Consider the following 461,373-nt stretch of genomic DNA (forward strand, 5'->3'; position numbering starts at 1 on the left):
GCGCCTTCCATCCTGCAGGTACCGGGTGCGCTCGACTATGCCGTAGAGTTTTTCTCCATGTCAAAAAGCTACAACATGCCGGGCTGGCGCATCGGTTTCATGTGCGGTAATCCGACCATGGTCGCGGCGCTTGCGCGCATGAAGTCTTACCTGGACTATGGCACCTTCACGCCCATTCAAGTCGCGGCCATTCATGCGCTCGAGTCCTCGCAGGACTGCGTCGCTGAAATTCGCGACCAGTACCAAAGCCGCCGCGATGTGCTCTGCGAGAGCCTGCAGGCTGCCGGCTGGCCGGTCGAGAAGCCGCGCGCGACCATGTTCGTTTGGGCGCGCATCCCTGAGGCCTATCGCGCTATGGGCTCGCTGGAATTCGCCAAAAAGCTGCTTAAGGATGCCAAAGTGGCAGTCTCGCCCGGCATTGGCTTTGGCGACTATGGCGACGATCATGTGCGCTTCGCGCTGATCGAGAACGAGCACCGCACCCGTCAGGCGGTGAAGGGCATCAAGCAGATGCTGCGCGACGACGCGCGCACCGGCTTTACCGCGACAGCCGGCTGAGTGCGCGGCGCTATCACACCATCTCATCTGGGCGCGATCACTATTTCATCTGGAGGACGCAACATGGAGCCCGTCAACATCGGACTCTTGGGCCTGGGCACGGTCGGCGGCGGCACCGTCTCCGTGCTGACCGGCAATGCCGAGGAAATTGCCCGCCGCGCGGGGCGCGAGATCCGCATCGCCCATGCGGCGGCGCGCGACTATGACCCGAGCCGCTTCTCGGGGCTGGAAAAGATCGGCAAGATTTCCGACGACGCCTTCGCCGTGGTTGATGACCCGGAAATCGACATCGTCATTGAGCTGATCGGCGGCTACTCGCCGGCGCGCGAGCTGGTGCTTAAGGCAATTGAGAACGGCAAGCACGTGGTCACCGCCAACAAGGCGCTGATCGCATTGCATGGCAATGAAATCTTCGCTGCTGCCCAGGCCAAGGGCGTGACCGTGGCCTTCGAGGCCGCAGTGGCCGGCGGAATACCCATCATCAAGGCGCTGCGCGAGGGTCTGGCGGCAAATCATGTCGAGTGGATCGCCGGCATCATCAACGGTACCGGCAATTTCATCCTGACTGAAATGCGCGACAAAGGCCGGGCCTTTGCCGATGCGCTGGCCGAGGCGCAAACGCTCGGTTATGCCGAGGCCGACCCGACCTTCGACGTCGAGGGCATTGACGCCGCGCACAAGCTCACCATTCTCGGCTCCCTCGCATTTGGCATCCCGCTGCAGTTTGACAAGACCTTTACCGAGGGCATTTCGCATATCGAGCCCCAGGATGTCGCCTATTCCGCTGAGCTTGGCTACCGCATCAAGCATCTTGGTATCGCGCGGCGCACCCCGGACGGCATCGAGTTGCGCGTGCATCCGACGCTCATCCCGCACCGCCGGCTCATCGCCAATGTTGATGGCGTGATGAACGCAGTGCTGGTCAAGTGCGATGCCGTCGGCCCCACGCTCTACTATGGCGCCGGCGCCGGCGCGCTGCCGACTGCCTCCGCCGTGGTGGCCGACGTGGTCGACATCACCCGCGCCCTGACCACCGACCCGACCAATCGGGTGCCGCATCTCGCCTTCCAGCCCGACGAGCTGAGCGATACCCCGGTGCTGCCGATTGAAGCCGTCGAGACGGCCTATTATCTGCGCCTGCTCGCGCTCGACCGCTCCGGCGTCATGGCCGCCATCGCCGGCATTCTGGGCGAGGAGGGCATCAGCATCGAGGCCATCCAGCAGAAAGAACCCGAGGAAGGCGAGACCCATGTGCCAATCATCATGCTCACCCATCGCGTCAAGGAAGGCGACATGAACCGCGCCATCACCCGTATAGAGGCGCTGGAGGCCGTGCATGGCAAGGTGGTGCGCATCCGGCTCGAGTCGCTCGAAGGCTGATTGACCAAGGACCGCGCCCAGAGGGTCCGGGGTTGGACTGGCAGCTTTCCGGCCTTACCTCTGCCGCAGCCCAGAACCGACCGACAAGGAGCGAAGATGGAAACAGAAGCAATGGAGCAGTTGATCCGCGATGGATTACCTGGCGCCGAGGTGCAGGTGAGCGGCGACGGCAGTCATTTCGACGCCATTGTCGTCAGCGAGTCCTTCGAGGGACTGACGCCGCTAAAAAAACAACGTCTGGTCATGGACACAGTGCGCGAGCAGATCGCGAGCGGGGAGCTGCATGCGTTGTCCATCAAAACCCTGACTCCAGCTCAATCGGCGGACGAGCACCGGTTGTAAGTGTCCAGTGCCGCTCGGTTGATCACCCGCCGGAGCATGCCTCCAGTACCGCTGCTCAAGAGCGACTGGCCAGGGCGTTGCTGCACCGACCCGGCTGACTCAATTCGCACCTTACTCCCGGTTTGCTAGTGGGGCATTGGCGCATCGGGCACATTACGGCGCAATTCCTCCAACCACACATCCGGCACCGCATCGCTCGGTGCGCGCCAGTCGCCGCGCGGTGACAGGGAGCCACCCGAGCCGACCTTGGGCCCATTGGGCATGCAGCTGCGCTTGAATTGACTGCTGCCGAAAAAGCGCCGTAAGAACACTTCCAGCCACTGGCGGATGGTGGGTAGATCGTACTCGCGCCGGTCCGCTGCTCCCATGCCATCAGGCCAGGGCCCGCGCGTGCAATCATGCCAGGCATGCCAGGCAAGGAAGGCTACCTTGCTCGGGCGCATGCCGAAATGGCTGATGTAATAGAGGTTGAAGTCCTGTAGCTCGTAAGGACCGATGATGTCCTGGGTGCTTTGGATATGACCCTCGGCATCGGGCGGAACCAGCTCGGGGGATATTTCTGTCGCCAAAATGCTTCGCAGTACCGCATTGGTGGCGTCATCGAACTGGTGGCTGTCGATCAGCCAGCGGATCAGATATTGAATCAGCGTCTTGCTGACTGAGGCATTCACGTTGTAGTGCGACATCTGGTCGCCCACGCCGTAGGTGGACCAGCCCAGGGCGATCTCGGATAGATCCCCGGTGCCCAGCACCAACGCTTGGTGATGGTTGGCAAGCCGGAACAGATGCGAAGTGCGCTCCCCGGCCTGCACGTTCTCGAAGGCGACATCATGCACCGGCTGGCCGTCGGCGAACGGATGGCCAAGGTCCTTGAGCATTTGCAGGCAGGATGGGCGGATGTCGATTTCTTGTGCGCTCACGCCGAGCGCCCGCATCAGTGCCCAGGCGTTGGCGCGGGTCTGCTCGCTGGTGGCAAAGCCGGGCAGGGTGTAGGCCAGCACATTGGCGCGCGGCAGCCCGAGCCGATCCATGGTGCGCGCGGCCACCAGCAGCGCCTGGGTGGAGTCCAGCCCGCCGGAGATGCCAATGACCAGCCGCTCGATGCCGGTTGCCAAGAGCCGCTTGGCCAGCGCCTGCACCTGAATGTTGTAGGCCTCGAAGCAGCCCTGGTCGCGGGTTTGGCTGTCCGCCGGCACGAAGGGGAAGCGCTCCAGCCGCCGCTTGAGGCTAAGATCGCCGGCGGGTAGCTGAGGCGTGAAACTGATCCGCCGCATCCCACGCAGGCGCTCGCGCTCACTCGCCGCCGTATCGCCGAAGCTGGTGCGTCGGCGACGCTCGCCGACCAGCAGGTCGAGGTCGATGTCGGAAAAGATCATTTGCTCGCCAGGCGCGAAACGCTTGGACTCTGCCAGCAGCTGGCCATTTTCGTAAATCACCGCATGGCCGTCCCAGGCCAAATCCGTGCTCGACTCGCCCGGGCCGGCGGCGGAATACAGATAGGCCGCGATGCACTTGCCGGACTGGGCCGCGCACAGGGCATGCCGTTCAGTCGCCTTGCCGATGGTGATGTTGCTGGCCGAGAGATTCAGCAGCAGGGTGGCGCCAGCCAGCGCGGCATAGGTGCTCGGCGGTAAGGGCGTCCACAGGTCCTCGCACAGCTCCAGATGCAGCACGCAGCCGGGCAGCTCTTGTGCCTCGAATAACAGGTCATTGCCGAAGGGGACGGTCTCGCCCAGCAGGGAGATGTCCCGGCTTAGCGCCTCGCCGGCGGGGCTGAATTGTCGTTTCTCGTAGAATTCCCGATAATTTGGCAAGTAGCTCTTGGGTGCCGCGCCAAGCAGCCGCCCCTGATGCACCAGCACGGCGGTGTTGAACAGGCGCCCATCCACCGCCAGCGGCAGGCCGACCGCCAGCAGTGTCGGCAGTTCCCGGCTTGCCCCGCGCACGGCATCGAGCGCCGCCAGGCTGGCATCGAGCAACGCCTGCTGCTGGAACAGATCCTCATTGCTGTAAGCCGAGAGCCCAAGCTCAGGGAAGAGGGCCAGTAGCGCGCCCTCGGCCGCGGCTTGGCGTGCCAGCCGGATGCTCGCCTCGGCATTGGCCCGGGGATTGGCTACGACTACCTCGGGCACGCAGACTGCGACGCGCACCATGCCCTGGCGGTAGAGGTTAAAGAAGTCCCCGGCGTGGGGCGTCCGTGCATCCGTCATGTCTCTGGCTTCTTCCCTGCGTTAGGGGCAGTTGCAGTCCGTGCCGGGGTGCTTTGGGATCATCATTCGAATTCGGGTGCTGCGATTGAGCTCCGATCGAATCCAAAAGCGTCCACCGAGTTCTTTACAGATGAAATAGGCCTTGGTCAGCCCGAAGCCGCCGCCCATGGTGCGCCGTTCCTGGACATTTGATGCGCGCTGCCCGTAGTCGATGACGGACTCGATTTCATCCTCGGGGATGCCGTAGCCGGAGTCTTCCACAATGATGCACAAGCCGGTGTCATCACTCCAAACGCCGGCATTGATCCGCCCGCCCGGCGAAGTGTATTTGCGCGCATTGGCAAGCAGATCGCGGATGACATCAATCACCACCGGCGGCATGCGGATCAAGGGCTCCTCGCTGCTGTCGATTTTGAAGTCGACGTAATAGTCTTGAGACTCCTGAGCGGCGATGTTATTGGTGATGCGGAAACGGCCTTTGCTGTTTTTTGCGATTGCCCCGAAGACTTTCTGAAAATCCTCAATCACCTGGATGATTTCAAATTCGCGCCAGCTCAGCGAGTCGTCAATGCGCGCCTGGAGATCGCTGATCCGCTTGCGCAGGACAGCGAAAATGGAATTGAGATTCTCCAGGATCGCGCGCGTCTCCGGCGAGCTTCTGTGCTCGTCCGTGATGTTCCATTCCACTTGATGCTTGATCGCGGAGATGTCCTCATGCAGTCCGGCGATTCGGTCATAAGCGACATCCGGGTTCGACATGTCATCGGCAAGCTGAAAAATGCGATCGCTACTTTGGCGAAATTCGTCTTCAAAACCACATTGATCCGCCAGGTCAGAAAGCTCCAGGTTGAGCACGTTTAAAATGTTAAGAAACGAATGCGTATCCAGCGCAACCACCTGGGAGCGATCCAGATGCAGTGCTCGTGTGATCTCAACTTCTTTCATGGGGCACCGTTTCCTTGATTCTGCCTGAAATGTCCCGCCCGAAATCGGCGATAAGGATGGCCGGAATCGGGAATTTTTTCTTTGCAGAGAGGTTAGGCCTGTCGGGCTGGCCGGTCAATCCAATACGCGCAAGAGATGCCGCTTGAACTGATGCCGTGGCCCCCAGTCGTGCCGCTACATTAGTGCCTCCAGTCGCGCCTCCAGTCGCGCCTGCTCAGAGCAAAGCCACCGCCTTGATTTGAATCCAGACATCCATGGCGGGCTTGAGCCCGAGTTGCTCCGCTGAGCGCTGGGTGACGCGCGCCAGCAGCGGTGAGCCGGATAGATCGAGCTTCACCAGCGCCAGTGCTGGATGGGCGTCATCGCCGAGGGAAATCACGCGCGCGGGTAGGGTGTTCAAAATGCTGGTCTCGGGCTGCGGGGTATGAGTGATGCTGACATCTCGCGCCAGGATGCGAATGCGCGCATGATCGCCCACCGCCGCGCCGGTGTCGCGCACCCACAGGCTGGTCTGACAGCAGGCGACCCGCAGGAGATGCCAGCGCTCGTCGCGCTCGGCGACCTGGCCATCGAGCACCACCCCGGCGTCCTCGCCCAGGCGAATCGGCAGATCGAGCCGCGCCAGGGTGTCGTTTAGTGGGCCGCTAGCCAGCACGCGACCGGCGTCCATGACCACCAGATGATCGGCCAGCCGCGCGACCTCGTCGGGGGAGTGGCTGACATAGAGCACCGGGATCTCCAGATCATCATGCAGGCGCTCCAGATAGGGCAGTATTTCCTGCTTGCGTTTGAGATCAAGCGCCGCAAGCGGCTCGTCCATCAGCAACAAGCGCGGATTGACCGCCAGCGCGCGCGCCATGCCGACGCGCTGACGCTCGCCGCCGGAGAGTGCCGCCGGGCGCCGGTCGAGCAGATGCCCGATGCCGAGTAACTCGATGGCGTGATCCAGGCAGAAGGCAGCCGACCGAGCATCCCCGGCATTTTGTGCATTCTGGGCCCGCTCGCGCGCGTGGCTGCGCTTTTGGCCATAGCGCAGATTGCCGAGCACGCTCAAATGTGGGAACAGGCTCGCCTCTTGAAAGACGTAGCCAATGGGCCGTTGATGGGTTGGCACCCAGGTGCGAGCATCCTGCCAAACCTGGCCGTTAAAGCGCAGCTCGCCCTCGGCAGCCCGCTCCAAACCGGCGATGCAGCGCAGCAGTGTGGTCTTGCCGGAGCCGGAATGGCCAAAGAGCGCCGTGACGCCGCGTGCTGGCAGCCGTTCGTCCAACTCCATTGTGAAACCAGGCCAGTTGACCCGGAAACGCGCCTCAATCAGCGGCAGCAGCCCGGTTGTGGCTCCTGCGGTTTTTGTGTTTGCTTGGGGATTGCTCATTGCTTCTTCCCGCTCGGTTTCCACGTATACAGGGCCAAGAGCACCAAGAAAGAGAATACCAACAGGACTGCGGCCAGTCGGTGCGCGTTGCCGTATTCCAGCGCCTCGACATAATCGTAAATCTGCACCGAGGCGACCCGGGTCACCCCCGGAATGTTACCGCCGATCATCAGCACCACACCAAACTCACCGACGGTGTGGGCAAAGGTGAGAATGCCGGCGGTGACAAAGCCTGGCAGCGACAGCGGCAGCGCCACGCTGAAGAAGCGATCCAGGGGCGCGGCGCGCAGGGTGGCTGCTGCTTCCAGCGGGCGGTCGCCGATGCTCTCGAAGGCGTTCTGCACCGGTTGCACCATGAAGGGCAGGGAGTAGAACACGGAACCCGCCACCAAGCCCCAGAAGGTAAAGGGTAGCAGTCCGATGCCGAAAGCTTCAGTCAGCCGCCCCAACGGCCCGTTCGGCCCCATGGCTACGAGCAGGTAAAAGCCCAATACCGAGGGTGGCAGCACCAGTGGCAGAGCCACTACGGCGCCAATCGGTCCTTTCCAACGCGAGCGGGTCCGTGCTAGCCACCAGGCGATGGGGGTGCCGAGGGCGAATAGGATCAGTGTGGTGACCGTGGCCAGGCGCAGGGTGAGGGCAATCGCCTCGATATCAGTTTCTGTCAGGAACATCGTTGCGATTTTCGTGTGTTGTGTGGTCGTGGATGAGTGTTGGAGGATGGGGCACTAAGCCCCGTCCTCGCTCGCGCTCCGGCTCAATCGGTTTCGTAGCCGAAGTCGTGAATGATCGCCTTCGCCTTCTCGCCCTTGAGGTAGGTGAAGAGTTCCGTCACTGCCGGGTTGTCTTTGCCAGACTCGAGAATGAGCGCATCCTGGCGGATTGGTGCGTGCATCTCACTGGGCACCACCCAGCCCGAGCCCTTGACGATTTTCCCGCCTTCCATAACCTGCGACAGAGCGACAAAGCCAATGTCCGCATTGCCGGTGTCGACAAACTGATAGGTCTGGGCGATGTTCTCACCCATCACGAACTTGGGCTCGATGGTGTCTTTCAGGTCGAGTGCCTCCAGAGTCTCAATGGATGCCTCGCCATAGGGTGCCAGCTTGGGGTTGGCGATCGACAGCTTGTTAAAGTCGCCGGACTTCAACAGCGCCGGGCCGTCCTCGACCTTATCCGCGTCGGCGGACCACAGCACCAATGTGCCGATGGCATAGGTGAAGCGTGAACCGGGCACGCCCAGTTCGTCCTCTTCCTCCAGCAGTTTCGGGCGCTTCTGATCGGCCGCAAGCAGGGCCTCAAAAGGGGCGCCGTTCTTGATCTGAGCAAAAAGCTTGCCGGTCGAGCCATAGGATGCTTTGACGGTGTGGTCGGTGTCTTCCTCAAACAACGCGATGATGGCTTTCATCGGGGCAGTGAAATTAGCCGCAACCGCGATTTGCACCTCGCCAGCGACGGCGGTGCTGATGAGAGGCGCAGGCCCAGCGAACAGGGTCAGAATCAAGGCCGTGGCGGCGGCAGAGGACAAGGTGAAATCTTTCATTGTCGATAACCTCACAAAGTAAAAGTGGACGAATGGGAGTTCGTCATATAAAAAAATAATTGCGGTATTGGTGTCAAGACCAGTCGACTTTCGCTCGACTGAGCTGCGACAAAGGGGTGTCGGTTGCCGAGTGATCGCCCTACATGCGATACCCAGCAACGCCCGCTGCCGGCTTAACGCAAATTAAAGCAAAAATCAGGCCAGCAGCGCGCGCGAAAAAATGCGCTTGGAGTTTCTAGCGCTATATTCGCAAAGATGGAACAATATTCGCTTATGCCTTTTCCGGAGCAGGTCCATGGCTCGGTGGGCGTTGTTTCCCCCTTAACTCAACGAGGATATATTGATGAAGATCAGTGCGCGCAATCAGTTTCACGGCAAAGTGGTCGCGGTGACGACTGGCGCCGTCAATGCCGAGGTCCGAGTGGCGCTCTCCAGCGGTCAGGAGATGGTTGCCATCGTCACCAATGAAAGCCTGAAGTCACTGAAGCTTGAGCCGAACGCGGCGGTCATTGCCCTGTTCAAGGCCTCGTCGGTGCTGGTGATGACGGACGATTCCGGGGTGCGACTGTCGGCCCGTAACAGCCTCAAGGGCACAGTGACCGCGCTGAAAAAAGGACCGATTCACGCCGAAGTGACCATTGGCCTGCCATCGGGCGACCAGGTGCAAGCCAGCATCACCCTTGATGCCTGCGACGAGATGGGACTTGCGGTGGGTACAGGGGCAACGGCGGTTATCAAGGCCCCGCAAGTCTTGCTGGGAGTACCTGCCTGATTTCGCTATATGCACTAGAATATAGCGAAGAAGTGCTGCGGGACGCGTAAAGGCACAAGGATGGTGCGTCCCCCGATGACAAAGTGAGCAACCGCGCGGTGCTGGGCGGTGAATCAGTCGCTCACGCCGACAATCACACTGGCCGGGGAGAACAGGGCGCAGGCGGTTTCGCCTTCGCGGATGCCGCGAGGCTCGAGCAACTCAGCGGCAATTACGCCGCGCACTGTGAGGCCGGCTGTCAGCTCCAACACCACCTCGGCCGGGCCGTCACTGCGTGTGATGCGCTGCACCCGCCCGCACAAGCGGTTGCTCTCGGGTGGAGGCTGTGTCGCGGGATTGTCGATGCCCACGGCAACCGCCTTGACCAAAGCCCAAACCTGGCGGCCCGGGCGCAGACCAAGGCAGTCCACGCTTTCATTGGTGATGCCAGCGCGCAGGCGGTGATCGCCCGGCAACGCAAGCTCCACCTCGGCGTCAACCATGCGCGCGCTGACGGCAACCACCTGACCAACAAACTGATTGCGCGCGCTGGTGCGCAGCGATAGCCGGCGCAGCAGGTCGAACTCGGTGCCGGTTTCCTGCACGGCCGCATTCACATCCGCGAGAAAACGGCGATACTCCGCGGCAATGGTGCGAAATCCAGCGATTAGCCGCCGACCCTCCTCGGTCAGCACTGCGCCACCTCCACCGCGGCCTCCGGTTGCCGTGGTCACCACCGGCGACGGGGCCAGGTTGTTCATGGCATCGACCGCGTCCCAGGCCGCTTTGTAGCTGATGCCGACTGCCTTGGCAGCGCGGGTGATGGAGCCACAGGTCTCGATCTGTTCCAGCAGGGCAATGCGCTCTTCGCCAAGAAAAGCCACTTCGTCGACCTTGAGCCACAGCTGACCGGAAACCATCAGCGGCCCCTTTGCCGGTGGCCTGTTTTGGCCAGTCGGGTTTTGAGCAGCCGAGTTTTTACCAGCGGGAGGCTGACGCGCGGTGGCCGATCGTCGGAGCGGACCGGGTGGCTTGCTGCTTTTTGGCATGGGCGGCTCGCGGCTCCTGGAAAGTGGACATTATGGCAGAACCCGCCGCGCAAGAGCGCGCCTGCTAAACCGCAAGCGAGTCCGGCTGCCATGCTGGCATTGATGGCGCGTGCGGGGGACAATGACGACTGAGCAAAGAATATATCGGACGCCAGGCACAAGCCGTCAGTCGGGAATCGGCCGGGGCTCGCAAGAAAAATGCAAACCAAAGAAATGGAGGATGCAATGAATCGTCAGTTCCGATTGGGCCGGGTTTTGTCGATTTGGGGAGCTCTGGCCCGGGGTTACTCGACCATCCCGATTTTTTAGGCTGTGTCCGTTATTTGCGCTCGGCCGCGAGAGATGGCTCGGGGATGCCTGCGTGGATAGCCATCTTGTCAGCCAGGTTTTGGACCGCGCCAATACCCTGTGCCGAGATCGCGGTGTACGACTGACCGATCAGCGCAAGATGGTTTTGCGCTTGCTGTGTCTCTCGGATAAACCCCTGAGCGCTTACGAGTTGTTGGATCGGATGCGCGGAGCGGTGAAGAATCCGGCGCCGCCGACGGTCTATCGGGCATTGGATTTCCTGCTCGAGCAAGGTCTGGTGCACAAGCTCGCCAGTCTTCACGCCTACGTGGGCTGCGCCCATCCGGATCATCCGCACGCGAGCCAGTTTATGATCTGTGACGACTGCGGAGAGGTGGCGGAGGTCGAGGATGTCGGGGTTGCCAAAAGCCTGACGGCCGCGGGAACGGCCATTGGCTTCCGCGCCAAGCGATCAATCGTCGAAATTGTGGGAACCTGCGCGCAGTGCAGTGCGGAGCGATAGCGCAGACCGCCTCTGGTGGAAACCTCGCCCGATTACCACCTCGCTTTCCCCTCCCTACCATAAGCCAAGTGTTCTCAATGGGTCGATCAATCCTGCAATCGGGACGGTTCTTCGCTGCGGTCCACCTGTTCATCATGGCGTCGACCGGACTGGCACGCACGGCGATACCCCGTCGGCGTGAGGCCCGTGAAGCGGCGGAAGGCGCGCGTGAAATGTTGTTGGCTGTCGTAGCCTGCCGTCATGGCGACATCAATGATCTTGGCGCCTGGGTCACCGAGCAGACCGCGCGCGAGATCGAAGCGCGCCTCCTGTAGCACCTGGGAATAGCAGCTGCCGCTCTGCTGAAGGCGGCGCTGCAAGGTACGGGGACTCATCCCCACAATCTCGGCGACAAGGGAAAGATCCGGGTGCCCGCCGTTCAGATAGGGTTGCAGGATCATGCGCAGAAGATTCAAGAAGTCCCAGGCTTCGACCTGATCGTTCGACCCCTTTGCCTGCCCAAAAGACACGGGCCGAGCGTCTGAAACAGTGTCGGACCCAATGTCGGATTCAGTGTCGGACTGGGTCGCCGTGCCACCACAGACTCGCGCCAGATGTGCGCTATCGATCAGGATGGACGGGCAGGCTTGGCCGACAAGCATGCGGGTGTTGGGGAAGGCCTCGCGCGCAAGCTCGGGTGGGGCATAGCGCGAGACAAAGGTCAGCTCACGCGGACACCAGTTCGGTCCGGCGAGGTCGCTCATGATGGACATGACGCCTTGCAGGTTCAGCCACTCGGCAAAGCAGATGAAGGGGTGGCGAGCCAAGTGAACCATGTCGCAGATGACCCGGGTCTGGTCACCTTCCTGCCGCAAGCTCACCCGCAGACCATTGTCCTCCCGACAGGCAATGCGGATGAAGGCCTCCAGACGCCTGTAGCCGGTCTGCGCCGCGAGCATCTCCGTGAGATGAGCGGGCTTGATGGATGCCCGAGAGGCTTGCCGAGCACCGAGAAAGCCAAGTTCCATGGGCTCCAGGTCACGGCCGCATTGTGCGATCCACTCGATCGCAACAGGAACACTGACGTAGAGGTCCGGCGCCTCTTCAATCTGGGGCGGCAAGCGCGAGCGCGCGAGTTCCCGACCAACGGGCATTCCGATCCGGCGCATCACCACCAGATAGTCGCGCAAGTGCGCCGCCCTGACGATCGCGAGCCTGGCGCTCAACCGTCGCCTCCCACCCGGGCTCCCCATCTCGCGCCGCGCCCCTAAAGGTTGGCGCGAAATGGGCAAAACCGGCACCGGACAACAGGTAGCATCGCAAGAGAACATAAAACTAACAGAGGTGGACTGACAATGACGCAAATGATGACCTCCGCCAGTGCTTGCGCGCTCGTCCTGGCGCTTGGACCGGCTTTCGCTCAGGTCTCTCCCGAAACCCTGGACTCCATCTCAATCCCCGACAAGGCCGAAACCTCGATCGGCACCTTGGAGTTCTTCGACGGCGTACCGAAGGACGCAACCGTTGCCGTCGTCTACGACAACCTCGACCGGATGCGAGGAACGACCGTATTCCTCGACAACATCGGCGCCGTGTCGATGTACGCAGTTCGCACCGGCCTTGCCGATGCCGGGGCAAAGGGCGCGCGCAAGATCGCCCTGTTCGCAGATCTGTTGGATTCCCAAACCCTGGTCGTCACCGCGAACACATCGACGCTTTACGCCTACACCTACACCGATCTCGCCCAGGACGGCCCGACCGTGATCGAGGTGCCGCCCGGCATGCTGGGATTTCTTGACGACGCCTGGCAGCGCTTTGTCGGCAACATGGGCGTCACCGGCCCGGACAAGGGAAAGGGCGGAAAATACCTGGTGATACCTCCCGACTATAGCGGTGAAGTCCCGGATGGCTACTTCCTGCTCAAGCCGCCGACAAATCGGAATTTTCTGTTCCTGCGCGGCTCGATCAAGGACGGGCTGAAGCCCGCCGTTGAGAATATTACATCCAATCTGAAGGTCTATCCGCTGAAAGATGCCGCAAACCCGGTGGCGACCGAATTCGTCAACCTGTCGAACAAGGCTTTCAACACGGTATTCCCAAGCGATTTCAGCTACTTCGAGGCGCTGAATCAGGTCATCCAGGATGAGCCCATCGATGCCATCAGTCCCGAGGTGCGTGGCGCCATCGCCGCCATCGGTATCGTCAAGGGCCAGCCCTTCGCGCCCGATGAGCGGATGAAAAAGCTGCTGACCGAAGCCGCCACGCTCGCCGACGCGACCGCCCGCGCCATCACCTACCACCCGCGATTCGACGGCGTGCGGATCTATCCGGATGACCCCAACAGCCTCTGGTCCACCGCATTCGCCAACCGCAACACCAGCTTCGAGGCCGACGGAACCATGGACCTCGGCGCGCGGGTACTCTACTACTTCAACGCAGGCGGCGTGACCCCAACCATGGCCACCACGCACGCGGGCAAAGGTTCCGACTACGCGCTGGCCCTGCTTGATTCCAAGATGCAGCCGTTCGACGGCTCCAAGACCTACAAGCTGCACCTGCCCAAGGATGTGCCGGTCAACGACTTCTGGGCGGTGACCATCTATGACACCCAGACGCGCTCGCAGCTCCAGACCAGCCAGAACTTCCCGACCGTCGGCAGCCAGTCGAAGGACATGACCCAGAATGACGACGGCTCCTACGACATCTACTTCGCGCCCGAAGCCCCTGCGGGCAAGGAAGGCAACTGGCTCCAGACCGTCCCCGGCAAGAGCTGGTTCACCATCCTGCGCATGTACGGTCCGCTGGAGCCCTGGATCAACAAGACCTGGCGGCCAGGCGAGATCGAACTCGTGCAATAGGTCGCTGAAGGAGAAAAATCAGCGATTGCATCGACGCATTGACAATCCCTACGAGGGCGCGATGCGAAATAAAACGACGCGGTTCGCATCAATGAACCGGAACAATCCATCCAGGACGGAACCTGGACTTTCCCCGGGCCGCCGGTGGCGCGCGGCAAATGAAATTGGCCGATATGATCCAAACAACCGAGAGGAAGCACACCATGCTCCGTATTCCCATGACAAGTGGCCTGGTTCTGGCCATATCGCTGTCCGCGACAGCTCAGGCCGAAGTGTCGAAAGAGACGATTGACTCACTTGGCGCGCCCGACCGTATCGAGACATCGATCGGAACGCTGGACTTCAAGGATGGCGCGCCAAGCGCCGACACCGCCCAGAAGGTCTTCGATGCGCTCGACTTCACGCGCGCACTAAACGTCTACAACAACAGTTTTCGCGGCGCGTCGGCACTGGGGCTCCAAAAGGGCTTCCAGAGCATCGGCGCCGATTTCAACGACGTTCTCATTACGTCCGAACTGATGGATTCGGCGTCGCTGTTTCTGACAGGAAACGCGGACACCGTTTACTATCTCTCTTTCATCGACCTGTCCAAGGGGCCGATGGTGATCGAACAGCCTTCGGATGGCGTGGGGACCATCAACGACATGTGGTTCTCATGGATCATTGACGTCGGTAAGCCGGGACCCGATCGCGGTCGGGGTGGTAAGTACCTGATCGTCGGACCAGATTACGACGGGCCGCTGCCCGAGGGCGGATACTTTGTTGCCCATTCCAAGACCAACCGGGTCCTTTACGCCTCGCGCGCCTACCTGGTGGACAGCGATCCAAAGCCAGCCGTTGCGAATGTCAAGGCGAACATGAAGATCTATCCCTACGCCGAGGGCACCTATGGCACGAGCATCGCTGAGGCGCTGACCGGCGCGGTCCGTCTTGGGGAAGAATCGAAGATCCCCGAGACGAAGTTCGTCGAGGCGAGCAACCTGTCGTTCAACACCATCCCGCCAAGCGACTTCGGCTTCTATGAATGGATCAACGAGAACGTCCAGGCCGAGCCCGCCACCAGCTATGACGTCGAGCTTGCCGGGCAGCTTGCCGCCATCGGCATCGCCAAGGGCAAGGAGTTCGCGCCTGACGAGCGGATGAAGAAGATCCTCACCGACGCCGCCGCCGTTGGCCAGGCGGCCGGACGGGTTCTGAACTGGCTCCCCTTTGGCGCCCATCCGGACTGGGCCTATTACGAAGGGTCCATGTGGATGAGCATGCTCTGGGAAGGAGGCGCCTTCTTCGAGACCCCGCCGCCCGCGTATCATGACGGAATGTTCAAACCGCTGCCGCCGACCGGCGCCCGCACGCTGGATTCGCGCTCGGCGTTTTACTACGCCTACACGCTCGACAGCCCCGGCATGATCATGAACATCCCTGGCGTCGGATCGCAGTATCTGATGGGCTTCGTGGATGCGAACGGCGATCCAATGGACGGCGCGAAGACCTACAAGGTAACGCTGCCCAAGGATATCCCGGCCAAGGCGTTCTGGTCCTTCACGGTCTACGATAACCAGACGCGCTCGATGCTGCAGACGCCGCAGAAATACCCGCGTGCGGGTTCGCAAAGCTATCCATCGCCAGCGGCGACGGTGGCCAAGGACGGTTCCACCACAGTCTGGTTCAGCCCCGAACAGCCGGACGGGGTTGATCGCGGCAACTGGATCCAGACCGACCCCGACAAGGGCTGGTTCACCATCCTGCGCCTCTACAGCCCGCTGCCGTCGTTCTTTGACAAGTCGTGGCAGCCAACTGAAATCGCACCGGTGAAATAGGCAGGCAAGACCAGGCTGTCGCCTGGTCCATCCCTGCGCTCGAAACCCTTAGCGATTAGTAGGAGCCAGGAGATTTGCGCGAGATCGATTCGGCCGCTTCCCGTCGACTTGGGCGACTCTCTATTGCCTGGTCACTGCGCCGGTGTCATTTCGGTGACCCGGTAGACGTTGTCAGGACCGAGCAGGATTTTGAAGTCGACCGTGTCACCCGCCTTCACACCACTCAGATCGACCTGCTCCGTGACAGGAAGATCCATGGTCATTTCCGGCCACTGCAAGGCCGGAATTGGGTCGTGTGTGATATTGATGCTTGCCTTTTGCGCATCGACCGAGTTGATCACGCCGTGACCAGCCGTGTCGGCGCTATCCGTGTCCTGAGTCATGGTGTGACCGCCCATCGACTGATGATCCATCATCATCCCAGGGGCAGCAGCCCCTTCATCAGCCAAGACCAAGCTGGCCGTGCTAGCGGCCAGCAGCACCGTCATTGCAATGAGTTTGTTCATCGTTCGTCTCCTTTCATCCTTCGTATTCTTTGGTTCGATTTTGGTGTAGACGATGGCCCCGTTGCTCCGCGCGAGCCTTAGAATAGATGGGGCACTTGAACCGCGAGAAAACCCCTCTGGGCCTGATCAGGCGCAGCGTCACTCATGGGTTGGCGGCGGTCGCTCTCACGGGCAACCTCACGGATCTCGCGAAGTTGCGGTTCAACGCGGCAAGGTCACCTCCGCACAGAGACCGCCATCCTTGCGGTTATGCAGCAGCAAATCGCCGCCATGTGCGCGGGCAATATTGCGCGCGATCCCGAGTCCCAGACCAGTACCCCCCGAGTCGCGCCCCCGCGAGCCCTCCATGCGCCAAAAGGGCTCGAAGACCTTGCTCAGTGATTCAGGCGGAATTCCCGGTCCCCTGTCCGCGATCGTCACCGTCACGGCGGTCTCGGAATCCGTCACCTCAATCTCCGCTTCGCCGCCATAGCGCAAGGCGTTGTCGAGCAGATTGCCGATACAGCGCTTGAGCGCGACAGGTCTACCCCGATATGGTGTTTGAACCTGACCACGCAGGCGCACAGGTGCCCCCGCCTCTTCGGCATCCTCGCTCAGGCTTTCGAGCAAGGCGATCAGGTCCAGAGATCGGGTCTCCTCCCGGCTGGCGGTGCCACGCATGAACTCGAGGGTCGCCCCGACCATGCTCTGCATCTCGTCGAGATCGCGTCGGATCTTATCCCCAAGTTCCTCGTTGTCCAGAAGATCGGCGCGCAGCCGCAGACGCGTGAGAGGGGTCCTCAGGTCGTGCGAGATGGCGGCCAGCATCCGCGCCCGGTCCTCGACGAAGCGTCCGATCCGCCGTTGCATGGTATTGAACGCCCGTGATGTCTCCGCGACCTCAACCGGCCCTGTCTCCGGCAGTGGCGGGCGATGGATATCCTTGCCCAGGGCGTCCGCGGCCTCACGCAGCCGATCCAGCGGTCGCACGATCCAACGCACGGCCACCAGGGACAGAGTGACGACCCCGGCCAGTAGGATCAGCAATGTCAGCAGCATTTGCGGCGGCCACTCGAAGATCTCGCGCGGAATCCGGCGCTCGAACCAGACCCAGGTGCCGTCCTTGAGTTGGGCCTGGACGATGAAGCGGCTCGCCATCGCATGCCTGCCCGCGCCGTGCCGACCCGGTCCTGCCACGTCATAATGAAGCCGGCCAGAGCCACCTCGATCTCGGTGTCGGCGCCGAGGCGCTTGCGGATCTGCTCTCCTACTAGCTCGGCACCGGCCGTGCGCGCATCCTCCGGGGGCAACTCGCGCGGCGCGTCGGCGAGACCGACGCGGGTCTGTTCGCCGTTCAGCACCGGCAGCAGGCGGTGGCGTTCCGCCGGCGGCAGCGAATCGAGGAGCAGAACGGTGTCGACCGTGCGCTCGGTGATATCGCCTTGGATGGCCTCGTGGACGATACGACCGCGCTCACGCAAATGCACGCTGGCTGACAACAGCATCGTGGTGGTCAGCCCGGTCAGCAGCACCAACGTAAGCCGGCCGAATAGCGACCTCGGCAGTAGTTGCATCGCAAAGACTCCTATCGGACCAGCGTCACGCGGGCCGCGAGGGTATAGCCGCGACCGCGCACGGTCTTGATCAGCTCGGGTTCGCGCGCGTCTTCACCCAGGTGGCGGCGCAGCCGCCCGATCAGCACATCGATGCTGCGGTCGAAGGGCTTTGCCTCACGGCCCTGGGTCAGCTCCAGCAACTGGTCGCGGGTCAGCGCGCGGTTGGGATGCAGCAACAACACCTGCAGCAGCCGGTATTCGGCCTGGCTCAGGGGCACCACCAGCCCAGCCGGCGAGGTCAGATGCTGGGTGCGACCATCCAGGCTCCAACCGGCGAAGTCCAGCCGCTCCGGGGTCTCCGCCAGGGGGTCGATGGGCAGATCACGCACGCGTCGCAGCACCCCTTTGATGCGCGCCATCAGTTCGCGGGCGCTGAAGGGTTTAGCGACATAATCGTCGGCGCCCATCTCCAAACCAAGGACCCGGTCCATCTCGTCGCCGCGTGCGGTGAGCATGATCACCGGGACCTTCGAGCGCGCCCGCAGGTCCCGGCACAGCTCCAGCCCATCCACACCGGGCAGCATCAGGTCCAGCACCACCAGATCCATCCGCCCTCCCTCCAGGCACTTCCACATCCCGCCGCCCTCGCCGACGACGGTCACCTGGTAGCCGTTCTTCTCCAGATACTGCTTGAGCAGATGGCGAATCTCGGGGTCGTCGACGACGACCAGGATGTGGTCAATGGGAGCGACCGGGTTGGTGTCAGAGGCGGTGTTAGTGGCAGTGTCCATGGTCAGCACTTTAGCCGATCGCGGCCCCCTGCCGCTCGCGATCGGTAACGCCAAGTAACGCAGCGCCAATCGCTTACATCGGCTTACAAATTCCCGCGTTACCGACATCCGGGGCTTACATCGACAGGCTTTACTGACTCAAGGCGAGGAACGCGGATCTGCGCTCCTTGCAGTCAAACCAACAAACAAACAGGAACTCGATATGAAACAGTCAACAAACAGGCTTACTGGGCTAATCGCCGCTTCCGCAGTCATGGTCGGTGCCTGCGGCGCCGCGTTCTCCGCCAGCGATCAGGATCAGAGTACCGGCGGCTACCCCGGCATGATGGGCGGTCCAGGGATGATGGGCGGACAGGGCATGACGGGAAGCCCAGGAATGATGGGCGGCCCTGGGATGATGGGGGCTTCGCCGGCCGATACCGCCGCGCGCCTCGCCGATGTGAAGCAGGAACTCGCGATTACGCCGGCTCAGCACGAGGCATGGAACGCCTATCAGCAGGCCGTGATCAATCAGTCGGCGCTGAGGAATGCCCATCGCCAGACCATGTGGAACGGTCAGGCACCACCCACGGCCGATCAACGGGTGGCGATGCAACAGCAGGGCGGGCCGATGATGCAGCAGACAGCCGAGTCAGCCGATGCGCTGTATCGCACACTGACACCGGAGCAGCAGTCCAAGGCCGGCGAGCTATTGGTGTTCCAGCCCGGTCGCGGTGCGGTCAGATAACTGCCGTCACTAAGAAACTGTCCATTTTCTAGTTCCCGATTCTTGCCCGACGGGTGCGCCCAAATCGGGAAGCAATTGATGGACAGTTTCTAACCACCCATTCCACAACCAACAGAGGAGTTACATAGGATGTACGGATTTTCCACGACACTGAAGATTCCCTTCAATGAGGCCGTCGCCCGAGTGACCGAGGCCCTGAAGGGCGAAGGTTTCGGCGTCCTGAGCGACATCGACGTAAAGGCCACACTGGAGGCCAAGCTGGGGATCAAGAAGCGGCCCTACCGTATCCTCGGCGCCTGCAATCCCCCACTCGCCAATCAGGCACTGGAGGCGGAGCCCGACATCGGGCTGCTGCTGCCCTGCAATGTGGTCGTGCGTGAAGAGGCCGACGGCAGCATCGTCGTCGCCTTTATGGACCCGGAGTCAGTCCTGCAACTGGTGGACAGGCCCGAGGTGGCCGAGATCGCCTCCGAGGTCAAGGCGCGCATGGAACGGGTACGTGACGCCCTCGCGGCTGCTTGAGGTGACATGACTCGACCGCGAGACCGGATCGATTGTCCAACCAGCCTAGGAGGCCAAGATGATGCACGCTCCAGCTAAAGCTCATCCACACAGCACCGGCTTGCGCGACCCGGTCAGCGGCAGTGGGGTAACCGACTACACCTGCCCGATGCACCCCGAGATCGTTCAGGACCGACCGGGCAGTTGTCCCAAGTGCGGCATGGCGCTGGAGCCGCAGACGGTAACGACCGACGAAAACAACGAAGAGCTCATCGACATGACCCGGCGCTTCTGGGTCAGCACCGCGCTGGCCTTGCCCTTGTTCGTGTTGGCGATGGTGGCCGACCTGGCCCCCGGCTGGCTGCCCGACGGAATGACGATGCGCACGGTCCAGTGGATCGAGTTTGCCCTGGCCACGCCGGTGGTGTTGTGGGGCGGCTGGCCCTTCTTCGTGCGCGGCTGGCAGTCGGTGCTGACCTGGAATCTGAACATGTTCACCCTGATCGGGCTGGGTGTGTCCGTCGCCTGGGGCTATAGCATCATTGCCCTTCTGTTCCCGCAGGTGTTTCCATCGAGCATGCGCATGGCCGAAGGTACGGTCCATGTCTACTTCGAGGCGGCGGCCATGATCACGGCCCTGGTGCTGCTGGGGCAGGTTCTGGAGCTGCGCGCGCGCGGGAGCACCAACGCGGCCATCAAGCTGCTGCTCGGCCTGGCGCCAAACACCGCGCGACTGGTCCGTGACGACGGCACCGAGGTCGATGTCGGGCTCGATGAGATTCAGCCAGGGGCTCGGCTGCGGGTGCGCCCAGGCGAGAAGGTACCCGTGGATGGAACAGTCACCCAGGGCAGCAGCAGCGTCGATGAGTCCATGGTCACCGGTGAGTCCATCCCGGTGTCCAAGTCCGAGGGCGACCGGCTGATCGGGGCAACCCTGAACGGCACCGGCAGCCTGCTGATGCAAGCCGAACAGGTCGGCGCCGATACCCTGCTGGCGAAGATCGTGCGCATGGTCGGCGAGGCGCAGCGCTCGCGCGGCCCGATCCAGCGCCTGGCCGATGTGGTTGCGGGCTGGTTCGTCCCCGCCGTGGTGCTGTCCGCCGTCGCGGCCTTCATCGTCTGGTTCCTCTGGGGTCCGGAGCCACGCCTCGCACATGCCATGGTCAATGCCGTCGCCGTGCTCATCATTGCCTGTCCCTGCGCCCTGGGGCTCGCAACACCCATGTCGATCATGGTCGGCACCGGCAAGGGCGCGCGCATGGGGGTGCTGGTCAAGAATGCCGAGGCGCTGGAGGTCATGGAGCAGGTCGATACCCTGGTGCTGGACAAGACCGGGACCCTGACCGAAGGACGACCCAAGCTCGTCGCGGTCCATGCGGAGTCCGATCAGGATGAGGACACCCTGCTTCGGCTTGCCGCCAGCCTGGAGCGCGCCAGCGAGCACCCCTTGGCCGAGGCCATCGTGCGGGGGGCGGAGGACAAAGGCCTCACCCTCGCCGAGACCGAGACCTTCGAGTCCGTCACCGGCAAGGGCGTCAGCGGCCTGGTCGAGGGCCACCGCGTCGCCATTGGCACCAGTCACTATCTCGCATCGATCGACATCGAGCCCGGAACGCTTGAGGCCCAGGCCAAGTCGCAGCGCGCCGAGGGCCGCACGGTCATGCTCGTCGCCGTTGATGATAGGGCGGCCGGACTGATCGCCGTCGCGGACCCGATCAAGGAAACAACGCCGGAGGCGATCCGGGATCTGCACGCCGAGGGACTGTCGGTGGTCATGCTGACCGGTGACAACGCCACCACGGCCGCAGCCGTGGCACGCACACTCGGTATCGACAGGGTCGAGGCAGAGGTCTTGCCGGAGCGCAAGGCCGACATCGTCAAGCGCCTGCAGGCCGAGGGGCACCGGGTCGCGATGGCCGGCGACGGCATCAACGATGCCCCTGCCCTGGCCCAGGCCGATGTTGGCATCGCCATGGGCACCGGAACCGATGTGGCCATGGAGAGCGCGGGGGTCACCCTGGTCAAGGGCGATCTGCGCGGTATCCTGCGCGCCCGGCGGCTGAGCCGTGCGGTCATGCGCAACATCCGTCAGAATCTGTTCTTCGCCTTCGTCTATAACGCCCTCGGCGTGCCTATCGCGGCGGGTGTGCTCTATCCGGTATTCGGCCTGCTGCTCTCGCCGATCATTGCTGCGGCCGCGATGAGCTTCAGCTCTGTCTCGGTGATCACGAACGCGCTTCGGCTGGGTTCCATGACGGACCTGGCGACAATCAAGAATTGAACCGGCAACGAGGATCATTGCATGTCCAAACCTGTGCTCGCGTCGAAAGACAGCCAACCGCTGGCTGGTCTTTTTCTGGCTTCGGTTTCCCTGATTGGCCTGCTGGCCCTCGGCTGGGGAGTTGGCTTCGCGGACCCGGCTGCTGGCGCGGAGGCGGCGCCAAGCGAATCCCGGGCCGAGGCGCAAGACGACAGCCTGATCGAGCATGCGCGCAAGCATGCCGATCCGAAATATGTCTGCCCCATGCATCCGCAGATCATCAAGAACGAACCCGGCACCTGCCCCATCTGCGGCATGGATCTGGTCGAGAAATGGCTCGACCCCATGACCGGCAAGCATCCGGAGGTAAGCCTGGCTTCTGCGGTGGTGCAAACGCTCGGGGTGCGCACGGCGGCGGCTGAGCGCGGCACCCTGTGGCGCTATATCCGCACCCTCGGGCGCGTGACCTATGACGAGACGCGCCTTGCGCATGTGCATCCGCGCGCGCCGGGCTGGATCGAGGCGCTCGACCTGCGCGCCGAGGGCGAGCCGGTGAAACAGGGAGAGACGCTGGCGGAGCTCTATGCGCCGCAGATATTGTCCGCCCAGGTCGATTTTCTGCTCTCGCGCGAAGGCGGCGGCCAACGCCGCATCAGCGCGGACAAGGCGCGCAATCTGCTGCGGCTGCTGGCGGTGCCGGACGATGTGATCGCCGCCATCGAGCGCGACGGCGAACCGCGCAACCGAGTTCCCATCCGCGCGCCCATGGACGGGATCGTCACCCACATCGCCGCGCGCGAGGGGATGTATGTCACCGAGGCCACCGAGATGTTTCGGGTGGCGGACTTAAGCCGCGTGTGGGTGATGGTCGATGTCTACGAGCACCAGATCGACTGGCTCAAGCCGGGCGCCGCAGCGGAGATGCGCGTGCCGGCGCGGCCTGGGCGGACATGGAAAGGCAAGGTCGACTATCTCTACCCAGAGCTGGACCCAAACACCCGCACCCTGCGCGTGCGCTTAATCTTCGACAACCCGGACCTGAGCCTGAAGCCGAATATGTTCGCCGATGTGGAGATCTTTGGTGGGCCCAAGAAGGAGGTGCTCAAGATCCCAGCCGAGGCGTTGATCATGACCGGCGAGCGCGAGAGCGTGGTGCTGGCGCTCGGCGACGGACGCTTCCAGCCGGTCGACGTGGTCACCGGCATGCAGCGTGATGGCGCGGTGGAGATTCTCTCCGGCCTTGAGGCGGGCGATCGCGTCGTGACCTCCGGGCAGTTCCTGATCGACTCAGAATCCAACCTGCAGGCGAGCTTCCAGCGCCTGACTGGGCCCGAGCCCGATGCCGAAGGCGCGGCAGCGGCCGGCGGACATGGAGCCCACTAGATGAAAGCGGTCATCGCCTGGTCGCTCAACAACCGCTTCCTGGTCCTGCTCGCCGCCCTGGCGCTGACGGCCTGGGGCTTATATTCACTCGCGCGCACGCCGCTGGATGCCATTCCCGATCTGTCCGACGTGCAGGTGATCGTCAAGACCAGCTTTCCCGGCCAGGCGCCGCGCGTGGTCGAGGAGCAGGTCACCTACCCCATCACCACCACCATGCTGTCGGTACCGGGTGCCAAGGCGGTGCGCGGCTACAGCTTTTTCGGCGACAGCTATGTCTATGTGATCTTCGAGGACGGCACCGACCTCTACTGGGCGCGCGCCCGGGTGCTCGAGTATTTGAATCAGGCTGCGGCCGATCTGCCGGACGGCGTGCAACCGCGTCTCGGCCCGGATGCCACCGGCGTGGGTTGGATCTACAGCTATGCGCTGGTCGACCGCACCGGTCAGCATGATCTGGCCGAGCTGACCAGCCTGCAAAACTGGTTTTTGAAGTTCGAGCTGCAATCCCTGCCCGGCGTGGCCGAGGTCGCAACCGTCGGTGGCATGGTGCGCCAGTATCAGATTGTGGTCGACCCGGAGAAGCTGCGCGGCTTCGGCATCCCGCTGCGGCAGGTCATCACAGCGGTGCAGAACGCCAACCGCGATGTCGGCGGCTCGGTGCTGGAACTGGCCGAGGCCGAATACATGGTGCGCACGCGCGGCTATCTGCGCTCGCTTGAGGATATCGAGTTAATCCCAGTGCGCACCAGCCCCGAGGGCACCCCGGTGCTGCTGCGCGACATCGCCCGAGTGCAGATCGGCCCCGAGATGCGCCGGGTGGTGGCAGACCTCGACGGCAAGGGCGAGATCACCGGCGGCATTATCGTGATGCGCTCGGGCGAGAATGCGCTGGCCACTATAGAGGCGGTCAAGAATCGGCTCGAGGCCCTGCGCGCGAGCTTGCCCGACGGGGTCGAGATCGTCGAGACCTACGACCGCTCCGGGCTGATTCTGGGTGCGGTGGACAACCTCAAGACCAAGCTGATTGAGGAATTCATTGTCGTCGCTCTGGTGTGCATCGCCTTTTTGTTCCATCTGCGCTCGGCGCTGGTGGTCATCATCAGCCTGCCGCTCGGCATTCTGGCGGCCTTCGTCATCATGCAACACCAGGGCATCAACGCCAACATCATGTCCTTAGGCGGCATTGCCATTGCCATCGGCGCCATGGTGGACGCGGCCATTGTGATGATCGAGAACGCCCACAAGCATCTTGAGCGTTGGGAGGTCGCGCATGGCGAGCGCCCGCGCGGCGAGGACCATTGGCGGGTGATCGGCGAAGCCGCGGCCGAGGTCGGCCCGGCGCTCTTCTTCAGCCTGCTGATCATCACCCTGAGCTTTCTGCCGGTCTTTACCCTGCAAGCTCAGGAAGGGCGGCTGTTCAGCCCGCTCGCCTTCACCAAGACCTATGCCATGGCCGCTGCGGCCGGGCTTGCGGTCACCCTGGTGCCGGTGCTGATGGGCTATCTGGTGCGCGGGCGCATCCCGAGTGAGACTGCCAATCCGCTCAACCGTGGGCTCATCTGGCTCTATCGCCCCGGCCTGCGCGCGGTGCTGCGCTGGCCGAAGCTGACCATCGGCGTCGCACTGCTGGCGGTCTTAAGCGCCGCTTGGCCGCTGAAACACATCGGCACCGAGTTCATGCCCGATCTCTATGAAGGCGACCTGATGTACATGCCGACCACCCTGCCGGGCATTTCCATCGGCAAGGCGCGGCAGCTGTTGCAGCAGACCGATCGGCTGATCGCCAGCCTGCCCGAGGTCGAGCGTGTCTTCGGCAAGATCGGTCGCGCCGATACCGCCACCGACCCGGCACCGCTGACCATGATCGAGACCCTGATTCAGCTCAAGCCCATGTCCGAGTGGCGTGACGGCATGACGTTGGACAAGCTGATCGACGAGCTGGACGCGACTGTCGACCTACCCGGCGTGACCAACGCCTGGGTCATGCCGATCAAAACCCGCATCGACATGCTGGCGACCGGCATCAAGACCCCGGTGGGCGTCAAGATCGCCGGTCCTGATCTGTCCGAGATCGAACGCATCGGCACCCAGGTCGAGCGTGCGGTGATGCAGGTGGATGGCACCACCTCGGCCTTCTCGGAGCGAGTCGCCGGTGGGCGCTATATCGAGATTCGCCCGGACCGGCTCGCCGCCGCGCGGGTGGGGCTGAATGTCAGCGACATCAATGATCTGGTTGCCGCCGCTATCGGTGGCATCAATGTCAGCCGCAGTGTGGAGGGACTGGAGCGCTATCCGATCAACATCCGCTTCCCGCGCGAGCAGCGCGACGATCTGCAAAAGCTGCGCGAGTTGCCCATCGTCACGCCTAGCGGCGCCCAGATTCCGCTCGAGCAGGTCGCCGAGGTGGTCATCACCGACGGCGCGCCCATGCTCAAGAGCGAGAACGCGCGCCTGAACGGCTGGACCTTCGTCGACATTCGCGGCCGCGACCTCGGGCGCTGGATCGCGGAGGCCAAGCAGGTGGTGGCCGATCAGGTCGCGCTGCCGCCCGGCTATTCGCTCACCTGGTCCGGCCAGTACGAGTACATGCAGCGCGCCCAGGAGCGCCTGACCATGGTGGTGCCGCTGACGCTGCTGATCATCTTCGTGCTGCTGTATTTGACCTTTGGCCGCATATCAGAGGCGCTGCTGGTGATGCTGTCCCTGCCCTTCGCGCTGGTCGGTGGCCTGTGGTTGATCCATCTGCTCGACTACAACCTGTCGATCGCCGTCGCCGTTGGCTTCATCGCGCTCGCTGGTGTAGCGGTGGAGTTCGGCGTCATCATGCTGGTCTACCTCGACAACGCCCTGGCCGACGCCCGCCGCGCCGGAACTCTGGCAAGCGAGCAAGACCTGAAAGCCGCCATCGAGGAAGGCGCGGTGCTTCGCATTCGCCCCAAAGCCATGACGGTCGCGACCATCTTTGCGGGCCTGCTCCCCATCATGCTGCAAGGCGGGGTTGGCTCCGAGGTCATGCGCCCCATTGCCGCCCCCATGGTCGGCGGCATGGTCACCGCGCCGCTGTTGAGTCTGTTCGTGCTGCCGGCGATTTATTTGCTGTGGCGGCGGAATACAGGACAGCTTATGAGCACCGGTAGTGTTACACATGTCATCGCCGATCTGAAAATCTAAGCCTCTAGGGAAGCGCTGATCTATTCGCCTCGCCGCGTATGAATCGCCCTAATAGCACTAATGGTGTTTTTCGATGGCACGCAAATAGGAATGACTCGCAACAATGGGCGCAAACTCGCTCCGATTTGGCCGTTTCGGCCCCCGCGCCCGGTTTTCGGGCGCACCTCGCCTGTCTCAGGCGAGCAGCGGTTTGCGCAGCAGGTAGAGATTGCTCAAGGCGAAGAGGACCTGCCATTGGACGTTGTTCTTCTTCAGTCCTCTGTAGCGGACCTTGCGATGGCCGAAGAGGTTCTTGATGACATGAAAGGGGTGCTCGACGCGGGCGCGCAAGGATGCCTTCTGCTGCTCGATGGCTTTGATCTGCTCTTTGATCGGGCCGTCCTTGAGGGCTTTGACGCGCCCGCGCTTGGCGGCGATCTGCCAGCGGATCTTGCGCTTGCTCAGTTCATCGCGCTTGTCAGCACCGATGTAGCCGGCGTCGGCAAAGACGGTGGTCTCTTGGCCGTGGAGGAGCTTGTCGGTGGCGCTGACATCGGCGACATTGGCCGCGGTGCAATGAACGCTGTGCACCGCCCCGCTGAACAGATCAGCGCCGATATGGGCTTTCATGCCGAAGTGCCACTGGTTGCCTTTCTTGGTCTGATGCATCTCGGGGTCGCGCGCCTTGCTGGCGTTCTTGGTCGAGGAAGGGGCGGCCACAATGGTGGCGTCAACCATGGTGCCTTCGTTCATCATCAGCCCGCGCTCGCTCAAGTGGGCGTTAACCCGCTCGAGCAGGCGCCCGCCGAGGTCGTTGGCTTCGAGCAGGCGGCGGAACTTCGGCAAGAGGGTGGCGTCGGGGACCCCGGCGTTGAGCAGATCAATGCCCAGGAAACCGCGGAAGGACTGGCTGTCATAGACCGTGTCTTCCAAGGCTTCGTCGGCGAGGTTGAACCATTGCTGCAGGAAATACAGCCGCAGCATGCGCTCCAGCGGCACCGGCGGGCGCCCACGTCCCCGGTTGTGCTCCTGATAGTAGTGTGGCCCCAACTCCTCCAGCAGCTCCTCCCAAGGGACGACCTTTTCCATCTCGGCCAGAAAGCGATCCCGGCGGGTGACTTTCTTCTTGTGCTGATACTCAAGTTGGGCGAACGTCAGTTGCTGCTGCATCGGGGGACTCTCCAGGACGGGGCGGGTCAACAGGAGGAATTTTACCGCTCCGGCCGTGACGGTGCAGGGAATAAATCAGCGTTTCCCTAGCCGACGTAAACATGTCGCTAAGAGTTTCTTCTCTGATCGCCCGTGACGCGGAGGCTGAACGCCGCCGCAGGCTGTTAGCGGTGCCGAAGAACGCGCTTTCTAGAGCGCTCGCTCTTGGTTAAGATCTCGCCTCCGTTCCTAGCGGCTGCGATGTCGGCTTTGGGTCGGCAACCTTCCCCGAGACTTAGGTTGGACCGCTCGCGACGTTTCCGCATCTTTGGCGCCACCTTCTCGGGTCGCTTCCCGGCCAGAACCGAACATTGACCAGGGAGGGCACCGGTGCCAGGATTCGACCAGACGGCCGAGGCAGAGCAACCTTTGCGGCCGCCGTTTGTTGCCGAACCGATGCAAGGGTCCAACTGATCCTTGTCGCTCGGCAGATACCTCGCGTTTCGGGGGATAACAGGCCTTCCGTGGTGTTATCCGGAAACCATGCAATCACTGGTTATGTTGCACCCAGATGCTGAGCGACGATGTAAAAGACCGGATACAGAATTGGGCACTCGCTGAACCTCTAGTTAAAAAGGCGTATGTTTTTGGTAGTAGAGCGAGAGACGATTATAAAGACGATAGTGACTTGGATATTGCAGTAGAGATCCAACCACTACTAGGAGACGAAAACCTCTTAGCAACTTGGATATTTGAAGCCGAAGAGTTAAAAGCAAGACTAGCTGCGGTTGTACCGGAGTATAAGGTTGATCTTCAATGGTTTGATGGGGAAAACACAGAAACGATTAAGGAAGGAATAGAAAAATCTAGCTATGTCATCTACGAAACTAAATGAGCATGAGCAACATAACAATCGCATGCAGTCGGACAAATTTGCTGCGCTTCGCTTGCAAATTTGCCGCTGATGCGAGGCGTTACGTGTCTTAATCAGTCGACAAAAAGAAAGCATCAAATACGAGAAAAAATATGGATAGATTTTTAGTGAATATGGCCGTTGTTAGGGTCAATTGGGACAAAAAAGGCTCTGATATTCTAGATAACTATATCCCTTTGGTCCATGAAGCGCTGGACAAGATAAGCGCAGATGTTTTCTCTGTTGATGAATTCAAAGAAAAATTTGTTGAAATTGCTGAATTTAAAATACCGACTGGTGCGGTACTTAGCTTGCTAAAAAGAGCTACCAATAAATACCAATTATTAGAAAAGCAGCCACAGGGAATTTATAAAATCCAAAGAGATCGCGTTAAAAGTTCCGGCTTCTCTAATATGCGCGATGCAGAGCAACGTAGATACAATGGGTTGGTTCAAAAATTTGTTGATTACTGTAAAAAGCAGCATGCAGTAGAAGTAGAGGAAGAAAGTGCTTCAACATACTTCTTCGAAGTCCTATATGACATTGCTCCATTACTCTTTGCAAACCTTAGCGAAGCGGAAAAAATCAAGGCTGCGCACTCTGACAAAAATAAATTCTTAGTTTCGAAATTTGTAGCTTACTCAAATAAGTACGATCAGGAATCATTTGAATCAATTTTGTCATTTGTACGCGGCTCTATGCTAACAGAAACATTTTATTACTCTCAAAATGCTACTGACATTACAAATAAGCCATTAAAGAAAGTTGTGGTCTACTTCGATACGCAGTTTTTGGTACGAATTCTCGGATTTTCTCAGCGAGAGCTATGCATTCCATGTGAAGAGTTAATGGAAATGCTGAGCGATATGGATGTAAAAACCCGTTGTTTTAGAAATACCCTTGACGAATTGCATGGCATATTCTTTGCTGCGCTAAATCAACTTGACCAATATGGCCGACTAAGCCCAAATAAGCCAAGCGATGTCTTTGACTTTATTAATCAGAATTCAATAACACCCTCCGACTTGTTAATTATAATTAATAGTCTGGAAGAAAAGCTAAATGAAAGAAAAATATTTGTTGAGGAAAAACCTGAAATAGTTGAAGCGTTTTCATTAAATGAAAATGCTTTATCTGAAAGGCTTTCCAGCGTATTCGAACATCAATCGGAAAAAGCACGAGCGCATGATATTGATTGCTTGCAGGCTATTTTCCAATTAAGAGGGGGGAGAAAGCAAGACTATCTCGATAGATGCAAAGCAATCTTTATAACAACAAATGCACAGTTGGCTAGAATCTCAACCTTATTTTTTAATGAACAATACGGACATTCTAATGCATCATTATGCATGGGGGACCATGTATTCACATCTTTGGTTTGGATGAAATCTGTCAAAAAGACAGCTGATCTTCCTAAGGATAGATTGGTTGCTAACTGCTATTCAGCGCTTCTACCTTCAGATTCATTGTGGTCAGATTATATTAGTGAAGTAAACCGACTCAAAGATAAGGGAAAAATAAACGAGCACGATTATCATGTTTTGATCCACAGTATGGCAGCAAGAGACCAGTTAATGGATCAAGCGTTTTCATCAGATGAAAATATGTTTGGTTCCGTTAATACGATATTAGAGAAAGCAAAAAAGATATATACAGAAGAGTTAGGGGCTAGGTTGGAGCATGCTGAAAATGAGGTGGAATATCAGACTAAGAAAATGGATAGAATTATTGACATAGTTTCTCTTGCTGTTTACCGTATAATCTTGTTTTCGATTATAGGGTTATGGGTGTTACTGCTGGGCTACGCTCTAATGTATACAAGCCCTGATTCTATCAGTGATATCCGGGGGGTTGATATTAAGTCACTGGTGTTTTTGGTATTACTTGTAGTGACAATATTGAACCTAATATTTGGTTTCAAACTAATCGATTTTTGCAAATCGTTAGCAAGGAAATTTGGCAGGAAGACAGCTGTAAGGATCCGTAATTTTATAGACAACACGTAACGAATAAGGTTGGATCGTCTGGAATTAAAGGGTCCAGGTTCGATTTAATTTCAGGTAGACCCCCACTACGAAAAAGGAGAATTAAATTGATTGCAGCGTGCGACGGTTGCCAACAACTATTTGATCAAGAACTAAAGACTATAAACGCGAAAGAATGGAATTCTCGCGTATGCAAGGTAAGCGTGAAGAAGTCTTACGACTGCAATAAAGCTGATTGTGATTATTCACTCGATGGCGAGTGTTGTGTTGAATTTCAATTTTGTGAGTCTTGCTTAAACAGTAAAACGGTTGATAACTGTTTTATGAATTTTTTAGATATATGACGACTTAAAAGCTTCTAATTCTTTTCTGGCTTGATGACCTTCTTGCTTAAAATACTGTAGTAAGATTAAAGGGGTCTGCAATTAAAGGGGTTTGGATGGAATTATTTTCCCGGCACCGAATCAACCCGCAATCAACCGCCTAACGATGGCATTCAGCCGAGCGCGCGAATAGCGCGCCGGCTGATGCTGTCGTTAGCCAGAAGAGCCTCCTCGGAATTTGCCGCATTGAAACTTAATTGGGATACCAAGAAAGCCGCATCCAATTTGCGCAAGCACGGCGTCTCTTTTGAGGAGGCGGGAACGGTGTTCGGTGATCCAATGGCGCTCACATTTAATGACCCAGATCACTCTATAGGTGAGAGGCGCCTCCTTACATTTGGCGTCACGAGAACCACCAAATTCTTGATCGTATGTCACACGGAAGAGGCAGGCGTCACCAGAATCATTAGCGCTCGCCAGATGAACAAGCGTGAGAGAAAGATCTATGAAGAAGGCTAAGCCAAAAGACGATGACATGCGTTTGGAGTACAAGCGCGAGGACTTAGGAGTCGGTGTGCGGGGCAAATATTATCAGTCCTACATCGAGTCTCACAATCTTGTCTTGCTAAAACCGGAAGTCGCGGAGGCTTTTCCTTCCGAGGAAGCTGTCAATGATGCTCTGCTATCTCTCATCAGGATAGCGAAGGCATCAACTGGCCTAACAAATGGCTCAGCTCCGACCCAAAACCGCGCACCAAGCTCCGAGTAAACTTGAAGCTCCGTGCCAGCGCGGTTTTGGGCCGGCTAGCCAAAGCGTTATGCCGCTTAATCAAGTTCGTTGAGCCAATCAGGAACTTAAAAAATAATGAAACTTGAGTGGGATCCAAGAAAAGAAGAAATCAACATCCAAAAACACGGCATTACATTTGAGCAAGCATCATATGTTTTTGCCGACCCATATGCGCTTGACAAGTATGATGAAGAGCATTCACAGGATGAAGACAGGTGGTTGTTGCTTGGAAAATCAATGAATGAGGTTATACTTGTTGTAGTGCATACATTTAAAGATCTAGACGGCGTAGAGCTGGTAAGAATTGTCAGCGCACGCAAAGCAACTAAAAATGAAAGTGAAGAATATCAAAGAAGGCATCCAAAATGAAAGATGAATATGATTTTAGCGGTGCAGAACAAGGTAAATTCTATAGACCGATAGAGGAGTTCGATATACCAATTTATCTTGATAAAGAAGTAAAAGAGTTTTTTATAAATACGCTACAGTTTAAAGGGCAACAGCTCTCACTAAACCAGGTCATTAATTCGTTGATCAAGAAAGATATAGAAATTTCAAAACAATTAAGCAGTGAAGGCGTAACGAAAGCATAAACTCGGACCCAGCAGAGTCGCGCTCGTTCCTCACGCAACTTTGCTGGGCCGGTTATGCCGAACGTTAGTCCGCTGTGGGTCGGAAGCCACCCCAGGACTGAGGTCGAACCGCTTGCAAATTTTCCGCATTTTTGACACCACCTTCTTGCAGCACTTATCGGCCATCTTCAGTCACTGGACTCTCGGTCAGGAGCGTCTGCTCAATTCGACAAACCGGAAATGGACTCCTGATGAATCCAAGCGGGTGACGCATTTTCTCAATGGATACCGGTTGAGGGAGCGAACGCTGGGCGCCGGGGCAACTGGCGGTGAGATGACCTAGGCGGCTGGCCTGGGGATATCGGAGGCAACTTGGCCGTTGGTCGTCAGGCGCAGGTGCGCGTCGGGCGGCAGCAGCTCCTCACCTGTAACGAGAAGACTGCCAGCAGTCGGCCCATCGCCAGGGAAGAGCCGCCGCCAGTCCCGGTCTGGGCGGCCGATTGAGCCTGCTCGATCAGGTGCCTTTACCTGGGCTGACTTTCCGCGATTGCCCGGGGCGACAAGTGATCCGGAGCGCTTTCTCAGTGCGCCTTCGTAGCCGCGCGATGCTTAAACAGCAGCAGACAGGCTACGATGAAGACGACCAGCGCCAAGGATGCAGAGTAGCGGCTCAAGTCGAGTCCGCCGGCGGCCACTGGCTTGTCGAGCAGGTCGCCGAGCACGGCTCCCAGCGGCCGAGTCAGGATGAAGGCCAACCAGAACAGCAAGGTCCGTGAGATTTTGGTCTTGTAATACGCCAGTGCTAAGAACGCCAGCATGGCGCCGAAGATGAGTGCGCCGCCTTCATAGCCGAGGCCGGCGGTGTCTGCGGTCCAATCACCCAGGGCCGTGCCCAAGGTCTGGGAAAACATGATGGTCGTCCAATAGAGCCAGGGGTGAAATCTCTTGGCCTGTTGTTGGTCGGTGGTTGGCGCCGTTGCCGAGGCGCCCAGGTGCAGCCAGCGCTCGGGGATGCCACCGTAGGCCGTCAGAAAGATCCACTCGCCCGCGATTCCACGGCCACGGACCTTCTCAAGCAAGTCCAGCGCGTTGCCGTCCGGCTGGTTCATGTCCGACAGCACCACCAGCGGCTCCAGGTTACCCTCCAGCAGCAAGCGCTCCGCCTCGCTCGAGAGATCAGGTTTACCCGGATGCCATTTTCAGGGCAAAACTGAACCGCCTAGCTGTCTTTGTGCACTACCGTGCAGATAGCGGCATTGATGTATGAGCCGACGGCCGCGCCTATTGATGTCGCGCACCGCCACCTGGCAGTGTCAGTGCAATGCCGCGAGCGCTGCCTCGGGAGCTTTGTCCAGGACGGTGAGCAGGGATTTGGCCGCGCCCGTGGGGCAACGCTTGCCCTGCTCCCAGTTGCGGATGGTCTCCAGCGGAACGTCAATGCGTTCGGCAAAGGCCGCCTGGCTCAACCCCAGACGCTTGCGCACCCGGCGCGCGAACTTGGCCGCATCCAGCATGGCGTCTGCCTCATCGGCCTCAATGTGCTGGGCAATGTCGTCCTCAGTGGTGGCATCGACCCGGCGCAGGTCGATGCGTCCCGGCACCATCGCCGCTGGGGCTGCGGGATCAAGTGTCATGCGTGCAGTAGTCATAGTGCTGGTTCTCGCGTCGGTTAGCTTTGCGTGCCGAGATGATGCGGATGACGTCCTGTCTGGGAGTGTAGACCAGCACGAACAAGCGCTGCTCGATTTGGCCCATGAGCTGGTAGCGCGCTTCACCATAGCTGTGGCGGGTATCGGCCTGAATCAGGCGATCCGGGTCAAGGAAGGCTCTGGCTGCGTAGGCGAAGTCGAAACCGCGCTCGCGAAAGCTCACGGAGCCTTTGTCACCAACCTCGTTGGCGATGAACTTCGCTATTGACCTCGATGCTCAGAAATTCGCCACCATTCCAGGAAGACCGCCAGATCCAGATGGCCCTTGACCACCAGCTTGATCGCCAGTGCCAACAGCACCAGCCCGATCACATCATTGACCACGCAGGCGCCAAGGTCATGCCCTTGTTTAGCCAGGCTTTATGCCAGAACGCCCGCCGCTCGGCTTCAACAGCAACAGCAATGGCGCCATGAGCAGGAAGCTAAGCGCAATCAGATCGAACACCTGGGTAAAGGCGAGCATCGCGGACTGGCGACTGAGTTCATTGGTCAAGAGCGCCGCCGTCGCGGGGTCGTTCAGGGGGAGCCCCTGCACCTTGAGCCAATGCTCCAGCGCGGGATTAAACGGGTTGACGTAACCGCCCAGCCGGTTCCATTCCGCCTGGCCGAAGCGCGCATACCAGGTCGCGGCAACTGAGACGCCGATGGAGCTGCCGACACTGCGCGCCAGGTTGTAGAGACCGGCGCCGGCGTCGGTTGCCGAGGCCGGCAGCGTGGCATAGGCCTGCGTCAAGATGTGGAGCTTAGACTCATGCCCCGAGGCGCAAGGCGACTCCTTGAACGCCCTGCCGCCCAGGCTCCACACCGCACAGGCCATGAAGGCAATGAGCAGCCTGCTAGAAGACCCAATTGCAATCGTTCGTTATCCGATCTTTTTTCTCCCCGCCTCGTTCGTTGTGCTGTCGCTGGCAACTTGGATCGGCGCGTCGCACCTGCAAGGGCTGCGGGCGCAGATCGCCGAGATACGCGAGGACTACCGCGTCGTTGAGGGGGCGACGCTAACGCTCCTGGCACTCATCATCGGGTTCACCTTCTCCATGGCGTTGGACCGCTATGACCAGCGCAAGAACCTGGAGTCGGATGAGGCCAATGCCTTCGGTACGGAATACCTGCGAGCCGATCTACTTCCGGACGCGGATGGGGCGCGTGCGCGTGAGCTGATGGTGAAGTACCTCGATCAACGCATCCTGCACTACCGCACGCGCGACGAGCAGTCCCTGGCGCAAATCAATTTCGAGACGAGCCGATTGCAGAGTGCACTTTGGGCTGTTGTGGTGAAGCCCGCCGAGGCGCAGCCTACCCCGATCATGGCGTTGGCGGTCGACGGCATGAACGACCTGCTCAACACCCAGGGTTATACTCAGGCAGCATGGGTGAACCGCATCCCGCTTGCGGCCTGGGCACTGATGGCGTCGATCGCGATGTGCTCCGCACTCTTGGTCGGCCTCGGTTCCGGGGGCACCCGCTCGCCGTCGCACGCCCACTTTATCCTGCCGCTCGTCATCTCCATCGCCTTCTTTCTCATCGCGGACATCGACAGCCCGCGCCGGGGAATGATCCAGGTCCAGCCCCAGAACCTAATGTCGCTCGCCGACTCACTGAAGATCCCCTGACCGCCGCCGGCGCGCCAACGTCAAAAAGACAGGCAGGAAGATCACAACGGGCTGCGAATGATTCGGGGACCAACGGGCAACCTGAGCTCATCTTGCGTTGTTCTAGACCGCCAATGAGGGGTTGATGATGGATAGCACGCTAAAAGGCACGATTCACCGTCAACGCGAGGCAATCGCGAGGACGCTGCACGAGCCCATCGCGCAGACCGCAGCTGCTTGTGTTGCGGCCTGGAGTGATCGTGGGCAGCTCAACGACGTCTTAATGGATTGCTGCCGACACATCCCCTCCTGCGGTGCGCTGTTTGTCGTGGATCGTGCAGGCCGGCAGATTAGCGACACCATCAGCGCAGCTGGAGCCGAACCGGCGGACTTTGGGCGTGATCGCTCGACGCGTCCCTACATGCGTGAGGCCGTTCCGGCGTGGGGCTTCCTGCTCTCGGATGCCTATGTCGGGCTCGTGTCGCATCGCCCATCGCTGACGGCCTTGCACGTCGTCCGCCGCGACTGGGAACTGCTGGGTTATGTTGGTGCGACCTTCAATCTCAAAGATTTGCCGGTGACGGCGAAGCTCTACGAGGACCTTCCACACTGGCTCCAGATCAAAGGCGACCCATCGATTCGCAACACGGTGCTCTTGCAGACGCGTGTCGAAAGCCCGATAGATCAGAACCTCGATCAAGTCCTCAGCGTCATTGAGGAGCTGCTGGTCGATCGCGGGATGTTTCAGGGCGTGGTGCACTTTTCGAGCAGTCGGGCGACGGTGTGGACCGTGGATGATCCGTTTCGCTACCGCATCCTTGATCATGAGGCGCTCTCGGACCCGGACATTTGCCTGGTCTATCCCAGTCGAGCCTATTCGGCTGAGGCTGTGATTCCGCAGGCAAGCATCTCGCCCATCCTCAATGCGTTGAAGGAACTGCGATTGATGGACGACACCTTCTACCTGCGCTCCGCGTCGCTCAACCTGTTCAACGGCATGATTAGCCTGACCTTCTCCTGTGATGGCACGCACTACATGCGATACGACGAGTTCCTCGAGAAGAACTTGACCTTCTGGGTAGGAAATGGCACGGCCTAACCCATATTTAACATTTCCACGCCGAAAATCGGCGTAAGTCATTGAAGTTTTCTCTGGAGAGAAAATAATATCCCGCCGGATCAGTGACTTGAAACTGGAGACCCAAATGTAGTGCCATAATATTACGGAGCCCCATTGACGCGCCCGCGCAGCGGAGCATGCGTGCATGTACATTCGCCGCACCACCATCAAGAGCCGACGCACTGGTCAGCCGTACTTCACCTATCGGCTGGTGGAGTCGGTGCGCGAAGCCGGGCGGGTGCGCCAGCGCACGGTGCTGAATCTCGGCCGTCACTTCGAGGTCCCGCGCGGGCAATGGCCGGCCTTGGCACGGCGCATTGAGGCCTTGGTGGGCGGGCAGTCGGAGCTGTTCATTGACCTCGATGCCCGTTGGGAGCCGCTGGCGCAACAGTTGGCGGCGCAGGTGATTCGCGCCCGCGCGGGGGAGGATCCCTCCGAGGGGAGCGCGCCCAACTTCCAACGGGTCGATGTCGAGACAGTCGATGTGGTGCGCCCGCGCAGTGTCGCGGTCGAGCATGTCGCCTTGGCCGCCTGGGGGCAGATGGGCTTGGATGAAAAACTCACGGCTTTGGGCTTCAGCGGCCCGCAACGCGCGGCGGCCATCGGCAATGTGATCGGTCGCATGGTGGTGCCGGGTAGCGAGTTGGCGACCCATCAGTGGTTGCAACAGCGCAGCGCCCTGGGCGAGTTGATCGACGTTGATTTCGCCGACCTGGATCTGATGGCGCTCTACCGCATCACCGATCGGCTGCTCGCCCACAAACCGGCATTGGAGTCCTTCCTGTATGCCCGCGAGCGCGATCTGTTCGAACTTGATGAAGTGATTACGCTCTACGACCTGACCAATACCTATTTCGAGGGCAGCGCCAAGCATAACGCCAACGCCGCCTTTGGCCGTTCGAAAGAAAAGCGCAGCGACTGCCCGCTGGTCACCCTGGCGCTGACGCTCGATGCCAGTGGCTTTCCCAAACGCAGCGAGGTGTTCGCTGGGAACGCCGTGGAAGCCGAGACGCTGGCAAAAATGCTGCGTGCCTTGACGCCCGAGCAACAACGCACCCCACCGACGGTGGTGCTCGATGCCGGCATTGCCACCGAGGAGAACATCGCCTGGCTGGTGGCGCAGGGCTACCGCTATGTCGTGGTCAGCCGAAAGCGACATCTGCAGTTCGATCCCGAGGCGGCCTGTTTGATCAAAGAAGACGGCCCACTGACCATCCGCGCCCAGCGGGTAGTCAAGAAAGAAACCAACGAAGTCGAGCTGTATTGTCACTCCAGCCAACGTGAGCTCAAAGATCGCGGCATTGCCGATCGCTTCGCGCAACGCTTCGAGCAGGCCCTGCAGCAACTCGCCGATGGGTTGCACAAGCCAGGCACCGTCAAGCGCTTTGAGAAAGTCATCGAGCGCATCGGGCGGCTGAAGCAGAAATATCCGCGTGCCGCGCGCTACTACGAGATCAGCGTCGACCCCGATGAGAAAGGGAAAAAGGCCAAGGCCATCCGATGGTCGCGGATCACCCCGGTCGATGACACCTTGCCCGGTGTCTATTGCCTACGCACGAATCAAACCGAATGGGATGAAGCGCGCCTATGGCACACCTTTGTCATGCTCACCGATCTGGAAGCGGTGTTTCGCTCCCTGAAGTCGGAACTCGGCCTGCGCCCAGTCTATCACCATAAAACCGACCGGGTTAGCGCGCACCTGTTCATCTCGGTACTAGCCTACCATCTGGTTCATACCCTGCGCTTGCAGCTGAAAGCCGCTGGCATTCATCTGAGCTGGGAGGGCATCCGCCGTGAGCTCGATGGGCAAGATCGCGTCACGGTTGAGCTCAAGCGCGACGATGGGCGCACCCTGCATATTCGCAAAGCCACAAGGGCGGAGCCGCGCCAGCAAGCCATTTACGATGCCTTGGGCGTGAGTGATCGCCCGGGTGGACAACAGCTGACTTTGATCTGAATGAGCAGCACCGGCGGCAAAATCGCAAATGTAGTGCCATAACGGACATCTGTGTACACTTATCCTGCTGAAAATCAAGATAATTCTGTGACCAGTTGTTAAATATGGGCTAAGCCATGAGGCAGGTGCCCTTAGTCCCTATCCCACCTTTTACCGCTGTAGTCCGTTTCTCGGGTCGCTTTCCGGCCACGCCCCGCCAATCAGTTCAGACCGATCTGTGACCGCAAAGGGATCCGAAGCTGCCGGTCAGTGGTACACAAGAAGGACTTGGCTCAGGCTCCTGTCGCTTTTGTCAAAAATCCAATATCCCAAGTTCCGCCGGAGACTCGTCATCGCGAGCCGCGCGGCCACGGACTCCTCTTTCTCCAACAAGTTGGGTACACTATCGATTGAACTGCCGGTAAGCAGTTGGGCTCAGATTCCCCGGCCCTTTAACCCGGCTCTGGACCCCCGCGCAGCGTGAATCCACCAGGGAACCTCATACGGGCATGAACAAGAAGGCCCTGACCGAAGCAGACATTCGCACCAAGTTCATCACGCCGGCGCTGGTCGGCGCGAATGGAGACAAGTGGGATCTCATGACCCAGGTGCGTGAGGAGGTCTATTTCACCAAGGGGCGTGTCATCGTTCGCGGCAAGACGGTGAAGCGTGGCGTCGCCAGACGGGCCGACTACATCCTCGTCTACAAACCCAACATCCCGCTGGCACTGATCGAGGCGAAAGACAACAACCACGCCGTCGGGGACGGGATGCAGCAGGCGCTGGATTGCGCTGAAATGCTGGATATTCCCTTTGCCTACAGCACCAACGGCGACGCCTTTCTGGAGCACGATCGCGCGGCGACCACTGGAGCCGTCACCCGCGAAATCCCCTTGGACGCCTTTCCCAGCCCGGACCAACTCTGGGCGCGCTATTGCCAAGCCAAGGGGTTGGCCGGGGCAGAGGCGGCCATCGCAACCCAGGATTATTTCGACGACGGCTCCGGCAGGACACCACGCTACTACCAGCTCATCGCCATCAATCGCACCATCGAGGCCATTGCGCGCGGGGAGAACCGCATCCTGCTGGTCATGGCCACGGGGACGGGCAAGACCTACAGCGCCTTCCAGATCATCTGGCGGCTGTGGCGATCCGGCGCCAAGAAACGCATCCTGTTCCTAGTACCTTATTTCGGCTTATGTTGCGAAAACAAGCCGCTAGTGGTATCTCTTAGAGCATTGCAGAAGGAGATACCGCTATGACAAAGAAATATGTAGTCCGTCTCAGCGATGAAGAGCGTGGTTTGTTGGAAGACCTGGTGAGCAAAGGGCAAGCGGCGGCGCAGAAGATCAAACATGCGAATGTATTGCTCAAGGTCGATGCCGAAGGGGCGAATTGGAGCGATGCACAAGCCGCTGAGGCGTTCGGTTGCGCGCCGCGCACTGTCTTCAGCATTCGCGAGCGGTTCGTCGAACAAGGATTTGAAGCGGCGCTTTCACGCAAGCAACGTGAGCACCCGAGCTGCGAGCCCCTGCTCGATGGGGAAAAGCAGGCGCGGTTGGTGCAAATTGCCTGTAGCGAGCCGCCTCCCGGATACGCGCGCTGGACGTTGAATTTACTCGCGGGGAAGTTGGTGGAACTGGATGTCGTTGAGAGCATCTCGGCACCCACGGTGATGCGCGCACTAAAAAAAACGCACTCCAACCGCATCGGCGCAAGTGCTGGGTGATTCCCCCCGGGGAAGACGCCGCCTTTGTGGCGCAAATGGAAGATGTCCTGGAGGTCTACCGCCGCCCCTACGACCCCAAGAAGCCAGTTGTCTGCATTGATGAACAACCGACCCAGTTGATTGCCGAGACACGCCAGCCCCTGCCGATGCAACCGGGCCAACCCGAACGCTACGATTATGAATATGAGCGCGCCGGTACGGCGGTGAACTTCATGATCACAGAACCCTTGGGGCAATGGCGCAAAGTCAGTGTGCGCGAAACCAAAACCGCGATCGATTTAGCCCAAGAAATCAAGACATTGCTGGACGTGGACTATCCCGACGCCGAGAAAGTCGTTATCGTCTGGGACAACCTCAATACGCATACGCCCGCCTCTCTGTACAAAGCCTTCCCACCTGAGGAAGCGCGGCGGTTGATCGAGCGCTTGGAAATCCACTACACACCAAAGCACGGCAGCTGGTTGGACATTGCCGAAATCGAACTCAGTGTCATGACCAAGCAGTGCCTAGACCGCCGCATCGGCGATATCGAAACGCTTCGCCGCGAAACCGCCGCCTGGGCAGAACAACGCAACGAGGCCCAAATCGGCGTCGACTGGCAATTCACCAACGACAAAGCGCGTGTGAAGTTGAAGCACTTATATCCGCAAGTTAAGCTGAAATGAGGTACTAGTGGACCGCAACATCCTGGCCGACCAAACCAAGACCAACGACTTCAAGCCCTTCGGTCAGGCCATGACCAAGATTACCAACCGCACGGTGGACAAGGCATTCGAGATCTATCTCTGCCTCTACCAAGCGGTGACCGGCACCGAAGAAGAGCAAAACATCTACCAGCAGTTCTCCCCGGACTTCTTTGATCTGGTCTTCGTGGACGAGTGTCACCGTGGCAGCGCTGCGGACGACGCTGCCTGGCGGAAGGTGCTCGACTACTTCTCGACCGCGACCCAAATCGGCATGACCGCCACCCCAAAGGAGACCAAGGACGTATCCAACATCGACTACTTCGGCGAGCCCATCTACACCTACTCCTTGCGCCAGGGTATCGCCGACGGCTTTCTCGCGCCCTACAAGGTCGTGCGCATCGGGCTTGACCGGGATCTGGACGGCTGGCGACCCGAGTCCGGGCAGACCGACAAGTTCGGCCACGCCATCGAGGATCGCGAATACAACGACTGCGACTACGACAAGAATCTGATCCTCGGGCGACGCACGGCCCTGGTCGCCGCCAAGATCACCGAGTTCCTCAAGGCGACCGATCGTTTCACTAAGACCATCGTCTTCTGCCAGAACATCGATCACGCCGAGCGCATGCGCCAGGCCTTGGTCAACGCCAATGCGGACCTGGCCGCCGCCAACAGCAAGTACGTCATGCGCATCACCGGCGACAACGACGAGGGCAAGGCCCAGCTCGACAACTTCATCGACCCCGAATCCACCTTCCCGGTCATCGCCGTGACCTCCCAGCTCATGTCCACCGGCGTGGATGCGCAAACCTGCGGTCTGATCGTGCTCGACAAGCGCATCGCTTCCATGACTGAGTTCAAGCAAATCATCGGTCGCGGCACCCGCATCAACGAGGATTACGGCAAGCTCTACTTCACCATCATGGATTTCCGCCGGGCCACGGCGCTTTTCGCCGATCCGGACTTCGACGGCGATCCCGTGCAGATCTATGAGCCCGGCCCGGATCAGCCGCCGATCCCGCCCGATGATGATCCGCAGACAGGAGAAGGGGAGACCGGCGGACAGGGCGACACTGATCCCTTCGGTGGCGACCAAGACCCGCGGGGAAAACGAACAGGTCTGGCGCGTCTCCATCGACCAGATCAAGGCCGGCAACTTCAACCTCGACCTCAGAACCCGCACAAGGCTGATACCGGCCCCGGCAACCTGGACCAACTCCTGCCCGAATACGAAAAACTCCTCGCCCAAATCGCCGAGACGCGCGCACAGTTGAAGGCACAGCTCATGGAGGCCCTGACGCGATGAAGTCCCAGGAGCTTGCCGTTTACCGCGACCTGCTCGGTGACATCAAGGCCCGTGTTCGCCAGGCCCAGCACCGCGCGGCTCTGTCTGCCAATGCCGAAATGATCCGCCTCTATTGGGATATCGGCTGTCTGATCGCCGCGCGGCAGGAGCGGGAGGGCTGGGGCGCTGGGGTCATCCCGCGACTTGCGGCTGATCTGAAGAACGAGTTGCCGGAACAGAAGGGATTTTCAGAACGCAACATCAAGCGGATGCTGCGATTTTTTCGCGAATATCCAAGGTTGCTGCATCCCGCTAACGGTTCAGTGCCGCCGCCTGCGGCACTTTTGCAAAGACTCGACAAGCATGCACCCGCAATTGTGCCGCAGCCTGCGGCACAATTGGAACCCGCAAAGGCTGAAAACGACATCGGCGAAATGCCTGATGCGCTCGCCTTTGGAATCCCCTGGTTCCATCACGTCATACTCATTGAAAAGATCAAGGATCTGCCAACCCGTCTCTGGTACGCGCGCCAGAGTCTGGACCAGGGCTGGAGCCGCGACACGCTCACGGTGCAGATCAAGCAGCGGGCGCACGAGCGTCAGGGCGGCGCAGTCACCAACTTCGCCAGCACACTGCCGGTGGTTCACGCCAGCATCGCTCAGGGGCTGCTGAAAGACCCCTACCTCTTCGACTTTCTGACGCTGGAAGAACCCTTTCACGAGCGCGAGCTGGAAGCCGGGCTGCTCGTCCACATCCAAAAATTTCTAATCGAACTCGGACGCGGCTTCGCCTTCGTGGGTCGCCAATATCGGCTGGAGGTCAGCGACCGCGACTTCTATCTCGATCTGCTGTTCTACCACCTCCACCTGCGCTGTTTCGTCGTGGTCGATCTCAAGAAGGGCGACTTCAAGCCCGAATATGCCGGGAAGATGAATTTCTATTGCTCTGTCGTCGATGACCAGCTCCGCCACGAACAGGACGCGCCAACGATCGGACTCATCCTGTGCCAGACGAAGGATCGCATCCTCGCGGAATATGCCCTGCGTGACATCAATAAGCCGATCGGTGTTGCTGACTACGAGTTGACGCGGGCTTTGCCAGCGGCATTGGCGAGCAGTTTGCCGAGTATTGAGGATATTGAGGCGGAGCTTTCTTCAAGCATAAAGGATGGATGTTGAAGTATGAAATCCGTTCACGCTGCTTAGGCATCGACTACTCGGGCGCGGAAACTCCCGCCAAGAGCCTGAAGGGTCTGCGCCTCGCATGCACAGGCCGCCGGCAGTTGCCAAGGCGGCGCTCGTTTGTCTTTCTGTGTGGTTGCTAGCCGCCAAAAGGCATGCTCAAGCTCACGCGAATATCCCGCCCGGGACTGAGCGCATAGCCTTTGTAGGTATCGAGAAAGTCGCGGTATTCGGTATCGAACAGATTGCGCACTGCCAGATCGATCCGGGCGTCATTGCGGCCAAAGCCACGGAAGGCAAAGCCCAGGTCAAGATCAGCCAAGGTATAGGCGTCGGTCGATGCCGTGCCGAAGTCCATGTCATCAAACTGCGCGAAGGGCTCTCCCGGTGCTGCGTCCTTGGCGGCACTATGGCGGATGCCAAGTCGCAGATAGGGCTCGCGCAAGGGGCCAAGATCAGCGAAGTTGTAGGTCGCCTCCAGACGCAAAGAATCTGCCGGCAGCAGTGGCAGGTCGTTGTTGGTGCGCTCGTTGGTGCCGCGCACCAAATCAAGCCCTCCGGCCAGTTCCAGTTGATCCGTCACCTGCCAGCTTGCCTCCAGCTCCAGGCCAGTGAGCAGCGCATTGTCTTGCTGATAGGCAAAGATCGGTAGGTCGTCTTCAGATCGGCCGGTGTCTTGAAGATAGATGCAGTCGCTGATGGCGTTGCGATAGACCGTCAGGCTGCCGCTCAGACGCGGGAGTTGCCAGCGCAGGGCAAGGTCGGCATTGAGCGACTTCTCGGGCTCCAGATCCGGGTTGCCTACCTGAATGGCCGCGACTCCCCCATGCACGCCGTCGGCGTAAAGTTCAAACAGGGTCGGCGCACGGAATCCGCGACCGAGGTTGCCGGCCAGGGCAAGCTGATCCGTCAGCCGATACACGGCGCCCAGGGAGCCGGTAAAGACCGAATAATCGTGCGAATCCTGCCCGGAGAAGTTAACCGGCGCGGAGGTCTTGCCGGCATCGCCCGCGACCGAATGCCAGTCGTGGCGCAGCCCTGCTTGCAGGGTGAGGGCGCCGATATCTTTGCTCTCGAAAGCAAAGAGCGCCAGATTGCTGACCTCGCCACCCGGCGCTAGCACCGTGGTGCCGCGCGAGTACTGGGTTTTGCTCGAGTATTCCACGCCTAGGGTGCCACCATCGAAGGGGCCGAGCTGCTCGTGGATGGCCTCGAGTCGCGCGGTGTAGAGATCAAACTCCAGATTCACGGTGCCGTCATAGCCGCCTGCGAGGGTGTCACCCGGACTGTTGGCGCGACGTAGGTTGTTCTGCCAGGACAGGGTCGGTTTCAGTTGCCAGCTACCGCCGGCCAATGGCAGATCGCCGGTGATCTGGAGCTGGTCGTTGCGCAGCCACAGCCCAATGCCTTCGCCGGTGGGCAGCAGGAAGTTGTTCTCGTCATTCCACTGGTTGTAACGGATGCCGAACTCGCCGATATCAGTCAGCAGGCCTAAGCCAAACTGGGCGTTGAGCTGGTCGAAGTTGGTGTAGGGCAGCTCGCCGGTGAACTTGGGGTCGCTCGGGTTGCCGGATTCTGCAGCGGTTTTGGCATTTGGCGTGTTCATGTTGCCGGATGAGCGGCGCATCAGCCCGGCATCCAGACTCAAGGTGTCGCTGCCGGCGCGCGCCTTGACCCCGGTATCCCATTGAGCATTGTTGCTGTGGTAGACAAAGAGCGTATCGGCGCCAGCCAGGGTTTCGCCCGGTGCGGCAAACTCGAACGCCGGTGCCTGTACATCCACCGCACCACCAAGTGCACCCGAGCCATAGAGCAGACTGGAGGCGCCGCGCACCACCTCGATGCGTCCCGCGAGGAAGGGATCGATATTGGGCGGATGGCGCTCGCCATACTGCTGATAATCGACGCCAATGCCGTTGGACAGAATTTGGATCTGATTCCCGCTTAGTCCACGAATCACCGGCTTACCCACCTGATTGCCGGCGGTGATGCTGGCCACGCCGGGCAGGGCATCCAGGGTTTCACCCAGGGTGAAGCGCTCGCGTTCGCGCAAGTCCTCGCCGCTTAGCACCGAAATATCGGCAGCCTGCAACATGGGATCGCCTGGCACGGGGACGCCGGCGGTCACTTCGATTGCGTCGAGTTCGATCGACATCTCCAGAGGATCTGGGTCGGGCGCTGCGCTCGCCGTATTGGCGACGATGTTGGCAACGAGCAGCGAGCCCATGATGGCCGCCCGCGAGTGGCAAGGGTTTCGGGTGCGCATGAGTTTTTCCCGCGAATGCTGAGTACAGATTGAAAAGCGTCGTTTGGTGTCCGAATACGTTATAGTATAACATTGCATCTTTCGTGACATCCGTTTCGCGCCCGGACCCATCGCGGCTCGACCCGCCACAGGGCCCGCGCTACGATGGATGGATTTGAATGCTCAATCGACAGTTGCCGACGGTCCGACAAGCACGATGGCTCAAGACACATTCACTACCACGAACCAGCTTCAGGGCGAACCGGGAGTCGCAGGGCTAATGTCTGCTGCGCAGGGCGCCTCGGTCGATTCGTCCAACCAGGTGACGGACGTTTTGCAATGGTTCAGCGATGGCGGTCCGGTGCTGGTGATCTTGGCCGCGCTTTCCGTCATTGCGCTGACGCTGGTCCTGCTCAAGATCTGGCAATTCCACCGGTTGCGTTTGGATGCGGCTGAGCCGCTCGCAAGTGCGCTTGGGCTTTGGGCGTGGGGCCAATCAGCGGCGGCGGTGGCTGCCGTGGCGGATGCGCCTCAACCGGCTGCGCGCCTGTTGCATCGGGCGCTGACCGGCTACCTGCAACCGGGAGTTGATCTGGGCCTGCTGCGCGAGGAACTGGCGCGATTCGCCAATGCCGAGATCGAGGGGCTGCGCGCTTATCTGCGCGCGCTTGAGACCATCGCCACCCTGAGTCCGTTGCTCGGTCTGCTTGGCACGGTGTTCGGAATGATCGAGGCCTTTCAGCAGCTCGAGCAGGCGGGGGCGCGGGTCGATCCGGCGCTGCTCTCGGGTGGCATCTGGCAAGCGCTGCTGACCACGGCAGCCGGACTTGGGGTGGCCATCCCGGTGGTGTTTGCCCACGCCTGGCTGGAGCAGCGGGTGGAGCGCTGCGGTTATCGCATGGAGGATGCGGTGACCCGCGTTTTTACTCGCGACCTGGCAAGAGCAGGTGCTTCCGGTATGTCCCAATCAACGCCGGGCGACGCGTCCCAGCCAGCATCCGGCACGATGTCTCAGCCAACACCCGACGATAGGGCACAGGGGCGCGAGACCGATGCCGTCTGAGCGCCTGTTGCCGCGGCTTGATCGCCCTGCGCGACGCGCGGCCATCGGGCTGACGCCGCTGATCGACGTGGTTTTCATCCTGCTGTTGTTCTTCATGCTGGCGTCCAACCTCCAGCGTGAACAGGCCTTTTCGCTGCAGCTGGCGGCGCCACAACCGCTGGTGCCATCGGCACTGGCGTCGGAACCGCCGCGCGCGCCTGCAGCCGCTCAAACCCCGGTTGCGCGCGTGCATCTCGCGGAAGGGGGGGGATTTCGCCTCGACGGTCAACCCATCGCGGCAGCGGACCTGGCCCCGGCGCTATCGCGGCGGCGGGAGCAGGAGCAGGACCTGAGGGTGCTCCTGATTCCGGCCGCTGGCGTGAGCCTGCAGCAGTTGGTCACTGTGCTCGACCATCTGGCCGCGGCCGGAATTGCGGAAGTTACGCTGCAGTGAAGCTTGTCCGGCGACACCCAAGCACGTCTGCAAGCGCGCGCGAGCAGGCGCTGATCCCGCTGATTAACGTTGTTTTTCTGATGCTGATCTTTTTCATGGTGGTGGGGCGTCTGGTGCCGTCAGAGTTTTTTGCGGTCGAGCCGCCGAGCGCCCGGGTTGGCACAACGGATGCTCCGGGTGCCTCCTCGGATTCCTGGATGTTGTTGGTCAGTGCCGACGGGCGTTTGGCGCTGAACGGTCAGGCGATCACCGCTGGGGCGCTGGCCGCGCGACTGCGGGCAGCGGGCGCCGGTCAGGGTCTGCCTGAGCTGATACTCAGGGCCGATGGCGCGCTCAACACCGCCACTTTGCGCGCGCTGCTCGAGCGCCTGCGCGCGGTCGGTCTGCAGCGGATTCAACTGGTCACGATCCCGGTGCGCTGATGGAGATTGGCGCCCGTCACTGGCTGGTCGCGCTGCTGATCGCCGGCGGCATGCATGCGGCGCTCGCCCTGACGCTCGTCCAGGTGGCTAGCCCGCCGCCAGCCTTGCCGGTCACCATTTCCCTGACGTTGGGTGACGGCGCTGGCCAATCGGCGGCGGGGGGACCGGCGGTCGCTCAGTCGGACGCGGACGGTCGCTCTGAACCGGTCTCAGAAACCCCGGATGCCCCGGCTTCGGCGCCAATGGATGCTGCGGACAGCGTGCCTGAACGGGCGCTTGAAGCAACGTCCGAGCCCAAAGCGGAAATCACGCCAGAACCTGCTGCGGAGTCAGAGTTGGTTCCCGAGTCTGAACCAGAGCCGCAGCCGCGGCCGCGGCCAGAGCCCAAGCCAGAGCCTAAGCCGTTACCGCAGCCCGAGGATGGAAAACCGGCGGAATCAGAACGCCGATCCCAGGCTGCGGACACCACCGTCAAACCCAAGGTCGAGCCATCAGCAGCGATATCTCGCCCATCTGCTCAGGCCACTTCGCCGGCTGCCAGCTCAGTCGCGGGTGCAGGGGAGGGCGGCCGTGGCAAAGCTTCTGGGGGCGGTAGATCAGACGCGCGGGCAGGCGCCGCGAGTGCGTCGGCCTACTATGGCCGGTTGGCGCGCGCTCTGCAAAAGCACAAGCGCTACCCGGAGCAGGCTCGGCGCCTGCGTCAGGAAGGCCGGGTCAAGGTGCGTTTTACTATCGACAGGGGCGGGCGGGTTATTTCGCAACAGATCGTCGTTAGCTCTGGTCATGCACTGCTCGACCGCGAGGTGGAGGCCATGCTAAGACGCGCCTCGCCGCTCCCGGCGATCCCCGCGAGTCTCTCAAAGTCCCGACTGACGCTTACCCTGCCAATTGTGTTTAATTTGCGATAGCGCTCATGTCGTGCGCGCGCGCATCCAGCATCAGGCCGCCTTGTTGGATGCGTGAAGCTGAGGTCGAGTTGCAGCTCGCGACCGGTGTCCTGGTCGAGGATTTCTGTTGATGGGATGAGCTCCTGAAAATGGGCTGACACAGCCAGTGGCAGCCACAGGAGGATCAAGTATGCGGCGGAATTAAGGGATGCCGTGTGACGGGAACTGAAATGGCTCATGGTGGCATCTGGAGGGTGCGTCGGGTTAGGGCCTCCCGAGGCGAATGTCCCTTAAGTGCAATATAGGGTTTTCCCTATGCGGGTTTTCCTGTATCCTCGCGTCTTTGAAATTTGTGACGCAGTTCCGCTGACTCTGTCGCTGGGTGTTTTCAGCTCTCATGAAGGGCTGGTGATGCCGGACGGCAAGATGCTGCGGAATCTAACGGTAACGAGGATTTCGAGGATGACGACCAAACCCTTCGCCAACAATGTCGCGCGCCGCCTGCCATTTGCTTTTGCGGGCGTTCTGCTGCTGTTGATCGCTGTGCCTGGCCTGGCATCCGTTAAGGCGGCACCGGGTGCCGTGGAGCAGGGCTTCGCTTCCTACTACCACGACAGTCTGGACGGTAACAAGACGGCCAGTGGCCAAGTCTACGACAAGGATCGCATCAGCGCCGCGCACAAGACCTTGCCGCTGGGTACTAAGGTCAAGGTGACAGATGTCGACACCGGACGTTCCATCGTGGTGCGAATTAATGACCGCGGGCCCTTTGTGAAGGGACGCATCATCGACCTGTCGCGCCGCGCCGCGTCTGAACTGAAAATGCTCAAGCGCGGTGTCACGCCTGTGAAGGTCGAGGTGCTGAGCTTGCCGAAGAGTACCGGCGCCTAAAACGCCTTCAGCCATGACGCGCGCCTGATGGCGCTCGTCCCGATAGCCCAGCCGGTCGCCATGCCTGTCATGGCAGGCCGGCTGGGCTGTTTTGTTTGGCGATGCGCCCAACCTGCGTCAATGAGCCTGCGTCAATTAGCCGGCATCAATCGGCGTGCGTAAATCATGAGAGATTTTGTCGGAATTAGGAATCCTCATTGTTTGCCCGGATGGCAAAGGCAACAATGAGCGTTCACTGATTTAAGGAGTTCTAACCATGCGTATGTTTTCTTTGATGACCGCGAGCCTGCTTGCAGCCACGGCATTTTCCGGTGCGGCACTGGCCGAGCAGAGCTCGGCAATGATGGATGCCTACCAGGCACGGATGCTGATTCAACAATTTGCCCAGCAACTGCAGGGCGAGTTGAAAGGCGCGATGAAGGACGGCGGACCCGTTGCCGCGGTGGCAATATGCAAAGATAAAGCGCCGGCGATTGCTGAGTCCCTGTCGCAGCAAAGCGGTTGGGACATTAAACGCACCAGCATGAAGGCGCGCAACGTCGCGCTGAACAGTCCGGATGTCTGGGAACGTCGGGTGCTGCAGCAGTTCGAGGATCGTGCTGGTGCCGGTGAAGACCCGAATAGCCTGACCTATGCTGAAGTGGTGAAGGAAGACCAGGGCAAGAGCTATCGCTTCATGAAGGCCATTCCCACGGGCCAGGTCTGTCTCGCCTGTCATGGCAAGGAGATCAATCCCGAGATTGCCGCGGCGCTGGATCAGGCTTATCCGCAGGATCAGGCGCGGGGATACCAGGCCGGCGATCTGCGTGGCGCTTTTTCACTGAAGAAACCGCTCTGAGCGCTTGAAAATCCGCGCGCCTCTCGCGAGAATCTCCGCTTTAAGATTGTCCGCCCGTGGCATGCTAAGCCCTTAGCATGCCCAGCCCCTGGCGTGCCCAGCCCGCAGGCGGGGGCGCTCGGGCGCGGACCAGCTGCCCGGAGGAGTCTATGGCCGAACCCACATTCGATGTGCTTTTCTCGGGCGAGCTGATAGGCTCGGCAGACCCGGAGCATGTCAAACAGCGTCTGGCGCAGATGTTCAAGCTCGATGAAGCCGGCGCGGCCCGCCTGTTTGGGGGGCATCGGGTCTTCATCAAGCGCGGAGTCGATCAGGCCACGGCTGACCGGTTTCGCGAGGTTTTCGCCAAAGCCGGTGCCCTGGCTGAGATCGAACAGGTGGGCGGCGAGCCAGAAGAGGTTTTCCATTTCGACGACTCCGACGACGAAGCCGACACGCCCGCGCAGGCCCCCGTTCAGAATCAAACTGCCCAGAATACACTAGGCCAGCATCAAGCAGACCAGAATCAATCTGCCGAGCATCAATCAGCCGAGCATCAAGCGGCCCAGCATCAATCAGCCCAACCCTCGGCTGCCGGCGACGCGGCGGGCTCCTGGTCGGTCGCGCCGGCCGGTTCCGAGCTTGAAGAGCTGTCGGATAGCGCTCCTGAACAAAATCCGGACACCAGCCAGCTGAGTCTGGTCGAAGGCAACGACTGGACGCTTGAGGATTGCGCCCCGCCGCCACTGGCGCAGGCGATTCCGGACATCGACTCCATGGAGCTCGAGCCGTCATCCAAGTCCGACAGCGCCGCGTCATCCTGATGTCTGCTTGCCCGTCGGCGTCCCGCTTTATCCCCTGAAACGAGTGATTCCCCGCACGCATGAACCAGTCAATATCATCTGAGGTCCATCCCCATATCGTCATCGGCGGCGGGATCAGCGGTCTTGGCGCGGCCTTTTTCGCATCCCGCACCGGCACGCCGACCCTGGTACTGGAGCAGAATGCGCGCGTTGGCGGCTGCATGAATACCCAGAGTTTCGATGCGCTCGAGGATTTCTGGGTCGAGGCCGGCAGTCATAGCTGTTTCAACAGCTACGGCCACTTACTCGAGATCCTGGAGCAGATCGGCGCGCTCGGGCGGATTCAGGCAAAAGCGAAGGCGAGCTACAAACTCTGGCGGGGCGGTAAGCGGGCGTCCATCCTGTCGGCTTTGCATCCGTTTGAGCTGGCGACCTCGCTGCCGAAGCTGTTTAAGCTCGACAAGGAGCAGCTGAGCGTTCACGAATATTATGGCCAGGGACTGGGGCGCAAGAATTATCGCGATTTGTTCGGCCCGGCGTTTCGCTCCGTCATCTGTCAAACAGCCGACGACTATCCTGCCGCGGCCCTGTTCCGCAAAAAGCCGCGGCGCAAAGAAGTGCTGCGCAGCTTTACCATGCCGGGCGGACTGGCCGAGATCCCGCGCGCTCTGGCCGCGCGGGATGACATCGAGGTGCGCTTGGGCGCCGGCGTCAGCGCGCTGAGTGCGGACGCCGACGGCTATCGCATCGCGCTGGAAAATGGTGAGACTTTGCGCGCCGCGCGCGTCACCCTGGCGGTGCCGCCGGATGTCACCACACGGCTGTTGCAACAGGTCGCACCGGCCGCTGCGGCGGCAACCTCGCACCTTGGCGTTGCCGAGATCGATTCGCTGCTGCTGGCGTTCAAGCGCGAGGATCTCAAGCTTCGACCCATCGCGGGTCTGATCAGCGTGGATGGGGCTTTTCTGTCCGCCGTGTCGCGGGACTTTCTCGACCACCCACGGTATCGCGGTTTTGCCTTTCATTTCCCCGGCGGCCAACTGGCACCCGAGCGCCAGGTTGAGCTGGCCTGTCAGGCGCTGGACGTAACCGCTGACAAGGCAGTCGGCGTGCGCCATGAGCGTAATCGGTTGCCCAGTCTGCGCCAGGGGCATTGGGAGTTGATCGCGGAACTGGATCAGGCGCTTGGTGCCGCCAGTGCGGGTAGGCATGGGCTCGCCGTGACCGGTAACTGGTTCCTGGGGGTGTCGATCGAGGACTGCCTGACGCGCAGCGATAGCGAAATGACGCGGCTTTTCAGGAGTAGATAAAGGATGAAAGCTTTTCTATCACCAGGCTCTCTGAAGGCAAGAGCCTCGCTCAAGCGGCTGACCGTCGCTTTGCTGCTGTTGCTCTGGTTGCCAAGCAGCGCCTGGGCCGAGCGGGTTGGCGAGGTCAGTACCAAATTCAAGCTGGTCGGGCCGAACGACAAAATCGTCATCGAGGTATTTCAGGACCCGGACGTACCCGGGGTGGCCTGCTATCTCAGCCGCGCCGACACCGGCGGCGTTAGCGGTGCTGTCGGACTGGCGGAGGACACCTCGGATTCGTCCCTGGCCTGTCGGCAGGTCGGGCCTGTGCAGTTGCCGGAGGATATCGCCAATGGCAAGCGAGACGGGGATGAGGTGTTCAAGAAACGCACCTCGCTGCTGACCAAGACCATGCAGGTGGTGCGCTTTTACGACGCCCCGCGCAACACGCTCGTGTACCTCTCCTACAGTGATCGCATCATCGAGGGCTCCCCGAAGAACAGCACCTCCGTGGTGGTGATCCGGCCCTGGCCGGGTGGCGCGGACAAGAGTGGCGCAAACTCTGACAATGCCAGCCAGTCCGGAAAATAGGTTCACCGGACAACGTCAGTGGACACTTGGCCTCGACCGGGATACTGGTGGGCTGCTGGTCGGATGCTGGTGAGATGCTGGGTCTTTTACAAGCGCACGCGACTGATGAACAAAATCTGTATGCTGGACTTGAAGCTGGATTTTTAACTGAATTGCGATTGGGAGGAACCGGACTATGCGATTGACTTTGCTTGCTTTTGCCTTCTTACTTCTGCCGTTCCTAAACGGCTGCGCACGAGAACCTGTCCAGCCGCGTGCAGTTGCTCCGGCGACCCCTTGCCCGTGTTATGGCCCTGCTAACTGCATCGGCCCGCAAGGTGGGCGCTATTGTGTCAACGCCCACGGGAACCGCGTATTGCGGTGATTCTTAACCAGCTCGCGGATTAGTGCGCGAGTTTGGTCGCTCTAGGGAGATGATCTAGGCGCGGGCTTCTCGCGCTCGGTCAACCTGCGCGCGAATCTCTTGCGCAGCCGCTGCCGCATCTGTAGCGGCGCAGATGGCCGAAACCACGGCCAGCCCGCGGGCACCGCTGCGGATGACATCCGCGGCATGCTCGGCGCGTAAACCGCCGATAGCCACCTTCGGGAGCCAAGTTTCGGCGTCGCAAATGGCGCGCAGCCCAGCGAATCCAAGCGGGGTGGCGTGGTCCGCCTTGGTCGTGGTCGCGAATATCGGACCAACGCCAAGGTAATCCACAAGCGCGGGATCGGCCGCGCGCGCAAGATCCGGCGTCTCAACCGACAACCCAATGATCGCCTGCTGACCCAGCCGCGCCCGCGCCGCGCCCGGATCGGCATCGGACTGGCCGATGTGCAGACCATCGGCGCCAATAGCCTCAGCAACCTCAATACGATCATTGATGATCAGCGCAGCCTGATCTGGGCTAAGTGCGGCCTTGAGTGCTAGGCCAAGCTCTATCAGCTGGGCGTCGCTGGCGCTTTTGTGGCGCAGCTGCACCATGGTCGCACCGCCGCGAACCGCGGCAAGGACGGTATCGAAAACACCGCGCGCACCGCACAGTTGCGGGTCTGTGACCAGATAAACCCCAAGGTCGAACGCCTTCACAAGGTTTCCTCGTGGTTCGTGCGATCGGTTCGCGCCATGCTTTCGATCCGTGCCGCCTGGTCGAGCTGCTTGGGTGTCATGGCGGCCAGGGCATCGATGAAAGCGACGGCAAAGGAGCCCGGGCCATGTACCGACCAGCGTTCATCTTTAGCCGCCCATTCTCCGGCGGCGCCATAGTAGGCGAGCGCGGCCAGGGTACCTTCGAAAGGCTCGCACCCTGCACCGAGAAATCCGGCAATGATTCCGGTCAGGGAGCAGCCGAGTGCCGTGACTTTCGGCATCAGCGGGTGGCCGTTGCCGATATGCGCGGCGCGACGGCCATCGGTGACCCAGTCCATCGGCCCGGTGACTGCAACAACCGCCTTGTGGCGCTTGGCCAGGGAGACGGAGACGGCTGAGGCGGCGGCAACCAGGTTGTTGGCATCGACTCCGCGCCCTTTGGCCTCAGCAGCAAGCTCGGCATCTGCGCTGGTGCTGAGTGCGATGATTTCCGAGGCATTGCCGCGGATGACGGTCGGCTGCAGTTCGAGCAGCCGCGCCGCGGCCTCGCGGCGGAAACGGGTCGCGCCAACTGCAACAGGGTCCAGCACCCAGGGGCGATTATTGGCCTTGGCCGCCGCGGCGGCGCTCAGCATGGCATCTAGCCAGGGGGTTGAGAGGGTGCCAATATTGATTGATAGCGCACTGGCGATGGACGCGAATTCGGCCGCCTCCTCGGGCGCATGCACCATGGCCGGCGAGCAGCCCGCGGCCAGAAGAATATTGGCCATCGGGTTCATCGCCACGTAATTGGTGATGTTATGCACCAAGGGCGCTTCTTTGCGTAGGCGATAGAGGGCATCGCCGGAATGAATCACAGGCATCGGGGCTCTCCTGAGCAAGGGTGTGCCGGCTCAATCAAGAAAAAACAGCGCCCGGCGAGGATCATCGCCCGCTCGGGCGGAGGAGCACATGATGCAACAAATCAGCCCAATCAGGGTATTCGATTGCGCGCGCGTCCCCGGACTCGCGGCCCTGCTCGATGACATCCTCGAGTGGGCGAGCGGCTGTCGCCGGCCGCCACTATCGGGCCGCTTGATCCGCCAGCCTCAGCGCAGGTCGCTTAAAATCAAGCGCTCAAACTCAGCGATTCGGACCTGCTGCCCATCGAGGGTGCGAAAGCCGCGTCCTTCAATGTCGCCACGGCGAGCCTGGTAATGATCGACCCCGCCGGTGGCGGGATTGACCACCTGCACATCGACGATTTCGCGCGCGCGATGCCACTGATGGAACACTGACCAGGTGCTGGCAAGCAGCAGAATGGCGATGATGCTCCAGGCGCCGATGCGCAAGGCCTGCCAGGGTATGCTGGGCTTGACTTGAGTTGGCGATGCGTCGGCGGATTTGACGCGACGCGCGCGCAACGCCGTATAGGCCGCGACAACCACGGCAAGGGTCAAGAGCAGTTTTGCAAACATTCGCTGAGTATCGCAGAGAATTGATGATTCGGTGTGGTTGGGCGCGTCTGCGGCTCCGGCTTGCGGGCGGGCGGTGCTGGGTCTTAGTATCGTCCCATGCAGAATACTAATTGGGTCCGCTTCATGGAACGCTTGCTGGTGCTGGCGCTCGCCGCTGCCTTGCTCGTCGCCTGCACCGAGCCGCCGCAGCCGACGATGAATTTCTACCATGCGGTGCATTCGGCCGATCTCGACCAAATCAAGCGGCATCTGTATTGGGGCACCGATGTCAACCAAGCCGGGCCGGGCGGCCGCCATGCGCTCGGCGTGGCTGTGGCGGACGGGGGGGTGGTGATCGCGCGCGAGTTGCTCGACCATGGGGCGCGTATGGACGTGCGTGATCGCCTCGGTCGCACGCCGCTGCACCTGGCGCTGGCCGCTGGGCGGGTTCAGGTGGCCGAACTGCTGCTGGCGCGCGGCGCCCAGGATGACCTTCAAGCCCTGCTCGGGCAGTTGGTGGCGGAGGGACACCTCGATCGCGATACCCTGGCGTTGCTGGCCAGCCGCGGTGTCGATCTGAATGCGCCCGGCGCGGACGGTCGCGCGCCGCTGCATCAGGCGGTGATGAACGGCCAGCTGAAGATGACCAAGTGGCTGCTGCAGGAGGGTGCCGATGTTAATCGTGTCACCGACTCGGGCGAGACCGCCCTGGACCTGGCTCGCGCCGCGGACGCCGATCCGAATGTGATCCGCCTACTGGAGCAATACGGCGCCGAGCGGTAAAGAGACCCAAGCCCGCGGGTGCCCCGGCGCCACATCAAACGCATTTTTGCGAGAATTTTGAAACCAGAGAATAAAGGATGAAGGACAATGGCTGAAACGGTCGAAGACCTCACTGTGACCTATGTCGAGGACGGCATCGAGACAACCAAAGAACTCGACAAGGTGATTCTGTCCAAGGGCAGCTGGGCGACGCTGCTGTTCCGCTACCAGGACTGGGACAGGGCGAAAGAGACCTATGGCGCCGAGAAATACACCATCCGCCGTTACCAGAAGCGCAGCGGTGAATATCGTCAGCAGTCAAAATTCAATATCTCCAGTGCCGCACAGGCGCGCGCGCTGATCGATGCACTGCAGGGCTGGCTGAAGGAATCCGAGGACTGACGCCCTGCCTGACTGCCATGCGCCCGCCGGGAATCCAATCCCGGGCGTTAGTTAGCTCGCTCTCGCGACTCGAACACCATCACGCTGCGCGCGACCACCATAAGCCGCGCGACAGTGATGCGCGGTTGCTCCGGCGGCGGCAGCACCGGGCGTGCGTCAGCCGTGTCGACAGCACGGGTCCAGTGGCGGCCGGGGAATTGCGGCAGCTCGCATAGCACCTGTTTGTCGCTCATGTTCATGATGACATGCAGATGCTCCTCGCCATCATCGCGCGCAGCCAAGGTGAAGGCGAGTAGGCGGGCATCTTCGGCGCCCCAGGGCGGGCGATCGATGCGCGCGCCATGCCAGGTGATGTCGGGCACGCCATGGCTGTGCTCGGCGCTGCCGCTCAGGAAATGGCGCCGGCGCAGGTTGGGGTGGCGCCGCCGCAGTGCGATCAGGCCGCGGGTGAACTCCAGCATGGCGCGCTGTGGCTCGACTTGGCTCCAGTCGAACCAACTGAGCGCATTGTTCTGGCAGTAAGAATTGTTATTCCCGCGCTGCGTGCGCAGAATTTCATCGCCAGCAAGAATCATGGGCACGCCCTGGCTCAGCATCAGAACGGCCATGAAGTTCATTGCCTGACGCTGGCGTAGCCCGAGAATGCTGGGGTCGTCCGTTGGTCCCTCAACACCGCAATTCCAACTGCGGTTATCGTTGTGCCCGTCACGATTGTCCTCGCCATTGGCCTCGTTGTGCTTGTGGTTGTAGCTGACCAGATCGTTCAGCGTGAAGCCATCGTGGCAGGTGACGAAGTTGATCGAATTGCCCGGCCGCCGCCCGCGTGCCTGGTACAGATCGCTCGAGCCGGAAATACGCGTCGCGACCTCATCAATACCCGGATCGCCGCGCACGAAAGCGCGAATCACATCCCGGTAGCGTCCGTTCCACTCCGCCCAGCGGTAACCGGGAAAGTCGCCGACTTGATAGAGTCCGGCGGCATCCCAGGCCTCGGCGATAATATGGGCGCGAGCCAGCTCAGGGGAGAGCTCAATCGACCACAGTACCGGGGCGTGCTGCTCGGGCTCGCCGGTCTCACCGCGCGCCATGGCGCTGGCAAGGTCGAAGCGAAAACCATCGACATGCATGTCGTGCGCCCAGAAATACAGGCTGTCGATCAAATAACGCGTCACCAGGGGGTGGTTGCAGTTGAAGGTATTGCCGCAGCCGGTGTAGTCGCGATACTGCGACCGGTCATCGAAGTCCAGGTGATAGAAGACTTCGTTGTCCATCCCTTTGAAGTTGATCAAGGGCCCGGTCGCGCCGCCCTCGGCGGTGTGATTGAACACCACATCAAGAATCACCCCAATGCCGGCGTGGTGCAGCGCCTTGACCATGTCGCGGAACTCATCGCGCGCATCCGCCGGGTTGACCGCATAGCCGGGGTGGGGGGCAAAAAAGCTATGGGTGCTGTAGCCCCAGTAGTTCTCAAGTCCCAGCTCGAGTGTCTTGGGCGGCGCGTCCTGCACATCAAAAGCCATCACCGGCAGCAGCTCCACATGGGTGATGCCGAGCTCCTGCAAATACGGGATTTTGTCGATCAGCGCGCGAAAGCTGCCAGGGTGTTCGGCGTCGGCCGAGTGATGGCGCGTGAAGCCGCCCACATGCAGCTCGTAGATAACGGCATCGACCAGCGGAATGTGCGGGTGCTCGTCGCCCTCCCAATCGTAGTTGTCGCAGCGAATCTGCGCGCGCATGGCGCTGCTGACATTATCTCCCGGCAGGCTGGCGCGCCCGCGATCCCACAGCCGGTCGCTGACCGTCGATGCCCAGGGGTCGAGCAGCAACTTGCCCGGATCATGGCGGCAACCGGTGCTCGCCGTGTCAGAGGGGCCGTCCATGCGCCAACCATAGAAGACGCCCTCGGGCAGGTCCTTAACCAGCAAATGCCAGAAGAAAAAGGTCCGGTGCTGCCAGGGGTCGAGCACAATGGTCTGAAAAGGCTCGGCGCTGTCGGCGTGCTCAAACAACAAGAGCTCGGCGGTGGTGGCGGTGTGGGAAAAACAGCAAAAATTTACACCACCGTCGATAAAGCGCGCACCCGCGCGATGCCAGGTGCCGGTGGTAACCTCAAAAGGGCCTAATGCCATGAAAATTCCTTGAGCGTGGAGCAGGGGAAGAACTCAGTGCCCGGCCGATCCCGCGCCATGCTCGGCTCGGAATCCGCCGAAATTCTGAAGAAAACATCTATAGAATAACAGCCTCAGCCGGGCGACGTGGGTGATGATACGCGATGAAGAAGAAAGAGCAGCCGATTGTGGGGGATTTCATTGCCGTCATCCTGGGGTTGATGGTGGTGCTCTACCTGGCGCTGGTATTTCTCGGTGAGGTCGACTACGCAAGTGCCTTCCAGATTGTGCTCTATGTGCTGGCAGGTCTGGCCGCGTTGATGGCCTTCGGGTTGCTTCTCGCGCTGCTGCGCAACGACGACATCCGCAAGATCTTTATCCTGTATGACGCGCAGAACGCGCGTTTTGTCTCCAAGCTCTATGAAGCCTTAAAAATGACGCCCTTCAAAATTCTGTGGGACAAAAGGGAGGTCCAGGTCGGCGACAATATCGAGGAAAAGCTCAAGGAGCTATTCGACAGCAGCAGCGACATCGTTTTTGTGATCTCTCATCAGAGCGTGGCGTCGAACTGGGCCGAGCTTGCCATCGCCAAGGCCCTCAAAAAAAACAAGCGCATCTTCCCGGTATTGGTCGATGACGCCGAACCTCCGGAAGCACTTCAGGGAATCAAAGCAGCAGACTTCCGGATGTCGTTCGACGACGGCTATTTCAGTCTGAGAGAGGCACTTCAGACACGCAGGGAGGAAATGCCTCCGCCAACTGCACCTAAGCCCCCCGGGCAAGACGCCGGCCAAAATGCAGCACCAAGCCCCTAATTGTCCGTGAATAATTGTTGTTATTGGAAGTACTGGGGCAAAGCTCGCGGCACTGAAGCCGAACTGGTAAGCGCTTCCCCAATTTGGCACCCATTCGCCTATCACTCGCTTGACGTGGCCGCAGTGGCTACGGAATTCCTGAGGCTTTCGCCTGGGACGCTAGCAAAAATCAGTCAGGCTGTTGGTGTGGTTGGTGAAGAAAGAATGGCCGAATTGGTCGCGTGGTTGCGGTTTTTTGTTGCACTGCATGATATCGGCAAGCTACACGCGGTTTTTCAGTCGCAATCTTTCGCTGCACTGGCCTGCTGCTGGCCCGAACTCGGTGCCACCAGCATTATTCGCCCGGTGAGTCGTTATCATCATGGTTTAAATGGGTTCGCGGTTTGTGAGTTGGAGATTGCCGACTGGCTCGGTCAGAAAAGTCGAAGGTGGCGGCGGCAATTTAAGCTTTGGCTCGCTGCAGTCATGGGCCATCACGGAGACCTCCCGCAAGAGGGCGGTTTTGAAGCGTCCCGCTCTTACGCGGGGTGCTTGCCTGAGATCATCGAGCATGACAGAAATGCCCGTCGCCAATGGGTCAAGACCGCCGCGGACATCTTCCTGAGACCTGAAGGACTGTCGTTGGCGGTAAACCAACCACCGGTCTGCAGTCCTGTTGCTCAGCGTCTGATCGCAGGTTTTTGCAGCCTATGCGATTGGATTGGATCGGATGCAAGGGATTTCAGGTATGCGCCTTTGAATGAAACAGCAGAGGATTATTTCGACGCGCGATGCGGCTGGATCCGACAAGTTGATTTGTTGACGCGCAAAGGTCTGTGCGCATCCGCGCGGCCTTACGCCGGGGTCGAGGCGCTGCTACCAGAAGGCCGCTTTGCCCGGGGGGTTCAACGCCTGCTAGATCGCTGCTCGATCGAGCCGGCGCTAACCATTGTCGAAGCGCCGACCGGCACCGGAAAAACCGAGGCGGCGCTTGCGTTGGCATGGCGCCTCTTGGCGGCGAAGCGAGCGGACTCGGTGATTTTGGCGTTGCCCACGCAGGCTACGGCCAATGCGATGTTGGCCCGCGCGCAAGGGTTTGGGCAACGGGTGTTCGGGGCTGCGAGCCTAGTTCTTGCGCATGGAAAAAGCGGTTTTTATCCCGGCTTTCGCGATTTGGTCGCGGCAGGCCGAACGACCACTGCGCAAGGTGGGCTAGATGCCGGTGTGCAATGCGCGGAATGGCTTGCCAGTAGTCGTAAAAGGGTCTTTCTCGGGCAGATCGGCATTTGCACCGTCGATCAGGTTCTGTTGTCTGCCCTGCCGGTCAAACATAGCTTCGTGCGCGCTTTGGGTGTGGCGCGTTCGGTGCTGATTGTCGATGAAGTTCATGCTTACGACGCCTACATGAACGGCATTCTTGAGGAAATACTGCATCGCCAGCGCGCGGCCGGTGGTTCCGCTATCTTGCTGTCAGCCACTTTACCGTCCGGAGTTCGCAACCGACTGCTTTCGGCTTGGACGGATGAGACCGGGGTCGCAACAGACCCCGGTGCTCCCTACCCGGTGGTCTGGCAAGCCACTACAAGCATCCAGTCGCTCGAACTGACCGATGGGGAAACGCAACCCAATGGCGATGTGGATGCAACCGCGAGGCGCGAGGTCGCGGTTGAGCTTACGCGAACGCCAGATGCTTGTCCCGACCAAGCATTGCTCGATCAGGTTGTCGCGGCAGCCGGAAAAGGCGCCTTGGTGGGCATGGTTATGAATACCGTCGCAGTGGCCCAGGAGCTTGGCCGGCGTTTGCGGTCACAAACCGATCTGCCAGTCGATCTGTTCCATTCGCGCTACCGTCTGCGGGATCGGCAGCGGATTGAAGCCGATGTGATCGCGCGCTATGGGCGGGATGGTGAGCGCGATCAGGGCCGGATTCTGGTTGCGACCCAGGTCATCGAGCAGAGCTTGGACCTCGACTTCGACTGGCTGGTGACGCAGATTTGTCCAGTCGATTTGCTGTTTCAACGCATCGGTCGTCTGCATCGCCATCAGCGATCCCGGCCGGGCGGTTTTGATTGGCCTGTCGCGACGGTACTGTCAACGCCGCAAGATGAATTTGGCTTGTTTGAATTTATCTATGGTGATTCGCGCGTCTTGTGGCGCACGGTGCAACTCCTTAAGGATCATCAGCAAGTGCGTTTTCCTCGTGTCTACCGTGAATGGATCGAGCGTGTTTACGGATCGGACTGGGAGACGGAAGAACCTGAACAGGTCACTGGTCAGCATTATGCGTGGCTCCAGGATCAGCAAATGGCTCGGGATGAAGCCATCAGACTAACGCGGCAAAGTGTCGCCGAGTTCCAAGACGACCAGGATTCGGTGACATCACTGACCCGAGACGGCGAGATGGGGCTTACAGTGCTGCCCGTGCTTGAGGATGAGCGGCTACTGAATATCCTGCCAATCGAAGAATTGGACGATTTCGACCGTGCCGAGCAACTTATGCTTGACTCGGTGCCCGTGCCGGGCACGCGCGCTTGGAAAAATTTGTTTCATGACATGAAACGAGATCGAGAAGGTCGCATCCGCATGCCAATGATCCCGGAGGGCATTCCCGCGAAGGGAGAGAGTTGGCGGTCGGTCGACGGCCGTTTCAGCTACTCGGTCAACACCGGATTGGAAAAGGCAGGCAGGGAAGGCTGAACCGACCCTTGCCTGCCCGCCCCGCTAGCGCGGGGAACGAAAAGCCTGTCGTCAGAAGCGAATTCTCGGACAGCGGTTCATCCCCGCTGGCGCGGGGAAGCCATCTAGCATAACGCTTCCGAAGCGATCAGGCCGCTTCTGAGTTAAGCGCGTCCGACTCCAATCTGAGCTGACACAGGATGCGCTCGGCAAAGGCAAGCGCCTCGATCGCCTCTGGGCGCTCGGGATGCGAGACAACCTCCGCACGCATCCGGTCGCGGAATTCTTCCCAATCTGACCGCCGCAGGGTCGCTGGTTCCTCGTAGATGTGATCCGTCATCTGAGTATTCACTGAATGATCGTTTCGGCCATCGCGCGAACTTGGCTTGAGTTCAAAGTGTAGACCAGCACCCCATCAAGTTCCAACAGCAGAGCCATGACAACCAACCAAAGCCCGGCGCTTCCCGTGGCATGATCAATCTTCCGGTCGACAACCGCTCGTTCGACCAAGCTGATGGCACGGCTTGCCGCGTCGCTGACGGTCAGGGTCGCCTGCGGTCCTGGCAGGCTTAGTCCGATGCGCTGGCAACTGGCCCAAAATCCGGCATGTCCATGGACATCCACCCGCACCAAATCCTGGCGTCCCAATAGCAAGCGCAGATCGGCGCGACTGAGGCTGTCGCCAAGCGGATGGTTATGGTGCAAAACAATAGCATAGTCGGACTCGCGGAAATTTGGCACCGGTAGCTGTTTGGCGGACATGCCGCCAAAAGAGATCATTCGGCTGTCTGGAAAGACCGCGACTCCGTGTTCGAGGCCCGTCATTCTGCCGCGGCCGATCACCATGCATCTGGCTGCGTCATGGGGCGCGCCAAGCTTGACGGGATGCATGTTGCCACAGCGAAGGGCCAGCTCTTCTGATTGCATGATTTATCTTTTCGTGAAATATCTCTGACTGATTTTCTACCATTGGATACGAAATTCCGCAAATTTCCCCGATTTCCTTCTGACAGCTTGATCAAGTACGTTTCGTGATATAGGATTCATCGTCGCTAGGACAGATTGCCTCTTCTGGCGGTTATGTTCAGTTGCGCATGGAGCCCACCCATGGACCTCTTATCAGATTCTTGGATTCCTGTCCGACTTGCGGGCGGCACTGGCACTTCATCTAAGATCACGTTTCGTTCGCTTCTTTGTTTCGCGGAAGATTTGCGTGTCGCCCTCCCGCGTGATGATCTGGAGTTAGCTTGCCTGCAGCTTCTGGTGTGCATGACCCAGGCGATTTTTCCGGCGCCTACCATCGACGAGATCGAGGACCGCATCGAGACACCCTTGACGGAAGCAGAATTTGACGCCGCCGTTGCGCCTTTCAGTGAGTGGTTTGTCCTCGACCACCCAAAGCAGCCTTTCATGCAATCGCCTGGTGTGCAGTCAAAGGAGATCACGCCGATACAAAAGCTTATGATTGGTCTGCCTGAGGGAAATAATCATTGCTTTTTCAATCAGGTAGGTGAGGTCAAGCAAGTCTCCGCCGCAGTGGCGGCCATTGTGCTTTTTAATCAGGCCAACAACTGCCCAAGCTTCGGCGGGGGCTTCAAAGGAAGTCTGCGTGGTGCGGCACCCATCACGACCCTGGTGGATGCGCCGGATCTGCGCCGACAGGTCTGGAGCAATGTTCTGGCCGACGAGGTGCTGGACCAACAAATGCCTCATTGGAGAGGGCTTGCCGCTCAGGACCACCCGACCTGGATCGATCCCATTCCGCCGCAGGCCAGGATTGCTTGGAATCAGATCGGACTCAGGCGAGGGCTGTTTTGGCAGCCAGCACGGGTTGCGTTGATCGCCGCGGACGAGCCTGGTATTTGTGATGTGCTGGGCACGGAGGAAGAGACTCTCTTCACCGGTTTTCGCAAGGAGAAGTTCAACTTCTCGCTCGAGGGTGTTTGGCCGCACCCGCACGGCTCGCGCGCGATCAAGGTCAAGACCGGAAAGCAAGAGGAGAAATTTGCATCCTTTACCACTGACGCGCCCGCATGGACAAACCTGGCCGAACTGGTGATCCGCCAAGACGACCCAAAAGGGGGGCAAATTCCACCCGCGCCTGTCCTGCAAGCTGGCAGGTTGGAATTACAGCCATTGCATCTTCTTGTTGGCGGTTATCGAAACAACCAGGCATCCATTACCGAGCGGCGGCATGAATTGTTCACGCTGGGGCGCGGTTGGATTGGAAACGAGCATTTGATCCGGGAAATTGTTGATATCGCCCTTGGCGCCAGAAAGGCCTTGCGCGGGCAGGCCTATTTTGCTGCGCAAGGGCATCGCGACAAGGAACTTCAAGGTCTTGGTGTACCTATTCATGAAGTTGCCCAACAGAGGTTCCATGAACGCACACGCTTGCTCATTCTCGACATCATCGCCGCACCCCAAACTTACGCTGACTGGGCAAATACTCGCGCGACTTTGATAAAACGACTTACCGACATTTGTCGCCGTATTTTTAACGAATTGACCGAGCCTTATCGTGCCAAACCGGAGTTGATTCCAATCATTGCCTGGGCTAGGCGCAACTTGAATCGAGAGCTGAAGAAACTCAGGGAGGACGCATGAACGAACTGGACATGCAATTGACGGACCTGTACCGCCATTTCCAGTCCTTGCCCGCTGGTGCCCAAGCCAGTATGCGGCGTGCCGCGTTCCCAGATGAGTTGCGGGAGATGCCGGGGTTTTATCGGCTGTTTCCGGGTGCGAGACCGAGCAACCGAGATGTGAGACTAGCCTACTGCTTGCCTTGGTGTGAGCATCTGCAACCGAGCGCATCGCTCGGGCCCTTGCTGGTCGACGGGATTTCCGAGGAGCGGATCATTCAAATTGCCCGGGCCTCGCACCCGTCTGACCTCCAGCTGTTCAGGCGCGTCGTCATGCAACTGAAGCATTCCATCGGCTGGATGGCTATCGCCAGCATGCTCTGGTTCTGGGGGACAAACGTAAAACACTCTCTGGTCGAGAATTATTTCATCGCACTGCATCAGCTTGAAAAAGGACAGGAATAACATGCCAGAACACAATTTCATCAATTTTCATGTTTTGATATCCCACAGTCCGTCCTGCCTGAACAGAGACGACATGAATATGCAAAAAACCGCCGTCTTCGGCGGTAAAACCAGGGTTCGGATTTCTAGCCAATCGCTGAAGCGTGCAATTCGCCATAGTGATTACTACATGGCCAATTTCTCACGCTCCAAGCGCACGCGTCGCCTGCTGGAAGAAATCAAGAACGATCACGTCGCAAAGAGTTCCGATGAGCAAGAAATACAGTGTATCGAATCCGCATCGCTAACGGCAGCAGCTATCTTTGAAGGCAAGACCAAGCCTGATGAGATCAAAAAATACAAGGCGGCCAAGAGCGGACATATTGAAACGCAAATTCTGCCCTTTAGTCAGGATGAAAGAGATCAACTGCGAAATCTGATCTTGCAAGCGGCGAAACAGGATGATAAAGCTCGCGCAGACTGGCTGAAGAAGGCGATTGCGGAGCTTGAAAAGCAGCAACGCGGTCGGGCCGATCTTGATGTCGCGCTGTCCGGTCGCATGGCCAATTCGGAATTGATTCAGGGGTTCGATGGTGCGCTTGCCGTAGCTCACGCGATTACAACCCATGCCGTGGAGCCACAGGACATCGACTGGTTCACGGCCGTCGATGATTTGACGCAGGATGCCGGCGAAACCGGAGCTGGACACCTGAATACCCAGCAATTCTCAGCTGGGGTGTTCTATCGCTATGCCAGCTTGAATTTGCGTCAGCTTCAGTACAACCTTGGCTTGCTCAACAAAATCGATGGCGAGGAATCGCCTGAGGGTAGGGCGCGGTCGTTGTCGATCGCCGCCCATGTTTTGCACCTCCTGACTACCGTGGTGCCATCCGCCAAGCAGCAATCCTTTGCCGCGCACAATTTTGCGGATTTTGCCTTGGTCGCTATCGCACCGCAGCCAATCTCATTGGCAAATGCATTTGAGCGTCCTGTCAAACCTGTCGCGCAAAGCGGTTTGTTGATGCCTTCGGTGAAGTGTTTAATCAGTTATTGGCGAGATGTGCATTCGGCCTATGGTATCGATGAGAAGGTACGTGGCATGGCCATTGGTGATTTAGCTCAGAATGACCGGGAAATGTTGAGGGAAATTGGTGGTCATGCACTCTTTGGCACCATCGGAGAGCTCAAGGATTGGATTGTCAAGGATGGTGGGGGGTAGATGTCATGCGTTCTTTTCTGATTCTCCGCTTGGATGGCCCAATGCAATCCTGGGGTCTGCATAGTTTCGAGGACTATCGGCCGACCAATCATTTCCCAACCCGTAGTGGACTTATTGGACTCTTCGGTGCCTGTCTTGGCATCGAAAGGGCTGATCAAGACCGCTTGAGTGCCTTGAATAAGAGCGTTGAAATAGCTATCCGCGACGATCAAGGGTTAGACTCGGGCAACCGGGATGAATTGGTCGCTTCATCGGAGAAAAGCCCTCAAGTCGCAACAGACTTCCATACTGTGTTGCAGGCACGCAAGGTAGGTGGTCGGGTCAACCGTTATCCAGTCGTCTCTCGACGCGAATACCTCTTCGATGCCAGGTTCACCATCGCCATCGGCGAGCGTGCGGGCGCCCAATTCAATTTGGAGCGTATCGCAAAGGCGGCCCAGCATCCCTGCTTCACGCCGGTACTCGGACGGCGTTCCTGCCCGCTCGCGCGTCCCTTGCTAGAGACCACTAAGCCGATTGAAGCCGCCGATGTGATTGCTGCACTCATGCGTGTCGAGCCGGTTGGCGGCACCATCTATGCCGAGGAACCGGTCTCCGATCAACCGCTCGGATTAAGAGACGTGCCGCGCGCGACCCCGTTCAGACAGTTCGATCAAAGACTGATCTATGTGCATCGGGAGGCTGGCAAATGATTCTAAGCCGGGTAGAGCTGCCTTGGGTGATTGCTCGGCGGCCTTACGAACAGCATCGGGCTTTGTGGAGGCTCTTTCCAGGGCAACCGCCGGAAAGGCGCCGGGAGGCTGACCAAGCGCGAACCGGATTTCTATTCCGCATCGAGGATGCGCCTACCGGCGGCCCCGCCCGTGTTCTCGTGCAGTCTCGCTTGCGGCCAATGGCAACGTCGGATATATCCATTCTCGCCAGCCGCGAATTCCAACCGCAACCTCGCGTCAGTCAGGCGCTTGCTTTTGTCGTGACAGCCAATCCGGTCAAGACGGTCCATGACCAAGAGCGCGGCGCCAAACCCGGCAAAAGATCAAGCACCTGCCGGGTACCATTGATTGACGAAAAGGCCCAGATTGCCTGGCTGGGAAGAAAACTACTGGAAGCCGCGGTGGTCGAATCCGTCGCGGTGGTGCCGCATGCGCCGATACATTTTCGCCGCGTGCGGACGGGAGAGCGTGCAGAACGGGCAGGGAAGCTCGTTCCTGTTACCTTCGAGGGGAGCTTGCGAGTCACTGATCCAGTGCGCCTGGTCTCGCTGCTTGAAAATGGCATTGGTGCAGGCAAAGCCTTTGGTTGCGGGCTCTTTTTGGTCCGTAGGCTGTAGTAGCGGGTTCCAGCAAGTATGATCAGGCGCGTCTGAAAGTGGTCCGCAAAATGTACGAGCTTCGTTTTGGCGAAGCGCCACCGGAAAAGCGCAGCGTCGAGCAGTTGCGCGGCATTGAGGGCGCGCGGGTCAAGAAAACCTATGGTTGCTGGAGATTCGCGCGGGTGTCTATATTGGCGATCCATCCAAGCGACTGCGGGAATTCATCTGGCAGCAGTTGCTGGAAGGCGTTGAGCAGGGAAACGCCGTGATGGCCTGGAGCACCAACACCGAATCAGGTTATGATTTCGCCACCATCGGCGAGAACCGGCGAATGCCGGTTGATTTCGACGGCTTGCGATTGGTCAGCTTTCTTCCGCTGGAAAAAGCAACCGAGGCTCATGATGGCACAGCCACCCGGAGTGAGTAGTTCTTTAACAATGTGTAACCTGCTGTTTTTTCATGGGTCACGTTTGGTATATTTTTAATTATATTTTTCTTCCTTCTAAATTATATGGTTAGAGGAAGTCTGTTCCCCGCGCCAGCGGGGATGAACCGACGCTGCGGGCACGACTCCTGCTGCGGTGGGTCTGTTCCCCGCGCCAGCGGGGATGAACCGCAAGCACTGCCGCATCTATCATTCGCGGATGACTGTTCCCCGCGCCAGCGGGGATGAACCGCGCTTGACGCAGATGGCCGGGTACTCCTGCTCCTGTTCCCCGCGCCAGCGGGGATGAACCGTATTGCCAGCCCAACAATAATCCGACGCGCAACTGTTCCCCGCGCCAGCGGGGATGAACCGCTGCCATAAACAGTCGTTCCGACTTTCCACAACCTGTTCCCCGCGCCAGCGGGGATGAACCGGCTGTGGCTGCGAGCGTGCCCTGTGCCGATGTCTGTTCCCCGCGCCAGCGGGGATGAACCGACCGCGCTCGACAAAGCTGGCACCGCCACTCACTGTTCCCCGCGCCAGCGGGGATGAACCGTGCTAGGATCGGCGTCAGCGCCGGTCAATAGGCTGTTCCCCGCGCCAGCGGGGATGAACCGAAAACCGAAACCCTGTCATTCCGCACCACGCTCTGTTCCCCGCGCCAGCGGGGATGAACCGGAGCTTGGCCTGGACCGCGAGCGCGTCAAACGCTGTTCCCCGCGCCAGCGGGGATGAACCGGTCGATGTGATGATGCCGCGCTCTACCGGGCGAAGCGCCAGGGGCGCAATCGCGTTTTGAGTGATCGAGTGCCGGGCTAGATCTAAGCCGTCGCCAGCCCCTCGGCGGGACCTGGCCGGCCAAACAAGAAGCCTTGGAAGGCGTCGCAGCCGTGTTTGAGTAGGAAGCTGTGCTGGGCGACGGTTTCCACGCCTTCGGCAATGACTGCGAGCCCGAGGTTGCGTGCCATGGAAATGATGGCATCGACAATGGCGGCGTCGCTGCTGTTCTCTAGCAGGTCGTGGACAAATGATTGGTCGATCTTGAGCTGATCGAGCGGCAGGCGCTTGAGGTAGGCGAGCGATGAGTAGCCGGTGCCGAAGTCATCGAGTGAGAAGCTGATTCCCAGCGCCTTGAGCGCTTCCATTTTCGCTGCCGCGTCCTTGACATCTTTCACCAGCAGGGTTTCTGTTAGTTCGAGCTTGAGCCGTTCGGGTGTGATGCCGTGGCGAGAAAGGACAGCGCGAATGTGCTCGACGAAGTCTGGCTGGTGAAATTGATGGGCACTGACATTGACCGCGAGCGTGAGGGTGGCGGTGCGCGGCTGTCCGGCCCAACGCGCGAGCTGGGCGCATGCCTGATCGAGCACCCAGTCGCCCAGCGGCAGGATGAGGCCAGTTTCTTCCGCCAGTGGGATGAAAACACTCGGGGGAATATCACCTTCCTCGTCGTCGTGCCAGCGCAGTAGCGCTTCCGCGCCGATAATGCGTTGGTCGCGATCGATCTGCGGCTGAAAGGCCAGATGCAGCCGCTCATCGCGCAGTGCCAGGCGCAGGCGTTCTTCAAGCCGGGCGCGGGTCTCGAGTTTCTGCTGCATGGCGGGAGCGAAGAACCGCCAGGTGTTGCGTCCGCTGGCCTTGGACTGATACATGGCCAGGTCGGCTTGTTTCAGCAACTCGTCGAGAGAGATTTTTTCCGGGCCAAAGAGCGTGATGCCGATGCTGAATGTGGCACGGCATTCATGCTCGTCGAGCAGATAGGGTTCTTGCGCCGAGCGCAGAATTTTTGCGCAGATGCGCTCGGCCTGGATGGCGGCCTCGGCCAGATTCTCATCAAGATCAACCAGAATCAGCACGAATTCATCGCCGCCGAGGCGGGCGAGGGTGTCGTATTCGCGAATCATACCCGTGATACGCGCTGCGACCTGTTGCAGGAGCAGGTCGCCGATATCGTGCCCGCGGGTGTCGTTGAGGGTTTTGAAGTTGTCGAGATCGATGAAGGCGAGCGCGCCATGGCGGCCATTGCGGGCATATTGGCTGTGCTGCCTGTTGACGTGCTCTTCGAGCAGGCGGCGGTTCGGCAGGCTGGTGAGCGGGTCGTAAAAGGCGAGGTGGAAAATTTTCTCTTCGGCGGCCTTGCGCTCGTTGATGTCGGTCAGCGTCACGATGCTCCCCAGCATCTCGCCGTCGCTGCCGAGCCAGGGGCCGAGGCCGACGAGCAGGCTCATGCGCTCGCCGGCGAGGGTGAGCTCGGCTTCGAACGGATGACAGTCGCGATGGGTGATGTATTGTTGCAGGTCGAAGGCTGTGCCGCTGGGCAGCTGCAGTGGCAGCGCGTCGGTGAACAGCTTTCCGAGTGGGCTGCTGGCGCTTAGCTGGCGGGCGAGGGCATTAGCCCGCAAGATCCGGGTTGTGCGATCGCAGACGACAATGGCCTCCGCGGCCTGATCAAGAATCGAGCGCGCCAGCCTTTCCGCGGCGAGAATGCGATCCTGATGCGCCTTCTGTTCGGTCAGATCAGTGGCGACAAGGCTGAAGTAGACGTGCTGTTCGTTGACAGGCAGCATGCTGATGGACAGGTGACAGGGTTTCTCGCTGCCATCGCGCGCGAGCAGAAACACCTCGTTGCTGCGCCACTCTGGCGGAGCCTCCTGCCGCAGCCTTAGCAGGCTGTCGAACCAGGGATGATCCTCGGACTTGATCCACTGCTTGAAGGCAGTGCCGGGCAGTTCCTGGTGCGGTGTCTGCAGCATCTCGCCCATGCTGCGGTTGGCATAGTAGATGCGCCCGTCATTGGTCAGCACCAGGGCGCCTTCGCTCATCGACTCGATCAGCGCCTTATAGGAGGCATCGCTGCCTTCAAGCGTGAACAGCCGCTCGCGCGCGCCGGTATCGGATGAAACGATTACCGCGTCGACCTGGCCGCCGCGTATGGCGTTCAGGGTGTCCTCTGCTTCTGACAGGCGCAGGCGCAGATCGCGGTTCTCGGCGTGCAGCCGATTGATAAGCGTTTGGAATGAACCCTGTTCGTCGCGCGTCACGGCGCAATTTTGTGCCACGGGCGCTGCGTCAGATGCTGCCGCTTGCTGGGCTCGCACCTCGGTGATCCGCTGAGGCGATCGCCGATGAGGAGATATCCAGGCCACGCAGGACGCGCTCGCCATCGGATAGATCGCCGATCACCCGGCGCATGGGCGCGGGGCTGCGCCGCACCAGTGTTGGTATGGCGAGGATTTGATCCTCGCGCGCAAGCTCGGGATTCTCGAGCAGGTCGACCACCTCAATGCTGAAAGGCGTGGTCAGGCGCTGCTCACACAGACGCGTCAGGTTGTTGTAGGCGGCAACGGATTTTGGGCTTTGCCCGACCACATAGAGTCGCAGCTGCAGTGTGTCGTCGGATGCCGCGTTGTCAGGGGGCGCCGCGGTGCTCAATGGGAGTCTCCGGGCCGGGTTGCGTTTGGAACGGGAATATCGGCCTGCGGTCCTTTGTCCGACATGGAAGCAGACGCGCTGTCGGGATCGGTTTCCGGGCTGGCTGCAATCCGCGCTGCGCGCAGGTCGAATTCTGCGCGCATGGTCTCGATGCGGGCTTCCATCGCTGAGCGCTGCAAGTCCATTTCCTGGAGCTCACACGCGAGCTTGCGTTGCTGCGCGGCCTGCTCGGCATTGATGCGGTGTTGCTCGGCAATGCGCGCGGAGCCACTCAGCCGACCGCTGGTGCCGACATAGGCCGCAAGCAGTTGCACGCCCTGATCGGTGATTTGGAATTCACGGGTCTGGTTGGAATGCGCCATGCCGCGGGACTTGATGATGCCAAGGTGACGGTTGCGCTCGCCATTGGTATCCACGCTGGTGAGCGCGATCCAGGTGTCGATCAGGGAGGAAATGGCCACATCGGTGCGATCTGACGCCTCGCCGCCGCCGGTCAGGCTGGTGAAAAAGCCGGTGATTCCTCCGAGCTTGATGAAGTCGAGCATGCGCATCAGCATGGCTTTGACTTCCAGCAGCTGCCGGGTTTCAGTCGATTCCAAAAAGGCGTTGAGCGGGTCGAGGATGACGATTTGGGGTTTGAAGTCCGCAATCGCCTTGTGCATGAGTGCCAGGTGCATCTCGAGGCCGGTGAAGGACGGCCGGGTGGCGTGAAGGTTCAGCTGACCCTGCTCGATCCATTGGCCTAGGTGCATGCCAATGGACTCCATGTTGCGCACGATCTGGCTGGCCGACTCCTCGAAGGCAAAGTACAGCACCCGCTCGCCGCGGGCGCAGGCCGCGTTGGCAAAATGGCCGGCCAAGCTCGATTTACCGGTACCCGCGGTACCAGAGAGCAGCACCGAGCTGCCGCGGAAGAACCCTTGCCCGGCGAGCATTTCGTCGAGCCGCGCCACGCCGCTGGAGATGCGCTCTCGCGATGCCTCATGCACCAGCGCGATGGAGGTGACGGGAAGAATGGAAATGCCATCGTCGGCGATCAGGAAGGGATAATCGTTAGTCCCATGGCGAGAACCGCGATATTTCAAGATGCGCAACCGCCGCGTGGAGACGAGATTGTTCAGCTCATTGCTGAGCACGATCACGCAGTCGGAGACATATTCCTCAAGCCCGTGGCGGGTCAGGGTCTCCTCGCCGCGCTCCCCGGTGAGAATCACGGTCACCCCGCGATCCTTTAGCCAGCGAAATAGCCGATGGATCTCGGCGCGCACGGTTGCCGGATTCGGTAGGCTGGCAAACAGCCGCTCCATGGTGTCGAGCACCACGCGGCGCGCGCCGATGCGATCGATGGCATCGGCCAGGCGCAGAAAGAGCCCGTCGAGATCAAACTCCCCGGTGGCCTCAGCCTGCTGTGGGTCCAGGGTGATTTCATCAATGAGCAGTTTTTTCTGCTCCAGTAGGTCCTCAAGATCGAAGCCGACCGAGGCGACATTGGCGCATAACTCCGCCATGTTCTCCTCGAACGCCATAAAGACGCCAGGCTCGCCGAACTCGGTTGCGCCGCGGACCAGAAACTCCATCGCCAGCAAGGTCTTTCCGCAGCCTGGGCCGCCACAGACGAGCGTTGGCCGCGCAGCAGGGAGCCCGCCGCCGGTGATTTCATCAAGTCCTTGAATGCCGGTTTTGGCCTTGGTAATAGGAGAGCTAGAGCACGGCATGGGAGGCGGGAACCTCTAGGTTGCGGATAACAGAATTTCGGTGCTTTGCGATGCTGTACTAGCGCGTCGCGTTCTTTTGCGACAATATATTATAAAAACAATATGTTACCGCTTTCGCTTGTGTGCTCTGCCAGGCTGATTTACTATCAAAGCCAGTTGTTGTTTGGTGACAATGGTGGCTGCAGGTAAGTGCTCGCCAACCGCCAAGCTTACTAAACGCACCCGCGATGCCGCAAGCGATAAAGGTGACGGCAACGCGCGCCATTGCCTGTGGGAGACTGAGATTCCCGGATTTGGCTGCCGCCTCGAAATGCACTTCTCGACATGCACTTGAGTAACCCTTGGCGCCTCCCTTGCTTCATCTTCGGCTTGTCGTGATCTCCACTATGGCGGTGCTGGCCGGCGCAGCCACTCTGGTGTTGTGGCTGACCGACCAATTCGACCTTGATCGGCTCGAACCTCAGGCTGACGTGACCGATGCCTAGTGCAATCCACTCCATTGTCCTATCGCACTCAGCTCTCTATTGTCCCCTATCCCGTTCGATGAGACATGCGGTTCTGGGCCATTCACCTCACGGATTCACGTCATCCCTGCTATCGTGACGACTAAAACAACCAACCGCCCCTGGGAAAATGAAGTCCTGGATTTGCTGCTCGATGCGGTCTGCATCGTCGATGCCGACGGTCGCTTCACCTACGTCAATGGCGCCTGCGAGACCATCTTTGGGTACACGCGGGAGGAGTTGATCGACAAGCAGATGATCGATCTGGTCCTTCCGGAAGACCGGGAACAGACGCAGCAGGCGGCAAAAAAGGTCATGGAGGGGACCCCCACACTGCAGTTTGAAAATCGTTACCGGCGCAAGGATGGCCGAGTTGTCGAGCTGTCATGGACGGCCAGTTGGTCCCAGTCCCTGGGGGTTCGGATCGGGGTTGCGCGCGATATGACTGAGCGCAAGCGTGCCGATGAGGCATTAGCCGATACAAAGGAGCAGCTTGAGCGCTCAAACCGCTCCTTGCGGGAGGCCAATGATATGCTCCAGCGCCTGGCCACCACGGACCACCTCACCGGAATCGAAAACCGCTGGTCGTTCGAAAACCGGGCCGAGATCGAGATCAGCCGCGCAGAGCGCTATGGCGAGCACCTGTCGATCGTTTTGTTCGATATCGACCACTTCAAGGCAATTAACGATCACTTCGGCCATCTCGTCGGTGACCAGATCATCATCGAGATCACCAATCGGGTGCGCCGCAATCTGCGCGTAGTCGACATGCTTGCCCGTTGGGGCGGAGAAGAGTTCGCCGTGATCCTGCCAAACTGCAGGCTCAGCGATGCGGCACTGCTGGCCGAAAAGCTGCGCACCCTGATTGCCGATGAAGCCTTCGCCGATGTGGGGCAAGTCACCTCCAGCTTCGGCGTCGCCGAGTGGGCGCCGCGGGAGAGTCTCGATCATTGGATCAAGCATGCCGACGATACCCTCTACGCGGCCAAGGCAGCCGGACGCAACGCCGTTTGTGTACATAAAGCTTGACCGAATGCTTGCAGGGCTATCGCATCAACGCTTAATAATATACTTTTAGACACAGGTAGAGGTTTCCAAGATAATCAGCTGAAAATACTTGCCTGACTCGGAGACCTGCCATGCCATCTGCTACTGCCCTTGATCACGCACTCACGCGGCACTTTGCCCCACTTTTCGATCCGCGCAACCCCACGCAGCGGCGGCACATTCTTCTGGAGATGATCGTGATCGCCATCGCCGCTATTCTTGGCGGGGCCGAGGGCTTCGCGGCGATCGCACAGTTTGGGCGTAGCAAGGAGGCGTGGCTGCGGCAGTTTCTGGAATTGCCCAATGGGATTCCGTCCCACGATACCTTCGGGCGGGTGTTTTCGCTGATCGAGCCGGCGGCCTTTCAAGCCTGCTTCCGCTCGTGGGCCGAATCGATTCGCGAACTGATCCCGGCGGAGGTGGTGGCCATTGATGGCAAGACCCTGCGTCACTCCTTTGATCGGGCACGCGGACTGGGGGCATTGCATATGGTCAGCGCATGGGCCACGGCGAACCGGATGGTGCTGGGACAGGTTGCCACCGAAGCGAAGTCCAACGAGATCACCGCGATTCCGAAGTTGCTGGAACTGCTCTGCCTGCGCGGATGCATCGTCACGATCGATGCCATGGGCTGCCAGAAAGCCATTGCCGCGCAAATTATCGACCAAGGCGGCGACTACTTGCTGGCCCTCAAAGGCAACCAAGGTCACCTGGTCGAAGAGGTCAATGAAGCATTCATCGAAGCCGATGCGCGCGGCTATGCCGGACTGGTCTCTGAGGGCGTTGAAACGCGCGACAGCGGACATGGCCGCGTCGAAACCCGTCGCTACCGCACGCTTGAAGACCTCAGCGCGGTGCCACACAGCGAAGGCTGGAAGGGGATGAACATGATCGGCATGGTGCAGAGTGAGCGCACCTGCAACGGCAAAATCACGCAAGAGACACGCTACTACATCGGGAGCTGTGGCATCAACGCCGACACCTTTGCTACAGCCGCGCGCGGCCATTGGGGGATCGAAAACGCGGTTCACTGGTGTCTGGATATCGGCTTTCGCGAAGATGAGTCGCGCCTGCGCGAGCCGATTGCACGGGAGAACTTCGCGGTCTTGAGACATCTTGCCCTGACTCGGCTGAAAAAGGACTCCACGCATAAACTGGGGATTCACAACAAGCGATTGACGGCTGGGTGGAATGAGAAATACCTGGGAAAACTGCTTTTTGAGCCGCCCGATCCGCCACGGCGGAAGACGATGTCAGGCGACTCGAATATTAGTGGACCTTGATGCGATTGCCCTGGAATGCTTGACCTTGATGACTGGAATAGATTCACAATACAACGCTGATCCAAAAAAAGAATAATCGCTCGGCTCTCTGTTGCAAATGAAGGAGTATTCAAATTGACGTCACCTACGACACGCGCCATCCGGCATCCGATGAGCCAAGTGGCATTGCGTTTAGCGTTGGTAGGAGTGGTGACGAGCCTATTGATGGGACTGGCGGTTTGGGGATTCGAAACCGAACGCATTGATGAGCGGGTGCTGGGGATGGCGGTAGCCGCGGCAAACCACATTGACAGTGAAGCACTAGAGCACCACAACCTGGATCAGTCTAGTCCAGGCGAACTGCAAACCCAGGCCCAAAATGCGCTGTACGAGCAATTCGTTGTGGTGGAACTTTACAACCGCGACCGCGAAAAGCTCGTGGAAGAGGTCGCACCGGGTTGGGAATCACTGGAAGAACTGCTCGCCGCTCAACATCATTCGTTTCCTGTTGATGATGAAGTGCACTACGAAAAGCATTTTATCCTCAATCAGTTAGTGTTAGTGGTGCTGGTTCCGGTAAAAAACGCAGATGGGATCATCAGCGGCTACCTGGAAGGCGTCTATGTCGCGGCCCCGGAAATCCTCGCTCGCCTGAAACAGGACGTTTTGATTACCGTGCTGGTAGTCATCGCGGCCGTCCTGCTCACTTCGCTGGTCATGATTCCAGTCATCCTGTCCCTCAATCGGGTTGTGCTGGAGCGCTCCCGACAGGTCCTACGCGGCAACCTGGAGACCCTGGACGCCCTTGGTGCCGCCATCGCCAAGCGGGATTCGGACACCAACATCCACAATTATCGCGTGACCCTGCTGGCGCTGGAACTGGCGGCCGCAGCGGGTATGAAGGAAGACAGCATTCGCGATTTAATGATCGGTGCATTCCTGCACGATGTCGGCAAAATCGGCATTAGCGACGCCATTCTGCTCAAGCCAGGCAAACTCACCTCAGAGGAGTTTGCCACGATGAAAACCCACGTCAAACTTGGAGTGGACATCGTCTCAAGCTCTGAATGGTTACAAAAAGGCCAGGAAGTGGTGGAGTTTCACCATGAAAAATTTGATGGTTCGGGCTATATCCGAGGACTGAAAGGTGAGAGCATTCCTCTTGCGGCACGTGTTTTTGCAATTGCCGATGTCTTCGACGCGCTGACATCCAAAAGACCCTACAAAGAACCCATGTCCCTCGAAAAGGCCATGGCCATCATCGAACGCGACGCCGGAAGCCATTTCGATGCTCGCCTAGTGGATGTGTTTCGCAACATAGCGCCGGCGCTTTATGCGGAACTCTCGACCATGGAGGATTCGGCTGTGATCGATAGAGTCAGAAGCAGAGCCGAACATTACTGGCTTGGCTAAATCCGATGTCGGTACCAGGCAAGGTTTTTGGCATTTGCCGAGCGCATCAGCTTCGCCAACTGCTGCGCGGTGCTGAGATCAACCAGCGACTGGCAGCTGGTGTGAGCATCCCGCAGAGATTCCAACGAGATACCCCTTGGTTAGCCCAGTGAAACGCACCATCACCCCGGGCGCGTGACCTAGCGTAGCCGCCAGACCGAGGCGCATCCTCCGGCCTGCCCGTGCACCAACTTCGCCGCAAAGCGGCCTGCGCGGCGGCAGCGGTCACCAGGTCTTGGGAATCAAGGTCCGAGTTGCAGACGACCCAAACCGGCCCGGCGATCTGCGCGAGCGCCTCCCAGGCCACCTCTGCCCGATCTGGTTCAGGCTCTGGTGGCGGAGAACAACGCCCACTCCGGGCGCCAGGTGCGCGAGATTTCCGACCAAGTCTATGCCCGCATGCGCGCCTACTCTTGGCCCGGCAATGTGCGCGAGTTGCGCAATGTGGTCGAGCGCGCTGTGCTGCTCGCCACCGGCGAGGTCTTCCCGCTCGAATGAATGCAGCTCGGTCAGGGGGTGGCGACACAGACCCCGGGCACCGGCCCCAGTGTCGAGGGCGACCAGCTGATCATCCCGCTCGACGGCTCCTTGGCGCTGGAGGACATGGACCGCACCATCATCCAGACGGCGCTTGAGCGCAGCGACCGCAATGTCACCGCCGCCGCGCGCATGCTCGGCACCACGCGCGAGACGCTGCGCTATCGGGTGCGCAAATACGGGCTCGGCGGGGTGGAACGCAGGCGTCGCGACAAGGTCCCGGCGCCAATCATGCGCGCCGGCCTTTGCGCCGTCACCATTTGCGCAGAACAATGACTTTGAGTTCTCGGGGTTACGGCAGGCGCAAACGCCCTCAATGCCAGCCTTGCCGCCACACCTGATACTCTGCAGGCCGCAGGCGGTAGCGCGCGATGTTGCCTTCATGAAGGCTCATCAGCTCTGTTTCCGCTACCTCGACAAAGCGCCCCTGATCTTCCGCCGGTAGCTGCTCCGCGGCACCTTGCCGGATCAATGCGGTTGCGGCCTTCTTGTCGAGCCTGTCGCGGACGACTTTCGCGACCATCTCGGCGATCAACGCCCGGTAACGCAAACGGAATCGATCCGGCTCGCCGAGCGACTGGCGCACGGCGGAGTAGCGCGCGCAGGAACGCTGGTAGGCCCAAATGAAAACATCGCGCAACAGCTCAATGCGATTCATCTCATAGACACCCAGCACGCCATCGATGTAGGCGCGCTCCGGGACATCGACGAACGACAGCGGGCAGAGATTCTGTCGAATCAAGGGGATATTTGCCGCAAGACGCGAAACTCGCTTGTTAACATCCTCGAAGGGTTGCAGGTACGCGAGGTGCACGAGCGCAAAGAAGGCTTGCTCGAACGGATCGGCAATCGCGGCTGCGGTATCGAGGACCTGTCGGAAGCACTCTTCTATGAGTTGTGGCACATCCAGCGGATAGTAGAGAGTCCCGGCGATGCCGACCCCGATCGTCCGCAAACGGCCACCGGCCAGCGGATCGGCGAGCAGGTTGTCCGCCAGCAGGCCATGCAGATTCAGGATGGTGTAATGATTGAAACCGATTTCGTCGGCCTGCTCGACAAGCAGTTCAATGGCCGCCTTGTGGTTCAAGATCATTTGCGCTTCCAGTGCGTCCTTTCCCTCTGCCGCCTCGCCGAGTTCGAGCAGCCGCTCGGTTTCCAGCAGCGAATAGGTGTTGCCTTCCAAGCGACTGGAATTCCAAGAAAGATCAATCAGCAGACGGTTGTAGATTCGGCGCGCATAGGTTCCGGCCGGGCGTTCAGCGTCGGGCGGGCGCCCCATTTCGACCAGACGCTGACGTGTTTCCTCCGTCAGATAGAAGGTTTGGTTCGGCCGGTACCTTTCCAGAAAGGCGCGCTGATAGCTGACCGGTTGCCGGTGCTGGATGGGCGCGCGGACCGCCTCCTTGATGGCTAACGCCTCGGGCGAAACGGGCGGGTAGATTTCGAGACCAACCGCTTGACCACTGATTTCGAACTGACCGGGCCGAGCCTGCATGACGAAGTGGTTGGGAGGCAAACGATAGCGCCTGCCTTTGCCGCGCCCCTCGGCCGTCAGCCGTCGCTGATCGACCAACAAAGCCAGGCGCCGTTGCAGCATCCGCGGCGGCAACTCATCCGCCAAACCGTCGCGAATCGTCCGGACCTGCACAGGGTTCGGATGATGGTTGCCCACGAGCGCGAGGATGGCGTTAAGTTCTTCTGCTGGAATCTTTTTTGGCATGGGACAGATTATATGTCGCGAAACCTGCATTCGCGACATATAAGCTGATTACATGACGCGAAACTTCCTATGCGTCGTGTAGACACTCTTTTTCGTCGTTAAAGCACTCGTCAAGCCGCACCATTGATTACCCATGGGTTCGGACAGCAACACTGTCCGCGTCGATGCCAGGCAGACCGCCAGCTTTGCGTGCCCGCAGCGCGGGGGCGTCGACCTTCTTGACGGCCTCGAGACGATGATCGAACAATCGATCAATCAGCGCCTTGGCTCGCCGGTTCGCGCGGTTGAATCAGCCCAACCACCGTCCAGTTGGCGCGCGGTTGTGGGTTCTCGCTTCCGTCAAAGGGCAGGATGGCGCCCTGCGGATTGATCGCGAACAAGGGGGTCACCCGTCCCCGATACTCCTTGAGATAATCCTCCCAGCCAAACACCCCCGTCAGCGCCGTGGTGCGGATCTCGGCGCCCTGTCCGAGCAGGCTCGCGAGCTTGGCATAGGTCGTTTGAGCGCCAAAGAGGGTTTGATCGCGGCGGTGGCGGCGGCGGATCTCGGCCGGCAAGCGCGGGTCGCGCTCGCCGGGCGGCAGCCGAAAGACCTTGTTGCGACCGAACACCTTGCCAAACTCGAGGCTGGTCAGGGTATTGAGGTCGGCGCGCGGCGAGAGGGCGAACAGCAGCCCTAGGCCGGTCAGCTCCAGGTGCTGCTCGGCGTGCTCTGAGGTTGGGTTGCCGTAGTAGGCCGGCAGGCCCTGCAGTCGTGCCTCGGCCACCTGGTCCCAGTTCGGGTCGGTCAGCAGCACCGGGATCTCCAGCCGCTGCAAGGCAGCGCCGATCGCGCGCGCGACGCGGTTGGCGCCGACGATCAACACCCCGCGCGGTGGTGGCTCGCGCACGCCGAGCCAGGCGGCCAGCGGCTTGGCCGTGGCGCTTTGCACGATGACCGTGAACAGGATCACCAGAAAGGTCAGGGGCACCAGGGCCTCGGCGCCGGCATGGCCGGCCTCCTCGAGGCGCAGCGCGAACAGCGCCGAGACCGCGGCGGCGACGATCCCGCGCGGCGCGATCCAGGCCAGCAGACCGCGCTCGGGCCAGGACAAGGTGCCTCCCCAGGTGCTGGCCAGCACCGCCAGCGGCCTCCCGAGCAGCTGCATGCCAAGCAGCAAGGCGACCACGCCCCAGCCGAGCGCGGGAATGGCCGTTGGGTTCAGCCGCGCCGCCAGCAGCACGAACAGCCCGGAGATCAGCATCAAGCTCAGGTTCTCCTTGAACGGCAGGATGTCGTCCAAGGGAACGCCTTTCATGTTCGCCAGCCAGATGCCCATCACCGTGACCGCTAGCAGCCCGGATTCGGCATGAATCTGGTTCGCGAGATAAAACACGCTGATGGCCGCGACCAGGGTGGCGAGAATGTGCAGATAGCCGGGCAGCCAATAGCGTCGTAGCACCTCCCCGGTGACCCAGCCGGCCAAGGCGCCGATCAGCAGGCCGACCATTAGTAGCAGCCCGAAGGTCAGCAGGGAGGCCCCCAGGCTGATTTGTCCACCGGTGCTCAGCACGAACTCGAACACCAGCACGGCAATGAGCGCGCCGATGGGGTCGATGACGATGCCTTCCCATCGCAGCACCCGCGCGACCTTTTGGGTGGGGCGCACACTACGCAGCAGCGGGCCGATGACGGTTGGCCCGGTAACCACGGTGACAGCCCCGAAGAGCACCGCAAGCGACAGCGAGAGATCGACGAAAAACCAGGCCAGCGCCGTGGTGCTGGCCCAGGTGATCAGCACCCCGAGGGTTAACAGCCGGCGCACTGGCGCTTCTAGCCCGCGGACCTCATGCAGGTGCAGGCTCAGACCACCCTCGAACAGGATGATCGCCACCGCCAGCGACACGATGGGAAACAGCAGCTCGCCGAACAGGGCATCCGGACTAAGCCAACCGGTGAGCGGCCCGGCGACGATGCCGGCGGCGAGCAGGAAGACGATGGCTGGCAGACGCACGCGCCAGGCGAGCCAATGCGCTGCCAGGGACAGCACCCCGATCCCGGCGAACAGACTGACGGCTTGCTGTGACATCGAATGGGGTGCTCCTTTTCGTCGGGCCGGCTAGAATCCGCTGGATCTCGGCCAGGTTGGCTTCCCAGATCGGTTTCAATCTGGCGCTGGAACAGAGTGCAGGGCGGCTGCAAGCTATGCAAGGTCGCCACGGCACGAAATTTCTCACACTGCACCGACGTGAAAGCTTTGCGTCGTCGTGGATGGCGCCGGATAATTTCTTTGCATCGCCGGCCGAGAAACGCATCCGGCCAAGCTGAACATGGCGCTGCGAGTTGTTTGCAAGCATGCGCCCGCGGTGGGTATGCGATCAATCAGGACGATAATGCTACCAAGCCCTTGGTGACGCCTGGGATGACAGCATGCAGGCGCTTTTCCCCGAGGACAACGGGTCCTAGTGCCCCAGTCGCCCTTGGCCCGCCGGACCACTTGCGCACGCGACCGCCTCGCTCTGGTGTTCGGCGGCGCCAAGCGCGCGGCCATGGCGCAACGGCGCCTGCATCAGGAGGCCCGCAATCAGCAGCTCAAATACAGCCCCGCCAGCTATCTTGGCGGAAGCTCCGTCACCGCCAAACCCGGGCGCTGATTTTCAGACGGTGCTTGAGCGCAGCGACCGCAAGGTCACCGCCGCTGCGCCTATGCTCGGCACTAAGCATGAGACGCTGCGCTATCGGGTCAGAAAATACGGCCTGACCCATCGTTGAGCTTCGATGCCGATCAAGGTGCCGGCCAAGGGAGAAACCCGATGTCCGACACACGTCCAACCCGGTAGGGCAGGGCGCACCAGCGAACCTGCTATCCTGAGCGCATGCCGATGACATCTCCGAACAACGACAGACCACAACAAGCCGGCACCGAGCGCCTCGCCGCGCTGGTCGACGGCGAGGACTACTTCGCCACCGTACGCGACTCCATCCTGTGCGCCCGGCGGCGGATCATCATCGCCGCCTGGGATATCCACAGCCGTATCGAGCTCAAGCGCGGCGGTCCCGACGACGGTCATCCGCGCGAACTCGGCGCCCTGCTGATCCACCAACTCGAGCGCGCGCCCGAACTCGAGGTGTTTATCCTGCTGTGGGACTATGCGCCTATCTATGCGCTGGAGCGCGAGCCCTTGTTCTTCGGCCATGACCCCTGGCAGCAGCATCCGCGGCAGCATTTTTGCAAGGATTCCGCCCATCCGCTGGCGGCCAGTCAGCATCAAAAGCTGGTCGCCATCGACGGGCGCATCGCCTATTGCGGCGGTTTCGACCTCGGGCAATGGCGTTGGGATACCCCCGCGCACCGGGCTGACGACCCGCATCGGCGCGACCCGAGCGGTGAGCCCTATCCGCCCTTTCATGATGTGCAACTGCTGGTCGATGCCGAGGCCGCCGGCGCGCTTGAACGGCTGCTGATCGAGCGCTGGCAACACGCCGGCGGTGGCTCGGCGCTAGCTAATGCCTGCGCAGCGGGGGCGACAGATGAGGACCCCTGGCCCCCAGGTGTCGCGCCGCTGTTGCGCGACATCCCCGTGACTATCGCACTCACCGTCCCAAGCTACCAGGGTCGCCCCGAGGTGCGCGAGGTCGAGCAGCTCTATCGCGAACAGATCGCCTCAGCGCAGCGGTTTCTCTATCTGGAGAACCAATACCTGAGCGCGCGCACGGTGGTCGCCGACCTGTGCCGCTCATTGCGGCGGCGCCAAGGCCCAGAGATCGTACTGCTGCTGCCGGAACAAACCGGCAGTTGGCTGCAACAGCGCACCATGGACGTGATGCGCTCGCGACGGCTGGCGAGCCTGCGTCGGGCCGACCGGCATGGGCGTTTTAAAGTCTATTACCCAGAGGTACCCGGCCCGACCGCCGGTACGCCCATGGTGCATGCCAAGTTGCTGATCGCCGATGATCGGATCTTGCGGGTCGGCTCGGCGAATCTCAGTAACCGCTCGATGGGCCTGGACAGTGAATGCGATCTGTCCGTGACCGCGCGCGATGATGCGGAGGCAGCCGCCATCGCCGCCTTGCGCCACCGCCTGCTGGCACCCTGGCTCGGCTTGACCCCAGCCGAAATCGGCGCGCAAGAACAAGCCATTCAGGCGCAAGGTGGAGGCCTGATCGCCACCATCGAGCAGCTGCGCTCCCAAGGGCAAGCGGTCTCAGCACCGCATCTGGCCGAGCTCGACGGCGCGGTGGACCCAGACTGGCAGCGCCAATTGCCCGACGAGCGCCTGGTCGATCCCGACCGCCCGCTCGATCCCGCCCAGGTGACGACAGTGCTCGCCGAGGACCCCAAGGCCACCCCGGTGCGTCGCCGGCTGGCCGTGGCACTCGGCCTGCTGGCGGTGTTTCTGACCTTGGCGGCCCTGTGGCGCTGGACCCCGCTCGGTGCCTGGCTCGATCCGCAGGCACTAGCCGATGCGGCCGGGCGCCTCTCAGGTACCCTCTGGGGGCCGCCGCTGGCGACGATCGGATTCGTCATCGCGAGTCTGGCGGCGGTGCCGGTCACCTTACTCATTCTGGCCAGCGCGCTGCTGTTTGATCCGCTGACCGGCATACTGGTGGCACTGACGGGATCGACCCTGTCGGCGGCGGCGGGCCGCCTGCTGGGTGCCTGGCTCGGGCGCGGCCTGCTTGATCGCCTGGGCGGCTCGACGGTGTCGCGCATCGCGCATCGGCTTGGACAGCGCGGCTTGCTGACCATCCTGACGGTGCGCATCGTCCCAGTGGCGCCCTTTGCCGTGCTCAACTTGGTGGCGGGGGTGCTGCCGCTGCGCTGGCGCGATTATCTGCTCGGCACCCTGCTCGGCACCCTGCTCGGCATGCTGCCCGGCATCCTCGCGCTGACCGTCTTTGCCGAGGGGCTGATGGCGGTGCTCGGCCGCGCCGACCCACGTACCCTGGCATTGCTGCTGGTCGGCATCCTGGCGCTGGCCGGTCTGGCCTGGGTGGGACGGCGTCTGCTCAAGGACACGCGTGATGCCTGAGGGTGAAATACCTGATGGTGACATACCTGATGGTGACATGCCTGATGGTGAACTGTTTAGCCTGGCCAGCTACAACATCCATCGCGGCATCGGCGCCGATCGCCGGCGCAACTGGGGGCGTATTCTTGAGGTGATCCGCGCGCTCAATGTTGATGTGATCGCCCTGCAGGAGGTCGAAACTCCCACCGAACCCGCGCCCGCCGCCGCCACCCTGGCGCTGCTGCCGCGCTTGACCGCGCTTGGCTATGAGCCACTGCTTGGCCCGACGCTGCGCAGGGACTACAACGACTATGGCAACCTGCTGCTCAGCCGCTGGCCGATCAAGACGCGCCATCTGCTCGACCTCAGCGTGCCGGGCCGCGAGCCGCGCGGGCTGATCGAAGCCGAACTGGAACAGCACGGGCAGCGAGTCGGGGTGATGGCGACCCATCTTGGACTTGGCATCCGCGAGCGGCGCGCGCAGGTGGCCCAACTGGCCGCGCGGATCGATCGCTGGCAGTCACAGCCGTCGCCTCCGCCGCTGGTGCTGCTCGGCGACTTCAATCACGGCTTCGCCTGGTCGCCGGGACTTAAGCCCCTGCGCCAGCGTCTGTCCACCGTGCCCGCGCGGCCGACCTATCCAGCGCGCTGGCCGTTGCTGACCCTGGATCGGGTGTTTTACACGGGGCTGCAACTCAAGGCAGGCGGCGTCGAGCGCAATTCGACCAGTCGCCAGGCCTCGGATCATCGACCGGTGTGGGCGTGTTTTGGCAGAAAGAGCTTGCGATAACCCACATCAGGGATTCTCCGGTAGCATATCCAACCGTTTGAACCAAAGGAGCCTGTCATGGCGATACTGAACCAAGAATCCTGCGAGGCGTGCCGTGCCGAGGCGCCCAAGGTCTCCGATGAGGAAATCACCGACTTGATGGCCGAGATACCGAAGTGGCGGATCGAAACCCGCCACGGGGTTCGCCAGCTCGAGCGGGGATTTGAATTCCCGGACTTCGCGCAAGCGCTCGCCTTTACCAACCGCGTCGGCGCGATCGCCGAGGCCGAGGGCCATCATCCGAAGCTCACGACAGAGTGGGGCAGTGTCATTGTCACCTGGTGGTCGCACAAAATCGGTGGGCTGCACCGCAACGACTTCGTGATGGCGGCGAAGACTGATCAGCTTTTGGCCGGCACCGGGTAGTTAGTCTTCGGGTAGTTGGTCTTCACCACTGAAGCCGGGTCACTGCCATGCGCCTCATCGATTATCTACGATTAAGACCCTACGGCGACTCGCTGCTGACGCCGGCGGCAGCGGCCTGGATCGGCTCGGCGCGGGTGTTGGTCTTCCTGATGGCCAGCATCGAGGGCTTCGTCTGGGGGGCTGTCGGCCTGTCCATGGTGCCAACGGAAACCGCTTGGCTCGGACCACCTGTCGGCCTTTTTCTGTTCGCCTTGATGTTCGCGGTCATCTGGATACTGGATGCCTCGCTGGTCATGTCCGAAAAGCCCAGCCTGAATACCCAGCCCAGCAACAAAGGGCTTGCCGCCAAAGGTCGGGTGCTGCGCTGGCTGCTAGGCCTCTTGGTGCGCGTCGCCATTGTGGCTATCTCGCTCTATGTTACCGCGCCCTTTGTCGAGAAGCTGATCCGCGCCGACGATATCGCCGCTTGGCATCAAGCCCAGGTTGAGCGCTATTTTGACCAGCGCGCGCGTGATCTGAACGAACAAGTCGAGGCGCGTGCCGCTCGCCAAGGCGCCGGCTATAACGCCCGCGCCCAGGATCTGGAACGGCAAATCGGCGTCCTGCAGCAGACCATCGAAGGCGAGCGCGAACGCCGAGAGCAACTCACTGCCGAGTACCGGCCCGAACTCCAGGTGCTGACTCAGGATCTGGCCGAGGCGCGTCAGCGTGTTGGTGACGAGGTGCTCGGGCGCGATGGCCGTCGCGAAGGATTTGGCCCCGAAGCGCAAAAGTGGACTGACCGCGCTGATCAACTCGCGGAGACTCTGGCGGGCAAACGCGCCGAGCTAAGCGAGCGCATCGCACCCATCGAGGCTCGCATCAACGACGAACAAGAACGCCTCGATCGTCTCAATGACGCATTGACGGAGCTGCGAACCGAGCAGCAGGGTCTGCTCGCCGGTATCGCCGCGGAGGTCGAGGCAGAGCAACCACCAGCCGCGCCGCCGGCACTTACCTTCGCGGTGCGCTCCAAGGCGCTGAATGCGCTGCGTGAGAGTCCCGCCGAGCAAGGCGTGCCGCATTTTGAAACCGTCGAGGGTTTTGCCCAGGCTGCGCTTGGCATCCTGTTCTTCGCTCTGATCGCGCTCAAGCTCTTCGAGCCGCCCGCCGTGCAGGCCTATTACAGCGACACCATTCAGGATCAATATCCCAAGTATCTCGCTGGCGGTCTGGAAGATATCCCGGGCTTCGATCAGTATGACGACCCTGCCCGTCGTTTGACACCTGGTGAATTCGCGCGCCGCTGGCGGCAATGGCAGCGTGATCCCGAGGCCATGGTTACCGAGTCCCGCGCCGAGATCGAGGCGCGCAGGCGCTTGGCGCGGATGAACGCCGACCAAACCTACGAGGGGGAACTGCTCAGCCGTCGTCGCGAGAACATTGATGGCCAGCTCGCGTTGGAACTGCGCCAGCGCGAGTCCGAATTCGCGGCACGCGAGCGCGAACTCGAACTGCGTTTGGAGAAACTGCGCGCAAGGCTCGGCGATGAAGCCGAGCTGGAACGCCAGCGCGACAGACTGCAACTCACACAGGAACAGGAGCAACGGGCTGCGGCCAAGGCCAAAGCCGAGCAAGAGCAGCGCGAGCAGCAGATCCAGTCACTCGAGCGCGAACGCGAACAGCTCCGCGCCGAGCTCGACGCACAGCAGGAGCGTCAGCTCGATCTCGCCCGTGAGCTCGCCGCGACCGAGCGCGCGATCAGCGCAAGCAAGCAGTCAATTCAATCCCTGGAGGCGGCGGTCAGCGCCAAGGAACCAAGATTGCAGCGTTTGCGCGAGGATCTCGCGGCGCTTGAGCATGAGCGCACCGCAAGCGGCGCGACGGGGCGGTTCGGACGACTGGGCAGGCGCGCGGCGCGCATGCAAGCCGCCATTCGACGCCTCGAGCGGTCTCTGGCGCCCGATCAAAAAGCACTCATGGATCAACGCGGCCAGCTCGGTGTCCTCGAGCTCGGAGCCGAGCAACTCGATCGCGCACTGGAAGACGGCCGAGCCATCGAGTTGACATTGCGCCAACGCTTGGAGAGTCAGCGCGCGGCGCTTGACAGGCTGCTACTCTCCCCGCTACCCGCTACCGAATCAAACACACGAATCAGACAGAGGGGCACCAGCATCTCAGCGCGACTCAAGCCGCCGTGAACGCCAACCTGCTTGAACGGCTTTTCCGTGGGCAGATGGTCGCCGATCACGGCACTGTCGCGACCGAGCAGCACGATGTCTCCAATCCGATGCCGCAGTTCCGGGTGTGGATCGCCGGGACCGAAAAATCCCTGGTCCATCAGTTGTTGAGAGTGCATCAGGTCGAAACGGCCATTGAGTGCGCTGTGGACGGCCTGCTCGAATGCTTCCATCGAATCGCCACGGGTGTAGCAAAAGGCAGCGCGCGGCTCCCCGCACAGAGGCATGCGCAGGCAATCGGCCAGCTCGGGGTGATCGGCGATCTGGGTCTGATCGGCCGCGGTGCAATCGAGCTGCCCGTGGTCGGCAGTGACCAGCAAGCAGGCATCATGGCCGGACAGCCGCTGGCTAAGCGCGGCCAGTCCTTGGTCGAGCTGGTGCAGATGGGCGCTGGCCGCCGGGCTGTCGATGCCATGCTTGTGGCCGAGATGATCGAGCTCCGACCAGTAGGCGTAGATGTAGCTTGGCGCGCGGGTGCGCTTGATGGCCTGCTCGATCTGGCGGAAAAAATCCTTCAGGTTGCGATAAGGCCGCACGCGCGCCGGGCCAGCATGGGCGCGGCTGAAAGCCGAATGCGCGATCTGCTTCGGGCTGATCAGGGTCGAGCCTGTGGCAATGCGCCCGAACACCGAAGGGCAGGAGAACAGCCAGCTCAGGTCCTCGACCATCCCCCAGTTGCCTTGACCGCCACAGCGCGGCTGACCAGGCAGCATTTTCATCACGCAGCCAAGCTCGCGCAGCCAGGTAAACCAGCCGGTCACACCATGCTGTGCCGGCGGCACCCCGGTCAGAAAGCTGGTGACCGCCGCTGCAGTGGTGGACGGGAAGACGCTGGTCAGCGCGCCCAGTCGGTGAGCGGAAAGAAAGCCATTGGGTGCCTGCGCGGTCAGCCAGTCCGCGCCCAGGCCGTCGATGACGATCAGCACCAGATGCCGGTGGCCGGCCAGCTCGGCTGACGGCAGCAGGCTGGCCTCTGGCAGGCTGCTGTCGCCGCCACGCGCGCGCAGCAGCGAGCTCATCAGATTGACGATGCCGCCACCAGCATAGTCGGGCTTGATCATCAGGGTCGGATTCCTCGGCGGGCAGGGGGGGTGGGTAGACTGAGTAGCGAGCGCGGTGGAAGAGCAATCTCGGATTGCAGGCTATCATAGGCGCCTTGAAGAGTTTGACCTGCAGCCGGGTGTGCGCCATGACGATGATGGCCTCCGCGCCGCTCCGCCAAAGCTTGCGTGTCCCAACCGATGCTCGATTCTGACCTGATTCTGTTGCCGATTCTGAATGGAAGACTGCCATGTTTGCGCCCGTGACCTTTGACCCCAGCTGTCGGACTTGCGCGCGCCTGGCCGATTTCCTCGACAGCGTGCGGGCCGAGCATCCTGACTACCATGCCGCCCCGGTGCCGCCTTTTGGCGATCCGAATGCGCGCCTGCTGATCGTCGGGCTGGCCCCTGGTATGCACGGTGCTAACCGCAGCGGCCGGCCTTTCACGGGTGATTATGCTGGCATTCTGCTCTATGCCAGCTTGCATCGGCACGGCTTCGGCAGTCGCGCGGAGTCGGTTAGCGCTGACGATGGGCTGAAGCTCCGCAACTGCCGAATCACCAATGCGGTCAAATGCCTGCCGCCGGCTAACAAGCCGCTGCCGGCGGAGATGCACGCCTGCAATCGCTATCTGGGGGCCGAGTTAGCCGGGCTGCCGGCCGGCGCCGTGGTGCTGGCGCTGGGTCAGATCGCGCACCGGGCGGTGCTCCTGGGGTGCGGGCTCAAGCAGTCTGCGCTCAAGTTCGCGCATGGCGCGGAGCATGAACTGCCCGGCGGACTGCGGCTGGTGGATTCCTATCATTGCAGCCGCTACAACACCCAGACGCGGCGGTTAACCGAGGCGATGTTCGATCAGGTGATGGCGCGCTGCCGCATGCTGGTCGACCAGGCCGGCCCGAGGGCTAGCGCGGCTGCTGAGCCTGAGCCTGGTCCTGATCCAGATCCGGTAACTGGCGCCGGGATGGCCTGAAGGCAGTCGATAACACCGGAGCGGCAGCGAATCGCACCGAGGACATGAGCGAAAATCGCACCAATGACAGACCTGATCGCAGCGGAGCAGGTGGCTGCGGGAGCAGGCCATGCTGAGCGATGCGTCCCGCCGCGCGTTGCTTGCGCGCATCCCGACTCAGCCCGGTGTCTATCGCATGCTCGATGCCGAAGGCGGCGTGCTCTATGTCGGCAAGGCCAAGGAGCTCAAGCGGCGCGTCAGTAGTTATTTCAGCCGCTCGCTGAACCATCGCTTGCAGGTAATGGTGGCGCAGATCGCCGATGTTGCGGTCACGGTCACCCGCACTGAGGGCGAGGCGCTGCTGCTCGAGGCGGACCTGATCAAATCCCATCAGCCGCGCTTTAATGTGCTGCTGCGCGATGATAAAAGCTATCCGTTCATTTATCTGAGCACCCAGGACCGCTTTCCGCGCCTGGCCTTTTATCGCGGCTCGCGCAAGACCAAGGGGCGTTACTTCGGGCCTTATCCCAGCGCCTCGGCGGTGCGCGAGACGCTGCAGCTGTTGCAGAAAATCTTCCCGGTGCGTCAGTGCCGCGATACCTTTTTTCGCAATCGCTCGCGGCCCTGTCTGCAGTATCAGATCAAGCGCTGCACCGGGCCCTGTGTCGGGCTGGTCAGCGAGCAGGATTATGGCGAGGATGTGGCGCGGACCATTAAGTTCCTCGACGGGCGCACCAATGAAGTCATCCGCGAGCTCGGCGAGCGCATGGACGAAGCGGCCGATGCGCTGGAGTTTGAACGCGCCGCGGTGCTGCGCGATCAGATCGCCACCCTCAGGCGCATCCAGCAGCGCCAGTATGTGACGGCTGGCGGTGGTGATCTCGATATCCTGGCCCATGCCAGCGAGGGCGGGCTGCATTGCGTGCAGGTGTTTTTCATCCGCGCCGGACACAACCTGGGAAACAAGAGCTTTTTCCCCAAGGCACCAGCGGAGGCGACGCCTGGGACCGTCATGGCGGGCTTTCTGACCCAGTTCTATGCCGACAAGCCGATTCCACCGGAACTGCTGGTGAGCCAGGCGCCGGAAGAGCTGGAGTTTCTCGAAAGCGCCTTCGCCGAGCGTGCCGGGCGCAAGGTGGCTATTAGCTATCGGTTGCGCGGTGAGCGCGCCCAGTGGCTGAAAATGGCGCAAAGCAATGCCGACCTGTCGCTGCAGTCGCGCCTAGGCAGTCGCGCCGGCTACAGCCAGCGGCTCGAGGCGCTGCGCGATCTGCTGGGGCTCGACGAACTGCCCGCGCGCATGGAATGCTTCGACATCAGCCACACCCAGGGCGAGCTGACGGTGGCCTCCTGCGTGGTGTTTGACGGCGAGGGGCCGCGCAAGTCGGATTATCGCCGCTTTAACATTGAGGGCATCGCCCCCGGCGACGACTATGCCGCCATGGCGCAGGCGCTCGAGCGGCGCTACAAACGCATCAAGGCCGGCGAGGTGCCGGTGCCGGATTTGCTCTTCATCGATGGCGGGCGCGGACAGCTCAACGCCGCGATCGGTATTCTCGAAGAACTCGGCATCCATGACGTGCGCCTAGTCGGCGTGGCCAAGGGGCCGGACCGCAAGGCGGGCGCCGAGCAACTGTGGCAGCCGCACCAGCGCCATGCGCTGATTGCCCCAGCGGATTCGCCCGCGATGCATCTGGTGCAGCAGATTCGCGACGAGGCGCATCGCTTCGCCATCACCGGCCATCGTCAGCGCCGCGACAAGGCCAGACGCACCTCAGTGCTGGAAGACATCGCCGGCGTCGGCCCCAAACGCCGCGCTAATCTGCTCAAGGCCTTTGGCGGCATCCGCGGCCTGCGCAGTGCCAGCGCCGAAGACATCGCCCGAGTCGACGGTATCAGCAGCGCGCTTGCCGAGCAGATTCACCAGGCCGTCAATCAGGATTCCGCCTGATGCAGGCAGGGGCTGACAGGGGCCAAGAGCCGCCAAGGCGAGGGAAAACACTCATGACTGCGAAATGCGGTTTTTAGCCGGATCCTTGTGCGCATACTATAACTAAGCAAGGGGGAGAGGTTTCGGTGCGGTCCGCGCCCGTCGCTCGACCCATGGATGACCAAGAGGCGTTTTAGCATGCTCAATATTCCGAATCTGCTGACCCTGCTGCGGATTCTGCTGATCCCGGTGTTTATGGTGATCTTCTACCTGCCGGTGCCCTGGGCGCGGCCGGTCTGCGCACTGGTGTTCGGTGCCGCGGCCCTGACCGACCTGCTCGACGGCTACCTGGCGCGACGCTGGAATCAGACCTCGCCGCTCGGCGCCTTTCTCGACCCAGTCGCCGACAAGCTCATGGTCGCCATCGCCCTGGTGCTGCTGGTGCAAGCCGATCCGCGTGCTCTGCTGGCACTGCCGGCGGCCGTCATCATCGGTCGTGAGATCACCGTCTCCGCGCTGCGCGAATGGATGGCGGAAATCGGCAGCCGTGCCAAGGTGGCTGTCTCCATGGCCGGCAAGCTCAAGACCACCGCGCAGATGATCGCCATCTTTTTGCTGATCATCGATGGGCCGATGCTCGGCCTGCCGATCGAGCCAATCGGCATGGCGCTGCTCTACCTGGCCGCCATCCTGACGCTGTGGTCCATGGTGCTCTACATCCGCGCCGCCTGGCCAAGCCTGATGGGGCATCCACCTGAGGCCTGAGGCCTGAGTCAAATTTCCAATCCTTGACAGACGCCGTGCACCGGCTATAATGTCGCGCTTCCGAAGCGGGAATAGCTCAGTTGGTAGAGCACAACCTTGCCAAGGTTGGGGTCGCGAGTTCGAGTCTCGTTTCCCGCTCCAAATTCAAAGATTAAGGGCTGCCTTTCGGTGGCCCTTTTCTTTTGTGTCGCGTTTTGTGTCACGATTTCCCGTTTTTTGCTTAACTCACCCTTAACTCACCGATTTTGAGTAAGTATTTGGGTAGGGCAGGCGCGAGATCAGTGCTCTCAGCGCTCAAGCTCCTGCAGCTCAAATACCATGTCGTCCAGATCGGCAAAAATCCAGGTTGCCGCTGGCGCACCCAGTCCGGCCACGGTGCCCGGATTGACCAGCCAGCTCTTGCCGCCCTTGACCGTGTCAAGGCAGCGGATCTCCGGTTCGTGGCTATGGCCGCAACAGACTAGGTCGTAATCTCCAGCACAGGCGAACGCCTCGCCGATATGGGGATAATGGGTCATGAAGATGCGACGACCGTGCAGCTTTAGGTCGGCATCGTTGCCGTGGTATTGAAGCTGGCCGTCCGATCGGCACGCCAGTCGCGAAATGGAGACGGGATCGCCGAGATTGTTGCCGTGGATGACATGGATGGGCAAATCCAGCTTAAGCGACGCCAACAGGGTGTTGGTGCCGATCAGGTCGCCGCAGTGCAACACGCACTCGGCACCGCGCGTCTTGGCATCTGCGATGGCGGTCGCCAGCATGGGACCGCGATCATGGCTGTCGGAGACGATGCAGATTTTCATGGCTTCACCAATGCCGCGGCCAGGTTGGAGGAGGGCAACCGGCGCCGGCTTTTAGCGCTGTGGGCCAGCAGCCGGCAGGATGGCGCGACTAACAAGGTAGTCAATCACGTCGCCTGCCAGCGCTTCGGGCGTGCGCTCGCCGTTGGCGTGAATCACCAATTCCGGCGCCTCTGGCGCCTCGTAGGGGTCGTCGATCCCGGTGAAATGCTTGATCTCGCCGGCGCGGGCTTTCTTGTACAGGCCTTTGGGGTCGCGCGCTTCGCAGATCGCCAGCGATGTATCGACGAAGACTTCGATGAAATCCTCCTCGCGCATGCTCTTTCTGACCCGATCGCGGTCGATGCGGTAGGGACTGATAAAGGCTGTCAGTGCGATGAGTCCGGCCTCGCAAAAGAGCTGCGCCACCGCTCCGATGCGGCGGATATTTTCTTCGCGATCGATCGCCGTGAAACCCAGTCCGAAGCGCTCGGCGAATTCATCGCCGTGCGTCTCGCGCAGCATGCTAGTCCCGGCGTTCAATGAGTGGCGAACATTGTCCCCATCGAGCACCGCCGTGCGCGCTCCGCGCTGACTCAGCATGTGGTCGAGTACGTTGGCCAGGGTGCTCTTTCCGGAGCCGCTTAGTCCGGTAAACCAGAGCACACAGCCGCGATGCCCATTCAGGCGCTCGCGATCCTCACGGGAGACACGATGCTCGTGCCAGGTCACATTGGTGTCGTTGGTCATACAGAAAACCAGAAGTTAGGAATCATTGGGATCGATCAGTCCGCTTCACGCCGGTGTCCGCGCTTCGCCCACCATTACTATTTGAGCCTTCCGCAGACAAAAGCTGACAGCAATCGGCAATAATAAATAGAAGAGCGTAATCTTTCCAGTTGGCTGTGCTCGGCTGCCAATGATCGTCAATAATTGCCCCGGCGTGTGCCGTGATGGCCGGCACACATCGGCAAGTCTGACTATCGTGATATGTTCGCCAGCTCTTAGCCGCAAGCGACTATTTATAAAGGACTATCCTTATGACTTATCGTCCTGCTCGAAAAAAGCTGTCCACGGCAACCGTACTGCTGCGAGTTGGCATCAGCATGCTCGGCCTGTTCCTGGCAACCGACGTTATCCCTGCTGAGGCTCCGGCTGTTTCGCACCGGCTGATCGTGGAACTTGAGCAGCCGGGCTTGGCACTCTGGAGCAAGCTTCGGGGGCTTGACGACCCCGAGACCGGGCGGCTAAGGCTCGATACCAGCCGCTCTAGAGAGCATCTCAGGCAGGTGGAGCAGGAACAGCAGCAATTTCGCACAGCGCTGAAACGGGTTCTGCCCGGTGCTCGTATCGACACCTATATAAACGAGGAGGGCCTTAGCCGGGAGAGCCGCTTCCAGCTGCTGCTGAATGCCGTGGTGATTGATCCGGGAACGAGAGACAGAAAAAGTGCTAGCAAGCAGCTTGCAATGTTACCGGGTGTGAAACGGGTCCACCGCGATTACGCGTATTATCCAACACTCTATGCCGGTGTGCCGCTGGTGGGTGCAGACGAACTGTGGTGGCACCCGCTTATCGGGTCGCAGTCTCTTGCAGGTAAGGGCATCAAGGTCGCATCCGTGGACGCTGGGATTCACCATGAGGCGCCCATGTTCGACGGCACCGGTTTTGCCTATCCGCCGCTGTTTCCGCCTGGTGGGCTGGGCCATACCGAAAACAACAACGGCAAGATCATCTCCTCGCGGGCCTATTTCCGTTCATGGGACCCGCCCGCTGTGGGCGACGAAAACCCTTGGCCCGGTGAGAACGGTAGCTCGCATGGCGTGCACACTGCCGGAATCATGGCTGGCAATCCGGTCGAGGCGGATTATCTGGGGAAGACTATTTCGATCAGCGGCGTGGCGCCGGCAGCTTGGGTCATGAGTTACCGGGTAGGTTACCCGTCGGTGAACAGTAATGAGGAATTTTACACCGTTGAGCTTATTGCTGCGCTCGAGGATGTGGTTGCTGACGGTGCCGACGTGGTTAATAACTCCTGGGGCGACGGACCCGTGTCGCTGGGTGGCAAGGACGATGCGCTTGATGCTGCGTTGATCGGGGCGGCCGAGGCCGGAGTATTTGTGGTGATGGCGGCTGGTAACAGCGGTCCAGGAGGCGGCACCACCGAGCATCCGTCCGATCAGTATATGGTCGTGGGTGCAACGACCACCGATGGCACCTACTCTGCCGGCTTTGCCGACGTGGGTACCGACTGCCCGGTCGACGCCGTGCTGCAGGATTTGCGGTTCGCTACCGCATTGTTCGGCCCCGAACTCGAGCAGGGGATCGCATACTCGTATTCGCGCGTGACGGCCGCGTCGGTTGACAATGGCAATGACGATGGCTGCGCGCCTTTTCCAGAACACTCAATGCAGGGCGCTGCCGTTCTGATCAGACGCGGCGACTGCGCCTTTGGTGAAAAGGTGCTCAATGCGCAGGCGGCCGGGGCGGAGCTTGCAGTGATTTACAATAATTCCGGTGATGAAGAGGACATTCAGGACATGACCTGCGATGCAGAAATCTGTCCGGCTGGCAGTGTCACCATTCCGTCCATATTCATCTCGCTGCCGGCAGGGGAGGCGCTCGGAGCGCTGGCCGTTAACTGCCCGGATGATCTCGGGATCACGCTCGACATGAATGCGCGTCAGATCGGCAATACGCCAGATGTGGCCATCGATTTCAGCAGTCGCGGCCCGAGCCTAGGTGCGCGACTAAAACCCGATATCGCCGCGCCGGGCGTCAACATTCTCTCCCAGGGCTATGCCGACGGCGCTACCGGCGAGGACCGCCACCTGGGCTTCGGGCAGATCTCGGGCACCTCCATGGCGGCGCCCTTCGTTGCTGGCGCCGCGGCGCTGCTGCGACAGATGTACCCTCGGTGGCCGAACAGCTACATCAAATCAGCTCTGATGACCACTGCAGAGTATCGCTCCATTCTGAATTGGGACGATAGTGCCGCTCAGCCGCTCGATGTCGGGGCCGGGCGCATCAACCTGCCGGCTGCGGCCGATCCGGGCGTCATCATCAATCCGCCCAGTGTGAGCTTCGGTCTTCTAAGGGACGGCGACACCGCAACTCTGGAGATCAAAGTGCGAAATATTTCAGCACGCAAGGAGACCTACAGGGTTTCGAGCCTGTTTACCGGACAGGGAATCGACAATGCCACCGATATGCCCGGTATCTCGCTGAGTGCGGATGAGATCACACTCGCTCCGCTGGCCTCTGCCGTGGTAACGGTCAGCTTCAATTCGTTATTGTCTGGAGGTTTGGGCGACCATCAGGGCTACCTGGTGCTCAGCGGTAACCAGGGGCACAGCGCTCACATGCCGGTTTGGGCCCGCGTTATGCCGCTCCCAACCGAGAAGATTCTGATTATCGACAACGATTTTAGCGGCATGTTTCCGGACGATTTCAGCGACTACCGGACATATTATACCGATGCTCTCGACGCGCTCGGATATGACTATGCGGTGCTGGATGTCGATGCGGCGGCCGGTGGTCTTACCACGCTGCCGAGCGCCGCCGAACTCGGGGGCTACCGGGCAATTATCTATTTTTCGGGTGATAACGCCTCTCCAGACGGTTCATTTGCGATGCCCTCAGCGCTGACCACGCAGGATATGGACCGGCTGGCGGAGTATGCGGGCAGCGGCGGCGCGATCATCGCCATGGGGCAGGATTTGTCCTACATCATGAACGGAGCCTTCCTTTACAGGTATGTGCTTGGCGGTGACAGGCTGCAGGACAGCGTGACCGCCGAAGCCCTGCCGCAGTTGCCGGTTGTTCCAGTGTTTGGCGTGCCGGCGGGATTTCACGGGATCAGCATCGATCTTGGTGCCGGTGGCGATGGGGCGGCCAATCAGCTGTCTATCGATGAGCTCGCCGAAATGGGTCCGATGGATGATCAATTCGGCCTTTCCAGCCCGTTACTGCGATATCCCGGCGATCACACCGTTGCCGAGGGCATCGTGGCCAAACTCAGCCGGCAGCAGCCAACCCTGGAATCGCCTGGTCTAACCTGGCTTGGCCGTGCGGCCTATACCGCCTTTGGGCTCGAAGGAGTCAACAGCGACCACGGCACCACCCGCGCGGAACTGCTGGGGCTGCTGCTCGACTGGGCTTTCGACGAACCTTCGGTCAGCCTCCAAAACACCACGTCTGAAAATGCCAGCGGGCTTTCCATGTTTGAGGCCGTCCTGACTGCCGATACTCAAGCGGCAGCAACCGCCATGCAATATCGCTGGGACTTCGGGGACGGGTCGGCAATCGTGACGGCAACAGACAACATGAGCTCGCACGTCTACACGAAGCCGGGAACCTATAGGGTGCGGGTGGAGGCGACTGACGGACTTGGCAATCATGCCATCGGTAGCCTTCCGGTTAGGATCCGGCGGCAGGATTTGCAAGGGCATCGGTGAAAGAGAGCGCAGGTGCAAAGAGGGCACAATGCCCGGGGCTGAACACTAGCTCGCACATCTGCTGAGATATTTCCGTCTGTTTCGGTTATGGTCGACCGTCAACCAACGTCTTGGCGATTTTCCAACCGGCATCGCCATCCCCAAAGAGGAGCGGGGCTCCAACAGGCGATGCTGCCAACACCTGCTCAATTGCCGTCTGGATTGCCTGTGTTTTGGCGCCTGCCAGCACCGCTGCGCCAGCCTCCACCAGCTCGACCCACTCAGTCTCCTCCCGCAGGGTCACGCAGGGGACCCGATAGAAAAACGCCTCTTTTTGCACCCCACCGGAATCCGTTGCAATGACTGCCGCATGCCGTTCCAGCATCACCATGTCCAGATAGCCGAGCGGCTCGGTCACGGTGAGCGAGGTCGCGATCTGGTCCATAAGCGCAACATGTATCAGTGCATCTCGAGTGCGCGGATGCAGCGGCAGCACGACCGGGCGCATCTTTGCCTCCTGCATCAACCCGCGCATGACGTCGCTCAGGCGATCCGGGTTATCGGTATTTTCAGCACGATGAACCGTGGCCAAAATGTATTCACCCGATGTCAGACCAAGACTGGCCAATATGGTGCTGATGCGCTCGGCCTTGGCAGCATAGAAGAGTGCCGCATCGTACATCACATCGCCCACGGGTCGGATTCGGGTCTCTGGAATCCCCTCAGCCCGCAGATTGGCCACGGCAGTTTCGGTTGGCGTGAACAGCAGATCGGCGGCATGATCCGTCAGCACCCGGTTGATTTCCTCGGGCATGCGCCGATTGAAGGAGCGTAAGCCGGCCTCGACATGGGCGACCGGGAGATGGAGTTTGACCGCCGCCAGGGCACCCGCGAGCGTGGAGTCGGTATCGCCATAGACCAACACCCAGTCTGGCTGCTCCGCAATCAAGACTGTTTCGATAGCCTCGATCATCCGACCGGTATTCTGACCATGGGTGCCAGCGCCGATTCCGAGATGATGATCCGGGCGCGGGATCTCCAGTTCATCAAAAAAAACATCGCTCATGTTGGCATCGAAATGCTGGCCGGTATGGATGAGCACTTCGAGCGCGTCGGGACAATGCTCACGCAGGGCACGCGAGACAACGGCGGCTTTAATAAACTGCGGGCGGGCATGTAACTACTTTACGCGTCGGCAAACGGTTGCTCGGAACTGCCCACGCGGTTGATCCAACGCCTTTCCCAGGCAATCGAACAAGTGCACCCTGGGCGAAGTTTCCGTCGCCATAATCCTGAGCGGCGCAAGGCGAGATTTTATATTCCGTGCAACTGGGTGGTCTAAAGTTGACGGCGATGGCGTTGGGCTCGGATCATAAAGTAGCCAATCCAAACAAAAAAAGCCGATGCGATCACATCGCTGAGAAAATGCCCGCCGCTCGCGATGCGGATAAATCCAATGGCTAAGGCATAGCCGAGTGCGAGCGCGAACCAAATGCTGCGCGCCGAGGCAAGCTCGGCCGCGACCACGACAATAAAAAATGCTGCGGCCGCGTGCCCGGAACTGAAAGAGCCGCCTTGTTCGGGAGAGGGGATAAAGGCCGGCGTGAAAATCTGGCTCCCGCCGAAATCGGTCAGATTGATCGGCCGTGCGCGCCCGAGGTTCTCCTTTAAGCCTTGATTGACTAATAAGCCTGGCACCAGCACTAGGAGCGCGATCAGCAATGCGAGCTGGCGCCCGCTTGGCCCCTGTCGGCTGCGGCCCTTGCTTGCCCGCCTGCGTCCGCGCCACCAAGCGGCGATCAAGCCAATGACCACCGCCACTAGCACCACGTCGAGCGAGTAATACAGCAGTCGTTCCCACCAGAGCCCATTGATCCAAAAGCCGGCTTTCGAGTCAAAAAAAACACTCGAGACAGCAACATCGAGTTGCGGAAAGGCCAGGAAAATATCCGCAAAGGCAAAGAAGGCGATCCAAAGCCAGAGCGGAGCGCCGAGCAGACGCTGTTGCTGTCTGTTACTGATCACAGCTTAGCTTTCAGTTTCGGGTCGGAATCCCTAGTCGATTGGGTGTGGCATCAAAACAGGGTGTAAATGAAAGGCGCTACCGCCGAGCCTTGCGCAAGCACGATGAGCGCGCCAAGCAGCAGCATGACGATGATAATGGGTGCCAGCCAGTACTTCTTGCGCTCGCGCATGAAGCCCCACAGGTCTTTAAGCAAGTCGAGCATTAGTAAGGTTTCTCCAGAGAATCAATGGATGCGGGTGTGCTGGGACAGCGGTAGCTGGCCGCGCGCGGATCGCGGCGGCGCTGCATCGGGTCCTTTGCGAACACGCGCATCAGCAAACCTGCGGGGACGAATATGACGAAGTAGACCAGCCCAAGAATCAGCGGTGAGGTGATGCGGTTGAGCAACAGCCCGAAATGCATCCAGCCGCGATAGACTGGCCGCAGACTGCGCGGTGCGATCAGTCCCCACAGGGACAGCACGGCGGCGATGATCCAGGGCCACAGCGGCCAGCCGTGACCAATGAGCCAGGGCAGAATCAGCCCGAAGAGCACGGCAACGATGGCGCTGGTGGTCAGCGCAAACTGGCGCAGACCGCGCGCGTCCAGCTCAGGAATCGAATGCATGGTAACGGCTCCCGTCAGTCCAGTTCGAATTCCTGCTGCCAGGCATCATCGCGCGCGGGTGCGGGCTGTTGCGACTTGGCGAGCAGGCAGTTTTCCAGCACCAGATAATCCATCTCGGTGCGCATGAAGCAACGATAGGCATCGGCCGGGGAGCCGACAATTGGCTCACCGCGCACATTAAAAGACGTATTGACCAGCAAGGGCACGCCTGTGCGCGCGGCAAAGGCTTCGATCAGCTGATGGAACCTGGGGTTGGTCTCACGCTGCACCGTCTGGATGCGCGCGGAATAGTCGACATGGGTGACGGCCGGCACCTGCGAGCGCGCGATCTTGAGCTTGTCGATACCAAACAGCGCCTGCTCGGTCTCGCTCATGGTAATGCGCTTATCGGCCGTTACCGGCGCGACCATCAGCATGTAGGGGCTTTCGCTGTCATGCTCGAACCACTCGCCGACCTTCTCGGCGAGCACCGCCGGGGCAAAGGGGCGGAAGGACTCGCGATACTTGATTTTCAGATTCATCACCGACTGCATTGTCGGGTTGCGCGGATCGCCGATGATCGAGCGGCCGCCGAGCGCACGCGGGCCGAACTCCATGCGTCCCTGAAACCAGCCGAGGATTTTCCCGTCGGCGAGCAGGGCTGCCAGGCGTGGCATCAAAACATCGTCATCGAGGCGTTCATAGGGTGCGTCGCAGTCACGCAAAAAGGCCTCGATCTCGGCATTGCTGAAGCGCGGCCCCAGATAGGCTCCCTGCATGCGGTCTTGGACAGCGCCAGTATCGGCTACATCGCGACGGTCCGTCCCCCGCGGCTGATCCAGATACTGATGCCAAACCGCCAGCGCCGCGCCCAATGCGCCGCCGGCATCGCCCGCAGCGGGCTGAATCCAGATGGCCGCAAAGGGTCCTTCGCGCTGCAGTCGCCCATTGGCAACACAGTTCAGCGCCACGCCACCAGCCAGGCACAGTTGGTCTGTTTTTAATTCCCTGTGCAGGGTGTCGGCGAGACGCAGCACGACCTCCTCAGTCACCACCTGCACAGAAGCGGCTAAGTCCATCTCGCGTTGTGTTACCGGCGACTCGGGCTTGCGCGGCGGGCCGCCGAACAGTCGCGCGAAGCGGCGGTTGGTCATGGTCAAGCCGTTGGCGTAATTGAAATAGCGCATGTCCATGCGAAAGCTGCCATCGTCCTTGATGTCGATCAGATGATCGCGGATCAAGTCCGCATAACGGGGCTGGCCATAGGGCGCGAGACCCATCAACTTATACTCGCCGGAATTGACCTTAAAGCCGGCAAAATACGTGAAGGCCGAATACAGCAGCCCGAGCGAATGCGGGAAGCGGATCTCCCACTGCGGCGTCAGCCGGTTGCTCTCGCCGAGCCAGACCGTGGTGGTGGCCCACTCGCCGACGCCGTCCAGGCATAGTACCGCGGCGTGCTCGAATGGGCTCGGAAAGAAGGCCGAAGCCGCATGCGCCTGATGGTGCTCGGTAAACAGCAGCGGCGGCAGTTGCTCTCGGGTGCAGTCCCCGAGCGCGGCCAACTCGCGCTTGAGCAGGTCCTTGAGAAACAGCTTCTCCTTCAGCCATACCGGCATCGCGGTGATAAAGGAGCGCAGCCCGCGCGGAGCATAGGCGAGATAGGTCTCGAGCAGGCGCTCGAACTTCACTAGGGGCTTGTCGTAGAAAACCACCTGGTCAAGTTCGGCGAGAGCGATGCCGGCTTCATCCAGGCAATAGCGGACGGCATCGCTCGGGAAGGCGGCATCGTGCTTCTTGCGCGAGAAGCGCTCCTGCTGCGCCGCGGCCAGCACCATGCCATCCCGCACCAGAGCAGCGGCACTGTCGTGATAATATGCAGAAATACCAAGAATATTGACGGGCATGAGTGGCGTGCAGGGGTTCTTAGCGTCGGGTGCGGGTTAAACACGGCAGTATAACCAAGATCGGCTCGGTTGATGCGAGCATGCAGCCCGCTAGGGACAAAGTGCGGTGCCAGGTGCAGTGAGCCGAGTTCAGAATCAACCGGCCGCAACTATGAGGTTTGAGAACAACCGATGTCGAGCAAAATGCGACGCGCTTCGCTGGTCGTTCTGTGGCTAATTTTTGTGTTCGTTCTGCTGCAGTTCGCGGGCTTCTTGTTTTACAGCCTGGATGTCAGCAAACCGGTCAGCGGCTATGGTTATCCCGCCGGGCTCGAGCAGCCTCATCCAACGCTCGGCTACCACTATCAGCCCAACTTCTCAGGCTTTTTCAAAGGCAGCGCTTACCAACACATCCCGATTCGCACCAATGCGCAAGGATTTCGCGATCGCGATTTCGCGCCGCTGCCTAACGAAGGGGTGCGTGTCGCCGTGCTTGGTGACTCGGTTGTGTTCGGCTCCGGGGTCGCTGCGGAGGAACGCTTTACCGAGTGCCTCAACCAGATGGAATCGCCCGCTGGGCAGCAGGCGCGCTTCCTTAATCTGGGTGTTCATGCCTATAGCTTCGGGCACTACCTGACCTTGGCGCAAGAGGACTTCTTGGGTGCGGACCCGGACGCGGTGTTGCTCGGCATTACGTTGAATGATTTCGCACCAATGGACGGCGTGGGACCGGCGCGGCGGATGCGTCGCCATGCCGAGGAGCTTCACAAACCGACCTGGATCGCCCGGGTGCAGGAGCGGCTGGGGCGAACCTATGCGGCGCGCTTCCTCGATGAGATCGACACCCGCCTGCGTTACGCCTTGCTCAATTCCAATGAGCGTGAGGAATATCATACGGAATGGATGCGCACTGTGGTCGACGCATGGAAGCAGGATGCCAATCGCTCCCGCTTCACGGCGCGGCTTGATGACTTTAGCGCACTCGCCAAGGAGCAGTCCCTGCCCCTGGCCTTTGTCCTCTTCCCTGAGTTGAATGACCTGCGCGATCCGGAGACCTTCGATAGCCCGCGCCAGCAGGTGCGCGACATTCTCGACGCCAGAGGCTTGCCTTACTGCGATCCCTACGATGACTTCGCCCAAGCTGCGCAACTCGATGCGCTCTTTCTCGCCCACGACAGTGTGCATTACACACCCGCCGGTCACCAGTTGCTTTGTCAGGCAATCGAACGTTGCCTGACATCGGGAGCGTTACAGGAATTCCCGCAGACGACTTCCATTGCCATCCGCTGACGTTGTCGCCAGGGCAAAAAACACCATCGCCAGGTAAAAGACAAAAGCTGACATGAAGTGCGCGTAAAGCTCGAGCGTGGCACTCAGCGGGAAGGCCGCCAGAATTAATGCAATGCCCCAAGGTACCGCGTCGTACGCTTGACGTCGTAGCAGCCAAATGACCATGCCGATGACTAACAAGTGGAAGATTGCAAAACCGATGACACCGATGGTTCCGGTTTCGGCAGCAACCTCAAGCAGGAACAGATGCGGCTGGCCGCGGGTGAGCTCGTCCTCGGGAGCGTAATCCGGGTAAGAGTGTTTATAACTCTTGACGCCAATTCCGTTGATGGGGTTAGCTTCGTACATGCGCATTGCCCCTACCCAATGTGGCAGTCGATCGCTAAGCGCGACATTGATTTGCGCATAATCACCGGAGAACAGACCGTCAACCTGCACAATCCGCTCTTTGAGCCAGTCGGTCTGCGCCACCGCTAGCGATGCGACGACCGCCATTACAGCGAGTGAAAGTGCCCCCCAGCGCAACGCCTTGCGCAGTCCCATGGCCCAGAGCACGACGGAATAGGACAGAATGGAGAGCAATAGGAGCACCCATGCGACACGGGTACCGCCGTAGAGGATGACGAGAAGGTAGGGAAAGAGTAGGAGCACCAGCGGCCTCTTCCAGGAGCCAAAGCGCAGCACGGCGTGAAAGAAAACCGGCGACATGATAGCGAGCACCAGAGTGACTCGTGTGCCCATCATGCCGGTAATGCGTTGTCCCTCAAAGGGCGCCTGACCAAAAAAGTTGACCCCAGTAATGAGCTGAAACACGGTGTCCGCAGTCCATAGCAGCAGGACAGCAAAAGCCCCGCCGAGCAACGCGCGTGCCCCCTCATGGCGGGCATAGGCGTGCATCCAAATGTAAGCGGCCAGTAAATACATCAGGTAACGGGCCGCGGCCACGGCTGATACGCCCAAAGATTCGCTATCGGGAATGGACAACAGCATCGGCAGCCACAGGCAGGCAAAAACGGCGCTGAACCACAAGAAACCCTTCTCGGTTGGCGATGGGCGCTGGCGAACGAGGATGAAAAGGCCGCCCAATGCTAAGGCTGCGAAGAAAAAGCGAAATAATTCGCCGATCGAAAAGAATAGTAGCAGCAAGGTTACGGCAGCAATTGGCCACAAGGTCTCAAAACGCGATGGAACCGAATCCGATTGCGTCTCAAGCGGTTTTTTTATCATCGTGCGGAATGGCATTTTCACAGCGATTATTCGATCATCCGCAGGGCAGAGTGGCAGACATCCGGTTCATCTGATCCTGAACGTAAAGGTAAGCCTCGGCTGGTGCGTCTCATCATCAAGGAGTCGCCACCTCAATGCGCCATCCCAAGCGTCTCGATCAGGCGTTCACAGAAATGACGCTTGGACGCATGGGAATAATCGTTGGGGTGTGCCCGTGATAACGCCTCGAAATAAAGAAAAGCGAGATACCGCCGAGTGATCTCGGGATCAGGGGGGGACTTGAGTGCCCGGCGCAACACATCGCTCAGCTGATCACGCGCTGTCACGAGATGCACTAAGCCCTCAAAACCGTATAACGCACGTCCAAGCACTACCACCGGCCGGTTGAAGATCATGGCTTCGACGCCGACCGTCGAATTGACGGTCACCACCGCCTCGGCAGCGGGCAACAAGGCTCTGATGTCGCCCCCATCAAGCCAAAGAACGTCCTGAAAGCGGCGAATCACAGGATCATAGTCGGTTTTGCGTCGATCCGCCGGGTGTAATTTAACAACCAGCCGGACCTCGGGGGCAACCAGAGAAAGTGCGTCCACCAAGCCCGCAATGATCTCATCGAGCCTGTTGCCATAGAGCGGAGAATGCACGGTCAGTTGGCTGTCCTGGCGAACCTGAAGCGGAAATAGCACATAGCGACCCGGCAGTGGCGGTGGCGTCTTGGGGATCAGCCGGTTGATGCGGGGTCGCGGCTGACGCGTGCGCCAATCGATAAGCGCTTGCTCCAGGTAGGCGAGGGGCGAGGCGCGCAGCTCGCGTGGGCGCTGCGCCGCAGGTGTGAAGGCTTTGTCGCCACGATAATGCTGAAGCACGCCACCAAGGGTTGCATTCTCGCTCTCGGACCATTGAAGCGGCAGTATCTGTTCAAGACTTGTGTGGGCCGGACCAAAGGAGGAGTCTGCGTTGACACCCTGCGGATCGATTTGCATGGTCCCGGGTAGGTAGCCATTCTCTCCATAGGCCACAGGGAGACCCTGGCGACTGGCAATCTGCGCGGCGAGGCTTGCGGCGAGTCCGGAGCCATTCCAGCAAAACAGACCATCAGGAGCTGTTCGGTCGAGAAAGTCCTGCAACGCGCCGAGCAGCGCGCGGTAATCAGCGCTCGCGCTCCTCACGGCTTCCCGATCACTCGGCAAGCGCAAGCCGGCGACAAGTGCCTCGCGGTCGATGTCAATGTCCGGCGCCGCTCGGCGGCTTTCTGCCTCGGGTGTCGATGCATTGGCCCAGATGCGATGCGGCCAGATGCGACTTGCCCAGAGACTGCGCTGGGGGGCCAGCGGATAGCCGCACTGGCGCAAGATGCTCCTTGGTTTTGGTCGCAGCGCAAAAAAAACCGGGCGAATGTCGGCAGGGAGCTCTGTGAGTGCGGCACACAGGTAAGGTGTCAAGCGCATCCCGGGATCGATGAAAGCGATGGTTTTGGGCATCAGTCAGCTCGCGGAGGCAGGCCTAGCTCGCGCAGGTAAGCATCGGTCGCTGCCTCGATCTCGAACGGGCGAGCGGCGGTTTGCAAGTGCTCTCGCGGGAATGGCTGATCTAGGGTTTCCGCCATGGCCTGAGCGAGCGCCGCATGGTCCCCGACGGGGACCAGGGGGCCAAAGCGCCCCTGTGCGAGGATCTCACTGGGACCGCTCGGGCAATCGGTCGAAACAACCGGAGTGCCGAGCGCCAGTGTCTCGATGAGAACAAAGCCAAGTCCCTCCCAACGCGAGCTAAAGGCGAACAAGTTTGCGTGGGCCATGTATGCATAGGGATCGGGGACGAACCCGGGAAGCGCGAAGTCTTCCGCCACCCCCAAGGTTCTGGCAAGCTCAAGCAGCGGCTCGCGCGCACTGCCACGTCCAAGAATCATCAGGCGGCAGGGGCGCTCCTTGCGCAGACAAGCGAAGGCGCGCACCAGGGTCGGAAAATCCTTGCGCCCGCAAAGTTCGCCAGCGCTCAGAATAAGGGGTATGTCCCGCGTTGCGAACCAGGGGTGCTCCGGTTGCGCCAGTTGCGCATGAAACAAGCGGGCAGGGACAACCGGAGAAGGCACAACCGCAATCTGCTCTCGCGCCAACCCGGTGAAGCGCGCCATATCCTCGGCAGCGCCCTCGCTCACGGTGATGACTTTGTCAGCGAAAGGATAAAGCCGACCGATCGAGTTGCGCTGAATCCAGCGCTCGAGCGCGCCGCGGGAAGCCAGATCGACCGACAGGGTGGTGCCGGACCTGAACACCAGGCGGGTGGGCACCCGGGCAAGAAAACGCGCCAGCAGCGCGGTGCGATTGACCCGATCCTTGTCGGATAGCATCACAGCGGGTCGTGCGCGGCGCAGGTAGCGGACAACCGCCGGCAAACAGGCATAGGTGTGTCGTGAGCCGAGATCGATGATCTCAACGCCCGGCGGCAGTGGGTCCAGGTCGGGGCCGTGGCGACGGACCTTGAGCAGGTCGACCCGGAAGCCGCGCCGGGCAAAGGCGGGAACCAGATGCCTGGCCAGCCGATCAACGCCGCTGTGCCCGGAGGTCGAGAAAAAACAGGCGATGCGCCTTGCGTCGGTCATGGTGAGGGGCTGATCCAGTCGAGCAGATTGTCCTCGGGCAATGGCTTGCTCCCTGGCTGCTCGACGAACAACTGGTGCCAGATGGCAATCTGCATGAGCCCAAAGAGCTCACGCGTGCCGCCGCGCCCAGCTTGGCGGGCGGCCACCAGGGCAGGAATTGCGCTGGTGTCAAACCAGTCCCAGATGCTGCGATTGGCCACCAGCCGGTGACCGATTTGTTCGGCAAGCTCCCCTGTGAGCCAGTCACCCATGGGAACGTGAAACCCGCGCTTTGGGCTTTGTAAATGACCGGCGGGCAGCAGGGGCTCGGCCCAGCGCTTGAGTAGCCACTTTCCGTCGCGGCCCCTTGCCTTGAGCCCGTCGGGCAGCGACAGACCCAGTTCAACCAGACGATGATCAAGGAAGGGGACGCGCCCTTCAAGCCCAAAGGCCATCAGCATCCGGTCGGTCTTGACCAGAAGGTTATCTGGCAGGGCTGTGAGGATGTCCGTGTACTGCCGGCGCTTCATATCGCTCCAGCCGGCGGGTGTTTCTTGCCAGGCATCCAGAAAGGGCTCGCGGTCGCCCATGGCTTGCCTTAGCTCACTGCCAAACAGCGATCTCACCCAGCGCCCGCTCCACTGGCTGCGGGTGCGAAAACCGCCACTGCCTGGGTGCAGCGCGGCTTTGAGCCAGCGTTCGGCCAGCGGGGGACGGTAGCGACGATAGCCTGCGAACACCTCGTCGCCGCCCTCGCCAGAGAAGACCACCTTGAGCTCAGCGCCGGCCTGTTGCGCCAGGATGGAGGTGGGCAGGCAGGCGTAGTCCCGCATTAACTCGTCGGCCGCCCAGACGCTGTGGGGAATGCGGCGGATCAGGGACTCGCGGTCCAGACGCAGAACCTGATGCTCGGTCGCGAAGTGGGACGCGATGCGTTGCGCCGCGTCTATCTCGTCGCTCATCTCGGTGTCACGAAAGCCCACCGAATAAGTCTTGAGTCCGTGCGCCCCGAGTTTGTCGAGCATGGCGGTGAGCACGGCAGAATCCGTGCCGCCGGAGAGAAAAACACCAAAGGGCACATCCGAGCGCATGTGCTCGCGCATGGCGTCTGTCATCATGGCGTCGAGCTCTTCGGTGGCCTCCTCGGCGGACAGCTCTCGCGGCTCCACCTCCAGCGGCGACCAGTAGCGGTGATGCGCGACCTGACACTTCTCATCGATCACCAGCGCCTCGCCCGGCAGCACGCGCTGGATGCCGCGCACGCATGTGCGTCGGCCCGCGCTAAACTGGTGCAACAGGAAGCGGCGCAGCGCAGTCGCGTCCAGCGCCGGCGCCTGCGGGATGATGGACAGCAGCGCCTTGATCTCCGAGGCGAAGGCGATCCGATCAGCGAGCCGGACATAAAACAAAGGCTTGATGCCCAGGCGATCGCGGGCCAGAATCAGGCGTTTGCGTCTGGCATCATGCAGGGCGAAGGCATACATGCCGCGCAGCTGGATGAGCATGTCCAGGCCGTGCACTGCATAGGCATGCATAATGGTTTCTGAGTCCGAGCTCGTGCGCGCTGTACGGCCTTGTTGGCGCAAAGCGGCGTTGAGCTCGAGGTAGTTGTAAACCTCGCCGTTGGCGACCAGCGCATAGCCGTCAGCAGGAGACAGCATCGGCTGATGTCCGGTCTCCAGACCGATGATCGACAGCCGCGTTTGCGCCAGCGCCAGCGGGCCGTCGAGATGGACTCCCTGATCGTCCGGCCCGCGGTGGGCCAGGGCGCGCATCATCCGGTTGATGTCCTCCTGTTCGGCGCGCCGTCCCGTCTGCAGCTGAAAACCGGCTATACCGCACATGCCTCGTCCTCGCGATGGGAAAAGCCACCCAAGAACTCGGCGCAGAGACTGGATGTATACCTGAATGACATCGGATTTTGGCCCAGAACGAGCCGAAATCTCAACCCTAAAGAAGGAGCCACACGGGATTAACACGAACATCGGCGGGGCCGAACCACGCCGCATTCTTATCGTGCGCCTCAGCGCGATCGGAGACATCGTCTTTGCCTCGCCGCTCATTGATGCCTTCCGCGTGGCTTACCCCAGAGCCCATCTTGCCTGGCTGGTGCAGCCAAGCTGCGCGCCTTTGCTCGCGCATCACCCCGGATTGGATGCGGTCATCGAATGGCCCCAGCCGCGCTTGCGTGCATTGGTGGCCGAGCGGCGTTTTGGCGACTTGATGCGAGAATTGCGTCGCCTGGGCCGGGAGCTGCGCGCTCAGCGCTTCGATTTGGCAGTGGACCTGCAAGGCCTGCTCAAGAGCGCGCTGCCGACGCGTCTGACCGGGGCACCGGTGCGTATTGGTCTGGACTCCCGCGAGGGCAGCCGACTGTTGATGACCCGCGTGATCCGCTCGCCGCGCGATGACCGGCGCATTGGGTCCGAGTACCGCGCGCTGGCCGAGTCACTTGCGCTGCCAGCGGGCGACTTCAGAATGCGGATCGAGCCCGGTGCCGAGGCGCGCCGCCAGGCCGCGCAGATGATCGAGCAGGCGGGGCTCGGTGAAGGATTTGCGGTCCTTTGCCCCTTTACGACCCGCCCGCAGAAGCATTGGTTCGAGGAACGCTGGGCAGCACTTGCCGCGCGGCTGAGCCGACCGGTCGCGGATGGCGGGCTCGGGCTGCAGGTCCGACTGCTAGGTGCTCCAGACGATCGTCCGGCGGCTGAGCGCATCGCCCGGTTGGCCGGCAGCGCATTGGATGTCTGGGTCGGCAAGACGAGTCTGCCCCAGGCCATGGCGCTGATCGAATGCGCTTCCGTGCTGATTGGTGTTGACACAGGGTTGAGCCACATGGGCATAGCCGCGCGGACTTCGACCCTGTTATTGTTCGGCTCGACCCGGCCGTATCTGGACGCCGGTCGGGCTGACGCACAAGTGCTCTACCATGCACGCGAGTGCTCGCCCTGCCGCCGTCGTCCAACCTGCGACGGGCGCTTCGACTGCATGCGCGCGATCGAGGTCGATCAGGTGCTTGCAGCTGCCGTGACCTTGGTCGATCGGCATAGGCAAGGCAAAACAGGTTCGGCATGATGCAAAATCGCCCACTCAAAGTGCTGCACGTCGAAGGCGGCGCGCGCCTATACGGCGGTGCCTTGCAGGTGCTTTATCTGCTGCAGGGTCTGGCCGTGCGCGGCATCGACAATGTGCTCGTCTGCCGACCTGAGTGCGCGCTTGCCACCCAAGCCGAGCCTTTCGCCGAAGTCGCGTGCATGCCGATGCATGGCGATACCGACCTGTTGCTGATCCCGCGCCTGCATCGGCTGATCGCCCGCACGCGGCCGGATATTCTGCACCTGCACAGCCGCATCGGTGCCGATGTGATGGGCGGGATCGCTGGGCGCCTGGCGGGCGTGCCCGTGGTGCATACGCGTCGCGTCGACAATTCCGAGCCGCGCGCGCTGGCGGCGTTCAAGTATCGGCTGCATGATCGCGTCATTGCCATTTCCGCCGGCATTGCTGAGGTGCTGCGATCCGCCCGGGTACCGGACTCCAAACTGCGTCTGGTGCGCAGCGCCGTGGATGCTCAGCCCTACGCGCATCCCTGCGACCGCGACAATTTTGCGGCGCAGCTTGGCCTCAGGCCGGTCGACCCGGTGATTCCGGAGGATCACCCCGTGGGATTCACGGCCAGCAGCCGGGACGCGAGTATCGATCCGCTGATTGGTGTGGTTGCCCAGCTGATCCCGCGCAAGGGCCATGCCGTGCTGCTTGATGCCTTGCCAAGACTGCTCGAGCGCTGGCCTGGGCTCCAAGTGATTGTTTTCGGACGCGGCCGGGAAGAGCCCGCGCTGCGCAATCAGATCGCCGGCCTGGGACTTGAGCCCCATGTGCACCTGGCGGGATTTCGCGACGACCTCGACCGCCTGTTACCCTGCCTGGATCTGCTAGTGCATCCCGCCCTGATGGAAGGGCTTGGTGTCTCTCTGCTGCAGGCGGCGGCGGCCGGTGTGCCGGTGGTGGCAAGCCGTGTCGGCGGAATCCCCGAGGCGGTGCGCGATGGCGAAACCGGCTTGCTGGTCCCTCCGGGCGACGTCGCGGCGCTTGCAGCCGCCATCGCACGTCTGCTGGGCGACGCAGAGCTGCGCGCGCGTTTCGGCACCGCCGGGCGCGCGCGCATGCGCGCTGAGTTCTCGCTCGACGCCATGGTCGAAGGCAACCTCGCGGTCTATCGCGAGCTGTTGCAAGGGGCATAAATGGACAATGCAAGCCAGCACGGGATGCAGGTCATCGGGAAAGCATCTCTGGGATGCTGGAGCGGGTTATCGAACCGGGCATCGGACCGGTTGAAGGGCAGGGCAGAGCTTGGGGAGACAAGAAAACGCATGGAGCCGAGCAAGGGTTGACGCATGGACTGGCCAGCAAGCCTGCAGTTGATCGGCAGCAAGGAGCTTGGCGGGGCCGAGCGCTGGTTTCACCGCTTTGCCCAAGCCTTGGCCAACGAAGGGGCGCGGGCCGTGCTCGGTATCCGTCGGGGCAGCGCGCTGGAGACGCTCGACTATCACGGTCTTCCGGTCGCGGCCCTGCCATTTCTCACCGTCTGGGACCCGCTCTCGCGCGCAGCCATCTCTCGGCTGATCCGTCGCCGAGAAGTGCCGCTGGTGCAGACCTACATGGGCCGGGCTACCCGCTTGACGCGCCTCGGGCGCGCGGAGCGCTCAACCGCCGTGCATGTCGCCCGACTCGGCGGCTACTACAAGCTCTCGCCTTATCGCCATGCTCACGCCTGGATCGGCAACACCCGCGGGCTGTGCGACTGGATGATCGTCCAGGGTTTGCCAGCGGAGCGGGTCCACCACATTTACAATTTTGCCGAGCGGGCTCGCCCGCGTCCGGATGCCGAAATGGCAAGGCTGCGCGAAAGGCTCGCCCTCGGCGATGCTTGGCTGCTAGTCGCGCTGGGACGCTTCGTGCCGGTCAAGGGACACCAATACCTGCTGCAGGCGCTGAGCCAACTGCCGGCCGAGATCGATCAGCGCCCCTGGGTGCTGCTGATGGTCGGCGATGGCCCACTGCGACCAGCACTGGAGCAGCAAGCGCGTGACAACAACCTGATGCCACACCTGCGCTGGTGCGGTTGGCAGGCTGATCCGACAGCCTATCTGCAGCTGGCGGACCTAGTGGTGTTTCCGTCCCTGGAGCAGGAAACCCTCGGCAATGTCATCCTGGAGGCTTGGGCCTGGCAGCGCCCGCTTGTGAGTGCGAGCTTTCGTGGCGCGCGCGAGTTGATTCATCCCGGTGAAGACGCCCTCACAGTGCCCTGCGCGGACGCGGAGGCCCTGGCCGAAGCGATCAAGACCCTGCTGAGTGATACACAACTGCGCACTAGCCTGGTCAACGAAGGCGCTCGCCGGGTGCGGGCGGAATTCAGTCAGACGGCGGTCATGGCGCAGTATCGCGCACTTTATCTGGCATTGCTCGAGCGTTCGCTATGATGCCAAAGCCAGAGCATCCCCGATGAAATAGTCATGCAAGCGCCACAGCAACCCCCGTCACCAGCCAGGCTGTCCATCCTGATGTACCATCAGGTCGGTCGCTTCGCGCCCATGCGCGCGCATCGCGCCAATTATTGCGATCATCGCCGCTTTGCCCGGCAGATGGCCATGCTGCGCGCCGGGGGCTTTCGGGTGCTGAGTCTGGAGGAGGCACTGCGCTGCCTGGCAGGCGACAGCCCGATGCCGGCTCGCGCCGTCGTGCTGACCTTCGACGACGCCTATGCGAATTTTCTCGACTATGCCGCCCCTGTGCTGGCCGATTGCGGCTTTCCGGCCACGGTTTATGCCATCAGCGACTGGCTCGGCCAGCCGATGCGCTGGCGCGACCCGGACCCGAGCCGCGAGAGCCCGCGTTTGATGACGGGTGGCGAGCTAAGATCTCTGCGCCAGGCCGGTATCGCCGTCGGCTCCCACGGCTGCACCCATCCGCGTCTGGCGGAACTGTCGCCGGAGGCCCAAAATGCTGAGATCAGTGGTAGCCGTGAGCGCCTGCAGGACATCCTCGGCGAGCCAGTGCGCGATCTGTGCTATCCCTTCGGTAGTTTCAATCAGGACAGCATCCGGCTGGCGGCGCAAGCCGGTTACCGCAGCGCCACCACCTGCCTGCGCGGTGCCGCCACGGCGGCGGATCATCCCCTGGTGCTGCCGCGCAAGGCCATCTCCTATGGCGACAATCTCATCGGCTACGGCTGGAAGCTGCTGGTCAAGCACGCGCCCAAGCCCGCGCTGCAGACGTGGCGAGAGCGAAGGGCGGAACTGCCAGAGCCGACTGGCCTGGGGCAGGGGGAGTAGGTGAGGAGAGGCGTTTATTCCGTCCTGCTTTATCTGCTCCTGCCAGCGCTGCTCCTGCGGCTGCTGTGGCGCAGTCTGCGCGCGCCGGCTTATCGCGAGCGCTGGCGCGAGCGGCTGGGGTTTTATGACCAGCTACCCGGGCCTGCCACCATCTGGGTGCATGCTGTGTCAGTGGGTGAGGTGCAGGCTGCGCAGCCCATGATTCGCCATCTGCTGCTGCGCGATCCGGCTGCCCGGATACTGGTCACCACCACCACGCCAACAGGCGCGCGCCGGCTTGGCGAACTCTTTGGCGATCGTGTTGCTCATCTGTATAGCCCCTTTGATCTCACACCCGTAGTGCGGCGTTTTCTTGCGCGGGTGTCGCCGTGCCTGGCCATTGTGATGGAGACCGAAATTTGGCCTAACCTGCTGGCTGAATGCGAGTCGCGCGGGATACCGGTACTGCTGGTGAATGCCAGGCTGTCGCAGCGTTCGGCGAGCGGCTACAAACGGGCCCAGCCTTTGGCGGGCGAGAGCATGCAGCGTCTATCGCTGATTGCCGCGCAATCTCGGGCGGATGCCGAGCGCTTTATCGGCCTTGGCGCGCCTGCCGAGCGAGTAGCGGTGACCGGAAGTATCAAGTTCGACCTGCAACTGCCCGCCAGCCTGACAGAGCAGGCCGAGGTAATGCGCCGCGGCTGGGGCTGCAATCGGCCGGTCTGGGTGGCCGCCAGCACGCATGAGGGCGAGGAGGAACCGCTGCTGCAAGCCCATGCCCGGCTGCGCGAGCAGTTGCCCGCCGCGCTCTTGGTGCTGGTCCCGCGCCATCCGGATCGTTTCGAGCGCGCGGCGGCGCTGGTTCAGCGCCGGGGTTTCAGGCTGGCGCGCCGCAGCCTGGGGCAAGCCTGCGATGCCCAAATCAGCGTCTATCTCGGCGACACCATGGGAGAACTGGTGAGCTTTATCGCGGCGGCCGACGTGGCCTTTGTCGGCGGTAGCCTGGTTCCCACAGGGGGCCACAATCTGCTTGAGGCCGCGGCTGTCGGGGTGCCTGTGATCGTCGGCCCCCATGTGTTCAATTTTGTTGAGGTGACGCGCTTATTGCTCGAGCAACAAGCCGCAGTGCAAATTCAGTCCGCCGATGAGCTGACCAGGTGTCTGAACCTTTGGCTCACCGACGCCGCCGAACGCGCACGCATCGGCGAGAATGGCCGCAAGGCGGTCGAGGCGAATCGCGGCGCACTCGATCGCCTGCTTGGGCTGATCGATCCGTATGTGCGGGAGATGGGATCTACTTGAACAACTGCCACACGGGGCGGAACTGCTCGTGCTTGGAGTCGCCCAGCCACTCGAAAGCGACGGACTCGGTGTTGGTCACATGGATGCCGCAGTGGCGCATGCGCTCCAGTGCGTTGTCGCGATGATGGGGATGGCGCGAGCAGATGGCGTCCGCCGCCACGAACACCTGATAACCCCAGCGCTGCAATCCGGAGGCGGTCTGCACGATGCAGATATGCGCCTCCATGCCGACCAGCACTACCTGCTTGCGCTCCGGCGCGCTGGTCAGATTGCGCTCGAACCCTGATGCGGTACAGCAGGAGAAACAGGTCTTCTCCGTGGCTACCACGGTGTTGGGCAGATGCTCGCGGATGCCGGCGATGGTCTTGCCTAATCCGTCTGGGTTGTGCTCGGTGGCGATGACCGGGATATCGAGAATCTTCGCCGCCTTGATCAGACGATTGATATTCGCCTCAACATCGGCGCGCAGTTGCTGGTCCATCGCCGCGGCGAGTCGCTCCTGGGCGTCGATGATCAACAGTTGGGAGAACTGACTCTGGGACAAGGGCATCGTTGCTTGGTGAATACTCATGACAGACTCCTCGCGAGACGCGGGAAAGCAGGGTAGATATTTGGGCGCTGGGCGGGAAGGTGCGCCCGCACCCGGACGAAGACGCTAATAGGTCGCCATTTGCGGATCAACCTGCTCGGCCCAGGCCGCGATACCGCCTTGAAGGTTGAGAATATTCTGATACCCGCTGCGCTCAAGGTAGAGCGCCACCTGCAGGCTGCGCACACCGTGATGGCAAATCACCACGGTTTCGCGGTTTGCGTCCAGGGCCGCACTGTGCTGAGGAATCTCGCGCATTGGGATCAGGCGCGAACCGGGAATCTGGCAGATAGCTGCTTCCCAGGGCTCGCGAACATCAAGCAGCAGCGGCGGCTCGGCGCCTGTTGCAAGACGCTCGCTTAACTCTTTTGGGGTGATGTCCTGCATGATGAGAAGGGCCTTGCTAGCGGGCGGTCAGAACACAAAGGCTTCTGGCTGCGGGGCATTTTCCAGCGCCGGCACGCAGGTCTCGAACAGCGCTTCCTGCCGATAGCGCCCTGGGCCGACTCGCGTGATGAGCACCGCCTCCATGACCGGCGCTTCACCGACGAAGGCAAACAAGCGCCCGCCGTCGATCAGCTGCTCACGCAAGCGGGTCAGGGGCTCGGTGGTGGGGACCGAGCCTGTCAGCGCAATCGCGGCAAAGGGCGCGGCGTTGCTTTCGGTGGCAAAGGCATCGAGCGCCTTGATCTCAATACGCCCCATTGTGCCTTCGGCAATCAGCCGCTCGCGCGCCTGCTCGGCCAGGGTAGGGTCGATGTCGACGCTGTGCACCGCCTCGCCAAGCTGCGCTAGGCAGGCTGTCGCATAGCCGGTGCCGGTGCCGACCTCATAGACGCGGTCGGTCGACTCAAGCTGCAACGCCTGCAACAGGCGCCCGACGATTCTTGGCGGCAGCATGCATTGCGACGGCTTCTCGCCAATGGGAATTTCCAGGTCTGCGTAGGCAAGGCCCTGATAGGCGTCCGGCACAAAATGCTCGCGCGGCAGACTGCCCATGATATCTAGCACCTTGGCGTCCAGCACCTGCCAGGGACGCACCTGCTGTTCCATCATATTAAAGCGCGCACGCTCAAAATCCGTGGTCATTGATCGGCTACCTCATGGGTCAAACATCCAGCTGCGGCCGGCACAAGGCTAAGGTTTTTGCCCGGCGCTGGCAAGTCAGACCAACACCAGGTTGTCCCGGTGAATCAACTCCTCGTCATCTACAAAGCCAAGGATGGCGGCAAAATTGGCGCTCGGCTGGCCGCGCAGGCGACGGGTCTCGAGCGCGTCATAATTGACCAGGCCACGGGCGATCTCGCGACCGTCGGCATCCACGCAGGCAACGGGATCGCCGCGGCTGAACTGGCCCTCGACCGCTTTCACGCCGACAGCGAGCAGGCTGCGGCCTTTCTCGCGCAGCGCGCGCACGGCGCCATCGTCCAGCACCAGGCGTCCCAGTGGCTGCAAATGCCCGGCCAGCCATTGCTTGCGCGCGGCTTGCGGGCCCTGCACCGGCATCAGCAGGGTGCCGATGTCGGCCCCGCGGTGAATTTCCTCCAGCACCCCGGCGCGCCGCCCCGGTGCGATCACTGTCGCGCAGCCGGAACGCGCGGCCAGACGCGCGGCGCGCACCTTGGTCAGCATCCCACCGCGCCCGAGCCCGGAGCGGCTGCCGCCAGCGGCCGTGTCGAGGCGACTGTCATCAATGCGCGTCGCGCTGATCAGGGACGCATCCGGGTGGGTGCGCGGGTCGGCCTCGAACAGGCCGTCTTGGTCGGTCAGCAGGATCAGCAGTTCAGCCTCGATCAAGTTGGCGACTAGCGCCGCGAGTGTGTCATTATCCCCAAATCGCAGCTCATCGGTGGCGACTGTGTCGTTCTCGTTCACCACCGGGATAACCCCAAGCGCGAGCAGCGTACGCAAGGTGCTGCGCGCATTGAGGTAACGCGCGCGGTTGGCCAGATCATCGCGCGTGAGCAGAATCTGCGCGGTATGCAGGCCGCGCTGGGCAAAGCCGTCCTCGTAGGCGCGGATCAGCCCCATCTGACCGATGGCCGCCGCCGCCTGCAGCTGGTGCAGCGTGCGCGGGCGTTGCCGCCAGCCCATGCGCGCCATGCCCTGTGCCACGGCACCGGAGGAAACCAACACCACCTGATGGCCCTGCTGGCGCTGCGCGGCAATTTGCGCGATCCAGGGTGCGAGGATCTCCGCGGACAACCCTTGCCCGTCGGCCGTCAGCAGCGCACTGCCGATCTTCACCACCCAGCGCTTGATGCTCGGGATGCGCTCGCGCGCGAACAGGGGAGACTGGGTTGGAAGGGAAGGGGAGATGTCGTCGGTCACTGAGAACTTCCGCAACGAAATCAGATTTCGGCCTATGCTGAAAACGCGTTGGCCACCAGTTTAGCCAAGCGGATGCCAACTATCGTCGGCCGGCGAGTTGTCGGCTGCGGGAGTGTCGGCGGGTTGAGTGCCGCGCTGGTCGAGAAGCTGAGACTGTTCCAGATGCGCCATCAAAGCGGCAGTCAGCTCAGCCGTGCCAGCGCCCGTGGCCGCCGAGATGCAAAACAGCGGCCCGGACCAGTCGAGCGCATGGCAAATTGCCTCGCGTGCATCGGCTAGCGCGGCATCGTCGAGCAGATCAATCTTATTCAACACCAGCCAGCGCTCGCGCCCGCTCAGGTCGCGCTCGAAAGCGGCCAGCTCGCGCTCGAGCGTTTGCACTTGCTCGGCAGGGGAGGGCATCTGCGGCAATGGTGCGATGTCGACCAGATGCAACAACAGCCGGGTGCGTTCCAGATGCTTCAGAAAGCGGATGCCAAGCCCCGCGCCCTCCGATGCCCCGGCAATGAGCCCCGGAATATCGGCCATCACGAAATGCCGGCGCTCGGAGACGCGCACCACGCCAAGGTTGGGATAGAGGGTGGTGAAGGGATAATCCGCCACCTTAGGCCGAGCACTCGATAGGTGCTGAATCAGGCTCGACTTACCGGCATTAGGCAGCCCAAGCAGCCCCACATCGGCCAGCAGAATCAGCTCGAGTGCCAACGCACGCTTCTCGCCCGGCGTGCCAAGCGTCGATTGACGCGGCGCGCGGTTAGTGCTCGATTTGTAGCGCGCATTGCCGATACCGTGAAAACCACCGCGCGCCACAAGCAGACGCTCGTTGGGCTGCAGCACCTCCCCGATCAGCTCGCCGCACTCGTGGTCCAGCACCCGGGTTCCGACCGGCACTGGAATGATCCGATCTTCCCCCGAGCGCCCCGTCATGTTACGCCCCATGCCGGAGCGCCCGCGCTCAGCGCGATGAACCCGCTGATGGCGAAAATCGACCAGGGTATTCAGGCCGCTATCGCCAACCAGATAGACCGAGCCGCCGTCGCCGCCGTCGCCGCCATCTGGCCCGCCCTTGGGGATAAACTTCTCGCGCCGAAAGCTCACGCAACCTGCGCCTCCATCGCCGGCTTCGACCCGGATCATGGCCTCGTCGACGAACTTCATGGGCGTTTGGCACTCAGGCTTCGATCAGAATAGAGCGATCTGGGAGGGGCGGCCAGGTTCGAGCGATCAACTTAGGGAACGCGCCCCCTTCGCTTAACGAACAAAGCCCCGCCAGCAGACGGGGCTTTGCTTGCAGAAGCGAAATAAAAGGGTCTCAGCCAGCAACAGGCTGAATGCTGACGAACTTGCGATTCTTCGGCCCCTTCACGTCAAACCGCACCACGCCGTCTGCCAGCGCAAAGAGCGTGTGATCGCGTCCGCAGCCAACATTCTCGCCACCATGAAAGCGTGTGCCGCGTTGCCGGACAATAATGGTGCCAGCATGAACCTGTTGCCCGCCAAAGCGCTTCACACCAAGGCGTTTGGATTCTGAATCGCGGCCGTTACGCGAACTGCCGCCTGCTTTTTTATGTGCCATGAAATATCTCCAAAAACCGTCGGTCAGGCTGCGGCATCTTCAGCCGATGCGGCTTGGCTCTGGCCCGACGCCGCAGAGGCGCCGATACCAGTAATGCGCACCTCGGTAAAATCCTGGCGATGCCCCTGCCGCTTCAGATGATGTTTGCGACGGCGAAACTTGATGATCCGCACCTTCTTGCCGCGCCCATGGCTTAACACCTGCGCGCGCACCTGCTCGCCGCTCAGATAAGGCTTGCCGACCTGGACCTGGTCGCCATCGGCCAGCATCATCACCTGGTCGAAAGTAATGTCCGCGCCCTCGTCAGCAACGAGCTTCTCAACGCGCAATTTGTCGCCTTCAGCGACCCGATACTGTTTGCCACCGGTGCGAATCACCGCGTACATGTTCAGCTCCTCAAGCATCAGTGCTTTGCAATCAAGCCCAGCAGTATAGCCATGAACTTCGCAGGGAGTCAAACTATCTCGAGCTGTTGCAGCAATTCCCGCTGCTCCCCATTCGGTCGCGCGCCCGTCGATTGAGCGAGCGTTGCGAAACCCCTGGGCAGAGGAAAACCTCACGGGTAAGCCGTGATGGTGCAAGCTGGCTGTTGGTTATCCCCTGAACATCATCACACGAGCGCTCGGTCACGGCGGTCGTCTAGGAAGTATCCCAGGTCAGGACGAGTTTGGGCGGATCGAAGATGGAGCGATACAGGGCCTCCCAATTTGGGATCAGGCAGAGATTGAAGCGATGGCGTAGCTGATCCCACAACCGGATCTTGCTCTGCGCCGCTGTCATTGCGGTTTGAAACAGCCGACAACAGCGTTGTTGGATCTGGTCGATGAGAAACGCCAGCATCATCAGATGCATCAGCACGGTGCTTAAGTGTTGATCGCCGTGACCGAAGTTGTGCTCGAAGTGATAGCCTTGATTTTTCAGGGTGTTAAAGGTTTCGTTCTCGATTTTCCAGCGGGCGCGGGCTCCTCGCATCAAAGTCATCAGGTTGGTGTCGTCGATGGGAATGTCGGTGACCCAGGAGAAATGGGTCACCTTGCCATCCGGGGCGTGCTCCCAGTACTCGAGGAAATTGACCTCCAGGTCAAAATTGGACTCATTCAATGGGGCACCGTTGAGAGAGCGAAAGCGGTGGCGCGTGCCGTCTTCGTCCTTGTACTCGCGCACGATCGTCGTTGGGGTGTTGGCCACCCAGTCGAACAGAAAGCCATGGTCGCTTTCCTTGGCACCGAGGATGAAGCGCATGTTCAACGCCTGAAGATGGCGGATGTGCGGGGCGTTGGACGCCAAGGCATCCTCAATGACGATGAGTTTCAGGTGCGGATGCTCGCGACGCACATCGCTTAACAACCGCTTGCTGGCGTTGCGCTCGCAGTCGTTTTTCTTCGCCCCATCGGCGCGCATAATGGGCTCTGGTGCCAAGGGAAAGACCTCGCGCTGATCGGGGTGGACCAACACCGCCGCCAGCGCCTGATGGTAGTAGGTGATGGTGCCGTCGCGGTGGTGTTTCTCGGCGCAGTGCTGGCAATGGATGCTCTGTGAGGAGAAGTACCCGGTGCCGTCGAGCGAGAGCAGGTAGTGCCCGTGCAGATAGGCAAACCCTTCCAAGCCCTTGCCCCGCTGCAAGGCGGCCAACAACGCCTTGTACAAGGGGCGCAGATGCTTGGGGTCCATCACATCGAGACGTTGGCGAAACCAGGTATCGCTCGGGGCGCGCTCAATGCCGTAGAGCGTGCGCAGATTCGCTCGCTTGGTTGCATCCTTGCGGTCTTGGTCGAATTGCAGCAAGGAGGGGTATTTCAGTCCGAACAGCGCCAGACCGGACATCAGGTGATCGACCAGCGGGATGTCGCTCGCCGCTTCATCCGGGATTTTCCCGAAGACCGATCGCGCGGTGCGCAGCAGTCCGGCGGCACTCAGCGATTGACGACCAAAAGGCGCACTCATCAGTTCTTACCTCGCAACCTGAGCTTTGCGAGATAATACCCTGATTCTGTGAGAAAGTTTACGAAAACATTTTTCCCACAATCATGCAGTGCATTGTTTTTAAAGCAAATAATTCTTCAACGGGAATTGCTGGAGCTGTTGTGCTTGGCGCTCAGCCTGGAGATCATCGTACAGGGTCTGGATTCGGATCTTATCGATACTGTGACCTGCCTCGCGAAGCTTAACTTCCTGGCCGACGCATCGCGGATCTCGGCCGGGCGTGACTGTCTCAGGCACCGCTAGGGGCGCTGGCGGCTCTAAATCCAATGCGACCCGGTCTGCATAGCAACAACGCTGCATATCGTCTTCGGCGGCGCGATGGTCTTGCGGGGCCGGCTTGGCCTTGGATGCTCGGTCTTGAGCGCTTTAGTGTTTGCCGCGTTCTTCGTCTTAAGGCGCGCGCCAGGCGCAAGCTGTTTCGCATGTGCCTGATGGAAGTGCGCAATCCGCTTGGCGTCGCCAGTTCCAGGGTGTCCGCGCTTAGTAGTCCGCAGCGACAAGGCAACCGGTGTCATAACCGCCTCGTCCGCTCCGGCAGCTGAATTCTCCGATGATCAACCGACTACTGCACTTATTGATTGTTCTGCCCGCAAAGCTAACCCGCAGCGCCAGGGACCACACCAATCAGACGCAGCTTATGGCTAGCCCCGGAGCCGATGCGGTCATCTGACTGTTGAGTCCCCTCCGAAAAGCCAATTTTGGGCCTGTATTTAGCGTTTGATTATCGATTTTTTTCTTAACCCATATTTAACATTTCCACGCCGAAAATCGGCGTAAGTCATTGAAGTTTTCTCTGGAGAGAAAATAATATCCCGCCGGATCAGTGACTTGAAACTGGCGACCCAAATGTAGTGCCATAATATTACGGAGCCCCATTGACGCGCGCGCCCGCGCAGCGGAGCATGCGTGCATGTACATTCGCCGCACCACCATCAAGAGCCGACGCACTGGTCAGCCGTACTTCACCTATCGGCTGGTGGAGTCGGTGCGCGAAGCCGGGCGGGTGCGCCAGCGCACGGTGCTGAATCTCGGCCGTCACTTCGAGGTCCCGCGCGGGCAATGGCCGGCCTTGGCACGGCGCATTGAGGCCTTGGTGGGCGGGCAGTCGGAGCTGTTCATTGACCTCGATGCCCGTTGGGAGCCGCTGGCGCAACAGTTGGCGGCGCAGGTGATTCGCGCCCGCGCGGGGGAGGATCCCTCCGAGGGGAGCGCGCCCAACTTCCAACGGGTCGATGTCGAGACAGTCGATGTGGTGCGCCCGCGCAGTGTCGCGGTCGAGCATGTCGCCTTGGCCGCCTGGGGGCAGATGGGCTTGGATGAAAAACTCACGGCTTTGGGCTTCAGCGGCCCGCAACGCGCGGCGGCCATCGGCAATGTGATCGGTCGCATGGTGGTGCCGGGTAGCGAGTTGGCGACCCATCAGTGGTTGCAACAGCGCAGCGCCCTGGGCGAGTTGATCGACGTTGATTTCGCCGACCTGGATCTGATGGCGCTCTACCGCATCACCGATCGGCTGCTCGCCCACAAACCGGCATTGGAGTCCTTCCTGTATGCCCGCGAGCGCGATCTGTTCGAACTTGATGAAGTGATTACGCTCTACGACCTGACCAATACCTATTTCGAGGGCAGCGCCAAGCATAACGCCAACGCCGCCTTTGGCCGTTCGAAAGAAAAGCGCAGCGACTGCCCGCTGGTCACCCTGGCGCTGACGCTCGATGCCAGTGGCTTTCCCAAACGCAGCGAGGTGTTCGCTGGGAACGCCGTGGAAGCCGAGACGCTGGCAAAAATGCTGCGTGCCTTGACGCCCGAGCAACAACGCACCCCACCGACGGTGGTGCTCGATGCCGGCATTGCCACCGAGGAGAACATCGCCTGGCTGGTGGCGCAGGGCTACCGCTATGTCGTGGTCAGCCGAAAGCGACATCTGCAGTTCGATCCCGAGGCGGCCTGTTTGATCAAAGAAGACGGCCCACTGACCATCCGCGCCCAGCGGGTAGTCAAGAAAGAAACCAACGAAGTCGAGCTGTATTGTCACTCCAGCCAACGTGAGCTCAAAGATCGCGGCATTGCCGATCGCTTCGCGCAACGCTTCGAGCAGGCCCTGCAGCAACTCGCCGATGGGTTGCACAAGCCAGGCACCGTCAAGCGCTTTGAGAAAGTCATCGAGCGCATCGGGCGGCTGAAGCAGAAATATCCGCGTGCCGCGCGCTACTACGAGATCAGCGTCGACCCCGATGAGAAAGGGAAAAAGGCCAAGGCCATCCGATGGTCGCGGATCACCCCGGTCGATGACACCTTGCCCGGTGTCTATTGCCTACGCACGAATCAAACCGAATGGGATGAAGCGCGCCTATGGCACACCTTTGTCATGCTCACCGATCTGGAAGCGGTGTTTCGCTCCCTGAAGTCGGAACTCGGCCTGCGCCCAGTCTATCACCATAAAACCGACCGGGTTAGCGCGCACCTGTTCATCTCGGTACTAGCCTACCATCTGGTTCATACCCTGCGCTTGCAGCTGAAAGCCGCTGGCATTCATCTGAGCTGGGAGGGCATCCGCCGTGAGCTCGATGGGCAAGATCGCGTCACGGTTGAGCTCAAGCGCGACGATGGGCGCACCCTGCATATTCGCAAAGCCACAAGGGCGGAGCCGCGCCAGCAAGCCATTTACGATGCCTTGGGCGTGAGTGATCGCCCGGGTGGACAACAGCTGACTTTGATCTGAATGAGCAGCACCGGCGGCAAAATCGCAAATGTAGTGCCGTAACGGATATCTGTGTACACTTATCCTGCTGAAAATCAAGATAATTCTGTGACCAGTTGTTAAATATGGGTTAATAAATCAATATTTTATAAAAATAAGGATTCTCTAATATACGCGATTTTGGACTTTCCGGAGTTGACTCACTGTTCAACCCGAAATGCAGCCGCGGGGCCAGAGCTGGCTGACGATGCTGCGCGGAGCGCAGGTTGCTGGGACATCACGCTGATTCCGTAAGAATTCGGCGATAAAGATCCGCAGTCTGCCGTATACAGCGCTCCCACGTGTAGTTTGAAGCACGTCGCAAACCCTGGGGTTTAGCAAATGCCCGCCACTGTTCATCATCGAGTACACGGAAAACCCCCTCAGCCAGCGCGTCGAGATTCTCCGGATTCACTAATAGACCCGCAGAACCAGCCACCTCCGGCAAAGAGGATATATCTGACGTAAGCACGGGAACCCCGGCGCTCATTGCCTCAAGCACCGGTAGCCCGAATCCCTCATACAGAGATGGGTAGAAAAAACCACGCGCCCCGGCGAAAATACACGGCAAATCCTGCTCTGCAACATAGCCCAAATAATGAAGCCATCCTTGCCTACGAGCCGCGGAAATTCGATCGTGCAAAGCAGCGCTCAACCACCCGCGGCTACCGACAATGACCAGTGGATAATTCGTCCGACATCGCGGCGGCAAGCGCTCGTAAGCATAAATCAGCTGGTCGATGCGCTTTCTCGGTTCAAGAGTGGACACACAAAGCCCGTAGCCATCATGCTTCAACCCAAGAGGAGTCAAAACCGAGTGAGTCTCGGTTGCGTCCATTGGTCTGAAACGCTTTTCGACACCCAGTGGAATCGCCGTAACACGCTCCAACGGCCAAGAAAAAAACTCCGCTACTTCTTTGCGAACAGCTTCGGAGTCGGTGATCAAGTGCGTCACACGCTGCAGAGTTTTCGGAAATTCACTGTCAAAGTACAACCTGCGCGCAGCCGGATGAAGTTCAGGGTAACGATAATTTGATAAGTCATGAACGGTGGCGATCGACCTACCTGAAAAGGGAGGAACAAAATAGTTAGGCGAGTGGTATAAATAATCCCCCAAATGTCGCATGCGCCACTTCATAAGTGGCGGCATCACCAATGTATAGACCTTCACTGCCGTGGTGCGTGCAGCCAGGTAGCGCCTGAGCCTTGCCGTCGTTCCAAGTCGGATTTCGGCACTGGACGCGCACTCATTAGCCATCGACTGCAGGTCAAAGACCCATCGGCCCGTCGAAATGTAGCGGATTGCCTCGACATCCGGCAGTAGCGGCAAACCTTGAGCCAACTGCAAGGCGTAGCGACCAATTCCAGTTAAGGGTGGAAAAATTGTATCAACGGATAAAACAATCTTCAATTTACCTCCTGTATCGGGCCATCAGGGCAAGTTTAGCGCTCCCTACGATCATCTCCAGGCGCTCGAGGGCAAATGGCGAACAACGCCGATTAAAGCCCGAAATGTTTCCTTCGCCGTCTTGGTCCAAACAAACTGCTCCCGCCACTTCCGTGCGGCTTCGCCCTTTCTCTCATCATGCGGATAATCGGTAGTTAATGCTTGCAAAAGCGCTCTTACCCAGGCCTCATCATCATTTGATTCAACATATTTGACATAGTCGCCCCCCACTTCCGGAATCGATCCGCAACGGGTGCTCAGGACCGGGGCTCCAGCAAGCATAGCCTCCAGCACCGGCAACCCGAATCCTTCATACAAACTGGGAAAAGCAAACAAGTCCGCCTGTTGATACAAGCCTACCAAATGTGAACGGTTCAGACCGGACAGTCGGGAAAAGCGATTTGGATCTCTTAATCCCCGCAAAGCCGCTTGCACTGCCGCTTCCCCCAGCCGCGGAAGCCCCACCAACACGAGTTGATGCGGGATCTGCTCCTCCAGCGCCACAAACGCCCGGACCAACTGATCCACGTTCTTGTGCGGATAGGTATTGGCGACACAGAGAATATATGGATCCTTAATCAAGGGTTCACCACCGAAAGGTTCAGCAAAAATCGGATCCGCCGCCAAGGGCGTAACCGCAATTTTATCTGCTTTGGCCCGAGTAAACCGCAGGATTTCACTTTTAGAAAATTCGGAAATAGTCAGCAGCTGTTTTGCCCGCAAACTAGCTGCCTGCACCAGCACCTCCGTAGTAAAACGCCCGACAAAACTTAGATCCTGAGGAAAGCGTTTGTACTGCATATCTAAAATACTTACGACCTGCGGGCTCCCACAAAAAAAAGGCGCGGTATATCCGGGCGACCACAAAACATTGGCTCCCGATTTTCTGACCTTCCCGGGCAATTCGAATTGCTCCCGCAGAATGCGAATCACGCGGTTTCTGGCTTTGAAGGGACACAATACACACTGCCACCCTTCACCGGCAAACTCCGAGGACAAACGCTCATGGTTTTCCAGATTCGTAAACAATATAAAGTCATGCGGAAGCTCCTGCCGCTTCCATTCCCGGAGAATTTCCAGCAAATAAGTTTCACTTCCTCCCACCTCTCCGGGGATAAAAAACAAGGTGTTTATAGCGATTTTCATCCGTGCCGCCTCTGCCATTCCATCAGCGAATAGGCCCCAATAATCCCCCATTTCACGCCAAAGTGCAGAAAGGTTTGCAAGGAGAACATTCCCGCATCCGCGCGCGCCGCTTGAAACTCTTCATCGAATTGTCGACGGAAATGCTGACCACTAATCGAACCTTCATGCCAACAAAACTGTGCCAGCGCGGGGGATGGCACCCGGACCCCTTTGCCCTGACGCCACATCCGCAGCAAAAATTCATAATCCCAAGCTGCTTTCAGATCCAAACGCAACGGACCGGCCGCCTGTGCCGCGGATCGCCGAAAAAAACAAGCCGGTTGGGAAAGGTAATTGATGCACTGAAAAGTAAAGTGGCTGGAAATCGGGAAGAACATTTCTTTAAACCAGGTAATGCCCTTGCGGATTTCCGTCCCCTGCAAATCCACAATCGGACAATGGCCAAAAGCAAAAGCAGCTTCAGGATGTTGAGCTAACGCATCCTGAACCCGCGCCAAGGTACCGGGAAGATAACGGTCATCCGTGTTCAACCAGGCCACTACATCGCCCGTGGCATTGGCAAAGCCCTTGTTAATAGCATCCGCCGGACCCTGGTCGGCTTCGCTGATCAAGCAATCGACGGCCTCGCCATAATTTTGAAGCTTTTCTAGGCTACCATCCGTACTCCCGCCGTCGACAACAACCAGTTCCACCATGATGCCTTCATTCCGTTGCGAAAGCACGCTTTGAAGGCAGCAATCCAAGAATGAAATTGATTGATAACATGGCATGACAATTGAAAACTTCATTCGGCTGACTCGCCAACGCCGGGCGGCGATCTATATCCGCCAAAGGACCGTGGAGTCAACGATGCCCGCATGGGATGCGTGCTGATAGCCTTTGACGGTACGCAATACCGTCTTTGCCTTGCCACCGGCATCTGTCACACTACAGGATGGTTAATGCATCATCGCAAGTTTTCTTTTAAGCGAGCGAACTCTGCAATGGTCATCTCACCTATTAAATCATTGAAGCTGATTTCCGGAGACCAGCCCAGCACCTGCTTCGCCTTGGTTGGATCTCCAACCAAAGACACCGGCTCGCTTGGACGCAGAAATTGCGGGTCGTTAATCACATGGTCTTGCCAGCTCAGGCCGACCGAAGAGAAAGCGATTTCGAGTACATCTTGCACGCTGTGCAAAATGCCAGTAGAAAAAATATAGTCGTCGGCTGTATAGTTTTGTAAAGAGAGCCACATTCCGCGGACATAATCGCGGGCGTGACCCCAGTCCCGCTGAGCTGAGGTGTCACCGAGTTTCAGCACACGTTCATGGCCGGCTTTGATGGCTGCGGCACCCCGGCAGATTTTCTTGGTGACGAAATTCTCTCCCCGCCGCGGTGACTCATGGTTGTAGAGAATGCCATTGACGGCAAATAAGTCGTGTGCGTCGCGATACACGCGCACAATCTGCGTCGCGAAAGCCTTGGCACAGGCATAGGGGCTGACTGGGGCCATCGGTGTTGACTCGGTTTGCGGATGCTGCGCTGGGCGGCCAAAAATCTCGCTCGATGCAGCATGGAAAAACCGCGGCGGTTGCGGCAGGTCGCGCAGGATCTCAAGCAGCCGCAAGGTTCCCATGGCGGTAAATTCGCAGGTTGTCTCGGGGATATCGAAGCTGAGTCCCACATGGCTCTGTCCTGCCAGATGATAGACTTCATGTGGGGCAACCTTGGTCAGCACGCGACGCAGTGTCGTGGGGTCGTCAAGATCAGCATAATGCAGGAATAGGCGCTGATTGTAGACGTCTTTGTCGGCATAAAGATGCGCCAAGCGGCTGCGCTCCAGACTACTCGTGCGGCGCACCGCCCCGTGCACCTCATAATTCTGGTCTAGCAGAAGTTCCGTCAGGTAGGAGCCATCCTGCCCCGTGATACCTGTGATGAGTGCTTTTTTCATACCCGCGCTACCTCCCCGGAGGTTGCCAAGAAATCTGAAACCCTGATGTTTGCCATCGGAGCAACCCTGAACATGGTCTTAATTCCCGCCTTGAATGAGGAGGCATCTATTGGTGCTCTAGTCGGTGCCGCGGGCGCGGTGACCGCTGCACCGGTTGTGGTGATTGATGATGGTAGCACGGACGATACGGCGGCATTGGCCCGAGCGGCAGGTGCGACGGTGCTGAGCTTGCCGCTGAATCTTGGCGCATGGGGGGCGATTCAGACCGGGCTGCGGTATGCAGCGAAAAGCCAATGGCCGCTTGCGGTGACTCTGGATGCAGACGGCCAGCACGAGGCGGAATCGATCGATGCGCTAACCGCGCCGATTCTGGCAGGGGAGGCGGATGTGGTCATCGGCGCATGTCCGGGACGTTTGAGTCTGGCGCGCCGAATTGCCTGGCACTATCTGCGGTGGCTTGGGGGGATTTCGCTTGACGATATTACCTCGGGCTTCCGGGCCTATAACCGGTCGGCAATCGAGTATCTCGCGAGTTCCGAGGCGACCCTGTTAGACTACCAGGACGTTGGTGTCTTGATGCTTCTGCGTCGTCGCGGCTTCCGAACGATTGAAGTCGCCGTACCGATGCAGCCAAGGCAATATGGGAGTTCTCGCGTGTTTGATTCTTGGTGGACAGTTGGTTCTTACATGGCACAAACCACCGTGCTATGTCTTGCGCGCTTGGGCAGTGGTCGCGGTTGGGCACGCCGGCGACATTATCGGCGTGGTGACAGTCGATGCGCCTCCTGATCCACGCGGAAACCGTCTGTCCTTCCTTCTAACCTGTCCCACATAATGACCTATCAAGTCACTTCCCTCGTACTTGGACTGCTGATCGCGGGCACGATTCTTTGGTTGGTGCGTCGCGACCATTTGCATGGTCCTTTTGCGTTCTGGTGGATTGGGGTTGCAGCTACCGTTGCCCTGCTGGGCTCCTGGCCGCGTATGTTCGACTGGATAGCGGTTTTTTTGGGAATCGGTTATCCGCCGATTTTGGCCGTCGTGCTGGGATTCGGGCTATTGTTGGTTAAGATGTTGACGATGGATATCGAGCGTTCGCGGCAGGAACGCCGCGTGCGGCGTTTAGCGCAGCGCATGGCCCTGCTTGAGGCTCGCCAGCGCGCGTTGGAGGATACGCTGCCCTTGTCGCCAAGCGAACCGGCCGATGGCTAGACGTCGGTTAAGGTCGATTCTGGTGTTTGACATGAGCGCTCTCAATGTCGGTAAGTTTTCCCGCCCCCCGGTGGCAGGTGAGTTTGGGTTGTTTCTGACTGTTGCGGTATCGCTCGCGCGGGCCATCGCGCGCTTGCAAGCGTCACCGGCTTTGCGAGATAGCCTAGGTGAGCAAGGGCGGAAAGCACTTGGCACCTGGTTTGGGATCGACACAGTCGCGGCTCGGGTCCAAGCGCTTTATGCGCGCATCTTGGGTTTGGCTGCACTGCACGAAAACGGGGCGAGGGTATGATCTCGCGCGTTCCGCTGGCAGCTATGCTGGGAGCTCTGCTTTTCCTGCTGCTTGGCTGGCTTTCTTACGCGCTCGGACTGGTCCCGTCTGACCCACCCGTGGAGGTTCCTGCTAACCGGCTCGAACTGGGGCAAGGGTCGGCGCACATGTCCTCTGAAGGATTGGTCATTGAAGCTGCCGGCCCCAAAGGCGTGACTGTTCTCGGCGTGCGGCTGGCTGGCGTACCGGCGGACCGCTTTGATCGTCTCGGTTGGCGCTTGCGGGGACTCACTTTTCAGCAGCAACTGGCTGTTGTCTGGATTTCTGATAGTGAGCCAGGGCATCCCCGTCGGGTCGCGGTCGAGAATGACGCGGACACCGATCACGGGGTGGTACTCGCTGATCAAGCCGGCTGGAATGGGCAGATCCTGTGGATTGGATTGGAACTGCAAGGGGCCTTGAGCTCACCTGTGGTTGTCCAGGGGATGACAATTTACCCTTCATCTCCCGGCTTGGGTTGGGTTCTCGAACGCTTGCGCTCGGCTTGGACCTACAAAGAGCCTTGGAGTATGCGCTCGATCAATTTCCGCGAGTCGGCAAGCTCTTCTTGGTCAGAGAGCCTGATTGGGCAGGTTGGGCTTTGGCTGGCTTTAAGTGTTGGCTGTTTTGCAGCCTTGTCAACCAGGATGGGCTGGCGGTATACCATAAGCGGCGCGGCATTATTGGCGCTCATCGGTTGGCTGGCGCTAGATTTGAATTGGCAGTGGCAACTCATGTGGCGTCTTGATGACAGCCGTCGACATTATTCGGGTGTGCCAAGTGAAGAGCGTCTAAGAGTCAAAGAACCCAATGCGTCAATCGAGAAACTCGTGGATAGTGTTCGCACCAATATAGCGGATACTGCATCGAGGATTTTTCTCGTGAGTGCTGATCCGAGCGGCTATGCGCCACTGCGGGTGCGCTACCGTCTGTTGCCATTGAATGTCAGTCCTGGCATGCGGCATTTGCCATCGCCCAATCAGTCTCGAGCCGGGGATTATGTGATGTTGGTTCTGCCGCCGGCCGGCATCCGCTATGACCCTGATCAGCGCCGCTTGACCGACGGATTATCCATGTTGTCAGCCGAGAGAGTGTTGGAGGTCCCTAACGCAGCGTCACTGTTTCGGCTCTTGGAGCCGGAGCCGACCTGATGCGCAGCAGACGAGCTATAACCGCGGGCTTGCCATTACAATGACACTTCTGACCCTTCTCATCGCACTTAGCTTGCCCTGGCTTGCCGCTGTGACTTGGATGCGACTGCTGTTTCCGCAACCAGCGGCCGGACGATGGCCGATGTTGCTGGGTTACGGATATGTTTTTGGCCTGATCTTCACAACGCTTTTGATGCGATTTCAAGCGGCCATTGGATTAGGACTTGGATTTTGGTTTCCCTCGCTGATGCTGGGCGCGGTCACGGCAGCGGGTTGGTGGATGCTGCGGCGCAGCCCCGGGAAGATATGCTCCTCGGTTGCTGCAGAGGTTGAGGATTCACCACCTATTCGCGCCTGGCAATGGGTTGCAATTGTTTTGCTCCTGTTGCTCGTTGTGGTCCGTTTGGCGGGCTTGGCACTAGAGGTCTTCTGGCTGCCGCTCTTCCCGTGGGACGCTTGGACGACGTGGACGGTGCGGGCGGTGGTTTGGTCGCATGCCCATGATCTGGTACCTTTCGTCTCCCCGGATCTTTGGCTAGAACAGCCAAACTCAGGTGTTTACAGCATTCGAGCATGGGAGTACCCGGTTGCGGTTTCGCTGCTCGCTAGCTGGCCGTCGCTTGCGGTTGGCGGCTGGAATGAGACGGTTGCCAATTTGCCTTGGGTTGGGTGCGTTGTGGCTTTGGCTTTGGCGTTTTATGGACAAGCGCGGCTCTGGAAGGCGTCCCCGGTGACCGCCTTGTTGTTCCTTTGGCTGTTGGTGTCTTTGCCCATGCTTGACACCCATGTTGCCTTGGCTGGTTATGCAGATCTTTGGCTGGCAACCGCTTTGGGCCTCGCTTTTTTTGCCTTGATACACTGGGCGAGCGGTGGAGATTGGCGACAGCTGCTATTAGCCCTGCTCGCTGCAAGCGCTTGCGTGCTGCTTAAATGGGAGGGGGCGGTTTGGGTCTTTTTGTTTCTACCAGCCCTTGCGGCAGCGCAATTGCAGCGAAAACGGCTGTTGGTGTTGTTTGTCCTGCTGACTGTTGGCGTTATGGCTGTTTTTTCTGCTGGAGGTCTCTCTCTGGAGTTACCGTTGCTCGGGCGCTTTACGCTGAGTCCAAGTGTGATCGAGCTGCCGCTTGTTGGACGCTTTCCACTAGAACCGAGCGGTTCTTGGGAGCCCTGGCTTGAACACCTGATTATCCGGAATAACTGGCATTTGGTTCCGATACTGCTTGTGCTGACACTGGGTTTTGCCGTTTTCCTGGTAGTCCGCGATATTGGTGGATCATCTCAACGCGCGGGCTTGGTGTGGGTGCTCTCAGCCATCGCCGCCATTTACGTGCTTTTTTTCTTGACGTCTGCCTCTGAATGGGCGCGACAGGGGACCAGCTTGAACCGGATACTGCTCCAATTTATGCCGGCATTTGTATTCTGGATGATGACGGTTTGGGCGGTTTTACTCAACGAAACCGTTTCTGAGCCAGATCGCAGCAAGCCTCCCAACACCTAAACCCGCCGTGTCGCCTGAGATTGGTCTTTGCCAGCCTCCCGTCTGATAATCACATGGCGCACCTTCAACGATGCCGCCCTCCAGAATGCTCGTACCGAAGCAGTGCTTGACCGAGTGCCCGCATGAAGGGGTAGGCTTCGGTGTCGTATTCATAGGCCGCGTCGTTCATGGTCTGGTTTTTGTTGACATAGATGGTCGCGGAGAGAAAGAAGTCGATGTCCTTGGAAGTGTCGTGAATGAAGGCGACATCGGAAACGAACCCATATGACAGGCCCACTTTATTGATGATCTGGATGCTTTCGGGCATTCGCGCTTGCCCACCGACGAGGAGGTACTTGCGAAAGCTGTCCGGTTGATCGCCGCCGACATCCCTGGGGCGCAGCGCCATAGTTCTCAGCAGGAAGTCACGATCATCTGCATCGAGCGCGAACCGCTGTTTTTCGGCGACAGCCGATGGCAGCACCAGGGCGATGAGCATCTGATGGAAGTCGCCAAGCGGAAGGTAATTTTTGTCCGAGAAGTCCATCGGTTCCTCGAACAGCCCGATAGCTGTGCGAGTCCTGAGCCCCGCACGCATGTCAGTTCGCGGCGGCGGATAGCTGCGCTGGCTGCCCCGGGCAGGCTGGCGATAACGGATAGTGCCTGAGCGATCTTGGAAGCTTACCGCCCCTGTGGTGAGTCCCAGTTCGCCGCCGCAGCCGGGTCGGAAGCGGCGGTTAATGACGCCGCGATAGTCCAGTGCACGCAGGCGATCATTGATCGCATCTTGCCCCAGGAATTCGAATAGCCGATTGTAGGCGGTGTTATTGCTGTAGACAAAAATCTGCTCGATACATTGCTCGACAGTGCTACAGCTCTCAGGCGGGTAGCGGCTGCAATCATTGGCGGGATAAATTTCGAACCGATCTTTTCTGCTCAGTCCGAGCTCCTTTAGCCGCTCGAGAGCGAATACGGCGACCGGCAGCTTGACCAAACTTGCTGGATAGTAGAAGTTTTCGTCCTGGCGAAAGGTCCAGGTTGTCAAACGCGGGTGATTGGGCCGTTCGCGGTCTATCGGGCTGTATATGACCTGAATGCGATAGCGCTGCGCGTCATTGATATAGGGTGCGAGCGTTGGGTCCGCGCGCAGAATCCGCTCGAGGGTGTCGAAGTGATCGCTTTGCGACGATGCCAGTTTAGCCGGGGTATGAGGCATACTGTGGGAAGCGCGTTGGAGGCCGCTATCGGTTTCCGTCATCGAGCGAGCCTGCATTGGTGCCGCGGACGGCATTGAGCAGCTCAATAGCGCGAGCGTGGCGCTAATGACTGAGGAAATGCAGATAAACCGTTGCAGCGCAACAGTTTGACGGCGCGTTAATTTCGAGCGTTCCCCACGCATGCCAGCCACTGACTTAGTCGGCAATTGCCGCCGCGATCCTTTGCCCGGTGCGCGCACTGAGTCGGCGGTTCCAGCCGTAAAGCACGAGTCCGCAGAGGACAGTCGCAAGGCCAACGAGCGACTCCAGGGGCTTCTCCCGCAGCAGAAATACCAGCATCCAGCCGGTAATTATCAGAAAGAACAGTGGAGTCCAGGGATAGCCCCAGGTCAGGTAGTGCGTTGGCAGTTCTTCGTCTCGCGCGCGCACGATAAAGACCCCCATCACGGCAAGGAACACCGACAAGGATAAGGTAAAGCCAATGTAGACCAAAATGGCTTCGAAGGAGGAGGACAGGACCAAGTAACAAACCACGACGAACTGGAACAACAACGCGAGATAGGGCACGCCGTTGCGATTCGTGCGCCGAAAAAAGGCAAAGATTTCATAGTCCTCGCCCATGGTTTGCAGCACCCTTGGCCCGGCCCAGGTCATGGCGCTGATGGTTGAGATCAGGCCGAACGCGATCAGCAGCCCCATGGCAACGCCAGCCGTCTCGCCGAAGATGTGGCGCGCGGCGATATAGCCGACCTCGGTCTGGCCGGTCATTTCCGAGATCGGCGCGCTAAAGAGAAAGACTGCATTCAACAGCGTGTAGAGCAGCATGACTAGCATGGTGCCGCCAATTAGCGCGATTGGCAGGTTTCGCCGCGGCTCGCGAATCTCGGACACAATATAAATGGCCGCATTCCAGCCCGAATAGGCATACATGACATAGACTAGGGCAACGGCGAATTCGCTGGAGACCATTTCCTCGAGCACCTGCGGGGAATAGGCGAAAGAGATCGGTTGAGGTGAGGCGATAGCGAAGCCGAACAGGATAAAGAGCAATACCAGCATCACTTTCAAGCTTGTGACCAGCACTTGAAAAAAGCCAATGGTGCGTAACGGGAAGAGATGAACGAGCGTGACTGTCAGGACCGCAGTAATGGCGATACCCGGCATCCAGGGGCCCTGGGTACCGGCGCCCAGGGCCGAGGTGAGATAACTCGACATCGCGATCGCGGCAGCCGCCACGGGTGCCGCAAAGCCGACGGCAATTGAGATGAAACCAGCCAGAAAGCCAATGACGGGGTGATAAATCTGCGACAGGATGTGATATTCGCCACCCGAGCGCGGCATGCGCGCGCCAAGCTCGGCATAAACCAGGGCGCCACAAAGAGCGACCAGACCGCCGAGCGCCCAAAGTGCCAGCACGGCTAGCGGCGATTGGATATCGATTAACTGATAGCCCAGGCTGGTGAAGACACCGGTGCCGATCATGTTAGCCACCACGACGGCAGCGGCGGCTGAGACTCCAATGGCGGGTTTCGATGTCATGGGGGACTAGGGATTTTTGGCTGGGATGCCTGCGCGGAGCATTGTGGGCCGATGCGGGCGGCAAGAGTTACGAAGGGCGTTAGCGCTGGGGCTTAGTGGCATCTTCGACCAGCGTTTCCGCAGTTTTCGCTCGTTTGCGGGCAAGGAGATGATTCTGTGCCGATGTCCACCAATGGTATCCCATTTCAAAGGGCAGTTCAGCAACGCGCTGGGCTTTGGTCAAGTAAGCCTGATTCAAGTCCGGCTGGAAAACACCGCTGAAATCCTTAATCGGCTGGGTGTAGCTACCGAACAGGACAATATCCCAATCTGCCTGGTCCAAGTCGCGATAAGGCACCCCGGTATCGTCCTGAAAGATTGAATCGCTCACCGCCAGCGTCAGCGCGCGGATGCGACTGAAAGTGCCGTAGTGCATCAGATAGGACGCCGACTTGACGAAGGTATTGGTGGGAGCGAGGCGTTTGAGATAGGTCTCCAGGGCGGTGCAATCCCCCAGCTTGGCGTCCGAGACATCGATCTGCAAGTAGGTGGTTTGTTTCTCCGGGGCGTTCTCATTCGCGCGGAAGCGAACCCGCACGCCGCGGATATCCGGGCAGCTGCTGGTTGCAGTCACAGGGGCCGAAACCATGGCATCGGCGAGCGCATGGGTGGTCGATGGATCGTCGTCGAGTTTTCCCAGCGCTTGTTCCTGCTTCTGCGTTTGCTTTTGATCTGGCTCTTGCTCTTGCTCTTGCATTGGAACTTGCACAGGCTCTTGCTCCGGGACCGGTTCCTGCTTTGCATCGGGAGCAGACTTTGCGGCGAACTCCCCGTCTGGGGTCAAAGTGCCTTCCTCAATTGCCATTACCTCGTAACCGGCGCGCGCGATAAACACCAGCAGCAGCGGCAGAACGCCATTAAGTTGGGGCCGGTTCAGATCACTCGACATTCGCCCGGTGATAAAATAACTGCGCTGATAGATGTCGCGCAGCGCCCATTGTACGGCGTCGAGCAGTTGGTAACGCTCCGCGGCCGGAGTTTGCGGATCGAGATGAAAAGACCCGGGCGGCTCGAGTCCGAACAACACATATTCGCGGTTATGCGGATAGAGCATCAACGCATGGATCATGTCCGGTCCGCCGAAGGGATAATAGAGTGGCAAGGCGGGATCGATATCGGCAGCGAAAACCTGCGTTTGCCACTCGCGCATGGGCTCAAAGCGGTCGCGCTCCAGTGCCTGCCAGGTCTCATCGAGCCTGTGCTGATAGGCTTGCCAATGTTCGTCGGTCAGTGACACATAGGGCGAATCCGCAGCGGGCGTTAAGCCAGCAAGGTAACGTGCTGTGGCATTCGGCGTTGCGGCAGCCGCGATCGTTGGCTGGACGCCGGCCAAGACCAATATGAGGCAGGCAACCAAGACTTCGTGCAGTTGGGCGCAGGCCCGGCCGAGTGGTTTCGCTCTGGCTGCTGCGGGAGTAAAAGCGCGTGTTTTCATCATCGGTAAAAATCGTCGTGGCCAGATTGTCTTCAGTAAGCGCCGATGGAATCGGACTGGTCAGCGGCGAGAGACTTCGTATTTTTCTTTGGTTCCATACCTGACGATGGTGACCGGCGTGCCCGACTTGAGGTCATAGAAAAAGAGCCTGTCCATCGCTGAGTTGGACAGGGCAATACAGCCGAGCGTCCAATCGATTCCCATACCGCCTTCGCCATGGATTTCAATATCACCGCCGGGAGACGCTGTGGTTTTAATCTGATTCTTTGCCTTTAGCGCGTTAAATTCACCCAAATCCGCCGGATTTGGATAATCCAGCATATAGGCGCGATAGTACCTTGTCTGGCCGATGTCCCGAACCCAGCTGACGCGGTAGCGACCTTCTGGCGTCGCGCCATCGCCTTGGATGAATTTATCGTTGACGGGATCTCGGCCAAGATCGACCGGAAAGACCTCTTTCTTTTCACCATCAATCCACAACTCCAGCGAGCGAGCGAGCTTGTCGATGATGATCGCCGGTCTGTCGTGCGACTCATGGATGGCTTGGTTGATCCAATCACTGTAACGCGCGAATGCCTCTGCGGAATAACCATAGCGCGGCGGAATTCCGCGAATCGTACCATAACCAGGCTCGGATTCGGGAATGCGGATTGCGTGAGCCGGAGCGCTCAAGCTATCAGGCGTGGCCGGGGACTCAGGCAGTCTCGTGAGGCGGCGTTGTTCGACGAAAGCATGGATGTCATCCCGGAAAATCATGGCAAACCCGATTGCACAAGCGCCACTGATCAACAGAATGACAAGTCGTTTCCGGGCGTTCATCAAATTCTTCGCGGGACAGCGCCAAACAGCCAGTCGGACTAATCCAATTCGGAAACCGGTTGAGGGCCACGAGAAAAAATGCTCAACGCGGTCACTGTGACCAGAATCAGCGCCGCGCCCGATACCTGCGGAAGGGTCAAATGCTCATTCAGTACCACCACACCAAAGAGCGACGCGGTGACGGGCTCAACCATGGCGATGATGGACGCAACCGCCGGCGCAGTGTGCTTAAGACCGACAATATAGAGAACGAACGACAAGCCAGCGCCAAACACGCCAAGAGCCACGAACAGCGGCCAATCCGGAGTACTTAGCACCGCAAGGGTCTGAGCGAAATCGCCGGGCCAAATCAGTACAGCGATAAGAACCGCGAAGGCGATCGCCAGAATTGCCTGCGGGCTCCCATGCGGGGCCGCATACTTAAAGCCAAAAATAAACACCGCGTAGGACAGGCCAGCCAGTAGCCCCGCGGCGACGCCGAGCGGCGTGACACCACTTGCCCCGAGATCATAGATCTGGGTGAGCAGGCCCACGCCGACCATCACCAGGGCAACCGCCGCCCACTTAAGCGCCGTAGGTTTTTCCAGCCCGAGTGCGAAAGACACGAAATACACGAACACGGGGGCACAGTACATCAAGGTCGCCGCCACCGCGACGCTGCCCTGCGCAATACTAAGAAAATAAAAGGAGAAATTTCCCGCCACGCCGAGGCCAGCAATGGCAGACCAGAACCACAGCCGGCGGTCGGTCAGACCGCTGCCACGCGGGCGCAGCGCCAACCAGAGCAGAACGCACAGCAGACCGATCGCACCCCGGTAGAAGGACACGACAAAGGGATCCCAGCCGCTCGCCATCAAAATCCCGCCAATGCCGCCCGACAACCCCCAGAAAATGGCCGCCGCAACCACGAAAAGGGTGCTTGCTCCCATCATGTGTTTGATTGTTCCTCTTGCACGTCGCTCCAATTCGGATAACTTGAGTGTCTCACAAACAGGCGCACACAAGCTCCGGCCGTCGATGTGGCTCAGAAACGCCAAGGCTTGCTAACAATTTCCAACCTGCTTTGTCCCGAGCAGGAATCAGGCCTTTTCTGCATTTTTCCCAAAGAGCCGGAACCGCTGATCACAAAACCCGCGCCAAGTGGCGCGCCATCGGAGCCTATGGGAAGGGAGGCGACTGGACCTAATCGCGCGGCATGAGCCCCGCCCGCAAGGTGAGGGCTGTGTGGCCATGATCAGCTGCCGCGAGGGTTCCGGGTGCCCCCTCAGCCACTAACTCGCCACCGGCGTCGCCGCCTTCCGGCCCCAAGTCGATCACCCAGTCGGCGGCGGCAATCAGATCTAAATCATGCTCAATGACCAGCACGGAGTGGCCGACGCTGACCAGCCGCCCGAGTACCCCGATCAGCCGCTCGACATCAGCCATGTGCAGGCCGACGGTGGGTTCGTCGAGCAGATAAAGCGTTGGGCGGATGGCGGTGCCTTCGATGCTGGTGCGGGCTTTGCCGAGTTCGCTGACCAGTTTGATGCGCTGGGCCTCGCCGCCGGAGAGGGTGGGGCTGGGCTGGCCGAGGGTCAGGTAGCCGAGGCCGACGGCTTGCAGCAGTTCGAGCGGTTGGCGGATGGCGGGATGGGCGCGGAAGACTTCGACCGCCTGGTCGACCGGCATGGCCAGCACCTCGCCGATGCGGTGGCCGAGATAGCGGATGGCGTTGGTCTCGGCATTGAAACGGCGGCCGCCGCAGACTTCGCACAGATGGGTGACATCGGGCAGAAAGCTCATTTCCAGGCGCTGAAAGCCCTGGCCTTCGCAGGCCTCGCAGCGCCCGCCTTTGGTGTTGAAGGAGAAGCGGCTCGGTCCCCAGCCGAACATGCGCGCCTCGGGCGTGGCGGCGAACAGGCGGCGGATGCTGTCCCAGAAGCCGACGTAGGTGGCGGGGCAGGAGCGTGGGGTTTTGCCGATAGGGGTTTGGTCGACTTCCAGCACTCTGGCGAGGCTTTGCCAGCCGCCGAGTGACTTGCAGCCGATGACTTCTGCGCGGCGCTGAGCTTTGCCTGTGCCTTTGGTCGGGCCGGCGCTGCCGAGCAGGTTGCGCAGAGAGGCGCCGATGAGATCCCGCACCAGGGTGGATTTGCCGGAGCCGGAGACGCCGGTCACGCACACCAGGCGGGCGAGCGGGATGTCCAAATCCAGGTTTTTCAGGTTGTTCAGGGTGGCGCCCTGGATGTGCAGTTGCTGTTTGGGCGCGGGCTTGGGGGCGAGTTGGGGCACGGATTGGGGTTTGGTATCGACATGATCGGCTTCGGGTTCAGCGACACGCTCAAACGCTTGCTCGGGATGGGCATGGTCGCGCGCCAGATAGCGCCCGGTGATGGACTCCGGGTTCGCCATCAACTCGACGGCGGTGCCGCGCGCGACCAGTTGGCCGCCATGCACGCCAGCGCCAGGTCCTAGGTCGATGATCTCCTCGGCACGGTGCATGAATTCCTGATCATGCTCGACCACCAACACGCTATTGCCGCGATCGCGCAGGTCTTCGAGCGTGGTGAGCAGCCGCTGGTTGTCGCGTGCGTGTAGGCCAATGCTGGGCTCGTCGAGGATGTAGCAGACGCCGCGCAGGTTGGAGCCAAGCTGGGCGGCGAGGCGGATGCGCTGGGCCTCGCCGCCGGAGAGGGTGGGCGCGGCGCGGTCTAGGGTCAGATAGCCGAGGCCGACTTGCTCGAGAAAGCCGAGTCGGCCGCGCACTTCGGCGAGCAGGTCGGTGGCGATGGCGGCTTCGCGCTCGTTGAGCGCCAGATCGGCCAGAAAGGCGCCGGCCTGGGTAACGGTCAGGGCGGAGAGGGCGCCGATGGACTGGTCGCGAAAGCGCACGGCCAGCGCTTCAGCGTTCAGACGCTGGCCCTGGCAGCTTGGGCAGGATTGGGCAGTGTCGAGTTCCTGCCATTGGCGTTCCTCGCCGCTCTGCTCGGCGTCGAAGCCGCTGAGCTGCGCGCCGGTGCCGAAGCAGCTCGGGCACCAGCCGTGGCGGGAGTTGTAGGAAAACAGCCGAGGGTCGGGCTCAGCAAAGCCGCGCCCGCAGCCGGGGCAGGTGCGCTGGGTGGAGAAGTTGCGCGCCGCGCTGTAGGGCGCGTCGACCGGTCGCACGCGCACCAGACCATCGCCGAGATCGAGCGCCTGCTCGAGCGCCTGTTTGAGCAAAGCGCGGGCGGGGTCCAGCGCGCTCGGGTCGAGGAGGAGCGTCCCGACCGGCAGGTCGATGGAATGCTCGCGATAGCGGTCGAGCACTGGCCAGGCTGCGGTCGGCAGGGGCTCGCCATCGACAATCAGATGCTCATAGCCCTGTTTGGCCGCCCATTCGGCGAGCTCTTTATACAGGCCCTTGCGCGCGATGACCTTGGGCGCAAGGAGTTCGATCTTCTGGCCGCTGAAGCTGTCGAGCACTTGGCACAGAATGGCTTCCCCGCTCTGGGGCGCGACCGGCACCTGGCATTCCGGGCAGTGGGGCACGCCGAGTTTCACATAGAGCAGACGCAGATAATGGTGAATCTCGGTCAGGGTGCCGAGGGTGCTCTTGCGCCCGCCGCGACTGGTGCGTTGCTCGATGGCTACAGTCGGCGGAATGCCGAAGATGGCATCGACCTCGGCCTTGGCGGCCGGTTGCACGAACTGACGCGCATAGGCGTTGAGCGATTCGAGATAACGCCGCTGGCCCTCGGCAAAAAGCACGTCGAAGGCGAGGGTGCTCTTGCCGCTACCGGACACACCGGTGATTACGATAAAACGTCCGCGTTCGATGTCCAGCGACAAGTCTTGCAGATTATGCTCGCGCGCATGGCGAATACCGATGACGCCGGGGGCTTGAGTCTCAGTGGCGGAAATGGCGGCTGCGGCCAGATAAGTCGCCATCGGTGCCTCGGCGACTCGGTCCAGCTCAACCCGGTTCAGCTCAACCCTATCCAGTTCAACTGGGTTCAGCGCCGCGCTGGCCTCGGCGTCTTCCCTTAATGCACGTCCGGTGTGGCTGTGCGGATGCTGGGCGAGCGCCTCCGGTGTGCCGGTCGCGACCAGCTCGCCGCCTTGGTCGCCACCTTCGGGTCCAAGATCAATAATCCAGTCGGCCGCGCGCATCAGGTCCAGATTGTGCTCGATGACGATGAGCGAATGGCCGGCGTCGAGCAGGCGCTGGAAAGCACCGAGTAGGGTGGCGATGTCGTCTGAGTGCAAACCTGTGGTCGGCTCATCAAGCAGAAAAAGCATTCCGCCGGGCGTGACCGTCGTGCCCTTGCGCCGCCGGCCCGCCTTGGCCAGATGGCCAGCCAGCTTGAGCCGCTGCGCCTCGCCGCCGGACAGGGTCGGCACCGGTTGGCCCAAGCGCAGATAGTCGAGCCCGACTTCTTGCAGCGGTCGCAAGGCGCGGGCGATGTCTTTATCCTCACCGAAGGCTGCCAGCGCTTCGGCCACCGTCAGTTCCAGCACATCGGCGATATTGGCACCGGGCAGCGGGCTGTCTGCGGGCAGGCGGATGCCGAGCACCTCGGGGCGATACCGCTTGCCGTCGCAGTCCGGGCAGCGCAGATAGACATCCGACAGGAACTGCATCTCCACCTGCTCGAAGCCCGAGCCGCCGCAGCCCGGACAGCGCCCAGGGCCGGAGTTGAAGCTGAAATGCCCGGCCTTGAAGCCGTGCTCGCGGGCCTTTGGAGTGGCGGCGAAACGCTTGCGCAGCGGGTCGAGCGCGCCGACATAGCTCGCCGGATTGGAGCGCGCGCTGCGTCCAATCGGCGCCTGATCGATCAGAATCGCATCCTCGATCAGCTCGGCGCCTGTGATGGCCGTGCAGTCGCCTGGCTCGGCCTCGGCATGGCCTTTGATGCGGCTCAGGCCCAGATAGAGCACCTGATGCACCAGGGTCGATTTGCCGGAGCCGGATACGCCTGTGACCACCACCAGTCGGCGCAGCGGAAAATCGACATCCAGGCCCTGTAGATTGTGTTGCGTGGCGCCCTTGACTCGGAGTGCCGGGCCGTCGGGAGCGGGAGGGCAGGGCGTGCGCGTGCCGCTCACCTGGCGTCGGCCACTGAGATAGGCGCCGGTCAGGGAGTCGGGCTGGTCGAGCAGCGCCGCCGGTGGACCGTTGAACAGCAACTGGCCGCCACGCTCGCCCGGCCCCGGCCCGAGGTCGAGAATCCGGTCGGCGGCGCGGACCAGCTGCGGATCATGCTCCACCACGACCAGGGTGTTGCCCTGATCGCGCAGCCGCTTGAGGATGCCGAGCACTCGGTCGAGATCGCGCGGATGCAGGCCGATGCTCGGCTCATCGAGCACAAAAAGCGTATTAACCAGCGAGGTGCCGAGCGCCGTGGTCAGATTGATGCGCTGTACCTCGCCGCCCGACAGGGTGCGCGACTGGCGGTCGAGCGTCAGATAGGCCAGGCCCACGGTCACCAGATAATTCAGCCGGTTGCGGATGCTGTCGAGCAGCAGTCGCAAGGCCTGGTCCATGGCACCGGGGAATTCCAGGCCGTCGAAAAAGGCCGCCAAGCGGCCAATCGGCAAGGTCATCAGATCATGCAGATTCAGCCCCGGCAGTCCCAGCCAGGCCATCTCCGGCATGTGGGCGCGCCCGTGGCGAAAGCGCGCCTGCCGATCCAGCGCCTGGTCGGCCAGCTCGTGCCCGCCGAGACGCCAGTCGAGCGCCTCGTCAATCAGGCGCGCGCCTTGGCAGTCCGGGCACATCTCGTAGCTGCGATAACGCGACAGCAGTACCCGCACATGCATCTTGTAGGCGCGACTTTCCAGCCAGTCGAAAAAGCGCGTCAGCCCATACCAGACCGACTGATTGGCATCCTGGGTCCAGTCGCCTTCGCCCTCGATCACCCAACGGCGGTCGTCATCGGTCAGCGCGGACCAGGGGATGTCGGTCGGAATGCCCCGGCGGTGCGCCTGTCCGATGAGATCCTCCCGCACCTCGGCATAGCCATCGGACTGGATCGGCTTGATCGCGCCTTCGAGCAGAGACTTGCTGTGATCCGGAATCACCAGATTCCAGTCGATGCCGATTACCCGCCCGAAACCGCGACAGCTCGGGCAGGCACCGGCCGGGGAGTTGAAGGAAAATAGCCCCGGGCGCGGCTCCTGATAGCGGATATCGCAATCCGGACAATGGCGCGCGGCCGAGAAAGGCCAGGGCGCGAGCGGCTGGCGTTCGCCATCCAGCGGATAGACCCGGAGTTGCCCGCGCCCCTGATCCAGCGCGGCTTCGATGGCCTCCAGCGCGCGCTCGCGTTTGTCATCGCTCAGGCGCAGTCGGTCTTGAATGACCTCGATGCGCTCGGGCGATTCGCTTAAGGTGCGCGCATAGCCCTGCTGCGCCAGCAATTCCTTGACCTGCTCGACGGACAGGCTTTCCGGCACCATGACTGAGAAGCAAATCATGGTGCGTGGCGGCTGCCCATCAACAAGCTGCGTCTCGCCCCGCCGCCGCAGCTCCGCCCAAATACTCGCCGGCGTGTCGCAGCGTACCTCATGCCCACAGCCATGGCAGAACAGTCGGGAGGCGCGCGCAAACAGGAGCTTGAAATGATCATTCAGCTCCGTCATGGTTCCCACGGTCGAGCGCGAGGTGCGCACCGGATTGGTCTGATCAATCGCAATCGCTGGCGGAATCCCCTCAATGCGATCCGCCGCCGGGCGGTCCATGCGGTCGAGAAACTGCCGCGCATAGGGCGAGAAGGTCTCGACATAACGCCGCTGCCCCTCGGCATACAAAGTATCGAAAGCCAGCGACGACTTGCCACAACCGGATACGCCCGTGACCAGGATCAGCTCACCCAGCGGCAGGTCGAGATCGAGATTCTTGAGATTATGCTGGCGCAGACCGCGCAGCAGGATGCGGTTGGGTTTGGATGTCAATGCAGGCTCGTTGGCACGAGGGTGGCAAGTCCAGGAAGCTTGTTAAGGACGCTTTCGCGCCTGTCTCTAACGCCGCTCAGTCGACTCGCGATCAGGCTCGGCCGACTCGGAACCTCCGCCTATGCTGTCCTCGGTGCCGTCAATCAGCTTGCGGATATTGCTGCGGTGGCGCCAGAACAGGATGCCTGTGATGATCAGCTGCATGCCGACCAGTTCCGGTTGCGGGCGGAATAGCCAGACGATGATCGGCGCTAATGCCATGGAGATTAGCGCCGAGAGCGAGGAGATCTTGAGGCCCTTGGCGACGAACAGCCAGATGCCCGCCACGCATAGCCCGATGGGCCAGAACAGGCCGAATTGCACGCCAAGCGCGGTCGCCACGCCTTTGCCGCCGCGAAACCCAAAGAAGACCGGAAACAGATGCCCGAGAAAGGCCGCGAGCCCCACGGCCGCCAGGGTTCCAGGGGCAGCGCCGAGCAGATGCGCTGCGACCATCGGCAGCAGGCCCTTGAGGCTGTCGCCAAGCAGGGTGATGGCGGCGGCCCTCTTGCCCTTATCGCCGCCGATGCGCAGCACATTGGTCGCGCCCGGATTGCCCGAGCCCTCGGTGCGCGGATCGGGCAGCCCCATCAGCCGGCAGACGATGATGGCGCTCGACACCGAGCCGAGCAGATAGGCGCCCACAACCAGTGCGAGCGGGAGCAATAGAGCAAGCATGTTCATGGCGGCCATTTGACTGTTTGGGAGGCTTGGGGTCAAGTGGCGGGCTGGTCATGGCTCCATCAATCGCCTATCCTCACGCCCTGTTGTTCCCGAACAACAGGGAATTTGGGCCTGGTTTTGGGCCGGGCGACGGTCGCGGGGGACGCCGTGAGAACATCCCTGTAGGCTTCCCAACGGCATCCATGCCGCTGAACCCCCCCGGCACCCGTTGCCCTGCCCAAAACCAATAGAGTTATTTCTGATCGCCATAACACACTTGACGCGCATGGATATTGTCTTTCTAACCGGCCTGCGGATCGAGACCACCATCGGCATCTATGAATGGGAGAAGTCGATTCGCCAACCCGTGATTCTGGACATCGAAATGGCGGCCGATGTCGCCGCCGCGGCCGCGCTCGATCATATTGACGAGACGCTGGACTACAAGGCCGTGGCCAAGCGACTGAAGGAATTTGTCGGTGAAGCGCGCTTTGAGTTGGTTGAGAGCCTGGCCGAGGCCTGCGCGACCCTGATCCGCGAGGAGTTTAGCGTGCCCTGGGTGCGTCTGCGGCTGAACAAGACCGGCGCCGTGACCGATGCCGACGGGGTCGGCGTGATCATCGAGCGGGGCAGCAGGGCTTAAGCGTGCGCTGCTGGATCGGTGTCGGCAGTAATCTGCGGCGTGAACCGTCCATTCGCGGTGGTCTGCATGATTTGCAGCGACGTTTCGGGAGCTTGCGCATATCGCCGGTTTACGAGACCGAGGCCGTGGGCAGCGACGGTCCGCCATTTCTCAATTTGGTCGTTGGTATCGAGACGCGGCTTGCCGTCAGTGCCATCAACGCGCTGCTGCATGCAATCGAGGACGAGCATGGTCGCGTGCGCGACGGGGATAGGTTCGCACCGCGCACGCTCGACCTGGACCTGCTGACCTATGGCGCCATGGCCGGCGAGATCGAAGGCTATCGGGTGCCGCGCGCGGAAGTTCTCGACTACGCCTTCGTGCTGGCGCCCCTGGCGGCGGCGGCGCCCCAGGAGCTCCATCCCGAGCTGGGACAGAGCTACGCCGACCTGTGGCGCGATTTCGACCTCGCGGCACGCGGTCAGGCAGCACCGATTGAGCAGTCGGGCTTGTTTAGGGGCTGATATTTTCAGCGCCCGCATTTCGCGCCAGCCGCTCGCGCAGGCGCTGAAAGACTGCCAGCCGTTCGGACGCGATCCGCCCGTCAGCGACGGCGGCACGAATGGCGCAGTCCGGCTCTGCGTCATGGCGGCAGTCGGCAAAGCGGCACAGGCCGGCGTGCGGGCGAAATTCCGGAAATCCCTGCTCGAGCTCGCTCGCGCTGAGCGGCGGTAGCCGGAAGCTGCGCACGCCGGGCGAGTCAATCAGATGCCCGCCACCCGGCAGGCGATAGCAGCTTGCCGCCGAGGTGGTATGCCGCCCGAGTCCCGTCGCCTGCGACAGCTGCCCGATCTGTATCTCCCGATCAGGCAAGAGTGCCTGAACGATCGAGGACTTGCCCACACCCGATTGGCCCACCAGAATGCTGGTCTGATCACGCAAATAGTCGTTCAGCGGCTCGAGTCCACGCCCCTCGCGCGCGCTCAGCGACAGCAGGGGATAACCGATCCGCTGGTAATCGGCCAGACTGGCGATGAAATCCGCCTCGGCTTGCGCGTCGAGAAGATCCAATTTGTTGCACAAGAGCAGCGACCGCACGCCGATATGCTCAGCGGCCACCAGGTACTGGTCGATGAGATCGCCGGCCGGCGCCGGCTCTGGCGCGCAGACAAACACCAGTCGACTGATATTGGCCGCGAGCGGCTTGCTGCGTCCTGTCGTATCCGGGCGGCTCAACAGCGAATGGCGCGGCTCGACCGCCGTGACTACGCCGCTCCCCGCGCCTGTGGACTCCCAGATGACCCGGTCACCGCACACTGGATCGCCGATGTTGCGCCGGCTCACGCAGTGGATGATCTGCCCGTCCTCGCACGCCACCGCCAGATTGGCGCCATGGCGCACTGCGACCAGGCCGGTCTGGGGCGCCCCAGCACCGGTGTCGGCAAGTGCCTCCTCGGTGCGGATCTCGCGCTGCTCGCGACGACGCGCCTGGATCGCCCTGACGCGCTTGAGTTGCTGCTCTGACAGGCGTCGTCGCGGCATGCCGGGTGCTTGACAGGCGCGGGGGCTAAAGTGGCTGGGCTGACAATGTCTGGGCTGACAATGTCTGGGCTGACAGCATTTGTGCTGACAGTGTCATGGCTTGAAGTGATAGTAGCGATCGTTCAGCAGCCCGGTGACGTCCATGATCTGATCGTCGAACCAGCGCAGCTCCAGCGAGGATTCGCACCGGCGCACCTGGGACTCAAGCCCGCTCAGCGAATTGATCATCCGGTCATCGCGCGTGTAGACCTCGGTGCCATGACACTTGGTGCAATTGGCGTCGTAGAGACCTTCGGCCGCGGCTGGCTCAGCCGGGGCCGCGCTGGGCGCTGACAAAGGTAAGGCCGACAATAATGCGGCGGCGCAAGCCCCGGCCCACAATGTGATGCGCTCCGGGCGGTTCGGCTTAGTCTGGATTGGAGTCTTCATTCTGCGGTCTCCTGTGGTTCAATGATGGTGTGGTTCTGATGATGGCCAGGCACGGAGTTGGTGACTTCGGTTATCCTCGCCAGCTGCGGCAACAGCAGTGCGTTTTCGGCTCGAGCCCGGGATGCCATATTGTTTGGCAATGCAATCTTGCTATTGTATGGCGCCGGCTTGTTTCTTATCGTGCTGGCTCTGACCTAGTGCAGCCGGGGAAATCCAGGCGCGTGATTTGACGGAACGGGACGTGACATATCATGGCGGGCAACGAAGATAACCTGATCTGGATGGATCTGGAAATGACGGGTCTTGATCCCTTTACGGATCGAATCCTCGAGATGGCGGTCATTATCACCGACAGTCACCTTGAGGTGGTGGCGGAAGGGCCTGTGCTCGCGGTGCGCCAGTCCGAGGAAGTTCTGGCTGGCATGGATGAATGGAACCGTCAGCATCATGGTGACTCGGGTCTGATTGAGCGGGTGCGCTTCAGCGATCAGGACGAGGCCAGCGCTGAGGAACAGATGCTGAGCTTTTTGCAGCTTCACTGCAAGGCCGGCAAGTCGCCCTTGTGTGGCAACAGTATCTGTCAGGACCGCCGCTTCCTGGCCCGCTTCATGCCCCGACTCGAGGCGTTTTTGCATTATCGCAACCTGGATGTCAGCACGCTGAAGATTCTCGCCCAGCGCTGGGCGCCGGCCGTGGTTGATAACTTCAAGAAAAGCAATCGGCACGAGGCCCTGTCCGACATCCGCGAGTCCATCGACGAGCTCAAGCATTATCGCGCCGAGTTTTTGTGCGTGCATTGAGGGGATTTGCTGATTCCCCGCGGCACGGATGCGAGTCACTTTCGTTTCAGGATACGAGCCACTTACCCTGCTAAGGTCAATAGGCTAGCCATGACACTCCCGTCCAATGCGGTGCACCCCCAGTCTCCGCCTCTGAAAACACGAACAGCCCTCATTTCGCCCATCCGGCGCGGTTGGCCAGTCTGGCTATCCAGGCTCTTTCTGCTGCCGCTGTTCGCCTTTTGCGGCATGCATCCAGCAGCAGTGGCCTCCCAGGCCGGCTGGCCGCCCAGTATGGCGGCCCTGGATTTTCTGCCTCCGCATTTTGTCGAGCCGGCCAAGAAACAGCGCGAGCGGCTGCAGCCAGAACCGGCCGCCGCTGGCAATCCGCCACCCGCGCAGCTGCTGGAGCAGGCACAAGCCGCGCTGCAGGCTAAAAATCCCCAGCAAGCCTTTGACTTGTATGCACGCGCTCTAAAGCAGGGCGGTGTTGGGCGCTATTCCGCCTGGTTTGGCTTGTCACGCGCTGCGGTGGCGAGTCGCCCTGACGGCTGGAAGGAAAAGCGCCAGATGCGGCAGGAGGCCATTGGTGGTGCCATCAATGCCTATCTGACTGCGAATGATCGCACCCAGGCGGCCAACTCGCTGGCATCGCTCGGGCAGGCGCTCGAGCAATGGCCAGACTGGCGCGCGTCAATTCGCGCCTGGCGGGCGTCTCTGGCACTGGCGGAGAACAGCGAGTATCGCGCCCATCTGGATAAGCTGGTGGCCAAGCACGGCTTTCGTATTATCGACCATGAGGTATCGGCAGACGCGCGCGACCCGCGCATCTGCGTGAACTTCTCCGACCCGCTGGCAATGGACGGGGCGCCGCTGTCGGACTATGTCACCGTCGATCGCCCCGACCTGGCGGTCGAGCCGGAGGAAGGCTCCATTTGCATCGACGGCGTGCGCCATGGCGAGCGTTATCGCATCGGTCTGCGCGCCGGTCTGCCGGCGCACGACGGCGAGAAGCTGCCCAAGACGGTCGAGCTTGAGGTCTATGTGCGCGATCGCGGTCCCTCGCTGCATTTTCCCGGCCGCGCCTATGTGCTGCCGAGTGGCGGCGGCGCCAGTCTGCCCATCGTCTCGGTCAATACCGATGTCATTCAGGCCAGCCTTTACCGCATCGGCGATCGCGCGCTGGGCGGCTTTGCCGCCGACGAAAACCTGTTCGAGACGCTGAACGAAGACAGCGCCAGTGAACTGGCCGAGCGCTCCGGGGAGCTGTTGTGGAAAGGTGAGTTCGATGTGCGCAACACCCTCAATGAGGACATCACCTCCACGCTGCCACTGGCGGAGTTGATCGGTGAGAGCGCGCTCAAGCCTGGCATCTATGTGCTCACGGCGCGCTCCCGTGAGCGCCTGGAGCAGGATTACAGCTACGCCACCCAGTGGTTTGTGATCTCCGATCTCGGCCTGACCGCGCTCAGTGGCGACGATGGCCTGCATGCGCTGGTACGCTCGCTCGCCACCGCCGAGCCGCTGGCGAATGTCCGACTGCAACTGCGCGCGCTCAATCAACAAGTGCTGGGTGAAGCCGTTACCGACGCGCGCGGCCATGCCCAGTTCGACCCCGGCTTGTTGCGCGGCACCGGCGGTAATCGCGCCGTGCTGCTGAGCGCCGAGAGTTCGAGCGGCGACTATGGTTTTCTCGATCTCGACGGCAGCCCTTTTGACCTGACCGACCGCGGCGTAGCTGGCCGGCCGGCGCCAGGCCCCATCGACACCTTCCTGACCAGCGAGCGCGGTGTCTACCGCCCGGGCGAGACGGTCGCGCTCACGGCCCTGACGCGCGACCCGAAAGCGCGCGCGGTCGTCGACTTGCCGCTCACCTTCATCATCGCGCGCCCGGACGGCGTCGAGTTTCTGCGCCAGCGGGTAACCGACCAGGGCCTCGGCTCTTATGCGCTGGAGCTTGCCTTGTTGCCGGATGCCATGCGTGGCACCTGGCAGGCGGCCCTGCATCTGGACCCGGACAAGCCAGCGCTCGCAACCGCCAGCTTCCTGGTCGAGGATTTCGAGCCCGAGCGGCTGGAATTTGATTTGACCACCCAGGCCAAGCAGATCGATCCGCGCGATCCGCCAGTGCTGGCAATCGATGCACGCTACCTCTACGGCGCGCCCGCAGCCAATCTGCGCGTCGAGGGCCAGGCGCGGGTGACCGCAAGCGACAGTCTCGCGGCCTATCCCGGCTATCGCTTTGGCCTTGCGAACGAGGACTTCACCCCCGAGCTCGAGCTGTTCGAGGCCGCTGAAACCGACTTAAGCGGTCAGGCCGAGATACCGGTCGCGCTGCCAGAGGCAGTCTCGGCAAGCCAACCGCTGCGGGCGAAAATCAGCGTGCGTGTCATCGAGGGCAGCGGCCGGCCGGTCGAGCGGGAACTGCAACTGCCGCTTGCCGACGAACGCTCACGACTTGGGCTCAAGCCACTGTTCGACGGTTCGCTGCCCGAGGGCGCCAACGCCGCCTTCGAATTGCTCGCGCTTGATGCGGCCGGCGAGCCCATGTCCGCCGATGACCTCTCCTGGACCTTGTCGCGCGTGACCACATCCTTCCAGTGGTATCAGCGCGACGGCGACTGGCGCTTTGAGCCCATCAAAGAACGCCGGCGGGTTGCCAGCGGCACTCTTGACACCGCCGCCGCAGCGCCGGCCAAGCTCGAAACGCCCATCGACTGGGGCGCCTATGAGCTGGAAGTGAAGGCTCCCTCTGGCGCTTTGGTGCCGGTCAGCCTCGCGTTCGACGCCGGCTGGTATGTCTCACCCAAAGCCTTTGATACCCCGGATGCGGTCAAGCTGGTGCTCGACAAGGCCGACTATCGCGTCGGCGAGACCGCACGGGTGCATCTGGAGCCACGTTTCCCGGGCCTGGCGCTGGTCATGGTTATCAACCAGGGCATCGTCGCCATGCATCCGGTGCAGGTGTCGGAGGAGGGCGCCGAGATCGAGCTGCCCGTCACCGCCGATTGGGGCAGTGGCGCCTATGTGACCGCGGCGCTCTACCGGCCGCTCGATGTCGCCGCCAAGCGCATGCCCAAACGTGCCATTGGTCTGCAATGGGCGGGGGTCGATCCCGAGGCGCGCAAACTGGATGTCAAGATCGATGCACCCGCGCAGGTGGCGCCGCGCGGCCCCTTACCGATCGGGCTTGAGATCGCCAACCTGCCCGCCGGCGAAACTGCCTATCTGACCGTCGCTGCGGTCGACGAGGGCATCCTGAATCTCACTGATTTCAAGACCCCGGCACCGGATGCCTGGTACTTTGGCCAACGCCGGCTCGGGCTTGAGATTCGCGACCTCTACGGGCGTCTGATCGATCCGCTGCAGGGCGAGCCTGGGCGTCTGCGCAGCGGCGGCGATGCTGCTGCCCTAATGCGCATCGATGGTCCACCGCCAAGCGAGGCGCTGCTCGCCTTCCATTCCGGCGTGCTCATGGCGGATGACCAAGGCCGCGCCCAGGTCAGCTTTGATCTGCCGGACTTCAACGGCCGCGCGCGCCTGATGGCCATGGCTTGGACCGAGGACGGTGTCGGCCATGCCGCGGCCGATGCCCTGATTCGCGATCCCGTCGTGGTCAGTGCGTCGTTGCCACGTTTTCTGGCACCTGGCGATCGCTCGCGACTGCTGATCGACCTAACTCACGTCGAAGGGCCGGCCGGACAGGTTAAGTTGGAACTGGCCAGCGGCGGCGAGACCTTGGCGCTTGACGGCCCGACAATCGCCGAATTCACCCTGACCCCGAAAGGCCGCGCGAGGGCGGAATTTCCGCTTAAAGCCCTGGCCACCGGCACCGGCCAGCTCGATCTGGTGCTCACCACCCCGGATGGCAAGCGGCTGACTAAGGCCCTGCAGCTGCAGGTGCGCGACCTGACCCCGCCGGTGCAATTCACCGAGCAGCGGCGCATCGTTCCCCGCAGCCCCGGACTCGAACTCGGCGCCGGACTGCTCGGCGATGCCGCCAGCCACGCGCTGGTCGCCGGCAGCGAATCCTGGCAGGTCTCAGTCACCGGCGCCGGGGCACTCGATCTGGTCGGTCTGCTGCGCGCGCTTGATCGCTATCCCTATGGCTGTTCCGAACAGCTGACCAGCCGCGCGCTGCCGCTGCTCTATGTCGACACCCTGGCACTGGGTCTGGATCAGGACAGCGACGGCAAGCGTCGCGAACGGGTCGAGCGCAGCATCCGCGAGCTTGCTGGCAAGCAAGCCAGCGACGGCAGCTTCGGTCTCTGGTCGCCCAATGACGGCAGCAATCAGGACCAAGAGCTGTGGCTTAACGCCTATGTGACGGACTTTCTCACCCGCGCCGCCGAGGAGGGCTACCAACCGCCAGAAACCGTGTTCTCGCTGGCGCTCGATAATCTGAAAAACCGCATTGCCTACAGCAGCGACTTCGATAACGGGGGCGAGGGGATCGCTTACGCGCTCTATGTGCTGGCGCGCAACGGGCGCATTTCGCTCGGCGATCTGCGCTATTACTTCGAGACCAAGCTTGAGAACTTCGCTACCCCGATGGCGCGCGCCCAACTCGGCGCGGCCCTTGCGCTGCAGGGGGCTCAGCCACGCGCACGGGCAGCGCTGGAGTCCGCCTACCAGTTGTGGCAGCAACAGGCCAACGACCTCGGTAAAAACGGCCTGGATGACAGCAGCTGGCGGCCGGACTTCGGCTCCCATCTGCGCGACGGCGCGGCGGTGCTAGCGCTCGCGGCCGAGCATCTGCCCGACGCTCCACCAATGGATGGACTGGCGCGGGCGGTCGATTCCCTGGCGACAATTAAGTCCGAAGGTGGCGGTCTGAGCCGCAACCTCAGCACGCAGGAGCAGGTCTGGCTCGTGCTGGCAGCGCACGCGCGCATGACAGGTGCTACCGCGCCCGTGCTGCAAATCGACGGTCAGGATCATAGCGGCCCCTGGAGCGGGCGCTTCGATGCCATCGATCTGGCCACATCGTCTGTGGTCATCCGCAACCTCGGCGAGCAGCCGCAAATCGCCATGGTGACCGTCACCGGCCAGCCGCGCACGCCGCCGCCCGCCGGCGGGCAGGGTTACCGCATCAGCCGCCAGTACTATGACCTCACTGGCGCCCCGGTCGATGTGGGCTCCGGGGATGTTATCCGGGTGCAGCAGGGCACGCGCCTGATTGCGGTGCTCGACATCACCGCCGACCAGTCTGGCTCCGCGCGCCTGATGATCGAAGACCCGCTGCCCGCCGGTTTCGAGATCGATAATCCGCACCTACTTGCGTCCGGGGATATCAGCGGACTGCCGGCGCTCAAGCAAGGGCCGCAACCGCTCGACAGCCCCGCGTACCAGGCATTTCTCGCCGACCGCATGCTGGCTGCGGTCACTCTCGGCGAGCGCGACGATGAGCACTTCCGCCTCGCTTACGCGGTGCGCGCGGTCTCGCCAGGAGTCTTCGCGCATCCGCAAGCGCGGGTGGAGGACATGTACCGACCGCAACAGCGCGCTTGGACCGATGCTGGTGAGGTAGAGATTGTGCCGTCGCGCTAAGACCCGTGCGGGTCGCGCGAAATTGCGCTTGTGGCTGGTATAGAATGTTCCGAAATACAGCAGACCAGGGGGGTAGAATGGATCGCATCAAACGGGTAGGTTTCGTCGGCTGGCGCGGCATGGTTGGCTCTGTGCTGATGCAGCGCATGCGCGCGGAGGATGACTTCGCACTCATCGCCGAGCCGGTGTTTTTCTCAACCTCCCAGCAAGGCGAGCTTGGTCCGGATGTCGGCCAAGGTGCACTGGCGCTGCGCGACGCAAGAGACCTGGACGCACTGGCAAGCATGGACGCCATCGTCAGCTGCCAGGGCGGCGATTACACCACCGAGGTCTTCGCCCCGCTGCGCCAGCGCGGCTGGAAAGGCTATTGGATCGACGCCGCCTCGACGCTGCGCATGGCTCCCGAGAGCACCATCGTGCTCGACCCGGTCAACCGCGCCCTGATCGAGGACGCCCTGAGCGCCGGGCGGCGGGATTTCATCGGCGGCAACTGCACCGTCAGCCTCATGCTCATGGCCATCGGCGAGTTACTGCGACGCGATCTGGTCGACTGGGTTAGCGCCATGACCTATCAGGCCGCCTCCGGAGCCGGCGCCCGCAACATGCGCGAGCTGCTCGCTCAAATGGGCGCTCTGCATGCCGCAGTCGCTGCTCAGCTTGATGATCCCGGCAGCGCCATTCTCGACATCGACCGCAGCGTCACCGAGACCATGCGCGCGCCATCCTTTCCTGACCAGCTGTTTAGCGTGCCCCTGGCTGGCAGTCTCATTCCCTGGATCGACAAGCCGATGCCCGGCGGTCAAAGTCGCGAGGAATGGAAAGGTGGGGTGGAAACCAATAAGATTCTTGGCCACACTGAGATACGTATCCCGGTCGACGGTATTTGCGTGCGGATCGGCGCGATGCGCTGTCACAGCCAGGGCCTGACAATCAAGCTCAAACAGGCCATCCCCGAGGATGAAGTCGCCGATATCATCGCGACGGCCAATCCCTGGGTGCGGCTCATCCCCAACGAGCGCGAGGCCAGTATCGCCAGCTTGTCCCCGGCCATGGTCAGCGGCACCCTGGATGTCCCGGTCGGGCGCTTGCATCCGCTGGCCATGGGAGCGGAGTATTTCGGCGCTTTCACCGTTGGCGATCAGCTCCTGTGGGGCGCGGCCGAGCCGCTGCGGCGCATGCTGCGATTACTGCTTGAGCAATAGGCGATTGTCGGAATTTTTTGTACGCTATTACGCATTCTTGCCACACATACGCGGATTATCTGTTACTTTATAGGGAAAGAAATCCGTGGTTTGCATGTGCTTTCCAGCCTAGGAGAGAGGATGTCTCGCTTCGCATCGGTCTTACTTGCTTTGTCTCTGGTGTTTGCCTCCGCATCGTCGTGGGCGCTTGGGCTCGGTTCCCTGGTGTCGCGATCGGCGCTCAATCAACCATTCAAAGGCGAAATCCAACTCTTCGACGCCAAGGCGGATGAACTCGACAGCATCCAGGCAAAACTGGCGAGTCCCGATGAGTTTGAAAAGGCATCGGTTCCGCGCCCGTTCTTTCTCACCGAGCTGACATTCAAGCCTGGGCTGAATGACGCCGGTGATCCGGTCATCCTGATCACCAGCCGCAATCCCATCCGTGAGCCCTTCATGGACTTCCTCGTCGAAGTGGTCTGGGCGGAAGGGCGTATCGTCAAGGAATACACCATTCTTCTCGACCCGCCGCGCGCCGGCGTTGAGAGCCCCGAGGTCGTTATCAGGGGCCAGCTGATCAGCTCCGAGGAGTTCGAGCCCGAGACTATCCCGAGCGAGACCGCTGCCGCCGAGACGGCTGCGAGTGACGCTCCCGCTGAACAAGCTGCCCCCGAGGAAGAGCTCGCAGCGGAAGAGGCTCTAGCGGAAGATGCCTTGGTGGAAGAAACCGCAGCTGAAGCAGTCTTAGCGGAAGAAGCCGCAGAGACAGAAACGGCAGCTACAGAAACCTTGGCTGAAGTGACTGCCGCGGAAGAGCCCGTGGCAGAACAAGCCGCTACCGCCGTCGCCGCGGTCGGCGAGCAATTTCCGATCCGCTATGGCCCAGTGCGCCCTGGTGTCGGACTTTGGCGTGCCGCGAGCACCCTCGCCCCCGAGGGCGCGAGCGTCCAGCAGACGGCCATGGCCCTCTATCGCAGCAACCCCAAGGCTTTTGGCAACGGCAGCGTCAATAATCTGATTACCGGCTCCAATCTGGTCATCCCCTCGGCCGCCGAGCTGTTCGCGCTCGACCCCGATGAGGCCAGCCGCCAGTTCAAATCCGCCCTGGCCGGAGAGCCGGTTCAAAGTACGCCCTTGGCCGGCGATCTGACCGAGCAGCTTGCCAGCGCGGAATCCGCTCCAACCGAGGAAGGCGCTGCTGCAGCCGATTCGGTAAAAAAAAAGCCTGAATCTCCTGACCTAAGCGCTCAGGAAGAGGATCAGAGCAGCACTGCTCGGCAGGCTGAATCCGACAGCCAGATCCAGCCGGAAACCCCGAGCGCGGTTGCAGCAGAAGAGGGCAGTGAGCCCACTGCCGAGATCGCCGCCGCCGAGGACGGCGAGGCCGAACCGGCAAGCGCCGAAACTCCTACGACTACCGAGACCGATAGCCAAACTGCTGAGACCGACGCGGCAGGCGAGCCTTCGGATCAATCTCCGCCCGCACAACAAGCCACGACGGCCGAGACTGAGGAGGCCACGGACGCAGCGACTTCCGCTGCTGCCGATCTCGCGGCAACGACTGAGACGGAAACGCCCGTCGTAGCCGCAGATGACGACGCCGTTGAGGGCGAATCGGCACTGGCGGGGTCTGAAGCTCCACCTGAGAGCCCTGCATCCACAGGCGATGAGCCAGCGCCAGACGCCGGGCTAGCAGACGCGCCTGTCTCTTCAGACGTTGCCGCTTCCGAGCTGACCGCTCAGGCAGAAGACGCCCAAGCTGCGGCTGAGCCCGACACTGGTGCCGGCGACGGTGTAACGTCAAGCACTGCATCTCCTTCCGATGCATCGCCGGATGAGACCGCTGCCGCCGGCGCTGAGGCGGAAGCAGAAACGACAGCGGCGGAGAGCGCCACAGACGACTTGGCACCAAAGGGATCTGACTCTTCCGCGCCAGGTCAATCCGCCGACACCGAAACCGCGGCAGAAGCAGGACCGACAGGGGCTCCGGATAGCGCTTCACCAACTGCTGCTTCATCAGAGGCTGATTCACAAGCCGCGCAGCCGAGTGACGCGGAGCAAGCCGCCGCGCCGCCCGCTGGCGCCGATGAAGCCGCGATGCAAGAACGCATCCGGGAGCTTGAGTCCCAGCTGAGCAAGCTTGGCACCCTGCTTGAAGACCAGGCCGCGCAGCCGAAGTCAAAACCCTCGTTCTTTGGTCTGGACCCCACTGTGCTCTGGTCCCTGGCGGGCGCAGGCGGTGCGCTGGTGCTTGCCCTGCTCGGCTTCCTCGGCGTCAAGGCGGTCTCCGGACGCGGCAAGTCGAAGGCGGACGATGACGCGAGCGCCGACTCGCCGGAATCTGAAGGCGAGGTGCTCGAGGAGATCGAAGTTGATCTGTCCGAGATCGATGAATCCATCGCGCCGACTCAATCCGCCGAGTCGCCCGAGCCGCCACCTGAGCCGATACCCGCCCGTAGAGGCGCGGCAGCTGAAACAGCCCCTGCGCCAGCCTCGCAAAAGGAATCCACCGCTGCGGCTGCGGCGGCACTCGCACTAGAGCCGGAACCCGAGCCCGCGCCGATCCCGCGAGCTTCGGTCAAACCGACAGCGCCAGAGCCCGCTCCGTCTCCGCAGCCTGCTGCGCCTGCCCCCGAGCCGGCGCCGACACCGGAGGCTGCCGCAAAGCCTGCCGAGCCCGTGCCGACACCGGAGGCCACCGCACCTGCACCGGAGCCTGTGCAGACAGCAGAAGCTGCCGCGCAGCCTGCTGAACCGGAACTAGAGCCCGCCCCTACACCGGAAGCTGCCGCGCAGCCTGTTGAACTGGCACCAGAGCCCGTGTCCACACCGGAAGCTACCGCTGAGTCTGCCGCGCCAGCCCTCGAGCCTGCGCCGATACCGGAAACTCCAGCGCATCCGGCTGCGCTAGAACCGGAGCCCAAGCCTGCGGCAGAAGGAACACCGCCGGCCCCCGCCTCAATTCCAGAGCTCGAACTCGAGCTTGAGCCCGAGCCTGCGCCCACCCCAGAGGCCAATGCCGCGCCCGGCGAGCCGGCTCCAATTTCGGATACCGAGGCCACACCCGACGAACCGACGCCAGCGCCGGAAGCCGAGGACGCCCCGCCCGCGGCTGCTCCAGAGCCCGAGCCACCGGCGCCGCCACCAATACCCGAGCCAACACCCGAGCCAACACCCGAGCCGACACCGGAGCCGACACCGGAGCCGCCGCCCCAACCGGCCCCGCCAGCTGCAGAGACCCCAGTACCCTCTGCGGCCGAGCCGCCGGCAGAGGCCGCGGCCAGTGTCGGCGAGCTCGCCGTGCTGGAGAAAAAGGCGCTGGAAAAGGCCGACGGCTATCTTTCCTACGGACGCCACCGCGATGCCCAGGCTGCCCTGCTGGCCGCGCTCGCGAAGTTGCCCGATTCCGACGCCTTGCAGCTCAAGCTCGCCGATGCTTATGCGGCCGGCGGCGAGAAGGAAGAGTTCAACAGCTTACGCCAGCGAATGGTCTCGGGTGGTATTCCTGACCGGCATCCCATCGCATGGAGCGGGATACTTGCCAGCATGACTGCCGCTGCCGAAGATGGCTCCTCCGCCGCGCCGGAACGGCATGCGCGCCTTGACCTGCTCGAGATCGCCCCGGGTGATCCCGATATCGATGTGTCCCTGCCGTTGCAGGATCTCGACCAGCAGCTTGGCGACGACATGCCGGGTGATAGCGCGTTCGCCGATTTGGACGAAATCGGCGGCGATATCGAGGACGGGCTGGCGGAAGATTTCGGTCAGGAAGACAAACAGGCCGATGCTGATGAGGATCTGATGCCGCTCGATTGGCCTGACATGGAAGAGGACATCGGTGCGCCAACACCAGCACCAGCACCCGAAGAGCCGAGTGCGCTGCAGCGCGCGGCGCAGGCCGCCAAAGCGGGTCGCGGAACCGATCCCTTCGAGGAGTTGATCGCCGCCGAACTGGGGCAGGCAGAGGAACAACCTGCGGCCGCTGGAGATGCTCCCGCCGGCGACGTTCTGCCGGACCTAGACTTGACACTCGCGCAGCCACCGGCCGCGGAGCAGGCGGCTGAGGATGACGAGCTGCATATACTGGATCTGCCCGATGAGTCTGAGTCTCCGCTAGGCCCCGAGCTTGCTGGAGATGCGGCTGCGGATATCGAGAAGTTTCTCTCCGGTGGGGGAGAGCCGGAACCGCCAGGACTGGAGCTGCCAGAGCCAGATCCGGAGGTCCAGTTGGAGTCGACCGGTCTGGAGCCCCTGGATCAGGATGCATCATCCGAGGCCGGGTTCTACACCCAGATGGTGCCATCATCGGCACCACCCGGGCAGATGCCGTCGTCGGACTTGCCCGATCTCGACATGGGGCTGCACGATCTCGACTCTCTGGGTGCCCCGGAAGCTCCGTCGCCAGAACCGTCACCAGAAAAAGCCGCGGAGCCAGAACTGCCAGCAGTCGGTCCGAGTGCATCCCCCGAGCTCTCGAGCGAATCAACCGCCACGGCAACGGTCCCCGGTGAGCCTTCGGAGAAAAAAGATTCCTTCGCTCTCGGCAGCAGTTCCGATCAAGAAGGGTCCGATCAGCATGGATCCATGTTCGGCGACGAATCGCTGATGATGCCGGACAGCGGCGCGAGCGATGTGCTGTCTTCGCAGTGGCGCATGGACTCGGCGATGTGGGATGAGGTCGCCACCAAGATGGATCTGGCCTTTGCTTACATTGAGATGGAAGACACCGAAGCGGCGCGGGCAATTCTCGAGGAAGTCATTCGCGAAGGCAGCGACGAGCAGCGTGCCGAGGCTGAAGGGTTACTGAAAAAGATCGACGCCTGAATGGGCGTCAGCGCGGCCGAGGCCACCCGCATCGCGCTCGGCATTGAATACGACGGCAGTCCTTTCAGCGGCTGGCAACTGCAGCACCACGCCCCGACGGTGCAGGAGGCGGTGCAAGCCGCCGCCAGCCGGGTGGCGGATCAAGCGGTGGTGCTGCACTGCGCCGGGCGCACCGATGCCGGCGTGCATGCACTGGGGCAGGTGGTGCATTTCGACACCACCGCCAAGCGCCCGGAGCGTGCCTGGGTGTTGGGCATCAACACCAATCTGCCGCCGGAGGTCGCCGTGCGCTGGGCGCGCGCGATGCCGGCGGACTTTCATGCCCGCTTCAGCGCCTGCGCACGGCATTACCGCTATCTGATTCTCAACCGCCCGACACGCCCGGCGCTGCTCGCGCGGCGTGCCGTCTGGACTCATCGCCCGCTTGATGTCGAGCGCATGCGCGAGGCGGGCAGGGCGCTGATCGGCACCCATGATTTCTCGAGCTTTCGCGCCCTGGCCTGTCAGGCCAAGAGCCCGGTGCGGAGGCTAAAGTATCTCGAGCTCAAGCGTCACGGGGATTTGATCGAACTGGCGGTCGGAGCCGATGGATTTCTGCACCACATGGTGCGCAATATCGCCGGAGTTCTCATGGCTATCGGCCGCGGCGACGCCCCGCCCGAGTGGACCGGGGAGCTTCTGGCACTGCGCGATCGCACCAAAGGTGGTGTCACCGCGCCGCCGCATGGGCTTTATCTGAGCGCGGTCGACTATCCCGAACATTTCCAAATACCAGGTGAAACCGGGTCGCTGCTGGCCACATCGGGTATCTGAAAGGCGATTTTGGAAGGCTGATGGCGATAGTCTTGACCAGTCCGAGAGCGAGGATTGTCTAATCCACGCCGGCGCTGCCGCTTTTGCTTCTCGGGGTAAGACCCATTTGGGTAGAATATCGGGTTTGACTGAACGGATGCCGTCACTCATCAGATGAAGCGAACTCGGGTCAAGCTGTGCGGTCTGACGCGCGAGCAGGATATCCAGGCCGCCGTGGCCCATGGTGCCGACGCCATCGGCCTGGTGTTCTACGATAAAAGCGCGCGCGCGGTTGATGTCGAGCAGGCGCGGGCGCTCGCGGCTACGGTGCCGGCTTTCGTCACCCTGGTTGGGCTCTTTGTCGATGCCGACCCGGCACTGGTGCAGGCGGTGCTCAAGCGCGTGCCGCTGGGGGCGCTACAGTTTCATGGCGCGGAGCCGCCAGACTATTGCTGCGCGTTCGATCGCCCATGGATCAAGGCGGTTGCCGTGCGCGAGGGAGTTGATCTGGCGCGCATCGACAAAGATTATCAGAGCGCGGCCTCGCTGCTGCTCGATACTTACGATCCGAAAAAGGCCGGCGGCACTGGACGCTGCTTTGACTGGGATCTGGTTCCTGCCTGGCTCGCGCCGCGCAGTATTCTGGCCGGCGGCCTGACACCGGAGAATGTCGCCGCGGCTATCGCCCAAGTGCGACCCCATGCGGTCGACGTGAGCGGCGGGATCGAGCAGGACAAAGGCAACAAGGACAGCGCGAAAATCCAAACATTCATGCAAGAGGTAGCGAATGGCGACCAGTCTCGCTGAGGCACAAACTCCGCAACAAGCCGCCAGCGGCTATGCACTGCCAGATGCCCAGGGGCATTTCGGCATCTACGGCGGCATCTATGTGCCAGAAACACTGATGCATCCGCTCGAGGAACTGCGCGCTGCCTACGAGCGCTACCTGAAGGACCCGGAATTCATCGCCGAATTGGACGCTGACCTGCGCGACTATGTCGGACGCCCCTCGGCGCTCTACCATGCCGAGCGCTGGTCACGAAAGCTCGGCGGGGCGCAGATTTTCCTAAAGCGCGAGGACCTCAATCACACCGGCGCGCACAAGGTGAACAACACCGTCGGCCAGGCACTGCTCGCGCAGCGCATGGGCAAGACGCGCATCATCGCCGAGACCGGCGCCGGTCAGCATGGGGTGGCGACGGCAACGGTTGCCGCCAGGCTCGGGCTGGAATGCATCGTCTATATGGGCGAGGTCGATGTCGCGCGTCAGGAGGCCAATGTTTATCGCATGCGCCTGCTCGGCGCCGAGGTGGTGTCGGTCAAGTCCGGCTCGCGTACGCTCAAGGATGCGCTCAACGAGGCCATGCGCGACTGGGTTACCAATGTCGATAATACCTTCTACATCATCGGCACCGTCGCCGGCCCGCATCCCTATCCGGCCATGGTGCGCGACTTCCAGGCGGTGATCGGCCGCGAGACGCGCGCTCAGATGCTTGAGCGCACCGGCAAGCTGCCGGACGCGTTGGTTGCCTGCGTCGGCGGCGGCTCCAATGCCATCGGTCTGTTTTATCCTTTCATCGAGGATACCGAGGTCGAACTCCATGGCGTCGAGGCCGGCGGTGAGGGCCTGTCCACAGGTCACCATGCCGCGCCCCTGTGCGCCGGCACCCCGGGCGTGCTGCACGGCAACCGCACTTATCTGATGGAAGATGAAAACGGCCAGATTCGCGAGACCCATTCAATCTCCGCCGGCCTGGACTACCCCGGTGTCGGCCCGGAGCACGCCTGGCTGAAGGACAGCGGCCGTGCCCGCTATGAGGCAGTCACCGATGACCAGGCACTCGCGGCCTTTCATGATCTGACGCGCACCGAGGGCATCATCCCGGCCCTTGAGACCAGCCATGCGCTGGCCTATGCCGCCGAACTGGCGCCGCGCATGCGCCGTGATCAAACCATTGTGGTGAATCTTTCTGGCCGCGGGGACAAGGACATGCACACGGTCGCCCAGCTCGACGGAATTCGTTTATGAGTGCTTCAGTGAATCGAATCGCCGCGCGCTTTGCCGCCTGTCGCGAGCAAGGCCGCAAGGCGCTGATCCCCTTCATTACCGCCGGCGACCCCACAGCGGAGATCACGCTCGCGCTGATGCACCAGCTGGTCGCGAGCGGCGCCGATCTGATCGAGCTCGGTGTGCCGTTCTCCGACCCCATCGCCGATGGGCCGGTGATCCAACGCGCCACTGAGCGGGCGCTCGCCCAGGGGATGAGCCTGCGCCGCTTGCTTGCGCTGGTGAGTGAGTTTCGTGCCCAGGACAGCGACACCCCGGTGGTACTGATGGGCTACCTCAACCCCATCGAGGTCATGGGCTACGGCGAATTCGCCGCCGAGGCTGCGCGCGCCGGCGTCGATGGCGTGCTGATTGTTGATGTGCCGCCGGAAGAAGGCCATGACCTGGTCGCGGCGCTCAAGTCCCAGGGGCTGGATCTGGTTTATCTGCTTGCGCCCACCTCGGATGCCGGGCGCATCGAACGCATTGGTGCCATTGCCAGCGGCTTTGTTTACTATGTTTCGGTCAAAGGCGTGACCGGCGCCGGTAATCTCGATCTGGACGCGGTCGCGGACAAGCTGGCCCTGATTCGCTCGCGCATCGACTTGCCGGTTGGTGTGGGTTTTGGCATCAAGGACGCCGAGACCGCCGCAAAGGTCGCCGGCATTGCCGATGCCGTGATTGTCGGCAGCGCCATTGTCGGACGTATCGAGGCGCTGGTCGAGCGGCCGGATGAGATTCCCGCCGCGGTTGGCGATTTCGTGGCCAGTCTGCGTCAGGCGCTCGATGGCGCGAAGAGCTGAATAAACAAAGAGAATCCCACATGACCAATAGGACACAAGCGTGAGCTGGTTCGAAAAGCTGGTTCCCAGCCGGATAAAAATCGAGGCGAGCAACAAGCGCACCGTGCCGGAGGGCCTGTGGGCCAAATGTCCCGGCTGCAGTGCCGTGCTCTATCGCGCCGAGCTGGAGCGCAACCTTGAGGTTTGCCCCAAGTGCGGCCATCACAACCGCATCACCGCCCGCCGCCGGCTCGATATGTTCCTTGATCCGGACGCGCGCGAGGAGATCGGCGAGGATCTCGAATCGACCGATCCGCTCAAGTTCAAGGATCTGAAAAAATATCGCGACCGGCTGTCACAAGCGCAGAAGCAGACCAGTGAGAAGGAAGCCATGGTGGTCATGCGTGGCACGCTCAAGCGCATGGCCTGCGTGGCGGCAGCCTTTGAGTTTCGCTTCATGGGTGGGTCCATGGGCTCCGTGGTGGGCGAGCGCTTCGTGCGCGGCGTGGAGGCGGCCATCGAGGACCATGCCGCGCTGGTGTGCTTTTCCGCCAGCGGCGGGGCGCGCATGCAGGAGTCGCTGTTTTCGCTGTTCCAGATGGCCAAGACCAGTGCCGCCCTCGGGCGCCTGCGCGAGCGCAAGTTGCCGTTCATTTCCGTGATGACCGATCCGACCATGGGTGGTGTCTCCGCGAGTCTGGCGATGCTCGGCGATATCAATCTGGCCGAGCCGCGCGCATTGATCGGCTTTGCCGGGCCGCGCGTGATCGAACAAACCGTGCGGGAAAAACTGCCAGAGGGATTTCAACATAGCGAGTTTCTGCTTGAGCATGGCGCGCTCGATCAGATTATCGACCGACGCGAACACCGCGACCGCATCGGCAGCATGGTCGCTATGCTGCTCGGGCGCCCGCGCCCCTGACCGGGGCCGCCGCAGGCTCTCGGTTCTCCACTGGCCCTGCCGCTCAGAGGTCGCACCGCCGCCGATGCGCTGGAATACCCTGTCCGAGTGGCTAAGCTGGCAGGAGGGACTGCACCCCAAGCGCATCGACCTGCGCCTTGAGCGTCTCGCCGAGGTCTGGCAACAGCTGGGCCCGCCGCCTTTGCCGGGTCCGGTCATCACCGTCGGCGGCACCAACGGCAAGGGTTCCACCGTCACTTACCTCGACGCCTGCTGCCGCGCCGCCGGTCTGACTACCGGCGTCTATACCTCGCCGCATTTGCTACGCTACAACGAGCGGGTGCGCGTCGATGGTCAGGAGGCCAGCGACCAGGCGCTGTGCGAGGCCTTTGACCGCATCGACCAGGCGCGTGGCGACATCTCGCTGACCTATTTCGAATTCGGCACCCTGGCCGCGCTTGAGCTGTTCAGCCGTGCCCGGGTCGATATCGTGCTGCTGGAGGTCGGGCTCGGCGGGCGCTTGGATGCCGTCAACCTGCTCGATGCCGATATCGCCATCGTCACCAGCATCGGGCGCGATCACATGGCCTGGCTGGGCGATGATCCTGACCAGATTGCGTTCGAAAAGGCCGGTATTTTCCGCCCCGAGCGACCAGCCATCATCGCCAGCCGCGAGCCGCCGCCGCGCTTGCGCGAGCAGGCCGAGGCCATCGGGGCGCGGGTCCATCAGCTCGGGCGCGAGTTCGACTGGGAACTGTCCGATGCAGCGGCGGGGCAGGGCGGCTGGCACTGGCGCCATCGGGACGGGACCGAGCTGAGCAATCTGCCGCTACCGGCACTTTCCGGGCGCGTGCAGCTCGACAACGCCGCCGCGGCTCTGTGCGCGCTGCACCTGCTCGGGCGTGAGCAGCACGGCGCTAGGTCGCCACGGGAGCAGCACCTGCGCGCCGGGTTGGCAGCGGCCAGACTGCCGGGGCGGTTTCAGCTAATCCCCGGCGCACCGCAATGGATTCTCGATGTCGCCCACAACCAGGATGCCGCGCGGGTACTGGCTGAGAACCTGCGCGGGCTCGAGGTCCCGGGCTACGTGCATCTGGTCTTCGCAGTCTTTGCCGACAAAGAAGCGGCGGCCATTGCGGAGATTCTCTCGCCCGTGGCCGATTTCTGGTACCTGGCCGAGCCGCCGGGAGCCCGCGCCATGCCGGTCAGACAACTGGCGGCCCAGGTGCGCCCGTTCACAAACGCGGAGCCGCTAGTTTGCGAATCCCTGCACGAAGCCCTAGACCAGGCGCTAATCTGCGCATCGGGCCAGGACCTGATCGTTGTGACGGGCTCTTTCATGACGGTCGAGGCCGGCTTGCGCTATCGCTTGCCGACGGCTGCTTCGGACGCTATCGGGGCGCCGGCTGCTGTATAATGGGGCGCATGGGCCGACAAAGCATATTGGGAAGCATACTCACAGCATACTGGGAAGTATGCTGGAAGCGCGCTGGAAGCATATTGGGGGAGGGCAGCGTCACGTGATGGATGAAAACGCCAAACGTCGACTGGTCGGCGCCGCGGTGCTGGTCGCGCTCATGGTCATTTTTGTTCCCATGCTGATCGATCGCGGTGACGAAGATGATCAGCTCGGCGAGCCGATCGTGATCCCAAATCCACCGGATTTCGACAGCCGTTTCGATTCCTCAGTCGAGCCATCCGTCGATGAGTTCAACCGCCCGGTGCCGCAACCGCGCGCGCAAGCCCCGGCGGACACGGCACCCCGACCGAGCACTGGCGCGCAGGATCTGCGTCCCAGCCCCGTCAGACCGGAAGCCATCAGGCCAGAATCTGGCAGACCAGAATCTGCCAAGCCCCCTCCGGTGCCGGTCGAGCGCGAGCCGATCAGAGCCGTCACCCCGTCGCCGGCACCTGCACCCGCTCAACCCGCAGCGCCGCCAAGCTCAACGAATCCGCCGCGGGCAGCGCCCCTTGCCAAACCGCCCCAACAGCCCGAGCCGAGGCCTCCGGTTGCTGCCGGGGCCGTCTCCTGGGTGGTGCAAGTAGCCAGCCTCAGCGTTCCTGACGCCGCCACCAAGCTGCGCGACCAACTGCGCGCCAAGGGCTATCCGGCATTCATCGAGCAGGCGGAAATCAAAGACGCGACCTTCTATCGGGTGCGTGTCGGGCCCGAATCGGATCGCGCCCGCGCGGACCGCATGGCCACCGCCATCGGCGCGATCACAGGCGGCGCGCCCCTGGTTCAGCAATACCGCTGAGACATGCTTTCATACTTTTGCCCAAAGACCACAGACTGAGGTAACCGCGAATGATCTGGGTCGACTTCGTCATTATCGGCGTAATTGCACTTTCGGCCATCATCGGGCTGGTGCGCGGACTGATTCGGGAAGTCGTCTCGCTTGCCATCTGGGGTGTGGCCATCTTCGTGGCCTGGACCTTCTATCAGCCTGTCTCGGATATGCTGACACCCTGGGTGGCGACACCCTCGCTGCGCCTGGCGCTCGCGGTGCTCCTGCTGGTCATCGGTGTTTTGTTTCTCGGGGCGATTTTTGCCTACATCCTGACCCTGCTGGTCGAAAAGACCGGGCTGTCCGGAACCGATCGCCTGCTGGGGCTGGTCTTTGGCACCGCCCGCGGGGCTGTTATCGTGGCGCTGGCGGTGTTTCTCGCGGCCCTGACACCCCTGACCGCCGACCCATGGTGGCAGCAGTCGCAACTGCTGGGGCATTTCCAGCATCTGGCCGATCAACTTCTGGCGCTGGTCCCGCTGGATTTGACCGCCAAGGTCAAGTCCATCTAGCCATGCAGGCGCGCGCGCCGCTGCCGGGCTTAGCTGAACTCGCGGTGCTCCTGCCGCGACCCACCGGGACCGAAACTCGCTGAGGCAATCATGTGCGGTATCGTCGGAGTTGTTGGCAAACATCCGGTCAACCAGCTGTTGTATGACGCGCTCCTGGTGATACAGCACCGCGGGCAGGATGCCGCCGGCATCGTCACCAGCCACAACGAGCGCCTGCACATGCGCAAGGACAGCGGCCTGGCGCGCGATGTCTTCCGCACCCGGCACATGCTGCGCCTGCGCGGCAACATGGGCGTCGGCCATGTGCGCTACCCGACCGCCGGTGCGTCCAGCTCGGCCGAGTCTCAGCCCTTCTACGTCAATTCCCCTTATGGCCTCGTGCTGGCGCACAACGGGAACTTGACCAATGCCGATGAGCTAAAGCGCGACGTTTTTGTCGACGATCTGCGCCACATCAATACAAATTCTGACTCCGAGATCCTGCTCAATGTGTTTGCGCACGAGCTTCAGGTGCAAAACAAGCTGCGTATCAATGAGCAGGATATTTTCAACGCCATCGAGGGTGTGCACCGACGCTGCCGCGGCGGCTATGCGGTCGTGGCAATGATCCCCGGTTTTGGCATCATCGGCTTTCGCGATCCGCACGGCATCCGTCCGGTGGTTTACGGCCAGCGCGAGACGCCCGGCGGCACCGAGTACATGATCGCCTCCGAGAGCGTCGCGCTCGACACCGTCGGCTTTAATCTCATCTCCGACATCGCCCCCGGGGAGGCTGTATTCATCAGCGCCGACGGGCAGATTCATACCCGCCAATGCGCGCCTCAGCCGGTGCTCTCACCCTGCATTTTCGAGTTTGTCTACTTCGCGCGGCCGGATTCGGTCATCGACAACATCTCGGTGCACAAGGCCCGCTCGCGCATGGGCAAAAAGCTCGCCGCCAAAATCAAGCGCACCTGGCCCAATCATGATATCGACGTGGTCATCCCGGTGCCTGACACCAGCCGCACCGCCGCGCTGCAACTCGCCAATCATCTTGGCGTGCCCTATGCCGAGGGCTTCATCAAGAACCGCTACATCGGCCGCACCTTCATTATGCCGGGCCAGACGGTGCGCAAGAAATCCGTGCGCCAGAAGCTCAACGCTATTCATTTCGAGTTCCGCAAGAAGAACGTCCTGCTGGTCGATGACTCCATCGTGCGTGGCACGACATCCAAACAAATCATTGATATGGCGCGCGAGGCCGGATCAAAAAAGGTCTATCTCGCCTCGGCGGCGCCCCCGGTGCGCTTCCCTAATGTCTATGGCATCGACATGCCCTCCGCGAGCGAGCTGATCGCGCACGGCCGCAGCGAATGGGACATCGAACGCGCGCTTGGCTGCGACCGGTTGATTTTTCAGGATCTTCAGGACCTGATCGAAGCGGTGCAGAAAAAGACCAAGAGCCTGGTGGATCGTTTCGATACCTCGGTGTTCGATGGCGTCTATATCACCGGCGATGTCACCGAGGACTACCTGGCCAACCTCGAGCGCGTTCGCGGGGAGGCCGCGCGAGCGCCTAGCCCCAGCGACGACGGCGGCGAAGCCGAGGCCGAGGCCGACATCATCGGCCTGCATAATTCCGCCTGAGGTCGCCGCGCGCGATCATGTCTGAAAAGAATTCTCCCGCCGATCCCGCCGCGCCGGCACCAGCCGCCGAGGATGTCGGACCATGTGTCACACCCGAACAGGGCTTCAACACCCGCGCGCTGCGCGTCGGCCACCAGCGCACCGCCGAAGGTGAACACAGCGAGCCCATCTTCGCCACTTCCAGCTTCGTCTTCGCGAGCGCCGCCGAGGCCGCCGCCCGCTTCAGCGGCGATGCGCCCGGCAACGTCTATGCCCGTTTCACCAATCCGACCGTTCAGGCGTTCGAGCAGCGGCTGAATGCGCTTGAAGGTGGGGCGGGCTGTGTCGCCACCGCCTCCGGCATGGCCGCGATCCTGACCATGGCACTCGGTCTGCTGCGCAGCGGGGACCAGATTCTCGCCTCACGTAGCCTGTTCGGCAGCACCCGCATGCTGTTCGACAAATACCTGACGCGCTTTGGCATCGACACCTGCTATGTGCCGCTCGACGACCTCGATGCTTGGCGCGCCGCGCTTGCTCCTCGCACCAAACTGCTGTTTGTCGAGACGCCGTCCAATCCACTGACCGAAATGACCGCCATCGCGCCACTCGCCGAGCTGGCGCACCAGCACGGCGCTCTGCTGGTGGTCGACAACTGCTTCGCCACCCCAGCCCTACAGCGGCCACTGGAGTGGGGCGCCGATCTAGTCATCCACTCTGCCACCAAATACCTCGACGGGCAGGGGCGCTGCCTTGGCGGAGCTGTGATCGCGCGCGACCCAAAGCTGGTGGATGAGGTCTTCGGCGTCGTGCGCACCGCCGGCCCCTCCATGAGCCCCTTCAACGCCTGGGTCTTCCTGAAAGGGCTGGAAACCCTGAGCCTGCGCATGCGCGCCCACTCAGAAGCCGCCCAGCAACTCGCCAACTGGCTGTCAGCTCACCCAAATGTCACCGCTGTCCACTATCCCGGCCTGCCCAGCCACCCCCAGCACCATCTCATCGGCCGCCAGATGACCCGCCCCGGCGGCATTCTCTCCTTCGATGTCAAAGGCGGTCGCGACGCAGCCTGGCGTGCCATCGACCAGACCCGAATGCTCTCCATCACCGCCAACCTCGGCGACACCAAGACCACCATCACCCATCCCGCTACCACCACCCACGCCCGTCTGACTCCCGAAGAACGCACTACCTCCGGCATCGGCGAAGGCCTGATCCGTCTCGCTGTCGGACTCGAAGACATCGCCGATATTCAAGCCGACCTCTCTCGCGGGTTGGGGTGAGCTTAACAGCCAACAGAGCGCTGATTTTCGGTCACCATCGGGGGTCGGCTGAAGCGCTGGAAATATCGTCTGGAGGAGCTCGGTTATGATGTTGGTTGCGCGCCGCTATTCTTGCCACCCCGCGCCTTGCGCTCAGCCCGTTCAGAAACTGTTCGGAGGCTACTCAATCTTCAGAATTGACCAGGTTTCCTGATCGTGAGTGTCATTCACCGAAAATCCGCACCGAGAAAACGTATAAAACTGCAGCGATAAGAGGATCATGTACTTCCTGTTCCTTCTGAAAACGGTGCTAGCGGACTGGATATTGCAATCGCTGTGTTTGCTCGGCTAAATGACCGCTTTTTCTGGAGTTTTTCTAGATGAAAGACCACCGCTGGCAGGCTGATTTGTTCGCGCGCCTAGCCGTGCTCGAGCAGGCTGGGATTGCGCCGCAACAGGCGTTCTTGAGTCTGGCGCAAGGTGCGCCCGAGCCGGAAAAAACCGCGCTTGAGCGCGCGTCGCGCTGGTGCGGGAGCGGGATTGATGTGGCGCGGAGCCTGTCGCGGGCCGGTCTGGTGGATGAGATTGACGCCCGCGTGCTGGAGGCAGCGGTCGAGTCTGGGCGCCTGCAAGCGGCGTATCGGGAACTTGCGGCTCGCCATCAGGCGGCCGATCTGCGGGTGCGGCGCATTCGCGGCAAACTCTTGCTGCCCGGATTTGTGCTGTTCTTGGCCGCCTTCATTAAGCCATTCCCGGCGCTTTTTTCGGGCAAGCTGGACGTTTTGGGGTATCTGGGCGCATCGCTTGGGCTGCTGTTGGGGATCTTCGGGGCGATCGGGCTGGTGGTTGTCTTGATCCGGCGCCGGCGGGGAAGACCCATTGGTCGCGCCCTGCTTGGCCTGCCGGTGATCGGAACCCTACTGATCCGCCGGCAGCGCACGCGCTATCTGGAGGCACTCGCCATGCTGTTCGCCGCTGGCGTGCCCTTGCTGAGTGCACTGGAAACCGCCGCCAAGGCGGCCCAGCCAGGGCCACTGCAGCAGGCTTACCGACAGTTGCATGCGCAGGTGAACGCTGGCGCAACCCTGGAGCAGGCCTTCGCAGGCTGTCCGTACATCACGCAATACAGCAGGCTCTTGGTGCGCTCGGCGGAGCAGTCTGGCACCCTCAGTGATACCCTGGGTCGCGTCGCGCTCAGCGAGCGGGAGTCGCTCGAATCGCTCGAGGATGAACTGGCCAGCTGGCTGCCGCGCATTGCCTATATCCTGGTGGCGATCTGGATGGCCGCCGGCATCCTGGCGGGTGGGGCGCTTACAACCATGCCCGATGACCTCTAGCTGTATAGTCCTGGAGAATGGCAATGCAGGAAAAAGCATCACCCCGCTGGCGGCGCTGGGCCATCGACCTGGCGGTGGTGGTTGCTATCGTGCTGGCCGTTCAGTGGTGGCAGGCGCGCTCGCTGGCCTCGGGCATGGCGCCGCCGCTGGCGGGGGTGGATGCCAATGGCGACTGGCTGGATGTGGCGGCGCTGCGCGGGGAGCCGGTGCTGGTGCATTTCTGGGGTACCTGGTGCCCGGTGTGCCGGTTGATGGACGGAACCGTTGCGCGCATCGCGGAGGACCACGCTGTGGTTAGCGTGGCCTTGCAGTCGGGCAGCGCGCCGGAGGTGCGGGCTTATCTCGAGGAGCATGCGCTTGAGCTGCCCGCAGTGCTGGACCCAGATGGTCGGCTAGCACGGGACTGGGGCGTGAGTGGTGTGCCGGCGAACTTCGTGCTCGATGCCGAGGGGCGCATTCGCTTCGCGACCCGCGGCGCGAGCTCTGGCCCCGGTTTGCGCGTGCGTCTGTGGTTGGCGGGATTGTCCGATTAGAGGGCTGACCGGATCACGGTGGAATAGGTGGCCGGATGCTCTGGAATGCGCAGGCTGGCATCGGCGGGTTGTAAGCGCCTGCCTTGACCGCGAAACAGCGGCGGCATCCTCCGGGGCGTTGCCGCACGATGAAGGTTAGGAAATGAACTGGCTCTGGATCAGATACCCGGTATAGCCAAGATATGCCGCGAGCAGCAGCGTGCCTTCCACCCGATTGATGCGGCCGGGGCCGCCAAAGCCGTAGCCGATGACGAACAGTGAGATGGTCAGGACGGCCATGACTGGCAGGTCACGGGTCAGAATGGCCGGGTCGACCGAAAGCGGATGAATTGCGCCGGCGATGCCGACCACGGCCAGGGTGTTGAACAGATTGGAGCCGATGACATTGCCGAGCGCGAGATCATGCTCGCCCTTGCGGGTGGCGGCGATGGCGGAGGCGAGCTCCGGTAGCGAGGTACCGATGGCGACGATGGTCAGGCCGATGATCAGGTCGCTGACGCCAAATGCTTGCGCGATGCCAACCGCACCCCAGACCAGCAGTCGCGAGCTGATGACCAGTAGCACCAGGCCCAGCACCAGCCAGAAGACCGCGCCCGGTAGGGGCATCGGATGGCTATCGAGCTCCTGGTTCGTCTCGGTGCCCATGGCGTCGGCGTCCGTGCGCAGCCCCTGGACGATGGTCCAGCCCATGATGGCGGCGAACAGCCCGAGCAGAACATAGGCATCCAGACGTGACAGGCCGCCATCCCAGAGCTGCCAGGCGGCGAAGGCGGTGACCAGGGTCAGAATCGGCAGTTCCTTGCGCAGCACGCCGGAGTGCACCCGAATCGGGCTGATCAGCGCGGTGACACCCAAAATAAGTGCGATATTGGTGATGTTGGAGCCATAGGCATTGCCCAGCGCCAACTCTGGCTTGCCCTGGAGTGCGGCAATGGCGGAGACGACCATCTCAGGCGCTGAGGTGCCGAAACCGATGACCACCATGCCAATCAGCAGTGGCGGGGTACCGAAATGACGCGCCACGGCCGCGGCACCATCGACGAAACGATCAGCACTCCACACCAGGACGGCAAGGCCGACAAAGAGTGCTAGAAAAGCCAGGGTCATGCAGGATTCTCCAAGAGTGCCCGAGGGCGTTCAAAACGGGTGTGCCAGCGATGCTCGACCGACCATACTCGACCGGCCATGCGCGCTCAGTATCGACCAGGGTAAAAGAATGGCCTGTCTTATGTACGCTAACGCACGGTCGGTTTGGTCGCAAAGGAAGACAATATTCTCTTCTCAATGCGCGCGACTCTCAATGCGCGTGATCAGTGAGGATAGGATTCTGAGTTCAGCACTGCGGAACAGAGGAGGATTTTCCCATGCCTGCGCACAAGGGTAACAACCCATCTGGTGGCAACCTGCCTAGTGACAGCTCGTCTGGTAACGAGAGGGGCAACGGCTCCTTGCCACCGGACCTCGAGAGTCTGATCCAACAGGGACAAAATCGGCTCAATCGAGTCTTTTCAGGCGGGAGTCCGCACGGCGGAATCGTCATCCTGCTGGCGATCCTCGCGCTCGTCATTCTGGGGGTATGGACCGCATGGACCACCTATTACACGGTGCCGAGCGACTCGGTGGCTGTGGTGCAGCGCTTCGGCAAATATCTCAAGGAGGTTCAGCCTGGGCTGCATTTCAAGCTGCCCTTGGGGGTAGATACGGCCACCATTGTTCCGGTCAAGCGCCAGTTGAAGCAGGAATTCGGGTTCACGACCCCGGGCGCGACTGATCCCTACCAGAGCCCTCGCGATGGCAAGCGGGAAACAGAAATGGTGACGGGAGACCTAAACGCCGCCTTGGTGGAATGGGTGGTGCAATACCGCATTTCCGATCCGGTGAAGTTTTTGTTCGAGGTTCGGGAGCCGAGTGAGACGCTGCGCTATGTGTCGGAATCCGTGATGCGCGAGGTGGTTGGTGATCGCACCGTCGATGAAGTCATTACCATTGGTCGCCAGGAGATCGAAACCGAGGCGCTGGCCAAGATGCAGGCGCTCTCGACCAAATACGCCATGGGGATCAGCATCGATCAGGTGCAATTGAAGAACATCAATCCGCCCCAGCCGGTGCAGGAGTCCTTCAACGAGGTCAACCAGGCCCAGCAGGAGAAAGAGAAACTTATCAACGAAGCGCGGCGCGATTACAACAAGGTGATCCCGCTAGCTGAGGGCGAGAAGGATCAGCGCATTCGCGAGGCCGACGGCTACCGGCTTAAGCGCATCAACGAAGCAGAAGGCAACGTGGCGCGTTTCAGCGCTCTGCTGACGGAGTACAGCAAGGCCCCTGAGGTCACCCGCCGCCGCATCTATATCGAGACCTTGCAAGATGTCATGCCGAGCATTGGCTCCAAGATCATTATCGATGAGCAGACGCGCGGGATTCTGCCGTTCTTGAATCTGGATTCCCTCAAAGCAGATCGCCCCGACAATCAGACCGGAGGTCGGCCATGAAAAAGTCAATCCTTATCTTGGTGGTCCTTGGCATCGGAATATACATCGCGGTCAGCTCAATCTATACCGTGAACGAAGTCGAGCAGGTGATCATCACTCAATTCGGCAAGCCGGTCGGCGAGCCGGTCACCTCCGCTGGCCTGAAGCTCAAAATGCCCTTTATTCAGGACGTAAACCCCATCGACAAACGGGTGCTGGAGTGGGACGGCAATCCGTCGGATATGCCGACCAAGGACAAGCTCTACATCTCGGTGGATCTGTTCGCCCGTTGGCGGATCACCGATCCGCTGCAATATTTTCTGCGCCTGCACGACGAGCGCAGCGCCCAATCGCGCTTAGACGACATTCTCGGCAGCGAGACGCGTAACGCAGTTGCGAAGCACGAGTTGATCGAGATCATCCGCACCACCAAGGATCGGGTGCCGCTGCGCGATGCGCTCTTGACCGACGCCGAGCAGGAGCAGGATATGGGCTCGCTGGTGCCGATCCAGAAGGGCCGCAAGCTAGTCGAGCAGGAGATCTTCACCGCCGCCGCCGAGAAGGTTCGGGTGTTCGGGATCGAGCTGCTCGACATCCGCTTCAAGCGCATCAATTACAACGAGAGCGTGCGCCCGAAGATCTACGACCGCATGATCAGTGAACGGCGCCAGATTGCGGAGCGCTTCCTGTCAGAAGGCAATGGCGAAGCGGCCAGAATTCGCGGCAATCGGGTGCGGGACCTGAACAAAATCCAGTCCGAGGCCTATCGGCAAGTCGAGGTGATCCGTGGAATGGCGGACGCCAAGGCTACTGAGATCTATGCCAGCGCCTACAACCAGAGCCCCGAAGCTGCGGCCTTTTATGAATTCACCCGCACCATGCAAGCCTACAAGACCATGATCGCGGAAAACACCACTTTGGTTCTGTCCACGGATAGTGATTTGTTTAAGTTCTTAAAGGGCGTGGCTCCTGGGCGCGATGCCGCGGCGGGCCAAGGTATTCTTGCAGAGTGAGCTCGCGAGAGTGCGCTTGCGTTAATCTGCTGGGAGATCGCGCAGGCGGCGGGCGTTGATGTACTGAATGCCGGCCCCGAAGCGATCGTGGCGCACGCGGCTTAGGCCGGCGAAGTCGATGCGCATGCGATACCAATGGCGTGGCTCGGCTTGGAGCAGATGCCCAAGGATGCCGCGGATGACACCGGCATGGCCCGAGATCAGCAGATGGCGGCCGCGATGCTGTTCTATCAGGCGGTCGTAGACATGGCCGACGCGGGCGACCAGGGCCTCCAGGGTTTCGCCGCCCGGCGGGCGATGCGCGGCCGGATCGCGGTAAAAGTTAATAAAGGCCTCGGGCTCGGAACGGGCGATTTCCCGATGACGGCGCCCTTCCCAGCGGCCCATGCTGATCTCGTGCAGTTCGGGCTCGACCATCAGCGGTAGCTGATGGCGGCCGGCCAACTCGGCGGCAAACTCCCGACAGCGTGCGAGTGGGGAGGAGATGATCTGATCCCAGGGCGCGGCATCGCTGACCGCCGCGCGCATCTGCTGCCAACCAAGCTCGCTCAGGGGATGGTCTGCCGCAACGCCGCGAATCATGGTGCCGCCGCGCGGCTCGCCGTGGCGAATCAGGTCAACAAAGGTGTCGCGCATGACATTGACCTGTTAGCACCCGGAATCGGAGTTGGGCTCGGACGGGGGGAGTGGTGGTCAAAAATGGCCTAACCACCGAAGAGGTCCTTCAGCGCCTGAATGGTGGTGGCGCGTCCCAGTTCGCCGATAGCCGTGGTCAGCGGAATCTCCTTGGGGCAGACGCGCACGCAGTTCTGGGCATTGCCGCAGTCGCTCAGGCCGCCCTGACCCATGATGCGGTGTAGGCGCTCGCTGCGGTCGAAACGCCCGGTGGGTTGGGAGTTCATCAGGCGCACCTGCGCGAGCGCGGCCGGGCCGACGAAGTCCTGCCCCTCGTCATACTGCGGGCAGGCGGCCAGGCAGCAGCCGCAGCTCATGCAGCGGCTGAACAGATAATCCTTGGCCCACTGCTTTTGCGATACGCGCGGGCCGGACTCTTTGACGGGCCAGGCGCCGTCGATGCGCACCCACGCCTGGACATGCTTGAGATGCTCGGACATGCGGTCGCGGTCGACCAGCAGATCACGCACCAGCGGGAATTTCGGCAGTGGCTCCAGCACGATGGGCTGCTTGAGTTCCTCGATCAGCGCTGAGCAGGCGGGCCGGGGCTGGCCGTTGATCATCATGGCGCAGGCGCCGCAGACCTCTTCCATGCAGTTGTGATCGAATACGACCGGGTCGACTCGCTCGCCATCAATGGTGATCGGATTGGCGCGCAGACGTCGCAGCACGGCAACGACATTGTCACGCTCGAAGCAGGGCAGCTCGAAGCTTTGCCAGTAGGGCGGCGAGAAGGGATCATCCTGACGGCGGATTTTGAGCTCCACGACTTCAGCATCCAGCGACCGCGGCGGAGTCGGGGCGGCTTGCTCGATGTCGGCGCCGAGCGGCGTGTCGGACTCGTCCATGGGTGCGTTCGCCGGGGAGAGGTTGCTGAGTTCGGAGGCGTCGGAAGTGGACATGGGCAATGGCGTGTTGGGCGAAGAGTGATGGCAGGGCCTAGCGATAATCGCGCGGCTCCTCGGGAGCGATCAGGCTGGTGTCGACGGGTTCGTAGCCGACGCGCGGACCATCCGGATGGTAATCCGCGATGGTGGTCTTGAGCCATTGGTCATTGTTTTCCTTCCAGCGCGCGCGAAACTCCTCAAACGCAGGGTCTCCCGGACTGCTGTGCGCTGGCGGTGGGTCCTCGAACGCCGGCTTGTGGTGCGCGCCGCGGCACTCATCGCGCGCATGAGCGCTGGCGGTGACCACCTGCGCGAGCTTGACCATGTCGAACACCTGGCGCGCATAGGCTAGGGTGTGATTGGCCCAGGGGTTGGCCTCGCCAAGCTTGAGCCGGGCGAAGGACTGCTCGAGCTCGACCAATTCGGCAAAGGCCTCGTTGAGCTGGGTGTTGTCGCGCACCACGCCGACTGCATCCGTCATCAGGGCGCCGAGGCGCTGATGCAAGTCGTAAGGATTTTCCTCGCCATTGGCATGGATGAAGTGGTGATTGATCTGGTTTTGATAGCGGATCTCGCTGTCGAAGGCGGCGTGCGAGTCATCTTCGACCGAGTGTTCCAGTCCCCCGAGATAGGCCACCACCGCCTCGCCCGCGACCCGCCCGGAGAAAGACGCCGAGAGCAGCGAATTGGCGCCCAGACGGTTGGCGCCGTGGTAGGCGTAGTCGCACTCGCCGCAGGCATAGAGACCGGGAATACTGGTTGCGTGGTTGCGCGGGCTACCGGCGAGCAATCCGCCGCTATGAGGGTCTTTCTCGAAATCGACCCACAGACCGCCCATGGAGTAATGCGCGGCAGGAAAAATCATCATCGGGCTGCTGAGTGGATCGACCCCGGCGAACTTGCGGTAAATGGACAGAATGGCACCCAGGCGCGTTTCCACCTGCTGCGGGTCGAGGTGGGTCAGGTCGAGGTAGACCTGATCGTGCCCGCCGACACCCAGGCCAAGCTCGCGCGTCACCTTCCAGATGGCGCGCGAGGCGAGATCGCGCGGCACCGTGTTGCCGTAGGCCGGATACCATTCCTCGAGGAAGTAAAAACGCTCGGACTCGGGGATGGCCAGCGGCTCGCGCCTGTCTTGCGCCTGGCGTGGCACCCACACGCGCCCGCCCTCACCGCGCGCGGCCTCGCTCATCAGGCGGGTTTTGTCATCGCCGATCATGGCAGTGGGGTGGAACTGAAAGAACTCGGCATTGGCAAAGCGCGCGCCCTGCTGAAACACCCGGCTCGCCGCCGCGCCTGTGGAGTTGGTGGAGCAGGTGGTCTTGGGGCTGTAGATCTGCCCAAAGCCGCCGGTGGCGAGCACCACGACATCGGCACGAAAAGCGCGCACCTCAAGACTGCGCAAATTCATCGCCACGATGCCGCGGCAATGGCCATTTGCATCCTTGACGATGGCGAGAAATTCCCACCACTCGTGCTTCTCGACCTGCTTCTCGCTCTCCAGACGGCGCACTTGCTGATCGAGGCTGTAGAGCAGCTGCTGGCCGGTGCTGGCGCCGGCAAAGCAGGTGCGCCGATTGCGCACGCCGCCGAACAGGCGCTGATCGAGTGTGCCCTCGGGCGTGCGCGAGAAGGCCACACCCATGCGCTCGAAGGTGTGGATCAGGCCTGGGGCCTCCTCGCACAGGGATTTGACCGGCGGCTGATTGGCGAGATAGCTGCCGCCCTTGATGGTGTCGCGAATGTGCTGCGCGACGCTGTCGCCCTCGCCCTTGGTATCAAGCACAGCATTGATGCCGCCCTGGGCGCAGACCGAATGCGAGCGCATGACCTCAAACAGCGAGAACAGCTGCACCTGATGACCGGCGGAGGCGATGCGCAGGGTTGCCAGCAAACCGCCGAGCCCGCCACCCACGACAATGACATTGCGTCCGTTCATTGCAAAAACCCGATCAGTCCATGGGTGCCGAGCGCGCCAAGCACCAAGCCGAAGAGGAGACAGAACCAGCCGAAGCGTCGTTGCGCGGCGGCGTCTGTGGTAAGCCCCCAGCTGATGGCGGAGGTGGCCAGCCCGTTGGCCAGGTGAAACACCGACAGCCAGAGCCCCAGCAGGTAGATCACCAGAGTGACCGGCTGCGACAGGGACTGCTGCATGTAGCGGAACAGGTCGGCATCGATTTGGGGGTCGAGCATGCCGGCAAAGCGGGTTAGCCCCAGGTGCAGCGCCAGGAAGGCGATGATGGCGATACCGGACATGCGTTGCAGCCAGTAAAGCCAGTTGCGCGCATAGCGGTAGCGCAGTGGCTCGGCTCCACCGCTGCCGATGACCACCAGCCCATAGCCGGCGTGCAGCAGCAGCGGCAGGGCGATCACGACCACCTCGAAGATGACCAGGTAGTTGAGCTGCTGGATGCTGGCGACCTGTGCGTTGTAGTGCTCCGCTCCGAAGCGGGACTGGGAGTTCTCCCACAGATGGAACACCAGAAAGGCACCGAGCGGTATCAGCCCCAGGACCGAATGGAGCCGGCGCAGCAGAAAATGACTGTCGTGGATGGATGCGCGCATAATGTCTCTGACGCGGAAACTGACTTGAAAGGATAAGCCTTTGGCGGCTGGATGCAAATGCGCCGGCTCAGTGCGCCTGCGCCAGAAAGGGATTGTCGCGCCGCTCGGTACCGAAGCTCGACATGGGGCCATGTCCGGGAATGAAGCGCACATGATCGCCCAACGGCAGCAGCTCGTGCTGGATGGACTGCAACAGCCGCGCGTGATTGCCGCGGGGTAGGTCGGTGCGCCCAATGGCGCCGCGAAAGAGCACGTCGCCCACCTGCGCCAAGGCATCGGAGCGGTCAAAATACACCAGATGCCCAGGCGAGTGGCCGGGGCAATGCAAAACCTCCAGACACTGCTCGCCGAAGCGAACGGTCTCGCCCGCGTCGAGCCAGACATCCGGCGTGAACGCCCGCTGGGGCGGAAAGCCGAACATCCGCGCCTGTTCCGGCAAGGCGCCGAGCAGGAAGGCATCGTCGCGATGCGGCCCCATAATAGACAGCTGCAGCCGCGCGGCCAGCGCGGGCGCGGCGCCGACATGATCGAGATGCCCGTGGGTGAGCAGCAAGTGCCGTGGCTTGGCGCCGAGCTTCTCGATAGCGGCAAGGATGCGCTCAGGCTCGCCGCCCGGATCGATAATCACCGCCTCGCGCGTTTGTTCGCACATCAGCAGGGTGCAGTTCTGCTGAAAATCCGTCACGGGGATGAGCTCAAATTGCATAGGATAACCAGGACTCTTCTCAGCGACGGCGTTTCTTGGGTTTGGCCAGCATTACCAGGCGAGTGCGGGATAGACGGTCGTGCCAGCCCAGACGCTCAGGATTCAGCCATGCCGCCCAGAGCCCGAGACCGGCCGGTGCCATGCACACCAGGACAAGCCCTAAGCGACGCAGGGAATCGCCCCAGCCGAGCGGCTGGCCATCCTCACGCACCAGCTGCAGGCGCCACGCGCGCATGCCGAGGCTTTGGCGTCCCGCCGACCAGAAAAAGACATAGTAGAGCGCGCCAACGCCCAGCAGATAGGCCTGAAACAGCACCCGCGGCAGCCCCTGGGTCAGATCACCGCCGAGCAGGCCCTGATACGCGATGGTGACCAGCGCCGTTGCCATGACTAGAACCCCAGCGACCAGCATCAGGTCATAGATGGCGCTGATGATGCGGCGCGCGACGCCAGGCGCGCGCGCCTGCTCGAGCTCGGCGGCATCCAACAACGGCGACCGGGTCGGGGCCTGAGCCTTGGCCCGAGCTGGATCTGGAGCCGAAACCGAATCTGGAAGTTGGGTTGGCGTCGGGGCAGACGATTGTTCTGAAAGCAGCATGCGCGCTATTGTCCGGAAATTCGCCCCCGGCGTCACCCAAAAGAGTCCAATTCGGTTCACAATTTCGAGCCATGCGCGCCGCACGGGCCGCGCAGATGACGGATTGCAGCGGCTGCCACCACCATTGCCAAGGGCCACGAGCCAGTGAACATTCGGCTGACCAAATTCAAACACCTGATTTTCAGCCTGCTACGGCGCATGCCCATGCCGGTAATTGCCATCGTGATTGGCCTGGCGGCGGGCTTCGCCGTCTGGGGCGTGCTTGATCAAATCCAGAGCCGTGCGATCAAGAAAATCTTCGGCGACGAGCTCCAGCAACGGCTTGATCTGGGCTCGCGCGAGAGCCTGCTGCGCTTCAATCAGTACCTCACCAATTACGCCGCCACCACGCGCCTGCTGGCCAATCACCGGCGCTTGTCGCAGTACCTGGAACCCCTGTTCTGGTTCCCGGAGGAAGAGGTCGACCCGGTCATCTACGAGGGATTTCGCCCCCTGTGGCTGCCGGATTTCTTCGAGCGCAATGCACTCTTGGCACCAAGCCATGTCGCCCTGGTCGATACCCGCGGGCGGATTCGGGAAATCTATCAGGCCGGGCCAGAGCCATTGCCCGCCGAGCTGCTGGAGGACACGCGCCAGTGGCTGAGCGATGACGAGGAAGTGCGCCCTGTGCTGATCCGGCTCGCCGATCGCCCCTATCTGCTGGTCAGTGACCGGGTCGCGGACACTGGCGGCTACAACATGGGACGACTCATGGTGCTGGTGCCCATCGATGCGGCTTTTTTGGCCGCGTCCAATGGCTCCGTGGCATCGGATCGGTCCTTGGTGGCGCTGATCGATCCGGACGAGCAGCGCATCCTGGCCACCGACGAGCCTGGCCGACTGGCGCTGGGCAGCATGGTGGACGACTGGACCGACAGCTATCTGATCACCCGGCAGTCACTGCCCGCTTACGAGGGTTCCAACTGGAACATGCTGTTCGCGACCTTCGTCCCGCGTCACAGCATCAAACGCATGTCCCGTCATACGGTGCATTTCGAGCGGCGCCAGCGGGTGGTGGCGGCGTTGGTTTTCATCGGTGTCTTCACGCTGGTGATTTATCTGGTCTCGGCACGGCTGAACAAGGTGCTGGTGCGCATGTCGTCGTTTTCCCAGCGGGCGCTCGGCATCGAGCATCCGTCCTTCAGTCGCGGCGGCAACCAGCTGCTGTTGCTGGAAGAGTGGATTCAGCAGTTCACCCAGCTGGTGCTGCACGCGCGCGAGGAAATGCGCCGCAAGCACGAAAGCGAAATGCGCCAGACCGAGGCGCTGAAGGCCGCCATTATGGAGGCCTCGCTCGATGCCATCATCACTCTGAACCGCGATGGGCGGATGATCGACTGCAACCCCACCGCGGAGCAGATGTTTGGTTTCGACGCCCAGCAGGCGCTGAACGAAGCTTTCGCGCAGGGTTTCGTCGCCGCGAGCGATGCAAGCGCCTTCGAGGCCATGCTGGGCGAGTCGGCCGGACATCGCATTGGAGAGCATCAGACCCATGTGCGCGGTGAGCTAAACGCCTGCCGCGCTGATGGCATGGTGTTCCCAATCGAGCTGTCCATCGTGCCCATTGACCTGGAAGAGGAGCGCTTCTATACGCTCTACATTCATGACATCACCAAGCGCAAGCAGGCGGAGCGGGAAATCCGCAGTCTGGCGCGCTTCGCCAGCGAGAGCCCTAACCCCATCCTGCGCGCCAGCGAAAAGGGCGAGATCGTCTATGCCAATGTCGCGAGCAAGCCGCTGATGGACTTTTGGAACACACAGCCCAACGGACTGCTGCCCGAGCCCTGGTGCGAGACCCTGCAAGAGGCGCTGGGGGATGGCAACCCGCGCGAGCGCGAAGCCGACTTCGCCAGCCATATCTTTTCGCTGCTGTTCGTGCCGATTCAGGATCTCGGCTATGTGAATGTCTACGCCCGCGACATCACCGCCGTGCGCCGCGCGGAGCAGGAGTCGCGCCAGCATCAGGCCGAGCTGGTGCATGTCTGCCGCCTCAGCACCATGGGCGAGGTGGCCACCGGCATGGCGCACGAGCTCAATCAGCCCTTATCGGCCATCGTCAACTATGCCAAGGGCGCCAGCCGGCGTCTGCAGGGCGGCATGTGCGAGACCGAGCCGCTGGTCGCAGCCATGAGCCAGATTTCCAGCCAGGCCGAACGGGCCGGGGAGATCATCCGCCGGCTGCGCGCGCTGGTGGGCAAACAGCCGCCGATCCGCTCGCGGGTGGACCTCAATTATCTGGTGCGCGAGGTCTGCGGTTTCGTCGAGTTCGACACTGAACGCCTGGGGGTGGCCCTGGAACTCGACCTGGCCGCCGGCGAGATTCCCGTCGATGTCGACCTGGTGCAGATCGAGCAGGTCCTGCTGAATTTGATCCGCAACGCGCTCGACGCCCTGGCCGAGCAGCCGGCAGACGATCGCCTATTGCGCATCGCCACGCGCACCACCGAGGCCACCGCCATCGTCAGCCTGACCGATAGCGGGCCTGGCATTCCAACCGCACGCATGCAACGGTTGTTCGATCCCTTCTTCACCACCAAGGATACCGGTATGGGCATGGGACTGCCGATCAGCCAGACCATCCTTGACAACCACGACGGGCGCATCTGGGCCGAATCCAATCCGGGGCAGGGGGCCTGCTTTTCCATCCAGCTGCCGGTCGCCCCGCCGGACGAGTCTGAGGCAGGCGAAGACGTGACAGCTCCGGATAACCAGACGGATTGAGCACCCGAGTCCGGTGCAGGCCCAATGCAGGTCGCGGCCGAAATCGCTACACTGCGGGATTATGGCGCAAGAATCCGGGGTTCCGGCCCAAAACCGGACATTCCCCTGCGATCACCATCTATCAATCACATTCCGCTTTGTCAGGAGAACGCATGTTCGACACCACGATGCAGATTCAAGGCTACGACGATGAACTCTTCCAGGCGCTGTGCGACGAGGAGCGCCGCCAGGAGGAGCATGTCGAGCTGATCGCGTCCGAGAATTACGCCAGCCCCCGAGTGCTCGAGGCCCAGGGCTCGGTGCTGACCAACAAATACGCCGAGGGCTATCCGGCCAAACGCTACTACGGCGGCTGTGAGTATGTCGATGTCGCCGAGCGCCTCGCCATCGAGCGCGCCAAGGCCTTGTTTGGCGCCGACTATGCCAATGTGCAGCCGCATTCTGGCTCCCAGGCCAATGCTGCTGTCTACATGGCCCTGTGCCAGCCGGGCGATCATGTCCTCGGCATGAGCCTGGCCCACGGCGGCCATCTGACCCATGGCGCCAAGCCGAACTTCTCCGGCAAGCTCTACAACGCCGTGCAATATGGGCTGAACCCCGACACCGGCGAGATCGACTACGACCAGGTCGCGGCGCTTGCGCGAGACCATCGCCCGAAGATGATCGTCGCCGGTTTCTCGGCCTACTCGCGGGTGGTGGATTGGCAGCGCTTCCGCGACATCGCCGATGAGGTGGGCGCCTATCTGCTGGTCGACATGGCCCATGTCGCCGGTCTGGTCGCCGCTGGTGTCTATCCGAGCCCCGTTGGCATCGCCGATGTCACCACTACCACCACCCACAAGACCCTGCGCGGCCCGCGCGGTGGCCTGATTCTGGCCAAGTCCAACCCTGAGATCGAGAAAAAGCTCAACTCCCTGGTCTTCCCCGGCATCCAGGGTGGCCCGCTGATGCATGTCATCGCCGCCAAGGCCGTCGCCTTCAAAGAGGCTATGGAACCTGCGTTCAAGACCTACCAGCAGCAGGTTGTGACCAATGCGCGCGCCATGGCGGAAGTCTTCATCCAGCGCGGCTTTGATGTCGTCTCCGGCGGCACCGACGATCACCTGTTCCTGGTCAGCTTCATCACCCAGGGCCTGACGGGCAAGGATGTCGACGCCTGGCTGGGCGCGGCCAATATCACCGTCAACAAAAATGCCGTGCCCAATGACCCGCAGTCGCCTTTCGTGACCAGCGGCATTCGCGTCGGCACCCCGGCCATCACCACCCGCGGCTTCAGCGAGGCAGACGCGCGCGGCCTGGCCGGCTGGATGTGCGATGTGATCGACAGCCGCGGGGACGCGGGCGCCATCGACAAGGTCAAGGCGCTGGTGCTTGAGCTGTGCCGTCGCCACCCGGTCTATGCGCGTTGAGCGCCTAAGGTCGCTCCATGCGCTGCCCCTTCTGCGGTGCCCAGGAGACCAAGGTCGTCGACTCGCGCCTCTACGGCGACGGCGACCAGGTGCGCCGCCGCCGCCGCTGCATTGTCTGCGGCGAGCGCTTCACCACCTACGAGGTCGCCGAACTGGAACTGCCGCGGGTGATCAAGCGCGACGGCTCGCGGGTTCCCTTCGACGGGCGCAAGCTGCGCGCAGGGCTGCTGCGAGCCGTCGAGAAGCGCCCGGTCAGCGCCGATGATATCGAAACCGTCATCGCGCGCATCAGTCGCCGCCTGCTGGCGACCGGCGCGAGCGAAGTCCAGTCGCGCGAGATCGGCGAGTTCCTGATGGACGAGCTGCGCGGGCTCGATCAAGTCGCCTATGTGCGCTTTGCCTCGGTCTACCGGGAGTTCGAGGATGTCGATGCCTTCCGCGAGGAGATCGAACGGCTTGAGCGCCAGCCCTCACCTGAGGTGAAACGCGCCCAGCTCGATCTGCTGAGCGTGCTCGATGCCAAGCAGGAGTCCCGGCACGAATCCCGCAAGGAACCCAAATCCGGCAAGCAACCCGGCAAGCCATCCCGATGACCGCCGCCGCTGATGCACACTGCATGGCCCGCGCGCTGCGCCTCGCCGAGCGCGGACTCTGCAGTACCGACCCCAATCCGCGCGTCGGCTGCGTGCTGGCGCGCGATGGCGAGATCATTGCCGAGGCCTGGCATGAACGCGCCGGCGAGCCCCATGCCGAACCGCTCGCCCTGCGCCAGGCCGGTGAGCGCGCACGCGGTGCCACCGCCTATGTCACCCTCGAGCCCTGCTGCCATCGCGGGCGCACACCACCTTGCACCGACGCGCTGATCGAGGCCGGAGTCACGCGCGTGGTCTCAGCCATGCCGGACCCAAATCCGCAGGTGGCCGGGCAGGGGCACGAACAGCTGCGCGCGGCCGGAATCGCGGTCGAGGTCGGTTTGATGCAATCGCAAGCGCAGGCGCTGAACCCAGGCTTCATTCGCCGCATGCACACCGGCCGGCCCTGGGTGCGCTGCAAGCTGGCGATGAGCCTGGACGGGCGCACCGCCATGGCCAGTGGCGAAAGCCGCTGGATCACCGGCGAGGCGGCAAGGGCCGACGTGCAGCGCCTGCGTGCGCGCTCCTCGGCCATTGTCACAGGCATCGGCACCGTGCTGGCCGATGATCCCTCGCTCAATGTGCGCATCGACCCGCTCAGCGGCCAAGCATCGACCGGCGTGCCGGCAGTTGGCAAAGTCGCGCGTCAGCCGCTGCGCGTGGTACTCGACAGCCAGCTGCAATTGCCGACCTCCGCGCGCCTGCTCGACATCCCCGGGCGCACGCTGGTGATGACCACCGTTGGCCAGGAGCATGCAAACTGGAACTCGCTTGAAGTCGCCGGCGCCGAGATTCTGAGCATGGTGCCGTCGGCGACGGGCCAGATCGACCTGGGCAGGGCGCTGCAAGAGCTCGCGCGGCGGGAGTGTAACGAGGTCCTGATCGAAGCCGGCCCGCGCCTGGCCGGAGCCGCCCTGCGCGGTGGCTGTATTGACGAGCTCTGGGTTTATCTGGCACCGCATCTGATGGGCGATGCCGCGCGCGGACTCTTTCAGCTGCCGGGCCTCACACACATGGACGAGCGCATTGAGCTCGAATGGCTCGAGCTGCGCCAGATTGGCGATGATCTGCGCCTGCGCCTACGCCGGCGCGACGTCACGACCGCCAGCGCAGCGCTGGCTACCTGAGGCGGGGCAGGGCGCTCATGTGCGAGTTGTTCGCCATGTCCAGCCGAGTGCCCGCCACCCTCGGCCTGTCGCTCGGGCGCCTGGCGCGCCATAGCAGCGGTAGCGAGGCAACGCACCGGGACGGCTGGGGGTTGGCCTGCTACGAAGAACGCGACTGCCTGCTGCTGCGCGAGCCGCGGCCGGCGTGCGAGAGCCTGCTGTTGCGCTTTGTCGATGTCCAGGGCGTGCGCACCTGCATGGCCGTCTCACACCTGCGTCAGGCCACCTTCGGCGCCCGCTCATTGCAAAACACCCAGCCATTCGTGCGCGAACTGGGAGGCCGCAGTCATGTGTTTGCGCACAATGGCGATTTTCCGCAACTGCTGGAGCAGCCCGCGCCGAGCAACACACGCTTCCGCCCCATCGGCGATTCAGACTCCGAGCGCGCCTTCTGTATGCTGATGGAACGCCTGGCCCCGCTGTGGGAAGGCCGCGACGAGCCACCACCGCTTGAGCAGAGGCTGGCCGTGATTGCCGACTTTTGCCGCGAAATGCGCAAGCTAGGCCCCGCCAACTTCATCTACGCAGATGCCGACGCGCTCTTCATCCACGCCCACCGCCGCACTCAGCCTGACGGCGCCATACGCCCGCCGGGGCTCTACCTGCTGCAACGCTCCTGCTGGGAATCGGCGCCCGAGCTCAAGGATGCCGGCGTACGCCTGCAAACCGTGCGCCAGGACGTGGCACTGATCGCCAGCGTACCCCTGACCGATGAGCTATGGGAACCGCTCGGCGAGGGCGACCTGATCGCCCTGCGCGCTGGCCGCTGCTACGACATCGAAGGCCGCTGGAGCACACCCGAGGACGTCAGTAGCCGGGCGCCCTCGCAGCCGCGGCCGGCGCTTGGGTAGGGCATCAAACGCAGCCAGTCGGCTTTGGCAAGCCGCCCCACTTGCAGATCAGCTTCATCGGACCTTTTTTGAAGATGTTGTAAAGCTCTTTCGTCGAGACGCTCTGCTTCTTGGCAAAGATGCGAATCGGCGGCACCACGCCATCGTTCTCGTACATCGCCCGCGCCTCGCGGATGAAGCCCATCACCTGATCGTTCATCTCAAAATCATCTGTGGTGGCAAGCTCTTGCGCCACTTCCTCGCTCCAATCGTCACGATTGACCAAAAATCCCTCATTATCAAGGGCAACGCTGATAGTCATGAGAAAGCTCCTGAACATTTTTTACTGAGAAATCCAAGCCTCGCGCGAACCCCGCTGCGCCCTTTTTCGATCAACGCGCAAAGCCGAGTCGGCGACACCCAAGGACAGTGGAGGCAGAGCCGGCGCATATCCAGCCCTGACTCCCAAGCGCCACGCGGAACTCGGCGCGTTTTCTTTGGCCGGCTTGATTTGCTCGGCGTACAGTGCTTTCGGTGCATCACGCGGCAGAGACAACCGTAGCTTCTTGAATCGATCAGGGATTGTTAGGCGCCGGTCTGATAAGTTTTATTTCCTCTGCAGCGATGCCAGCCTGCCATGTTCTATCAGGCATTTCGATCGTGTAAGCGATGCTTCCGTCAAACGCGATATCAATCGCAACGATCGTGCCGCTCCCGGAACCATTGTACTTGGATGCAAAGGTCACCTGATCGTTGAACTTGTAGGGTGTTTCAACCGACAGCTTATACCCTTTATGTGCCTTTTCAATCATCATGTTATTTCTCCCGCTGTGCGGTGACGCATTTGTGACAGAGGTGAAGGCCACGCCTAGGGCGACCAGTCCGGCAATAGTTTCGCTAACGCGCATCAGAATTCCCCGGTTACTAAGTCCTACCATTGTGAGGTAACTTTAGGCCATTTTTTCAGACGATGAAAATCCTCACTACAGGCCAGCTCTTCTGCCTCAGCGGTTTGCGCTCTGACAAGATCCCACCGAACCTGAAGGTTCAGCCAAAAATCGGCGGAAACCCTAAAGTTCGTGTTTGGGGCGAGCGTAGCGGCAGGTCGCCGTTGGCCTGTACGAGAATGGATTGCTTGATAAGATGATCCATTGGGCTGCAAATGAGGCGAGAAGGGTGCGTTTTTTCACTAGCGAGTTTTCAGTGAGGTTGGCGCCTTTGCTCGCGGCAAGGGGCGTTGGCTTGGCCGGTGCGCTCTTGATGGCTGTCCTGCTGCTCGGCGCGGGCGGCTGCGCTCCTACCATCCCCTCGGGGGACACGGGACTGCGTGTGAGTGTGACGGCGCCGATCAGGATTCCGGCGGGGCGGGCGCATGCGACCTTTCAGCGCGGTCGGCTGGCGAGCGCGAGCAGCAAGCTAAACCCGTATTGCGAGTTGGAGGTGCGCACGGTAGCGCCAGCGGAGGGGACCCGGATCGCGTCCGGGGACTTTGTGGTGAGTCGGATCAACTCGCGGATTTTGGTGGACCCGACGACGCGTATCTCGGCGGTGATGATGATGAGCAGCTGCTCGGACCCGCTGTTTCAGGAGTCGGTCTGGTGGCTGAAATCGAGCGCGCCGAGTGATGTGCCAAGTGATGTCATGTACCTGCGCTGTATCGCGCCCTATTACAATTGCGCCTTCGGTCCGCCGCTGCTGCCGGCGCAGGTGCAGCAGCAGGTTGGACGCTATTTGGAGGTGAAGTGGGCAACAGGCCCCAGCCTGGCTAAATCGTCCGGTCGGTTGATGTCCACCAGCGACGGCAGTCGTTGAGTTTGCCAGTTGAGGGCGTTTAATGCGGTCATGGTCCGCTCGGCAACCTGGGCCGTTCCCAAGGCATGTCCGTGAACAGGATGACTGACGCTTTTTTATCCGATCAGCCGCGCGCGGTTTCGATCGCCTCCAGCACGCCGTCCCAGAAGCGGATGCGGGCGCAGATGGCTTCCTCGGCGGCGGCTTCGGCCTCGGTGTGCTTTTCGGGATCATCGCCGCACAGGTGCTCGAGCAGTTGCAGTGACAGGGGGCCGTGGAAGTCTTCGTCGAGATGGATGTGGCGCTTGAGGTAGTAGTGGAAGCTTGGCGCATCCGCCTCGGTGATGTCCATGTCGCTGAGCAGGCGGCGAAACATTTGCGGGATGACGCGCTCGCGCCCGAGCGCCAGGGCGGCGGCGACTTCGTGCGGCTTGTCTTCGTCGATGAAGCAGAACGTGGTTTCCATGAAATCCCGCGCGGGGCGGGGCAGGGGGGTGGCGCGGATGGCCTCGCGCAGTCCGCCGCGGGCGACTTGCTCGACAAAGGCGATCGCCGGGCTGGCATCGGCGCCGATTTCGGCCATGGCGCCGGTGTAGAGTTCGAAGTGGCTGCCGTATTCTGGTCCCGCGCCACGGTCCATGCAGTCGGATTCTTCCTCCAGCACCAACTGGTTGATGAAATAGCGCACCGCCGGGTCGCCCACGGGCGTCCAGGGCACCCGAACGGGCGCGACCTGCTGTTGCAGGTATTTGATCAGCGACATGAAATCCCACACCGAGTAGATGTGATGCTGCATGAAGATGCGCAGGTCCGAGACGTCGCGCAAGGCGGCGTAGATGCGGTGTGATTCCAGCTCCTGTTGCAGCGGCTCGATGTGGTCAAGTTGCAGTTGGGTCATTGGTATTTGTGATCGCGATAGCTTTGGGTGTTTGCTGGAATATCAGCGCGGGGCTTCGACAATCCAACCGGCATCGTCGCAACGGGCGGCAGCGAGGCCGGCGAGGGAGTCGATCTCCGGGACTTGCTGGCGCAGGATGCCGTCGCTGATGCTGTAGGTCCAGCCGTGGACGACCAGGCGTTGGCCTTTTTTCCAGGCATTCTTGACGATGGTGGTGTTACAGACGTTGGTCACCTGCTCGGTCACATTCAACTCGCACAGGCGGTCGAGGCGCTGAGGGTCGCTGAGCGTTGCCAGTTCATCGGCATGATAGCGGCCGACATCGCGGATATGGCGCAGCCAGTTGTCGATCAGGCCATGGTCGTGGGAGTCGAGCGCGGCCTTAACGCCGCCGCAATCATAGTGGCCACAGACAATGATGTGCTCGACTTGCAGCACGTCAACCGCGTATTGAATGACCGACAGGCAATTGAGGTCGGTATGAACCACCACATTGGCAATATTGCGGTGCACGAAGACCTCGCCCGGCGGCAGCCCGACGATCTCATTCGCCGGCACTCGGCTGTCGGCGCAGCCGATCCACAGATAGCGCGGTGACTGCTGAGAGGCAAGCCGGGGGAAAAACTCGGGGTCGCGCTGCTTGACGCTTTCGGCCCAGGCGCGGTTATTGGTGAAGAGGTGGGGCAGTGTTTTCATGGGGTTTAATCGGCCTTTCCCGGCGTGCGCGGCCGGTAGCGGTCGGGGATCAGGATGGTCGGCGAGCGCTGCAGCGGGTCGAGGTGCGGGAAGTCGAGCGTGAAGTGCAGTCCGCGGCTCTCGCGCCGGCGGTACGCGGACTGGACGATGAGATCGGCCACCTCGACCAGATTGCGCAGCTCGATTAGGTTTGAGTTGACGCGGAAGTGGCTGTAGTGCTCGATGATCTCCGAGCGCAGCAGGTCGATGCGACGGCGCGCGCGTATCAGACGTTTATTGGTACGCACAATGCCGACATAGTCCCACATGAAGCGGCGCAGTTCCTCCCAGTTATGGGAGATGACGATCTCCTCATCCGGCTCGGTGACGCGACTGGCATCCCAGTCCGCCACCTCGGGCGGCTGCTCCCAGGCAATCATCAGCTGTTCGATGTCCGCAGCGGCCAGTTCGCCGAACACCAAGCATTCGAGCAGGGAATTACTGGCCATGCGGTTGGCCCCATGCAATCCGGTATAGGCGGTTTCGCCGATCGCATAAAGGCCGGGGACATCGGTGCGCGCCTGGGCGTCGGTCAGCACGCCGCCGCAGGTGTAATGCGCCGCCGGGACCACCGGGATGGGCTCTTTGGTGATGTCGAGCCCGATCTCCAGGCAGCGCGCGTGGATGGTCGGGAAGTGCTCAATGATAAAATCAGCCGGTTTGTGGGAGATATCGAGCAGCACAAATTTACTGCCAATGCGCTTGATCTCCCGGTCGATGGCGCGGGCAACGATGTCGCGCGGGGCGAGCTCCGCGCACTCGTCGAAGCGCGGCATGAAGCGCTCACCATTGGGCAGCAGCAGATGGGCACCCTCGCCGCGCAGCGCCTCGCTGATGAGAAACGACTTGGCCTTGGAGTGATACAGGCAGGTCGGGTGGAATTGCATGAATTCCATGTTCGCCACCCGGCAGCCGGCGCGCCAGGCCATGGCGATGCCGTCACCGGTGGCGACATCCGGATTGCTGGTGTAGACATAGACCTTGCTCGCACCGCCGCTGGCCAGCACCACAAAGCGCGCCAGCATGGTGCGGACCTCGCCGCTTTGGTTGTCGAGCACATAGGCGCCGAGGCAGCGGTTGTCGTCGCGCCCGATGCGATTGGCGGTGATCAGATCAATCGCCGTGTGATGCTCATACAGGGTGATGTTCGCCCGCGCGCGCGCGGCTGAGTCAAGTGTGTTGGAGACGGCTTGCCCGGTGGCATCAGCGGCATGCACCACCCGCCTGTGGGTATGGCCGCCCTCGCGGGTGAGGTGATAGCCATCCTCGCTTTCGCTGGCCGGGTCGCGGGTAAACTGCACGCCCTCTTGAATCAGCCAGCGGATGTTGTCCGGCCCATGCTTGACCACCAGCTCGACGATCTCGCGATCGCACAGTCCGGCGCCGGCGCGCAGGGTATCCTGCACATGGGACTCCAGCGAATCATCGGCGGCCAGCACCGCGGAGATGCCGCCCTGGGCATAGAGAGTGTTTCCCTCGGGCAGCGCGCGCTTGGCCAACACGGCCACGTCGATATCCTGGCGCAGACGCAGGGCCAGGCTGAGACCGGCAGCGCCGCTGCCGATGATCAGCACATCATGTCGAGTGGCACTTGGCATGGCGATGATGTCCGGGTTGAGGCGAAGCTTGGGTGGATTGCGGTTTGCCGCGATTGCGCGTGCGCGTCACGCGGCGGGTGCCTGGTCAAAGTATAGCGAAACAAGCGGTGTAGTTCGGTTGGTTTCGCGCGGGTGATCTGCCGCAAAATCGAAAATCTCTTTGCGATCTCGATATAATGCCCGGTGAATGGTCCGAACGCGAAAGCCGCCACCGGCAGCGAGCGACGGGTGCGACCCGGTTAGGCTGCTCGCCACAGGCTTTCTGTCGTTCGGGCGGAACGAACTTTTTCAACCAAGTCGATGTCAATGGCATCGGAGCTGGCAGGGAAGGGCCAGCAGGGCGACACTGATGTCCGAGCGTGAAGTTGATCATGCCTTGGTGGTCCGGGCCCAGAGTGGTGACCGGCGCGCCTTCGACCTGCTGATGCTCAAATACCAGCAGCGCGTGGCGGGCTTGATCGGGCGTTATTTGCGCGACAGCGCGGAGGTGCTCGATGTCACTCAGGAGGCCTTTATTAAGGCCTATCGCGCCTTGCCGAACTTCCGTGGCGAGAGTGCGTTTTACACCTGGATTTACCGCATTGCGATCAACACAGTCAAAAATCACCTGGTGGCCCAGGGGCGCCGCCCGCCGGGCGACGATGTCGATGCGGAAACGGCCGAGCAGATGGATGCCGGCGCGCGGCTGCGCGACACCGCCACGCCCGAACGGGAGCTGCTGAGCGATGAGATCGCGCGCACGGTTCAGCGGGCGCTTGATGAATTGCCGGATGATTTGCGCACCGCCATCGTGCTGCGCGAGCTTGAAGGCATGAGCTACGAGGAGATTGCCGAGGCCATGGACTGTCCCATTGGAACTGTGCGCTCGCGCATCTTCCGCGCGCGTGAGGCCATCGACAAGCATTTGCGTCCGCTGCTTTGAACAGCGCAACCCGACCACCGCACCCTGACAATCGAACCCTGACAATCGAACCCTGACAATCGAACTCTAACAACCACACAATGACACAGACTCTCGCGCAACAGCGAATTTCGGCTCTGCTCGATCAAGAAATCAGCCACGGCCAGATCGGCGAGGCTCTTGCGGAATTGGGCGATAACACCGAGCTGCGCGCCAGCTGGGGACGCTACCATTTGATACGCAGTGTCCTGCGCGGAGAGACAGTATCCGCTGAGTACCAAGGCATTGCCGAGCGCGTCAGTGTGCGCCTGGCGGGGGAGGCGATCTCTCCAGATGCAGCACCGCCAGATGCAGCACTGCCGGAACCGACGCTGGACGACGAAAACCGGCCTGCGGACCGACGCCGCCGCACCTCAGGCTTCTCCCAAGCCCACAGGTCCAGCCGCCCGCATACCAGACGCGGACTCGCACGCGCGCGCACCTGGTGGCCGCTAATCGGCGCGGCTGTAGCTGGTCTGATGGTGCTCGGCGTCGTGCTGCGCATGCCCGATGGGCTTGGTCCCAATGCAGCGCCGGGCGATATGCCAACGGCAGGCGCACCAAGAATTGCGAGCGATGCATCGCCGCTCAAAGCAACGCAGTCTTCCGCCGCTCCTGCGCTCGCCGCGACTGGGGCACTCGGCACAGCGACCAAAGGTCCGACGGCCTGGCGTTCGAGCTCGGATGCTATCCAGCCTTGGTCCGCGAGCCAGCCGCGCGTCAAAGCCAAGCTCAATCACTTGCTTGTCGGACACCAGGACCGTGTCGCCACGGCCAGCATCAAGGGTTTTCTCCCCTATGCCACCCTCGTCGGTTATAACACCCAACCCTGAGCCCCTGGTAGTGCGGCGGGGTTGGGGCCAGGTTTCCCTGATCATCTCCCTGGTCACCTCTGGGATCATCAGATTCCTGCTGCTTTGTGTCGCTAGTCCGCTAATTGCCTTGGCGTCCGCGGCACCCGTTCCCGGTGAAAATTTAGCCGCCGAGCGTCCGTTTGCGTTGCTCGAGCGCATGGCGCAAGCGCTTGAAACAACTGATTTTGAAGGGACTTTTGTCTATCAGTACGGCAATTCCTTATCGGCCATGCGCGTTGTGCATCGCCTGCGAAACGGCGACTCGCAGGAAAGCCTGCTGACACTCAACGGTCCGATCCGCACCATCGGTCGCAACGGTCAGTCCGTGTCTTGTCTGCTCTCCGGAGGGCAGTCGGTGCTGCTGCGTCGCGAGCATCCGTCTGGGGTTCTTGCTCGGGACAATCCGACCCCGGCGCCGGATTGGCAGGCACTGTCCAAACACTATCGGTTCGGTCTGCTTGAGGCGACACGAGTCGCCGGGCGCGCGGCGGATGTGGTGGCCATCGCTCCCAGGGATAATCTGCGCTACGGTTACCGTTTCTCAATCGATCGCGCTTCCGGTCTGCCGCTTCGCACCGCGCTGCTTGACGCGGGCGGACTACCAATTCAGCAACTGATGTTCACCGAGGTACAATTCGGCGCGGAGCCCTCAACAGAAGCGGCAGCCGCTGCACAATCGGCAGTGTCCTCCGCTCGACAGCCGACCGCCAGGTCGCTTGGCGAGCCCGTTGCTGATCCAGTTGCTGATCCCGTTGCTGAGCCGGGCGGCCTGCCCGCTTTAGAGACAAATGTCGAAATTGCTGGCGAATCCTCTGGCGTCGCCCCCGATCCGATCCCGCTCACGCCCGCAAAAACCTTGGACAAAAATTGGGAATTCAAAGAATTACCGGATGGTTTTAATGTAATATCTCACGAATGGATCGACTCAGACGAGGGCGCGCAGCAGGAATACTTTCTGCTCGGTGACGGTCTCGCGTCCGTGTCGGTCTACGTCGAGCAAAGTGAGCAGCCCGGATTGGCGGGGCAAACCCAGATGGCAGCGATTCACGCCGCCGGCAAATGGCTGGATGGCTATCAGATCACCGCAGTCGGTGAAGTGCCGGCAGAGACCGTGACCGCGCTGGTCGATGCGATCAGCAAAAAACCCGGGGGCGAGGAGGGGGCGGCTTGGTCCGCGGCGCCGGGTGCGTCGCAGCAGGAGCAATCACCATGATCGAGGAAGCCGCCATCGTCGTCGCCGTTCATGGCTCAGATGCAGAGGTCGAGCCTCAGCGACGCGCGACCTGTGATCACTGCGGTGTGAAGGGAACTTGCGGCACCTCACTGATCGACCGCTTTTTGGGCCGGCGCCCGCTGCGGCTGCATGTCGAGAATGCCATCGGTGCGCGCGTGGGCGAGCGGGTCATGATTGGCATGGCCGATGCGGTTTTGCTGCGCGCCGCCGTTGCTGCCTACCTCGTCCCGCTGCTCGGGCTCATTTTCGGCGCTGCCGTGACGCTCGAGCTGGCGACCCGCTGGCAGTGGCCGGGCGCTGATCTCTGGTCCCTGGCCGGCGGCCTGCTCGGGTTCGCGCTGGCACTGCGCTGGACTGGCAGCTATAGTCGCCGCCTGCGCGCCAATCCGCATTATCGCCCCACGCTAATTGGGCGCGCTCCGGCCGATGCAAGCGTTGGTGATCGCCCCAGATCTGCGCGGGTCACTCTGAACCCCGAACTGCCGAAAACCTGATCTCCAAACTAACGTGATCTCCAAACTGGCGACGCTGTTCAGGGCACCCAAAAGGCCCGGCACGGGCATGGCTGACGCGCCTCTGCCAGAGCGGCGGCGCAAGCGCTTTTCACTCTCTGGAACCATTGGCTTCGAGCGCCGCATCGCCACCGATCAGCAGCGCATCGCCGATCAGGTGCTGGCCGTGCTGCCACCGGATCAGTTCCGCGCGCTTTACTTGTGCGGGAGTTATGGTCGCGGGGAAGGGGTACGTTTGCGCGGCGCTGATGGCAAGGAGATTGCAGAGCGTTACCAGTATGCCGTGGTGCTCGGTCGTACCGACCCGGCACTGCGCGGGGCCGTGCAAGACACCTTGGGACAACTGGCCGCGACACTGTCGGCCGCCACCGGCGTGGCGATTCATTTTCGGCTGTTTCGCGAGGAACGGCTGCGGGATTTTCCGCTCTCCTATCCGCAGGCCGATCTGCGCTGGAGTGGTCGCCTGCTGCGCGGCCCCCCGGAGGTTGTCGCGCAAATGACAGAGAAGCCATTCGAGCATCTCGCGCCCGGCGAGATGCTGTGGCAGCATGTCCAGCATGGGCTGGGTCTGCTGCACAATCAGGAGCAGTTGCGCCAGGGCGCCAGCCTGGCAGAGGGCGAGCGGCTGGCATTCTTCCGCCACCTGATCCGCACCGTCCTGATTTGCGGCGATCTGCGCCTGGCCGTTGTCGGGCGCTATCATCCCGCGCATGCCGAGAAGCTTGCGCGACTTGAGGCGCTGGACCAGCGCCACCACCGCAAGTTCATGACGCTCTATGCGCTGGCGCACCAGGCCTATGCGGACATGGATGTCAGAGGCTTTGCCGATGGACATCCGCTTGACTGGCAGGCGCGGGTGTCCTGGCTGTGGTTGGATTCTCTGCGGCGCTTCGAGCAATGGCGGCGCGGTGGACGCGTGCTGCCGAGTTGGGAGTATTACTGTCGCTCGCGGCCCGCCAAGGGCCAGGGGTGGAACTCCCGCCTTGGCGAGCGTCTGACGAGCAACTTGGCCAGCTTCGGTGCTGCCAGCCTCAAAGCCCAGCCAGGGTGGTCGCTGCGTCACCCGCGCGAGCGCCTGATTGGCGCCATGCCCTTGTTGCTGAGCGGTCCGCAGACAGCGCCCGAGCCGGCGGTGGCCGCTGCGCTGTCACTGCCACCCGGCACCAGCTGGCCGCGCACGGTCGAGGCGTTTCTGCGTCTGTGCGAGAGTCACAGCGATTGACGCCAGTCCGGCGAAGGGCGATTCCCGCGTCATCATCGGCGAATCATCTTGCCGAATCCTCACCCAGAATCATCACTTGTCCGGGCTGAGTCGGTATAATCCCCGTTTTTGCGGTGCGAACGGCCACCTGGCCGTTACTTGCGCCTGATCTTCTCGCGCGTTTCAACCTTCCCGATTTCGGGCCAACACCATGAATTTTTGTTGCTCGTTCGTCGCCCCACCGGCTCGCGGTCTGGGCTCGAGGCTGGCTTTGGGCCTGGTCCTGCTGTTTGTGCTCGCTGGTGCCTGGGCCGATACCCTGCCCGACTTCACCGGACTGGTCGAGCGCAACGGTCCGGCAGTGGTCAACATCAGCAGCTCGCAGACGACACCAGGCGAGATCCCCGGGCTCGGCGGCGAGGGCGACCTGCCGCCCGAGGACAGCCCGCTGTATGACTTTTTCCGCCGCTTCTTCGGCGACGAGGGTGAGTTTCCCGATTTCGGCGAGGAAGGGCGCTCGCTGGGCTCGGGCTTCCTGATTTCAGCCGATGGCTATGTGGTCACCAATGCCCATGTGGTCGAGCTGGCCGAAGAGATCATCGTGCGCACCAGCGACCGACGGGAGTTCGTCGCCAGCGTGGTCGGGGCCGACGAGCGCAGCGATATCGCGCTGCTGAAGCTGGACGCCAAGGATCTGCCACGGGTGGAAATTGGCAGCGCGACCGACCTCAAGGTCGGTGAATGGGTGCTGGCCATCGGCTCGCCTTTTGGGTTTGAGCATTCGGCAACCGCCGGCATCGTCAGCGCCAAGGGGCGCAGCCTGCCGAGCGAGAACTATGTGCCTTTCATCCAGACCGATGTCGCCATCAACCCGGGCAACTCCGGCGGGCCTTTGTTCGATCTCGATGGGCGGGTGATCGGCGTCAATTCCCAGATCTATAGCCGCACCGGCGGCTTCATGGGGCTGTCGTTCGCCATTCCCATCGAGGTGGTCATGGACGTGGTCGAGCAGCTACGCACCCAGGGTCGGGTCACGCGCGGTTGGCTCGGGGTGCTGATTCAAGACGTCACCCGCGAGCTGGCTGAAACCTTCGGACTGCAGCGACCGCGGGGCGCCTTGGTGGCCCAGGTGATTCCCGGCAGCCCAGCGGCAAATGGCGGCCTGCGCGCGGGCGATGTGATTCTGAGCTTTGACGGCCGGGAGGTGGCCACTTCCGGTGACCTGCCACCACTGGTGGGCATGGCCAAGGTGGGGGATCAGGCGCAGATTGAGCTGTTGCGCGGCGGCGAGCGGCAGGAGCTTGATGTTCTGCTCGCGGCGCTGCCCGAGGACGGCCAGACAAGCATGGCTGGACCGGTTCCGGAAGCGTCCAACGCCAATGCGATCGGCCTGGTGCTTGAGAATCTGAGCGCAGAGCAGCGCGAACGCTTCGAACTGGCCGAGGGCGGGGTGCTGATCGAGGACATCGAGCCAGGCCCGGCTCAAAGCGCCGGTCTACGCCCTGGGGATGTGATTCTGGCCTTCGATGGCGTCGACGTGCGCGACCTGGCGCATTTTCGCGAGCTGCTCGCAGCAGCCGAGCCGCAGCGGCCTGTGGCGGTGCTGATACAACGCGGTGCCGGGCGCATGTTCTATCCCTTGCGCATTCCTCCTTTGGACGCGCCCGCATCGAGCATGCCCGAGGAGAACGCCAGCGCCGCGCCCGCCCCAGCCAATGGCGGTCACTCCGAGTAGCGCTGACAGGACCCGCAACGAGCACGAAATTTTTATGGCAGAACTCAAGGCAATCCGCAATTTCTCGATTATTGCCCATATCGATCATGGCAAGTCGACCATTGCCGACCGTTTCATTCAGCACTGCGGTTCCCTGACCGATCGCGAGATGTCAGCGCAGGTGCTCGACTCGATGGACCTCGAGCGTGAGCGCGGCATCACCATCAAGGCGCAGAGCGTCACGCTCGACTATCCGGCGCGCGACGGTCAGGTGTATGAGCTAAATTTCATCGACACCCCGGGCCATGTGGACTTCTCCTACGAGGTGTCGCGCTCGCTCGCTGCCTGCGAGGGCGCGCTGCTGGTGGTCGATGCTGCCCAGGGGGTCGAGGCTCAGAGCGTCGCCAATTGCTATACCGCGATCGACCTCGGGCTTGAAGTGCTGCCGGTGCTGAACAAAATCGACCTGCCCTCGGCCGAGCCCGAGCGGGTAATCAAGGAGATCGAAGAAATCATCGGGCTCGATGCCGAGGATGCGCTGCGGGTCAGCGCCAAGACCGGCCTAGGTATCCCGGAGCTGCTTGAGATGCTGGTCGCCAAGGTTCCGCCGCCTCAAGGTGACCGCTCCGCGCCACTGCAGGCATTAATCATCGACTCCTGGTTTGACCCTTACGTTGGCGTGGTCTCTCTCATCCGCGTCGTCAATGGCGTCATTACAAAGCGCCAGAAGATTCAGGTCATGAGCACCGGGCGCGTCCATCAGGCCGACAATCTTGGGGTCTTCACGCCCAAGAAGCTTGAGCGCGAGCGGCTGGAGGCGGGTGAGGTTGGCTTTCTGATCGCCGGCATCAAAGAAATCGACGGCGCACCCGTCGGGGATACCATTACCTCCCCCGAGCGGCCCGCATCGGAGCGGGTGCCGGGTTTTCGCGAGATTCGCCCACGCGTGTTCGCCGGGCTTTACCCGGTCATGTCCGACAACTACGAAGACCTGCGCGATGCGTTGAGCAAACTTCGGCTGAACGACTCGGCGCTTTTCTATGAGCCGGAAACCTCCCAGGCGCTGGGCTTTGGCTTCCGCTGCGGCTTTCTCGGCATGCTGCATATGGAGATTCTGCAGGAACGCCTGGAGCGCGAATACGATCTGGATCTGATCACCACGGCGCCGACGGTGGTCTATGAGGTTGAGCTCAACGACGGCGAGGTGATCAAGGTCGACAACCCGGCGAATCTGCCCGAAACCGGCAAGATTCGCGAGATTCGCGAGCCCATCATTGAGGCGCACATCCTGGTGCCCCAGGATCTGCTTGGCGGCGTGATTAGCCTGTGCATCGAAAAGCGCGGGGTGCAGAAGCAGATTCAATTCCTCGGCGGTCAGGTGCAGGCCACCTTCGAGCTGCCTCTCAATGAGGTGGTGCTGGACTTCTTCGACCGCCTCAAGTCCGTCAGTCGCGGCTATGCGTCCTTCGAGTACGAGTGGAAACGTTTCCAGGCCTCGAATCTGGTCAAGCTTGAGGTGCTGATCAACAGCGAAAAGGTCGATGCGCTGTCGCTGATTGTCCATCGCGACCACGCCCAGCAGCGCGGGCGGGACCTGACCGAGCGCATGAAAGACGTCATTCCCAGGCAGATGTTCGAGGTGGCCATCCAGGCCGCCATTGGCAGCAAGATCATCGCCCGTAGCACTGTCAAAGCACTGCGCAAGAATGTCACGGCCAAATGCTACGGCGGCGATGCGACGCGCAAGCGCAAGCTGCTCGAGAAGCAAAAAGCTGGCAAACGGCGCATGAAGATGGTCGGGCGGGTGGAAATTCCGCAGGACGCCTTTCTTGCGGTGTTGAAAACGAGCAAGGATAATTAACCCTTTTTGTTGCCGGCTCGCGCTGGACAGGACCATTACGTATGAATTTCGACTTTCCGACCTTTCTGGTTGCTGCAACGGCCGTCACTGGCGGTATCTGGCTGCTCGATGCTCTGTTGTGGGCGCCGAAACGTCGCCGTTTGGCGGTGTCCGGAGATGCCGGGCAGAGCACGAATGCCGGGACGGATGCGGGGCAGGGGGCCGGCATGGGTGGCGCGCCTGCGGACGCAACCCGACGACAGGCCAAAGAGCCGGTCCTGGTCGAGTACGCCAAGTCCTTTTTCCCAGTCATCCTCGCCGTGCTGGTGCTGCGTTCCTTCGTGGTCGAGCCTTTTCGCATCCCGTCCGGCTCCATGATGCCGACGCTGCTGGTGGGTGACTTCATCCTGGTCAACAAGTTCTCCTACGGGCTGCGCTGGCCGGTGCTCAATTCCAAGTTCCTCGAGCTTGGCGAGCCGCAACGCGGCGATGTGGTTGTTTTTCGCTTTCCGCAGGATGAATCCGTTGATTACATTAAACGGGTGATCGGCGTGCCTGGCGATGTGGTCTACTACAGCGACAAGCATGTCATCATCAACGGCGAGCGCGTCGAGACCATGCCGCTTGGCACCTACCAGGGCGTCGGCTCCGGCAAGCGTCTAACAGGGGAGAGCCTGGCGCTCGAGAATCTTGACGGCGTGAAGCACGATATACTTTTCAATCCGCTGGTACCCGACCTGCCACCCGGCTGCCGCATTCTCGCGCAAGGCCCGGTGCAGATACCGGAGGGCTACTATTTCGTGATGGGCGACAATCGCGACAACAGCAACGACAGCCGCTGCTGGGGCCTGGTGCCCGAAGCTAACTTGGTCGGCAAGGCCTTTGCGATCTGGATGAGCTGGGACGGGAAACGCAGTGGCTTGCCAATCGCGTTCGGGCGCATTGGCGACGTGATTCACTAGCGGATTGTCGAACGGGTTATTTAGCCACCTAAGGAATCCTTGTCTGCCGGAAACGCTAAATGAACCAGCGTTTCCCGAACGCTCTTGGTTAGCGAGCAGTCGGCTCAGGGCTGGCGGTTCTCGTCATGCCGTTATCTGGTTTTGGCAGTGGTGGATCTGGCACTCTGGTCAAAGTGGAGTTTCTCATATGCGCAACTTAAGAATTCATCAGCGGGGATTGACCTTTAGTACTGCGATGCTGATCGTCGCGCTTGCCTCATTTTTCTTGATGCTGCTTTTTAAGATGGGGCCGGCGTATTTTCAATTCTGGCAGGTACGCTCGGCCATGGATAAGGTGCTTGAGCGACCGGAACTTGGCCAGCAGGGTCCACGGGCCATCCTCTCTGCGATCGATAAGCAGCTCTACATCAATGAAGTGCGCACAGTCCCAAGTGACAGCTTTAGTGTGAAGACGGCGAAAGATGGGAAGGGTTGGGATATCTTCGTCGAGTATGTTGTGCAGCAGCACATCGGTGCGAACGTCGATGTCCTGATGAATTTCAACTACTCGGTTATATTGCCCAAGAAGCCGCAGTGACGCGTTCACTTGATTCCCTGTTCAGGAATCTGGGCGCCCCACCTTTTTCGCAGCCGGATCTCCTTGAACAGGCCCTGACGCACCGCAGCGCTGGCAGCCATAACAATGAGCGGCTCGAATTCCTCGGCGATGCGCTGCTTGGATTCGTGATTGCCGAGGTGCTTTGGCAGCGATTTCCGCAGGCCGATGAAGGCCGTCTGACCCGAGCGCGTGCCACTCTGGTGAAACAGGAATCCTTGGCTACTCAAGCTCGCTTGCTCGAGCTTGGAGAGTATCTGCGCATGGGTTCGGGAGAGATCCGCACCGGCGGACATGCGCGTGATTCCATTCTCTCCGACGCGTTCGAAGCGCTGCTTGGCGCTTACTATCTCGACCGTGGTTTTGAGCCTGCCAAAGCGCTTATTCTGCGGTTGTTTGAGGCCGGACTTGAGCAGGCGGGGCGCACTGCCCCAGTCAAGGATCCCAAAACCCGGTTGCAGGAATCGCTTCAAGCGGCCCAACGCGACTTGCCGATTTATGAGGTGATTGATGTCAGCGGCAAACCCCATGAGCGCCAGTTTGTTGTGCGTTGTTTACTGCCTGACACCGCAGAGGAGGCGCAAGGCAGGGGAAAAAGCCGCCGGAATGCCGAGCAGCATGCTGCCGAGACCATGCTGGCGCGGCTTGCATCCCAGACCACAGCAGCCCAGAACAGCTCTTCTGGGGTTCAGCCCGCGCGCACTGTTTGAGCGCGTCGCGCCGATTACCTTTGGCCAGTTCCGCCATGACTGAGCATTCCAACCGCTGCGGCGCCATCGCGCTGATTGGCCGGCCCAATGTCGGCAAATCCACTCTGCTCAATCGCCTGCTTGGGCAGAAGCTGTCCATCACCTCGCACAAAGCACAGACGACCCGGGACGCCATTGTCGGCATCAAGACCATCCCTGGGGGGCAGTTTGTTTTTGTCGACACGCCCGGCATCCACGACCGCGGCGATCACGCGCTCAATCGCAAGCTCAATCGCGCCGCGCGCGCAGCCATCGCCGATGTCGATGTCGCCGTGTTGGTGGTCGAGGCGGTCAAATTCGGTCCTGAAGACGCGCTGGCCCTGCGTGCTTTGACCAACACCCATGCGCCTGTTATCGCGGCGATCAACAAAATCGACCGCCTCGATTCCAAGGAGAAACTCCTGCCCTTTTTGCCAAGGCTCGCCGAGCGCCATCCCTTCGCTGGCCTGGTGCCGCTGTCCGCACGCACTGGCGACGGCGTCGAGCGACTCGAGCAAGAACTGCTGGCCCGTCTCCCGGTCGGTGAAAACTGGTTTCCGGAAGACCAACTCACCGACTGTTCATCGCGCTTTTTGGCCGCCGAGCTGATCCGCGAGCAACTTGTGCGCCGCTATGGCGACGAATTGCCGTATCAGACTGCGGTGACCATCGAGGGCTTCCGCGAGGAACCCGACCGCTATCGCATTAACGGGCTGATTTGGGTGGAGCGCGAGTCGCAGAAGGGCATTATCATCGGCCGCGGCGGCGAGGCATTGAAAGCAACCGCCACGGCGGCCCGCGAAGCCATGCAGCGGCTGTTCGAGATTCCTGTTCATCTGGAACTTTGGGTCAAGATCAGAAAGGGCTGGACGCGCGATGAGGCTGCCATGGATGCTCTGACCTCCGCCGATGCGCGCCTTTAGGGCGTGCCTTTTGCTAAATGCAAGCGCGACTGCAACGCGGCTTTGTCCTGCATCGCCGCCCCTATGCCAACACCAGCCTGCTAGTCGAGTTTTTCACCGCCGAGGAGGGGCGCTTGGCGATGGTGGCCAAGGGCGCCAAGCGCGGGCGCTCGCCACAGGCCGCGCTGCTGCAGCCTTTTCAACCGCTGTGGCTCGGCTGGAGCGGACGCGGTGAGGTCAAGACGTTGACCCGCGCGGAGGCCGCCGGCAGAGCGATCAACCTGATCGGCGCTAGACTGTATTGCGGCTTTTACGTCAACGAGCTTTTGATGCGGCTGTCGCCGCGCCAAGAAGCGCCAGAGGCGCTGTTTGCGGCTTATCAGCTGGTTCTCGATGCCTTGACTGAACCGGAACCGCCCGATCTGGGTCTGCGTCAGTTCGAGCTCAGGCTGCTGGCCGCCATGGGCTATGAACTGGTCATCGATCGCTTAGCCGATGAGGGGGTTGCGGTTCGCAATGACGAGCATTATGTCCTGATTCCCGAGCAGGGCCTGCGCCGCGCGCTCGCACCCGGACCCGAGTCCGTGCGAGGTGAAACCTTGAGCCGTCTGGCCGCCGGCGAACCGCTGGATGCCGTCCACCGGCGCGAAGCCAAGGCACTGTTAAGACGGGCGCTCGCGCCGCATCTTGGCGATAGGCCGCTACGCAGCCGCGAGCTATTTCGCCCGCGACCCGGCGCGGGAACGGGGCAGGGCGCAGATCAGCAAGACCAGTCTCATGGGTGAAGAACCCAACCCAGTCGCATCGGCAGAGAATCCAGTTTCATCGGCAAAGAATCCAGTTGCATCGGTAAAGAATTCAATGGAAAGCCAAATCATGCACGAGCAGGCCAGGCAACCGATCCTGCTAGGCGTTAACATTGACCATGTTGCCACGCTACGTCAGGCGCGCGGCACCCGCTACCCCGAGCCCGCGCAAGCGGCACTGCTTGCCGAGCAAGCCGGTGCCGACGCCATCACCCTGCATTTGCGCGAGGACCGCCGTCACATCCAGGATCGCGATGTCGCCCTGCTGGCGGACATGCTGCAGACGCGCATGAACCTGGAAATGGCTGCCACCGATGAAATGGTGCGCATCGCCTGCACACACCGTCCCAGCGATTGCTGCCTGGTGCCGGAGCGGCGTGAGGAATTGACCACCGAAGGCGGTCTGGATGTCGCAGGCCAGCGCTCGCTAATGAAAACTGTCTGCGCCGAGCTTGCCGAGGCAGGCGTGCGAGTGTCCCTGTTTATCGATGCCGAGCCGAAGCAGATTGAGGCCGCCGCCGAAGTGGGCGCGCCCGTGATCGAGCTGCACACTGGACACTATGCCGACGCGATTAGGCATCAGGCGCGCGCTGAACAACTCCAGCGCATCGCCGCGGGCACGCGTCTTGGGCGGTCACTGGGTTTGCAGGTCAATGCTGGCCACGGGCTTGATTATCATAACGTCTCAGCCATTGCAGCCATCGCCGATATTCGCGAGCTCAACATCGGCCACTCCATCGTTGCGCGCGCACTCTTCACGGGATTTGAGCGCGCGGTGGCTGACATGAAAACCCTGATGCGAGACGCCCGCGCCGCCACGGGCGCAGACCCCAGCTGACACTTGGCCAGCCGAAACCGGGCCAGCTGACACCGGTATTGGCGCGCCAGGCGCCTTCACCGAGGGGCCATCAGGCCCCAGCAACAGTTCCGATCTCGCGCGCGAAGGCCTCGAGCTTTTGGGTGTCGGCGGTGAACAGCCGGATGCCCTCGGCGAGTTTTTCCGTCGCCATGGCCACTTCGTTGAGCCCCCAGCGGAAGGCTTTTTCGTCGAAGCTGACCCGTTCGATGTCCATTTCCCGCGCGGCGGCGGCATCCAGCTTGCGCTCGAGTGGGCCATCCTTGCCAGAGAGCTCATCAAGCAGAGCAGGGGAGATGGTCAGATAATCACAGCCGGCAAGGGCCAGGATTTCCTCGCGATTCCTGAAGCTCGCGCCCATCACCACGGTGTCATAGCCATGGCGCTTGTAGTAATTGAAAATGCGCTGCACTGAGAGCACACCAGGGTCCTGATCGGCTGGATAACTATCGACATGCTCAGCCGCCTTGTACCAGTCGAGAATGCGCCCGACGAAGGGCGAAATCAGTGTCACCCCGGCATCGGCGCAGGCGACCGCTTGCGGAAAGCTGAACAGCAGCGTCAGATTGCAATGAATGCCGCGACGCTCAAGCTCGGCCGCAGCCTGAATGCCTTCCCAGGTCGAGGCGATCTTAAACAGCACCCGCGAGGTCGGATCGACGCCGATCTCCTGATAGAGATTCACCAAGCGTTCAGCACGTGCAATCGTCCCTTGGGTATCGAATGACAGCCTGGCGTCGATTTCGGTCGAGACCCGCCCAGGGACGATCTTGAGGATTTCCTGGCCAAAGTTGACCGCCAGTTTGTCCATAATCCAGCCGGTCTGTTCGTCGGTATCGCCGCCCTTGCGCTGACCATAGGCCAGCGCATCCTCTAGCAGATGCCTGTAGTGTGAGATTTGCGCCGCCTTGAAGAGCAAGGACGGATTCGTCGTGGCATCCTGCGGCTTGTAAGCGGCGATGGATTCGAAATCGCCGGTGTCGGCGACGACCGTCGTCATGGTCTTGAGCTGGTCGAGCTGATTCATAATAAGCCTCCGGAAGTGATGAAAAGAACGAGATCGAACAACGGGCGCAAAGCAATGGACCTTCTACGAATAATGGGGCCTTTCGCCTGAGTTTGAACGACGGGAAAACGACTAAAGTTACAATTCCGCGAGACCCGCACCGACAGGCGGAAGGATTAGCCGCGAACCCCTCAGCCAGCAAATCGGCTTCGGTCCAGTCCTGGCGCGGCTTCGCGGCCTGTCGGCCCCGACATGGAATTGCGCATAATCTATATTATGTAAAGTCATGTATGGCAAGGTCAGCGCTGACCCATGCATCCGAACCAGCCTTCGTTCGGCTATTGAGCGCGTTGAGATGGCAGCCGCGTTTGTTTGGGACTGTCTCTGGCGAGCGGCCCCTCTTTCAGTCCCAGGGCTTTTCGCGCAGCGTTGCTCGGCTGTGATAACCTTCCGGCCAAGCCACAAGTAGAATGCAAGGAGCTTCCGAGAAATGTCTGAAGGCTGGTACGTCTATATCGCCGAATGCACGGACAATTCTTATTTCACCGGCATAACGCAAAACATCACCGATGTCCGGGAAAGCTCGGATTACATCCGCAATCGTTCGCTCAAGTCGGTGCCCTGGTGTCGCATGGTCGAAAGCAAGGCCACCGCGACGCTGCTGCAGACGCACATCCGCGGCCTGAATCGCCAGCTGAAGGAATACGTCGTCTACAACGAGCTCGAATGCGACCGGGTGCTCAAGCTGTCAAAGAAAATGACCCACTGATCCACCTGTTCGGTCTGGACGCGAAGCATTATCGGTGCTCAAAGAAGTACTCGCCCTCAAAGCTCATGATGGCGCCTGCCTCGGTGATCTCTTCGATCTTCAATCCCCCGGGAGTCACTTCCTGCTCCCCCAGCTTGTTGCCGTTAATATAGACAAAGCGGCTGTCGGGGCTTTCATTGTAAACATGCACCGAGATGCGATATGGCGGCAAACGCTGACGCAGCGACGCGGACGGCGCGTCTGGTGAAGGATGATCCGATGTTATTGGGGTGTCCGTCCGGGCTTCAGGACCGGAGACGCTTCCATCTGGCGCGGTGCTTGTATTTTCTATGCTTGCGGTCTCTGAGTGTCTTGGCAGTTCTCGCGGAACTGCTTGTGCCTTGTTCGGTCTTGCACCAGTCGTCGCTGAAGCACCGCCGCGTCGCTTTACCGACTCCTTGAATGCGTCAATCTCCGCTTTGAGCTCTCGCGGCACTCCTGCGTCTTGTGGTAAGTCGTCCTGGCTGAGCAAGGACTGATCGAACGCCGCACCGGGCGGTGATTGGGCCGAGGTTGAAAGGCGATCCCCAAGCACCGCACGACGGATTTCGTCGCCCCCCCGCGGCAACGGCCGCCCATCGGGAGCTGGGGCCGGAACAATCAACAGGTTTGGCTCTTCTGCGACCAAATCGCCTGAGTCCTCCGTCCTCTCGGACTCCGCTCCAGACTGGGCAATCGGGTTGGGCGCGCTGGAACCCTCGCCGGCACCTTCCACAGCTGCGGGCTCCAAGCTTGAGGCATTTTGATCGGATTGCGCGGTCTGGGGCTGTAAGCCTGGCACATTGGGTGAGCTTTGGGAGCTGACAGGCGCTGGCATTTCGGCCCCGGAGCGCAGGACGGCGTAAAGCGCCACCATAAGAGCTAAGGCAGCCAAAACAGCCGATGCGATCACCCACGGGTGCGGCTGGTCGCGGTCCGGCAACTGCTCAAGCCAGTTTTCCTCCATTCGCGGTAATTGGCCAAGCGCCCGCTGGTGTTGGGACTTTTTTAGCGCGTCGAGGATATAGGACATGACGGAAAGGCCGTTCTTCGTGCTTTCAGCTGCGCTTGTTGGTGAGATGTCGTGCTTTTACTTGCCTTCATGGCTCTGGTCTTTGCCGCTGCGCGTCCGCTTCGGTAGTCAACGCATTCGCAAGCAAAATCAGGGTGTGAGGCCCCGCAATGCCGTCGATATCAAGCCCTTGTGCGGACTGGAAAGCGCGAACCTGGGTCATTAATGTCTGATCATAATCATCCCCCTCCGGGAGTAGTGGATCACCCGCCGGCCAGGCGCGCAATTGGGCGCGCAGCCAACGAATGCTCTCGGGCGCCGCCGCGCGACCGATGACACTGTCGCCAGTTGGCGGCAGTTGCCACAGGAGGAGATAGTCACCTGACCACCGCTGATCGATCTCGGCGATTGGCACAACTGCAGGCGCCCTGCCCTCGCCGGCATCGATGGACGCGAATTCATCGTTGATCCCGACAACGATGACCTGACCTTGGGCGCCATCCGCCAAACTGAGCTGCAATGCAAAGGGTCGATCGAAGCGCCGCAGATCGCTCCACCGCCCTTGACCGCGCTCGCAGGCCAGGCCAATAGACGGGAGTGTGTCGCAGGTCGCCGGCTTATCATCTGACTTACCATCTGAAAGCGAAACGCCCCAGGCATGCAGCAAGGTTTGCAATGCCTGTTCTGAATTTCTCAACAGGGTGTCCAATGGAGGCGATTGGATGCCAGATTGGATGCCAGAGATGATGCTGTCACTCGTAATCGTTAACAGCCGCGGACGCGCGGGCGCTTTGATTGGCTCAGACCCAGCAGCTTTGTTCGGTGCCTCGGGCTCGCTTGCGCTGACGGCTGGCTCCTCGGTCGATTCTGCAGTGTCGATTGGATCAGTCGATGTGCCGGCGATTTCCTCTTGCTGCTGTGGTAAGTCCGCTTCCGATGCGACGTCCGCATTGGCGGGGCTAGCCGTTTCAGATTGAATGTCCTGCGCCTGCGCAGCACCCGGGCTTCGATTTTTGACCTCCGCGGCCAGCGCATCCCCGCCCGATGCATCCGTTGGGTTCTCGCCGCTAGGCCCAGGCTGATCGGCGACATCTTCTTGCACGCCCGCTCGCTCGGGCACGTCGACGCGAGGTGCCCATGGCATAGGCAGCAAGCCGGAGGCGCCAACCCATAATCCCGCCATGGCAGCCATCATCGCAGCTGCAGCAATTCCCAACCATTGCCGCCGGGGCCAGGGTTGCGAGCAGTCGTTGCCACGCACCTCACGCGCGGCCTGATCAACGATGGCTGCGTTGGCCTGCAGTCGATGACTGACCGCAGCACCGAGCAAGGCGCGGTCGCAGATCAGGTTGATCAGCCGCGGCACCCCGCCTGAATGATGATGCACGCGTCGCACAGCAGCCCGCGAAAACAGCGGGCGCTCGACGCCAGCCACCGAGAGGCGATGACGGATGTAGGCGGAAGTTTCTGCCAAGGATAGCGGCACCAAATGAAACCGCGCCGTAATCCGTTGATTGAGCTGGCGCAGCTCATTTTTCGCAAGCAGGGTGCGCAATTCCGGCTGGCCGACCAGAAAGATCTGCAGCAGTTTGTGCTTGGTTGTTTCCAGGTTCGTCAGCAGGCGAACCTGCTCGAGCACCACAGGCCTGAGATTCTGAGCTTCATCGATGATCAGCACTGGCTGCCGACCGCGTGCATGGCAATCAAGCAGATAATTGTTCAGTCGGTCGAGCATGATCTTGGTCGATCTTTCGCCGGGCGAAAGTTCGACGCCAAATTCCTCGCACACCGCAGCCATAAGCTCCATGCCGGTAAGCGCAGGGTTGAGCACCAGGCCGATTTCAACCCCCTCCGGCAGTTGTTCCAGAAAGGCACGGCAGACGGTGGTCTTCCCGGTGCCAACCTCGCCTGTCAAAAGCACGAATCCACCGGTTTCGCTCGCGCCATAGAGCAAATGCGCGAGCGCCTCCCGATGCTGTTCGCTGAGAAACAGGTACTGAGGGTCGGGCGTGATAGAAAAACTGGGTTCGGAGAGACCGAAATACTTTGGATACACGAACTAACACTCAAGCAGTCACAACATTGGCACACCCGAACAGCAGCGACCGTCGGGGAGGAAAAATCACACGCGCACGCGTAAGAATATACCAAGCATGCCAGACCTTTCCCTGTCAAAACGGCCTTGGTGGGCGACAGCACCGCTAGCTCGCGGGATAATGCGCACATCGGCACTCGTAAACAGGACTTGATGCATGCCAAGCCAGATCGATCAAAACAATCCGCCATCGGCACAGGATGACTCCATCTCGCTGCGCTGGACGCATTCCGGGGATGCCGAGCTGTCTGCCGAGAATCGCGAGGTCATCAAGCGAATCGGCAAACTGATCAAGGCCGGCGAGCGCGATCAAGTGCGGTCCATCGTGCGCCGCTGGCGACCGCGCGATGTGGTGGAGTTGATGGTCAATTTGCCGCTCAAGCGGGCGCGCAAGCTGTTCCTCTCATTGCCATCGGGGGCGGCTGCCAAAGTAGTCGCGGCGCTAAACGACGATTTTCGCGCCGCGTTGCTTGAGGATGCCACCATCGATCGGCTGGTCGAGATTCTCGATTCCCTGGACCCGGAAACGGGTGCCGACGCGCTCGATGAGTTACCGGAGGAAGTGCAGGAGCGCCTGCTGCCGCAGCTCAAGCGCGCGAATGAGATCCTGGAGCTCAAAACCTACCAGGATGAATCCGCCGGCAGCATCATGACGCGCAAGCTGGTCGCGGTGCCGCCCGACTGGACGCTTGAGGAAGTGGTCTCGGAGGTGCGCCGCAATGCCAGCGTGATAAAAAAAATCTCGGTTGTCTATGTGGTTGATCGCGACCGTCGTCTGCTCGGGTACCTCAAGCTCCGCGACCTGTTGTTGAGCCCCAAGGAGCGCCGCGCCGCCGAGGCCATGCGCACCGATCATATCTCGGTCAGCTCGGAGATGGATCAGGAGGAAGTGGTGCGGATCACCCAAGCCCACGCGCTGACCTCGGTGCCCGTGGTGGACAGAGAGCGGCGCTTGCTCGGGCGGATCACGTCCGATGAACTGCAGCGCGTGACCCGCGACGAGGCCGAGGAAGACGCCCATCTGATGAGCGGCCTGTCGCCTGAGGCTCGCCCAGATGCGCCGGTACTGAGCATCGTGAAAACCCGCCTGCCCTGGCTGCTGGCCGGTCTGCTCGGCGCCACCCTGTCGGGCTCCATCGTCGGCTCTTACGATGATGAAATCGCCACGGCCGCCATCCTTGCGAGCTTTATCCCGATTGTGATGTCCATGGCCGGCAATGCCGGTATTCAGGCAGCCACAGTGGCTATTCAAGGCATCGCCACGGGCACCCTTTGGATTGGCGACCTGCCCGCGCGTCTGGGCCGCGAACTGCTTGGCGCCGCCATTAATGGTGCCACCGCGGCGGTCGTGCTTGCCGTCGTGGTCGCGGTGCTTGGCTTTGTGATTGAGCTCGAAGCGCCATTGAGGCTCGCCAGCACCGCCGGCTTCGCGCTCTTCTGCGTCACTCTGCTCGCGGTCTCCATGGGCGCCTCAGTGCCGATGATACTGAAGCACTTAGGCATCGATCCGGCCATGGCCACCGGAATTTTCATCACCACCGGCAACGACATCATCGCGGTGCTGGTGTTCTTTTTGATTGCGACCAACCTGTATCTGTAAAGGCCCCAGCGGATGTCTGACTGGCCTGCCCGAGGAGGCCCGCGCGATGATTTCTAGCCTGCCGTGCCCGCTACCAGGGCTTGTAGCTCAACCCGGGAATGCTCTGCTCATCGATCCGCTCCGGGAGGTCGCGAATCAAGTCGAGCAACTCCTCGCGTGTGACATAGCGCCCATATGATGCCTTGGCCGCGTCCAGCGGCACTTCGACATAGTAGCGGGACTGCTCGGGCTCCGGCAAAATCTGCAGCACGCGATCTTCGGCATCAAGAATGCCCAGGTAATCGTCCGGTGAGCTCAGCCGTCCGATCATCTGCTCGCAAATCTGCTTGGGGCTCATCGCAACCGCGCTGGTTGAAGAGACACATTCACCGGAACGGTTGATCAAGTAGAAGACACGATAGTTCATGACGCCACCTGGCGTGAATGGGCCGCGAAAACGCCGGCTTGATGGTTGGTTGAATACTCATAGCGGCCATGTTAGCACCGCCTGGCGGTGACGGATAATCTCCTTCTATCGCTTCCTTGTGACCATGATCGCTAGGCGACCGGCTTTTCGATGCCGTCGACAAAGGCATCCCGGGCGGTCTTGGCGCGGGTGAAAATTTCGAGCAGATCTCCCTCGTCGGCGTCGCGGATGCTGGCAGCCAAATCGCTCATCTCGGTGCTAAAACGCGCGAGCATGGCGCTCAGGCTCTCGCGATTGGCGATGCAGATGTCACGCCACATCACCGGGTTGCTGGAGGCGATGCGGGTGAAGTCGCGAAAGCCGCCGGCGGCGTAGCGAAAGATCTCGTCGCTGCAGTCCATGCGGGTGAGCGCGTCGACCAGTCCGTAGGCGAGCATGTGCGGCAAGTGGCTGGTGGCAGCCAGGACTTCGTCGTGATGGGCGACTGTCATTTCGGTCACTTCCGCGCCAGTCGCCTGCCACATGGCGCGCACGCGGGCAGTGGCATCCGGGTCAGTCTCGGGCAGCGGGGTCAGGATCACCCGGCGCTGGCGAAACAGCTCCGGAAACGAGGCCCCTACCCCGCTGCGCTCGGTGCCGGCGATCGGGTGCCCGGGCACGAACCAGGGCGGAACCTGCCCGAAAACCGCGCGCGCGTCGGCCACCACGCTGCCTTTGACGCTGCCGCCATCGGTGACCAGCGCGCCGTCGGCCAGAGCTGGGGCAATGCTCGCCAGCAACGCACGCATGGCGCTGAGTGGGACAGCCAAAAACACCATGTCGGCCTCTCTCACCGCCACAGCCGGGTCCTGCTCGTAGCGGTCGATGACGCCAAGGTCCAGGGCTTGCTCCAGATTCTCGCGCGAGCGCCCGCAACCGACGATCTCGCCGACCTGCCCAGCGGCGCGCAACGCCCGGGCCAGCGAGCCGCCGATCAGGCCGACACCGATAATGGTCAGGCGCTCGATCACGCGGCTCAGGCCTGCTCCCCGTCTTGTTGGAGCGCCTTGGCCAGTGCGGCGAGCAGACGAGCGTTCTCTTCTTGGAGCCCGATACTGATGCGCAAATGATTCGGCAGGCCGTAATTGGCCACCGGGCGGCAGATGACGCCCTCGCGCAGCAGTGCCTGATCGACCGGGCCGGTCGGGCGGCCGAGATCTACGGTGATGAAGTTGCCGCGCGAGGGAATCGCATCAAGGCCCAGCGCGGCGAGCCCGGCGGTCAGTTGCGCCATCCCGGCGCGGTTTAGCGTTGCCGAGCGCTTCACATGATCCTGATCGGTCAGTGCCGCGATGGCGGCGGCCTGCGCTGCTGCATTGACATTGAAGGGATGCCGCACCCGGTTCATCAATTCCGCCGCGCGCGGATGGCTCAACCCATAGCCCACCCGCAGGGCAGCGAGACCGTGAATTTTCGAGAAGGTGCGGGTGATAATCAGATTAGAAAATTCTGCCAACCAATTCACGCCATTGGGGAAATCCGGATCATCGACATACTCGATATAGGCCTCGTCGAGCACGCAGATGCAGGTCTTGGGCATGGCGGCGATGAAGGCCTTCAGCGGATCAGCCGTCAGCCAGGTGCCGGTCGGATTGTTGGGATTGGCGATCCACACTACCCTCGTCTGATCCGTGATCAGGTCGGCCATGGCGTCGAGATCATGGCCGTAATCCTTGGCCGTGGCCACCCGTGCCGTCGCCCCGACCGCCTGGGTGGCGATGGGGTAGACGGCGAAGGCGTGCTGGGAGAAGACGGACTCCTGCCCCGGGTGCAAAAAGGTGCGCGCAACCAGGTCGAGCACATCGTTGGAGCCATTGCCGATGGTGACCATGTCCGCATCGACATCATGGTGGCGCGCAATAGCATGGCGCAATGCAAAACCGCCGCCATCCGGGTAGCGACCCAGCTCGGCCGCCGCCTCGGCATAGGCTGCGCGCGCCTGCTCGCCGGGGCCGAGCGGATTCTCGTTGGAAGCGAGCTTAACCGACTCACGAATGCCAAGCTCGCGCTCCAACTCGGAAATGGGCTTGCCGGGGACGTAGGGATTTAGCGCATCGATATGCGGTGCCGGACTGGGATGAAAAGCGTTTGCGGTTCGGGTCATGATGATTCGGTGAGATTCTGCGCTTCAGGAGGAAACAGCATCGCTAGATCGCCATGTTTCGGGCAACCATGATTAAAGCACCGCTTCCGGGTAGGAGCCGAGGACCTTGAACAGATTTGCCGAGGCTTTAAGCTTGGCGAGCGCGGCGGCAACCTGCTCAGTGTCGCGATGGCCGCACAGATCGACGAAAAACACATAGTCCCAGACGCCCTGGCGCGATGGGCGCGACTCGATGCGGGTCATGTCGATAGCATGTTCGGCCAAGGGGGTGAGCAGCCGGAACAGACCGCCTGCCTCGTTGCGGCAGGACAGCAGCAGACTGGTCTTGTCCTTGCCGCTCGGCGGTGCGTCCTCCGGGCCGATGATCAAAAAGCGGCTGGTGTTGCGCGGGTCGTCCTCGATGCGGTTGGCGAGCAGGTTGAGCCGATAGAGCTCGGCCGCCGCCTCGCCGGCGACGGCGCCGGCATCAGGGGTGTTTGCAGCCATGCGCGCGGCCTCGGCATTGCTGCCAACCGGAATGCGCTCGGCATGCGGCAAATGGCGGTCCAGCCAGGCGCGGCATTGGGCGAGCGACTGCTGGTGGGAGTAAACGCGCTTGACCCCATCGAGCCCGACGGCCTGGCTCATCAGGTGATGATGGATGCGCAATGTCACTTCACCCACAATACTCAGGGGTGACTGCATGAAGGTATCGAGGGTATGGCTGACCACGCCCTCGGTGGAGTTCTCGACCGGGACAACGCCGAAATGACAGGCACCGGCCTCGACCTCGCGAAAGATGTCCCCAATGGCCCCGAACGGCAGGGAGCGCACCGAGTGGCCGAAGTGCTTGAGCGCGGCGGCCTGGGTGAAGGTGCCCTCGGGCCCGAGATAGGCCACTGACAGGGGTTTTTCGAGTGCGAGACAAGCCGACATGATCTCGCGGAACAGACGTGCCACTTCTTCGCCATGCAGCGGCCCGGGATTCTCGGCCTTGATGCGACGCAGAATCTCAGCCTCGCGCTCAGGCCGGTAGAAATGGCTCTGCGGGCCAGTCGCTGCCTTGATCTCGGCCACTTCCTGCGCGCAGCGGGCGCGCACCGACAGCAGCCGCAAAATCTCGGCATCGGTTGCGTCGATGCGCTCGCGCACGGCTTTCAGCCGGCTGGCTGTATCCGCCGAAGAATTGGATGTTTCACTGGCCATCAGTCAGCGCGACCTGTGCATCAGGCAAATGCGTGAGCGCCTTTCGTGTGTTTCAAGCGAAATACCCTCAGATTAGCCGGCATCCTTTCCGCCAAGCGCGTGCACCCGCAGCACCCCATTGATCGCGCCGATGTGCTCCAGGGTCTCTTGCGGGCAAGCACGGTCGATATCGATCAGAGTGACCGCCAGATCACCGCGCGAGCGGTTGAGCATGTCGATGATGTTGAGCTTGGACTCAGCCAGCAAGGTGGAAATCTGCCCAACCATGTTCGGCACATTACTGTTGACCACTGCAATGCGATGGCCGCCATTGCGCGGCAGGTCGATCTCGGGAAAATTCACCGAATTGCGGATATTGCCATCTTCCAGATAGGCGCGCAGCTGCTCGGCGACCATGACCGCGCAATTCTCCTCCGCCTCGCGGGTGGAGGCACCAAGATGCGGCAGGGTCACCACCCGGGGATGATCCTTTAACAAATTGCTCGGAAAATCGCATACATAGGCATAGAGCTTGCCGCTATCGAGCGCGGCCGCCGCAGCCTGATCATCGATGATGCCATCGCGGGAGAAATTCAGCAGCACCGACCCATCGGGCATGGCTGCAATGCGCTCGGCATTGATCATGTGGCGAGTCTGCTCGGTCAGGGGCACATGAAAGCTGATGAAATCCGAGCGCGAGACCAGATCATCGATGGATACCGCGGCCTGCACGTCGGCTTCCAGCTTCCAGGCGCTGCGCACGGTGATGCTTGGATCATAGCCGATGACCTTCATACCGAGCGCGCGCGCGGCATTGGCCACCAGCACGCCGATGGCGCCCAGACCAATCACGCCCAGGGTGCGCCCGGGCAGCTCGAAGCCAACGAAATCCTTTTTGCCCGACTCGACCGCCTTGCTGATGGCCGCATCCTCTCCTGAGAGTCCGCGCGCGAAAGACCAGCCTTGGGCGATGTTGCGCGCCGCCATCAGCATGCCGGCCAGCACCAACTCTTTGACGGCGTTGGCATTGGCGCCCGGCGCATTGAATACCACCACACCGCGCGCGCTCATTTTCTCAAGCGGAATGTTATTGACCCCGGCACCGGCGCGGCCGATGGCCTGCACACTGTCGGGGATTTCCATGTCGTGCATTTTCGCCGAGCGCACCAGAATGCCGTCGGGATGGGCGATCTCCGAGGCAATCTCAAAACTGTCGCGCGGCAGGCGCTCCAGGCCGGCCAGCGAGATGTTATTCAGCGTCAGAATTTTGAACATACGACTCCCCTACTCCCGATTTTTCTCGCTTTATCCGCGCGTGCGCTCAAACTCGCCCATGAAGTCGATCAACGCTTCGACGCCTGCCTCCGGCATGGCGTTGTAGATACTCGCGCGCATGCCGCCGACCGAGCGATGGCCTTTCAGGGTCAGCAGCCCGGCGTCTTTGGCACCAGCGAGAAAATCTCCATCCAGGGCTGGATCGGCCAGGGTGAAGGGCACATTCATCCAGGAGCGCGAGCGCAGCTCAACCGGATTGGCATAAAAAGGCGAGCTGTCGATTGCTGCATAGAGTTTGGCCGCCTTACGCCGATTGATCTCGGCCATGGCATCAAGCCCGCCGATGTCTTTCAACCACTGAAACACCAGACCGGCCAGATACCAGGCATAGGTCGGCGGCGTGTTGTACATGGAATCGCTCTTTGCATGGATGCCATAGTCGAACATCGCCGGCGTGCCGGTCAGGGTCTCGCCGATCAGATCGGAACGGACAATCACAATGGTCAGTCCGGCCGGACCGATGTTCTTCTGCGCGCCTGCATAAATCAGCCCGAAACGCGACACATCGACGGGGCGCGACAGCAGGGTCGAGGACATGTCCGCTACCAGCGGGACATCGCCGGTGTCGGGAATCTCTGGGAATTCGACTCCTTCGATGGTCTCGTTCGGGGTGTAATGGACATAGGCCGCATCGGCGGAGAGCTTGAGCTCGTCGCGCACCGGCGCGCGGGTGAAGCGCTCTTCCTCAGTGCTCGCGGCGATGGCCGGCGTGCAGAAGCGGCGTGCCTCGGCAATGGCCTTTTTCGACCAGCTGCCGGTATTGATGTAATCGGCGCTGGTATGTCCGCGCAGCAGATTCATCGGCACCATGGCGAACTGGCTCGATGCCCCGCCTTGCAGAAACAGCACCCGATAGTCATCCGAGATGCCGAGCAAATCGCGCAGATCGGCCTCGGCGCGCTCGGCAATGGACATGAACTCTTTGCCGCGATGGCTCATCTCGGCCACGCACATGCCACTGTCGTGCCAATCAAGCATCTCCTCGCGCGCGCGCCGCAGCACCGGCTCCGGGAGCATTGCTGGGCCAGCGCTGAAATTATACGGACGGGTCATTCAGTCTTCTCCATTCGGTTGGTTCGAAGCCGGATCAGCTTCGCCGTCATCGTCTTCGCCTTCGCCCTCTTCGCCATCACCCTCACCATTGAGCGCCACAATCCGCTCAATGCCGGCCAGGCGCTGGCCTTCGCCTAAGTTGATCAGGCGCACGCCCTGGGTGCTGCGGCCGAGCAGCGAGATGCCGTCGACAGCGGTGCGCACCAGGGTGCCGCCATCGGTGATCAGCATGATCTCATCGCCCGGGCGCACCAGCACCGCACTGATTTGTTCGCCGTTGCGCTCGCTGGTGCGGATGGCGATGACGCCTTTGCCGCCGCGACCTTTGGTCGGGAACTCTTCCACCGGCGTGCGCTTGCCGTAGCCCTTCTCGGTCACTGTCAGCACCGCACCTGGTTCGGCGATGACAAGCGAAATGACCCGCTGGCCTTCTTCGAGCGTCACGCCGCGAACGCCATGGGCGGTGCGGCCCATGGAGCGGACGGCCTCCTCGTTGAAGCGGACCGCCTTGCCGGCACTGGTGAAGAGCATCATATCCTGGTGCCCGTCGGTCACCGCCACGCCGATCAGATATTCGTCCTCGTGCAGGTCGATGGCGATCAGGCCACGCGAGAGCGGACGCGAGAAGTCGCTGATGGGCGTCTTCTTGACCGTGCCCTTGCTGGTGGCCATGAAGATGAAGCGGTCCTGATCGTACTCAGCCACCGGCAAAGTGGCGTTGATGCGTTCGCCCTGTTCGAGTGACAGCAGGTTGACAACGGGGCGTCCGCGCGCGCCACGCCCTGACTGCGGTAACTCGTAGACCTTGAGCCAGTAGACCTTACCGAAGCTCGAAAAGCACAGCACGGTGTCGTGGGAATTGGCCACGAACAGCCGATCGATGAAGTCCTCGTCTTTGGTAGTGGCCGCGATGCGGCCTTTGCCGCCGCGCCGCTGCGCCTGGTATTCGGACAAGGGCTGCGCCTTAATATAGCCAGCGTGCGAGAGCGTCACCACCATATCCTCGGGCGCGATCAGGTCGAGCAGCGTCAGGTCGGTCTGGTCGGTGACGATCTCGGTGCGGCGCGCGTCCGCGTATTGATCGCGAATGGCGGTGAGCTCGTCGCGGATGACCTGCATCAGGCGCTCGGGATTGCGGAGGATCTCCAGAAGCTCAGCGATCTTCTGAAGAATCTCGCCGTACTCCTTGATAATCTTATCTTGTTCCAGACCTGTTAGGCGCTGGAGTTGCAGATCGAGAATGGCGCGCGCCTGGCGTTCGCTCAGGCGATAACGACCGGATTGATCGCCCTCCCCGATCAGCCCGAAGCTCGGGTCAAGCTCATCCGGGCGGGTCTCGGCGGCGCCGGAGCGCTCGAGCATGCCAGTCACCTGCCCAGGTGCCCAGGTGCGCGCCATCAGGCCCTCGCGCGCATCTGCGGGGCTGGCGGAGGCCTTAATGAGCGCAATCACCTCGTCGATGTTCGCCAGTGCGACCGTGAAGCCTTCCAACAAATGGGCGCGATCACGCGCCTTGCGCAGCTCATAGAGCGTGCGCCGGGTCACCACATCGCGGCGGTGGCGCAGGAAGTATTCCAGCAGTTGCTTGAGATTCAGCAATCGCGGCTGGCCATCGACCAGGCCGACCATATTGATGCCGAACACCGTCTGCATGTTGGTGTGCTGGTACAGGTTGTTCAGCACCACATCGGGGTAATGATCGCGCTTGATCTCGATCACCATCCGCATGCCGTCCTTGTCGGACTCGTCGCGCAGCTCGGCGATGCCTTCGAGCTTTTTTTCCTTGACCAGCTCGGCCATCTTCTCAAGCATGCGGGCCTTATTGACCTGATACGGCAGCTCGGTGACCACGATGGCCTCGCGCCCGCTGCGCTTCAGGGTTTCAACCTCGGAGCGCGCGCGCAGTTGAACGCGCCCACGTCCGGTGCGATAGGCCTCGCGGATGCCGCGCACGCCATTGATAATGGCGGCGGTCGGGAAGTCTGGGCCGGGCACCAGATCGATCAACTCATCAAGCGTGGTCAGGGGTTCATCAATGAGTTTCAGGCAAGCATCGATGATCTCGCCAAGATTGTGCGGCGGGATGTTGGTCGCCATGCCCACGGCGATACCGGACGAACCATTGACCAGCAGATTCGGGAAGCGCGCCGGCAGAACCGTCGGCTCGTACTCAGACTCGTCGTAGTTCGGGATAAAATCGACGGTTTCTTTGTCGAGGTCATCGAGCAGACTGTGCGCGATGCGCGCCATGCGCACTTCGGTATAACGCATGGCGGCGGGTGAGTCGCCGTCGACCGAGCCGAAGTTGCCCTGCCCGTCCACCAGCATGTAGCGCATCGAGAACGGCTGCGCCATGCGCACGATGGTGTCGTAAACGGCGGTGTCACCGTGCGGGTGATACTTACCGATCACATCACCGACCACGCGGGCGGATTTCTTATAGGGCTTGTTCCAGTCGTTGCCGAGCTCGTTCATCGCGAACAGCACGCGACGATGGACGGGCTTGAGGCCATCGCGCACATCGGGCAGCGCGCGGCCGACGATCACGCTCATGGCGTAATCGAGATACGACTGCCGCATCTCGTCTTCGAGATTGACGGTCAGGACTTCCTTGGCAAAATCCGGCATGGGCGTGGCAGACTGGCTGTGGCGCGCGAAACGCGGTCAGGGTTGATTAGGAAAGCACAACCGGATGCTGACGGCCGACAGGCAAAATCGAGCGATTCCGGTAAACTCGCAATCATAGCACGAACCGCCCTGCCCCGCGCCTGTCTCCGGTGCGCGACAAGGGACGCGCAAGACTATTTATCTACCCAATCAATACAAATAAAATAAGCAGTTTATCGCGTTTTTATAAGAAATCACTCAAGCCCGTTTTTCTAGCATTCCTAGCCATTGCCCCGAGGATCAGCACGCCCATGTCTGCGCATCATCACGCTTGCCCCCACGCTTTTCTTGTTGGACACGACGATTTCGACACCGCTGTCGTGCAGGCATCGCACCATGCGCCGATGCTGGTGGACTTCTGGGCCGATTGGTGCGGCCCCTGTCATGCGCTAACGCCCCATCTTTACCGCGTGCTCGATGAATATCAGGGCCGCCTGCGGCTGGCGCAGATCGAGGTCGATGAGGGCGAGAACATGAAAATCGCCGGACACTACCGGGTGCGCGGTTTTCCAACCGTGATGCTGTTCTGTGGTGGGGAGGAGCACGGGCGTTTCAGCGGCTCGCGCTCCGCAACGCAGATTCGAGACTGGCTAGAGCAGCACCTGCCGGCCTGCCCTAAGTGACCACCGGCTGAGATCCTACGGTCGTCATGCAATACAGAGTGAGACCGCCTATTTGTTGCGTGATCCCGCCAACCGGCAGCGTTTGGTGGACGCTATCGAGAACGTCCGCCAAGGTCATACCCGCCCGATCGACCTTGAAGCACGAGCTGCAAGTTTGCCCCAGCAAACTTAATTTTATTGGTGAGAAGCGAGCTTCAAGCCGATGATCCCAATCAAAATAAGTCCGACGAAAAAGAACCGAGCCAGGGTTGCCGGCTCGCTGAACAGGATGAGCCCAATAGCAAAGGTTCCGACGGCACCGATTCCGGTCCAGACGGCATAGGCGGTCCCCATGGGGATGGTCTTCTGCGCGATCAACAACAGGGCGCCACTCGCGGTTATGCAGAGGATGGAAAAGAAGATCCAGCCCCAGCGCATACCGGCTTCTGCCAGCCCAAGCTTGAGTCCGACAGGCCAGCCCCACTCGAAAATTCCCGCGATGATCAGATAAAGCCAAGCCATTTTGGTTGGGGGTCTCTCTCCTTATTGGAGGCTCACTCAGCGTTATCGTGAATCCGCGCTCGATGGCTTCGGTCAGCTGCCCGCGCCGATGTCTCTGATCTGCTGCAGCGGAAGGTCGATCTGCGCGGCAATACGTTCCTCGCTGATGGCCAGCGGAAGCAGGAACTCCTCGCGCAAGACTTCACCAGGGTGAATATCTTGAATTTTATCCATGTTTCGACCTCTAATGGTAAGCGCAAATTTCGACGCGATCCGCGTTGCCCTCGGTCCAAACAAAGCAGACGCGCCACAGATCATTGATGCGAACTGTTCTTGATTCTTCTCGGTTGCCAAAGATCTTGAAAATGTAGAGTCACACTCTATAATTTCACAGATGATAGATCGGCGCCATTTAGAAGCATGTTGGTCTTTCCTCCCTACAGGGTTTTGTTATGTTGCGTCATCGTCACCTTCCGAGAACAGGTATTTCAGCATACGCTCCGGCGCATTTAGAAAGTCCTTGGTGACGAGGAAATGTTCTGTATCACGGTAGGCGACTTCCTCAATTCCGCTGCCTGTAAACTGGTAAAGAGTCGCTCCCGGGTACGCCAGCAAGATCGGGGAGTGAGACGCAATAACGAACTGCGCATGACCCGGAGCTTCAAGATCGTGGATTATTCTTAGAAAGGCCAGTTGGCGTTGGGGCGACAGGGCAGCCTCGGGCTCATCCAAAATGTATAGCCCCTGCTCAAATCGGTTATCGAATAACGCAAGGAATGACTCTCCGTGTGACTGCGCATGGAGCGACTTGCCTCCGTATGCCTTGAAGTCCGAGACCCCATCTAAGTATGTGGCGAAGTTGAAGAAGCTCTCAGCCCGCATAAAGAATCCATCGGTCATCTTCGGCATCCAGGATAGGCGCAGCGCTTGAGCGAGTTCTGAGCGGTCCGCGAATGCTTCCCGGTGATGGTCCCGGCTCCCGCCTTCCGGATTGAATCCACATATTTCCGCAATCGCTTCGAGTAGCGTCGACTTTCCGCTGCCGTTCTCACCGACAAAAAACGTGACATTGGTTTCCAGTGGAATATCGATTCCATTTCGAAAAGCCGGGACCGCAAAGGGAAATTCCTCGCCTTTCCAGCGCTCAGCTAGACTCCTAATCTGACGGAGATAGGGCGCGCCGGTCAGGGCTCTGGTGGGTGAATTGCGGCGGGCACGTACCATAGGAGTTCCAAGCAACCTGACGAGTAAACATTGTAGCCGGCGTGCGCCAGACAGTTCTCGTGGTGATTTCTGCTGCGCAAAGACCGACAACATCCCCTTCGCGAGCGGGCCTTGCGCACTTCCACGCTGTTTTTTCTCTGCCAAAAAGGCGCCGAGGGTGCTCATCTTGACCCTATCCCCCAGCACCGAAAATGGCCCAAGGCTCGACCGAGTGGATGCCGTTGACCTCACGGGGTCGGTCAGGCGATCAAAAGCCGTGGGTACTCCTCCGCCATCTGACCCCAAAAACCCCCGCTCCAGTCCATCAGTACCATTGGCACCCAGTCTTCAGGGACCGCCCCCACGACAACATCAACGATGTGTCGTCCGTGTCCCTTGATGGCCGAGGTACACTTACGGCACACCACACCCTGGGTTTGGGCTTCCAGATCGGCCGGCTTGAACTGCTTTTCGGCGGCGGTGCGGCTCATGCGCCGCCCGGCACCGTGGGCGCAGGAGCAGAAGCTCTCGGGGTTGCCCTTGCCGCGCACGATGTAGCTTTTCGCGCCCATGCTACCGGGGATGATGCCGAAATCACCTTCGCGCGCGCGGATGGCACCCTTGCGGGTGACCCAGACCGGGATGATGGCCTTCCCGGTGGCGATGACGCTGCCGATGGTGGCGCCGATGCCAAGATGCACATCGGGCATGGCGGCAACATGCTTGTGAATGAAGAGCAGCCTGGAGATGTTGATGAGCTGCGCTTGCGAGCGTAAATCGATGTCATCGGTCCAGACCTTGACGGGCTTCTCGCCCTCGGTGAATACCTGCCGGATGGGCATGCTTGTTCCTCCTCGCCGTTTCGGGGCGGCAGTGTTAATCGCACGCATCAAGGCGCCGAGACGACATGACGGCCATTGGCTTTGATGCACCAACGGGGCCAAACCACGGCGGGATGGCGTTGCGAAGAGGAGGTTTCGGGAAAAGAAGCCTGTGAACGCCGCTTACAATCTTGCATACTTGAAGCTCCATTGGATTGCTCCGATGGTTTTTCCGGGGTGCCGTTGTCATCCGGGTCGCCGATGTTTGGATCGGGATCAACCCGAAAAACCACCAGGATTTCCTCATGGTAAATCTCGATACGCTTGACAAGCGCGCGAATGATGCCGCGCTTGGTCTCGAAATCCAGGCCGGTTAAACGTTCCTGAATCGCGGCGGCAAATTCCTCCAGCCGATTGATCACCAGAAACAGTTCGGCCTGGCCAGCATCTTGTTGGCGAGCTGTCTCAATCTGAATGTGAAGTTGCTCGAGTTTGCTATTGAGCTGCGCCATTTTGGGATCGAAGTCGCTTTTATCGATTAACCCCTCGGTATAGCTATCGATCAGCCGCGATTTCCCTTGTTTCAGGTGCTGGTGCTGTTTTTCCAGCACATCTGTATCGGTGTGCGACGCATGAGCCTGCTGCAGGCGATTGAGGCGCTGTTCATATTCCTGCTGCAAGCGCTCAGGCTGTTGTAACAACGCCAGGACTTGCTCCCACACCAGGTCATCGAGCCGGCTGGTGCGCACTTGCTTGTTGTCGCAAATACGCTCACCGCCAAAGCGATAGGCATCGGTGCCGACGCAGCGATAATAGGCATAGCATTGTCCACCTTTGGCCGCGCTTTTGCTGACAGGCTTGCCATAATACGCATAGCGGCAGTGCCCGCAGACGATGAGCCCTTGCAGGAGATGGCGCGCGCCGCGCCGGCGTTGGCGTGCCAGGCGGCGATTCTCCTCCAATTGCTCCCCCACGGCGAGAAACAGCGCTTCGCTGACCAGCGGCGGGACAGGGATCTCAATCCAGTCCGCGCGCGGGGTACGCACGACGGAGGTGGCCTTCTTGGGCGTTTCGGCGCTGTGGCGGGCGGGGCGCACGCGCGGGCGGTGCGGCTGTGACTGGGTCTTGCCGAAGGCGGCACGACCCATATAGGCCGGGTTCTGCAGCATTCCCCACACCACACTGCGGTCCCAATGCGCTTTGCCGGTGGCGGTGGGAATGCCCTCGGCATCAAGCCGGCGGGTCACTTCGCCGATACTGAAGCGATCCACGCCAACCCAATGAAAGATTTGCCGCACGGTGGCCGCTTGGGACAGATCAATCACATACTGCGCCGGTGCGCCATCGAGTTGCTTGCGCTGATAGCGATAGCCGTAAGGCGCGCCGCCAAGCACATTGACGCGCCCATGACGCGCGCCATGCAATTTCCCGCGACGGTTGCGCTCCATGATCTTCGCCCGCTCGTATTCGGCAATCATGCCTTGCATCTGTAATAACAGGTCTTCTTCCGGGCTCACACCGCCGGCATGATTGAGAAAGACAACGGTGACACCGGTTTGCTGGAACTCTTCCAACAGCAGGGCCTGATGGGCGTATTTCCGCGCCAGGCGATCCGGGGCCAGCACATAGAGCCGATCAATCAAGCCCATGGCCGCGCGATCGCGCAACCGCTCCAGTTGCGGGCGAATGAGGGTCGCGCCGCTGACACCAGCGTCGATGAAACACTGCTCTTCGGGAAGCTGTTCGCCATCACTGGCAATGCGCGCTTTCAGCGCCGCAACCTGGCTGTCGATGGTGCCGGCCTTGGCCTGGCGATCGGAGGAGACACGGGCATAGAGGGCGACGTTCAGGGGCTGGCTCATCGCTGTTAGCGGCTGAACAAACCTGCGGATAAACGGTGAAGTCCAGCCGCCCGACAAAGCGACGCCCTCGCTGAAGGCGAAGGGTGAGCCACCGAACAGCGAGCCGCGCCCGGTGGCCGGTGAAGGTCACTCAGAACGGATCATCGTTGTAGGAAGGAAACAACGGCAAGGGCAGCTGACGTTCATCGCGCAGTTGCTCCTGATAGGCCTGTTCGCGGGCCTCGGCGATAGCGAGGCCATGGATCTCATAAATTCCCTCGCAGAGCATCTCCAACCAGTCAACGACCGCCAGCGCCTGCTCGGGCGACCAATCATAGGGAATCATCGGGGGTGGATACATGCTCCTCTCCTGGCTGTGCTGGAGGCGTCTTTGACGCCGGCTTGGTCCGTGCCGCGCGCTGCTCACGCCGCCGCGTCGCGGACTCCTTCGCCTCCTTGAGCCGATAGGACTCCCCATCGATCTGAATGATCTCCGCGTGATGGACCAAGCGATCGATCAGCGACACCACACAGGCGGCATTGGGAAACACCTCCCCCCACTCGGCAAAGGGGCGGTTCGTTGTCACCAGGGTCGGATGCCTCTCATAGCGGCGTGACACCACCTCAAAGAGCAAATCCGCGTGGCGGTTGGAATACGACAGATACCCGATCTCATCGATCAGCAACAGCTGCACGCGGGCATAGGCATTCAGGCGCGCGCGCAGCGCCCGCTCCCCGTCGGCTTCCAGCAGCGCATTGAGCATCGCCGCCGCCGACGTGCACAGCACCGTGCGCCCGGCCAGCACCGCCTGCCGCGCCAGATTGCGCGCAATCGTCGTCTTGCCCACCCCGTTGGGGCCGATCAGCACCACATTCAGCGCCTCGGCGACAAAGCCAAGGCCCATCAACTCCTCAATCGCCGCGCGATCACAGCGCTTGGGCCAATTCCAATCGAAATCCGCCAGTGGTGTGAACCGCCCCAAGTGCGCCTGCTTCATGCGTCGCTCCAGCGAGCGCTGCGCCCGGGCCTCTTCCTCCCACTGCAACACGCTCACCAGCCAAGGCGCGTCCACCACCTCCGCCCAATGCGCCAGCACCCCATAGAGCTTCAGCGCCTGGGCGCGTTGTTTCAGCATCTGCGGATCCTGTTCACTCATGCTCAGTCCTCCCGTGGCGGTTCATCATGCAACTGGTCGTAATCCCCCAGCGCCGGGGTGCGCACCACCACCTCGCGCACCCGCGCATCCGCCGGCAGGGTGACCGGAATCGGCGGCGGCTGTCCGCGCGCCTCGCGGCGGCGCTCCAGCGCCAGGCGCACCGCATTGGGATGCGGCACCTCGCGCGCCAGCGCCTCCTCGATTGCCGCTGTCAGCTCCGCCGCCCCATAGGAATCGAGCAGGCGCAGCAAAGCCGCCGTCATGCTGCCCAAGGGCTCCCCGCGTTCAGCGGCCTGGGTCAGCAGGGTCTGACTGATCGGTACCGCCTGGATCAACCGATCCTGCCCCCGGTGCTGACGCGCGGCGCGCTTGCGCGCCACCAGCTCGGCCACATGCGCCGGGTCCTCCACCTGCGCCCCGGCATCGAAGGAGCGCGCATGAGTGGCGATCACCGCGGCCCCATCGAGCACCCGCACCTGCCCGAGCGACGCCACCACCGTGAGCGTGCGGCGCACATGAGTGTGGGGAATGGAATAGTCGTTGCGGTCAAAGCGCACATAGGGCGTCTTCCCGACCGACACCGCCACCTGCTCTTCGGTAGGAAAGGGAACCGGCGGCAAGGCCAGCAGATGCGGGCGTTCTTGTTCAAAAACCGCGCGCACTGACTGCGCGCGGTCCTCCGGGCACGGCCGATCCGCCGCCTGGCCCTGACACCAGGTATCAGCCTGGGCATTCAAATCCGCCAGATCACTGAAGGTGCGCGCAGCAAAGAAACTGTCGCGAATGTAGCGAATCGCCCGCTCCACGCGGCCTTTTTCATTCCCTCGCGCCACCGCGACCGGACGTGGCTCGAAGCGATAATGACCGGCCAGTTCCAACAGCGTTGGATGAAAGCGTATTGCCTCGCCCTGGCGCTCAAGCACCGCGCTTTTGAGGTTGTCATACAGCAGCACCCGCGGCACGCCGCCCCAGGCCGCGAAGGCGCCGACATGCCCGCGCAGGAAGTTGGCCATCTGGGCATCGAGAAAGAAGCGCAGAAACACCGCCCGCGAGAAGCTCAGCACCATCACAAAGGCCATCAGGGTGCGGGTGGCCCGGCCAATGGTGAGCTTGCCAAAGTGGCCCCAGTCGACTTGGGCCTGCTCACCGGGCAGGGTCTTTAAGCGCAGAAAGGCCTCGGGCTGCGGGCGTGGGCGCACATGGGCAATCAAATGGCGGAAATGATCCGGCCCGCCGCGATAGCCGCGCTCGCGCACCATGGCATAGAGCCGGCTGGCGGTGAGACGCGGATAGGTCTTGAGCGTCTCCACGACAAAGGGCAGATAGGGGTCGATGAGCGAGGGACGCGCGGCGCGCTCGACTTTGGGCAGTCCGGACTGGGACAGCACCCGATCGACGGTGGCGTGATGCACGCCGAGCTGCTGGGCGATGGTGCCGACGCGCCAGTGCTCAGCAAGGAAGTAGCGCAGGATCTTGGCTTCGAGCTCGGAAGGGATGGTCATGATGGCTCCTGTTGGCTTCAGGGGTCGCGGCCAGCAACGCCTGACTGCGGGCGGCGGAGAAAACCTTGGCGCAGAAGAGGCGAGCACTCACACCCGCAGCGATGACAGGGCACCTCGGGGACCTGGGCATCATCGGCAACCGCCGCGGGATTGAGAACGGCGACCGGCTCTGCCACGGCAATCGGCGTGGGGGTGTTCTCACAGGAGCATTGATCGGATGGGCGCGGGGGTGAACCCTGATGCGTCACTTTTTCGCGCTGGCGACGGCGGTAGCGCGCTTGGCGGGCGGCATGGGTATGGCGCCCGCGACGGCTGGATTGGTAGCGTCGGGCGGCGGCACGCTGGGCGTCGTGCCGGGCACGTTGTGCGCAGGTGGGGCCGCAATAGCGGTTGCCGCGATCACAGCGACTGCAGAGTACGACCTGCTGACGGCAACGGGCACAGAGGAACAGACGGGCACTGAGGCATGGGGCGCAATGGGCGCACATCGGCGGCTCCCGCCGATGAGGGTGGATGTATTCTCCCGCCAGGCCGATACTGCCGGCGGGCCGTGCCATGCACGGTTGGGGGCGCGGTCGCGGAGAGACTGTGGTGGTCGAAGCCGCGGTCGCGCCTGTCTCAACGGCCCCAAGCCTCTACCTGCTTTTTCCGCGGTTGTCACCCCCGACGAGGGCGATGACGCGACCCTCCCGCAACACCAAGCCGCCGCGCGCGGGCGCTGCGCCGAGGAGCGCACACCGTCCAGTCGCCCTCCGGGCTCCTTCCCGGTGTGCGCTCCTCGGCCCCTGGATCTGCCTTTCCACACCAACCTGAGACTGGGGTTTGTCACCAGCCTCGTTGGCGGTTGACTGCGCTATTCACCGGCTATAAGCGCTTTTTGAGCGCCATCTACAATCGCGCACCTCGGCGCTGTTGGCGCTGTGGTAGAGCGGTCTTTGCCGCAGCAGGAGCCGTTTCGATTGGGCGTGATTCCGTCGGCTTGAGCTGGGCGTAGATCTCGCTCAAGCGTTCGGCTGAAAACCGGTTCGGTTCAAAGGCAATGCGCACCGACAACGCCCGCTGTGGTCGCTTCATCACTGAGCCTCCCGCGTCGTGGGGACGTCAATGACCAGCCGAATCTCGGCATCCACCGTCCCCTGAAAGCCCCACGAGAGACAGGCTCGCGCGACCCGTAGGCCCCATTGTACGCGGGAGTTTGCTACGTTGTTGGTGGCGTTGGAACTCCGGTGTTGCTCCACCCCGCCAGATCGACTGACGGAGACACCGGTCAGGCGATCAGCAAGTGCGCGCTGTCGTTTTGCCGAATGGTCGGCGGTTGAGGTGGCAGCGGCGCAGTGATGAGCTGAGGTAATCGACATGGATCGCACTGGACAGATCGCATTTAAGAAAACCAGAACCCGGTAAGGTGCGGAACCGGTCATCCAGCGCGCTAGCATGGTACGGGTGCAGAGCAGCAGGCGCAAAATTCCTATACCATCCCCTTAACGTCGACGATCTGGCTGCCAAGCACCAAGGTGCTTTCGGACGTTGCCCAATTTCCACCGGTTACATGCCGCCTCACAAACACAGTGCATTTTTGATCCTCGCCCATGAATCTGGAACCGGCCATTCGCGAACAGCTCGAACAACGCCATCAGCAGCTCACCGACCAGGTGAGCGTAATCACGATAATTGCGGGACCCATTTCCAAGCCATTTGAAGGACATGGAATGCGTGTGGGATCACGGGGGCCGTTACTGGCCGACAGCGGGAAGCCGGAATCGTGAACCACGCTTCCCCCCTGAGGGGGGAGAGACGCAGCGGGTTCAGTTGCCTCTAGCGCTCTGGCGAATGGCGCGAGCGAGGGTGTAGCGGGCATAGCGCTCGGCATCGGCTCCGCGACGCGGGGACGCGCGCTCGAGCAAGCGTTGGTAGACCGTGGTCGGTGCAAGGCCGGCCTCAAGAGCGCCGCAGACCCAGCCCCATTCGCGGGCAGATTCGGACGGATCACCGGTGGATAAGCGCGCCCGTGGAGCGCAGTTGACGACCGGCGGCGGAGCCGGAGCCATCGTTGGCAAGGCCGGAGTTGGATCCCAGACGCGCTCCTGCGGGCTTGGTCGCCGAAGGACATTGACCCACTCCCCGCCACGCTTGGCATTCTTCATCCCGGCGAGCCGACCGAGGTGCTCACCGGAGACCGAGCCCGGATCGGCGCCAACGCGCGGGATCAGCCAACGCTGCACATCACAGCGCTGCGCCTCATCGAGCGCGCGGGTCAGCCGTAGCCACAGGTGGCAGCCCCCGAGCGTCGAAGTCTGCACCACCAGGGCCGCATAGTGCCGAGCGATGCGCTGCGCCATCGGCCGTGCGACATCATCGAGAAACACCATTGGCCAGGGATAGCCGCGGGCTGGACGGATATAAATATCGGCCTGTTGGACATTGCGCGCTCTGGCCAGCCCCAACGGAAGCTGATCCAAAGAGCGATCATGGAACCACAGCATCGTCGCCTTGGCGGTGCGCACCGCCAAATCGGCACGCACGATGCCAGCGTCGTGCCATGCCTCAAGCATCACGGCGGTGTGTCTTGCCGCTGTCATGGCCTGGTGCGGGCGCTCAGCGCTCAAGCGGCTCATCAGGCGCCCGCCCTGGCACTCGGGCGTTGGCGGGCGTTGCCCGCCGCTGAACCAAACACCTCAAGGTAGAGTTGTTCATCGAGCTGCGCGCGTTCGAGCCGAGCAGCCTGCGCCAGCAATTCTGCCGCCATGGTCGTGAGCACGCGATAATTGCCCAACGCATGCTCAGCGAGCGTCTTCATCAGCCCTGCGCTCATCAGACTCGCATTGCCGGCACTGTGTTGTAAATGCTCCAGGCAGGCGACCAGCGCCTCGCGACTGGCATACTCCATACTCAGGCGCGTACGGATACGACTGCCCAGCGGCAGCAACTCCTCACGGCGCAGCTTGGTCGCCAGGCGGCCATCGCCGGCCAGGATCACGCTCAACAACGTGCGCGAATCGAACTGCATGGAGGTCAGCAGACGCAGCTCATTGAGCACCGTCGGATGCATCTCCTGCGCCTCGTCGATGAGCAACACCGGGCGCAACAGCGTCGTCTCCAGATGCGCCAGCCAGCGCTCGCGCAGGATCTTGAAGCCACCCCAGCGGTTATGGGGCTTGAGGTCAACGGCGAACAGATCGCCCATCTCGCGGTAGAAGTCCGCCACCTTCGAGCTGGGATGCGTGAGCGCCCCAACGCTGATATCGGGCAGCTGGCGCAGACGCTCATCGAGCAGGCGCAGTACCGCACTCTTGCCGGTACCCGGATCACCTTGAATGAGCGCAAAACCGCCTTCGCGGATCAGGCTCTGCTCGATGCGCCAGCAAAACTGCTCCACCGGCGCGCTGCGATGCAGTGCCGCCGTCGGCAGCTCCGGGGAGAACGGATTGAACTTCAGTCCATAGAGGGCCAGCAGGGTCTTGTTCATCGACTGGATTCCAGGTCATCGTGTTTTGGCAGATAGGCCGGCGGCAGACCGGTGGCGGCATACTCGGCGAGCAAGTCGCGCAGCAACGGTGGCAGCGTCGTGGCGCGTTGTGATGGCGGTGGCGGTGCGCCGGCGGGCTCAAGGCGCCGACGCTGCCCGGAGGCATTGGCGGCTTTATCGAGGGGATAGAGGCGGCAGAGGATGGCGCCCGAGTGGGGATCAACCACGTCCACAGCACTCAGATCCCAGCGGGCATAAGCGATATGCAGTTGCTCAAGGTGACGCAAGCGCGCCGGCACCTCGAAGCGCTTGCCCGCCAGGCTGAGCGTCCCATCGCTGCGGCGCTGACGGCGTTGGACGCGACAACGAAAAGCGGCGCGGACCTGCTCGCTGTCCGGACAGGGGCGCCCCACGTTGGGCGCATCGAGAAGACGCGCAAGCGGCGTGGCGGCGGTCTCACTGTGGACCTTGCGGTGGTACTCCTGCTCCACCCACGCCTGAGTGAGGGTGTTGAGCCGCTGCAGGCTCAGCTCCTCCAGCCCCTTAAGCATCGCCATCAGGCGGCCTTCCAGCGTGGCCCAGAAGCGCTCCTGCTTGGCGTTCTGATACGGGCTGTACGGCAGGGTCGGCTCGTGGAGGATGCCCAGCGCATGCAATCCGGCGGTGAATTCCTCGGCCTGCATTGCCGCGCCGTTATCGCTCATCAGGGCGCGCGGCAGCCCGCGCTTGTGCAACGCCTGTCCCAGACCATGCACCAAGGTCTCGGTGGTCTCATCGAGGTACCACTGCAGATGGCAGATCAGGCGCGAGTGATCGTCGATGACCGCCAGCAGCAGGGGCTTGACCCAGACGCCACCCCGGGTGAGGACGTTGCGCGAGCCATGATGAAAGTCCAGATGCCACAAGGCATGGACATACTGGGCTTCATAGCTGCGCACCTCGCAGGCCTCCAGGCGCCGCGCGGCCTGCTCGGCCCCGGGTGTCTTGCGCGCCGGGACACGCCGGCGGTGCAGGCCCGCGCGCTTCATGAAGCGGCGCACGGTGGCATAGGAGGGCAGCGGCCCCAGGGTTTCATCGCCCGCGCACAAGGCGGCGAGGTTGTCGTAATGCAGCTGCACCGTCCAACCGGGGTAGTCGCGGTATTGCGCCTGTACGGCCTCCATCAGGCGCGGGCTCAGCGCGCGCTGCTCCCCGGCATCGCTGCGCCGGCGCGGGCGCAGTGCGGTCACCGGGTCTTGGGCATCGCGTGCGAGGTAATACCAGCGCTCCAAGGTCCCAAAGCTAAAACTGACCGCCCGCCCAGTCACCGGATGACGCCATGACTTGGCCGCCAGCGCCTTCAGCCGCGCGCCCAGCGCGTTCGCCGGCGCAGGATCAGCCAATAAAGGACCAATAATGGCAAAGCGCAACCGCGCCCAACCATCGGGATCACCGAGGCCGTTGTCATCGGACATTCGTCTTCACCTCCCAGTTGTTTCACACATCACCGGGAGTCTAGAAGGCGCCGCCCAGCGGCGCGATGAGGTCTTCTGCGGGTTGGCGTTGCCCTACAGCAAGCCTGTCGCTGTCGTGCTCGGGGCGATCAATATCAGCAGTTGCACGACGCGCTCGGACAACGCTTTTGCGCTCAATTTTTCCAGCAGGGATCCTGGCAGGTGCTCGGTGGCGATCGGCGGCATCAACAGACCAGCCAAGGATCGAAAGCAGCGGGTTTGCACAAACTGCTCACGCCACCAGTGCTGCCACCGCCGCAGGGTTTGGACGGTGACACCAAGCGTCTTGATCAAGCGCCGGCGACGCGATGCGCTCAGTCCGTCATGCAGGGCCGAAATCAGCACGACGATGACCCCGAGATAGACCTTGCGGCCCAGAAACCGAACGGAAGGCGGGGTGCTGCGCCGCCGGCACCCGTCCGCGGCACAGCAGAAACTCAGACGGCTCTGGTAGCTCTCATCCAAGACGCCACGCACAACACCTCGGGGCTTACGCGGATAACGGGCGCTGTGCAACGCACCACCGCAGTCACAGCCGCCCGCGCGGACTTCCTCGGCAATCGACTCGTCGATCCGGGTGAGCAGTTGGTAAAAGTTCGTGTCGGCAAGAAAGGCGTGACACACTGGGACTGTCTCCTGGTTTTTGGCGAAATTCGGAGACAGCCCTCTCGGACAACTTGCGTCAAGTTGTTTGAGGGGGTTTTTTGTTTTCCCTCACTGAATTTGCTCAGAATCGCGGCCGATTCCCGCAAATAGTCTGCTCAGGCTCACCAGGGTGCACGGCTGTCCGAGACCATCCTGCAATCGGCTTAAAACAACTTCCGCTCGCATTTCGGTCCGGACGTCCTGCGCAATCTTGATGGCGAAGACCTACTGAACACCATGCACCGCCACGGCAGTCAGGACAGCCTGGTGTATTGGCTTGAGTTCAAGAACGACGATGAGCTGCCTGCGGTCTTTGGTAGCATTGCCGGTGGCAGTGCGCTGAAGTTCGGGCTCTACAATCGCAAGGAAACCGGCCAATGGATGAGCGGCTCCTCGCAACAACAGACGGTCCTCAGTCTGCCCGATGCAATTGCCTTGGCGCGCAAACATCACGATGAGTTGTTGACCGGCGTTGAACAATTGGACACCATGCCGTCTGAGCCCAAGCTCGCAGACTATCAGGCGCTTCAAGCCGCGATGGATCGCGTGGCGCCAACGGTCAGCCGGCTGGCCTGGGGGCATAAGTATTTCAGTCTGCTGTTTCAGACCGGCTCGACGACTATCACTCATCGCCCTATCAGCTGTTTCATCTGATCAAGCTGTTGCAGGACCCACCCCCGGTCGATGAGCGCTATGTCGCCGCCTGGTATTTTCTGACCATCGCAGCCGCTTTGGACGGCGTCTCTCTATCGGCTGCCTAATCACCGCAAATGATCCGAGTCGAGCATCTCTCCAAGCATTTCGGCAACCTCCAGGTCCTCAAGGACATCAATGTCGAGATCAAACGGGGCGAGGTCATCTCCATCATTGGCCCCTCAGGTACCGGCAAGAGCACTTTTCTGCGCTGCCTGAACCTCCTCGACCGCCCTTCCGGTGGCCGTATTGAGATCGACGGCGTCGATATCCTCGCATCCAAGGCCGAGGTGCCCGCGCTGCGCCGACGCATGGGCATGGTGTTCCAGTCCTTTAATCTGTTCGCCCATTTGACGGTGCTCGAGAACCTCTGCATCGGCCCGATCCGACTGCTGGGTCGGCCAGTTGCCGATGCGGCGGACAAGGGAATGGAATTGCTGCGCATGGTCGGGTTGGCGGAGAAGGGCCAACAATTCCCCGATCAGCTCTCCGGCGGTCAGAAGCAGCGTGTTGCCATCGCCCGTTGCCTGTCCATGGAGCCCAAGATCATCCTCTTCGACGAGCCGACTTCGGCTCTGGACCCCACCATGGTCAGCGAGGTTCTGGGGGTGATTCGACGCCTCGCGCGGCAGGGCATGACCATGGCCATTGTCACCCATGAGATGGAGTTCGCCCGCGACGTCTCGACGCGGGTGCTCTACATGGACGAAGGCCTGATCTACGAGGAGGGTCCACCTGAGCAGATCTTCGAGCACCCCTTACGCGAGCGAACCCGAGACTTCATCGGCAAGGTGCGCAGCCTGCATTGGCGAGTCGAGAGCCCGGATTACGACCTCTACGCCCTGGTCGGTCAGATCGAGGGTTTCTGCGAAAAGCACCTGATCCCCGCCAAGACTGCCTATGCGGCCCATCTGCTGGTGGAGGAGTTGCTGGGTGTCCTGCTTGCCTGTCCAGGCTCACCCTGCATCGACCTCACCCTGGCCTATTCCGAAAAGCAGCACCAGCTTGAGCTTCGCACCGACAGCCTCGGCCCGGTCGGGAACCCGCTAGAGAGCGCACAGCTTGACGATGGCATTGCCCTGCAGCTCATCCGCGGCTATGCCGAGGAGATTCGCTACCAGCGTGCCCATGACTGCAACCGACTGCGGCTGCTGATCAAGCCGCCTGCAGCTCATGGTCCCGGCCACCCCGGAGAGTAAATCCATGACATTCACGGGAAGGCTCATGGCCCCGGCCATGCCGGAGGGTGAAATCGGCTGCTTCACAGTCAAGCCCCGGATGAAAGCCAATATGACCCTGTCCAGAGGTTGGCTACTGATCCTGACCCTGCTAAGCCTGCTAGGATTGAACAGCTGCGATTCCGGCGCTCCCTCGGCTGACAGCGGGCCAGTTGCGGGGCGAAGTATCGCCCTGTCCGCAGAACCGGCCCGCACGGATGCAAGGGGCGAGCGTGCCGCTTCCGGGTGGCGCTCAATGGACGATCTGGAGCACGCCCGCATCGGGGTGATCATGGGCACCGTCATGAGCCTGCACATGGAAAAGACCCACCCCGAGGCGAAGCTAACCAGCTTCAACGCCAGCGCGGACCTGATCGTCGCGATTAAGTCTGGCAAGGTCGATGCGGGTCTGTTCGACGCCATCAGCGCCAAGGCCATCATCCAGGCGCATCCCCAACTCGCGGTGCTCGATGATGATCTCTTTCGTTACGACCTTGGCATCGGCTTCAGCCGCAAGCAGCCCGAACTGCGCGAGCGGTTCAACGCGTTTCTCCAGCGCATCCGTGCCGATGGACGCTATGCGGAGATTAGTGGTCGCTGGTTTGACGGGGCCCCTGAACAGGTCCAGATGCCCGATCTCCTCAGGGCGCAAGCCCCAAAGGGGCACTTCGTCCTCGGCCTGTCCATCTCCGACCTACCCTACGTCGCCTACAAGGATGGCCGCTATGTCGGCTTCGATGTGGAGATCCTGCAAGCATTCGCCGCCGAGGAAGGTATCGAGCTGGCAATGCGGTCGTTGGACTTTGGCGCGCTGATCCCGGCCCTTGCTGCCGGTAAGGTCGATATCATCACCGATGGCATCGCGATCACTCCGGAGCGGGCGAAGGCGGTGGACTTCTCAGCCCCCTACGTCAAGGGGCACGCCGTAGCTGTGGTGCTCCGATCCAGGCTGGCCCCGCAGGCTGAGTCCGGCGCTGGCGCGCCCAGCACCACCGGCTGGCAGAGCCTTGCCGACCTGTCCCAGGGCAGGCTCGCGGTCTTCAACGGCACGGCTCAGGACATCTTCGTGACCAAGGCATTTCCGCAGGCGCAGATTCTGCGCTTCAATAGTCAGGCGGATTTTGTTCTCGCGGTCAAGACGGGAAAGGTTGATGCCGCCATCACGGAGGCCAATGCGATTCGAGAGATCGTGAAGGCCAATCCGGATCTGGCGGTCTTGGCGGATGATTTTTACAGCACCGCCATCGCTGCCGCCTTCGCCAAGGGGAACAACGAACTGCGTGAGCGGTTCGACCGTTTCCTGACTGCGGCCCGGGCCGACGGCACCCTGGCGTCGATTCAGCGCCGCTGGCTGATCGACCAGCCAGAGACGGTCGTCATGCCGGACATCCCTAGGGCGAGCAGCGGCGAGACCATCAGCGTCGGCACTTCTTATCTGATTGGCCTGCCCTTCGTCTCCCAGGCCGACGGCGAGCCTATCGGCCACGACATCGAAATACTGCAACGGTTTGCCGCCCAGGAGGGGCTGGCCCTCAACATCATCCCGATGGAGTTTGACGCCATGATCGCCTCGCTCGCGGTGGGCAAGATCGACATGATCATGGCGCGTCTGTCCGTCACCGATGAGCGCAAGGCCAAGGTCGACTTCTCAATCCCGTACGATGAGGAGCGCTCGGCCGCGCTGGTATTAAAAGAAAGATTGGGCCCGCCGAGCGCACAACAGAGCGCGTCAACCCCTGGCGCCAGAAGTCCATCAAGCACTGCGACCAATCAGCCACCATCTCGTGTCGATGATCTGCTGGCCAGCATGCATGCCAACTTCGTCCTTGAGCAGCGCTGGAAGCTGATCCTGAGCGGCCTTTGGGTGACTGTGGTCATCTCAGTCGCCTCAACTCTCGTCGGCACGCTACTCGGCGCCTTCATCTGCTGGCTGCGGATGTCGCCACAGAAAGTGCTGCGCCTGCTCGGCTCCGGCTACATCTTCCTGATCCGCGGCCTGCCGGTGTTGCTGCTCTTGATGTTGATCTTTTACGTCGCCTTTGCCTCAATCAACATCGACCCGATTCTGGTTGCCATCATCGCCTTTGGCATGAACTTCGCCGCCTATGTCTCGGAGATGTTCCGCACCGGCATCAAGGGTGTCGAACACGGCCAGACCGAGGCCGGCATCGCCATGGGCTTCACCCGCGTCCAGACCTTCCTGTACATCGTGATGCCGCAGGCGGTCCGGCGCATCTTGCCGGTCTATCGCGGCGAGTTCATTTCCATGGTCAAGATGACGTCCATTGTCGGCTACATCGGCGTCCAAGACCTCACTAAGGCCGGCGACATCATCCGCAGCCGCACCTTCGAGGCCTTTCTCCCTCTGATCATGGTGGCAGCCGTCTACTTCCTGATCATTTGGGTGCTTGGGCTGGTGCTCGACGATATCGATCGGCGAACAGATCCGAAACGGCGTGCCAAAGCGGGGAGCCACTCTGGTTTTCCGCCGGCCGCCTCGCTGCCCTGATTGCCGCTTCGACGACGCCACTGCCCCGGGTGGCAGGCGAAAGCGGCCGGCGCGTTATTCGCGCGCCGGCGGGGTACGTGCGGGAGCGATGCGGCGCGCTCTTCGCGCGCGGCCTGGGCGGACAAGTCTCGAGCCGACTGGCCCCGCGGGGCTGGCAGGGATTCTCAGTGGGTACTCTTTCTCGCCGCCCTGGCGGAGCTAGCGGTTTGCGCCGGTGCGGGCAGCGGCGACGGGACAGGTCTCCCCTTCCCTTTCTTCGGCGACAGCCAGGGCCCGGGCGCGGTGGCGGCAGGTGTGGGCAGCGCGCGCAGGCGCTCCCAGTCCGGGGCGATCTCGCGGACGGGACAGCCGGGATCAAAGCGCAGGCGGCCATAGACCAGCAGCAAGCGCGGGGTCAGACGCTCGAGCATGGCGACGAGGCCGGCGCGAAAGCGGCGCTCGACGTGCGGGCGGCGCAGGTCGGCGACCGAGATGGTCAGGGTCTGGCTGGGCGGGATGCCGTCGAAGCAGAACGCCCAGCTTTGCGCGTCGCTCCAGTTGACGGTCGGGATCACCCGACAGCCGCGCTCCTGCCAGAAGCGCGCGACCCAGCGGGCGCGGTAGGTCTGCCAAAGTTGCATCGCCCGGGGCCAGGCCGGGTAAAGGCTGAAATCTGGCGTGCAGGTCGCCCAGTAGGCCGAGACATGGCGCCAGCCGACCCCGGGGCTGTTCCAGGTGGTCTCGAAACGGTAGTCGTCGAGGTAGAAGTGACAGATGTCGCGGGCATGGTCGAGGCGGTCGATGCGGGAGCGGTAGGGGCGCAGGCGGATGTCCTCGGGGACATCGAAGGACTGGGGTTCGAGATCGGGGATCCCGAACGGGGAGCTGGCGGGAAAGCGCCGGGCGGTGTTGAGCGGGTCAAAACTGCCCGGCTTGGTAATCCAGTTGGCGGAGCTGCGGGTCACCGATTCCTTTCGTCGTTGCTGCGGCCGCCGGTGGGGTTCTCGTGCATGGCGCGTCTCCTGTGGGTGGGCTTGACCGGAGTTTAGCGCAGGGTGGTGGGTGTGGCGATGATGCGAGCAGCTTTGGGCGCTTTGCTCGGATGCCCTGCCGGTTACGTTCAAACTCAGCCGCGCCGATTTTTGGCGTCGGCTGGAGTGCCTTGTTATGCCATATTCTGCTGAAAGTTACCGAAGTATGGTTTGAGAGCATCTTTAATTTGCTCTTTGCATTCACTCTTCGATAGACGTACAACTGTTTCAGGCAGGCTGCCATTGGCTAAGCCAAGTGCATTGCTTACTTGAGCAGACAATGATTTACGGTTATATAGAGATAACAATACATTATAGTCACGCTTTTGCACGACATCAGCATATAGCTGGTGTATATTAGTGTAGATCTGATTTATATCGATACTAGCTACTAGAGACTGTAGAGCACCGTCTATTGCTTGTGCGCCTTTTTGATTTTCATCAAACATGTTAAGTAAGAACTTCACCTCACTAGACACTCGCAATGATACTTGGTTGTCAAGCTCGCCCTGCAATCTTGTAAAAACAGTGTTCGATACGGATTGGAAGTCGGCATTAGGATCGCGTCCTAGCCTGTTGCTAACAATCTCAAGTATTTCTTTAGTACAAAATAGATTTTCTACCTCCGCAACATCGAGAACAAAAATTGAATCTTGTTCAAGCTTTGCAATTTCGGCAGGTACACGTCTATCTCTGTCAACTATTCCATATACTTGCAGGTGATGTATTTGATGGTTTGCTTTTAATGCTTTAACTGACTGAATTACCTGCGTACAACTCCCTCTGGGGATGACGAGGAAGTTTGGCAATAGCTCCCTAAATAAACTTGCATCGTGGCTGCCATTATCTCCTTCAACAAACACCACAGGCTTTCGACTTCCTAATACCTCGACTAAAAGGTCATCTGGAAGATTTTCATCTTGCTCAATTAGCTCCCAGTCCCAGTGTTGACCATCAAACGATTTCAACCATATTCTCTTGGCTGTTTGTTTGGCTGCCGCAAAATCAACGTCATGCGTTAAGTAAACAAATAAGCAATCATCTCTAAGTTCTTCGATAGCATCCCATAATGGCGTTTGCACTGACTTGTGAAGATGTAGCTCAGGTTCGTCTACGACAATAATAGCATTACGCGGTGCGGCCAAGCACTGGCCTATCAAGTAAAATATAACTCGCTCGCCATCACTCATTTCAGATGAGTTATATACTTTTTCTTCTTCACCTTTTACACGTGTCTGAATTCTCAATCCACCTATAATCAGCTCTCTATGTGGTAATATTTCTTCCCACAAATCTTTGACACGGTCAATTTTTGTTGTGGGAGGTTCTATGCGTTCATTGCTAGATTTACAGGCAATTTTGAATTTAGCGTTCTCTTCTGTTTCACTAGAAAATAGGTAGACCATGAGTTTTTCATAGTCACTTAGCATATAAGTTGCTGGCTTTTTCCCCCATTTATGAACTTTATGTTGGTAGCTCCAATCAGGGTTGCCAAATAATAGGCTTTTCTCAGCAATTTCTATAGATTGAGGTGTAGTTGAGTCAGGCATAGATAGAGATTTTTGAGCTGATATCCTATGTACCAGCTCACGCTGAGGAGATGATATTTCGATCCAAGTACCAAGCCTTGTTTTGCCAGATCCGTTTGCGCCGACGAGCATGATGCTCTGGCTTGTTTCTATTGACTGTGTGCCATTATTCTCCGCTGGGAGAGTCAGTTGCTTGTTATCCATGAAACCTCAATTTTTCCTTATAAGGCATAACGCCGCACTCAGCGGGAAAATCGACCGCAGGGAGATTTTATCCGATGCAGTGCCTTGTTATATTGATTCTGCATTTGCACTCCTACCCTGTCTTTTTAGAATGCATTTAAATGGCGCAATTCTGTGATCACTATCAGCATAGGATGAGAAGAAGCCTTCAAGGCTACTACCATTCTCACGAAGCATTAAGCTAAGACTGCCTCGGTCAATGTTTGCGCAGTCTTGATTTTCGTATTCACCAGTTAATATTAGGTTCTTAAATGAGCCAGTAAAACCATAGGTATGGATATCACTTGCGCCACCGATTTCAACAATTTGTCCAAAAACTTAGTGGCCTACTCGTTTCATTTCAACTCTTACCTCAATTGGCGCCATATCAGAGCCTATTTTCACAAAGAATTTTCTATCTAGTGCCTGGCCGAAAAGTCGATTTTTTCGCAAGGCATACCCGGCTGCGGCCGAGTTAAACACGGAATGTCGACGGCTTTTTTCGGTGCGAGCGGCACCGAAATCTGCGTATTAATAATGATTCTTAAATGCGACAAAATTAAGGCAAACCGATCCCTCGGGCCGTCTCACGGCACCCGGCGGAATCGCCTTAAGCGGCGCGTTTGAGTTGTCGGCGCCGACGGCGTTCGGCCTCGGCATCAGCGGCGATGAGGATGGCGCCGAGGCGGTGGATGTTGCGCCCAAGCACCGCGAGGGCGACATAGCGCTCGAAGCCGTCCGCGCCATGATCGGGACAGCGGTCGAGGCCATGGGCTTCGAGCGCATTGATGGCTGATTCAACCGCCGAGTGCCGGCGTTTGCGCCGGCGGAATGCGGGATCTTGCTCGCGCTCACGCTCGGCGGCGTTGCACTTGCCTTTCTTGGGCAGCACGGGGAAGTCGATCACCTCGGCGAGTTGCTTTTGGTTGCTCGGGCTGTGAAAGCCTTTGTCGAAACTGAGGCTTTTGATGCGTGGGTAGCAGGCACTAGTGTCCCAACGTTTCGTACACGGTCCACGTAAGTACTTATATTTAATATACATTTAGGATTTTTCGAGAAAATCGACTTGAACGCGTCGGCTCATTTCGCCCAGCCTCCGTCCGGAATCTTTGACTGGAGGCTAATTGCGAATGTATACCGGCAAACTCGTTTTCTCACAGTTAACCGAGCATCTTCCGTTGCCGGCTTTTCGGCAGTGCGTGACGCGTTATCGTGGCAACCATAAGATCAAATCATTCTCGTGTCTCGATCAGTTCCTAAGCATGATGTTCGCGCAACTGACCTATCGGGAAAGCCTTCGAGATATTGAAACGACTCTGCGCGCGCATTCGAGCAAGCTTTACCACATGGGTATTCGTGGAGGGATATCGCGGAATACCCTTGCTAACGCCAACCAGGTCCGTGACTGGCGGATTTATGCCGACTTCACTAGCACGCTAATTCAAATCGCCCGTGGCCTCTATAGCAACGAAAAACTCGCGCTTGACCTTGAGCAGACAGTTTACGCCTTTGACTCATCCACAATCGATCTTTGTCTTTCTGTTTTTCCATGGGCGCCTTTTCGGCGCACGAAAGCGGGCATAAAACTCCATACATTACTGGACCTACGCGGTAACATACCGAGTTTTATCGCAATTTCCGACGCAAAACTGAATGACGTCAAGGCGCTAGATTTGCTGACTATTGAGCCGGGCGCTTTCTATATCATGGATCGTGCGTATCTAGATTTTGAGCGTCTTTATCGCTTTCAACTCGCCGGGGCCTTTTTTGTTATACGCGCCAAATCGAATACAAAGATGCGAAGATTGCACTCTCGCCCGGTCGACAAGACAACCGGATTAAGATGCGACCAAACTGTCTCTCTAACAGGTGTCAATACGGCCTTGCGTTATCCGCAGCATCTTCGCCGCATTAAGTTCATCGATCCAGCAACGAATAAAGAACTGGTTTTCTTAACAAACAACTTTGCTTTGTCCGCATTCACGATCACAGAGCTTTATCGGAATCGCTGGTACGTAGAACTGTTTTTTAAATGGATCAAGCAACACCTGCGCATAAAAGCTTTCTTTGGCACGACTGAAAATGCAGTCAAATCGCAAATTTGGATAGCGATCTCGACATATGTATTAGTAGCAATTGTAAAGAAACGATTGAATATCAATGAAAGTCTGTATAGTTTGCTACAGGTTCTGAGCCTGACGTTGTTCGAGCGTGTGCATATAAATCAACTACTTAACCATGTTCCCGACAAATACACAGATCAGGAAAACGCTAAGCAATTGAATTTATTAGATTAAACGTTGGGACACTAGTGGGTAGCAGGCTTTGAGGTGGGTGGCGATGGGTACGGCAACTTGGTCATCGGTTTCACCGAACATCACCCGATGCTGGAGGATGAAACCAAACTGATCCTCGCTGATGGCCACGCGCACGCCAAGCTCGACCGGGGTGCTGGCCTTGCCTTTGCTGACCCACTCGGTATGAGGCTCGAAGATGGAGAAGACCTTCTCGGCATGGGGGATGCGCTCGCCCTGCAAGACACGGCGATCGATCTGTTCGATGAACAGTTCGGCATAGTCGATGTAATCATTGAGCGCGGTGAACTGTTCGGCTGGGACATGATGGAACACCACGAGCTTGTAGCGGGTGTCCCGGGCGCGAGTGAGGAACTGCTCGGCAATGTCGAGGTAAGCGCCGTAAGCGGCATCGATCTCCTCTTCGCGTGCCGCACGCTTGGCTTCATCCTTGGAGGTGGAGCGCTTGAGTTGCTGCACGCGCCGATAGGCTCGTTTCAAGCAACGGATGTTGTAGGCGCTCTGGCGCCAGTCACTCAGACCATGGTCGCTGCAGAAAGCCGCCGAGGTCTCGATGGTCTTGCGCACGGCGTCCTGGAGCAGATTGATGTCGGTGGGGAAGTGCACATCGGTTTCAACGACGAAGGAATCGCAGCGCGCTTCCAGCGGGGAGTCCGGATGCGGTTTCACCAAGTCATGTCCAGCCTTGACCACCACGGCATTGATGCCCGCGAGCAGCTCCGGGGTGAACAGGCGCAGGTTGTCTTTGAGAGTTTGCAGGCTGTAGCGATGCTCGTCGGCCCAGTCGCTGTGGCCGAGCATCTGGCGCACCAGGCGATGCTGGTTGGCGAGTTCTTGCACCCGGTCGTAGTCGGCATTCAACCCCAAGCGCAAGGTGCCCAAGACCAGAATGCGCCATTGCGACATGCCCGGACGCCCGGTCTGGGCACTGACGAACTCCTCGCCGTCGGCGCGCACCGGCAGTACATCGGCGAGGATGGCGAAGACCTCATTGCGCAGCGCCTCGGTGGTGTAGATGTGCTGCAAGCCCCGTAGCAGGCGCGGGATGTCATCGCGGGAGAAGCAGTCGAACTCGATGGCAGCGATGTCGCATTCGCCAAGTTGCATCTGGGCACGAAGGATGTCACGCATGGGAGAAGCTGGTATGAACGAAGTTTGGGTTGATGGGACAGTGCAGCGCGGCTCGATTGCCCGCCGGCAAAGCCAGTATTCTTAATGCATTCAGTTGCTTGCGCTTCTTCCTGCCATCGCCACAGGATACGCCGGGGTTAAGGGAGCAAGAAATTGACTAAACTTCACCAATCGTTTCGTATTCTAACGCATTGTCTTTGCTTGTGAAAATCACTTTTCGGCCAGGCACTATCTACAAGCTCGTCCTCGGCATCATGATTTTCATCTTTGGGCGCATTTATTATAATTAACTCTGCTTCAATATCTCGCTCACTGTCGTGTTCTTGTTCAGAAGCTGCGACCTTGAGAGATCTGTTTTGATCTTCTTCTGAGGCGGACTCCTCATTTTTTTGTACTCTCTTCCTACGCCTACGCTCGACAATACCAAAAGCAATTTTTATTCTTCGTTTGTCGATTTCCTCTATGCCGACAAATGGAACCAATATTCCGTTCCAAACACCCTCTATTTTGGTGTCTTTGTACAGTAGGTTTTCAACCCAAGGAGTGATATTTGATCGCCACAATATTGAAAATATAAGAATCAGTATTGATGTGACAACTACACCAGCGATAACGCCATTTACAATCGGTTCGGCTAAATCCGCTTGTGATTTATGGGGCCAGTGATTTATGGGGCCAGGGTCGGTTTATTTTTGATCAGGGGTGATTTGTTTTTAATGTCAAGCTGCAAAAGATCCGGGACTTGGTCAATTTTGTCCTTCTCGATAGCCACTCTGGGAGCCGCTGCAACGACGCGCCGGCCATTCTGTCCCTGTTTACGGCGGGCGTCGTCACAGATAGCGTGTAGGTCTTGATTGAACCGCTCGGCATATTCGCGGCGAATTGCGTGGAGTTCGTTAAGGATTGAGTTGGTTGCCATCTTCATGCCTCCAGTAACTCGAGGGGCGTGCAAATGATTGGTGATTCGTAGCCGAATGTCTGTATCGTCAAGCTAATCGGGTGACGAAGAGAGGGATTTGCGATATGGGTGCAGTTCCATGTGAGCAGGTAGTCCATCCCGCCAATGGCTGCGATGGCGATATGCAAGGCATCAAGTTTGGCGGTGGGCGGCAAGGCGGCTTGGCTTAGCAGTGTCTCGGCAATGCGGTCGACCGCTTCGGTGATCTCAAGCTCTGGAATTCCGTTGAGAACATTCAAGCGTTGCTGAGCCGCACCCGGATCACCAGCCGCCGCTTCCTGCAGCACGAACTGGGAGACAAAGAGTTCAAAATCGTCCCGGCGATCCCACCATTCTCGCGTTGTCTCCTGGTTGCCTGCCACGACGATGTCACGGCTAGCTCGAGCTGTGAGATAGCTGATGATGGACGTTTCGACGTAAACCTTGGGTTTCATGTGTCAGATTGTGATGATGGAGCTAGCACAAAACGCTGACCTTCCGACCGGCTTTGACGGGATTGCTGGCTTTCATATCCGTGGATTCTGAGTTTATGACTATTACCGCTATCCGACAAGTTGTGCCTGGAACGGCGCTGCGGGTTGGAGTGTTTCTACGTCACCTCACCCACTCCGCCGACCAAACCTCCGCCTGCGCTAACACCGTTTGCACGGCCGTTGCCTGCAAGTCCGGCGGTTACCCGTACTTGCGCAAGACGCGCTTCACCAGTACCCGGATCTTGGCCCGCGTTTTCCCGATGTGCCCAATCGACGGTGATGTTGCCTTGGAGCTTCACCAGCAGTTCATGGGCGATGACCTTGAGTTCATCGCTGCCCATGACCTCGACGGCGCTTTCGTTCTCGGCTAGGGCATCGTAGAAGGCCAGCTTCTCTTGGCTGAGCCCTTCCGCCTCGCCACGCGCTTGGGCCGCGCGGACTTCCTTCGCCATGTCGATCAGCTCTTGCAGCACCTCCACGGTGCTGATGGCGTTGGTGTGATAGCGGGCGATGGCGTCTTCCAGGCGTTCGGAGAATTTGCGGCTTTCGGTGACGTTGCTCGACGATGGTCGGGTTGGCCATGGCCGGGTGGCGCACCAGTTGGCCGACGTAGAAGGCCATCAGCAGGCTTTTGCCGGAGCCTTGGGTGTGCCAGATCACGCCGATGCGGCGGTCGCCGGTCGGATTGGTGGCGTCGATGGTGGTCGAGATCGCCTTGCGCACCGCTTGGTATTGGTGATAGCCGGCGAGGATCTTGATCGGCCCGGCCTCGGTGCGCCCAAAGACAGTGAACTCGCGCAGCAGGGTCAGCAGCCGCTCGCGCGCCAGCACGCCCTGGACCAGCACCGGCTGCTCGGGGGTGCCGTCTGGGGCGATGGTCTCGCCATCGACGGTGCAGCCAGCGCATGAAGCGCTCGGCATTGGCGGTCAGGGAGCCGATGCGGGCCATCTGGCCATCGGAGATCACCAGCGCAGCATTGGTGCGAAACAGGCTGGGAATTTCGGCCTTGTAGGTTTGCAGTTGGTTGTAGGCGTGCGTGATGGTCGCCTGCACGCTGCTCGGGCTTTTCAGCTCCACCACCAGCGGCAGGCCGTTGATGAAGATCACCACATCGGCGCGGCGGTTTTGGCCGGCCTCGATCACGGTAAACTGGCCGACGGCGAGCCAGTCGTTCTTGTCCGGGTGCTCGAAGTCGATCAGCCAGACGCGGCCGCCGATCAGGGTGCCATCCTTGGCGTAATACTCGATCTTGGCACCCTCGGTGATCAGGCCATGCAGGCGGCGGTTCTCCTCAATCAGCGACGGGGAGACGGTGGCCACCACCTGGCGCAGGGCATCGGCGCGGGCCTCGGGCGGCAACTCGGGGTTGAGCCGGTCGATGGCGGCCTGCAGGCGCCCCAGCAGCAGCACATCGGCGAAGGCCTCGCGCTCGGCGGCGGGACCATCGTGGCCGATCTGCGCCTCGGTGGTGGTCTGGTAGCCGAGATCGCCCAGTTCGGCGAGCAGGGCTTGCTCGATGTCGGCCTCAGTGAGAAACGCCATCGCCCATCGCCTTGTCGAGCACTTCGAGTCCGCGCGCGTGCTGGCCTTGGCCACGCTGGGCGCGGGCGTGAAAGCGTGCCTCGGCGTCGGCGTCGGCGACTAGATGGCCGGCCATGGCGTCGATGCTCTGGCCGCGATCTTGCGCGATCTCATCGAGGCGCTGATAGGTCTCGTCGGGTAGTGTCAGGGTGAGCGAAGTCATGATGGCGTAAACCAGTTTTCCAATACTTCAAGGTTTTGCACCACTCCAGGATTTGGCGTTTTCGCTAAGGGTTCGGAGAGGACATTGGTGTCCAGCAAATAGCTCAATCGAGCCATGAGAACGGCTCCTGAGTGGAGCGATCCCGCCAGCTATCGATCTCTCCAGGCGCCCAGTCAATTGGCTCGAAATCGCGCGCGGCGCGCATGTTCAGCACGGATTGCCAAAAGTTTGCCGATTCATTGGGCGGTTCGACCGCGCGGGTCTTTGGGGAACCTTCCACGAGCGGGCGCACGATCACTTGCAGGCGGCGGTGCTCCCACTCCGGCGGCAGGTCGATGCACAATTGTCTGGGCGCGTCGTCGATTTGGCTTTGCAGGATGGTCATTCTTGGTCAGACCTCATGGTTGGGATCACAACACCGCATCCACCGCACGCTCGGCGTCGCGCAGGCGGATTTCGCCGGACATCAGTTTGGGGAGGAGGAGATCGCGGGTTTGGGCGAGGGTGCGGGATTCCTCACCAGCTGCCCTGATTTCCTCGAAAATAAGGGTTAGTACATCGGACAGAGCAAGCCAAACAGGCTCGTCAGGGATAACCACTGGATATTCAGCCAATCGAGAGAAATCCTACATGAGTCGGGTGTTCTCTTGGGGACTTGCACGCGGTTATATCCAAACCGGACTAGCTCACCGGGAAGTGAGCATAATCTAGGTGCAAGATGCGAGGGCTAGAGACCAGCGAATAACAGTTCCAAGCATCGCCTAACGCCCGCAAAATGTTACCCGAAGCGTTACCCGGAAGACGAAACGCAAAGTCAAAGCTTAACTAAAATCAAGCTAAGCTGCTGTTTTTATTGGTGGGCCGTCAGGGATTTGAACCCCGGACCAAGGGATTATGAGTCCCCTGCTCTAACCGCTGAGCTAACGGCCCTTGTTGGTGGGAGCGGGCGCCATCGGCTCGGTGGGTGGGGGGCCGAGTCGGATGGCGCGAGGGGCTTTATTCGGTTTCGATGAAGCTGCGCAGTTTGTCCGAACGGGTGGGATGGCGGAGCTTGCGCAGGGCTTTGGCTTCAATCTGACGGATGCGCTCGCGGGTGACGTCGAATTGCTTGCCAACTTCTTCGAGGGTGTGGTCAGTGTTCATGTCGATGCCGAAGCGCATGCGCAGGACCTTGGCCTCGCGCGAGGTGAGGCTGGCGAGCATGTTCTGGGTGGCCTCGCGCAGGCCCTCGGCGGTGGCGGAGTCGACCGGGGAGATGACGGTGGAGTCCTCAATGAAGTCGCCGAGGTGGGAGTCTTCATCGTCGCCGATGGGGGTTTCCATGGAGATGGGCTCTTTGGCGATCTTGAGCACCTTGCGGACTTTGTCCTCGGGCATTTCCATGCGCGTGGCAAGTTCCTCGGGCGTGGCTTCGCGGCCCATTTCCTGCACCATCTGGCGTGAGATGCGATTGAGCTTGTTGATGGTCTCAATCATGTGCACCGGGATGCGGATGGTGCGTGCCTGATCAGCGATCGAGCGAGTGATCGCTTGACGAATCCACCAAGTGGCGTAGGTGGAGAATTTGTAGCCGCGCCGGTATTCGAATTTATCCACGGCTTTCATCAGGCCGATGTTGCCTTCCTGAATCAGATCAAGGAACTGCAAGCCGCGGTTGGTGTATTTCTTGGCGATGGAGATGACCAGGCGCAGGTTGGCCTCGACCATCTCCTTCTTGGCGCGACGGGCCTTGGCCTCGCCGATGGACATCTTGCGGTTGATTTCCTTGATCTCGCCGATCTTGAGGACGTTTTCTTCTTCCAGCTCCTGCAGTCGGCGCTGAGCACGGCGGATTTCCTCGGCATACTCGCCTAGGCGACCGGAGTATTTCTGGCCTGATGCCAGGTGCTCGTCGAGCCAGTTGGGGTTGGTCTCGTTGTCAGGGAAGGAATCGATGAAGACCTTCCGCGGCATGCGGGCACCATCGACGCACAGCCCCAGGACCTGGCGTTCCTGCGCGCGAATGCGTTCGATCGTCTGGCGCAGAATGCGGATCAGGTCGTTGAAGACGGCGGCAACCAGCTTGAAGCCGAGGAATTCCTCCGACACCCGCTCAAGCGCATAACGAGTGCGATCGTCATCGCGCCCGTAGTCGTGCAGATTGAGAATCAGGCGTTCGTAGTTATCCCGCAGCGCCTTGACGCGCTGAGCAAACTCTTCTGGATCGGGGCCTGTGTCGACGACCTCTTCCTCGGCATTGTCGTCAGTGGTGGTGGCATCCTTGGCCGCCCCTTTGTTGACGGGCTCGGCAATTTCGTCGCTGCCGTCGTCAAAGCCGGTGATCACGTCGGTGATGCGCATTTCCTCGCGCTCGACCTGATTGAACAGTTCAAGCAGCACGCCGACGGTCTTGGGGTAGACCGAAAGCGCACCCAAGACCTGATTGAGGCCTTCTTCGATCCGCTTGGCGATGCGCAATTCGCCCTCGCGCGTGAGCAGCTCGACGGTGCCCATCTCGCGCATGTACATGCGCACGGGATCGGTGGTGCGGCCGAATTCACTATCGACCGACGCCAGCGCGGCGGCAGCGGCCTCAGCGGCCTCGTCATCGGCGACGGCAGAGTCGCTGAGTTGGTCGACTTCTGACGGCGCCGTCTCATGGACTGTGATGCCCATGTCGTTGATCATGCGCACGATGTCTTCGATCTGCTCGGGCTCGACGATGCCGTCCGGCAGATGGTCGTTCACCTCGGTGTAGGTCAGGAAGCCCTGATCCTTACCCTTTGCGATCAACTGTTTTAACTGCGACGCCTGTTGCTGTTCCTGGTCCATAAAGTACCTATCGAATCTGGTCGAATATGGCTAACACGCACGATCCATCTCGCCGGGGTTCTGGAGCCGGTTTTGGGGCCAGTTCTGAACTCGGTTCTGGCTCAGTTCTGAGCCCAATTCTGGGCCATTTGTCGCGCGCACGAAGAACGCGGCACCCAAGGCGAAAGAAGGCCTGCGCCGAGACGGAGAATCAAGTCGACACGGACGATGCGAAACTCCCAAGTATAACATAGGAATGCCGATCCGGCGCGGACCATCAACCGCCTTGGTTGGATGTTTCGCGACTTTTCGGCGTGTGATTCATGGCCGTCACCGCACTGCTGGCGCCGGCGAGACCCCCGAGTTGCCCACTGCTGAGCATGCGAAAGCGCCGCTCGCGCTCGGCCTCGCGGCAGAGTGCGGACAGCGCACCGACAAATTCGAGTTCCATGCCGGTCTCGGGAATATGTTGAGTCAAATGCGGGCCTTCAAGTTCCGTCACAAAGGGCTCGTGCTCACTGTCGCGGAAACATTCCCGCAGCATTTCCGGGGTCATATCGGGGTCGGCGTCGGCGTGCGCAAGGATTTCGTTGAGCAATTCCATGCCGTCCTCGTCCAGTTCTGTCCACTGCTCCGGTATCTCGCGCGCGGCGAGCGCCAGCCGCGGACGCTGGAGCAGCAGCGCGGAGGCAAGCCGCACCGCTGTCAGTCGCCCGCGCACTGGCGCTGCGCGCGGGGGGCGCGCGCGCCAGCCCGAGGGAGCTTTCGCCGCGGGAGAAGGCACGATCGCCGGGTTGCGAATACCGATCAGCCCCTCGAGTTGTTGCAGCAGCAGTTTCCGGTAGGTGCCTTCGGGTGCCAGGGCGATCAGCTCGCGCGCTTCGGCATCGCAGCGCGCGCGGCCCTCGGCAGAGTTTAGATCGGAGTGCTCGCGCAGGGCGTCGAACAGGAAATCCGACAGCAGCTGGGCCTGCGCGAGGCGCGTCTCGAAGGCATCAAGGCCCTCTGCGCGCAGCAGGGAGTCCGGGTCATGGCCAGGCGGCAGCAACAGAAAACGCAGGGTCAGGCGCTCGGCGGCAAAGGGCAGACTCACGCGCAGGGCTTTCCAGGCCGCGGCGCGCCCCGCTTTGTCCCCATCGAAACAATAAATCAGCTCGTCTGCCTGGCGCTTGAGTCGCTGGACCTGATCGGCGGTGGTGGCGGTGCCGAGGGTGGCGACCGCATAGGGCAGCCCAAATTGGGTGAGTGCGATAACATCCATGTAGCCCTCGACAATCAACAGACGCGAGAGCTGGCGCTGGCGCTCGCGCGCCTCAAACAATCCGTAAAGCTCGCCGCCCTTGTGATACACCGGCGTCTCGGGCGAGTTGAGGTACTTGGGCTCGGATTGGTCGAGCACCCGTCCGCCGAAGGCAATGACACGGCCGCGACGATCGCGGATCGGGAACATAATGCGGTTGCGAAAACGGTCGTACCGTCTTGTTTCGCCATCTTTTTCGCGCTCGATGACCAGGCCGGCGTCGATCAGCGCCTGCTGCCGGGCGGAATCACGACCGAGCCTGGATAGCAGAAAATCCCAACCTTGCGGTGCGAAACCAAGGCCGAATTCCATCGCGATCTCGCCGGTCAGCCCGCGCTCTTTCAGGTAAGCGATGGCGCGCGGGTCCTCGCGAAGCTGCGCGCAGTAAAGCGCAGCGGCATCCTCGAGCACCTGGTACAACGGGCTGAGATCGGGCGCGGGGGTATCGGGCTCGCCAGTGGCTCCCGCCTCTGGCAGAGCAATGCCCGCGCGGCTGGCAAGTTCTTCAATGGCTTCCGGAAAGTTCATCCGATCGTATTCCATCAGGAAGCTGATCGCGTCGCCATGAACCCCACAGCCAAAGCAGTGATAGCTCTGTCGCCCTGGCGTGACGATGAAGGACGGCGTTTTTTCCTGATGGAAAGGGCAGCATGCCTTGTAGAGCTGCCCGGCCGGGCGCAGCGGCACGCGCGCGCCGACAATCTCGACGATGTCGGTACGCGCAAGAATCTGCTCTTTGAGTTCGGGTGGGATTCTGCCGGCCATGGACTTTAAGCTAGCAGATAATCGGGAAAAGTCTGCGACCGTTCAGCGCCGCGTGCGTGCTCCGCCGCGCGAGCGCATCCGATAGACGGACGACTCACAGACGGGGCGGCTCAGGCATTCAGGCGCTGTTTCACTCGAGCGCTAATCTGGCCAATGTCGGCACGGCCTTGCACTTGCGGCTTAATGATGCCCATCACCTTGCCCATGTCGCGCATGGAGCTGGCGCCCGTCTCGGCCAAGGCCGCGTCGATGCAGGCATCGATCTCGGCATCGCTCAGCGGCTCGGGCATATAGGCTTGGCAGACCAGGATCTCGGCGGCCTCCTTCTCTGCCAGGTCCTCACGCCCGGCATCCTGGTACTGCGCGTGTGAGTCCCGCCGTTGCTTGATCATTTTCTCGAGCACGGCGAGCACCGCCGTGTCGTCAAGCTCGATACGCTCATCGACCTCGCGTTGCTTGATCGCGGCGTTGATGAGCCGAATGGTACCCAGACGCTCCTTGTCGCCGCCCTTGAGCGCGGCTTTCATATCATCCTGCAGGCGCTGCTTGAGCATGGTTATTGCCTAGAACGGGCGTTCCCAGCGGCGCGACTCGCGCGACAGCTTCTTGTGATGACGTTTGACGGCGGCGGCTTTCTTGCGTTTGCGCTCAGCCGTTGGCTTCTCGTAGAACTCCCGGCGGCGGACCTCGGCGAGAATCCCGGCTTTCTCACAGGAGCGCTTGAAGCGACGCAGGGCGACCTCGAAAGGCTCGTTTTCTTTGACACGAACGTTTGGCATGCAACAATCCCAATCAGTGACGGAAAAAAGGTTGTTAGAGAGAAGCAGCAAAAGTGCTTGGAATAAAACAACCGCGAATGATAACGTGCGCAGCTACCGGTGTGCAATCCGTTTGTCGCCCATCGACTTGGCGCGCGTCAGCCTAGCCCTGCCCTGCCCCACCAAAATCAGCTCGGCCCAGTGCGGCCCAGCTCTGACCAGCCATTCCCAAAGTCAACTAGCGACAGACACCCCGACCTTACACCACCAGCCAACACCATCAGCCAACACCAAAAAACAGTCACTCAAGCAGTCACCCAATCCATGTTTCATCCCCTGCCGTTGTTCATCGGCTTGCGCTACACCCGCGCCAAGCGTCGTAACCACTTTATTTCGTTCATATCCCTGATCTCGATGCTGGGCATCATGCTCGGCATCGTGGCACTGATCGTGGTGCTGTCGGTGATGAACGGCTTTCATAAGGAGATTCAGGAGCGCATCCTCGGCATGGCCTCGCACGCCACCATCAGCGCAGCCGATCCGGCCGGACTGACCAACTGGCCAGAATTGCTCGCGCAGGTGCGCGGCACGCCGGATGTGGTGGGTGCAGCGCCCTTTGTCGAGATCGAGGCCATGCTGATGAGCAACGGTCAGACCAATGCCGCCATGCTGCGCGGCATCCTGCCGGCGGAAGAAGACCAGGTCTCGGACCTGCGTGAGGACATGATCGCCGGGCGCGTTGAGAACCTGATCCCGGGCGAGTTCGATATCATCCTGGGCGCGGAGCTCGCCAACATCCTGCGGGTGGGTCTGGGCGACAAGGTCACAGTGGTCACGCCTCAGGTCAATGCCACGCCAGTCGGCGTGATGCCGCGGCTTAAAGCCTTCAACATCGTCGGTCTGTTCCAGGTTGGCATGGCTGACTACGACCGTGGCATGGCCTTTGTGCACATGGTGGATGCGGCCAAGCTGATGCGCCTGAACGAGGGCGCCGCCGGTGGCATCCGTCTTAAGCTGACGGATATGTTTCAGGCCCCGCGCACCGCACGCGAGGTGGCCGCAACGCTCGAGGGCTACTATCGGGTCACCGACTGGACCCAGGTACATCGAAATTTCTTTGCCGCGCTGCGCACCGAAAAGCGCATGATGGCGATTATTCTCTTTCTGATCGTCGCCGTGGCGGCCTTCAATATCGTCTCCACCCTGGTGATGGTGGTGACCGACAAGCGCGGGGATATTGCCGTGCTGCGCACTCTCGGCGCCTCGCCGGGCAAGGTGATGGCGATCTTCATGGTGCAGGGCACCAGCATCGGGCTGGTCGGGACGCTATTTGGCGTGGTCGGCGGGGTGCTGCTCGGCTGGAACGTGGAGAGCATCGTCGCGACCATCGAGCAAATGTTCGGGGTGCATTTTCTGGACCCCAGCATCTATTACATCAGCGCCCTGCCCTCGGATGTGCGCTTCAGCGACGTGGTCACCATCGCCGGCGGCGCCTTTGCGATGTCGGTGCTCGCCACCCTCTACCCCGCCTGGCGCGCCTCGCGCACCGACCCGGCCGAGGCATTGCGCTATGAATAACCCCTCCCCCGTGCTCGAGGCGATCGGCCTCGGCAAGTCCTTTCGCGAAGGTCCGCAGGAAGTGAAAGTCCTGCGCCAACTCGATCTGCGGGTCGAGCGCGGCGCGCGCGTGGCCGTGGTGGGTGCATCCGGCTCTGGCAAAAGCACCCTGTTGCATTGCCTGGGCGGTCTCGAGCAGCCCAGCGTCGGCGAGGTGCGCTGGGCTGGCGAGCCCATCGTCAAGCTCTCCGAGCGCCGGCGCGGGCTGCTCCGCAACAAGCGGCTTGGGTTTATCTATCAGTTTCACCATCTGCTTGGTGAGCTTACCGCGCTTGAGAATGTCGCCCTGCCCCTGTTGATCGGAGGGGCCAGCGCCGCCGATGCGCGCAAGCAGGCGAACGCGATTCTCACGCGCGTCGGACTAGCCGCACGCGTGGAGCACAAGCCTTCGGAGCTCTCCGGCGGCGAGCGCCAGCGGGTGGCCATCGCCCGGGCGCTGGTGACGCGGCCCGATTGCGTGCTGGCCGACGAGCCCACGGGCAATCTCGACCGGCGCACCGCGGCTGATATTTATGATCTGCTGTTGGAGCTGAACCGCGACATCGGCACCAGCGTGGTGCTGGTCACGCATGATCTGGAACTCGCCGCGCGCGCCGATCACATCTTGCGGCTGGAGGATGGCGCCTTGGTGGCGGATGCGCAGCCCGCTGCCGAAGCAGGTTCCGATGCTGATGCTGGGGTTGATGCTGGAGCTGATTCGGATGCCGGTTCCGAATTAGGCGCCGAACCCAATAGTGGACCTGGCAGCGATCGGGCATAGCGAGCACGCCGGCGGGCATTGAGCCGCCGCACCACCGCCCAGCGCCACAGGCCCTGCACCGTCCAGTAGGCAATCAGGGCGCTGATTGTGGCGCACACCAGGCTGCCGAGCAGGACTGGCCCAAGGATGCCGAGCCAGTTGTGCCAGTCGATCCAGAAATGGGCATTGAACGGTGGCACCGGCCGCAGCAGTAACAGGCAGCCGATTACATAGGCAAAATAGAACAGCGGCGGGATGGTCAGCGGATTGCTGAGCCACACCAGAGAGAAGGCGATAGGGAGGTTGACGCGCAGCTTGATGGCGCCGATCGTGGCATAGAACGGCTGACCCAGCGGCGGCAGGCAGAGGATGAAAAACCCAAGCGCGACCCCACCGGAGACCGAGCGTCGGTTCAGCACCCACAGCTGCGGCTCGCGCAGCAGATGTGCCACACGGCGCAGGGCCCAGTGCTCCACCAAGACGCGGGGATCAGGCAGACGCTGCTGCAGCCAGCGTTTCACGATTCAGCGATCACTCCGCCTGAGTTTATCCAGCTTTCATTCTCCGGTTTGATTATACCCACAAAGCCTCGCGATCAAGCGCAATCCCTCGCATTTTCGCGCCTCATCCCCGGCGGCCTGCCGGCGACGGCCCTGGCGTTCGCGCTCGGTGCCGGCGGATTTTTCCTACAAGACCATCTCGCACCAGCTCCCCTGCTGCTCGGCAGCTGTGCCGTCCTCGCCCTGGCTGGCATGCGTTGGCGCTGGCCGCGCTTGCTGCTGTTGGTCTTGGTCGGATTCGCCCATGCGCAATGGGCCAGCTGTCCGCTGCTGTGCCAGCCCTTCGACGAATCCTTGTTGCGCCAGGACCTGCTGATCCAAGGGCGGGTCGCAGGACTGCCGGATCAGACCAGCGAGCGCGCGCGCTTTTTGTTTCATATCGAGCGCGCCAGCCGTCAGCTCGATGCGGAGCAGCAGCCAGAGAGCCCCTCAACGAGCGAGCCGCTTGAGCTCCCCGAGCAAGTGCGCCTGAGCTGGTACAAGGGCGCCCCGCAGATCAAGGCCGGGGAGCGTTGGAGTCTGCTGGTGCGCCTTAAACCGCCACATGGCTTCGTGAATCCGGCCGGATTCGACTACGAGCGCTGGTTGTTTCAGCAGGGTATCGGCGCGACCGGCTATGTGCGCGACAGTGACCAGAACCGGCGGCTGGATGCCGGTCCGGGCGACCAGTGGCTCAATCACCTGCGCCAGCAGTTGCGAGCACGCATTATCGCTGTCCTGGGCGAGACGCGCGCCGCCGCCCTGGTGCGAGCCTTGGTGCTGGGAGACCGCGAGGGGCTGACGCCGCCGGACTGGCAGGTGCTCACGCGCACCGGCACCAACCATCTGTTGGCCATCTCGGGACTGCATATCGGGCTGATCGCGACCGCGGCTTTCTTTCTGACACGCGGGTTTTGGGCAAGGGCCGGCTCCCTGCCGCTGTGGCTCGCCGCACCGCGTGCGGGCGCCGTCATGGCAATGCTGGCCGCGCTGGGTTACAGCGCCCTGGCCGGATTCGCGGTCTCGACTCAGCGCGCCCTGGCGATGCTGGCCGTGGTGCTGGTGGCGCTGATCGCCGGGCGCACCTTGCGTCCGTTCGCCGCGCTCAGTCTGGCGCTGCTGGCGGTGCTGCTGGTCGATCCGCTCGCCATGCTGTCCTATGGATTCTGGCTGTCCTTCGGCGCCGTCAGCGCCCTGCTCTATGCCCTGGGCGGGCGTCTGGGCCAGCCGTCGCTGTTCGCTGGCTGGAGCCGCGCCCAGTGGACGGTTGCCTTGGGGTTGCTGCCGCTGTTATTGCTGCTGTTTGGGCGCGCGTCCTTGATCGCACCGCCGGTGAACCTGATCGCGGTGCCCCTGTTCTCCGTGCTGCTGCCCGCGATTCTGCTCGCCACCCTGATCAGCCTGGCAAGCAGCTGGACCTTACCCTTGACCTTAATCGGCGCCGGGCTCGAGCACGGATTAAATCTTCTCGCAACCCTGGCCGAGTTGCCCTGGGCGACCATCGGCCTGGGCGAGCGCCCGCTGTGGGTCTGGGGCGCGGCCTTTGCTGGCGTGGCCCTGCTGCTGGCACCGCGCGGCCTGCCAGGGCGTTGGCTGGGATTGATATATTTGCTTCCGCTGCTGCTGGTGCGGCCGCTGCCGCCGGCGCCTGGAACGGCGGCCGTCACGGTGCTCGACGTCGGTCAGGGGCTGGCGGTAGTCATCCGCACCGCGCGACACACCCTGGTCTATGATCTGGGGCCGCGCTTTCCCAGCGGCTTCAATACCGGCACGGCGGTGGTCGCGCCCTATCTGCGCGCCCTTGGCATCGGGGAGGTCGATCTGCTGGTGGTCAGCCATGCCGATCAAGACCATGCCGGCGGGCTGTCCGGGCTGCTTGAGGAGAATCCGGTCGCACGGCTGCTGAGCGGAGAGCCGGCCGAGCTGGAGTCGGCACTGTCATCCGGCGTCACTGCCGAGCCCTGTCAGGCCGGCCAGCAGTGGCACTGGGACGGCGTTGAGCTGGCCATCTTGCACCCGAGTGCTGCGACGCAACTGGAAGGCAACGACAGCTCCTGCGTGCTGAAAATCACCACCGGCGGTGCCAGCCTGCTGCTGAGCGGTGATGCTGGCAACCGCATCGAGGCCGGATTGGTCCGCGAATATGGCCAAGCCCTGCGCGCCGAGGTTCTGGTGGCCGGGCATCACGGCAGCGCAACATCCTCAGCGCGCGTTTTTCTAGAACAGGTCGATCCGCGCTGGGTGATCTACTCGGCGGGTTTCGCCAATCGCTATGGATTTCCGGCCAAGGTGGTGTCTGAGCGCGTCGATCATCTTGGCATTCCGTCGCTGAACACGGCTACCACTGGCGCCATCTCCTTTCTGCTGCCGGCTCGGCCGCCGCTGGGGCCGCCGGAGCTGGCGCGGGCGCAGCGCGACCGATTGTGGCGCCATCATCCAGCGCCCTGATGAAACCCAGAAGCTCGCTGGCCAAGGGCTGAGATTTCAACCCCTGCGCATCGCGCAGCAGCCTGGCTGCGAGCGACCGGTTTCCGTCCGCCAGGGCCGTCACGGCGACGCGCAGCTTGCGCTCCGCCGCAACCTCGATCTCGGCGAGTCGCTCGAGTGCCATGCCGCAGCGGCGGCAATTCGGGTTGCCATCATAGCGGGCACGGCAGTTGGGGCAACGATCCATCGATACTACCCCCTGGCTCAGGACTCCAGGTAAAACACCAGGTCGGAGAGCTCCGCCATGGTTCGCTCGATGGCCGCCGGGTCATTGGCCTCGAGCGCGTCGCGCACGGCTTCGGTCATATCGACCAGATCTTCCTTGTCGTCGGCATTGGCGCTTTCCATCAAGCGCTCGGCCTTTTCGATCAACGCCTGGGCCTGGACATTCTCGCGCCGCGCGGCGGTATCGCTGGCCGCGCCAGTGGCCGCATCATCGTCGACTCGCTCGGCCTCGCCGTCGATCAGGGCCGAGAGCCGGTTGCGGGCGGCCTCCAGCTCCTGCTCCTCGAAACGCGCGGTGGCGTTGTCAATGGTGATCTGCTTTTCCAGCCCGGTGCGCTTCTCGCTCGCGGTCACCTGCAAAATGCCGTTTAAGTCGAGCGTGAAGGTCATGACGATGACATTGCCGGCCGGCACGTCGCCCAGCCCCTCAACGTGGAAGGAGCCGATCTCGGTGTTATTGAGCGCGTCCGGGTCCTCGCCCTGGTAGACATGCACCTCGATCTTGGTCTGACCGTCGTACATGGTCTGGAAGGCTTCGCTCTTGGTCACGGGCAGCGGCGTGTTCTTGCGAATCACCGGCACATAAACGAATGGATAGGGCTCGCCATTGAAGTCCCCGAAGGCGCTGGTGCCGAAGGTGTAGGGCGTGACATCGACCAACACCGAGGCGACCGTCTGCCCGCTGATAACAGCGGCCTGAATGGCTGCGCCGGCGGCGACGCACAGGTCCGGATCGACCTCGGCGCGCGGCTGCATGCCGAGAATCTGTTCCAGGCGCTCCTGAATCAGCGGCGTGCGCGTGCTGCCGCCGACCAGCAGCACCTCGTCGAGATCGGCCACCGCCAGGCCAGCGCCCTTGAGCGCGGTGTGCACGGCCTCGAGGGTTTCGTCGATATAGCTCTTGATCAGGTCCTCGTAGTCGCTGCGCGAGATCTCGAGCGACAGGTTGAGTGGCTGGCCTTGGTGCTCGAGCAGGTACTCCTCCTCGATGCGCGCGAAGGGGGAGTCGCTGAGGGTGATCTTGGCCGCTTCGCAGGCGCGCTGAATGCGGGCAAGGGCGCTGCGGTCTTCCAGCGACGCGATGCCATGCTCGTTTTTGAGATGGTTCAACACATGCTCGACCAAGCGGGCGTCGAAATCGTCGCCGCCAAGCTGGTTGTTGCCATGGCTGGCAAGCACCTCGGTGATGTCGGCGGTCATGCGCACCACCGAAACGTCGAAGGTGCCGCCGCCAAGGTCGTAGACCAGGATGGTGCGGCTGCCCTGATGATCGGCCTCGTAGGCGAGCGCGGCGGCGGTGGGCTCATTGATGATGCGCACCACCTCGAGCCCGGCCAGTTCGCCCGCATCGCGGGTGGCCTGGCGCTGGGCGTCGGAGAAATAGGCCGGGACCGTGATCACCGCCTTGCCGACGGATTCGCCGAGATGCTGCTCGGCGGCTTGCTTCAGGCGCTTTAAGATGAGCGCGGAGATTTCCTGCGGGCGATAGGACTGCTCGCCCAGGCTCAGATGCACATCCTCGCCCATGCGCCGCTTGACCGAGCGGATGGTGCGCTCCGGATACAAACTGTACTGATTGCGTGCGGCCTGACCGACCAGCAGGTTGCCGTCGTCGCCCAAACCGACCACCGATGGCAGCAGCTTGGCACCGTCGATGGCGAGAATCTCCGGGCGCCCATCGCGCACCACGGCCACTTCCGAGTTGGTGGTACCCAGGTCGATACCGATGATGATGTCAGTCACAGCTTAGGATTCCGTGCGTTTTGATGAATGTTCTTCTGATGCATGCTTTTCTAATCCATGCTTTCTGGGGTGTCGATGCGGTTGACGACCACCTCGGCCAGCCGCAGCAGATCGTCGTGCAGCAGCCAGCCCGGCCTCGACTCGGCCATCACCTCGCCATTGCGGTACTCGGGCTCGCGGGTCAGCTCCGCCGCGCGCATGCGGTGCGGGTCGAACAAGCGCCCAACTGTCGCAATGGGCCGCACCCCGCGCCGCGCCAAGCTTTCCTCAAGCCGACGCAGATTCATGGCCATGCCTTCGGCCAGAGAGCCGATCAGCCGTGCCTCGCGGCGATTGCGCGCATACCAGTGGGGCTGAAAGCGTGTGGCCTGTTCCTGACCGGCCTGCAGCCGATCGCGAAGCTCGAGCAGTTCGAGCAGCATGTCGCGCCAGCCGGCACGGTCGCCCGCGCGGGTCTGCTCGCAGCGGCGTTCCTGCTCGTCGGCGAGCCGCGTCTGGCTCTCGCGCAGGTTGTCGAACAGACCACGGAACTCTTCCAACGCGGTTCTGACCTGCCGGGACTCGAGCTTGACCTCGTTTTTGAGCGCGGCGAGCTCGGCGAAGAACGAGAAAAGATCGGGCGCGGGTGCCTCCTCGGCTCCACCCTCGGCTGCGCTGACGGCCCGCCCGTCAGCTCCCGAGTCGCGCCGACTCTTGTCTCGGCCGTCGTCCCAGTCGTCTGCGCCGGCCCCAAGGTCACCGGCCAGTTGATCCGGTGCTTGTTCTTCTGCGGCTTGTTCTGCCGCGATGGTATCGAGATAGGCGCGAAACTGTGCCGTCAGCGCCTCGCGGGTGGCCAGGTCCATCAGGCATCTCCCCGCAACAGGGCTTGCAGCATGGCCGCGTCCGGACGTCGGGGCTCGCCGACCGGCGCGGCGCGCTCGAGGATATCCGCCGGTTCCACGGGCGTGCGGTCGAACAGCTCATAGGCGATGCGATCGCGCTCGGTGCGCAGCATCTCAAAGGCCGCGCGAATGGCGCTGAAGCGCTCGCCATCACGCTCGGGCGGACAGCGGCGGATGGCGTCGTGATAGGCGCGCTCGACGGCGGCATCGTCGGCGTCGGCGCCGAGGCCGAGAATCAAGTAAGGGTCGCGCATCAGAAAAGATCCAGTTGTTTGGGCGGGGGATCATTCGGCCCATCACTCGACGGACCACTGCCATCGGCGCTCGAGCCGGGTTTGGTAGCCTGTTTTGACGGCGGCTTGGGCTTCGCACCTGATCCGGTTTTGGGCTTGGACCGAGACCTTGCTTTGGACGAGCCTGTTGACGGAGGCTCGGAATCTCCCGGGCCGGGAAAGGGCGAGTCACCCAAAAGGGCACTTGCGTCGACGCCGCCCTGAATGGCATTCAACACCATATCGATCACCGCTTGCCGGCCTAACGCCTTCTCCATTTCCTTGGCTTCGCGTATCACGCTTTTAGGCGCGCCGAGCATTTCCATCACCTTGACCGGACCGATGGACTCGATCATGTGACGCACGGCGTCACTGGAGAGCATCTCGCCAGCGTCCAGACTATCGAAAACCGGGGGCGGGACATCGAAAGGATCGTCCGGCCAGAATTCGTCTTCTTCATCCTCGTCATCGTCATCGAAGAACATCGGCGGCATCGGAAAGTTGCCGCGCAGCGGCGGGCCGTGCGGGAGGACTTTCTCGATGCGGATGGCGGTACGGGTGTCGCCGCCGTCGCGCGCCCTCTGCCAGGCATCCTCGAGCTCACTCAGGTCGGCGCGGCGGCGGTAATCGAAGCCGCGCGGGTATTTCCCCTGAAACTGGTACATGACAAAAATCGGCTCACGCGGCCATTGCTTCAGCGCCGCCTCGGCCGCTTTCTGGCAGGCCAGATGCTGACCGAAACGCTGCAGGGTATCGCAGGCGGTCTCCAGCTCCGCGCGCGAAAGATCCCGCCATGGCGCGGCGTTGAAAACCTTTTTTTGCAGAGTCGCGGCCAGGTCGTCGCTAATGGGACTATTGTCCTCGAGATGGCGGCGCAAACGCCCGAGGGCGGCGAGCAAATCCTCCCGCCCCCGGCCCTTGGACTTGTTCAATGACAGCAGCCGGAACACGTCCGAGGCTTGGACCCTTACCCGAGCGCAGGCCAGGGCCAGCTCGACCCGCGCGTCCAGACTGTCGCCGCGCCCGCCATAGCGGGCTTTCAGCTCCGCGAGCGCCGCGTCCGTGCTCCGACGGTCCATCGCGTCCACCAGCACCAGCCCCAGGGACAGCTGATCCTTGTCCTCGTCATTCGATGCCCACTCCTGTGCGTCAACCAGCTCTTTGCGGGCGAGGTCCAGGCGGCGATTGCCGACCTGCTTGTGGGCATGCAGGAAATGCGCGCCGACCAACCGCCGTCGTACATCGGTGTTGATCGGATCGATCTCCAACACCTTTTTGGCCAGGGTCGCTGCCTTTTTGAAGGCACCGCCATCGAGGGCCGTCTGCATGGCCTCGATCATTAGCGGCAGATCCCGCGGCCAACGCTTCTGCCCCAACTCCAGCACCCGGCGGGCATCCTTGAGCTGACGCGCTTTACGGAAGAACTCGATCAGTTTCAGATAGGTGGCGCGGTCGTCCGGGTCCCAGCGCAGACTTTCCTCAAGTTGTTCCGCCACCGCCAGCTCAAAAGCGTCCGGCTCTTGGCTCGCCGAACAGCGCTCGAGCACTTTCAACACCCTGTCGGTCCGGCGCAGGATGAGCGCGATACGCAAAGGCGACTGCGCATCCCGCGCCTCCTCGGACTGAAACATTTGCAATTGCGCACATTCGCGCCAGCATTCGATCAGGTCGAATGGATCGCCATGGGTGTCCACTTCGGCATCCCAGGCCGACACCAGCTCGCGCTCCCATGTCGTCAATGCGGGCGCCCCACATTCGCGCAGCCAAGTCGAAATATTCGCACGGATATCGAAATCGAAGACCGAGGTGGGCGTTACCGCGTCATTAAAGGCCAGCGTCAGCGCCTTGCGTCGCACCCAGTTGCGCCCAAGATCCTTGATGTGGCGGTACAACGTCTTCGCCAGCGCGCGTGGCGCCGGTTTCGATCCAGGTTTCGGACCAAGGCGATTCAGCTCCTGCCACAGCGCAAGCCGCTCCGGCGGCCAGCCACGCAGCGCGCAAGCCACCTGAAACTCCGCCCCGGTCGCACCACCAGCGCCATCGGCAAAGGCCCGATCGGGCAAGACCGCAAGCGCAAGGGCGCGCTTCAAAGGCGCGAATGGCGATGAATCCGACACCCGCTCGAGCTGAGCCACCACGGGCTTTGCATCGCCTTGCGAAGCGTCCGGCTCAGTCGCGGTCTGCCGCTGCAGCACCTTAAGCAACTGCACCCAGTCGCGGTAAGGCGAGCGGAAGGGAATGGCCGACAGCGCAGCACGCAAGTCGTCATCCCGGCCCTCGCAATAGGCGTGCAGGGCTGCCAAGGCCGGCTCGGCATGCAGACGCACCGGATCATCCGCCGGAAGCTGCGCGAGCAGGGCGGAATGTCCGCCGACGACCTGGGCGGCGATTTGTGCGCGCAGACTCTCGCGCTGCCCGGCTGCCAGGGCATCACTCCCCGCGCTGTCCGGATTATCGGTGAGCGCGCCCACCACCGCCTCCATGCGGCCGAGCCTGACCAGCAGCCCCGCATGCTCTAGGTGCATGGGCGCCTTGTCATGGAGAGCGGCGCGGTTCTCCCAGATCGCCAGCGCCTCCTTCAGCATGCCCTTGGCGGTCAGCTCCCCCGCCCGTCCGGCGTAGGCATCCGCCAGCGCAGTGCGCCACTCGGGGCGTGGCTCGCGCTTGAGCAATTCCTTGAAATCAGCGATTGCATCGCGCCAGCGGCCGCTCTCGAGCGCCGCGCGCGCTTCTTGCTCGAGCGCGGAGGTGTTGGTCTTGTGGCGATTCTCGCCGCCACGGGGGGTACGCTTCTTTTGCTTCTTGCCCATTAGAGATACCAGAAGGGTTGGCGGCAGGCCAGCTAGCCGCGCCGCCAGCGCGAACCGCTCGCGCCATCCTCGAGCTGAATGCCGGCCTGCTGCAATTCATCGCGGATACGATCGGCCTCAGCGAAATCCTTGGCTTGCCGCGCCTGGGCGCGGCGCGCGATCAGGTCCTCGATCTCCTTGTCGCTCGGCCCCTGCTGCACGGCATTGGTCTCCGGGCTGCCGCGCAAATAGGCATCGGCATCGTCCTGAAGCAGGCCGAGCGTGGCGCTCAGGCGGCGGCCCTCGGCCGCGAGCGCGGCCGCCGCTGGCGGGTCGCTATCGCGCAGTCGGTTGACCTCGCGCGCCATGTCAAACAGCGCAGCCAGTGCCTCGGGGGTGTTGAAGTCATCGTCCATGGCGGCAGTGAAACGCTGCCGGTAGCTCTCACCGCCAGCGGGCTCAGCAGCCGGCAGTCCGCGCATCGCAGTATAAAGCCGAGTCAGAGAAGCGCGTGCCTGCTCCAGATTGCTCTCGTCGTAATTCAGCGGGCTGCGGTAGTGGCTGGCGAGGATAAAGTAGCGAATCTCCTCGGGCCGGAAGCGCGTGAGAATCTCCCGCACGGTGAAGAAATTGCCCAGCGACTTGGACATTTTTTCATCGTTGATGCGCACAAAGCCATTGTGCATCCAGACATTGACGAAAGGCTCGCCGGTCGCGCCCTCGGACTGGGCGATTTCATTGTCGTGATGCGGAAACTGCAGGTCCGCGCCGCCACCATGGATGTCAAAATGATTGCCCAGGCAATGAGTGGACATGGCCGAGCATTCGATATGCCAGCCCGGTCGCCCCGGCCCCCAGGGCGACTCCCAGGACGGCTCGCCCGGCTTGACCGCTTTCCAGAGCACGAAGTCGAGCGGATCGCGCTTGTGCTGATCGACCTCAACGCGAGCGCCGGCGCGCAGATCGGCCGGGTCTTTGCCGGAGAGCCGCCCATAGCCAGGAAAGCTCGCCACCTTGTAGTAGACATCGCCATTGTCGGCCGCGTAGGCATGACCGCGCGCGATCAGACGCTCGACCATGGCCAAAATCTCACCGACATGGGCAGTCGCGCGCGGTTCCAGCGTCGGCGGGCGCACGCCAAGCAGCGCGGCGTCTTCATGCATCGCGGCGATGAACTGATCCGTCAGCGCGTCGATTGCAACGCCCTGCTCCGCCGCGCGCGCGATGATCTTGTCGTCAATGTCAGTGATGTTGCGCACATAGGTCACGTCAAAGCCTAGGTGGTGCAGGTAGCGGAAAACCATGTCAAACACCACCAGCACCCGCGCATGGCCAAGGTGGCAGTAGTCGTAGACCGTCATGCCGCAGACGTACATGCGCGCCTTGCCAGGCTCCAGCGGTTCGAACGGCTCTTTGCGTCGAGTCAGGCTGTTATGAATGTGCAACATCCGCGTATTCGCTCACAAGCTCAGGAAACAGCGCGCCATGCTAGCAAAGCAGCGGACCTGCAAACAATGCGCAACGCCAGGAGCGCAGTCACCGGTGCAACCCTTCGAGTCCCCGTCGAGTTGCCAGCTAACGCACTTGCGGAGCCGCCACTCTCAGTGTCAGCGAAAGGCGGCTCGAGGCATCTGGCGTGGCGAAAACGGAGAAGTGTCACGTCCCCTCGGCGTTTTCGATACCATGCTGTCGATGGTTGTTCGGACTGGTTTCTGCGAGGTTGAATGGCCGTTTCGAACCACGTAGCAGCGTTTACAATCCAAGCAAATTCCTACCCAAGCTTCAATCGTCATGAACAAAGCTGAGCTATATCGCACCGAGACGGACCGCATCGAATGGAAGCGCTCGCCTCAGGACAGCGACGGCATCCTGCGTGCTACTTGCGCCTTGGCGAACGACCTCGGCGGGAGCGGCGAGCCTGGCCGGCTAGTTATCGGGCTGGAAAAGGACGTTTTCCGGCGCGGAGTCGACGCAGAGCGATTGGATCAACTTCAGCAGGACCTATCGAGCAGACTGCGCTCGACCAAGATCCAGCCGACGCCAAGCTTCGACATTTCCGTCGATCACGGGGATGATGGCGTCACCCTCCTGGTTATCACCGTCATTCCTTATCCGGTTCCGCCGATGGTGATGGTAGATGGCGTTGCTTGGGTTCGCCAGGGCAGCTCGACCCGCCGCGCGACCCAAGCTGACCTGCTGCGCTTGAACGAGCGCCGTCCTGAGCACAGCCAACCCTTCGATCTTCGCCCGATCGCCGCGGCTACCCTTCAGGATCTCAATCTAGGCCTGCTCCGAGCTAGGTACGAAACCGAGCGCGACGAAGACCTCGACGAGGAGACCTTTCCCGGCTTGGAGCAATGGCTGACTCAGCGTCAGTTGGGCCGCCTGGTCACCAGGATCTGGCGCCCGAACCCGGCGGCGCTCTTGCTCTTTGGTGTGAGCCCGCAGTCCTGGCTGCCCGGGGCCACGGTCGAGTTTGTACGCTACGCGGGACCGGACATCGATAGCGAGGTGGTGGCCCGCAAGACGGTGACTGGAACCCTGGCGGATCAGCTGGAGGGAGTTTGGGCGCAGATAACCGCCCATCTCGCCTCTGCACCGGATCATCGGAAAAACGATGGCATCGTCGAACGTTATCTTCCGCAGTATCCAATTGAGGCGCTGAAAGAATTGGCTCGCAACATGGTTCAGCACCGCATGTACGAAGGAACCCACGCGCCTGGACGCATTGAATGGTTCAATACGCGCATCGAGTTTTCAAATCCGGGTGGCCCGTTCGGGCGCGCGAGCGAGGGCGAGTTTGGAGAGCATTCCGACTACCGGAACCCCATCGTGACGGCCGGTCTGGTAGACATGGGTTATGTGCAGCAGCTCGGGCGGGGCGTTCGGCGCGTGCGATTGCTCCTGGAGCGCAACGGCAACCCGCCGCTGGAGATCGAAAAAGATGGCTTCACGCGGTTGATCCTGAGAGCTCGACCATGAAATCGATCGTCTTCTTCAACAACAAGGGGGGAGTCGGTAAGACGACCTTGACCTTCAACATTGCACATATGTTGGCTGGACGTGGGGTGCGGGTGGTCGTACTCGACTTCGACCCACAGTGCAATATCTCCGCGATCTTTCTCGACGAGATCCGACTGTTCGAGATTTGGGAGGATGTGCGCAGCGATGCTACGGTGACCGGTTGCTTAGAGCCGGTGCGCAGGGGTAAGGGGGACGTGCTGCCGCCGCGCTTGGAGCGCGTTGCCGATGGACTCTGGTTGCTGCCTGGACACCTGGCACTCAGCCGATTCGAGCAGACTTTGGCGGAGGAGTTCGCCAAGACGCTGGCCTCGGACAATGATCGGGCGCTCGATGTGACGACGTCGCTCGATCTGCTGTCGAATCTCGCCGCCGAGCAGGTAGCGGCGGATGTGATGATCATGGATCTTGGCCCCAGTCTGGGCGCCCTCAACCGGGCCGCGCTGCTCGCTTGCGATCACCTGGTGCTTCCGGTGGCACCAGATCTGTTTAGCTTACAGGGACTCCGCAACGTCGGGCCGACTTTGCGCGAGTGGCGGCGCGACTGGGGCACTGTTCGTGAGCGTGGTCTCGCCGGCAAGCCCCAGGAGGCATTGCCCCCTCATGATTTCCTGCCGCTCGGTTACATGGTCCAGCAGCATCTTGCCCGGGCTGATCGACCCGTCGCGGGTTACGCCCGTTGGGCGCAGGCCATCCCCGCAGAGTATCGCCGATCCGTTCTGGATGAAGCGCCTAGTCAAACTGCGGTTTCCTTCGAGCAAGACGAGCATTGTCTTGCCCTGATCCCGCACTACGCCAGTCTGGTCCCGATTGCCCAGCAGGCACGTAAGCCGATCTTCGATCTCAAGCAGGCCGACGGCATCGGTGGGGGGCAGATTCAGGCCGTGGCACGCTGTCGGGACAACTTCAACCAAATTGGCGAGCAGCTGTTGGAACGGCTCGGGATCGAGGCGCCATGGATCCAACGATCTCGACAGCCGGTCGCTCCCGATAGCCCTGAGCATGGACAGAGCGCTGAGGCGTGGCGGTGACCCAACGGGGCGCAAAGACGCGGATGCAAGTACGTAGATCTCATGCGAGACGCCTTGCACTTGCGCCTTGCTCTGCTTCGCGGTGTCGCGCTCAGCAGCGAGCAGATGCGCACCTGCGGAGCCTGTCCTGGAGGCGTCCCGCATCGCCCGTGTTATCGACAAAGAGCTGCAACAGTCAGTAGGATAGCTGCGTCCAAAGACTCCGCGGTATCACGAAGCCGCCAACACTGACCTGGGAAGCACTGCAATCCATGATCAAATTCACAACCAACCACGGCGATATCCTGATTGAGCTCGACCACGACAAGGCTCCGGAAACCTGCGAGAACTTCGAGCAGTATGTCCGTGATGGCCATTATGACAACACCATCTTTCACCGGGTGATCGATGGCTTCATGATCCAGGGCGGGGGCATGGCAGCGGATTTTTCGCAAAAACCGACCCGTGACCCGGTCAAGAACGAGGCCAGCAATGGGCTCAAGAACGTCGCCGGTGCCGTCGCCATGGCCCGCACTGCGGACCCGCATTCGGCCTCGGCGCAGTTTTTCATCAATGTGTCCGACAATACCTTTCTCGACCACCCCGGGCAGGACGGCTGGGGCTATGCCGTTTTCGCTCGCGTGACCGATGGCATGGAGGTCGTCAATGCCATCAAGGGGGTGAAGACTGGAAACAAGCACGGCCACCAGGACGTTCCCCTTGAGGATGTCGTCATCCTCAAGGCCGAGCTGCTGGACTGAGCCCTGAACTGAGCCATGGAATGAGCCCTTAAAGGAGCAAGACATTCTTCCTGCCTCGGCTCTTGCGCTGACTGGCGTGCCGGCGCTTGTTCGGGCGGTATAGGGCGCGCGTCACCCGATGGACCAGCGGCTTTTTATCTCCGACCTGCATCTCGCCCCGGAACAGCCGGAGATGCTGGAGCTTTTCCTTGGCTTTCTGAGCAAGCGCGCGCGCGCGGCGGCCGAGCTCTACATCCTCGGCGATCTGTTCGACAGCTGGATCGGCGACGATGACGACACGGCGGAATATCGTCAGGTGATCGCCGCGCTGCGCCAAGCCGTCGACAGCGGCACCGCCTGTTGGCTGATGTGCGGCAATCGCGATTTTCTGCTCGGTCGGCGCTTCGCGCGCGCCAGCGGCTGCCAGCTGCTGGCCGATCCGAGCCGAATCCAGATCGCCGATCAATGGGTGCTGCTGATGCATGGCGATTTGCTCTGTACCGACGATGTGCCCTATCAGCGCTTCCGCCGCCGGGTGCGCAATCCTATCGTCAAGCGCCTTTTCCTGCTGCGCTCGCTGCGGCGGCGGCGCGAGATCGCGGCCAATTACCGCCGTCGCAGTCGCGAGGCAATGGCCGCCAAGCAGGCGGCCATCATGGACGTCAACCAGCAGGCGGTCGTGGCCTACCTGCGCCGCTATCGCGCCCAGCGGCTGATTCATGGCCACACCCACCGCCCCGGCGATCACAGCATATTGATTGATCAAGCTATCCGCACCCGTCAGGTGCTGGCGGACTGGCGCATGGACGCAGGCCAGGCCAAGGCTGAGTTGCTGGTGGAACAAAACGGACGCTGGTGGCGCGAGCCATGGCCCGGTGAGATGCTACGGTGAGGTGCTACAATAACGCCATTGTGACGGCCCACACGAGCATTTCACCATGATCTTCAAGCGCCTCTTTCGCAAGGCGCCCTCACCCGCCGCGCCCGACCCGCGCGCGCTCGCCGAGGCGGCGCTGAACGATGCCGATCCCGCCGCGCAGCGTGAGGCCTGCCGCCGGATCGATGACCTGAGTGTGCTGCGCCAGGTGGCGGAGCAATCATCCGATGCCGGCACCCGCGATCTGGCCGCCGCCCGCTATCGCCACATCCTGTGCAGGCTCGAATCCGGCGCCGCGCGCTTGGACCAAGCCATCGCGGAAATCCCAACCCTGACCGACCCGGACCAGCTCGGCGAGATCGCGCGTGAGGCGCGCGCCCCGGAGCTGCGTCTAGCGGCCATCGCGCAACTCCCGGCCGACGCGCCCGCGCTCGCCCGCTGCGCCGTCGAGGACGCCCTGCCTGGTCATCGCCAGCAAGCAGTGGAGCGCATTCGCGAGCGCCATCTGCTTGAGCAAGTCGTCCGGCAGATCGGCAAGAGGGACACCAAGGTCTACCGTTTCGCGCGGGAAAAACTGCGCAGCCTGGCGGAACAGGAGGAGCGCCCGCGCCTTGCCCGTCAGCGCCATGACGAGCTCTGCGGCCAGCTTGAGCGCCTGGGTCGCTTTAAGAACTGGACACAAGATCGCGCCCGCCTGACGCTGATCGACCGGCAATGGTCGGAGATTCAGGCCGACCTCGAACCAACGCAGCGCGATCATTTCCAGGCGCTGCGCGAAACCTTCATCGCGGAATTCGATCGGCACGCCCAGGCCAAGGCCACAATGCACGCCGCTCAACAAACCGCCACCGCCGACATGGCGCGCAGACAGGAGCTGATCCGTCGGCTGCAAACCCTTGAGCATGAAACCGACCCGCACCGCCTGGACGCTGAGCTTGCCAGCATCGGCGATGCCTGGAGCGATCTCGATGGCGAGCAGTCGCTCGATCCGAGCAACGAAGCCGAGTCCACTTCCACCGACCATGATGCTCCCGCTGCGGACCACGCGCTTGAGGCCATGCGCCATGCCGGGCAACAGGCGCTCGCCCGCGCGTTGGCGCGGCAACGCCAACTGCGCAACCAGGACACAGAAGACAAGAACGCCTTTGTCGAGCAAAACCACCAGCGAGAACTGCAGACACAACTTCTGTCAGACGCGGAGAACTTACTGGAAGCCTCTTCTGGCCCCATCGATTATCAGTCGGCGCGTAAGCTGCAAAAGCAGCTCAAATCCCTGCAGAACACGGACAAGGCACCGGCGGATGCAGAGCGCTCGCGCATTGCCAGCCTGCTCGAAACCCTCGACCGACGCATCTGCAAGCAGAGGCTGCACGCTGAGCGCAAGCTCGAGGCCGCGCCCGAGCAACTGCACCAACTGGCCGCGCATCTCGACGCCGGCGAGTTGCGCAAGGCCGAGCCGCTGCATCAGAAGATCGGCGCCGCGCTCGATCAGGCGCGCGCCGCCGACTTGCCCCGTTCCGAGATCAACAAGCTCGACAAGCAGCTCAACCACCACCAGGCCAAACTGCGAGAGCTGCAACGCTGGCGCCGCTGGAGCGCCGATCAGGGACGCGAAAGCCTGTGCCACGAGGCCGAAACCCTCCTCGCCCGCGCCGAGGCTGACACGGCCGACGCCGAGCTCGACACATTGGCCGCGCGTCTGAACCACTTGCGCCGCGACTGGCGCCGCATCGACCAGTCCGGCACCCCGGCTGGTGAGAGCTACTGGCAGCGCTTCAAGCAGGCCACCGACCAGGTCGCAGCCCGCTGCGAGCCCTACTTTCAGGCCCGCGCCGAACATCAACGTGCCAGCCGCGAAGCGCGGCGCATGCTGTGCGAAAAGCTCGAGCATTTTCTCGCCGCGGTCGACTGGGACAGCGTCGACTGGAAAGCCATGGTGCGCGCCGAGCGCGAAATGCGCCAGGCATGGAACGCGCTCGATCAGCCCGAAGCCGGGGGCCGCGGCGGTCTTGAGGGCCGCTTCCGTCGCGGGCTGGCACAAGTCGACAAGGCGCTGAAGGAAGAACGCGCAAGCAATCAGGCGCACAAGCGACATTTAATCGAGCGCATGCGCGAATTGGCCGAGATGGAGGATCTTGACGCTGCCATCGCTCAAGCCAAGTCCGCGCAAAAGCAGTGGCACACGACGGTCTCTGGACGCAAGCAGGAAGAAAACGCCCTGTGGCGGGAATTCCGCACCGCCAGCGATGCCGTTTTCGCCCGCCGCCACCAAGAGCGCGCCGCGCGCAGTCAGGAGTTTCAGGACAACCTGGCCCGCAGTGAAGCCCTGTGCGACCAGGCCGAAGCGCTGGTGGGGCGCGACAAGATCCAGGCCGCCACTCTGTCAGAAGACTTGCAGCAACTCACCCAGCAGTGGCGCGACAGCCTCGCCCTGCCCCTGCCACGTCAGGACAAAAAGCGCCTGGAGCAGCGCTGGGACAACGCCGAGCAACAGGCCCGCCAGTTGTTGCGGACCCTGCGCGACCAAGCCGATTGGGATGCGCTCGAAGGACTCAGGCAAAAATCTGATTTTCTGAGCCGCACCGCTGGGGCCATCCTGGCGGACAGCAGCGCCGCGAGCGAGCAACAGCTAAGGGCGCAATGGTCTCAGCTCGACGAATCGGACCACGAATCGCACGACGAATCGGTCGACAATGGCAGCCCCCCAAACCGCCACAAGAGCCGGCAGGCGCGCGCGGACCAGCACCGCAGCCTCCAGCAGCGCTTCGAGGCACTGCTGCACGCACTGCAGAACCCGAAAGCCCGCGACCAAATGATCGAGCAATGCGAGAGCGCCCGTCACGAGCGCGAAGCACTCTGCCTGCGGCTGGAAATTCTCGCCCACCTTGACTCGCCGCCCGAGCTCACCGCGCGGCGCATGGAATTACAGGTGGAACGCTTGCAGGAAAAACTCGGCGACGGGGACAACCAGGCCGATCCTCTCGCTCAGTCCAGGCCACTGCTTATCGACTGGTACCTGAACGCGCCGGCGGCGAACGACCAGCAACTCCAAGCCCGCTTCGAGCGCATCGAGGCGGCATTGAAGCCCGGAGCCTCAGCGGCTCAAACCCCACCAGCACCGTAAGCGCGGTGATCAGCCGGGCCGGTCTGCGCATCCTCCCAGACGCACACCCGGTCTCGCCCTGCGGTCTTGGCCGCATAGAGCGCTTGATCGGCCGCCTCGAATAAAGCCTGAGCCTGACGAATGCCGGATTCCGACGCACCGGGCGACTCGACGACGACGATCCGACTCTTGGCGACGTCGGGGATGAAACTGGCCGCGCCGATGCTCAGAGTGACGTAAGGCGCCGCATCTGAGTGCTCATGAAGGATGGTCAGTGCCCGCACAGCGGCGGCGCTCTTCTCGGCCAGCGCGACGGCATCTGCGAGCGAACTGCCAGGAAGCAGGAAGGCAAATTCCTCTCCCCCATAACGCGCCACCATATCGCCGGCGCGCGTTACCGTCGCGGCCAGCCGCTGGGCGACCTTGCGCAGACAGGCATCCCCCCGCACATGCCCATAGTGGTCATTGTAGGCTTTGAAATGATCGATATCGGCCATTAACAGCCCCAGCGGCTGCTGCTGTCGCTCGGCGCGCCGCCATTCCTGGCTGAGACGCAGACCCAGTGCCCGCCGGTTGGCAAGATCGGTCAGTGGGTCCCTGTCGCTGAGCCGCCGCAGGCGGTCCTTCTGTGCCTTGAGCTTGAGATGCAGACCAACCCGCGCGCGAACCAACGGAGGATTGATCGGCTTGCTCAGAAAGTCGCTGGCGCCAATTTCCAGGGCCAGCAGTTCGGTGTCGAAATCCATGGCGGTGGTGACGAAAATCACTGGAATTTCAGGATACTCGCGTTGCATGATCCGACAGACTTCAAAACCATCCATCTCTGGCATTTTTACATCGAGCAGCACCAGGTCGAAGGTGTCGCGATCCATGCGTTGCAGCGCTTCCGCGCCGCTGGTGGCAAATCTTAAATCCCCCACGCCTTCAAGCGCCGCATGCAGCACCCGAATCGCGATCGCCTCATCGTCGACAATCAGCAGCCGCGGACGGTCATTCTCGCGAGCACGTCCGCCAGTGAAACGGGGGAGATATTCCTGCTGCGCGGATTGGGTGGCAAGATTCATTCTATCGTTCCCTAAAGAGTGGATGCCTGCATTGCATAGTGTATCGACGCTCAGTTCCATCGGAAGTGATAAATAATCCCCGCGCGCGCCAGGCGGCGATACACCCTGGGCCCACAATTGGCGAGCACAATCCGCTCTCGCAGATAGCCGGCATGGTGATTTAGCAGCAAGAGCAGCGCCATCCCAGAATCAAACACCTTTTCCGTCGCGGACAGATCGACCACCAGAGTTCGCGGCTTAACCGTCAGGAGCGTCTCAATCGCCTGACGGATGAGCGCAATGAGCCTGAGATCGAGCTGCTCGCCAGGGCGCACGACCAGGGTGTTGGATTTTTTGTCCCACGCCAGTTCTCCGCCCATCACGACGTCGCCTTCATGGTGACTGCGCTCCCCGTGCGGCGCGAGATCAGGCAACGCCTGCTGATCGGTCTGACTGAGGGGTAGGTTGATCGGTTGGCTTAAACTCTTCTGAAGCTTCATCGCTACCTCCAGTATCAATGGATAAGACTCCACAACGCCGCATCTCTGCACGCTGGCATTGGTATGGGGATTATCCGGCCAAGCACACCGAAGGGTGATCGGGAAAGTCCTGATCCTTGAGTCCGGGATACTCACCCACACAAGCTCGGAGCATCCAGCAGGCCCGAGCCGCGCTCGTTTTCTATGCCCACAAGGAAAGTATTGACGAAAACAAGCACTTTGTTGATAGGCAAAGTGCTGCTCCTTGGGTCGGGCGTTCTCCCTGGCCGATACCTGGGTCATTGCCGACCGGGCCTAAGGCATCGCCGGCGCGAGCGGACCCGTTATATGTTCTCTTCGGGGCTATACTTTAAACAACCACACTCAAAAAGCGTCCGCGGCAGAGCCCTGATCAGGGTTTCCGGAGGGGGGTAAATCGGGGGATGGCACATTGCCTGATGCGTTTGGAATTGTTCCTATGGAGAGTGATAAGAAATGCCTCTGGACTCGTTTGGAACCAAGGGCCAAATGCGATCAGGAATGACAAGAAATGCCTCTGGGCTCGTTTGGAACCAAGGGCCAAATGCGATCAGGAGCAGCGAGAAAAGCCGTCATGCATGACAATTCCCCCATAGCGCCTCACGCCGTCCTGCCGAGCCATTCAGTGATAACCAAGAGCGATGCACGACGCGTCCTTATAGTGGACGACCATCCTCTTGTGCGCGCAGGTCTCTCGGCGGTCATTAATCAAGAGTCGGACCTTTTTGTTTGTGGAGAAGCGGGCACCGCTCGCGAGGCCATGGAGCTTGTTCAACACACCCAAGCGGACATCGTGATCCTGGATCTGACGCTGCCCGACGGCAGTGGGCTGGACCTGATCAAACGACTGACCAAGCTGCCGGGGTGCCCGCGTCTGCTGGTCTGCTCCATCCACGAGGAATCGCTCTTCGCCCAGCGCGCGCTCGCAGCCGGCGCCAGCGGCTACATCAATAAGCAGGAGGCAACCACGCTGGTGGTGACAGCGATACGCAAAGTCTTGTCTGGTAGCAACTACTTGAGCGAAGGCATGACCCAGTTTTTGCTGCGCCAACTTACTGGCCGCGTAACCAACGACAGCCAAGCTTCCGTCGATAGTCTGACCGCACGCGAGGTAGAAGTGTTTATGCTGATCGGAAAATGCCTGAGTGCCTCCAAAATTGCCGAACAGCTTCATTTGAGCGTCAAAACCATTGAAACCCATCGCGCGAAGATCAAACGCAAGCTCAACCTTGCAACCAGCGGTGAGCTGACACGCTACGCTGTGCAGTGGGTACTGGAACAACACTGAGACCTGACTGGGATTTCCTTGTACACTGGTCTGAGACACCCCGGTTATTTCAGGTCGATTCCAAAATGCATTCTGCTCCCAACAGCCCCAAAGACACACCGACCGACGCCTCACCGACGCCCCTCTTGTCTGCCGACAACGCCTCTTCAGCAACTGAAACCCCGCCCCCGGCACCCGAAGACGCATCCCCTCCGCCCGACAGCGCGCCAGCGCCCTTCCCTATCGTCGGCATCGGCGCATCGGCCGGTGGCCTTGCCGCCTTCGAGGCGTTCTTCTCGGCCATCCCCCCCGACACCGCGACCGGCATGGCCTTTGTGCTGGTGCAGCATCTCGCGCCCGATCACAAAAGCATTCTGACCGATCTGGTCAAACGCTATACCTGCATGCAGGTGCAGGAAGTCACGGACGGCATGGTGGTCGCGCCCGACTGCGCCTATATCATCCCGCCCAAACTCGACATGGCGCTGTTCAATGGCAAGCTGCACCTGCTGGAGCCCTCCACACCGCGCGGACAGCGCCTGCCGATTGATTTCTTCTTCCGTTCCCTGGCCGACGACCAGCATGAGCGCGCCATCTGCGTGGTGCTTTCCGGCACGGGTAGCGACGGCACCCTGGGCGCACGCGCCATCAAAGGCGCTGGCGGTCTGGTCGTCGCCCAGAGCCCCGACACAGCGGCCTATGACGGCATGCCGCGCAGCATCATCGCCAACAGTCTGGCGGATCTAGTGTTGTCACCGGCGGAAATGCCCGAACGCCTGATGACCTACCTCGGGCAGGCCTTCGCTCAACCGGCGGACGTGAAAGACCCGCTCATTAAGGCCGAGGATTCTCTGACCAAAATCTGCCTGCTGCTGCGCGATGCCACTCGTCACGACTTCTCCCAATACAAGCGAAGCACCCTGGTGCGCCGCATCGAACGGCGCATGGCCCTGCAACAGATCGAGCGGCAGTCGGATTATGTCCGCCACTTGCAACGCGAGCCTGGGGAGATTCTGGCACTTTTCCACGATTTGCTGATCGGCGTCACCAACTTCTTTCGCGATCCAGAGGCCTTCGCGGTGCTGGAGACCGAAGTCATCCCCAAGCTGTTCGCGCGCAAAGCCCAACACAGCACAGTGCGCATCTGGGTGTGCGGCTGCTCTTCGGGCGAGGAGGCCTATTCCATTGCCATCCTTGCGTATGAGCACATGGAAGCCATGAATCTAAAACACGAGTTGCAAATCTTCGCCACCGATGTGGATGTACGCGCCATCGCCCAGGCGCGCGCGGGCAGCTTCCCGACCAATATCGCGGTCGACATCTCGCCCGAACGGCTGGAGCGATTTTTCACACTCGACCCGGAAAACCAGGTCTACCGCATTCAGAAAGTAATTCGCGATCTACTCGTGTTTTCTGAGCAGGATCTCATCCGCGACCCCCCATTCTCTCGCATCGACCTCATCAGCTGCCGCAACCTTCTGATTTATCTGGATGGAAACCTGCAACGCCGAATCATCCCGCTGTTTCATTACGCCTTGAGTCCAAACGGGGTGCTCTTTCTTGGCAGTTCGGAAACCATCGGCGACAACATGATGATGTTCACCGCGCTGGATCGCAAATGGAAGATCTTCGCCCGGCTCGATCCCATCGGTGGCATGCCTGCACCAACGATTGGGGAACTCACACTCAAGCGGTATGAGGAACCGAAAATGGAGACTCTGACGTCGGGCGCGCAAGGAACCCTAGCAGCGGCCTCGGACCTGCACGCCCTGACCGTGCGCACTCTGCTAGAGCATTTTAATGCCGTTGGTGTTCTCATCGACGCGAAAGGCACGGTTTGCTACATTCACGGCCGCACAGGGCGATATCTCGAGCCGGCTGTCGGCAGCGCCAACATGGACATTTTCCAGATGGCGCGCGACGGACTGCGGCGACCGCTGACCGCAGCGCTGCAGCGCGCCATTTCGCGCCAGGAGGTCATACAGGCGCCGAATATCCGGGTCAAGACCAACGGGGACTTTGCGCGCGTCAATCTCTCCATCCGACCGATCAAACCCGTTGCGCGCGGCGGCTCGGGCGACGACCCGGGCAGCTACTACTTGGTCGTCTTTGAGCCGGCAGCGAATGCAAGCTCCGATGATGCGGGCGCAAAACCAGCTCCCGATAGCGCGACGGGCGCAACCCCAAAGACAAAACCCAGCACCGACAGTGAAGGCCCGGAGCCGGCGCCCTCTTATGAGCAGGCAATCCGCCGTATTGCCGAGTTGGAGGACGAACTGCACGCCAACGAGGACTACCTGCAAACGACCCGCGAGGAAATGGAGACCTCGAACGAAGAGCTGAAATCCACCAACGAGGAAATGCAATCGGTCAACGAGGAACTCCAGTCTACCAACGAGGAGCTGGAAACCTCTAAAGAAGAGCTACAGTCCGTCAACGAAGAACTGGCCACAGTCAACACCGAACTCCAAACCAAGGTGGTCGATCTCTCGCGTGCCAACGACGACATGAACAACCTGCTGGCGGGCACCGGGGTAGCCACGCTCTTTGTCGATGATCGCCGGTGCATCAGCCGCTTTACGCCAGCGATGACGAAAATCATCAAGCTCATCCCAGGCGATACCGGCCGCCCGGTGGGCGATATCGTCTCGAACCTGATCGGCTACACAACGCTTGAGGAAGACGTTGATTCAGTGTTGCAAACCCTGGTACCCATCGAGAAGTCCGTGCAGGCACTGGATAACACCTGGTACCTGATGCGGATTGGCCCCTACCGCACCCTGACCAATGTCATTGAGGGTGCGGTCATGACCTTCGTCGACATCACCAGCCGCAAGCGCATGGAAGACGATCTGCACAACGCGCGCACCTTCGCCGAAGGCATCGTCGAAGCCGTGCGCGAGCCCTTGATCATCCTGGATGGCGAAACGGTGCTGATCTCGGCCAATCGGGCGTTTTATCGGCATTTTCAGCTCACCGAGACCGAGACCCTGGGTCAGGCCCTGTTTGAGCTTGGCAAGGGCCAATGGGACATCCCCGCACTGCGTGAGCTGATCGAGAAGATTCAAGACTCCAGCGCAAGCATTGACGACTATCGCATTGAGCATGATTTCCCCCGGCTCGGTCGCCGGGTTATGCAAATCAACGCCCGCCGTCTGTCAGCCATGAGCGACCAGAAGGGGCACATCCTGCTCGCGTTCGAAGACATGAACGTCCCTGTGGAACCCGACACCGCGCCACCGGCGGGAGGCCCGCTTGAGCCGAACAACAAATGACGCCCAGCACCCGGAAACACCGCTGGCGCCGGCAGCCGCGAGCGCCAGCGCGCCCGCGTCCAGCCTCGACCTGCGCGCCCGCGCCGAGGCTCGCCTGGTCGCGCGGGGCAAGCTGCCCTCCGAGCCCCTGACACGCGAAACCAGCCAGCAGCTCATCCACGAACTCAGCGTCCATCAGATCGAGCTGGAAATTCAAAACGAGGAACTGCGCCGTTCCCAAAGCGAGCTGGAAGCCTCTCAAGCGCGTTACTTTGAGCTTTACGACCTCGCACCCGTCGGCTATGTCGCCTTAAACGATGGCGGCCTCATCAAAGAAGCCAACCTCGCCGCCGCCCGGCTGCTCGACCTACCCCGCCGGGATCTGATCAACAAGCGCCTGTCGAACTGGATCAAGCCGGACGACCAGGACATCTTCTATCTCTGCCGTCGACGACTCAAGGCCACGGCGCCCCAGCAGCAATGCGAACTGCGCCTTCAGCGTCCCGACGGCTCCAGCCTTTGGGCGGCACTGGCGCTGTCGCTGCAACCGGGGCGCGAGAGCGAACCCCAATGCCTGGTCGTCCTCAACGATATCGACGTTCATAAACAGCTGGATGCCCTGCGCAGCCAGACCGAACAGGACATGCTGAGCCTCAACGCCGAACTCGAACAGCGCGTGCAAACCCGCACCGCAGAGCTTGAGCAGGCGACCGCCGCTCTGCAAAAAACCGAGGAGCGTTTTCGCTACGCCATGGATGCCACGCAGGACGGCATCTGGGACTGGCAAATGGCGAAAGATAGCGTGTACTACAGCCCTGGCTATGCCCGGATGCTGGGCTATCAGCCCGGTGAGCTGACGCCAAACAAGGGCGCTTGGCTGCAACTGCTTTTTTCGGGAGAACGTGAGTCAATTGCGACGAACCTCAGTCACCAGTTGCCTAGCGGGACCCTTTCTCTGGAGTACCGTTTGCGCACCAAGACGGGCGGTTATCGCTGGGTTCTGGGCCGCGGGAAGGTGGTGGAGCGCGACGCCGATGGGACACCAATCCGGGTCGTTGGTACGCACGTCGACATCACCGAGCGCAAAACCGCTGAGCTGATCCTGCGCAGCTACCGCCAGATCGTCGAGACCGCCAGCGACATGCTGATCTTTCTCGACCGCGAGTTGCGCTACCAGATCGTCAACCCTGCCTATGCGACTTGTCACGGCAGCACGCCGGAACAACTGCACGGACAGCCCCTGGAGGCGGTCGAGGACGCCGAGGTCTTTGCCCAAGTCCACCCGCACCTGCAGGCAGGGCTCGCCGGCAAAATCCGGAAGTTTGCTGTCCGCTGCAAAAACACGGACGGTCAACCCCGCTGGATCGATGCGGAACAGCGGCCTTTTTTCCAGAGAGGCAAGGTCGTCGGCTTGGTGGTCAGCTTCCACGACATCACTGAGATACACGAGGCCCGGATTGCCCTGGAGGCCGAACGGGCGCATCTGGAAGCAGAGGTCACCGCCGCCCGCACCGCTGAGCTGCGCATGCAAACCGAGCGCCTGACCCTGGCCACCGAGGCCGGCGGCGTCGGCATTTGGACATGGAATCCGGACAGCGGCACCATCACCTGGGACACACAGGTTCGCGAGCTCTATGGACTGAGCAGCCAAGACGCCACGCCCTCGGTTGAGACCTGGAAGCGCTGGGTGCGCCGGGAAGATTTCCCACGCCTCATGGTAAGCGTTAGACGGGTTCTGAACGGCAAGCGCCAGATCTTCTATCATGTGTTTCGGATTCGCGCCCGCAACGGCCAGGAGCGCTATATTGCCGCCCGCGGCCGCCTGCTGCCGCCGACAGCCGAAGGTGAGCGCTTAATGCTCGGCGTCAACTGGAATGTCACCGATGAGCAGCGCACCGCCGCCGCCCTGCGTGTGAGCGAGGCCAATGCCAACGCGGTAGTGAACGCATCACCCGTGCCACTGGCCATCACCCACAAGAGCGACGGCGTCTGTCACCTCAATCCCGCGTTCGTCGCGACTTTCGGCTACGACCTCGACGAGATCCCCACCTGGAGCCACTGGTGGAGTCGTGCTGTGCCCGAACCCGCCGAGCGCGCGCGCACCCTGTCCATGCTTCAGCAACAACTGACGACCATCACGCAGGCGAACAATCCCAGCGACCCGCTCGAAATCAAGGTTCGCCGCCGGGATGGCCGCGAGGCCGTCGTGGTCATTCGTGTCACACAGATGGGGCACGATAAACAACTCAACACCCTCTACGACATCACCGAGTTGGTCCAGGCACGCGTCGCCGCTCAGCAGGCCGCGCGCGCCAAGTCGGATTTCCTCTCGCACATGAGCCACGAGATCCGCACACCGCTGAACGCGGCGCTGGGAATGACGGAAGTCCTGGAACGGACCCACCTCGATGCAGAGCAGCTCCACCTGGTGCGCCAGGTGCGCATGGCCGGACGCTCCCTGCTGGAGATTCTGAATGACATCCTGGATATCTCGCGCATTGAGGCCGGAGCAATGCAGATCGAACAGCGTGCTTTCGCGCTGCCCTCGGTGCTGAACTCGCTCGAAGCGCTGCTGTCGAGTGCGGCTCACCAGAAAAAAATCAGGCTCGCGATCAGCACGCCTCCCGCAATCGACGGCGCTCTGCTGGGCGATGCGCGACGACTGAAACAGGTCCTGATCAATCTGGTGGGCAATGCCATCAAGTTCACCAAGCACGGCGAGGTGTGGGTCGAGATCACGCGACTTGAAGAGACCACAGAAGAGATTGGTCTGCGCTTCGAGGTGGTCGACACCGGCATTGGCATCCCACCTGAGATGCTTGAGCTTCTGTTCCAGGCCTTCGTCCAGGGCAGCGTTGGCGTGACTCGTCGTTTCGGCGGCACCGGACTTGGATTGGCGATCTGCAAACATCTTGTCGAGGCCATGGGCGGCACCATCGGCGCGGAAAGCCTGCCAGGCATCGGCAGCCTGTTCTGGGTCGATCTCACCTTCGGGCGCACAACCGAGACGCCCGAACAACCTGAGACGCTCGAGCCGAGTGCATCCCCATTCACCGGCGAACCGCGTCTGGACGGGGCGCGGATGCTACTGGTGGACGACAGTGCCATGAATCGGGAGGTGGGCGAGCGCCTGCTCATGCTGGAGGGGGCGCACATCACCCTAGCCAGCGATGGCCGCAAGGCCCTGGAGTTACTGCGCGAATACCCGAGGGACTTCGACGCGGTGCTGATGGATATACAAATGCCAAACATGGACGGCATCACCGCAACCCGACGCATCCGCGGCGAACTTGGGCTGACCGATCTGCCGATCGTCGCCCTGACCGCCGGCGTGCTGCCAGCGCAGCAGGCCGCCGCGCTAGAAGCCGGAATGAACGCGGTCTTGATCAAGCCGCTGGAAACGGATCGGATGGTCGCCACCTTGCGCCAATGCATGGGGCTTGAACCAGCCTCAGGCTCCCGCGCTCCGCCACCCTCGACCAAGGTCGCCGAACCCTTCCCCGAGATCCCCGGGATCGACCCGGTCCAAGTCAACCAGATCACTGGCGGAAGCCCGGCTCTATTTGAGAACCTGCTGTCACTCTTCGTCGCAGACGCCCCTTCCTCATTGACGAAAACCCGCGAAGCCCTAAAGGTCAACGACCGCATGCTGGCGAGCCGACTGATGCACAGCCTGCGCGGCAATGCGAGCATTCTCGGAGCGCCCGGGATTATGGACGCAGCCAAAGCGCTGCAGGACAGCATTGATGCGGGAGAGAGCGACCTGGACGGACCACTCGATGCGCTCGCCACACAGCTTGCCCCACTGATCGCGGCCAGCAACGCCTGGCATCCGACGCAACCGGCGACGGAAACACAGGCCAAAGCAGCCTCTCAAAAAGCGTCGGAACCTCCACATGACGAAGTCGAGGCGCTGCATGCACTGAGAGCCATTTTGCGCATCAATGACCTCGATGCCATCGCCCATTTCGACCGACTGCGCCCGGAACTCAACAACATCCTGGGCGAGACGCGCAGCGAGGCGCTCGGCCGCGAGATCAGCAACCTGCGCTTCAACGAGGCGCTGGCGCTGCTGGAGCCCGCCATCGCCGAACAGGGACCAGTGGGACCACATAGCGCAGATGCGTGAGAAGCCCGCACAACTCATCGCGCCGACAGATTCTCGGGTGTGCTCAGAGTCGGAACCGGGGTCTGAACGGACGCTGCGGCAGCGAGCCGAGCAGATCGCGCGCGATACACCGGCCGAATCTCAGGAAGCTATCGCCACATTGTCACCAGAAGACATCCAGCGGGTGTTTCATGATATTCGTGTGAAGCAGATCGAGCTAGAGCTGCAAGACAAAGAACTGCAACGCGCCAAGGCGCAAATCTGGACCGCACAGGCCCGTTGCCACGTCTGCCAAAAGCGGACACTACTCAGCGCCCCGCCGGACAGCGAGAAGCTTTTCCGCGCGATCTTCATGACCGCGCCGATCTGCATTTTGATCCACGACAAAGATAGCGGTGAGATGCTGGAAGCCAACCCGACCGCCTGCGTGCCCGCGAGGCGGCCGGGCAAGCGGCCCAGATTAAGTCCCAGTTCCTGGCCAACATGAGCCATGAGATCCGCACACCACTGAGCGCCATGCTGGGCCTGGCGCAACTGCTGGAAGGCGAGGCGCTGTCCGCAGAGCAGCACCACCTGGTCCAGCAGATGCGCACGGCCGGACGATCCCTGAACGCGCTCGTCAACGACATCCTCGATCTCTCCAAGCTCGAAGCCGGCCAGTTACGGCTGACCGCAAGAACCTTCTCGCCAGTGGCCGTGCTGGCACCGGTCGCAAGCCTCATGGGTCAGCAGGCCCGCGCCAAGGGACTCGTGCGCCCGCGGAAGAGATCGAAGACGCCGAGCAACCGAGCGGCCCGCGCCTGAGCGGCCTGCATTGTCTGGTCGCGGATGACTGCCCGATGAATCGGGAAGTGGTCGAACGCGCACTGCGGCGAGAGGGCGCTTGTGCGACTCTGGTCACCGATGGTCAGCAAGCGCTCGACTGGCTGCGCGCCCACCCCCAGGATGTCGATGCGGTGCTGATGGACGTCCAGATGCCGGCGCTGGACGGGCTGACTGCGACTCGTAAGCTCCGTCGGGAGCTTGGTCTGACCGATTTGCCGGTGATCGCCTTCTCCGCCGGCGTGCTGACCGAGCATCGCCAGCAGGCCGAGGAGGCCGGGTTCAGCGACTTCCTGGCGAAGCCCGTGGACCTGGAAGATCTCGTGTCGATACTGGGGCGTTGGTGCACAACGCCCGCGGCGGACGCATCGCCGCCCAGCAGCACCCCGACACAAAAGCCATCCAGGCAGCCGAACACGGACTTTCCCGACATTCCCGGACTCGATACCCGTCAAGCGGCGCGATATTTTGACAACGATTGGTCACGTTTTCTGAAATCGCTGGCCTCCCTAACCACTGACTTCCACGATGCGGCACAGCATACGCGCGACGACCTGGCGCGTGGCGCGGTTGACGCCGCCGCCCAGCGGCTCCATTCCTTACGGGGTCGCGCGGGCTATCTTGGCAAGCAGGATTTGATCCAAACAGCCGCAACCTTGGAACAACGCCTGCTGGAAGGGCGCACGGATCTCAAGGACTTAATCGATGCGTTCGAGGAGCAGCTTGCCGCACTCCTGACCGCGCTCAAACCCTGGCTGCCATCCAAAGACGAGAAGGCTCGAATACTCATTGTCGATGACGACCCCGCCAGCGTCAAAATGATGGGGGAGGCACTGATGCCCGAATATCAATGCGAATTTGCCTTGTCCGGAGCGCAGGTGCTGGAACAGCTGAAGACAGCGGCGCCGCCTGCGCTGATCCTGCTCGACCTCATGATGCCGGAGATGGACGGCTACGAATTGTGTCGATCTCTTCAGGAAGAACCAGGATGGCAGGACATTCCGATCATTTTCGTGACGGCCAGCCAGGACATCAAGAATGAGACTCAGGCCTTGCAAGCTGGCGCGACGGATTTCATCCCGAAACCCATCGATCCGTCGGCACTGCGCTTGCGGGTTGAAGTGCAACTCCTGTTGCGCGAGTAGGTTCACCGCGCCTTCGAGCCTCAAAGACCAGTTGCGCCAATATAGCAAAGGTGAGTTACGGGTCGAACATTCCCGAATCAGGGGTAGGTTTGAGGCACAGCGGTGCAGGCAAGGCAGACATCGGTCATTGAGTCGCTCAACGCATTGAAAATCAGCCAAGCAACGCAGAAGCTGTCAGCAACAGAGCCACTTCGGTGATCTCGACCAGAGCGCCGGCCCCGTCGCCGGTGAAGCCACCGAGCCGATGTATTTGCGACGCGCGCCACAGCAAGAGACTCAGCCCCGCAACCACCAGCCACAGAAACCAGCCCAGCCCGAGCCAGGGCCAGGCGAGCAGCCAGCAGCCGAGCGCAAGACCCCAGGCCGGGGTGCGCGGCAACCCGGCGCGCAGCGCGGCGCCCATGCCGGTCTCGGTCGCGCCCGGCGTGGTTAGCGCCAGCAACAGAATTTGCAGCCGCGCGAGTGCCGGCACCAGCAGCAAGACCGCCACGACGGCTCCCCTGCCCTGTGTAGCCATGAGTTCCGCACCAGGTCCGCTGCCCGACGCTGTCATCTGCTCGCTCGCCGAGGCCAGCAGCACCCAAAGTGCGCTCCATTTCGCCAGCAACGCCAGCATCAGCGCCACCGCGCCCATGGCGCCGAGATGCGGATCTTTCAAAATCGCAAGGGTGCGCGCACGATCCCCCAGCCCACCGACCCAGGCATCGGCGCAGTCCGAGAGTCCGTCCAGATGCAAAGCGCCGGTGCCCCAAACCCAGGCGATCAGCAGCACAGCCGCAACGACCGGCGCCGGCGCCCCGCTCAACAGCCAAGCGAGCACAGCCAAGAAGCCGCCGAACAGCAGACCGACCAGCGGATACAGCAGGGCAGCGCGCCCGGAGTCGGCCGGTTGCAGCGCAGTTCCAACAAAGGGATCGGGCAAGGGCGCGCGCGTCAGGAAACGCCCGGCGATCAGGAAAGCTCGCCACCAGTCGGAAACAGTCTCTTGCATCGTCATCGTCTCGGGAAAAACTGCAGGCTGACCATTAAACCCCACCTACTGGGGGAAGATGCGCGACCAGACTTGGCAGACCGCCGCCTTCGGGCAAACGCCAGCGGGTGATGCCGGCGGGCGGCACTTCAAGCAGCAGTAAGGCTGCATCGGCCAGGCCCAGCACCTCTGCGAAAATCGACCGGACCACACCACCATGAGTCACCAGCAGGCCGTGACGCCAATCACTCTCGATCAGCTCCCACCAGGCAGCGGCGACGCGGCGGCGGAAGGCGGCGAAAGGCTCGGCATCGGGCGGGTCGAACGACTGGGGCGCGGACCAGAAGGCGGACAGGTCGGCGAGCGGAATCTCGCTCGCGGTGAGCCCCTCCCAGGTGCCGAAGTCACGCTCGGCGAAAGCCGGCAGCTCAAGCAGCGGCAGCGCCCACGCACCGGCGAACTCGCGCGCGAACTCCCGGCAACGCCTGGCCGGGGAGCTCAGGACCATGTCCCAGGGCGCGCCATGGCGGGCGGCCAGGTCGTTGAGCGCCTGTTGCATCTGCTGCCAGCCTTGGTCGGTGAGGGGATCATCCTGGCGGCCGCGAAAGCAGGGACCGCCCTGGACTTCACCATGGCGCAGCAGGTCGATGAAACGACCGCTCATGAGCGATGACCGTCAGCAGTGGGCTGTTCGCCAGCGCAATCAGGTTCCGCCGGTCCCTTCACCGGTCCCTTCACTACCAGGGGCAAGCCAGCCACGCATAGCAGCACGCGTTCGCACTGGCGCGCCAGGTCCTGGTGGAGCTCACCAGCGAGATCGCAGTAGCGCCGCGCCAGTGCGTCCACCGGTATCACGCCCTGATTGGTCTCGTTACTCACAAAGATCACCCGACCGGGCAATTCGGGCAGCAGGGCGCGCAGCGCGGCCAGTTCGTGCTGGAGCAGGTGTTCATCCTCGGCCCACAGCAGGTTGGCGAGCCAGAGGGTGAGGCACTCGACCAGCACGCAGCGCTCCGGCGCGGCGGTTGCGCGCAGGGTATCGGTCAGATGCAGGGGTTCTTCGACCAGGCTCCACTCGCGCGGGCGACGCTCGCGGTGGGCCTGCACGCGCGCTTGCATTTCCACATCCTCGCCGGTGGTCGCGGTGGCGAGATAGGTCACTGGCCAGCCGGAGTCCAACGCCAGGCGCTCGGCCAGGCGGCTCTTGCCCGAGCGCACGCCTCCCAGGATCAGGATGCGCTGCGCGCGCGGGTCAGGGCGCATAGCGCAGGGTGACGAAGACTGTCCGCCCGGGTTGGTTGTAATAGGCGGCGGTTTCATAGTGCTCATCGAACAGATTCTCTATCCGTCCCTGCAGCACAAGGCTGCGGCTGAAGGAATAGTCGGCGCGCAGATCGAACAGGACGAAGCTGTCCAGTCGGGTCTGGTTGGCGAAATCATCGTAACTGCGCCCGGAATAGTTCAGGGTACCACCGACACCGATTTGGCCGAACTGGCGGTCGGCGTCCAGGCGGAAGCTCTGCTCCGCTCGGCGCGCGAGCAGGTTGCCGTGATCGGCGCCATTGGACGTGTTGCGCGGATCGAGCAGCGTCAGGTTGGCATCCAGGTCCCAACTGCCAATGCGCGCCGTGGTCCAAAGCTCGACGCCGCGAATGCGCGCGGAATCCAGATTAGCCGGCGCCGAGGTGGTGGCGTCGAAGGCGATGAGGTCATCGATATCCGTCTGATACAGGCTCATGCCCCAGTCGCCCCAGGGATGTGGCCCGCTCAGCCCCAGCTCGGCGCTGCTCGCGGTTTCCGGCTTCAGGTCGGGATTGCCGAAGCCGGGATAATACAGCTCGTTGAAGGTAGGGGCCTTGAAGGCCGTGCCCCAGGATGCGGTCAGCCGCAGCCCGTTGTTGAGCCAGTACCCCCAGCCGAGACTGCCGGTTGTATGACCGCCGAACTGCTCGTTGTCATCCTGACGCAGGCTAAAATGCAGGTCCTGTGGGCCGAATTGGCCGAGATACTCGCCGAAGACGCCAAGGTTGCGGCGCGAGTCGGACTCATAGCGCTGCTCGGCAGCGACGTGGTCATACTGGTAGTCAAGGCCAAGACCCAGTTGATGTCCTTCGGCCAGCCGGACTTGGTTCAGCCAGCTGAAAAGATCGCGGCGGGTGTTGAAATAATCGATCTCATCGTCATCGAAATAGACCTTGGAATCATCCCAGGAGCGCGCCAGCGACAACTTGGTCGACCAATTCTCCAGCGCTTGCCAGGACAGATTGACGCCGGCGACCTGCAACAAGCCCTTACTGGCATTGCCGGACCACTCGCTGCCGTCATAGTCGGTGTCACTGGCCGAACTGAGAAAATGCAGGTCCGCTTCCAGACGCTCGGAAAAGCGATAACCGGCCCTGAGCGAGGCGTTATCGTTGCGGTAGCCGTCGCGATCGGGCTGATCGACAAAGCAGCCGCCAACATTCGGCTCCCCGGTGCAGGCGTTGAACCCGTCGCTGCGCTCGAAGCCAATACCGGCATCGAACCAGGCGTGCTTGGTGCTGCCAGAGAGCCCAAGATGCCCTTCCACTGATCCATAACTCCCGGCACCAGCCACCACCCGCGCATTGAGCGGCTCGCCCGCTTCTCCTGCGCCCTTGCGGGTGAAAATCTGAATCACACCGCCGATGGCCTCGGACCCATAAAGGCTCGAGCGCGGCCCGCGCACCACCTCGATGCGTTCGATCTGCTCCACCGGAATGTTCTGCCAGGGCGTCGTGCCCAAGGTCGCAGAACCCACCTTAACGCCATCGATCAGCACCAGGGTGTGGTCCGACTCGGTGCCGCGCAGATAAATCGAGGTCGGCTGACCAGGCCCGCCGGATTCGCTGAGACCCACGCCCGGCAACCCGCGCAGAATGTCGGTCATGGTGCGCGACTGGCGTTTTTCGATCTCCGCTCGCTCAATCACTGTCACCGAGGCCAGCGTCTGTGCGGTGGTCTCCGGCATGCGCGTGGCGGTGACCACCAGGGGCTCGAGCTCGGTGGCATCCTCGACAGCGGCTGCCGACAGGGTGGGGAAAGCGCTCGCAAGCGCGACGGGCAGCAGGCTGCCCAGGGTTCGATGTTTCACGAATGTCCTCGTCCTGCATCCGCTCACCCGCGGATGCTGCTGCGCCAGATGGCATGACGCGGCAATTGCCCATTTTCATGGGGGGACGGGACAAAATAAGGACGGGAGACCGGCACAGCTGCGGCCTGACCCGGCCGCCGCCCTCCGCAACGCCGCAGAAAGGACGCAGGCCGGTCTCCGGGCTTGCGAGTGAAATACCGTCGTCATGCGATGAGCAGTCATCGCGGACGTGGCATCTGGATCACGACGCCTTCCCATGGTGCCGTCGGGACCAAGAAATACTTGGCCCGACCAACCACAGTGGCCTATGTCGCGATCGCTACTCGCCTACCGTTGCGGGGGCAGCGCCGGAATTGCGGTGATGTTTTAGACAAGGTCCGGGCCAGATAACGAGCGCGGGGGACGCCGTGAATACATCCCTTTAGGCTTGCGATCGAATCCCTTCGATCGAACACCCCCGCGCACGTCATCTGGCCCAGACCCCAACGTCAACAATCGCTGGACCGGCTTCCCGTTTCAATTCGCACCCAGATGAAAGACTGAGCAAAAAGGTGCGAATCACCTAGCGCCAATAGGGATTTAGACTAAGCTGGAAGACCTGCTGAGGTCAAACCGGCCTGATCGAACGGGCGGGACGGAAGCGCGGGCAGACGTCGGCCAGGTCTGCGAGCGGTGCGACCGATGAGAGCAGCACCCGTTTGCCCTGCGCGGCGGCCCCGCGCCCTTGGCAGGTCATCTGCTCGATTTGCTGCAAGAACCGCTCATGTCGGCGCGCACCGGGTTCAGGCTCGATCTTGGGGGTGTGACGCGCAGATGGCCATGATGCGCGCGGGTCAATGATCCCGGCGCTGCTTTTTCAGCCAGGCTTCGATCAGATCGGGGTCCAGCCCCTTCAGCCGCGCTTCAGGATCAAGCCCCTTGAGCCGCGCTTCAGGATCAAACCGCCTCAGCACCTCATCAGGATCCAGCCCCTCAAGGCGTTCCTCGGGGTCGAGCTGGGGCAGGTATCCCTTGAGCCAGTCGCGGGCTTCGCGTTTCATGTCTTTGTAAGTGTGCGCCATCTTGCCTTCTCCAAGTCGGTGGTGGGCCATGAGATTGTGCAGGTGCGCGCCCACGTCACTGCGCGGGCGATAGGCCTGATAGGCGGCGAGCCAGCGCGCCTCATCGGTGGCAAATAAGCCCCAGGGGGCGTTGCGCGGGTGGGGCTCGAGCTGGTTGATCACCACCAGGCGCAGGTCGCGGGTGCCGACGCGCAGGTGATAGATTCCTGCCTTTGCGGTCTTTTGACAACTCCCAGGCGGCAGTTGTTTGACCAGCTTGCGCGGAAAGCGGGTGGTGATGGCGTAGCAGCGGAAGTCTTCAGCCGGCAGCAGGGGGTAGGCATTGCGCGGTTCCGCGACCGGGGTGTCATCGTTGACGGGCAGGTGGCGCAGGGCGCGGATGGAGGCGAGTTTGCGGTAGGTGACATAGTGGCTGTTGAGTTCTTCGGCTGCCCAAACATCAAAGGGTTCGCCAGCGGCTTTGAAGCTCAACAGGTTGTGCTTGGCCAGGTCTTCAAGCCCGTCGGGGCGCTCCTCGGGCGGGGCGACGGTTTCCTCGGGCGATGGCCCTTGTTCGATGATGAGCACGTCCAGGCGCTGGCTGCGCAGCGCCAGTTCTTCTTCGCTGCTGACGTGATAGGGCAGCCCGATCAGAGCGTCAGTGAGCGCTTTGCCAAGCAGTTCGTGCCAAGGGGTGCGTCTCTCGCGACTCATGGGTGGAGTCTAGCCGATGCGCTGGCGTTTTTGCAGGTGCGGGTTTCTGATCCAGCCGCAATAGTCCCGCATCGCCCATCTGCCCTTGCGGCATTACCGTGATGGTGAAAAACCCATCCCAGGTTCCATCTGGCTGGCCTGCCTGGGCTGGGAAGCCATCCGGCCCCAATCAAAGATGCCGCTGCAGCCAGTATTCAAGCAGCGCCAGCTGCCACAGCTTGCTGCCTTGAATGCGGGTATGGTGCTGGTCGGGCGCGGACAGTAGCTCATCGACCATAGCGCGGCGGTAGAGCCCGCGCTCGCGGCAGGTCTGGGAATTGAGAATGTCGCGCATGAAGTCGAGAAACTCTCCGCGCACATACTTGAGCGCCGGCATGGGGAAATAGCCCTTGGGTCGGTCGATGACGGCATCAGGCAGTCGGCCGCGACTAATCTGCTTGAGCAAATACTTGCCTCCATCGCGCAGCTTGAGATCCGGCGGGCAGCGCGCGGCAAGCTCCACCAGATGATGATCCAGAAATGGCACGCGCGCCTCCAGTCCCCAGGCCATGGTCATGTTATCGACGCGCTTGACTGGATCATCCACGATCAGGGTGGTCACATCCAGGCGCAGCACAGCGTCTATGACCTCATCCGCATTGGGTTCGGCCAGCTTTTGCGCCAGCAGCGCCTCGGTATGATCGGCGCCCGCATAAGCCTCGGTCACCAGGGCCAGATATTCGTCATGGTCGCGGTCGAAGTAATGCTGGCGCAGCCGCTCGACCGGCGAGCCCTTGGTCTCGGCGGCGATGCGCGGATACCAGAAATAGCCTCCAAAGACTTCGTCGGCGCCCTGCCCCGATTGCACCACCTTGATCTCGCGTGAGACTTGCTCGGCCAGCAGATAGAAGGCCACCGCATCCTGGCCGAACATGGGCTCGGCCATGGCGTCAACCGCCTCGGGCAGGCGGCGCAGCACCTCGTCATTGGGCACCAGAAAGCGATGGTGGCGAGTGTCATAGCGCTCGACCACCTGATCGGAAAAGACAAACTCGCTGCCGGCCTCTTCCGGAGTGTCCTCGAAGCCGACAGAAAAGGTCATCAGATCCTTGGCGCCCGCCTCGGCCAGCAGAGCCACCAGCAGGCTGGAATCCAGCCCGCCGGAAAGCAGCACGCCGACTGGCACATCGGCAATCTCCAGGCGTTTACGCACCGCCTGCATCAGCCGCTCATGCACGGCCTCGACCCAGTCGGACTGCGAACGCGCGACCGGCTCGCGCGTGGCATTGAGCCGCCAGTAGGCCTCGCCCTGCTCCTGGCCATTGGCGTCGATGCGCAGCCAGTGCGCCGGTTCGAGCTTGCGCGCTCCCTTTAGCACGGTGCGCGGCGCCGGAACCACCGCGTGCAGCGTAAACAGGTGATGCAGCGCGATGGGATCGATTCCGGTGTCCACCTCGCCACCGGCCAGCAGCGCCTGGGTATTGGAGGCAAAGCGAAACCCGCGCCCGTCGCGCGTCCAGTACAAGGGCTTAATGCCGAAGCGATCCCGCGCCAGGAACAAGACCTGGCGGTTGGTATCCCAGAGCGCGAAGGCGAACATGCCATCGAAACGCGCAACGCAATCCTCGCCCCAAGCGTGCCAGGCTTTCAGGATGACCTCGGTGTCGCCCTCGGAGAAGAACGCATAGCCCAGGCCGCGCAGCTCATCGCGCAGCTCCGGGTAGTTATAAATGGTGCCATTGAACACCAACGCGAGCCCGAGGCGCTGATCGACCATCGGCTGATTGGCGCGCACCGAGAGATCGATGATCGACAACCGGCGATGCCCAAACCCCAAAGCGCCGTCGCTATAGCTGCCGCCATGATCCGGCCCGCGCGGAACCAGCTGCTCCATCATGCGGGCAACTCGACTCAGGTCCGCAGGTTTGCCGTCAAAGTTCAGTTCGCCACAAATTCCGCACACAAAGATTCTCCCGGTCAAAGCGGCTCCATGCTCGCTTCGCCTCTAATGGACTCCCGCCTCATTTCGCTGAAGACCCAGCCCGAAACATTACTGATCGATGCTCACATGGGGATTGCCCCAAGGGCCGCTGACGGTAGACACGTTTACTTCGAGTCATGGCGGTCATGGATTTCGCCCGATCGTCGCAAGACCTCGATGCATTGTCGCGCCGAATTCTAACCCGTCACAGCCCCGCGAGACTCGGGACTGCTGATGCAGCCACCAAATCCAAGGTGCAAAGCCAAGCCCCGAGCGGAAAGGTTCGACGCAGCGGCCAAAGTAGCCTCAAACGTCGCGTAAAAGCATTGACCAAAAGCCTTATGTCTGGCAAGGTCTTGTGGTCATCATTCTCACGCATCCTGAGCCACTGGATATCCCCACCCCGCAACTTCCATCAATTGGAAAGCCCATTGGGCGCTGCAGGACAATCGATCACTGCTTGGGCACCCCGGCCCCATTCGCGGCCATGAAGAACTCACAACTCCCGGCAACTGCGCTTCCGGCCTAGACGATTCCAACCTCGGACCACCATCCCATGCAACCGCACAGCGAGAGTTTCATTCAGTACCTCTCGCGTCTGTTTCGATGGCGCCTGCGCCTGGATATCTCCAGTCAGCGCGCACGTGAGATCTTCGACAGCATTGCCGAGGGCTCCCAGCCTGAAGCGCGTTTCTATGTGATGGTTGTGGTGTCCACGCTCATCGCCGGCTTTGGGCTTGTAACCAACAGCACGGCCGTCGTGATCGGTGCCATGCTGGTCGCACCGCTGATGACGCCCATCTTCGGCATTTCCCTAGCACTGGTGCGCGACGATGCCCGCCTGATTCACCGCGCCATGCTGGCAGAGCTGCTCGGCATGGCATTGGCTGTCGGCATGGGCTTTGTCGTGGGAGCGACCCTGATCTCCGTGGACCCATATCTGTCCATCACTCCGGAGATGCTCTCACGCACCAAACCCAACCTGGCCGATCTGATCGTGGCCGTGCTGGCTGGGCTCGCAGGTGCCTACGCGCTGCTTGACGAAAAGATCAGCCCCGCACTGCCCGGTGTGGCCATTGCAACGGCCATCGTCCCGCCCCTGGCAAACGCCGGCCTCTGCCTCGCCTTTGGCGCCTATAGCGGCGCCATCGGGTCCTTTCTTTTGTTCGTCACCAATGTTGTCTCGATTCTGCTGATTTCTTCCATTCTGTTTTATCGCGCTGGCGTCCACCGCATCGCCGGCGTAACGCGCTCCAACAACATCATCCGCAAGGTGGGGGTGACCGCCATAGGTTTCCTGTTGATCGTCGGTGTGCTGACCCATTCCCTGTTCAGCATTACCCGCAACCGCATCACCGAGCATGAAATCAAGAAGCGCCTCACCGTCGAGCTTGCTGGCTACACCGTTTCAGGCGTCGACAAACTCCTTACCAATATCCGCGACGGAAGGGTGCACGCACTGGCCCAAATTCACGCCCCCGTTAAGGTTGACCCTGACATCGTTCAGCGACTCGAGGACCAGCTGGCGGAGAAGCTACAGATGCCCGTTAGCCTGGTCGTGCGAGAAGTGAACACGAACGACGTCTCCGCCAAAGGCTCCAATGTGGCTGTGGTGAATCAGTCCCTCGACGGTTTCTTCATCGACAAAGCAGTCCGCCCGGAGGTCCGCTCCCTGCAGACCGCCGAGACACTCATTAAAACCTACCTCCAGAACCACACCGATCTGCATTTGGTCACGGCGGACTCTTTCGCGCACCAAGGCAAAACCGTGATCCTGGCCAAGATCGCCGGCTTCCGCAAGCTGGCTCCCGCCGAGATCGACCAACTGCAGACCAAGATCCGCAAGCAAGTCAAGGAGGCAGAACTCGAGCTCATCCTACGCTTTGAGCACATCGCCCTCTACAATAGCAGCGGCGCCATCCTGCCCGGCTGGGAAACGTCGATCACGCCGACCCCAGAAGAGCGCCGCATTATGGATACCCTAGTGTCGGCCTTGCAGTCCTCCTGGAAGCGAAACCCGAATTTTCTCCTCGGCTCATTGCACCAGAGCATTGAACAGCAGCGGTACGTCATTCTGGCCAATATCAGCGGCTCGGGAGTATTTGAGAAGGACGACCTCCTTCGGATGCAGAGCGACTTGAATGAGCTCGCAAACAAACCCGTAAAACTCTATGTTTGGATCAACCAGGGCCCTGTCATGACCGACGCGGGACTCGTCTCCTTCTTGGAGCTTTACCAAGCCAGAAAGCCCAAACGCAATCCCGCCGACATGGCGCTGATCGAACGCACCTTGAACCGTGTCCGCTAGCGCTTCGAAATAGGACTGCTGCGATATTTTTATGCCAATAAGATTTTTCCAGGACATCACAGCTAGATGACCGGACTGGCCTGACATTCCAACCAATGCTCATTGCTCCAACCTCAAGACCGCAAGTAGGCTGCCATGACCAATTATCGACGTTACTTTTTCCATAGCGCGTTAGCTATCTGCGCTTTCCTAGCTGCCATAAACTTGACAGCTGCCGGTGAGCTTTGCAATGACGGCATTGACAATGATGGAGATGGCGCCACTGACTGCCAAGATCAAAGCTGTGCTTCCCTGAGCGGTTGCCGTCCGCGATACAAAGCTACTTTGAACTTGAAAAACAATTGCCAGGGTGAAGATCTATATGTGACTGTAAATGCCAAATCCGATTGGACAAGCGGCGGCAGAACCATATGCAAGAAGGGTACAACCTGTAAAATCCCACCGGGAAGCTATGGCTACGATGCGTCTCACGACGGTTTAGATTTTCACATTGGCGAAAGCCCAGACGAGGCCACAAAGGCTGAAGTCAGTTATGTTCTCAAACCCGCAGGCAACGGCCCACCTGAACTCAGCTACGACATTAGCCTGATCACAATGGGGGGCTCGTGCCCTAATACTTGTAAGGATTCGGCCTGTTGCCAGACCCGTTTCAACCAACCGCTAAGAATTTACCAGACAGGGAAATGCAGCTGTCTATATTGTGATACTCCAGATTGTGCAGCCGCATTTCTCTATCCCACGGACAACTCGAAGCAAGCCAATTGCCCAGCATCACGCAATTTGACAATTGAGTTCTGCCCGACTCAGAGCTGTGCAGGAGAACATGGCGGCATTCGTGCTTGTAATTCCTCAGAGCGCAAAATCTGCGCAGATTGCACTGGGGACATGATTTATTGTTGTCCCGAACAATCTTGGGGTTCATCCCATGAATGCCTTTGCCAAGAAAAATCCCAGTGGTGCGCCGCATTGCCAGATTCCGGGTCCGGGTGCGGCTCTACACTAGCTAACTACTGCTATGTATCGAATCCCCCGCAGACGTTTGGCTCTACCGAAACGGAATTCAAATTTAGTATCAATAACATGATTGATGATACCGCAAGTCAGTGTCCGTTGTACGGTGGCCCGAGCATTACAATTTGGATACCTGGATCAAATAACGCGATAGGCGTGCCATATGGAATAAGCCGCACATACAATGCTGATCTAAGCGACGGAGGCGGACTTGGTATCCAGGTGAACTTTTGGTATTGGGATCGAGTGAGTGGAATTCCCATTCAGTCTGGATCTAGTCAACAGCCACAAAATCCCGACAACTCTGGTGATAACTTTCTGATAAGTCAGGAGTGCGAAATCACCAAGGTTGAACCGGCATTTTATGGAAAAGGCCAACGTACAAGCGTCATCGCAGACGTTTCCACACAGTGGGCAGGCAGCACATGCATGATAACAGTCGCGACCAACGACTACACCAGTTGCGTTACAAAGAACTGTTGCTCTCCCCCTATTCAGGGTTACGCCAACGCCTGCAAAACCTCCGACGCCTACGTGTCCGAGTGTGCCATTCAATAGATAGTAGATCAGCTGCCATGTATCGCGGTTAAAAAAGCGATGAATCAGTAAGATTAAGGTAATTAGTACAACCGAGGATAAATCCATGCATTCTCCACTCAATCGAACCCAGCGTTCTTTGCTCGCAAGCCTTGGCCTCTGCGCATTCTTGTCGATATCAACCGCGGCTACTGGCACGGAAAGCTGCCAAGCGACGCTTATTCAGATCAACGGCAATTTCATCACTTGCCTGCACGACTCTGCCGCCCGCAGCTTGAGGACCGATGCGGCCTACGCTGCTTTGATTCAGGCGTGTGAATTGCAATTCAACAACGCCTATGCGCAAGCCATGCGGCGCTGGAATCAGGCTTGTCCTGGCTATGAGGAATTCCTTGCGGCAGATGCTCAAAGCGACCTATCGAGCGCAACTGCCAGTGGAGAGGGAATCCGAAGTGCTGCAGCCACTGAGGGCGCTGGCCAGGGGCAGTCCGATCAGCTCAAGAATGTTGGCCACCAAGCGGTGAGTTCCTCATCCCTATTGATCTCTGGCACCACGCCGACCCCGCCCAATGACAGCGTCGTCTTCTTCAATAACTGCGCGCTCGAGTTAAAACTGATGTCGAATCAGGGTATGGTTAACGGCGTAGTGCTGAAGAAAAATGGTGGCACCCACAGCGTCGACCTGTCCAGCCTGAACCAGGCTGGCCCGAACACGATTTATGTTGCTCCAATAACCTCATCCGCGCAGTGTTCTACGATCGACTGCTCCAACTGGACAGCGATTCAGGCCGCCGGTCAGCGCGAGGGGTCCATGTGGGAAGCCCCTAACCTCACCTACGCGGCCTATTGTCAGGCCACCAACGCCGCAGTATCCCAATGTATCGACGATAAACAAAACCCCAGCAATAACATAAACACCCCCTGCTGCGGTCCGAACATGAATCTTGATCGAACCTTCGGCACCTTGTTCGAGATCACACCCAATGCTGGCGGCCAGGACTACGTCGACATCAGCACCAACTACGGAAGCGGTCCAAGCAGCCCGCCTGACCTCTGTGGGCCCGGCGTTGACCCGAATAATTGCGTAAGCGCAAACGCGAACATTTTTTTCAATGTTCCGATCGACATCGCCATGGGACAGGAGTGCTCCTGTGGAAGCCTCGGCCTGCGCAAAGAGTTAACCTGTACCGAAGTCTCCTGCACAGATGCCTACCAGTATCCGATGGACACTAAGCAGTGCGCATGCGACGCGACGGTCACCAGAGGATATACAGTGACTTATTGTCCCGAAAAGAATAATGTTAAATATCCTTTGCCAACAATTGGTAACAATTAGATCTTAGAAAGGTCTCTTAGGGTTTCCCCTGATATTGTAGGCCTAGTCTCCCGCGCATTGGATGCTTCGGGAACGCTGGCCTAACAAAAACCTCCGATAACACAGCAGGCATCCGAGACATGTCCAGAATTCCGCGACTCATTCCCAGGTCATCCAGGGAAATGCAAGCTATCAGACCCATTTTTATCCCGCTCTTGGCTTTGATGCTCGGTCAAACGGCGCTTGTTGCGGCATCAACCGATCAATTCTCGTGCGGTACGCCCTCTGATTTTTACGGAAGGTCCATTCCGACCCCAACTGGCAACATCGGCTTCGTCGCCGTGCCCGGTGGCATGTGCGGCGGCAGCGCTGAGTTCACATGGGACTATGCCGGCACGCTGGTCGATGGCGAGAGCAAGTATTCCTTCATGGCTGAAATCATGCAGCTAGAAAGGTTCGAGGAGAACTGCAATGACGGGAATTGTGGCGCTTACAGCGTGGGAATTCATGGGCTCCAGTTTGCGTTTAAGGATGCGGTAAGCACTTATTATCTCAACAGTACCTTTGGCGGAGATAGCTCCTCCACTGCGCTAACAGCACTTCTCAACAGCCTTGATTGGGTCTATTCTTCATCAAGCTTGGAGAAATTCGAGCTGGAGACAAGCCTCATGCTCCCAGAGGATGGAAATAAGCAGTGGAGCATTACAACAACTGGAACGACTCCGATTTCTCCACTGTACATCGGTTTGACCGGGCAGCCAGGTCAATCGCTTGCCATGCGGGGTGAAGGACAGGGCTTCTTGTGGAAGATCGAATCGGACGGGAGGAAAAGCGTTGCCCTGTACGATTATTCCCTGGAGATCGACTTTACGGATGAGCGCGGTATCGTTGCACAAGGTTACGGTGGCGGATATGTCGGCCCAGCTCTAGTGCAGGACGGTGAGCCGCTTCCCGCAGAGAGCGGAATTTCCGAATATGAAATCGCACAGCCACGACTGAAGGTCTCAGCCTGGCGGGTGTCAATGCAGGCCGCTGACCAGACAGTCATGGGCTTTCGGCGCTTATACGAATTCGCCGGCACCGACGGTATGCTTTGGAACGATCTAGGCCCAGTGAAAGAAACCTCCTTGACGCCAGACATGCAGCTGATGGTCAAGGACCAAGCACCATCCGTTTCCCAATCGCTGCAGCCTCAGCAGCTGGCAAGACGTTTCTTGCCGACCGTGAAATCCAAAGTGGCTGCACATAAGTCACTCTATCATGGAAATTGGCTCCCCATCCAATTTACCCAGGGGAAATACGCCGGCACCTCCATTGTGTTCAATGTTTACTGGAACCAGTACATTCAGCGATCACCAGATCAAACTACCGACAGCTTCGCTTGGTCGAGAGCCGGGTTCGGCGGCATCTTCACGGGTATCCTCGCGGATAATGTCACCTCAGCCTACTCATTCACGGAGTTGATGTTGCCCGGTCTTCCAAGGATCTCCGAGCAGGACCCACATGAAGCGGGATGGTTGAATCCATTCGAAGTCCGCTTTCTGGAGTATGTTGACGAAAAATATGATCCCGCATATCCCTGGGTAACAAAGCTCCGCATTACGATTCGAGCACGCTCGCGTCTGCGTCTAGCACTGGCCAGTTACGCGAATCTCAGGTCAGGAAGATGGAATGAGCCGGTGGATTCCGGTGAAAGCGACTTGATTATTACGATCACAAGTCTGTTTCCGGAAATACAAAACACGATGTTCACATCGCAAACAGCACAGTATTACGAAAGCGCTGCAAGCGTTGAGATTGATGGCCTGGACGTCGGTTACGCTTGGATTGAGCATATGGGCCAACCAAACTAATCAACCGGCAAGGCCGTAACCGCCGCCGCCCGGCGTTTCGATACATAGCCGGTCACCGGCTTGCAGCGACAGCGCGACTTTCGCTGAGACTTGTTGGCCATTGCATCGGTAACGGCCCGGCTGGCCGGGACTGCCACCTTGCAGTCCCCAGGGTGCATGGGTGTGACGCTCTCCGATCAGAGTAGCTTCGGTTGCAGCGAGAAACTCATATTCCCGAATCAGACCGTCACCGCCAGGATGCTTGCCGTCACCGCCGGAGCCTGTTCTGACGGCGTAGCGTCTCACCCGCAGTGGGAAGCGTGATTCCAGCACCTCGATCGGCGTATTCAGCGTATTGGTCATGTGGCTGTGGCGACCGCTGGCTCCGCGATGCAAGGCGCCGGCTCCAATACCGCCAGCGATGGTCTCGTAGTAATCCCAGCTTTGCCGCGCCGCGGCAGTAATCGCTCGATCCGGGGCCTGCTCAGCGGCGCGAGGAGAGTTGGGGCTGCCCATCGCGAGATTGTTCATACTGCCCTGGCTGGCCGCGGGGATACGCTTGGGAAGCGCTTGCGAGAGTGCGCCTAGCACCGTATCGACAATGCGCATGCTGGTCTCGACATTGCCGGCCGCCACCGCCGCCGGGCGGCTGGCGTTGACCAAGGAGCCGGCCGGGGCTTGAATGCGCAGCGGGCGGAAGCTGCCGGCGCATGCTGGAGTTTGCGGTGGCATCAGGCAGCGGAACACATAGAAGACAGCCGCGGCGGCCACGGCGAGCGGGCAGTTGATGTTGCCCGCCACCTGCGCGGCGGTGCCGGCAAAGTCGATCTCGACCTCGCTGCCTGAGATACGCAACCGAACGCGAATGGGGATATCGCGCTGGCCTTGGCCGTCGTCGTCCATGTAGTCGGTAAAGCTGTACTCGCCATCTGGTACCTCACTTAGCGTCGCCCGCGCCAGGCGCTCGCCATAGTCATTCAGCGCATCCAGCGACTTTCTGAAACGCGCCATACCCAGGCGTTCGATCAACTCGCCAAGACGTTTGATACCGGCGCGGTTGGCACTGATCTGGGCCAGAAAATCGCCGCCGGCGGCCCCCGAGTCGCGGGTCGCACCGGTGATGCCGGCAAAGCGGACTGCGTCCAGTTCGCCACCGCGCAGAAGCAGTGAAGGCGGTATGACCAGACCTTCCTGATCCAGACGGGTGGAGATGGGCATGGAGCCTGGCGAGGTCGCGCCGATGTCGGCATGATGAGCACGATTGACAACGAACGCGATCAGTTCTGGTTGTTTGGAACCGTCTGCCTCAACAGGCACCTTGGTCGCATCGGACTTGGTCACATGGGACAGGGAGTCAGACTCCGAGTCAGACTCCGAGTCAGACTCCGAGCCAGACTCCGAGCCAGACTCCGAGCCAGACTCCGAGCCAGAGTTCGGGGCGGACTCTACGTCGCAATCGGAAGCAAACACGGGCGCGATCAAGGTCACATCCGGCAGATGGGTGCCGCCGAGGAAGGGGTCGTTCAGGATTAGCATGTCGCCCTCGGCCCACGCGTGCGCGGCGACCAGGTCCGCCATCGCGAAGGCCATGCTGCCCAGATGCACGGGAATATGCGCGGCCTGGGCGCAGAGCGCACCCTGGGCATCGAAGACCGCGCAGGAGAAATCGAGCCGATCGCGGATATTCGGCGACAGCGCCGCCTGGCGCAGCACCGCGCCCATTTCCTCGCACACCGCTGACAGCCGACTGCTGAACAGGCTGAGCGCGATGGGGTCGAGCGCCTGCTCCCTGTGCGGGTCTTTTTCTTGCTGCATTACGGGCACCAGTTCATTCCAGTATCGACATGCTTAATCTGCACTTATACCCACCGCAAATCGTTTTCGGTTTCGGGCGGGGCAAGGGGGCGGGGTTTCCAGCGGCAGGGCGCCGCTGGCAAGCCTAGAAGCCGGCCGTCTTTCTGCAGCCGGCTCAGCTTGGCGTTGGGCATTCAGAATGCCTCTACCCCTTGAGTTCCCCCAGTCAATGCATACCTTTTCAGCTCAGCTTATCAACCCTGCCTGAAAACGACTTTGGAGGTCCATCATGGCACACGAACTCCCTGCCCTGCCCTACGAGAAAAACGCACTGGAACCGGTTATCTCCGCTGAGACCATCGAGTACCACTACGGCAAGCACCACCAGACCTATGTCACCAATCTGAACAATCTGATCGGTGGGACTGAGTTCGAGAGCCTGGCGCTCGAGGACATTATCAAAAAAGCCTCTGGCGGCATCTTCAACAACGCCGCTCAGGTCTGGAATCACACGTTTTACTGGAACTGTCTGAGCCCCAACGGCGGCGGCGCGCCCAGCGGCGCCTTGGCTGACGCCATCAATGCCAAGTTCGGCAGTTTCGATGAGTTCAAGAAGCAGTTTTCTGCCTCGGCCGCCGGCAATTTCGGCTCCGGCTGGACCTGGCTGGTCAAGAACGCGGACGGCAGTGTAGAGATCGTGAACACATCCAACGCCGCCACCCCGATGACCGACGGCAAGAGCGCCCTGCTGACTGTGGACGTCTGGGAGCACGCCTATTACGTCGACTACCGCAACGCGCGGCCAAAGTACCTGGAAGCCATCTGGGACAAGATCAACTGGGACTTCGTCGCCAAGAATTTCGCGGGCTAGAGCTAGCCGGACACGACAATAGCTGCGGCTCCCGGGGCCGGCAGATACGCTCTGCCGGCCCCTGTTTGTTGCCAACTGAACGATCCCGCTGCAACGCCCCATTGCACCGCCAAGGAGAATCCTAATGAAACTTACCCACCACCTGACTGCCGGAGTCTGCGCCGGTCTCATCAGCCTGCCGGGCCTGGCTGCCGATGAACCCATGACGGTCAGCGTCAAGCGGCTGTCTCTCGCCAGCGCTCAGCAGGTCGCCGAGGGAACGATCGCGGCTTGTCGTGAAAAAGGCATTCAGATCGGCGTGACAGTGGTCGACCGCGACGGCGTTGTCCAGACGCAGTTGCGCGACACCATTGCCGCGCCGATAACGATTCCCATCAGTTACAAGAAGGCCTACACGGCGGTGAACTTCAACGCTGCCACCTCCGCGCTTGAGGGCCGCGCCAACACTGCCGTTGGGCGTCAGGACTTTCTCGTCATGTCAGCTGGTGGCCTGACTATCGAGGCCGGCGGCACTCTGCTCGGCGGCGTGGGCGTTAGCGGTGCGCCGAGCGGCGAGACCGATGAAGAATGCGCGCGCGCCGGCATTGAGACAATTCAGGATGACCTGGAAATGTCCATGTGAGCAAGGTGCCCGGTTGGACCACTCCAGCTCAACTGCTCCAGTTGAACTGCTCTAGTTCAGGGACTTAAGGAAGCTGCGGCCCCGGCCAGGCGATCAGATACAGGCGATCCCAGCCCTTGCCGGTGACGTACAATCTCCGCTGTTCGGCATCCCAAGCGATGCCGTTCAGCACAAACTGCTCGCCAGTCTGGCCGCTGCGGCGAACAACTTCTTGCATATCCAGCCACAAGCGTACCGCGCCTGTGCCAGGGTCGATCACCGCAATGCGATCGCTTTTCCACACATTGGCCAAGAGCAGATTACCCACCCATTCAAGCTCGTTGATTTGATCGATCGGGCGCCCGGCGTCTTGAACCGTCACCTCGCGCAGCGTCTGAAAGGTCTTGGGATCGCGAAACCTCAGCGTCGCGCTGCCATCGCTGGTGACCATGCGTTTCCCATTGCAGGCGATGCCCCAGCCCTGTCCCTGGTAACGAAAGGTACCGAGTATGCGAAGACTTTCCGGGTCATAGCGGAAGGCAATGCCGCTTGTCCAGGTCAACTGGACGACTTCCTCGCCGCAAAGGTCCGCACCTTCGGCAAACAAGAACGGCGCCAGCCGATGAACCATAAGCCGCTTACCGGAATTGAGCTCGCTCACCAGCATCCGCGACTGCCCCCGCAACCCTGCACTCTCGTATAACCTGCCCTGGTGTAGAAAAATCCCCTGCGTGAAAATGTCTATACCATGCGGGAGCTCACCCAAAATCTCCGGAACGACCACGGGAACGGGAGCGGGAGCAGGCTGGGGCTCGGCTTGGACGACTGCGGCGAACGCAACGCTGATGGCGAAAAGCAAGAATACGGGCAAAAGCTTCATGATAGGGGACTCCAGAGAAAGCCCTGCCCGATGGTGCAGCCGGCTTCGATCAGGGTATCGCGCTGTTGCGCTGTTTCCACGCCCTCGGCGACGACATCCAGGGCGAAGGTGCGCGCCAGCGTCAGCGTGGCTTGGGCGATGGCAAGGGCGGCGCGGTCATCCGGCAGACCGGCCACAAAGCTGCGGTCGATCTTGAGCTCGTCGATCGGGAAACGGTGAAGTGCTGCCAAAGAGGCATATCCGGTGCCGAAATCGTCAATGGCCACGCGAACGCCAATCCCGCGCAGCGCGGAAAGCACTTCGATGGCGGCTTCCGGGCGGGTGACCATCACGGTTTCGGTGATCTCCAAGGTCAACTGGTCCGGTTTCACACCGGTTTCTTGCAGGGTGTCCTTCACCAGCTCCACCAGCGCCGGAGATTGGACGTGACGGGCACAAATGTTGACGCTGATGTGCTTGAGCTTCGCACCGCCATGAGTCTGGCCACTTGCCAGGGCCGAACAGGCGGCACGCAATACCCAGGCGTCGAAGCGGGCGAAATTTGCCGCGCTTTCTGCGAGATGAATAAAGCGACCCGCGGCAAGAACGCCTTGCTCGGGATGGCGCCAACGCACCAGCGCCTCGTGGCCAACAACCTCTTCGGAGCGCAGATCCACCTGCGACTGAAACACCAGGTGGAGTTGATCGGCGCTCAGCGCCTCGCGGAAAGACAACTCCAGGCTGCGCAAATGGCCATCGGCCACATAGGCATCGGTATCAATGAAAGCGATCTGCCGACCACCGTCGCCCTTCGCCTGATACATGGCCGCATCAGCCAGGCTGATCAGGGTTTCAACCGCCTCCGCATCGTCGGGAAACACAGCAACGCCAATGCTGGCATTGGTAAATAAAGTCGTACCGGAGACGCGAAACGGCTGCTGAAACCTTAGCTGTATGCGCTCGGAAAGTTCATTGATCCTGCTCCTCACGTCCACCGGATGGATGACGATCACGAACTCGTCTCCACCAAAGCGCGCGACCGTATCGGTCTCGCGCATCAGATCCGACAGCTCTTCGCCGATGACCCGCAGCAGCGCGTCTCCGACGGAATGACCACGGGTGTCATTGATCGCCTTGAAGTCATCAAGATCAATGAACAACACAGCCGCCTTGCCGCCTGCGCGGCGCGCGATCCGCAGCACTTGGTTGGCACGATCGTGGAACAAGCGGCGATTGGGCAAACCCGTCACCGCGTCGAAATTCGTCAGGCGCGCGACCCGCTCCAGCATCCGATTGAAGGATTGCGCCAGGATTCCAAACTCATCCTTGCGGGTCTCCGGCAAAGGGGTGTCCGGCTCGGCTTGCAGACCAACCTGTTCCACGCTTGAGGTCAGACGTCGCAGCGGCCCTAGCACCAGAACCTGCTGGCTGAACAGAAACACCAGGATCAGAATCAGACCCGCCACCCCGGTGATCCCGAGCCCCGTCGCCTGAGCTGTGCGCCCAATCGCCGCAACCGTGCGGTCGATTGAGGTGGATAGCACCACCAGCGGTTGACCAAACACATCCTTCAAGGTGATGCACGCGCGCAGACTGTCAGCGCCGGCTTCCTGGATTCGAATCTCAGCGCCACAGGGGCCGGACTCGTCTGTCGTGGCATGGGTATCGGAAGCCTGCACGGGGCTCGCCTGGACGATAAGGTCCAGGGTGTCGCCAACATCCGCCAAAATCGCGTCGTTCAGCAACCGCCCCATCATCAGGACCCCTCTGGGTGGTCCCGTTTCCGCGCTGGTCAGAATCGGATGTGCGGCGATCATCATCGGGCCGGCCGAAGTGCCCACCAGGCCACGCAGCCCGTTTTCTGATGAGAGTGCCAGTTCCTTCAAGCGCGCCAGGAGCTCAGACCCCTCGGCGAAGTCTGCCAGCTCAAAAAACTCCTCTTCTTCAAGGTTATAGGTCTTACCCCAAATCACCTGCCCTGCGATATCCTCGATCAGCAGAAGATTGAGCGAAGCACCGGCTAAGGTTTCTTCGATGAGGTTGGCGGAAGCAAAGTCATCCTGCTGCCCCACCACATAGCGATAAGTATCGTCCCAGTAGGACCAGTCCTTCACCAACACGTTAAGCGCAGCGAAGTCACGCCTCACTGTGTTGCGAATAATCTCGACGGTACTGCGAGCCATCTGGCGTTCAAGCGTCTGGAAGCTCGGGCCAATCACCTCCACAAGAACCAGGGCGGCTACTGCGACCAAGGCCCCCAGCAAAAGGACGGTGACCGCCAGCATCTTCGTCCTGATCGACACACCCGCTTTCATTCCCGCGTCTTGCTCCTGCATTCTGGTTTCGGTTGCCACCTTATCTATGAGGTGTGGCGGGAACAACCGCCCAGCGAACTGCGCGATCGCATCTGTGACGCGGCTCAAGATGCCGCATCAAGCATTCCCTCGCGCTCGATAAATTCTACCACTGCGGCCACACCCTCCCCTTCGCGCAAGTTAGTCAGCACAAAGGGCCGATCCCCGCGCATGCGCCGACTGTCCTGCTGCATGACATCCAGGGAGGCGCCGACGTAGGGGGCAAGATCGGTCTTGTTGATCACCAGCAGATCAGAGCGGGTGATGCCGGGGCCGCCCTTGCGCGGAATTTTCTCCCCCTCGGCCACATCGATGACATAAATAGAGAGATCAGCCAGCTCGGGGCTGAAGGTCGCGGACAGATTATCACCGCCGCTTTCGACAAAGATCAGGTTCAGTTGCGGGAAGCGTTCTTGCAGATCAGCCACTGCGGCCAGGTTCATCGAGGCGTCTTCACGAATTGCGGTGTGCGGGCAGCCGCCGGTCTCCACGCCGATGATACGCTCGGCGGCCAGCGCCTGGGAGCGAATCAGGAACTGGGCATCTTCCTGGGTGTAGATGTCGTTGGTGACCACCGCCAGCTCGTGGCGCTCGCGCATGCTTTTGCACAGCGCATCGATCAGCGCCGTTTTGCCGGAGCCGACCGGGCCACCGATGCCAACTCTGAGAGGGGAGGACGTGCTCATCGCGTGATGTCTCAAGGTCGTTTGGAAATAGCGTTATGCATGGTGAGGAATGAACCAATCAGGAGCGAAACAGCCGACTGTATTGGGTCTCGTGCAGGCTGCTGGCCAGGGCCAGCGCGGGCAGCGAGGCGCCGATATCGCGCTCCGGCACCGTCAGACCTTGATCCACAGCCGCTGGCAGCGCCTCGGCCAGCCGCAACAGCAGGCGTTGGCCGTCGCTCTGGCCCAAGGGGACAAGCTTGACGCCGGCGAGCACCAGATTCTCGAGCCAGCTCCAGGCATAGCCCAATCCTGCGGCTCGGGCGCTCAGGCCCCAATGAACACTGGCCAGCGCGAAACCGGCTAGCGCGCTCGGGGCCAGACTAGTCTGCCATTGCGCTGCTTGCTCGATCTCGAGCGCGATCAGCACTTGCGCCATCGCGCGACCGCGCTGGCGCTCCTCGGCGCGCAGTTCGGCGGTCTCGCGCCAGGCGAGCACGGTAGCGACCAAGTTATCCACACGCGCGCGATCTTGCGCCGCGCAGGCTGCTTGCAAGCGCGCGAGAAGCGGAATTTCCAGATAGACCAGGGATTCCTCGATCTGGTCCAGCAGCCAGGCGCTCAGGTCATCGGCAGTGCGAATCCAACCGGCCTCGACCGCCCATTCGATACCTTGGGAATAGGCAAAGGCGCCCACCGGCAGGCTGGGGCTGACCAATTGAAGCAGCCGCAGCAGCGGCAAGGGGGCATCAACCGGCGGGGGCATGCGGGTGGTTGTGAGCGTGGGCGCCGTGTTGGTCGTGCGCGTCAGCGGTTTGATGACCCTGCCCATGCGCGGCCTGATGGCCGTGACCAGCGGTGTGATAGGCGCCCGCTTCCGGCTCGAACGGGGCCTCCTCAACCAGGACGCTCAGACCCAGGGCGCGGATCATGTCATCAAGCACATGATCATGGCGGTAGCGCAGCCAGCCTGCGGTGATTTCGAGCGCGACATGGCGGTTGCCGAGATGATAGGCCGCGCGCAGTAGCCCTAGCGGATCGGGATCAGACTCGGGCGCGCGCACCGTCGAGACGGTCTCTGGGGCGGCGCCGACGCGCACGATGAGCGCACCATCCTCGCTAGCGAGCAGGTCGCCGTCGCGAAGCACCAGCCCGCGCTCGAGAAACAGCCCAACAGCGCGGCCATCATCAAGCTCGGCACGCAGCCGCGCCCGGGTGCGGGAGTCGAATGGGAGCGTGAGATGGGCCGCCGGTTCAACATCAGCCGCGGCAATGGGGTCGGCCCGCTGCGTTAGACGAATCAGACGAGTCAGTCGAATCAGGGGATCACCAGCACCCGCCATCAGAACATGAAATACCGCTGCGCCATCGGCAGCACCTTGGCCGGCTCGCACACCAGCAGTTCGCCATCGGCGCGCACCTGGTAGGTTTGCGGATCGACCTCGATCTTGGGCAGATAGTCGTTCAGGCGCATGTCCGCCTTGGTCACCGTGCGGCAGCCCTTGACCGTGCCGATCAGGGACTCGAGCCCGAGTTGGCGATGCACGCCGGCGTCATGAGCCGCCTGCGACAGGAAGGTCATGCTGGTGGCCCCGCGCGCGCCGCCGAGGGCACCGAACATCGGCCGGTAATGGACTGGCTGAGGTGTGGGAATCGAGGCGTTGGGATCACCCATGGCGGCCGAGGCGATCATGCCGCCCTTGATGATCAAGCTCGGCTTGGTGCCGAAGAAAGCCGGCTTCCACAACACCAGATCGGCCAGCTTGCCGACCTCGATCGAGCCAACCTCGTGCGCGATGCCGTGGGATATGGCCGGGTTGATGGTGTACTTAGCGACATAGCGCTTCACCCGGGCATTGTCGTGCTCGGCCGGGTCGCCGGCCAGGCTGCCGCGCTGGACCTTCATCTTGTGCGCCGTCTGCCAGGTGCGGCAGATCACCTCGCCGACGCGGCCCATGGCTTGGGAGTCCGAGGCGATCATCGAGAAGGCGCCCAAGTCGTGCAGAATATCCTCGGCGGCGATGGTCTCGCGGCGAATGCGGGATTCGGCAAAGGCCAAATCCTCTGGAATAGCCGACGACAGGTGATGGCAGACCATCAGCATGTCGAGATGCTCGTCGACGGTGTTCTCGGTATAGGGCCGGGTCGGGTTGGTCGAGGACGGCAGCACATTGGGCGCGCCGCAGGCCTTGATGATGTCCGGCGCATGGCCGCCGCCGGCGCCCTCGGTATGGTAGGTATGAATAGTCCGCTCGCCGATGGCCTTGAGCGAGTCTTCGACAAAGCCGGATTCGTTCAGGGTGTCGGTATGGATGGCGACTTGCACGTCGCAGTTCTCGGCCACCGTCAGGCAGTTGTCGATGGCCGCCGGCGTGGTGCCCCAGTCCTCGTGCAATTTCAGCCCGATGGCCCCGGCCGCGATCTGCTCGGTCAGCGGCGCCGGGCGCGAGGCATTGCCCTTGCCGAGATAGCCCAGGTTCATCGGCAGTTCATCGCTCGCCTGCAGCATGCGGTGGATGTACCAGGGCCCTGGCGTGCAGGTGGTCGCATTGGTGCCGGTCGCCGGACCAGTGCCGCCACCGAGCATGGTGGTGATGCCGGAGGTCAGTGCTTCTTCGACCTGTTGTGGGCAGATGAAATGAATATGGGCGTCGATGCCGCCAGCGGTCAGGATCTGCCCTTCCCCGGCGATGGCCTCGGTGCCGGGGCCGATGATGATATCCACGCCGGGCTGCACATCCGGGTTGCCGGCCTTTCCGATGCCAACAATGCGCCCGTTCTTCACGCCGACATCGGCCTTGACGATGCCCCACCAGTCGAGAATCAGCGCATTGGTGATGACCAGATCCACCACTTCGGCGGCCGGGCGCTGACTTTGCCCCATGCCGTCGCGGATCACCTTGCCGCCGCCGAACTTCACCTCATCGCCGTATTGGGTGTGATCCCGCTCGACTTGAATGATCAGCTCGGTATCCGCCAGCCGCACTCTGTCCCCGGTGGTCGGGCCGAACATCTCCGCATAGGCCTGGCGCGTGATTTTCGCCATCAGTCGAGCCCTCCCATCACCTTGCCATTGAAGCCATACACCTGCCGACTCCCGGCATAGGCTACCAGCTCCACCGTGCGCGTCTGCCCGGGCTCGAAGCGCACCGCGGTGCCCGCCGGAATGTTCAGCCGAAAGCCGCGCGTGGACTCGCGCTCGAACTCCAGCGCCGCGTTGGTCTCGTAGAAATGGTAATGGGAGCCGACTTGGATTGGTCGGTCACCGGTGTTCGCCACCCCGACTGTGAGCGTCGTGCGGTTGGGGTTGAGCTCGATCTCGCCCGCGGCGGGCAGCAGTTCTCCGGGGATCATCGGCGTCGTCTCCAGGCTGGACTCTGAACAAGCTGGGTCCAGAAACGGTTACAGGATGGGAAACGGTTACAGGATGGGCTCATGCACGGTCACCAGTTTGGTGCCGTCCGGGAAGGTGGCCTCGATCTGCACCTCGCGCAGCATATCCGGCACGCCGTCCATGACCTGATCGCGCGTCAGCACCTTGCGCCCTTCGTCCATCAGCTCGGCGACGCTGCGGCCATCGCGCGCGCCCTCCAGAATGGCTGCGCTGATCAAAGCCATGGCCTCGGGGTAATTGAGCTTGACGCCGCGTGCCAGCCGGCGCTCGGCCACAAAGGCTGCGGTCATCAGCAGCAGCTTATCTTTCTCTCGGGGTGTCAGTTCCACGCCTGCATCCTCGTCCGCGTCACCAGAATTGAGTGTCTTAAACTTTGGTCAGTGTTGCATTCGCAGGCGGATCGCGAAAAGGGCTCACCGTCGGCAATGCCGCATTCCAACCGAAGCTTACCAGTTGACCCTTCAGGTTGCCCAAATGCGCGGAGCGACTGCCACCCGACCCATGACGGGCTCGCGCAGACAGCGCCAGGCCAGCTCAAGGCGCTGGCGCACCCGCTCGGTTGATGGGCCAAGCACCCGCAAGACCAACAATTGTTCCTCGGCCAGCAGGGTCACCGCCTCCAATAGATCGCCCGGCTGTTCTAGATCGCCCGGCAGGTCGCCCGGCTGTTCCCAATGCGGGGCGTGCGGTGTCGCGCCAGACATCCCGCCAGCCGCGGCTGGATTGTTACCCTGCTGCAAAGCGGCGCGCAACGCATCGCGCAGCGCCGCATCGGCTGGCGTCGCCAGCAGAGTCGCCAGCACCGGCGCACCGCGCAGATGCCCGGGTCGCGCGATCCGATCCGGCGTGAGCCGCAACCGCTCGCACAGCAGCGGGCGACCGGCGCGCAGCACTTCCAGTCCAACATCCGCTCGCCCCTGCACGAAGGGCGCATCCCCTGCCTGGCGCCCGAGGCACAGGAGCTCCCAACCGAGGAAGCGCGCCCCGTCGGCCAGCTCGACGCGATTGCGCACCGCGATCTCGCAGCCGGAGAAAAAAATTGTCTCATGCGGCAGCCACTCCAGCCGCCCCTGCTCCGCCACCCGGAATTGCTGGCAAATTTCAGACCGAGCACCCGCGGAACGATAGCACTTGGTCGCCCCCGGCGCACTCAGCAGCGCCGAGGCGCCCTCCTCCACCTGCACATCCAGCATCAGCCCGTCGCCACCCACAACCCCACCCGGCGGATGCAGCAAATAGGCATGGCAGACGTCGCCCTCCGGATGAAAGCTCCGCTGCACCTTCAGAGGGCCAAGGCTACGCCGATGCGTCAATTCGGTGCGTTGCGCGCGCGCCGAAAAGCCCAGCTCCAAGTGGGCCTGCCAGCCGGCGACCTGTTCGTTGGGATGTGAAGGCCCAGCGGGATGCAAAGGCTCTGCGATCATAACCACATCAAGTCTGCTATCAATATCCAAGCGAGCCGCACTGCCGCAGCCCTAGGGGGGCGATAAACTTGGTGGCTTGGTTCAATCAATGTTTCAATCAAACGGGTTCGGTTAGCAAAATGACCGCAGGCCATCGCGATATTCTCCGAGATCATCGAAAAACGGCCTTACATTCATGGACTTGACACATAGGAGGCGATATGCAGCTCAAGGTTCTTGCCTTTGTTCTCGCTGGCGGCGAGGGAACGCGACTCTATCCACTGACCCGTGACCGTGCCAAACCGGCCGTCCCCTTTGGTGGAAAGTACCGAATTGTCGACTTCGTGCTCAGCAATCTGGTCAATTCCGGGATTTACTCCATTTTCGTGCTGACCCAGTTTCGCAGCCAGTCCCTGCTGCAGCACCTGGCCGATGGTTGGCAGTTCGGTGGCATTCTCAAAAATGAGTTCTTGATACCCGTGCCGGCCCAAATGCGCGCCGAGGGCAAGGAGTGGTACCGAGGCACCGCTGATGCCATGCACCAAAACCTCAACCTCATCGAGCAATCCGCCCCGGATATCGTCGTTGTCTTTGGTGCGGATCATATCTACCGGATGAACATTCGGGAAATGATCGAGTATCACCAGCGCAAGCAGGCCGATGTCACCATCGCGGCCTTGCCCACGGACAAGAAATTCGCCAAGGACTTCGGCGTCATCGAGGCTGATGAGAGCGGGCGCATCATCGGATTCCACGAGAAGAACGCCGATGCCCCGACCATTCCCGGCGATCCGAACCGCGTCTATGCCTCCATGGGCAACTATGTCTTCAGCACGGATAGGCTCTTGAAGATGATCCAGGAGGACCACGATGATCCCGCGAGCACCCTTGATTTCGGGAAAGATATCCTACCCAAGGCCATCGGTCAGGCCGAGATGTTTGCCTACAATTTCAACAGGAACAAAATCCCCGGCGAGGAACCCGACAAGATTCCTTACTGGCGTGATGTCGGCACCCTCGATGCCTTTTATGACGCCAATATGGATATCCGCGCCATTTCACCCGAGCTCAATCTGTTCAACCGCGAATGGCCACTGCGGACCGCGAGCTATCCCGACCCACCGGCGAAGTTTGTGTTTGACGACGAAAATCGTCGCGGACAGGCGATTGATTCGGTCGTCTCCGGGGGCTGCATCATCTCTGGCGGTCTCGTCAGGGACTCCGTTCTCGGTCGGCACGTTTTTGTCCATGCGGGCTGCCAGATCGAGGGCTCCGTCATCTTCGACAACTGCGATATTGGACGCCACTCCAAGCTGCGCCGCTGTATTCTGCAAAAAAACGTGCGTATTCCAGATGGCTCCGTCATTGGCTACGATCACGAGGAAGACAGGAAGCACTACCATGTGAGCGACAGCGGTATTGTCGTGGTCGAGGGGAGCCGCACCCCGATTCCAATTTCAACCATAACAGTCTGAGCGAAGCTCGCCTGGGTGGCGCAGAACCCGCGTTTTCTCGCGCGGGGCTTAGCCGATGCGAGCTGGGCCGATGCGAGCTGGCCTTATCGTAACGGTCAGGCCTAAACGGTCAGGAACTCATGCACCAGTTCGTCCTTGAGCTGGTCGATGCCCCCGCTGGCGACGGCGCGGCCGCGGTCGAGGATGCAGAAGCGGTCGGCGACGCGGCGGGCGAAGGGGAGTTTTTGCTCGACCAGCAGGACGGTGAGGCCGATGTCGCGGTTGAGGCGGCGAATGATGTCGCCGATCTCGTGCACGATGTTGGGCTGGATGCCTTCGGTGGGTTCGTCGAGGATAAGCAGCTTGGGGTCGATGACCAGGGCACGGCCGATGGCGAGCTGCTGTTGTTGGCCGCCGGAGAGATCGCCGCCGCGGCGGGCGCGCATGTCTTTGAGCACAGGGAAGAGCTCGTAGATGAAGGGCGGGATGTCTCGCGCTCGGTCGCTGCGCACAGGCAGCCCGATGCGCAGGTTATCCTCAACCGTCAGCAGCGGGAAAATCTGCCGCCCCTGGGGCACATAGCCGATGCCTAGGCGCGCACGCCGCTCGACCGACTCGCGCAACAGGTCTTGTCCGGCGAGCTGAATCTGCCCGCTGCGCACGGGCAAGAGCCCCATGGTGCAGCCGAGCAGCGTGGTTTTGCCAACACCGTTGCGCCCCATCAGGCAGGTGCACTGCCCTTCCGGGACGTCCAGATCCAGATCCCAGAGGGTGTGGCTCTCGCCATAGAATTGGTTGAGTCCGGCGACGCGCAGCAGCGGTGTTTTCACCCCATCTGGCGCAGCGGCTGCACTCTCGGCCGCCTGGGCGTTTGATTCGGCCCCTGATGGGCCGGCTGCTGTGGCAACAGGCGGGGTTATGGGGGGCACGGCGGGGGCCACGGCCGCTTGCGGGTCGGTCTGGACAGATTCAGGTGCCAAGGTAGACCTCCATCACGCGCTGGTCATTCTGCACGCGCTCCATACGCCCATCGGCCAGAACTTGTCCTTGATGCAGCACCGTGACCTTGGCATCGAGCGCGCGCACAAAGTCCATATCATGCTCGACCACCACGACGCTGTGATCCCCGGCAAGGGTTTTGAGCAGTTCCACGGTGCGATCCATTTCCTGATGCGTCATGCCGGCGGCGGGTTCGTCAACCAGCAGCAGCAGCGGGTTTTGCATCAGCAGCATGCCGATCTCGAGCCATTGCTTCTGCCCATGGGACAGAGCACCAGCGCGCCCATGGCGCTGATCGGTGAGGCCGACAGTCTCCAGCACCTGATCGATGCGCTCGCGCTCGGCGGGACCAAGGCGCGCGGTCAGGGTGTGCAAGACGCCCTTGGGGCCAGCCATGGCGAGTTCGAGGTTCTCCATCACGCTGTGCTGCTCAAAGACAGTCGGCTTCTGGAACTTGCGCCCGATGCCGGCCTGGGCGATCTCCGGCTCACTCATGCGCAGCAGATTCATGCGCTGGCCAAACCACACCTGCCCGGTGTCCGGTCGCGTCTTGCCGGTGATGATGTCCATCATGGTGGTCTTGCCCGCGCCATTCGGGCCAATGACCGCACGCAGTTCGCCAACATCCAGATAAAAGTTGAGCGTGTCGATGGCGCGAAAGCCGTCGAAGCTGACCGAGACATCTTCCATGTACAGCAGGGTACCGTGGGACAGATCCAGCCCCTCGACCACCCGCGGCATCAGGAAGTCATAGACCTGATCGCGGCGGAACATCTCGCGCAGCGCTGTCATGACTTCGCGGCCTCGCGCGACTTCAGCCGGCCGAGCAGACCGGCGATGCCCTGCGGCAAGAAGAGCGTCACCAGCACGAAGAGCGCGCCCAGGGCGAACAGCCAGAAATCCGGCAAGGCGGCGGTAAACCAACTCTTGGCAAAGTTCACCACCACGGCGCCGATGACCGCGCCATAAAGGGTCGCGCGCCCACCCAGGGCCACCCAGATGACGATTTCGATGGAGTTGAGTGGGGCGAATTCACCCGGATTGATGATGCCAACCTGCGGCACATAGAGCGCCCCGCCGATGCCGGCGAGCACGGCGGAGAAGGTAAAGAGCGCCACCTTGACTGACTCCACACGGTAGCCGATAAAACGCACCCGGTCTTCGGCGTCGCGCACTGCGACCGCGACGCGCCCGAGGCGCGAGCGGACAATGGCGCGACAGGCGAAGTAAGCGCCTAGCAGCGCCAGCCCGGAGGCAACGAACAGCCCCAGGCGAGTAGCGTCGGACTGCAGATCAAAGCCCAGGAGATCCTTGAAATCCGTCATGCCGTTGTTGCCGCCGAAGCCCATTTCATTGCGGAAAAAGGCCAGCATCAGCGCATAGGTCAGCGCCTGAGTGATGATGGACAGATACACGCCCGTGACGCGCGAGCGGAAGGCAAACCAGCCGAAAATGAAGGCCAGCAGCCCCGGCACCAGCATGGCCATCAGCATCGCGAACCAGAACATATCAAAGCCGTGCCAGAACCAGGGCAGCTCCTGCCAGTTGAGGAACACCATGAAGTCCGGCAGCACCGGGTTGCCATAGACACCGCGATCGCCGATCTGGCGCATCAGGTACATGCCCATGGCATAGCCGCCAAGCGCAAAAAAGGCACCATGCCCGAGGCTGAGAATACCGAGATAGCCCCACACCAGGTCGACCGCCATGGCCAGCAGCGCATAGGTCAGATACTTGCCAAGCAGCGTGACCGTGTAGGTCGGCAGATGCAGCGGGCTGCTCTCGGGCAAGCTGGCCAGGATCGGCACAATGACAATGACCGCCAGCAGCACCGCCGGAAAGATGAGCGCGGAGCGGTCACCAGCGAGCAGCGGGGAGAGTGACAGACGCGAGGGAGCCATGGCTCAGGACTCCGCCGCGCGGCCTTTCTGCGGGAACAGCCCTCGCGGTCGCCGCTGGATGAACAGAATGATGAACACCAGCACCAGAATCTTGGCCAGCACGGCGCCCGCCCAGGGCTCGAGTACCTTGTTGGCAATGCCCAAACTGAGGCCGCCAACCAGCGTGCCCCAGAGATTGCCGACCCCACCAAAGACCACCACCATAAAGCTGTCGACAATATAGGCCTGCCCCAGGTTGGGACCGACATTGGTCAGCTGCGACAGCGCCACCCCGGCTACCCCGGCAATGCCCGAGCCAAGGCCAAAGGTGAGCGCATCGACGCGTTGGGAATGCACGCCCATGGCGCGCGCCATGGCACGATTTTGCGACACCGCGCGCACCTGCAATCCCAGGCTGGTGCGGCGTAGCAGCAAAAACAGCAGCGCAAAGACAATCAGACAAAAGAGCAGGATGAACAGGCGGTTATAGGTGAGCGACAGCACGCTATTGACCTGCCAGAAGCCGCTCATCCAGTCCGGATTCGCCACCGGCACATTCTGCGGCGACACCAGCGTGCGCACCGCCTGCTGCAAAATCAGGCTGATGCCGAAGGTGGCCAGCAGCGTCTCTAGCGGTCGGCCATAAAGAAACCGAATCACGCCGCGCTCGATGGCGATGCCGACCAAACCGCAGAAAACAAAGGCCGTAGGAATCGAAAGCAGCAGCGCCACCCCGGAATAGCCCGGCAGGGCGACCTGCAACAGATAGGTGGTGTAGGCGCCGAGCATGATTAGCTCGCCATGCGCCATGTTGATCACGCCCATGACACCAAAGGTGATGGCCAGGCCGATGGCCGCGAGCACCAACACAGAGCCGAGACTTAGGCCAAAAAACAGCGTCTCGAGCTGGCCAAAAAACGCGATGCGTTGATCGATGCCTACTAGCGCATCGGTTGCCGCCGCGCGCACCTGGTCGTCGGGATCATTCTCCGCCAGGCGCGCCAGGGCGTTGCGCACCCGCGGCTCGAGACTTTTCTTCAGTTCCGCGATGGCGGCAAGTCGCTGCTGCAGATCACCGCTCTCGAGCAGGCCCAAGGATCGGGCGGCGTTCAAGGCTGCAAGCACGCGGTTATTGTCTTCAAGCTCCAGACGCTCAGCAATCAACGCCTGATTCTCCCCGCCTGGGTTCTCCAACATCGCTTCGGCCGCGCGCAGGCGCACGCCAGGATCAGGATCAGTGAGTTCCAAACGCGCCAATTGCGCTTCGATGCGCGCGCGCATCAGGTTGTTGATCGGCAGGCGCTTGGCCTTGCGCTTGGTCTCCAGGCCCAGATCCTCCCCGGTCACGGCATCGGTCAGCGCGAACCTGGAGCCCTGCTCGCGCACGAACACCAGACGACTGCTGGACTGATGACGACGCAGGTGCCCCTCGAGCAAACCGCGCAGCAAGGCCGCCGCTTGCGGATGTCCGCTATCCGCGATGGCTTCAATGCCCTTCGCCTTGACCGTGAAATCCCGGTCGAGGATAAGCGCAAAGGCCGCGTCCAGCTTGGGATCATCGGTTTCGACCTCCGCCGCCAATGCCTGTGTGGCTGTCAGCAGCAGCATGAGCGCAAGCAGCGCGAAGGTCAGACGGGGTGTGGTTGGCTGTGGCTGCATAAGGGGAACGTTAAAGATCGCCTGGGGAACCGCCATCGCGGCTGATGGATACTCGTTTGCAACCAACACGTGGCAATGCGTCTTCAACTCTGAGGTTGGTCGCGAGCGGTCGCCGTCGAGGGTAATGACGGCCGCTCGCGCCTCTAGCCCCGGCGCTTAAGCGCCGGGGCCAAAATGCACCGGCTTCAGAAGTTCTGGCCCGAGCACTTGCCGGTCTTGACGTTGTAGTTACCGCAGGACAGGGGGGCGCGCCAGTCGGCGATGATGTCCTTGGAGCCCGGCAGGAAGTTCGACCAGGCGTCGCCAACCACCAGCCCTGAGGTCTCCCAGACGACCTGGAACTGACCATCGTCCTGAATCTCACCGATCAGCACTGGCTTGGTGATGTGATGATTAGGCATCATCGCCGAGTAGCCGCCTGAAAGATTGGGCACTGAGACGCCAATAATGGCATCGGCCACGGCCTCGGGGTCGGTGGTACCAGCCTTCTCGACCGCGTCGACCCACATGTTAAAGCCGATATAGTGGGCTTCCATCGGGTCGTTGGTCACACGATCTTCGTTCTTGATGAACTTGTGCCAGGCCTCGATGAACTCATCGTTCCCTTCGCTCTCGACACTCATAAAGTAATTCCAGGCGGCCAGATGGCCGACCAGCGGCGCGGTGTCGATGCCAGAGAGCTCTTCCTCGCCCACTGAGAAGGCGACCACCGGGATGTCGGTCGCGGAAATTCCCTGGTTGCCCAGCTCTTTATAGAAGGGCACGTTGGCATCGCCATTGATGGTGGAGACCACTGCGGTCTTCTTCCCGGCCGAGCCGAATTTCTTGATGTCCGAGACGATCGACTGCCAGTCGGAATGACCGAATGGCGTGTAGTTGATCATGATGTCTTCCTCGGCTACGCCATTGTCCTTGAGGTAGGCTTCAAGGATCTTGTTGGTGGTACGCGGATAGACGTAATCGGTCCCGGCCAGCACCCAGCGCTCGACACCGAGATTGTTCATCAGATAATCCACCGCCGGGATGGCCTGCTGATTGGGCGCCGCGCCGGTGTAGAAGACATTGCCGGAGGACTCCTCGCCCTCGTACTGCACTGGATAGAACAGCAGACTGTCGAGCTCCTCGAACACCGGCAGCACGGACTTGCGCGACACCGAGGTCCAGCAACCAAAGACTGCGGCCACCTTGTCCTTTTCGATCAGCTCGCGCGCCTTCTCAGCAAACAGCGGCCAGTCAGAGGCCGGATCGACCACCACGGCCTCAAGCTTCTTACCGAGCAGCCCGCCCTTCTCGTTCTGTTCATCGATCAGCATCAGCATGGTGTCCTTCAGCGTGGTCTCGCTGATGGCCATGGTGCCGGACAGGGAATGCAGGATGCCGACCTTGATGGTGTCGTCCTCGGCCAGGACCGGGGTTGCCAAAGTCACCCCAGCGGCCAGCGCGGCGGCCAGCGGGAGGTTTTTCAGAGATGTCGCAATGGGCATGATTTGAGTACCTTAATCAGAGCCGTCATTCACGGGAAAATGTCGCAGTCGCGGGACCTAGCCCCAAGGCAGACTGCTCGACCGTAGGGATTAAGCATCGAGCATGCCAGGCTTCAGTTATTGAGGTAAGGACAGGCAGCACATTGATAATTCGCAACGCCAGAAACCAACTCCATGGCCAAGAACGCACCCCAAAAGAGCGTCCACTCAGGCGCCGCGCACCATTAAAGCGCGCGTCTGGCGTCTGTCCACTTATTCCGACAGCACGCGCAGCCTCCAAGCCCCGAAAACGCTATCAAAGCCCGCGAATCTGGCCGCGAACTGGAGTCTCGACAAAGAGCCCGAGATCGAACAACTGATTGATTAAAAAAAAGCTGTTCTGGCAGGAGACGCCGGCGGCTTGCTCACGCGCCTCGGCGATGGCGGCTGGGCTATGAAGGCCATCCACAAATAATTCCGCCAACTGACGGCTGCGAGGCTGGTTGGCGACGGTCACCCGCTTGGCCAGCGCGCGAAACAGCAGATGGGTATCGTCAGGGCAATCGATGCGGAGGTCCGGGCGCAGCCGCAGCGGGACATCCAGCGGCGGAAAGCGGAGCATGTGCGCGTCAATCATGCCCTCAATCTCCGCGTCGAAGCCCCTGGCATCCGAGAAAAAGGCCTCTCCCAGGACCCGGTATCCTTTCGGATTGGCCTCCGAGGCCGGACAAGGGGTGATCAGTTGAATTCGCTGTGCCCATAGATTGATCAGAAATCCGGAGACGCAGGCAATGGTTGTTGGGGTTTGCGTCAAGGTCGGACTCGCGGACGCGAGAAGTCGCCCGGCGCGTGCCTTGCGGAACCTGGGGTTGGCACCGCGATTCTGCGGGAGCAGTTCGGTCAGCAACAGTTCGCTCGGACTGAAGGCAGTGTGCACCTGCGTGGCAATGGCATGCGACAATATCGAGAAGCGATTAAGTACCCCGCTTTCCTCACCAAGCTTGACCAGCGCGCGGGTGCGTGCAATGTCGGCCATTGGCCGAGCGGTAGTGGTCTGCGGCCAACGGCCGAGCACTTGATGAAAATGCCGCAGAAAGACCTCGTAGTCCGGGTTATCGAACGGTTCAGTCGCCCAGTAACAAAAGGCATTGCCAACGGCAGGGCCGATACGCTCAAGGAGCGACTCCAGCACAGCGCGCCATAGGGCCAGATGCTCGGAAGTCGCTCGCCAGACGCGACCCTGCAGAGAGTCGGAAGCCAGCGCGCAAAACCAGCAGCCGACCGAGCAGCCTTCGCATAGCTCGAAGCTGACCGGTGTATGCACGATGGCGTCGGCCTTGTCCGCGGTTATCTGCCCGGACAAGCGGCCCACTTGGCGATCCCACCAGGCGGCCATGCGCGGCTCGATCGGTCTGTTGCTGCGCCTGTGGGCGTCGCGCCAGTGAAGTTTCTCGCGCAGATGCGCGCAATAGCGACGCACCGCCCGCGGCTGATCCGGCAGGTCATACCCCTGATGGACCGCCTTCAGCAGCGCATCGGACTGCCCAGATGCTAGCAAGGGCGCCACGTCCTCGGCAGGCAACCCAATCCCCCGCTCATCCAGCGCATGCTGCGGGCTCTGCGCCCAGGCATCGCGAAAGGCGGGATCGATGTTCCAGCACTCAAGCACGCGCTTGACGAGCGCGACCTCCTCAGTGTACTCCGCCGGCGCATCGCGTGGCGCCTCAAGCAATGGATGGAACCCCCAAGCCCGCTCGCGCTGCCAGAAGGTCGCCACAGCAGCAGAATCGGTCTCGGCACAACGATTCCCCAATGACTCCCCAGCGTCACCAATGTGAGAAGCGGTCGGAGAATTGGGCTGGGAGAGATGCACTGACGCGGGCAAAGGCTGCGGCGGCGTCATGCCGAAGTGGCCGCTTCCCGTGACGCTGGAGCGATCTCGCTCGGCGCGAGCAGGGTACCTTTCTCGAACAGCTCGTGCAGCAAAAGCAGCGTATGTTCTGGCGCCACTCCCGCCTCAGCCATGCGCGTCTCGGCCAGCTCGGCGACACTGCGAGTGCCATCAGTTAACAAGTCGAGCAGCCTTTGTGGCTGTGGTTGCCCGGATATTGGGAAGGCTAGCTGTGAGATCACGCGTAGGTCGCCATTGTCAGCGAGCTTGATGCGCTGATTGGGTCGCAGGCGCACCAGATCGCGCAACTCAAGAGTCGCCGGCATCTGACGCTCGATCATCAACTCGATGGCGTCGGAGAGCGCTTGCGCGTTGTCGAACCGCGCCTCCTCGAGCACCTGAAACCCGAGGGGCCACTGCTCGCTAGCAGCGCAAGGCGTAATGAGTTGAACGCGGCGGTCAACCATATTGAGCAGAAAGCCCGACACGCAGGCCGTGGTTGAAGCATTGGAGCCCAAGGACAATTCCCCGCCGCGCCGATCGGCGTGGTCCTGCGCGCGGCCGATGTTCGCTTTCTTGTGATGGTCGTCGGACTCGCGGTTTTGCGGAAGCAGTTCCACGCGCAGCAGCTCCTCGGCCGAGAATGCCCGATGCACCTGGTCAAGCACCGACAGGCTCAGTATCGAGAAGCGGTCGATATGTCCACCAAGCGACAAGGAGAGGCGCAGCAGGCGTCTGGTGCGCTCGACATCCGCGGTCGGCTTCGCGGTGGTGGTCTGCGGACAACCGCCAAAGGCGGCGTGAAAGTCAACCAGAAAACGCTCGTAATCCGGATGATCGAGCGGTTCAGTCGCCCAATAGAGGAACCCATGGCGCGCCGCGGTCGGACCGATCACGGCACCGAGTACCTCGAGCACTTCGCGCCAGAGACGCGCATTGGCGTCGCTATAAGGCCAGATGTCCTCGAGCTTAGCGGCCCGCAGGGCACAGAACCAGCAGTGTACCGAGCAGCCGCGCGTCAGCTCGATAGACAGTGGTGCATGGACAATGCGATCCGCCTTGACCGCCCCGACCTCACCACCCAGACGATAAACCTGGCGCCACCACCATTTCGCCAGCCGCGGATGCCGCGGCTCATTCTCCAGCCGGTGGCCATGGCGATGGCGGATCTTCTCGCGGATAAAAGCCCGGTAGCGCAACACCGAGTTTGGGAAGGTGCTAGTGTCCCCGCGCGCGATGGCGTCGTTCAGGGCCAACGCGGTTTCATGATCGATCAGCGGATGCAGCTGCCGCGGTGACAGTTTGAGATCGAACCGACGCAAGGCCGCAGCCGGATCGCGCGCGTAATCCTCGCGCATGCGCGCGTCGCTGACCCAGCGCTCGAGCGCGCGCTTGGTCTCGGCGACATCGACCCTGTAGTCATGCGGGACCTGGTCGAGGTCGCCAAGCAGCGAGATGAAGCCAGCCGCGGCTTCTTCGGCAGGAAAATGCGACTGTTGCTGGTCGCCGGGATGCTGGGACATAAGGGTTCCTTGAGGTGACCTGAATGATCCGAACTAGGTACCGGAGACAGTCGCCGCAACCTCCACCACGGTCACCACCTGAATCTGCTCTTCGAACTCACAGGTCACCACCGCGCAGGCATCTAGCACTACAGTCACGCTCTCGCTTTGATCGGTGACGACCTCGGTACTGGAGCTGCTACTGGCATCCCCGCCACCTGCCACCCGGTCAAGCTCGTCATCGCTAAGCTCACCGCCGACCGCGGTTGCAGGCGCCATGGGCACGACCAGGTAGCGCCGTTTCTGGGAATTCTGCAATACCCGAATCTGCTGACCCTCGGAGAGCGGGAAACGACTCTCGAGCAAGCCGATCAAGCGGTCCTTATCCGGATGAGCGTCGTTCATGTCGACAGGCAGCACCACGTGTTGGATGAGATCGGTGTCCGCGAGCGCGATGACCTCGGTCTCATCGCCAAGATGAATGCCCTCCTCGCGCAGCACGGTCTTGGAATCGGCGAGCAGGCGTTCGCGATACGCGGAATCCTTCCAACTCTTAGCAATGGCGGAAGCAAAAATGGTATTGGCTTTGATACTGACGGACATGTAGCGCTCCTCTTTCTCTGTTTGAACAGCGGACCCAAACCCATCCGTCGGCATTTGAACAACACCCCGGCGGACAATGAAATCTATCATGCACCCTCATGTAGACACTTGACCTGCGGCAGACGTATGGCTCGCAGCGCCCCGCCAGTGGGCGCTAATCCGCCCTCCGGGAAAATCCTGATGCCGAGGGAAAGCTGGCTGTTCGCCACGAATCGCGAGACTGATCAGGCGATCGTCCAGCGCAAGCGCCAGCCTCGCATCAAGCAACTCGCCACAAAGCGCACTGACTTGGTGGTCGGTCAACCGCATCACCGGCCCTTGCGTCGGCGCTCGGGCCAAGCCGGCCTGCAGATCCTCAAAACGCACGGCCGCATCGCCCAACTCGTAAAGCGCGCGCAGCGGCCCCTTGAGACGATGGTGGCGGCTCGCCGCGCAGCCACGGGTGTCAAGAATATCGAGCCCCTCCCCCGCGTCCGACCGCGCGAGTATTGGCTGCAGCGGTGCGCGGAAAAAGGTGTCAAACCACGCGGTGGTGACATCGCAAAGACGCGCCACACCCGGCGGGAGCTGAAAATCGAAATGGCCGGCAATGGCGTAGCGACCGTCCGGACCAATGGGCACTGGATCATGCTCGAAGAAATATGACAGCTCGGTCAGGTCCGCCTCACCGAGCGGATACACCAGTGGCATCGCCGGATGGGGCCGCAATCGCAAGCCGTAAGCCTCTGGATCGCGGTGATAATCGCTGAAGCGGTCAAAACGCAAGCGCAAGACGACACCAGGCGCGAGGTGTTCAATGGCTGGCAACCATTCCGCAGTCTGCCGATGCCAGTCGTCCCGCTCGCCTGGCAGCCCCCAGAGTAAGTTGTAGGTGCTCAAAATGCCGAATTCGCGCGTCCACTTGAGCAACTGCAGATTCTGCCAGGCTTCGACGCCCTTGTTCATCAGTTGCAGCAATTCGCTGTGCAGCCCTTCCAGCCCGACTTGCACATAATGAATACCGGCATCGGCCAAAGCACGAACCTGATCGCGTGACAACCCCGCGCGGATCTCGCAGAACAAACGCCGTGGCGGGCCCTTTGTCCGCGGTTGTAAAGGCCCCTGCTCAGCGGACGGATCAGCCAGTCGCTTTGCCAGATGGATGGTTAGCTCACGCAGCAGTCGCGGCGGCGGCACGTTGTCGACGAGTTCGAAATCCCGACACTGGTGCCGCAGTTCAAGGGCGTCCATCTCGGCGATGAGCCGTTCGGTGCGCTTACCGCGCTGACGCAGACGCTCGCCGTTTAACCCGCAGAAGCTGCAGCGGCCCCACCAGCAACCGCGCGAGCCCTCAATCGGCAGACCGGGGCGGATGTTGGATTCGAGCCCAAGCCGGCGGACCCAATCGAAAAACGGCTGGTAATTCGGCACCGGGCTGGCGTTGAGATCGGTGCAAATAGCAAAACGCTCCATGTGCGGACGCTGATAGCCGGCCTCGCCGCGCGCGCGGTTTGCCGGCCCCCAAACACCCGCTGCGAGCGCCGCGAGCGGTATCTCGCGCCCATGCTCCAGGATCTGCTGCACCAGGGACGCGATCAGTCCCTCACCCTCGCCGCAGACGACATAATCGACCCAGGGAAAACAGCGATGGCTCGCCAGCCCCATCGGCCCCTCGCAGTTGGCACCGCCAAGCAAGGTGATGACATCTGGGGCCAGCCGCCTGACTTCGCGCAGAATCGCCAACGAAGCACCATGCTGCTGAAAATTCGAGCTGCAGCCGATAATGGGCGCGCGCGAGGCGAGCAGGTAGCGCGCGGCGAGGCGAACAAATTCGCTCGCCTGGCGGCGGTAATTGGTGCAGCCCTCGACCACCGCCTGCACCGCCGCCGGGTCCGGCTCCGGCTTGCCGAGCATGTAGCGCGCCAGCGCATTCAGATAGCGCCGGTCGGTATCAGGGCGAGCACCAAAAGCCGCTTCGCCAAACAGCCAGTCACCAAAATAAAACTTCAGATAGCGATAGGGCCGATCATGGGCGCGACTGCCATGGCGTTTGGCGAACCAGAGATTGAAGTAACAGCTCTGCGCGGCGATGCCGGCCTGATCCAATGCCGCCTGCAGCAAGCCCAGCGCCGGTAATGGCCGCGGCAAGGGCGCGAAGGGCATGGACACCAGACACACTGTCGAGCTCGATGGGTGGGGACCGCATAGCTCTGCGTCTCCTTTAACTGTCTCGCAATCATGTTTTGCGGACCTCATCATAGCGCCCGCGCCAATGCCTTAGGTGTATCACATAGATGCTCATGGCTTACCCTGCATACAGGCAGCAACCGATCCTTCTCTGGCCGCAAGAACCAGCAGCGAAAAAGACACGCGCTCATGACCGGTAGAAACTCGCGATCAGATCTGAGATGCGCGCAGCAGCGGCGGGGTCCTCGACGCCTCGCAGCGGGTTGGCGACAGCCGCCGTCAATGCCCGCAAGACACCAGGCGGGCCATGGTTGCGCAGCTCCGCCTGGAGGGCGTCCCCATCGCCCGCGCGCGCCAAAGCCGCCAGGTGCCGGTAGCGCCGCGCCTGCTCCGGGTGCATCAGCGCCAGGGTCTCGCAACAGCCAGCAACTCCGGGCAGATGCCGCAAGCGCAACAGCAGCGGTACAAGCAGCTCCGGAATCCGCAGCGGCCGCCGCGGTAAGCCCGTGGTATGCAGCTTCAGGCTATGGTGCTGGCGCATGTGATCGACCAGCAGGCGCGCCAGATCCTGCCCGGCCGCAGGGTCGTTGAGCCTTCCGTCGTCCAAATAAAAGTCCTGCCCGGCCGCACAAAAGTCGTCGCTGATGGCCGTCAGGCGCTCCATATCCAGACCGGGCTCGCGCTCGAGCCGGCAGAGAATATTCGACACCCCCGGCGCCACCACACGCACAGTTGGAAATTGCAGTATCGGGTGGGTCAGATCGACAATCATCAGCTCGCTTCCAAGCCTTGCGATGCAACGCTCGAGCTCGGCGATCTCCGCACCACAGTCGCGATCCGGCGCCGCAGGCGGGAAACTCACCACAGGCCCTTGCGCCATAAAGCTGAGCTCGCCGGGATACTCGTAGCTGCGCAGCAGCGGATAGAGCGGATTCGGGCGTCCCGATTCCTCCGGCAGATGCTTGAACAGCTGATGCCAAAGAATGTCGTAGGGATTGCTGGCGTCGGCCGCGAACACCCGCCAGCGGCTCTGGCTTTCTTCGGTCAGGCAGCGGATCAGGGCCTCGCGCGGACGCGGTGATGCGGCGACACGAAAGCGCTGATAGGCATAAGCCGTCTTGAGCGGATTCCCGGCATCCTTCATGCGCGGGTCGGTCATCATCAGGCCGATGCAGGGCAGGCCCAAGCCGAGCGAGAAATCCTTGATTTGCCAGTCGATACCGCGGTCCGCGCAATAGCGAAGAAAAGCCGCGACCGCGGGATCATCCGGCAACGAGTCCGGGTCGATGGTCGGCAACTCGGGCTGCTCAATGATCGCGCTAACCGCCGCAAAGCGCTCCAGCACCTCACAGATGCCCTGAATGGTGGCTTCCTCCAGCGTATTTCCCGAGGCCAGTCCATTGGTGCCGGACACCCGCTCGATCAGCGGCCAAGGCAGGCGCACCGCGGCCTTGCGGCTCAGCGACCAGCCACTGACCCAGTGCTGACTGAGCGCATCCGCAGCCAGCAGGCGTTCGCTCGCCGCATCTGTAGTCTTAGGCGCAACCAGCCAAGTGAGAGGAATTGCCTGTTTCACCTCCGCCGCCGTGCCACGCCGGTAGCCGGTCAAGTAGGCACCCTGGCAAAAGGCGTCGTAACCGGCCACCCGGGTAGCCTCCGGCAGCGGCTGTCGAAAGCGCAGGCTGCGAAAATACAGCCCGGCCGAAAAGCGCTCAGCCAACTCGGCAAACGCACTGGCGCGCGCCAGCGCCGGCGACACGCCTTTGCCGGAAGCCTCCATGCCGAGTTCATCACAGCGCACCCGTAACCAGCTCAGCTCGCGATTCCCGCCAAGGGTGCCCGATGTTTCGCCGATTTTCAGCCCCAGCCGGGCAAACCCGGCCTGAATGCGCGCGATGGTATGACTCACTGGCGCGCATTTGAAGGTTTCAGCGTCCCGTCTCCAGGCGCTGCCCGCGATCGTCAGCGGTGAGTCCGTCATTGCCGAATCCAGCATGGCTGATCTCCGTTGGGCAGGCTCATAGCATCTGGCGACGGGCCATGGCCGCGAACAGGCCACCGGCCGCCAGCAGGGCCTGGTAATCGCCGTGCTCGACGACACGACCTCGGTCGAGCACATAGATGCGGTCGGCATGCATGATGGTGCTGAGACGGTGCGCAATGACGATGCGCGTGCTGTTAAGGGTCTCCAGCCCTTCGGTGACGGCTTGCTGACTGCGATTATCCAGCGCGCTGGTGGCCTCGTCGAAGATCAGTACCCGCGGGCGATGCACCAGCGCACGCGCAATCATCAACCGCTGCCGCTGCCCACCAGAGAAGGTGGTTGCACCCTCACTCAGGTGGGTATCCAGCCCCATCGGTAGAGCCTCGATGTCATCGGCTAGTCCGGCCAGGCGCGCCGCTTCCATCACCTGGTCTCGGCTCAACTGGGCACCGCCGGCAATGTTCTGGTAGATCGAGCCCGACAACAGCATCCCGTTCTGCAGAACGACCCCAAACCCGCGGCGCATGGCGTGCTTGTTCAGACCGGCGATATCCTTGCCATCAAGAAACACAGAGCCGGCCTCCGGCGTCTCGAATCCCAGAATAAGCCGCACCAAAGAGGACTTGCCAGCGCCGGACGGTCCCACCACCGCAACCATCTCGTGCGGCGCGGCATGCAGGCTGACACCATCGAGCACTACCGCACCATCCGGCTGGTAGCGGAACACCACACCTTCGACAGCAACCTCCCCCTGAATGTCGCCCGGGTCCGCCGCGCCTTCGCTCTGCTCTGTTGTCGTGGTCAGGATGGGCTCGACTCGCTCATAGTAGGCCGGCAGGATGCTCAGGCGCACCAGCATGGAAATGAGCCCGAAAGCCCCGCCGACGAACTGCCCGAGCGCGACATTGAAGGCGACAAAGCGCGCTGTTGGCATGATCTCCTGCAGCTGTCGGCTGTCGAGCTGCCCCCAAGTTGCAGGCGTCTCGTAGAAGGCCAGCAGCTCATGTCCCTGCCAACTGATGGCCAGAATCACCGCCACCATGGTGAAATGGGAGAAGCCTGACTTGAACACCGTCAGGATGTTCTCCAGCCGCTGCTGGTCGTAGCTGACCTGCTGCAGCTTGGCGTACAGCTGCCCCCAGTGAGCAAAGGCGGCCGGCTCTGCTCCCGCCACCCGCAGCTTGGTCAAGCCATCGAGCAGGCGCAGAACCACGCCTTGCAAATGCCCTTCGCGCTTTAGGATCTCGCGGTTCTTGCCCACGACTTTGCGTCCGGCGTAAACGGCGATCGCCCCATAGAGGAGCACCGCCACCAGCACCGCCAGGGTCACACGCCAGTCATAGTAGAACAGCAGACCAAGGCTGAATACGGCGATGATGCCGTGGGTGATGCCAGATAGTGCCGTGTCAGACAGCACCTTGCGCATTGCATCGACGCTCATGGCTCGATTGGCGAGGTCGCCAGCGGCAAAGTCATGGAAAAATCGCGCAGGCAGTTTCAGCAGTCGGTCCCATACCGCTGTCTGCACCGAGGTTGTCATGCGCCCCTCGATGCGCAGCAGATGGAGCCCCTGCAAAAGACCAAAGCCATTACGCGCCCAGCCGGCGACCAGAATCGCCAGCACCACAACCAGCAACTGCCCGGTGGCCGCCAAAGGAATAATCGGATCGAACACGCGCTGACTCAATGTCGGCATCGCAAGCGACAGCATACCGCTGAGCAGAATCAGCAGTACCACCAGCCAGACGTCCGCCCTCAAGCCGCGCAGCCCAAAGCGCAGCACCGCCGGGGCGCGCAGCGGCCCATCCGGAAAAGGCCGGTAGAATACCCTTGCCTTGCTGTCGAAGCGGGCCGCCAGTTCGCGGTCCACACCCAGTCGCAAACCGCTTGCCGGGTCGATCGCGTCGTAGCGGCGCCACCGGCCGGGCAGCAACAACTGTGGCTTACCCTCCCCAGTCAAGGTTGCAAACAGCGGTTCCTGGGCATCCCTCCACCAGTCCCCCTCAAGCTCGACCGCGCGCAGAAAAAGCCCGGCTCGCTGGGCCAGAGCCAGCATAGGATCATCTGTGGCGAGCGCCTGACGCAGCTCATCCTCATTCGGGCGCTTGATGCCGAATTCGTCCGTCACCAGCCAGAGCAGATTGATCATTGGCTCCGGCGAGGGTGTCGGCAAACGCCTGCGACGCATGCCGAGAATGGCAGCGAGCGACCACAAAGAGGATTCGACGGATCGCTCAAGCGCGGCCCGGCTGCGCCTGATGCGAGTGCCAGCCTGTTGCTCCTGCATTGCCAGCGCATCGGGGCCGAGCGCGAGCAGCCAGTTCAGAAACTCGCTCAGCGCGGTCTCAAGGGTTGCTCGGGTCAGCAATTCCGCCGAATCCACCACCTCACAGGTGCAGTCGGCCCGCGCATGGAGCCAGAGATGGCCGCACAGCGGAAACCAGAGCGGAACCTGACGCGCCACCCCGCGCGGGCCCGATGCCAACAGAGCATCCGCTGAAGAATGCAGCCAAAGGACGCGACTATGCGCGGTGGCCAGCTTCTCACCCTGAGCCAGCGTCAGCGGTCCCGCCAGCAGCGCGCGGGCTTGCGATGGCGGCCGCGACAACCAGTCCGCACGGGCCAGTGCACCGAGCATGGTATCAACGGCTTCGCTCAGCGCCGCGGCTTGGCCCGAATCGGCAGGCGCCCGCGCCAGGATTGACCGGGAAAGTTCGGCAACCCGGGTGCCCTGTCGCGGCACGGCGAGCAGATGCAGTTGTTCACACGGATGTGTCAGCTGCGGGCACAGGCTGCCCGCTGGAAGAGTACAAACATGGTGGCGGCGCCCCGCATCCGCCGCTTCACCAGGCACCAGAAACAACTCGAGGGCGCCGGCAAGCACCAGCCTGGGTGCTTGCAGCGCGCCCAACACGAAAGCCTCGCGGCTACCGACCGGCAGCTGATCCTCGATGCTCAGACCCAAGGCCGCAGCCAACGCATCGCAATCCACCGGCTTTGTGGAGGGCACCGCGGCGCTCGCTGCCGGGTCCTTCTCGGTCATTGCGCCTGTACCAGGCGGAAGTAGGCTCCACGCGCAGCCACCAGGCTGTCATGGTCGCCACGCTCGATGACCTTGCCGCGCTTCAGCACGATGATCTCGTCACTATCGCGAATCGTGCTGAGCCGATGGGCGATGATGATGCAGGTGCAGCCCCGACGACGCAGATTGTTGTCGATCTGCTGCTCGGTCAGGGGTTCGAGTGCCGCAGTGGCCTCGTCGAGAATCATCACGCTGGGGTTGCGCGTCAGTGCCCGAGCGATTTCCATACGCTGCGCCTGTCCGCCGCTGAAGGCGGGCGCGGCGATGCCGACCTCGCTGGCATAGCCACCGGGGCGTGCGGCGATGGTCTCGTGGATACAAGCATCCTGCGCGGCGCGCACGACATCCGCCTCGCTGATGCTCGTATCCCAGAGGCGGAGATTGTCGAGCACGCTGCCCGGAAAGAGTTTGATGTCCTGGTCGACCGCGGCGACCGAGGCGGTGAAGATCTCGCGTGGAATCTCGGCAAACGGGCGTCCATCATAAAGAATCTCCCCGCTGTTCGGCGGATAGAGCCCGAGCAGCAGGCGCCCGAGGGTCGACTTCCCGCTGCCCGAGGCTCCCACAAAGGCGATGCGCTGTCCGGGTTTGACCTCCAGGCTGAGCCCGTCGACCAGCGGCGGATCAAGATGGCTGTAACCGAAGGTCAGATTGCGCACGCTGATGTGACCGCTCAGCAGCGCCATCGGCTCCTTGATGGTTCCGGTGCCCGTCTCGATGTCGGGCTGCGCCCTGCTAGGACCGTCCGATCGCAATGAGCGCTCGCCTTCGGCCAACAGCGGATCGCTCGGATAGTCGAGCACGTCATTGATGCGCAGCAGCTCGCCGCGCGCTGTCTGCAGGGTGCCGGTAAAGCCGATCAGGTGGGACACCGGCCCCGTGACATGCGACATCATGCTTTGGAAAGCAATCAAGGCCCCGACAGTCAGGTTTCCGTCGATGATCAACAATCCCCCAAGGCCGAGCACCAGTGAGGTCAATCCTTGATTCAGCAGGGAGGGTGCGGCCGAGAGCAGCCGCGAGCTGACCCCCAGGGACTGCTGTGAGTTGATCATCAGCGTTTGGTGTCCGGCCCATGAGGCGAAAAAGTCGCGCTCGCTGCCGCTGGCCTTTAAGGTATCCATTGCCTGCAGACCGGCCATGGCCACGCCGGTCAGCTTGCCGCTCTGTTTGAGCAGACGACTGTTGATATCGGCGAGCTGACCGCGCATCAGCGCAGCCACGCCCAGCCCGGCGAGGGAAAAGGCCACCACCACCAGTGTCAGCTCGACGCTGTAGAGCAGCATCACCAGCAGATAAAAGCCAATCATCAGCAGATCGGCCAGGGTCGATGACAACGGGCCAGACAGCAGGGATGCCAGCCGGTGACAGGACTGAACCCGCGCCGCCACATCCCCGACATAACGCTGGGTATAGAACACCACCGGAACCCGCAGGACATGCCAGAAAAACTGGCTTGCCGAGGTGATCGCGAGACGGGTACGCAACAGCAACAGGTAGCGCTGCTGCATCCAGGTGATCAGCACCGAGAACACCGCCACCAGCGCCAATCCAACCAGCAGCGGCAAAATCCAGCTGTTGGCGCCGCGTACCAGAACATCGTCGATGAAGGTCTTGAGCAGAGCCGGCACCAGCAAGCCCGGCACAACCAGCATCAGGGTTGCCAGCAAAGCAATCGACAGCAACCCCTGTGCACCCTGCAGGCGCGCGCTCAATGCGTGGAACAAGCTCGCACGCTGTCCACCGGGCGCGAAAGCCGCTGTCGGCTGCATCTGCAGCGCAATACCGGTGAAACCGTCGCTGAATTCTTGATGCGTGATGCGGCGCGGACCGACGGCGGGATCGTTGAGGTAGACGTGGCGGTGGTCCTGACCCTCAAACACCACGAAGTGATTGAAGTTCCAGAACACGATGAAGGGTGGCGGCAGTGCGAGCGCCCCGGCGAGATCGAGCTTCATGCCACTGCTGTCGAGCCCGTAATGACGCGCGGCCTTGACGATATTGCTTGCCTTGGCACCATCGCGCGACACTCCGGTCTCAACCCTGAGCGTCTCGAGCGGCTCCCACCGGCCGAAATAGGCCAACATGATCCCAAGCGCCGCCGCCCCGCATTCGACCGCTTCCATCTGTAAAATGGTCGGGGTGCGCTTGCGTTGGAGCTGGCGACGCGCGCGCATCATCGCAGGGCCCAAGCGCGCATTGGAGTGGCGAACGCCATCAGGAAGGGCGCGTCCAAGCGGCGAACAGCGGAATCACGAATTCGATCGGGCGCTGCTCGCGAACCACCACCGAGACCGCGGCGGTATCGCCTGGTGTAATGGTCACTGGCGGTCCTTGCGAGGAGGTCCATTGCAGACCGCTTTGAGTTTTTTCATCCTTGATCAGGGACAGGGTGACGCTAATCGGCGCCCCACCTTGGAGCAGAGTCTGTGCCAGCGTCTGATTCCCCAGCCGCGCGACCAGGGCGTCCTCGGTCACCGGCAGCAGGCTAACGGCCTCGACCCGCGCGAGCAGGCTGCCATAGCGGTCGCGCTCGACCGACAGCGGTGAAACTTCGGCCTCCATCCCGGTCTGAATTTGCTTTCCCTGGCCCACGGCGAAATAGCCGACTGCATTAAGGGTTTCGCCCCATTGCTCAACCACCGCCACCAATTGCCCGACCTCCACCATCGCCCCTGGGGCCAGATCGAGCTCAGTCACCACCCCGGCGACCGGACTGGTGACGATCTGCTCGCTGCCTAGGGTCGCGAGCAACCGTTTAACCGGCGCTTCGGCCTGCTCAACAGCGGTGCGCAGACTCAGGTCCTGCTGGCGGTTCTGGTTCTCGGCCTCGCTCAGCGACAAGCGATTCTGCGCAATCTGGTCGCGCGCCTTGGCAATCGCCTGGGTGGTGGAGAACAGGCTCGAACGAGTCGACTCAACCTGTTGGCGAGTGTAATAGCCCTTCTTCAGCGCCGCCGTCTGAGTGTTGAGCAAATCCTGCAGGAAGTTCAGCTGCTGCTCGCTGTCGGCAATCACCGACTGCAGGGTTTTTTCCAGCTCGGCGGTGGTCTTGCGTCGCAGGTTGGTATCTTCCTGCAGGAATTTCGACTGGGTCGCGTACTGCTCCTGCGCCAAACGCAAGGCGGCTTGCGCGCTGACCAGTTCGGCCTCGTCGACCGGCAATGCTAGGGTGGCAATGGTTGCTCCGGCAGCCACCCGATCACCGGCATTGACCGCCACCGAGCGCACCGACCCGGCCGCCTGCGCCTGAAGCCTATATGTGTTCACGTCAGCCAGGGTGATCACCCCCATGCCATTGACGCGAATCGGAATCTGCCCGAACAATCCCCAAGCAGTGGCAAGCAGGATCAACGCACCGAGAATGCCAAGCAGCATCCATGCCCGGGGATGGGTCAACCGCAGCATTGCATCGAGCTGCTCCGGGCTGCGCATTCGTTGCAGCGCTTCCGACCGGTATAGGTCAGTCATTAAGTATCGAGGATCTCACGGATCGAATCTACCGGGGCGAAGAGCGCTAAGAATCAGCACCCGCCGGGAGCCCCGCGGGTGCCTTCCATGGCTCGCGGCAGTCCGCCTGTCGCAGGAGGCGACAAGCAGGTGCGCATTGGCACCGATCTTTCAGGTGATAAAACCGGGCACCACCGCCACCTCTACCTCGGCCACGGCTGTGGTCGTGGTTTCGGTGTCCTGCAACTCGGTGGTCTCGGTCACCGTCACTTCGGTTGTCTCAGCTTCGACTGCCTCGGTGGTGTTGGTCGTGGTCGCTTCGACATCGCCACCAGCCACCTTATCGAGATCCGCGTCACTCACTGCGGCGGCACCAAGCACTGCGGCAGCCACAGGAATGGTCAGATAGCGCAGCGAATCGGTATTCTGCAGCAGGCGAATTTCCTGACCGGATTCGAGCGGAAAATTCTTGCCAAGAAAACTGTACAGCTTATCCTTGTCGGGATGATCCGAATGCATGTCAGGTGGCAAAGCCACATATTTGATCTGATCCGTATCTTCAAGCACCTCAACCCGAACCCCGGGCGGAATATCAAGTCCTTCGTCCTTCAGCGTGGCGACCGGGTCGCTTAACAGCCGCTGCTTATAGGACGGATCTTTCCAACTCTTGGCAATCGCTGCGCCATAGACGGTTTTTGCCTTCATACTTGCTGCCATATCGGTCCTCGCCTCCTCAGAACGCGGGCACCCGATATGGGTGCCGCCAAATGGATATCGGGTTACGAAAGCCGCGCGCCCTGGCCGGTTCGCAACACGTCTGCGGCGATCACCCTCGCCGAGCGCGCCCGGGGGTCGACTCCCCTACCGTCCTAGAAGCATAGTCCAATTTTCGCAATCCATGACGTCTATCATGCCCCGCATGTCCTAACCATCCCCCCAGGCCCCATGAAACGCCATCGACACCTGTTGTTTGTTGTTTTCTGCTGCGGCGGCTCGGCACTAATGCCGGCGCGAGGCGAAACTCTCGCCGCCATGCTAACGCGGGTTTACGACACCAACCCTGATATCCAGACGGCCATCGGCGAGGTCCGCGCCAGTGCCGAACTGCTTCCCCAGGCTCGCGCCGACTGGCTGCCGCAGGTCGACCTCATTGCTACCGAAGGCCGCTCTCGCATTCAGCAGGTCACCAAGGACGACACCCAGGGCCGCAACACAGTCGCGGACATGAACGAGCGTCTAACCGACCGATCGCTCGAACTCGAACTATCGCTCAGCCTTTACGAAGGCGGTGCCCGCTCCGCCAACCTCGCCTCGGCTGAGTCCCAGGTCGCAGCCACTGTCGCCGAGCTCGACCAAAGCGTCGCCCAAACGCTGTTCACCGCCACCCAGGCGTATGCCACCGTGATGCTCTATCGTGAACTGACGCGGCTGAACGATGACATCGAAAAATTCTTGCTTAAACTCTCGGCTGAGTCGGACGACCTGTTCGAGAACCGGCTGATCACACTGACCGACCGCGCTCAGACGCAGGCCAGTCTGGCTGCGACTCAAGCCAACAAAGCAGCGATCCAGGGCGAACTGGCCCAGGCCGAAAGCGACTATCTGGCCGTCTCTGGCGCTGCGCCCGATCAGCTGCCGCCGCGCTGGAGCCTGCTCCCCGCCCTTCCTGTCAGTCTCAACGAGACCAAAACCACCGCCCTTCGGGCCAACCCCGCATTGCGTGTCGCTCGTCTTGGCGCCGACACGGCCGCGAGCGACATCAAGGTCGTGCGCGGACAGCTGCTACCGAGCGTCACCGCCTACACCACCCTAACGCGCAGCTGGGATAAATCCCGCTATACCAACGCCCTAGACTATTCGGAATTCGAGCGCGAGGACGACTTGACACTTAGCCTGCAAGTTCAGGTACCGCTTTTTTACGGCGGCGAGAACCACTCCCAGGTGCGCCAGGCGCGTGCCAATCTCAGCGTGGCAAAAAGCCAGGCCCGCAGCGCATCGAATTCACTGATCAACGCCATCGAAAGCGCCTGGGCCCAACACAGCTCCGCGCGCGCACAAAGCCAAAGCACGGCCCGGGAGGTCAGCGCCTACCGCGACACCCTCGCCGGTTTCGAGCGCCAGCTGCGCGACGGCACCTCCACCATGAAAGACCTGCTAGATGCACGCACCGAACTCGACGAAGCGCTCGAGAACCAGGTCTCGCTCCAATACCAGGCCTTCCTCGCCCAGGCTCAAATTCTAGCGCTGATGGGCCGCTACACGCCCCAAGACCTGAAACTCGCTGTCTCCAGCTTCGACACCCAGGCGTACATTAACCGGGTGCGCCGCAAGCTCTTCGGTACCCAGTTGCCTACGCCGTGAACGTGGCGATCATTGTGTTCCGACGGGGCTGCCGTCTCACCCCCCGAGCGCATATCCGGGGAGGGCAGGCGTTGAGGATCGACACCGTCAACGATTGCGTCAGCTATTCGGGCTCCACCTTGAGGACAGCGCTGCGAGCGATGCAGCGAGCCGGCGAGGTCTTTGCAGCAGGCTGTTTTTCGGTATAATTTCGCCCATTAGGAAACCCTGATATTCCATAACCCCGATTTTGAAGACGAGGTACGACCATGCCCACTTATGACTATCGCTGCGATGCCAACGGCCAGGTGGTGGAAGTCAACCACCGCATGAGCGAGTCCCTGGCCACCTGGGGTGAGCTGTGCGCGCAGGCCAAGATTTCGTGCGGTGACACGCCCGAAGACACGCCGGTTTATCGCATGGCCAACGGCGGCAACCTGATCTCGAGCAACAGCCTGGGCAGCGGCATGGCGCCCGCGCCCGCCTGTGGCACCGGCGGCTGCTGCCCGTCTGGCATGTGCGGGCTCAACTGAGCCGGGCACCTAATCCAGTTGCGGCAGCTGACCGCCCAGCGTGACCGTTAGCTCCGCGACCTGGCCATTACGCCAGATACGAAGGCGCACCTGATCGCCGATCTGGAAATCCTCCAGGATCTCGATCAGGTCGCCCATTCCCTCTACCTCACGCCCGTTGACCGACTGAATGATGTCCCCGGGAATCACCCCGCCGCCCGCCGTCAGCCGGGTGGTACGCAGCCCGGCGCGGTCGGCCGGGGAGCCGGACTCAACGCGCAGAATCAGCACACCGCTAACCCCGAGCTCCTTGAGCACTGCGCGACTCGCGTCATCGTCGGCAAAAATGCCAAGCCGCGGGCGGATATAGCGCCCGTAGGCAATTAGCTGCGGCACCACTCGATTGACGGTATCAACCGGCACCGAAAAGCCGATGCCGGAGAAGCCCCCGGTCGGGCTGAAAATGGCGGTATTCACCCCGATCAGTCGCCCGGCACTGTCGATCAGCGGACCGCCGGAGTTGCCCGGGTTGATGGCGGCGTCGGTTTGGATCAGCCGGCGAATTTCGGTCCCATCCTCGGAGACAATGGTCCGGTCGAGCGCCGAAACCACGCCCGTGGTCAGGCTGTAATCGAGGCCAAACGGGTTGCCGATGGCGAAGACCTTCTGACCGACGCGCAAGTCCTTACTGGCACCGATGGTGACCGCGCGCGGGCCGGCAATGGGCACCTCGATGCGCAGCACGGCCAGGTCATGCTCCTGACTGGCGCCGATCAGATTGGCGGCATAGGTGCGCTGATCCGCCAGCCTCACCTGCGCCCGGCTCGCGCCCGCGATCACATGGAAATTGGTCACCACATGGCCCTGGTCGTCCCACACGAAGCCAGAACCGGTGCCACGGCGCACCTCAGCCAGATTGCGCGTCCAGGGCAGCGCCACCTCGGAGATGGTCGAGATGTAGACCACCGATTGGCTGACCCGCTCGAAAATCTCAATGGTGGCCAGCTCGTCGGCGGCCAGGTCGCCGCGCGCAGTCACCACGCGCGGCTCGGCGTTGAGACCGATCAGCCAGTGTTCCAGCCAGGGGCGCCCAGCAAGGAAGAGCAGAAAGGCGATAACGGCCCAGAAAAGGCCGCGAGAGAGAGAAAATCCGTGCATAATTCAGGGGTATTTTTTATCTTGGTCAGACGTCGCGTTGTGGCCGATCCCGATTGTCAGAACGCAAGGACGCCCGCGATGCCCGCACAGTATACTGTGACATCTTTGGTCGTTTCAGACCGACTGCTCAGACCGACTGGGAGCCGCTCGTCAGCACGGACAGCCTTGTTATCGGCGGCGCGCCACCCACATCATTTCCCCGTGCAACCTCTAACCACTGAACTTCAGGAGAGAACTATGGATCTTCCAAAAAACGTTGGTGATCAAGACCGCAACATCCGTTTTGCCGTTGGCGGCCTGCTCGTGCTGGCTGGCATCTTCACCGGCAACATCATCCTTACCGTGCTGGGTCTTGTTGCCGTAGGCACCGCCTACCTGCGTACCTGCCTGGCTTACGTGCCGCTGAAAATCAACACCATGAAGGCAGGCGACGGCAAGTAACCGCCGATCGCCGCATTCTGGCGCAGGCGCAAGGACGCGCCTACCCCGCACGACAACCAGGAAGCAAGATCGCGCTAAGTTATCCAGTTCTCGCATTCGCTCGCAACCGGGTGAGCACCCGCGGCCCAGCGCGCCGCGATCCGACCGGTTCCTCATCCAACCTCAGCATGCAGCATCCCCGGCCTGAATGACCTGCGACTCTCTGCTCGAAGCACATCATCTGGTCAAAGACTACCCAGGCGTGCGAGCAGTCGATGGACTGTCATTTTGCGTGCGTCGCGGCGAATGCTTTGGCCTGCTCGGCCCCAATGGCGCGGGCAAGACCACCACGCTGGAAATGCTCGAGGGCATCCTGGCCCCGACGTCCGGCGAGATTCTGTTCGACGGCCTTCCACTCGACCCTTCCTATCGCGAGCGCACCGGCATTCAATTCCAGGCTACGGCGCTGCAGGACTTCCAGAGCGTTGGCGAGTCCTTGGCGATGTTCGAGAGCCTCTACCACCGCCGCGCCGACCGCGACGAGCTGATTGCACTCTGCCACTTGCAGGATATTCTCAAGCGCGACACCCGCAAGCTTTCGGGGGGCCAGCGCCAGCGCTTGCTGCTCGCGATTGCGTTGGTAAATGACCCAGATCTGGTATTCCTCGACGAGCCGACCACCGGGCTCGATCCGCAATCACGCCGCAATTTCTGGAGCCTGATCGAAACCGTGCGCCGCCGCGGCAAGACCATTGTGCTGACCACGCACTACATGGAAGAGGCCGAGCGCCTGTGCGACAACATTGCCATTGTCGATCAGGGCCGCATCATTGCCGAAGGCGTGCCGCAGACACTGGTGCACGAGCATTTTCCCCGGGCCATGATTCGCCTGCCCGAAGCCGCTTGGCCAAGCGGCACTGCGCTGCCATCGGGCGCCCTGGTGCGCAACGGTGAGATTGAGATCCCAACCGCCGATGTGCCGCCCATGCTCGAGGAACTGGACCACGCCGGCGCCGAACTGACCGCGCTGCGGGTCGAAACACCCAATCTGGAAGACTTGTTTCTGAAACTCACCGGCCACCGCCTGCGCAGCTGATGCGCATGGTCGCGACTACCCGGGAGCGCGAATCCGTGCGATTTGCTGTCAGGCCGCAAGGACCAACCCACCGCCGCCCGCAAAGCTAGAGAGCCACCGCCATGTGGGGACGCATCTACGCCATTTTCATCGCCCGCAATCGCGAGTTCTATCGCGACACCGCTGGGCTGATCTGGAATCTCATCATGCCAGTCATGATGATTCTAGCCTTTGCCTTTATCTTTGATGGACCTCAGCAGCCACTGTTCAAAATCGGCGTGCTTGGCGAGCCTGCCGCCGGCAGTCCACTGGCGGTCTTTCTTGATCGGCCGGAATTCAGCGTTATCCCGGTCATCGACCAGCGGGTGGCCATCGACAAGGTAGAGCGCCATCAACTCGATCTGCTGATCACCGTCGCCCCCGCGCCGCAATCCTCCCCGAGTGATAGCGACCTACCCCGCTACTGGATCAACCCGCAAGCGTCTCAGGCGCGGATGCTTGAGGACTTGCTGATCGCCCAGTACCGATCCGCCGACAGCAACCCGACGTCCGCCGCCGGCGCGGAAATCGCCCTACCCCAGCGCCAGCTGGCCGATGGCATGGCACTCAGCTACGCCGACTGGGCGCTACCCGGCGTGCTGGCGATGAATGTGATGTTCTCGAGCCTGTGGGGTGTCGGCTGGGTGGTGGTGCGCTACCGCAAAAACGGCGTGCTACGGCGACTGAAAGCCACGCCGCTGCGGCCAATGGAGTTCTTGGTTGCCCAGGTGCTCTCGCGTATGATTGTGGTGCTCAGCGCCAGCGCTCTGGTCTATGCTGGTGCCTACCTGCTGCTCGACCCACCCATGCGCGGCTCCTACCTCGCGCTTATCGCCCTGTATGCCGCCGGCGCCCTGTGCATGATCAGTCTCGGCCTTTCGGTCGCCTCGCGCCTGCGCACCGAGGAACTCGCCGATGGCTTGCTCAACCTCCTGTCCTGGCCCATGCTGCTGCTCTCCGGTGTCTGGTTCTCGATGGAGGGCACCAGCGCTGCCGCGCAAGCCGCCTCACAGATCATCCCGCTCACCTATCTAGTCGAAGGCGCCCGCGCGGTGATGATCGACGGCGCCAGTCTCATCGACGTGCTACCGCAGATTGCGCTCCTACTCGGCATCGGCACGGTACTCATGGCCATTGCCGCGCGCATGTTTCGCTGGGAATAATCTCGCTGGGAATGAGTCGACCGGAAGCAGGCGGGAGCGCGTCGCGGCTGCTTAGAGCCTGAAGGTGCTTTTCTGTGTTTTACACCGGGGCGCACACATAATCACAAGGAATAAAAGAGATTACGAAACCCGCGGCGGTCCTGCATGCGATAGACGGTGAAATCGGAATCGACACTCGCAACCGTTGTGATTCGCCGTCGCTCGCACAGTGCAACCAGGGAAGCATCGGCAAAATCCGCAGGCAGGTCACTGTATTTTTCCAGCAAGGCGCGAATGCGCGGCAGATCGGTCAGTGTGTCGGTGTCCAGCACCAAGGCGGACTCGGCCCAAAACAGGAAATCGCGCTGCGCTTGGCCTGAGAAATCCAGCATATAGACCACCTCTGTGACCACCGGGAAGTTGGTGATCAGTGGCCAGTACTGGGTTTTTACGAAATCCACCGCCTCCTGGTGGAATTGATCGGAACCATCGAACAGCGCGATCAGCGGGCCACTGTCAACCACGATGCCGTTGATGCTTTTCACCCAGTCGCTCCCGAATCAGCGCCTTGCGACCTGCGCTGCGGCCGGATTCACCGCTCGCATAGCGACCAAACAAAGGCTCCCCCAGCTGATACGGCGTTGACGCATCAGGCAAATAACGCGCGAGCTTTTCGCGAATGGCCTCGCGCACAAAGGCAGACTGCGTCTTACCCGCTTGCCGCAAATGCTGGTGCAGCGCTGTTTCCGTTTCCTGATCGAGGCGAATGGAAATGCTCATGACTTCGCCGGCTGTCCTACAAGTTTGTATTACAGCTCAGACTAGACCAGTCGCGAAGGATTGGCAAGGCAGAAGTCACGGGTGGCAGACTGCTGATACAATCGCCTCTTGAATCCATCGCGGGGTGACCTGACGGTTCATCTAGCTGCTCTGTCGCAAAACGCCGACGCGCAGCGCGATCTCCCTTCCCCCTTTCCGCGATGCCAACCGAATGCGAGGCCAGCCGATGATCGAGCAAGTACTGGAAGAGAAATTCAACCAGCACATCAACAAGGAGATTTACTCCTCCTACCTTTACCTGTCGATGGCCGCCTGGGCCGATCATCAAGGACTGCGCGGTTTCAGTCACTGGATGCGCGTGCAGGCGATGGAAGAACTCACCCACGTCTCGCGCTTTTTCGATTTCCTCACCGATCGCGACGGACGCGCGCGTTTGGCGGCCATCGCCAAGCCGCCGCAGGACTGGGAGAGCGCCACCGCGCTGATGGAGGACACCTACCAGCATGAAGTCGAGGTTTCCAAGGGCATCAACGAGCTGGTCACTCTGTGCCGGGAGCATAGCGATCATGCCGCCGGGGCCTTTCTGGATTGGTTCGTCAAGGAGCAGGTCGAGGAAGAGGCCAACGTCAAAGACGTTCTCGACCGCCTGCGCATCGTCAAGGGCGAGGGCCAGGGCCTGTTGATGATCGACCAGGAGCTTGGCGCGCGCGCCCTGCCCTCTTACGATCCCACCCTGGGCTGGATCGGCAACACCCGCTGACGCATCACCGTGAAACGCCAGCGTTCGTTTCACATCCGACATCAGGACAGCCACCATGCAATCCGTGCAAACCGGAGACTGGGAAATCTTCCAACTCGCCGACATCGAGAAGCTCATCCCCGATGATGTGCTCTCGATACGCGAATTTCTGCGCACTCCCTCGTTGAGCTGTTCGCTTTATCACGTCCCCAAGGGCTCGAAAGACCTGTCTTCCGCGCATGAGGAAGACGAGGTCTACTTGATCATCAAAGGCCGCGGCCGGCTGCGCGTGGAAGACGAGGAGCAGCCGGTCGAGCCCGGCACCCTGATGTATGTGCGCGCATCCTGCGACCACGCATTCTTCGAGATCGAGGAAAGCATCACCGCGCTAGCCTTCTTTGGCACCGCGATGCGACCTACCGACCAGCACGACTAATAACGAGGAGACGATGTTCAACGCGGAAAAATTACTTGGCGGTTTGCTCGGCTCTGCCATGTCGCAAAATGGTCAGAGGAGGACCATCCGATGATCTGGTATCTGAGCTACAACGGTCAGCAGATTGGCCCCTTGGACACACCCCAAGCGCGCGCTCGCGCCAGCACCGATCCCAGTGGTCATGCCTGGCGAGAGGGCTTCGCGGACTGGCTGCCGATTGCCCAGATCAGCGAGCTGACCGGAGCCGACACCACGATGCCGGCCGGTGCCCCGCCACCACCCGCTGCCCGACCGCGCGCGGATGAGGTGGATTACGAAATCTTCGGCCACGAGATGCAGTTCGTTGAGGTTGAGCTGGACCCGGGCGAGAGCGCCGTGGCCGAGGCCGGGGCCATGATGTACAAGCACCCGGCCATTCAGATGGACACCGTCTTTGGCGATGGCTCCCACAGCGGACAGGGCGGCGGTTTGATGGATAAGCTGCTCGGCGCCGGCAAGCGGCTGGTCACCGGCGAGAGTCTGTTCACGACCGTCTTTACCCACACAGGCCAGGGCAAGGCGCGGGTAGCCTTCGGTGCGCCCTACCCTGGCAGCATTCTCCCTGTTCATCTAACGGACCTTGGCGGCACGCTGATCTGCCAGAAGGACAGTTTTCTTTGCGGCGCCAAGGGCGTGGCCATGGGGATTTTCTTTCAGCGCAAGATTCTCACCGGCCTGTTCGGCGGCGAGGGTTTTATCATGCAGCGCCTTGATGGCGACGGGCTGGTATTCATCCACGCCGGTGGTTGTGTGAAAGAGCGGGTGCTGGAAGCGGGCGAAACCCTGCATGTGGATACCGGCTGTATTGTCGGCTTCGAGCAGCAGGTGGGCTTCGAGGTACAGCAGGTCGGCGGCATCAAGTCTGCTTTATTTGGTGGTGAAGGGGTATTTTTCGCTGTGTTGACCGGCCCCGGTCGCGTCTGGCTGCAGTCCCTGCCCTTCTCGCGGCTTGCCGGTCGCATGCTGGCGGCGGCACCGCAGCGCGGTGGCAGCCGGGGCGAGGGCTCGGTGCTCGGCGGTCTTGGCAATCTGCTCGACGGGGATAATCGTTTCTGATTCCTTGAGTACCGCGCGAGACAATGGGGCTGCGACAGCGTTGCGCAGGGCAAAACCTTTCTCCTCCTAATTGACCGACTGTGGAAGAACTTACTCTCGGTTCTGAACATTCCCGCTGGTCTGGTTCAAGCTGCCAGCCCATGTTCGACCGGCTGCATCTGATCGCCAACAATGCCCGCTTTCTGATCCTGCCTCAGCGGCATGTGGCACATCCAAGACTCGATCCCTGCCGTTCGCTTGAAGCGATGAGCTGAAACGCACCAACGCCATAGGTATGGCCATCCTGGTGCTCCAACCCCACGAGCTCACCGACAAGACCGTCACCGCCGACGCCCTGCTGACCCAGCGCAAGCTTGCCAAATATCTCACCGAACGCGGCGCGCACTATCTCTTTCATCGCCAAGGACAACCAACCGACCCTGGCCGCCCTATTCAGCTGGACTTTCAGGAGCGCAGCGAGCCGGATTCCCGCGAGCCACCTGCCCTGAAGCACGGGCGCATCGAAAGCCGCAGATTTGCGGTGGTGGGGGCCAGGTGCGGACTTGATACTCTTTACGTTTTCTTTTATCGTCGCGCACTGCGGCAGTACATCCGCCGTGTTTTTCACTAAGTGGACGGAAAATCATGAAACTATTTATTGCACTGCTTGCCATCATCCCGGTTCTTGCCTTTGGCGTTAGCGGAGAAGAAACAGCCCCGGTAACTGAAACAACCGATAGCTCCTCCGCGCTGCAGGAAAAAGAAGCTCCTCAGGCTGAGGGCGGCATCCTGCTTCCCGACGGATGGGAAATATCGGACGCCGTCTCCGCAGAGGAAGTTGAAATTATTATGAAAACACCCGGTTTCAGCTCATTCGCGCAAGGCGCCAACAGTCCGTCATCCGGAAGACCTGTAGGCAGTTACAATTTGCCCGGCACCCCCTACAGCGGGGTTAGGTTCGATGCAAATGTTGCCGGTGGGCAGCAAGCATACGATACGGCTGCAGGCTACCTTACAGATACAAAAGAAATAGACGGCCCGAAGTGGGATTCCGCCCTGATGGGGGAGGTAAAGGCAGGAAAAAAAACCCAGATGAGAATGCTGGTTCTCAAGGGCGATCAGTTCTTCATGATTTCTTGGGTGCCTGAAGTATTCCCAGAACTAGCCCCAGAAGAAACCAATGTGGAGCTCGCCGAGCTCCTCATCACAAATCTCTACGGTGAATAGGCTGCAAAAATATACCGAGCGGACATAAATTTTCGGCTTTTTTCGAACCGAGTCGCGGGCGGGGGCGCTGTGCAATGCCGTCAACTTTAGACGACCCGCTTGTGCGGGATATGGTATCCCGCCTTGCGCTGCCCGGGATTGTGGCGCGGGAAACTCCGCCCCGGGCGCACTTGCTCAGTGGTTTGTGACAAGCGTTGGATGATCCGTGTGATCAGCTCCGCGCAGCCGCTTGGCGAGGCGTAGAGGAGATGAAACAACTGATCGCTCAGGTGGGACAAGGCGCTGGTCATGCGCACCTTGTAGTCAAACCGGCGTGCCTTGTACAGGCGTTTGGCCACCAACTGGGCCACCGCGCGCAGCATGGCCGCCAGATTCATCGCCAGCACCTTCGCGTGCATATTCTGGCGCACCGCCAGCGACGTGCGCCCGGAGAGATTCTCCATCTCTGCGCGCACCTTGGTGACCTTATAGCCCCCTTCTTCCAGTCCCCAACGCCGGTGGTAGAGGTCTTTGAACAACCGTGCTGGCAGTCGCGTCTCCTCCAGTACCGTGGTGGCCAACACCTCGGTTTCGCCGCCTTTGAGCTTCACCCGCACCAGGCGCAAGGTGATCGGATCGGGTTCGGCACCCTGGTCGCGGCACGCGCGCGCTTGTTCCGCGGAGGGATGCAAGGTGATCAGCGCACTGGGCGCATCACTGTGCCAAAACGGCTCGGCTTCCTTGAACTGTTTGCGCGGCAAACGCATCACGCAGTCGACCCCCAAGGTCCGGTGCAGAGCAAACAGCCAAAACGCCGGATACCCGCGATCATAAATGACCAAATCCCCCGGCGCGGTCGCCTTGAGATGATCGACCGCCAGCTCAAGTTCACTGACACAGTAGGCCGCCACGGCGAAGTCCAGAACCATCTCCAGATCCAGGTCATAGAGCAGCGAACCGCGGGCCAGCACCGGTCCGCTGGACTGAGCCCCAAAAAACCGTTCAATGTCCTCGCCATCGGGCAGGCGAAAGGTCGTCCCATCCACCGCCCGCAAGCGGAACCCATGCCAGGTTGGGCGACCAAAACCAGAGAAAAACCCCGCCACGGCTTGGCGGTTGAGCGCCTCGAACACCGACGCGGCCAGCCCCTTGCGCGCCTTACTCACCGCCGAGCGCGTCGGCACCTCCGAGGCCACGGCTTCGCCCTCAAGCGCGGCGAAAAAACTCGCCAGTTCGGTCTCGGTGCTCCGCGCGCGGGGTTTCATCAGGAAGGCCACCAAGCGTTCGAAGGGAAGATCGCGTTGGCGGGTGAAGGCGCCCGCTTTCAGGCGATGTTCAGCGACAAAATCGGCGCTGGAAAGTGAACCATTAATCCCAGTGTACACATTTTGGAATACACTTTGTATGCGCAACTTCAGACGGCTTAATTTCAATTTGTGTGTGGCGCTTCATTGGTTGTGCTCCATTGGGTGAACATCGGGAATCGAGGCGATAATTTTAGCAAAATCAGCGCGATGACGCTTAAGTTAACGACATTGGCCGATGACCCCCCGCAGCACCGTGACCAACGCTGTCTACCAGGCAAGTTGTCCAGGATCAAGAACACCCGATTCTGAGTTCAACTTCAACCGCGCACAGGGAACCCAAGGTGCTTGGAGTTGGGACGGAGCCTCGGCGATCACACGTTTTCCCGACTTGGGGGTCCATATTGCCGTTATATTCCTTCCTGACGCCTCCTGCGATGAAGCATTGTTCGCTGTAGAAGCTGGTCAAAAATTACCGTCCCTCGGTTTTAAGATTGATCGGCGCAATTTCGGCTACGTTGAGCCCGAAGTATCTCAGTTCGAAGATCGCTTCGTTTCAGGATTTCCGTTATCAAAAAGCGGCCTCGCAGCACTAAAACATGGCTACAAACTCATCTTGGAAAGTAATCTCGGTACATTGCGAGTCAGTTTAAGGGGAAGTTCGGCATCCTTTACTCAAGCCTACAATAACTGCATGGCGATTCACAGCGGCGACACAGTAGCGAACTCAGCCACGGATGTTGCGTTAGCCGACGTACTGAAACCGCTGGAAGGTTGGTGGGCACTCAACAATGTATTCAACTGTGCTGATGTGGATGGCGATTCCCGAATCTTCATCGGGCGAATCGCCTGGGACAATTCAGGCCGTCCTTACATTTCTGAGGGAGAACGCTTCCGAGTTGCATTTCATGAAGGCAACTGTGTTTTTACCAGTGCCAAACAACAAGGTAACAAAATAAAGTTAGAATCCAGATGTGCGCAAGAAGACGAAAAGTATTCAGGCGTCACGCGATTGAAAATTCTGAGCCCTAATCTTCTCAATATTCAGATTGCTAATTGGGGAGGTTTTTCTCAACTCTTTCGATGCCCAGATGAATAAAGTACCTACCCCGATTTGAGATAAACTCCCTCGATCAATGCACACGCATGCGATTTACGCAGCGACCGAGCGCGAGAAATCTGGAGGTAGGCAATGACGAAGCGCCAGCAGCGACTGGCGGCGCGGATGGAGCACATCCAGCCGTTTCATGTGATGGAGGTGATGGCCAAGGCGCGGGCGCTTGATCACACCGGACGGGACGTCATTCATCTGGAGGTGGGTGAGCCCGACTTCCCAACGCCTGCGCCCATCGTGGCACGCGCCCAGGCCGCCTTGGCGACTGGGAACACGCGCTATACCCCAGCGGAAGGCTTACCGGAGTTGCGCGCGCTCATCGCCGCGCACTATCCTCCTGAGGTGCGCCCCGCGCCAGAGCGAATCGCGGTGGTCCCGGGCTCCTCGGCCGCATTGCTGGTGGCCTTTTCGCTGTTGATCGACCCGGGCGATGAGGTTTTACTGGCTGACCCGGGCTATCCCTGTAACACCAATTTTATTCACCTGCTGGGGGGTGTGCCACGTCGGGTTCCCTGCGGACCAGAGGTGGATTACCAGTTGACCCCAGAGTTGATCCGCGCGCACTGGAGCGAGCACACCCGTGCGGTGCTGCTCGGCTCGCCCGCCAATCCGACCGGCAGCGCAATGACGCCAGCGGGTCTGCGCGAAGTCTCCACCATGGTGCGTAAATTGGGTGGTACCCTGGTGGTCGATGAACTCTACCATGGGCTCGTTTACGACGGTGTCGTTCGCACCGCCCTCTATGAGGAGGACGACGACGTCTTCATCGTCAATGGTTTCTCGAAGTATTTCGGCATGACAGGCTGGCGGCTTGGCTGGTTGGTTACGCCCGCCCGTTATGAGCAGGCGGTGGCACGTCTGTGCCAGAACTTGTTTATCTCGGCACCGACCATCTCCCAACAAGGCGCAATGGCGGCGTTCAATCCAGAGGTTAGCGCGGTACTGGCGCAGCGATGCGTGGCATTCCGGCAGCGACGGGATTTCTTGGTCCCCGCGCTGCAAGAGCTTGGCTTCAAGATCCCAATACTTCCGGCTGGCGCCTTTTACATCTATGCCGATGTGAGCGACCTGACAGACGATAGCGCGCGCTTTGCCGCAGAAATCTTGGATCAGACCGCAGTGGCAATCACGCCCGGACGCGACTTTGGTGCCTATCGCCATCACGCGCATGTGCGGTTTTCCTATGCAGCGCCGCTCGATCAGTTGCAGGAGGCCGTCTCGCGACTGCAGGCTTGGCTGGGCTGACGCCCCAAGCGCATCCCTGCCGCTTGACCTCCTGTGTGTGGCCACCAACCTTGGGATCTTGGGGCCTCGGGCACAGCAATCAGGCAGTCGCCCTTACAACATCCTCAATCCGGCTTCGACCACGCCATGAACGACCGCACCAAATCCGCCGACTCGGCTGATCGCACCGCCTTTCCGGTGCTTGCCGCCATCAGCTTCGCGCATTTTCTCAACGACACCATGCAGTCGCTGATGTTGGCCATTTATCCGCTGTTCAAATCCGGACTGCACCTGAGTTTTGGCCAGATCGGGCTCATCACCCTGACCTTTCAGTTCACCGCCTCCTTGCTGCAACCCCTGGTCGGCTACTACACCGACCGCCATCCCCAGCCTTTCTCGCTGGCGTTCGGAATGGGCTGCACCCTGAGCGGACTGCTGCTGCTGTCGCAGGCATCTACCTTTCCGATGGTGCTGATGGCCGCCGCCCTGGTGGGCTCGGGCTCCTCGATCTTCCATCCCGAATCCTCGCGCGTGGCACGCCTGGCCTCGGGTGGACGCCACGGTCTGGCGCAATCGATCTTCCAGGTCGGGGGCAATGCGGGCACAGCGGTCGGCCCCCTGCTCGCTGCCTGGATCGTGCTACCCAATGGTCAGGGCAGCATCGCATTCTTTTCGCTGATCGCGCTCCTGGCCATGCTGGTGCTCACGGGCGTGGGCTTCTGGTATCGCCACCAACACCGCAACCCGAAACGCACCGCCCCAGTTGACCATCATGGGCTGCCGCGAGGACGGGTCGCGCGGACGCTCGCCGTTCTGCTCGCACTCATGTTCTCCAAGTTCTTCTACCTGGCCAGCATCAGCAGCTATCTGATCTTCTACTTGATGCACCAGTACAAGATCGACACCCAGACGGCGCAATATCACCTCTTTTTCTTCCTGTTCGCGGTCGCCGCCGGAACCCTGCTGGGTGGGCCGATCGGGGATCGCATCGGACGCAAACGGGTGATCTGGATCTCGATCCTCGGGGTCGCCCCCTTCACTCTGGCGCTGCCCTACGTCGGGCTGGGCGCCTCGGTGGGGCTGACCCTGATCATCGGCTTCTTGTTGGCCTCGGCCTTTCCGGCCATGGTGGTCTATGCCCAGGAGCTGATCCCAGGGCGCATCGGCACCGTCTCCGGGCTCTTCTTTGGGCTCGCCTTCGGACTGGGTGGCATCGGTGCGGCGCTGCTGGGACAGCTCGCCGATCTCTGGGGCATTGTCCGGGTCTACCAGATTTGTGCCTTTCTCCCGCTGATCGGTCTGCTCGCAGTCTTTCTGCCGGATCTGCGTAAGGCGCCGGGCAAGTAAAGCAGCGAAATTGCGTGTTCCGACGCGCCGCGGCGACGCTCCACAAAGCCGTTTGATGCCGCTCACTCCTAAACTTGTTCGCTCCGCAAGTTCCCTTTCGCCATTGCCCTGTCGAGCACGTCTCGCAGGGTTTGGATGTCGATGGGCTTAGACAGGTAGTCGTCCATGCCGGCGGCGAGGTACTTTTCCCGGTCCCCCTTCATGGCGTGGGCGGTTAAGGCGACGATCGGAACCGACGGATCCAAGTCGCCATCCTGGTTGTCCCGGATGCGGCGGGTGGCCTCAATGCCGTCCATCTCGGGCATCGACGCATCCATGAACACCAGGTCGAACGCCTGGCTTCTGAGCCTGTCCAGGGCCTGGCGGCCGTTCGCGGCTGTCTGCACCCGGTGACCCAGCTTCTTGAGCATCATGCCCATGACCTTGGTGTTCATTGGTTCGTCATCGACCACCAGCACCTGCAACGACTCGGTCGTTGCCAGCCCAGCCTGCGGCCCCGCCCGGGCGGTTTCGCGGGAAGCCGGTTCATCGCCGGCAGTGGTTCCTACCCTGATGTCGAACCGGACCTCAGTGCCCTGGCCCAGGGTGCTCGCGATGGTCACCTGGCCGTCCATCAGGCCGACCAGTCGTTTGACAATCGCTAGTCCCAGGCCGGTGCCCTGGAAGCGCCGGGTGTTGGAGCTGTCCACCTGGGTGAAGGACTCGAAGATGTCGGCGAGCCAGTCCGCGGGGATACCGATGCCGGTGTCGCTGATCGCGAACTCTAGGCGCATCTGCGCGGGATCCTTTCCGGGCAGAACACGGGTGTCCAGGCGGACCTCGCCGCGCTCGGTGAACTTGATGGCATTGCCGAGCAGATTGAACAGTACCTGGCGCAGTCGGGCGGCATCGCCGAGCACCCGCGCAGGCAGGTCCGGGGCCAAGCCGGAGTACAGGGCCAAGCCCTTGTTTGTTGCCGGCTGGCGAAAAGCCGCGATGACTGATCGCAGCAGGGCATCGAGGTCGAAGGGTTCGTGGACGATGGACAACTTACCTGCTTCAATTTTCGAGAAGTCGAGAATGTCGCTAATCACAGTGAGCAGGGTCTGGGACGAGGCCATGGCGATGCTCACGGCTTCTTTGAACTGCGGCTCCAGCTCGGCATCATCGAGCACCTGGAGCATGCCCATCACCCCGTTGAGTGGCGTGCGGATCTCATGGCTCATGTTGGCCAGGAACTCAGACCTAGCCTGGCTGGCAGCCTCGGCTCGTTCCTTGGCCTCGGTCAGCTCACGCTCCGTTCTATTTCGCTCGGTGATATCGCGGCTGACCGTCCCGAGAAAGAGCGGCTGTCCCGTCAACGGATCATCGACACGGAACAGATCCCACTGCATCTCGATCACTTGGCCGGTGAGGAAGTGCTGGTAGCGGATTTCACGCGAGAGGCGCCCGTTCTTGAGCACCTCGGCCACGCTTGCCTCTCCGCCGCGTCGATCGTCGGGCCAAAGATAGTCGGGGATGCGGGTCTGTCCGATCTCGGCCTGATCGCTCAACCCCACCAGTTGTCGTCCGGCGGGATTGACGTAGAGCGCATGGCCGTTGAGATCGGCGATTCCGACAAAGTCAGGCGAGCACTCGGCGATCGCCTCCAGACGGAGCCGTTCTTGCTCGAGTTGTTTCTGGTTGGTGATATCGATATGCGAGCCGATGATCCGGATCGGCTTACCCGCGTGATCCCGATGGATGAAGGCTTGGGCCAGCACCCAGATGTAATGGCCGTCCTTGTGGCGAAAGCGGAAAACGAGCTCATATCGGTCGGCCTTTGTGTTGATCGCCTGATCGAAATGCGCGAGGGCCTTGTCCAAATCATCCGGATGAACGCGGCTTTGCCATTCCTCGAAGCCATCGCCGATCTCGTCGTCGGCGTAGCCGATTTGTCGTTTCCATTCGGCGGAATAGCGGACTTTGTTGGTGATGAAATCCCAGTCCCACAGGCCAACATTGGCGAATCGAACCGCTTGCTCCAGGTCTTCCTTGGTCTGTTGGAGCAAGGTATTCAGTTGCTCCTCGGCCAGCGCTTGGCCGGTCGTGTCGCGGGCCAGATTCACCAAGCCGGTGACCCGGCCATCTGGGTCACGCAGCGGCTGATAGGTGCCGTCCATGTGTCGGCGGCCCAGGACCGGAAATTCGAACCAATCTGAATACCTGACCACCTCCCCGGCCAAGCAGCGGTCAAGGCGGTCTTTGAGTTGGCTGGAAAACAACGCTTCTCCAAAAAGATCGGTCACCGAGTGGCCAATAATCTCTTCCTTGGGCAGGCCCCAGAGGCGCTCGTAAGTCGGGTTGACTTGCTGGTAGACGTAGGCGGTGTCTAACACCCCCAGTGCATCCTCGGTGATTTGTGCCAGTGGGGAACACCAGCGCAATTCTTCCCGCCGCGACCACTCATCGTCCCGATCACTGACACCGCTGCCCCTCTCCAACTCGGCGATACGCCGCCGGGCTTGGTTCAGCTCGTCGATAAGCGCCTGCTTGGTCTTGTGCTGATCGGAAGACATGGCATTCGGCTCCCGGGAGCGGCGAGGGATATGGACCGGAAATACTACACAACCTGATGAGCAAAGACGGGCTCTGAGAAGGGATGTTAACGGGCACGAGACACTTCGTCAATGCACAAAAACGCCACCGCGCGGTTCTTGTGACACGGTTAGCAACTGGGTCGGCCGCTCCTTTTTGCCAGTTTAGGCCCTGGCGAACAGACGCAAAGCGAGTCATCTCAGCACCCTCCTGTGACGGAAGACGCACGGAATACGGGCACTGAAAAGCGATAGGCTGGTCGAAACCTAATCGACACCGGTTACCTGTTTCCGGAGACCTATCGCTTCATCGACAAGCTTGTCGCGCGCCTTGATCTGAGTCTGCGCGTCTACCGCTCTGACAATTCGTCGGCCTGGCAGGAAGCGCGCCATGGGCGGCTGTGGGGAGTCGGGCCTGGAAGGCATCGAGCGCTACAACCGCATCAATAAGGTGCAGACCATGCAGCGTGCCTTGCGCGAGCTGGGAGTGTCTACCTGGTTCGCCGGGGGTCAGGCGGGTTCAGGCAAGCACGCGTCGAGAACTGCCCGTACTTCAGGTCAAGGGCGGGCCGGAGTGTTTCAGATCGCAAAATCGTTGCCACCGCCGGCCATCGCGCGGTCCACGGCCTTGCGCGTCAGCAAGGGTGCGAACAGCTCGATAAAGCTAAAGATATAGCCGCGCAGCCAGGCGTGCCGCCGAATGCCGAGGCGTGTCATGCTGGCATCGAACAGGTGAGACGGATCGCGCATACCGAGCCCCGGGTCCAGGGCTGGATCTTAGGCCATGCTGGCCAGGATGCCGATCCCGAGCCCCATGCCGACATAGGTCTTGATGACATCGGAATCGACCGCACTCAAAACGACGTTGGGTTCGACGCCGCAGGTCGAGAAGGCGTGATCGATCTGCGCTCGCCCGGTGAAGGCGGGGTCATAGGTCACGATCGGCCAACGCGCGATCTCCTCCAGCGTCAGCGCTTGCACCTCCAGGATCGGATGTCCAGTCGGTGCAGCGACACAGCGATTCCACCGATGGCAGGGCATAGCGGGCCTGGGGGTGTGGGTGGTCGCGAAACTCAGCGACCCGCTCGTCCAGGAGTCGTTGATCATCATCGTTATATTGGTACATGGGTTCGTGCTCGTCGTTTGCGGTGGGCCAGCGGCGCGCCCATCCTCCTTGGCGGGGAGGATGAGGCGACGCTTCGGTCGATGGCGTCGGTGCAAACACATGCTAACGAGCCGAAAAAGAACTTAGAAGGAATTTAGAATTAGATAGTTATAACTTTTAGGACAATTAAGCATTTGGCGGTGAGGCCACAGCCGCTGTTCACAATTGCAAGGTCCATTCTGCATCTACGACCACAGATACCCGAGAACGCGCGGACTCGAACAGGGTAAAGCGTTGGCCGTAACGTGCGGCTTTTCAGGCAGGTACGACCTAACCGCAGTGCCCCCATTCATCGATCGGCTTGGGTCTCCCAAGCAGGTACCCCTGAAAGACATGACAGCCGTTGTCGCGCAGGAACATACGCTGCTCCTCGGTCTCCACCCCCTCGGCGATGACCTCCAGCCCGAGGGACTGACTCATGGCGAGGATAGCCCGGACGATGGCGGCGTCGCTGGGATCTGTAGCGATATCGCGCACAAACGACTTGTCGATCTTCAACTGATCCAGCGGCAGCCGTTTGAGATAGGAGAGCGAGGAATATCCGGTGCCGAAGTCGTCCATCGAGAAGCTCACGCCCAGTGCCTTGAGCTGTTCCATTCGGCTGACGACTTCCTCGGCGTTCTCCAGCACCACGCTTTCGGTCAACTCCAACTTGAGCCGTCGCGGGCTGGCTCCGGATACCTCCAGGCTGGCCTGGGTCTGCGCGACGAAATCGGGCTGATGGAATTGGCGGGCGCTGACATTGACCGCCATGCTCAGACGGCGGGTGTGTTCATCGGACTCCCAGGCTTTGATCTGAGCGCAAGCCGTATCCATGACCCATTGGCCAATCGGCAGGATGAGCCCGGTCTCCTCGGCCAGCGGAATGAACTCAAGCGGCGAGACCAGGCCATGATCCGGTCGGTGCCACCGCAATAGGGCTTCGGCGCCAAAACAGCAGCCATTCTGGTCGAACTGCGGCTGATAGTAGAGCTGCAATTCTCCCTTGAGCAGCGCCTGGCGCAGCGCGGTTTCCAGTGCCATGCGCGACTCAATGGTCTTCTGCATGGCAGGGTTAAAGAAACGTGCCGTATTGCGCCCCGCGTCCTTGGCCTGATAAAGCGCCACGTCCGCTTGCTTAAGCAGCACTTCAATCGAAATGTCGTGGCCGTAAAAGAGGGTCAGCCCGATGCTGGGCGTGCAGTAATAGGCCGGCTTGGCGGAGGTGAGCGCGTAAGGTGCGTTGAGCGCGACCCGCACCTTTTCTGCGGCCATCTCGGTCATGTTGGCCGCCGCCTGCTCATCCGTTCCCAGATCTTCCAGAAGCACGACATATTCGTCACCTCCCAGACGACTGATGGTGTCGCCTTCGCGCAGGCTCGCCGCCATGCGTTGCGCGGCTTCGATCAGCAGTCGGTCGCCGACATCATGGCCTAGGGTATCGTTGATGGCTTTGAAACGATCCAGGTCGAGCATCATCAAGGCGCCATATTGGCGGCTGCGATGACTGGTCATCAGTGCGTGACCCAGCCGATCGAACAGCAAGCGTCGGTTGGGAAGCTCTGTCAGCGGGTCGTAGTAGGCAAGGTTGCGAATCTGCTCCTCGTGCTTCTTGCGTGCGGTAATGTCCTGGGCTGTGAAGGTCACGCCCTTGTCGAGATTCTTTGAGTCGATCGGCGACGAGGACAGGATGATGTTGAGCAGTGATCCATCCTTACACCGCCAGCGGGTTTCCACGGAGCCGATACCTTGCTCCTGGATCTGGAGATATTTCTCGTGCCCGACAGACTCGAATTCCGCGTCGGACGGATAGAGTATGCGGGAGGACTTGCCGATCAACTCGTCCTGGCTGTAACCCGTCATGCGCAGCAGGGTGTCGTTAACTTCGATGAAGCGACGGTTGACCACTACGCCGATGCCCACGGGCGCAGCGCGCAGGATGCTATTGGCTCGGGCCTCGCTGTCGGCAAGCTGGAGCTCCGCCCGGCGGCTCTCGGTGATATCCTCGCCGGCGCTGAGACTGCCGATCACCTGCCCCTCGGCATCCCGGATGCTGTTGTTGTGCCAGGCGATCAAGCGTTCCTCGCCCGAGCGAGTCCGAACCGGGTTCTCGACATATTCCGAGCCCGTCAACTCTCCGCTCAAGACCTTGCGATGGATATCGCGGATTTCAGCCACATTGATGTCGTGGGGGAGGCAGATCGAGAACCAGTCCTGGCCGATCAGATCCGCTTCACGATAGCCCAGCAACTCGCGGCCCTTGCGGTTGATCAAGGTGACGCGGCCTTCGCGATCCAGAGCGACGATGATGGCCTCGACCGTCTGCAGGATGTTGTGGATGGTGTCGCGCTCCTGGCGCAGCCTTTCCATGGCCCCGCGCTGCTCGAACTCAGCGCCCGCGCGCGCCGCAAGGATGCGCAGGTTGGCATGGACCAGATCGCTGTCGCTCAGCGGCACCCGGGTCATCCCGACGATGAGGCCCAGCACCTCGCCCGCTGAGTCGAGGATGGGCTCGCCGATGTAGCCCTTGGCACCGAGCCGCTTCAAATCAAGGTCCTTGGGAAACTTGACGTCGACTTCGGATTCGATGATGCAGCGCCTCGTGCTCAACACCTGCTCGCACGGGGTGAAGGCGAGATCGTAGGACCAGTTTGGAATCGGCTGTCCGTCCCGCCAGGCGGCCTGGGTCGCGACACGCGGTTGCCCCGGAATCAGTCGGGCGACGTGGACATGGTCGAGCCCCAGTGTCTCGGCGGCATGGCGGACGACGGCTTCGCAGAAGCGCCCGCGGTTCGGGGCTGAGACGAAATTCGCCGTCGCGGCTAAGGCGGATTCAAACTGCCGACGCTCGTTCGTTTCCATTATTCGAGCCATTTCCATGATAAACAGAGGGCTTTAATGCCGGAGTATCTCTGTCATTGGGGAGTCGTTCATACGCTGTCCGATTTAAAGACCTTCGCCATGGCTTCGGAGAAGGCAATCGACGCGGTGAAGAGGGCATCGCCGGCGCGGTGTGCGAGCTGGGCCGCGACCATCTGCTCAAGGCGCTGCTCGACCGTGGGTATCGACGACGGCCACAATTCGGCGTCTCCCGGGCAGTAGCGGATGTGGTGGCCTTCGTGCCGATAGTCCGCATGGCTGCCCGGCTGACCATCGCCGCTCCGCCAGGCGATCCGCATTCGGTCGATGTTCGGTCGCCCCTCGTCACGGCGATGCACCTCGATCCGGATTGGCCCACTGGACGACGCGAACTGCCAGACCAGCTGCTTGCCTGTGGCTACGCCCTTTTGCGGCTTCCAGTCGAGGCGTGAAGCCAGCCAGCCGAGGAGTAGCCATGCCAGCGGCAGCGCGTGGGGCCCGTGGTGCAGCTCGATCGAATCGATACGCTGGAGCGCGCCGGGGACCACGCTCGGGGCCAGGCTTTGGGACAGAATCCGCCGCCAGGGTTTCAGGCGGCGCCAAGCCAGGTTGAAGATCACGGTGCGATTGTTCTTCGACCATTGGGTCATCGCCAGCACGCCACGCGGCGGGTCCGCCCAGCCGATGCTGTCGTAAATAATCTGGTTGGCCATGGGGCAAAGGCATCGAACACTGGCCCGGTGAGCGCTGGCGGTCTGGGTCTGAGCCACCAGAGGGCGGCTCCATCGCCACCAGCGACAGCAGCTGGAGGGTATGATTCTGAAATCAAAGGTACCACATATAGTCTGCCCCGCGATGCAAGAGGAAAATCGCTGATTTGGTAGAAGGAAACGTTGCGGCCATATATCCGGCATCTTCAGCGGAATCATTATCGAAGTGATCCGCGTGCCCTGATGGAATTCGCGTACCTCGCCGTCCTCAATCAGGTTCAGATCAGGTGCGCGAGCGCCATGGATCAGCAGCTGGCGCAGATAGACATCGCCACGCTTGCTGATGCCAAGGAGTCGCGGTTTGCCGCCGGTGGAATGCTGTCGCGGCACCAGCCCAAGCCAGGCCGCCAGCGCCCGGCCATTGTTAAACAGCCCCCACTGATCGCCCAGGGTGGCGAGCAAGACGGTGGCCACCAGCGGGCCGATACCGGGAATGCTCATCAACAGCTGGGCCGGCTCGCTGGTGTCGGCGACAGTTTTGATGTGGGCATCGTAATGGGTCGCGCGTCCATCGAGGTGACGCAGTTCCTCGAGCAATCCATGGAGCTCGGCGCGAAAGCGCTCGCTCAGTCCATTGTCGGCGTCTTCCAGAATCTCAGGCAGCCGACGCTTAGCCGATCTCCACCCGATGACGGACCTGCCCAGCGAGAAAGGCCTGGATGTTGGCCGCGATCTCCTCGATCACCCGCTGGCGCGCCTCGCGGCTGGCCCAGGCGATATGCGGAGTCACGATCAGATTGGGGATGTCCGGCGCCAGCAGCGGATTGCCCTGGCGCGGTGGCTCGGCGCTCAGTACATCGACGCCGGCGCCGCCGATGGTCCCGGCACGCAGGGCGTTGGCCAGGGCTTGCTCATCGACGATGCCGCCGCGCGCGGTATTGATCAGCAAGGCATCAGAGCGCATCAGGCCGAGCTCGCGCGCTCCGATCAGACCTCGGGTTGCATCAGTCAGCGGGCAATGCAGGCTCAGCACATCCACCAGGGGTAAGAGTGTCTCAAGCGGCAAACGGCCTTCGGCGGGTGCGCCACCTGGGCGCTGGGCAATTAGCACCTGCATGCCAAAGGCCTCGGCCACCCGCGCCACCGCCTGCCCGAGCTCGCCGTAGCCGACAATGCCCAGAGTACGTCCGGCCAGCTCACGGATTGGAAAATCCATCAGGCAGAAGCGCTCATGCTGCTGCCAGGCGCCACTGGCGACTGCACGCTGGTAGTCTGGCAGGCGAGTCGTCAGGGCCAGAATCAGGGCGAAGACATGCTGCACCACCGACGGGGTGGCATAGCGCACCACATTGGCCACCGCGATGCCCCGCTCACGGGCCGCGTCCAGATCGACATTGTTGGTGCCGGTGGCGGCGATGCAAATCAGCCGCAAGTCGCTAACACGCTCCAGGACCGGGCGGTCGAATACGACCTTGTTGGTCACCGCAATCTGCGCATGCCCGATCCGCTCCAGCACCTCGGCCGGTTTGCTGTGCGGATAGTGCCGCCAATGCCCGCACACCCGTTCCAACGCGGACAGATCAAGATCGCCCTGATCGATGGTGGCAACATCCAGCAACACCCCGCTGAACGCCGGCACATTGCCATCTTGCTCTGAAACCTCTGACATCGCCTAACCCGCCGTCGTCGCCGAAAACCCTATGCTACCCGGCCGCGGGACTTCGCGTCACCGGGGCTTTGCTGGCGGCTGTTGGCCCGAGACCAAACCGGTCATCGCCTCGCTGAGTTGCCAGGCGCGGCGGTTGGCTTCCAGATCGCGCACCTGCTGCGGAAGCTTGAGGGGCTTTTGGCCATCGAAATAGCGGCCATTCATGTCCGCGAGTTCCGGGTCCCGCGCTGCGCGAAGCACCCGCCGAGCGGCTTGCTCGGGCTTGGGCAGTGCCCAGCCGAGAAACAGCGCAATGGCTTTCCAAAACAACCCTTGCGCCCCATCTGTGCCACCGAGGTTGGACTTAAACACGCCGGGAAAGACACAGTTGACCGTCACCCCTGTCCCTTCGAGCCGCCGGGCCAGCTCAACGGTGGAATGCAACATGCCGAGCTTGGACTGGCCGTAGGCCTTCATCATGCTGTAGCGCCGGCGTTCCCAATTCAGGTCGCTGAAGTCCATCGCGGTGTCCATGCGCGTACCGACATTGATGATGCGAGCCGGGGCGCTGCGCTTGAGCCGCTCCAAGAGCAACGACGTCAATAGGAACGGCGCGAGATGGTTGACGGCCAGCGCGCATTCGATACCTTCAGGGCTCAAGCGGCGCTGCGGAAACGCGGTACCGGCATTGTTGATCAACAGCTGGAGCTGCTCGAAGTCCTTGAGCACGGCGGCGGCTAGGGCGCGCACATCGCTCTGGGAGGCGAGGTCTGCAACGTAAAGTTGCACCCGCGGGTTGCCTGTTTGCTGGCGGATTTCCTCGCAAGCCGCCTCGCCCCGTGCCGCATCGCGCGCCACGATTCCAACCCGCATTCCTTCAGCCGCTAAGGCCGCGGCGACCGCCTTGCCCAAGCCCGAGTTCGCGCCTGTCACCAGCGCCGAGCAGTTGTCGTTGTTCAATGATCTCTCTCCGAGGTTTCGGCCGCTTGAGCATATCCGATCTCGCTCGCTCAGACCGAGCTAAGATTGCAAAACAGCAGAACAAGCATTTAACCTGCAACTCTGGCGCCTTGCATTGCCCGGCGCGCTATTTGATATTGGCCGGCATTGGCCCGCATTGGCCGTCACGCCATCCGCAGTTTTTTGGAATCCTAACGATGCCTGACATTTGTTTCCGATACCAGCCGATGCTGGCGCTCTTTTTTGCGTTCTGTCTGACGCTCTTTTGCGGCCCAGCCGCGGCTGAATCGCCGAGCGATTCCGCTGCCACACCGCCCACGGACAAGTCGATTGACATATCGATTGAAGGGGATTCCGAGCAAGCCGCGTCGGACGCGACTGCAGCATCGGCCCCATCTGCTGACCAGCTCGAACCGACGGCTGATGGCCCGCTGGCGTCCGCGACCGACGCCCCGCTGACCAGCGAACTGCGCTCCCTTGAAGCGCTTGACCGCGCGCTGGCCAGCAAGGAGGCGCAGGTGCGTGAGGCGCAGCAGCAGCTGATCGCCGCCGAGGACAGTGTGACCCAGCAGGAGCTGACCGAGCGGTTACGCGAGCTCAAGGCGGAGTTTGAAGAACAGCGCCTGCAGTTTGAGAAATTTGCGGTCAATATCGATCTGCGCCCCTTCATCGATGAGGAAGAAAAGCCTTTCAACTGGCAGGATGAGCTGAGCAAGCTGCTCAAGCCGATCATCGCCGAGATTGAGAATGCGACCAAGGAGTCGCGCGCCATTGGCGAGTTGCGCGCGCAAATGAATGAAGTCGAGGAGCGCAAGAGGCTCGCAACCGAGGCCACTGAAAGACTCCAGACCCTGCTTGCTGAAGACCCAATCCCGGCCCTGCAAGCGCGTTTGCAGGAGCGGCTCGTCGACTGGGAGCGCACAGCCACCGACGCGGGCAACCGTTACGCCGCGCTGGAATTGCAGCTGAATAAGCGCCTGGCGGAGCGGGACTCGGTGCTGGAGGAAACCACGGGGTATGCCAAGCGCTTCGTGCGCACCCGGGGGCTGAATCTGGTCATCGCCATCGCCGCCTTCGCAGCGGTGTTTATTGGCGTGCGCTGGCTGGCCACAGCGCTGCGCCGGGTCTCGCCGACGGCGGAGAGCCGCTTCAGCACCCGCCTGACCACCCTGCTGCTGCACGTCTTCAGCGTGCTCGGCGGGCTGGTTGCCATGCTGATCGTGTTCAACATGGCTGGCGACTGGTTCATGCTCGGCATTATTCTGATCTTCCTGATCGGCATCGGCTGGGCCAGCATCAACACCCTGCCCAGCCAGATCGAGACGGTGAAGCTCATCCTCAATATCGGCCCGGTGCGCGAGGGCGAGCGGCTGGTCTTCAACGGCCTGCCCTATCGGGTGGAATCCCTTGCCTTCACCGCCCGGCTGGTTAATCCGCTGCTCGACGGCGGCGTGCAACAAATGCCGGTCAAGCACCTGGTCGGGCATATCTCACGTCCGCCCGGTGACGAGGAGCCTTGGTTCCCCACGCAGACTGGCGATTGGGTCGAGCTAGCCGATGGTCGCTTAGGCCAGGTCATCCACCAAAGTCCCGCCAACGTCATTGTGAGGGAACCCGGCGGCGCCGAGGTGCCCTACCCGACCGATGGGTTTGTTGCGCTTAACCCGCGCAAACTCTCGCAGGGTTTCCGCGTCACTACTCGCTTTGGCATCGACTACCGCCACCAGGCCATCGCCACCACCGAGGTACCGGCACGGATGCGCGAAGCCTTGGAGCAGGAACTGGCCACGGCCCTCGCCAACGAGGTAAGCGAAGGCACCAGCAAGCACGGCAGCAACGCCCACAGCATCAAAGCTATTGATGTTTTGTTCGCCCAGGCCAGCGCCTCGTCGCTGGAGTATCTGGTCCACCTCGATCTGAGCGGCGACGCGGCAGCTGCCACCCCGATTATCGAGGCCGCCATCCAGCGCATTCTCATCGATACCTGCAACACCCAGGGCTGGGAGATTCCGCTGACGCATATTGGCGTGCATCAGCTTCAGGCCTGAACCAGAGATTTTGGCGGCACAGCAGACCAATACGATGAAACTGACAGACAAAATCAAGCAGGCCGTGGATTTCTCTAAGGGGAATGGACTTATTACCGCCATTGCCCAGGATGCCGATAGCGGCGAGATCCTGATGGTGGCCAACATGAACGAGGAATCCTTGGCGCGGACCCTCGAGCTGGGCGAGGCGGTGTACTGGAGCCGCTCGCGACAAAAGCTTTGGCATAAGGGTGAGGAGAGTGGCAACACGCAAAAGCTTCGCGGGCTCTACATTGATTGCGACGGGGATGCCATCCTGCTGAAAGTCGAGCAGCGCGGTGGCGCGGCCTGCCACACCGGCAAGCGCAGTTGCTTTTTCCGACAGATCGAGAACGGCGATCTGATCGATGTGGGCGTGCAAGTGTTTGATCCCGTTGAGGTCTACGGGTCGTGATACCGGCTGGCCAATGCGTCAACCTGTCGCATCCTGATAGAGCTCAGCATGGCGAAAACAGTCGACTAGGTGGTCGTTGACCAACCCGACCGCTTGCATCAGTGCATAGCAGATGGTCGGGCCGACGAATTTGAACCCGAGCGCGCGCAGATCACGGCTCATGGCGTCTGACTCCGCCGTGCTGGCGGGCACCTGCTCAAGGCTTTGCCAATGGTTTTGTCGCGGCTGGCCATCGACATGCTGCCACAGGCGGTCATGCAGGGTATCGCCGGCTTCCCAAAGCCGCACCAGGGCGCGCGCATTGCCGATGGCGGCTTCGATCTTGCGCCGATTGCGCACGATGGCGGGATTGGACAGCAGGCGTGCGATGTCTTGGTCGCCGAAGCGCGCGATGCGCTCGGGGTCGAACTCGGCAAAGGCCTCCCGGTAACCCTCGCGCTTGCGCAGAATGGTGATCCAGCTCAGGCCGGCCTGGGCGCCCTCAAGCAGCAGGAACTCGAACAGCCGCTGCTCCTTATGCTCGGGCACGCCCCATTCCTGGTCGTGATAGGCGGTATAGAGCGGATCGGTACCGCACCAGCCGCAGCGCGAAGGCGCTGTCATCATCAGGTCTTGGCGCCCTGGTCAATGGCAGCATCAAGCAAGCGCTCGAGCGCGGCATGGATGCCCGCGAAGACTGTCCCAGGCGCGGCGGTCATCTGCGCCGCTGTCTGGACATAGGCACCGGGGCTGAGTTCATCGGCACAATGCTGGCACAAGGCGGCGACGCTGCTGGGAGTGGATTCCAGATGGCATTGCAGCCCCAGCACCCGCCCCTGATAGAGAAAGCCCTGCTGCTCGCACGCCTCGCTGCGCGCCAGATGCAGGGCGCCATCCGGGATGTCGAAGCGATCGCCATGCCAATGAAAGGCATCAAGCCGCGGCGGCAGACCGGCGCAGGCGGAATCAGCCAGCGCTTCGGCGGTCAGTTCAATGGGGAACCAGCCAATTTCGCGCTCGGCATTGCGGCTGACTCGCGCGCCGAGCACCTGCGCGATCAACTGCGCGCCAAGGCAGACGCCAACCATGGGGAGGCCGGCCGCGATGGCATTCTCGATGCAAGCTTTCTCCGCCCGCAGCCAGCTGTGCTCCGCCTCGTCATGCACCCCCATCGGGCCGCCCATCACCACCAGGGCGTCGAATTCATCCAGCAGCGGCGGCGGGTCGCCCGCATACAGGTGGCTCACGGCAATCCCATGCCCGCGATCCGCGGCCCAATCAGCAATCATGGCCGGGCCTTCAAAAGGGACATGTTGCAGCACATGTAGTCTCATGGTTGTTCTCCTTATAGAGCAGGAACACGCCGAGCCGAGAATTTTTTCAGCCGAGCGACCATCTCTTTTTCACCAGTCCAGTCCAGTCCAGTTCAGCTCAAACCAATTCATCCTCTAACCGCCGCTCCCTGGAGCGCGAGCTGGCCGGAGCGCCCCGGCACCTTGCCCCACGCGATGCGGTGGCGTGGCAAACGGGTCAGGTCGAGGCTGTTGGCAATATCGCGCAATGGGACGACATCATCGCCGGCGCTTTGCCACATGATCAGCAGGCGTTCAAGCACGGGTTGCAGCTTCATGCCCTCGAGCTCGGCGTGCACTGTCAGCACATGACCGGTGGGCGACAGCTCGCTGGCGCATTGATACAGCACCTGATGCAGCTCATAGTCCTGCACGTCGGGCTGGCCCATGATTTCTTCGAGTGTGGGCAGAGTGGTTGGCAGTTGTGCACAGGCCGCCTTTGCACCATCAATAACTGGCAGAAAAGGGCAGTGCCCGCGGGTGTCGCTGGCATAGTGGAAACCGAGCTGGGCTTCCAGCGCGGGTAGCTGGTCGTTTATCTGCCAACCGGCGGCGCCATGCACCCGCGCGGGCTCGGCGAAAATGCGCTGAAAGGCCTCGCTCGCCAGCGTCAGTTCGGCACGGGTCCAGGCGCGGTCGCGGCGAGCGACCAAGTCTTGCCAGCGCACATGGTCATAGCCGTGAATACCGACCTCATGGCCCGCCGCGCGAACCTCGCGCATCATCTTGGCACCGCGCCGGCCGATGTCCGGCGCAGGCAGCAGCGTGCCGTTCAACAGGGTGCGCATCCCATAGTGACGCACGACGGACGGACGCTGCAGATTGGCCAAAAAGCCCGGTTGAAAAATCCGTCGCAGCGCACGGCCGGTATTGTCCGGCCCGAGGCTGAACAGAAAAGTCGCCCGCACCTCGAAGCGCTCAAACAGCCGCAACAGATTTGGCACCCCTTCCAGCGTGCCGCGCAGGGTATCAACGTCAACCTTAAGCCCGATGCGCATCCGTTATACCTGAACCATAGGGGATTTCCGCGTGTTTTGGGCCGGCGGCATGCAACAAAGCCGTTGACGCCAGAGTTCAGAACATTCATAAAAGAGCGCCATTGCGTCGCGCACTTCAGCCAACAGGAGCCGCCGGATGTCAAAACTGCGCCAGGCGATGACGGACAACGGCTTCGAGTCCAACGACGACTACGAATTCCAAGTCCGCTGCCTGCTCGAAGAACCGGCCCGACACATTCGCACCCTGAGCATTGAGGGCGACAGCGACAGGCGCAAGACTGCCTTTGCCCATGCGCTTGCCCAGGCGCTTGAATTTCCGCATGTGCTCTACTACGACTTCACCGAGCAGAACCCGCCGCCGCCCGAGATCATTTTGCCACCGAGCCGCGATGAGCTTGGCCGCGAGGAGTCGCCGATTGATCCGCTCGATGACATTGCCAGCAAAGCCTGCGCGCTCAGCGAAGCAGAAAAAGCCGTGCTGATTCTCGATCAGCTCCAGGCGGCGGATTTTCGCGAGCACATCCGCATTCACCGCTTGGTCAAGGAGCGGCGCTGGACCATCAATGATGCGCCCTTTTATGCCAAACCGGCCAATCTGCTGCTGTTTTTAATCAGCGACGAGCCGCTGTATCATTCACTCAAGCGCTATTGCTTTCGCGTCTGGATCAGCCGCGTCTCGGAGCGGCGTATCGACTTCCGCCCACGGGATTTCGGCCTCGGCTCCGACGCCGCGCCGGTGCTCGGCGCCCTGATTGATCTGTTTAGCGCGCTCAAAGCTGCGCCTACCCGCGGAGAGTTCGCGCGCATTCTCGATGATCTGCAACTGCGCATCACCGACGAGGACCACTTGCGCCATTCGGTCTTCGGGCGCTGCGAGGGGATCTCGCACGAGGCCCTGCGCAGCGATGCCATCGCCCCACAGCTAAAACAAGTGATTGATGCCCTGCGGGACTATCTCGGCACCGAGCATATCGAGCTCAGCAGCGAGTAAGCCGCCACCGCAAGGCCAGGCGCCTCGCGGTGGTCGATGGCGAAAGGTTTAGGCTGCGACCTCAGGGGCAGCTGGCCTTGTCGCCGCCAAGGGTTCCGGTCAAGACCAAGAAGTCGTTAAAGGGGCCCATTACTCCCATGGCCTCCATCTTGGGGCCGCTGAACTTGAGCTTGCCGCTCATCATGGCACCCATAGCGCCGCAGCCGGATTTGCCCTCGCCCATGCAGGTCCAGTCCTCATCGCTGGCGTACATCAGGTAGTCGGCACCATAGTCAGGGTCTGTATTCGTCACCGCACCGCCATAGGTGCAGGTCGCCTTGCCGTTCTGAGACTCGATCTTCAACTCCACCTTGCTGCCGAGGCCGCATTTCGTGCGATACATTTGAATGGTCTTGAAACCTCGGCCCTCGTCGTTATCGATCCAACCGTCTCCAAGCTCGCCAGTCAGGGTCGCGTTCTGGTTCCAGGCTTCGCAGGCTTGTTTCGCCCACTCCTGGTCCATGAACACGGAGGCTTCCACCCCCAGGGCAGTCAGGCCAAACAGGCCGCCGATGATCAATGATGCAGTCTTGGTTTGTTTCATTATCGTGTTACTCCTCCAATGGTGATGCGCCAGCAGGCGACGCTGCATTCCGGTCGATGCAACACGCTGTCTGCCAGCGCCGGACGACTGACGCGGCGATGACGCAAATTCAGGGCGCCTTCGCTGCATCAACGCCAGATGCTGCCGTGTGACAAGCGCTTTGGCAAGGCCAATCTGATGGCAAGCTGAACAAAACACCGCATCATCGCATGGCGGCAACGCGCTGAACGCGCTACCCTGACTGACCAGATTGGTATCGCCAGCAAGGCGTGACCCGAGGCCTTAAGGCCAAATACGCCGAAGCGAATTCATTGCTGACACGTCAGTGCAGAGACTGAGACGCGTGCTTCAATTCAAACTGCAACAAACGCCCAAGCGCACCGCAGCTGTCTGGATGGCAGCGGCCATGCTCGTGCTGTCCACTCAAGCCACCTGGGCATCGGAAGACGCCGAACGCGCCCGCATCCTGACCGAGCGGGGGGAAATCCTGCCCCTGGAGCAGCTGATCGCGCAGGCACGCGAGCACAAGCCCGGCACCCTGATCGAGGCCGAGTTGGACTGGGAGCCGGATCATGGTGTGGCCGTCTACGAGCTACTGATGCTCGGGGAGGACGGCGAATTGTGGGAGCTGGAACTCGACGCCCGCACCGGCAGACTATTGGAAGTGGAGCGCGAGCATGATTAGCACATCGGCCCGCGTCTTGTATTAGACCATGCGCCTGTTGTTGGCCGAAGACGATGACGCCCTCGCCGGCCCGCTCGCCGAGACGCTCGCGCGCGCCGGCTTCGCGGTCGATCGATTACACGACGGGCTGGAGGCGCAGCCCGCACCCTTGTTCACGGAGTATGACATCATCGTGCTCGATCTCGGCCTGCCGGGCCTGCCCGGGCTCGACCTGCTGCGCGACTGGCGCAAGCGCGGGTTGACCACCCCGGTGCTGGTTTTGACCGCGCGCAACGCCTGGCACGAGCGGGTCGATGGGCTCAAGGCCGGCGCGGACGACTACCTCGGCAAGCCGTTTCACACCGAGGAACTGCTCGCCCGCCTGCAAGCGCTGTTGCGGCGCGCGGCCGGCCAACCGCAAGAGCGCCTGCGCGTCGCCGGACTGAGCCTGGACGAAGACCGCCAGGAGGTCAGCCTAGCCGATGGCAGCGCCGTTGCGCTGACCGGCATGGAGTTTCGCCTGCTGCGCTATTTCATGTCCCACCCCGGCAAGGTGCTCGGCAAGGAACAGCTCACGGATCATCTTTATGATCAGCACAACGAGCGTGGCAGCAATCTGATAGAGGTCTATGTGCGCCGGCTGCGGGAGAAAATCGGCGCCGAGCTGATTCGCACCCAACGCGGACAGGGCTATCGGTTCGGCTCGACAGGGGCGCTGACTGGTGAACCGGCTGGTGAACCGGCTGCCGCACCAACCGACCACCCTGCCGCCGATTCGGCACGCAACTCGGTCGCCCGTTAAACCCCATGAGCTCGCTCCAACGCCGTCTGAGTCTTGGCTTGTCGCTCAGTCTGCTGGTGCTGATCGCTGGTGCCTGGTGGCTAGGGCACTCCTCCCTGCACCGCAGCGCCGATGCGCTGGTGCTAAGCCGGCTCGAGCACGATGCCGGAACCTTGCTCGCGCACCTGAGCTTCGAGGATAACGGCGAACCGCGCGTGGCCGAAACTCATCTGCCACCTGTGACCGAGCGCCCTTACTCCGGCCACTACCAGATGCTGCGCACAGCAAGCGGGGCTGAGTGGCACTCCCGTTCCCTGTGGGATTTCAGCCTGGCACCCCCGCTGTTGCCTGCCGGCACCCAGTCCAGCTGGAATCAGCCCGGTCCAGACGGCCAGGAACTCCTGGTGTGGAGTGCGGGTTATCGGCGCGGCGACGTTGAATTCACCCTCTCGATGGCCGAGGACGTGCGTCCAATCATGCGCGAGACGCGCGGTTTCGAGCACACCGTCGCCTTGCTCGCGCTACTCGGCTTTGCCGGTATGCTTTTGATTCACCATTGGATACTCAGGCGCGCCTTCGCCCGACTCGAACCTCTGTATCAGGACATCGATCGGCTGGAGGCCGGTGCCACCGGGCGACTGACCGAGGCCGTGCCGCGCGAGTTCCTGCCTCTAGTGCGCAAACTCAACGGGCTGCTCGCCGTCCAGACCGCGCGTCTGGAGCGTTCGCGCCAGGCGGCCGGCAATCTGGCCCATGCGCTCAAGGGACCGCTGGCGGTGGTGCTGCGTGCGCTGGAATCCGAGGCTCCGGCGGCCCAGGAACGCGACGGTGCGCGCGCCCAGCTGGCCAAGGTCAATGCGCTGATCGAGCGCGAATTGCGTCGCGCCCGTTTGTCCGGCGCGCCAGCCGCCGGCGCCTGGTTCGACGCGGATGCCGAGCTCGGCCCGCTGATCCGTCTGCTGCGACAAATCTATGCCGACAAGGCGCTGCGCATCGACTGGACCGCGCCGTATCCCGACCCGCTCCCGTTCGATCGCGAGGACATGCTCGAGCTGCTCGGCAATCTGCTCGATAACGCCTGCAAATGGGGTCGCCAGCGGATTCGGGTTGCGATTCGCGTGGCCGATGGCGCCTGCCGGATCGAGGTCGAGGACGACGGGCCGGGCTGTCCCGAACCGGCGCTGAGCGAGATTCTCGCGCGTGGCTCGCGCCTTGATGAACGCACCGCTGGTCATGGGTTAGGATTGTCGATCGTGCGCGAGATCACCGGCCTGTATCGCGGCGAGCTTCGGCTTGGGCGCGCGTCCCTCGGCGGGCTGCGTGCCGAGCTGTCGCTGCCACTCGCGTAACCGGAAATCCGCGGCAACCTGCCTGCACCGCGCAGCCTCCGCCAGCGGATGTTCAGTTTGGATTCAGCTTTACGGGATACGCTAGTCAACATGAGTCCACACATGCACCCCCATTTCATGATCAGATCCCTGGCCGGGCTGCTCGTCCTCGTCTGGCTGGCCCCTGCGACCGGCGCGACTCTGGGCGAGACCGTCACGGCGGCGCTTGCCCTGTCCAAGCAAGAGCGTCTCACTGCGGCAACGCGCGCCGAGAGCCAGGCGTTAGCGGCTCAGGCCGGCAGCTTGTTGGCCGAAGACCCGGCCTTGCGACTGAAAACGCTCACCGACCGCTTCAACAGCAACGACGGCGCCTTCGAGAACGAGGCCATGGTCGATCTACCGCTGTGGTTGCCAGGACAGCCGGCAGCGCGCCGCGGCCAAGCCCAAGCGATGAACCTGCAAGCCGACCGGGACGCCGCCTGGCGGCGCTGGGAGATGGCCGGGCAAGTGCGCGAGATGGCCTGGACCGCCGCCCTCGCCGAGGGGCGGCTGCAACAGTCCGAGCAGGCGCTGGCCAGTGCCCGGGCGCTCGAATCCGAAATTGCTCAGCGCGCCGAGGCTGGCGAGTTGGCACGCATGGAGGTCGCGCTCGCGGAGCAGGACACCATGGCGCGCGAGCTTGACCGCGAGGACGCGCGACTCGCTCTGGCCCAGGCCATGCAAGGGTTCCGATCGCTAAGCGGCCAGGATGCGCTGCCCAAGCCACTGCTCGAGACCCCGCCCGCCACACGCGAGTTGGCCGAGGACCACCCGGCTTTGCAGCGTGCAGACGCCATGAGCGCCCAAGCGCGAGCCGGGCGCGAGCGCGTGCGCCGGGATCGGTATGGTCAGCCGGTGGTGGGGCTGGGTGTCAAACAGGCGCGTGACCAACGCGGCATGGACACCACTGAGTCTCTGCAACTGGAAGTCAGCCTGCCGTGGTCGCTCAAACGCTTGCATGCACCTGAGTTGGCCGCCGCCGAGCGCTCGCTGACCGAGGCTGAGGTCGAACAACTCCAAGCCCGGCGGGAGGTTGAGCGAACCCTGGCCGAGGCCGAGCTGGCCTGGCACAGCGCCGGCGCGGCCTTGAATCTCGCCGAGCGTCAACAGCAAACCGCCGCCCGGGCGCTCGCGCTGACCAAACGCGCCTTTGCCCTGGGAGAGCTGGATCTGAACCGCCTGCTGCGCGCGCGCGAGCAAGCGCGCCTAGCCGATCTGACCTTGGCCCTGCGCCGCCTGGAGCGCGGCCGGGCCAGCGCGCGCTTGAATCAGGCGCTGGGTGTGGTGCCGGGGCCCAAATAGGGGTCCAGATAAGCGTCGATGCGCTTATGGCGTCGCTCTCTCATATTCATGATGTTTTCTCCAACTGTTGCAGACGATATGAAAAATAACGCCAGAAAGCACCGGGAATGGCTTCGCGCGGCAATGACCGCGCTGCTCTGCGCCCTACTCACCCCAAGCCTCGCCGCGGCCGCCGACCTCATCCCGCTCAGCACCACCCAGCGTGCCGCGTTCGGCATTGAGCTGGCCATACCCGAAGCGACCGGCGAGGCACGCTCGCGGCGCTATCCGGCGCGGGTAACGGTGCCCAACCCGCAGCTGCGGGTGGTCAGCGCGCCCCAGGACGGCATTCTCGATGCGCTGCTGGTAGCCGAGGGCGAGCGGGTCGAACAGGACCAATTGCTCGCCGAACTGCGCAGCCCCGGGCTGGTCGATCTACAAAGCGCCTTTCTTGAGGCCACCACCCGCCTGGAGCTGGCCACGAGCGAGCTTGAGCGCGACCAGCGTCTGGCGCGCGACGGGCTGATCGCCGAGCGCCGCCTGCTTGAGACCAAGTCCCGCCATCGCGAGCTGACCACCAGCGCCGAGCAGCAACGCCAGCGCCTTGCCATCGCTGGGCTGTCCGACGCCGACATCGCCGCCCTGCGCGAGAGCCGCCAGCTGAGCAGCGCCCTGCCGATCCGCGCGCCGCTCGCCGGTGTGGTGCTGGAGCAAATGGTGGCGACTGGCGAGTCGGTCGCCGCCGCCACGCCCCTGTATCGCATTGCCCGGCTCGATCCCTTGTGGCTGGAAGTGCATGTCCCCGTCACTGACTTGGCCGGGCTTATCATCGGTGGGCGTGCCTGGCTGCCGGAGATGGACCTCGACGGGAAAATTATCACCATCGGCCGCATGGTGCATGAGCGCGATCAGGGCGTGCTGGTGCGCGCTGAAATTCGCGACAAATCCGGCCAACTGCGGCCCGGTCAGTTTGCTGAGGTGCAGCTCACCGCCAACGGCGACGGCTGGAAGGTGCCGGCAGATGCGCTGATTCGCCAAAGCGGACAGGCCTATCTGTTCGCTGCCCGTCCCGGCGGCTTCGCGCCGCTGCCTGTCACTGTCCTGAACGAACAGGACAGCAAGGCCCTGATCACCGGCGAACTGACAGCCGACGACCGCGTCGCCATCAGCGGTACCGTGGCGCTCAAAGCCATCTGGCTTGGCGCTGAAAGCAGCGGAGGCGAATAATGCTCGCGCGCCTGATTCAATTCGCGCTCACCCAGCGACTGTTAATGCTGCTCGCAGTGGCGTTGCTGATCGGCCTCGGCTGGCAAGCGATGCGCCAGACGCCCATCGACGCATTCCCGGATGTCTCCACCACCCAGGTCAAGATCATTGTCAAGGCGCCCGGTATGACGCCGGAGGAAGTCGAGTCGCGCATCACCAGCCGCATCGAGGTGGAGATGCTCGGCATTCCCCACCAGACCATGCTGCGCGCCATCGCCAAATATGGCCTCACCGACATCACCATCGACTTCGCCGAGGGCACTGACATCTACTGGGCGCGCCAGCAGGTGGCCGAGCGGCTGAACGCGGTCTGGAGCGAGCTGCCGGACGGCGCCGAGGGCGGCATCGCCCCCATGACGACGCCGCTTGGGGAGATGTTCATGTTCAGCATCGACGGCGGCGGCCTGAGCCTGGCCGAGCGGCGCGACCTGCTCGACTGGACCATACGCCCGGCGTTGCGCTCGGTCTCCGGGGTGGCCGATGTGAATGCACTCGGCGGCTTCGTGACCACCTTTGAGGTGGTGCCGGACAATGGCCGCATGGCCAGCCGTGGCGTGTCCATGGATGACCTGAAGACGGCCGTGACCGCCAACAATCGCAACGACGGCGCCGGCCGGCTCGACGAGGGCGAGGAATCCCTGCTGGTGCGCAGTCAGGGCGCCATCCAGACGCTGGAGGATCTCGGCGGCATCGTTGTCGGCGGCGACAACGCCCAACCGGTTCGGGTCGCCGATGTGGCCGATGTGCGCTTGTCCGCCCTGACCCGCTATGGCGCGGTCACCAAGGACGGCAGTGGCGAGACGGTCGAGGGCCTGGTGCTCGGCCTGCGCGGCGCCAATGCCCGCACCCTGGTTCAGGGCGTGCGCGCCAAGCTCGATGAGCTCAAGCCCGGGCTGCCCGATGGGGTCGAGATCCAGGTCTTCTACGACCGCGGCGTGCTGGTCGACAAAGCCGTGCATACCGTGTCAAAGGCGCTGATTGAGGCCATCGTGCTGGTGCTGGTGCTCTTGGTGCTCTTCCTCGGCGATCTGCGCGCAGCCCTGACGGTGGCGCTAATCCTACCGCTAGCGGCGCTCGCGACCTTCATCCTCATGAACCGGTTCGGGCTCTCGGCCAACCTCATGTCGCTCGGCGGTCTGGCCATCGCCATCGGCATGCTGGTCGATGCCGCCGTGGTGGTGGTCGAGAATATCGTCACCCAACTAGGCGCACACGGGGGGCGCAGCGGCGCTCGCTTGCCAAGATTGCACCTGATCTACCGCGCCACCCGCGAGGTAGCGCTACCGGTCGCCTCCGGCATCCTGATCATCATCATCGTCTTTCTGCCTCTACTCACGCTCGAGGGACTGGAGGGCAAGCTGTTCGTCCCAGTGGCCCTGACCATCGTCTTCGCACTCAGTAGCTCCCTGCTGCTGTCGCTGACGGTGATCCCGGTGCTTGCCTCCTTCCTGCTTGGACCGGCCGAGCATGGCGAACCATGGCTGGTGCGCCAGCTGCTGGCGCTCTACACCCCAGCGCTGGAGTGGAGCCTGCGCCACCCGCTGCCGGTCATCGGCGTGGCCGTTGCAATGCTGCTCGGGGCCGGGGTGGTTTATACCCAGGTCGGTAAGTCCTTCATGCCGAGCATGGACGAGGGCGATCTGATCGTGCAGCTGGAAAAACTGCCGTCAATCAACCTCAAGGAATCCCTCGCCATCGACCAGCGCGTACAGCGGGCGATTCTCGCCGAGGTGCCGGAGGTGAAAGCGATCATCGCCCGCACCGGCTCCGACGAACTTGGCCTGGACCCGATGGGCTTGAACCAGACCGACAGCTTTCTGGTGCTCGCGCCGATGGACGCATGGCGCATGGACACCAAGGAAGAACTGATGGACGCCATCCGTGCGGTGATGGACCACTTCCCCGGCGTCGACTACGCTTTCACCCAGCCGATTGAAATGCGCGTTTCGGAGATGCTGACCGGTGTGCGCGGCGATCTCGCCGTCAAGCTCTTCGGTCCCAATCAGGATCAGCTCAACAAGACCGCTGAGGAGATCGTCGCAGTGCTGCAAGGCCTCGAAGGCGCCGAGGATGTCTACACGCCACGCAACGAAGGCGCCCAGTATCTGAATCTCCAGATCGACCGTCTCGAGGCTGGTCGTTTAGGACTCGACATCGACGCCTTGGCCGCGCAGCTGCGCGCCGAGATTGAGGGCCTGCCGATCAGTATCGTCTATGGTGAGGGCAAGCGCCGGCCGCTGGTGATTCGCGGCCCAGAGTCGCTGCGCGAGAACCCCAGCCGGCTAGAGGCGCTGCGCATCGCCCTGCCCGATGGCCGCGCGGTATCCCTGACCAACCTGGTCACCATGGAGCGCGGCGAAGGCCCGGTCGCACTCACCCGCGAGCGCGGCAATCGCCTGGCGGTGGCCATCGCCAATGTCTCCGGGCGCGACCTGGTCGGCTTTGTCGAGGAAGCCCGGGCGAAGGTTGCCGAGCAGGTCGATTTGCCGACCGGCTACTGGCTCGAGTGGGGCGGCGAGTTCGAGAATCAACAGCGCGCCGCGGCACGCCTAGCCTTGGTGGTGCCCATCGCCATCGGGCTGATTTTTCTGATCCTGTTTTCCACCTTCCGCTCGGTGACGCAGGCGGTGCTCATCCTGGCCATGGTGCCCTTCGCCATGATCGGTGGCATCGTCGGACTCTTCGTCACCGGCGAGTACATGTCGGTGCCGGCCTCAGTCGGATTTATCGCCCTGCTCGGCATCGCCGTGCTCAATGGCGTGGTGATGCTGACCTATTTCAATCAACTGCGCACCCTTGGTCGCCCCATTGCTGAAGTGGTGGTCGAAGGCGCCAAACGCCGTCTGCGCCCGGTGCTGATGACCGCCACCACCGCCACCTTCGGCCTGGTACCGCTGCTGTTCGCCAGCGGCCCGGGCTCGGAGATCCAGCGCCCGCTAGCCATAGTGGTGATCGGCGGGCTGGTGTCCGCCACCACGCTGACGCTGATCGTACTGCCGATGCTGTATCGGCGCTTTGGGGCGCGCTGAGCGTTGCAAAACCAGAAACCGACCTACCCCTAATCCACAGGCACAACCCGCGATGTCCGATTGCCTCCTATCCCTGATCGTCGCCCCCGAAGCCGAAGACGCCGTCGCCGAATGGCTGCTCGATGACGAGACCATCCCCGGCTTCTCCAGCAGCCCCATCGCCGGGCATGGCTCTTCGGAATCCTCCATGACCCTTGCCGAACAGGTCGCCGGGCGCCGCCAGCGGGTGATGTTCTTCACCCATCTGGAGCAATCCGTCGCCGAGCGGGTGCTCGAGCGCCTGCGCGAGGAACTCCCGGGCGCCGACATCCATTACTGGATGGTGCCAGTGCTAGTGGCGGGGCATTTGGGGTGATTACTTCGTCGCGACCGCGAAGCATTCAGCTCAGCGCATCGCCGACTTCGTCTTGCCCCGTTAGGTGGAGCGCGCAACAAGCTTGAACTCATCAATACGGTCGCGAATTTCCGCAGGTACCTTACCCATTTCACGGATGCGTCGAGCAAGAAAGCCAATGTGTTCGTCGAAGCGCACCGGGCAGGTATGAGAGAGATACTTCAGCGCAGCCTTTCCGTCGAGCATTCTGGTCAGACGTTCCCACCGTTCTCGGGGTGATACGCTCGTTCGATCAAAGCGATCGATCTTTACACGCTCCTGATCCAATGCTGGTCCTGGATTGGGTATCCTCAGCTTGGTTAGGTGCCCAACGAGGTCGGCCTTGAGCTGGCTTCCGCGCTTCAACGGGGTACAGCCAAATCCGGGCTTCGGGGAGGGCTGGTTCGCCGTCGTGGCAGCAACTGTTGCCGCCGATTTATCCTTGAGTTCGTCGGCAAAGGCGAGACAGGCGTTGACCATGGCGTCGCCGGTTTGGCTTGATTTCAGTTCATGGTCGTTCGCCACTTCCGCCATCGCATCCGGATCAAGCAGATAGTTTTCCAACTCCCAGCGCAACAGCACCCTGATGCTGTCTCCATGAGGCCGCGCCGCCAGAAACGCCTCGTCAGCTTCCTGCCACCAGAGCACCCAGTTGTGCATGCCGAGCAGCAGGTCTCGATCGACCAGGCCGAATGCCGCTACCCCATCGGCCCGCGCTCCCGCGACCAAAGCAATGACGGCCTCGCAGCCTCCGCCGCCGGTGTCAGGCTCGTGACGGTCGGCTGGCTCGAACAGTACATCGGCACCTTCATCAAAGAACCAGCGTTTGGCGATGATCTCGTAATCGTCTTCCGATTCAAGAAAGACCACCGCGCCGCCGCGCTGCTTCCACAATAGGCGCTCCGGCGCCTTGACCTTCTTGAATGCACTCATCTTCCTATCTCTTCTGAACGCAGGCCAGGCTCGATGATCCAGCCACCCTTGATGAGATCCGGCTCGGCAATGTCGACCGGAAAGGCTTCCAGAATTTCCACCGAATGGGTTGCGGCGATGACCGTCGTACCCCGGTGCCGACGAACCTGCGCCTTCATCAGATTGAGCGCCTTATGCTGCCAGCGGACATGCAGATGGACATCGAGTTCGTCCACAAGCACCCAAGTGTTGCGAGTGCTATGAGCGCCAATGCGCAAGAATAGCTGGGCTAGGTTTTTCTCCCCGCTGGAAAGCCGATCCAATCGATGGGTCTGTTCCGAGCTGTGGACGATAGCCTCGGGCGGTACCCGCCGGATCTTGGTGTCGAGAAACCTATCCGGGGACTTGTCGAAGACGGTCTCGTTGACTGTCTTCACCGCGGCTTCAAAGCTGCCATCGCTTAACCAGGCGAGCCAGACGAGCAGGTTATCCAGAGACGCGGTCCAGTGCGTGCCATGCGGGGCAAACTCATGTGCCGTGCGATAGGCCCAATGCTCCGGCTGGATGATTGCCCGTTCGGTGGCATCTTGGAGACGTGGGATGTCGCGATAGGCCGAGAAATACAGAGCGGTCGGCAGGCTGAGCGTGGCGTTGGCGAAGGCACCGGGCGTCAGGCCGCTGGAATCGTCGAGGGTGCGCCGGAGATCCTGCACCAGGTCGTCCTGACGATCGATCTCTACCAGTCGACCTGGAGCCCGCTGGCGGAAGCCGGTCCGATGCCATGCTTGCGCTCCGTATTGCTTCAGTAACTCGTCGTCCCATACCTTCAAAAAGGTCTCTTCTCCGAGATTTCCGGCGACCATGGACAGCACGATCCTGTGGTCTCGCCCCTGCCAAAAGAGCCGAGTCAGCACGTCGAGTTGGACTCGTCCCTTCCCGTCGTCCAGGTCCTCGTGACCAAAGTGCTGGGGACTCAGCGTTCCAAGCTGGCGCATCAGCAAGGCGAAGCACTCCAGCACCGTTGTCTTGCCCTGCCCGTTCTCGGACATCAGCAGAAAGACATTGCATGGGCGGTCTTGGTCGTCGGTGAAATCGATCTCGTAGGGCGAACCCTGAAATGGACCGACGCGGTCCAGCGTCAGCCAAAGGGGTTGGAACTCGTAGACGGTCATGTCGCTCATCGCTGTTCACCGCGGACGTGCCTTAGGCACTGTTTGATGTCATCGCCGGTGACAAGCACCCCATGGGCACGGCGCAGCGGCACCCCAGCGCGCGGCCGCAACAGCATGTCGCCGGCTCCAAGGAGCTTTTCCGCACCGACCTCATCGAGGATGATCTTGGATTCGGCCGCAGTGCGCACGGACAGCGCAATTCGTGCCGGGACGTTGCTGCGGAGCAGACCGGTGAAGGTCTCCGCGTCTGGGCGTTGTGTCGCGAGCAGCAGATGGATGCCGACCGCACGGGCCTTCTGTGCCAAGCGCACCAGTGGCGTTTCGGCCTCGCGCGACTGGAACAGCAAGTCCGCCAACTCCTCGACCACGACGACGATATAGGGTAGGTCCATTCGGCCTTGAGCCCGGCCTTGGGCCAGGTTCGAGACACCTTGCTCACGCAGCAGACCGGTGCGCCGCTCCATCTCGCCGACCAAATCATCAAGGGTGTCCAATGCTTCCCCCATATCCTCCAGCACATGCCCGTCGCGCAGGTGCGGCAGCCCGGTGTACTGGCCGAGTTCGACGCGCTTTGGATCGATCATGACCAAATGGAGGTCTTTGGGTTCCAGACGCCACAGCAGCGACAACAGCAGCGCATGCAAGCACACACTCTTGCCGCTGCCGGTGGTCCCGCCCAGCAGCAGATGCGGCGCCTCGGCCAAATCGAACGCCACCGGGGCACCCAGCACGTCCACCCCCGGCCAGACCGTGAGTAGCGGTAGATCCTCTGCCGTGCGCGCCCAGTCACGCAGGCGCGCACCGGGTACGCTTTGCCAGGTCTCGCGCGGTCTGGGCACATCCAGAGCCAGCACCCGAGCCTCGCGTTCGCGCTCTTCGTCCTCTTGCAGCAAGATGCCCTGCCGCGTCGACAGGCCCAGGTAAAGCCCGAGTTTCTCGAGTCCACGCTTGACCCGGTCGTAGTGATTGACGTCGTCCAGATAGACACGGTAGCGGCTGATGCGCGGCCCTTCGTCGACACCACGAATCTGGGCGATGACGCCGATCTCGCGCAGTCCGGCAAGTATCTCCTGTGCTCGATCCACCCGTGCTGGAGCCGGTGACGCTGCCACGAACAGGTCTTGATACAAATAACTGGCGAAATCGTGCCCCGGTCGCCAGCTGGTTCTAATCTCGCGGAGACCGCGGCGCACATGACGCTGTAGATAGCGCTTGTAGCGTGGTTCGGCCTCCTCGTCCTGGAACATATCCTCGCCGTGGTAGATACTCAGCAGCGCGCGGATGGCGAGGTCGTAGTCCTGTCGGCCACGCTCGTCCGCAGCGAGACCGCTGCCGGTCACACGCGTCAGCCAGTATTCGCCACCGCTGGGGCCGAGGGTGCTGCCATCCAAATCCTCCGGCGGCGGTGTCGGTATTTGCAGAGAGCGTGCCAGCGCGATACGGAGCACACGCAACTTCGGGGCATTTGGCGTGCCGAGCCCATGGGACAGCACATCATTGATGGTCTGCTCGTCGGCCGCGTCGGTATATATGTCTGGCATCGCTTATACCCCGGCAGCCAGTTCGGCGACGTCAACAGCCACAGGAACAGTGTGCTCCCCATCGGGGTTGGTCAGCCGAAAAGCAGCGTACACATGCTCCGCTACGAGTCCAAGCTTGCGGGCATCCAATTCCGAATCGGTCGGTAACACGATGACCTGGTCGGCGGCATTCGGATAGTACTGCGTGAGAATCGCCTTCTGATTCCCGGCATCAATACGGGCCAAGGGGGTATCGATGATCACGGGAACCTGCTTGCCGGATGCCTCGCTCAGCGCCCAGAGGAGGGCTGTGGCCATCAGCTGCTTCATGCCAGCGGAAAGGGCGCCCATTGCGATTGGGTGGCCATCGCGATCAAGGTAATGCAGGCCGAATTCGTCATCGACTTCGATCTTATCGATCAGATGGTGCGATGTCATCAAGAGCCTGAAGTGGCGGTTGATGGCGTTCTCCAGTGCTTCCCGCTGCTCCTTCTTGCGCTGATCCTTCAGCTTGCTGAACAGACTCCCGAGTCGCCGAGCCAGGTAAATCTTGTCTTTCGCAATTCCGCCTGCTTGGACAACGCTTTGTATCTCCGTGATCATTTTCTTGGTCTCATCGAGCTTGCGCTGCTTTTGGCCGAATTCGTTCTCCAGCGCGCCGATGCGCTGTTGCTTGTCGGTCAATGCCCGCTCCAACTGATCGCGTTCTTCGACGTAGCGCTCAAATTGCTTACGTTCCTCGTCCGATAGTGAGCCGACATTCAGCAGGTCCGTCTCCAGTTTCCGCAGCTCGGCCGTCTGCTGTTGCAGCCTCCGTAAGGCTTCGGCGCGCAACGTGCGCAGACCTTCCGCTTCCGCGTAGGGGGCGAGCTGATCGCGTGCACGCGCACCGGCTTGCGGGTCCGGTGCGAAGTTTGGGTCCATCACCGAACCAGCGTCGGTCATGTCCTTTTCCAGCAAGCGGACGAGTTTGTATTGGTAGAAGGCGCGCTGACCTTCGCGGATATCGGGATCGGGCCGGTCTGGGCCGTCAAATAGACGCTCGGGCAGCGTCCGCGTCAGCGTCTCCAGCACTCGGCTGCGGGCACCGGCGTCGCTGCGCAGCACCTGATCCAGGCGGTCGATCGCTCGGCGCACCAGGCTGGGATTAGCCAAGAGCACGACATCGCGGGGCAGCTCCGCAGAGAGCCGCTCGCGCCCATCGGCAAACTCGGCCTGAATCCGTCTGAGGGCTTGCTTCAGCTCGTTCTCGTCATGACGATGCACGTAGGCGCTGACACCCTCGATACGCCGACGGACGCGACGCAGCTCCTCCTGATCGTCCTCGACCTCTTGCTCCAGTATGGCCTGGGTGTCTTCCAGCGCTCTCAGCTCCTCCGAGAGGGCTCGTGCGCTGCCCTCCAGACGTTGCAGCTCGGCCTTGGCCTCGGGCTTCAACTCGTTGCGTTGCCAGCCATTGACGGATTGCTTCAGGGCCTCCCGCAGGGCGTCGATCGCACCGATACCGAGGATGCGCTCCATCTCGCGTTGTTGCGTGTCGCGGTTGGCCTCGGCCAGGGCCTGGATCTGCTCACCGTCGAAGAAGAAAAAGTCGACATAGTCCGGAGGCAATCGGCGGTCCAGAAACTCCTGGGCCGCCTCGTCGTCGAAGCGGGCCTCGCCGGCCTGCACCGCCAACTGCTCTTGCCAGGTGTCGCCTTCGATGGTCCAACTGCGCTCCGCCCTGACCATTTGCCCGTTCTCCGTCCAGCGCAGTTCCACAGCGCAGCGCGTCTCTCCGTCTATGCGGGCGCGTCGGTTCATGATTCCCCACCAGTCGTCACCTGCCCCAAGTACATACTGCTGAACGGTGGGCATACGCTTGCGCTGAACTGCTCGCCGCAGGGGTTCGTTGCATGCGCCGGTGAACAAGAGCTTCAGCGCGTTCAGCAGGCTGGTCTTGCCGAATCCGTTTTGGCCCATTATCAGGCAGATGTTACGCCCCGGTCCCGGTTGGCCGAGCTCGAAACGCTGCGGACCGCAGTAGGAGAACAGGTTGGTGAGCTGAATCCGCTCGATGATCATGCAGTCGGGTCCGCGCGCTCGGCCTGCCGGACGGCGTTGCCGATGACCTTTTCCACATCATCGAGCAACTGCCGGCGGCTGGCGGGAGTATCCAGGGTCGGGTAGCGCTCGCTGACCAGCCGATACAGCTCAGTAGCCCAGATGGATTGCACCCCGAACACGGGTGCCAATTGTTCGATCAGCGCTAGGTCGGTTGCATGGTCTTCCGGTGTCGTTGGCAAAGCGGCAACCTCCCGTCCAGCGGCGCGCGCGAGACCCAGCGCGCTCTCGTTGGCATCAAAGTCTTTTGTCCACTGCTGTTGGATGTAGGCCAGCTCCGCGTCGCTGATTAACGGCCGCCCGACGCGCCTTTCCAATTCCAGCAGGCGTTGCAGTATGGTCTTACGAGTCTCCGAGCGAAACGGGCCCGGTCCGACGCGGTTATCGCGGCGAAGGCCGTCGCGTTGTTCGTGGTCATCGCGGATCAACTTCAGCCAGTTGCGAAACTCGTTCAGCGGTTCCATCCAGGTCTCGCCCGAGTCGATGAAGCCGCGCATGGAACGGTCTTCCTTTACCACGGTGCAGGTCCAGCAGCCGAAACGGCTGCCGCCGCAAGAAGGCGTACCGAGGTCCAACACGACCGGGCATTCGCCGCCACTCGCCTGGCGATACAGGTTGAGCATGAAGTCGTGGCTGCCGCCCCAGGGAGGAGGATTATGCGAAAACAGATACTCCCAAACCGCATCAGTACTCCAGTCCGCAATGGGTGTCATCACCAGCGCGTTGGGTATCTCGTGATGTGGGTTTAGGCCGCGCGCATTGGATTGTCGCGCCTCCATGCGTTGCGCCCGCCCGCTGCTCTCGTCCAGTCTTGTGCCCAGTAGCAACACGACGCTGCCGTGATCGCTTACGACATCGTCGATCACTGCGCGCGATGGCTTGATTTTCATTTTTGTCGTGCACCAACGGAACCAGCGCGTCGGTGCCGGATAGCCCTTGCCGATCAGATTGCCCCAGAAACTCTGTTCGGGAAACGGCTGCACTCGGTGCACGGTAACAGATATTCCGTGGGCGCTAGCGTGGGCGTCAAGCAGCGTTAGCCGTTCGGCGAGGTAATCCTCGACGTTTGGTGCTTCAACGCGGGTATCGGCGGCGACGACGTGGATTGGCTTGTTGGCCCCACGACCGAGTTCAAGCAATAATTCGTAGACCAGTTGAAGCACCAGCGTCGAGTCTTTACCGCCCGAGTAAGCGACAACCCAAGGACGCTGATCCGCGAGATAATGGTCACGAAGATTCCTCATCGTAACTTGTGCGCAGCTTTCCGTTGAAACAGAGCTTTCCTTCATTAACGATGAGCAGCCCATTGGCGACCGATTGTTCTCCCAATTAGCAGCGACACGCTCGACGAAATCGTGTTCCATCAGGCTTGGACGACCCCGTACCCGTGGAACAATACCACACATCGGCGCAGAGGTTGAGCAAATAAGGCTACCACAATCCACGTCTTAGGATTATTGTCGATTATGGAGCCTAGTGGACCAGCAAGCGGGGGTCAAGGTTAGGGTGAGCCCGCATCCAAGTCCGCCAATGTTCCAAAGCCAGACCTCGTGGGAACTTTGCCGGCCCCATATCCGTCACCGGGTAGCACTGACACCGATGACATGGCATTCAGGCTATTCGCCACAGCGAGCCTTGTCTGGTACGACGGTTGGGGCAAGAATTAGTCGGCTTTGTTGAGGAAGCGCCCACGCAAGTGGCTGCCGAGGTCGAGCTGCGGACCGGCTACTGGCTCGAGTGGGGCGGCGAGTTCGAGAATCAGCAGCGCGCTGCGGCACGCCTAGCCTTGGTGGTGCCCATCGCCATCGGGCTGATTTTTCTGATCCTGTTTTCCACCTTCCGCTCGGTGACCCAGGCGGTGCTCATCCTGGCCATGGTGCCCTTCGCCATGATCGGTGGCATCGTCGGACTCTTCGTCACCGGCGAGTACATGTCGGTGCCGGCCTCAGTCGGATTTATCGCCCTGCTCGGCATCGCCGTGCTCAATGGCGTGGTGATGCTGACCTATTTCAATCAACTGCGCACCCTTGGTCGCCCCATTGCTGAAGTGGTGGTCGAAGGCGCCAAACGCCGTCTGCGCCCGGTGCTGATGACCGCCACCACCGCCACCTTCGGCCTGGTACCGCTGCTGTTCGCCAGCGGCCCGGGCTCGGAGATCCAGCGCCCGCTAGCCATAGTGGTGATCGGCGGGCTGGTGTCCGCCACCACGCTGACGCTGATCGTACTGCCGATGCTGTATCGGCGCTTTGGGGCGCGCTGAGCGTTGCAAAACCAGAAACCGACCTACCCCTAATCCACAGGCACAACCCGCGATGTCCGATTGCCTCCTATCCCTGATCGTCGCCCCCGAAGCCGAAGACGCCGTCGCCGAATGGCTGCTCGATGACGAGACCATCCCCGGCTTCTCCAGCAGCCCCATCGCCGGGCATGGCTCTTCGGAATCCTCCATGACCCTTGCCGAACAGGTCGCCGGGCGCCGCCAGCGGGTGATGTTCTTCACCCATCTGGAGCAATCCGTCGCCGAGCGGGTGCTCGAGCGCCTGCGCGAGGAACTCCCGGGCGCCGACATCCATTACTGGATGGTGCCAGTGCTGGTGGCGGGTCATCTGGGGTGATCAATCGGTCGCCAGCGCGCGATGACCAGCGCCGCTGCTCAGCCAGTCTTTCATCGCCGATAAGGCTAGCAGGTTGAATTTGATCTTCTCGGCTCCATCAAGCCTCAGATAGGTTTGCATCACCCATCATAGGAGGTCGGAATGAATTGGAAAGAACAACTTGATAAGGCCGTCGCCACTGTCAGGGACGCGGCCGAAAGCGACCGGGCGCGCCAGATTGCCGATCAGGCTAAAGCGACGGCGAGTTCCCTGCTCGACCGGGCCAAGGCCGGCGCCATCGGCGCGGCCCAGACCTTTGTCGAGGCAAACCGTGATCCGTCCGCGCTTGAGGTGAAATTCCTGCACGCCCAGCTCACGGTGGTCTCGCCCGCCGATGGTTTGACCATCACTCGCCCCCAGGAAGGCTCCCTGGTCATCGACGACGGGCAGGGTAACGGGCTAGTTGTTAATGCCGCCGCTGATCCTGCCTTTATCGTCGATCGCATCGGCCAAGTGACCCAGATCAGCGGAAACACCTACGATCTTGGCGCCGAGGACAGTGTCAACCTTGTCGTCACCAAGTTCTGACAAGAGCGCGCGGCCTCTCGGGTCGGGGCCGCTCATGTTCCATGCAGGCATTAGGGAACCCGGCCGCGGCCAGAAGTGGCAGCTCGGTTCGCATGGTTGAAGACGCAATCGCCGTCAATCCAGCCCCCGGATGCGGGCAGGTTATCGGGTCGCGCGGCGGCGGCGTTCAAGCATTACCAGTCCAATGCCGCCGAGCACGGCGGCAGAGGCAATCAGCAGGCGCAATGTCATCGGCTCGCGGAGCAGGACGACCCCACCGATGGCGACAATGACCGGCACGCTGAGCTGAACCGTCGCGGCACTGAAGGCGGGCAAGTGCGGCATGATGCTGTACCAGAGCGCATAACCAAGCGCGGAGGTGACAGCGCCAGACGTGACCGCGTACCCAACACCAATGGGATCGAGCGATCTTTCAGTGAACAGTAACAGACTCAGTAACAAGGTAATCGGCACAGTGCGCGCGAAGTTACCGGCAGTGACCCGGGTCGGATCACCAGCACCCTTGCCGCGCACAGAGTAGACTCCCCAACCGATGCCGGCGCCGATCATCATCATTGCGCCGAGCAGCGGAGGCGCCGAAAGCCCCGGCAGCAGCAAAATTGCCAGGCCGCTGAACGCGAGCAGCACACCCACCAGCTGAACCGCGTCGAGCCGTTCGCCCTGGCGCACGCCGATGGCGATCATGGTGACCTGCACCGCCCCGAATAACAGCAGTGCCCCCGTGGCGGCCGTCAGGCTCAGGTAGGCGAAGGAAAAGAGCGCGGCATAGCCAAAGAGCGCAAACGCAGAAGGCCAATTACCAGAGCCAGCGCTCCGCAGCCGCCCGCTAAACCACAAAAGCACCCAGAGCATCAGCGCCCCGGAGAGCAGGCGCAGGCTGGTGAAGCTGGCGGGGTCGATCGCGGTATCCCTCAACGCGGCGCGACATAACCAGGAATTTGCCGCGAGCGGAATCATGGCGAAGGCTGTGAGCGCAATCAGGCGAGCTCTCGACATTCACCGCCTCCGGTTTTCATTATCACGCTCAATCACATCGTCCAACTCGCCAAGCCGGCGCAGGCAGGCTTCAGATCCTCCAGAGGATCCGGCCATTGGTCAATCTTAGCTGATAGGCGGCCTGCAAGCGGGGAAAAACGCCGTGCGTGGTGAAAGCCGGCGATTAGGGCCGAGTGCGATGCGCTCAGGGCACCCGTGATTCGAGGCACCCTGAGCAAACGCTGTCGTTTCCTCCCCCTAGTCGTCTTGCTCCCCACGACTGAGCACCAAGTTGCGCTCCGGGCGGGAGAAATTGTGGCAGGCGGCGCAGTCCTTGCCTTCTTTGCGCACATGCCGCTCATGCACCCCGTTAAAGTCGCGGTCCTCGCGCTCGTTCTCGTGGCACTGGGTGCAGATGGCGTCCAGATTCCCGTTCAGGTCGGTAACGCGCGTCCCAATGACCGCGCTTGGCAGGGTTCTGAGTCCATAGCCCATACTGGCCAGGTCGAGTTGCTCGGGGCCGCCGCTCAGTGCGCCGTGACAGGAGCCGCAGCCGCGCGCATCGCCACCTAGGGCATTATCCTCAGGCTCAACGCCGTGGTTGATGGTCTGGTAGGTAAACACCGGCACGATTGAGGTGTTCGGCGGCATTTCCAGATCGCCCGGTATTCCGGTGCAGACGCTGCTGACCAGGGCATTGGGCTCATCCAGACCAAGCCCCACCGCGACGGCGCGACAGAAGCTGCCAGTGCGGAAGAACTCGAAGGTTGAGTGACCGACCAGCTTGTTGTCGATTTCATTGCGGGCCAGCTTGCTCCAGTGCGGTTTCATCGGATAGAGCTTGGCAGCTGAGCTAGACACATCGCCGTTGGGCTGGCCCAGGACGTAGGCCGGGTCGCCGGCGTTGAAGTTGCCGGCGAAACTCGCCGCGACTGTTGCATCCAGCGGAACCGTCGGCACGCCGTCCAGGGACTCTTCCAGGTAGAGCACCTCGCTGGTGCCATCGAACCAGGCGTAGGTCGGGATCAGCGACTCAGCGCCAAGTCCGCCCTTGTCCTCACGCGGCAGCCAGCCGCCACGCCCATTGCAAGCCGCCGCTGATGGATGCGGGTCCTGCCAATCGCGTGCCACCTCGGTGCCGACATTGGCTTTGGCATAGGATGGGATGTGGCAGGTCTGACAGGCGACCTTCATGGCATGCTTGTCACGGCTGCCGCCATCGGTGTTGCTGAAGTCGCCATGCGGGCGATTGTCGTGACAGCCACCCGTCTCACAGGTGAAGCGTTCTGCCACGTCATTGGGCCTGAGATCGAGACCGCGGCCGCGCATCCGGTGCCCCTCGCCTGCATCGCCAACGGCGTTGTGGCAATCCGAACAGGTCATATCCTCACCCTGTGGGCTCATGTGCATGTCGAGCGTGATGCTGGGGCTCGCGTTCTCTTTGGCCATGTCGCCGCGCTTGGTTCCGTCACCGCCTCCAGCGCCGGCGTGGCAACTGAGGCATGACTTCCGCGTGGTGGCATGGACGTTTTGGGCCGCTTGCAGCGTGGTGATAGCCATGGGTGTCATGGGCACCTCAGCCGGAAGGGTATCGCTACCGGCAGTCAGGAATTGGAAGTCCCCACTGACGGGGTCAACCCGGGGAATGCCGGAGAAGCCAGTGCGTAACAGCGCGGCACCGTCGAATCGCTCCAGGTTTCCATCCGCATCCTCGGTCATGTTCAGCAGCGAGAAATTCTCGAAGCCCAAGCCACTCGCGGTCCAGTCCGGGAAGCGTTTGTAGACTTCCTGGTGGCAGGTGAGGCAGTCAATGTTGGCCAGTTGAGCATGGGCCTCGGCGGAGGCGGGATCGAGCTGCTCGAACTGGGACTGCGCCATGGGGAAGCGGCCGTTGCCGACGTGACAGCCGGCGCAGGTAAAGCGCGGTGAGTTCTCATGGGTGCCGCAGTAGGTGTTGATGCCCGTGGCGACCAGATCGCCGGCGGCCTTCGCTGGGCGCTCGCCGGCGGCGGCAAAGTAGCCTGGAATGTTGGTGGTGTAATCAAAGCGACCGCCTTGCTGATAGTGCACCGAGCCGTGCATATCGCGCGCCGCACCCTCGTGGCAAGCGACGCAGACCTCGGGGCCTGAGTAGGCGGTGATGTTGCAGTGCTCGGAGATGGATGACGTGCAGCCCACAGGGGTGTTGGTGACGCTTGCCGTGGTGATCGATGGGCCTGAAACGGCGCCCTGGTTGTCGGTGACAGTCAGGGTAACCTGGTAGGTTCCGGGCGCTCCGTAGGTATAGCTCGGATTGGCCTCCGAACTGGTTCCGCCATCGCCGAACGTCCAGGCGTAGCCGGTGATGTTACCGTCGGGAGCCGTCGAACCGGCACTGCTGAAGCTGATCGCTGCGCCCGGTGTGGCGCTGTAGGGACCGTTGGCATTTGGGTTGGCGTTACCGTCGCCGCCTGGGGGTGGATTGCCGCCGCCACCATCTCCGGAGCCTTTGGGCGCGCAATCAGAAGGCGCGCGATCGACATCACGCTCGGCCGTCTGGCCGTCGGACTGGATGGCACGCACGCGGCATGGCACTGGGCTGGGGCGTTCCTCCTTAATCGACCAGGAGCCATCGCGGCTCTCGGCCTCGTCGCTGCCGAGCCGCTGTTCGGGATCATAGGCATTGACCAAGGTGACGCGTGATCGGGAGGCAGCGGTTCCCGAGGCGCGAAGGCGTCGCTCCTCGCTGTCCCAAGATGCGCGTTCGATGGTGATCTGGCCGCTGGAGTCGCCATGATCGCTGTGGTCGTCATCGTCATCATCGGCAAGAGCCAGCGCTGGCAACAGGAATGCGACGGTTGCAAGCACGATAAGCGCCAACCAAGCTCTTGCGCTGAGTCGCTGCTGGTGCCGTGGCGGGGCTTCGGGAACCTGGTAGTTTTCGACTGTCTTCATCACGCTCTCCTCTGGAATGTCAGAACCTATCTCCACGCTGACAGGCTAACCCGCGCTGCCTTAAGAAAACCTTAAGACCAGGGGCGTTTTGCCGAGCAACGGAGAGCGGAGTCGATAAAGGTGACGGGGTTCGCAGTTCTATTGAGCGATTTGCAATTGGCGATTGGCGAGCGGCGGCGGGCTTATACCAAGCGGCGGAAGCGGACTTCGACGAGCAGCCCCGCGCCAGTGTCGGAGCCAGTCTCGGTGCCAGTTTCTGCGCCAGCGTCGGCATCAAGCAGCTCGATGTCGGTGTCGTAGAGATCACAGATCCGACGCACAATCGAGAGACCCAGCCCGGCGCCAGGCTCGCTCTGACCCACCGGTCGATAGAAGCGATCGAAAACGCGCGCGCGGTTCGCGGCTGGAATGCCAGGCCCGGAGTCCAGGACATGAAGCAGCAGATGATCGCGTCTCGCCAGGACCATAACCTGCACCTGCCCGCCCGCAGGGCTGTACTTGATGGCGTTGTCCAGCAGATTGCCGAGCAGGATCGCGAGCGGTGACGGCGGAATATCGGCAAGCGCGTCTTCGCCGGGAGGCGTCTTCAACGTTAGAGTGATCTTTTTGGCTTGCGCGACGGGTGACTTGTCCTCCACGACCTGAGCGGCCACCGCGATGAGCGAGCAGTTGAGCGCCTCGCCATCGCTCACCCGCTGGTGCAGACGCGAGAGAATCAGCAACTGCGAGATCAAGTGGCTCGCCCGGTCAATGCCGCGGATGAGCTGCGCTAAGGCCTGGTCGCGCTCTTGCCGATCCTGGCTACGCTGGGCGATCTGCGCATGGGTGCGAATCGCGGCGAAGGGGGTGCGCAGCTCGTGCGAGGCATCGGCGGCGAAATGCCGCTCGGCGCTCAGCGCCCGATCCAGCCGCTTCATGAGTCCATTCAGCGCGGCGGTCAGCGGGCGAATCTCGGCCGGGATGCTGCGCATTTCAATCGGGTCGAGCTGTTCGGCCGAGCGATGGGTGATCTGGCTGCGCAGACGCCGCAGCGGACGCAGCCCCTCGGTCACCGCCAGCCAGATCAGCAGCACGGAAAGCGGCAGCGACCACAGTATCGGGCTCAGCGCATGGAGCGTCAGGTACTCGATCAGCTCCTGGCGAATGGCGTAGCTCTGGCCGACATAAAGGATTTCGCCCGCCTGATCCGTCGGCAGCCCGAACACGCGCCACTGCGTATCGGCGATGTCGTGGTTGGAAAACCCCGGCGTATGGCCAAGCGGCACTTCGGGCGCCGCACCAAAGCTGCTGATGAGCGTCTCTTCACGCCAGAGCTGAAAACTGATCATCGACTCATAGGCGTGACCAATCGGCGAGAGTGCCTGGGAGGCAGTGACGACATCGGGCAGGTTGCCGGCCCGCGTGATCTGTCGTAACACATGCGCAGTCTGGGCCAGTTGGGCGTCCATCAGCTCGCCGACTTCGTGGTTGGAACGATTGACGGAGATGACCGCGACAGCGATCCAAGTCGTCGCCCAGACCACGAGCAGCGAGAGCAAAAGCCGGTGTCGAATGGAATTCATGGCGATGGGTTCGAGACCAGCCGGTAGCCGACGCCGCGCACGGTCAGGATGCGCTCTTTACCGAGCTTGGCGCGCAAGTGATGGATGTGTACTTCCAGGGCGTTGCTCTCAAGCTGATCCTCCCAGCTATAGCCGGTGGCCAGCAGGCGCGTTCGGGGAACCACTTGATCGGCCTGCGCGATCAGGGTCTCAACCAAGGCGTATTCCTTTGGCGACAGCGGCAAGACCTCGCCGTCCAGGCTGAGACTCCGGTTTTGGGTATCCAGCGCCAGGGTGCCCGCGCGCAGGATCGGAGTGGCATGGCCGCTGCCCCGGCGGGTCAGGGCGCGGATGCGGGCGGTCAGTTCATCCAGATCGAAAGGCTTGGTCAGGTAGTCATCCGCCCCCGCATCCAGCCCGGCGACTTTGTCAGCCACGGTGTCCCGCGCCGTCAGGATGAGAATCGGAAGCGTCAGGCCAGCGGCGCGCAAATCGCGCAGCAGCGTGAGACCGTCGCGACCGGGAAGCCCCAGGTCGAGCACGGCGACATCGAAAGGCTCAACCCGCAGGGCATGCTCCGCAAGCGCGGCGGTCTGGACCCAATCGGCAGCGTAGCCGTCTTGGGCAAGCCCGGTCTTGAGTCCCGGACCGAGCAAGGTATCGTCTTCGACAATGAGAATGCGCATGGTCATTGACAAGCATAGCTGATTCGATGACCGCCCGCCGATTTGGGTTACCGCAGCAACTGGTGACTGATGCCGGCGGACAAGCTCACACCGGACAGGCAAGGCTGGGGGCGCACAAATAACTTAACCGCTTTAAGGTTTTCTTAAGGTCCGCTGGATTACCGTCAGTCATGTGGAGTCATGTTCCAGGATGGCTGGGACCATGCGCAATGGGAGGGCATGCCAGATGAGTCACGACGAAACCTTTACCGAATTCCTCACCCGCCGGGGTGTCTCGCGCCGGTCGTTTCTGGCCTTCTGCACAGCGACCGCCGCAGCGCTCGCCTTGCCGGCCGCGGCGGCCAGAGAATTGGCCGCCAATCTTGCGGTCGCCAGACGACCAAGCGTCATTTGGCTGTCGTTTCAGGAATGCACCGGATGCACCGAATCCCTGACGCGCTCCGGCGAGCCGACCGTGGAGGCGCTGATCCTGGATCACCTGTCGCTGGATTACCACCACACCCTGCAGGCGGCCTCCGGTGAGGCGGCCGAGCAGGCCCGGCGCGATGCCATGGCGGCCAACTGGGGCAGCTATGTCCTAGTGGTCGATGGGTCGATCCCCACCGCAGACGGCGGGGTCTGGTCCACCATCGCCGGCGTCACCAACCTGGAGATGCTGCGCGAGACTATCGAAGGGGCCGCCTTGGTGATCGCCGTCGGCACCTGCGCCGCCTTTGGTGGCATCCCGGCCGCAGCGGCGGTGACCGCGCCCAATATCAATCAGAGCGGCGCACGCAGCGTCGGCGAACTAATGGATGCCGGCGAGATCGTGACGCGCACCCTCATCAACGTGCCAGGCTGCCCGCCGGTACCGGATGTGATCTCCGGCACCATCGCTTACTTCCTCGCCTACGGGACAGCCCCCGAGCTGGATGATCAGCGCCGCCCGATCCCCTATTACGGCACGACGGTGCATGAGCAATGTCCGCGGATCTGGCATTACCGAAACGGCGAGTTTGCCTTCGCCTTCGACGATGAGCGGGCGCAACAGGGGTATTGCCTCTATCTGCTCGGCTGCAAGGGACCGGAAACCCGTAATGCCTGCCCAAGAGTGCGCTGGAACCTCAACACCAGCTTTCCGATGCACTCGGGACACGGCTGTTTGGGTTGCTCCGAGGCCGCCTTTTGGGATCGTGCCCTGGCGGTGGACGGCAGCGGTTTCACCGGCAGCTGCTTCTACCCGGATGTTCGCCCCTGAGCCAACCGGAGCCGAATGCCAACCGCGCCCGTCTAGCATCTAAAGCGCCCACAGGGCGTCATCGAATGGAGAGAACCCATGAGCACCATCGTCGTCGACCCGGTCACCCGCATTGAAGGGCACCTGCGTATCGAAGCGGAGACCGAGAACGGCATCATCTCCCGCGCCGCCAGCACCGGCACCATGCTGCGCGGCATCGAAAATGTCCTGATCGGTCGCGACCCGCGTGATGCCTGGGCCGTCGCTCAGCGCATCTGCGGGGTCTGCACCCTGGTTCATGGCATCGCCTCAGTACGGGCGGTGGAAAACGCCCTGGCTTATCCGATACCGCCCAACGCAGAGCTGATCCGCAATCTGATGATCAGCGCCCAGTTCGTCCATGATCATGTCATGCACTTCTATCACCTGCACGCCATGGACTGGGTCGACGTGGTCTCCGCCCTGTCGGCCGACCCGCAGGCCGCCGCCGATCTCCAGCAGTGCCTGAGCCCCTGGCCCAATTCGTCGGCGTCCTATTTTTCGGATGTGAAACAACGCCTGAGCGGATTTATCGGCAGCGGCCAGCTCGGTATTTTCGCCAATGGCTATTGGGGCCATCCTGAGTACAAGCTCCCGCCCGAGCTGAACCTGATCGCTTTCGCGCACTATCTCGAAGCGCTCGACTGGCAGCGCAAGGTCGCGCGCCTGCATGCGCTCTTTGGCGGCAAGAATCCGCATCCGAACTTCATCGTCGGCGGCGCCCCCTGCGCTCTGGGTGGCACAGCGGGTGCCACCGCCGTGGATGACCAAGGCCTGGCCCTGGTTGGCGAGATCATCACGGACATGCGCCGCTTCGTCGACGAAGTCTATATCCCGGACACCCTCGCCATCGCCCGCTATTACAAGGACTGGGCGCAGCGCGGCGAGGGCGTTGGTAACTTCATGACCTACGGCGAGTTCCCGGACCCCTTGTCCGGAGCCGACGAGATGGGCCGGCTGTTCATCCCGCGTGGGGTCATCCTCAACCGGGATCTCTCCACCATCCATCCGGTCGATCTGAGCGACGAAACCCAAATCCAGGAGTACGTCAGTCACTCCTGGTACAACTACAGCGGCGGCCAGGATCAGCCGCTGCATCCCTATGCGGGTGAGACGCGGCCCAATTACACCGGCCCCCAACCGCCCTACGATAACCTCGCAATGGATCAGGCCTATTCCTGGCTCAAGTCGCCGCGCTGGAAGGGCAAGCCGATGGAAGTCGGCCCCCTGGCGCGGGTGCTCATGCTCTATGCCTCCGGACACGAGACCACCCAAACGCTGGTCAATGAGACGCTCACGGAACTCAAACTTCCCCTGAGCGCGCTCTACTCAACGCTCGGGCGCGTCGCTGCGCGCACCCTGGAGACCAAGCTGATTGGCGATCAGATGGCGGTCTGGTACGACCAACTGCTCGGCAACCTCCAGAGCGGCGACAGCCGCACCCATAACGACGAGCTGTTCTATCCGGACACTTGGCCCAGCAGTGCTCAGGGCGCCGGTTACACCGAAGCCCCGCGCGGCGCGCTGGCCCACTGGATCGTGATCCAGGATCGGCGCATCGCCAACTACCAGGCCGTGGTTCCCAGCACCTGGAACGCCGGGCCGCGGGATGCCCAGGGTCAGGAGGGGCCGTATGAGGCCGCCCTCAAAGGCCATCGTATCCACGACCCCCAGCAGCCGCTGGAGATCCTGCGCACCATCCACAGCTTCGACCCCTGTCTGGCCTGTGCGGTGCATCTGATGGATCTCGATGGTGGGTCGCAAATCCGGGTGACGGTCAGCTAACACTTTGTTGCGAGAATCGCTATGCCTCATTCAAAGATGCTTCAGTCGATCAACAAACCTTTGTGGGCGGGTCTGATCGTTTTGCTCACGGTGTGCCTTGGCCACAATGCCGTTTTCGCCAGCGGGAGCTTTGGGACAACGGTCGATACGGCCTGCTTCAGTTATGACGGATCGCAGCCTTATCGGGATCAAGGGTGTCGTCTCTGTCACAACAGCAGCTCGCCCTCGAACTCCGATGTCAGCGCAACGGCGGGAAGCTGGTGGAGTAGCCGGCAATACACCAATTTCTGCACCGGTCCCGTCGTCGTCGCCAATCGCGCCCCCAACGGCACCATCACTGCCCCAGCATCCGACCAACAAATTTCGGTTGGCGGCACTATGACCTTCCAGGGCACCGGCTCGGACCCGGATGGGGATGCCATCAGCTATGCCTGGAACTTCGGCGTCTCCAGCGCGACCGGTCCCGGTCCGCATGTGGTGTCCTACCCGAACCCGGGAAGCTATACCGCCACCCTGACGGTTTCCGACGGCACGCTCGCCGACCCGACCCCGGCGACCCGAACCATTACGGTTCAGGCGCCATGCACCGGCACGGATGCCGATGGCGATGGCTACTATGTCGGTGATGCAAACTGTGGTCTGACCGACTGCGACGACACCAATGCCGCCATCCATCCCGGTGCCACAGAGGTTTGCGGCGATGGGATCGATAACAATTGCAGTGGCAATGATGCCTCCTGTTCAGCCGCCTGTAGCGATGCCGATGGCGACGGTTACAGTCCGGACGGCGGGATCTGCGGACCCTGGGATTGCGACGATTACAGTGCGGCGGTCAATCCCGGCGTTGTCGAGATTTGCACAGATCGGATCGACAACGACTGTGACTGGGAGCTGGACGAGAGCGACAAGGAATGCAATGGCCAGGACTGTCTCGCGAACTTCCCGGCCACCGCCCCTGATACCACTCTCCGCCTGCCAGACACCAACGACCGTGTTCTGATCGATGGAACCTACTCGCGCATCCTCGATTTCGGCGGGCAGGATACCTACAGCCTCACTGCGGCCTTCACCGGCAATGTGCGGCTTGTCGACAACCAGGCCAGCATCGTTAATCTGCCGGAGGGATTGGTGATTACCGGTGCGCGCCTCTTGGCCGACGGGCTAGAGCTTAGCCTGCCCGGCGGTACCCTCAGGCTGCTTGGGTTGCCGCAGGCCCACAGCTATGTTTTCGGCGGCGATCCGGACAATCCCGCTGCGGGCACCCCGCTCAATCACACCGCACTGGCGCAAGCCCTCGGCACCGCCGTCCCCGCCCCCGGTAGCGCCGAGCCGCATCAAGCCACCATTCTCGGTGCGGTGCAGGCCAACGGCACCATCGCCGGCGATCCTGGACTCTCCCAGAATCAGGCGCCGACCTGCATCATCGACATCCCGACCGGGGATATGACCATCGCCGAACGAGCCACCTTGAACGTCGCCGGTACAGGAACCGACCCCGACGGGAACCTGCCTTTGACCTACGCCTGGGATTTCGGCGGGGCCGCCTCAGGCTCCAGCGCCGAAGATCCCGGCGTGGTGACCTTCAGCCAAGAGGGCCGTTATCAGATCACCTTCGTGGTCACCGACATCGCCGGTCTGTCCTGCCTCGAACCCGCCACGCGACGGATTACGGTCGTGAGCGGCGACGATGACGACGATGATGATGGAGAAAACGATCACGGGGACGACGATGAGCACTAGGGGGCGCTGTCTGAGGAATTAGCCACCCAGCTGAATTGAGACTGAAAACCACGGTCGCACAGAGAGGGCATTGGCGATTAAAATCGCCCGATCAGATTCTTGTCCTGGGGCTCGCGGGCCCCTGGGCGAGCGATCTTGCGCAGCGGCCTGTCCGCACCCGGTTTTCTTTGCATTCTCAATTCGAGCGATCCCAGACTCATGCAAGCTTTATCCCCTCGCACTGCGGCTTTGGCCCTTACAACGGGCCTGACAGCCGGCCTTACCCCAACGGCGCTCCTTGCCGAGACCAAGCTCACTGCGCTCGAGCAACTCGGCAAGGCGCTCTTCTTCGACACCCAGCTTTCCCAGCCGCCGGGCCAGGCCTGCGCGAGCTGCCACAGCCCAATCAGCGGCTGGACCAGCCCGCAGTCTGGTTCCGATCCTGCATCGGCCGTGGTCGAGGGCGCGGTGCGCGGGCGCTTCGGCAATCGCCGCCCGCCGATGGCAGCCTATGCCTCCTTCAGCCCGCCGCTGCACCTGGACCCGGAAGAGGATCACTTCGTCGGCGGCAACTTCTGGGACGGGCGCGCCTCCGGCTGGCTGCTTGGCCATGCCACAGCCGATCAGGCACAGGGGCCGTTCTTGAATCCAGTTGAGCAGAATCTGTCCGATGGCGCCGATGTGGTCCATCGGGTCTGCCATGGGGACAATAGCGAGGCCTTCCTCGCCTACTTTGGCACGCAGGCGTGCGACAATCCTGTGGCCGGCTTCAACGCCATCGCCCGGGCCATCGCGGCCTTTGAATCGTCTGCGGAGATGAACGCCTTCAGCTCCAAATACGACTACTACCTAAAAGATCCGGAGCGCTATCCGCTGACCGAGCAGGAAGCGCTCGGTCTGGAATTGTTTGTGCGCGACGACAAGGGCATGTGCGCCGCCTGTCATCCGCATGAGCCAGGCCCCAATGGCGAGCCGCCGCTCTTTACCGATTTCACCTACGACAACCTCGGCGTTGGGCGCAACCTGGACAACCCCTGGTACGGGATGAAAGACTTCAACCCCGAGGGCGCCGACTGGGTCGACCCGGGTTTGGGCGGCTTTCTGAAGACCGTCCCGCGCTTTGCTGATCGGGTGGAGGAGAACATCGGCAAGTACAAGGTGCCGAGCCTGCGCAATGCCGATCAGCGCCCGGCCCCGGGGTTCGTGAAGCGCTTCATGCACAATGGCGCCCAGGCGAGCCTGGAAGAAGTCACGCACTTCTATAACACCCGGGATATCAAGCCGGTGTGCGAGGAGATCGATGATCCCAAGCCCGCAGAGAATTGTTGGCCAGCGCCCGAAATCAGCGCCAATCTCAACACGGAGGAGCTGGGCGACCTGGGACTGACCGCCGAGGAAGAAGCCGCCATCGTGGCCTTCATGCGCACGCTAAACGACGGCTGGACGCCGCCGAAAGGCGCCGAACGCTAGAGTCCTAGAGTCAAACAAAAACGGGGCCCAGAGGGCCCCGTGCAAGCATGGCGCAATCCCTAGCGCACGATCACTTCCCAGCGCCCACGAACTCTGGATAGGCTTCCAGTCCGCATTCGCCGATGTCGACGCCCTCGTACTCCTCTTCCTCGCTGACGCGCAGGCCCATGGCCAGCTTGATCAGGAACCATACCAGCAGCGAGGTGGCAAACACCCAGGCCAGAATGGTGAAGAGACCGATGAACTGAGCGACGAATGACGCCTCACTGTTGGTCAGAGCCACAGCAATCAGGCCCCACATGCCAACCACGCCATGGACGGAAATGGCGCCGACCGGATCATCGATGCGAATCTTATCCATGGTGACGATGGCAAAGACCACGATCACGCCGCCAACGCCGCCGATCAGGGTCGCGGCGATCGGGCTCGGCGTGAGAGGCTCCGCGGTGATAGCGACCAGCCCCGCCAGCGCGCCGTTCAGGGCCATGGTGAGATCGGCCTTACCGAACATAATGCGCGCGGTGATCAACGCCAGCACCAGACCACCAGCCGCAGCCATGTTGGTGTTAACGAAGACTGCGGCTACCGCATTGGCCTCGCCGATGTCAGAGATTTTCAGCTCCGAACCACCGTTAAAGCCGAACCAGCCCAACCACAGGATGAAGGTGCCCAAGGTCGCCAGCGGCAAATTGGAGCCAGGAATGGCGTTAATGCTACCGTCCTTGCCGTACTTGCCTTTACGTGCACCAAGCAGGAGCACACCGGCCAGAGCCGCCGAGGCACCACACAGATGGACGATGCCTGATCCTGCGAAGTCATTGAAGCCGATGCCGTCGAGCCAGCCGCCGCCCCACTTCCAATATCCCTGCACCGGATAAATAAAGCCGGTCATGACCACCGCGAAGGCGAGAAAGGCCCAGAGCTTCATGCGCTCGGCCACAGCACCGGAGACGATTGACATGGCGGTTGCGACAAAGACAACCTGAAAGAAGAAGTCCGACATGCCGGAGTAGTAGGTCTCGCCCTCACTCGCGAGCACAGCGGCGACTTCATGGTCACCACCGAACATGAAGGTCCACTTAATGTTCGGAATGACGCCGTTACCACCGTCAGGATACATGATGCCATAGCCAATCAGCATGTACATGATGCAGCTGATGGCAAAGAGCGCGACATTCTTGGTGAGAATTTCAGCGGTATTCTTGGCGCGGACCAGCCCCGCCTCGAGCATCGCGAAGCCGGCGGCCATCCACATAACAAGCGCGCCGGAAACGAGAAAGTAAAAGGTATCCAGCGCGTAGGCGAGATGTGCAATTGGTTCTTCCACGGGTAATTCCTCCTGCAAAGGCCGCTTAAAGCGCGTCCGGACCGGTCTCGCCGGTACGGATGCGGATGACCTGATCGACCTCGAAGACAAAGATCTTGCCGTCGCCAATCTTGCCAGTACGCGCGGCATTGGAGACAGCTTCGATCACTTTGTCGACCAGTCCGTCGTCCACTGCGATTTCCACCTTGATCTTAGGCAGAAAGTCGACGACATACTCAGCGCCGCGATAGAGCTCGGTATGGCCTTTCTGGCGCCCGAAGCCCTTGACCTCGATGACGGTGATGCCAGACACGCCAATATCGGCCAGCGCCTCCCGCACGTCATCGAGCTTGAATGGTTTTATGATGGCTGTAACCAGCTTCATTGCATAAGCTCCGTAGTTTGTTTACTGCGGGAGACTACCGCTGGCAGTCACCCGCGCAATTAACCTGTCAGAAAGTCAGGATATCCGAGTGACTCAGAACTCTTTGGACCAGCCGACCCAGACCTTCGGATCCTGGTTATAAAGATCGCCCTCGTTGGTTGAATCACCATCGACTTGCTCGTAAGTCAAGTTGAAGCTGCCGAAGTCACCGGCATCTTTGCTTATGGACGCGCCCCAGTGCCAATAGTCGTAAGTGGCAGACTTTATGAACCCGTTCTCTCTGTAGAGCTCTTTGTCATTCTTGAAGTCATAGTAGCCACCGAAGACCCCGAAACTGAAATCTTGGGGAAGCGGAATATCCAGGCCGGCGCTGTAGTAGAGGTCACCGGAATCGTAGAGGGCATCCTCATTGGCCTTACCGCCCCAGGCAGTGTATTGAATTCCGGCTGATATCGCTGCTGCGCCGAAATCATAGCCAGCGGAAATGCCAATTTCCCAAAAATCAACGTCATCTGGGCTGTCAGGGTAGGCGTAGTAGATGGTGTTGATGCCCAGACTGGCGTTTTCGTCGGGCAATGAAAAATCATAGCCCGCATAAAAATCCAGCTCATAGTTCGGCGCACTGTCACCGGATGTTGTGCCCACAACAGTTGGCTGCCCCGTGACTGGGTCGCGTACTATTGTCCCGATCACATCTTGGGCACCATTATCCCAATCGATGTTCGACGCCCAGGTGCCGGCATAAAAACCGCTCTCATGGGCGGCGTCCACACCACCCTGCACGGCTGCGCCGTCACTGGTCTGTGTGACACCGCGCCACATGTAATTTGAAACAGCACCGATATTGGCACTGAACGACCAAGGCCCTTGCGCGAGCGCGACACTGGTTCCGGCCAGGGACAGCGCGACCGCGGCTGCCAGACTGCTAAGTTGACGCTGCGACCTCTTGGTCGCTTTGGTGTTTGTCATGGCAATGTTCTTCATGCGCTTCTCATCCTTCATTTGTTTGCGAGTGAGACTGAATGGGCACTAGGCTCCGCTTTGAGCTCCGCAAAACGGGAGCAGTTGAACCTCGACCACCTCACTAGCAGGACGCATGCCAGCCGCAAATGTTACGAAAAGACAACGGTTTTACGCATTTGTTGCAAAAATACATCACCATAATGCACCACAACCGTGCATCAAATGCGTGCAAGCAGGCTATTAGCGCACCAATCAGGTGCACCAATCCCCGGCGACGCGACACCTGATCAGGCTCTATAATGGACGGTATTTCCTTTACCAAGAACAGGTAGACGCGATATGTTGGACCCGAAACAACTCGATGACCTCGCCCGCCGTCTTAGCGCCGCGATGCCTAAAGGCGTGCAGGTGTTGCAAGAAGACCTACAGCGCAGCATGCGCGCAACGCTGGAGGCGGGCCTGAGTCGGCTCGACCTGGTCACCCGTGAGGAGTTCGACATCCAGGCTGCGGTGCTGGCGCGCTCTCGCGCCAAACTCGAAGCGCTCGAGGCGCGCGTGGCCGAACTCGAGGAAGCGGCGCGCGCCGCCCGGACCTGAGCCGTCGCCGCGCAATGGCCCGTCGCTCCTCAGCAAAATCGCCGAAACACCGCGACTGATCGGCAAGCAAGCGGCACGTGGGTCTCTGCATTCTCCATAGCCGTGCGCCCTATGGCATTCAGGCACTCGAGGTGATTGTCGAGGTGCAGACCGCCGGCGGGCTGCCTGCCCTTTCCATCGTCGGGCTGCCGGAGATGGCTGTGCGCGAGAGCAAGGACCGCGTGCGCGGCGCGCTGCGTAGTGGCAGCTTTCAGTTTCCGGACGGTCGCGTGACCATCAATCTGGCACCCGCGGATTTGCCCAAGGAGGGTGGCCGTTTCGATCTGCCCATCGCGCTCGGCATTCTCGGCGCCTCCGGTCAGCTGCAGCCCGAGACCATTGCTGAGCATGAGTTCGTCGGCGAACTGGCCTTGTCTGGCGCCCTGCGGCCGGTTTCTGGCGTGCTGCCCTCGGCGCTGGCCGCGCGCGACGCCGGGCGCACCCTGGTGCTACCCGCCGAGAACGCCGATGAGGCCAGCCTGGTCCGCGGCCTGCGCATCCTGCCTGCCCGCCATCTGCTCGAGATCTGCCATCATCTCAATCAGCTCGAGCCGCTCGCGCCTTACCAGCCGCAACCTGTCTCGACCACAGACAAGTCCCCGCTGGCGGATTTGGCGGAAGTTCGCGGTCAGCCCCAAGCCAAGCGCGCGCTCGAAATTGCCGCCGCCGGCGCGCACAGCCTGCTATTTATCGGCCCGCCCGGCACCGGCAAGTCGATGCTCGCCAGCCGCCTGCCAGGCATTCTGCCCCCATTGACGGAAGACGAAGCCCTGCAAACTGCAGCGGTGCGCTCGGTGGTAGGGCGCGACCAGCCTGATCGCAGTCGCTGGCGCGAGCGCCCTTTTCGTGCGCCCCATCACACCGCATCGGGCCCGGCGCTGGTCGGTGGTGGCAGTCACCCGCGCCCGGGAGAGATTTCCCTCGCCCACCACGGCGTGCTTTTTCTTGACGAGTTGCCGGAGTTCGACCGTCGGGTGCTGGAGGTACTACGCGAGCCTATGGAAACCGGGCGCATCCATATCTCGCGTGCCGCGCGCCAGGCGGAGTTCCCGGCGCGCTTTCAGCTGCTGGCGGCGATGAATCCCTGCCCCTGCGGCCACCTTGGAGACCCCAGCGGGCGCTGCCATTGCACTGCCGAGCAGGTCGCGCGCTATCGCGGCCGGATTTCAGGCCCGCTGCTCGATCGCATCGACATGCAGTTGGATGTCCCGAGACTCGCCCCAAGCGAGCTGACTGAGTCGTGCCCGCCGGGCGAATCCAGCACTGCGGTGCGCGAGCGCGTCTGTGCCGCGCGAGCCCGCGCCGAAGCGCGCAGCGGCGGCCCCAACAGCCACCTGCAACCGGCAGACATCGACCAGCACTGCCAACTCGACACGACCGGGCGCAAGCTGATCGGCACCGCCATGCAGCGCCTCGCGCTCTCGGCGCGCGCCTACCATCGGATTCTGAAACTCGCGCGCACCATTGCCGACCTTGATGACAGCGCGACCATCACCCCCGCCCACCTGAGCGAGGCCATCGGCTACCGCCGCCTCGATCGCGGTGACCTGGCGGATCAACACTTAAGCAGGACGCAGCGGCCATGATCGAGCTGCGCGATCTTTGCCTCAGACGCGGCACCAAGGTTTTGTTTGAGCAGGCCGAGTTGCGCGTCCACCCGGGACAGCGTATCGGCGTGGTGGGCCCCAATGGCTGCGGCAAGTCCAGCCTGTTCGCGCTCTTGCAAGGCGAGATCACGCCAGATCGCGGCGAACTCAGCCTGCCGCCGGCCTGGCAGCTGGCGGCAGTCGCGCAGCAAACCCCGTCGGGCAGCCTGCGCGCGCTGGATTTTGTGCTGGATGGCGATCACGCATGGCGTCGCCTGCAGACTGAGATGGAAGCCGCTCGCCTAGCCGACGACGGCCTGCGCCTGGCCGAACTGCACGATGCCTTCGAGGCCATCGACGGCTATCGCGCCGAGAGCCGCGCGGCGCGGCTGCTGCAAGGTCTTGGCTTTGTCTCCGACAGCGAGGAGCGTCCGGTCGACAGCTTCTCAGGAGGCTGGCGGATGCGCCTGGCGCTGGCGCAAGCGCTCATGTGCCGCTCTGATCTTTTATTGCTCGACGAACCGACCAACCATCTCGACCTTGATGCCGTGATCTGGCTCGAGAGCTGGCTGCGCGACTATCCCGGCACCCTGCTGCTGATCTCACACGACCGCGACTTTCTCGATGCCATCGCCACGCACGTGTGCTACTTCGAACAGGGCCGTCTGGGGCTGGTCAACGGCGGTTATTCAGCCTACGAGCGCCAGCGGGGCGAGCGTCTCGCCCAGCAACAAGCCGCCTACGGCAAACAGCAGCGCGAAATCGCCCACGCGCGCGCCTTCGTCGACCGCTTCCGCGCCAAGGCCACCAAGGCACGCCAGGCGCAGAGCCGACTCAAGGCGCTCGAGCGCATGGAACTGATTGCGCCGGCCCACATCGACTCGCCGTTCAGCTTCTCCTTCCCCGAGCCCGCGCGCGCCGCCAACCCACTGCTGCGGCTCGACGGCGTCAGCGTCGGCTATGGAGAGACCCCAGTCTTGCGCGATCTGTGCCTAAGCCTCACGCCCGGCGCCCAGATCGGCCTGCTCGGCCCCAATGGCGCCGGCAAATCGACCCTCATCAAGCTGCTGGCGAACCAGCTGCAGCCAGTCAGCGGCGAAAAGCTGGAATCAGAGGGCCTGGCCATCGGCTATTTCGCCCAGCACCAGCTCGATCAACTGGTGCCGGAAGACTCGGCGTTGAAGCATCTGCGCCGGCTCGACCCTAACCGGCCCGACCAGCAACTGCGCGATTATCTCGGCGGTTTCGGCTTTAGCGGCGAGCGTGTCACCGAGTCCATCGCTCCTTTTTCTGGCGGCGAGAAGGCGCGCCTGAGTCTGGCGTTGCTGGTCTATCAGCGCCCCAACCTGTTGCTGCTCGACGAGCCGACCAATCATCTCGACATCGACATGCGCCTGGCCATCAGCCGCGCCTTGCAGGCCTTTTCCGGCGCGCTGGTGCTGGTGTCGCATGACCGCCACCTGCTGCGGCTGAGCTGCGACGAGCTCTGGCTGGTCGATGACGGCCAGGTGACCCGCTTCGATGGGGATCTCGACGACTACCCCGCCTGGCTGGCTGCCCGCGCCCAGGCGCGCGCTGCCGCCGGCTCCGCTGACAGCACCGGCACCACAGCGCCAAGCGGAGGACAGAGTAGCGCGACCAATAGCGCCAAAACCACCGAGCGCGACGCCCGCCGCGATCAGCGCCGACGTGATGCCGACGCCCGCGCCCGAACCCTGCCTCTTCGCCGGCGCCTGACCGAGCTGGAAAAACGCCTGGACCACCTCAGCACGCGCCAATCCGAGCTGGAAATCGCACTCGGGGATGTCGCCTTGTACCAGGACGACGCCAAACCCCGGCTACTGTCGCTGATCGCCGAAAAACAGCAGGTCGATACCGACCTGGCCGCCGTCGAACAGGACTGGCTCGGCGTCAGCGAAGCCCTTGAGGACGCGGAGGCTGCCGCATGATGCACCTGCGGCCAAAGCACCCCTGGCAGTGGTGGATGCACGAATGGCACGAGCTGCGCGACCGTCGCCTGCGCCTGCCGAAATGGGCCTGGCGCGGGCTGGCTGGCGCATTGCTTGGCATGCTCCTGTTGTTCGCCTCGCCCTACTGGACCATCTGGCGCATGAGCCGCGCGGCCGGCTCCGCCACTCCGGAGGCGCTCGGCCCCTTCGTCGATCTCGCCGCGGTCCGCGACCAGATTCGCCGCCGTCTCAACAAGAACCTAAGCAGCCATATTGGCGAAGTATCAGACCCCTTTATTCACTGGATCGAGCAGGGTCTGCAGCGCAACGACGGTGCCGCCCTCGAACATATAGTCACCTTGGAATGGGTTGCATCACTGCTGCGCGATGAAGCCAGCCAGAGGTCACTGATCGATCGCACCCAGTATGCTTTTTTTGACCTCCCCAAGGGTTTTCTCATCAAGCTTGAGAACCATGGAGGTCAGCAGGTCTTCCTGCTGCTGCAGCCAGCCCCCCTGCGCTGGCGCATTACTGCAGTCTATTACTGACGCGCATGATCCCGGCCGCCGCGGATCATGGATCCCCGCCATCGATGCCAAGCGCACTTGCCGAAAGCCTGTGCGATCGGTCAACAACAACCCCAGGTCCTTTGTTACACTTTCTCCGTTCCCAGAATCCGTTGCCAGAGCTGGAGCGCCCGTTCACTGATGCCCTGTGCGCATGCGCCATGGCCCCAAGGCCGCCGAAACAGCTCTTGTTCTCTCTTGATTTCACTTTTTTAAGGTTCCTCCATGTCGCCGTTTAAAGACCTCAGCGAAGGCTCACCCAACGACAGCCTGTTCGATCTGCCGCCACTGGCGATGGATGGTCCAGGACTGGCGCGGGATTTTCAGCACTATTACGCGCACAACTTCGGGCGCGATCGCGACTGCCGCTCCACCTACTACCCGTACAAGGCGCTGGCCGTGGCGCTGCGCGACCGCCTGATGGAGCGCTGGAAGAACACCCGCGCCGCTCAGGACGACGCCAACTGCAAGCGCACCCATTACCTGTCGCTCGAGTTTCTGATGGGCCGCGCCATGGGCAACGCCCTGATGAACCTCGGTCTAACCGACGGGGCCGAGAAAAGCCTGCACGAGCTTGGGCTGATGCTTGAGGAGATCGAAGCCGCAGAGATGGATGCCGGTCTCGGCAACGGCGGCCTCGGGCGACTGGCGGCCTGCTTCCTTGACAGCTGCGCGACGCTGCAACTGCCGGTCAAGGGCTACGGACTGCGCTACGAATACGGCATGTTCCGACAGCTCATCGAAAATGGTCACCAGATCGAAGAGCCCGATCACTGGCTGCGCGATGGCGTGCCATGGGAGCTGGAACGCCCGGAATACACTCAGCGGATCAAATTCGGCGGCCACACCGAGGACACCGTCGATGACAACGGGCGCACGCACAAGCGCTGGGTCGACACCCACGACGTACTGGCCGTGCCCTACGACATTTTGATACCCGGCTATCAGAACAACACCGTCAACACGCTAAGACTCTGGTCCTCCGCGGCGACCGATGAGTTCGACCTCGGTGAGTTCAACGCCGGCAGCTACCCGGAGTCCGTCGCCGCGAAAAACGACGCCGAGCACATCACCATGGTGCTCTATCCCAACGACGCAAACGAATGCGGTAAGGAATTGCGCCTGCGCCAGCAGTATTTCCTCGCCAGCGCCAGCATCAAGGACGTGATGCGCGACTGGATCAGACTCTACGGCAAGGACTTTACTCAGTTTGCCGCGAAGAACTGCTTCCAGCTCAACGACACGCATCCCGCGGTGTCGGTACCGGAGCTGATGCGCCAGCTCATCGACGAGCATCACATGGAGTGGAAGGACGCCTGGGCCATTACCAGTCAGACCATGGCCTATACCAACCATACCCTGCTGCCGGAGGCGCTGGAGCGCTGGCCAGTGCGCCTGTTCGCGCAGTTGCTGCCGCGGGTGCTTGAGATCATCTACGAGATCAACGCACGCTTCCTGTCCGAGGTCGCCGGGCGCTGGCCGGGCGATATGGATCGCCAGCGACGCATGTCGCTGATCGAGGAAGGCGATGACCCGCAAGTGCGCATGGCCTATCTGGCCATTGTCGGCAGCTTCTCGGTCAATGGCGTGGCCGCGCTGCATTCTGATCTGTTGATCCATGGCCTGTTCCGCGACTTTCACGAAATCTGGCCGGACAAGTTCAACAACAAGACCAATGGCGTCACACCTCGCCGCTGGCTCGCCATGTGCAACCCCGGTCTGCGTGATCTGCTTGAGGAGACCATCGGGACCGACTGGGTCAATGATCTCTCACAACTCGAGCGCCTCGCCCCCCATGCCGAAGACGCCGCCATGCGCGAGCGTTGGCACAAGATCAAGCAGGCCAACAAGGAACGGGTTGCGGCCATGGTTGCCAAGACCTGCCATGTTGACTTCCCCACCGATGCCATCTTCGACGTGCAGGTGAAGCGCATCCATGAATACAAGCGCCAGCTGCTCAATGCCCTGCATCTGATCTACCTCTACGCCCGCATCAAGCGCGGCGAGGATATCGGCACCCCGCGCTGCGCGCTGATCGGCGGCAAGGCCGCACCGGGCTATGAGATGGCCAAACGCATCATCAAGCTGATCAACAGCGTCGCCTCTGTGGTCAACGCTGACCCCAAGGTCAATCAGCAGCTGCGCATTGCGTTCATTCCGAATTACCGCGTCTCGGTGATGGAAGTATTGGCCCCAGGGACCGACCTGTCCGAGCAGATATCCACCGCCGGCAAGGAAGCTTCGGGCACCGGCAACATGAAGTTCATGATGAACGGTGCACTCACCATCGGCACCCTCGACGGCGCCAATATCGAGATCCGCGAGAAGGTTGGCGATGAGAACTTCTTCCTGTTCGGTCTGACCGCCGAGGAAGTCGAGCACACCCGTGGCAACTACGACCCCAACGGCATCATCGAGCGCACCCCGGTGCTGGCCGAGACCATGGCGCTGCTTGAGTCCGGGCATTTCTGCCAGTTCGAGCAAGGCATTTTTGACCCCATCATCCACAGCATTCGCGACCCCAACGACCCCTGGCTGACGGCCGCCGACTTCGACAGCTATCGCCTGTCCCAAGAGCAGGTAGCCGAAGCCTATCAAGACCGTGAGCGCTGGTTGCGGATGAGTATGCTGAATACCGCACACAGCGGCTTTTTCTCCTCCGACCGCACCATTGCCGATTACAACCGCGATATCTGGCGGCTTGAGACGGTCAAGCCACCCGCTCCCGGCAAAGGTTGACAGGAAATCCCATGAGCAGTCCCCAGCAACCCACCCCTTCGGGTAAGGAACCGGTCCCACACGAACTCGACCCCGAACGCATCATTGATGTGCAGTTCGAGCGTGCCTGCGCGCACCTGACCGACATCGACCCGGGCCTGATCCAGGTGCTGCGGCGGCCAAGGCGCACCCTCACCGTCAATGTGCCCATTGAGCGCGATGACGGCAGCCTGGCGAATTTCGTTGGCTACCGGGTGCTGCACAACCGCCTGCTTGGTCCTGGCAAGGGCGGCATTCGCTATCACCCGCGCGTATCCTTGCCCGAAGTCGGCGCCTTGGCCGCGCTCATGACCTGGAAATGCGCCCTGGTGCGGGTGCCCTTCGGCGGTGCTAAGGGTGGGGTGACCTGCGACCCGAAGCACTTGAGCGAGCGCGAACTGCGCCACATCACCCGGCGCTTTATCTCTGAACTTGGCGACAATATCGGCCCTTATACCGACATCCCGGCGCCGGATCTCTACACCAGCTCCCAGACCATGGCCTGGATTCTGGACACCTTCGACGCCATGCACCCGGGCAAAAACAATCTGCCTGTGGTCACTGGCAAGCCGCTGGAGCTCGGCGGCTCCGAGGGGCGTGACGAGGCCACAGGACGCGGCTGCGTCTACAGCGCCGAGCGGCTGGTTTCCCTGGGCGCGGTGCCGGGCTTGAGTGAGCTGAACGGCGCGAGCGTGGTCATCCAGGGCTACGGTGAGGTCGGACGGGTTGCCGGGCATCTGCTGCACGAACTTGGGGCGCGCATCATCGCCGTCAGCGACTCGCGCGGAGCTGTTCTCGACCCCGAGGGACTGGATCTGTCCGCGCTCGCCCGTCACAAGGCCAACACCGGCAGCGTGCTTGGCTTTGACGAGAGCCGCAGCATCAGTGCTGCGGAACTGCTGGCACTGGAGTGCGATCTGCTGATTCCGGCCGCGCTCGGCGGGCAGATTCATTCCGGCAACGCTGGGCAGGTCAAGGCCCGGCTGATCGTGGAAGGCGCCAATCGGCCCATCACGCCGGAGGCCGATGACATCCTGATCGACAAGGGTATTCTGGTGCTGCCGGACATTCTCGCCAATGCCGGTGGCGTCACCGTGAGCTACTACGAGTGGGTGCAGAACATTGAGCACCACACCTGGCCGCTGGAGGAAATTAACAGCAAGCTGCGGGTGCGCATGAACGATGCCACCGACCGGGTGGCAGCGCGCTGGCGTCAATTTACCCCGCCTGCGGATGAAGCGGCGCCCGACTCCCAGCGCCGCGATCTGCGCACCGCAGCGCTGGTGGAATCACTCGAACGCCTGGCCCACGTATTGCGCCAGCGCGGCATCTGGCCGTAAAAATAATATCCGACCTACCATCTCGGACTCTAACCTGCTTTAATCTGTCGGACAAGGGTCAGCGCCGCGCGGTCAGATCGCTCACGCCTGGACCCCGAGCCACCCAAATTCTCACCATCTCTGAGGAAACAGCGCGATGCTTGACAGTACGATGATCGAGCTATCGCGGTGGCAGTTCGCCGCCACTGCGATGTATCACTTCCTCTTCGTGCCCCTGACACTCGGACTCTCCTGGATTCTGGTCATCATGGAGAGTGTGTATGTCATGACCGGGCGCGAAATCTACCGCGACATGACCAAGTTCTGGGGCAAGTTGTTCGGCATCAACTTCGCGCTCGGGGTCACCACCGGACTCACCATGGAGTTCCAGTTCGGCACCAACTGGTCCTACTACTCGCACTATGTCGGCGATGTGTTCGGCGCCCCGCTGGCCATCGAGGGGCTGATGGCCTTCTTCCTCGAGTCCACCTTCATCGGCCTGTTCTTCCTCGGCTGGGAGCGTCTGTCCAAGCGTCAGCATCTCACCGTCACCTTTCTGACCGCGCTGGGGTCCAACCTCTCAGCGCTCTGGATTCTGATCGCCAACGGCTGGATGCAGAATCCGGTCGGGGCCGAGTTCAGCTACGAAACCATGCGCATGGAAATGACCAGCTTCTGGGATCTGCTAATGAACCCGGTCGCCCAGGTCAAGTTCGTGCATACGGTCGCCGCCGGCTATGTCACCGCGTCGATGTTCGTGATGGGCATCTCGGCCTGGTACATGCTCAAGGGGCGCGATCTAGCCTTTGCCAAACGCTCATTCTCTGTCGCCGTTGGCTTTGCCCTGGCATCGATCCTGTCGGTCATCTTGCTCGGTGACGAATCTGGCTATGAAGTGGGCGACGTACAAAAGGTCAAACTCGCTGCGGTGGAGGCCGAATGGGACACGGAAATGGCACCGGCTGCCTTCACCCTTTACGGTCGCCCAAGCAACGAGGACGAGGAAACCCACGACGCCATCAAGGTCCCCTGGGCACTGGGGCTGATCGCCACCCGCTCGCTGAATGAGGAAGTCGTCGGGCTCAAAGACCTGATGCGCGATCACGAAGTACGCATCCGCTCGGGCATGATTGCTTACGACTATCTGCAAAAACTGCGCGGCGACGAAGATACCGAGGCCAATCGCGCGGTCTTCGAGGAGCATGTCGATGACCTCGGCTATGGACTGCTACTCAAGCGCTACACCGAAAATCCGGCCGAAGCCACTGAGGAGCAGATTGCCCTGGCGGTTAAAGACTCCATCCCCGAGGTTGCGCCGCTGTTCTGGAGCTTCCGCGTCATGGTTGGCGCCGGCTTCTGGATGCTGTTCTTAATCCTGCTCGGCTTCTACTACAACGCCGCGCGCCGCATCGAGCAGAAACGCTGGCTGCTGCGCGCCTTCCTGTGGAGCATTCCGGTGCCCTGGATTGCGGCTGAAACCGGCTGGTTCGTGGCGGAATTCGGCCGCCAGCCCTGGGCTATCGGTGAGGTGTTACCCACCAGCATCGCGGCCTCCAGCCTGACCGCCAATCAGGTGATGACCAGCCTGACCGCCTTTATCGTCTTCTACACCGCGCTCTTTTTGATCGAGATGTTCCTGATGATCAAGTTCAGCCGCCTGGGTCCGAGCTCATTGCATACCGGGCGCTATCATCACGAGCGCGATCACCGAGGCGAAACAGGGGGCGGTACCATCCCCGCAAGCGCACCGAGCAAGGAAAACGCAGGAGACTGATGCCATGATCCTCGACTACGAAGTGCTAAAACTCATCTGGTGGGTGCTGGTCGGCGTGCTCTTCATTGGCTTTGCCGTCACCGACGGCATGGACATGGGCGTCGGCACCTTGCTGCCCTTTCTGGGCAAGAATGACCTGGAACGCCGGGTGATCATCAACACCGTTGGCCCGCACTGGGACGGCAACCAGGTGTGGCTGATAACCGCCGGCGGCGCCATCTTTGCCGCCTGGCCGCTGGTCTATGCAGCGGCCTTCAGCGGGTTTTATTTCGCCATGCTGCTGGCCTTGTTTGCCTTGTTCTTCCGGCCAGTCGGCTTCGACTACCGCAGTAAGATCGAAAACAAAGTCTGGCGCAGCGCCTGGGATTGGGGCCTGTTCATTGGCGGTGCGGTACCGGCGCTGGTGTTCGGCATCGCCTTTGGCAACCTGTTGCAGGGGGTGCCCTTCCATCTCGATGAACTGCTGCGACCCTACTACACCGGCAGTTTCTTCGGCTTGCTCAACCCCTTCGCGCTGCTGGTGGGCGTCGTCAGTCTTGCCATGCTGACCATGCACGGGGCCATCTGGCTGCAACTGCGCACCGCCGAGCCCGTGGCCGAGCGCGCCAAGGCAGCGGCCAAGGTGTTCGGTTACGTTACCATCGCCACCTTCGCCGCCGCTGGCGTCTGGCTAGCAATAGCCGGATATGGCTATTCGGTAGTCGATATGCCGGGGGCGGATGCCGTTCCCAATCCGCTCACCAAAGAGGTGATCGCCGACCGCTGGGGCTGGTTGAACAGCTACAAGGACTGGCCGCTGACCCTGATCTTCCCGATCCTGGGTTTTGCCGGAGTCGGCGGGGCGATTGTCATGTCCATGCGCGATCGCGCGGGGCTGGGACTGATCCTCAGCGGGCTTGGCATCACCGGCATCATCATGACCGCCGGCTCAGCCATGTTCCCCTTCATCATGCCCTCGAGCACCAACCCTAACAGCAGTCTGACCGCCTGGGACGCGACATCCAGCCATCTGACACTCACGGTGATGTTCTGGGCCGCGATGATCTTCATCCCTATCATCCTCGCCTACACCACCTGGACCTACGCGAAGATGTGGCGACGCATCACCACCGAGGAGATCGACGCCCAGAAGAACCTGGCCTACTGAGACGTTCAACCTGATTTGGAGGATCCATCATGTGGTATTTCGCCTGGATACTTGGCGTCCTGCTGGCCATCGCCTTCGGTATCATCAATGTCATGTGGTATGAGTCTGAGCAATGCCTCAGCCCAGCCAATGACGATACCTGAGCCGACCAGCGATAGCTGAACGCTGACTCACAGGGGCGCCAAGGCGCCCCTTTTTCATGGCTAACAGCCGAGGCAATCGCGTTGCGATACCTCCAGCGGCAATTCCATAGTTAGTCCCTCGCCGCGACCCGCGCGATGACCCATTCGCGCGGAAAGGCCCGCCCTGGGTCTTGTTTGCGCTTAATGACGACACCGTTGCACACGATCGTCGAATCATCGAGCTCATCGTGCGTCTTGATCGCATCGACACCAAGCCCGTGGCGCTCGAGCAGCCCGCGCAGCAGCTCGATCAGGGAATCGATCTGGGGGTCGGTGTATTGATCGATCCCATCGCCGTCGTTGACCAGTTCGATACCGATGGAGTCCTGATTGTGCCCGCGCACATGCCAGGCGATCTGCGACTCCGGCACCATGGCAACGACGCGACCATCGCGCCCAATCACATAATGGATGCTAATGCGTGAGCGATTGCGCAGGAAGTGCTGCACAATGCCATCCAGGCTGCCGCCGCGAAAACTGCGCGAGGCATCGCAATCCGGCCCGCCGGTGGCATGCAGCACGATCTTGCGCACAGACCCCTCGCGCGCCTTGCCGGTGACCGGCACTCTGTCATCGACCGCAGCAATCGGCATGACAACCCCAAACAACAAAGACAGCAGGACTATGCCTTTCATCGCAGCACCTCATCGCAGCACCCCATCGCAGCACCCAGGGGTTCGGGCCAAGACCATGACCAAAAAAAGCGCGTCCGATCAGTCGCATTCGCGCGACGCGCTGCTAAACTTAACATCGGATCGTAAATAACATCGATCGGACCATCGATAACACCAGCACTTCCCCCAAAGCCTGGATCGGCCCTGAGAACACGCCGGCGTTTTGGTTGTTTTATCATAGTCCGCGGTCAGAATCTTTCCCGCCGACAAGACCTGCAAAAAATCATGATGTTTCGAGTACCGAAGCGCGGCCTGTGGCTGCCTGTCATCGCCGCGGCCTACCTTGCGCCCAGTCACCCGGCGCTCGCGGAACCCCATTCCGTCGTCCACATTGACGACCACCCTCAAGAAGCCGCAGCCTGGTCCGCCTGGCGTTCACTCCAAAAACACTATTCGCAAGCCGTCTCAGGTCTGCAACCCCAGGTGGTCGAGCGCGACTGGGTCTACACCCTGATCGGGCTCCCGGGCGATGGCGACGCCCAAGGCGGCTGCCAGCGACTGCGGGAGGCAGGCCATCAATGTTTCGTCACTCAAGCGAATTTCACCGGGGCCCCGGACTCTTCAGCCGCACGCCCGAACCCGGAGCCGATCGCATCGACAACCGATCAAGGCGACACGCCGCCGCCCTCCCGTCCCCAATCCCAGCAGCAAAGCCAGCCGCAACGCCAGCCGCAAAGCCCCTCCCAAATCCGGCCTCCGACAGGGGACCGCCCTGGCATCCAACTCGCGCTCTACCACCAGCGCAACATCGCCGAGCAGGGCTGGCAGTCGCTGTTGGCGCGTTTTCCGGATCTGCTGACGGACGCGCTTCCGGTCTACCGAAGTCTCCACGGCTATATCGCGCTGCAGGCCGTCGCCGGCAATGCCGCCGAGCGCGATGCGCTGTGCGCCAGCCTGCGCCAGCGCGGGGCCGAATGTCTGCCGGCTACCGTACCCCTCCCCGAGGGCCTGTCAGCCTGGCCCGACGCCGATGACCCAGCGGCAGACGAGATCGCACCAAATAATGCCCCCAACCCCGATTCGACCGCAGCAGCCAATTCGGCCACCGCTGCCGATACCCCGCCCGAAAGCCCCCAATCAGGCCTGGAAAATGCGCCGCCCGAAGGCGAACGACCAGCCGCGCAGGCGCCACCAACTCCCCCCAAGCCGCCACCGCATTTCGGACAAGGCGGACCCACCTTCGACTATGCCGCCTCCCCGCTGGGACCGGATTCCATTCTCATTTCCGTCTCCGACCGCAAACTTCTTTATCAAGCGAGAGATGGAACCGTTTACGTCTGGCCTGTCGCCGTCGGACGCCATTGGTCTTACCACGTCTTTGGCGAAACCGAGATCACCCAGAAACGCTCTCACCCCACATGGACGCCGCCGCCAGAAATGCGCAAGCGCAACCCGAAGCTCCCCCGCAGCATGGGCCCTGGACCACACAATCCACTCGGTGCCTATGCGCTCAACCTGGGCTTTCCCTACATCCGCATTCACGGCACCAATAAACCCCATAGCGTCGGGCACGCCGCATCCTCCGGTTGCTACCGCATGCACGCCGACGCGATAAAATTTCTCTTTCAATCCGTCTCAGTCGGAACCCAGGTCCGGGTCACCCCGGACCCTCTGGCCGCGCACATGCAAATGACGGCGGCTGAATAAGAACTTGGTCAACAGAGCACCTTTCGTTCAGAATCTGCATCCATGTCCTACACGTCATCAAAATCCTTGCTGCTCGTCGCGCTGGCATTCCTGTTATGCAGCCCGTCATTCGCCCAAGAGCCAGAATCCCCAGCTAACCCGTCAGCCAGCTCTAACTCAAGCACTCACCCCAGACTGGCCATGGTCAGCCCTGCCGATCCCGAGGCTCTGGCCAAACAAGCCGTTAGCGTCCGCTCCAACCCGCTGAACGATTCGATCCGCATCCTGGCCGGTCTTAAGGTCAGCGAAAGCTCCCCCCATGCCGACCTGATGGATTCCGCCGCCTGGCAAAACTACCATCAACAAATCCAGCGGACCTGGCAGCGTTACAACACCCAACAGCATGACAAGGTGGAAAGCTTCCGCGACCAGTGGTTGCCGCCTGACGTGAACCAGGGGCGCGACCTGCTTTATCCCTTTGCCGGTGCCGATTTCCTCTATGCCGATCTGTTCTTTCCGCGGGCCACCAACATTTACATGTTCGGTCTCGAGCCACTCGGGGAGATTCCCGGCCGTGAGCGACTCAACAGCACCTATTACAACGGCGTGATTCGCTCAACCGAGGATCTTCTGCGCCTGACCTTTTTCCGCACCAAGGCCATGCGCGAGGACTTTCGCCACAATGGCACCGTGCCGCTGCTGTCCTACTTCATCGTCCATCGTGGCCATACCATCAAGGACATCACTTATCTGCGCCTCGATGAGGACGGCATCCCGCATCAGGCCCCGTTGCCTGAAGCCACAGGCGCGCGTATCGCCTTTCAGGACGGGCGCAGTGGTCGCATGCGCCATGTCTGGTACTGGCGCGGCGATCTCGGCAATCAGGCTTTCGCCAATACGCCCGGCCTCAAACACTATGTCGCGGGGCTGCCGCCATCGAACCTGTACATGAAAGCCGCAAGCTATCTGTGCCATCACCGGGGCTTTGAAGACGCCTGCTCTCTGTTTCGCGACCGTGCGGTACTGAGCCTGCAGGAGGACTCCGGCATGCCGCTGCGCTATTTCCCCGAGGAGGTCTGGGATCAGACCTTTTTCGGCCAATATCGCGAGCCCATTTCCGTCTTCACCGACCAACTCTACCGCCAGGGCAACGCGTTGCGGAACGCCTTCGCCACCGCTGAGCAGGTCCATGAACTCCCCTTCCCGCTCGGCTATCACGCCTCGGCGCGCACCGATAACCTGATGCTTGCAGTGCGCAAGGATCAGATAGACCAGCAGCCAGTGCCGCCGCAACAAGCCCCGGCACCGAGCGCCGAAACCGAGCCGCCGGCTCAGCCGGCAGGGCTTCGCCAACAACTTGAAGCCGCTGGAATCGCTTACAAAACTCATTCCAGCGGAACCATCTCGCTCGTCCAATCCGTCGACAACAGCCGCACTCAGCTGACATTTATTGCCCCGGAGCCCAAGCCGGTGGGTGGGCTTGCGATGCGCGAAATCTGGTCCGTGGGCTACCTGTCAGACGACGACGAGCTGTCAGTTGACACGACCGTGCAACTCCTTAAGGAAAATGCCGCTACCGACCAAGGCGCCTGGGAGCTCGGGCAATTCCTCGGCAAGGCGGCGGGCATCTTCCGCACCCGCATTCCCGCCGATGCCAACTGGCAGACACTCGCCAATGCCTTGCAGAGTGTCTCAGCCACCGCCGACCGCAAAGAGCAGACGCTCATGGGAACCGACGAACTTTAACAACACCCACCGTTCATGCCCCGCCCACCCCGGATGAATTCATGAGTTCTAACCCGAGCGGCCCCTTAGGGACATCGCCCCGCCACATCCGCATTCGCCGAGTGCCCCGAATATTGCAATGATGTGACAGAAGGCAGATGATGAATGGCTGAGTTGTCGCGTTTCAGGGTTTCGCGCAACTCCGACCGTTTGGGCTTTCGCCGCAGCACCCACATTGAGTCACGTACATTTCCCTGCACGCTCTTCTCACACCCATGCTCAAAAAAATCCGTGTCAATCAGCTCGTCATGGGCATGCACATCCATGAGCTCTGCGGGTCCTGGATGGAACACCCGTTCTGGCGATCCAATTTTCTGCTCAGCGATGAGAAAGACCTCCATACCCTGCGCACCAGCAGCATTCAGGAGGTCTGGATCGACACTAGCAAAGGCGGTGATGTCCCGAGCGGAACCAAAGTCGTTAACGCATCAGAGAACAAGGCCAGGGTCGAGCAGCGCATCCAGCAGGCTGCAGCCAAGCCCGTAAAGCCAGAATCTACGCCGATTAGCGATGAACTGAGCCGCGCGGCAAAAATCTGCGCCCATTCCAAGGAAGCCGTCACCTCCATGTTCGAGGACGCGCGCATGGGCAAGGCCGTGGACTCAGCGCAAGCGCGGGTTCTGGTCGAGGAGATTTCCGAGTCAGTCAACCGCAACTCGGCCGCGCTTTTGAGTCTCGCCCGACTGAAAACCGCTGATGACTACACCTACATGCACTCGGTTGCCGTCTGCGCCTTGATGATGGCCCTGGGGCGGCAGTTGAATTTGAACACGGATCAACTCCGGCAAGCCGGAATGGCCGGTCTGCTGCACGATCTCGGCAAGGCGAAAATGCCGTCCGAAGTTCTCAACAAACCCGGCAAGCTGACCGACGAAGAATTCGCCATCATGAAACGCCACCCGGCTGAAGGCCATCGCATGCTGCTCAAGGTGGCCAAATCAATCGGAGCGGTCACCCTGGATGTCTGTCTGCATCATCATGAAAAAACCAACGGCTCTGGTTACCCGGAGCGCTTAAACGACTCCAAGATCAGTTTGTTCGCCAAAATGGGCGCAGTCTGCGACGTCTACGATGCCATCACCTCCAACCGGCCCTACAAAGAGGGCTGGGACCCGGCAGAATCCCTGCGCAAAATGGCGGAATGGGCCGATGGTCATTTCGATCAGCGCATCTTCCAGGCATTCGTCAAAAGCTTAGGGATATATCCGGTGGGTTCCCTGGTCAGGCTCGAATCCGGCAAGCTCGCCGTGGTCTTGGAGCAGTCGCGCGGGTCCCTGCTCAAGCCCAAGGTCAAGGCGTTCTACTCCACCCGCTCCCGTGCCCGCATTGCACCCAAAGTCATCGACCTCTCCGGGGCAGGCGCCACCGAATCCATCGCCGGACGCGAAGACCCGGCCGAGTGGGACTTCTCGGACTTGAACGAGTTATGGTCCGGCATGCAAGGCGCTCCCGCCTGAAAGACCAAAGCTAACTGTTCAGCCGAGCAATCCATCCTTACCAAATCGAACGGATGTCATCCATGAGTTGATCGATCATCAGTTGCTGATCCTGATCGAGATGCTCAAACATCACACCGCATTTGGGACTCTTCTCCTTAGTCATGCTCTTGATTCGGCCGCGAATCAACTGTTTGCCCGCAGTAGCGGTCGAGATATCCATCGAGATTTCCACATCCGCCTCGATACCAAGCTCGGCGGCATCCCCGCCCTTGCTGAACGCCATACGACAGCCACCAGCGGATAAGTCTGTAATCACTACCTCACGGCGCTGATCATTGCAGGCGACGCCCGCATTCAAGAAGCACGGCACCCGCTCGTGCACGCGCAATTGTACGGATTTAACATCGTGTGGCCACTTTACAAACACTACCGAGGGATTCTCCAAAGTCCCCAAAATCGGTGACTTAAAGCCGTAGACATTGCCCTCGACAGCAAAGCGCATGACCACATCGGGCCAATTGTCGCGAATATCCTTAAAAATATCGCTCGGCGCCACCCGCACCATGAGCACCTCGCCCTCACTCACGCCAATAATCCGGCCCATCACGCGCTCTGAATCATTGGAAATCTGAATGGTCGCGCGAATCCCACAAGACACTTTGAAATCCTGATTTCCCTTCTCGGACTCTGATGCACTTTCAAGCATCGCACTACTGTTGCGACGATCATGGGCAGTCATAACCAGAAACCTATTGATAACCGAATTATGTAAGAAAGCATGTCCTAGAATTCTACTTGAATCAGTCCGTGAATGGCAGACCTTCAATCACCCTTCGTCGTGATCGGCCACCGCTGAGGCGGTCTGACCGCCCGCCCTTGTCCATCCTCTCAGCCCCCCTCATCTTATCGAGTCTATGTTTCCCGGCTTGTCCGGCGCTTTCGGCCTCGTGATCGACCTGAGAAGAACCGATTGAACCTCAGGGACAGCCTCCCAGTTGGCAACAAGGCCGATAGGCCCTTTGAGCGCGGAGATTGAGCATGTTCCTATCACGAATCGAACCCGTTACAGGCTTGGTTCTGACCTCATCAGCCCGCATGACCAGGGTGTTCCTCATCCTTTGGACTCCCCTTCTCTGGGGCGGCACCGGCGGCGTGGCAATCGCGGCCCAATCGCCAGCGGACAGCACTGCCCCAAGCGAATCTCGGGCCGAGGCGCAAGACGACAGCCTGATCGAGCATGCGCGCAAGCATGCCGATCCGAAATATGTCTGCCCCATGCATCCGCAGATCATCAAGAACGAACCCGGCACCTGCCCCATCTGCGGCATGGATCTGGTCGAGAAATGGCTCGACCCCATGACCGGCAAGCATCCGGAGGTAAGCCTGGCTTCTGCGGTGGTGCAAACGCTCGGGGTGCGCACGGCGGCGGCTGAGCGCGGCACCCTGTGGCGCTATATCCGCACCCTCGGGCGCGTGACCTATGACGAGACGCGCCTTGCGCATGTGCATCCGCGCGCGCCGGGCTGGATCGAGGCGCTCGACCTGCGCGCCGAGGGCGAGCCGGTGAAACAGGGAGAGACGCTGGCGGAGCTCTATGCGCCGCAGATATTGTCCGCCCAGGTCGATTTTCTGCTCTCGCGCGAAGGCGGCGGCCAACGCCGCATCAGCGCGGACAAGGCGCGCAATCTGCTGCGGCTGCTGGCGGTGCCGGACGATGTGATCGCCGCCATCGAGCGCGACGGCGAACCGCGCAACCGAGTTCCCATCCGCGCGCCCATGGACGGGATCGTCACCCACATCGCCGCGCGCGAGGGGATGTATGTCACCGAGGCCACCGAGATGTTTCGGGTGGCGGACTTAAGCCGCGTGTGGGTGATGGTCGATGTCTACGAGCACCAGATCGACTGGCTCAAGCCGGGCGCCGCAGCGGAGATGCGCGTGCCGGCGCGGCCTGGGCGGACATGGAAAGGCAAGGTCGACTATCTCTACCCAGAGCTGGACCCAAACACCCGCACCCTGCGCGTGCGCTTAATCTTCGACAACCCGGACCTGAGCCTGAAGCCGAATATGTTCGCCGATGTGGAGATCTTTGGTGGGCCCAAGAAGGAGGTGCTCAAGATCCCAGCCGAGGCGTTGATCATGACCGGCGAGCGCGAGAGCGTGGTGCTGGCGCTCGGCGACGGACGCTTCCAGCCGGTCGACGTGGTCACCGGCATGCAGCGTGATGGCGCGGTGGAGATTCTCTCCGGCCTTGAGGCGGGCGATCGCGTCGTGACCTCCGGGCAGTTCCTGATCGACTCAGAATCCAACCTGCAGGCGAGCTTCCAGCGCCTGACTGGGCCCGAGCCCGATGCCGAAGGCGCGGCAGCGGCCGGCGGACATGGAGCCCACTAGATGAAAGCGGTCATCGCCTGGTCGCTCAACAACCGCTTCCTGGTCCTGCTCGCCGCCCTGGCGCTGACGGCCTGGGGCTTATATTCACTCGCGCGCACGCCGCTGGATGCCATTCCCGATCTGTCCGACGTGCAGGTGATCGTCAAGACCAGCTTTCCCGGCCAGGCGCCGCGCGTGGTCGAGGAGCAGGTCACCTACCCCATCACCACCACCATGCTGTCGGTACCGGGTGCCAAGGCGGTGCGCGGCTACAGCTTTTTCGGCGACAGCTATGTCTATGTGATCTTCGAGGACGGCACCGACCTCTACTGGGCGCGCGCCCGGGTGCTCGAGTATTTGAATCAGGCTGCGGCCGATCTGCCGGACGGCGTGCAACCGCGTCTCGGCCCGGATGCCACCGGCGTGGGTTGGATCTACAGCTATGCGCTGGTCGACCGCACCGGTCAGCATGATCTGGCCGAGCTGACCAGCCTGCAAAACTGGTTTTTGAAGTTCGAGCTGCAATCCCTGCCCGGCGTGGCCGAGGTCGCAACCGTCGGTGGCATGGTGCGCCAGTATCAGATTGTGGTCGACCCGGAGAAGCTGCGCGGCTTCGGCATCCCGCTGCGGCAGGTCATCACAGCGGTGCAGAACGCCAACCGCGATGTCGGCGGCTCGGTGCTGGAACTGGCCGAGGCCGAATACATGGTGCGCACGCGCGGCTATCTGCGCTCGCTTGAGGATATCGAGTTAATCCCAGTGCGCACCAGCCCCGAGGGCACCCCGGTGCTGCTGCGCGACATCGCCCGAGTGCAGATCGGCCCCGAGATGCGCCGGGTGGTGGCAGACCTCGACGGCAAGGGCGAGATCACCGGCGGCATTATCGTGATGCGCTCGGGCGAGAATGCGCTGGCCACTATAGAGGCGGTCAAGAATCGGCTCGAGGCCCTGCGCGCGAGCTTGCCCGACGGGGTCGAGATCGTCGAGACCTACGACCGCTCCGGGCTGATTCTGGGTGCGGTGGACAACCTCAAGACCAAGCTGATTGAGGAATTCATTGTCGTCGCTCTGGTGTGCATCGCCTTTTTGTTCCATCTGCGCTCGGCGCTGGTGGTCATCATCAGCCTGCCGCTCGGCATTCTGGCGGCCTTCGTCATCATGCAACACCAGGGCATCAACGCCAACATCATGTCCTTAGGCGGCATTGCCATTGCCATCGGCGCCATGGTGGACGCGGCCATTGTGATGATCGAGAACGCCCACAAGCATCTTGAGCGTTGGGAGGTCGCGCATGGCGAGCGCCCGCGCGGCGAGGACCATTGGCGGGTGATCGGCGAAGCCGCGGCCGAGGTCGGCCCGGCGCTCTTCTTCAGCCTGCTGATCATCACCCTGAGCTTTCTGCCGGTCTTTACCCTGCAAGCTCAGGAAGGGCGGCTGTTCAGCCCGCTCGCCTTCACCAAGACCTATGCCATGGCCGCTGCGGCCGGGCTTGCGGTCACCCTGGTGCCGGTGCTGATGGGCTATCTGGTGCGCGGGCGCATCCCGAGTGAGACTGCCAATCCGCTCAACCGTGGGCTCATCTGGCTCTATCGCCCCGGCCTGCGCGCGGTGCTGCGCTGGCCGAAGCTGACCATCGGCGTCGCACTGCTGGCGGTCTTAAGCGCCGCTTGGCCGCTGAAACACATCGGCACCGAGTTCATGCCCGATCTCTATGAAGGCGACCTGATGTACATGCCGACCACCCTGCCGGGCATTTCCATCGGCAAGGCGCGGCAGCTGTTGCAGCAGACCGATCGGCTGATCGCCAGCCTGCCCGAGGTCGAGCGTGTCTTCGGCAAGATCGGTCGCGCCGATACCGCCACCGACCCGGCACCGCTGACCATGATCGAGACCCTGATTCAGCTCAAGCCCATGTCCGAGTGGCGTGACGGCATGACGTTGGACAAGCTGATCGACGAGCTGGACGCGACTGTCGACCTACCCGGCGTGACCAACGCCTGGGTCATGCCGATCAAAACCCGCATCGACATGCTGGCGACCGGCATCAAGACCCCGGTGGGCGTCAAGATCGCCGGTCCTGATCTGTCCGAGATCGAACGCATCGGCACCCAGGTCGAGCGTGCGGTGATGCAGGTGGATGGCACCACCTCGGCCTTCTCGGAGCGAGTCGCCGGTGGGCGCTATATCGAGATTCGCCCGGACCGGCTCGCCGCCGCGCGGGTGGGGCTGAATGTCAGCGACATCAATGATCTGGTTGCCGCCGCTATCGGTGGCATCAATGTCAGCCGCAGTGTGGAGGGACTGGAGCGCTATCCGATCAACATCCGCTTCCCGCGCGAGCAGCGCGACGATCTGCAAAAGCTGCGCGAGTTGCCCATCGTCACGCCTAGCGGCGCCCAGATTCCGCTCGAGCAGGTCGCCGAGGTGGTGATCACCGACGGCGCGCCCATGCTGAAGAGCGAGAACGCGCGCTTGAACGGCTGGACTTTCGTCGATATCCGCGGCCGCGACCTCGGGCGCTGGATCAGCGAGGCCAAGCAGGTGGTGGCCGAGCAGGTTGCGCTGCCGCCCGGCTATTCGCTCACCTGGTCCGGCCAGTATGAGTACATGCAGCGCGCCCAGGAGCGCCTGACCCTGGTGGTGCCGCTGACGCTGCTGATCATCTTCGTGCTGCTGTATCTGACCTTTGGCCGCGTATCAGAGGCGCTGCTGGTGATGCTGTCGCTGCCCTTCGCGCTGGTCGGTGGCCTGTGGTTGATCCATCTGCTCGACTACAACCTGTCGATTGCCGTCGCCGTCGGCTTCATCGCGCTCGCTGGTGTGGCGGTGGAGTTCGGCGTCATCATGCTGGTCTACCTCGACAACGCCCTGGCCGACGCCCGCCGCGCCGGAACTCTGGCAAGCGAGCAAGACCTGAAAGCCGCCATCGAGGAAGGCGCGGTGCTTCGCATTCGCCCCAAAGCCATGACGGTCGCGACCATCTTTGCAGGACTCTTGCCCATCATGCTCCAGGGCGGCGTCGGCTCAGAGGTTATGCGCCCCATCGCCGCCCCCATGGTCGGCGGTATGGTCACCGCGCCGCTGTTGAGTCTGTTCGTGCTGCCGGCGATATATTTGCTGTGGCGGCGGGCTGCGGTGCACTGAAGTCTGCCGAGACGCACGCAAGAAAGGATAAAACTTACCTGGCGACGCCACACCGGGAAGTGCCGAGAGATGTCAAAGCGGTGAACGGCGGCATCTGGGCTCGAGACAGGCAGAGGTCAGGACTTCAGCAGGAAAAACAGCCCCAATGCCGACGCGACGAGCAACACCAATGCCAACGCAAGCAGGATGGGGCCTCGCCATGCCGGCCTTGGCTGGTGTGTTGAATTTGCTCCGGATCGTGGATTTTCATCCTGTGGTTCCCAAGGCACTGATACTGGGCCGAAAGTCTGGTCACCGACCTTGGCCTGAGACATGTCGGGGGCCATTTCCGCATCCCCTTCATCCAGACCTATCGCCGTATCCAACTGAGTAATCGCCTCAGTATCCATGCCCCAGGTTGAACCGGAGCGCGGTTTGATATCGACGGGCTTAGCTGCGCGCAAACCGGCGGCGGCGGGGGTACTTGGCGTGACACCAAAAAGCTTCAGCCAGGCGGCAATGCTTTGCGGCCGTTCTGCCGTCTCCAGCTCGAGCCCGGCGCCGAGTGCATTCAGAAATTGCTCGCTACAGCGGTCCAACAGCGGCGTCTGCCAGCCATCCGGCAACGGACGTTGCATCGGCGGTTGACCGGTCAGGGCGTAATACCAGGTGGCGGCCATGCCATAGATATCGGTCCAGGGACCAACCTCGCCATGCAGAACCTGCTCGGGTGCTGCAAACTGGGGGGTTATCTGGCGGATGACGGTCTTTTCGCTGTCGGGATGCACCCAGCGCGCGGCACCGAAGTCGATCAGCAATGGGCTGCCGTCGTCGCGCAGCAGGATGTTGCTCGGCTTGATGTCGCGATGCCAGATTTGGCGGGCATGGGCGTGCGCCAAGCCGTCGAGCAGCGGGAACAGCCAGCCGCTGACACGCTCCTCCTCGAGCTTGGGCTTGCGCGCCAGAAAGTCCCCGAGGGTATTCGATGCCTCGTACACCATGCACAGGTAGACAGTGCCATTTTCTTGGAAGGCATCAGCGATGATGACCAGGTTCGGGTGCGGACGCGGGCGCGCCAATTCCTGCAGCATGCGGCTTTCCTGCAGGAACTTTTTGCGCAGATGCTCGAACTGTGCCTCCTTGCCTGGCAGCGGAGCCACCTGCCCATCGTCCGCGCGGGAGGCCAGATCGCGCGGCACAAACTCCTTGACGACATAGGTGGCGCCCAACAGGCTGTGATCGGCCAGATAGACCACACCAGAGCCACCGCCACCGAGATGCTCGCGTATCGTCAGCTCGCGCAACTGCGTGCCAGGCGCCAGCACCTTCCCCGAGGTATTTCGCCCCATCCCCTTCACCTGTGTCGAGATCATTCCGGGCCGCGACAATAGCATGAAAAAGCGTCGCCCGGGCACAGTAAAGCCGGCCGGTGCTCGCACCCCGCGCCCGCGAGAACTCCCGCGCGCTCAGGCCCGCACCAGCATGGGGCCACTGCGCAGTCGCACGCCCAGGCAGGCAAAAAACAGCAGGATGTTGATCACGCCAACCACCACGAAGGGCGCGCGCGGATCAACGGCGTCGAACAGATAGCCGCCCGCAAGCGTGATCAACAGAATGCCAATGGCACCGGAAATGTTGAAGGCTGCGAGGACTGAGCCACGTTTCTCGCGCGGTGCCTCCTGACCGATCAGCGACTGACCACCCAGAAACACGCTGATCTGCCCGATGCCGAGCAGGATATAGAAAATCAGTCCATGGCTGGCCAGTGGATCATCAAGCAGCAATAGGGACAGATTACCGATGGCCGCCAGTACCATGCAAAGCGCCAGCGCGCTGACGCGGTCGATACGGTCCATCAGCGGACCAAGAATGGGTGCCCAGACCAGCGCCGCGATCTGCGCGATGACAAAAATCAGGGTGCCGTTCTTCACCGCCTCGCCGGCATCCATGCCTGCTGCCTTGCCGGCCAGGGTGCCCCACAGAATGAGAAAGGTCGCATTCACCGACTGATCCCCGCGAGCGATAAAGGCCGCCAGATAGGCCACAGCCACGCGCGGACTGCGTGCCGCCGCAAAGCCGCTCTTGAACAGAGTGCTAACGGTCGGGCGTTCCTGCTGCAGAATCGGGATACCGGGCTTTAGCCCCAGCATCACCAGCACCGCGGCCAGCACGCACAGCCCCGCGACCATAAAATGCGTCAGCTGCCCGGCTTGATCGCCGCTGAAGCCCTTGGCGATCAGCGCCTCCGGCACAGCACCAAAACCCTGGTTGGTAAAGACAATGCCCAGTCCGCTCAGCACGCCGATCAGCGCGACCAGCTTGCCGCGCGAGGCCTCGGCAGGATAGTCCACCAGCACCGTCGACAGGGCGCCCGCCACAGCCACGACGCCAAGCCCGTAGATGACGCGATAGTAGTAAAGCTCCCCGACCGAGTGCGCCAGTGGATAGAGCACATAGGTCAGCCCCAGCAGCAGAAAACCGACGGCGTAGATCGACCGCCGGCCGATGCGGTCGATCAAAATGCCCGCCGGCAGGAAGCACAGCAGGGTGACGATTTCGGTCAGGAACACCAGATTGCCGCTGATGCCACCCTGCTCCGACTCGGGGATCCCCAGGTGCTCATTGAGGATATAGGTCTGGCCGATGGCGATGAAGGTCATCAGCCCAATGGACAGAAAGCCGACGCCAAGAAAACTCCAACCGTGACGCGGCAGCACACCGGGAGCGAGCTGAATGGGGCCGATGTGGTAGGTATGAAGGTCGTTCATCTGTGCAAAATCATCCATCAACTCGCGAAATCCGGGCGAAGCAGCAGCAAGAGTAACAGACTCGCCGCACCCAAAACGACAGCATAGAGCCGTTCGCCACCCAAGAGCGCATAAACAAAGCCCAGTACCATAGGCAACTCGCACACTGCCCAGGCGATGACCGAAAGTCCGATCTCACGGCCCGCATCCGACTCGGCATGCAACGAGCCAGCTGATCTCTTCGCTGCCGTGGCGCGCGCGATAGGGTCAGCGCGATTCTCCCCATCCCAGCGCGCGCGGGTCGTCAACCAGCGGCCGATCAGCAACGCCAGCGGCAGCGACACCAGTGCGGCGATCAGCAAGGGTTGCTGCACCCCAGGCACTGGCTCGACGGCAGCGAATCCGGGCAACACCCAGGCCAACACCGTCAACACCACGACAGAGTTGATCTGCGCCAACCACAGAATCAGCTGCCGCCGCGACGGGCTCAGGCTGTTTTTTGTCTTGTTCATCGCCAAATCTCCCCAAAATCAGCAAAAGAGTCGTTAACGAGTGGGACAACAACACAATCGCTGCATCGTTGCTGATTGCAACATGATCAGGTCGCAATATGATCAGGTCGTTACTTCATCAGCTCGCTATATCATCAGGAACGCATCATGGCCGCTGTCGATCAATTTCTCACCATGCTTGAGCGCGGGCAGGACTCCGCGCTGCTGCGCTTCAGCCTGGGCAACGAATATCTCAAGATGGATGCGCCGGAACAAGCCGCCGAGCATCTCGCCGAGGCCGTCGCGCAAGACCCAAGCTACTCCGCCGCTTGGAAACTCTACGGCAAGGCGCTTGCCGCGCTTGGTGAGTACCAGCGTGCCATCGAGGTACTCGACCAGGGCATTGCCCGGGCTGAAGAGAAAGGCGATGCCCAGGCCGTCAAGGAAATGCGCGTGTTCCGCAAGCGGGCCGCCGCGGCATTGTCGCAATAGCCTCCCGAGCAACCGCTGTTTCGTGGCCATTGCAGGCACCGCGCGCTCGCGGGTGAAATCGCCTCGAAACCCGTGCTGGCAATGTTAGAATCCCGCTTCGTAGCGACAAGTTGCACGCAAAATTCTGCCCACCACCGGCGCATGCAGACCAACAGAGCCTAAAGACCAAGAGCGCCTGCACGCCGCCAAAAGAGGAAAATCCATGTCGGCACTAATAATGATTCTTTTCTGGGTCACCGTTGGCATGTTCATCGGCTGGAATGTCCCACAGCCTGACTGGGCCAAACAGGCTCAACATCAGCTGATGCAACTGATTGCCCAGATTACCGGAAAAGACCAGCACAATGGCCCGCCACCGCCAGGCTCGCACTGACGGACGCCAACCGTTTCGCGCGATTTTCATCATCCCAGCCTGCAGGTGCAACCAAATTCGCCGCATCGCCCCAAGCCGCCGGCTCGCCTCGTCAGATTCTCGCTTAGTCACAGCTTGCTCAGTCAAATCTCGCCTGGCCACATGAAGACCATCACACCACCGCGCGCGTATCGCTTTTCACCATCCAAGGCGGCGATGCACGCGGGTCTTTTTCTGTTGTTTGCGTTCTCTCTTGCGGCCTGCGGCCAAAAAGGCGATCTCTATCTGCCCGACCCAAAACCTGCTAAGCCCGGGGCAGCCGTGACCGACGGCCAGTCCTCCGACCAAGCCCAGCAGTCGCAGCTAGACCCTGTTGGACCGACTGAGTCGGGCGAAAGCTTGCAGGACATCGACACAATCGAAGACGCCTCGTCAGACGGCGTCATTCCCGCACCCATGCCGGATATGTCCGGCAACTGATTCGCACACGATGGATTTTTTTGCCCGCCACGACGGCAAGCTCCATGCCGAAGACCTGCCCCTGCAGCAAATCGCCGAGCGCCATGGCACGCCCTGCTATGTCTACTCCCGCGCCACACTTGAGCGCCACTGGCGCGCGTTCGACGCCGCCTTCGGCGCGCATGATCATCTGATCTGCTTCGCGGTCAAGGCCAACTCCAACCTGGCGGTGCTCGACGTGCTGGCCCGCCTGGGCTCAGGCTTCGACATCGTCTCGGTCGGCGAGCTCGAGCGGGTGCTGGCCGCCGGCGGCGATCCGGCCAAGGTGGTGTTCTCCGGCGTCGGCAAGAGAGCCGATGAAATCGCCCGCGCGCTGCAAGTCGGCATCCATTGCTTCAATGTGGAATCGCCTGCAGAGCTCGAGCGCATCGCTGATATCGCCCACGGGCTAGGCCAGGTCGCGCCCGTGTCCCTGCGCGTCAACCCGGATGTCGACGCAGGCACCCATCCCTACATCGCCACCGGCTTAGCCGAGAACAAATTCGGCATCGACATCCATAATGCCGCGGCTCTGTATCAGCAGGCTGCGGCGCTGCCAGGCGTGCGCGTGGTCGGCATCGACTGCCACATTGGCTCCCAGCTCACTGAGCTCGGTCCTTTCGTCGCCGCGCTCGAGCGGGTGCTGGCCCTGGCCGATGAGCTGGAGCGCCTTGGTATCCCCATTGAGCATCTTGATCTTGGCGGCGGCCTGGGCGTGCGCTACACCGATGAGCGCCCGCCTCTGCCGGCGGATTATGTGACCGCACTGCTTGAGCATCTCGGCACCCGGCCCTATCGGATTCTGCTCGAGCCCGGTCGCGCCATCGCCGCCAATGCCGGCGTGCTGCTGACCCGGGTCGAGCACATTAAGCGCAACGGCGAGCGCCATTTTGCGATTGTCGATGCGGCGATGAACGATCTGATCCGCCCGGCGCTGTATCAGGCCGTGCAAGACATCGTGCCGGTGGTTGAGCGCCCAGGCGACGTACACGCATACGACCTGGTCGGCCCGGTGTGCGAGACTGGGGATTTCCTCGGCAAACAGCGCCGGATGGCACTGGCCGAGGGCGATCTGCTCGCCGTGCGCTCCAGTGGCGCCTATGGTTTTGTGATGAGCTCCAACTACAACAGCCGCCCGCGCGCGCCCGAGGTCATGGTCGACGGCGATCAGCTCCATCTTGTTCGCGCGCGCGAGAGCATTGCCGACCTGTTTGAGGGTGAGTCGCGTTTGCCGGCTGCCAGTGCCTTGGGTTAGCGCTTCATACTTTCGTCAGGGCTTCATAGATTGCCGCGTAGTCGGCCTCCGCCAATCCGGCGGCCATGCCGCGTTCGCAGGCGTTCTCAAGCGCTTGCGCTGGGGCGGTGTCGATGCCGGCGGGCCCGGCAACGGAGCGGAACAGCGCGATGTCCTTGCGCAGGTGCTTGAGGGGGAAATTGGGCGAGCTGTAGTCGTGACTGAGGTATTTATCGAGCTTTTTATCGAAGGTGGCGGCATAGAGCGCGCTGCCGCGCAGCAGCGACATGAACAGTTCTACATCGACGCCCTCGTGTCTGACCAGACCCAGGCTGAGGCTGAAAGTCGCTGTCAATCCGCTGATGAGCTGATTCATGGCGAGCTTGAGGGCGGCGGCCTGGCCAAGTTCGCCAATGTGCCGCGGCTGCTCGCAGAGCGCATGGAAGACCGGCTCGCAGCGGTGGAATAAGGCAGGGTCGCCGCCTGCCATCAGCAGCAGGTTTCCGCTGCGCGCCTCGGGCAGGCTGCCGAGCACGGGCGCTTCCAGATAGTCCCCGCCGCGTTCCGCCACGCGAGCGGCCAGACGCCGGCTTTCTTCCGGCCCGATGGTCCCCATCTGCACCACGCACTTGCCGGCGAGCTCAGGGACTGGGTCGGCATCGAGCAGGCTGGCCTCAATCGCCGCCGCATCGCTCAGCAGCAACAGGGTCAGGTCAGCTGCTGCGACGGCGGCTGCAGCGCTGGCGGCGGGCTCGATACCCTGCTCGGCCAGCGCCTCGGCTTTTGCTGCGGTGCGATTCCAGCCGGTGACGGTAAAGCCCTGAGACTTCAGCCGCAGCGCGATTTCCGCGCCCAGGAGTCCCAGGCCGAGGACGGCCAGGCGTGGCGATGTGTCTGCGCTCATGGTTACCTCACACTATAAATAAGAATTTCGCACATGCGCGTACCTGGCCGGCTTATAGTTGGCCCGCGCGCAACGCACTGATTACCTGTGCAGTATCCGGTCGCAAGCCGCGCCAGATCAGGAAGGATTCCGCCGCCTGCTCAACCAGCATGCCGAGACCGTCCAATGCACGCTTTGCGCCCTGCTCTCGCCCCCAGCGGCAGAAAGGTGTGAGCTCTGGCCCGTAGAACATGTCGTAGACCCAGCCTAGGTCGGCCAGACAGCGCGGCGGGAGCTCGGGCACTGTCCCTACCAAACCAGCGGACGTGGCGTTGATGATCAAATCGAACCGCTGCTCCCAGAGCGCGTTCAAACCACACCCGTTGACCCGCCCATGGTTGCGGACCGAATCCGCCAGTGCCACGGCCTTGTCGGGGGTGCGATTGGCAATGGTCAGCACGGCGATGCCGGTCTCCAGCAGCGGCAGCACAACGCCGCGCGCAGCGCCACCTGCGCCCACCAGGAGCACCGAACGCCCGGCGAAGGAGAAGCCATGATTGTCCGCCAGATCGCGCACCAGCCCAACCCCATCGGTATTGTCCCCGTGCAGCAGACCACCGTCGGAGACGCTCAGGGTATTGACGGCACGGGCCTCGCGCGCCCGTTCGCTCAGATCGTCAAGCAGCTCCCAGGCCAGTTCCTTAAAGGGGACCGTGACATTCAGACCACGACCACCGGCTGCCACGAAGGCACGCACATCCCCGGCGAAGTCCTCCGGGTCACCGAGAATCCGAGCGTATTCCATATCCTGGCAGGTCTGCTCGGCGAACGCCGCGTGAATGGCGGGCGATTTGCTGTGCGCGATCGGATTGCCAATCACGGCATAACGGTCTGTCATGTCCCCTCCATTGGGCTCGCCAGGGTCAGCCATTCAGCCAGATCGCGGCCTGCTTGGCGTAGTAGGTGAGAATGCCGTCGGCGCCGGCGCGTTTGATGCTGGTCAGCGCCTCCAGCACCACGGCTTGTTCATTGAGCCAGCCGTTCTGACTGGCGGCCTTGAGCATCGCGTACTCGCCGCTCACCTGGTAGACGAAGGTCGGCGCGCCGAAGTTGTCTTTCACCCGGCGGACGATATCGAGATATGGCATGCCGGGTTTGATCATCACCATGTCGGCGCCCTCAGCGAGATCAAGCGCCACCTCATGCAGTGCCTCGTCGGAATTGGCCGGGTCCATCTGATAGCTATACTTATCACCCCCACCAAGGTTGGCTGCTGAACCCACTGCATCCCGGAAGGGACCGTAGAAACTCGAGGCATACTTGGCGGAATAGGCTAGGATGCGCGCGTGAATGTGGCCGGCCGACTCCAAAGCCTGGCGCACCTCGCCAATGCGCCCGTCCATCATGTCCGACGGGGCGACGATGTCGGCACCAGCCTGGGCGTGGGAGACGGCCTGCTTGACCAGCACCTCCACGGTGGCGTCGTTCATCACATAGCCAGCGTCGTCGATCAGTCCGTCCTGACCATGAGTCGTGAAGGGGTCGAGCGCCACGTCCGTCACCACGCCAAGCTCGGGCACGGCGTCTTTTAGTGCCTTGACCGCGCGCTGCGCAAGCCCGTCCGGATTGAAGGCCTCGCGCGCATCGAGCGACTTGGCCCCCATGGGCGTGACCGGAAACAGCGCCATCGCCGGAATACCTAGCGCGGCGATCGCGCGCGCCTCCTCGACCAGCAGATCGATGCTGAGGCGCTCAACACCTGGCATGGATGGCACCGGCTCGCGCTCGCCGCGCCCTTCGAGCACGAACACGGGGTAGATGAAGTCATCGGGGGTCAGCACGGTCTCTCGCATCATGCGGCGGGAGAAATCATCGCGGCGCATGCGGCGCATGCGGGTGACGGGATAAGCGGCGCGAATGGGGGCAATATCAGGCATGGCGGCGAAAGCTCTCTCGAGTTGAGAATGAGACCGAAGCGATCAACGGACCGATAAGATACCGGAAGCGAAGTCCCGCTCCAACCGCAAAAACGCACGCCGATTTGAAGCAAATGCCCATTTGTGCGATTTTTGCCCTCTTGTGCGATGCCAATGGCCCGAATACCAACCCCAATGACAGACCGGACCCGACCATTGCAAACGCCGCTGCTTTCAATTTTGCCTCTTGCGCTAGGCGCGGCTTCGCAACTGCCCAGTCGTGCATGCGCGTTCGGCTCAGCCGCATTCCTCTTTGTGTTCTCACTGAGCGCAATGGCCGGCGCGACCTCAGCGCAATCGACTCCAGCACCATCGACCTCAGCACGATCAACTCCGGCGCCATCGGTTCCAACGGCACCTGTCCCAACGTCATCTGCTCAGGCGCCATCGCCCCAGACAACACAACCACCCCGACCTGCATCCCAGCCCGATGAGGCGGCCATGGTCGCGCGTCTGAATCAGGGACTCCCCTGGGAATACTGTGGTGCCAGACCGGATCGGCTCGGCCCCTTCTCCGAGGCGCCCATCCCTGGCCCACTCACGCCGATCGACGTCGAAGCCGGCGGACTCATCTATCACCAGGACACCGACGTCGCCGAACTGCTCGGTGGCGTCCATCTCAAACGCGGATCGCAAGAGGTCGATGCGAGTTCGCTGCTGCTTGAGCGCCAAACCGGACAAATTACCGCCCGCGGCGAGACCTACCTTGCTTACCCCGGGCTTCGCCTGCTTGGCGAGGATGCCAAGGTGAGCCTCCACAGCAACCAGGGTTCCATTGCTCATGCCAGGTACCGCTTCAGCGGCAAGGCCAATCTGCGCGGCCGCGCGGATCAGGTCGAGATCGCCTCGCCCGAGCTCATGCACCTGAAAGACGTGCACTATACCGCCTGCCCGCCGGGCAACCGGGCTTGGTCATTGCAGGCAAAAGAGCTCGACCTCGACAAGGCCAGCGGACGCGGCAAGGCGCGCCATGCGAAGCTGTTCCTCGGCAATGTCCCCATCCTCTACACGCCTTGGGCGACTTTCCCGATCGACGACAGGCGCAAGAGCGGATTTCTGGTGCCCAGCATCGGCAATTCGGATGACAACGGTTTCGACATTACGCAGCCTTATTACTTGAACCTGGCCCCGAACATGGACGCCACTCTCTACCCGCGCTACATGAGTAAGCGCGGCGCCATGTTCGGAGCGGAATTCCGCTATCTGACGCGCCAGGATCACGGCACCATCAGCGGTGAAATCATCCCCAATGACGGCGCCTACGACCAGGGCTCGCACACCCGCGGCGCGATCCATGTCGAACAGAACGGACAATTCCAGCAAAGGTGGGGAACCTACATCGACTATAACCTGGTCTCGGACGATAACTACCTGGAAGACTTCGGCAACAGCCTGGATGTCACCAGCACCAGGTATCTGATCCAGCGCGGGGACCTGAGCTACACCGGCAACGGCTGGACACTCCTTAGCAGCATGCAGGCCTACCAGACCGTCGACTCCGAGATCCCCCCCGAGGATCGCCCTTACGGACGCCTGCCGCAGATTCTGCTCACCACCAAAGACTTCGAGCTTGGTGCCGGCCTGAAGGGGGGATTCCAGGCGGAATACGATTACTTCGACCACAACCAACTGGTTCATGGCCAGCGTTTCACGCTCTCGCCGCGCCTGAGCTTGCCGCTGCAACGCAGTTTCGGGCACCTGACTCCCAGCCTGGGTGTGCAGCTCAGCCAGTATCAACTTGAGGACCAGGAGGAGGGGTTGCCGGATGATCCGTCCCATGTCATCCCTACCTTCGACCTGGACGGACGTCTGGTGTTCGAGCGCCCGATCAACTGGCTTGGCGCCAGCGCATTGCAAACGCTCGAGCCACGGCTGTTTTATCTTTACACGCCATATGTAGACCAAAGCGAAACCCCGGTCTTCGACAGCTCGGAGCTCGATTTCAGCTTCTCCAACCTCTTCCGTACCAATCGCTTTACCGGGCGCGACCGCATCGGTGACGCCAACCAGTTCACCCTGGGCCTAACCTCACGCACCCTAGGCCATGACACGGGAGAGGAGCTCTTTCGCGCCAGTCTCGGGCATATCATCTACTTTGCCGATCGCCAGGTGCAGATTGACGGCTCGGAAGAAACCCGGTCGGGCTCGCCCATTGCCGGGGAGGTTGCCGCCAAGCTGATCGATCACTGGTCCGGGCGCGCGAGCGTGCAGTGGGATTCGGCCGCGGTAGCAGGAGACACCAATTGGGAAAAGCGCGCGCTGCAACTTGAGTATCGCCATCCCGCCAACGACCGTCTGGTGAACCTGGCCTATCGCTTCGATCTGGGCACCAGCGAAGACAACAGCTATGAAGACACCGATATCTCCTTTCGCTGGCCGATCAACCACGGCCGCGCCGAATTTATCGGTCGCTGGCTCTACTCGGTGCAGCATGAGCGCACGATGGAGGCCATCGCGGGAGTCGAATTTGGTCAGTGCTGCTGGCGACTGCGCCTTGTTGGGCGCCATTTCAAGAACAGCCCGGACTCCACCGGCAGCAATTCAGTCATGGTTCAGCTCGAGCTAGCAGGGCTCGGCAGCATCGGCAACTCGATCGACAGCTTTCTGTCGAGTGAAATTTACGGCTACCAGGTCAACTGACATGCGCCAAACTTGCATCCTTCCCCACAGATTCGCAGCCTTAATCGTCCAGCCTTCTCTCAGTTCAGCGAATCCAGACTCGCTGGCTTCCACAAGACGGTGCCCTTTATGGATGACACGGGCATGGCTGACAAGGGCGTGGCTGCTGCCTGCACTGCTGCTAACAGCCGCGTTGGTTCAGCCACAGGTCCTCGCCGCCACCATCCAGCCGCTTGACGCCATCGTCGCCGTGGTCAATGACGATGTCATCGTGCAAAGCGAGCTCGAGAACGAAATCGAGCTGCTGCTGCCCCAGCTCCAGCAGAGCGGTGCCGCCGTCCCGCCGCGGGCAGAGCTCGAGCAACAGGTGCTCGATCGTCTGATTCTCAAACGGCTACAGATTCAGCGCGCGAAGATGATCGGGATCGAAGTCGACGACGCCACCCTGCTCCAGGCCATGGAGAACATCGCCGCGCGCAACGGTATGACGCTCGACGAGCTGCAGCTCACGCTCGAGTCCGGCGGCATCGACTTCAACGATTTCCGCGAAGACACCCGCATGCAGATCCTCACCTCGCGCCTGCAGGCGCAGGAGGTCGCCAAGGACATTCGCGTCAGCGAGCCCGAGATCGACCGTTTTCTCGAGACCCAATCGGACTCCCTGCTTGAGCGCCGCGAGGTGCGCCTGCAGCATATACTTGTCGCCCTGCCCGACGAGCCCACCCCGGATGACATCCGCGCGGCCGAGCAAAAAGCCCAGTCCCTGCTCAAGCGGGTGCGCGGCGGCGAGGACTTCGGCCGCGTCGCGGCGGCCAATTCCGACGGGCGCAACGCCGCCAACGGCGGCGACCTGGGTTGGTTCGAAATGGCCGATGTGCCCAGCCTGGCCGCAGCCCCGGCCCGCCAGCTCGACAAGGGCAAGGTGTCCGACCCCATCCGCAGTCCCAGCGGCTTTCATCTGATCAAGGTCACCGACATCAAGGGCGATGATCCCAAGCCCATTACCCAAACCCATGCCCGTCATATCCTCATCCGCACCAATGAACTGGTCTCGGACGAAGACGCCAAACGCCGGCTATCGCGTCTGCGCACGCGCATCATCGGCGGCGACCCCTTCGAGACGCTGGCGCGAGCCAACTCCGACGATACCGGCTCGGCGCTCAAGGGCGGCGACCTCGGCTGGATTAGCCCCGGCGACACGGTGCCAAAATTCGAGAAAGTGATGAACAGCCTGCCGCCAAATGAAATTAGCCAGCCTTTCCAAAGCTCCTTTGGCTGGCACATCGTGCAGGTGCTTGAGCGCCGCGATCAGGACACCCGCGAAGACTTGTTGCGCATGAAGGCTGTGGAAGCCATCCGCGCGGACAAGGCCGAGGATGCCACCGAAATTTGGCTGCGGCGGCTGCGCGACGAGGCATTCGTGGAAGTTCGCCTCGAAGAGCTCGAACCCGCCGACACGGACAATGCCAACTGACGCAGCCCCCGCGTCTGTCCCGCGCCTAGCCATCACAGCGGGCGAGCCGGCGGGCATCGGCCCGGATCTATGCGCCGCCATCGCCCAGCATGAGCATCCGGCCGAACTGGTCGTGGTGGGCAACGGGGCGCTGCTTCAGCAGCGCGCCGCCGCGCTCGGCTATCCGCTCACACTGCTCCCATTCGACCCCGCACTGCCGCCGCGGCCCCAGCAAGCCGGGCAACTCAAGCTGCTGCCATGCCAAGCGCCGGCGGTCGCGGTGCGCGCGGGGCACCTCGACCCCGCCAACGCCAACCATGTGCTCGCTAGCCTGAGGCTTGCCTGCGACGCCTGCCGTGACGGGCGCGTGGATGCCATGGTGACCGCCCCCGTGCACAAAGGCATCATCAACGACGCGGGCTTTCCCTTCTCCGGTCATACCGAATTTCTCGCCGAGCGCTGCGGCGGCGATCCGGTCATGATGCTCGCGGCTCCCGGCCTGAGGGTTGCGCTGGCCACCACCCATTTGCCCTTGCGTCAGGTCCCCGACGCACTCACGGCGGACCTGCTCGAGCGCATCCTCAGAACCCTTGATGCCGCGCTCAGGCTCGACTTCGGCCTGTCGCAGCCGCGCATCCTGGTCTGCGGCCTCAACCCCCACGCCGGCGAGGGCGGGCACCTTGGGCACGAGGAACAGACCATCATCGCCCCCGTTATTCATGCCCTGCAAAACAAAGGCTTAAACCTGGACGGCCCGCTGCCTGCCGACACCGTCTTCGTGCCCGAGCGACTCGCGCAAGCCGACGCCGTGCTCGCCCTCTATCACGACCAGGGCTTGCCGGTGCTGAAGCATCTGGGATTCGGCAACGCGGTGAACATCACGCTCGGCCTGCCAATCATCCGCACCTCGGTCGATCACGGCACCGCGCTCGATCTGGCCGGCACCGGCGCGGCCGACGCTGGCAGCCTGGAAGCGGCCATCGTCACTGCCATCATGATGGTGAAGGCGCGGCAAAGGGCTGGTGACCGCTCGCGCGGATGAGTGTCTTTTCCGGAACGCCCCCTGACGCGCATCGCGCCGCACCATCCCAGGGGCTGTGCATCACTGGTGACTCAAGGTCTCCGGCTCCATCGCCGCCATGCGCTCACGCACCTGAAGGGCGACATCGAGCGCCTTCAAGCCGACGCGTCCGTCGACTAGCGGAGGTTTTCCCTCTACCACGGCATCGACGAAGGCCGCGATCTCGGCATCAAGCGGCTTGACGGTTTCCAGCGCGACGCTTTCGCGCAGAATGCGCGGGCGCGCATCCCCCTCGGACTCCTCGCAGGTGGCGACATCGAGGCGCTGCTCGGCAAAGTCGAGCGACAGATAATTGCGTCGCTGAAACACCCGGATACGCCGGATTTTCTTGTCCGAAACGCGACTGGCCACCACGTTCGCAACAGTGCCATTGGCGAATTCCAGGCGCGCGCTGGCAATATCCACATGCTCGGTCAACACCGGCGTGCCAACCGCACGGACCTCAGTCAGATCGCTGTCAACCAGCGCCAAAATGATGTCGATATCGTGTATCATCAGGTCGGTGACCACATCAACATCGGTGGCGCGTTCGACGAAGGCCCCCAAACGCTGCGCCTCCAGATAGCGCGGCTGCTTGATACGCTCGGCCAGCGCCATAACACCGGCGTTGAAGCGTTCCAGATGGCCGATCTGCAGCAGGGCGCCGCTGCGCTCGGCCAGCGCGACCAGCTCCGCGCCCTCGCCGGTGGTCACGGCGATGGGTTTCTCCAGCAGAACATGGATACCGCGTGCCAGAAATGGCCGCGCGACTTCAAGATGCGCGCTGGTCGGCACCACAATGCTGACCGCATCAACCTGGTCAAGCAGCGCCTCGGTGCTGGCGCAGACCGAGGTGCCGGCCTCGGCGGCAACGGCCGCTGCCCGCTCGGCGTCGGTATCCACCACGCCAACCAGCGTGACCTGCGGCAACCTGGAGGAGATCAGCGCATGGAAACGCCCCAGATAACCGACTCCGATGACTGCGACTCGCAGCATGTTCAATTTCCGCGGCTCTTGCTGGGGTTGGGCCTGGGCCTGGGTCTGGAATAACTGCTGGGCTTGGCCCAGGACCACCGGGCCTCAACCATCTTCCGCGGCGCGCGCAGACAACTCGCTGGCGACTGGCAGATCGTCATTGCCGTAGAATAGATGGATCTGATAAGCCACGGTCAGGGAGAGCCCCATGGCCACCACGACCAGCAGCAGCGAAAAGAGGTCTATCTTCTGTCGACGCTTGTATGACATGGACTTAGACAGTAAAGCTAAAATTTTTCCGTACCCCAAGTTTACAACAGACTGAAATTTAGGAAAGGTCAAAATTCATAAAAATTTCGATCTAACGGTCGCTGCCTGGAATGGCCAGCTACCGCCCCTGCCACGAGGTCTTACGATGCAGCCACACGCGCAGTCCGAACATGATATTGAGGTCGTCGCCAAAACGCGCTTTTTGCCCGAGCAGTCCGACCCGGCGCGACAGATGTACACCTTTGCCTACACCATCAAGATACAAAACCGCGGTTGCACGCCGGCACAGCTGCTGAGCCGCCATTGGATCGTGACCGATGCCGACGGCAAAGTCCAGGAAGTCCGCGGTCAGGGCGTGGTTGGGGAGCAGCCCTTGATCCACCCCGGCGAGGTCTTTGAATACACCAGCGGCACGCGACTGCAAACGCCCATCGGCAGTATGCACGGCAGCTACCAGATGCTCGCCGCCGACGGCACCCGCTTTAACGCCGAGATCCGGCCCTTTTCGCTCGGCGACCGCTCAACCCTCCACTGACCCGGCAGCGAACACCGCCGCCACCCCTTTTCACCGCCAGCCAAAGAGCAGCATTCTTCACCCATGGCGACTTACGCAATCGGCGACATCCAAGGCTGCTACGACGAGCTCGCGCGCCTGCTCGACGAGCTCGCCTTCGACCCCGCCACCGACCGCCTGTGGTCGGTGGGCGATCTCGTAAACCGCGGCCCCAAATCACTCGAGGTCCTGCGGTTTTTCAAGCGTCTCGGCGCCTGCTCGGTGATGGTCCTGGGCAACCACGACCTGCACCTGCTCGCGCTAGCCGCCGGCAACCAGCGCCATGCCAACGACAGCACCCTCGACGCCATCCTACAGGCGCCCGATCGCGATGAGCTGCTGGACTGGCTGCGCCGGCGCCCACTGTTCTATCGTTCGAAAAAGAAAGAGGTCGCCCTGGTGCATGCCGGGCTGCCGCCGCAATGGGACTGCACCCAGGCGCAGGCGCTGGCGGGCGAGGTCGAAGCGGCGCTGTGCGACCCAGGTTACGCCGAGTTTCTGCAAGGCCTTTACGGCAACGAGCCGAGTCGCTGGCGCGACGACCTGCGCGGCATGGACCGCTTGCGCTTCATCGTCAACTGCCTGACCCGCCTGCGCTACTGCGACGCCGAGGGCACCCTGCTGCTGAAGGAGAAAGGCCCGCCTGGTGCGCAATCGGACGCTGCCCTGCCCTGGTTTCAGGTACCCGGGCGCCGCAGCCGCGACGAGCGCATTATCTTCGGCCACTGGTCGACCCTCGGCTATCACGCCGAGGAAAACATCTGGGCCATCGACAGCGGCTGCCTGTGGGGAGGCGAGCTGACCGCGCTGCGCGTGCGGCGCAAGAAGGCCATCAAGCCCATCGCCATCGACTGCCCCGGCCAGGCCAGGCCGGGCGAATGAGAGTCGCCCGCTTAACGCTCCAGGGTCACGAAGCGCAGAGCGTAAGAATTGCGCGCATCAGCCGGGCGCCGTTCGCAGGCGGTCTCTTGCCAATCACGAGGGTCCCAGCGCGGAAAGCGCACGTCGCCGTCAATGTCCGCCTCCACCCAGGTGAGGTACATGCGCGTCGCCTGCGGCAGCAGTGCCGCATAGAGCGAGGCTCCACCGATCACCATTAGCTCCTCGGCACCCGCGGCCAGCGCGACACCCGCCTCGGGACTGCGTGCAAGGGTCGCGCCGCGCGGGCGGAAGTCCGGATCGCGCGAGACCACCAGATGCTCGCGCCGCGGCAGCAGACCGGGGAGTGACTGAAAAGTCCGCCGCCCCATCAGGATAGGCTTATCCAGGGTGAGCGCTTTGAAATGCGCCAGATCGGCCGGCAAGCGCCAGGGCAAGTCATTGTCGCGGCCGATAACGAAATTACGCGCGAGCGCCGCGATCAGACTGACACGTGCCATATCAACCCGCGGCCATGCGCGACATCGGCTGGGAGCTGGTCTGGTTGCTCGTCTGGGCGCTAGCCTGGGAACTGACGAGGGTCGGCGCCGACCATAGCCGCTCGAGATTGTAGAAATCCCGCACCTTCGGCAGCATCACGTGCAGCACAATGCCGTTTAAGTCCACCAGCGCCCATTCGCCCTCGCTGAGCCCTTCGCTGCCGAGCGGAGGCTCGCCGGACTCCTTTGCGCGGTAGGCCACGGTCTCGGCGATCGCCTTGACGTGCCGGTCCGAGGTGCCCGAGGCCACAATCATCAAATCCGTCACCGAGGTCTTGTCGCGCACATCCATCACCTCAACGTCGTGCGCTTTCATGTCATCAAGGGTGTCGAGCACCAGAGCCTTTAGTTGAACGAGTTGTCGGTCGAGCTGCATGCAATCTCCGTGTCTCGCGCCTTAGCGCAATAAAAAATAGCCGCTGTTGTTTGGTTCAGAGGAAAACTCATGCCTCCTGCCCCGTCATCGGTCCCAATCATAAGCGATATTCGTGTATTCGTCCGAACGAACGCTGAGCGAACGCTGAGCGAATCGGGGGGGGGGTGAACTGCAAGCCCTGACTTTGCAAGCTCCCCGCAGTGCGGTTATAGTTGTGCTTCGGAACGCTGTCGCGGGAGAGATCGGCGCACGGGAATTATCGTCCCGGAACCGACGCCGAAGGCGCAACTCCGCCCGGAATCGCTCAGGCACCCAGGACCGCGAAAACAGCTCCGACTCTGGAGAGCGGTTTGTCCATCCGCCCAATGGGACCATCCTCCCTATGGGACCTCCCTATGGGAGAGGAACAAACCCACCGAAGGGGCAGCCCTGAAAGCCTATAAGCAAAGCTTCATAATACTGCAGCTTACTAGACAAGGCTTATACTACTCGGTCTCGCGCGCTTGTTTTCTAACGCTTGCATGCGCGGGCCGTCGGACAGGGCAAACTCTCAGGTTCAGGACAGAGGGGCGGTTGATAAAAGCAGCGGCAGGCTGCCGGCAGTGCGAACCAGCATTGCAAGCCAAGATTGCAACTCAGCGATTGTCCCAAGGGCGTTGCTTACTTGGCATTGCAACCCCGTGCGCTAACGCGCATTGGTGATCGCCTTGGCGATCAGGCGCCATTGGATGCTCAGTCAATTTTGAGCTTCAGTGGATTCGGGCTGGTGAGTTCTGCCTGCTGATCCGCTTCAACCTAAAACCCCGGTTCCTTTTCCGTCACCCCTGCTCCACTTCCAGAGGCAGCGCCATGGCTCATCGCACGCCCCTCTTTGCCGCACACCAGGCCGCTGGTGCCCGCATGGTCCCCTTCGGCGGCTGGGACATGCCGGTTAACTACGGCTCCCAGATCGAAGAGCATCATGCCGTGCGCCGCGCCGTCGGCGTCTTTGATGTCTCCCACATGCGTGCGGTCGATATCTCTGGCCCGCGCGCAACCGACTTTCTGCGCTACCTGCTCGCCAATGATGTCGCCCGCCTGCCTACGCCCGGTGAGGCGCCCGATAATGCGCCCGGCAAGGCACTTTACAGCTGCATGCTCAATGAGCAAGGCGGTGTGATCGACGATCTCATCCTCTACAAACGCGGCACGGACAGCTACCGGCTGGTGCTCAATGCGGCCACTACCGACAGCGATCTCGACTGGATTCAAACTCAGGCCGCACCCTTTGCCCCCGTCATCACCCGCCGCGACGATCTCGCCATGCTGGCGGTGCAAGGGCCGGAGGCACGCGCCACGGCGATTCCGCTCCTGCCCGCGGGGCTGCGCGCCACGCTCGAGCAGCTCAAGCCATTCAGTGCCTGCGAGCAGGATGAATTGTTCGTCGCCCGCACCGGCTACACCGGCGAGGACGGCTTCGAGATCATTCTGCCGAATGATCAGGTGGCCGATCTCTGGCAGCACCTGCTCGATGCCGGCGCGCGCCCCTGCGGGCTCGGCGCGCGCGATACACTCAGGCTTGAGGCGGGCATGAACCTGTCCGGTCAGGACATGGGCCCGGAGGTCTCGCCACTGGTCAGCGGGCTCGGCTGGACCATCGCATGGGAACCGCCCGAGCGGGATTTTATTGGCCGCGCAGCGCTCGAGCGTCAGCGCAAGGAGCCACTCGCGCAGCGCTTCGTCGGGATCTTGCTGCTCGAGCGCGGCGTGCTGCGACACGGACAGCCGGTCATCTTTAACGATCAGGTCGCGGGCGAACTGACCTCCGGCGGCTTCTCGCCAACGCTCGAGCGCTCGATCGGCCTGGCCCGGGTCGCCGCGGCGGTCACCGACGACTGTCAGGTTGAGATCCGAGGCAGGCGCCTTGCCGCCCGTTTGGTCAAACCGCCCTTCGTCCGGCACGGGGAGATCAAGATCCCGCTCTAGGGCGAATTGTTCCCATTACCCCAGAGCCCGCCTGGAACGCCCGACTGGCCCGAAAAATGCTCCCGTGCGATTCACGCTAATCGTCTTTTTTATTTTCATCGTCACGCCTCACCCATTCGGAGAATCCCATGAGTCAGGTACCCTCAGATCGAGTTTACAACGACAGCCACGAGTGGCTGATGGATAACGGCGACGGCACCGCCACCGTCGGCATCAGCGACCACGCCCAGGACGCCCTCGGCGATCTGGTCTTCGTCGAGCCGCCCAAGATCGGCGACGCGCTCAGCGCCAAGGAGGCCTGCGCCGTGGTCGAGTCGGTCAAAGCCGCCTCCGACATCTACAGCCCCATCAGCGGCGAAGTTGTGGAAGTTAACGAGGAACTCGGCGACAGCCCTGAGCTGATCAATGGCGACGCCTACGGCGCGGGCTGGATCTTCCGCCTGACGATCAGCGAGCCGAGCGAGATCGAAGAACTGCTCACTGCCGAGGCCTACGGCGAGCTGATCGCCGAGGAAGAGTAGCCAACCAATGCCCTTTATCCCCCACACGCCAGAAGACACGACCGACATGCTCGGCGCCATCGGCGCCGCGAGCATTGAGGAGCTCTTCGACGAAATCCCCGCCGCGCTGCGCGCTGGGGACATTGCCGGTCTGCCCGCGGAGCTGATGAGTCCCGAGCCGGAAATGGCCGTCGCACGCCTGATGCAGGAGCGCGCGCGTGCCGACGGCGAGCCGCTGTGCTTTCTCGGCGCTGGCGCCTATGAGCATCATATTCCCGCCGCCGTGTGGCAGATCGCCACCCGCGGCGAGTTTTACAGCGCCTACACCCCCTATCAGGCCGAGGCTAGCCAGGGCACCCTGCAGGTCCTGTACGAATTCCAGTCCATGATGACTGCCCTGACCGGACTGGATGCCTCCAACGCCTCGCTCTACGACGGCGCCTCCGCCCTGGCCGAGGCGGTGCTGATGGCGGTGCGCGCCAACCGCAAGGTGAAGGACAAGCGGGTACTGATGCCGGCAAGCGTGCATCCCTTCTACCGCCAGACGGTGCGCAGCATCGTGCGCCATCAGGGCATCGAGCTGGTCGAGGTCCCCTTTGACCCGAGCGGCGGCCACACCACGGTCGATGCCCTTGAGCAAGCCGCCGCCGGCGCGCCCTTCGCCGCCTTGGTCATCCCGCAACCGAATGTCTTTGGCGTGCTCGAGGAGGTCGACAGCCTGACCGACTGGGCGCATGAACGCAACGCCTTGGTCATCGGCCTGGTCAATCCCATCGCCCTTGCCCTGCTCAGCCCGCCCGGCGATTGGGGAACCCTAAGAGAGAAATCCGGCGGCGCCGACATCGCCTGCGGCGAAGGTCAGCCGCTCGGCATGCCACTCGCCTCCGGCGGCCCCTACCTGGGTTTTCTGTGCTGCACCCAGGCGCTGGTGCGCCAACTGCCCGGGCGCATCGCCGGCAAGACACTCGACCTCGACGGCAATCCCGGCTACACGCTCACCCTGCAAGCACGCGAGCAGCATATCCGCCGCTCCAAGGCCACCTCCAACATCTGCACCAACCAGGGCCTGCTAGTCACCGCCGCGACCATCCACATGTCCCTGCTCGGCGCCGAAGGCCTCGAGCGCGTCGCCGCCGCCTGCCATGCCAACACCCGCGCCCTGACCACGCGCCTGTGCAAGATACCCGGTGTCGAGCCCATCTTCGACCGCCCGGTGTTCCATGAGCAAGCATTGCGCCTGCCCAAGCCAACCGCGCAAGTGCTAAAGGCGTTGGCAGCCGAAAATATCCTCGGCGGCTTCGACCTCGGCCGCAGCTACCCAGAACTCGACGGCAGCCTTTTAGTGTGCGCCACCGAGACGCGCACCGAAGGCGATATCGAGCGCTTTGCCAACGCCCTTGAGAACGCACTTTAGCTGCCAAGGGATCGACCATGCGAACCAGCAAGCTCCGCCTAGCGATTCCAAATTTGGTGCCCGTAAGGCTGTGAAGGTGGATTCCAACCGAACCACCACGCGCCAACATCGCACGTCTACTCGATAACAAGACCGAAACCAAGCGCTTAGTGACGAAATTTTAAATTGCTGAAGCTCGCCTAGCCGTTCCCAGAGGAGCCTGAGGTTCCGGGCCGGGTGCCGGGCGCGGGGGTGTTCGACGGCAGGACGCCGTCGCAAGCCTAAAAGGATGTATTCACGGCGTCCCCCGCGACCGGCACCCGGCCCGGAACAATCCACCAAACCAGGCAGCACGAACAACTAACCGAACCAAATCAGCCAGAACAGACAATCAAACCAACTCGCCAGCCTGAACGAAATCGAAAATCGCACCATGCTGATTCATGACCATTCTCATCCCGGCCGCCGCGCCGCCGCCCAGGCACCGCTCGACTATGCCGACTGCGACGACCTGCCTACCGCGCTGCGCCGCAAGACCCGCCCCGACCTCCCAGAAGTCTCCGAGCTCGACGCGGTGCGCCACTACACCCGGCTGTCGCAGAAGAACTTCTCCATCGACACCCATTTCTACCCGCTCGGCTCCTGTACCATGAAGTACAACCCGCGCGCATGTAACAGCCTGGCCTCCCTGCCCGGCTTTCTGGCGCGTCACCCCGCAGCCCCGGCCAGCCATAGCCAAGGCATCATGGCCTGCCTATTCGAGCTGCAGGAAATGCTCAAGGCCATCACCGGCATGCATGCAGTCTCGCTCGCGCCTGCCGCCGGCGCGCAGGGCGAGCTAGCCGGCGTGCTGATGATCCGCGCCTACCATGACGCGCGCGGCGACCATGCCAGGCGGGAAATCCTAGTCCCCGACGCCGCCCATGGGACCAACCCCGCCTCGGCCATCATGGCCGGCTTCGAGGTGCGCGAAATCCCCACCGGCCCAGACGGCGACGTGGATGTTGAGGCCCTGGGGCGCGCGCTCGGCCCCCAGACCGCCGGCATCATGCTCACCAACCCGAGCACCGTCGGCGTCTTCGACCGCAACATCCAGGAAATCGCCAAGCAAGTCCATGCCGCGGGCGGTCTGCTCTACTACGACGGCGCCAACCTCAATGCCATTCTCGGCAAGGTGCGCCCTGGCGACATGGGCTTCGACGTCATCCACATGAACCTGCACAAGACCTTCTCCACCCCGCACGGCGGCGGCGGACCGGGCGCGGGTCCCGTGGGTGTGGCCAAGCACCTCGAGCCCTACCTGCCCATTCCACTGGTCGCGCGCGAAGAGGCGAATGCAAACGAAGCATCCGCCGGGCGCTTCATCTGGCAAGACGAGCACAGCCGCACCGAGTCTATCGGCCGCCTGACCGCCTTCGGCGGCAACATCGGTATTCTGCTGCGCGCTTATATCTACGCCCGCCTGCTCGGCATCGAAGGCATGCAGCGCGTCGGCGAATACGCCACCCTGAACGCCAACTATCTGCTCAAGCGCCTGAGCGACGCGGGCTTTCAACCCGCCTACCCCAAGCGGCGCGCGAGTCATGAATTCATCATCACCCTCAAGCGTGAGGCCAAGGAATACGGCATCACCACCATGGATTTCGCCAAAAGGCTGCTCGACCATGGATTTCATGCACCGACGACCTATTTTCCCCTGCTGGTACCCGAGTGCCTACTGATCGAGCCGACCGAGACCGAAAGCAAAGAGGCGTTGGATGCCTTCGTCGAGGCCATGATCGCTATTCGCGCAGAGGCGGCGACAAACCCCGATATGCTGCGCACCGCGCCGCACTCGCTACCGGTCAAACGCCTTGACGACGTGCGCGCAGCGCGCCATCTCGACTTGGCGTATAAAGGTAAGAACAGCGATGCAACGGCAACTTAGGCAAAGAGTGAGGCACATCATAAAGCCATGATCTCCAAGGGATTTGACCATTTTCGGCCGCGATCTGGCCACACCATGCGCCGGCGCACTTCACGCTAAGCAGCATGGCCCACCAAAACCAAAAAGGCCTGAAACGCATCCTGCGTGCGTTCGGTTACTCCATGAAAGGCTTCAAGGCCTGCTTCGAGCTCGAAGAAGCCTTTCGCCAGGAAGTGATCCTGCTGATTGCGCTGGTCCCGCTCGGCCTGTGGCTGGGCGAAACACCGGTGGAACGTGCCCTGCTGGTCGGCAGCCTGCTGCTGGTGCTCATCGTCGAGCTGCTGAACTCCGCGATTGAGGCCAATGTCGACCGCGTCGGCCTCGAGCGCCACGAACTCTCCGCCCGTGCCAAGGACATCGCCTCGGCGGCGGTGTTCTCCAGCATCGCCTTTGTGGTGGTCATCTGGCTGCTGATTCTGGTGCCCAAGCTTTAGCGGATCATCCCATGTCCCATCACGCTCAAGACCTCGACTTCCTGCCGCTCAATCTCGCTATCCTCACGGTCTCCGACAGTCGCACGGCGGAAAACGACAGCTCCGGCGACCTGCTGGCCGAGCGTGCGACCGACGCCGGCCATCGGGTGGTGGCGCGCGAAATCTGCAGCGACGATCGCTATCTGCTGCGGGCCGTGTTCTCGCGCTGGATCGCAGATGCCGAGGTACAGGTCGTCATCAGCACCGGCGGCACCGGGGTGACCGGGCGCGACAACACCCCAGAGGCGCTGGAGCCCCTGCTCGACAAACGCATCGAAGGCTTCGGCGAGCTGTTCCGTTCCATCTCCTTTGCCGAAATCGGCGCATCGACCATTCAGTCGCGCACTCTGGCCGGCTTGGCCAACACGACCCTATTGTTCTGCCTGCCCGGCTCCACCGGCGCCTGCCACACCGCCTGGGATGGCATTCTCGGCGCCCAGCTCGACCGCCGCACCCGCCCATGCAACTTCGCGCAGCTGATCGAACGCTTCAGCGAACGCTAAGCATTGCCTGTCAAGCAGCGGCCGCACAAACTGCCATTACCGCAATTCACTCCAATAGCGGTAGCATGACCGGCAACCAGTGCTGAGTCTCATGGGAACCATGACCGCCACAACAGCCCCCAACACCTGCGCAGATGCCGCCAGCCAGAAGACACTGACGGTTGAAGAAGCCATCGCGCGCATTCTGGCCGTCGAGCACCCCCGACTGGAGGTGGAACGGCTGCCGCTGGATCAGGCCCTCGGGCGCGTTCTGGCGGAGACCGTCGCCAGCCCGATCGATCAGCCCAACTGGGACCACAGCGCCATGGACGGCTATGCCCTGCGCCACGCCGATCTCAGCCGCGACCCACCAAAGTGGCCTGTCAGCCAGCGGATTCCGGCCGGCAATCAGCCCGAGCCGCTCGCGCCCGGCACCGCCGCGCGCATCTTCACCGGGGCTCCGGTACCCGTGGGCGCCGACACCGTTGTCGTGCAGGAAATCTGCACACTGGAAAACAAGGGGCGCCATGGTGAGCAGCTGTGTATGGCACCCGAGGACATCGCGCACATCAAGCCGGGTGCCAATATCCGCCAGCGCGGCGAGGACATCCGCAGCGGTGATCAAATCCTGCACGCCGGCACCAGGCTCGCGCCCCAGCATCTGGCGCTCGCCGCCTCGGTCGGCTTGGCCGAGCTTGCAGTCCACCGCCCCCTGCGCGTCGCCATTCTGAGCAGTGGCGATGAGCTTGTCATGCCAGGCCAACCCCTGCGCCCGGGGCAGATCTACAACTCCAACCGCTATATGCTCGCCGCCTTGCTGCGCGCCCTCGGCTGCGAAGTCATCGACCGGGGCATGATCCCGGACCGCTTCGAGCCGACCCTGCAAGCGCTGCGCGCCGCCGCTGACCAGGCCGATCTGGTTATCGCCAGCGGCGGTGTCTCGGTCGGCGAGGAAGACCACGTGCGCCCAGCCGTCGAGCAACTCGGCTCCCTGGACGTGGCGCGGGTAGCGATGCGCCCCGGCAAGCCGGTCGCCGTCGGGCGCATCGGCCACGCAGCTTTCATCGGCAGCCCGGGCAATCCGGTGTCGCTCTTTGTGACCTTCGCGCTCTTCGCCCGGCCCTTGATCCTCAAGCTGCAGGGCCAGATCCCTGAACAGACCCCGGAACAGCCCCCGGGCCAGAGTCCTGGACAGAGAAATGACATGGGTGGCGCTTTCCTGCCTCGCCCGCGACGCGCCAGCGCGGATTTCGCCACCCAAAAGCCCGACAAGCGGCGCGAATATCGACGCGCCCGGCTGGTCCATGACGCCGAGGGGCAACCCCGGGTGCAGGTCTTCCCGAGCCGTTCCTCGGCTGCCATCACCTCACTGACCTGGGCCGACGGTCTGGTGGTGATCCCTGAGAATACTCAAATCAACCGCGGCGACCCGGTCGACTTCCTGCCCTTCAGCGAGCTTCTGACATGATCCGCCTGCTCTACTTCGCGAGCCTGCGCGAGGCGCTGGACTGCGAGGGCGAGGACTATGCGCTCGCCGACCCCATGACAGTCGCCGAACTGCGTGCACAGCTCGCCGCGCGCGGCGAGCCCTGGTCGCAGGCACTCGCGCCGGCGCAAAACATCCTCGCCGCCGTCAACCAGACCATCGCCGGCCCCGACAGCGTCATCCAGCCCGGCGATGAAGTCGCCTTCTTTCCGCCCGTAACCGGCGGCTAAGGACGCGCAATCAAGGACCGCTGACATGCGACTAAAATTCACAAAAATGCATGGTCTGGGTAATGATTTCGTCGTCATCGACGCCATCAACCAGCAGGTCGCCATGACCGCGGAGCTGACCCGCATGCTGGCGGACCGCCGCCGGGGTGTTGGCTGCGATCAGCTCCTGCTGGTCGAGCACTCCAAGACCGCAACCACCAATTTTTATTACCGCATTTTCAATGCCGATGGCTCCGAAGTGGGCCAGTGTGGCAATGGTGCGCGCTGTTTCGCGCGGTTTGTCCATGCCAAGGGCCTGACCGACAAACGCCAGTTGCAGGTCGGCACCAAAAGCGGCCTGCTCGAGCTCAACCTGCTCGACGACGGCCAGGTGCGGGTCGACATGGGCATGCCCCGTTTCGAGCCGCGCGCCGTTCCTTTTCTGACCGATCAGCGTGCGCCCGCGTACAATTACGGCACGGGCTCCCAGGTGCTGCGCATCGGCGTCCTGTCCATGGGTAACCCGCATGCCGTGGTTCCGGTGGACGATCTCGCCACTGCGCCTGTCGACAGCCTGGGACCGGAGATCGAGCGCTCACCAGTGTTTCCGCAACGCACCAATGTCGGCTTCATGCAGGTCTTCAGTGCCGAGCACATCGGGCTGCGGGTTTGGGAGCGCGGTGCCGGTGAGACTCAGGCCTGTGGTAGCGGCGCCTGCGCGGCCATGGTGGTCGGGCGGCTGTGGGGCGAGCTCGACGAAGAGGTCCGGGTGACCCTGCCCGGGGGCGATCTGATCGTCCGCTGGCCTGGAAACCAGGAAACTGTCACCATGACAGGCCCAGCTTGCGAGGTTTTCGACGGAGAGATTGACTTATGACGCGCCATTCCGCACCAGATAACGCCATCACCGAGGCCATGGCTGTCGCGTATCTGGATGAGCACCCGGACTTGCTGCTGCGCCACCCGCAGCTCCTGATCAAGCTTGAGATCCCGCATGGTGGCGACGGGACCGTTTCTCTGGTCGAACGCCAGCTCAACCTGCTGCGCGAGCAGATCGCGCAGGAACGCCAGCGCCTGGCCTGCCTGGTGGAGCGTGCGCGCGAGTACGAGTCACTCTCGGCCCACCTGCACGAGCTCACCACCAAGATCATCCTGGCGCGCAGCGTCAAACACGTGCAGGACATCCTGGACGTAGAGCTCAAAATCGAGTTCGAGGCCGAGGCCGTTGCCCTGCTGCAGTTTCCCTTGCCCGACCAGGAAGCCGACAGCCCCTCTCTGCCCGAGCCCCTGGCCAAGCTATCTGAGCTCGACCACTGCCAGTGCGGTCAACTCAAGACCGACCAGTACGATGAAATCTTCGGGTCCAAAGCGGAGGCGCTGCTCTCGGCCGCACTCATTCCGCTCAAGGGCCCCAAGATGCGCGGCCTGCTGGCCATCGCCAGTCGCGACCCCGACCATTTCACCGCCGACATGGGCACGGACGCACTCGAGCGCCTGGCCGACATCATCAGCGCCAAGCTGATCGAACTCGCGCTGCTGCACCATGATTGATTCCCGTGATTAACCAGGCGCATCATGTCCGGCCAGCCTGAATCCGCCCGCGCGCTGCTCGAGCGCTTTCTGCGTCACCTGAGCAACGAGCGCCGGCTCTCGCCGCATACGCTCGACGCCTACCGCCGCGATCTTGAACGCATTCTGACCTGGTACCAGAGCGCGAAGCCGCAGGCCGACTGGCCACAATTGCAGGAGCGCGATGTCCGCGCCTACCTCGCTGCGCGCCACCGCCAAGGCCACGTCGGCCATACCCTGGCGCGCGAGCTCTCCGCCCTGCGGCGGCTCTACGTCTACCTGATGCGCGAGCTAATCGTCGAGCACAATCCCGCCCAGGGCGTGCGTGCGCCGAAACAGGCTCGGATACTGCCGAAAACCCTGGATGCCGACCGCCTCAGTGCCATGCTCGACGCTGGCAATGGTCCAGCTCTGAAGCCATCGGCCGACCCACCCAGCCCTCCATCGACCGACACGCCCCGCCATCCGCCGGCTGATCCACCAGCCGACCAACCAGTTGACAGCAGCCCGCTCGACCTGCGCGACACCGCCATGGTCGAGCTGTTCTACTCCTCCGGCCTGCGTCTTGCCGAGCTGATCTCCATCGACACCCGCGACATCAACCCGCGCGAGCCCATGCTCACCATCACCGGCAAAGGCTCAAAGACCCGCCGCGTGCCCATCGGCCGCCAGGCACTGCAAGCCATCAAAGCTTGGCTGGCAGTGCGCGGTCAGCTCGCTGGCACAGGGGAGCCTGCGCTCTTCGTCAGCTCCCGCGGTCAGCGCATCCACCCGCGCACCGTCCAGCAGCGCCTGCGCCTATGGGCCATCGCGCGCGCCTCGGACACCCCGCTGCACCCGCACATGCTGCGCCACTCCTTCGCCAGTCACATGCTCGAATCATCCGGCGACCTGCGCGCAGTACAGGAGCTGCTCGGGCACGCCGACATCAGCACCACCCAGATCTACACCCACCTCGACTTCCAGCACCTCGCCCGCGTCTACGACCAGGCGCACCCGAGAGCGAAGCGCAAGAAATAGCCATTACAAAATGAGCTTTAGGTTCTGGGTCGGGTAACGGGCGCGGGGTCTCCAGCGGCAGGACGCCGCTGGGAAGCCTACAGGGATGTATTCACGGCGTCCCCCGCGAACGATACCCGGCCCAGAATGAGCTGAAATTCCGTGTAAATAGTTTTAACCAAGGCTCCCGACCGACTCAGCTCGCCACGATGGGGATGATGGTGATCTCAACCCGACGGTTCAGGCGGCGGCCGGTCTCGGTCCCGTTGGAAGCGATGGGGTTGCTCTCTCCATACCCGTAAGCACTGACACGCTGCGGCAGCACACCGTCGGCGAGCAGGCGACCGCGCACGGCACCGGCGCGCCGTTCGGAAAGGCCCATGTTGTATTCTGCGGTACCGGTGTCATCGGTAAAGCCAGCCACGGCGAGCTGAGTCTTCCCGTATCGGTTGACGATGCCCGCGATCTTGTCCATGGTGCTGTAGAAGCCCGGCTTGATGCTGGCAGAGTCAGTGTCGAAGGTGGTCACGCTGGTCATGCCGACAATAAGGCGGTTGTCGGAGAGCTTGCGCACCCTGATGTCACCGCGGCGGATCTCATCGGCCAGCGCGCGCTCAAAGTCCAGCCGCTGCTGTTCCATGTAGTCGCCCACCGCGGCACCGATCAGCGCGCCGCCAACCAGACCGATCAGGGCACCACGTCCAGCATTGGCGCTCAGCGAGCCGATCGCGGCACCGCTCGCTGCGCCGGCCAGTCCACCCAGCCCCGCGCCCTGCGCTGCGCCACTTAGCTGCGGCTGTCCGTAGGGATCGTAAGAATTCGTCGTGGCGCAGCCGACAAGGGAAATCGCGGCGGCTGCCGCAATCATGAGCTTCATCTTTCGGGTAGCTTGCAAAACATCGAACTTAGGGTGGAACATAAGGATGGTTCTCAATAATTTGCGGTGTGGATTTAGGGAAGATGTGGGGTAGAAGTGGGTCACAATCTTTTGCGCCCAACCGGACGACTTCGCGCCGGTAGTGTGCCTTGACCGACTCATTCTTGAGTGATTGTTTTTCTTGACCGGCTTATTCTGGCACCTCTTTAGCAAATACGGCGAACCCTCGCATGCTGCAGGCCCGACACATCACCTGACCCGTGCCCGACAGCGTTTCGCGCAGCGGCACGCCCTGCAGCAACCGCGCGGCTTGGGGTTGCATCCGCTTCACTGGGCATCATTTCAGGGCGAAGGTTCAGACAAGCAAGCTCATGAAGTTGGAGAAACCATCGGTGCGCCCAAGCGAAATCGCGATCAATTTTGTCGTTTTCCAGACCGCATGGCTGCTGTGTGTCATCGCCGGCGCCAATGGCCAACCGCTGCTGGCCGCGCTGGCGGTGGGGACTGCGGTTGGCGTGCATCTGGTGCGCGCACCGAGGCCGCTGCCCGAGCTGGTACTGATCGTGCTCACCGGCTGGTTCGGCGCACTTTGGGATGGAGCCATCGCCGGCTTTGGCTGGCTGGTCTACCCGTCTGGGCAGTTCATGACCTGGCTGGCGCCGCACTGGATTATCGGTCTGTGGGTACTATTCGCCACCCTGCTGAACATCTCCCTGCGCTGGCTGAAGGGCCGCTATGGGTTAGCCGCCGGGCTGGGCGCCATCGGCGGCCCGCTCGCGTTTCTGGCCGGCGAGCGCTTGGGCGCCGTGAGCTTCCCCGATCCGGTGGTCGCCTTCGCAGCCATTGCCGTTGGCTGGTTCTTCGCCGCTCCCTTCCTGGTCTGGCTCGCCGAGAGACTGGACGGCTATCGGCTGCCGCTTGCCTCTGGTTCCGCAACGAGCAGCGAGCCGAATTCCCAGAGCGCATCTAAACGGCAATCCGGAACTAAGACCGCGTCTGAAGCCCCATCCGACCGAGAGTCCAAACCGGAGCCAGCATCCGAAAAGATGCCCATTGGAGGCACCCGCCATGTTTGACCTCGGCATCTACACCGCCGGCCTCGCGGTTTCCTTGCTTCTGGCGATGTTCGGCTGGCTGGTGAGCATCCGCAAGCAGGATGTCAGCATTGTCGATTCGATGTGGTCGCTGTTCTTCCTGCTCATGACCATCGTCTACGTGGGCTCGGCCGAGGCGCTTGGCGCGCGCGCCACGCTGCTGCTGTTCCTGGTCGCGCTCTGGGCGGTGCGGCTGTCGCTCTTTATCACCCTGCGCAACTGGGGCGAGCCCGAGGACCGGCGCTATCAGGCCATCCGTGCCGACAATGAGCCAAACTTTTGGCTGAAAAGCCTGTACATTGTTTTCGGGCTGCAAGCGATTCTGGCCTGGGTGATTTCCCTGCCATTGCTCGGCGCCACGCTCAGCACCGCGCCATTCAACGCGCTCGATCTGGTCGGCGCCGCACTCTGGCTCGTCGGCTTTGGCTTCGAGGCCATTGGCGATCAACAACTGGCCAGCTTCAAGGCCGATCCGCGCAACGCCGGGCAGGTGATGGACCGCGGCCTGTGGCGCTACACCCGTCATCCAAATTACTTTGGCGAGGCGTGCCTGTGGTGGGGTTATGGGCTCATCGCAATCGCTGGCGGCGCCTGGTGGAGCCTGATCGGCCCGGCGCTGGTCACCTTCCTGCTGCTGCGCGTCTCGGGCGTGCGTCTGCTGGAATCGGATATCGGCGAGCGCCGACCGGCTTATGCGGACTATATCCGGCGCACCAATGCCTTTTTTCCTGGAACACCCAAGCCCAAAGCATAACCGGACTCCTGAGTCGCGGTTGTCCAATTTTAGGAGCATCGAGCCAATGAGCCGAGCATCAGTTTTCCGATCCATCGCCCGTACCTTGCTGCTTGCAGCAAGCGCGGTGATCTTGTCAGCCTGTGTCGAATCTGGAGGCGAACCCATGGACACTGTCAAGCATGTCGATCTCGAGCGTTTCATGGGCGACTGGTATGTGGTCGCCAACATTCCAACCTTTGTCGAAAAAGGCGCGTATAACGCGGTGGAGTCCTATGCGCTCAACCCAGATGGCACCATCGCGACCACCTTCACTTTTAACAAGGACAGCTTCGACGGCCCGCAGAAGACTTATCACCCCAAAGGCTTTGTGCTGGACACCAGCACCAACGCGTACTGGGGCATGCAGTTTATCTGGCCAATCAAAGCCGACTACCGCATCGTCTATCTGGATGACGACTATCAGCTCACGGTGATTGGCCGCGCCAAGCGCGATTACGTCTGGGTGATGGCACGCCAGCCCGATTTTAGCGACGCCGAAATGCAACGCATGCGAGACTTCATCGCCAGTATCGGCTACGATGCGTCAGAACTCCAGCGGGTTCCGCAGCAGACGAAGAAGGCTTCGGCCGGTCCTGGCAGCTAGTCTCGAGAGACCGTCGCGCGATGGCGGAACACCCCGTCAATTCCGCTGGCCGCCCCGCTAATCACAAGGCTCATCTGCCGCGCGACATTTCAGCCCATGCCGACTCCGGCCACCTCCAACGCCAACGCGGCCACCGACCTGTCCGCAAACCCATCGAACGCCCCCGAGCCGAGCAGCGGCGATGGAGACGATGCCAGCGCGCGCAGCGGGGAAAGCAAGCTCGCAGCCAAGCGCTTTCTCGATCGGCAAAAACCGCTGACCGACGGTTACCTGCGCCTTGCCATCGCCATGCATCTGGCCAGCGGTGGCTTGTTGATCGCGCAGGCATGGATTCTGGCGCACATCGTCAACGCCTTCGTCTTTCCCGCCGCTGCGCTTCCTGGCGACCAGGTCGCCGATCGCGCCGCCCTGCTGCCCTGGCTGCTGCCGCTGTTGGGGCTCTTCGCGCTGCGGGCAGTGCTGAGCTGGGCCGGCGAGCAGACGGCTTTCCGCGCTGCAGCCGGGGTTAAGCGCAGCCTGCGTGATCGCGTCTATCGGCACATTCAGGCCGCCGGGCCGCGCTGGATGGCCGGGCAGCGCAGCGGCGCCCTGGCCGAGGATCTGACCAAGGGCATCGAGGCACTCGAGGCCTACTTCGCCCGCTACCTGCCCGCCATGACGGTGACCATGCTGCTGCCGCTGGCCATTCTGGTGGTGGTCGCGCCCATCGACTGGCTCTCCAGCCTGATCATGGCGCTGGTCGCACCCCTTATCCCGATTTTCATGATCCTGATCGGCACCCGAGTGGAGGCAATCAACCAGCATCAGTGGAAGGCCCTGGCGCGCATGGGCGCGCATTTTCTCGATGTCATCCAGGGGCTGACCACGCTCAAGCTGTTCAACGCCAGCCGTCGCGAAGCACAAGTCATCGCCGAGATTTCCGAAGATTACCGCCGCCGCACCATGGAGGTGCTGCGGGTTGCCTTCTTGTCCTCCGCGGTGCTCGAGTTCTTCGCCACCGTGGGCATCGCCATCATTGCGGTCTTCATCGGCTTTCGGCTCTATCAGCTTGACCTGCCGCTGCCCGACCTGGTCGCGGCACCCGAGGTGAGCTTCCTCAGCGGCTTTTTCATTCTGCTGCTTGCACCTGAATTCTTTCTGCCGCTGCGCAACCTGGGCACCCATTATCACGGGCGGCTGGAGGCCATCGCCGCGGCCGAGCGCATCGCCGATATTCTCGCCACGCCGCTGCCCGAGCGCCCTTCCCCAGGCCGGCGGCTAGCCGATGAAAGCCCGCTGGCAATTCGCTTTGAGGATGTCCATTTCTCCTACGAAGCAGGCCGCCAGGCGCTCGCCGGCGCCAAGTTTGCGCTCGCCCCCGGGGAGCGCGTCGCTCTGGTCGGCCCCAGCGGTGCCGGCAAAACCACCATCGCCAGCCTGCTGCTCGGCTTCGGCGAGCCGGACAGCGGGCGCATCCTGATCGACGGCGAACCGCTCGCCGAACTGGATCTGGACAACTGGCGCAAGCGCCTGGCCTGGCTGCCGCAGCGCCCGCGGCTGTTTCAGGGCACTCTGCTCGATAACATCCGTCTGGGCGCGCCCGATGCGAGCCTGGAGACGGTGCGGGCCGCGGCAACACGCGCGCGCGCGGCTGAGTTCATCGAGCAACTGCCGGACGGCTACCAGACTCAGGCCGGCGAGCAGGGCGTGGGCCTGTCAGGCGGGCAAATTCAGCGCATCGCCCTTGCGCGCGCCTTTGTGCGTGATGCGCGACTGGTCATTCTCGACGAGGCCACCGCCAGCCTGGACCCAGCCAACGAGGCCCTGGTGCAAGCCGGCATCGACGAGTTAGCGCGCGATCGCGGCATGCTGATCATCGCCCACCGGCTCGCCACCGTGCGCCACGTTGACCGCATTCTGGTCATTGTCGACGGGCGCATTGCCGAACAGGGCACCCATGACGCGCTGATTGCCCAACAGGGGCATTACGCGCGCATGGCGCTGGGCCAGCAGAGCGATGTCCCCGGCGAGAGCGGAGGTGACGCATGAAGGATCTGCTGCGCCTGTGGCAACTGTTCAAACCCTATCGCATCTGGATTTGGGGCGGCTATTTGATTGCCTTGGTCACCCTGCTGGCCAATGTGACCCTATTAGCAATTTCCGGCTGGTTCATCACCGCCATGGCGGTGGCCGGCACCGCTGGCGTGATGATGAATTACTTCACCCCGGCGGCCATCATCCGCGCCAGCGCCATGGCCCGCACCGCCGGGCGCTATCTGGAGCGTTTGATCTCGCACGAGGCCACACTGCGCCAGCTCTCCGGGCTGCGGGTGTGGTTCTACCAGCACCTCGAACCACTCGCCCCGGCGCGCCTGCAGGAATTTCACAGCGGCGACCTGCTCAGCCGCATCCGCGCCGATGTCGACGCCCTCGACAACTTCTACGTGCGGGTGCTCATCCCCGTGCTGGTCGCGGCCAGCGCCAGCCTGGGATTTTTTCTGTTCACCGCCTTCTACCACCTGACCTTGGCTCTCAGCCTGCTGGCACTGCTGCTGATCGCCGGCGTCGCCCTGCCCGCCGCGAGCCGTCAACTCGGACGCGCGCCCGGCCGTCATCTGGTGGAGACTGAAGCCGCACTGCGCCAAACCGCCATCGAAGGCACGCAGGGCCTGTCGGAACTGCTGGTCTTCGGCGCCGCCGATGCCCATGCCCAACGCCTGGATGCCCTGAGCGCTGAGCTGATCGACTCCCAAGACCGCATGAGTCGGCTGGCCGGCATCGCCACCGGCGGCGTCGGCCTGTGCGCCAACCTGGCGCTCTGGCTCGCGATCTGGCTCGGCCTGCCGCTGCTGCAGGACGGCAGCCTGGCGCCGCCGCAGCTGGCCATGCTGGCGCTGCTCGCCCTGGCGAGCTTCGAGGCCGTCGCTCCGCTGCCGCTCGCCTTCCAGCAGCTTGAGAGCACACTAACGGCCGCGCGCCGTCTGTTCGCCATTGTCGACACCAAGCCGGCCGCGCCGGAGCCCGAGGGGCCGGCCGTCCAGCCGCAACATTTCGACCTCAGCGCGCAAGGTATCCAATTCCGCTACCCGAAGGCCGAGCGGCCGGCGCTCAGCGACTTTAACCTCGACCTCCCCGCCGGGCGGCGCATCGCCATCGTCGGCCCCACCGGCAGCGGCAAGACGACTGTCTTCAACCTGCTGCTGCGTTTCTGGCTACCAGAGGCCGGCACCATCCAACTCGGCGGTATCCCCTTCGACCGACTCCAAGGCGAGGAACTGCGCCGACATGTCGCGCTAGTCTCACAGCACACCCACCTGTTCAACGCCAGCATCCGCGACAACCTGCTCAGCGCCGCCCCCGACGCCGACCAAGAAGCCCTGGAACGCGCCTGCCGCACCGCGCAAATTCATGATTTCATCGCCACCCTGCCCGAGGGCTATGACACCTGGGCCGGCGAGACCGGCGTGCGCCTATCGGGCGGGCAGGGCCGACGCATCGCCATCGCCCGCGCGCTGCTCAAAGACGCTCCCATCCTACTGCTTGACGAGCCCACCGAGGGGCTCGACGCCCCCACCGAGCACGCCCTAATGCTCGCCATCGACCAAGCCATGCAAGGCCGCAGCACCTTGCTGATCACCCACAGACCCATTGCCCTCGCCCGCATGGACGAAATCCTGGTGCTCGACCAAGGCCGCATCGTCGAGCGTGGCAGCCACCAGCAACTGCTGCAAGGCAACATCTACCCGCAGCTGCTGGGGTTTGCCCAGTAGCCAACTAGCCTGTCATTGCCAGGGTTAGCGCATTTCGTCCTTCAGCAAGCCCAGTATCTTTTGCGCGGTAGGGGATGTATCGGGCTGGCCGTTGGCGTCGTGGATGGTGACCCGGGTTTTGCCCTGTTCTTCGGTCAGGCGGACCTGGTATTGCTCGACGCCAAGGTCTTTCTTTTTCCAGAAGGAAAGGCGCGAACCCAGGCCCTTTTTCTTGCGCTCTTGGCGATTGGGATCATCGTAGCGGACGTAGAAGACGCCATCCTCGCGGTTGCGGTCTTCAACCGCGAAGCCGCTGCGGTCGAGTGCCAGACCGATCTGGCGCCAGGCCTGGCGGTAAGGTTCCGAGACGACCAAGGCACCACCACTGCTCTGCACCAGATTTGCGCTGCGTGCGGGCGCGTTCGAGCCCTGCTGGGCCAGCATGCGCTGCGCTTGCTGGTCGGAGACACCGAGCGCGAGCATCATGCGGCGCAGCATGGCCGACTCCTTGCCTGGGTCGGTTGGGGCGGGCTCCCAGACGGTGTTGGCTTCTTCGCCCAGCGTGTTGCGCACCAGGCGTTCTTCCATCCCGCGGTGGGTTAAGTAAACTTCGGTTGTGCCTGGGCGTGGGCCAGCTTCGATGCGCACTCGGTACTGGTCGCGCGTGGAGGTGCTATAGAGCCCGTCGACCACTTTGCGGAACATTTTGGTGACGACGTCCCGGCGAATTTCGGCACGGTTCTCAATCCAGTCGGTTTTCATCACGCCGATGGCGGGGTTTTGCTCAACCAGCAGAATGCCCTGCTGACGCCAGAAGGCGACCACTTGCGGCCAGACCAGTTGTGGGGTTTGGTCGATCAGCAACCAGCGCTTGTCGCCTGAGCGTTCCATTTCGACGCCGGCTACAGCAGGCAAGACTTCGCCACTGCCAGCGACGCGCTGGCGGCGCGCGCGGGTGCCGGTGTATTCAGAATAGGTGGTGATGCCGCTGGCAGGCGGAATGTCGAGAGCGTCGTCGAAGGTGGCAGCGGTCAGGTCTGGTGGTAGCTCGAGATTCTCCGACGCCTCGCGCTGCTTCTTGTATTCCAGGCTCTTATCGGGAAGGACTTTTTCAATTTTGCCGCCAATGCCGCAACCGCTCAGCAGCGATGTCGCGACCACGGCGACCGTTACCAACTTAAGCGTTGGCAAGATAATCACTGGCCCCGCCGTTGGGGACACGCTCAAACGCGGCGCGGTGATGCGCGGGCTCGACTTGGAGAAATTGGCTTGCGGTTCGACGCTCATGGCGATTTGCCACCCCGAGAAATTGGAATCAAAGGCGGTAACGACCTGTAGAAGTTGCGACCACCGTCCGGGTAAAGGCGCGAGTTTACCGCATCAGCGCCAATTCGGCATCGGTTACCGCATCGGTTACGACACCGATTCAGTCGCTCGGAGGTCAGGCCGCGATGCAATTGAGCTCACGCAGACTCGCGCGCAGCCGGTCGTGATGCGATGCCGACAGCCAGGTCAAGGGCAGGCGGATACCCGGCTGACAGAGCCCCATCTCGGCCAGCGCCCATTTGACCGGAATGGGGTTGGATTCGACAAACAGGCCCTGGTGCAGCGGGTCGAGCGCGGTATTGAGCGCGCGGGCAAGCCCTGCGTCCCCAGCGAGGGCGGCGGCGCACATGGCCTGCATCCTGTCCGGTACCAGATTGCTGGTGACTGAAATCACGCCGTCGCCGCCGGCAAGCATGAATTCGCAGCAAGTCCCGTCATCACCGCTATAGAGCAGAAAGTCCGCGCCACAGAGCGCGCGCAACCGCCCTACCCGGCTTAGATCACCGGTGGCTTCTTTGAGGCCGACGATATTGGACACTTCCGACAGGCGCGCGGCAGTTTCAGGCTGCAGATCGCATGCGGTACGCCCGGGCACGTTATACAGAAACTGCGGCAGCTCGACAGCCTCGGCCACCGCCTTGTGGTGCTGATACAGGCCTTCTTGCGTCGGCTTGTTGTAATAAGGTGTCACCAGCAGCGCCGCATCGGCACCGGCATCCTTGGCGCAGCGGGTCAAGCGGATGGCCTCAGTGGTCGAGTTGGCGCCGGTGCCGGCGATGACCGGAATCCGCCCGGCGGCCATCTCCACCGTGCGGGCGATCACCTCGCAGTGCTCGGCCTCGCCTAAGGTGGCTGACTCGCCAGTGGTGCCGACAGACACCAGCGCGACCGTGCCAGCCGCGACATGGAAGTCGACCAGCCGCTGCAGGGCCTGCTGGTCGACGGCTCCCGATGGCGTCATCGGCGTTATCAGGGCGACAATGCTGCCGCGCATTTTTGTCATTGCGTCGCTCCGTCAGCGAAATGATGGTCGGGGATGGTAGCGCTTGCTCTCGATCCC

394 protein-coding genes, 2 tRNA genes, 10 pseudogenes, 1 CRISPR repeat array and 2 riboswitches (1 of these 409 running past the window's edge) are annotated in these 461,373 nt (G+C 61.7%); of the genes and pseudogenes, 209 read left to right on the forward strand and 197 right to left on the reverse strand.

The window, feature by feature from the left end:
* The 3 genes from alaC to Thiosp_RS11865 form a co-directional block, all read left to right on the forward strand.
* Positions 1 to 558, forward strand: partial view of an alanine transaminase gene (gene alaC, locus Thiosp_RS11855; RefSeq protein WP_201066298.1) — the final stretch only. It extends 660 nt beyond the left edge of the window; the window shows 558 of its 1,218 coding nt (coding positions 661-1,218); the start codon falls outside the window, past its left edge; its stop codon occupies positions 556 to 558.
* Positions 559 to 621: 63 nt separating this feature from the next.
* Positions 622 to 1,938, forward strand: coding sequence for a homoserine dehydrogenase (locus Thiosp_RS11860; protein ID WP_201066300.1), 1,317 nt, complete (start codon positions 622 to 624; stop codon positions 1,936 to 1,938).
* 96 nt (positions 1,939 to 2,034) lie between these two features.
* A complete protein-coding gene (locus Thiosp_RS11865) occupies positions 2,035 to 2,280 on the forward strand; it encodes a BolA family protein (RefSeq protein ID WP_201066301.1) in 246 nt (81 codons plus the stop codon).
* A gap of 125 nt (positions 2,281 to 2,405) precedes the next feature.
* Here the strand turns inward: Thiosp_RS11865 and Thiosp_RS11870 are convergent, their stop codons facing one another.
* From Thiosp_RS11870 to modA, 5 genes are all read right to left on the reverse strand, one after another.
* Complete coding sequence (locus tag Thiosp_RS11870) at positions 2,406 to 4,490, reverse strand: NAD(+) synthase (protein WP_201066304.1); 2,085 nt, start codon at positions 4,488 to 4,490, stop codon at positions 2,406 to 2,408.
* 21 nt (positions 4,491 to 4,511) lie between these two features.
* A complete protein-coding gene (locus Thiosp_RS11875; RefSeq protein ID WP_201066306.1) occupies positions 4,512 to 5,435 on the reverse strand; it encodes a sensor histidine kinase in 924 nt (307 codons plus the stop codon).
* Positions 5,436 to 5,649: 214 nt separating this feature from the next.
* Entirely contained in the window at positions 5,650 to 6,810 is a 1,161-nt protein-coding gene (gene modC, locus Thiosp_RS11880) for a molybdenum ABC transporter ATP-binding protein (RefSeq protein WP_201066308.1), read from the reverse strand.
* Positions 6,807 to 7,484 (reverse strand): molybdate ABC transporter permease subunit, encoded by a 678-nt coding sequence (gene modB / locus Thiosp_RS11885; protein ID WP_201066310.1) that lies wholly within the window; start codon positions 7,482 to 7,484, stop codon positions 6,807 to 6,809. The genes modC and modB overlap by 4 nt, the downstream gene beginning before the upstream one ends.
* Before the next feature lie 83 nt (positions 7,485 to 7,567).
* A complete protein-coding gene (modA, locus tag Thiosp_RS11890; RefSeq protein ID WP_201066312.1) occupies positions 7,568 to 8,353 on the reverse strand; it encodes a molybdate ABC transporter substrate-binding protein in 786 nt (261 codons plus the stop codon).
* Positions 8,354 to 8,696: 343 nt separating this feature from the next.
* On the opposite strand from modA, the gene Thiosp_RS11895 reads away from it, so the two are divergent.
* Entirely contained in the window at positions 8,697 to 9,125 is a 429-nt protein-coding gene (locus Thiosp_RS11895) for a TOBE domain-containing protein (RefSeq protein ID WP_201066314.1), read from the forward strand.
* A gap of 113 nt (positions 9,126 to 9,238) precedes the next feature.
* Here Thiosp_RS11895 and Thiosp_RS11900 read toward each other — a convergent pair whose 3' ends face one another.
* Entirely contained in the window at positions 9,239 to 10,024 is a 786-nt protein-coding gene (locus tag Thiosp_RS11900) for a TOBE domain-containing protein (protein WP_242518515.1), read from the reverse strand.
* A 490-nt stretch (positions 10,025 to 10,514) separates the two neighbouring features.
* On the opposite strand from Thiosp_RS11900, the gene Thiosp_RS11905 reads away from it, so the two are divergent.
* Positions 10,515 to 10,964, forward strand: a complete 450-nt coding sequence (locus Thiosp_RS11905) for a transcriptional repressor (protein WP_201066317.1) — start codon at positions 10,515 to 10,517, stop codon at positions 10,962 to 10,964.
* A gap of 86 nt (positions 10,965 to 11,050) precedes the next feature.
* On the opposite strand, the gene Thiosp_RS11910 is transcribed toward Thiosp_RS11905, so the two are convergent.
* Positions 11,051 to 12,169, reverse strand: a complete 1,119-nt coding sequence (locus tag Thiosp_RS11910) for an AraC family transcriptional regulator (RefSeq protein ID WP_201066318.1) — start codon at positions 12,167 to 12,169, stop codon at positions 11,051 to 11,053.
* Between the two features lie 129 nt (positions 12,170 to 12,298).
* Between Thiosp_RS11910 and Thiosp_RS11915 the strand changes: the two genes are divergently transcribed.
* Positions 12,299 to 13,801 carry a DUF1254 domain-containing protein gene (locus Thiosp_RS11915; RefSeq protein ID WP_201066319.1) on the forward strand — a complete coding sequence of 501 codons (1,503 nt, stop codon included), beginning with the start codon at positions 12,299 to 12,301 and terminating at the stop codon, positions 13,799 to 13,801.
* Between the two features lie 158 nt (positions 13,802 to 13,959).
* Positions 13,960 to 15,618 (forward strand): DUF1254 domain-containing protein, encoded by a 1,659-nt coding sequence (locus Thiosp_RS11920; protein ID WP_242518517.1) that lies wholly within the window; start codon positions 13,960 to 13,962, stop codon positions 15,616 to 15,618.
* Between the two features lie 131 nt (positions 15,619 to 15,749).
* On the opposite strand, the gene Thiosp_RS11925 is transcribed toward Thiosp_RS11920, so the two are convergent.
* From Thiosp_RS11925 to Thiosp_RS11940, 4 genes are all read right to left on the reverse strand, one after another.
* The gene (locus Thiosp_RS11925) at positions 15,750 to 16,124 is read right to left on the reverse strand and encodes a copper-binding protein (protein ID WP_201066320.1); all 375 of its coding nucleotides are present in this window, start codon (positions 16,122 to 16,124) and stop codon (positions 15,750 to 15,752) included.
* A 201-nt stretch (positions 16,125 to 16,325) separates the two neighbouring features.
* On the reverse strand, positions 16,326 to 17,261 hold the full coding sequence (locus tag Thiosp_RS11930) for an ATP-binding protein (protein WP_323697083.1): 936 nt from the start codon (positions 17,259 to 17,261) through the stop codon (positions 16,326 to 16,328).
* Positions 17,153 to 17,677, reverse strand: coding sequence for a hypothetical protein (locus Thiosp_RS11935; protein WP_323697084.1), 525 nt, complete (start codon positions 17,675 to 17,677; stop codon positions 17,153 to 17,155). Before Thiosp_RS11935 ends, Thiosp_RS11930 begins: the two co-directional genes overlap by 109 nt.
* 11 nt (positions 17,678 to 17,688) lie before the next feature.
* Entirely contained in the window at positions 17,689 to 18,450 is a 762-nt protein-coding gene (locus Thiosp_RS11940) for a response regulator (protein WP_201066323.1), read from the reverse strand.
* A gap of 202 nt (positions 18,451 to 18,652) precedes the next feature.
* Between Thiosp_RS11940 and Thiosp_RS11945 the strand changes: the two genes are divergently transcribed.
* The 5 genes from Thiosp_RS11945 (at position 18,653) to Thiosp_RS11965 (ending at position 26,492) form a co-directional block, all read left to right on the forward strand.
* Entirely contained in the window at positions 18,653 to 19,177 is a 525-nt protein-coding gene (locus Thiosp_RS11945; protein WP_201066325.1) for a Spy/CpxP family protein refolding chaperone, read from the forward strand.
* A gap of 129 nt (positions 19,178 to 19,306) precedes the next feature.
* On the forward strand, positions 19,307 to 19,699 hold the full coding sequence (locus Thiosp_RS11950; RefSeq protein ID WP_201066327.1) for a DUF302 domain-containing protein: 393 nt from the start codon (positions 19,307 to 19,309) through the stop codon (positions 19,697 to 19,699).
* A 58-nt stretch (positions 19,700 to 19,757) separates the two neighbouring features.
* Positions 19,758 to 21,959 carry a copper-transporting P-type ATPase gene (locus Thiosp_RS11955; RefSeq protein WP_456129272.1) on the forward strand — a complete coding sequence of 734 codons (2,202 nt, stop codon included), beginning with the start codon at positions 19,758 to 19,760 and terminating at the stop codon, positions 21,957 to 21,959.
* A 21-nt stretch (positions 21,960 to 21,980) separates the two neighbouring features.
* Positions 21,981 to 23,321 carry an efflux RND transporter periplasmic adaptor subunit gene (locus tag Thiosp_RS11960; RefSeq protein ID WP_323697085.1) on the forward strand — a complete coding sequence of 447 codons (1,341 nt, stop codon included), beginning with the start codon at positions 21,981 to 21,983 and terminating at the stop codon, positions 23,319 to 23,321.
* Positions 23,322 to 26,492 carry an efflux RND transporter permease subunit gene (locus Thiosp_RS11965; protein WP_323697086.1) on the forward strand — a complete coding sequence of 1,057 codons (3,171 nt, stop codon included), beginning with the start codon at positions 23,322 to 23,324 and terminating at the stop codon, positions 26,490 to 26,492.
* 174 nt (positions 26,493 to 26,666) lie between these two features.
* Here Thiosp_RS11965 and Thiosp_RS11970 read toward each other — a convergent pair whose 3' ends face one another.
* Positions 26,667 to 27,641 carry an IS5 family transposase gene (locus Thiosp_RS11970; RefSeq protein WP_323697087.1) on the reverse strand — a complete coding sequence of 325 codons (975 nt, stop codon included), beginning with the start codon at positions 27,639 to 27,641 and terminating at the stop codon, positions 26,667 to 26,669.
* Between the two features lie 550 nt (positions 27,642 to 28,191).
* Between Thiosp_RS11970 and Thiosp_RS11975 the strand changes: the two genes are divergently transcribed.
* The 5 genes from Thiosp_RS11975 to Thiosp_RS11995 all read left to right on the forward strand — a co-directional run bounded on the left by Thiosp_RS11975 (position 28,192) and on the right by Thiosp_RS11995 (position 32,224).
* Positions 28,192 to 28,515, forward strand: a complete 324-nt coding sequence (locus tag Thiosp_RS11975; RefSeq protein WP_323697088.1) for a nucleotidyltransferase domain-containing protein — start codon at positions 28,192 to 28,194, stop codon at positions 28,513 to 28,515.
* Between the two features lie 131 nt (positions 28,516 to 28,646).
* Positions 28,647 to 30,539 carry a hypothetical protein gene (locus Thiosp_RS11980; protein WP_323697089.1) on the forward strand — a complete coding sequence of 631 codons (1,893 nt, stop codon included), beginning with the start codon at positions 28,647 to 28,649 and terminating at the stop codon, positions 30,537 to 30,539.
* Between the two features lie 506 nt (positions 30,540 to 31,045).
* A complete protein-coding gene (locus Thiosp_RS11985; protein WP_323697090.1) occupies positions 31,046 to 31,360 on the forward strand; it encodes a BrnT family toxin in 315 nt (104 codons plus the stop codon).
* 346 nt (positions 31,361 to 31,706) lie between these two features.
* The gene (locus tag Thiosp_RS11990) at positions 31,707 to 32,000 is read left to right on the forward strand and encodes a BrnT family toxin (RefSeq protein ID WP_323697091.1); all 294 of its coding nucleotides are present in this window, start codon (positions 31,707 to 31,709) and stop codon (positions 31,998 to 32,000) included.
* Positions 31,997 to 32,224, forward strand: coding sequence for a hypothetical protein (locus tag Thiosp_RS11995; protein ID WP_323697092.1), 228 nt, complete (start codon positions 31,997 to 31,999; stop codon positions 32,222 to 32,224). Before Thiosp_RS11990 ends, Thiosp_RS11995 begins: the two co-directional genes overlap by 4 nt.
* Positions 32,225 to 32,784: 560 nt before the next feature.
* Here Thiosp_RS11995 and Thiosp_RS12000 read toward each other — a convergent pair.
* The 5 genes from Thiosp_RS12000 to Thiosp_RS12020 form a co-directional block, all read right to left on the reverse strand.
* Positions 32,785 to 33,357, reverse strand: coding sequence for a COG4705 family protein (locus tag Thiosp_RS12000; RefSeq protein WP_323697093.1), 573 nt, complete (start codon positions 33,355 to 33,357; stop codon positions 32,785 to 32,787).
* Between the two features lie 159 nt (positions 33,358 to 33,516).
* Positions 33,517 to 33,852: a helix-turn-helix domain-containing protein gene (locus tag Thiosp_RS12005; RefSeq protein ID WP_323697094.1), complete on the reverse strand. Its 336-nt coding sequence runs from the start codon at positions 33,850 to 33,852 to the stop codon at positions 33,517 to 33,519.
* Positions 33,827 to 34,075, reverse strand: a complete 249-nt coding sequence (locus Thiosp_RS12010; protein ID WP_323697095.1) for a BrnT family toxin — start codon at positions 34,073 to 34,075, stop codon at positions 33,827 to 33,829. The genes Thiosp_RS12005 and Thiosp_RS12010 overlap by 26 nt, the downstream gene beginning before the upstream one ends.
* A 38-nt stretch (positions 34,076 to 34,113) precedes the next feature.
* Entirely contained in the window at positions 34,114 to 34,236 is a 123-nt protein-coding gene (locus Thiosp_RS12015; RefSeq protein ID WP_323697096.1) for a hypothetical protein, read from the reverse strand.
* 25 nt (positions 34,237 to 34,261) lie between these two features.
* Positions 34,262 to 34,645: an efflux MFS transporter permease gene (locus Thiosp_RS12020; RefSeq protein ID WP_323697097.1), complete on the reverse strand. Its 384-nt coding sequence runs from the start codon at positions 34,643 to 34,645 to the stop codon at positions 34,262 to 34,264.
* A gap of 43 nt (positions 34,646 to 34,688) precedes the next feature.
* Here Thiosp_RS12020 and Thiosp_RS12025 point away from each other — a divergent pair, with 43 nt between their 5' ends.
* The 7 genes and pseudogenes from Thiosp_RS12025 to Thiosp_RS12055 all read left to right on the forward strand — a co-directional run bounded on the left by Thiosp_RS12025 (position 34,689) and on the right by Thiosp_RS12055 (position 43,438).
* Positions 34,689 to 35,525, forward strand: coding sequence for a bestrophin-like domain (locus Thiosp_RS12025; RefSeq protein ID WP_323697098.1), 837 nt, complete (start codon positions 34,689 to 34,691; stop codon positions 35,523 to 35,525).
* Between the two features lie 124 nt (positions 35,526 to 35,649).
* Positions 35,650 to 36,603, forward strand: coding sequence for a PDC sensor domain-containing protein (locus tag Thiosp_RS12030; RefSeq protein ID WP_323697099.1), 954 nt, complete (start codon positions 35,650 to 35,652; stop codon positions 36,601 to 36,603).
* A gap of 166 nt (positions 36,604 to 36,769) precedes the next feature.
* Entirely contained in the window at positions 36,770 to 38,581 is a 1,812-nt protein-coding gene (locus Thiosp_RS12035) for an IS1634 family transposase (RefSeq protein ID WP_323696449.1), read from the forward strand.
* A 488-nt stretch (positions 38,582 to 39,069) separates the two neighbouring features.
* A pseudogene (locus Thiosp_RS12040) lies at positions 39,070 to 39,744 on the forward strand (DEAD/DEAH box helicase family protein); the annotation flags it as partial.
* A gap of 74 nt (positions 39,745 to 39,818) precedes the next feature.
* Positions 39,819 to 40,954, forward strand: a protein-coding gene (locus Thiosp_RS12045; RefSeq protein ID WP_323696471.1) for an IS630 family transposase whose coding sequence is annotated in 2 segments (ribosomal slippage) — positions 39,819 to 40,245 and positions 40,245 to 40,954 — 1,137 coding nt in all. Because the reading frame shifts where the segments join, the coding sequence is not laid out codon by codon here.
* A gap of 4 nt (positions 40,955 to 40,958) precedes the next feature.
* Positions 40,959 to 42,119: pseudogene (hsdR, locus tag Thiosp_RS12050) on the forward strand (EcoAI/FtnUII family type I restriction enzme subunit R); the annotation flags it as partial.
* Positions 42,120 to 42,277: 158 nt separating this feature from the next.
* The gene (locus Thiosp_RS12055) at positions 42,278 to 43,438 is read left to right on the forward strand and encodes a PDDEXK nuclease domain-containing protein (RefSeq protein WP_201064394.1); all 1,161 of its coding nucleotides are present in this window, start codon (positions 42,278 to 42,280) and stop codon (positions 43,436 to 43,438) included.
* Positions 43,439 to 43,580: 142 nt separating this feature from the next.
* On the opposite strand, the gene Thiosp_RS12060 is transcribed toward Thiosp_RS12055, so the two are convergent.
* Positions 43,581 to 45,707, reverse strand: coding sequence for a TonB-dependent receptor (locus tag Thiosp_RS12060; RefSeq protein WP_242518344.1), 2,127 nt, complete (start codon positions 45,705 to 45,707; stop codon positions 43,581 to 43,583).
* Positions 45,708 to 45,966: 259 nt separating this feature from the next.
* Between Thiosp_RS12060 and Thiosp_RS12065 the strand changes: the two genes are divergently transcribed.
* From Thiosp_RS12065 to Thiosp_RS12105, 9 genes are all read left to right on the forward strand, one after another.
* Positions 45,967 to 46,749, forward strand: coding sequence for a MotA/TolQ/ExbB proton channel family protein (locus Thiosp_RS12065; protein WP_201064397.1), 783 nt, complete (start codon positions 45,967 to 45,969; stop codon positions 46,747 to 46,749).
* Positions 46,739 to 47,182: an ExbD/TolR family protein gene (locus Thiosp_RS12070; RefSeq protein WP_201064400.1), complete on the forward strand. Its 444-nt coding sequence runs from the start codon at positions 46,739 to 46,741 to the stop codon at positions 47,180 to 47,182. Before Thiosp_RS12065 ends, Thiosp_RS12070 begins: the two co-directional genes overlap by 11 nt.
* Positions 47,179 to 47,604 carry an ExbD/TolR family protein gene (locus tag Thiosp_RS12075; protein WP_201064403.1) on the forward strand — a complete coding sequence of 142 codons (426 nt, stop codon included), beginning with the start codon at positions 47,179 to 47,181 and terminating at the stop codon, positions 47,602 to 47,604. Before Thiosp_RS12070 ends, Thiosp_RS12075 begins: the two co-directional genes overlap by 4 nt.
* Positions 47,604 to 48,512 carry an energy transducer TonB gene (locus tag Thiosp_RS12080; protein ID WP_201064406.1) on the forward strand — a complete coding sequence of 303 codons (909 nt, stop codon included), beginning with the start codon at positions 47,604 to 47,606 and terminating at the stop codon, positions 48,510 to 48,512. The genes Thiosp_RS12075 and Thiosp_RS12080 overlap by 1 nt, the downstream gene beginning before the upstream one ends.
* Before the next feature lie 441 nt (positions 48,513 to 48,953).
* Positions 48,954 to 49,382, forward strand: a complete 429-nt coding sequence (locus Thiosp_RS12085; protein ID WP_201064409.1) for a septal ring lytic transglycosylase RlpA family protein — start codon at positions 48,954 to 48,956, stop codon at positions 49,380 to 49,382.
* A 256-nt stretch (positions 49,383 to 49,638) separates the two neighbouring features.
* Entirely contained in the window at positions 49,639 to 50,220 is a 582-nt protein-coding gene (locus Thiosp_RS12090; RefSeq protein WP_242518345.1) for a Tll0287-like domain-containing protein, read from the forward strand.
* A 149-nt stretch (positions 50,221 to 50,369) separates the two neighbouring features.
* The gene (locus tag Thiosp_RS12095; RefSeq protein ID WP_201064412.1) at positions 50,370 to 51,023 is read left to right on the forward strand and encodes a RodZ family helix-turn-helix domain-containing protein; all 654 of its coding nucleotides are present in this window, start codon (positions 50,370 to 50,372) and stop codon (positions 51,021 to 51,023) included.
* Positions 51,024 to 51,082: 59 nt separating this feature from the next.
* A complete protein-coding gene (locus tag Thiosp_RS12100; protein WP_201064415.1) occupies positions 51,083 to 52,312 on the forward strand; it encodes a protoporphyrinogen/coproporphyrinogen oxidase in 1,230 nt (409 codons plus the stop codon).
* A 3-nt stretch (positions 52,313 to 52,315) separates the two neighbouring features.
* On the forward strand, positions 52,316 to 52,882 hold the full coding sequence (locus Thiosp_RS12105) for a CreA family protein (RefSeq protein WP_201064418.1): 567 nt from the start codon (positions 52,316 to 52,318) through the stop codon (positions 52,880 to 52,882).
* Between the two features lie 418 nt (positions 52,883 to 53,300).
* Here the strand turns inward: Thiosp_RS12105 and thiE are convergent, their stop codons facing one another.
* From thiE to Thiosp_RS12120, 3 genes are all read right to left on the reverse strand, one after another.
* Positions 53,301 to 53,948 (reverse strand): thiamine phosphate synthase, encoded by a 648-nt coding sequence (thiE, locus tag Thiosp_RS12110; RefSeq protein ID WP_201064421.1) that lies wholly within the window; start codon positions 53,946 to 53,948, stop codon positions 53,301 to 53,303.
* Positions 53,945 to 54,811, reverse strand: coding sequence for a hydroxyethylthiazole kinase (thiM, locus tag Thiosp_RS12115; RefSeq protein WP_201064424.1), 867 nt, complete (start codon positions 54,809 to 54,811; stop codon positions 53,945 to 53,947). Before thiM ends, thiE begins: the two co-directional genes overlap by 4 nt.
* A 225-nt stretch (positions 54,812 to 55,036) precedes the next feature.
* Positions 55,037 to 55,405: a hypothetical protein gene (locus Thiosp_RS12120; protein WP_201064427.1), complete on the reverse strand. Its 369-nt coding sequence runs from the start codon at positions 55,403 to 55,405 to the stop codon at positions 55,037 to 55,039.
* A 123-nt stretch (positions 55,406 to 55,528) separates the two neighbouring features.
* Here Thiosp_RS12120 and Thiosp_RS12125 point away from each other — a divergent pair, with 123 nt between their 5' ends.
* Together Thiosp_RS12125 and Thiosp_RS12130 are read left to right on the forward strand one after the other, a co-directional pair.
* Positions 55,529 to 56,167, forward strand: a complete 639-nt coding sequence (locus tag Thiosp_RS12125) for an ankyrin repeat domain-containing protein (RefSeq protein ID WP_323697100.1) — start codon at positions 55,529 to 55,531, stop codon at positions 56,165 to 56,167.
* An 87-nt stretch (positions 56,168 to 56,254) separates the two neighbouring features.
* Entirely contained in the window at positions 56,255 to 56,548 is a 294-nt protein-coding gene (locus Thiosp_RS12130; protein ID WP_201064445.1) for a hypothetical protein, read from the forward strand.
* A gap of 47 nt (positions 56,549 to 56,595) precedes the next feature.
* On the opposite strand, the gene glgX is transcribed toward Thiosp_RS12130, so the two are convergent.
* Entirely contained in the window at positions 56,596 to 58,677 is a 2,082-nt protein-coding gene (glgX, locus tag Thiosp_RS12135) for a glycogen debranching protein GlgX (protein WP_201064448.1), read from the reverse strand.
* 143 nt (positions 58,678 to 58,820) lie between these two features.
* Between glgX and Thiosp_RS12140 the strand changes: the two genes are divergently transcribed.
* Together Thiosp_RS12140 and cas3 are read left to right on the forward strand one after the other, a co-directional pair.
* Entirely contained in the window at positions 58,821 to 59,471 is a 651-nt protein-coding gene (locus tag Thiosp_RS12140) for a toll/interleukin-1 receptor domain-containing protein (protein ID WP_201064450.1), read from the forward strand.
* 6 nt (positions 59,472 to 59,477) lie between these two features.
* Positions 59,478 to 62,147 (forward strand): CRISPR-associated helicase/endonuclease Cas3, encoded by a 2,670-nt coding sequence (gene cas3, locus Thiosp_RS12145; RefSeq protein ID WP_201064490.1) that lies wholly within the window; start codon positions 59,478 to 59,480, stop codon positions 62,145 to 62,147.
* Positions 62,148 to 62,274: 127 nt separating this feature from the next.
* On the opposite strand, the gene Thiosp_RS12150 is transcribed toward cas3, so the two are convergent.
* Together Thiosp_RS12150 and Thiosp_RS12155 are read right to left on the reverse strand one after the other, a co-directional pair.
* A complete protein-coding gene (locus Thiosp_RS12150) occupies positions 62,275 to 62,466 on the reverse strand; it encodes a hypothetical protein (RefSeq protein WP_201064452.1) in 192 nt (63 codons plus the stop codon).
* Between the two features lie 8 nt (positions 62,467 to 62,474).
* Entirely contained in the window at positions 62,475 to 62,972 is a 498-nt protein-coding gene (locus Thiosp_RS12155) for a hypothetical protein (RefSeq protein ID WP_201064454.1), read from the reverse strand.
* 261 nt (positions 62,973 to 63,233) lie between these two features.
* Here Thiosp_RS12155 and casA point away from each other — a divergent pair, with 261 nt between their 5' ends.
* The 7 genes and pseudogenes from casA to cas2e all read left to right on the forward strand — a co-directional run bounded on the left by casA (position 63,234) and on the right by cas2e (position 68,113).
* A complete protein-coding gene (gene casA / locus Thiosp_RS12160; RefSeq protein ID WP_201064457.1) occupies positions 63,234 to 64,733 on the forward strand; it encodes a type I-E CRISPR-associated protein Cse1/CasA in 1,500 nt (499 codons plus the stop codon).
* The gene (locus Thiosp_RS12165) at positions 64,730 to 65,176 is read left to right on the forward strand and encodes a CRISPR-associated protein Cse2 (RefSeq protein WP_242518347.1); all 447 of its coding nucleotides are present in this window, start codon (positions 64,730 to 64,732) and stop codon (positions 65,174 to 65,176) included. Before casA ends, Thiosp_RS12165 begins: the two co-directional genes overlap by 4 nt.
* 1 nt (position 65,177) lies before the next feature.
* Positions 65,178 to 66,374 carry a type I-E CRISPR-associated protein Cas7/Cse4/CasC gene (gene cas7e, locus Thiosp_RS12170; protein ID WP_201064460.1) on the forward strand — a complete coding sequence of 399 codons (1,197 nt, stop codon included), beginning with the start codon at positions 65,178 to 65,180 and terminating at the stop codon, positions 66,372 to 66,374.
* A gap of 41 nt (positions 66,375 to 66,415) precedes the next feature.
* On the forward strand, positions 66,416 to 67,066 hold the full coding sequence (gene cas5e, locus Thiosp_RS12175; protein WP_242518349.1) for a type I-E CRISPR-associated protein Cas5/CasD: 651 nt from the start codon (positions 66,416 to 66,418) through the stop codon (positions 67,064 to 67,066).
* Positions 67,063 to 67,704 carry a type I-E CRISPR-associated protein Cas6/Cse3/CasE gene (cas6e, locus tag Thiosp_RS12180; RefSeq protein WP_201064466.1) on the forward strand — a complete coding sequence of 214 codons (642 nt, stop codon included), beginning with the start codon at positions 67,063 to 67,065 and terminating at the stop codon, positions 67,702 to 67,704. Before cas5e ends, cas6e begins: the two co-directional genes overlap by 4 nt.
* Before the next feature lie 20 nt (positions 67,705 to 67,724).
* A pseudogene (locus tag Thiosp_RS12185) lies at positions 67,725 to 67,847 on the forward strand (type I-E CRISPR-associated endonuclease Cas1e); the annotation flags it as partial.
* 2 nt (positions 67,848 to 67,849) lie between these two features.
* A complete protein-coding gene (gene cas2e / locus Thiosp_RS12190) occupies positions 67,850 to 68,113 on the forward strand; it encodes a type I-E CRISPR-associated endoribonuclease Cas2e (protein WP_201064469.1) in 264 nt (87 codons plus the stop codon).
* Positions 68,114 to 68,212: 99 nt separating this feature from the next.
* Positions 68,213 to 68,852: a CRISPR direct-repeat array (repeat unit 29 nt; unit sequence CTGTTCCCCGCGCCAGCGGGGATGAACCG).
* Between the two features lie 82 nt (positions 68,853 to 68,934).
* Here the strand turns inward: cas2e and Thiosp_RS12195 are convergent.
* From Thiosp_RS12195 to kaiC, 3 genes are read right to left on the reverse strand one after another with little or no spacing between them, the layout of a single operon-like run.
* A complete protein-coding gene (locus Thiosp_RS12195; protein ID WP_323696442.1) occupies positions 68,935 to 71,169 on the reverse strand; it encodes a sensor domain-containing protein in 2,235 nt (744 codons plus the stop codon).
* Positions 71,170 to 71,179: 10 nt separating this feature from the next.
* Complete coding sequence (locus Thiosp_RS12200) at positions 71,180 to 71,542, reverse strand: circadian clock KaiB family protein (RefSeq protein WP_201064475.1); 363 nt, start codon at positions 71,540 to 71,542, stop codon at positions 71,180 to 71,182.
* A complete protein-coding gene (gene kaiC, locus Thiosp_RS12205; protein WP_201064477.1) occupies positions 71,539 to 73,257 on the reverse strand; it encodes a circadian clock protein KaiC in 1,719 nt (572 codons plus the stop codon). Before kaiC ends, Thiosp_RS12200 begins: the two co-directional genes overlap by 4 nt.
* Positions 73,258 to 73,610: 353 nt before the next feature.
* Here kaiC and Thiosp_RS12210 point away from each other — a divergent pair, with 353 nt between their 5' ends.
* The 6 genes from Thiosp_RS12210 (at position 73,611) to Thiosp_RS12235 (ending at position 78,334) form a co-directional block, all read left to right on the forward strand.
* Positions 73,611 to 73,742, forward strand: a complete 132-nt coding sequence (locus tag Thiosp_RS12210; RefSeq protein WP_274607890.1) for a hypothetical protein — start codon at positions 73,611 to 73,613, stop codon at positions 73,740 to 73,742.
* 114 nt (positions 73,743 to 73,856) lie between these two features.
* Positions 73,857 to 74,789, forward strand: coding sequence for a sensor domain-containing diguanylate cyclase (locus Thiosp_RS12215; protein WP_201064485.1), 933 nt, complete (start codon positions 73,857 to 73,859; stop codon positions 74,787 to 74,789).
* A 110-nt stretch (positions 74,790 to 74,899) separates the two neighbouring features.
* Positions 74,900 to 76,090 carry an ISAs1 family transposase gene (locus Thiosp_RS12220; RefSeq protein WP_323696443.1) on the forward strand — a complete coding sequence of 397 codons (1,191 nt, stop codon included), beginning with the start codon at positions 74,900 to 74,902 and terminating at the stop codon, positions 76,088 to 76,090.
* 114 nt (positions 76,091 to 76,204) lie between these two features.
* Positions 76,205 to 77,482: an HD-GYP domain-containing protein gene (locus Thiosp_RS12225; protein WP_242518529.1), complete on the forward strand. Its 1,278-nt coding sequence runs from the start codon at positions 76,205 to 76,207 to the stop codon at positions 77,480 to 77,482.
* Positions 77,483 to 77,854: 372 nt separating this feature from the next.
* The gene (locus tag Thiosp_RS12230) at positions 77,855 to 78,019 is read left to right on the forward strand and encodes an AAA-type ATPase lid domain-containing protein (RefSeq protein WP_242518530.1); all 165 of its coding nucleotides are present in this window, start codon (positions 77,855 to 77,857) and stop codon (positions 78,017 to 78,019) included.
* Between the two features lie 18 nt (positions 78,020 to 78,037).
* The gene (locus tag Thiosp_RS12235) at positions 78,038 to 78,334 is read left to right on the forward strand and encodes a helix-turn-helix domain-containing protein (protein ID WP_323696444.1); all 297 of its coding nucleotides are present in this window, start codon (positions 78,038 to 78,040) and stop codon (positions 78,332 to 78,334) included.
* A 37-nt stretch (positions 78,335 to 78,371) separates the two neighbouring features.
* Here Thiosp_RS12235 and Thiosp_RS12240 read toward each other — a convergent pair whose 3' ends face one another.
* A complete protein-coding gene (locus tag Thiosp_RS12240) occupies positions 78,372 to 79,679 on the reverse strand; it encodes a Fic family protein (protein ID WP_323696445.1) in 1,308 nt (435 codons plus the stop codon).
* Between the two features lie 350 nt (positions 79,680 to 80,029).
* Positions 80,030 to 81,847, reverse strand: coding sequence for a cation:proton antiporter (locus Thiosp_RS12245; RefSeq protein ID WP_201066369.1), 1,818 nt, complete (start codon positions 81,845 to 81,847; stop codon positions 80,030 to 80,032).
* A 56-nt stretch (positions 81,848 to 81,903) separates the two neighbouring features.
* Here Thiosp_RS12245 and Thiosp_RS12250 point away from each other — a divergent pair, with 56 nt between their 5' ends.
* The 6 genes from Thiosp_RS12250 (at position 81,904) to Thiosp_RS12275 (ending at position 88,145) form a co-directional block, all read left to right on the forward strand.
* Positions 81,904 to 82,086 (forward strand): hypothetical protein, encoded by a 183-nt coding sequence (locus Thiosp_RS12250; protein WP_201066370.1) that lies wholly within the window; start codon positions 81,904 to 81,906, stop codon positions 82,084 to 82,086.
* A 137-nt stretch (positions 82,087 to 82,223) separates the two neighbouring features.
* On the forward strand, positions 82,224 to 82,412 hold the full coding sequence (locus Thiosp_RS12255) for a hypothetical protein (protein WP_207188046.1): 189 nt from the start codon (positions 82,224 to 82,226) through the stop codon (positions 82,410 to 82,412).
* A gap of 228 nt (positions 82,413 to 82,640) precedes the next feature.
* A complete protein-coding gene (locus Thiosp_RS12260; RefSeq protein WP_201066374.1) occupies positions 82,641 to 84,791 on the forward strand; it encodes a VTT domain-containing protein in 2,151 nt (716 codons plus the stop codon).
* A gap of 37 nt (positions 84,792 to 84,828) precedes the next feature.
* Positions 84,829 to 85,560 carry an endonuclease/exonuclease/phosphatase family protein gene (locus tag Thiosp_RS12265; protein ID WP_201066376.1) on the forward strand — a complete coding sequence of 244 codons (732 nt, stop codon included), beginning with the start codon at positions 84,829 to 84,831 and terminating at the stop codon, positions 85,558 to 85,560.
* A 57-nt stretch (positions 85,561 to 85,617) separates the two neighbouring features.
* Positions 85,618 to 85,965, forward strand: a complete 348-nt coding sequence (locus tag Thiosp_RS12270) for a 4a-hydroxytetrahydrobiopterin dehydratase (protein WP_201066377.1) — start codon at positions 85,618 to 85,620, stop codon at positions 85,963 to 85,965.
* A 47-nt stretch (positions 85,966 to 86,012) separates the two neighbouring features.
* The gene (locus tag Thiosp_RS12275) at positions 86,013 to 88,145 is read left to right on the forward strand and encodes a DUF4407 domain-containing protein (protein WP_201066378.1); all 2,133 of its coding nucleotides are present in this window, start codon (positions 86,013 to 86,015) and stop codon (positions 88,143 to 88,145) included.
* On the opposite strand, the gene Thiosp_RS12280 is transcribed toward Thiosp_RS12275, so the two are convergent.
* Positions 88,034 to 89,245, reverse strand: coding sequence for an alkaline phosphatase family protein (locus tag Thiosp_RS12280; protein WP_201066379.1), 1,212 nt, complete (start codon positions 89,243 to 89,245; stop codon positions 88,034 to 88,036). The genes Thiosp_RS12275 and Thiosp_RS12280 overlap by 112 nt on opposite strands.
* Before the next feature lie 230 nt (positions 89,246 to 89,475).
* On the opposite strand from Thiosp_RS12280, the gene Thiosp_RS12285 reads away from it, so the two are divergent.
* The 4 genes from Thiosp_RS12285 to Thiosp_RS12300 all read left to right on the forward strand — a co-directional run bounded on the left by Thiosp_RS12285 (position 89,476) and on the right by Thiosp_RS12300 (position 93,010).
* On the forward strand, positions 89,476 to 90,195 hold the full coding sequence (locus Thiosp_RS12285; RefSeq protein WP_201068245.1) for a uracil-DNA glycosylase: 720 nt from the start codon (positions 89,476 to 89,478) through the stop codon (positions 90,193 to 90,195).
* A gap of 109 nt (positions 90,196 to 90,304) precedes the next feature.
* Positions 90,305 to 92,125: an excinuclease ABC subunit UvrC gene (uvrC, locus tag Thiosp_RS12290; protein ID WP_201068246.1), complete on the forward strand. Its 1,821-nt coding sequence runs from the start codon at positions 90,305 to 90,307 to the stop codon at positions 92,123 to 92,125.
* 177 nt (positions 92,126 to 92,302) lie between these two features.
* Positions 92,303 to 92,869 (forward strand): CDP-diacylglycerol--glycerol-3-phosphate 3-phosphatidyltransferase, encoded by a 567-nt coding sequence (pgsA, locus tag Thiosp_RS12295; RefSeq protein ID WP_201068247.1) that lies wholly within the window; start codon positions 92,303 to 92,305, stop codon positions 92,867 to 92,869.
* 65 nt (positions 92,870 to 92,934) lie between these two features.
* A tRNA-Gly gene (locus Thiosp_RS12300) sits at positions 92,935 to 93,010 on the forward strand.
* A 146-nt stretch (positions 93,011 to 93,156) separates the two neighbouring features.
* Here the strand turns inward: Thiosp_RS12300 and Thiosp_RS12305 are convergent.
* Together Thiosp_RS12305 and cysC are read right to left on the reverse strand one after the other, a co-directional pair.
* Entirely contained in the window at positions 93,157 to 93,672 is a 516-nt protein-coding gene (locus Thiosp_RS12305) for a metallophosphoesterase family protein (RefSeq protein ID WP_201068248.1), read from the reverse strand.
* A 51-nt stretch (positions 93,673 to 93,723) separates the two neighbouring features.
* Positions 93,724 to 94,398 (reverse strand): adenylyl-sulfate kinase, encoded by a 675-nt coding sequence (gene cysC / locus Thiosp_RS12310; protein WP_201068249.1) that lies wholly within the window; start codon positions 94,396 to 94,398, stop codon positions 93,724 to 93,726.
* A 290-nt stretch (positions 94,399 to 94,688) separates the two neighbouring features.
* On the opposite strand from cysC, the gene Thiosp_RS12315 reads away from it, so the two are divergent.
* Positions 94,689 to 98,105: a S8 family serine peptidase gene (locus tag Thiosp_RS12315; RefSeq protein ID WP_201068250.1), complete on the forward strand. Its 3,417-nt coding sequence runs from the start codon at positions 94,689 to 94,691 to the stop codon at positions 98,103 to 98,105.
* 85 nt (positions 98,106 to 98,190) lie between these two features.
* Here Thiosp_RS12315 and wecB read toward each other — a convergent pair whose 3' ends face one another.
* From wecB to Thiosp_RS12340, 5 genes are all read right to left on the reverse strand, one after another.
* Positions 98,191 to 99,243, reverse strand: a complete 1,053-nt coding sequence (gene wecB / locus Thiosp_RS12320) for a non-hydrolyzing UDP-N-acetylglucosamine 2-epimerase (RefSeq protein WP_201068267.1) — start codon at positions 99,241 to 99,243, stop codon at positions 98,191 to 98,193.
* A gap of 179 nt (positions 99,244 to 99,422) precedes the next feature.
* Positions 99,423 to 100,109, reverse strand: a complete 687-nt coding sequence (locus tag Thiosp_RS12325) for a phosphatase PAP2 family protein (protein WP_323696446.1) — start codon at positions 100,107 to 100,109, stop codon at positions 99,423 to 99,425.
* A 50-nt stretch (positions 100,110 to 100,159) separates the two neighbouring features.
* Positions 100,160 to 100,312: a DUF5989 family protein gene (locus Thiosp_RS12330; protein ID WP_201068251.1), complete on the reverse strand. Its 153-nt coding sequence runs from the start codon at positions 100,310 to 100,312 to the stop codon at positions 100,160 to 100,162.
* A complete protein-coding gene (locus Thiosp_RS12335; RefSeq protein WP_201068252.1) occupies positions 100,312 to 100,716 on the reverse strand; it encodes an SxtJ family membrane protein in 405 nt (134 codons plus the stop codon). The genes Thiosp_RS12330 and Thiosp_RS12335 overlap by 1 nt, the downstream gene beginning before the upstream one ends.
* Before the next feature lie 14 nt (positions 100,717 to 100,730).
* A complete protein-coding gene (locus Thiosp_RS12340; RefSeq protein ID WP_201068253.1) occupies positions 100,731 to 102,602 on the reverse strand; it encodes a carbamoyltransferase family protein in 1,872 nt (623 codons plus the stop codon).
* Positions 102,603 to 102,773: 171 nt separating this feature from the next.
* Here Thiosp_RS12340 and Thiosp_RS12345 point away from each other — a divergent pair, with 171 nt between their 5' ends.
* Positions 102,774 to 103,871, forward strand: coding sequence for an SGNH/GDSL hydrolase family protein (locus Thiosp_RS12345; protein WP_201068254.1), 1,098 nt, complete (start codon positions 102,774 to 102,776; stop codon positions 103,869 to 103,871).
* On the opposite strand, the gene Thiosp_RS12350 is transcribed toward Thiosp_RS12345, so the two are convergent.
* From Thiosp_RS12350 to asnB, 4 genes are all read right to left on the reverse strand, one after another.
* Positions 103,830 to 105,113, reverse strand: a complete 1,284-nt coding sequence (locus tag Thiosp_RS12350; protein ID WP_242518816.1) for an O-antigen ligase family protein — start codon at positions 105,111 to 105,113, stop codon at positions 103,830 to 103,832. The genes Thiosp_RS12345 and Thiosp_RS12350 overlap by 42 nt on opposite strands.
* 116 nt (positions 105,114 to 105,229) lie before the next feature.
* Positions 105,230 to 106,579: a capsular polysaccharide export protein, LipB/KpsS family gene (locus tag Thiosp_RS12355; protein WP_242518813.1), complete on the reverse strand. Its 1,350-nt coding sequence runs from the start codon at positions 106,577 to 106,579 to the stop codon at positions 105,230 to 105,232.
* Complete coding sequence (locus tag Thiosp_RS12360) at positions 106,579 to 107,697, reverse strand: glycosyltransferase (RefSeq protein ID WP_201068256.1); 1,119 nt, start codon at positions 107,695 to 107,697, stop codon at positions 106,579 to 106,581. Before Thiosp_RS12360 ends, Thiosp_RS12355 begins: the two co-directional genes overlap by 1 nt.
* Positions 107,694 to 109,520 carry an asparagine synthase (glutamine-hydrolyzing) gene (gene asnB, locus Thiosp_RS12365; RefSeq protein WP_201068257.1) on the reverse strand — a complete coding sequence of 609 codons (1,827 nt, stop codon included), beginning with the start codon at positions 109,518 to 109,520 and terminating at the stop codon, positions 107,694 to 107,696. Before asnB ends, Thiosp_RS12360 begins: the two co-directional genes overlap by 4 nt.
* A 64-nt stretch (positions 109,521 to 109,584) precedes the next feature.
* On the opposite strand from asnB, the gene Thiosp_RS12370 reads away from it, so the two are divergent.
* From Thiosp_RS12370 to waaA, 5 genes are all read left to right on the forward strand, one after another.
* Positions 109,585 to 110,751 carry a glycosyltransferase family 9 protein gene (locus tag Thiosp_RS12370; protein ID WP_201068258.1) on the forward strand — a complete coding sequence of 389 codons (1,167 nt, stop codon included), beginning with the start codon at positions 109,585 to 109,587 and terminating at the stop codon, positions 110,749 to 110,751.
* Positions 110,748 to 111,914 (forward strand): glycosyltransferase, encoded by a 1,167-nt coding sequence (locus Thiosp_RS12375; RefSeq protein WP_242518814.1) that lies wholly within the window; start codon positions 110,748 to 110,750, stop codon positions 111,912 to 111,914. The genes Thiosp_RS12370 and Thiosp_RS12375 overlap by 4 nt, the downstream gene beginning before the upstream one ends.
* Before the next feature lie 153 nt (positions 111,915 to 112,067).
* Positions 112,068 to 113,153 carry a glycosyltransferase gene (locus tag Thiosp_RS12380; RefSeq protein WP_201068259.1) on the forward strand — a complete coding sequence of 362 codons (1,086 nt, stop codon included), beginning with the start codon at positions 112,068 to 112,070 and terminating at the stop codon, positions 113,151 to 113,153.
* A gap of 33 nt (positions 113,154 to 113,186) precedes the next feature.
* On the forward strand, positions 113,187 to 114,005 hold the full coding sequence (locus tag Thiosp_RS12385) for a polysaccharide deacetylase family protein (RefSeq protein ID WP_201068260.1): 819 nt from the start codon (positions 113,187 to 113,189) through the stop codon (positions 114,003 to 114,005).
* Positions 114,006 to 115,286, forward strand: a complete 1,281-nt coding sequence (gene waaA / locus Thiosp_RS12390; protein ID WP_201068261.1) for a lipid IV(A) 3-deoxy-D-manno-octulosonic acid transferase — start codon at positions 114,006 to 114,008, stop codon at positions 115,284 to 115,286. It begins immediately after the preceding gene.
* Here the strand turns inward: waaA and Thiosp_RS12395 are convergent.
* The 8 genes from Thiosp_RS12395 to Thiosp_RS12430 all read right to left on the reverse strand — a co-directional run bounded on the left by Thiosp_RS12395 (position 115,279) and on the right by Thiosp_RS12430 (position 121,726).
* A complete protein-coding gene (locus Thiosp_RS12395) occupies positions 115,279 to 115,857 on the reverse strand; it encodes an isochorismatase family protein (protein ID WP_201068262.1) in 579 nt (192 codons plus the stop codon). The two genes, waaA and Thiosp_RS12395, sit on opposite strands and share 8 nt — an antisense overlap.
* Positions 115,858 to 115,941: 84 nt before the next feature.
* The gene (locus Thiosp_RS12400; protein ID WP_201068263.1) at positions 115,942 to 116,262 is read right to left on the reverse strand and encodes a rhodanese-like domain-containing protein; all 321 of its coding nucleotides are present in this window, start codon (positions 116,260 to 116,262) and stop codon (positions 115,942 to 115,944) included.
* A gap of 27 nt (positions 116,263 to 116,289) precedes the next feature.
* On the reverse strand, positions 116,290 to 116,964 hold the full coding sequence (locus Thiosp_RS12405) for a protein-L-isoaspartate O-methyltransferase family protein (protein WP_201068264.1): 675 nt from the start codon (positions 116,962 to 116,964) through the stop codon (positions 116,290 to 116,292).
* Between the two features lie 75 nt (positions 116,965 to 117,039).
* Complete coding sequence (proB, locus tag Thiosp_RS12410; RefSeq protein ID WP_201068271.1) at positions 117,040 to 118,164, reverse strand: glutamate 5-kinase; 1,125 nt, start codon at positions 118,162 to 118,164, stop codon at positions 117,040 to 117,042.
* A 102-nt stretch (positions 118,165 to 118,266) separates the two neighbouring features.
* Complete coding sequence (gene cgtA / locus Thiosp_RS12415) at positions 118,267 to 119,364, reverse strand: Obg family GTPase CgtA (RefSeq protein WP_201068265.1); 1,098 nt, start codon at positions 119,362 to 119,364, stop codon at positions 118,267 to 118,269.
* Between the two features lie 154 nt (positions 119,365 to 119,518).
* On the reverse strand, positions 119,519 to 119,782 hold the full coding sequence (gene rpmA, locus Thiosp_RS12420) for a 50S ribosomal protein L27 (RefSeq protein ID WP_201068266.1): 264 nt from the start codon (positions 119,780 to 119,782) through the stop codon (positions 119,519 to 119,521).
* A gap of 23 nt (positions 119,783 to 119,805) precedes the next feature.
* Positions 119,806 to 120,168 carry a 50S ribosomal protein L21 gene (rplU, locus tag Thiosp_RS12425; protein WP_201068272.1) on the reverse strand — a complete coding sequence of 121 codons (363 nt, stop codon included), beginning with the start codon at positions 120,166 to 120,168 and terminating at the stop codon, positions 119,806 to 119,808.
* A gap of 253 nt (positions 120,169 to 120,421) precedes the next feature.
* The gene (locus Thiosp_RS12430; protein ID WP_323696447.1) at positions 120,422 to 121,726 is read right to left on the reverse strand and encodes a hypothetical protein; all 1,305 of its coding nucleotides are present in this window, start codon (positions 121,724 to 121,726) and stop codon (positions 120,422 to 120,424) included.
* Positions 121,727 to 122,675: 949 nt separating this feature from the next.
* On the opposite strand from Thiosp_RS12430, the gene Thiosp_RS12435 reads away from it, so the two are divergent.
* Positions 122,676 to 124,487 (forward strand): IS1634 family transposase, encoded by a 1,812-nt coding sequence (locus tag Thiosp_RS12435; RefSeq protein ID WP_323696449.1) that lies wholly within the window; start codon positions 122,676 to 122,678, stop codon positions 124,485 to 124,487.
* A 256-nt stretch (positions 124,488 to 124,743) separates the two neighbouring features.
* Here the strand turns inward: Thiosp_RS12435 and Thiosp_RS12440 are convergent, their stop codons facing one another.
* From Thiosp_RS12440 to Thiosp_RS12455, 4 genes are all read right to left on the reverse strand, one after another.
* Positions 124,744 to 125,916: a glycosyltransferase family 4 protein gene (locus tag Thiosp_RS12440; RefSeq protein ID WP_201068649.1), complete on the reverse strand. Its 1,173-nt coding sequence runs from the start codon at positions 125,914 to 125,916 to the stop codon at positions 124,744 to 124,746.
* Positions 125,917 to 125,964: 48 nt separating this feature from the next.
* A complete protein-coding gene (locus tag Thiosp_RS12445; RefSeq protein WP_201068648.1) occupies positions 125,965 to 127,098 on the reverse strand; it encodes a glycosyltransferase family 4 protein in 1,134 nt (377 codons plus the stop codon).
* The gene (locus tag Thiosp_RS12450; protein WP_201068647.1) at positions 127,095 to 127,886 is read right to left on the reverse strand and encodes a glycosyltransferase family 2 protein; all 792 of its coding nucleotides are present in this window, start codon (positions 127,884 to 127,886) and stop codon (positions 127,095 to 127,097) included. The genes Thiosp_RS12445 and Thiosp_RS12450 overlap by 4 nt, the downstream gene beginning before the upstream one ends.
* A 158-nt stretch (positions 127,887 to 128,044) precedes the next feature.
* Positions 128,045 to 129,034, reverse strand: coding sequence for a GDP-mannose 4,6-dehydratase (locus tag Thiosp_RS12455; RefSeq protein WP_201068646.1), 990 nt, complete (start codon positions 129,032 to 129,034; stop codon positions 128,045 to 128,047).
* Positions 129,035 to 129,079: 45 nt separating this feature from the next.
* Here Thiosp_RS12455 and Thiosp_RS12460 point away from each other — a divergent pair, with 45 nt between their 5' ends.
* The 4 genes from Thiosp_RS12460 (at position 129,080) to Thiosp_RS12475 (ending at position 133,205) form a co-directional block, all read left to right on the forward strand.
* The gene (locus tag Thiosp_RS12460; RefSeq protein WP_242518888.1) at positions 129,080 to 129,823 is read left to right on the forward strand and encodes a glycosyltransferase family 2 protein; all 744 of its coding nucleotides are present in this window, start codon (positions 129,080 to 129,082) and stop codon (positions 129,821 to 129,823) included.
* A 45-nt stretch (positions 129,824 to 129,868) separates the two neighbouring features.
* The gene (locus Thiosp_RS12465) at positions 129,869 to 130,246 is read left to right on the forward strand and encodes a DUF2304 domain-containing protein (protein WP_207188136.1); all 378 of its coding nucleotides are present in this window, start codon (positions 129,869 to 129,871) and stop codon (positions 130,244 to 130,246) included.
* Between the two features lie 288 nt (positions 130,247 to 130,534).
* Entirely contained in the window at positions 130,535 to 131,707 is a 1,173-nt protein-coding gene (locus tag Thiosp_RS12470) for a hypothetical protein (RefSeq protein ID WP_201068645.1), read from the forward strand.
* A gap of 142 nt (positions 131,708 to 131,849) precedes the next feature.
* On the forward strand, positions 131,850 to 133,205 hold the full coding sequence (locus Thiosp_RS12475; protein ID WP_201068644.1) for a hypothetical protein: 1,356 nt from the start codon (positions 131,850 to 131,852) through the stop codon (positions 133,203 to 133,205).
* A 64-nt stretch (positions 133,206 to 133,269) separates the two neighbouring features.
* Here the strand turns inward: Thiosp_RS12475 and Thiosp_RS12480 are convergent, their stop codons facing one another.
* The 7 genes from Thiosp_RS12480 to plsY form a co-directional block, all read right to left on the reverse strand.
* Entirely contained in the window at positions 133,270 to 134,640 is a 1,371-nt protein-coding gene (locus Thiosp_RS12480) for a serine hydrolase (protein ID WP_201068643.1), read from the reverse strand.
* Positions 134,597 to 135,940: an APC family permease gene (locus Thiosp_RS12485; RefSeq protein WP_201068642.1), complete on the reverse strand. Its 1,344-nt coding sequence runs from the start codon at positions 135,938 to 135,940 to the stop codon at positions 134,597 to 134,599. Before Thiosp_RS12485 ends, Thiosp_RS12480 begins: the two co-directional genes overlap by 44 nt.
* Positions 135,941 to 136,019: 79 nt before the next feature.
* Positions 136,020 to 137,216 (reverse strand): hypothetical protein, encoded by a 1,197-nt coding sequence (locus Thiosp_RS12490; RefSeq protein ID WP_201068641.1) that lies wholly within the window; start codon positions 137,214 to 137,216, stop codon positions 136,020 to 136,022.
* Positions 137,217 to 137,474: 258 nt separating this feature from the next.
* Positions 137,475 to 138,233 carry a L,D-transpeptidase family protein gene (locus tag Thiosp_RS12495; protein ID WP_201068640.1) on the reverse strand — a complete coding sequence of 253 codons (759 nt, stop codon included), beginning with the start codon at positions 138,231 to 138,233 and terminating at the stop codon, positions 137,475 to 137,477.
* Positions 138,234 to 138,271: 38 nt separating this feature from the next.
* The gene (locus tag Thiosp_RS12500; protein ID WP_201068660.1) at positions 138,272 to 139,162 is read right to left on the reverse strand and encodes a DMT family transporter; all 891 of its coding nucleotides are present in this window, start codon (positions 139,160 to 139,162) and stop codon (positions 138,272 to 138,274) included.
* Between the two features lie 253 nt (positions 139,163 to 139,415).
* Positions 139,416 to 145,145, reverse strand: a complete 5,730-nt coding sequence (gene uvrA / locus Thiosp_RS12505; RefSeq protein ID WP_201068639.1) for an excinuclease ABC subunit UvrA — start codon at positions 145,143 to 145,145, stop codon at positions 139,416 to 139,418.
* 66 nt (positions 145,146 to 145,211) lie between these two features.
* Positions 145,212 to 145,877 carry a glycerol-3-phosphate 1-O-acyltransferase PlsY gene (gene plsY / locus Thiosp_RS12510; RefSeq protein ID WP_201068638.1) on the reverse strand — a complete coding sequence of 222 codons (666 nt, stop codon included), beginning with the start codon at positions 145,875 to 145,877 and terminating at the stop codon, positions 145,212 to 145,214.
* Positions 145,878 to 146,133: 256 nt separating this feature from the next.
* On the opposite strand from plsY, the gene folB reads away from it, so the two are divergent.
* Entirely contained in the window at positions 146,134 to 146,490 is a 357-nt protein-coding gene (gene folB / locus Thiosp_RS12515) for a dihydroneopterin aldolase (protein ID WP_201068637.1), read from the forward strand.
* 2 nt (positions 146,491 to 146,492) lie between these two features.
* A complete protein-coding gene (gene folK / locus Thiosp_RS12520; RefSeq protein WP_201068636.1) occupies positions 146,493 to 146,993 on the forward strand; it encodes a 2-amino-4-hydroxy-6-hydroxymethyldihydropteridine diphosphokinase in 501 nt (166 codons plus the stop codon).
* Here the strand turns inward: folK and rsgA are convergent.
* Together rsgA and Thiosp_RS12530 are read right to left on the reverse strand one after the other, a co-directional pair.
* Complete coding sequence (gene rsgA / locus Thiosp_RS12525) at positions 146,983 to 148,011, reverse strand: small ribosomal subunit biogenesis GTPase RsgA (RefSeq protein WP_201068635.1); 1,029 nt, start codon at positions 148,009 to 148,011, stop codon at positions 146,983 to 146,985. The genes folK and rsgA overlap by 11 nt on opposite strands.
* A 93-nt stretch (positions 148,012 to 148,104) precedes the next feature.
* Positions 148,105 to 148,440 (reverse strand): cytochrome c, encoded by a 336-nt coding sequence (locus tag Thiosp_RS12530; protein ID WP_242518887.1) that lies wholly within the window; start codon positions 148,438 to 148,440, stop codon positions 148,105 to 148,107.
* Between the two features lie 251 nt (positions 148,441 to 148,691).
* Here Thiosp_RS12530 and orn point away from each other — a divergent pair, with 251 nt between their 5' ends.
* From orn to Thiosp_RS12610, 16 genes are all read left to right on the forward strand, one after another.
* On the forward strand, positions 148,692 to 149,240 hold the full coding sequence (orn, locus tag Thiosp_RS12535) for an oligoribonuclease (protein ID WP_201068634.1): 549 nt from the start codon (positions 148,692 to 148,694) through the stop codon (positions 149,238 to 149,240).
* A 228-nt stretch (positions 149,241 to 149,468) separates the two neighbouring features.
* Positions 149,469 to 154,769 carry an alpha-2-macroglobulin family protein gene (locus tag Thiosp_RS12540; protein WP_201068633.1) on the forward strand — a complete coding sequence of 1,767 codons (5,301 nt, stop codon included), beginning with the start codon at positions 149,469 to 149,471 and terminating at the stop codon, positions 154,767 to 154,769.
* Between the two features lie 86 nt (positions 154,770 to 154,855).
* On the forward strand, positions 154,856 to 155,971 hold the full coding sequence (gene asd / locus Thiosp_RS12545) for an aspartate-semialdehyde dehydrogenase (RefSeq protein WP_201068658.1): 1,116 nt from the start codon (positions 154,856 to 154,858) through the stop codon (positions 155,969 to 155,971).
* A gap of 120 nt (positions 155,972 to 156,091) precedes the next feature.
* The gene (locus Thiosp_RS12550) at positions 156,092 to 160,774 is read left to right on the forward strand and encodes a FimV/HubP family polar landmark protein (protein ID WP_201068632.1); all 4,683 of its coding nucleotides are present in this window, start codon (positions 156,092 to 156,094) and stop codon (positions 160,772 to 160,774) included.
* Positions 160,775 to 161,587, forward strand: a complete 813-nt coding sequence (truA, locus tag Thiosp_RS12555) for a tRNA pseudouridine(38-40) synthase TruA (RefSeq protein WP_201068631.1) — start codon at positions 160,775 to 160,777, stop codon at positions 161,585 to 161,587.
* A gap of 153 nt (positions 161,588 to 161,740) precedes the next feature.
* On the forward strand, positions 161,741 to 162,373 hold the full coding sequence (locus Thiosp_RS12560; RefSeq protein WP_201068630.1) for a phosphoribosylanthranilate isomerase: 633 nt from the start codon (positions 161,741 to 161,743) through the stop codon (positions 162,371 to 162,373).
* Positions 162,354 to 163,595 (forward strand): tryptophan synthase subunit beta, encoded by a 1,242-nt coding sequence (trpB, locus tag Thiosp_RS12565; RefSeq protein WP_201068629.1) that lies wholly within the window; start codon positions 162,354 to 162,356, stop codon positions 163,593 to 163,595. The genes Thiosp_RS12560 and trpB overlap by 20 nt, the downstream gene beginning before the upstream one ends.
* An 8-nt stretch (positions 163,596 to 163,603) precedes the next feature.
* Positions 163,604 to 164,416, forward strand: coding sequence for a tryptophan synthase subunit alpha (gene trpA / locus Thiosp_RS12570; protein WP_201068628.1), 813 nt, complete (start codon positions 163,604 to 163,606; stop codon positions 164,414 to 164,416).
* A 40-nt stretch (positions 164,417 to 164,456) separates the two neighbouring features.
* Positions 164,457 to 165,317 carry an acetyl-CoA carboxylase, carboxyltransferase subunit beta gene (gene accD, locus Thiosp_RS12575; RefSeq protein WP_201068627.1) on the forward strand — a complete coding sequence of 287 codons (861 nt, stop codon included), beginning with the start codon at positions 164,457 to 164,459 and terminating at the stop codon, positions 165,315 to 165,317.
* 64 nt (positions 165,318 to 165,381) lie between these two features.
* Entirely contained in the window at positions 165,382 to 166,713 is a 1,332-nt protein-coding gene (gene folC / locus Thiosp_RS12580) for a bifunctional tetrahydrofolate synthase/dihydrofolate synthase (RefSeq protein WP_201068626.1), read from the forward strand.
* Between the two features lie 106 nt (positions 166,714 to 166,819).
* Entirely contained in the window at positions 166,820 to 167,554 is a 735-nt protein-coding gene (locus Thiosp_RS12585; protein ID WP_201068625.1) for an SPOR domain-containing protein, read from the forward strand.
* Positions 167,555 to 167,604: 50 nt separating this feature from the next.
* Complete coding sequence (locus Thiosp_RS12590) at positions 167,605 to 168,096, forward strand: CvpA family protein (RefSeq protein ID WP_201068624.1); 492 nt, start codon at positions 167,605 to 167,607, stop codon at positions 168,094 to 168,096.
* 90 nt (positions 168,097 to 168,186) lie between these two features.
* Positions 168,187 to 169,722 carry an amidophosphoribosyltransferase gene (gene purF / locus Thiosp_RS12595; RefSeq protein ID WP_201068623.1) on the forward strand — a complete coding sequence of 512 codons (1,536 nt, stop codon included), beginning with the start codon at positions 168,187 to 168,189 and terminating at the stop codon, positions 169,720 to 169,722.
* A 17-nt stretch (positions 169,723 to 169,739) separates the two neighbouring features.
* Positions 169,740 to 170,981: an O-succinylhomoserine sulfhydrylase gene (locus Thiosp_RS12600; RefSeq protein ID WP_201068622.1), complete on the forward strand. Its 1,242-nt coding sequence runs from the start codon at positions 169,740 to 169,742 to the stop codon at positions 170,979 to 170,981.
* A gap of 359 nt (positions 170,982 to 171,340) precedes the next feature.
* Entirely contained in the window at positions 171,341 to 172,297 is a 957-nt protein-coding gene (locus Thiosp_RS12605; protein WP_201068621.1) for a type II secretion system F family protein, read from the forward strand.
* A 23-nt stretch (positions 172,298 to 172,320) separates the two neighbouring features.
* The gene (locus Thiosp_RS12610) at positions 172,321 to 172,830 is read left to right on the forward strand and encodes a protein disulfide oxidoreductase (RefSeq protein WP_242518886.1); all 510 of its coding nucleotides are present in this window, start codon (positions 172,321 to 172,323) and stop codon (positions 172,828 to 172,830) included.
* Positions 172,831 to 172,965: 135 nt separating this feature from the next.
* On the opposite strand, the gene Thiosp_RS12615 is transcribed toward Thiosp_RS12610, so the two are convergent.
* On the reverse strand, positions 172,966 to 173,937 hold the full coding sequence (locus Thiosp_RS12615) for a calcium/sodium antiporter (RefSeq protein WP_201068619.1): 972 nt from the start codon (positions 173,935 to 173,937) through the stop codon (positions 172,966 to 172,968).
* A gap of 257 nt (positions 173,938 to 174,194) precedes the next feature.
* Between Thiosp_RS12615 and hflK the strand changes: the two genes are divergently transcribed.
* Positions 174,195 to 175,319: an FtsH protease activity modulator HflK gene (gene hflK, locus Thiosp_RS12620; RefSeq protein ID WP_201068618.1), complete on the forward strand. Its 1,125-nt coding sequence runs from the start codon at positions 174,195 to 174,197 to the stop codon at positions 175,317 to 175,319.
* Positions 175,316 to 176,311 (forward strand): protease modulator HflC, encoded by a 996-nt coding sequence (gene hflC, locus Thiosp_RS12625; RefSeq protein ID WP_201068617.1) that lies wholly within the window; start codon positions 175,316 to 175,318, stop codon positions 176,309 to 176,311. The genes hflK and hflC overlap by 4 nt, the downstream gene beginning before the upstream one ends.
* 21 nt (positions 176,312 to 176,332) lie before the next feature.
* Here the strand turns inward: hflC and Thiosp_RS12630 are convergent, their stop codons facing one another.
* From Thiosp_RS12630 to Thiosp_RS12655, 6 genes are all read right to left on the reverse strand, one after another.
* On the reverse strand, positions 176,333 to 176,947 hold the full coding sequence (locus Thiosp_RS12630; RefSeq protein WP_201068616.1) for a histidine phosphatase family protein: 615 nt from the start codon (positions 176,945 to 176,947) through the stop codon (positions 176,333 to 176,335).
* Positions 176,948 to 177,015: 68 nt separating this feature from the next.
* Positions 177,016 to 177,888 carry a succinate dehydrogenase iron-sulfur subunit gene (gene sdhB / locus Thiosp_RS12635; protein WP_242518885.1) on the reverse strand — a complete coding sequence of 291 codons (873 nt, stop codon included), beginning with the start codon at positions 177,886 to 177,888 and terminating at the stop codon, positions 177,016 to 177,018.
* A 37-nt stretch (positions 177,889 to 177,925) separates the two neighbouring features.
* A complete protein-coding gene (gene sdhA, locus Thiosp_RS12640) occupies positions 177,926 to 179,812 on the reverse strand; it encodes a succinate dehydrogenase (quinone) flavoprotein subunit (protein WP_201068615.1) in 1,887 nt (628 codons plus the stop codon).
* Entirely contained in the window at positions 179,809 to 180,438 is a 630-nt protein-coding gene (locus Thiosp_RS12645) for a succinate dehydrogenase (RefSeq protein WP_201068614.1), read from the reverse strand. Before Thiosp_RS12645 ends, sdhA begins: the two co-directional genes overlap by 4 nt.
* 67 nt (positions 180,439 to 180,505) lie before the next feature.
* Positions 180,506 to 181,144, reverse strand: coding sequence for an MBL fold metallo-hydrolase (locus tag Thiosp_RS12650; RefSeq protein ID WP_201068613.1), 639 nt, complete (start codon positions 181,142 to 181,144; stop codon positions 180,506 to 180,508).
* A gap of 19 nt (positions 181,145 to 181,163) precedes the next feature.
* The gene (locus Thiosp_RS12655; RefSeq protein ID WP_323696450.1) at positions 181,164 to 181,634 is read right to left on the reverse strand and encodes an RDD family protein; all 471 of its coding nucleotides are present in this window, start codon (positions 181,632 to 181,634) and stop codon (positions 181,164 to 181,166) included.
* 252 nt (positions 181,635 to 181,886) lie between these two features.
* On the opposite strand from Thiosp_RS12655, the gene Thiosp_RS12660 reads away from it, so the two are divergent.
* The 5 genes from Thiosp_RS12660 to Thiosp_RS12680 all read left to right on the forward strand — a co-directional run bounded on the left by Thiosp_RS12660 (position 181,887) and on the right by Thiosp_RS12680 (position 188,560).
* Entirely contained in the window at positions 181,887 to 184,502 is a 2,616-nt protein-coding gene (locus Thiosp_RS12660) for a PAS domain-containing sensor histidine kinase (protein WP_407702712.1), read from the forward strand.
* Positions 184,503 to 184,654: 152 nt separating this feature from the next.
* A complete protein-coding gene (gene glyA / locus Thiosp_RS12665) occupies positions 184,655 to 185,911 on the forward strand; it encodes a serine hydroxymethyltransferase (RefSeq protein WP_201068611.1) in 1,257 nt (418 codons plus the stop codon).
* Positions 185,912 to 185,928: 17 nt separating this feature from the next.
* A complete protein-coding gene (gene nrdR / locus Thiosp_RS12670; protein ID WP_201068610.1) occupies positions 185,929 to 186,504 on the forward strand; it encodes a transcriptional regulator NrdR in 576 nt (191 codons plus the stop codon).
* Positions 186,501 to 187,670 carry a bifunctional diaminohydroxyphosphoribosylaminopyrimidine deaminase/5-amino-6-(5-phosphoribosylamino)uracil reductase RibD gene (ribD, locus tag Thiosp_RS12675; protein WP_201068609.1) on the forward strand — a complete coding sequence of 390 codons (1,170 nt, stop codon included), beginning with the start codon at positions 186,501 to 186,503 and terminating at the stop codon, positions 187,668 to 187,670. Before nrdR ends, ribD begins: the two co-directional genes overlap by 4 nt.
* Before the next feature lie 17 nt (positions 187,671 to 187,687).
* Positions 187,688 to 188,560 carry a class II glutamine amidotransferase gene (locus Thiosp_RS12680; RefSeq protein WP_201068608.1) on the forward strand — a complete coding sequence of 291 codons (873 nt, stop codon included), beginning with the start codon at positions 187,688 to 187,690 and terminating at the stop codon, positions 188,558 to 188,560.
* 4 nt (positions 188,561 to 188,564) lie between these two features.
* On the opposite strand, the gene Thiosp_RS12685 is transcribed toward Thiosp_RS12680, so the two are convergent.
* Positions 188,565 to 188,861, reverse strand: a complete 297-nt coding sequence (locus Thiosp_RS12685) for a TusE/DsrC/DsvC family sulfur relay protein (RefSeq protein WP_009151644.1) — start codon at positions 188,859 to 188,861, stop codon at positions 188,565 to 188,567.
* 253 nt (positions 188,862 to 189,114) lie between these two features.
* A complete protein-coding gene (locus Thiosp_RS12690; RefSeq protein WP_201068607.1) occupies positions 189,115 to 189,354 on the reverse strand; it encodes a hypothetical protein in 240 nt (79 codons plus the stop codon).
* 445 nt (positions 189,355 to 189,799) lie between these two features.
* On the opposite strand from Thiosp_RS12690, the gene Thiosp_RS12695 reads away from it, so the two are divergent.
* The gene (locus Thiosp_RS12695; protein ID WP_201068606.1) at positions 189,800 to 190,351 is read left to right on the forward strand and encodes a hypothetical protein; all 552 of its coding nucleotides are present in this window, start codon (positions 189,800 to 189,802) and stop codon (positions 190,349 to 190,351) included.
* 103 nt (positions 190,352 to 190,454) lie between these two features.
* On the opposite strand, the gene Thiosp_RS12700 is transcribed toward Thiosp_RS12695, so the two are convergent.
* The 3 genes from Thiosp_RS12700 to nadB are packed head-to-tail and all read right to left on the reverse strand — an operon-like array spanning position 190,455 to position 193,561.
* A complete protein-coding gene (locus Thiosp_RS12700) occupies positions 190,455 to 191,228 on the reverse strand; it encodes a DUF3050 domain-containing protein (protein ID WP_201068605.1) in 774 nt (257 codons plus the stop codon).
* A gap of 42 nt (positions 191,229 to 191,270) precedes the next feature.
* Complete coding sequence (gene can / locus Thiosp_RS12705) at positions 191,271 to 191,924, reverse strand: carbonate dehydratase (RefSeq protein WP_201068604.1); 654 nt, start codon at positions 191,922 to 191,924, stop codon at positions 191,271 to 191,273.
* Between the two features lie 5 nt (positions 191,925 to 191,929).
* Positions 191,930 to 193,561 (reverse strand): L-aspartate oxidase, encoded by a 1,632-nt coding sequence (gene nadB, locus Thiosp_RS12710; RefSeq protein WP_201068603.1) that lies wholly within the window; start codon positions 193,559 to 193,561, stop codon positions 191,930 to 191,932.
* A 349-nt stretch (positions 193,562 to 193,910) separates the two neighbouring features.
* Between nadB and rpoE the strand changes: the two genes are divergently transcribed.
* The 13 genes from rpoE (at position 193,911) to pdxJ (ending at position 206,687) form a co-directional block, all read left to right on the forward strand.
* A complete protein-coding gene (rpoE, locus tag Thiosp_RS12715; protein ID WP_201068602.1) occupies positions 193,911 to 194,483 on the forward strand; it encodes an RNA polymerase sigma factor RpoE in 573 nt (190 codons plus the stop codon).
* Positions 194,484 to 194,563: 80 nt separating this feature from the next.
* Positions 194,564 to 195,334, forward strand: a complete 771-nt coding sequence (locus tag Thiosp_RS12720; RefSeq protein WP_201068601.1) for a sigma-E factor negative regulatory protein — start codon at positions 194,564 to 194,566, stop codon at positions 195,332 to 195,334.
* Positions 195,335 to 195,443: 109 nt separating this feature from the next.
* A complete protein-coding gene (locus tag Thiosp_RS12725; protein WP_201068600.1) occupies positions 195,444 to 196,568 on the forward strand; it encodes a MucB/RseB C-terminal domain-containing protein in 1,125 nt (374 codons plus the stop codon).
* Complete coding sequence (locus Thiosp_RS12730; protein WP_201068599.1) at positions 196,565 to 197,083, forward strand: SoxR reducing system RseC family protein; 519 nt, start codon at positions 196,565 to 196,567, stop codon at positions 197,081 to 197,083. Before Thiosp_RS12725 ends, Thiosp_RS12730 begins: the two co-directional genes overlap by 4 nt.
* Before the next feature lie 67 nt (positions 197,084 to 197,150).
* Positions 197,151 to 198,323: a hypothetical protein gene (locus tag Thiosp_RS12735; RefSeq protein ID WP_201068598.1), complete on the forward strand. Its 1,173-nt coding sequence runs from the start codon at positions 197,151 to 197,153 to the stop codon at positions 198,321 to 198,323.
* A 190-nt stretch (positions 198,324 to 198,513) separates the two neighbouring features.
* Positions 198,514 to 200,037, forward strand: coding sequence for a DegQ family serine endoprotease (locus tag Thiosp_RS12740; RefSeq protein WP_201068597.1), 1,524 nt, complete (start codon positions 198,514 to 198,516; stop codon positions 200,035 to 200,037).
* 34 nt (positions 200,038 to 200,071) lie between these two features.
* Complete coding sequence (gene lepA / locus Thiosp_RS12745) at positions 200,072 to 201,877, forward strand: translation elongation factor 4 (RefSeq protein WP_201068596.1); 1,806 nt, start codon at positions 200,072 to 200,074, stop codon at positions 201,875 to 201,877.
* A gap of 41 nt (positions 201,878 to 201,918) precedes the next feature.
* Positions 201,919 to 202,818 (forward strand): signal peptidase I, encoded by a 900-nt coding sequence (gene lepB, locus Thiosp_RS12750; protein WP_201068595.1) that lies wholly within the window; start codon positions 201,919 to 201,921, stop codon positions 202,816 to 202,818.
* 187 nt (positions 202,819 to 203,005) lie between these two features.
* Positions 203,006 to 203,395 (forward strand): DUF4845 domain-containing protein, encoded by a 390-nt coding sequence (locus tag Thiosp_RS12755; RefSeq protein ID WP_201068594.1) that lies wholly within the window; start codon positions 203,006 to 203,008, stop codon positions 203,393 to 203,395.
* Entirely contained in the window at positions 203,392 to 204,123 is a 732-nt protein-coding gene (rnc, locus tag Thiosp_RS12760; protein WP_323696451.1) for a ribonuclease III, read from the forward strand. The genes Thiosp_RS12755 and rnc overlap by 4 nt, the downstream gene beginning before the upstream one ends.
* 35 nt (positions 204,124 to 204,158) lie before the next feature.
* A complete protein-coding gene (gene era / locus Thiosp_RS12765) occupies positions 204,159 to 205,064 on the forward strand; it encodes a GTPase Era (RefSeq protein WP_201068593.1) in 906 nt (301 codons plus the stop codon).
* Positions 205,065 to 205,081: 17 nt separating this feature from the next.
* Positions 205,082 to 205,828, forward strand: a complete 747-nt coding sequence (recO, locus tag Thiosp_RS12770; protein WP_201068592.1) for a DNA repair protein RecO — start codon at positions 205,082 to 205,084, stop codon at positions 205,826 to 205,828.
* A gap of 91 nt (positions 205,829 to 205,919) precedes the next feature.
* The gene (gene pdxJ, locus Thiosp_RS12775) at positions 205,920 to 206,687 is read left to right on the forward strand and encodes a pyridoxine 5'-phosphate synthase (RefSeq protein ID WP_201068591.1); all 768 of its coding nucleotides are present in this window, start codon (positions 205,920 to 205,922) and stop codon (positions 206,685 to 206,687) included.
* A 70-nt stretch (positions 206,688 to 206,757) separates the two neighbouring features.
* Here the strand turns inward: pdxJ and tal are convergent, their stop codons facing one another.
* Positions 206,758 to 207,732 (reverse strand): transaldolase, encoded by a 975-nt coding sequence (tal, locus tag Thiosp_RS12780; protein WP_207188133.1) that lies wholly within the window; start codon positions 207,730 to 207,732, stop codon positions 206,758 to 206,760.
* Between the two features lie 469 nt (positions 207,733 to 208,201).
* Between tal and Thiosp_RS12785 the strand changes: the two genes are divergently transcribed.
* Positions 208,202 to 208,480: a GIY-YIG nuclease family protein gene (locus Thiosp_RS12785; protein WP_201068590.1), complete on the forward strand. Its 279-nt coding sequence runs from the start codon at positions 208,202 to 208,204 to the stop codon at positions 208,478 to 208,480.
* A gap of 28 nt (positions 208,481 to 208,508) precedes the next feature.
* On the opposite strand, the gene Thiosp_RS12790 is transcribed toward Thiosp_RS12785, so the two are convergent.
* Entirely contained in the window at positions 208,509 to 209,147 is a 639-nt protein-coding gene (locus Thiosp_RS12790) for a general secretion pathway protein GspB (protein ID WP_201068589.1), read from the reverse strand.
* 451 nt (positions 209,148 to 209,598) lie between these two features.
* Positions 209,599 to 211,566, reverse strand: a complete 1,968-nt coding sequence (locus tag Thiosp_RS12795; RefSeq protein ID WP_201068588.1) for an ExeA family protein — start codon at positions 211,564 to 211,566, stop codon at positions 209,599 to 209,601.
* 196 nt (positions 211,567 to 211,762) lie between these two features.
* Here Thiosp_RS12795 and mgtE point away from each other — a divergent pair, with 196 nt between their 5' ends.
* A complete protein-coding gene (mgtE, locus tag Thiosp_RS12800) occupies positions 211,763 to 213,205 on the forward strand; it encodes a magnesium transporter (RefSeq protein WP_201068587.1) in 1,443 nt (480 codons plus the stop codon).
* Between the two features lie 70 nt (positions 213,206 to 213,275).
* Here mgtE and Thiosp_RS12805 read toward each other — a convergent pair whose 3' ends face one another.
* The 7 genes from Thiosp_RS12805 to gyrA all read right to left on the reverse strand — a co-directional run bounded on the left by Thiosp_RS12805 (position 213,276) and on the right by gyrA (position 221,934).
* Positions 213,276 to 213,611 (reverse strand): hypothetical protein, encoded by a 336-nt coding sequence (locus Thiosp_RS12805; RefSeq protein WP_201068586.1) that lies wholly within the window; start codon positions 213,609 to 213,611, stop codon positions 213,276 to 213,278.
* Between the two features lie 131 nt (positions 213,612 to 213,742).
* Positions 213,743 to 214,621, reverse strand: a complete 879-nt coding sequence (locus Thiosp_RS12810; RefSeq protein WP_201068585.1) for a prephenate dehydrogenase — start codon at positions 214,619 to 214,621, stop codon at positions 213,743 to 213,745.
* A 5-nt stretch (positions 214,622 to 214,626) separates the two neighbouring features.
* Positions 214,627 to 215,754 carry a histidinol-phosphate transaminase gene (gene hisC / locus Thiosp_RS12815; protein WP_201068584.1) on the reverse strand — a complete coding sequence of 376 codons (1,128 nt, stop codon included), beginning with the start codon at positions 215,752 to 215,754 and terminating at the stop codon, positions 214,627 to 214,629.
* 72 nt (positions 215,755 to 215,826) lie between these two features.
* Positions 215,827 to 216,939 (reverse strand): prephenate dehydratase, encoded by a 1,113-nt coding sequence (pheA, locus tag Thiosp_RS12820; RefSeq protein ID WP_201068583.1) that lies wholly within the window; start codon positions 216,937 to 216,939, stop codon positions 215,827 to 215,829.
* Positions 216,940 to 217,011: 72 nt separating this feature from the next.
* The gene (locus tag Thiosp_RS12825; protein ID WP_201068582.1) at positions 217,012 to 218,193 is read right to left on the reverse strand and encodes a 3-phosphoglycerate dehydrogenase family protein; all 1,182 of its coding nucleotides are present in this window, start codon (positions 218,191 to 218,193) and stop codon (positions 217,012 to 217,014) included.
* A 30-nt stretch (positions 218,194 to 218,223) separates the two neighbouring features.
* Positions 218,224 to 219,306 carry a 3-phosphoserine/phosphohydroxythreonine transaminase gene (gene serC, locus Thiosp_RS12830; protein WP_201068581.1) on the reverse strand — a complete coding sequence of 361 codons (1,083 nt, stop codon included), beginning with the start codon at positions 219,304 to 219,306 and terminating at the stop codon, positions 218,224 to 218,226.
* Complete coding sequence (gene gyrA / locus Thiosp_RS12835) at positions 219,307 to 221,934, reverse strand: DNA gyrase subunit A (protein ID WP_201068580.1); 2,628 nt, start codon at positions 221,932 to 221,934, stop codon at positions 219,307 to 219,309.
* Between the two features lie 290 nt (positions 221,935 to 222,224).
* Here gyrA and Thiosp_RS12840 point away from each other — a divergent pair, with 290 nt between their 5' ends.
* Positions 222,225 to 222,596 (forward strand): thioredoxin family protein, encoded by a 372-nt coding sequence (locus tag Thiosp_RS12840; protein WP_201068579.1) that lies wholly within the window; start codon positions 222,225 to 222,227, stop codon positions 222,594 to 222,596.
* A gap of 174 nt (positions 222,597 to 222,770) precedes the next feature.
* Here Thiosp_RS12840 and Thiosp_RS12845 read toward each other — a convergent pair whose 3' ends face one another.
* The 13 genes from Thiosp_RS12845 to Thiosp_RS12905 form a co-directional block, all read right to left on the reverse strand.
* Positions 222,771 to 223,097 (reverse strand): DMT family transporter, encoded by a 327-nt coding sequence (locus tag Thiosp_RS12845; RefSeq protein ID WP_201068578.1) that lies wholly within the window; start codon positions 223,095 to 223,097, stop codon positions 222,771 to 222,773.
* A 72-nt stretch (positions 223,098 to 223,169) separates the two neighbouring features.
* Positions 223,170 to 223,310, reverse strand: coding sequence for a helix-turn-helix transcriptional regulator (locus tag Thiosp_RS12850; RefSeq protein WP_201068577.1), 141 nt, complete (start codon positions 223,308 to 223,310; stop codon positions 223,170 to 223,172).
* A 216-nt stretch (positions 223,311 to 223,526) separates the two neighbouring features.
* A complete protein-coding gene (locus Thiosp_RS12855; protein WP_201068576.1) occupies positions 223,527 to 224,465 on the reverse strand; it encodes an AAA family ATPase in 939 nt (312 codons plus the stop codon).
* 74 nt (positions 224,466 to 224,539) lie between these two features.
* Positions 224,540 to 225,121: an RtcB family protein gene (locus tag Thiosp_RS12860; protein ID WP_201068575.1), complete on the reverse strand. Its 582-nt coding sequence runs from the start codon at positions 225,119 to 225,121 to the stop codon at positions 224,540 to 224,542.
* Positions 225,122 to 225,168: 47 nt separating this feature from the next.
* On the reverse strand, positions 225,169 to 226,962 hold the full coding sequence (locus Thiosp_RS12865; protein ID WP_201068574.1) for a recombinase family protein: 1,794 nt from the start codon (positions 226,960 to 226,962) through the stop codon (positions 225,169 to 225,171).
* Positions 226,963 to 227,092: 130 nt separating this feature from the next.
* Positions 227,093 to 227,302 carry a hypothetical protein gene (locus tag Thiosp_RS12870; protein ID WP_201062931.1) on the reverse strand — a complete coding sequence of 70 codons (210 nt, stop codon included), beginning with the start codon at positions 227,300 to 227,302 and terminating at the stop codon, positions 227,093 to 227,095.
* Positions 227,274 to 228,098, reverse strand: a complete 825-nt coding sequence (gene istB / locus Thiosp_RS12875; RefSeq protein ID WP_201062932.1) for an IS21-like element helper ATPase IstB — start codon at positions 228,096 to 228,098, stop codon at positions 227,274 to 227,276. The genes Thiosp_RS12870 and istB overlap by 29 nt, the downstream gene beginning before the upstream one ends.
* Positions 228,099 to 228,100: 2 nt before the next feature.
* Positions 228,101 to 229,600, reverse strand: coding sequence for an IS21 family transposase (istA, locus tag Thiosp_RS12880; RefSeq protein ID WP_323696454.1), 1,500 nt, complete (start codon positions 229,598 to 229,600; stop codon positions 228,101 to 228,103).
* Positions 229,601 to 229,617: 17 nt separating this feature from the next.
* Positions 229,618 to 230,157, reverse strand: coding sequence for a hypothetical protein (locus tag Thiosp_RS12885; RefSeq protein WP_201062934.1), 540 nt, complete (start codon positions 230,155 to 230,157; stop codon positions 229,618 to 229,620).
* Positions 230,158 to 231,405: 1,248 nt separating this feature from the next.
* Positions 231,406 to 232,215, reverse strand: a complete 810-nt coding sequence (locus tag Thiosp_RS12890) for a DNA-primase RepB domain-containing protein (protein WP_323696455.1) — start codon at positions 232,213 to 232,215, stop codon at positions 231,406 to 231,408.
* Positions 232,215 to 233,066, reverse strand: coding sequence for an ExeA family protein (locus Thiosp_RS12895; protein ID WP_323696456.1), 852 nt, complete (start codon positions 233,064 to 233,066; stop codon positions 232,215 to 232,217). Before Thiosp_RS12895 ends, Thiosp_RS12890 begins: the two co-directional genes overlap by 1 nt.
* Positions 233,063 to 234,520, reverse strand: coding sequence for a DDE-type integrase/transposase/recombinase (locus Thiosp_RS12900; protein ID WP_323696457.1), 1,458 nt, complete (start codon positions 234,518 to 234,520; stop codon positions 233,063 to 233,065). The genes Thiosp_RS12895 and Thiosp_RS12900 overlap by 4 nt, the downstream gene beginning before the upstream one ends.
* 93 nt (positions 234,521 to 234,613) lie before the next feature.
* Complete coding sequence (locus tag Thiosp_RS12905; RefSeq protein ID WP_323696458.1) at positions 234,614 to 235,183, reverse strand: hypothetical protein; 570 nt, start codon at positions 235,181 to 235,183, stop codon at positions 234,614 to 234,616.
* A 258-nt stretch (positions 235,184 to 235,441) separates the two neighbouring features.
* On the opposite strand from Thiosp_RS12905, the gene Thiosp_RS12910 reads away from it, so the two are divergent.
* The 3 genes from Thiosp_RS12910 (at position 235,442) to Thiosp_RS12920 (ending at position 239,623) form a co-directional block, all read left to right on the forward strand.
* Complete coding sequence (locus tag Thiosp_RS12910; RefSeq protein WP_201064494.1) at positions 235,442 to 235,858, forward strand: hypothetical protein; 417 nt, start codon at positions 235,442 to 235,444, stop codon at positions 235,856 to 235,858.
* A 116-nt stretch (positions 235,859 to 235,974) separates the two neighbouring features.
* A complete protein-coding gene (locus Thiosp_RS24965; RefSeq protein WP_201064496.1) occupies positions 235,975 to 237,096 on the forward strand; it encodes an amino acid ABC transporter ATP-binding protein in 1,122 nt (373 codons plus the stop codon).
* 4 nt (positions 237,097 to 237,100) lie between these two features.
* The gene (locus Thiosp_RS12920) at positions 237,101 to 239,623 is read left to right on the forward strand and encodes an ABC transporter permease subunit (RefSeq protein WP_201064497.1); all 2,523 of its coding nucleotides are present in this window, start codon (positions 237,101 to 237,103) and stop codon (positions 239,621 to 239,623) included.
* Positions 239,624 to 239,787: 164 nt separating this feature from the next.
* On the opposite strand, the gene Thiosp_RS12925 is transcribed toward Thiosp_RS12920, so the two are convergent.
* From Thiosp_RS12925 to Thiosp_RS12935, 3 genes and pseudogenes are all read right to left on the reverse strand, one after another.
* Positions 239,788 to 240,567: a DUF4417 domain-containing protein gene (locus tag Thiosp_RS12925; RefSeq protein ID WP_201064499.1), complete on the reverse strand. Its 780-nt coding sequence runs from the start codon at positions 240,565 to 240,567 to the stop codon at positions 239,788 to 239,790.
* A gap of 200 nt (positions 240,568 to 240,767) precedes the next feature.
* A complete protein-coding gene (locus tag Thiosp_RS12930; RefSeq protein ID WP_201064501.1) occupies positions 240,768 to 242,366 on the reverse strand; it encodes a DUF4435 domain-containing protein in 1,599 nt (532 codons plus the stop codon).
* Between the two features lie 628 nt (positions 242,367 to 242,994).
* A pseudogene (locus Thiosp_RS12935) lies at positions 242,995 to 243,369 on the reverse strand (ISNCY family transposase); the annotation flags it as partial.
* Positions 243,370 to 243,514: 145 nt separating this feature from the next.
* On the opposite strand from Thiosp_RS12935, the gene Thiosp_RS12940 reads away from it, so the two are divergent.
* Positions 243,515 to 244,681, forward strand: a complete 1,167-nt coding sequence (locus Thiosp_RS12940) for an IS4 family transposase (RefSeq protein WP_323696460.1) — start codon at positions 243,515 to 243,517, stop codon at positions 244,679 to 244,681.
* A 15-nt stretch (positions 244,682 to 244,696) separates the two neighbouring features.
* Here the strand turns inward: Thiosp_RS12940 and Thiosp_RS12945 are convergent.
* From Thiosp_RS12945 to rpsU, 15 genes and pseudogenes are all read right to left on the reverse strand, one after another.
* A pseudogene (locus Thiosp_RS12945) lies at positions 244,697 to 245,830 on the reverse strand (ISNCY family transposase); the annotation flags it as partial.
* 164 nt (positions 245,831 to 245,994) lie between these two features.
* Positions 245,995 to 246,312 (reverse strand): hypothetical protein, encoded by a 318-nt coding sequence (locus Thiosp_RS12950; protein WP_201067946.1) that lies wholly within the window; start codon positions 246,310 to 246,312, stop codon positions 245,995 to 245,997.
* Positions 246,313 to 246,497: 185 nt separating this feature from the next.
* Positions 246,498 to 246,749: a hypothetical protein gene (locus Thiosp_RS12955; RefSeq protein WP_201067947.1), complete on the reverse strand. Its 252-nt coding sequence runs from the start codon at positions 246,747 to 246,749 to the stop codon at positions 246,498 to 246,500.
* A gap of 2 nt (positions 246,750 to 246,751) precedes the next feature.
* Positions 246,752 to 247,222, reverse strand: a complete 471-nt coding sequence (locus Thiosp_RS12960; protein WP_201067948.1) for a type II toxin-antitoxin system VapC family toxin — start codon at positions 247,220 to 247,222, stop codon at positions 246,752 to 246,754.
* 155 nt (positions 247,223 to 247,377) lie between these two features.
* Complete coding sequence (locus Thiosp_RS12965; protein ID WP_242518754.1) at positions 247,378 to 247,785, reverse strand: type I restriction enzyme endonuclease domain-containing protein; 408 nt, start codon at positions 247,783 to 247,785, stop codon at positions 247,378 to 247,380.
* A 97-nt stretch (positions 247,786 to 247,882) separates the two neighbouring features.
* Positions 247,883 to 248,182: pseudogene (locus tag Thiosp_RS12970) on the reverse strand (hypothetical protein); the annotation flags it as partial.
* Between the two features lie 52 nt (positions 248,183 to 248,234).
* Positions 248,235 to 248,804, reverse strand: a pseudogene (locus tag Thiosp_RS12975) (type I restriction endonuclease); the annotation flags it as partial.
* Positions 248,788 to 249,006, reverse strand: a complete 219-nt coding sequence (locus Thiosp_RS12980) for a toxin-antitoxin system HicB family antitoxin (RefSeq protein WP_201067950.1) — start codon at positions 249,004 to 249,006, stop codon at positions 248,788 to 248,790. The pseudogene Thiosp_RS12975 and the gene Thiosp_RS12980, both read right to left, overlap by 17 nt.
* Positions 249,007 to 249,109: 103 nt before the next feature.
* Positions 249,110 to 249,391: a hypothetical protein gene (locus Thiosp_RS12985; RefSeq protein ID WP_201067951.1), complete on the reverse strand. Its 282-nt coding sequence runs from the start codon at positions 249,389 to 249,391 to the stop codon at positions 249,110 to 249,112.
* A 25-nt stretch (positions 249,392 to 249,416) separates the two neighbouring features.
* On the reverse strand, positions 249,417 to 249,620 hold the full coding sequence (locus tag Thiosp_RS12990) for a restriction endonuclease subunit S domain-containing protein (protein ID WP_201067952.1): 204 nt from the start codon (positions 249,618 to 249,620) through the stop codon (positions 249,417 to 249,419).
* 240 nt (positions 249,621 to 249,860) lie between these two features.
* Positions 249,861 to 249,936 (reverse strand) — tRNA-Ile (locus Thiosp_RS12995).
* Positions 249,937 to 250,002: 66 nt separating this feature from the next.
* Complete coding sequence (gene rpoD / locus Thiosp_RS13000) at positions 250,003 to 251,817, reverse strand: RNA polymerase sigma factor RpoD (RefSeq protein ID WP_201067953.1); 1,815 nt, start codon at positions 251,815 to 251,817, stop codon at positions 250,003 to 250,005.
* A 256-nt stretch (positions 251,818 to 252,073) separates the two neighbouring features.
* A complete protein-coding gene (gene dnaG / locus Thiosp_RS13005) occupies positions 252,074 to 253,861 on the reverse strand; it encodes a DNA primase (protein WP_201067954.1) in 1,788 nt (595 codons plus the stop codon).
* A 110-nt stretch (positions 253,862 to 253,971) separates the two neighbouring features.
* Positions 253,972 to 254,415 carry a GatB/YqeY domain-containing protein gene (locus tag Thiosp_RS13010; protein WP_201067955.1) on the reverse strand — a complete coding sequence of 148 codons (444 nt, stop codon included), beginning with the start codon at positions 254,413 to 254,415 and terminating at the stop codon, positions 253,972 to 253,974.
* A 9-nt stretch (positions 254,416 to 254,424) separates the two neighbouring features.
* Entirely contained in the window at positions 254,425 to 254,640 is a 216-nt protein-coding gene (gene rpsU / locus Thiosp_RS13015; RefSeq protein WP_201067956.1) for a 30S ribosomal protein S21, read from the reverse strand.
* Between the two features lie 303 nt (positions 254,641 to 254,943).
* Here rpsU and Thiosp_RS13020 point away from each other — a divergent pair, with 303 nt between their 5' ends.
* The gene (locus tag Thiosp_RS13020) at positions 254,944 to 256,197 is read left to right on the forward strand and encodes a lipoprotein-releasing ABC transporter permease subunit (protein WP_201067957.1); all 1,254 of its coding nucleotides are present in this window, start codon (positions 254,944 to 254,946) and stop codon (positions 256,195 to 256,197) included.
* The gene (lolD, locus tag Thiosp_RS13025) at positions 256,190 to 256,996 is read left to right on the forward strand and encodes a lipoprotein-releasing ABC transporter ATP-binding protein LolD (protein WP_201067958.1); all 807 of its coding nucleotides are present in this window, start codon (positions 256,190 to 256,192) and stop codon (positions 256,994 to 256,996) included. Before Thiosp_RS13020 ends, lolD begins: the two co-directional genes overlap by 8 nt.
* 83 nt (positions 256,997 to 257,079) lie before the next feature.
* Here the strand turns inward: lolD and Thiosp_RS13030 are convergent.
* Positions 257,080 to 257,496: pseudogene (locus Thiosp_RS13030) on the reverse strand (DUF2062 domain-containing protein); the annotation flags it as partial.
* Positions 257,497 to 257,544: 48 nt separating this feature from the next.
* On the opposite strand from Thiosp_RS13030, the gene Thiosp_RS13035 reads away from it, so the two are divergent.
* Positions 257,545 to 259,962: a DNA internalization-related competence protein ComEC/Rec2 gene (locus Thiosp_RS13035; protein ID WP_242518722.1), complete on the forward strand. Its 2,418-nt coding sequence runs from the start codon at positions 257,545 to 257,547 to the stop codon at positions 259,960 to 259,962.
* Between the two features lie 243 nt (positions 259,963 to 260,205).
* Here the strand turns inward: Thiosp_RS13035 and Thiosp_RS13040 are convergent, their stop codons facing one another.
* From Thiosp_RS13040 to cysS, 5 genes are read right to left on the reverse strand one after another with little or no spacing between them, the layout of a single operon-like run.
* Positions 260,206 to 261,969: an Hsp70 family protein gene (locus Thiosp_RS13040; protein WP_201067960.1), complete on the reverse strand. Its 1,764-nt coding sequence runs from the start codon at positions 261,967 to 261,969 to the stop codon at positions 260,206 to 260,208.
* Between the two features lie 50 nt (positions 261,970 to 262,019).
* A complete protein-coding gene (locus Thiosp_RS13045; RefSeq protein WP_201067961.1) occupies positions 262,020 to 262,814 on the reverse strand; it encodes a nucleotide exchange factor GrpE in 795 nt (264 codons plus the stop codon).
* Positions 262,814 to 263,107: a DnaJ domain-containing protein gene (locus Thiosp_RS13050; protein WP_201067962.1), complete on the reverse strand. Its 294-nt coding sequence runs from the start codon at positions 263,105 to 263,107 to the stop codon at positions 262,814 to 262,816. Before Thiosp_RS13050 ends, Thiosp_RS13045 begins: the two co-directional genes overlap by 1 nt.
* On the reverse strand, positions 263,107 to 265,935 hold the full coding sequence (locus Thiosp_RS13055) for a tetratricopeptide repeat protein (RefSeq protein WP_201067963.1): 2,829 nt from the start codon (positions 265,933 to 265,935) through the stop codon (positions 263,107 to 263,109). The genes Thiosp_RS13050 and Thiosp_RS13055 overlap by 1 nt, the downstream gene beginning before the upstream one ends.
* A gap of 32 nt (positions 265,936 to 265,967) precedes the next feature.
* Positions 265,968 to 267,362, reverse strand: coding sequence for a cysteine--tRNA ligase (cysS, locus tag Thiosp_RS13060; protein WP_201067964.1), 1,395 nt, complete (start codon positions 267,360 to 267,362; stop codon positions 265,968 to 265,970).
* Positions 267,363 to 267,705: 343 nt separating this feature from the next.
* On the opposite strand from cysS, the gene Thiosp_RS13065 reads away from it, so the two are divergent.
* From Thiosp_RS13065 to Thiosp_RS13085, 5 genes are all read left to right on the forward strand, one after another.
* Positions 267,706 to 268,896: an RNA-binding domain-containing protein gene (locus tag Thiosp_RS13065; RefSeq protein ID WP_201067965.1), complete on the forward strand. Its 1,191-nt coding sequence runs from the start codon at positions 267,706 to 267,708 to the stop codon at positions 268,894 to 268,896.
* The gene (locus Thiosp_RS13070) at positions 268,893 to 269,966 is read left to right on the forward strand and encodes a ParA family protein (protein ID WP_201067966.1); all 1,074 of its coding nucleotides are present in this window, start codon (positions 268,893 to 268,895) and stop codon (positions 269,964 to 269,966) included. The genes Thiosp_RS13065 and Thiosp_RS13070 overlap by 4 nt, the downstream gene beginning before the upstream one ends.
* A 251-nt stretch (positions 269,967 to 270,217) precedes the next feature.
* Positions 270,218 to 270,706 carry a peptidylprolyl isomerase gene (locus tag Thiosp_RS13075; protein ID WP_201067967.1) on the forward strand — a complete coding sequence of 163 codons (489 nt, stop codon included), beginning with the start codon at positions 270,218 to 270,220 and terminating at the stop codon, positions 270,704 to 270,706.
* Positions 270,707 to 270,824: 118 nt separating this feature from the next.
* Entirely contained in the window at positions 270,825 to 271,577 is a 753-nt protein-coding gene (locus tag Thiosp_RS13080) for a UDP-2,3-diacylglucosamine diphosphatase (RefSeq protein WP_201067968.1), read from the forward strand.
* A 46-nt stretch (positions 271,578 to 271,623) separates the two neighbouring features.
* Positions 271,624 to 274,686, forward strand: a complete 3,063-nt coding sequence (locus Thiosp_RS13085; RefSeq protein ID WP_201067969.1) for a DUF349 domain-containing protein — start codon at positions 271,624 to 271,626, stop codon at positions 274,684 to 274,686.
* Here the strand turns inward: Thiosp_RS13085 and Thiosp_RS13090 are convergent.
* Both Thiosp_RS13090 and Thiosp_RS13095 read right to left on the reverse strand, forming a co-directional pair.
* Positions 274,665 to 275,729, reverse strand: coding sequence for a diguanylate cyclase domain-containing protein (locus Thiosp_RS13090; protein ID WP_201067970.1), 1,065 nt, complete (start codon positions 275,727 to 275,729; stop codon positions 274,665 to 274,667). The genes Thiosp_RS13085 and Thiosp_RS13090 overlap by 22 nt on opposite strands.
* A 50-nt stretch (positions 275,730 to 275,779) precedes the next feature.
* Positions 275,780 to 276,208, reverse strand: a complete 429-nt coding sequence (locus Thiosp_RS13095) for an STAS domain-containing protein (RefSeq protein ID WP_201067971.1) — start codon at positions 276,206 to 276,208, stop codon at positions 275,780 to 275,782.
* Positions 276,209 to 276,800: 592 nt separating this feature from the next.
* Here Thiosp_RS13095 and Thiosp_RS13100 point away from each other — a divergent pair.
* The 6 genes from Thiosp_RS13100 (at position 276,801) to Thiosp_RS13125 (ending at position 286,822) form a co-directional block, all read left to right on the forward strand.
* On the forward strand, positions 276,801 to 277,514 hold the full coding sequence (locus Thiosp_RS13100) for a response regulator (RefSeq protein WP_201067972.1): 714 nt from the start codon (positions 276,801 to 276,803) through the stop codon (positions 277,512 to 277,514).
* A 65-nt stretch (positions 277,515 to 277,579) separates the two neighbouring features.
* Positions 277,580 to 280,768, forward strand: a complete 3,189-nt coding sequence (locus Thiosp_RS13105) for a chemotaxis protein CheB (RefSeq protein ID WP_201067973.1) — start codon at positions 277,580 to 277,582, stop codon at positions 280,766 to 280,768.
* A complete protein-coding gene (locus Thiosp_RS13110; protein ID WP_323696462.1) occupies positions 280,749 to 284,876 on the forward strand; it encodes a PAS domain S-box protein in 4,128 nt (1,375 codons plus the stop codon). Before Thiosp_RS13105 ends, Thiosp_RS13110 begins: the two co-directional genes overlap by 20 nt.
* On the forward strand, positions 284,869 to 285,342 hold the full coding sequence (locus Thiosp_RS13115) for a hypothetical protein (protein ID WP_201067975.1): 474 nt from the start codon (positions 284,869 to 284,871) through the stop codon (positions 285,340 to 285,342). The genes Thiosp_RS13110 and Thiosp_RS13115 overlap by 8 nt, the downstream gene beginning before the upstream one ends.
* Positions 285,339 to 285,659, forward strand: coding sequence for a sensor histidine kinase (locus tag Thiosp_RS13120; protein ID WP_242518729.1), 321 nt, complete (start codon positions 285,339 to 285,341; stop codon positions 285,657 to 285,659). The genes Thiosp_RS13115 and Thiosp_RS13120 overlap by 4 nt, the downstream gene beginning before the upstream one ends.
* A 35-nt stretch (positions 285,660 to 285,694) precedes the next feature.
* On the forward strand, positions 285,695 to 286,822 hold the full coding sequence (locus Thiosp_RS13125) for a response regulator (protein ID WP_242518730.1): 1,128 nt from the start codon (positions 285,695 to 285,697) through the stop codon (positions 286,820 to 286,822).
* Positions 286,823 to 286,973: 151 nt separating this feature from the next.
* On the opposite strand, the gene Thiosp_RS13130 is transcribed toward Thiosp_RS13125, so the two are convergent.
* From Thiosp_RS13130 to Thiosp_RS13160, 7 genes are all read right to left on the reverse strand, one after another.
* A complete protein-coding gene (locus Thiosp_RS13130) occupies positions 286,974 to 287,813 on the reverse strand; it encodes an adenosylcobinamide-GDP ribazoletransferase (protein WP_201067976.1) in 840 nt (279 codons plus the stop codon).
* A 34-nt stretch (positions 287,814 to 287,847) separates the two neighbouring features.
* Positions 287,848 to 288,456: a histidine phosphatase family protein gene (locus Thiosp_RS13135; protein ID WP_201067977.1), complete on the reverse strand. Its 609-nt coding sequence runs from the start codon at positions 288,454 to 288,456 to the stop codon at positions 287,848 to 287,850.
* The gene (cobU, locus tag Thiosp_RS13140; RefSeq protein ID WP_201067978.1) at positions 288,453 to 289,055 is read right to left on the reverse strand and encodes a bifunctional adenosylcobinamide kinase/adenosylcobinamide-phosphate guanylyltransferase; all 603 of its coding nucleotides are present in this window, start codon (positions 289,053 to 289,055) and stop codon (positions 288,453 to 288,455) included. The genes Thiosp_RS13135 and cobU overlap by 4 nt, the downstream gene beginning before the upstream one ends.
* Positions 289,045 to 290,904, reverse strand: a complete 1,860-nt coding sequence (gene btuB / locus Thiosp_RS13145; RefSeq protein WP_323696463.1) for a TonB-dependent vitamin B12 receptor — start codon at positions 290,902 to 290,904, stop codon at positions 289,045 to 289,047. The genes cobU and btuB overlap by 11 nt, the downstream gene beginning before the upstream one ends.
* A gap of 166 nt (positions 290,905 to 291,070) precedes the next feature.
* Positions 291,071 to 291,469, reverse strand: a riboswitch (cobalamin riboswitch).
* A gap of 42 nt (positions 291,470 to 291,511) precedes the next feature.
* Positions 291,512 to 291,658 carry a hypothetical protein gene (locus Thiosp_RS13150; protein WP_201067979.1) on the reverse strand — a complete coding sequence of 49 codons (147 nt, stop codon included), beginning with the start codon at positions 291,656 to 291,658 and terminating at the stop codon, positions 291,512 to 291,514.
* Positions 291,659 to 291,737: 79 nt separating this feature from the next.
* A complete protein-coding gene (locus tag Thiosp_RS13155; RefSeq protein ID WP_201067980.1) occupies positions 291,738 to 292,658 on the reverse strand; it encodes a hypothetical protein in 921 nt (306 codons plus the stop codon).
* Positions 292,659 to 292,827: 169 nt separating this feature from the next.
* Positions 292,828 to 294,600 carry an N-acetylglutaminylglutamine amidotransferase gene (locus tag Thiosp_RS13160; protein WP_201067981.1) on the reverse strand — a complete coding sequence of 591 codons (1,773 nt, stop codon included), beginning with the start codon at positions 294,598 to 294,600 and terminating at the stop codon, positions 292,828 to 292,830.
* Between the two features lie 574 nt (positions 294,601 to 295,174).
* Between Thiosp_RS13160 and Thiosp_RS13165 the strand changes: the two genes are divergently transcribed.
* The 3 genes from Thiosp_RS13165 to Thiosp_RS13175 all read left to right on the forward strand — a co-directional run bounded on the left by Thiosp_RS13165 (position 295,175) and on the right by Thiosp_RS13175 (position 301,642).
* The gene (locus Thiosp_RS13165; RefSeq protein ID WP_201067982.1) at positions 295,175 to 296,926 is read left to right on the forward strand and encodes a DUF389 domain-containing protein; all 1,752 of its coding nucleotides are present in this window, start codon (positions 295,175 to 295,177) and stop codon (positions 296,924 to 296,926) included.
* Positions 296,927 to 298,580: 1,654 nt separating this feature from the next.
* Positions 298,581 to 299,810, forward strand: coding sequence for a glycoside hydrolase 64/thaumatin family protein (locus Thiosp_RS13170; protein ID WP_201067983.1), 1,230 nt, complete (start codon positions 298,581 to 298,583; stop codon positions 299,808 to 299,810).
* Positions 299,811 to 299,929: 119 nt separating this feature from the next.
* Positions 299,930 to 301,642 (forward strand): hypothetical protein, encoded by a 1,713-nt coding sequence (locus tag Thiosp_RS13175; RefSeq protein ID WP_201067984.1) that lies wholly within the window; start codon positions 299,930 to 299,932, stop codon positions 301,640 to 301,642.
* On the opposite strand, the gene Thiosp_RS13180 is transcribed toward Thiosp_RS13175, so the two are convergent.
* Positions 301,643 to 303,436: a hydantoinase B/oxoprolinase family protein gene (locus Thiosp_RS13180; RefSeq protein ID WP_242518731.1), complete on the reverse strand. Its 1,794-nt coding sequence runs from the start codon at positions 303,434 to 303,436 to the stop codon at positions 301,643 to 301,645.
* Positions 303,437 to 303,704: 268 nt separating this feature from the next.
* Here Thiosp_RS13180 and Thiosp_RS13185 point away from each other — a divergent pair, with 268 nt between their 5' ends.
* Both Thiosp_RS13185 and Thiosp_RS13190 read left to right on the forward strand, forming a co-directional pair.
* Positions 303,705 to 304,286, forward strand: a complete 582-nt coding sequence (locus Thiosp_RS13185) for a superoxide dismutase (RefSeq protein WP_201067985.1) — start codon at positions 303,705 to 303,707, stop codon at positions 304,284 to 304,286.
* 124 nt (positions 304,287 to 304,410) lie between these two features.
* On the forward strand, positions 304,411 to 304,908 hold the full coding sequence (locus Thiosp_RS13190; RefSeq protein ID WP_201067986.1) for a GlcG/HbpS family heme-binding protein: 498 nt from the start codon (positions 304,411 to 304,413) through the stop codon (positions 304,906 to 304,908).
* Between the two features lie 64 nt (positions 304,909 to 304,972).
* Here Thiosp_RS13190 and Thiosp_RS13195 read toward each other — a convergent pair whose 3' ends face one another.
* The 9 genes from Thiosp_RS13195 to Thiosp_RS13235 all read right to left on the reverse strand — a co-directional run bounded on the left by Thiosp_RS13195 (position 304,973) and on the right by Thiosp_RS13235 (position 313,583).
* A complete protein-coding gene (locus Thiosp_RS13195; RefSeq protein ID WP_201067987.1) occupies positions 304,973 to 305,767 on the reverse strand; it encodes a glutaminyl-peptide cyclotransferase in 795 nt (264 codons plus the stop codon).
* Complete coding sequence (locus tag Thiosp_RS13200; protein WP_323696464.1) at positions 305,764 to 308,031, reverse strand: putative bifunctional diguanylate cyclase/phosphodiesterase; 2,268 nt, start codon at positions 308,029 to 308,031, stop codon at positions 305,764 to 305,766. The genes Thiosp_RS13195 and Thiosp_RS13200 overlap by 4 nt, the downstream gene beginning before the upstream one ends.
* Positions 308,032 to 308,165: 134 nt before the next feature.
* Entirely contained in the window at positions 308,166 to 308,786 is a 621-nt protein-coding gene (ureG, locus tag Thiosp_RS13205) for an urease accessory protein UreG (protein ID WP_201067989.1), read from the reverse strand.
* Positions 308,787 to 308,844: 58 nt separating this feature from the next.
* Positions 308,845 to 309,597 (reverse strand): urease accessory protein UreF, encoded by a 753-nt coding sequence (locus tag Thiosp_RS13210; RefSeq protein WP_242518732.1) that lies wholly within the window; start codon positions 309,595 to 309,597, stop codon positions 308,845 to 308,847.
* Positions 309,515 to 310,069, reverse strand: coding sequence for an urease accessory protein UreE (ureE, locus tag Thiosp_RS13215; RefSeq protein ID WP_201068085.1), 555 nt, complete (start codon positions 310,067 to 310,069; stop codon positions 309,515 to 309,517). Before ureE ends, Thiosp_RS13210 begins: the two co-directional genes overlap by 83 nt.
* Before the next feature lie 38 nt (positions 310,070 to 310,107).
* Entirely contained in the window at positions 310,108 to 311,811 is a 1,704-nt protein-coding gene (gene ureC, locus Thiosp_RS13220; RefSeq protein WP_201067990.1) for an urease subunit alpha, read from the reverse strand.
* On the reverse strand, positions 311,811 to 312,119 hold the full coding sequence (locus tag Thiosp_RS13225; protein ID WP_201067991.1) for an urease subunit beta: 309 nt from the start codon (positions 312,117 to 312,119) through the stop codon (positions 311,811 to 311,813). The genes ureC and Thiosp_RS13225 overlap by 1 nt, the downstream gene beginning before the upstream one ends.
* 66 nt (positions 312,120 to 312,185) lie before the next feature.
* Positions 312,186 to 312,488, reverse strand: a complete 303-nt coding sequence (locus Thiosp_RS13230) for an urease subunit gamma (protein WP_201067992.1) — start codon at positions 312,486 to 312,488, stop codon at positions 312,186 to 312,188.
* 132 nt (positions 312,489 to 312,620) lie between these two features.
* The gene (locus Thiosp_RS13235; RefSeq protein ID WP_201067993.1) at positions 312,621 to 313,583 is read right to left on the reverse strand and encodes an urease accessory protein UreD; all 963 of its coding nucleotides are present in this window, start codon (positions 313,581 to 313,583) and stop codon (positions 312,621 to 312,623) included.
* A gap of 200 nt (positions 313,584 to 313,783) precedes the next feature.
* Here Thiosp_RS13235 and glgC point away from each other — a divergent pair, with 200 nt between their 5' ends.
* Positions 313,784 to 315,037, forward strand: coding sequence for a glucose-1-phosphate adenylyltransferase (gene glgC, locus Thiosp_RS13240; RefSeq protein WP_201067994.1), 1,254 nt, complete (start codon positions 313,784 to 313,786; stop codon positions 315,035 to 315,037).
* 101 nt (positions 315,038 to 315,138) lie between these two features.
* On the opposite strand, the gene urtE is transcribed toward glgC, so the two are convergent.
* From urtE to Thiosp_RS13310, 14 genes are all read right to left on the reverse strand, one after another.
* On the reverse strand, positions 315,139 to 315,834 hold the full coding sequence (gene urtE, locus Thiosp_RS13245; RefSeq protein ID WP_201068086.1) for an urea ABC transporter ATP-binding subunit UrtE: 696 nt from the start codon (positions 315,832 to 315,834) through the stop codon (positions 315,139 to 315,141).
* 151 nt (positions 315,835 to 315,985) lie between these two features.
* Entirely contained in the window at positions 315,986 to 316,807 is an 822-nt protein-coding gene (urtD, locus tag Thiosp_RS13250) for an urea ABC transporter ATP-binding protein UrtD (RefSeq protein ID WP_201067995.1), read from the reverse strand.
* A complete protein-coding gene (gene urtC, locus Thiosp_RS13255) occupies positions 316,804 to 317,916 on the reverse strand; it encodes an urea ABC transporter permease subunit UrtC (RefSeq protein WP_201067996.1) in 1,113 nt (370 codons plus the stop codon). Before urtC ends, urtD begins: the two co-directional genes overlap by 4 nt.
* A 3-nt stretch (positions 317,917 to 317,919) precedes the next feature.
* Positions 317,920 to 319,554, reverse strand: a complete 1,635-nt coding sequence (urtB, locus tag Thiosp_RS13260; protein WP_242518734.1) for an urea ABC transporter permease subunit UrtB — start codon at positions 319,552 to 319,554, stop codon at positions 317,920 to 317,922.
* Between the two features lie 185 nt (positions 319,555 to 319,739).
* On the reverse strand, positions 319,740 to 321,038 hold the full coding sequence (gene urtA, locus Thiosp_RS13265; protein ID WP_201067997.1) for an urea ABC transporter substrate-binding protein: 1,299 nt from the start codon (positions 321,036 to 321,038) through the stop codon (positions 319,740 to 319,742).
* A gap of 295 nt (positions 321,039 to 321,333) precedes the next feature.
* Positions 321,334 to 322,794, reverse strand: a complete 1,461-nt coding sequence (locus Thiosp_RS13270; RefSeq protein WP_201067998.1) for a radical SAM family RiPP maturation amino acid epimerase — start codon at positions 322,792 to 322,794, stop codon at positions 321,334 to 321,336.
* Between the two features lie 122 nt (positions 322,795 to 322,916).
* Positions 322,917 to 324,431 carry a radical SAM family RiPP maturation amino acid epimerase gene (locus Thiosp_RS13275; protein ID WP_201067999.1) on the reverse strand — a complete coding sequence of 505 codons (1,515 nt, stop codon included), beginning with the start codon at positions 324,429 to 324,431 and terminating at the stop codon, positions 322,917 to 322,919.
* A 33-nt stretch (positions 324,432 to 324,464) separates the two neighbouring features.
* Positions 324,465 to 325,013, reverse strand: coding sequence for a nitrile hydratase subunit alpha (locus Thiosp_RS13280; RefSeq protein ID WP_201068000.1), 549 nt, complete (start codon positions 325,011 to 325,013; stop codon positions 324,465 to 324,467).
* Positions 325,014 to 325,109: 96 nt separating this feature from the next.
* Positions 325,110 to 327,170 carry a RiPP maturation radical SAM C-methyltransferase gene (locus Thiosp_RS13285; protein ID WP_201068001.1) on the reverse strand — a complete coding sequence of 687 codons (2,061 nt, stop codon included), beginning with the start codon at positions 327,168 to 327,170 and terminating at the stop codon, positions 325,110 to 325,112.
* Between the two features lie 196 nt (positions 327,171 to 327,366).
* Complete coding sequence (locus Thiosp_RS13290; protein WP_201068002.1) at positions 327,367 to 329,175, reverse strand: YcaO-like family protein; 1,809 nt, start codon at positions 329,173 to 329,175, stop codon at positions 327,367 to 327,369.
* A gap of 22 nt (positions 329,176 to 329,197) precedes the next feature.
* Positions 329,198 to 332,206: an NHLP bacteriocin export ABC transporter permease/ATPase subunit gene (locus tag Thiosp_RS13295; protein WP_201068003.1), complete on the reverse strand. Its 3,009-nt coding sequence runs from the start codon at positions 332,204 to 332,206 to the stop codon at positions 329,198 to 329,200.
* Entirely contained in the window at positions 332,203 to 334,425 is a 2,223-nt protein-coding gene (locus Thiosp_RS13300; RefSeq protein ID WP_201068004.1) for an NHLP family bacteriocin export ABC transporter peptidase/permease/ATPase subunit, read from the reverse strand. Before Thiosp_RS13300 ends, Thiosp_RS13295 begins: the two co-directional genes overlap by 4 nt.
* 37 nt (positions 334,426 to 334,462) lie before the next feature.
* A complete protein-coding gene (locus Thiosp_RS13305; protein ID WP_201068005.1) occupies positions 334,463 to 335,716 on the reverse strand; it encodes an NHLP bacteriocin system secretion protein in 1,254 nt (417 codons plus the stop codon).
* 150 nt (positions 335,717 to 335,866) lie between these two features.
* Positions 335,867 to 336,412, reverse strand: coding sequence for an NHLP leader peptide family RiPP precursor (locus tag Thiosp_RS13310; protein WP_323696466.1), 546 nt, complete (start codon positions 336,410 to 336,412; stop codon positions 335,867 to 335,869).
* 228 nt (positions 336,413 to 336,640) lie between these two features.
* Here Thiosp_RS13310 and Thiosp_RS13315 point away from each other — a divergent pair, with 228 nt between their 5' ends.
* Both Thiosp_RS13315 and Thiosp_RS13320 read left to right on the forward strand, forming a co-directional pair.
* Positions 336,641 to 338,056 carry a TolC family protein gene (locus tag Thiosp_RS13315; RefSeq protein WP_201068006.1) on the forward strand — a complete coding sequence of 472 codons (1,416 nt, stop codon included), beginning with the start codon at positions 336,641 to 336,643 and terminating at the stop codon, positions 338,054 to 338,056.
* Positions 338,057 to 338,304: 248 nt separating this feature from the next.
* The gene (locus Thiosp_RS13320) at positions 338,305 to 338,568 is read left to right on the forward strand and encodes an FmdB family zinc ribbon protein (RefSeq protein ID WP_201068007.1); all 264 of its coding nucleotides are present in this window, start codon (positions 338,305 to 338,307) and stop codon (positions 338,566 to 338,568) included.
* Positions 338,569 to 338,577: 9 nt separating this feature from the next.
* On the opposite strand, the gene Thiosp_RS13325 is transcribed toward Thiosp_RS13320, so the two are convergent.
* Positions 338,578 to 339,705 (reverse strand): S1C family serine protease, encoded by a 1,128-nt coding sequence (locus Thiosp_RS13325; RefSeq protein WP_201068008.1) that lies wholly within the window; start codon positions 339,703 to 339,705, stop codon positions 338,578 to 338,580.
* Between the two features lie 237 nt (positions 339,706 to 339,942).
* Between Thiosp_RS13325 and Thiosp_RS13330 the strand changes: the two genes are divergently transcribed.
* The 3 genes from Thiosp_RS13330 to Thiosp_RS13340 all read left to right on the forward strand — a co-directional run bounded on the left by Thiosp_RS13330 (position 339,943) and on the right by Thiosp_RS13340 (position 342,402).
* A complete protein-coding gene (locus tag Thiosp_RS13330) occupies positions 339,943 to 340,146 on the forward strand; it encodes a YgaP family membrane protein (RefSeq protein WP_201068009.1) in 204 nt (67 codons plus the stop codon).
* 187 nt (positions 340,147 to 340,333) lie between these two features.
* The gene (locus Thiosp_RS13335; protein ID WP_201068010.1) at positions 340,334 to 341,221 is read left to right on the forward strand and encodes an ABC transporter ATP-binding protein; all 888 of its coding nucleotides are present in this window, start codon (positions 340,334 to 340,336) and stop codon (positions 341,219 to 341,221) included.
* 101 nt (positions 341,222 to 341,322) lie between these two features.
* On the forward strand, positions 341,323 to 342,402 hold the full coding sequence (locus Thiosp_RS13340; RefSeq protein WP_201068011.1) for an ABC transporter permease: 1,080 nt from the start codon (positions 341,323 to 341,325) through the stop codon (positions 342,400 to 342,402).
* 101 nt (positions 342,403 to 342,503) lie between these two features.
* Here Thiosp_RS13340 and Thiosp_RS13345 read toward each other — a convergent pair whose 3' ends face one another.
* Positions 342,504 to 342,926 carry a type II toxin-antitoxin system VapC family toxin gene (locus Thiosp_RS13345; RefSeq protein ID WP_201068012.1) on the reverse strand — a complete coding sequence of 141 codons (423 nt, stop codon included), beginning with the start codon at positions 342,924 to 342,926 and terminating at the stop codon, positions 342,504 to 342,506.
* Complete coding sequence (locus Thiosp_RS13350; protein ID WP_201068013.1) at positions 342,898 to 343,161, reverse strand: ribbon-helix-helix protein, CopG family; 264 nt, start codon at positions 343,159 to 343,161, stop codon at positions 342,898 to 342,900. Before Thiosp_RS13350 ends, Thiosp_RS13345 begins: the two co-directional genes overlap by 29 nt.
* A 226-nt stretch (positions 343,162 to 343,387) precedes the next feature.
* Here Thiosp_RS13350 and Thiosp_RS13355 point away from each other — a divergent pair, with 226 nt between their 5' ends.
* From Thiosp_RS13355 to Thiosp_RS13380, 5 genes are all read left to right on the forward strand, one after another.
* Complete coding sequence (locus tag Thiosp_RS13355; RefSeq protein ID WP_201068014.1) at positions 343,388 to 343,921, forward strand: ferritin; 534 nt, start codon at positions 343,388 to 343,390, stop codon at positions 343,919 to 343,921.
* A 55-nt stretch (positions 343,922 to 343,976) separates the two neighbouring features.
* The gene (locus Thiosp_RS13360) at positions 343,977 to 344,336 is read left to right on the forward strand and encodes a cupin domain-containing protein (RefSeq protein WP_201068015.1); all 360 of its coding nucleotides are present in this window, start codon (positions 343,977 to 343,979) and stop codon (positions 344,334 to 344,336) included.
* A 90-nt stretch (positions 344,337 to 344,426) separates the two neighbouring features.
* Positions 344,427 to 345,431: a TIGR00266 family protein gene (locus Thiosp_RS13370; protein WP_201068016.1), complete on the forward strand. Its 1,005-nt coding sequence runs from the start codon at positions 344,427 to 344,429 to the stop codon at positions 345,429 to 345,431.
* Positions 345,432 to 345,705: 274 nt separating this feature from the next.
* Positions 345,706 to 346,041: a hypothetical protein gene (locus Thiosp_RS13375; protein ID WP_201068017.1), complete on the forward strand. Its 336-nt coding sequence runs from the start codon at positions 345,706 to 345,708 to the stop codon at positions 346,039 to 346,041.
* A gap of 14 nt (positions 346,042 to 346,055) precedes the next feature.
* A complete protein-coding gene (locus Thiosp_RS13380) occupies positions 346,056 to 346,637 on the forward strand; it encodes a hypothetical protein (protein WP_201068018.1) in 582 nt (193 codons plus the stop codon).
* A gap of 86 nt (positions 346,638 to 346,723) precedes the next feature.
* Here Thiosp_RS13380 and Thiosp_RS13385 read toward each other — a convergent pair whose 3' ends face one another.
* Positions 346,724 to 348,001 carry an IS4 family transposase gene (locus Thiosp_RS13385; protein WP_201068019.1) on the reverse strand — a complete coding sequence of 426 codons (1,278 nt, stop codon included), beginning with the start codon at positions 347,999 to 348,001 and terminating at the stop codon, positions 346,724 to 346,726.
* 157 nt (positions 348,002 to 348,158) lie between these two features.
* Between Thiosp_RS13385 and Thiosp_RS13390 the strand changes: the two genes are divergently transcribed.
* From Thiosp_RS13390 to Thiosp_RS13400, 3 genes are all read left to right on the forward strand, one after another.
* Complete coding sequence (locus tag Thiosp_RS13390) at positions 348,159 to 349,019, forward strand: hypothetical protein (RefSeq protein WP_201068020.1); 861 nt, start codon at positions 348,159 to 348,161, stop codon at positions 349,017 to 349,019.
* Between the two features lie 93 nt (positions 349,020 to 349,112).
* Positions 349,113 to 350,279 carry an aminotransferase class I/II-fold pyridoxal phosphate-dependent enzyme gene (locus Thiosp_RS13395; protein ID WP_242518738.1) on the forward strand — a complete coding sequence of 389 codons (1,167 nt, stop codon included), beginning with the start codon at positions 349,113 to 349,115 and terminating at the stop codon, positions 350,277 to 350,279.
* 126 nt (positions 350,280 to 350,405) lie between these two features.
* Positions 350,406 to 351,605, forward strand: a complete 1,200-nt coding sequence (locus Thiosp_RS13400) for an MFS transporter (RefSeq protein ID WP_201068021.1) — start codon at positions 350,406 to 350,408, stop codon at positions 351,603 to 351,605.
* Between the two features lie 68 nt (positions 351,606 to 351,673).
* Here the strand turns inward: Thiosp_RS13400 and Thiosp_RS13405 are convergent, their stop codons facing one another.
* Entirely contained in the window at positions 351,674 to 354,142 is a 2,469-nt protein-coding gene (locus Thiosp_RS13405) for a PAS domain S-box protein (protein WP_201068022.1), read from the reverse strand.
* Positions 354,143 to 354,469: 327 nt separating this feature from the next.
* On the opposite strand from Thiosp_RS13405, the gene Thiosp_RS24970 reads away from it, so the two are divergent.
* A complete protein-coding gene (locus tag Thiosp_RS24970) occupies positions 354,470 to 354,610 on the forward strand; it encodes a hypothetical protein (RefSeq protein WP_323697117.1) in 141 nt (46 codons plus the stop codon).
* Between the two features lie 129 nt (positions 354,611 to 354,739).
* Here Thiosp_RS24970 and Thiosp_RS13415 read toward each other — a convergent pair whose 3' ends face one another.
* From Thiosp_RS13415 to Thiosp_RS13445, 7 genes and pseudogenes are all read right to left on the reverse strand, one after another.
* Positions 354,740 to 354,910, reverse strand: coding sequence for a hypothetical protein (locus Thiosp_RS13415; protein WP_242518739.1), 171 nt, complete (start codon positions 354,908 to 354,910; stop codon positions 354,740 to 354,742).
* 27 nt (positions 354,911 to 354,937) lie between these two features.
* Positions 354,938 to 355,270 (reverse strand): LysR substrate-binding domain-containing protein, encoded by a 333-nt coding sequence (locus Thiosp_RS13420; RefSeq protein WP_323696467.1) that lies wholly within the window; start codon positions 355,268 to 355,270, stop codon positions 354,938 to 354,940.
* Positions 355,271 to 355,595: 325 nt separating this feature from the next.
* Positions 355,596 to 358,166 (reverse strand): bifunctional diguanylate cyclase/phosphodiesterase, encoded by a 2,571-nt coding sequence (locus Thiosp_RS13425; RefSeq protein ID WP_201068023.1) that lies wholly within the window; start codon positions 358,164 to 358,166, stop codon positions 355,596 to 355,598.
* A gap of 68 nt (positions 358,167 to 358,234) precedes the next feature.
* Positions 358,235 to 359,092 (reverse strand): OpcA/G6PD domain-containing protein, encoded by an 858-nt coding sequence (locus Thiosp_RS13430; RefSeq protein WP_323697118.1) that lies wholly within the window; start codon positions 359,090 to 359,092, stop codon positions 358,235 to 358,237.
* Positions 359,093 to 359,161: 69 nt separating this feature from the next.
* Positions 359,162 to 359,377 (reverse strand): annotated as a pseudogene (locus Thiosp_RS13435) (transposase); the annotation flags it as partial.
* Positions 359,378 to 359,543: 166 nt separating this feature from the next.
* Positions 359,544 to 360,542, reverse strand: coding sequence for a 2-hydroxyacid dehydrogenase (locus Thiosp_RS13440; protein ID WP_201068024.1), 999 nt, complete (start codon positions 360,540 to 360,542; stop codon positions 359,544 to 359,546).
* Between the two features lie 57 nt (positions 360,543 to 360,599).
* A complete protein-coding gene (locus tag Thiosp_RS13445; protein ID WP_201068025.1) occupies positions 360,600 to 361,481 on the reverse strand; it encodes an SDR family NAD(P)-dependent oxidoreductase in 882 nt (293 codons plus the stop codon).
* Positions 361,482 to 361,678: 197 nt separating this feature from the next.
* Between Thiosp_RS13445 and Thiosp_RS13450 the strand changes: the two genes are divergently transcribed.
* Positions 361,679 to 363,529, forward strand: coding sequence for a hypothetical protein (locus Thiosp_RS13450; RefSeq protein WP_201068026.1), 1,851 nt, complete (start codon positions 361,679 to 361,681; stop codon positions 363,527 to 363,529).
* 34 nt (positions 363,530 to 363,563) lie between these two features.
* Positions 363,564 to 363,962 carry a phosphoribosyl-AMP cyclohydrolase gene (hisI, locus tag Thiosp_RS13455; protein ID WP_201068090.1) on the forward strand — a complete coding sequence of 133 codons (399 nt, stop codon included), beginning with the start codon at positions 363,564 to 363,566 and terminating at the stop codon, positions 363,960 to 363,962.
* Positions 363,963 to 363,980: 18 nt separating this feature from the next.
* On the opposite strand, the gene Thiosp_RS13460 is transcribed toward hisI, so the two are convergent.
* From Thiosp_RS13460 to Thiosp_RS13470, 3 genes are all read right to left on the reverse strand, one after another.
* A complete protein-coding gene (locus tag Thiosp_RS13460) occupies positions 363,981 to 364,568 on the reverse strand; it encodes a DNA-3-methyladenine glycosylase I (RefSeq protein ID WP_201068027.1) in 588 nt (195 codons plus the stop codon).
* The gene (locus tag Thiosp_RS13465; RefSeq protein WP_201068028.1) at positions 364,568 to 365,275 is read right to left on the reverse strand and encodes a type 1 glutamine amidotransferase; all 708 of its coding nucleotides are present in this window, start codon (positions 365,273 to 365,275) and stop codon (positions 364,568 to 364,570) included. Before Thiosp_RS13465 ends, Thiosp_RS13460 begins: the two co-directional genes overlap by 1 nt.
* Positions 365,276 to 365,382: 107 nt before the next feature.
* Positions 365,383 to 366,291, reverse strand: a complete 909-nt coding sequence (locus tag Thiosp_RS13470; protein ID WP_201068029.1) for a polysaccharide deacetylase family protein — start codon at positions 366,289 to 366,291, stop codon at positions 365,383 to 365,385.
* A gap of 136 nt (positions 366,292 to 366,427) precedes the next feature.
* Between Thiosp_RS13470 and Thiosp_RS13475 the strand changes: the two genes are divergently transcribed.
* Positions 366,428 to 367,282, forward strand: coding sequence for a hypothetical protein (locus Thiosp_RS13475; RefSeq protein ID WP_201068030.1), 855 nt, complete (start codon positions 366,428 to 366,430; stop codon positions 367,280 to 367,282).
* Positions 367,283 to 367,343: 61 nt separating this feature from the next.
* Here the strand turns inward: Thiosp_RS13475 and Thiosp_RS13480 are convergent, their stop codons facing one another.
* A complete protein-coding gene (locus Thiosp_RS13480) occupies positions 367,344 to 367,865 on the reverse strand; it encodes an SCP2 sterol-binding domain-containing protein (RefSeq protein ID WP_201068031.1) in 522 nt (173 codons plus the stop codon).
* A gap of 343 nt (positions 367,866 to 368,208) precedes the next feature.
* Here Thiosp_RS13480 and Thiosp_RS13485 point away from each other — a divergent pair, with 343 nt between their 5' ends.
* From Thiosp_RS13485 to Thiosp_RS13515, 7 genes are all read left to right on the forward strand, one after another.
* Positions 368,209 to 368,550: a PepSY domain-containing protein gene (locus Thiosp_RS13485; protein WP_201068032.1), complete on the forward strand. Its 342-nt coding sequence runs from the start codon at positions 368,209 to 368,211 to the stop codon at positions 368,548 to 368,550.
* 28 nt (positions 368,551 to 368,578) lie between these two features.
* Positions 368,579 to 369,331 carry a winged helix-turn-helix domain-containing protein gene (locus Thiosp_RS13490; RefSeq protein WP_201068033.1) on the forward strand — a complete coding sequence of 251 codons (753 nt, stop codon included), beginning with the start codon at positions 368,579 to 368,581 and terminating at the stop codon, positions 369,329 to 369,331.
* Positions 369,332 to 369,336: 5 nt separating this feature from the next.
* Positions 369,337 to 370,659, forward strand: a complete 1,323-nt coding sequence (locus tag Thiosp_RS13495; protein ID WP_201068034.1) for a sensor histidine kinase — start codon at positions 369,337 to 369,339, stop codon at positions 370,657 to 370,659.
* 117 nt (positions 370,660 to 370,776) lie between these two features.
* On the forward strand, positions 370,777 to 371,979 hold the full coding sequence (locus Thiosp_RS13500; protein ID WP_201068035.1) for a TolC family protein: 1,203 nt from the start codon (positions 370,777 to 370,779) through the stop codon (positions 371,977 to 371,979).
* Positions 371,980 to 372,057: 78 nt separating this feature from the next.
* A complete protein-coding gene (locus Thiosp_RS13505) occupies positions 372,058 to 373,185 on the forward strand; it encodes an efflux RND transporter periplasmic adaptor subunit (RefSeq protein WP_201068036.1) in 1,128 nt (375 codons plus the stop codon).
* Positions 373,185 to 376,253 (forward strand): efflux RND transporter permease subunit, encoded by a 3,069-nt coding sequence (locus Thiosp_RS13510; RefSeq protein WP_201068037.1) that lies wholly within the window; start codon positions 373,185 to 373,187, stop codon positions 376,251 to 376,253. Before Thiosp_RS13505 ends, Thiosp_RS13510 begins: the two co-directional genes overlap by 1 nt.
* Before the next feature lie 52 nt (positions 376,254 to 376,305).
* The gene (locus Thiosp_RS13515; protein WP_201068038.1) at positions 376,306 to 376,608 is read left to right on the forward strand and encodes a DUF3240 family protein; all 303 of its coding nucleotides are present in this window, start codon (positions 376,306 to 376,308) and stop codon (positions 376,606 to 376,608) included.
* 60 nt (positions 376,609 to 376,668) lie between these two features.
* Here the strand turns inward: Thiosp_RS13515 and Thiosp_RS13520 are convergent, their stop codons facing one another.
* From Thiosp_RS13520 to dndC, 5 genes are read right to left on the reverse strand one after another with little or no spacing between them, the layout of a single operon-like run.
* Positions 376,669 to 377,559 (reverse strand): hypothetical protein, encoded by an 891-nt coding sequence (locus Thiosp_RS13520; protein WP_201068039.1) that lies wholly within the window; start codon positions 377,557 to 377,559, stop codon positions 376,669 to 376,671.
* Positions 377,556 to 378,719, reverse strand: a complete 1,164-nt coding sequence (locus Thiosp_RS13525) for an AAA family ATPase (RefSeq protein ID WP_201068040.1) — start codon at positions 378,717 to 378,719, stop codon at positions 377,556 to 377,558. Before Thiosp_RS13525 ends, Thiosp_RS13520 begins: the two co-directional genes overlap by 4 nt.
* Positions 378,716 to 380,251: an FtsK/SpoIIIE domain-containing protein gene (locus tag Thiosp_RS13530; protein ID WP_201068041.1), complete on the reverse strand. Its 1,536-nt coding sequence runs from the start codon at positions 380,249 to 380,251 to the stop codon at positions 378,716 to 378,718. The genes Thiosp_RS13525 and Thiosp_RS13530 overlap by 4 nt, the downstream gene beginning before the upstream one ends.
* A 3-nt stretch (positions 380,252 to 380,254) precedes the next feature.
* A complete protein-coding gene (gene dndD / locus Thiosp_RS13535; protein ID WP_201068042.1) occupies positions 380,255 to 382,294 on the reverse strand; it encodes a DNA sulfur modification protein DndD in 2,040 nt (679 codons plus the stop codon).
* Positions 382,291 to 383,577 carry a DNA phosphorothioation system sulfurtransferase DndC gene (gene dndC / locus Thiosp_RS13540; RefSeq protein WP_242518741.1) on the reverse strand — a complete coding sequence of 429 codons (1,287 nt, stop codon included), beginning with the start codon at positions 383,575 to 383,577 and terminating at the stop codon, positions 382,291 to 382,293. The genes dndD and dndC overlap by 4 nt, the downstream gene beginning before the upstream one ends.
* 410 nt (positions 383,578 to 383,987) lie before the next feature.
* Between dndC and Thiosp_RS13545 the strand changes: the two are divergent.
* The 3 genes and pseudogenes from Thiosp_RS13545 to Thiosp_RS13555 all read left to right on the forward strand — a co-directional run.
* Positions 383,988 to 384,593: pseudogene (locus Thiosp_RS13545) on the forward strand (efflux RND transporter permease subunit); the annotation flags it as partial.
* A 52-nt stretch (positions 384,594 to 384,645) separates the two neighbouring features.
* Positions 384,646 to 384,948, forward strand: a complete 303-nt coding sequence (locus Thiosp_RS13550; RefSeq protein WP_201068038.1) for a DUF3240 family protein — start codon at positions 384,646 to 384,648, stop codon at positions 384,946 to 384,948.
* A 141-nt stretch (positions 384,949 to 385,089) separates the two neighbouring features.
* Positions 385,090 to 385,515 (forward strand): hypothetical protein, encoded by a 426-nt coding sequence (locus Thiosp_RS13555; RefSeq protein ID WP_201068044.1) that lies wholly within the window; start codon positions 385,090 to 385,092, stop codon positions 385,513 to 385,515.
* A 141-nt stretch (positions 385,516 to 385,656) separates the two neighbouring features.
* Here Thiosp_RS13555 and Thiosp_RS13560 read toward each other — a convergent pair whose 3' ends face one another.
* The 4 genes from Thiosp_RS13560 to Thiosp_RS13575 all read right to left on the reverse strand — a co-directional run bounded on the left by Thiosp_RS13560 (position 385,657) and on the right by Thiosp_RS13575 (position 391,657).
* Positions 385,657 to 386,511, reverse strand: coding sequence for a DMT family transporter (locus tag Thiosp_RS13560; RefSeq protein WP_201068045.1), 855 nt, complete (start codon positions 386,509 to 386,511; stop codon positions 385,657 to 385,659).
* A 237-nt stretch (positions 386,512 to 386,748) separates the two neighbouring features.
* Positions 386,749 to 389,424 carry a PKD domain-containing protein gene (locus Thiosp_RS13565; RefSeq protein ID WP_201068046.1) on the reverse strand — a complete coding sequence of 892 codons (2,676 nt, stop codon included), beginning with the start codon at positions 389,422 to 389,424 and terminating at the stop codon, positions 386,749 to 386,751.
* Between the two features lie 182 nt (positions 389,425 to 389,606).
* Entirely contained in the window at positions 389,607 to 390,986 is a 1,380-nt protein-coding gene (locus Thiosp_RS13570; RefSeq protein ID WP_201068047.1) for an ATP-binding protein, read from the reverse strand.
* A complete protein-coding gene (locus Thiosp_RS13575; RefSeq protein WP_274607946.1) occupies positions 390,983 to 391,657 on the reverse strand; it encodes a response regulator in 675 nt (224 codons plus the stop codon). Before Thiosp_RS13575 ends, Thiosp_RS13570 begins: the two co-directional genes overlap by 4 nt.
* A 220-nt stretch (positions 391,658 to 391,877) precedes the next feature.
* Between Thiosp_RS13575 and Thiosp_RS13580 the strand changes: the two genes are divergently transcribed.
* From Thiosp_RS13580 to Thiosp_RS13595, 4 genes are all read left to right on the forward strand, one after another.
* A complete protein-coding gene (locus tag Thiosp_RS13580; protein ID WP_201068048.1) occupies positions 391,878 to 392,888 on the forward strand; it encodes a hydrogenase small subunit in 1,011 nt (336 codons plus the stop codon).
* 78 nt (positions 392,889 to 392,966) lie between these two features.
* Positions 392,967 to 394,691 carry a nickel-dependent hydrogenase large subunit gene (locus tag Thiosp_RS13585; RefSeq protein WP_201068049.1) on the forward strand — a complete coding sequence of 575 codons (1,725 nt, stop codon included), beginning with the start codon at positions 392,967 to 392,969 and terminating at the stop codon, positions 394,689 to 394,691.
* A gap of 21 nt (positions 394,692 to 394,712) precedes the next feature.
* Positions 394,713 to 396,431, forward strand: a complete 1,719-nt coding sequence (locus Thiosp_RS13590; protein WP_201068050.1) for a PKD domain-containing protein — start codon at positions 394,713 to 394,715, stop codon at positions 396,429 to 396,431.
* A gap of 198 nt (positions 396,432 to 396,629) precedes the next feature.
* Entirely contained in the window at positions 396,630 to 397,880 is a 1,251-nt protein-coding gene (locus tag Thiosp_RS13595) for a cytochrome-c peroxidase (protein ID WP_201068051.1), read from the forward strand.
* Between the two features lie 70 nt (positions 397,881 to 397,950).
* On the opposite strand, the gene Thiosp_RS13600 is transcribed toward Thiosp_RS13595, so the two are convergent.
* From Thiosp_RS13600 to Thiosp_RS13610, 3 genes are all read right to left on the reverse strand, one after another.
* Complete coding sequence (locus Thiosp_RS13600; protein WP_323696469.1) at positions 397,951 to 399,207, reverse strand: ammonium transporter; 1,257 nt, start codon at positions 399,205 to 399,207, stop codon at positions 397,951 to 397,953.
* Positions 399,208 to 399,232: 25 nt separating this feature from the next.
* A complete protein-coding gene (locus Thiosp_RS13605; RefSeq protein WP_201068053.1) occupies positions 399,233 to 399,571 on the reverse strand; it encodes a P-II family nitrogen regulator in 339 nt (112 codons plus the stop codon).
* A gap of 93 nt (positions 399,572 to 399,664) precedes the next feature.
* Entirely contained in the window at positions 399,665 to 400,555 is an 891-nt protein-coding gene (locus Thiosp_RS13610) for a TorF family putative porin (protein ID WP_242518743.1), read from the reverse strand.
* 318 nt (positions 400,556 to 400,873) lie between these two features.
* Here Thiosp_RS13610 and ubiK point away from each other — a divergent pair, with 318 nt between their 5' ends.
* The 9 genes from ubiK to cydX all read left to right on the forward strand — a co-directional run bounded on the left by ubiK (position 400,874) and on the right by cydX (position 412,411).
* Positions 400,874 to 401,131 carry a ubiquinone biosynthesis accessory factor UbiK gene (ubiK, locus tag Thiosp_RS13615; protein ID WP_201068054.1) on the forward strand — a complete coding sequence of 86 codons (258 nt, stop codon included), beginning with the start codon at positions 400,874 to 400,876 and terminating at the stop codon, positions 401,129 to 401,131.
* 77 nt (positions 401,132 to 401,208) lie between these two features.
* A complete protein-coding gene (locus Thiosp_RS13620; protein ID WP_201068055.1) occupies positions 401,209 to 402,756 on the forward strand; it encodes a YifB family Mg chelatase-like AAA ATPase in 1,548 nt (515 codons plus the stop codon).
* Complete coding sequence (locus tag Thiosp_RS13625) at positions 402,753 to 404,705, forward strand: ATP-binding cassette domain-containing protein (protein WP_201068056.1); 1,953 nt, start codon at positions 402,753 to 402,755, stop codon at positions 404,703 to 404,705. The genes Thiosp_RS13620 and Thiosp_RS13625 overlap by 4 nt, the downstream gene beginning before the upstream one ends.
* On the forward strand, positions 404,702 to 405,253 hold the full coding sequence (locus Thiosp_RS13630; RefSeq protein WP_201068057.1) for a DUF2939 domain-containing protein: 552 nt from the start codon (positions 404,702 to 404,704) through the stop codon (positions 405,251 to 405,253). The genes Thiosp_RS13625 and Thiosp_RS13630 overlap by 4 nt, the downstream gene beginning before the upstream one ends.
* 243 nt (positions 405,254 to 405,496) lie before the next feature.
* Positions 405,497 to 408,010 (forward strand): glycogen/starch/alpha-glucan phosphorylase, encoded by a 2,514-nt coding sequence (locus Thiosp_RS13635; RefSeq protein WP_201068058.1) that lies wholly within the window; start codon positions 405,497 to 405,499, stop codon positions 408,008 to 408,010.
* An 11-nt stretch (positions 408,011 to 408,021) separates the two neighbouring features.
* Complete coding sequence (locus Thiosp_RS13640) at positions 408,022 to 409,368, forward strand: Glu/Leu/Phe/Val family dehydrogenase (protein WP_201068059.1); 1,347 nt, start codon at positions 408,022 to 408,024, stop codon at positions 409,366 to 409,368.
* A 136-nt stretch (positions 409,369 to 409,504) separates the two neighbouring features.
* A complete protein-coding gene (locus tag Thiosp_RS13645; protein ID WP_201068060.1) occupies positions 409,505 to 411,121 on the forward strand; it encodes a cytochrome ubiquinol oxidase subunit I in 1,617 nt (538 codons plus the stop codon).
* 4 nt (positions 411,122 to 411,125) lie between these two features.
* A complete protein-coding gene (gene cydB / locus Thiosp_RS13650; protein WP_207188095.1) occupies positions 411,126 to 412,268 on the forward strand; it encodes a cytochrome d ubiquinol oxidase subunit II in 1,143 nt (380 codons plus the stop codon).
* A gap of 29 nt (positions 412,269 to 412,297) precedes the next feature.
* Positions 412,298 to 412,411: a cytochrome bd-I oxidase subunit CydX gene (cydX, locus tag Thiosp_RS13655; RefSeq protein WP_201068061.1), complete on the forward strand. Its 114-nt coding sequence runs from the start codon at positions 412,298 to 412,300 to the stop codon at positions 412,409 to 412,411.
* Between the two features lie 110 nt (positions 412,412 to 412,521).
* On the opposite strand, the gene Thiosp_RS13660 is transcribed toward cydX, so the two are convergent.
* Complete coding sequence (locus Thiosp_RS13660; protein WP_201068062.1) at positions 412,522 to 413,085, reverse strand: N-acetylmuramoyl-L-alanine amidase; 564 nt, start codon at positions 413,083 to 413,085, stop codon at positions 412,522 to 412,524.
* 264 nt (positions 413,086 to 413,349) lie between these two features.
* On the opposite strand from Thiosp_RS13660, the gene Thiosp_RS13665 reads away from it, so the two are divergent.
* The 3 genes from Thiosp_RS13665 to Thiosp_RS13675 all read left to right on the forward strand — a co-directional run bounded on the left by Thiosp_RS13665 (position 413,350) and on the right by Thiosp_RS13675 (position 417,992).
* Positions 413,350 to 414,771: a L,D-transpeptidase gene (locus Thiosp_RS13665; protein ID WP_201068063.1), complete on the forward strand. Its 1,422-nt coding sequence runs from the start codon at positions 413,350 to 413,352 to the stop codon at positions 414,769 to 414,771.
* Positions 414,772 to 414,951: 180 nt separating this feature from the next.
* Positions 414,952 to 416,496 (forward strand): hypothetical protein, encoded by a 1,545-nt coding sequence (locus tag Thiosp_RS13670; protein WP_201068064.1) that lies wholly within the window; start codon positions 414,952 to 414,954, stop codon positions 416,494 to 416,496.
* A 254-nt stretch (positions 416,497 to 416,750) separates the two neighbouring features.
* Positions 416,751 to 417,992, forward strand: coding sequence for an HD-GYP domain-containing protein (locus Thiosp_RS13675; RefSeq protein WP_201068065.1), 1,242 nt, complete (start codon positions 416,751 to 416,753; stop codon positions 417,990 to 417,992).
* A gap of 37 nt (positions 417,993 to 418,029) precedes the next feature.
* On the opposite strand, the gene Thiosp_RS13680 is transcribed toward Thiosp_RS13675, so the two are convergent.
* Positions 418,030 to 418,713 carry a PilZ domain-containing protein gene (locus Thiosp_RS13680; RefSeq protein WP_201068066.1) on the reverse strand — a complete coding sequence of 228 codons (684 nt, stop codon included), beginning with the start codon at positions 418,711 to 418,713 and terminating at the stop codon, positions 418,030 to 418,032.
* Between the two features lie 299 nt (positions 418,714 to 419,012).
* On the opposite strand from Thiosp_RS13680, the gene Thiosp_RS13685 reads away from it, so the two are divergent.
* The gene (locus Thiosp_RS13685) at positions 419,013 to 420,368 is read left to right on the forward strand and encodes an efflux RND transporter periplasmic adaptor subunit (RefSeq protein WP_323696470.1); all 1,356 of its coding nucleotides are present in this window, start codon (positions 419,013 to 419,015) and stop codon (positions 420,366 to 420,368) included.
* The gene (locus Thiosp_RS13690) at positions 420,369 to 423,491 is read left to right on the forward strand and encodes an efflux RND transporter permease subunit (protein ID WP_201065116.1); all 3,123 of its coding nucleotides are present in this window, start codon (positions 420,369 to 420,371) and stop codon (positions 423,489 to 423,491) included.
* Positions 423,492 to 423,607: 116 nt separating this feature from the next.
* Here the strand turns inward: Thiosp_RS13690 and Thiosp_RS13695 are convergent, their stop codons facing one another.
* From Thiosp_RS13695 to Thiosp_RS13705, 3 genes are all read right to left on the reverse strand, one after another.
* Complete coding sequence (locus tag Thiosp_RS13695) at positions 423,608 to 424,819, reverse strand: serine/threonine protein kinase (protein WP_201065114.1); 1,212 nt, start codon at positions 424,817 to 424,819, stop codon at positions 423,608 to 423,610.
* Positions 424,820 to 424,936: 117 nt separating this feature from the next.
* Positions 424,937 to 426,238, reverse strand: coding sequence for an MFS transporter (locus Thiosp_RS13700; RefSeq protein ID WP_201065112.1), 1,302 nt, complete (start codon positions 426,236 to 426,238; stop codon positions 424,937 to 424,939).
* A 17-nt stretch (positions 426,239 to 426,255) separates the two neighbouring features.
* Positions 426,256 to 426,729, reverse strand: a complete 474-nt coding sequence (locus Thiosp_RS13705) for a hypothetical protein (protein WP_201065110.1) — start codon at positions 426,727 to 426,729, stop codon at positions 426,256 to 426,258.
* Between the two features lie 147 nt (positions 426,730 to 426,876).
* Here Thiosp_RS13705 and Thiosp_RS13710 point away from each other — a divergent pair, with 147 nt between their 5' ends.
* From Thiosp_RS13710 to lysA, 4 genes are all read left to right on the forward strand, one after another.
* Entirely contained in the window at positions 426,877 to 427,200 is a 324-nt protein-coding gene (locus Thiosp_RS13710; protein ID WP_201065108.1) for a tetratricopeptide repeat protein, read from the forward strand.
* Between the two features lie 202 nt (positions 427,201 to 427,402).
* Positions 427,403 to 427,573, forward strand: a complete 171-nt coding sequence (locus tag Thiosp_RS13715) for a hypothetical protein (RefSeq protein ID WP_201065106.1) — start codon at positions 427,403 to 427,405, stop codon at positions 427,571 to 427,573.
* Positions 427,574 to 427,714: 141 nt separating this feature from the next.
* Complete coding sequence (gene lptM, locus Thiosp_RS13720; protein WP_242518391.1) at positions 427,715 to 428,032, forward strand: LPS translocon maturation chaperone LptM; 318 nt, start codon at positions 427,715 to 427,717, stop codon at positions 428,030 to 428,032.
* A 10-nt stretch (positions 428,033 to 428,042) separates the two neighbouring features.
* The gene (lysA, locus tag Thiosp_RS13725) at positions 428,043 to 429,305 is read left to right on the forward strand and encodes a diaminopimelate decarboxylase (RefSeq protein WP_201065104.1); all 1,263 of its coding nucleotides are present in this window, start codon (positions 428,043 to 428,045) and stop codon (positions 429,303 to 429,305) included.
* Positions 429,306 to 429,309: 4 nt separating this feature from the next.
* Here lysA and Thiosp_RS13730 read toward each other — a convergent pair whose 3' ends face one another.
* Genes Thiosp_RS13730 through hemB form a run of 3 tightly spaced genes read right to left on the reverse strand, consistent with a single transcriptional unit; the run spans position 429,310 to position 432,104 of the window.
* Entirely contained in the window at positions 429,310 to 430,188 is an 879-nt protein-coding gene (locus Thiosp_RS13730) for an NAD(P)-dependent oxidoreductase (RefSeq protein WP_201065102.1), read from the reverse strand.
* A 52-nt stretch (positions 430,189 to 430,240) separates the two neighbouring features.
* Positions 430,241 to 431,065, reverse strand: a complete 825-nt coding sequence (gene aroE, locus Thiosp_RS13735) for a shikimate dehydrogenase (protein ID WP_201065100.1) — start codon at positions 431,063 to 431,065, stop codon at positions 430,241 to 430,243.
* A 25-nt stretch (positions 431,066 to 431,090) separates the two neighbouring features.
* The gene (gene hemB, locus Thiosp_RS13740) at positions 431,091 to 432,104 is read right to left on the reverse strand and encodes a porphobilinogen synthase (RefSeq protein WP_201065098.1); all 1,014 of its coding nucleotides are present in this window, start codon (positions 432,102 to 432,104) and stop codon (positions 431,091 to 431,093) included.
* Between the two features lie 263 nt (positions 432,105 to 432,367).
* Between hemB and Thiosp_RS13745 the strand changes: the two genes are divergently transcribed.
* The 4 genes from Thiosp_RS13745 to pdxA all read left to right on the forward strand — a co-directional run bounded on the left by Thiosp_RS13745 (position 432,368) and on the right by pdxA (position 437,257).
* Positions 432,368 to 432,577: a hypothetical protein gene (locus Thiosp_RS13745; RefSeq protein WP_242518387.1), complete on the forward strand. Its 210-nt coding sequence runs from the start codon at positions 432,368 to 432,370 to the stop codon at positions 432,575 to 432,577.
* A gap of 7 nt (positions 432,578 to 432,584) precedes the next feature.
* Positions 432,585 to 434,783, forward strand: coding sequence for an LPS-assembly protein LptD (locus Thiosp_RS13750; RefSeq protein ID WP_242518385.1), 2,199 nt, complete (start codon positions 432,585 to 432,587; stop codon positions 434,781 to 434,783).
* 112 nt (positions 434,784 to 434,895) lie between these two features.
* Positions 434,896 to 436,236: a peptidylprolyl isomerase gene (locus Thiosp_RS13755; RefSeq protein WP_201065095.1), complete on the forward strand. Its 1,341-nt coding sequence runs from the start codon at positions 434,896 to 434,898 to the stop codon at positions 436,234 to 436,236.
* Complete coding sequence (gene pdxA, locus Thiosp_RS13760; RefSeq protein ID WP_201065093.1) at positions 436,226 to 437,257, forward strand: 4-hydroxythreonine-4-phosphate dehydrogenase PdxA; 1,032 nt, start codon at positions 436,226 to 436,228, stop codon at positions 437,255 to 437,257. The genes Thiosp_RS13755 and pdxA overlap by 11 nt, the downstream gene beginning before the upstream one ends.
* Positions 437,258 to 437,317: 60 nt before the next feature.
* Here pdxA and Thiosp_RS13765 read toward each other — a convergent pair whose 3' ends face one another.
* Both Thiosp_RS13765 and Thiosp_RS13770 read right to left on the reverse strand, forming a co-directional pair.
* Complete coding sequence (locus tag Thiosp_RS13765) at positions 437,318 to 438,271, reverse strand: Gfo/Idh/MocA family protein (RefSeq protein ID WP_201065092.1); 954 nt, start codon at positions 438,269 to 438,271, stop codon at positions 437,318 to 437,320.
* Between the two features lie 84 nt (positions 438,272 to 438,355).
* Positions 438,356 to 438,520 carry a hypothetical protein gene (locus tag Thiosp_RS13770; protein ID WP_201065090.1) on the reverse strand — a complete coding sequence of 55 codons (165 nt, stop codon included), beginning with the start codon at positions 438,518 to 438,520 and terminating at the stop codon, positions 438,356 to 438,358.
* A gap of 145 nt (positions 438,521 to 438,665) precedes the next feature.
* On the opposite strand from Thiosp_RS13770, the gene apaG reads away from it, so the two are divergent.
* Together apaG and Thiosp_RS13780 are read left to right on the forward strand one after the other, a co-directional pair.
* Positions 438,666 to 439,055 carry a Co2+/Mg2+ efflux protein ApaG gene (apaG, locus tag Thiosp_RS13775; protein WP_201065088.1) on the forward strand — a complete coding sequence of 130 codons (390 nt, stop codon included), beginning with the start codon at positions 438,666 to 438,668 and terminating at the stop codon, positions 439,053 to 439,055.
* Between the two features lie 63 nt (positions 439,056 to 439,118).
* Positions 439,119 to 439,955 (forward strand): symmetrical bis(5'-nucleosyl)-tetraphosphatase, encoded by an 837-nt coding sequence (locus Thiosp_RS13780; RefSeq protein ID WP_201065086.1) that lies wholly within the window; start codon positions 439,119 to 439,121, stop codon positions 439,953 to 439,955.
* A gap of 11 nt (positions 439,956 to 439,966) precedes the next feature.
* Here the strand turns inward: Thiosp_RS13780 and Thiosp_RS13785 are convergent, their stop codons facing one another.
* Together Thiosp_RS13785 and rsfS are read right to left on the reverse strand one after the other, a co-directional pair.
* Positions 439,967 to 440,452 carry a dihydrofolate reductase gene (locus Thiosp_RS13785; protein ID WP_201065083.1) on the reverse strand — a complete coding sequence of 162 codons (486 nt, stop codon included), beginning with the start codon at positions 440,450 to 440,452 and terminating at the stop codon, positions 439,967 to 439,969.
* A 1-nt stretch (position 440,453) separates the two neighbouring features.
* Positions 440,454 to 440,867 carry a ribosome silencing factor gene (gene rsfS, locus Thiosp_RS13790; protein WP_201065080.1) on the reverse strand — a complete coding sequence of 138 codons (414 nt, stop codon included), beginning with the start codon at positions 440,865 to 440,867 and terminating at the stop codon, positions 440,454 to 440,456.
* A gap of 223 nt (positions 440,868 to 441,090) precedes the next feature.
* A riboswitch (glycine riboswitch) is annotated at positions 441,091 to 441,198 on the forward strand.
* A gap of 518 nt (positions 441,199 to 441,716) precedes the next feature.
* Here rsfS and gcvT point away from each other — a divergent pair.
* The 11 genes from gcvT to Thiosp_RS13845 all read left to right on the forward strand — a co-directional run bounded on the left by gcvT (position 441,717) and on the right by Thiosp_RS13845 (position 451,930).
* Positions 441,717 to 442,832: a glycine cleavage system aminomethyltransferase GcvT gene (gene gcvT / locus Thiosp_RS13795; RefSeq protein WP_201065069.1), complete on the forward strand. Its 1,116-nt coding sequence runs from the start codon at positions 441,717 to 441,719 to the stop codon at positions 442,830 to 442,832.
* Between the two features lie 128 nt (positions 442,833 to 442,960).
* Positions 442,961 to 443,353 carry a glycine cleavage system protein GcvH gene (gene gcvH / locus Thiosp_RS13800; protein ID WP_201065066.1) on the forward strand — a complete coding sequence of 131 codons (393 nt, stop codon included), beginning with the start codon at positions 442,961 to 442,963 and terminating at the stop codon, positions 443,351 to 443,353.
* Between the two features lie 7 nt (positions 443,354 to 443,360).
* Entirely contained in the window at positions 443,361 to 444,746 is a 1,386-nt protein-coding gene (gene gcvPA, locus Thiosp_RS13805; protein WP_201065063.1) for an aminomethyl-transferring glycine dehydrogenase subunit GcvPA, read from the forward strand.
* A 412-nt stretch (positions 444,747 to 445,158) separates the two neighbouring features.
* Complete coding sequence (gcvPB, locus tag Thiosp_RS13810; RefSeq protein ID WP_201065060.1) at positions 445,159 to 446,652, forward strand: aminomethyl-transferring glycine dehydrogenase subunit GcvPB; 1,494 nt, start codon at positions 445,159 to 445,161, stop codon at positions 446,650 to 446,652.
* 104 nt (positions 446,653 to 446,756) lie between these two features.
* Positions 446,757 to 447,125 (forward strand): diacylglycerol kinase, encoded by a 369-nt coding sequence (locus Thiosp_RS13815; protein WP_201065057.1) that lies wholly within the window; start codon positions 446,757 to 446,759, stop codon positions 447,123 to 447,125.
* Positions 447,126 to 447,136: 11 nt separating this feature from the next.
* The gene (moaB, locus tag Thiosp_RS13820; RefSeq protein ID WP_201065054.1) at positions 447,137 to 447,667 is read left to right on the forward strand and encodes a molybdenum cofactor biosynthesis protein B; all 531 of its coding nucleotides are present in this window, start codon (positions 447,137 to 447,139) and stop codon (positions 447,665 to 447,667) included.
* Positions 447,668 to 447,767: 100 nt separating this feature from the next.
* On the forward strand, positions 447,768 to 449,114 hold the full coding sequence (locus tag Thiosp_RS13825) for a molybdopterin molybdotransferase MoeA (protein WP_201065051.1): 1,347 nt from the start codon (positions 447,768 to 447,770) through the stop codon (positions 449,112 to 449,114).
* Complete coding sequence (moaD, locus tag Thiosp_RS13830) at positions 449,111 to 449,362, forward strand: molybdopterin converting factor subunit 1 (RefSeq protein ID WP_201065049.1); 252 nt, start codon at positions 449,111 to 449,113, stop codon at positions 449,360 to 449,362. Before Thiosp_RS13825 ends, moaD begins: the two co-directional genes overlap by 4 nt.
* A gap of 25 nt (positions 449,363 to 449,387) precedes the next feature.
* Positions 449,388 to 450,218, forward strand: coding sequence for a diaminopimelate epimerase (dapF, locus tag Thiosp_RS13835; RefSeq protein ID WP_201065046.1), 831 nt, complete (start codon positions 449,388 to 449,390; stop codon positions 450,216 to 450,218).
* Positions 450,215 to 450,892, forward strand: a complete 678-nt coding sequence (locus Thiosp_RS13840) for a DUF484 family protein (protein ID WP_201065043.1) — start codon at positions 450,215 to 450,217, stop codon at positions 450,890 to 450,892. The genes dapF and Thiosp_RS13840 overlap by 4 nt, the downstream gene beginning before the upstream one ends.
* A 24-nt stretch (positions 450,893 to 450,916) precedes the next feature.
* Positions 450,917 to 451,930 (forward strand): tyrosine recombinase XerC, encoded by a 1,014-nt coding sequence (locus Thiosp_RS13845; RefSeq protein ID WP_201065040.1) that lies wholly within the window; start codon positions 450,917 to 450,919, stop codon positions 451,928 to 451,930.
* 175 nt (positions 451,931 to 452,105) lie between these two features.
* On the opposite strand, the gene Thiosp_RS13850 is transcribed toward Thiosp_RS13845, so the two are convergent.
* Positions 452,106 to 452,891, reverse strand: a complete 786-nt coding sequence (locus Thiosp_RS13850) for an OmpA family protein (protein ID WP_407702713.1) — start codon at positions 452,889 to 452,891, stop codon at positions 452,106 to 452,108.
* A 287-nt stretch (positions 452,892 to 453,178) separates the two neighbouring features.
* On the opposite strand from Thiosp_RS13850, the gene Thiosp_RS13855 reads away from it, so the two are divergent.
* The 5 genes from Thiosp_RS13855 (at position 453,179) to cydC (ending at position 459,008) form a co-directional block, all read left to right on the forward strand.
* Positions 453,179 to 453,862: a DUF2878 domain-containing protein gene (locus Thiosp_RS13855; protein ID WP_201065037.1), complete on the forward strand. Its 684-nt coding sequence runs from the start codon at positions 453,179 to 453,181 to the stop codon at positions 453,860 to 453,862.
* Entirely contained in the window at positions 453,855 to 454,634 is a 780-nt protein-coding gene (locus tag Thiosp_RS13860; RefSeq protein ID WP_201065034.1) for a DUF1295 domain-containing protein, read from the forward strand. The genes Thiosp_RS13855 and Thiosp_RS13860 overlap by 8 nt, the downstream gene beginning before the upstream one ends.
* Positions 454,635 to 454,680: 46 nt before the next feature.
* Complete coding sequence (locus Thiosp_RS13865) at positions 454,681 to 455,259, forward strand: lipocalin family protein (RefSeq protein WP_201065031.1); 579 nt, start codon at positions 454,681 to 454,683, stop codon at positions 455,257 to 455,259.
* A 96-nt stretch (positions 455,260 to 455,355) separates the two neighbouring features.
* Positions 455,356 to 457,287, forward strand: coding sequence for a thiol reductant ABC exporter subunit CydD (cydD, locus tag Thiosp_RS13870; protein ID WP_201065027.1), 1,932 nt, complete (start codon positions 455,356 to 455,358; stop codon positions 457,285 to 457,287).
* Complete coding sequence (cydC, locus tag Thiosp_RS13875; protein ID WP_201065024.1) at positions 457,284 to 459,008, forward strand: thiol reductant ABC exporter subunit CydC; 1,725 nt, start codon at positions 457,284 to 457,286, stop codon at positions 459,006 to 459,008. The genes cydD and cydC overlap by 4 nt, the downstream gene beginning before the upstream one ends.
* A gap of 24 nt (positions 459,009 to 459,032) precedes the next feature.
* Here cydC and bamC read toward each other — a convergent pair whose 3' ends face one another.
* Positions 459,033 to 460,274, reverse strand: coding sequence for an outer membrane protein assembly factor BamC (gene bamC / locus Thiosp_RS13880; RefSeq protein ID WP_201065011.1), 1,242 nt, complete (start codon positions 460,272 to 460,274; stop codon positions 459,033 to 459,035).
* 154 nt (positions 460,275 to 460,428) lie between these two features.
* Positions 460,429 to 461,316 carry a 4-hydroxy-tetrahydrodipicolinate synthase gene (dapA, locus tag Thiosp_RS13885; RefSeq protein ID WP_201065008.1) on the reverse strand — a complete coding sequence of 296 codons (888 nt, stop codon included), beginning with the start codon at positions 461,314 to 461,316 and terminating at the stop codon, positions 460,429 to 460,431.
* Positions 461,317 to 461,373 lie beyond the last annotated feature (57 nt).

This window comes from Thiorhodovibrio litoralis, assembly GCF_033954455.1.
GTDB classification, from domain to species: domain Bacteria; phylum Pseudomonadota; class Gammaproteobacteria; order Chromatiales; family Chromatiaceae; genus Thiorhodovibrio; species Thiorhodovibrio litoralis.

What these genes read in the sequence shown, in the direction of transcription:
- Thiosp_RS11860 (WP_201066300.1), top strand. Translation starts at nt 622, where the DNA reads ATGGAGCCCGTCAACATCGGACTCTTGGGCCTGGGCACGGTCGGCGGC.
- Thiosp_RS11865 (WP_201066301.1), top strand. Translation starts at nt 2,035, where the DNA reads ATGGAAACAGAAGCAATGGAGCAGTTGATCCGCGATGGATTACCTGGC.
- Thiosp_RS11870 (WP_201066304.1), bottom strand. Translation starts at nt 4,490, where the DNA reads ATGACGGATGCACGGACGCCCCACGCCGGGGACTTCTTTAACCTCTAC.
- Thiosp_RS11875 (WP_201066306.1), bottom strand. Translation starts at nt 5,435, where the DNA reads ATGAAAGAAGTTGAGATCACACGAGCACTGCATCTGGATCGCTCCCAG.
- modC (WP_201066308.1), bottom strand. Translation starts at nt 6,810, where the DNA reads ATGAGCAATCCCCAAGCAAACACAAAAACCGCAGGAGCCACAACCGGG.
- modB (WP_201066310.1), bottom strand. Translation starts at nt 7,484, where the DNA reads ATGTTCCTGACAGAAACTGATATCGAGGCGATTGCCCTCACCCTGCGC.
- modA (WP_201066312.1), bottom strand. Translation starts at nt 8,353, where the DNA reads ATGAAAGATTTCACCTTGTCCTCTGCCGCCGCCACGGCCTTGATTCTG.
- Thiosp_RS11895 (WP_201066314.1), top strand. Translation starts at nt 8,697, where the DNA reads ATGAAGATCAGTGCGCGCAATCAGTTTCACGGCAAAGTGGTCGCGGTG.
- Thiosp_RS11900 (WP_242518515.1), bottom strand. Translation starts at nt 10,024, where the DNA reads ATGGTTTCCGGTCAGCTGTGGCTCAAGGTCGACGAAGTGGCTTTTCTT.
- Thiosp_RS11915 (WP_201066319.1), top strand. Translation starts at nt 12,299, where the DNA reads ATGACGCAAATGATGACCTCCGCCAGTGCTTGCGCGCTCGTCCTGGCG.
- Thiosp_RS11920 (WP_242518517.1), top strand. Translation starts at nt 13,960, where the DNA reads ATGAAATTGGCCGATATGATCCAAACAACCGAGAGGAAGCACACCATG.
- Thiosp_RS11925 (WP_201066320.1), bottom strand. Translation starts at nt 16,124, where the DNA reads ATGAACAAACTCATTGCAATGACGGTGCTGCTGGCCGCTAGCACGGCC.
- Thiosp_RS11930 (WP_323697083.1), bottom strand. Translation starts at nt 17,261, where the DNA reads ATGGCGAGCCGCTTCATCGTCCAGGCCCAACTCAAGGACGGCACCTGG.
- Thiosp_RS11935 (WP_323697084.1), bottom strand. Translation starts at nt 17,677, where the DNA reads ATGCAACTACTGCCGAGGTCGCTATTCGGCCGGCTTACGTTGGTGCTG.
- Thiosp_RS11940 (WP_201066323.1), bottom strand. Translation starts at nt 18,450, where the DNA reads ATGGACACTGCCACTAACACCGCCTCTGACACCAACCCGGTCGCTCCC.
- Thiosp_RS11945 (WP_201066325.1), top strand. Translation starts at nt 18,653, where the DNA reads ATGAAACAGTCAACAAACAGGCTTACTGGGCTAATCGCCGCTTCCGCA.
- Thiosp_RS11950 (WP_201066327.1), top strand. Translation starts at nt 19,307, where the DNA reads ATGTACGGATTTTCCACGACACTGAAGATTCCCTTCAATGAGGCCGTC.
- Thiosp_RS11955 (WP_456129272.1), top strand. Translation starts at nt 19,758, where the DNA reads ATGATGCACGCTCCAGCTAAAGCTCATCCACACAGCACCGGCTTGCGC.
- Thiosp_RS11960 (WP_323697085.1), top strand. Translation starts at nt 21,981, where the DNA reads ATGTCCAAACCTGTGCTCGCGTCGAAAGACAGCCAACCGCTGGCTGGT.
- Thiosp_RS11965 (WP_323697086.1), top strand. Translation starts at nt 23,322, where the DNA reads ATGAAAGCGGTCATCGCCTGGTCGCTCAACAACCGCTTCCTGGTCCTG.
- Thiosp_RS11970 (WP_323697087.1), bottom strand. Translation starts at nt 27,641, where the DNA reads ATGCAGCAGCAACTGACGTTCGCCCAACTTGAGTATCAGCACAAGAAG.
- Thiosp_RS11975 (WP_323697088.1), top strand. Translation starts at nt 28,192, where the DNA reads ATGCTGAGCGACGATGTAAAAGACCGGATACAGAATTGGGCACTCGCT.
- Thiosp_RS11980 (WP_323697089.1), top strand. Translation starts at nt 28,647, where the DNA reads ATGGATAGATTTTTAGTGAATATGGCCGTTGTTAGGGTCAATTGGGAC.
- Thiosp_RS11985 (WP_323697090.1), top strand. Translation starts at nt 31,046, where the DNA reads ATGCTGTCGTTAGCCAGAAGAGCCTCCTCGGAATTTGCCGCATTGAAA.
- Thiosp_RS11990 (WP_323697091.1), top strand. Translation starts at nt 31,707, where the DNA reads ATGAAACTTGAGTGGGATCCAAGAAAAGAAGAAATCAACATCCAAAAA.
- Thiosp_RS11995 (WP_323697092.1), top strand. Translation starts at nt 31,997, where the DNA reads ATGAAAGATGAATATGATTTTAGCGGTGCAGAACAAGGTAAATTCTAT.
- Thiosp_RS12005 (WP_323697094.1), bottom strand. Translation starts at nt 33,852, where the DNA reads ATGACTACTGCACGCATGACACTTGATCCCGCAGCCCCAGCGGCGATG.
- Thiosp_RS12030 (WP_323697099.1), top strand. Translation starts at nt 35,650, where the DNA reads ATGATGGATAGCACGCTAAAAGGCACGATTCACCGTCAACGCGAGGCA.
- Thiosp_RS12035 (WP_323696449.1), top strand. Translation starts at nt 36,770, where the DNA reads ATGTACATTCGCCGCACCACCATCAAGAGCCGACGCACTGGTCAGCCG.
- Thiosp_RS12055 (WP_201064394.1), top strand. Translation starts at nt 42,278, where the DNA reads ATGAAGTCCCAGGAGCTTGCCGTTTACCGCGACCTGCTCGGTGACATC.
- Thiosp_RS12060 (WP_242518344.1), bottom strand. Translation starts at nt 45,707, where the DNA reads ATGCGCACCCGAAACCCTTGCCACTCGCGGGCGGCCATCATGGGCTCG.
- Thiosp_RS12065 (WP_201064397.1), top strand. Translation starts at nt 45,967, where the DNA reads ATGTCTGCTGCGCAGGGCGCCTCGGTCGATTCGTCCAACCAGGTGACG.
- Thiosp_RS12070 (WP_201064400.1), top strand. Translation starts at nt 46,739, where the DNA reads ATGCCGTCTGAGCGCCTGTTGCCGCGGCTTGATCGCCCTGCGCGACGC.
- Thiosp_RS12080 (WP_201064406.1), top strand. Translation starts at nt 47,604, where the DNA reads ATGGAGATTGGCGCCCGTCACTGGCTGGTCGCGCTGCTGATCGCCGGC.
- Thiosp_RS12085 (WP_201064409.1), top strand. Translation starts at nt 48,954, where the DNA reads ATGACGACCAAACCCTTCGCCAACAATGTCGCGCGCCGCCTGCCATTT.
- Thiosp_RS12090 (WP_242518345.1), top strand. Translation starts at nt 49,639, where the DNA reads ATGCGTATGTTTTCTTTGATGACCGCGAGCCTGCTTGCAGCCACGGCA.
- Thiosp_RS12095 (WP_201064412.1), top strand. Translation starts at nt 50,370, where the DNA reads ATGGCCGAACCCACATTCGATGTGCTTTTCTCGGGCGAGCTGATAGGC.
- Thiosp_RS12100 (WP_201064415.1), top strand. Translation starts at nt 51,083, where the DNA reads ATGAACCAGTCAATATCATCTGAGGTCCATCCCCATATCGTCATCGGC.
- Thiosp_RS12105 (WP_201064418.1), top strand. Translation starts at nt 52,316, where the DNA reads ATGAAAGCTTTTCTATCACCAGGCTCTCTGAAGGCAAGAGCCTCGCTC.
- thiM (WP_201064424.1), bottom strand. Translation starts at nt 54,811, where the DNA reads ATGCCTGTGATTCATTCCGGCGATGCCCTCTATCGCCTACGCAAAGAA.
- Thiosp_RS12120 (WP_201064427.1), bottom strand. Translation starts at nt 55,405, where the DNA reads ATGTTTGCAAAACTGCTCTTGACCCTTGCCGTGGTTGTCGCGGCCTAT.
- Thiosp_RS12125 (WP_323697100.1), top strand. Translation starts at nt 55,529, where the DNA reads ATGGAACGCTTGCTGGTGCTGGCGCTCGCCGCTGCCTTGCTCGTCGCC.
- Thiosp_RS12130 (WP_201064445.1), top strand. Translation starts at nt 56,255, where the DNA reads ATGGCTGAAACGGTCGAAGACCTCACTGTGACCTATGTCGAGGACGGC.
- glgX (WP_201064448.1), bottom strand. Translation starts at nt 58,677, where the DNA reads ATGGCATTAGGCCCTTTTGAGGTTACCACCGGCACCTGGCATCGCGCG.
- Thiosp_RS12140 (WP_201064450.1), top strand. Translation starts at nt 58,821, where the DNA reads ATGAAGAAGAAAGAGCAGCCGATTGTGGGGGATTTCATTGCCGTCATC.
- Thiosp_RS12150 (WP_201064452.1), bottom strand. Translation starts at nt 62,466, where the DNA reads ATGACGGATCACATCTACGAGGAACCAGCGACCCTGCGGCGGTCAGAT.
- Thiosp_RS12155 (WP_201064454.1), bottom strand. Translation starts at nt 62,972, where the DNA reads ATGGTGATCGGCCGCGGCAGAATGACGGGCCTCGAACACGGAGTCGCG.
- casA (WP_201064457.1), top strand. Translation starts at nt 63,234, where the DNA reads ATGGACCTCTTATCAGATTCTTGGATTCCTGTCCGACTTGCGGGCGGC.
- Thiosp_RS12165 (WP_242518347.1), top strand. Translation starts at nt 64,730, where the DNA reads ATGAACGAACTGGACATGCAATTGACGGACCTGTACCGCCATTTCCAG.
- cas7e (WP_201064460.1), top strand. Translation starts at nt 65,178, where the DNA reads ATGCCAGAACACAATTTCATCAATTTTCATGTTTTGATATCCCACAGT.
- cas5e (WP_242518349.1), top strand. Translation starts at nt 66,416, where the DNA reads ATGCAATCCTGGGGTCTGCATAGTTTCGAGGACTATCGGCCGACCAAT.
- cas6e (WP_201064466.1), top strand. Translation starts at nt 67,063, where the DNA reads ATGATTCTAAGCCGGGTAGAGCTGCCTTGGGTGATTGCTCGGCGGCCT.
- kaiC (WP_201064477.1), bottom strand. Translation starts at nt 73,257, where the DNA reads ATGCCGTGCTCTAGCTCTCCTATTACCAAGGCCAAAACCGGCATTCAA.
- Thiosp_RS12220 (WP_323696443.1), top strand. Translation starts at nt 74,900, where the DNA reads ATGCCATCTGCTACTGCCCTTGATCACGCACTCACGCGGCACTTTGCC.
- Thiosp_RS12245 (WP_201066369.1), bottom strand. Translation starts at nt 81,847, where the DNA reads ATGTCACAGCAAGCCGTCAGTCTGTTCGCCGGGATCGGGGTGCTGTCC.
- Thiosp_RS12260 (WP_201066374.1), top strand. Translation starts at nt 82,641, where the DNA reads ATGACATCTCCGAACAACGACAGACCACAACAAGCCGGCACCGAGCGC.
- Thiosp_RS12265 (WP_201066376.1), top strand. Translation starts at nt 84,829, where the DNA reads ATGCCTGATGGTGAACTGTTTAGCCTGGCCAGCTACAACATCCATCGC.
- Thiosp_RS12270 (WP_201066377.1), top strand. Translation starts at nt 85,618, where the DNA reads ATGGCGATACTGAACCAAGAATCCTGCGAGGCGTGCCGTGCCGAGGCG.
- Thiosp_RS12275 (WP_201066378.1), top strand. Translation starts at nt 86,013, where the DNA reads ATGCGCCTCATCGATTATCTACGATTAAGACCCTACGGCGACTCGCTG.
- Thiosp_RS12280 (WP_201066379.1), bottom strand. Translation starts at nt 89,245, where the DNA reads ATGATCAAGCCCGACTATGCTGGTGGCGGCATCGTCAATCTGATGAGC.
- Thiosp_RS12285 (WP_201068245.1), top strand. Translation starts at nt 89,476, where the DNA reads ATGTTTGCGCCCGTGACCTTTGACCCCAGCTGTCGGACTTGCGCGCGC.
- uvrC (WP_201068246.1), top strand. Translation starts at nt 90,305, where the DNA reads ATGCTGAGCGATGCGTCCCGCCGCGCGTTGCTTGCGCGCATCCCGACT.
- pgsA (WP_201068247.1), top strand. Translation starts at nt 92,303, where the DNA reads ATGCTCAATATTCCGAATCTGCTGACCCTGCTGCGGATTCTGCTGATC.
- Thiosp_RS12305 (WP_201068248.1), bottom strand. Translation starts at nt 93,672, where the DNA reads ATGAAAATCTGCATCGTCTCCGACAGCCATGATCGCGGTCCCATGCTG.
- cysC (WP_201068249.1), bottom strand. Translation starts at nt 94,398, where the DNA reads ATGACCAACGACACCAATGTGACCTGGCACGAGCATCGTGTCTCCCGT.
- Thiosp_RS12315 (WP_201068250.1), top strand. Translation starts at nt 94,689, where the DNA reads ATGACTTATCGTCCTGCTCGAAAAAAGCTGTCCACGGCAACCGTACTG.
- Thiosp_RS12330 (WP_201068251.1), bottom strand. Translation starts at nt 100,312, where the DNA reads ATGCTCGACTTGCTTAAAGACCTGTGGGGCTTCATGCGCGAGCGCAAG.
- Thiosp_RS12335 (WP_201068252.1), bottom strand. Translation starts at nt 100,716, where the DNA reads ATGCATTCGATTCCTGAGCTGGACGCGCGCGGTCTGCGCCAGTTTGCG.
- Thiosp_RS12340 (WP_201068253.1), bottom strand. Translation starts at nt 102,602, where the DNA reads ATGCCCGTCAATATTCTTGGTATTTCTGCATATTATCACGACAGTGCC.
- Thiosp_RS12345 (WP_201068254.1), top strand. Translation starts at nt 102,774, where the DNA reads ATGTCGAGCAAAATGCGACGCGCTTCGCTGGTCGTTCTGTGGCTAATT.
- Thiosp_RS12350 (WP_242518816.1), bottom strand. Translation starts at nt 105,113, where the DNA reads ATGCCATTCCGCACGATGATAAAAAAACCGCTTGAGACGCAATCGGAT.
- Thiosp_RS12355 (WP_242518813.1), bottom strand. Translation starts at nt 106,579, where the DNA reads ATGCCCAAAACCATCGCTTTCATCGATCCCGGGATGCGCTTGACACCT.
- Thiosp_RS12360 (WP_201068256.1), bottom strand. Translation starts at nt 107,697, where the DNA reads ATGACCGACGCAAGGCGCATCGCCTGTTTTTTCTCGACCTCCGGGCAC.
- asnB (WP_201068257.1), bottom strand. Translation starts at nt 109,520, where the DNA reads ATGTGCGGTATAGCCGGTTTTCAGCTGCAGACGGGACGGCGCGCCGAA.
- Thiosp_RS12370 (WP_201068258.1), top strand. Translation starts at nt 109,585, where the DNA reads ATGACATCGGATTTTGGCCCAGAACGAGCCGAAATCTCAACCCTAAAG.
- Thiosp_RS12375 (WP_242518814.1), top strand. Translation starts at nt 110,748, where the DNA reads ATGATGCAAAATCGCCCACTCAAAGTGCTGCACGTCGAAGGCGGCGCG.
- Thiosp_RS12380 (WP_201068259.1), top strand. Translation starts at nt 112,068, where the DNA reads ATGGACTGGCCAGCAAGCCTGCAGTTGATCGGCAGCAAGGAGCTTGGC.
- Thiosp_RS12385 (WP_201068260.1), top strand. Translation starts at nt 113,187, where the DNA reads ATGCAAGCGCCACAGCAACCCCCGTCACCAGCCAGGCTGTCCATCCTG.
- Thiosp_RS12395 (WP_201068262.1), bottom strand. Translation starts at nt 115,857, where the DNA reads ATGAGTATTCACCAAGCAACGATGCCCTTGTCCCAGAGTCAGTTCTCC.
- Thiosp_RS12400 (WP_201068263.1), bottom strand. Translation starts at nt 116,262, where the DNA reads ATGCAGGACATCACCCCAAAAGAGTTAAGCGAGCGTCTTGCAACAGGC.
- Thiosp_RS12405 (WP_201068264.1), bottom strand. Translation starts at nt 116,964, where the DNA reads ATGACCACGGATTTTGAGCGTGCGCGCTTTAATATGATGGAACAGCAG.
- cgtA (WP_201068265.1), bottom strand. Translation starts at nt 119,364, where the DNA reads ATGAAGTTCGTCGACGAGGCCATGATCCGGGTCGAAGCCGGCGATGGA.
- rpmA (WP_201068266.1), bottom strand. Translation starts at nt 119,782, where the DNA reads ATGGCACATAAAAAAGCAGGCGGCAGTTCGCGTAACGGCCGCGATTCA.
- rplU (WP_201068272.1), bottom strand. Translation starts at nt 120,168, where the DNA reads ATGTACGCGGTGATTCGCACCGGTGGCAAACAGTATCGGGTCGCTGAA.
- Thiosp_RS12430 (WP_323696447.1), bottom strand. Translation starts at nt 121,726, where the DNA reads ATGAGTGCGCCTTTTGGTCGTCAATCGCTGAGTGCCGCCGGACTGCTG.
- Thiosp_RS12435 (WP_323696449.1), top strand. Translation starts at nt 122,676, where the DNA reads ATGTACATTCGCCGCACCACCATCAAGAGCCGACGCACTGGTCAGCCG.
- Thiosp_RS12445 (WP_201068648.1), bottom strand. Translation starts at nt 127,098, where the DNA reads ATGAAAATCGCTATAAACACCTTGTTTTTTATCCCCGGAGAGGTGGGA.
- Thiosp_RS12450 (WP_201068647.1), bottom strand. Translation starts at nt 127,886, where the DNA reads ATGAAGTTTTCAATTGTCATGCCATGTTATCAATCAATTTCATTCTTG.
- Thiosp_RS12455 (WP_201068646.1), bottom strand. Translation starts at nt 129,034, where the DNA reads ATGAAAAAAGCACTCATCACAGGTATCACGGGGCAGGATGGCTCCTAC.
- Thiosp_RS12460 (WP_242518888.1), top strand. Translation starts at nt 129,080, where the DNA reads ATGTTTGCCATCGGAGCAACCCTGAACATGGTCTTAATTCCCGCCTTG.
- Thiosp_RS12465 (WP_207188136.1), top strand. Translation starts at nt 129,869, where the DNA reads ATGACCTATCAAGTCACTTCCCTCGTACTTGGACTGCTGATCGCGGGC.
- Thiosp_RS12470 (WP_201068645.1), top strand. Translation starts at nt 130,535, where the DNA reads ATGATCTCGCGCGTTCCGCTGGCAGCTATGCTGGGAGCTCTGCTTTTC.
- Thiosp_RS12475 (WP_201068644.1), top strand. Translation starts at nt 131,850, where the DNA reads ATGTTGCTGGGTTACGGATATGTTTTTGGCCTGATCTTCACAACGCTT.
- Thiosp_RS12485 (WP_201068642.1), bottom strand. Translation starts at nt 135,940, where the DNA reads ATGACATCGAAACCCGCCATTGGAGTCTCAGCCGCCGCTGCCGTCGTG.
- Thiosp_RS12495 (WP_201068640.1), bottom strand. Translation starts at nt 138,233, where the DNA reads ATGAACGCCCGGAAACGACTTGTCATTCTGTTGATCAGTGGCGCTTGT.
- Thiosp_RS12500 (WP_201068660.1), bottom strand. Translation starts at nt 139,162, where the DNA reads ATGGGAGCAAGCACCCTTTTCGTGGTTGCGGCGGCCATTTTCTGGGGG.
- plsY (WP_201068638.1), bottom strand. Translation starts at nt 145,877, where the DNA reads ATGGCCGCCATGAACATGCTTGCTCTATTGCTCCCGCTCGCACTGGTT.
- folB (WP_201068637.1), top strand. Translation starts at nt 146,134, where the DNA reads ATGGATATTGTCTTTCTAACCGGCCTGCGGATCGAGACCACCATCGGC.
- rsgA (WP_201068635.1), bottom strand. Translation starts at nt 148,011, where the DNA reads ATGCCGCGACGACGCCTGTCAGAGCAGCAACTCAAGCGCGTCAGGGCG.
- Thiosp_RS12530 (WP_242518887.1), bottom strand. Translation starts at nt 148,440, where the DNA reads ATGAAGACTCCAATCCAGACTAAGCCGAACCGCCCGGAGCGCATCACA.
- orn (WP_201068634.1), top strand. Translation starts at nt 148,692, where the DNA reads ATGGCGGGCAACGAAGATAACCTGATCTGGATGGATCTGGAAATGACG.
- Thiosp_RS12540 (WP_201068633.1), top strand. Translation starts at nt 149,469, where the DNA reads ATGCATCCAGCAGCAGTGGCCTCCCAGGCCGGCTGGCCGCCCAGTATG.
- Thiosp_RS12550 (WP_201068632.1), top strand. Translation starts at nt 156,092, where the DNA reads ATGTCTCGCTTCGCATCGGTCTTACTTGCTTTGTCTCTGGTGTTTGCC.
- truA (WP_201068631.1), top strand. Translation starts at nt 160,775, where the DNA reads ATGGGCGTCAGCGCGGCCGAGGCCACCCGCATCGCGCTCGGCATTGAA.
- Thiosp_RS12560 (WP_201068630.1), top strand. Translation starts at nt 161,741, where the DNA reads ATGAAGCGAACTCGGGTCAAGCTGTGCGGTCTGACGCGCGAGCAGGAT.
- trpB (WP_201068629.1), top strand. Translation starts at nt 162,354, where the DNA reads ATGGCGACCAGTCTCGCTGAGGCACAAACTCCGCAACAAGCCGCCAGC.
- folC (WP_201068626.1), top strand. Translation starts at nt 165,382, where the DNA reads ATGCGCTGGAATACCCTGTCCGAGTGGCTAAGCTGGCAGGAGGGACTG.
- Thiosp_RS12585 (WP_201068625.1), top strand. Translation starts at nt 166,820, where the DNA reads ATGGATGAAAACGCCAAACGTCGACTGGTCGGCGCCGCGGTGCTGGTC.
- Thiosp_RS12590 (WP_201068624.1), top strand. Translation starts at nt 167,605, where the DNA reads ATGATCTGGGTCGACTTCGTCATTATCGGCGTAATTGCACTTTCGGCC.
- purF (WP_201068623.1), top strand. Translation starts at nt 168,187, where the DNA reads ATGTGCGGTATCGTCGGAGTTGTTGGCAAACATCCGGTCAACCAGCTG.
- Thiosp_RS12600 (WP_201068622.1), top strand. Translation starts at nt 169,740, where the DNA reads ATGTCTGAAAAGAATTCTCCCGCCGATCCCGCCGCGCCGGCACCAGCC.
- Thiosp_RS12605 (WP_201068621.1), top strand. Translation starts at nt 171,341, where the DNA reads ATGAAAGACCACCGCTGGCAGGCTGATTTGTTCGCGCGCCTAGCCGTG.
- Thiosp_RS12610 (WP_242518886.1), top strand. Translation starts at nt 172,321, where the DNA reads ATGCAGGAAAAAGCATCACCCCGCTGGCGGCGCTGGGCCATCGACCTG.
- Thiosp_RS12615 (WP_201068619.1), bottom strand. Translation starts at nt 173,937, where the DNA reads ATGACCCTGGCTTTTCTAGCACTCTTTGTCGGCCTTGCCGTCCTGGTG.
- hflK (WP_201068618.1), top strand. Translation starts at nt 174,195, where the DNA reads ATGCCTGCGCACAAGGGTAACAACCCATCTGGTGGCAACCTGCCTAGT.
- hflC (WP_201068617.1), top strand. Translation starts at nt 175,316, where the DNA reads ATGAAAAAGTCAATCCTTATCTTGGTGGTCCTTGGCATCGGAATATAC.
- Thiosp_RS12630 (WP_201068616.1), bottom strand. Translation starts at nt 176,947, where the DNA reads ATGCGCGACACCTTTGTTGACCTGATTCGCCACGGCGAGCCGCGCGGC.
- sdhB (WP_242518885.1), bottom strand. Translation starts at nt 177,888, where the DNA reads ATGTCCACTTCCGACGCCTCCGAACTCAGCAACCTCTCCCCGGCGAAC.
- sdhA (WP_201068615.1), bottom strand. Translation starts at nt 179,812, where the DNA reads ATGAACGGACGCAATGTCATTGTCGTGGGTGGCGGGCTCGGCGGTTTG.
- Thiosp_RS12645 (WP_201068614.1), bottom strand. Translation starts at nt 180,438, where the DNA reads ATGCGCGCATCCATCCACGACAGTCATTTTCTGCTGCGCCGGCTCCAT.
- Thiosp_RS12650 (WP_201068613.1), bottom strand. Translation starts at nt 181,144, where the DNA reads ATGCAATTTGAGCTCATCCCCGTGACGGATTTTCAGCAGAACTGCACC.
- glyA (WP_201068611.1), top strand. Translation starts at nt 184,655, where the DNA reads ATGTTCGACACCACGATGCAGATTCAAGGCTACGACGATGAACTCTTC.
- nrdR (WP_201068610.1), top strand. Translation starts at nt 185,929, where the DNA reads ATGCGCTGCCCCTTCTGCGGTGCCCAGGAGACCAAGGTCGTCGACTCG.
- ribD (WP_201068609.1), top strand. Translation starts at nt 186,501, where the DNA reads ATGACCGCCGCCGCTGATGCACACTGCATGGCCCGCGCGCTGCGCCTC.
- Thiosp_RS12680 (WP_201068608.1), top strand. Translation starts at nt 187,688, where the DNA reads ATGTGCGAGTTGTTCGCCATGTCCAGCCGAGTGCCCGCCACCCTCGGC.
- Thiosp_RS12685 (WP_009151644.1), bottom strand. Translation starts at nt 188,861, where the DNA reads ATGACTATCAGCGTTGCCCTTGATAATGAGGGATTTTTGGTCAATCGT.
- Thiosp_RS12690 (WP_201068607.1), bottom strand. Translation starts at nt 189,354, where the DNA reads ATGATGATTGAAAAGGCACATAAAGGGTATAAGCTGTCGGTTGAAACA.
- Thiosp_RS12695 (WP_201068606.1), top strand. Translation starts at nt 189,800, where the DNA reads ATGGCTGTCCTGCTGCTCGGCGCGGGCGGCTGCGCTCCTACCATCCCC.
- Thiosp_RS12700 (WP_201068605.1), bottom strand. Translation starts at nt 191,228, where the DNA reads ATGACCCAACTGCAACTTGACCACATCGAGCCGCTGCAACAGGAGCTG.
- can (WP_201068604.1), bottom strand. Translation starts at nt 191,924, where the DNA reads ATGAAAACACTGCCCCACCTCTTCACCAATAACCGCGCCTGGGCCGAA.
- nadB (WP_201068603.1), bottom strand. Translation starts at nt 193,561, where the DNA reads ATGCCAAGTGCCACTCGACATGATGTGCTGATCATCGGCAGCGGCGCT.
- rpoE (WP_201068602.1), top strand. Translation starts at nt 193,911, where the DNA reads ATGTCCGAGCGTGAAGTTGATCATGCCTTGGTGGTCCGGGCCCAGAGT.
- Thiosp_RS12720 (WP_201068601.1), top strand. Translation starts at nt 194,564, where the DNA reads ATGACACAGACTCTCGCGCAACAGCGAATTTCGGCTCTGCTCGATCAA.
- Thiosp_RS12730 (WP_201068599.1), top strand. Translation starts at nt 196,565, where the DNA reads ATGATCGAGGAAGCCGCCATCGTCGTCGCCGTTCATGGCTCAGATGCA.
- Thiosp_RS12735 (WP_201068598.1), top strand. Translation starts at nt 197,151, where the DNA reads ATGGCTGACGCGCCTCTGCCAGAGCGGCGGCGCAAGCGCTTTTCACTC.
- Thiosp_RS12740 (WP_201068597.1), top strand. Translation starts at nt 198,514, where the DNA reads ATGAATTTTTGTTGCTCGTTCGTCGCCCCACCGGCTCGCGGTCTGGGC.
- lepA (WP_201068596.1), top strand. Translation starts at nt 200,072, where the DNA reads ATGGCAGAACTCAAGGCAATCCGCAATTTCTCGATTATTGCCCATATC.
- lepB (WP_201068595.1), top strand. Translation starts at nt 201,919, where the DNA reads ATGAATTTCGACTTTCCGACCTTTCTGGTTGCTGCAACGGCCGTCACT.
- Thiosp_RS12755 (WP_201068594.1), top strand. Translation starts at nt 203,006, where the DNA reads ATGCGCAACTTAAGAATTCATCAGCGGGGATTGACCTTTAGTACTGCG.
- era (WP_201068593.1), top strand. Translation starts at nt 204,159, where the DNA reads ATGACTGAGCATTCCAACCGCTGCGGCGCCATCGCGCTGATTGGCCGG.
- recO (WP_201068592.1), top strand. Translation starts at nt 205,082, where the DNA reads ATGCAAGCGCGACTGCAACGCGGCTTTGTCCTGCATCGCCGCCCCTAT.
- pdxJ (WP_201068591.1), top strand. Translation starts at nt 205,920, where the DNA reads ATGCACGAGCAGGCCAGGCAACCGATCCTGCTAGGCGTTAACATTGAC.
- tal (WP_207188133.1), bottom strand. Translation starts at nt 207,732, where the DNA reads ATGAATCAGCTCGACCAGCTCAAGACCATGACGACGGTCGTCGCCGAC.
- Thiosp_RS12785 (WP_201068590.1), top strand. Translation starts at nt 208,202, where the DNA reads ATGTCTGAAGGCTGGTACGTCTATATCGCCGAATGCACGGACAATTCT.
- mgtE (WP_201068587.1), top strand. Translation starts at nt 211,763, where the DNA reads ATGCCAAGCCAGATCGATCAAAACAATCCGCCATCGGCACAGGATGAC.
- Thiosp_RS12805 (WP_201068586.1), bottom strand. Translation starts at nt 213,611, where the DNA reads ATGAACTATCGTGTCTTCTACTTGATCAACCGTTCCGGTGAATGTGTC.
- hisC (WP_201068584.1), bottom strand. Translation starts at nt 215,754, where the DNA reads ATGACCCGAACCGCAAACGCTTTTCATCCCAGTCCGGCACCGCATATC.
- pheA (WP_201068583.1), bottom strand. Translation starts at nt 216,939, where the DNA reads ATGGCCAGTGAAACATCCAATTCTTCGGCGGATACAGCCAGCCGGCTG.
- Thiosp_RS12825 (WP_201068582.1), bottom strand. Translation starts at nt 218,193, where the DNA reads ATGTTCAAAATTCTGACGCTGAATAACATCTCGCTGGCCGGCCTGGAG.
- serC (WP_201068581.1), bottom strand. Translation starts at nt 219,306, where the DNA reads ATGACCCGTCCGTATAATTTCAGCGCTGGCCCAGCAATGCTCCCGGAG.
- gyrA (WP_201068580.1), bottom strand. Translation starts at nt 221,934, where the DNA reads ATGCCGGATTTTGCCAAGGAAGTCCTGACCGTCAATCTCGAAGACGAG.
- Thiosp_RS12840 (WP_201068579.1), top strand. Translation starts at nt 222,225, where the DNA reads ATGTCTGCGCATCATCACGCTTGCCCCCACGCTTTTCTTGTTGGACAC.
- Thiosp_RS12845 (WP_201068578.1), bottom strand. Translation starts at nt 223,097, where the DNA reads ATGGCTTGGCTTTATCTGATCATCGCGGGAATTTTCGAGTGGGGCTGG.
- Thiosp_RS12850 (WP_201068577.1), bottom strand. Translation starts at nt 223,310, where the DNA reads ATGGATAAAATTCAAGATATTCACCCTGGTGAAGTCTTGCGCGAGGAG.
- Thiosp_RS12855 (WP_201068576.1), bottom strand. Translation starts at nt 224,465, where the DNA reads ATGAGCACCCTCGGCGCCTTTTTGGCAGAGAAAAAACAGCGTGGAAGT.
- Thiosp_RS12860 (WP_201068575.1), bottom strand. Translation starts at nt 225,121, where the DNA reads ATGCCCATCCGGCAGGTATTCACCGAGGGCGAGAAGCCCGTCAAGGTC.
- Thiosp_RS12865 (WP_201068574.1), bottom strand. Translation starts at nt 226,962, where the DNA reads ATGAGCCAGCCCCTGAACGTCGCCCTCTATGCCCGTGTCTCCTCCGAT.
- Thiosp_RS12870 (WP_201062931.1), bottom strand. Translation starts at nt 227,302, where the DNA reads ATGTATCCACCCCCGATGATTCCCTATGATTGGTCGCCCGAGCAGGCG.
- istB (WP_201062932.1), bottom strand. Translation starts at nt 228,098, where the DNA reads ATGAGTGAACAGGATCCGCAGATGCTGAAACAACGCGCCCAGGCGCTG.
- istA (WP_323696454.1), bottom strand. Translation starts at nt 229,600, where the DNA reads ATGACCATCCCTTCCGAGCTCGAAGCCAAGATCCTGCGCTACTTCCTT.
- Thiosp_RS12885 (WP_201062934.1), bottom strand. Translation starts at nt 230,157, where the DNA reads ATGGCACGGCCCGCCGGCAGTATCGGCCTGGCGGGAGAATACATCCAC.
- Thiosp_RS12890 (WP_323696455.1), bottom strand. Translation starts at nt 232,215, where the DNA reads ATGAGCCGCTTGAGCGCTGAGCGCCCGCACCAGGCCATGACAGCGGCA.
- Thiosp_RS12895 (WP_323696456.1), bottom strand. Translation starts at nt 233,066, where the DNA reads ATGAACAAGACCCTGCTGGCCCTCTATGGACTGAAGTTCAATCCGTTC.
- Thiosp_RS12900 (WP_323696457.1), bottom strand. Translation starts at nt 234,520, where the DNA reads ATGTCCGATGACAACGGCCTCGGTGATCCCGATGGTTGGGCGCGGTTG.
- Thiosp_RS12910 (WP_201064494.1), top strand. Translation starts at nt 235,442, where the DNA reads ATGCACCGCCACGGCAGTCAGGACAGCCTGGTGTATTGGCTTGAGTTC.
- Thiosp_RS24965 (WP_201064496.1), top strand. Translation starts at nt 235,975, where the DNA reads ATGATCCGAGTCGAGCATCTCTCCAAGCATTTCGGCAACCTCCAGGTC.
- Thiosp_RS12920 (WP_201064497.1), top strand. Translation starts at nt 237,101, where the DNA reads ATGACATTCACGGGAAGGCTCATGGCCCCGGCCATGCCGGAGGGTGAA.
- Thiosp_RS12930 (WP_201064501.1), bottom strand. Translation starts at nt 242,366, where the DNA reads ATGGATAACAAGCAACTGACTCTCCCAGCGGAGAATAATGGCACACAG.
- Thiosp_RS12940 (WP_323696460.1), top strand. Translation starts at nt 243,515, where the DNA reads ATGTATACCGGCAAACTCGTTTTCTCACAGTTAACCGAGCATCTTCCG.
- Thiosp_RS12955 (WP_201067947.1), bottom strand. Translation starts at nt 246,749, where the DNA reads ATGGCAACCAACTCAATCCTTAACGAACTCCACGCAATTCGCCGCGAA.
- Thiosp_RS12960 (WP_201067948.1), bottom strand. Translation starts at nt 247,222, where the DNA reads ATGAAACCCAAGGTTTACGTCGAAACGTCCATCATCAGCTATCTCACA.
- Thiosp_RS12980 (WP_201067950.1), bottom strand. Translation starts at nt 249,006, where the DNA reads ATGACTTCGCTCACCCTGACACTACCCGACGAGACCTATCAGCGCCTC.
- Thiosp_RS12985 (WP_201067951.1), bottom strand. Translation starts at nt 249,391, where the DNA reads ATGACCATCCTGCAAAGCCAAATCGACGACGCGCCCAGACAATTGTGC.
- rpoD (WP_201067953.1), bottom strand. Translation starts at nt 251,817, where the DNA reads ATGGACCAGGAACAGCAACAGGCGTCGCAGTTAAAACAGTTGATCGCA.
- dnaG (WP_201067954.1), bottom strand. Translation starts at nt 253,861, where the DNA reads ATGGCCGGCAGAATCCCACCCGAACTCAAAGAGCAGATTCTTGCGCGT.
- Thiosp_RS13010 (WP_201067955.1), bottom strand. Translation starts at nt 254,415, where the DNA reads ATGCTCAAGCAGCGCCTGCAGGATGATATGAAAGCCGCGCTCAAGGGC.
- rpsU (WP_201067956.1), bottom strand. Translation starts at nt 254,640, where the DNA reads ATGCCAAACGTTCGTGTCAAAGAAAACGAGCCTTTCGAGGTCGCCCTG.
- Thiosp_RS13020 (WP_201067957.1), top strand. Translation starts at nt 254,944, where the DNA reads ATGTTTCATCCCCTGCCGTTGTTCATCGGCTTGCGCTACACCCGCGCC.
- lolD (WP_201067958.1), top strand. Translation starts at nt 256,190, where the DNA reads ATGAATAACCCCTCCCCCGTGCTCGAGGCGATCGGCCTCGGCAAGTCC.
- Thiosp_RS13045 (WP_201067961.1), bottom strand. Translation starts at nt 262,814, where the DNA reads ATGGACCTGGCCACCCGCGAGGCGCTGACGGCACAGTTTCGCGCCTAT.
- Thiosp_RS13050 (WP_201067962.1), bottom strand. Translation starts at nt 263,107, where the DNA reads ATGCGCGACCCTTACTTGATTCTCGGCCTCGGCGCCGACGCCGACGAT.
- Thiosp_RS13055 (WP_201067963.1), bottom strand. Translation starts at nt 265,935, where the DNA reads ATGGGCAAGAAGCAAAAGAAGCGTACCCCCCGTGGCGGCGAGAATCGC.
- cysS (WP_201067964.1), bottom strand. Translation starts at nt 267,362, where the DNA reads ATGTTGCACATTCATAACAGCCTGACTCGACGCAAAGAGCCGTTCGAA.
- Thiosp_RS13065 (WP_201067965.1), top strand. Translation starts at nt 267,706, where the DNA reads ATGAACAAAGCTGAGCTATATCGCACCGAGACGGACCGCATCGAATGG.
- Thiosp_RS13070 (WP_201067966.1), top strand. Translation starts at nt 268,893, where the DNA reads ATGAAATCGATCGTCTTCTTCAACAACAAGGGGGGAGTCGGTAAGACG.
- Thiosp_RS13075 (WP_201067967.1), top strand. Translation starts at nt 270,218, where the DNA reads ATGATCAAATTCACAACCAACCACGGCGATATCCTGATTGAGCTCGAC.
- Thiosp_RS13080 (WP_201067968.1), top strand. Translation starts at nt 270,825, where the DNA reads ATGGACCAGCGGCTTTTTATCTCCGACCTGCATCTCGCCCCGGAACAG.
- Thiosp_RS13085 (WP_201067969.1), top strand. Translation starts at nt 271,624, where the DNA reads ATGATCTTCAAGCGCCTCTTTCGCAAGGCGCCCTCACCCGCCGCGCCC.
- Thiosp_RS13090 (WP_201067970.1), bottom strand. Translation starts at nt 275,729, where the DNA reads ATGAATCTTGCCACCCAATCCGCGCAGCAGGAATATCTCCCCCGTTTC.
- Thiosp_RS13095 (WP_201067971.1), bottom strand. Translation starts at nt 276,208, where the DNA reads ATGAAGCTTCAGAAGAGTTTAAGCCAACCGATCAACCTACCCCTCAGT.
- Thiosp_RS13100 (WP_201067972.1), top strand. Translation starts at nt 276,801, where the DNA reads ATGCATGACAATTCCCCCATAGCGCCTCACGCCGTCCTGCCGAGCCAT.
- Thiosp_RS13105 (WP_201067973.1), top strand. Translation starts at nt 277,580, where the DNA reads ATGCATTCTGCTCCCAACAGCCCCAAAGACACACCGACCGACGCCTCA.
- Thiosp_RS13115 (WP_201067975.1), top strand. Translation starts at nt 284,869, where the DNA reads ATGCGTGAGAAGCCCGCACAACTCATCGCGCCGACAGATTCTCGGGTG.
- Thiosp_RS13120 (WP_242518729.1), top strand. Translation starts at nt 285,339, where the DNA reads ATGAGCCATGAGATCCGCACACCACTGAGCGCCATGCTGGGCCTGGCG.
- Thiosp_RS13125 (WP_242518730.1), top strand. Translation starts at nt 285,695, where the DNA reads ATGAATCGGGAAGTGGTCGAACGCGCACTGCGGCGAGAGGGCGCTTGT.
- Thiosp_RS13130 (WP_201067976.1), bottom strand. Translation starts at nt 287,813, where the DNA reads ATGCAAGAGACTGTTTCCGACTGGTGGCGAGCTTTCCTGATCGCCGGG.
- Thiosp_RS13135 (WP_201067977.1), bottom strand. Translation starts at nt 288,456, where the DNA reads ATGAGCGGTCGTTTCATCGACCTGCTGCGCCATGGTGAAGTCCAGGGC.
- cobU (WP_201067978.1), bottom strand. Translation starts at nt 289,055, where the DNA reads ATGCGCCCTGACCCGCGCGCGCAGCGCATCCTGATCCTGGGAGGCGTG.
- Thiosp_RS13155 (WP_201067980.1), bottom strand. Translation starts at nt 292,658, where the DNA reads ATGAGTCGCGAGAGACGCACCCCTTGGCACGAACTGCTTGGCAAAGCG.
- Thiosp_RS13165 (WP_201067982.1), top strand. Translation starts at nt 295,175, where the DNA reads ATGCAACCGCACAGCGAGAGTTTCATTCAGTACCTCTCGCGTCTGTTT.
- Thiosp_RS13170 (WP_201067983.1), top strand. Translation starts at nt 298,581, where the DNA reads ATGCATTCTCCACTCAATCGAACCCAGCGTTCTTTGCTCGCAAGCCTT.
- Thiosp_RS13175 (WP_201067984.1), top strand. Translation starts at nt 299,930, where the DNA reads ATGTCCAGAATTCCGCGACTCATTCCCAGGTCATCCAGGGAAATGCAA.
- Thiosp_RS13180 (WP_242518731.1), bottom strand. Translation starts at nt 303,436, where the DNA reads ATGCAGCAAGAAAAAGACCCGCACAGGGAGCAGGCGCTCGACCCCATC.
- Thiosp_RS13185 (WP_201067985.1), top strand. Translation starts at nt 303,705, where the DNA reads ATGGCACACGAACTCCCTGCCCTGCCCTACGAGAAAAACGCACTGGAA.
- Thiosp_RS13190 (WP_201067986.1), top strand. Translation starts at nt 304,411, where the DNA reads ATGAAACTTACCCACCACCTGACTGCCGGAGTCTGCGCCGGTCTCATC.
- Thiosp_RS13195 (WP_201067987.1), bottom strand. Translation starts at nt 305,767, where the DNA reads ATGAAGCTTTTGCCCGTATTCTTGCTTTTCGCCATCAGCGTTGCGTTC.
- Thiosp_RS13200 (WP_323696464.1), bottom strand. Translation starts at nt 308,031, where the DNA reads ATGCTGGCGGTCACCGTCCTTTTGCTGGGGGCCTTGGTCGCAGTAGCC.
- ureG (WP_201067989.1), bottom strand. Translation starts at nt 308,786, where the DNA reads ATGAGCACGTCCTCCCCTCTCAGAGTTGGCATCGGTGGCCCGGTCGGC.
- Thiosp_RS13210 (WP_242518732.1), bottom strand. Translation starts at nt 309,597, where the DNA reads ATGGGCAGGGTCATCAAACCGCTGACGCGCACGACCAACACGGCGCCC.
- ureC (WP_201067990.1), bottom strand. Translation starts at nt 311,811, where the DNA reads ATGGCGAAAATCACGCGCCAGGCCTATGCGGAGATGTTCGGCCCGACC.
- Thiosp_RS13225 (WP_201067991.1), bottom strand. Translation starts at nt 312,119, where the DNA reads ATGATCCCCGGAGAACTGCTGCCCGCCGCGGGCGAGATCGAGCTCAAC.
- Thiosp_RS13235 (WP_201067993.1), bottom strand. Translation starts at nt 313,583, where the DNA reads ATGATCGCAGAGCCTTTGCATCCCGCTGGGCCTTCACATCCCAACGAA.
- glgC (WP_201067994.1), top strand. Translation starts at nt 313,784, where the DNA reads ATGCAGCTCAAGGTTCTTGCCTTTGTTCTCGCTGGCGGCGAGGGAACG.
- urtD (WP_201067995.1), bottom strand. Translation starts at nt 316,807, where the DNA reads ATGACAGCGCTGCGCGAGATGTTCCGCCGCGATCAGGTCTATGACTTC.
- urtC (WP_201067996.1), bottom strand. Translation starts at nt 317,916, where the DNA reads ATGGCTCCCTCGCGTCTGTCACTCTCCCCGCTGCTCGCTGGTGACCGC.
- urtB (WP_242518734.1), bottom strand. Translation starts at nt 319,554, where the DNA reads ATGCAGCCACAGCCAACCACACCCCGTCTGACCTTCGCGCTGCTTGCG.
- urtA (WP_201067997.1), bottom strand. Translation starts at nt 321,038, where the DNA reads ATGCCCATTGCGACATCTCTGAAAAACCTCCCGCTGGCCGCCGCGCTG.
- Thiosp_RS13275 (WP_201067999.1), bottom strand. Translation starts at nt 324,431, where the DNA reads ATGTCCCAGCATCCCGGCGACCAGCAACAGTCGCATTTTCCTGCCGAA.
- Thiosp_RS13280 (WP_201068000.1), bottom strand. Translation starts at nt 325,013, where the DNA reads ATGTCCGTCAGTATCAAAGCCAATACCATTTTTGCTTCCGCCATTGCT.
- Thiosp_RS13290 (WP_201068002.1), bottom strand. Translation starts at nt 329,175, where the DNA reads ATGCTGGATTCGGCAATGACGGACTCACCGCTGACGATCGCGGGCAGC.
- Thiosp_RS13295 (WP_201068003.1), bottom strand. Translation starts at nt 332,206, where the DNA reads ATGACCGAGAAGGACCCGGCAGCGAGCGCCGCGGTGCCCTCCACAAAG.
- Thiosp_RS13300 (WP_201068004.1), bottom strand. Translation starts at nt 334,425, where the DNA reads ATGATGCGCGCGCGTCGCCAGCTCCAACGCAAGCGCACCCCGACCATT.
- Thiosp_RS13305 (WP_201068005.1), bottom strand. Translation starts at nt 335,716, where the DNA reads ATGACTGACCTATACCGGTCGGAAGCGCTGCAACGAATGCGCAGCCCG.
- Thiosp_RS13310 (WP_323696466.1), bottom strand. Translation starts at nt 336,412, where the DNA reads ATGGCAGCAAGTATGAAGGCAAAAACCGTCTATGGCGCAGCGATTGCC.
- Thiosp_RS13315 (WP_201068006.1), top strand. Translation starts at nt 336,641, where the DNA reads ATGAAACGCCATCGACACCTGTTGTTTGTTGTTTTCTGCTGCGGCGGC.
- Thiosp_RS13320 (WP_201068007.1), top strand. Translation starts at nt 338,305, where the DNA reads ATGCCCACTTATGACTATCGCTGCGATGCCAACGGCCAGGTGGTGGAA.
- Thiosp_RS13325 (WP_201068008.1), bottom strand. Translation starts at nt 339,705, where the DNA reads ATGCACGGATTTTCTCTCTCTCGCGGCCTTTTCTGGGCCGTTATCGCC.
- Thiosp_RS13330 (WP_201068009.1), top strand. Translation starts at nt 339,943, where the DNA reads ATGGATCTTCCAAAAAACGTTGGTGATCAAGACCGCAACATCCGTTTT.
- Thiosp_RS13335 (WP_201068010.1), top strand. Translation starts at nt 340,334, where the DNA reads ATGACCTGCGACTCTCTGCTCGAAGCACATCATCTGGTCAAAGACTAC.
- Thiosp_RS13340 (WP_201068011.1), top strand. Translation starts at nt 341,323, where the DNA reads ATGTGGGGACGCATCTACGCCATTTTCATCGCCCGCAATCGCGAGTTC.
- Thiosp_RS13350 (WP_201068013.1), bottom strand. Translation starts at nt 343,161, where the DNA reads ATGAGCATTTCCATTCGCCTCGATCAGGAAACGGAAACAGCGCTGCAC.
- Thiosp_RS13355 (WP_201068014.1), top strand. Translation starts at nt 343,388, where the DNA reads ATGATCGAGCAAGTACTGGAAGAGAAATTCAACCAGCACATCAACAAG.
- Thiosp_RS13360 (WP_201068015.1), top strand. Translation starts at nt 343,977, where the DNA reads ATGCAATCCGTGCAAACCGGAGACTGGGAAATCTTCCAACTCGCCGAC.
- Thiosp_RS13370 (WP_201068016.1), top strand. Translation starts at nt 344,427, where the DNA reads ATGATCTGGTATCTGAGCTACAACGGTCAGCAGATTGGCCCCTTGGAC.
- Thiosp_RS13375 (WP_201068017.1), top strand. Translation starts at nt 345,706, where the DNA reads ATGGCCATCCTGGTGCTCCAACCCCACGAGCTCACCGACAAGACCGTC.
- Thiosp_RS13380 (WP_201068018.1), top strand. Translation starts at nt 346,056, where the DNA reads ATGAAACTATTTATTGCACTGCTTGCCATCATCCCGGTTCTTGCCTTT.
- Thiosp_RS13390 (WP_201068020.1), top strand. Translation starts at nt 348,159, where the DNA reads ATGACCCCCCGCAGCACCGTGACCAACGCTGTCTACCAGGCAAGTTGT.
- Thiosp_RS13395 (WP_242518738.1), top strand. Translation starts at nt 349,113, where the DNA reads ATGACGAAGCGCCAGCAGCGACTGGCGGCGCGGATGGAGCACATCCAG.
- Thiosp_RS13400 (WP_201068021.1), top strand. Translation starts at nt 350,406, where the DNA reads ATGAACGACCGCACCAAATCCGCCGACTCGGCTGATCGCACCGCCTTT.
- Thiosp_RS13405 (WP_201068022.1), bottom strand. Translation starts at nt 354,142, where the DNA reads ATGTCTTCCGATCAGCACAAGACCAAGCAGGCGCTTATCGACGAGCTG.
- Thiosp_RS13415 (WP_242518739.1), bottom strand. Translation starts at nt 354,910, where the DNA reads ATGCGCGATCCGTCTCACCTGTTCGATGCCAGCATGACACGCCTCGGC.
- Thiosp_RS13420 (WP_323696467.1), bottom strand. Translation starts at nt 355,270, where the DNA reads ATGATGATCAACGACTCCTGGACGAGCGGGTCGCTGAGTTTCGCGACC.
- Thiosp_RS13425 (WP_201068023.1), bottom strand. Translation starts at nt 358,166, where the DNA reads ATGGAAACGAACGAGCGTCGGCAGTTTGAATCCGCCTTAGCCGCGACG.
- Thiosp_RS13430 (WP_323697118.1), bottom strand. Translation starts at nt 359,092, where the DNA reads ATGATTCCGCTGAAGATGCCGGATATATGGCCGCAACGTTTCCTTCTA.
- Thiosp_RS13440 (WP_201068024.1), bottom strand. Translation starts at nt 360,542, where the DNA reads ATGTCAGAGGTTTCAGAGCAAGATGGCAATGTGCCGGCGTTCAGCGGG.
- Thiosp_RS13450 (WP_201068026.1), top strand. Translation starts at nt 361,679, where the DNA reads ATGCCTGACATTTGTTTCCGATACCAGCCGATGCTGGCGCTCTTTTTT.
- hisI (WP_201068090.1), top strand. Translation starts at nt 363,564, where the DNA reads ATGAAACTGACAGACAAAATCAAGCAGGCCGTGGATTTCTCTAAGGGG.
- Thiosp_RS13460 (WP_201068027.1), bottom strand. Translation starts at nt 364,568, where the DNA reads ATGATGACAGCGCCTTCGCGCTGCGGCTGGTGCGGTACCGATCCGCTC.
- Thiosp_RS13465 (WP_201068028.1), bottom strand. Translation starts at nt 365,275, where the DNA reads ATGAGACTACATGTGCTGCAACATGTCCCTTTTGAAGGCCCGGCCATG.
- Thiosp_RS13470 (WP_201068029.1), bottom strand. Translation starts at nt 366,291, where the DNA reads ATGCGCATCGGGCTTAAGGTTGACGTTGATACCCTGCGCGGCACGCTG.
- Thiosp_RS13475 (WP_201068030.1), top strand. Translation starts at nt 366,428, where the DNA reads ATGTCAAAACTGCGCCAGGCGATGACGGACAACGGCTTCGAGTCCAAC.
- Thiosp_RS13480 (WP_201068031.1), bottom strand. Translation starts at nt 367,865, where the DNA reads ATGAAACAAACCAAGACTGCATCATTGATCATCGGCGGCCTGTTTGGC.
- Thiosp_RS13490 (WP_201068033.1), top strand. Translation starts at nt 368,579, where the DNA reads ATGCGCCTGTTGTTGGCCGAAGACGATGACGCCCTCGCCGGCCCGCTC.
- Thiosp_RS13495 (WP_201068034.1), top strand. Translation starts at nt 369,337, where the DNA reads ATGAGCTCGCTCCAACGCCGTCTGAGTCTTGGCTTGTCGCTCAGTCTG.
- Thiosp_RS13500 (WP_201068035.1), top strand. Translation starts at nt 370,777, where the DNA reads ATGATCAGATCCCTGGCCGGGCTGCTCGTCCTCGTCTGGCTGGCCCCT.
- Thiosp_RS13505 (WP_201068036.1), top strand. Translation starts at nt 372,058, where the DNA reads ATGAAAAATAACGCCAGAAAGCACCGGGAATGGCTTCGCGCGGCAATG.
- Thiosp_RS13510 (WP_201068037.1), top strand. Translation starts at nt 373,185, where the DNA reads ATGCTCGCGCGCCTGATTCAATTCGCGCTCACCCAGCGACTGTTAATG.
- Thiosp_RS13515 (WP_201068038.1), top strand. Translation starts at nt 376,306, where the DNA reads ATGTCCGATTGCCTCCTATCCCTGATCGTCGCCCCCGAAGCCGAAGAC.
- Thiosp_RS13520 (WP_201068039.1), bottom strand. Translation starts at nt 377,559, where the DNA reads ATGAGTGCATTCAAGAAGGTCAAGGCGCCGGAGCGCCTATTGTGGAAG.
- Thiosp_RS13525 (WP_201068040.1), bottom strand. Translation starts at nt 378,719, where the DNA reads ATGAGCGACATGACCGTCTACGAGTTCCAACCCCTTTGGCTGACGCTG.
- Thiosp_RS13530 (WP_201068041.1), bottom strand. Translation starts at nt 380,251, where the DNA reads ATGCCAGACATATATACCGACGCGGCCGACGAGCAGACCATCAATGAT.
- dndD (WP_201068042.1), bottom strand. Translation starts at nt 382,294, where the DNA reads ATGATCATCGAGCGGATTCAGCTCACCAACCTGTTCTCCTACTGCGGT.
- dndC (WP_242518741.1), bottom strand. Translation starts at nt 383,577, where the DNA reads ATGAGGAATCTTCGTGACCATTATCTCGCGGATCAGCGTCCTTGGGTT.
- Thiosp_RS13550 (WP_201068038.1), top strand. Translation starts at nt 384,646, where the DNA reads ATGTCCGATTGCCTCCTATCCCTGATCGTCGCCCCCGAAGCCGAAGAC.
- Thiosp_RS13555 (WP_201068044.1), top strand. Translation starts at nt 385,090, where the DNA reads ATGAATTGGAAAGAACAACTTGATAAGGCCGTCGCCACTGTCAGGGAC.
- Thiosp_RS13560 (WP_201068045.1), bottom strand. Translation starts at nt 386,511, where the DNA reads ATGTCGAGAGCTCGCCTGATTGCGCTCACAGCCTTCGCCATGATTCCG.
- Thiosp_RS13565 (WP_201068046.1), bottom strand. Translation starts at nt 389,424, where the DNA reads ATGAAGACAGTCGAAAACTACCAGGTTCCCGAAGCCCCGCCACGGCAC.
- Thiosp_RS13570 (WP_201068047.1), bottom strand. Translation starts at nt 390,986, where the DNA reads ATGAATTCCATTCGACACCGGCTTTTGCTCTCGCTGCTCGTGGTCTGG.
- Thiosp_RS13575 (WP_274607946.1), bottom strand. Translation starts at nt 391,657, where the DNA reads ATGACCATGCGCATTCTCATTGTCGAAGACGATACCTTGCTCGGTCCG.
- Thiosp_RS13580 (WP_201068048.1), top strand. Translation starts at nt 391,878, where the DNA reads ATGAGTCACGACGAAACCTTTACCGAATTCCTCACCCGCCGGGGTGTC.
- Thiosp_RS13585 (WP_201068049.1), top strand. Translation starts at nt 392,967, where the DNA reads ATGAGCACCATCGTCGTCGACCCGGTCACCCGCATTGAAGGGCACCTG.
- Thiosp_RS13590 (WP_201068050.1), top strand. Translation starts at nt 394,713, where the DNA reads ATGCCTCATTCAAAGATGCTTCAGTCGATCAACAAACCTTTGTGGGCG.
- Thiosp_RS13595 (WP_201068051.1), top strand. Translation starts at nt 396,630, where the DNA reads ATGCAAGCTTTATCCCCTCGCACTGCGGCTTTGGCCCTTACAACGGGC.
- Thiosp_RS13605 (WP_201068053.1), bottom strand. Translation starts at nt 399,571, where the DNA reads ATGAAGCTGGTTACAGCCATCATAAAACCATTCAAGCTCGATGACGTG.
- Thiosp_RS13610 (WP_242518743.1), bottom strand. Translation starts at nt 400,555, where the DNA reads ATGAAGAACATTGCCATGACAAACACCAAAGCGACCAAGAGGTCGCAG.
- ubiK (WP_201068054.1), top strand. Translation starts at nt 400,874, where the DNA reads ATGTTGGACCCGAAACAACTCGATGACCTCGCCCGCCGTCTTAGCGCC.
- Thiosp_RS13625 (WP_201068056.1), top strand. Translation starts at nt 402,753, where the DNA reads ATGATCGAGCTGCGCGATCTTTGCCTCAGACGCGGCACCAAGGTTTTG.
- Thiosp_RS13630 (WP_201068057.1), top strand. Translation starts at nt 404,702, where the DNA reads ATGATGCACCTGCGGCCAAAGCACCCCTGGCAGTGGTGGATGCACGAA.
- Thiosp_RS13635 (WP_201068058.1), top strand. Translation starts at nt 405,497, where the DNA reads ATGTCGCCGTTTAAAGACCTCAGCGAAGGCTCACCCAACGACAGCCTG.
- Thiosp_RS13640 (WP_201068059.1), top strand. Translation starts at nt 408,022, where the DNA reads ATGAGCAGTCCCCAGCAACCCACCCCTTCGGGTAAGGAACCGGTCCCA.
- Thiosp_RS13645 (WP_201068060.1), top strand. Translation starts at nt 409,505, where the DNA reads ATGCTTGACAGTACGATGATCGAGCTATCGCGGTGGCAGTTCGCCGCC.
- cydB (WP_207188095.1), top strand. Translation starts at nt 411,126, where the DNA reads ATGATCCTCGACTACGAAGTGCTAAAACTCATCTGGTGGGTGCTGGTC.
- cydX (WP_201068061.1), top strand. Translation starts at nt 412,298, where the DNA reads ATGTGGTATTTCGCCTGGATACTTGGCGTCCTGCTGGCCATCGCCTTC.
- Thiosp_RS13660 (WP_201068062.1), bottom strand. Translation starts at nt 413,085, where the DNA reads ATGAAAGGCATAGTCCTGCTGTCTTTGTTGTTTGGGGTTGTCATGCCG.
- Thiosp_RS13665 (WP_201068063.1), top strand. Translation starts at nt 413,350, where the DNA reads ATGATGTTTCGAGTACCGAAGCGCGGCCTGTGGCTGCCTGTCATCGCC.
- Thiosp_RS13670 (WP_201068064.1), top strand. Translation starts at nt 414,952, where the DNA reads ATGGTCAGCCCTGCCGATCCCGAGGCTCTGGCCAAACAAGCCGTTAGC.
- Thiosp_RS13675 (WP_201068065.1), top strand. Translation starts at nt 416,751, where the DNA reads ATGCTCAAAAAAATCCGTGTCAATCAGCTCGTCATGGGCATGCACATC.
- Thiosp_RS13680 (WP_201068066.1), bottom strand. Translation starts at nt 418,713, where the DNA reads ATGACTGCCCATGATCGTCGCAACAGTAGTGCGATGCTTGAAAGTGCA.
- Thiosp_RS13685 (WP_323696470.1), top strand. Translation starts at nt 419,013, where the DNA reads ATGTTCCTATCACGAATCGAACCCGTTACAGGCTTGGTTCTGACCTCA.
- Thiosp_RS13690 (WP_201065116.1), top strand. Translation starts at nt 420,369, where the DNA reads ATGAAAGCGGTCATCGCCTGGTCGCTCAACAACCGCTTCCTGGTCCTG.
- Thiosp_RS13695 (WP_201065114.1), bottom strand. Translation starts at nt 424,819, where the DNA reads ATGGGGCGAAATACCTCGGGGAAGGTGCTGGCGCCTGGCACGCAGTTG.
- Thiosp_RS13700 (WP_201065112.1), bottom strand. Translation starts at nt 426,238, where the DNA reads ATGAACGACCTTCATACCTACCACATCGGCCCCATTCAGCTCGCTCCC.
- Thiosp_RS13705 (WP_201065110.1), bottom strand. Translation starts at nt 426,729, where the DNA reads ATGAACAAGACAAAAAACAGCCTGAGCCCGTCGCGGCGGCAGCTGATT.
- Thiosp_RS13710 (WP_201065108.1), top strand. Translation starts at nt 426,877, where the DNA reads ATGGCCGCTGTCGATCAATTTCTCACCATGCTTGAGCGCGGGCAGGAC.
- Thiosp_RS13715 (WP_201065106.1), top strand. Translation starts at nt 427,403, where the DNA reads ATGTCGGCACTAATAATGATTCTTTTCTGGGTCACCGTTGGCATGTTC.
- lptM (WP_242518391.1), top strand. Translation starts at nt 427,715, where the DNA reads ATGAAGACCATCACACCACCGCGCGCGTATCGCTTTTCACCATCCAAG.
- lysA (WP_201065104.1), top strand. Translation starts at nt 428,043, where the DNA reads ATGGATTTTTTTGCCCGCCACGACGGCAAGCTCCATGCCGAAGACCTG.
- Thiosp_RS13730 (WP_201065102.1), bottom strand. Translation starts at nt 430,188, where the DNA reads ATGAGCGCAGACACATCGCCACGCCTGGCCGTCCTCGGCCTGGGACTC.
- aroE (WP_201065100.1), bottom strand. Translation starts at nt 431,065, where the DNA reads ATGACAGACCGTTATGCCGTGATTGGCAATCCGATCGCGCACAGCAAA.
- hemB (WP_201065098.1), bottom strand. Translation starts at nt 432,104, where the DNA reads ATGCCTGATATTGCCCCCATTCGCGCCGCTTATCCCGTCACCCGCATG.
- Thiosp_RS13745 (WP_242518387.1), top strand. Translation starts at nt 432,368, where the DNA reads ATGCGCGTTCGGCTCAGCCGCATTCCTCTTTGTGTTCTCACTGAGCGC.
- Thiosp_RS13750 (WP_242518385.1), top strand. Translation starts at nt 432,585, where the DNA reads ATGGTCGCGCGTCTGAATCAGGGACTCCCCTGGGAATACTGTGGTGCC.
- Thiosp_RS13755 (WP_201065095.1), top strand. Translation starts at nt 434,896, where the DNA reads ATGACACGGGCATGGCTGACAAGGGCGTGGCTGCTGCCTGCACTGCTG.
- pdxA (WP_201065093.1), top strand. Translation starts at nt 436,226, where the DNA reads ATGCCAACTGACGCAGCCCCCGCGTCTGTCCCGCGCCTAGCCATCACA.
- Thiosp_RS13765 (WP_201065092.1), bottom strand. Translation starts at nt 438,271, where the DNA reads ATGCTGCGAGTCGCAGTCATCGGAGTCGGTTATCTGGGGCGTTTCCAT.
- Thiosp_RS13770 (WP_201065090.1), bottom strand. Translation starts at nt 438,520, where the DNA reads ATGTCATACAAGCGTCGACAGAAGATAGACCTCTTTTCGCTGCTGCTG.
- apaG (WP_201065088.1), top strand. Translation starts at nt 438,666, where the DNA reads ATGCAGCCACACGCGCAGTCCGAACATGATATTGAGGTCGTCGCCAAA.
- Thiosp_RS13780 (WP_201065086.1), top strand. Translation starts at nt 439,119, where the DNA reads ATGGCGACTTACGCAATCGGCGACATCCAAGGCTGCTACGACGAGCTC.
- Thiosp_RS13785 (WP_201065083.1), bottom strand. Translation starts at nt 440,452, where the DNA reads ATGGCACGTGTCAGTCTGATCGCGGCGCTCGCGCGTAATTTCGTTATC.
- rsfS (WP_201065080.1), bottom strand. Translation starts at nt 440,867, where the DNA reads ATGCAGCTCGACCGACAACTCGTTCAACTAAAGGCTCTGGTGCTCGAC.
- gcvT (WP_201065069.1), top strand. Translation starts at nt 441,717, where the DNA reads ATGGCTCATCGCACGCCCCTCTTTGCCGCACACCAGGCCGCTGGTGCC.
- gcvH (WP_201065066.1), top strand. Translation starts at nt 442,961, where the DNA reads ATGAGTCAGGTACCCTCAGATCGAGTTTACAACGACAGCCACGAGTGG.
- gcvPA (WP_201065063.1), top strand. Translation starts at nt 443,361, where the DNA reads ATGCCCTTTATCCCCCACACGCCAGAAGACACGACCGACATGCTCGGC.
- gcvPB (WP_201065060.1), top strand. Translation starts at nt 445,159, where the DNA reads ATGCTGATTCATGACCATTCTCATCCCGGCCGCCGCGCCGCCGCCCAG.
- Thiosp_RS13815 (WP_201065057.1), top strand. Translation starts at nt 446,757, where the DNA reads ATGGCCCACCAAAACCAAAAAGGCCTGAAACGCATCCTGCGTGCGTTC.
- moaB (WP_201065054.1), top strand. Translation starts at nt 447,137, where the DNA reads ATGTCCCATCACGCTCAAGACCTCGACTTCCTGCCGCTCAATCTCGCT.
- Thiosp_RS13825 (WP_201065051.1), top strand. Translation starts at nt 447,768, where the DNA reads ATGACCGCCACAACAGCCCCCAACACCTGCGCAGATGCCGCCAGCCAG.
- moaD (WP_201065049.1), top strand. Translation starts at nt 449,111, where the DNA reads ATGATCCGCCTGCTCTACTTCGCGAGCCTGCGCGAGGCGCTGGACTGC.
- dapF (WP_201065046.1), top strand. Translation starts at nt 449,388, where the DNA reads ATGCGACTAAAATTCACAAAAATGCATGGTCTGGGTAATGATTTCGTC.
- Thiosp_RS13840 (WP_201065043.1), top strand. Translation starts at nt 450,215, where the DNA reads ATGACGCGCCATTCCGCACCAGATAACGCCATCACCGAGGCCATGGCT.
- Thiosp_RS13845 (WP_201065040.1), top strand. Translation starts at nt 450,917, where the DNA reads ATGTCCGGCCAGCCTGAATCCGCCCGCGCGCTGCTCGAGCGCTTTCTG.
- Thiosp_RS13860 (WP_201065034.1), top strand. Translation starts at nt 453,855, where the DNA reads ATGTTTGACCTCGGCATCTACACCGCCGGCCTCGCGGTTTCCTTGCTT.
- Thiosp_RS13865 (WP_201065031.1), top strand. Translation starts at nt 454,681, where the DNA reads ATGAGCCGAGCATCAGTTTTCCGATCCATCGCCCGTACCTTGCTGCTT.
- cydD (WP_201065027.1), top strand. Translation starts at nt 455,356, where the DNA reads ATGCCGACTCCGGCCACCTCCAACGCCAACGCGGCCACCGACCTGTCC.
- cydC (WP_201065024.1), top strand. Translation starts at nt 457,284, where the DNA reads ATGAAGGATCTGCTGCGCCTGTGGCAACTGTTCAAACCCTATCGCATC.
- bamC (WP_201065011.1), bottom strand. Translation starts at nt 460,274, where the DNA reads ATGAGCGTCGAACCGCAAGCCAATTTCTCCAAGTCGAGCCCGCGCATC.
- dapA (WP_201065008.1), bottom strand. Translation starts at nt 461,316, where the DNA reads ATGACAAAAATGCGCGGCAGCATTGTCGCCCTGATAACGCCGATGACG.